This is a genomic window from Aquaticitalea lipolytica, from assembly GCF_014641635.1.
Classification (GTDB): domain Bacteria; phylum Bacteroidota; class Bacteroidia; order Flavobacteriales; family Flavobacteriaceae; genus Aquaticitalea; species Aquaticitalea lipolytica.
Genome location: NZ_BMIC01000001.1, coordinates 1 through 461373, shown reverse-complemented (window position 1 = coordinate 461373; position 461373 = coordinate 1). Strand labels below are relative to the sequence as shown.

Annotated in this window: 419 protein-coding genes, 3 tRNA genes, 1 other RNA gene, 1 pseudogene and 1 riboswitch (1 of these 425 only partly in view); of the genes and pseudogenes, 215 read left to right on the top strand and 209 right to left on the bottom strand. The window is 31.3% G+C overall.

Annotation, left to right across the window (positions count from 1 at the left end):
• Positions 1-464, bottom strand: partial view of a KpsF/GutQ family sugar-phosphate isomerase gene (locus tag IEW41_RS02115; RefSeq protein ID WP_188604688.1) — the start only. It extends 502 nt beyond the left edge of the window; only the first 464 of its 966 coding nucleotides appear in the window; its start codon is at positions 462-464; its stop codon lies off the left edge, out of view.
• A gap of 87 nt (positions 465-551) precedes the next feature.
• Here IEW41_RS02115 and recQ point away from each other — a divergent pair, with 87 nt between their 5' ends.
• Positions 552-2753 (top strand): DNA helicase RecQ, encoded by a 2202-nt coding sequence (gene recQ / locus IEW41_RS02110; protein WP_188604687.1) that lies wholly within the window; start codon positions 552-554, stop codon positions 2751-2753.
• Here the strand turns inward: recQ and IEW41_RS02105 are convergent.
• Complete coding sequence (locus tag IEW41_RS02105) at positions 2750-3208, bottom strand: hypothetical protein (protein WP_188604686.1); 459 nt, start codon at positions 3206-3208, stop codon at positions 2750-2752. The genes recQ and IEW41_RS02105 overlap by 4 nt on opposite strands.
• Before the next feature lie 102 nt (positions 3209-3310).
• On the opposite strand from IEW41_RS02105, the gene IEW41_RS02100 reads away from it, so the two are divergent.
• Positions 3311-4243 (top strand): peptidylprolyl isomerase, encoded by a 933-nt coding sequence (locus IEW41_RS02100; protein ID WP_188604685.1) that lies wholly within the window; start codon positions 3311-3313, stop codon positions 4241-4243.
• Positions 4244-4352: 109 nt separating this feature from the next.
• The gene (locus IEW41_RS02095) at positions 4353-5045 is read left to right on the top strand and encodes a tetratricopeptide repeat protein (RefSeq protein ID WP_188604684.1); all 693 of its coding nucleotides are present in this window, start codon (positions 4353-4355) and stop codon (positions 5043-5045) included.
• Here IEW41_RS02095 and IEW41_RS02090 read toward each other — a convergent pair.
• The 16 genes from IEW41_RS02090 to IEW41_RS02015 all read right to left on the bottom strand — a co-directional run bounded on the left by IEW41_RS02090 (position 5035) and on the right by IEW41_RS02015 (position 17483).
• Positions 5035-5481, bottom strand: coding sequence for an SRPBCC family protein (locus IEW41_RS02090; protein WP_188604683.1), 447 nt, complete (start codon positions 5479-5481; stop codon positions 5035-5037). The two genes, IEW41_RS02095 and IEW41_RS02090, sit on opposite strands and share 11 nt — an antisense overlap.
• 100 nt (positions 5482-5581) lie before the next feature.
• A complete protein-coding gene (locus IEW41_RS02085) occupies positions 5582-6037 on the bottom strand; it encodes a hypothetical protein (RefSeq protein ID WP_188604682.1) in 456 nt (151 codons plus the stop codon).
• 88 nt (positions 6038-6125) lie between these two features.
• Complete coding sequence (locus IEW41_RS02080; protein WP_188604681.1) at positions 6126-6515, bottom strand: hypothetical protein; 390 nt, start codon at positions 6513-6515, stop codon at positions 6126-6128.
• A gap of 217 nt (positions 6516-6732) precedes the next feature.
• On the bottom strand, positions 6733-7137 hold the full coding sequence (locus IEW41_RS02075) for an OsmC family protein (RefSeq protein WP_188604680.1): 405 nt from the start codon (positions 7135-7137) through the stop codon (positions 6733-6735).
• Positions 7138-7309: 172 nt separating this feature from the next.
• A complete protein-coding gene (locus IEW41_RS02070) occupies positions 7310-7885 on the bottom strand; it encodes an FEKKY domain-containing protein (RefSeq protein WP_188604679.1) in 576 nt (191 codons plus the stop codon).
• Between the two features lie 104 nt (positions 7886-7989).
• Complete coding sequence (locus tag IEW41_RS02065) at positions 7990-8592, bottom strand: hypothetical protein (protein ID WP_188604678.1); 603 nt, start codon at positions 8590-8592, stop codon at positions 7990-7992.
• A gap of 152 nt (positions 8593-8744) precedes the next feature.
• On the bottom strand, positions 8745-9257 hold the full coding sequence (locus IEW41_RS02060) for a hypothetical protein (RefSeq protein ID WP_188604677.1): 513 nt from the start codon (positions 9255-9257) through the stop codon (positions 8745-8747).
• 77 nt (positions 9258-9334) lie between these two features.
• Positions 9335-9697 carry a hypothetical protein gene (locus tag IEW41_RS02055; protein ID WP_188604676.1) on the bottom strand — a complete coding sequence of 121 codons (363 nt, stop codon included), beginning with the start codon at positions 9695-9697 and terminating at the stop codon, positions 9335-9337.
• 113 nt (positions 9698-9810) lie between these two features.
• On the bottom strand, positions 9811-10563 hold the full coding sequence (locus IEW41_RS02050) for a DUF4844 domain-containing protein (protein WP_229660142.1): 753 nt from the start codon (positions 10561-10563) through the stop codon (positions 9811-9813).
• Positions 10564-10764: 201 nt separating this feature from the next.
• Positions 10765-11316, bottom strand: a complete 552-nt coding sequence (locus tag IEW41_RS02045; protein WP_188604675.1) for a hypothetical protein — start codon at positions 11314-11316, stop codon at positions 10765-10767.
• A gap of 165 nt (positions 11317-11481) precedes the next feature.
• Positions 11482-12387 carry a hypothetical protein gene (locus IEW41_RS02040; RefSeq protein ID WP_188604674.1) on the bottom strand — a complete coding sequence of 302 codons (906 nt, stop codon included), beginning with the start codon at positions 12385-12387 and terminating at the stop codon, positions 11482-11484.
• Between the two features lie 252 nt (positions 12388-12639).
• Complete coding sequence (locus IEW41_RS02035) at positions 12640-13473, bottom strand: FRG domain-containing protein (RefSeq protein ID WP_188604673.1); 834 nt, start codon at positions 13471-13473, stop codon at positions 12640-12642.
• 155 nt (positions 13474-13628) lie between these two features.
• The gene (locus IEW41_RS02030; RefSeq protein ID WP_188604672.1) at positions 13629-15482 is read right to left on the bottom strand and encodes a M1 family metallopeptidase; all 1854 of its coding nucleotides are present in this window, start codon (positions 15480-15482) and stop codon (positions 13629-13631) included.
• 96 nt (positions 15483-15578) lie between these two features.
• Positions 15579-16241 carry a hypothetical protein gene (locus IEW41_RS02025; RefSeq protein ID WP_188604671.1) on the bottom strand — a complete coding sequence of 221 codons (663 nt, stop codon included), beginning with the start codon at positions 16239-16241 and terminating at the stop codon, positions 15579-15581.
• 11 nt (positions 16242-16252) lie between these two features.
• Positions 16253-17068: a sulfurtransferase gene (locus tag IEW41_RS02020; protein WP_188604670.1), complete on the bottom strand. Its 816-nt coding sequence runs from the start codon at positions 17066-17068 to the stop codon at positions 16253-16255.
• A 1-nt stretch (position 17069) separates the two neighbouring features.
• Positions 17070-17483 (bottom strand): DUF3592 domain-containing protein, encoded by a 414-nt coding sequence (locus IEW41_RS02015; protein ID WP_188604669.1) that lies wholly within the window; start codon positions 17481-17483, stop codon positions 17070-17072.
• 133 nt (positions 17484-17616) lie between these two features.
• Here IEW41_RS02015 and IEW41_RS02010 point away from each other — a divergent pair, with 133 nt between their 5' ends.
• From IEW41_RS02010 to IEW41_RS01990, 5 genes are read left to right on the top strand one after another with little or no spacing between them, the layout of a single operon-like run.
• Complete coding sequence (locus IEW41_RS02010; protein WP_188604668.1) at positions 17617-18042, top strand: DUF2141 domain-containing protein; 426 nt, start codon at positions 17617-17619, stop codon at positions 18040-18042.
• A gap of 5 nt (positions 18043-18047) precedes the next feature.
• Positions 18048-18671 (top strand): hypothetical protein, encoded by a 624-nt coding sequence (locus tag IEW41_RS02005; RefSeq protein WP_188604667.1) that lies wholly within the window; start codon positions 18048-18050, stop codon positions 18669-18671.
• 21 nt (positions 18672-18692) lie between these two features.
• Positions 18693-20030, top strand: a complete 1338-nt coding sequence (locus IEW41_RS02000; RefSeq protein ID WP_188604666.1) for a 2TM domain-containing protein — start codon at positions 18693-18695, stop codon at positions 20028-20030.
• Positions 20030-20344: a 2TM domain-containing protein gene (locus IEW41_RS01995; protein ID WP_188604665.1), complete on the top strand. Its 315-nt coding sequence runs from the start codon at positions 20030-20032 to the stop codon at positions 20342-20344. The genes IEW41_RS02000 and IEW41_RS01995 overlap by 1 nt, the downstream gene beginning before the upstream one ends.
• A gap of 37 nt (positions 20345-20381) precedes the next feature.
• Complete coding sequence (locus IEW41_RS01990) at positions 20382-21137, top strand: LytR/AlgR family response regulator transcription factor (RefSeq protein WP_188604664.1); 756 nt, start codon at positions 20382-20384, stop codon at positions 21135-21137.
• Here IEW41_RS01990 and IEW41_RS01985 read toward each other — a convergent pair whose 3' ends face one another.
• Positions 21138-22310: an LETM1-related biofilm-associated protein gene (locus IEW41_RS01985; RefSeq protein ID WP_188604663.1), complete on the bottom strand. Its 1173-nt coding sequence runs from the start codon at positions 22308-22310 to the stop codon at positions 21138-21140.
• 144 nt (positions 22311-22454) lie between these two features.
• Here IEW41_RS01985 and IEW41_RS14525 point away from each other — a divergent pair.
• The 3 genes and pseudogenes from IEW41_RS14525 (at position 22455) to IEW41_RS01965 (ending at position 25543) form a co-directional block, all read left to right on the top strand.
• Positions 22455-23681: pseudogene (locus tag IEW41_RS14525) on the top strand (DUF4331 family protein).
• Between the two features lie 78 nt (positions 23682-23759).
• Positions 23760-25052, top strand: coding sequence for a tetratricopeptide repeat protein (locus IEW41_RS01970; protein ID WP_188604660.1), 1293 nt, complete (start codon positions 23760-23762; stop codon positions 25050-25052).
• A gap of 11 nt (positions 25053-25063) precedes the next feature.
• On the top strand, positions 25064-25543 hold the full coding sequence (locus IEW41_RS01965) for a hypothetical protein (RefSeq protein ID WP_188604659.1): 480 nt from the start codon (positions 25064-25066) through the stop codon (positions 25541-25543).
• 238 nt (positions 25544-25781) lie between these two features.
• On the opposite strand, the gene IEW41_RS01960 is transcribed toward IEW41_RS01965, so the two are convergent.
• The 4 genes from IEW41_RS01960 to IEW41_RS01945 all read right to left on the bottom strand — a co-directional run bounded on the left by IEW41_RS01960 (position 25782) and on the right by IEW41_RS01945 (position 28990).
• Entirely contained in the window at positions 25782-26744 is a 963-nt protein-coding gene (locus tag IEW41_RS01960) for a zinc metalloprotease (RefSeq protein ID WP_188604658.1), read from the bottom strand.
• Between the two features lie 238 nt (positions 26745-26982).
• Positions 26983-27783 (bottom strand): anti-sigma factor, encoded by an 801-nt coding sequence (locus tag IEW41_RS01955; protein ID WP_188604657.1) that lies wholly within the window; start codon positions 27781-27783, stop codon positions 26983-26985.
• Entirely contained in the window at positions 27784-28314 is a 531-nt protein-coding gene (locus IEW41_RS01950) for an RNA polymerase sigma factor (protein WP_188604656.1), read from the bottom strand.
• An 88-nt stretch (positions 28315-28402) separates the two neighbouring features.
• A complete protein-coding gene (locus IEW41_RS01945; protein WP_188604655.1) occupies positions 28403-28990 on the bottom strand; it encodes a superoxide dismutase family protein in 588 nt (195 codons plus the stop codon).
• A 168-nt stretch (positions 28991-29158) separates the two neighbouring features.
• Here IEW41_RS01945 and hemN point away from each other — a divergent pair, with 168 nt between their 5' ends.
• The 14 genes from hemN to IEW41_RS14520 all read left to right on the top strand — a co-directional run bounded on the left by hemN (position 29159) and on the right by IEW41_RS14520 (position 42157).
• Entirely contained in the window at positions 29159-30523 is a 1365-nt protein-coding gene (hemN, locus tag IEW41_RS01940) for an oxygen-independent coproporphyrinogen III oxidase (RefSeq protein WP_188604654.1), read from the top strand.
• Positions 30524-30631: 108 nt separating this feature from the next.
• Positions 30632-31471: a universal stress protein gene (locus IEW41_RS01935; RefSeq protein WP_188604653.1), complete on the top strand. Its 840-nt coding sequence runs from the start codon at positions 30632-30634 to the stop codon at positions 31469-31471.
• A gap of 201 nt (positions 31472-31672) precedes the next feature.
• Positions 31673-32176 carry a c-type cytochrome gene (locus IEW41_RS01930; RefSeq protein ID WP_188604652.1) on the top strand — a complete coding sequence of 168 codons (504 nt, stop codon included), beginning with the start codon at positions 31673-31675 and terminating at the stop codon, positions 32174-32176.
• A gap of 31 nt (positions 32177-32207) precedes the next feature.
• Complete coding sequence (locus tag IEW41_RS01925) at positions 32208-32777, top strand: fasciclin domain-containing protein (RefSeq protein WP_188604651.1); 570 nt, start codon at positions 32208-32210, stop codon at positions 32775-32777.
• 26 nt (positions 32778-32803) lie between these two features.
• Positions 32804-34771 (top strand): Sec-dependent nitrous-oxide reductase, encoded by a 1968-nt coding sequence (gene nosZ / locus IEW41_RS01920; protein ID WP_188604650.1) that lies wholly within the window; start codon positions 32804-32806, stop codon positions 34769-34771.
• Between the two features lie 131 nt (positions 34772-34902).
• Positions 34903-35502, top strand: coding sequence for a hypothetical protein (locus IEW41_RS01915; protein ID WP_188604649.1), 600 nt, complete (start codon positions 34903-34905; stop codon positions 35500-35502).
• Between the two features lie 31 nt (positions 35503-35533).
• Entirely contained in the window at positions 35534-35971 is a 438-nt protein-coding gene (locus IEW41_RS01910; protein WP_188604648.1) for a nitrous oxide reductase accessory protein NosL, read from the top strand.
• A 4-nt stretch (positions 35972-35975) separates the two neighbouring features.
• On the top strand, positions 35976-37211 hold the full coding sequence (locus tag IEW41_RS01905; protein ID WP_188604647.1) for a nitrous oxide reductase family maturation protein NosD: 1236 nt from the start codon (positions 35976-35978) through the stop codon (positions 37209-37211).
• Positions 37205-37912: an ABC transporter ATP-binding protein gene (locus IEW41_RS01900; protein ID WP_188604646.1), complete on the top strand. Its 708-nt coding sequence runs from the start codon at positions 37205-37207 to the stop codon at positions 37910-37912. The genes IEW41_RS01905 and IEW41_RS01900 overlap by 7 nt, the downstream gene beginning before the upstream one ends.
• Positions 37905-38687: an ABC transporter permease gene (locus IEW41_RS01895; RefSeq protein ID WP_188604645.1), complete on the top strand. Its 783-nt coding sequence runs from the start codon at positions 37905-37907 to the stop codon at positions 38685-38687. Before IEW41_RS01900 ends, IEW41_RS01895 begins: the two co-directional genes overlap by 8 nt.
• A gap of 60 nt (positions 38688-38747) precedes the next feature.
• Positions 38748-39143: a hypothetical protein gene (locus IEW41_RS01890; RefSeq protein WP_188604644.1), complete on the top strand. Its 396-nt coding sequence runs from the start codon at positions 38748-38750 to the stop codon at positions 39141-39143.
• Positions 39144-39242: 99 nt separating this feature from the next.
• Complete coding sequence (locus IEW41_RS01885) at positions 39243-40088, top strand: hypothetical protein (RefSeq protein WP_188604643.1); 846 nt, start codon at positions 39243-39245, stop codon at positions 40086-40088.
• Between the two features lie 68 nt (positions 40089-40156).
• Entirely contained in the window at positions 40157-41470 is a 1314-nt protein-coding gene (locus tag IEW41_RS01880) for a TonB-dependent receptor plug domain-containing protein (RefSeq protein ID WP_229660141.1), read from the top strand.
• A 36-nt stretch (positions 41471-41506) separates the two neighbouring features.
• The gene (locus IEW41_RS14520; protein WP_229660140.1) at positions 41507-42157 is read left to right on the top strand and encodes a TonB-dependent receptor; all 651 of its coding nucleotides are present in this window, start codon (positions 41507-41509) and stop codon (positions 42155-42157) included.
• A gap of 91 nt (positions 42158-42248) precedes the next feature.
• Here IEW41_RS14520 and ric read toward each other — a convergent pair whose 3' ends face one another.
• The 15 genes from ric to IEW41_RS01805 all read right to left on the bottom strand — a co-directional run bounded on the left by ric (position 42249) and on the right by IEW41_RS01805 (position 59386).
• Positions 42249-42980 (bottom strand): iron-sulfur cluster repair di-iron protein, encoded by a 732-nt coding sequence (gene ric / locus IEW41_RS01875; protein WP_188604642.1) that lies wholly within the window; start codon positions 42978-42980, stop codon positions 42249-42251.
• Between the two features lie 47 nt (positions 42981-43027).
• On the bottom strand, positions 43028-43462 hold the full coding sequence (locus IEW41_RS01870; protein WP_188604641.1) for an RrF2 family transcriptional regulator: 435 nt from the start codon (positions 43460-43462) through the stop codon (positions 43028-43030).
• 55 nt (positions 43463-43517) lie between these two features.
• Positions 43518-44219 (bottom strand): sulfite exporter TauE/SafE family protein, encoded by a 702-nt coding sequence (locus tag IEW41_RS01865; protein WP_188604640.1) that lies wholly within the window; start codon positions 44217-44219, stop codon positions 43518-43520.
• Entirely contained in the window at positions 44220-44666 is a 447-nt protein-coding gene (locus IEW41_RS01860; protein ID WP_188604639.1) for a FixH family protein, read from the bottom strand.
• 12 nt (positions 44667-44678) lie between these two features.
• Positions 44679-46103 carry a cytochrome c oxidase accessory protein CcoG gene (gene ccoG / locus IEW41_RS01855; RefSeq protein WP_188604638.1) on the bottom strand — a complete coding sequence of 475 codons (1425 nt, stop codon included), beginning with the start codon at positions 46101-46103 and terminating at the stop codon, positions 44679-44681.
• Between the two features lie 41 nt (positions 46104-46144).
• Positions 46145-47044, bottom strand: coding sequence for a cbb3-type cytochrome c oxidase N-terminal domain-containing protein (locus tag IEW41_RS01850; protein WP_188604637.1), 900 nt, complete (start codon positions 47042-47044; stop codon positions 46145-46147).
• Positions 47041-47229 (bottom strand): CcoQ/FixQ family Cbb3-type cytochrome c oxidase assembly chaperone, encoded by a 189-nt coding sequence (locus IEW41_RS01845; protein ID WP_188604636.1) that lies wholly within the window; start codon positions 47227-47229, stop codon positions 47041-47043. The genes IEW41_RS01850 and IEW41_RS01845 overlap by 4 nt, the downstream gene beginning before the upstream one ends.
• Positions 47230-47235: 6 nt before the next feature.
• Positions 47236-49425 carry a cytochrome-c oxidase, cbb3-type subunit I gene (ccoN, locus tag IEW41_RS01840; protein ID WP_188604635.1) on the bottom strand — a complete coding sequence of 730 codons (2190 nt, stop codon included), beginning with the start codon at positions 49423-49425 and terminating at the stop codon, positions 47236-47238.
• A gap of 11 nt (positions 49426-49436) precedes the next feature.
• The gene (gene ccoS / locus IEW41_RS01835; RefSeq protein WP_188604634.1) at positions 49437-49619 is read right to left on the bottom strand and encodes a cbb3-type cytochrome oxidase assembly protein CcoS; all 183 of its coding nucleotides are present in this window, start codon (positions 49617-49619) and stop codon (positions 49437-49439) included.
• Between the two features lie 80 nt (positions 49620-49699).
• Entirely contained in the window at positions 49700-52069 is a 2370-nt protein-coding gene (locus IEW41_RS01830; protein WP_188604633.1) for a heavy metal translocating P-type ATPase, read from the bottom strand.
• Positions 52070-52205: 136 nt separating this feature from the next.
• Positions 52206-55436 carry a WD40/YVTN/BNR-like repeat-containing protein gene (locus IEW41_RS01825; protein ID WP_188604632.1) on the bottom strand — a complete coding sequence of 1077 codons (3231 nt, stop codon included), beginning with the start codon at positions 55434-55436 and terminating at the stop codon, positions 52206-52208.
• 78 nt (positions 55437-55514) lie between these two features.
• Positions 55515-56135: a DUF8453 domain-containing protein gene (locus tag IEW41_RS01820; protein ID WP_188604631.1), complete on the bottom strand. Its 621-nt coding sequence runs from the start codon at positions 56133-56135 to the stop codon at positions 55515-55517.
• Positions 56136-56158: 23 nt separating this feature from the next.
• Positions 56159-56734 carry a YdeI/OmpD-associated family protein gene (locus IEW41_RS01815; protein WP_188604630.1) on the bottom strand — a complete coding sequence of 192 codons (576 nt, stop codon included), beginning with the start codon at positions 56732-56734 and terminating at the stop codon, positions 56159-56161.
• Entirely contained in the window at positions 56735-58069 is a 1335-nt protein-coding gene (locus IEW41_RS01810; RefSeq protein ID WP_188604629.1) for a M28 family metallopeptidase, read from the bottom strand.
• A 3-nt stretch (positions 58070-58072) separates the two neighbouring features.
• Positions 58073-59386, bottom strand: coding sequence for a DUF6265 family protein (locus tag IEW41_RS01805; RefSeq protein ID WP_188604628.1), 1314 nt, complete (start codon positions 59384-59386; stop codon positions 58073-58075).
• Between the two features lie 237 nt (positions 59387-59623).
• On the opposite strand from IEW41_RS01805, the gene IEW41_RS01800 reads away from it, so the two are divergent.
• Positions 59624-62818 carry a RemA C-terminal-like gliding motility protein gene (locus IEW41_RS01800; protein WP_188604627.1) on the top strand — a complete coding sequence of 1065 codons (3195 nt, stop codon included), beginning with the start codon at positions 59624-59626 and terminating at the stop codon, positions 62816-62818.
• A gap of 97 nt (positions 62819-62915) precedes the next feature.
• Here the strand turns inward: IEW41_RS01800 and IEW41_RS01795 are convergent, their stop codons facing one another.
• From IEW41_RS01795 to IEW41_RS01735, 13 genes are all read right to left on the bottom strand, one after another.
• The gene (locus tag IEW41_RS01795; RefSeq protein ID WP_188604626.1) at positions 62916-64718 is read right to left on the bottom strand and encodes an acyl-CoA dehydrogenase FadE; all 1803 of its coding nucleotides are present in this window, start codon (positions 64716-64718) and stop codon (positions 62916-62918) included.
• A 27-nt stretch (positions 64719-64745) separates the two neighbouring features.
• Entirely contained in the window at positions 64746-65936 is a 1191-nt protein-coding gene (locus tag IEW41_RS01790) for an acetyl-CoA C-acyltransferase (RefSeq protein ID WP_188604625.1), read from the bottom strand.
• Between the two features lie 4 nt (positions 65937-65940).
• Complete coding sequence (locus IEW41_RS01785) at positions 65941-68349, bottom strand: 3-hydroxyacyl-CoA dehydrogenase/enoyl-CoA hydratase family protein (protein WP_188604624.1); 2409 nt, start codon at positions 68347-68349, stop codon at positions 65941-65943.
• 1 nt (position 68350) lies between these two features.
• The gene (locus tag IEW41_RS01780; RefSeq protein ID WP_188604623.1) at positions 68351-68806 is read right to left on the bottom strand and encodes a MarR family winged helix-turn-helix transcriptional regulator; all 456 of its coding nucleotides are present in this window, start codon (positions 68804-68806) and stop codon (positions 68351-68353) included.
• A gap of 119 nt (positions 68807-68925) precedes the next feature.
• Positions 68926-70698, bottom strand: a complete 1773-nt coding sequence (locus IEW41_RS01775) for an AMP-dependent synthetase/ligase (RefSeq protein ID WP_188604622.1) — start codon at positions 70696-70698, stop codon at positions 68926-68928.
• A gap of 268 nt (positions 70699-70966) precedes the next feature.
• Positions 70967-71770 (bottom strand): helix-turn-helix domain-containing protein, encoded by an 804-nt coding sequence (locus IEW41_RS01770; RefSeq protein WP_188604621.1) that lies wholly within the window; start codon positions 71768-71770, stop codon positions 70967-70969.
• A gap of 71 nt (positions 71771-71841) precedes the next feature.
• Positions 71842-72336: a hypothetical protein gene (locus IEW41_RS01765; protein WP_188604620.1), complete on the bottom strand. Its 495-nt coding sequence runs from the start codon at positions 72334-72336 to the stop codon at positions 71842-71844.
• 77 nt (positions 72337-72413) lie between these two features.
• Positions 72414-72692, bottom strand: coding sequence for a hypothetical protein (locus tag IEW41_RS01760; protein WP_188604619.1), 279 nt, complete (start codon positions 72690-72692; stop codon positions 72414-72416).
• A 130-nt stretch (positions 72693-72822) separates the two neighbouring features.
• Positions 72823-73362 (bottom strand): hypothetical protein, encoded by a 540-nt coding sequence (locus tag IEW41_RS01755; RefSeq protein ID WP_188604618.1) that lies wholly within the window; start codon positions 73360-73362, stop codon positions 72823-72825.
• Positions 73363-73477: 115 nt separating this feature from the next.
• The gene (locus IEW41_RS01750) at positions 73478-74239 is read right to left on the bottom strand and encodes a LuxR C-terminal-related transcriptional regulator (protein ID WP_188604617.1); all 762 of its coding nucleotides are present in this window, start codon (positions 74237-74239) and stop codon (positions 73478-73480) included.
• Positions 74240-74358: 119 nt separating this feature from the next.
• Positions 74359-78021: a phosphoribosylformylglycinamidine synthase gene (gene purL / locus IEW41_RS01745; RefSeq protein WP_188604616.1), complete on the bottom strand. Its 3663-nt coding sequence runs from the start codon at positions 78019-78021 to the stop codon at positions 74359-74361.
• Between the two features lie 141 nt (positions 78022-78162).
• Positions 78163-80073 carry an endonuclease gene (locus IEW41_RS01740; protein WP_188604615.1) on the bottom strand — a complete coding sequence of 637 codons (1911 nt, stop codon included), beginning with the start codon at positions 80071-80073 and terminating at the stop codon, positions 78163-78165.
• A 12-nt stretch (positions 80074-80085) separates the two neighbouring features.
• Positions 80086-81300: an RsmB/NOP family class I SAM-dependent RNA methyltransferase gene (locus IEW41_RS01735; RefSeq protein ID WP_188604614.1), complete on the bottom strand. Its 1215-nt coding sequence runs from the start codon at positions 81298-81300 to the stop codon at positions 80086-80088.
• Positions 81301-81429: 129 nt separating this feature from the next.
• Between IEW41_RS01735 and IEW41_RS01730 the strand changes: the two genes are divergently transcribed.
• The 9 genes from IEW41_RS01730 to IEW41_RS01690 all read left to right on the top strand — a co-directional run bounded on the left by IEW41_RS01730 (position 81430) and on the right by IEW41_RS01690 (position 87029).
• Entirely contained in the window at positions 81430-82008 is a 579-nt protein-coding gene (locus tag IEW41_RS01730; protein WP_188604613.1) for an RNA polymerase sigma factor, read from the top strand.
• A gap of 39 nt (positions 82009-82047) precedes the next feature.
• Positions 82048-82362 (top strand): hypothetical protein, encoded by a 315-nt coding sequence (locus IEW41_RS01725; RefSeq protein ID WP_188604612.1) that lies wholly within the window; start codon positions 82048-82050, stop codon positions 82360-82362.
• Between the two features lie 5 nt (positions 82363-82367).
• The gene (locus tag IEW41_RS01720) at positions 82368-82838 is read left to right on the top strand and encodes a hypothetical protein (RefSeq protein WP_188604611.1); all 471 of its coding nucleotides are present in this window, start codon (positions 82368-82370) and stop codon (positions 82836-82838) included.
• Positions 82839-82969: 131 nt separating this feature from the next.
• Positions 82970-83254, top strand: coding sequence for an EF-hand domain-containing protein (locus IEW41_RS01715; RefSeq protein ID WP_188604610.1), 285 nt, complete (start codon positions 82970-82972; stop codon positions 83252-83254).
• A 125-nt stretch (positions 83255-83379) separates the two neighbouring features.
• Positions 83380-83877 (top strand): EF-hand domain-containing protein, encoded by a 498-nt coding sequence (locus tag IEW41_RS01710; RefSeq protein ID WP_188604609.1) that lies wholly within the window; start codon positions 83380-83382, stop codon positions 83875-83877.
• Between the two features lie 66 nt (positions 83878-83943).
• Positions 83944-84687, top strand: coding sequence for a YHYH protein (locus IEW41_RS01705; protein WP_188604608.1), 744 nt, complete (start codon positions 83944-83946; stop codon positions 84685-84687).
• A complete protein-coding gene (locus IEW41_RS01700; RefSeq protein WP_188604607.1) occupies positions 84614-85258 on the top strand; it encodes a toxin-antitoxin system YwqK family antitoxin in 645 nt (214 codons plus the stop codon). The genes IEW41_RS01705 and IEW41_RS01700 overlap by 74 nt, the downstream gene beginning before the upstream one ends.
• Positions 85236-85904, top strand: coding sequence for an SCO family protein (locus IEW41_RS01695; RefSeq protein WP_188604606.1), 669 nt, complete (start codon positions 85236-85238; stop codon positions 85902-85904). Before IEW41_RS01700 ends, IEW41_RS01695 begins: the two co-directional genes overlap by 23 nt.
• A gap of 78 nt (positions 85905-85982) precedes the next feature.
• Positions 85983-87029, top strand: a complete 1047-nt coding sequence (locus IEW41_RS01690) for a WD40/YVTN/BNR-like repeat-containing protein (protein ID WP_188604605.1) — start codon at positions 85983-85985, stop codon at positions 87027-87029.
• A 13-nt stretch (positions 87030-87042) separates the two neighbouring features.
• Here IEW41_RS01690 and IEW41_RS01685 read toward each other — a convergent pair whose 3' ends face one another.
• From IEW41_RS01685 to IEW41_RS01655, 7 genes are all read right to left on the bottom strand, one after another.
• Positions 87043-87483 (bottom strand): hypothetical protein, encoded by a 441-nt coding sequence (locus IEW41_RS01685; protein WP_188604604.1) that lies wholly within the window; start codon positions 87481-87483, stop codon positions 87043-87045.
• A complete protein-coding gene (locus IEW41_RS01680) occupies positions 87483-87992 on the bottom strand; it encodes a hypothetical protein (RefSeq protein ID WP_188604603.1) in 510 nt (169 codons plus the stop codon). The genes IEW41_RS01685 and IEW41_RS01680 overlap by 1 nt, the downstream gene beginning before the upstream one ends.
• A 32-nt stretch (positions 87993-88024) precedes the next feature.
• On the bottom strand, positions 88025-88567 hold the full coding sequence (locus IEW41_RS01675; protein WP_188604602.1) for an RNA polymerase sigma factor: 543 nt from the start codon (positions 88565-88567) through the stop codon (positions 88025-88027).
• Positions 88568-88858: 291 nt separating this feature from the next.
• Complete coding sequence (locus tag IEW41_RS01670) at positions 88859-90685, bottom strand: ABC transporter ATP-binding protein (RefSeq protein ID WP_188604601.1); 1827 nt, start codon at positions 90683-90685, stop codon at positions 88859-88861.
• The gene (locus IEW41_RS01665; RefSeq protein WP_188604600.1) at positions 90685-92415 is read right to left on the bottom strand and encodes a phospho-sugar mutase; all 1731 of its coding nucleotides are present in this window, start codon (positions 92413-92415) and stop codon (positions 90685-90687) included. Before IEW41_RS01665 ends, IEW41_RS01670 begins: the two co-directional genes overlap by 1 nt.
• An 80-nt stretch (positions 92416-92495) precedes the next feature.
• Positions 92496-93443 carry a glycosyltransferase family 2 protein gene (locus IEW41_RS01660; protein ID WP_188604599.1) on the bottom strand — a complete coding sequence of 316 codons (948 nt, stop codon included), beginning with the start codon at positions 93441-93443 and terminating at the stop codon, positions 92496-92498.
• 44 nt (positions 93444-93487) lie between these two features.
• Positions 93488-94012: a DUF4199 domain-containing protein gene (locus IEW41_RS01655; RefSeq protein ID WP_188604598.1), complete on the bottom strand. Its 525-nt coding sequence runs from the start codon at positions 94010-94012 to the stop codon at positions 93488-93490.
• 283 nt (positions 94013-94295) lie between these two features.
• On the opposite strand from IEW41_RS01655, the gene IEW41_RS01650 reads away from it, so the two are divergent.
• From IEW41_RS01650 to IEW41_RS01635, 4 genes are all read left to right on the top strand, one after another.
• Complete coding sequence (locus IEW41_RS01650; protein WP_188604597.1) at positions 94296-94547, top strand: type B 50S ribosomal protein L31; 252 nt, start codon at positions 94296-94298, stop codon at positions 94545-94547.
• Positions 94548-94695: 148 nt separating this feature from the next.
• A complete protein-coding gene (locus tag IEW41_RS01645) occupies positions 94696-95871 on the top strand; it encodes a GlmU family protein (protein WP_188604596.1) in 1176 nt (391 codons plus the stop codon).
• 10 nt (positions 95872-95881) lie between these two features.
• Entirely contained in the window at positions 95882-96211 is a 330-nt protein-coding gene (locus IEW41_RS01640; protein ID WP_188604595.1) for a hypothetical protein, read from the top strand.
• 4 nt (positions 96212-96215) lie between these two features.
• Entirely contained in the window at positions 96216-97106 is an 891-nt protein-coding gene (locus tag IEW41_RS01635; RefSeq protein ID WP_188604594.1) for a TolB family protein, read from the top strand.
• Here IEW41_RS01635 and IEW41_RS01630 read toward each other — a convergent pair whose 3' ends face one another.
• From IEW41_RS01630 to IEW41_RS01620, 3 genes are read right to left on the bottom strand one after another with little or no spacing between them, the layout of a single operon-like run.
• Positions 97107-98729 (bottom strand): ABC transporter substrate-binding protein, encoded by a 1623-nt coding sequence (locus IEW41_RS01630; protein WP_188604593.1) that lies wholly within the window; start codon positions 98727-98729, stop codon positions 97107-97109.
• A complete protein-coding gene (locus tag IEW41_RS01625) occupies positions 98705-100471 on the bottom strand; it encodes a hypothetical protein (RefSeq protein ID WP_188604592.1) in 1767 nt (588 codons plus the stop codon). The genes IEW41_RS01630 and IEW41_RS01625 overlap by 25 nt, the downstream gene beginning before the upstream one ends.
• 13 nt (positions 100472-100484) lie before the next feature.
• The gene (locus IEW41_RS01620) at positions 100485-101636 is read right to left on the bottom strand and encodes an ATP-binding cassette domain-containing protein (protein WP_188604591.1); all 1152 of its coding nucleotides are present in this window, start codon (positions 101634-101636) and stop codon (positions 100485-100487) included.
• A 150-nt stretch (positions 101637-101786) separates the two neighbouring features.
• On the opposite strand from IEW41_RS01620, the gene mtaB reads away from it, so the two are divergent.
• The gene (mtaB, locus tag IEW41_RS01615; RefSeq protein ID WP_188604590.1) at positions 101787-103118 is read left to right on the top strand and encodes a tRNA (N(6)-L-threonylcarbamoyladenosine(37)-C(2))-methylthiotransferase MtaB; all 1332 of its coding nucleotides are present in this window, start codon (positions 101787-101789) and stop codon (positions 103116-103118) included.
• A 55-nt stretch (positions 103119-103173) separates the two neighbouring features.
• Here the strand turns inward: mtaB and IEW41_RS01610 are convergent, their stop codons facing one another.
• A complete protein-coding gene (locus tag IEW41_RS01610) occupies positions 103174-103470 on the bottom strand; it encodes an N-acetyltransferase (protein WP_188604589.1) in 297 nt (98 codons plus the stop codon).
• A 118-nt stretch (positions 103471-103588) separates the two neighbouring features.
• Here IEW41_RS01610 and IEW41_RS01605 point away from each other — a divergent pair, with 118 nt between their 5' ends.
• Both IEW41_RS01605 and IEW41_RS01600 read left to right on the top strand, forming a co-directional pair.
• Complete coding sequence (locus tag IEW41_RS01605) at positions 103589-104251, top strand: alpha/beta hydrolase (RefSeq protein ID WP_188604588.1); 663 nt, start codon at positions 103589-103591, stop codon at positions 104249-104251.
• Positions 104252-104299: 48 nt separating this feature from the next.
• Positions 104300-105226, top strand: a complete 927-nt coding sequence (locus tag IEW41_RS01600; protein WP_188604587.1) for a lytic transglycosylase domain-containing protein — start codon at positions 104300-104302, stop codon at positions 105224-105226.
• Positions 105227-105297: 71 nt separating this feature from the next.
• Here IEW41_RS01600 and IEW41_RS01595 read toward each other — a convergent pair whose 3' ends face one another.
• Together IEW41_RS01595 and IEW41_RS01590 are read right to left on the bottom strand one after the other, a co-directional pair.
• Positions 105298-105861: a DUF2892 domain-containing protein gene (locus IEW41_RS01595; RefSeq protein WP_188604586.1), complete on the bottom strand. Its 564-nt coding sequence runs from the start codon at positions 105859-105861 to the stop codon at positions 105298-105300.
• A gap of 2 nt (positions 105862-105863) precedes the next feature.
• The gene (locus tag IEW41_RS01590; RefSeq protein WP_188604585.1) at positions 105864-106739 is read right to left on the bottom strand and encodes a DUF6263 family protein; all 876 of its coding nucleotides are present in this window, start codon (positions 106737-106739) and stop codon (positions 105864-105866) included.
• 257 nt (positions 106740-106996) lie between these two features.
• On the opposite strand from IEW41_RS01590, the gene rpmH reads away from it, so the two are divergent.
• From rpmH to IEW41_RS01570, 4 genes are all read left to right on the top strand, one after another.
• Entirely contained in the window at positions 106997-107158 is a 162-nt protein-coding gene (gene rpmH / locus IEW41_RS01585) for a 50S ribosomal protein L34 (protein WP_188604584.1), read from the top strand.
• 97 nt (positions 107159-107255) lie between these two features.
• On the top strand, positions 107256-110108 hold the full coding sequence (gene carB / locus IEW41_RS01580) for a carbamoyl-phosphate synthase large subunit (protein ID WP_188604583.1): 2853 nt from the start codon (positions 107256-107258) through the stop codon (positions 110106-110108).
• 85 nt (positions 110109-110193) lie between these two features.
• The gene (locus IEW41_RS01575) at positions 110194-111063 is read left to right on the top strand and encodes a T9SS type A sorting domain-containing protein (protein ID WP_188604582.1); all 870 of its coding nucleotides are present in this window, start codon (positions 110194-110196) and stop codon (positions 111061-111063) included.
• Positions 111064-111203: 140 nt separating this feature from the next.
• On the top strand, positions 111204-111953 hold the full coding sequence (locus tag IEW41_RS01570; protein WP_188604581.1) for a T9SS type A sorting domain-containing protein: 750 nt from the start codon (positions 111204-111206) through the stop codon (positions 111951-111953).
• A gap of 48 nt (positions 111954-112001) precedes the next feature.
• Here the strand turns inward: IEW41_RS01570 and IEW41_RS01565 are convergent, their stop codons facing one another.
• The 7 genes from IEW41_RS01565 to IEW41_RS01535 form a co-directional block, all read right to left on the bottom strand.
• Positions 112002-112706, bottom strand: a complete 705-nt coding sequence (locus IEW41_RS01565; RefSeq protein WP_188604580.1) for a DUF3307 domain-containing protein — start codon at positions 112704-112706, stop codon at positions 112002-112004.
• Entirely contained in the window at positions 112703-113320 is a 618-nt protein-coding gene (locus IEW41_RS01560) for a transcriptional regulator (protein ID WP_188604579.1), read from the bottom strand. Before IEW41_RS01560 ends, IEW41_RS01565 begins: the two co-directional genes overlap by 4 nt.
• A 101-nt stretch (positions 113321-113421) precedes the next feature.
• The gene (locus tag IEW41_RS01555; protein ID WP_188604578.1) at positions 113422-114744 is read right to left on the bottom strand and encodes a DNA recombination protein RmuC; all 1323 of its coding nucleotides are present in this window, start codon (positions 114742-114744) and stop codon (positions 113422-113424) included.
• A gap of 29 nt (positions 114745-114773) precedes the next feature.
• A complete protein-coding gene (locus IEW41_RS01550) occupies positions 114774-115568 on the bottom strand; it encodes an ABC transporter ATP-binding protein (protein WP_188604577.1) in 795 nt (264 codons plus the stop codon).
• Entirely contained in the window at positions 115568-115963 is a 396-nt protein-coding gene (locus IEW41_RS01545; protein WP_188604576.1) for a VOC family protein, read from the bottom strand. The genes IEW41_RS01550 and IEW41_RS01545 overlap by 1 nt, the downstream gene beginning before the upstream one ends.
• Positions 115964-115965: 2 nt before the next feature.
• Positions 115966-116994, bottom strand: coding sequence for a FecCD family ABC transporter permease (locus IEW41_RS01540; RefSeq protein ID WP_188604575.1), 1029 nt, complete (start codon positions 116992-116994; stop codon positions 115966-115968).
• Positions 116995-118140: an ABC transporter substrate-binding protein gene (locus tag IEW41_RS01535; RefSeq protein ID WP_188604574.1), complete on the bottom strand. Its 1146-nt coding sequence runs from the start codon at positions 118138-118140 to the stop codon at positions 116995-116997.
• A gap of 68 nt (positions 118141-118208) precedes the next feature.
• Positions 118209-118410, top strand: a riboswitch (cobalamin riboswitch).
• Positions 118411-118478: 68 nt separating this feature from the next.
• Here IEW41_RS01535 and IEW41_RS01530 point away from each other — a divergent pair.
• Complete coding sequence (locus IEW41_RS01530; RefSeq protein ID WP_188604573.1) at positions 118479-120407, top strand: TonB-dependent receptor plug domain-containing protein; 1929 nt, start codon at positions 118479-118481, stop codon at positions 120405-120407.
• Between the two features lie 44 nt (positions 120408-120451).
• On the opposite strand, the gene IEW41_RS01525 is transcribed toward IEW41_RS01530, so the two are convergent.
• A complete protein-coding gene (locus tag IEW41_RS01525; RefSeq protein ID WP_188604572.1) occupies positions 120452-121960 on the bottom strand; it encodes a GFO_1087 family putative carboxy terminal peptidase in 1509 nt (502 codons plus the stop codon).
• A gap of 180 nt (positions 121961-122140) precedes the next feature.
• Between IEW41_RS01525 and IEW41_RS01520 the strand changes: the two genes are divergently transcribed.
• Genes IEW41_RS01520 through IEW41_RS01505 form a run of 4 tightly spaced genes read left to right on the top strand, consistent with a single transcriptional unit; the run spans position 122141 to position 124275 of the window.
• The gene (locus IEW41_RS01520; RefSeq protein ID WP_188604571.1) at positions 122141-122650 is read left to right on the top strand and encodes a GFO_1088 family ECF-type sigma factor; all 510 of its coding nucleotides are present in this window, start codon (positions 122141-122143) and stop codon (positions 122648-122650) included.
• On the top strand, positions 122637-123131 hold the full coding sequence (locus tag IEW41_RS01515) for a PG0215 family putative anti-sigma factor (protein ID WP_188604570.1): 495 nt from the start codon (positions 122637-122639) through the stop codon (positions 123129-123131). Before IEW41_RS01520 ends, IEW41_RS01515 begins: the two co-directional genes overlap by 14 nt.
• A 23-nt stretch (positions 123132-123154) precedes the next feature.
• Positions 123155-123730 carry a GFO_1090 family protein gene (locus IEW41_RS01510; protein WP_188604569.1) on the top strand — a complete coding sequence of 192 codons (576 nt, stop codon included), beginning with the start codon at positions 123155-123157 and terminating at the stop codon, positions 123728-123730.
• A gap of 2 nt (positions 123731-123732) precedes the next feature.
• On the top strand, positions 123733-124275 hold the full coding sequence (locus IEW41_RS01505; RefSeq protein ID WP_229660139.1) for a GFO_1091 family lipoprotein: 543 nt from the start codon (positions 123733-123735) through the stop codon (positions 124273-124275).
• Between the two features lie 232 nt (positions 124276-124507).
• Here the strand turns inward: IEW41_RS01505 and purB are convergent, their stop codons facing one another.
• Positions 124508-125851, bottom strand: coding sequence for an adenylosuccinate lyase (gene purB / locus IEW41_RS01500; protein ID WP_188604568.1), 1344 nt, complete (start codon positions 125849-125851; stop codon positions 124508-124510).
• Between the two features lie 96 nt (positions 125852-125947).
• On the opposite strand from purB, the gene IEW41_RS01495 reads away from it, so the two are divergent.
• The gene (locus IEW41_RS01495; protein WP_188604567.1) at positions 125948-126928 is read left to right on the top strand and encodes a DUF1028 domain-containing protein; all 981 of its coding nucleotides are present in this window, start codon (positions 125948-125950) and stop codon (positions 126926-126928) included.
• On the opposite strand, the gene IEW41_RS01490 is transcribed toward IEW41_RS01495, so the two are convergent.
• On the bottom strand, positions 126915-127481 hold the full coding sequence (locus tag IEW41_RS01490) for a HEAT-like fold family protein (protein WP_188604566.1): 567 nt from the start codon (positions 127479-127481) through the stop codon (positions 126915-126917). The genes IEW41_RS01495 and IEW41_RS01490 overlap by 14 nt on opposite strands.
• Positions 127482-127518: 37 nt before the next feature.
• Here IEW41_RS01490 and IEW41_RS01485 point away from each other — a divergent pair, with 37 nt between their 5' ends.
• From IEW41_RS01485 to IEW41_RS01475, 3 genes are read left to right on the top strand one after another with little or no spacing between them, the layout of a single operon-like run.
• The gene (locus IEW41_RS01485; protein WP_188604565.1) at positions 127519-127998 is read left to right on the top strand and encodes a heme-binding domain-containing protein; all 480 of its coding nucleotides are present in this window, start codon (positions 127519-127521) and stop codon (positions 127996-127998) included.
• A gap of 18 nt (positions 127999-128016) precedes the next feature.
• A complete protein-coding gene (locus tag IEW41_RS01480; protein WP_188604564.1) occupies positions 128017-129255 on the top strand; it encodes a glycosyltransferase in 1239 nt (412 codons plus the stop codon).
• 52 nt (positions 129256-129307) lie between these two features.
• Positions 129308-130816 (top strand): DUF4153 domain-containing protein, encoded by a 1509-nt coding sequence (locus tag IEW41_RS01475; protein WP_188604563.1) that lies wholly within the window; start codon positions 129308-129310, stop codon positions 130814-130816.
• Between the two features lie 55 nt (positions 130817-130871).
• On the opposite strand, the gene IEW41_RS01470 is transcribed toward IEW41_RS01475, so the two are convergent.
• Positions 130872-131318: a KTSC domain-containing protein gene (locus tag IEW41_RS01470; RefSeq protein ID WP_188604562.1), complete on the bottom strand. Its 447-nt coding sequence runs from the start codon at positions 131316-131318 to the stop codon at positions 130872-130874.
• Positions 131319-131444: 126 nt separating this feature from the next.
• Here IEW41_RS01470 and IEW41_RS01465 point away from each other — a divergent pair, with 126 nt between their 5' ends.
• From IEW41_RS01465 to IEW41_RS01440, 6 genes are all read left to right on the top strand, one after another.
• Positions 131445-133082, top strand: a complete 1638-nt coding sequence (locus IEW41_RS01465; RefSeq protein WP_188604561.1) for an ABC-F family ATP-binding cassette domain-containing protein — start codon at positions 131445-131447, stop codon at positions 133080-133082.
• Between the two features lie 80 nt (positions 133083-133162).
• Positions 133163-133927, top strand: coding sequence for a DUF6090 family protein (locus tag IEW41_RS01460; protein WP_188604560.1), 765 nt, complete (start codon positions 133163-133165; stop codon positions 133925-133927).
• A gap of 191 nt (positions 133928-134118) precedes the next feature.
• Positions 134119-134532 carry a YxiG-like protein gene (locus tag IEW41_RS01455; RefSeq protein ID WP_188604559.1) on the top strand — a complete coding sequence of 138 codons (414 nt, stop codon included), beginning with the start codon at positions 134119-134121 and terminating at the stop codon, positions 134530-134532.
• A gap of 168 nt (positions 134533-134700) precedes the next feature.
• Positions 134701-135369, top strand: a complete 669-nt coding sequence (locus IEW41_RS01450) for a hypothetical protein (RefSeq protein ID WP_188604558.1) — start codon at positions 134701-134703, stop codon at positions 135367-135369.
• A 257-nt stretch (positions 135370-135626) separates the two neighbouring features.
• On the top strand, positions 135627-136073 hold the full coding sequence (locus tag IEW41_RS01445; RefSeq protein ID WP_188604557.1) for a hypothetical protein: 447 nt from the start codon (positions 135627-135629) through the stop codon (positions 136071-136073).
• Positions 136073-136273, top strand: coding sequence for a helix-turn-helix transcriptional regulator (locus IEW41_RS01440; protein WP_283635616.1), 201 nt, complete (start codon positions 136073-136075; stop codon positions 136271-136273). The genes IEW41_RS01445 and IEW41_RS01440 overlap by 1 nt, the downstream gene beginning before the upstream one ends.
• On the opposite strand, the gene IEW41_RS01435 is transcribed toward IEW41_RS01440, so the two are convergent.
• The gene (locus tag IEW41_RS01435) at positions 136270-136944 is read right to left on the bottom strand and encodes an SIR2 family NAD-dependent protein deacylase (RefSeq protein WP_188604556.1); all 675 of its coding nucleotides are present in this window, start codon (positions 136942-136944) and stop codon (positions 136270-136272) included. The genes IEW41_RS01440 and IEW41_RS01435 overlap by 4 nt on opposite strands.
• A gap of 6 nt (positions 136945-136950) precedes the next feature.
• Positions 136951-138132 carry a tetratricopeptide repeat protein gene (locus tag IEW41_RS01430; RefSeq protein ID WP_188604555.1) on the bottom strand — a complete coding sequence of 394 codons (1182 nt, stop codon included), beginning with the start codon at positions 138130-138132 and terminating at the stop codon, positions 136951-136953.
• A 43-nt stretch (positions 138133-138175) separates the two neighbouring features.
• Here IEW41_RS01430 and IEW41_RS01425 point away from each other — a divergent pair, with 43 nt between their 5' ends.
• From IEW41_RS01425 to IEW41_RS01415, 3 genes are all read left to right on the top strand, one after another.
• The gene (locus IEW41_RS01425; protein WP_188604554.1) at positions 138176-138841 is read left to right on the top strand and encodes a TrmH family RNA methyltransferase; all 666 of its coding nucleotides are present in this window, start codon (positions 138176-138178) and stop codon (positions 138839-138841) included.
• A 30-nt stretch (positions 138842-138871) separates the two neighbouring features.
• Positions 138872-139399: an SRPBCC family protein gene (locus IEW41_RS01420; protein ID WP_188604553.1), complete on the top strand. Its 528-nt coding sequence runs from the start codon at positions 138872-138874 to the stop codon at positions 139397-139399.
• Positions 139400-139490: 91 nt separating this feature from the next.
• Positions 139491-139865: a VOC family protein gene (locus tag IEW41_RS01415; protein ID WP_188604552.1), complete on the top strand. Its 375-nt coding sequence runs from the start codon at positions 139491-139493 to the stop codon at positions 139863-139865.
• Here IEW41_RS01415 and IEW41_RS01410 read toward each other — a convergent pair.
• The 3 genes from IEW41_RS01410 to IEW41_RS01400 all read right to left on the bottom strand — a co-directional run bounded on the left by IEW41_RS01410 (position 139862) and on the right by IEW41_RS01400 (position 143421).
• Positions 139862-140632 (bottom strand): carboxypeptidase-like regulatory domain-containing protein, encoded by a 771-nt coding sequence (locus IEW41_RS01410; protein ID WP_188604551.1) that lies wholly within the window; start codon positions 140630-140632, stop codon positions 139862-139864. The genes IEW41_RS01415 and IEW41_RS01410 overlap by 4 nt on opposite strands.
• A gap of 155 nt (positions 140633-140787) precedes the next feature.
• The gene (locus tag IEW41_RS01405) at positions 140788-142674 is read right to left on the bottom strand and encodes a DEAD/DEAH box helicase (protein ID WP_188604550.1); all 1887 of its coding nucleotides are present in this window, start codon (positions 142672-142674) and stop codon (positions 140788-140790) included.
• 171 nt (positions 142675-142845) lie between these two features.
• Entirely contained in the window at positions 142846-143421 is a 576-nt protein-coding gene (locus tag IEW41_RS01400) for a non-canonical purine NTP diphosphatase (RefSeq protein ID WP_188604549.1), read from the bottom strand.
• 132 nt (positions 143422-143553) lie between these two features.
• On the opposite strand from IEW41_RS01400, the gene IEW41_RS01395 reads away from it, so the two are divergent.
• The 3 genes from IEW41_RS01395 (at position 143554) to hpf (ending at position 147665) form a co-directional block, all read left to right on the top strand.
• Positions 143554-145194: an AMP-binding protein gene (locus tag IEW41_RS01395; RefSeq protein WP_188604548.1), complete on the top strand. Its 1641-nt coding sequence runs from the start codon at positions 143554-143556 to the stop codon at positions 145192-145194.
• A gap of 29 nt (positions 145195-145223) precedes the next feature.
• Positions 145224-147290 carry a M3 family metallopeptidase gene (locus IEW41_RS01390; protein ID WP_188604547.1) on the top strand — a complete coding sequence of 689 codons (2067 nt, stop codon included), beginning with the start codon at positions 145224-145226 and terminating at the stop codon, positions 147288-147290.
• A gap of 75 nt (positions 147291-147365) precedes the next feature.
• On the top strand, positions 147366-147665 hold the full coding sequence (hpf, locus tag IEW41_RS01385; protein ID WP_188604546.1) for a ribosome hibernation-promoting factor, HPF/YfiA family: 300 nt from the start codon (positions 147366-147368) through the stop codon (positions 147663-147665).
• Between the two features lie 3 nt (positions 147666-147668).
• Here the strand turns inward: hpf and rlmH are convergent, their stop codons facing one another.
• Positions 147669-148142: a 23S rRNA (pseudouridine(1915)-N(3))-methyltransferase RlmH gene (gene rlmH, locus IEW41_RS01380; protein WP_188604545.1), complete on the bottom strand. Its 474-nt coding sequence runs from the start codon at positions 148140-148142 to the stop codon at positions 147669-147671.
• Positions 148143-148242: 100 nt separating this feature from the next.
• On the opposite strand from rlmH, the gene nadC reads away from it, so the two are divergent.
• Genes nadC through priA form a run of 3 tightly spaced genes read left to right on the top strand, consistent with a single transcriptional unit; the run spans position 148243 to position 152510 of the window.
• Entirely contained in the window at positions 148243-149100 is an 858-nt protein-coding gene (gene nadC, locus IEW41_RS01375) for a carboxylating nicotinate-nucleotide diphosphorylase (protein ID WP_188604544.1), read from the top strand.
• Between the two features lies 1 nt (position 149101).
• Entirely contained in the window at positions 149102-150052 is a 951-nt protein-coding gene (locus tag IEW41_RS01370) for a YihY/virulence factor BrkB family protein (RefSeq protein WP_188604543.1), read from the top strand.
• 4 nt (positions 150053-150056) lie between these two features.
• Positions 150057-152510 carry a replication restart helicase PriA gene (gene priA / locus IEW41_RS01365; RefSeq protein WP_188604542.1) on the top strand — a complete coding sequence of 818 codons (2454 nt, stop codon included), beginning with the start codon at positions 150057-150059 and terminating at the stop codon, positions 152508-152510.
• 1 nt (position 152511) lies between these two features.
• On the opposite strand, the gene IEW41_RS01360 is transcribed toward priA, so the two are convergent.
• A complete protein-coding gene (locus IEW41_RS01360; protein ID WP_188604541.1) occupies positions 152512-153207 on the bottom strand; it encodes a LytR/AlgR family response regulator transcription factor in 696 nt (231 codons plus the stop codon).
• Positions 153208-153404: 197 nt separating this feature from the next.
• Here IEW41_RS01360 and rpsF point away from each other — a divergent pair, with 197 nt between their 5' ends.
• The 5 genes from rpsF (at position 153405) to IEW41_RS01335 (ending at position 158256) form a co-directional block, all read left to right on the top strand.
• Positions 153405-153743: a 30S ribosomal protein S6 gene (rpsF, locus tag IEW41_RS01355; protein WP_188604540.1), complete on the top strand. Its 339-nt coding sequence runs from the start codon at positions 153405-153407 to the stop codon at positions 153741-153743.
• Entirely contained in the window at positions 153743-154042 is a 300-nt protein-coding gene (gene rpsR / locus IEW41_RS01350) for a 30S ribosomal protein S18 (RefSeq protein ID WP_188605568.1), read from the top strand. The genes rpsF and rpsR overlap by 1 nt, the downstream gene beginning before the upstream one ends.
• Positions 154043-154054: 12 nt before the next feature.
• Positions 154055-154504 carry a 50S ribosomal protein L9 gene (gene rplI / locus IEW41_RS01345; RefSeq protein WP_188604539.1) on the top strand — a complete coding sequence of 150 codons (450 nt, stop codon included), beginning with the start codon at positions 154055-154057 and terminating at the stop codon, positions 154502-154504.
• A gap of 96 nt (positions 154505-154600) precedes the next feature.
• Entirely contained in the window at positions 154601-157714 is a 3114-nt protein-coding gene (locus IEW41_RS01340; protein WP_188604538.1) for a TonB-dependent receptor, read from the top strand.
• Between the two features lie 68 nt (positions 157715-157782).
• Complete coding sequence (locus tag IEW41_RS01335) at positions 157783-158256, top strand: DUF6495 family protein (RefSeq protein WP_188604537.1); 474 nt, start codon at positions 157783-157785, stop codon at positions 158254-158256.
• A gap of 1 nt (position 158257) precedes the next feature.
• Here the strand turns inward: IEW41_RS01335 and IEW41_RS01330 are convergent, their stop codons facing one another.
• A complete protein-coding gene (locus IEW41_RS01330; RefSeq protein WP_188604536.1) occupies positions 158258-159499 on the bottom strand; it encodes an ABC transporter permease in 1242 nt (413 codons plus the stop codon).
• 208 nt (positions 159500-159707) lie between these two features.
• Between IEW41_RS01330 and hisS the strand changes: the two genes are divergently transcribed.
• The gene (gene hisS, locus IEW41_RS01325; protein WP_188604535.1) at positions 159708-161078 is read left to right on the top strand and encodes a histidine--tRNA ligase; all 1371 of its coding nucleotides are present in this window, start codon (positions 159708-159710) and stop codon (positions 161076-161078) included.
• A gap of 58 nt (positions 161079-161136) precedes the next feature.
• On the opposite strand, the gene IEW41_RS01320 is transcribed toward hisS, so the two are convergent.
• The 3 genes from IEW41_RS01320 to IEW41_RS01310 form a co-directional block, all read right to left on the bottom strand.
• A complete protein-coding gene (locus IEW41_RS01320; protein WP_188604534.1) occupies positions 161137-167451 on the bottom strand; it encodes a RemA C-terminal-like gliding motility protein in 6315 nt (2104 codons plus the stop codon).
• Positions 167452-167783: 332 nt separating this feature from the next.
• Complete coding sequence (locus IEW41_RS01315) at positions 167784-170483, bottom strand: M14 family zinc carboxypeptidase (RefSeq protein WP_188604533.1); 2700 nt, start codon at positions 170481-170483, stop codon at positions 167784-167786.
• Positions 170484-170672: 189 nt separating this feature from the next.
• A tRNA-Met gene (locus IEW41_RS01310) sits at positions 170673-170746 on the bottom strand.
• A gap of 131 nt (positions 170747-170877) precedes the next feature.
• On the opposite strand from IEW41_RS01310, the gene IEW41_RS01305 reads away from it, so the two are divergent.
• Both IEW41_RS01305 and IEW41_RS01300 read left to right on the top strand, forming a co-directional pair.
• Positions 170878-171270 (top strand): START-like domain-containing protein, encoded by a 393-nt coding sequence (locus IEW41_RS01305; RefSeq protein ID WP_188604532.1) that lies wholly within the window; start codon positions 170878-170880, stop codon positions 171268-171270.
• Between the two features lie 59 nt (positions 171271-171329).
• Positions 171330-172175, top strand: coding sequence for an aminotransferase class IV (locus IEW41_RS01300; RefSeq protein ID WP_188604531.1), 846 nt, complete (start codon positions 171330-171332; stop codon positions 172173-172175).
• Here IEW41_RS01300 and IEW41_RS01295 read toward each other — a convergent pair.
• The 5 genes from IEW41_RS01295 to IEW41_RS01275 all read right to left on the bottom strand — a co-directional run bounded on the left by IEW41_RS01295 (position 172172) and on the right by IEW41_RS01275 (position 176810).
• Positions 172172-172732 carry a YqgE/AlgH family protein gene (locus IEW41_RS01295; protein ID WP_188604530.1) on the bottom strand — a complete coding sequence of 187 codons (561 nt, stop codon included), beginning with the start codon at positions 172730-172732 and terminating at the stop codon, positions 172172-172174. The two genes, IEW41_RS01300 and IEW41_RS01295, sit on opposite strands and share 4 nt — an antisense overlap.
• 130 nt (positions 172733-172862) lie before the next feature.
• The gene (locus tag IEW41_RS01290; RefSeq protein WP_188604529.1) at positions 172863-173135 is read right to left on the bottom strand and encodes an HU family DNA-binding protein; all 273 of its coding nucleotides are present in this window, start codon (positions 173133-173135) and stop codon (positions 172863-172865) included.
• Between the two features lie 196 nt (positions 173136-173331).
• Complete coding sequence (gene fmt, locus IEW41_RS01285; RefSeq protein ID WP_188604528.1) at positions 173332-174279, bottom strand: methionyl-tRNA formyltransferase; 948 nt, start codon at positions 174277-174279, stop codon at positions 173332-173334.
• 84 nt (positions 174280-174363) lie between these two features.
• Positions 174364-176268, bottom strand: coding sequence for a RecQ family ATP-dependent DNA helicase (locus tag IEW41_RS01280; RefSeq protein WP_188604527.1), 1905 nt, complete (start codon positions 176266-176268; stop codon positions 174364-174366).
• Between the two features lie 2 nt (positions 176269-176270).
• Positions 176271-176810 carry an AAA family ATPase gene (locus tag IEW41_RS01275; protein WP_188604526.1) on the bottom strand — a complete coding sequence of 180 codons (540 nt, stop codon included), beginning with the start codon at positions 176808-176810 and terminating at the stop codon, positions 176271-176273.
• A 90-nt stretch (positions 176811-176900) separates the two neighbouring features.
• Between IEW41_RS01275 and IEW41_RS01270 the strand changes: the two genes are divergently transcribed.
• The 3 genes from IEW41_RS01270 to murA all read left to right on the top strand — a co-directional run bounded on the left by IEW41_RS01270 (position 176901) and on the right by murA (position 179251).
• The gene (locus IEW41_RS01270; RefSeq protein WP_188604525.1) at positions 176901-177194 is read left to right on the top strand and encodes a DUF493 family protein; all 294 of its coding nucleotides are present in this window, start codon (positions 176901-176903) and stop codon (positions 177192-177194) included.
• An 86-nt stretch (positions 177195-177280) separates the two neighbouring features.
• On the top strand, positions 177281-177934 hold the full coding sequence (locus IEW41_RS01265) for a DUF4290 domain-containing protein (protein WP_188604524.1): 654 nt from the start codon (positions 177281-177283) through the stop codon (positions 177932-177934).
• A gap of 6 nt (positions 177935-177940) precedes the next feature.
• Positions 177941-179251, top strand: a complete 1311-nt coding sequence (murA, locus tag IEW41_RS01260) for a UDP-N-acetylglucosamine 1-carboxyvinyltransferase (RefSeq protein WP_188604523.1) — start codon at positions 177941-177943, stop codon at positions 179249-179251.
• Between the two features lie 70 nt (positions 179252-179321).
• Here murA and IEW41_RS01255 read toward each other — a convergent pair whose 3' ends face one another.
• From IEW41_RS01255 to IEW41_RS01210, 10 genes are all read right to left on the bottom strand, one after another.
• A complete protein-coding gene (locus IEW41_RS01255; protein ID WP_188604522.1) occupies positions 179322-180062 on the bottom strand; it encodes a DUF6602 domain-containing protein in 741 nt (246 codons plus the stop codon).
• Positions 180063-180159: 97 nt separating this feature from the next.
• The gene (locus IEW41_RS01250) at positions 180160-180600 is read right to left on the bottom strand and encodes a M20/M25/M40 family metallo-hydrolase (protein ID WP_188604521.1); all 441 of its coding nucleotides are present in this window, start codon (positions 180598-180600) and stop codon (positions 180160-180162) included.
• Between the two features lie 21 nt (positions 180601-180621).
• The gene (locus tag IEW41_RS01245) at positions 180622-181035 is read right to left on the bottom strand and encodes a hypothetical protein (RefSeq protein ID WP_188604520.1); all 414 of its coding nucleotides are present in this window, start codon (positions 181033-181035) and stop codon (positions 180622-180624) included.
• Between the two features lie 248 nt (positions 181036-181283).
• Positions 181284-181709: a hypothetical protein gene (locus IEW41_RS01240; RefSeq protein ID WP_188604519.1), complete on the bottom strand. Its 426-nt coding sequence runs from the start codon at positions 181707-181709 to the stop codon at positions 181284-181286.
• 260 nt (positions 181710-181969) lie between these two features.
• Positions 181970-182728, bottom strand: a complete 759-nt coding sequence (locus tag IEW41_RS01235) for a hypothetical protein (RefSeq protein ID WP_188604518.1) — start codon at positions 182726-182728, stop codon at positions 181970-181972.
• A 177-nt stretch (positions 182729-182905) separates the two neighbouring features.
• Positions 182906-183469 carry a hypothetical protein gene (locus IEW41_RS01230; protein WP_188604517.1) on the bottom strand — a complete coding sequence of 188 codons (564 nt, stop codon included), beginning with the start codon at positions 183467-183469 and terminating at the stop codon, positions 182906-182908.
• A gap of 97 nt (positions 183470-183566) precedes the next feature.
• Positions 183567-184703 (bottom strand): amidohydrolase, encoded by a 1137-nt coding sequence (locus tag IEW41_RS01225; RefSeq protein WP_188604516.1) that lies wholly within the window; start codon positions 184701-184703, stop codon positions 183567-183569.
• A gap of 118 nt (positions 184704-184821) precedes the next feature.
• Positions 184822-187365 (bottom strand): TonB-dependent receptor, encoded by a 2544-nt coding sequence (locus IEW41_RS01220; protein WP_188604515.1) that lies wholly within the window; start codon positions 187363-187365, stop codon positions 184822-184824.
• Complete coding sequence (locus IEW41_RS01215) at positions 187352-188266, bottom strand: FecR family protein (protein ID WP_188604514.1); 915 nt, start codon at positions 188264-188266, stop codon at positions 187352-187354. The genes IEW41_RS01220 and IEW41_RS01215 overlap by 14 nt, the downstream gene beginning before the upstream one ends.
• Positions 188267-188317: 51 nt before the next feature.
• Positions 188318-188833, bottom strand: a complete 516-nt coding sequence (locus tag IEW41_RS01210; RefSeq protein ID WP_188604513.1) for an RNA polymerase sigma factor — start codon at positions 188831-188833, stop codon at positions 188318-188320.
• A 289-nt stretch (positions 188834-189122) separates the two neighbouring features.
• Here IEW41_RS01210 and IEW41_RS01205 point away from each other — a divergent pair, with 289 nt between their 5' ends.
• The 3 genes from IEW41_RS01205 to IEW41_RS01195 all read left to right on the top strand — a co-directional run bounded on the left by IEW41_RS01205 (position 189123) and on the right by IEW41_RS01195 (position 191671).
• Complete coding sequence (locus IEW41_RS01205; protein ID WP_188604512.1) at positions 189123-190172, top strand: hypothetical protein; 1050 nt, start codon at positions 189123-189125, stop codon at positions 190170-190172.
• A gap of 112 nt (positions 190173-190284) precedes the next feature.
• Positions 190285-191058, top strand: coding sequence for a membrane metalloprotease (locus tag IEW41_RS01200; protein ID WP_188604511.1), 774 nt, complete (start codon positions 190285-190287; stop codon positions 191056-191058).
• A 25-nt stretch (positions 191059-191083) separates the two neighbouring features.
• Positions 191084-191671, top strand: a complete 588-nt coding sequence (locus IEW41_RS01195) for a porin family protein (RefSeq protein WP_188604510.1) — start codon at positions 191084-191086, stop codon at positions 191669-191671.
• A 70-nt stretch (positions 191672-191741) separates the two neighbouring features.
• Here the strand turns inward: IEW41_RS01195 and IEW41_RS01190 are convergent, their stop codons facing one another.
• From IEW41_RS01190 to IEW41_RS01170, 5 genes are all read right to left on the bottom strand, one after another.
• Complete coding sequence (locus IEW41_RS01190) at positions 191742-193481, bottom strand: FG-GAP-like repeat-containing protein (RefSeq protein WP_188604509.1); 1740 nt, start codon at positions 193479-193481, stop codon at positions 191742-191744.
• A 93-nt stretch (positions 193482-193574) separates the two neighbouring features.
• A complete protein-coding gene (locus tag IEW41_RS01185; protein ID WP_188604508.1) occupies positions 193575-194882 on the bottom strand; it encodes a cryptochrome/photolyase family protein in 1308 nt (435 codons plus the stop codon).
• The gene (locus tag IEW41_RS01180) at positions 194883-195344 is read right to left on the bottom strand and encodes an SRPBCC family protein (RefSeq protein ID WP_188604507.1); all 462 of its coding nucleotides are present in this window, start codon (positions 195342-195344) and stop codon (positions 194883-194885) included.
• Between the two features lie 5 nt (positions 195345-195349).
• On the bottom strand, positions 195350-195811 hold the full coding sequence (locus tag IEW41_RS01175; RefSeq protein ID WP_188604506.1) for a TspO/MBR family protein: 462 nt from the start codon (positions 195809-195811) through the stop codon (positions 195350-195352).
• Positions 195812-195899: 88 nt separating this feature from the next.
• A complete protein-coding gene (locus IEW41_RS01170; RefSeq protein WP_188604505.1) occupies positions 195900-196556 on the bottom strand; it encodes an MIP/aquaporin family protein in 657 nt (218 codons plus the stop codon).
• Between the two features lie 117 nt (positions 196557-196673).
• On the opposite strand from IEW41_RS01170, the gene IEW41_RS01165 reads away from it, so the two are divergent.
• Positions 196674-197522, top strand: a complete 849-nt coding sequence (locus IEW41_RS01165; protein ID WP_188604504.1) for a DUF2911 domain-containing protein — start codon at positions 196674-196676, stop codon at positions 197520-197522.
• A gap of 49 nt (positions 197523-197571) precedes the next feature.
• On the opposite strand, the gene IEW41_RS01160 is transcribed toward IEW41_RS01165, so the two are convergent.
• From IEW41_RS01160 to IEW41_RS01130, 7 genes are all read right to left on the bottom strand, one after another.
• The gene (locus tag IEW41_RS01160) at positions 197572-199269 is read right to left on the bottom strand and encodes a sodium:solute symporter family protein (protein WP_188604503.1); all 1698 of its coding nucleotides are present in this window, start codon (positions 199267-199269) and stop codon (positions 197572-197574) included.
• A gap of 116 nt (positions 199270-199385) precedes the next feature.
• On the bottom strand, positions 199386-201908 hold the full coding sequence (locus tag IEW41_RS01155; RefSeq protein WP_188604502.1) for a PIG-L family deacetylase: 2523 nt from the start codon (positions 201906-201908) through the stop codon (positions 199386-199388).
• Between the two features lie 82 nt (positions 201909-201990).
• The gene (locus IEW41_RS01150; protein ID WP_188605567.1) at positions 201991-202533 is read right to left on the bottom strand and encodes a mechanosensitive ion channel domain-containing protein; all 543 of its coding nucleotides are present in this window, start codon (positions 202531-202533) and stop codon (positions 201991-201993) included.
• A 64-nt stretch (positions 202534-202597) separates the two neighbouring features.
• A complete protein-coding gene (locus IEW41_RS01145; RefSeq protein ID WP_188604501.1) occupies positions 202598-203185 on the bottom strand; it encodes a Maf-like protein in 588 nt (195 codons plus the stop codon).
• A 10-nt stretch (positions 203186-203195) separates the two neighbouring features.
• A complete protein-coding gene (locus IEW41_RS01140; RefSeq protein ID WP_188604500.1) occupies positions 203196-204110 on the bottom strand; it encodes a geranylgeranylglycerol-phosphate geranylgeranyltransferase in 915 nt (304 codons plus the stop codon).
• Positions 204111-204154: 44 nt separating this feature from the next.
• Positions 204155-204685, bottom strand: coding sequence for a KdsC family phosphatase (locus IEW41_RS01135; protein ID WP_188604499.1), 531 nt, complete (start codon positions 204683-204685; stop codon positions 204155-204157).
• Positions 204666-205433, bottom strand: a complete 768-nt coding sequence (locus IEW41_RS01130) for a Rossmann-like and DUF2520 domain-containing protein (RefSeq protein WP_188604498.1) — start codon at positions 205431-205433, stop codon at positions 204666-204668. Before IEW41_RS01130 ends, IEW41_RS01135 begins: the two co-directional genes overlap by 20 nt.
• Positions 205434-205493: 60 nt before the next feature.
• Here IEW41_RS01130 and IEW41_RS01125 point away from each other — a divergent pair, with 60 nt between their 5' ends.
• Positions 205494-205880 (top strand): group III truncated hemoglobin, encoded by a 387-nt coding sequence (locus tag IEW41_RS01125; RefSeq protein ID WP_188604497.1) that lies wholly within the window; start codon positions 205494-205496, stop codon positions 205878-205880.
• A gap of 108 nt (positions 205881-205988) precedes the next feature.
• Positions 205989-209183 carry a cytochrome c biogenesis protein CcsA gene (locus IEW41_RS01120; RefSeq protein ID WP_188604496.1) on the top strand — a complete coding sequence of 1065 codons (3195 nt, stop codon included), beginning with the start codon at positions 205989-205991 and terminating at the stop codon, positions 209181-209183.
• Positions 209184-209336: 153 nt separating this feature from the next.
• Here IEW41_RS01120 and IEW41_RS01115 read toward each other — a convergent pair whose 3' ends face one another.
• Positions 209337-210008: an HAD family hydrolase gene (locus IEW41_RS01115; protein WP_188604495.1), complete on the bottom strand. Its 672-nt coding sequence runs from the start codon at positions 210006-210008 to the stop codon at positions 209337-209339.
• 212 nt (positions 210009-210220) lie between these two features.
• Between IEW41_RS01115 and IEW41_RS01110 the strand changes: the two genes are divergently transcribed.
• The 5 genes from IEW41_RS01110 (at position 210221) to IEW41_RS01090 (ending at position 214298) form a co-directional block, all read left to right on the top strand.
• Complete coding sequence (locus IEW41_RS01110) at positions 210221-211627, top strand: MATE family efflux transporter (protein WP_188604494.1); 1407 nt, start codon at positions 210221-210223, stop codon at positions 211625-211627.
• Positions 211628-211669: 42 nt separating this feature from the next.
• Positions 211670-212842: a trans-sulfuration enzyme family protein gene (locus IEW41_RS01105; RefSeq protein ID WP_188604493.1), complete on the top strand. Its 1173-nt coding sequence runs from the start codon at positions 211670-211672 to the stop codon at positions 212840-212842.
• Positions 212843-213427 carry a TMEM175 family protein gene (locus IEW41_RS01100; protein WP_188604492.1) on the top strand — a complete coding sequence of 195 codons (585 nt, stop codon included), beginning with the start codon at positions 212843-212845 and terminating at the stop codon, positions 213425-213427.
• Positions 213424-214146 (top strand): bacillithiol biosynthesis deacetylase BshB1, encoded by a 723-nt coding sequence (gene bshB1, locus IEW41_RS01095; RefSeq protein ID WP_188604491.1) that lies wholly within the window; start codon positions 213424-213426, stop codon positions 214144-214146. Before IEW41_RS01100 ends, bshB1 begins: the two co-directional genes overlap by 4 nt.
• Before the next feature lie 76 nt (positions 214147-214222).
• Positions 214223-214298 (top strand) — tRNA-His (locus tag IEW41_RS01090).
• A 116-nt stretch (positions 214299-214414) separates the two neighbouring features.
• On the opposite strand, the gene IEW41_RS01085 is transcribed toward IEW41_RS01090, so the two are convergent.
• The 5 genes from IEW41_RS01085 to IEW41_RS01065 form a co-directional block, all read right to left on the bottom strand.
• Positions 214415-215992 carry a M28 family peptidase gene (locus tag IEW41_RS01085; protein ID WP_188604490.1) on the bottom strand — a complete coding sequence of 526 codons (1578 nt, stop codon included), beginning with the start codon at positions 215990-215992 and terminating at the stop codon, positions 214415-214417.
• Between the two features lie 99 nt (positions 215993-216091).
• Positions 216092-217126, bottom strand: coding sequence for a M28 family metallopeptidase (locus tag IEW41_RS01080; RefSeq protein WP_188604489.1), 1035 nt, complete (start codon positions 217124-217126; stop codon positions 216092-216094).
• Between the two features lie 87 nt (positions 217127-217213).
• Positions 217214-217600, bottom strand: coding sequence for an FUSC family protein (locus IEW41_RS01075; protein WP_188604488.1), 387 nt, complete (start codon positions 217598-217600; stop codon positions 217214-217216).
• A 3-nt stretch (positions 217601-217603) separates the two neighbouring features.
• Positions 217604-218380 (bottom strand): DUF3108 domain-containing protein, encoded by a 777-nt coding sequence (locus IEW41_RS01070; RefSeq protein ID WP_188604487.1) that lies wholly within the window; start codon positions 218378-218380, stop codon positions 217604-217606.
• A 112-nt stretch (positions 218381-218492) separates the two neighbouring features.
• A tRNA-Ser gene (locus IEW41_RS01065) sits at positions 218493-218577 on the bottom strand.
• 156 nt (positions 218578-218733) lie between these two features.
• On the opposite strand from IEW41_RS01065, the gene IEW41_RS01060 reads away from it, so the two are divergent.
• From IEW41_RS01060 to IEW41_RS01050, 3 genes are all read left to right on the top strand, one after another.
• Positions 218734-219363 carry an NAD(P)H-dependent oxidoreductase gene (locus tag IEW41_RS01060; RefSeq protein ID WP_188604486.1) on the top strand — a complete coding sequence of 210 codons (630 nt, stop codon included), beginning with the start codon at positions 218734-218736 and terminating at the stop codon, positions 219361-219363.
• Positions 219364-219435: 72 nt separating this feature from the next.
• Positions 219436-219879: a thioredoxin fold domain-containing protein gene (locus IEW41_RS01055; RefSeq protein ID WP_188604485.1), complete on the top strand. Its 444-nt coding sequence runs from the start codon at positions 219436-219438 to the stop codon at positions 219877-219879.
• Between the two features lie 3 nt (positions 219880-219882).
• Positions 219883-221076: a DegT/DnrJ/EryC1/StrS family aminotransferase gene (locus tag IEW41_RS01050; RefSeq protein ID WP_188604484.1), complete on the top strand. Its 1194-nt coding sequence runs from the start codon at positions 219883-219885 to the stop codon at positions 221074-221076.
• Positions 221077-221079: 3 nt separating this feature from the next.
• On the opposite strand, the gene ribB is transcribed toward IEW41_RS01050, so the two are convergent.
• From ribB to pheT, 7 genes are all read right to left on the bottom strand, one after another.
• The gene (ribB, locus tag IEW41_RS01045) at positions 221080-222225 is read right to left on the bottom strand and encodes a 3,4-dihydroxy-2-butanone-4-phosphate synthase (RefSeq protein ID WP_188604483.1); all 1146 of its coding nucleotides are present in this window, start codon (positions 222223-222225) and stop codon (positions 221080-221082) included.
• A 30-nt stretch (positions 222226-222255) separates the two neighbouring features.
• Positions 222256-224238 (bottom strand): LptF/LptG family permease, encoded by a 1983-nt coding sequence (locus IEW41_RS01040; protein ID WP_188604482.1) that lies wholly within the window; start codon positions 224236-224238, stop codon positions 222256-222258.
• A gap of 13 nt (positions 224239-224251) precedes the next feature.
• Positions 224252-224893 (bottom strand): outer membrane lipoprotein periplasmic chaperone LolA1, encoded by a 642-nt coding sequence (gene lolA1 / locus IEW41_RS01035; protein WP_188604481.1) that lies wholly within the window; start codon positions 224891-224893, stop codon positions 224252-224254.
• 25 nt (positions 224894-224918) lie between these two features.
• The gene (locus tag IEW41_RS01030) at positions 224919-227294 is read right to left on the bottom strand and encodes an FtsK/SpoIIIE family DNA translocase (RefSeq protein WP_188604480.1); all 2376 of its coding nucleotides are present in this window, start codon (positions 227292-227294) and stop codon (positions 224919-224921) included.
• Positions 227295-227357: 63 nt separating this feature from the next.
• Positions 227358-227729, bottom strand: a complete 372-nt coding sequence (locus IEW41_RS01025; RefSeq protein WP_188604479.1) for a diacylglycerol kinase — start codon at positions 227727-227729, stop codon at positions 227358-227360.
• A 9-nt stretch (positions 227730-227738) separates the two neighbouring features.
• Complete coding sequence (gene tpx, locus IEW41_RS01020; protein WP_188604478.1) at positions 227739-228239, bottom strand: thiol peroxidase; 501 nt, start codon at positions 228237-228239, stop codon at positions 227739-227741.
• Between the two features lie 128 nt (positions 228240-228367).
• The gene (gene pheT / locus IEW41_RS01015; protein ID WP_188604477.1) at positions 228368-230794 is read right to left on the bottom strand and encodes a phenylalanine--tRNA ligase subunit beta; all 2427 of its coding nucleotides are present in this window, start codon (positions 230792-230794) and stop codon (positions 228368-228370) included.
• Positions 230795-230917: 123 nt separating this feature from the next.
• On the opposite strand from pheT, the gene IEW41_RS01010 reads away from it, so the two are divergent.
• Positions 230918-232132, top strand: a complete 1215-nt coding sequence (locus IEW41_RS01010; RefSeq protein WP_188604476.1) for a peroxiredoxin family protein — start codon at positions 230918-230920, stop codon at positions 232130-232132.
• A 154-nt stretch (positions 232133-232286) separates the two neighbouring features.
• Here IEW41_RS01010 and IEW41_RS01005 read toward each other — a convergent pair whose 3' ends face one another.
• Positions 232287-232808 (bottom strand): hypothetical protein, encoded by a 522-nt coding sequence (locus IEW41_RS01005; RefSeq protein WP_229660138.1) that lies wholly within the window; start codon positions 232806-232808, stop codon positions 232287-232289.
• Positions 232809-233139: 331 nt separating this feature from the next.
• Positions 233140-235242, bottom strand: a complete 2103-nt coding sequence (gene recG, locus IEW41_RS01000; protein ID WP_188604475.1) for an ATP-dependent DNA helicase RecG — start codon at positions 235240-235242, stop codon at positions 233140-233142.
• A gap of 81 nt (positions 235243-235323) precedes the next feature.
• On the opposite strand from recG, the gene IEW41_RS00995 reads away from it, so the two are divergent.
• A complete protein-coding gene (locus IEW41_RS00995; RefSeq protein WP_188604474.1) occupies positions 235324-236235 on the top strand; it encodes a patatin-like phospholipase family protein in 912 nt (303 codons plus the stop codon).
• Here IEW41_RS00995 and IEW41_RS00990 read toward each other — a convergent pair whose 3' ends face one another.
• The gene (locus tag IEW41_RS00990) at positions 236236-236757 is read right to left on the bottom strand and encodes a DUF7935 family protein (RefSeq protein WP_188604473.1); all 522 of its coding nucleotides are present in this window, start codon (positions 236755-236757) and stop codon (positions 236236-236238) included.
• Between the two features lie 6 nt (positions 236758-236763).
• Entirely contained in the window at positions 236764-238326 is a 1563-nt protein-coding gene (locus IEW41_RS00985; RefSeq protein WP_188604472.1) for an FMN-binding glutamate synthase family protein, read from the bottom strand.
• A gap of 147 nt (positions 238327-238473) precedes the next feature.
• Between IEW41_RS00985 and IEW41_RS00980 the strand changes: the two genes are divergently transcribed.
• Positions 238474-240789: an ATP-dependent helicase gene (locus IEW41_RS00980; RefSeq protein ID WP_188604471.1), complete on the top strand. Its 2316-nt coding sequence runs from the start codon at positions 238474-238476 to the stop codon at positions 240787-240789.
• Here IEW41_RS00980 and IEW41_RS00975 read toward each other — a convergent pair.
• Positions 240786-241637, bottom strand: a complete 852-nt coding sequence (locus tag IEW41_RS00975; protein ID WP_188604470.1) for an alpha/beta hydrolase — start codon at positions 241635-241637, stop codon at positions 240786-240788. The two genes, IEW41_RS00980 and IEW41_RS00975, sit on opposite strands and share 4 nt — an antisense overlap.
• Before the next feature lie 46 nt (positions 241638-241683).
• On the opposite strand from IEW41_RS00975, the gene IEW41_RS00970 reads away from it, so the two are divergent.
• Positions 241684-242304, top strand: coding sequence for an L-threonylcarbamoyladenylate synthase (locus tag IEW41_RS00970; protein WP_188604469.1), 621 nt, complete (start codon positions 241684-241686; stop codon positions 242302-242304).
• Positions 242305-242506: 202 nt separating this feature from the next.
• On the opposite strand, the gene IEW41_RS00965 is transcribed toward IEW41_RS00970, so the two are convergent.
• From IEW41_RS00965 to IEW41_RS00955, 3 genes are all read right to left on the bottom strand, one after another.
• Complete coding sequence (locus IEW41_RS00965; protein WP_188604468.1) at positions 242507-243367, bottom strand: OmpA/MotB family protein; 861 nt, start codon at positions 243365-243367, stop codon at positions 242507-242509.
• A 94-nt stretch (positions 243368-243461) separates the two neighbouring features.
• Positions 243462-244448, bottom strand: a complete 987-nt coding sequence (locus tag IEW41_RS00960; protein ID WP_188604467.1) for a glycosyltransferase family 2 protein — start codon at positions 244446-244448, stop codon at positions 243462-243464.
• The gene (locus IEW41_RS00955; protein ID WP_188604466.1) at positions 244448-244891 is read right to left on the bottom strand and encodes a type I restriction enzyme HsdR N-terminal domain-containing protein; all 444 of its coding nucleotides are present in this window, start codon (positions 244889-244891) and stop codon (positions 244448-244450) included. The genes IEW41_RS00960 and IEW41_RS00955 overlap by 1 nt, the downstream gene beginning before the upstream one ends.
• 26 nt (positions 244892-244917) lie before the next feature.
• On the opposite strand from IEW41_RS00955, the gene holA reads away from it, so the two are divergent.
• Positions 244918-245922 carry a DNA polymerase III subunit delta gene (holA, locus tag IEW41_RS00950; protein WP_188604465.1) on the top strand — a complete coding sequence of 335 codons (1005 nt, stop codon included), beginning with the start codon at positions 244918-244920 and terminating at the stop codon, positions 245920-245922.
• Between the two features lie 3 nt (positions 245923-245925).
• Complete coding sequence (locus IEW41_RS00945) at positions 245926-246291, top strand: cupin domain-containing protein (RefSeq protein ID WP_188604464.1); 366 nt, start codon at positions 245926-245928, stop codon at positions 246289-246291.
• A 102-nt stretch (positions 246292-246393) separates the two neighbouring features.
• Here the strand turns inward: IEW41_RS00945 and IEW41_RS00940 are convergent, their stop codons facing one another.
• The 14 genes from IEW41_RS00940 to IEW41_RS00875 form a co-directional block, all read right to left on the bottom strand.
• Positions 246394-246855 carry a GNAT family N-acetyltransferase gene (locus IEW41_RS00940; RefSeq protein ID WP_188604463.1) on the bottom strand — a complete coding sequence of 154 codons (462 nt, stop codon included), beginning with the start codon at positions 246853-246855 and terminating at the stop codon, positions 246394-246396.
• A gap of 5 nt (positions 246856-246860) precedes the next feature.
• Positions 246861-247274, bottom strand: a complete 414-nt coding sequence (locus IEW41_RS00935) for a hypothetical protein (RefSeq protein ID WP_188604462.1) — start codon at positions 247272-247274, stop codon at positions 246861-246863.
• A gap of 40 nt (positions 247275-247314) precedes the next feature.
• A complete protein-coding gene (locus IEW41_RS00930; RefSeq protein ID WP_188604461.1) occupies positions 247315-248130 on the bottom strand; it encodes an alpha/beta hydrolase in 816 nt (271 codons plus the stop codon).
• A 65-nt stretch (positions 248131-248195) separates the two neighbouring features.
• Positions 248196-248753, bottom strand: a complete 558-nt coding sequence (locus IEW41_RS00925) for a hypothetical protein (RefSeq protein ID WP_188604460.1) — start codon at positions 248751-248753, stop codon at positions 248196-248198.
• Between the two features lie 77 nt (positions 248754-248830).
• Positions 248831-249304 carry a hypothetical protein gene (locus IEW41_RS00920; RefSeq protein WP_188604459.1) on the bottom strand — a complete coding sequence of 158 codons (474 nt, stop codon included), beginning with the start codon at positions 249302-249304 and terminating at the stop codon, positions 248831-248833.
• Positions 249305-249345: 41 nt separating this feature from the next.
• Positions 249346-249723, bottom strand: a complete 378-nt coding sequence (locus IEW41_RS00915) for a DoxX family protein (protein WP_188604458.1) — start codon at positions 249721-249723, stop codon at positions 249346-249348.
• A gap of 17 nt (positions 249724-249740) precedes the next feature.
• Positions 249741-251345: a class I SAM-dependent methyltransferase gene (locus tag IEW41_RS00910; protein ID WP_188604457.1), complete on the bottom strand. Its 1605-nt coding sequence runs from the start codon at positions 251343-251345 to the stop codon at positions 249741-249743.
• A 67-nt stretch (positions 251346-251412) separates the two neighbouring features.
• Positions 251413-254169 carry a T9SS type B sorting domain-containing protein gene (locus IEW41_RS00905; protein WP_188604456.1) on the bottom strand — a complete coding sequence of 919 codons (2757 nt, stop codon included), beginning with the start codon at positions 254167-254169 and terminating at the stop codon, positions 251413-251415.
• Between the two features lie 82 nt (positions 254170-254251).
• The gene (locus IEW41_RS00900; protein WP_188604455.1) at positions 254252-256663 is read right to left on the bottom strand and encodes an alpha-ketoacid dehydrogenase subunit alpha/beta; all 2412 of its coding nucleotides are present in this window, start codon (positions 256661-256663) and stop codon (positions 254252-254254) included.
• A 154-nt stretch (positions 256664-256817) separates the two neighbouring features.
• A complete protein-coding gene (locus tag IEW41_RS00895; RefSeq protein ID WP_229660137.1) occupies positions 256818-259562 on the bottom strand; it encodes a gluzincin family metallopeptidase in 2745 nt (914 codons plus the stop codon).
• 86 nt (positions 259563-259648) lie between these two features.
• Entirely contained in the window at positions 259649-260917 is a 1269-nt protein-coding gene (locus IEW41_RS00890) for an endonuclease/exonuclease/phosphatase family protein (protein WP_188604453.1), read from the bottom strand.
• 3 nt (positions 260918-260920) lie between these two features.
• Positions 260921-261610, bottom strand: coding sequence for an LOG family protein (locus tag IEW41_RS00885; protein ID WP_188604452.1), 690 nt, complete (start codon positions 261608-261610; stop codon positions 260921-260923).
• Between the two features lie 67 nt (positions 261611-261677).
• The gene (gene uvrA / locus IEW41_RS00880; protein ID WP_188604451.1) at positions 261678-264509 is read right to left on the bottom strand and encodes an excinuclease ABC subunit UvrA; all 2832 of its coding nucleotides are present in this window, start codon (positions 264507-264509) and stop codon (positions 261678-261680) included.
• Between the two features lie 87 nt (positions 264510-264596).
• Positions 264597-265064: a septal ring lytic transglycosylase RlpA family protein gene (locus IEW41_RS00875; protein WP_188604450.1), complete on the bottom strand. Its 468-nt coding sequence runs from the start codon at positions 265062-265064 to the stop codon at positions 264597-264599.
• 201 nt (positions 265065-265265) lie between these two features.
• Here IEW41_RS00875 and IEW41_RS00870 point away from each other — a divergent pair, with 201 nt between their 5' ends.
• Positions 265266-265790, top strand: coding sequence for a DUF8685 domain-containing protein (locus IEW41_RS00870; RefSeq protein ID WP_188604449.1), 525 nt, complete (start codon positions 265266-265268; stop codon positions 265788-265790).
• Here IEW41_RS00870 and IEW41_RS00865 read toward each other — a convergent pair.
• Genes IEW41_RS00865 through IEW41_RS00850 form a run of 4 tightly spaced genes read right to left on the bottom strand, consistent with a single transcriptional unit; the run spans position 265787 to position 269723 of the window.
• The gene (locus tag IEW41_RS00865) at positions 265787-266503 is read right to left on the bottom strand and encodes a hypothetical protein (protein ID WP_188604448.1); all 717 of its coding nucleotides are present in this window, start codon (positions 266501-266503) and stop codon (positions 265787-265789) included. The genes IEW41_RS00870 and IEW41_RS00865 overlap by 4 nt on opposite strands.
• Position 266504: 1 nt before the next feature.
• Positions 266505-267407 carry an ATP-grasp domain-containing protein gene (locus tag IEW41_RS00860; protein WP_188604447.1) on the bottom strand — a complete coding sequence of 301 codons (903 nt, stop codon included), beginning with the start codon at positions 267405-267407 and terminating at the stop codon, positions 266505-266507.
• A gap of 9 nt (positions 267408-267416) precedes the next feature.
• On the bottom strand, positions 267417-269120 hold the full coding sequence (ggt, locus tag IEW41_RS00855; protein WP_188604446.1) for a gamma-glutamyltransferase: 1704 nt from the start codon (positions 269118-269120) through the stop codon (positions 267417-267419).
• Between the two features lie 3 nt (positions 269121-269123).
• Complete coding sequence (locus IEW41_RS00850) at positions 269124-269723, bottom strand: acyl carrier protein phosphodiesterase (protein ID WP_188604445.1); 600 nt, start codon at positions 269721-269723, stop codon at positions 269124-269126.
• A 73-nt stretch (positions 269724-269796) separates the two neighbouring features.
• On the opposite strand from IEW41_RS00850, the gene glmM reads away from it, so the two are divergent.
• The gene (gene glmM, locus IEW41_RS00845) at positions 269797-271185 is read left to right on the top strand and encodes a phosphoglucosamine mutase (RefSeq protein WP_188604444.1); all 1389 of its coding nucleotides are present in this window, start codon (positions 269797-269799) and stop codon (positions 271183-271185) included.
• Positions 271186-271198: 13 nt separating this feature from the next.
• Positions 271199-272704: an aminotransferase class V-fold PLP-dependent enzyme gene (locus IEW41_RS00840; protein WP_188604443.1), complete on the top strand. Its 1506-nt coding sequence runs from the start codon at positions 271199-271201 to the stop codon at positions 272702-272704.
• On the opposite strand, the gene IEW41_RS00835 is transcribed toward IEW41_RS00840, so the two are convergent.
• Positions 272705-273595, bottom strand: a complete 891-nt coding sequence (locus IEW41_RS00835; protein ID WP_188604442.1) for a lysophospholipid acyltransferase family protein — start codon at positions 273593-273595, stop codon at positions 272705-272707.
• Positions 273596-273657: 62 nt separating this feature from the next.
• Between IEW41_RS00835 and IEW41_RS00830 the strand changes: the two genes are divergently transcribed.
• Positions 273658-274308, top strand: a complete 651-nt coding sequence (locus IEW41_RS00830) for a rhomboid family intramembrane serine protease (protein ID WP_188604441.1) — start codon at positions 273658-273660, stop codon at positions 274306-274308.
• 32 nt (positions 274309-274340) lie between these two features.
• On the opposite strand, the gene IEW41_RS00825 is transcribed toward IEW41_RS00830, so the two are convergent.
• Positions 274341-275483, bottom strand: coding sequence for a TlpA disulfide reductase family protein (locus IEW41_RS00825; RefSeq protein WP_188604440.1), 1143 nt, complete (start codon positions 275481-275483; stop codon positions 274341-274343).
• A 133-nt stretch (positions 275484-275616) separates the two neighbouring features.
• Between IEW41_RS00825 and mnmE the strand changes: the two genes are divergently transcribed.
• The 27 genes from mnmE to IEW41_RS00690 all read left to right on the top strand — a co-directional run bounded on the left by mnmE (position 275617) and on the right by IEW41_RS00690 (position 313123).
• The gene (gene mnmE / locus IEW41_RS00820; protein WP_188604439.1) at positions 275617-277005 is read left to right on the top strand and encodes a tRNA uridine-5-carboxymethylaminomethyl(34) synthesis GTPase MnmE; all 1389 of its coding nucleotides are present in this window, start codon (positions 275617-275619) and stop codon (positions 277003-277005) included.
• A gap of 217 nt (positions 277006-277222) precedes the next feature.
• Positions 277223-277588: a helix-turn-helix domain-containing protein gene (locus tag IEW41_RS00815; RefSeq protein WP_188604438.1), complete on the top strand. Its 366-nt coding sequence runs from the start codon at positions 277223-277225 to the stop codon at positions 277586-277588.
• Between the two features lie 6 nt (positions 277589-277594).
• Complete coding sequence (locus IEW41_RS00810) at positions 277595-278689, top strand: site-specific integrase (protein ID WP_188604437.1); 1095 nt, start codon at positions 277595-277597, stop codon at positions 278687-278689.
• A complete protein-coding gene (locus tag IEW41_RS00805) occupies positions 278689-279639 on the top strand; it encodes a DUF6617 family protein (RefSeq protein WP_188604436.1) in 951 nt (316 codons plus the stop codon). The genes IEW41_RS00810 and IEW41_RS00805 overlap by 1 nt, the downstream gene beginning before the upstream one ends.
• A 156-nt stretch (positions 279640-279795) precedes the next feature.
• Positions 279796-280098: a helix-turn-helix domain-containing protein gene (locus IEW41_RS00800; RefSeq protein ID WP_188604435.1), complete on the top strand. Its 303-nt coding sequence runs from the start codon at positions 279796-279798 to the stop codon at positions 280096-280098.
• Positions 280095-280391: a helix-turn-helix domain-containing protein gene (locus IEW41_RS00795; protein WP_188604434.1), complete on the top strand. Its 297-nt coding sequence runs from the start codon at positions 280095-280097 to the stop codon at positions 280389-280391. The genes IEW41_RS00800 and IEW41_RS00795 overlap by 4 nt, the downstream gene beginning before the upstream one ends.
• Positions 280378-281286 carry a BT4734/BF3469 family protein gene (locus IEW41_RS14515; RefSeq protein ID WP_229660136.1) on the top strand — a complete coding sequence of 303 codons (909 nt, stop codon included), beginning with the start codon at positions 280378-280380 and terminating at the stop codon, positions 281284-281286. Before IEW41_RS00795 ends, IEW41_RS14515 begins: the two co-directional genes overlap by 14 nt.
• Positions 281283-283022 carry a DUF3987 domain-containing protein gene (locus IEW41_RS00785; protein WP_188604433.1) on the top strand — a complete coding sequence of 580 codons (1740 nt, stop codon included), beginning with the start codon at positions 281283-281285 and terminating at the stop codon, positions 283020-283022. The genes IEW41_RS14515 and IEW41_RS00785 overlap by 4 nt, the downstream gene beginning before the upstream one ends.
• Before the next feature lie 154 nt (positions 283023-283176).
• Positions 283177-283476, top strand: a complete 300-nt coding sequence (locus IEW41_RS00780) for a helix-turn-helix domain-containing protein (RefSeq protein WP_188604432.1) — start codon at positions 283177-283179, stop codon at positions 283474-283476.
• 7 nt (positions 283477-283483) lie between these two features.
• The gene (locus IEW41_RS00775; protein WP_188604431.1) at positions 283484-286648 is read left to right on the top strand and encodes an Eco57I restriction-modification methylase domain-containing protein; all 3165 of its coding nucleotides are present in this window, start codon (positions 283484-283486) and stop codon (positions 286646-286648) included.
• A 1-nt stretch (position 286649) separates the two neighbouring features.
• Positions 286650-287357, top strand: coding sequence for a hypothetical protein (locus IEW41_RS00770; protein ID WP_188604430.1), 708 nt, complete (start codon positions 286650-286652; stop codon positions 287355-287357).
• Positions 287358-287428: 71 nt separating this feature from the next.
• A complete protein-coding gene (locus IEW41_RS00765) occupies positions 287429-289540 on the top strand; it encodes a Piwi domain-containing protein (protein WP_188604429.1) in 2112 nt (703 codons plus the stop codon).
• Positions 289541-289661: 121 nt separating this feature from the next.
• Positions 289662-290033, top strand: coding sequence for an ArsR/SmtB family transcription factor (locus IEW41_RS00760; protein WP_188604428.1), 372 nt, complete (start codon positions 289662-289664; stop codon positions 290031-290033).
• Positions 290034-290042: 9 nt separating this feature from the next.
• Positions 290043-290642 (top strand): mercuric transport protein MerTP, encoded by a 600-nt coding sequence (merTP, locus tag IEW41_RS00755; RefSeq protein WP_188604427.1) that lies wholly within the window; start codon positions 290043-290045, stop codon positions 290640-290642.
• A gap of 16 nt (positions 290643-290658) precedes the next feature.
• Positions 290659-290991 carry a heavy-metal-associated domain-containing protein gene (locus IEW41_RS00750; RefSeq protein ID WP_127137560.1) on the top strand — a complete coding sequence of 111 codons (333 nt, stop codon included), beginning with the start codon at positions 290659-290661 and terminating at the stop codon, positions 290989-290991.
• Positions 290992-291073: 82 nt separating this feature from the next.
• Positions 291074-291301: a hypothetical protein gene (locus IEW41_RS00745; protein WP_099543803.1), complete on the top strand. Its 228-nt coding sequence runs from the start codon at positions 291074-291076 to the stop codon at positions 291299-291301.
• A gap of 54 nt (positions 291302-291355) precedes the next feature.
• Positions 291356-291985 carry a DUF2652 domain-containing protein gene (locus tag IEW41_RS00740; protein WP_188604426.1) on the top strand — a complete coding sequence of 210 codons (630 nt, stop codon included), beginning with the start codon at positions 291356-291358 and terminating at the stop codon, positions 291983-291985.
• A gap of 60 nt (positions 291986-292045) precedes the next feature.
• Positions 292046-292654 (top strand): organomercurial lyase, encoded by a 609-nt coding sequence (gene merB, locus IEW41_RS00735; RefSeq protein ID WP_127137559.1) that lies wholly within the window; start codon positions 292046-292048, stop codon positions 292652-292654.
• A gap of 52 nt (positions 292655-292706) precedes the next feature.
• On the top strand, positions 292707-294440 hold the full coding sequence (gene merA / locus IEW41_RS00730) for a mercury(II) reductase (RefSeq protein ID WP_188604425.1): 1734 nt from the start codon (positions 292707-292709) through the stop codon (positions 294438-294440).
• A 1184-nt stretch (positions 294441-295624) separates the two neighbouring features.
• On the top strand, positions 295625-296353 hold the full coding sequence (locus IEW41_RS00725) for a hypothetical protein (protein WP_188604424.1): 729 nt from the start codon (positions 295625-295627) through the stop codon (positions 296351-296353).
• A gap of 360 nt (positions 296354-296713) precedes the next feature.
• Positions 296714-297355 carry a DUF6266 family protein gene (locus IEW41_RS00720; protein WP_188604423.1) on the top strand — a complete coding sequence of 214 codons (642 nt, stop codon included), beginning with the start codon at positions 296714-296716 and terminating at the stop codon, positions 297353-297355.
• A gap of 343 nt (positions 297356-297698) precedes the next feature.
• Positions 297699-298151 carry a hypothetical protein gene (locus IEW41_RS00715; RefSeq protein WP_188604422.1) on the top strand — a complete coding sequence of 151 codons (453 nt, stop codon included), beginning with the start codon at positions 297699-297701 and terminating at the stop codon, positions 298149-298151.
• Positions 298152-298433: 282 nt separating this feature from the next.
• Positions 298434-299747, top strand: coding sequence for a beta-helix domain-containing protein (locus tag IEW41_RS00710; RefSeq protein WP_188604421.1), 1314 nt, complete (start codon positions 298434-298436; stop codon positions 299745-299747).
• A 107-nt stretch (positions 299748-299854) separates the two neighbouring features.
• Positions 299855-301306: a T9SS type B sorting domain-containing protein gene (locus tag IEW41_RS00705; protein WP_188604420.1), complete on the top strand. Its 1452-nt coding sequence runs from the start codon at positions 299855-299857 to the stop codon at positions 301304-301306.
• A gap of 1 nt (position 301307) precedes the next feature.
• Positions 301308-303806 carry a PorP/SprF family type IX secretion system membrane protein gene (locus IEW41_RS00700; RefSeq protein ID WP_188604419.1) on the top strand — a complete coding sequence of 833 codons (2499 nt, stop codon included), beginning with the start codon at positions 301308-301310 and terminating at the stop codon, positions 303804-303806.
• Between the two features lie 69 nt (positions 303807-303875).
• On the top strand, positions 303876-312104 hold the full coding sequence (locus IEW41_RS00695; protein WP_188604418.1) for a T9SS type B sorting domain-containing protein: 8229 nt from the start codon (positions 303876-303878) through the stop codon (positions 312102-312104).
• 41 nt (positions 312105-312145) lie between these two features.
• The gene (locus IEW41_RS00690; protein WP_188604417.1) at positions 312146-313123 is read left to right on the top strand and encodes a PorP/SprF family type IX secretion system membrane protein; all 978 of its coding nucleotides are present in this window, start codon (positions 312146-312148) and stop codon (positions 313121-313123) included.
• A gap of 10 nt (positions 313124-313133) precedes the next feature.
• Here the strand turns inward: IEW41_RS00690 and IEW41_RS00685 are convergent, their stop codons facing one another.
• Complete coding sequence (locus IEW41_RS00685; RefSeq protein ID WP_188604416.1) at positions 313134-314042, bottom strand: alpha/beta hydrolase; 909 nt, start codon at positions 314040-314042, stop codon at positions 313134-313136.
• 150 nt (positions 314043-314192) lie between these two features.
• Between IEW41_RS00685 and IEW41_RS00680 the strand changes: the two genes are divergently transcribed.
• On the top strand, positions 314193-314825 hold the full coding sequence (locus tag IEW41_RS00680; protein WP_188604415.1) for a hypothetical protein: 633 nt from the start codon (positions 314193-314195) through the stop codon (positions 314823-314825).
• Positions 314826-314830: 5 nt separating this feature from the next.
• Positions 314831-315817: a 2-hydroxyacid dehydrogenase gene (locus IEW41_RS00675; RefSeq protein WP_188604414.1), complete on the top strand. Its 987-nt coding sequence runs from the start codon at positions 314831-314833 to the stop codon at positions 315815-315817.
• A 14-nt stretch (positions 315818-315831) separates the two neighbouring features.
• Here IEW41_RS00675 and IEW41_RS00670 read toward each other — a convergent pair whose 3' ends face one another.
• Genes IEW41_RS00670 through IEW41_RS00660 form a run of 3 tightly spaced genes read right to left on the bottom strand, consistent with a single transcriptional unit; the run spans position 315832 to position 317782 of the window.
• Positions 315832-316707 carry a L,D-transpeptidase gene (locus tag IEW41_RS00670; RefSeq protein WP_188604413.1) on the bottom strand — a complete coding sequence of 292 codons (876 nt, stop codon included), beginning with the start codon at positions 316705-316707 and terminating at the stop codon, positions 315832-315834.
• Between the two features lie 6 nt (positions 316708-316713).
• Complete coding sequence (locus IEW41_RS00665; RefSeq protein ID WP_188604412.1) at positions 316714-316983, bottom strand: heavy-metal-associated domain-containing protein; 270 nt, start codon at positions 316981-316983, stop codon at positions 316714-316716.
• Between the two features lie 7 nt (positions 316984-316990).
• Positions 316991-317782, bottom strand: coding sequence for a patatin-like phospholipase family protein (locus IEW41_RS00660; RefSeq protein ID WP_188604411.1), 792 nt, complete (start codon positions 317780-317782; stop codon positions 316991-316993).
• A 139-nt stretch (positions 317783-317921) separates the two neighbouring features.
• Between IEW41_RS00660 and IEW41_RS00655 the strand changes: the two genes are divergently transcribed.
• Genes IEW41_RS00655 through IEW41_RS00645 form a run of 3 tightly spaced genes read left to right on the top strand, consistent with a single transcriptional unit; the run spans position 317922 to position 320488 of the window.
• Entirely contained in the window at positions 317922-318692 is a 771-nt protein-coding gene (locus IEW41_RS00655) for an MlaE family ABC transporter permease (protein WP_188604410.1), read from the top strand.
• Positions 318693-318694: 2 nt separating this feature from the next.
• The gene (locus tag IEW41_RS00650) at positions 318695-319474 is read left to right on the top strand and encodes an ABC transporter ATP-binding protein (protein WP_188604409.1); all 780 of its coding nucleotides are present in this window, start codon (positions 318695-318697) and stop codon (positions 319472-319474) included.
• Between the two features lie 15 nt (positions 319475-319489).
• Complete coding sequence (locus tag IEW41_RS00645; protein WP_188604408.1) at positions 319490-320488, top strand: MlaD family protein; 999 nt, start codon at positions 319490-319492, stop codon at positions 320486-320488.
• Between the two features lie 327 nt (positions 320489-320815).
• On the opposite strand, the gene IEW41_RS00640 is transcribed toward IEW41_RS00645, so the two are convergent.
• Genes IEW41_RS00640 through IEW41_RS00630 form a run of 3 tightly spaced genes read right to left on the bottom strand, consistent with a single transcriptional unit; the run spans position 320816 to position 322828 of the window.
• Positions 320816-321922, bottom strand: coding sequence for a DUF6920 family protein (locus IEW41_RS00640; protein WP_188604407.1), 1107 nt, complete (start codon positions 321920-321922; stop codon positions 320816-320818).
• 34 nt (positions 321923-321956) lie between these two features.
• Positions 321957-322409, bottom strand: a complete 453-nt coding sequence (locus IEW41_RS00635; protein WP_188604406.1) for a pyridoxamine 5'-phosphate oxidase family protein — start codon at positions 322407-322409, stop codon at positions 321957-321959.
• An 11-nt stretch (positions 322410-322420) separates the two neighbouring features.
• Entirely contained in the window at positions 322421-322828 is a 408-nt protein-coding gene (locus IEW41_RS00630; RefSeq protein ID WP_188604405.1) for a hypothetical protein, read from the bottom strand.
• Between the two features lie 148 nt (positions 322829-322976).
• Here IEW41_RS00630 and IEW41_RS00625 point away from each other — a divergent pair, with 148 nt between their 5' ends.
• The 14 genes from IEW41_RS00625 to IEW41_RS00565 all read left to right on the top strand — a co-directional run bounded on the left by IEW41_RS00625 (position 322977) and on the right by IEW41_RS00565 (position 334552).
• Positions 322977-324479 (top strand): sensor histidine kinase, encoded by a 1503-nt coding sequence (locus tag IEW41_RS00625; protein WP_188604404.1) that lies wholly within the window; start codon positions 322977-322979, stop codon positions 324477-324479.
• On the top strand, positions 324479-325534 hold the full coding sequence (locus tag IEW41_RS00620; RefSeq protein WP_188604403.1) for a response regulator: 1056 nt from the start codon (positions 324479-324481) through the stop codon (positions 325532-325534). The genes IEW41_RS00625 and IEW41_RS00620 overlap by 1 nt, the downstream gene beginning before the upstream one ends.
• Before the next feature lie 88 nt (positions 325535-325622).
• The gene (locus tag IEW41_RS00615; RefSeq protein ID WP_188604402.1) at positions 325623-326465 is read left to right on the top strand and encodes a universal stress protein; all 843 of its coding nucleotides are present in this window, start codon (positions 325623-325625) and stop codon (positions 326463-326465) included.
• Between the two features lie 91 nt (positions 326466-326556).
• Positions 326557-327405, top strand: a complete 849-nt coding sequence (locus tag IEW41_RS00610) for a universal stress protein (RefSeq protein ID WP_188604401.1) — start codon at positions 326557-326559, stop codon at positions 327403-327405.
• A 16-nt stretch (positions 327406-327421) separates the two neighbouring features.
• A complete protein-coding gene (locus IEW41_RS14645) occupies positions 327422-327559 on the top strand; it encodes a universal stress protein (protein WP_373282945.1) in 138 nt (45 codons plus the stop codon).
• Entirely contained in the window at positions 327511-328275 is a 765-nt protein-coding gene (locus tag IEW41_RS00605; protein ID WP_308419827.1) for a universal stress protein, read from the top strand. The genes IEW41_RS14645 and IEW41_RS00605 overlap by 49 nt, the downstream gene beginning before the upstream one ends.
• A gap of 3 nt (positions 328276-328278) precedes the next feature.
• Positions 328279-329109, top strand: a complete 831-nt coding sequence (locus IEW41_RS00600; RefSeq protein WP_188604400.1) for a universal stress protein — start codon at positions 328279-328281, stop codon at positions 329107-329109.
• A 70-nt stretch (positions 329110-329179) separates the two neighbouring features.
• Entirely contained in the window at positions 329180-330034 is an 855-nt protein-coding gene (locus IEW41_RS00595; protein WP_188604399.1) for a universal stress protein, read from the top strand.
• A gap of 12 nt (positions 330035-330046) precedes the next feature.
• On the top strand, positions 330047-330445 hold the full coding sequence (locus tag IEW41_RS00590) for a hypothetical protein (protein WP_188604398.1): 399 nt from the start codon (positions 330047-330049) through the stop codon (positions 330443-330445).
• A gap of 33 nt (positions 330446-330478) precedes the next feature.
• Positions 330479-331318, top strand: coding sequence for an ATP cone domain-containing protein (locus IEW41_RS00585; protein WP_188604397.1), 840 nt, complete (start codon positions 330479-330481; stop codon positions 331316-331318).
• A gap of 10 nt (positions 331319-331328) precedes the next feature.
• Entirely contained in the window at positions 331329-332702 is a 1374-nt protein-coding gene (locus IEW41_RS00580; protein ID WP_188604396.1) for an MBL fold metallo-hydrolase RNA specificity domain-containing protein, read from the top strand.
• Between the two features lie 120 nt (positions 332703-332822).
• The gene (locus IEW41_RS00575) at positions 332823-333269 is read left to right on the top strand and encodes an Hsp20/alpha crystallin family protein (protein WP_188604395.1); all 447 of its coding nucleotides are present in this window, start codon (positions 332823-332825) and stop codon (positions 333267-333269) included.
• Positions 333270-333337: 68 nt separating this feature from the next.
• Positions 333338-333784: a hypothetical protein gene (locus IEW41_RS00570; protein WP_188604394.1), complete on the top strand. Its 447-nt coding sequence runs from the start codon at positions 333338-333340 to the stop codon at positions 333782-333784.
• Positions 333785-333820: 36 nt separating this feature from the next.
• A complete protein-coding gene (locus tag IEW41_RS00565; protein WP_188604393.1) occupies positions 333821-334552 on the top strand; it encodes a sulfite exporter TauE/SafE family protein in 732 nt (243 codons plus the stop codon).
• Here IEW41_RS00565 and IEW41_RS00560 read toward each other — a convergent pair.
• A complete protein-coding gene (locus tag IEW41_RS00560) occupies positions 334549-335388 on the bottom strand; it encodes a universal stress protein (protein WP_188604392.1) in 840 nt (279 codons plus the stop codon). The two genes, IEW41_RS00565 and IEW41_RS00560, sit on opposite strands and share 4 nt — an antisense overlap.
• 154 nt (positions 335389-335542) lie before the next feature.
• Between IEW41_RS00560 and IEW41_RS00555 the strand changes: the two genes are divergently transcribed.
• The 13 genes from IEW41_RS00555 to IEW41_RS00495 all read left to right on the top strand — a co-directional run bounded on the left by IEW41_RS00555 (position 335543) and on the right by IEW41_RS00495 (position 356755).
• Positions 335543-336433 carry an alpha/beta hydrolase gene (locus IEW41_RS00555; RefSeq protein WP_229660135.1) on the top strand — a complete coding sequence of 297 codons (891 nt, stop codon included), beginning with the start codon at positions 335543-335545 and terminating at the stop codon, positions 336431-336433.
• Between the two features lie 100 nt (positions 336434-336533).
• Positions 336534-338318 carry a PQQ-dependent sugar dehydrogenase gene (locus IEW41_RS00550; RefSeq protein ID WP_188604391.1) on the top strand — a complete coding sequence of 595 codons (1785 nt, stop codon included), beginning with the start codon at positions 336534-336536 and terminating at the stop codon, positions 338316-338318.
• 99 nt (positions 338319-338417) lie between these two features.
• Positions 338418-339794 (top strand): sugar porter family MFS transporter, encoded by a 1377-nt coding sequence (locus IEW41_RS00545; RefSeq protein WP_188604390.1) that lies wholly within the window; start codon positions 338418-338420, stop codon positions 339792-339794.
• A gap of 101 nt (positions 339795-339895) precedes the next feature.
• Positions 339896-342709 (top strand): helix-turn-helix and ligand-binding sensor domain-containing protein, encoded by a 2814-nt coding sequence (locus tag IEW41_RS00540; protein ID WP_188604389.1) that lies wholly within the window; start codon positions 339896-339898, stop codon positions 342707-342709.
• 241 nt (positions 342710-342950) lie between these two features.
• Positions 342951-345977 carry a SusC/RagA family TonB-linked outer membrane protein gene (locus IEW41_RS00535; protein ID WP_188604388.1) on the top strand — a complete coding sequence of 1009 codons (3027 nt, stop codon included), beginning with the start codon at positions 342951-342953 and terminating at the stop codon, positions 345975-345977.
• Between the two features lie 6 nt (positions 345978-345983).
• On the top strand, positions 345984-347447 hold the full coding sequence (locus IEW41_RS00530) for a RagB/SusD family nutrient uptake outer membrane protein (RefSeq protein ID WP_188604387.1): 1464 nt from the start codon (positions 345984-345986) through the stop codon (positions 347445-347447).
• Positions 347448-347458: 11 nt separating this feature from the next.
• The gene (locus IEW41_RS00525) at positions 347459-349513 is read left to right on the top strand and encodes a PKD domain-containing protein (protein WP_188604386.1); all 2055 of its coding nucleotides are present in this window, start codon (positions 347459-347461) and stop codon (positions 349511-349513) included.
• A 15-nt stretch (positions 349514-349528) separates the two neighbouring features.
• The gene (locus tag IEW41_RS00520) at positions 349529-351205 is read left to right on the top strand and encodes a family 16 glycosylhydrolase (protein ID WP_188604385.1); all 1677 of its coding nucleotides are present in this window, start codon (positions 349529-349531) and stop codon (positions 351203-351205) included.
• The gene (gene bglX, locus IEW41_RS00515) at positions 351205-353505 is read left to right on the top strand and encodes a beta-glucosidase BglX (protein ID WP_188604384.1); all 2301 of its coding nucleotides are present in this window, start codon (positions 351205-351207) and stop codon (positions 353503-353505) included. Before IEW41_RS00520 ends, bglX begins: the two co-directional genes overlap by 1 nt.
• Positions 353505-354266, top strand: a complete 762-nt coding sequence (locus tag IEW41_RS00510) for a glycoside hydrolase family 16 protein (RefSeq protein WP_188604383.1) — start codon at positions 353505-353507, stop codon at positions 354264-354266. Before bglX ends, IEW41_RS00510 begins: the two co-directional genes overlap by 1 nt.
• Positions 354267-354289: 23 nt before the next feature.
• Positions 354290-355249, top strand: coding sequence for a T9SS type A sorting domain-containing protein (locus tag IEW41_RS00505; RefSeq protein ID WP_188604382.1), 960 nt, complete (start codon positions 354290-354292; stop codon positions 355247-355249).
• A 74-nt stretch (positions 355250-355323) separates the two neighbouring features.
• Entirely contained in the window at positions 355324-356328 is a 1005-nt protein-coding gene (locus tag IEW41_RS00500; RefSeq protein ID WP_188604381.1) for a LacI family DNA-binding transcriptional regulator, read from the top strand.
• A gap of 88 nt (positions 356329-356416) precedes the next feature.
• A complete protein-coding gene (locus IEW41_RS00495; RefSeq protein ID WP_188604380.1) occupies positions 356417-356755 on the top strand; it encodes a DUF4870 domain-containing protein in 339 nt (112 codons plus the stop codon).
• Positions 356756-356834: 79 nt separating this feature from the next.
• On the opposite strand, the gene dnaN is transcribed toward IEW41_RS00495, so the two are convergent.
• The 6 genes from dnaN to IEW41_RS00465 form a co-directional block, all read right to left on the bottom strand.
• Positions 356835-357953 (bottom strand): DNA polymerase III subunit beta, encoded by a 1119-nt coding sequence (gene dnaN, locus IEW41_RS00490; protein WP_188604379.1) that lies wholly within the window; start codon positions 357951-357953, stop codon positions 356835-356837.
• A 91-nt stretch (positions 357954-358044) separates the two neighbouring features.
• Positions 358045-359715 (bottom strand): gliding motility-associated ABC transporter substrate-binding protein GldG, encoded by a 1671-nt coding sequence (gene gldG, locus IEW41_RS00485; protein ID WP_188604378.1) that lies wholly within the window; start codon positions 359713-359715, stop codon positions 358045-358047.
• A complete protein-coding gene (locus tag IEW41_RS00480; protein ID WP_188604377.1) occupies positions 359702-360196 on the bottom strand; it encodes a hypothetical protein in 495 nt (164 codons plus the stop codon). The genes gldG and IEW41_RS00480 overlap by 14 nt, the downstream gene beginning before the upstream one ends.
• On the bottom strand, positions 360193-360921 hold the full coding sequence (gldF, locus tag IEW41_RS00475; protein WP_188604376.1) for a gliding motility-associated ABC transporter permease subunit GldF: 729 nt from the start codon (positions 360919-360921) through the stop codon (positions 360193-360195). The genes IEW41_RS00480 and gldF overlap by 4 nt, the downstream gene beginning before the upstream one ends.
• A 35-nt stretch (positions 360922-360956) precedes the next feature.
• Positions 360957-361253 carry a putative quinol monooxygenase gene (locus tag IEW41_RS00470; protein WP_188604375.1) on the bottom strand — a complete coding sequence of 99 codons (297 nt, stop codon included), beginning with the start codon at positions 361251-361253 and terminating at the stop codon, positions 360957-360959.
• A 2-nt stretch (positions 361254-361255) separates the two neighbouring features.
• Positions 361256-362092 (bottom strand): SAM hydrolase/SAM-dependent halogenase family protein, encoded by an 837-nt coding sequence (locus IEW41_RS00465; RefSeq protein ID WP_188604374.1) that lies wholly within the window; start codon positions 362090-362092, stop codon positions 361256-361258.
• A gap of 211 nt (positions 362093-362303) precedes the next feature.
• Here IEW41_RS00465 and IEW41_RS00460 point away from each other — a divergent pair, with 211 nt between their 5' ends.
• Entirely contained in the window at positions 362304-363257 is a 954-nt protein-coding gene (locus IEW41_RS00460) for a PhoH family protein (RefSeq protein ID WP_188604373.1), read from the top strand.
• A gap of 88 nt (positions 363258-363345) precedes the next feature.
• Positions 363346-364305: a phosphoribosylaminoimidazolesuccinocarboxamide synthase gene (locus IEW41_RS00455; RefSeq protein WP_188604372.1), complete on the top strand. Its 960-nt coding sequence runs from the start codon at positions 363346-363348 to the stop codon at positions 364303-364305.
• Here the strand turns inward: IEW41_RS00455 and IEW41_RS00450 are convergent.
• A complete protein-coding gene (locus IEW41_RS00450; protein WP_229660134.1) occupies positions 364295-365476 on the bottom strand; it encodes a heparan-alpha-glucosaminide N-acetyltransferase domain-containing protein in 1182 nt (393 codons plus the stop codon). The two genes, IEW41_RS00455 and IEW41_RS00450, sit on opposite strands and share 11 nt — an antisense overlap.
• 136 nt (positions 365477-365612) lie before the next feature.
• Here IEW41_RS00450 and IEW41_RS00445 point away from each other — a divergent pair, with 136 nt between their 5' ends.
• The 14 genes from IEW41_RS00445 to IEW41_RS00380 all read left to right on the top strand — a co-directional run bounded on the left by IEW41_RS00445 (position 365613) and on the right by IEW41_RS00380 (position 388245).
• Positions 365613-366986, top strand: coding sequence for an alanine/glycine:cation symporter family protein (locus tag IEW41_RS00445; protein ID WP_188604371.1), 1374 nt, complete (start codon positions 365613-365615; stop codon positions 366984-366986).
• Positions 366987-367056: 70 nt separating this feature from the next.
• Positions 367057-369003: an acetate--CoA ligase gene (gene acs / locus IEW41_RS00440; RefSeq protein ID WP_188604370.1), complete on the top strand. Its 1947-nt coding sequence runs from the start codon at positions 367057-367059 to the stop codon at positions 369001-369003.
• Positions 369004-369867: 864 nt separating this feature from the next.
• Positions 369868-371634, top strand: a complete 1767-nt coding sequence (locus IEW41_RS00435) for a hypothetical protein (RefSeq protein WP_188604369.1) — start codon at positions 369868-369870, stop codon at positions 371632-371634.
• A 19-nt stretch (positions 371635-371653) separates the two neighbouring features.
• On the top strand, positions 371654-373483 hold the full coding sequence (locus tag IEW41_RS00430) for a hypothetical protein (RefSeq protein WP_188604368.1): 1830 nt from the start codon (positions 371654-371656) through the stop codon (positions 373481-373483).
• A 187-nt stretch (positions 373484-373670) separates the two neighbouring features.
• The gene (locus tag IEW41_RS00425) at positions 373671-373904 is read left to right on the top strand and encodes an HTH-like domain-containing protein (protein ID WP_188604367.1); all 234 of its coding nucleotides are present in this window, start codon (positions 373671-373673) and stop codon (positions 373902-373904) included.
• A 31-nt stretch (positions 373905-373935) separates the two neighbouring features.
• Positions 373936-377010 (top strand): type I restriction endonuclease subunit R, encoded by a 3075-nt coding sequence (locus IEW41_RS00420; protein WP_188604366.1) that lies wholly within the window; start codon positions 373936-373938, stop codon positions 377008-377010.
• 9 nt (positions 377011-377019) lie between these two features.
• Positions 377020-378636: an HsdM family class I SAM-dependent methyltransferase gene (locus IEW41_RS00415; RefSeq protein WP_188604365.1), complete on the top strand. Its 1617-nt coding sequence runs from the start codon at positions 377020-377022 to the stop codon at positions 378634-378636.
• Positions 378629-379873, top strand: a complete 1245-nt coding sequence (locus IEW41_RS00410; protein ID WP_188604364.1) for a restriction endonuclease subunit S — start codon at positions 378629-378631, stop codon at positions 379871-379873. Before IEW41_RS00415 ends, IEW41_RS00410 begins: the two co-directional genes overlap by 8 nt.
• A 9-nt stretch (positions 379874-379882) precedes the next feature.
• Positions 379883-381631: a hypothetical protein gene (locus IEW41_RS00405; protein WP_188604363.1), complete on the top strand. Its 1749-nt coding sequence runs from the start codon at positions 379883-379885 to the stop codon at positions 381629-381631.
• 1 nt (position 381632) lies between these two features.
• Positions 381633-383834: an AAA family ATPase gene (locus tag IEW41_RS00400; protein WP_188604362.1), complete on the top strand. Its 2202-nt coding sequence runs from the start codon at positions 381633-381635 to the stop codon at positions 383832-383834.
• The gene (locus IEW41_RS00395; RefSeq protein ID WP_188604361.1) at positions 383821-384837 is read left to right on the top strand and encodes an HNH endonuclease; all 1017 of its coding nucleotides are present in this window, start codon (positions 383821-383823) and stop codon (positions 384835-384837) included. Before IEW41_RS00400 ends, IEW41_RS00395 begins: the two co-directional genes overlap by 14 nt.
• The gene (locus IEW41_RS00390) at positions 384837-385676 is read left to right on the top strand and encodes a GIY-YIG nuclease family protein (protein ID WP_188604360.1); all 840 of its coding nucleotides are present in this window, start codon (positions 384837-384839) and stop codon (positions 385674-385676) included. The genes IEW41_RS00395 and IEW41_RS00390 overlap by 1 nt, the downstream gene beginning before the upstream one ends.
• A 460-nt stretch (positions 385677-386136) precedes the next feature.
• Positions 386137-387057, top strand: a complete 921-nt coding sequence (locus tag IEW41_RS00385) for a phospholipase D family protein (protein WP_188604359.1) — start codon at positions 386137-386139, stop codon at positions 387055-387057.
• 546 nt (positions 387058-387603) lie between these two features.
• A complete protein-coding gene (locus IEW41_RS00380; protein WP_188604358.1) occupies positions 387604-388245 on the top strand; it encodes a DUF6266 family protein in 642 nt (213 codons plus the stop codon).
• A gap of 120 nt (positions 388246-388365) precedes the next feature.
• On the opposite strand, the gene IEW41_RS00375 is transcribed toward IEW41_RS00380, so the two are convergent.
• On the bottom strand, positions 388366-388650 hold the full coding sequence (locus tag IEW41_RS00375) for a helix-turn-helix domain-containing protein (protein WP_188604357.1): 285 nt from the start codon (positions 388648-388650) through the stop codon (positions 388366-388368).
• A gap of 651 nt (positions 388651-389301) precedes the next feature.
• Here IEW41_RS00375 and IEW41_RS00370 point away from each other — a divergent pair.
• From IEW41_RS00370 to ahr, 4 genes are all read left to right on the top strand, one after another.
• Positions 389302-390141 carry a T9SS type A sorting domain-containing protein gene (locus tag IEW41_RS00370; protein ID WP_188604356.1) on the top strand — a complete coding sequence of 280 codons (840 nt, stop codon included), beginning with the start codon at positions 389302-389304 and terminating at the stop codon, positions 390139-390141.
• Positions 390142-390294: 153 nt separating this feature from the next.
• Positions 390295-391320 carry a fibrobacter succinogenes major paralogous domain-containing protein gene (locus tag IEW41_RS00365; RefSeq protein WP_188604355.1) on the top strand — a complete coding sequence of 342 codons (1026 nt, stop codon included), beginning with the start codon at positions 390295-390297 and terminating at the stop codon, positions 391318-391320.
• Positions 391321-391663: 343 nt separating this feature from the next.
• Complete coding sequence (locus IEW41_RS00360) at positions 391664-392425, top strand: NYN domain-containing protein (RefSeq protein ID WP_188604354.1); 762 nt, start codon at positions 391664-391666, stop codon at positions 392423-392425.
• 344 nt (positions 392426-392769) lie between these two features.
• Positions 392770-393777 (top strand): NADPH-dependent aldehyde reductase Ahr, encoded by a 1008-nt coding sequence (ahr, locus tag IEW41_RS00355; RefSeq protein ID WP_188604353.1) that lies wholly within the window; start codon positions 392770-392772, stop codon positions 393775-393777.
• A 49-nt stretch (positions 393778-393826) separates the two neighbouring features.
• Here the strand turns inward: ahr and IEW41_RS00350 are convergent, their stop codons facing one another.
• Positions 393827-395020, bottom strand: coding sequence for a multidrug effflux MFS transporter (locus tag IEW41_RS00350; protein WP_229660133.1), 1194 nt, complete (start codon positions 395018-395020; stop codon positions 393827-393829).
• Positions 395021-395074: 54 nt separating this feature from the next.
• On the opposite strand from IEW41_RS00350, the gene IEW41_RS00345 reads away from it, so the two are divergent.
• Both IEW41_RS00345 and IEW41_RS00340 read left to right on the top strand, forming a co-directional pair.
• Positions 395075-395521: a DinB family protein gene (locus tag IEW41_RS00345; RefSeq protein ID WP_188604352.1), complete on the top strand. Its 447-nt coding sequence runs from the start codon at positions 395075-395077 to the stop codon at positions 395519-395521.
• A 103-nt stretch (positions 395522-395624) separates the two neighbouring features.
• Entirely contained in the window at positions 395625-396251 is a 627-nt protein-coding gene (locus IEW41_RS00340; RefSeq protein WP_188604351.1) for a MarC family NAAT transporter, read from the top strand.
• A gap of 49 nt (positions 396252-396300) precedes the next feature.
• On the opposite strand, the gene IEW41_RS00335 is transcribed toward IEW41_RS00340, so the two are convergent.
• From IEW41_RS00335 to IEW41_RS00300, 8 genes are all read right to left on the bottom strand, one after another.
• Complete coding sequence (locus tag IEW41_RS00335; RefSeq protein WP_188604350.1) at positions 396301-396864, bottom strand: DUF1579 domain-containing protein; 564 nt, start codon at positions 396862-396864, stop codon at positions 396301-396303.
• 77 nt (positions 396865-396941) lie between these two features.
• Positions 396942-398483, bottom strand: a complete 1542-nt coding sequence (locus IEW41_RS00330; protein WP_188604349.1) for an acyl-CoA carboxylase subunit beta — start codon at positions 398481-398483, stop codon at positions 396942-396944.
• Between the two features lie 69 nt (positions 398484-398552).
• Positions 398553-399995, bottom strand: a complete 1443-nt coding sequence (gene accC, locus IEW41_RS00325; RefSeq protein ID WP_188604348.1) for an acetyl-CoA carboxylase biotin carboxylase subunit — start codon at positions 399993-399995, stop codon at positions 398553-398555.
• Position 399996: 1 nt separating this feature from the next.
• Positions 399997-400482 carry an acyl-CoA carboxylase biotin carboxyl carrier protein subunit gene (locus IEW41_RS00320; RefSeq protein WP_188604347.1) on the bottom strand — a complete coding sequence of 162 codons (486 nt, stop codon included), beginning with the start codon at positions 400480-400482 and terminating at the stop codon, positions 399997-399999.
• Between the two features lie 36 nt (positions 400483-400518).
• Positions 400519-401193, bottom strand: a complete 675-nt coding sequence (locus IEW41_RS00315; protein WP_188604346.1) for a PrsW family intramembrane metalloprotease — start codon at positions 401191-401193, stop codon at positions 400519-400521.
• 3 nt (positions 401194-401196) lie between these two features.
• The gene (locus IEW41_RS00310; RefSeq protein ID WP_188604345.1) at positions 401197-401745 is read right to left on the bottom strand and encodes an NUDIX hydrolase; all 549 of its coding nucleotides are present in this window, start codon (positions 401743-401745) and stop codon (positions 401197-401199) included.
• Position 401746: 1 nt separating this feature from the next.
• Entirely contained in the window at positions 401747-402913 is a 1167-nt protein-coding gene (locus IEW41_RS00305) for an aminotransferase class V-fold PLP-dependent enzyme (RefSeq protein ID WP_188604344.1), read from the bottom strand.
• A 63-nt stretch (positions 402914-402976) separates the two neighbouring features.
• Positions 402977-404065, bottom strand: coding sequence for a M42 family metallopeptidase (locus tag IEW41_RS00300; RefSeq protein WP_188604343.1), 1089 nt, complete (start codon positions 404063-404065; stop codon positions 402977-402979).
• A 113-nt stretch (positions 404066-404178) separates the two neighbouring features.
• Here IEW41_RS00300 and IEW41_RS00295 point away from each other — a divergent pair, with 113 nt between their 5' ends.
• Both IEW41_RS00295 and trhA read left to right on the top strand, forming a co-directional pair.
• Positions 404179-404859 carry a DUF4294 domain-containing protein gene (locus tag IEW41_RS00295; RefSeq protein ID WP_188604342.1) on the top strand — a complete coding sequence of 227 codons (681 nt, stop codon included), beginning with the start codon at positions 404179-404181 and terminating at the stop codon, positions 404857-404859.
• A 1-nt stretch (position 404860) separates the two neighbouring features.
• Entirely contained in the window at positions 404861-405487 is a 627-nt protein-coding gene (gene trhA, locus IEW41_RS00290) for a PAQR family membrane homeostasis protein TrhA (protein ID WP_188604341.1), read from the top strand.
• Here the strand turns inward: trhA and chrA are convergent, their stop codons facing one another.
• From chrA to IEW41_RS00265, 5 genes are all read right to left on the bottom strand, one after another.
• Complete coding sequence (gene chrA, locus IEW41_RS00285; RefSeq protein WP_188604340.1) at positions 405488-406609, bottom strand: chromate efflux transporter; 1122 nt, start codon at positions 406607-406609, stop codon at positions 405488-405490. It lies immediately after the preceding gene.
• A 15-nt stretch (positions 406610-406624) separates the two neighbouring features.
• Positions 406625-407440, bottom strand: coding sequence for an amidohydrolase family protein (locus tag IEW41_RS00280; RefSeq protein WP_188604339.1), 816 nt, complete (start codon positions 407438-407440; stop codon positions 406625-406627).
• A 71-nt stretch (positions 407441-407511) separates the two neighbouring features.
• The gene (locus tag IEW41_RS00275) at positions 407512-407940 is read right to left on the bottom strand and encodes a DUF4268 domain-containing protein (protein ID WP_188604338.1); all 429 of its coding nucleotides are present in this window, start codon (positions 407938-407940) and stop codon (positions 407512-407514) included.
• A gap of 3 nt (positions 407941-407943) precedes the next feature.
• Positions 407944-408618, bottom strand: coding sequence for a ZIP family metal transporter (locus IEW41_RS00270; RefSeq protein ID WP_188604337.1), 675 nt, complete (start codon positions 408616-408618; stop codon positions 407944-407946).
• A gap of 23 nt (positions 408619-408641) precedes the next feature.
• Positions 408642-409373, bottom strand: coding sequence for a class I SAM-dependent methyltransferase (locus IEW41_RS00265; protein WP_188604336.1), 732 nt, complete (start codon positions 409371-409373; stop codon positions 408642-408644).
• 58 nt (positions 409374-409431) lie between these two features.
• Between IEW41_RS00265 and IEW41_RS00260 the strand changes: the two genes are divergently transcribed.
• On the top strand, positions 409432-410589 hold the full coding sequence (locus IEW41_RS00260) for a THUMP domain-containing class I SAM-dependent RNA methyltransferase (RefSeq protein WP_188604335.1): 1158 nt from the start codon (positions 409432-409434) through the stop codon (positions 410587-410589).
• Between the two features lie 44 nt (positions 410590-410633).
• Here the strand turns inward: IEW41_RS00260 and IEW41_RS00255 are convergent, their stop codons facing one another.
• From IEW41_RS00255 to rlmD, 5 genes are all read right to left on the bottom strand, one after another.
• Positions 410634-411137, bottom strand: a complete 504-nt coding sequence (locus tag IEW41_RS00255; RefSeq protein ID WP_188604334.1) for a hypothetical protein — start codon at positions 411135-411137, stop codon at positions 410634-410636.
• A 4-nt stretch (positions 411138-411141) separates the two neighbouring features.
• Complete coding sequence (locus IEW41_RS00250; RefSeq protein ID WP_188604333.1) at positions 411142-411666, bottom strand: DinB family protein; 525 nt, start codon at positions 411664-411666, stop codon at positions 411142-411144.
• 70 nt (positions 411667-411736) lie between these two features.
• Positions 411737-412477, bottom strand: a complete 741-nt coding sequence (locus tag IEW41_RS00245; RefSeq protein ID WP_188604332.1) for a DUF6048 family protein — start codon at positions 412475-412477, stop codon at positions 411737-411739.
• A complete protein-coding gene (locus IEW41_RS00240) occupies positions 412443-412961 on the bottom strand; it encodes a DUF6452 family protein (protein ID WP_188604331.1) in 519 nt (172 codons plus the stop codon). The genes IEW41_RS00245 and IEW41_RS00240 overlap by 35 nt, the downstream gene beginning before the upstream one ends.
• Positions 412962-412979: 18 nt before the next feature.
• Positions 412980-414389: a 23S rRNA (uracil(1939)-C(5))-methyltransferase RlmD gene (rlmD, locus tag IEW41_RS00235; protein ID WP_188604330.1), complete on the bottom strand. Its 1410-nt coding sequence runs from the start codon at positions 414387-414389 to the stop codon at positions 412980-412982.
• A gap of 166 nt (positions 414390-414555) precedes the next feature.
• Here rlmD and rocD point away from each other — a divergent pair, with 166 nt between their 5' ends.
• Positions 414556-415800, top strand: a complete 1245-nt coding sequence (gene rocD / locus IEW41_RS00230; protein ID WP_188604329.1) for an ornithine--oxo-acid transaminase — start codon at positions 414556-414558, stop codon at positions 415798-415800.
• 3 nt (positions 415801-415803) lie between these two features.
• The gene (locus IEW41_RS00225; protein ID WP_188604328.1) at positions 415804-416247 is read left to right on the top strand and encodes a DUF5362 family protein; all 444 of its coding nucleotides are present in this window, start codon (positions 415804-415806) and stop codon (positions 416245-416247) included.
• Between the two features lie 72 nt (positions 416248-416319).
• On the opposite strand, the gene IEW41_RS00220 is transcribed toward IEW41_RS00225, so the two are convergent.
• Positions 416320-416643 carry a CCC motif membrane protein gene (locus IEW41_RS00220; RefSeq protein WP_188604327.1) on the bottom strand — a complete coding sequence of 108 codons (324 nt, stop codon included), beginning with the start codon at positions 416641-416643 and terminating at the stop codon, positions 416320-416322.
• A 12-nt stretch (positions 416644-416655) separates the two neighbouring features.
• Complete coding sequence (locus IEW41_RS00215; RefSeq protein ID WP_188604326.1) at positions 416656-416940, bottom strand: DUF2752 domain-containing protein; 285 nt, start codon at positions 416938-416940, stop codon at positions 416656-416658.
• Positions 416941-417076: 136 nt separating this feature from the next.
• Between IEW41_RS00215 and IEW41_RS00210 the strand changes: the two genes are divergently transcribed.
• Both IEW41_RS00210 and IEW41_RS00205 read left to right on the top strand, forming a co-directional pair.
• Positions 417077-417262 carry a hypothetical protein gene (locus IEW41_RS00210; protein ID WP_188604325.1) on the top strand — a complete coding sequence of 62 codons (186 nt, stop codon included), beginning with the start codon at positions 417077-417079 and terminating at the stop codon, positions 417260-417262.
• 3 nt (positions 417263-417265) lie between these two features.
• A complete protein-coding gene (locus tag IEW41_RS00205; protein ID WP_188604324.1) occupies positions 417266-417826 on the top strand; it encodes a DUF8465 domain-containing protein in 561 nt (186 codons plus the stop codon).
• Between the two features lies 1 nt (position 417827).
• Here the strand turns inward: IEW41_RS00205 and IEW41_RS00200 are convergent, their stop codons facing one another.
• Positions 417828-418760: a hypothetical protein gene (locus IEW41_RS00200; protein ID WP_188604323.1), complete on the bottom strand. Its 933-nt coding sequence runs from the start codon at positions 418758-418760 to the stop codon at positions 417828-417830.
• Positions 418761-418861: 101 nt separating this feature from the next.
• Here IEW41_RS00200 and IEW41_RS00195 point away from each other — a divergent pair, with 101 nt between their 5' ends.
• On the top strand, positions 418862-420010 hold the full coding sequence (locus IEW41_RS00195; RefSeq protein ID WP_188604322.1) for a cysteine desulfurase family protein: 1149 nt from the start codon (positions 418862-418864) through the stop codon (positions 420008-420010).
• On the opposite strand, the gene IEW41_RS00190 is transcribed toward IEW41_RS00195, so the two are convergent.
• Entirely contained in the window at positions 420007-421788 is a 1782-nt protein-coding gene (locus tag IEW41_RS00190; protein ID WP_188604321.1) for a DUF8693 domain-containing protein, read from the bottom strand. The genes IEW41_RS00195 and IEW41_RS00190 overlap by 4 nt on opposite strands.
• Before the next feature lie 149 nt (positions 421789-421937).
• Here IEW41_RS00190 and IEW41_RS00185 point away from each other — a divergent pair, with 149 nt between their 5' ends.
• On the top strand, positions 421938-423383 hold the full coding sequence (locus IEW41_RS00185; protein WP_188604320.1) for a phage tail-like protein: 1446 nt from the start codon (positions 421938-421940) through the stop codon (positions 423381-423383).
• Positions 423384-423388: 5 nt separating this feature from the next.
• Here the strand turns inward: IEW41_RS00185 and IEW41_RS00180 are convergent, their stop codons facing one another.
• Positions 423389-425851 carry a carboxypeptidase-like regulatory domain-containing protein gene (locus IEW41_RS00180; RefSeq protein ID WP_188604319.1) on the bottom strand — a complete coding sequence of 821 codons (2463 nt, stop codon included), beginning with the start codon at positions 425849-425851 and terminating at the stop codon, positions 423389-423391.
• Between the two features lie 12 nt (positions 425852-425863).
• Positions 425864-427549: a M23 family metallopeptidase gene (locus tag IEW41_RS00175; RefSeq protein ID WP_188604318.1), complete on the bottom strand. Its 1686-nt coding sequence runs from the start codon at positions 427547-427549 to the stop codon at positions 425864-425866.
• A gap of 308 nt (positions 427550-427857) precedes the next feature.
• Between IEW41_RS00175 and IEW41_RS00170 the strand changes: the two genes are divergently transcribed.
• The 4 genes from IEW41_RS00170 to rny all read left to right on the top strand — a co-directional run bounded on the left by IEW41_RS00170 (position 427858) and on the right by rny (position 430252).
• Positions 427858-428148 (top strand): coiled-coil domain-containing protein, encoded by a 291-nt coding sequence (locus IEW41_RS00170; RefSeq protein WP_188604317.1) that lies wholly within the window; start codon positions 427858-427860, stop codon positions 428146-428148.
• Positions 428149-428164: 16 nt separating this feature from the next.
• On the top strand, positions 428165-428458 hold the full coding sequence (locus tag IEW41_RS00165; RefSeq protein WP_188604316.1) for a cell division protein ZapA: 294 nt from the start codon (positions 428165-428167) through the stop codon (positions 428456-428458).
• Between the two features lie 54 nt (positions 428459-428512).
• Positions 428513-428620, top strand: a non-coding RNA gene (gene ssrS, locus IEW41_RS00160) — 6S RNA.
• Between the two features lie 54 nt (positions 428621-428674).
• Positions 428675-430252, top strand: a complete 1578-nt coding sequence (gene rny / locus IEW41_RS00155) for a ribonuclease Y (RefSeq protein WP_188604315.1) — start codon at positions 428675-428677, stop codon at positions 430250-430252.
• 20 nt (positions 430253-430272) lie between these two features.
• Here the strand turns inward: rny and IEW41_RS00150 are convergent, their stop codons facing one another.
• Entirely contained in the window at positions 430273-431424 is a 1152-nt protein-coding gene (locus IEW41_RS00150; RefSeq protein ID WP_188604314.1) for a PAS domain-containing sensor histidine kinase, read from the bottom strand.
• An 80-nt stretch (positions 431425-431504) separates the two neighbouring features.
• Positions 431505-432401, bottom strand: coding sequence for a site-specific tyrosine recombinase XerD (gene xerD / locus IEW41_RS00145; protein ID WP_188604313.1), 897 nt, complete (start codon positions 432399-432401; stop codon positions 431505-431507).
• A gap of 256 nt (positions 432402-432657) precedes the next feature.
• Between xerD and IEW41_RS00140 the strand changes: the two genes are divergently transcribed.
• The 3 genes from IEW41_RS00140 (at position 432658) to aroQ (ending at position 434390) form a co-directional block, all read left to right on the top strand.
• The gene (locus IEW41_RS00140) at positions 432658-433200 is read left to right on the top strand and encodes a porin family protein (RefSeq protein WP_188604312.1); all 543 of its coding nucleotides are present in this window, start codon (positions 432658-432660) and stop codon (positions 433198-433200) included.
• 180 nt (positions 433201-433380) lie between these two features.
• Positions 433381-433893 (top strand): outer membrane beta-barrel protein, encoded by a 513-nt coding sequence (locus IEW41_RS00135; protein WP_188604311.1) that lies wholly within the window; start codon positions 433381-433383, stop codon positions 433891-433893.
• Between the two features lie 80 nt (positions 433894-433973).
• Entirely contained in the window at positions 433974-434390 is a 417-nt protein-coding gene (gene aroQ / locus IEW41_RS00130; protein ID WP_188604310.1) for a type II 3-dehydroquinate dehydratase, read from the top strand.
• A gap of 90 nt (positions 434391-434480) precedes the next feature.
• Here the strand turns inward: aroQ and lpdA are convergent, their stop codons facing one another.
• From lpdA to msrB, 3 genes are all read right to left on the bottom strand, one after another.
• Positions 434481-435857 carry a dihydrolipoyl dehydrogenase gene (gene lpdA, locus IEW41_RS00125; protein WP_188604309.1) on the bottom strand — a complete coding sequence of 459 codons (1377 nt, stop codon included), beginning with the start codon at positions 435855-435857 and terminating at the stop codon, positions 434481-434483.
• Positions 435858-435951: 94 nt separating this feature from the next.
• Positions 435952-436506 carry a DUF1572 family protein gene (locus IEW41_RS00120; protein WP_188604308.1) on the bottom strand — a complete coding sequence of 185 codons (555 nt, stop codon included), beginning with the start codon at positions 436504-436506 and terminating at the stop codon, positions 435952-435954.
• Between the two features lie 110 nt (positions 436507-436616).
• Positions 436617-437105, bottom strand: a complete 489-nt coding sequence (gene msrB, locus IEW41_RS00115; RefSeq protein ID WP_188604307.1) for a peptide-methionine (R)-S-oxide reductase MsrB — start codon at positions 437103-437105, stop codon at positions 436617-436619.
• Positions 437106-437232: 127 nt separating this feature from the next.
• On the opposite strand from msrB, the gene IEW41_RS00110 reads away from it, so the two are divergent.
• The 3 genes from IEW41_RS00110 to IEW41_RS00100 all read left to right on the top strand — a co-directional run bounded on the left by IEW41_RS00110 (position 437233) and on the right by IEW41_RS00100 (position 440276).
• The gene (locus IEW41_RS00110; RefSeq protein ID WP_188604306.1) at positions 437233-438051 is read left to right on the top strand and encodes a M48 family metallopeptidase; all 819 of its coding nucleotides are present in this window, start codon (positions 437233-437235) and stop codon (positions 438049-438051) included.
• Positions 438052-438135: 84 nt separating this feature from the next.
• Entirely contained in the window at positions 438136-439440 is a 1305-nt protein-coding gene (locus IEW41_RS00105; protein WP_188604305.1) for an MFS transporter, read from the top strand.
• A 29-nt stretch (positions 439441-439469) separates the two neighbouring features.
• On the top strand, positions 439470-440276 hold the full coding sequence (locus IEW41_RS00100) for a hypothetical protein (RefSeq protein ID WP_188604304.1): 807 nt from the start codon (positions 439470-439472) through the stop codon (positions 440274-440276).
• Positions 440277-440339: 63 nt separating this feature from the next.
• Here the strand turns inward: IEW41_RS00100 and IEW41_RS00095 are convergent, their stop codons facing one another.
• Genes IEW41_RS00095 through IEW41_RS00080 form a run of 4 tightly spaced genes read right to left on the bottom strand, consistent with a single transcriptional unit; the run spans position 440340 to position 443313 of the window.
• Entirely contained in the window at positions 440340-441050 is a 711-nt protein-coding gene (locus IEW41_RS00095) for a head GIN domain-containing protein (protein ID WP_188604303.1), read from the bottom strand.
• 17 nt (positions 441051-441067) lie between these two features.
• A complete protein-coding gene (locus IEW41_RS00090) occupies positions 441068-442156 on the bottom strand; it encodes a DUF4097 family beta strand repeat-containing protein (RefSeq protein ID WP_188604302.1) in 1089 nt (362 codons plus the stop codon).
• 48 nt (positions 442157-442204) lie between these two features.
• The gene (locus IEW41_RS00085; protein ID WP_188604301.1) at positions 442205-442750 is read right to left on the bottom strand and encodes a hypothetical protein; all 546 of its coding nucleotides are present in this window, start codon (positions 442748-442750) and stop codon (positions 442205-442207) included.
• An 11-nt stretch (positions 442751-442761) separates the two neighbouring features.
• A complete protein-coding gene (locus IEW41_RS00080; protein ID WP_188604300.1) occupies positions 442762-443313 on the bottom strand; it encodes an RNA polymerase sigma factor in 552 nt (183 codons plus the stop codon).
• 230 nt (positions 443314-443543) lie between these two features.
• Between IEW41_RS00080 and lon the strand changes: the two genes are divergently transcribed.
• From lon to cmk, 3 genes are all read left to right on the top strand, one after another.
• Complete coding sequence (lon, locus tag IEW41_RS00075) at positions 443544-445994, top strand: endopeptidase La (RefSeq protein ID WP_188604299.1); 2451 nt, start codon at positions 443544-443546, stop codon at positions 445992-445994.
• 96 nt (positions 445995-446090) lie between these two features.
• On the top strand, positions 446091-447110 hold the full coding sequence (porQ, locus tag IEW41_RS00070; protein ID WP_188604298.1) for a type IX secretion system protein PorQ: 1020 nt from the start codon (positions 446091-446093) through the stop codon (positions 447108-447110).
• Positions 447110-447805: a (d)CMP kinase gene (gene cmk, locus IEW41_RS00065; protein ID WP_188604297.1), complete on the top strand. Its 696-nt coding sequence runs from the start codon at positions 447110-447112 to the stop codon at positions 447803-447805. The genes porQ and cmk overlap by 1 nt, the downstream gene beginning before the upstream one ends.
• A 48-nt stretch (positions 447806-447853) precedes the next feature.
• On the opposite strand, the gene IEW41_RS00060 is transcribed toward cmk, so the two are convergent.
• On the bottom strand, positions 447854-448231 hold the full coding sequence (locus IEW41_RS00060; RefSeq protein ID WP_188604296.1) for a LysM peptidoglycan-binding domain-containing protein: 378 nt from the start codon (positions 448229-448231) through the stop codon (positions 447854-447856).
• Between the two features lie 287 nt (positions 448232-448518).
• On the opposite strand from IEW41_RS00060, the gene rpsA reads away from it, so the two are divergent.
• The 5 genes from rpsA (at position 448519) to IEW41_RS00035 (ending at position 453247) form a co-directional block, all read left to right on the top strand.
• A complete protein-coding gene (gene rpsA / locus IEW41_RS00055; RefSeq protein ID WP_188604295.1) occupies positions 448519-450390 on the top strand; it encodes a 30S ribosomal protein S1 in 1872 nt (623 codons plus the stop codon).
• A gap of 133 nt (positions 450391-450523) precedes the next feature.
• Positions 450524-451063: a bifunctional pyr operon transcriptional regulator/uracil phosphoribosyltransferase PyrR gene (gene pyrR / locus IEW41_RS00050; protein ID WP_188604294.1), complete on the top strand. Its 540-nt coding sequence runs from the start codon at positions 450524-450526 to the stop codon at positions 451061-451063.
• A gap of 4 nt (positions 451064-451067) precedes the next feature.
• The gene (locus IEW41_RS00045) at positions 451068-451997 is read left to right on the top strand and encodes an aspartate carbamoyltransferase catalytic subunit (protein WP_188604293.1); all 930 of its coding nucleotides are present in this window, start codon (positions 451068-451070) and stop codon (positions 451995-451997) included.
• Positions 451998-452001: 4 nt separating this feature from the next.
• Positions 452002-452334, top strand: coding sequence for a ribonuclease Z (locus IEW41_RS00040; protein WP_188604292.1), 333 nt, complete (start codon positions 452002-452004; stop codon positions 452332-452334).
• A 4-nt stretch (positions 452335-452338) separates the two neighbouring features.
• Positions 452339-453247 (top strand): ribonuclease Z, encoded by a 909-nt coding sequence (locus IEW41_RS00035; RefSeq protein ID WP_188604291.1) that lies wholly within the window; start codon positions 452339-452341, stop codon positions 453245-453247.
• Here IEW41_RS00035 and IEW41_RS00030 read toward each other — a convergent pair.
• The gene (locus tag IEW41_RS00030) at positions 453234-453653 is read right to left on the bottom strand and encodes a hypothetical protein (protein WP_188604290.1); all 420 of its coding nucleotides are present in this window, start codon (positions 453651-453653) and stop codon (positions 453234-453236) included. The genes IEW41_RS00035 and IEW41_RS00030 overlap by 14 nt on opposite strands.
• Positions 453654-453737: 84 nt before the next feature.
• Here IEW41_RS00030 and pdxH point away from each other — a divergent pair, with 84 nt between their 5' ends.
• Both pdxH and IEW41_RS00020 read left to right on the top strand, forming a co-directional pair.
• A complete protein-coding gene (gene pdxH, locus IEW41_RS00025; RefSeq protein ID WP_188604289.1) occupies positions 453738-454385 on the top strand; it encodes a pyridoxamine 5'-phosphate oxidase in 648 nt (215 codons plus the stop codon).
• Between the two features lie 217 nt (positions 454386-454602).
• A complete protein-coding gene (locus IEW41_RS00020; protein ID WP_188604288.1) occupies positions 454603-455097 on the top strand; it encodes a CAP domain-containing protein in 495 nt (164 codons plus the stop codon).
• A gap of 313 nt (positions 455098-455410) precedes the next feature.
• Here the strand turns inward: IEW41_RS00020 and IEW41_RS00015 are convergent, their stop codons facing one another.
• The 3 genes from IEW41_RS00015 to IEW41_RS00005 all read right to left on the bottom strand — a co-directional run.
• Positions 455411-457324, bottom strand: coding sequence for an OmpA family protein (locus IEW41_RS00015; protein ID WP_188604287.1), 1914 nt, complete (start codon positions 457322-457324; stop codon positions 455411-455413).
• 11 nt (positions 457325-457335) lie between these two features.
• Positions 457336-458253: a PorP/SprF family type IX secretion system membrane protein gene (locus IEW41_RS00010; RefSeq protein WP_188604286.1), complete on the bottom strand. Its 918-nt coding sequence runs from the start codon at positions 458251-458253 to the stop codon at positions 457336-457338.
• A 10-nt stretch (positions 458254-458263) separates the two neighbouring features.
• On the bottom strand, positions 458264-461373 hold a 3110-nt coding region (locus tag IEW41_RS00005), incomplete at its 5' end, for a T9SS type B sorting domain-containing protein (RefSeq protein WP_188604285.1).

Sequence of the window (461373 nt, the reverse complement as noted above, 5' to 3'; positions counted from 1 at the left end):
GGAGCTAAATTATTTGGACAAGCTTCTTGTTCAACAAATGTATTGAGTACATAATCTGCTTGCTGACCTAAAAACGATTTTACGTTTCCAGTAATAGCAATCATTTTGTTATTTGCACTTTTTATTAAAGGAACAAGTACTTTAATTTCTGGAGTGTTTCCACTTTTAGAAATACAAATCACCACATCATCTTCTAAAATTAAACCTAAATCACCATGAATAGCGTCTGCAGCATGCATAAATACAGAAGGTGTTCCTGTTGAGTTTAGTGTAGCAACAATTTTACTAGCTATAATAGCACTTTTTCCTATTCCTGTAATAATGACTCTACCTTTCGAATTATATATAAGTTCAACACTTTCAGAAAAATCATTAGTAAGTAGAGTAGCTAAGTTAGCAATGGCATTACTTTCTAAATCAATGGTTTTCTTAGCGATATTGAGGATAGAATTTTTATTGTTCAAAATTTATTAATTTTTGGGTTTGTAGCATCTAAAGAAATTGTTATCTTTAAACTTATGCAAATGTATATAAAATACTAATAGGGATTAATGAGTATTAAAGAAATTGACTTACATTCAGCACTTAAAACTTACTTTGGTTTTTCAAAGTTTAAGGGTCTTCAAGAAGATGTTATTAAAAGTTTAGTTGCAGGTCATAACACCTTTGTGATTATGCCTACAGGTGGTGGTAAATCGTTATGTTATCAACTACCAGCCTTAATTAAAGATGGAACTGCAATTATTGTATCACCTTTAATAGCCTTAATGAAAAATCAGGTTGATGCTATTCGTGCAGTATCGCAAAACGATGGTGTTGCGCATGTGCTTAATTCGTCATTAAACAAAACAGAAGTAAAGCAAGTAAAAGATGATATCACAAATGGTATCACTAAATTATTATATGTAGCACCAGAATCGCTAACAAAAGAAGAATATGTTGATTTTTTAAGATCAGTAACAATTTCTTTTATGGCAGTTGATGAAGCTCACTGTATTAGTGAATGGGGACACGATTTTAGGCCTGAGTACAGAAATTTAAAACATATTATTAAGCGTATAGGAGATAATATTCCGATAATAGGCTTGACTGCTACTGCAACTCCTAAAGTACAGGAAGATATTTTAAAAAGTTTAGATATAACTGATGCTAATACTTTTAAAGCATCATTTAACAGACCAAATTTATACTACGAAGTACGACCAAAAACAAAAAGTGTTGATAGTGATATTATCCGTTTTGTAAAACAAAACCAAGGAAAATCAGGTATCGTATACTGTTTAAGTCGTAAGCGTGTTGAAGAATTAGCACAAGTATTACAAGTAAATGGTGTAAAAGCTGTGCCTTACCACGCAGGATTAGATGCTAAAACTAGAGTAAAACACCAAGACATGTTCCTAATGGAAGATGTTGATGTTGTAGTTGCAACTATTGCCTTTGGTATGGGAATAGACAAACCAGATGTTCGTTTTGTAATACATCATGATATTCCAAAAAGTATAGAAAGTTACTATCAAGAAACTGGTAGGGCAGGTAGAGATGGTGGCGAAGGTCACTGTATTGCCTATTATGCTTATAAAGATATAGAGAAGTTAGAAAAATTTATGTCTGGTAAGCCAGTTGCAGAACAAGAAATTGGTCATGCCTTATTACAAGAAGTTGTAGCTTTTGCTGAAAGTTCTGTGTCTAGACGTAAGTTTATATTGCATTATTTTGGTGAAGAGTTTGATAATGAAACTGGCGAAGGTGGTGATATGGATGATAATATTCGTCATCCAAAAAAACAGCATGAAGCTAAAGAAAATGCTTCTATTGTGTTAGAAACTGTCGATAAAACCAACGAAAAATATAAATCTAAAGACCTTGTACACGTTATTACAGGTAAGTCTAACGCATTAATTTCTTCACACAAAACTGATGCTCAAGAGTTTTTTGGTGTTGGCAATGCAAAAGATAAACGCTTTTGGATGGCATTAATACGTCAGTTATTAGTTGCTGGTTTATTAAAAAAAGATATAGAAACTTATGGTGTATTACGATTATCTGAAGAAGGACGCGAGTTTATAAAATCACCTAAGTCTTTTATGATGACAGAAGACCATGTGTTTGATGTAGATGATGACGATAGTATAATTACAGCATCAAAAGGTGATGGCGCAGTCGCTGATGAGCAACTTATGAGTATGCTTAAAGATTTACGTAAACGAAACGCTAAAAGGCTTGGTGTGCCTCCATTTGTTATTTTTCAAGATCCTTCATTAGAGGATATGGCATTAAAATACCCAATTACATTAGATGAGTTAAGCAATGTTCATGGTGTTGGAGATGGTAAAGCCAAAAAATATGGTAAAGATTTTATTGAGCTCATTGCACAATATGTTGAAGATAATGATATTGACAGACCAGACGATTTTGTTGTAAAAACTACAGGTTCAAACTCATCATTAAAGTTATATATAATTCAAAATATAGACAGAAAATTGCCTTTAGATGATATTGCTAAAGCTAAAGGAATGAAAATGAAAGAATTTATCAAAGAGTTAGAAGCTATAGTATATTCAGGAACGAAACTGAATATTAACTATTGGATTGATGATATTCTTGATGAAGACCAACAAGAAGAAATTCATGATTATTTTATGGAGTCGTCTTCTGATAAAATAGACGATGCTATTAAAGAATTTGATGGCGACTATGATGATGAAGAGCTTCGATTATATAGAATTAAGTTTATAAGCGAAGTAGCAAATTAATTTTCTTCAGTTTTAATTTCAACTATTGTAAAAATTGCTTTATTCTTTTTAGCAGTAAGCGTTAATGATTTAATTTTAGATTTCACAATTTTAGGAACATCTTCAGCTTCAATTTCAAAATCTATTTTGGTCATACTTCTGTTAGATACATTAGAAAAATCTGATTCTAGTTCAACCATATCAGATTTTAATTGAAGACTATAATCGTCACCTTCAATTTTTAACTGAGCTCCATTTATGGTTTTAATATTAAAAGAGCCAACAATTACTGTGTTTAAATAATGGTAACCTGCTAATTCGCTCAATCCAGCATACATCACATTAGTTTCAGATAAAGCAAAAGGCTCATTTTCAATATCATTAATAATATCTTCAGTATAAGTATCTACATGAAGTTTTTCCATGGCTCTAATATCACCAAAAGCAGCTCTTAGTTTTGTTAAAGAAAATTTCATCTTATAAATTTTTGTAAAACTAACTTTATAAAAGCAAACTACAAATTCATATTTCATAATTCATTCCTTATCTTTGCAGCTTCAAAATAAAAAACAAGAACAATGCAAGACGGATTATACGCCAAATTTAATACAAGCAAAGGCGAAATATTAGTTGCTTTAGAGTACAAAAAAACACCAGGAACTGTTGGTAATTTTGTAGCATTAGCTGAAGGAAATTTAGAAAACTCTGCTAAAGCTCAAGGAACACCATATTATGATGGTTTAAAATTTCATAGAGTAATACCAGATTTTATGATTCAAGGTGGTTGTCCACAAGGAACAGGAACAGGAAATCCAGGTTATAAGTTTGATGATGAGTTTCATCCAGATTTAAAACACGATGGTCCAGGAGTGTTATCTATGGCAAATGCAGGTCCAGGTACTAATGGAAGTCAGTTTTTCATTACACATATTGAAACACCTTGGTTAGATAACATGCACACAGTATTTGGAAAAGTACAACAAGGGCAAGATGTTGTTGATGCTATTGCACAAGGCGACGAGATTACAACCTTAGAAATAGTAAGAGTAGGAGCAGAAGCTGAAAAATTTAATGCTGTTGAGGCTTTTAGAACTTTTGAAGGAGCTCGCGAAAAACGTATTGCTGAAGAGCGTGCTGCTAAAGAAGGAGAGTTAGACAAACTTGCTGCTGGTTTTGAAAAAACAAAAAGCGGTTTACGTTACCAAATAATCCAAAAAGGAAATGGTAAAAAAGCCGAAAAAGGTAATATGGTTTCTGTACATTATAAAGGTCAATTGGCTGATGGTACAGTTTTCGATTCGTCATACAAACGTAATGAGCCTATAGCTTTTCAAGTAGGAGTAGGACAAGTAATTGCTGGTTGGGATGAAGGTATTTGTTTACTTAATGTTGGTGATAAAGCACGTTTGGTAATACCTAGCGATTTAGGTTACGGATCATCAGGAGCTGGTGGAGTAATTCCTCCTAACGCTACATTAGTGTTCGATGTAGAACTAGTAAACGTTAATTAATAACATATTTACTCCATAGAGAGTAACAAATAATTAGAAAAATCGTCTCATTTATAATGAGACTTTTTTTTTGCTTATATTATAACGTCAATCAATCAAACCAATTAAAATGAAGATTAAAGCAATATTACTTTTTGCCCTAATTATTTTTAGCTGTTCTAAAAATGTAAACTATACTCCAGAAATTATTAAAGAAACCTCAGGACGTTATGTTTATAGTCAAGAAGAAGTTATAGATGTATATTATGATAATAACAAGCTGTATTTAAAATGGAAAGGTGCAGATAAAATAGAAACTGTTGCTTTTGATGAACATACTTTTTTTGTTGCAGAAATGTATAAAAAGTTACGTTTTGTAAAACATCCACAAACTAAAGAAGCGTATTTAGGTATTGTATCTGAAAATGATGATAACAAGGTAGATTATGCTTACTTAAAAGTGGCAGATACATTTAAAACACCACGAATGTATTTAAAAGATAAAGAGTATGATAAAGCATTAGCAGGCTATTTGGCAATAAAACAACAAGACTCAACAAGTGTGTTTTTAGAAGAAGCAAGTTTTAACCGCTTAGGCTATAATTTGCTAAATGAAAAGGCTTTTAATGATGCCATTTCTGTATTTAAAATTAATGTAGTCTTGTATCCAAATAGCGATAATGTATATGATAGTTTGGCAGATGCTTATTTGCGAAAAGGCGATAGCACACAAGCCTATACAAATTATAAAAAGGCACTAGAACTTAATACAGGTAACAGACGTGCAAAACGATTTGTAGAGAGTTATAAAACTAAACTATAACTTTTAAAAGCTCTCTTTCTAATCTATCAAAGTTTTCTTCGTTTTTTGGAATTACAAAAGGCTTTAGTTTGTTACATTCTTCAGCTGACTCAAAAATCATTTTAAATGATATTTTAGTTTTTGTGTTTGAGAGTTTTTCAAATGCAACTTCCATATTAAATAATGGTTTTGAAACCCTTTCCCAAGTAATTAATTTTAGTGGCTCAATGGTTTTAAATACTGATGCGTTTTCATAATTACCTTTTTCAGGACCATGCATTGTAAGTATCCATTTCCCACCTGGTTGTAAATTAAATTCATGAAACGTATTTGTAAACCCTTCTGGTCCCCACCAATTGGCAAGATGTTTAGGGTTTTCAAATGCATGATATACAATGCTTAAAGGCGCATTAAGTGCTCTAGAGCTAGATATTATAATACTAGAGTTTGAAGCCATTTGTTAGCAGATTAATTTGTAATACTAAAGTAATTAATTTTAAGGTATTTTTTATATGTGTTTAATAAGCAATTAATTATATGTGTTGCTACCCAAAGTTTTACCAAGTATATTTTCCGTTTTTATGGGGAAAGGTTTGAATAAGGCCTTCATAAACTTCAAATTTCGATTTAATTCGGTATGATTTTTTATCAGTTGTCTGAATTATAAATTCAATTGTATTATTTTCCGAATCTGGAATTCCGTCACTTTTGAAATATTCTATATTATTGTATTTAATAGGTATGAAACCAATTTTTGATTCAATTATAATTCCCTCAGGAATAAAATTCAACTCGGCTTTTTCAAAAGTTCTGTAGTAGGAGAGAGAACCAGCAATTACAATTCCGATTAGTATTATTAAAAAAAATAAGAAGTTTTGTTCTTTATTCCATTGATCAAACCAAGCAGCGAAGAAATAGACAAAAACCAAAACTGCAATGATTCCAAAGAGTACATTTCCGATTTTATTCGATAAGAAGCGATTTTTGAATTGTATCTCAACTGTTTTTTTCAAATTAATGCCAACGTGTTTGTCTATGATATTTACATGTTTTAAGCACCTAATTTAGTAATTAATTATACACGTTGTTGGCAACTGGTTTTTATTCTTCCCATAATTCAGTCGATTTAATTTTCCATTTCGAGTCAATTCGTTCAAACATAAAGTTCGCAGTAATTCCTTCTATCTGATATTCCAATTGAAGTCTTAGTGTATTACCAACATAAGTCCAATCTCCAACGTTTAGATAATCAGTTATATTTTTTTGTTTAAGTTCTTCTTTTTTTAATATCAGAATTTCAGTTCCGAATTTTTCAACTCCGCTCAAATTAGTTGAGTTAATTTCCCCAAATTCTTTAAGTTTTAATGGTAACCTTTCTGGATTTGTGTCAATATGAAAATATTGTTGCAATTCAGGAAGATTTAAAGCTAATTCAATTATTTCACGCAATTCATTATTCGGCAGTTTTTGAGTTTCCTGTCCGAAAGTCAAATTCGAGATTCCGATTATTAAAATCAGAAGTGATATTTTAAATTTAGTTTTCATTTCGTTTGTTAATATCCTAATATTTGAATGTAAGTAAGGTTTTTATTGATTTGTATAACTTGTTGCCAACGTGTTTGTGTATGGTTAGTTGCGTGTTTGAGCACCTAATTTAGTAATTAATTATACACATTGTTAGCCACAGGCCATTATTCAGTTCAGAATTTTAGCTAGATATTATTTTAATTTCACCAATTATTGAGCAGGACAACTTGACTGTGTTAAAAATCGTTCCAAAATTCTCTATGTTTTTTTTGAGCAAATCAATATTCAAATTGTTGTCATTACTGTAAATTCTTAATTCATAATTTATTTCGTCCATTCTTGGAGGTTTTTCTAGACGAGTTGCGTTGACCACTATTTCAGCATTTGTGTATTTAAAATTCATTAAAATAGAAAACCGTTCAACATTTTTAAGAATACAAGATGAAAATGATCCTAAAAATAATTCGGCTGGATTTGGTAAACTGTCAGCAGATTCTGGGGTGATTCCAAAACTAATTTTAGATTCTTTAATTTTTATTGAAGCATTGTTTTTTGAAGATGAACTTGCTTGACTAAAATATTTCATAAATCATTTTTTTTTTTTTTTTTTTTTTGCTTGTGGCTAACGTGTTTGTATATGGCTAGTTACGTTGGCTGGCACTAAGTTATTAAATAGAAAACGAACCAGAGGGAAATCCGCAGGATTTTCCGAGTAGGCAACGACCAAAGCAATTAATTATACACGTTGTTGTACAGCGTTATTTTAATATAATGTCCGTTCTGGATTTTTTTCTCCACTTAACACCATATTTCTGGTCTAAATATTTGGCAACGATTTGGTTATATTCCATAATACATTCGTGAATAGATGGTTCACAGCCAAAGTCAAAGTATTTTATTCCGTACTTCTCCTCAAATTTATTGTCAGAGTCTGAATTTGCAACAGGGACAATACCTCCAATTAAGTAAAGTTTAGCGTTTCCAGCTTTTAAGTCCTCGATAGCTTTTTTTCCATTTATAGAACACTCGGCTTTTAAAACGAAAGTATTGTTTAATGGCTTGTCCCTTAAATCAATCTTAAAAACGGTTTTCAAATATCCTACGGCTGAAACCTCAAATAAGTGTACATCTCCTTTGTTCTCAGTGATTATTTTGAAATAGCCTAAACTGTCAGTTAAAACACCGTTATTTGTTCCATTTTCAAAAACATAAACCGCAACGTTTGGTTTTTGATAGTTTATTTCTGAAACGACCTGTCCGTTAATAACCGATTGAGATATCGCTGAATATCCGACCAAAAATAAAGTCCAAAAAATGATAATAAATCTTCTCATTCTCAACAATTTCTTAATGCTGTACAACGTGTTTGTGTTTGGTTAGTTGCGAGTTTGAGCACCTAATTTAGCAATTAATTATACACGTTGTTGTAAAACGTTTTTTAATCAGTAGGTATTTCAATAAATTCCGAAATCACTTTACCGTTTTTTGAGTTTATTTTAATCACTTTCGATTGGTTATTTTTCAGTTTACTTTTTAATGTCCAAATCAGTTTTCTTTTCTCATAATCAATGTTCCAAAAGTATATTTCATTCAGTCCATTTTCATTTCCGATTTCAAGTGCTTTTTTCAAGTCAATTTTAGTCTTATTATCTAAAACTTTTAAATAGGGTTCTAAAATTTCTTGAGTGTCTTTTTTACTCCAAGGTGTTGTACAATTTAAATTAAATGGAATTGATAATTCTGTCAACTCAAGATTTTGAGAAGTGATTTTATATTTCAGCCAAAATTGTATCGCTGGATATTCAGATTCTTTAAATTCCGCCAAACTTATTCGTTCGAGTCCTTTTTCGGGATTATGAATTTCAACTATAGTTTTGGATTCTTTAAATACAAAGTTTGTTTTGAGTATATCTTTATCAACTATAAATTTCAATTTTTCATTTGCATGATGTTCTGCACAAGAAATTATTTCATCAATGAAGTTTTGAGAGTTAGAAACTCCAAAATTCAATAGTAGTAAAATAGTTAGCAAGATTTTCATTCAAATGTTTTACAAAGTTGTTGTATATGGAAAGTTGCGTGTTTGTGTGCTAGGATTTTCCGAAGGAAAATCAGAAGCAAGCAAAGCAACTGACATTGGTTTAGTATAAAACTAGCAAATTTTTATACACGGTGTTGGCAACTAGCTTTTATTTATTCAGTCGGCATTTTTGTCGTCACGTAAATCAGTTCATCATATTTGTCAGATGTAAATTCCTTTATTACGCTTTGTTCCGTTATTGTTGCTGTTCCGATTATTTTACTTTGGTCGATTTTTTTGTATTCAGCTAAAGATATTATTTCTCCATCAAGAACATAAATAGTTTTCTTTTCCAATTTCGTATTTGCTCTTTGTCTTTCACTTAACATTGTTGTTAATAAAACAACACCATTAACATCTTTACTTCCATATATTTTAGTTTCACCTTTTTTAATATACTTGAGGCTGGAAATATCTTCTTCTTTTATTAGAAACCATCCGTCATTCATTGATTCATAATGAGCTGCAACTCCATCAATTACTAAAAGAGGATTTTCGGTTAGCGAATATTCCGTTTTCAATGAGTCAATATAGTTTGCTAAATACGTTTTTTTGGGTTTCTTTTTATCGCAAGAAATACTCACTAAAATCAGAAATAAAATTATGCTTTTTGTAATTCGGTTCATTTTTGACGTAATGTTTTTAGCTTGTTGCCACGTGTTTGTGTTTGGTTAGTTGCGTGTTTGAGTACCTAATTTAGTAATTAATTATACACGGTGTTGTGTATAGTTTTTTTACTTTTTATTAATTCAGTTAACTTTTCCGCTTTTCCAAAATCTGCATTTATCAGCCATAATTTCAAATTACGATTTTCCATTTCAATATTCAGGTTCGATTTGTCTTTAAATCTTGCACCATTTCCAATTCCTGTTATAAAGTCAGTTATAACACTTAAAATAGAAATTAACCAATTCGTCCGTTCCGCATTCAACTCCACGTTTTTCAGTTCTCCAAATGAGTAAATTCCATTGTTTTTCGGTTCAGAAGCATCAACGATTTCAAATTCGTCGTTATTCAGAATTATTCTCAGTTCAGGTTTATTCCTTAATACAACAATTTCTGTCATTTTTACGTTCTGATTTTAACTTGCATACGACGTGTATGAGTATGATTTAGTTGCGTGTTTCAGCACCTAATTTAGCAATTGATTATACACGTTGTAAGGCAAAGTTTTTATTCTTAATCTCCTTTTCCGACTGGAACTATAACAAAAGCAAAATCAATTTCATTAGGGGCTCCATAATCAGTTAGATATTTTCCTCCAAGCCCACTAACTTGAGATTTTTTGTCCTCAACTTCAAGTCCATATGTTTCTCCGAACATAAACTTAACTCCATTATCTAATTTAAGAGTATCAGTATCTGAAACGTTGAATACTTTAAATTCTCTTGGTTTTATAACTAAGTCTTTTATAATTCCAATATTTTCCGTGGTTTCGTTGTAAAGGAAAACCTTATATTTTTTTCCTGTTTTATTGTATTTCGCTGGAATTATTGAAACTTCAGTTCCTTTTTCGATAAATACGTTTCCGTGTTCATCTGTCCACTTTTTTTCTTTTGGCTTTTCCATTGGGTCAAAACCGTACATAAATTTATTGAGTTGACCATTAGAGCTTTCCAGTCCGACAATATCCATTAATTCCTCAAAATACATACATACTCTTTCTCTGTCTTCGGTATCTAATTCCAGATAAATATCCTCAAACCTTGAAAGCCCAATTCCGATTTTTTCTTGATATTTTTTGTCAGTCGGATTTTTAGATTCAGCAACAGCTTTAAAATCAATTGCAACTTTGTTTATTTTTTCCGTGAAAATTGGTCGCATTTTTTCGTCTGCAATACCTGGATAGTAATTCGGATATGGTTGTTCAACAAACTTTTTCTTTGAAATGAATTCTAAAAACTTTTCATTCGCATTTTCTGGTGTTTTCATTTCAGTTGCATTTTGTCCGCAAGCAGATAGTGTTAATAGGATTAATAAAATTTGAATGTATTTAGTCATTTCTAAAATTAATGCCAACTTGTTCGTGTATGATTTCGTTACGTGTTTAAGCAACTAATTTAGTAATTAATTACACACGTTGTTGTGTACCAGTTTGTTTTAAATAAGTGTTTTGGTTTTTATTCGCAGTATTTACTTTCTTAAGATTATTTCGGCCTTAATTATCTTAAATGAATCTTCAGTATCAACATTTAGTTTTGCTTTAAAAGTGTAAACACCATCTTCTTTAACAGTAAAAATTGGATTGTTTTTCCCTTTTACATTTTTCTTGATTCCATATTTTATAATATGCTTCTCTTTTTGATAATCTTCTCTTTCATCTTCATTTTTTTTCCATCCAAATATTGTAAATCGATTCTCATTATGTCTTATCCAATCTGGATTTCTCTTTTTTGAAATAATCCACATTGCAGTAGAAGATAAATATTTTGGATTTGTACTTAATGGGTTATAATTATATTGTGTGTAAAACTCACCATCTTTATAAATTTTCACGGAATACCCAATCTCTATAGCATTTTCGTATCTATATTTTATTTTTGTCCAAAATTTTATTTTATCACCTTTATAGAGTTTTAAAGTTTCAGTATGTTCCAATCTGTCCTCAACAGCAATATTACTTATGGCTTTGCCACAGGAATTTAATACTAATGCTAGTATTATAATTTTAATATAGTTTTTCATTAGAATGTTTCGAGTGTATAATCCAAAACTATACCATAATTTCAAAGATGAAATGTTAGTTGTAAAGTTTTTTAGTGCTAGTTAAAATTGTATAACAACGTTTACTTATAAGAATAGTTGTCGGTTTATGTGCGGAATTTTCGTAAGTCGGCAGTGACCAAGCAATTAATTATACACGTTGTTGTGCGTAGTTTTTTTGTTTTCCAGATAATAATATTTAGTCAGTCTTGTTGGTTTCTTTAAATTCAAATCTGTTGAATAATTTTCGATTGGTAAATTCAAAGAGTTGTATTTGAATTCAGTTAAAATATCTCTATTATCAGAACCATAACTTTCTTTTTTGATTAGCTTTTCCCCTTTATAGAAAGACTTAAAACCCCAAAAACTTACTGTTATGTCATTCTCTAAAGTTTCGCTACGATAATCAATTTGTTGACCTTTTTTATTGTATTCCTTTATAAGTTTAGAATCAAATTGGTCAGAAGAAACGACTGAAGAATATTCAGTTTCTTTAATTAAAGTTTCAGATTTATATTCCAACACTTTTTTTCGTTGAAGAATTGGCTTTTCGTATAAGAAATAGCCATAGTATTTTTCAGTTTTTATTAAGCGTTCCAAATTGTCATAATAGTAAAATGTTTTTGAGTTTACTTGTCCGTCACGATTGTAAACAATCCACTCGGTTATTTTTGATTTTGAATCATATATTTTTTTATAATTCAAATGAGTTTCGCCAGTTTCAATTCGAGTAGCATATCGCTCAAAATCTCTACCTAAACTATCGTATTTGATTTCGTAATTCGTATGGTCTTTAAATGTGGAAAAATAATTTAAATTTTGATGTTCGATTAAAGTACTGTCTTTAATATTTCCATTTTTCTTGAACTCATAGGAATAGATTTTGACAGATTTAATTTTGTTTGTGTCTATTTTAGTTTTTCCAATTAATTCGAGCATTTCGTTAAACGCTAAATTCCCTTCATCGATTTGCAAACAATTCCAAGCTCTATTTTTGCTTGCAGAACAACTACTTAAAATCAGAAATAGTAATATGTATTTTAAAATTTTCAATAGTTTAGTTTTTAGTTTCTCGAAAATAATTCTCTACTTTTGAAGAGAAAAGTCATAATGAGTGAACTATGGATTTGGTCGAGTAACGAGATTTCTCAAATTACGCACAACGGTCCAGCTATGCGTAGTGCGGGATTCAAAAGCCGAAACTTTGGCTCTCGCCCGAACCAAAGCGAGCGGAATAGCAAGACAATAATTTGAAACACAGACTAAACCCGCATTACGTATAGCTATTGTTGTGTGTAGGCTTTTTTATCCAAAGTGTTTTTTTAAATATTTAGCCTGATTTTCCAATTCAGGAAAGAGAGTTGATTCATTAATTCCAACTGCATTCAGTTCATCAATTATTTTATCTTTACTCTCGTTGTCAATTCTAAAATCAACTCCCTTCATGTCTAGGTTTAGTATCCATTCATTTGGGATTTTTGCTGGTTGGTTCTTTCTTCCGTTGATTCCGAAAATGAGAAATGCACCACTTTGCTTAATTATTCGATTGTTGCTTTGTTTCACTTTTACAGCAACAACTCGTTCAATGTCTTTTGGGTTAATAATAGATTGGAAATAAGATTTCTCTTCTTTGATTTCATGAAGTAAGTAAGCAATATCTCCTTGCTCATTAAAAGCAACAATTTCAAGATTTCTTAGTTTCTCAACACTGAAAGAGCTAGGTCTTTTCGCAATATTTGATAGAATACTTACTGTATCGCTGTCATAGTATTTAATGTCATCACTTGGGATTCTAAATACTACTACATTTCCGTCTCTCTTTCCTTTGCTACTACAAGCAAAATATAGAGCAACCAACGCATTTGTAGTCAAATCTAAGAGTCGAGTTGGAAGTCCATAGTGTTGCATTTTCACTAGCTTTTCTAGTGCACTTTTTTCATTTAAGAAGTCTGTTGGTGTTCGGAGAATAAATTCTTTGAACAGCTTACTTTCATTGGAAATCAGTCTTTTGTTTCTATAAATACTGGGTTCTAATTTGTATTCAAAGTCAGAATGCCCACGAAAGAACAATTCAGATTCTCTTAATCTTGGAATTTTCTGAAGTTCTCTTACAAAATCTGATATGCTGTTAATTGCCATATTGTCTTTTTTTGCTTACACACAACTGGTTATATGTGGACTAATGTTCCTATATTTATATTTTAATAAAGGGATAACAGGAATTATTAGCCTTATTATTAAACATAAAACTAAATTAAACTTTCTAGATTTCCAATACGTATAACTACGTAATTTTACTCTTTATAACCTAAAAGTTCGTCTATTGTATTTGCTGTTACAGAGTGATAGTTTGGTCTTGCTTTTTTGTAAATTTCTAATGCTTCTTCAACTCTATCACTTTTTTTATAGGCTTTAAAAATGGTAGTTACATACCAACGTCTGCCAACTGTGGTTAAAAACTCTGCAATTTTAGCATCAACCTCTTGCCCATGGTAATTATGGGTTACAGCTTGCTCATACCAAACCATTGTAATATATGAGTTGGTTGAGTTAGTAAAATTAAAAGTGTTGTCTAACGTTTCCATTTGCTCTACAGTAATAGTTTCTGGGAAATTACGAACAAAATGAACCCATTCATGTGGTGTCCAATCATTAGTGCTTTGTGCATCAATTGTATTGGTATTTATAAACGCCTTTAAGGTGTTTTCTACATTTTCAAAAGCATCAGATTGTATAATAGATTGGTTGGTTGGTATTCCTGGACTGTAAATCCACTCTTTGGTATTAAACGAAATGTTGTGCTTTTCTAATAGGTTTTTATTTAAATAGGCTACAAAATCTTCAGTATTTGTTGTTGAAAATGCATGCTCTTTAAAATACGCTTTTAAAAACACATCAAATCGTTTACGACCTACAGTTTCTTCAAGTGTTCTTAAAAACAAATAGCCTTTATCGTAAGCAATACTATTCATACCATCGTCAGGATTTCTGCCATCTAAATCGAGTTTTAGTTTGGTGTCGTTTGGCGAATCTTTAAGTGTTTTTAGTACATCATCTAAATCTTGTCTGCCAATAAGCGCTAACATATTAGCACGCTCTTTTCCGTATAAAGCTTCCATGATTCTAATTTCAAAATACACCGTAAAACCTTCGTTTAGCCAAAAGTCGTCCCAAGTTGCATTGGTTACCAAATTACCAGACCAAGAGTGTGCTAACTCGTGTGCAATAAGTGTTGTTAAACTTTTATCGCCAGCAATAATTGTAGGTGTCGCAAAGGTTAATCGAGGGTTTTCCATACCACCAAACGGAAAGCTAGGAGGTAATACAATAACATCAAACTGATCCCAATCGTAAGCGCCATAAAGGTTTTCGGCAGCTACAACCATTTTTTCCATATCAGAAAACTCGGTATGAGCTTTGTTTATCAACGATTTTTCTGCATAAACTCCTGTTCTGTCGCTTATGGCTTTATACTCAATATCTCCAACTGCTAATGCTATTAAATAAGCAGATATTGGTTGTTGCATTTTAAAATTATAAACGCCATCTGCTGTTTTAGCTTTTGGATTTTCGGCACTCATTACTGCCATTAAATCTTTAGGCACTTTAACGGTTGCATTATAAGTAACTCTAATTTGCGGACTATCTTGAATAGGAATCCATGTTCTGGTTAATATTGCTTGTCCTTGAGTGAATAAAAAAGGATGTGTTTTATCTGCTGTTTGCTGAGCGCTTAGCCATTGTAATGCTTCAGTTTTATCGGTTGTTTTATATAATACCGATATTTTTTGTGTGCCTTCGTTTATAGTGATGGTTAATGGTCTTCCTAATTGCTCGTCTATTTCGCCAAGTTTAAAAGGAGTGCCTTTGCCATCAGCTTGCACATTTATAATGTTTAAATGTTTGGTGTCTAATACAATTTCGGTAGCATTATTGTTTCGTATATCGTAAGTAGCTGTTCCTGAAATTATTTTTTTATCGAAATCGACATCGATATCTAAATTTAAGTGTGTAATTACAGCCTCATTAGGTTTTGCGTAAGAGTGAGGCTCATTTACATAGGTTTGCATTTTTTGTTCTTCTTTTTTTTCTGCACAATTTGATACTATAAAAAGTGTGCTTAATGCTATAATTAGTGTTTTTTTCATTTTATGTTTTTATGAATGGCTAAGGTAATTAAATCTTTAAAAGTGATTGGTGCTAAACACAAGGCTTAACAAAATTTTGACAAGGTTGTAGTTTACTTACTCGAAGAATAGCTTAAATTCTTCATAAATATTTTGTCCTTCAATATTTACGCTTACTAAATAATGGTCGTCTTTTATATCGAGAACAATGTAGTTAAACTTATCGCCTTCAAAACTAAAGTTTGAGCGCGTTTCATTATTGCTTTCAATAAAGGTGAGCTGAAACTCATCATCACTTAACCATTTGTAAGTAAGTTTTGAGTAGGTGTTATTTGTAAAAGTGTCTGTCCATTTGTTGTCTTTCATTTCTACATAAGTATCGCTGCCATCAAACTCCTTATATTTAAATTGTGTGCGTTTTTTAAATTCGGCTAATTGCTTTTTATTCAGTTTGGTAACTGGTTTTGTAGTAATTCTTACAATTTTTTCTTTAGGTGGTTCTAGTCTATCTAATAACTCACGAAACCCAACACAGTTTCTTTGTAATCTGTAATACACGCGTTGACCAGCAGCATCTATTTTAGACTCTTCAAAAGTGCCTAAATAAGGATATAGTTTGTCTTGATATAATGTTGTGATTTTTAAAGTGTCGTTTTTTATGTTGCTTAGCGTTTTTAAATAGTCGCATAGTTCCATTGATACAGAATCTATTTCTTTAGGAGTTTGCGAGAAAGTAAAGTTTGATATAAAAAGGAGTAATAAGAATGCAATTTTTTTCATTGAGTTTGTTTTTATTGAGGCTCTAAAGTAGCCCATTCTGTCCAAGAACCATCATAAACTGAGGTTTTATTGTTTAATATTTTTTCGCTAGCTAATAGTACAATACAGGCTGTAATTCCAGAGCCACAGCTAAAAACTAAAGGTCGATTTTCAGTTTTTAAAGATTTAAAAATTGAGTTTAATTCGTTTTTAGATTTTAATTTTCCGTTGTCTAATACATCTTCAAAAGGAATATTTATTGAGTTTGGTATATGTCCACTTTTAAGTTCTTTTCTTGGTTCTGGAGCTAATCCTTTAAATCTGCCTGATGAGCGAGCATCAATAAGCAAGCTGTTTTGAGTTATTGTATTATCTTTTATAAATTTAAAATCTTTAATCATTTCTGGGTTTAAAGTCGCTTTAAAGGCTCCAGTTTTATAGTCTTTTTTAGTAATTGTTTCGGTTTCAAAACCATTATTTGCCCAATCTGGAAGTCCACCATCTAATACTGCAATATGTTGGTGTCCCATGGTTTTAAACATCCACCAAACTCTTGGGCTTGTGTAAATTCCTAAATTATCATAAACTACGATTATACTTGAGTTGTTTATGCCTAATTTTTGGCATTCGGTTTCAAATTGCTGTATGCTTGGAAATGTATTTGGAAAACGACTATTGCTATTGCTAAACGCTTTTAAATTAATGGGTCTAGCATTTTTTATTTGAATTGAAGTCACATCTGAAACTAATCCTGCTTTATTGGAGTCTTGGCTAGCATCTAAAATAATTAAGTTTGGATTATTAAAATTATCCTTTAACCATTGTGATGTTACAATTGTGTTGTGCATTTTAAAAGTGAATATTTAAATTAAAATATTTACTCACACTAAACAATATTAATGTTAAACCAATTGCAATTGAAGCTAATGGAATTAACACAAGTGAAATTGAAGAATTTATATCAAACTCTCTTGGGTCTTCAGGCTTGTAAATAACCTCAATTTTATCGCCTTCATTTCTTAAACTCAATAAAGATGGATTAAGTTTTTCGGTAATCCATTCATCCTTTTTAGTTAAAAATCTAATAGTCTCAACAGTTTCATATTCACCACTCATATTAAGTTCTCGCTCTTTTTTAAAAACAACTCCTTTTGCTATAATGCCTTTACTTAATAGTGATTTGCCTTTAAAATATTTATTAACACCATAAAATGTTAGGGCAATTCCAATAAGAAATAAAATGACTTCAGTTTCTAATTCCATTATTTTTTTCAAAATAAAAAACTAAGATAGCAAATTAACAATTCATCCTAAATATTTTACAGTTCGGTAAGTTGGTTTTTATAAATCAAGTCTTTCAATAGATATTTGCTTCATCAATTAAAACATAATCATCATGAAAATAATCGCTAAATTAATTTTACTACTTCTTATGAGTATTACAAATGTTAATGCTCAAGAAACAACTGCTCAAGATGTTGTGGTAAAAGTCACAAATTTTGATACTAATAAAGGCAAAGTGTTTATTGCTCTTTATAATTCGGAGACTTCTTTTTTAGGAACAGGTTTTAAATCTATAATTACATCAATTGAAAATAATGCGTGTACAGTTACATTTAAAGATGTGCCTCAAGGTATTTATGCTATTTCGCTTTTTCATGATGAAAACGGAAATAACAAAATGGATAGTAATTTTTTAGGTATTCCAAAGGAAGATTATGCATGTTCTAATAATGCAAAAGGTTTTATGGGACCACCTAAATGGGAAGACGCAAAATTTGAAGTTAAAAACGAAACTATTAATCAAACTATTAAAATATAAAAACTATGAAACATTTAATCATCATTGCAGTACTATTGGTTTCAGCAATTACAAATGCACAAACCAATTTTGAAAAAGGAATGCAAAAAGCATTCGAACTTTGGGGACAAAATAATTGGACAGAAGCCGAACAACTATTTGAGCGTATAGCAGCTGCTGAACCAAATGAATGGTTGCCAAACTATTACATTGCACAAATGAATAGCTTAAAAACTTGGGAAGAAAAAGACCCTAAAATTGTAAAAGCTCAGTTAGATAAAGCACAAGAATACCTAAACTCTGCTATAGGATTAACAAAAGATAATGTAGATGTATTGGTTTTACAAGCTCAAATTTATACTAATTGGGTTGCTTTTGATGGTATGACTTATGGTATGAAATACTCAGCAAAAATTACGGATCTTTACAATACAGCTTACAGACTAGCTCCTGATAACCCAATGGTGTTATTGTCTAGAGCTGAATGGAATATGGGAAGTGCTCGTTATTTCGGACAGGATACAAAGCCATTTTGTAAAGACATAGAGAAAGCCATTGAACTTTTTCCTAACTTTAAACCTGAAAGCGCATTTCATCCAAATTGGGGAAAAGAGCGTGCAGAAGAGGTGCTAAAATCTTGCAATAACTAATACAATAGTAAAACAATAATTATGACAGATAATACTAAAAATATCATTATTACTTTTATAATAGGATGTGTTGTTTTTGTAATTGGAACCTTGCTTTCAGGTGGTTTTAATTTTAGCAGTAGTAATGAATTTTTGGAAGACTTTTTATTCTATCAGCTGTATGCATTTGTTTTAGGGTATTCTAACATGTTCTTTTTTGATTATATGGAAAAGAAAGATTGGAAAGCAAACGATACCATAAAACGTATAGTTTTAGGAATGATAGGTTCTGTTGTAATTACTTTAATAGGCTTATTTATTTTACGTGTAGTTACTTCTGTTTTTTATTATGGTGTAACATTTAAAGATTTTATTGCAAACGAAGGGATAAGAAATTATCAATTTGGCTTATGGGTAACCTTAACTATAGTTGTTATTTTTCATGTTGCCTATTTCTACAACAGATACCAGAAAAACAAGATAAAAGAACAAAAGGTTATTGCTGGTACTGCAAGTGCAAAGTTTGATGCTTTAAAAAATCAATTAGACCCACATTTTTTGTTCAATAGCTTAAATGTATTAACGAGTCTTATTGAAGAAAACCCAGATAGTGCTCAAAAATTTACAACATCACTATCTAAAGTGTATCGTTATGTTTTAGAACAAAAAAACAAAGACTTGGTAACTGTAGACGAGGAGTTAGATTTTGCCAGAACATATATGTCGCTTTTAAAAATGCGATTTGAAGACAGCATAGTTTTTGAAATTCCTGAGAAAGCAAACGATCCAGAAAGTAAAGTAGTGCCATTATCGTTACAATTATTGTTAGAAAATGCAGTAAAGCACAATATGGTAACAACAAGTAAACCGTTGCATATTAAAATATATGAACATAACGGAAATTTGGTTGTAGAAAACAACCTTCAAACAAAACAAATAGTAAAAAAGAGTAGTGGAGTAGGTTTAGAAAATATTAAACAACGCTATCAATTACTCACAACAAGAATAGTAAACATCAATCAACAAGCAGACAGTTTTGCAGTTGCAATACCAATGCTCACAAAACAAATCACAATTATGGAAACAAAGTATCAATTTAACGAACAAGACGCTTACTACAGAGCTAAAAAACATGTAGAAGAAATTAAAGGCTTTTATGGTAATTTAATATCATATTGTTTAGTCATTCCTTTTTTAATTTTTATTAATTACAAAACCTATTGGGATTTTCAGTGGTTTTGGTTTCCAATGTTAGGTTGGGGAATGGGAATAATTTTTCATGGCTTTAGTGTGTTTGGATATGGTAAAACATGGGAAGAACGAAAAATTAAAGAACTATTAGAAAAAGAACAACAACAAAATAATAATACCTGGAAATAATGGAAAATAATCAAATGGAACAAGAGCGTTATTTAAGAGCTCAGAAGAAGGTGAAATCTATTAAAGGTTTTTATACACATGCATTAATTTATGTGGTTATTAACTTGATGATTGTTGCTATTAATATTCAGAATCTAAATCCAGGTGAAAGCTATTTTCAGTGGCATAATTTTACAACTCTTGGTTTTTGGGGAATAGGTTTGTTAGCTCATGGTATGACTGTGTTTATGCCTGATTTTTTACTAGGAAAAAACTGGGAAGAACGAAAAATAAAAGAGTTTTTAGATAAAGAAAAAGGTAATCGTTGGGAATAGAAAAACCATAAGTTATAAATTAAAAAAATAACCAAACATGAATATCATTATTATTGAAGATGAAAAACCATCTGCAAGACGCTTGCAACGTATGTTAAGTGCTTTAAATATTGAGACTGATGTTATGCTGCATTCTGTTGAAGAGTCTATAGATTGGTTTAAAAATAATAAACATCCAGAACTTATTTTTTTAGATATACAATTAAGTGATGGCTTGTCGTTTGAGATTTTTGAAGCTATCGATATTAAATCTTCAGTGATATTCACAACAGCTTATGATGAGTATGCGTTACAAGCGTTTAAGCTTAATAGTATTGATTATTTATTAAAGCCTATTGACGAAGATGATCTTAAAAAAGCAGTTGAAAAGTTTAATGAACGAATGCCGAAGCAACAATCGGTTACTCTAGATTTTAATGATATAAAAAAGCTTTTAGTGAATCCAATTGAGCGCGAATATAAAAAGCGATTTTCTGTAAAAGTTGGTCAGCATTTAAAACTTATTAATAGTGATGATATTGAGTGTTTTTATAGCGAAAACAAAGGTACTTATGTGTTTACAAATGAAGGTAGAAACTACTTGTTAGACTCTACTTTAGAGCAAATAGAGGCTGAGCTAGAACCAAAAACTTTCTTTAGAGTTAGTCGTAAGTTTTTTGTAAATATTAATGCTATTAAAGATATGATTAGCTATACCAACTCTAGATTGCAAGTAAAGCTTAACACGTTTAACGAGCAAGACATTATAGTTGCAAGAGAGCGTGTAAAAGACTTTAAAGATTGGTTAGAATAATTACTCTTCAATTCTGTTTTCATCAAAAGCAGATGGCAATAGTTTTGGGATAAACTTCACAAATAGTGGCAACAAAATGCCACCACCAGGAAGCATAAATATTGCTAAACTAGGTATAGATTTAATAATATCCATTAGTTGTTCTTGCATTTTCTTTTGCTCCTCTTCGGTAAGTTCTCTAGATGTAGATTGAGATAGCAGTACCATAAGTTCCTTGCTTTCTCTCAGTTCTTTCATTAGTCGCTTGCTATTTCTACTAATAAGTTTACTAACCATTTTACTTGAGTTATCATAAAAACTTTTGGCCATATTTTTAGAACTCAACAACGGAATTTGGTCGCTGTTTAAAATGTAAAATGTATTTATATCTTTTATAGATTGTTCAACAACCTCTGGTTTTATGTGTAAATCTTTTGATAGCTGAACTAAAAATTTATGTTCGTCTATATCAATAATTTTATCACTCCATGATGCTATACATGCTATATCTATAATATATTGCTTTTCTAAGGGCTTTTTAAGATATTTTAAAACATCATTATAGTGGTATGAAACTGTGCTTTGATAACGTCTTGAAGCTTCAAACAGTTTAATAAGACTCTCGTCGTATTTTGTTTTTTTAACCTTCGAATCAAAAACATTTAGAGTTATTGTCTCAATAGCTATTTCTAATTGTTGAATATACTTTTCTGATATTGTGTTGGTAATTAAGAATTTTTGATATGCTAATACATCAATATATAAAAGAGCATTGGTAATAAAGTAACTAAAGTTTTTTGTTAAAATATTATCATCAATATGAATCCTTTTATTAATGATAACTTCAACTTGAGCATGCGATTTTTTTTCACCCAAAAGCCCATCAAAAAATGAAGATTTTGGTTGGTCAAAGTTTTTATAAAAATTAATGACACTGTCAGCAAAAGATTCTTTAGACGGTTTTGCATTATATATGTAATGAAGAGCCAGTAATAAATTTACTTTACATAACTCTTCATCAGTTAAGTCACCTTTGTCTACAACATTATTTACAACACTTAAATTACTTCCATAAATAAAGCCGCTAAGTTTTAATTCGTTATAGAAAGCCTTTTCCGAAAGTTTTAAATATGCATCATTAGTAGAAGCAATTTTAAGTAGTTTTTTTATCCAACCACTTGAAGATGGATTCATGATTATGGTATTTAACTGCAAAGATAATTTTTAATCTTAACAAGTGTAAATTATTTCGTTAACAAAACTTTAACAAAACCGTGTTTTACATTTTTTCGTAGGTAGTGCAGAGACAATTTAATAATTAACAAAAATCTCATTATTATGAAAAAATCAAAAATTTATTTAGGAATTGCAATTGTTGCAATTGCAGGATTCTTTACAATTGCAGCCGATCACATCGATGCTCCTGCAGTGCAAGGTGGTACAAATGATATCACAGACTTCTATGCTTTTCAAGGTCAAAACTCAAACAACTTAGTTTTTGTTGCCAACGTTCAGGGATTATTGAGCCCAACAGCAACAGCTGGAGCAGCATTTGATGAAAATACTATGATTGAGTTTAACATAGACACTACTGGTGACAATGTTGAAGACTTAGTTATTCAAGCAACTGCAAGAGATGGTAAAATGTATTTCTTCGGTCCTGCAGCTCCAAACCAAACAGGCTTGAATAGTACATTTTTAACTGGTGTTACACCAAATAGTGTAGATATTACAGCTTATGGTAGTAGTGCAGTTGTTGCAACAAATGCAGGTATGAGCTTTTTTGCTGGACCACGTGATGATCCTTTCTTCTTCGATTTTGCGCAATACAGTGCAATTATTGGAGGAACAGCTTCAGGGTTTAACAATCCAGGTTCTGACACCTTTGCAGGAAGCAATGTAATGTCAGTGGTAGTAGAAGTACCAAAATCTATGATAGGTGGTACTGGAACTATCAACACTTGGGTAGAATCAAAAAGAAAACAATAATCTTTAAAAACTTTAATTATGAAATTTAATAATATAAAATTAATAGCAATAGCAGTACTAATTTCTCTTACAGCTTATAACTGTAGTGATGATGATGCTCCAACAGGACCAACTGGTCCAAACTTTACAGGAACATATGTACAACAAGACCAAATGGGACGACCAGCAGTAAATACTGTTTTTGTGTCTTCAGGTAGTAAAGATATGTTTAATACTACAATTCCATCACAACAAAATGCAGCTTACCAAGCTATGTTTCAAACTAATTTAGAAGCTTTAAGTCCTGCGTATAATACACCAACAGATGCTAATGCATTAGGCTTAACTTCTGCTCAATTTTCAGGGTTTTTAGCTACAGATGTTTTAAATGTGTCTTTAGATGGAACCACTACTTTTTATGATGGTACTAATGTATTAACAGGTCGTACTCTTGCAGATGATGTAATCACTGTAGAATTACTTTTAATATTTGGAGGTGAAGATTTTTCTGAAAATCCAGCATTTAGTGATGATCATGTTGATGCAAATGATAAACCATTTTTAGCATCGTTTCCTTACTTGGCTTCGCCATGGTAAAATAAACTATACTCTGAAACAAGTGTATGCTTGTTTCAGAGTTATTTAAAACAAAAAAACTCATAAAAACACTACACAATGAACTCACAAAAATATATACTAATAGTTTGCATCACGCTTATATTAAGCAGTTGCAATACATCACCAGAAAAAATCACTAATACTAGTGATTATGATACCTACATTGAATTAGCCGAGAATAAGACGCTGCAAAATGCAATGATTGATAATGAATTTTGGAAACATAAACTTGAAAAAGCACCAAATCAATTTCCATACATAAGTAAAATTGCAGCGACTTACTCTCATTTATTTGCAGCAACAGGCAAAATAGAGTACTTAAAAAAGGCAGAGGAAGAACTCATTAAAGTAAATGAAATTACTGGTTATAATAACCCAAGTTTTTTAATGAGTTTATCTGTAAACTATATCTCCCAACATAAGTTTAAAGAGTCACTAGAATTACTTACAAAAGCAGAGCTTATAGGAGATCGTTTATCAGATGTTCAAAAAATGTTGTTCGATGTGCATTTAGAGCTAGGTAACAACGATTTAGCTAAACTGTATTTAGAGAAAATTAAAAACATGAACGATTTTGATTATCTCATTCGCCTTGCTAAATGGAGTGACCATCAAGGCGATTTAGATTCGGCTATAAAGTATTTAGAGAAAGCAAGAGTTATTGCTGAATCATCAAACCTTTCGAGTATTAAACAATGGACGTATACTAATCTAGCAGATTTTTATGGTCATTCAGGAGATATTAAAGCATCTTATAATCACTTTTTAAAAGCTCTAGAAATAGACCCAAATGATGCTTATGCAAAAAAAGGTATTGCTTGGATTATATATTCTTATGAAAAAAATCCTGATGAAGCATTACGAATTCTAAATTCAATAACAACAACCTTTTTTGCCCCAGACTATTACCTACTAAAAGCAGAAATATTTGAATACAAAGGAGATGTCGTTTCTAAAAACGAGCAACTTAAGCTATACGAAAAGGCAGTTGCAGATACGCTTTATGGAGATATGTACAACAAATACAATGTGTTCTTATATACAGACGAGAATAAAAAAATTGACGAAGCTATAGCTATTGCAAAAATTGAAGTTGAGCACAGGCCAACACCACAATCGTATGTGTTACTAGCATGGGCTTATTATAGTAATGGAAATATTGACGATGCATTAAATATTGTTAATCAACATATTGTTGGTCATACCTATGAGCCATCAGCATTGTATCATAGCGCAGAGATTTATAAAGCAGCAGGTGAAACAGAAAAAGCTAATGCGCTAAAAAAAGAGCTACTAGAAAGCGCTTATGAATTAGGTCCATTAGTTGCAGAAAAGGTTAATCAATTATAAAATTAGTAATAATGGCTAATGTTAAATTAAATATATTAATTGCTGTGATTACAGTCTTATTTGGTTTTAATTGTCAATCACAAGATTGGTTTTCAAAATCTAATTCTGGACTATTACCAATTATGTCTTTAGCTGAAGAAGATGAGAAAAGTAAAATATCACTAATTGATTTTTCTGAAGATGAATATACTATTGATGTATTCTCGCACGAATTGGATAAGTTGTCATTAAACTTCAATTTTAGATTAGATGATGGGTTGTCTTATATGATTGATTATAGCTCTATTAAAGAAATCACATTTTTTGATCTGTGTTTTGGGTATCAAATTGGTGCTATTGAAATGTCTTTTTCAATTTTGAATGTATTTAATTTTAACAACTCAGATTTTGCTATAGAGCCAGTTTTAGAAAGAAATAATGTAATTGATTCAGTTTATTTTTCGCACGAACCAAATTTTAGTATACAGACAGCGATAATTTATAGTTTTTAAAAAAGAGAGAAAACAGTTGATATTAATTTGAGGGAATTAGTAACGATAAGCTAATAAGAAACAAATAGAGTTTTATTAGTAAAGAAACCACGTGAGTTGTGGTAGTTTTTTAGAGTTTTTTGTTAGTGGAAAGTGCCTAATTACAGCAATGTGGTTAGGTGCTTTCTTTTTATTAAAAAAATGCAGCTGTAAAATTAATTTACAGCTGCACAGATTTAAGCTATTAATCTAGATTTTTTTATGGCTGAGCAAATGATACTCTTGGACCACCAGCAGAGAATATTGCTAACATTCTGCTTTTTTGCCCATTAGAGAACATATACATTCCTGCATCATCAGTATAATCCATATAATTCATTGTCATTTCAATTGGGTTGCCTGAGCAAGTTGAATAATGTGGATAAGAAGGAATACCATAGTTTGCAGTATTGTGAGTTGGTGTGTCGTTAACATAGTCGGTTCCGCAAGTAGTATCTCCCCAAATATGACGTAAATTCATCCAGTGACCAACTTCATGAGTTGCAGTTCTACCTTTGTTAAATGGAGCAGTAGCTGTACCTGTATCTCCTAAATAGCGAGAGTCAATCACAACGCCATCTGTTGCAGAAGAACCTCCAGGAAACTGAGCATAACCAAGAATTCCACCTCCAATTGTACATACCCATAGGTTAAGTTTTGTTGTAGGTGAAGTAGGATTTAGTCCTCCAGTAGATGTTTTTTTCATAGCATCATTTGTTCCCCAAGATTTTTTATTTGTAGATTTTCTGTAAACAGCATCTAAAACAAATGTAACTCCAACATTTGCTTTTACGCCAGAAAATGCTGATGGTACTTGATTAAAATCAGAGTTTTGTGCATTAAAGTCTTCATTTAAAATATCAATTTGAGATTGAATTTGTGCTAATGAAATGTTTTCTGCAGCAGTTTTATATAAAACGTTTACAACTACAGGAATTTGTATTTGCCCATTTACTAATCGTCCTTCAGAAATTGCTCTCTCTGTAAGAGTTTCAAACAACTCCATTTGTTTAACTAAATTTGGGTTTTCTTTAATTTGTCTTTCTAATACATCTTGAGAAGCACAATGACGACCTGTTAGTGATACAGATGTTCCTTGAGAATCATTAGTGTTAGACAATTCATCTTTGCTACAAGCAAAAATCATTAATAAAGCTGATGCTAGTAAAAATGTTTTTTTCATAATGGTTAAGGTTAAGTTAAAAGTTATATTTAAATAATTGGCAATTTTATTATAAAACTTTTAAATAATTTCATAAAAAAATAAAAATATGATAATGATATTTTAAAAAGATTTACGTATGTTTATTTTATTTTTTTGATGAATGATTTCTGTGCAAAAAATTATTTAAGTATGTCAAATAAAAAAGCATCAACTCAAGTTGATGCTTTTTATATTTATGTAAATAATGTTTCTTCTATTAAGGTGAGCTTGTTACAACTCCTAATGTATATAACTGTTCCATCGTTGGAGTTTCACTTCCTCCAGCTGGCTCTAATGTAATACCAAATGCCTGACTTTCGTTAGCATTAGTTATTTCAAATATCTTGTTGTCGTCTGTGTTAAAATTATCTATAGTACCTAAACTTGTAGGTGTTAATGGGTTTAATGTTAATGACCAAACTTGATATACTTTGCCTTCTGGTGCTTCAGGAAGTCCTTGAGCATCTAAATAAATACTATTAGTTTTTCTATCCCAATATACCTTTGCATAAGTATTAGCAAAATTACCTTGTCCTCCAAGAGGTATTGAGATGATATCTCTATCTCTTAATACATTTAATAACGCTTTTGAAGCTTCTAAATCTGATTTTGCATCAGCAATTTGAGTTTCTAAAAATAATTGTTCATTTTCTACAATTTGTATATCTGATTGTAATTGTCTGTTTTCATTTAAAGCCCAAAGTAATCCTAGACCTAAAACTAGTGTTGCAGCCCAACCAGAATATGTTAACCAATTATACTTACTAATAGAAACCACTTTAGGATTATTGTTATTATTAGCTATTTGATCTTTTACAGTTGTAAATGTATGCGTATTAGTATTTTTAGATGTGGCAGCTGTTAGTTTAATTATTGCTGATTCAATTTCTAATACTTCTTTAAGTATTTCAGGATGTTTAAGCATAAGGTCATACACTTCCTTACTTTCTTTTTCAGAAAGGGCTCCTGCTACGTATAGCTCTAAAACACCTGATTGTATGTAAGCGTTAATATCCATTTATTTTAATACTATGTCTCTTAATTCTTTAATGCAATTTCTATTATGCGTTTTTATAGTGCCTATAGGTATATTTAGTTCTTCAGAAGCTTCTTTTTGGGTGTATCCTTTAAAATAAAGCAACTCAATTACTTCAATACATTTTTTTGCAAGCTTACTTACAAATTTACCTATACCAATGGCATCAGTCTTATTATCTAGACTGTCACTGTTTTGCAATATATCTACGAAATATTCGGCATCAAGGTTTTTTTTGGAGTTCTTAAATGCTTTAGATCTAGTTTTATCTATGGCAGCATTTCTGGCAATGTTTAAAATCCAAGTAAAAAACCTTCCTTTTTCAGCAGAATAGCTACTTGCATTATTCCATGCTTTTATAAATACATCTTGCATTAATTCTTCAGCAATATCATTATCTCTTACAATATTAAAAATAACACCATGCATACTATCACTATACATATTGTAAAGTGCTTCAAAAGCCTTCTCGTCTTTTTGTTGAAATTTTAGTATTAGTGTTTCTAATTGCATTGATTAATTATATTAACTCCGAAAATAGTGAATAGCAAATAAAAAAGCTACAATACTGTAGCTTTTTTGCAATCATTTTTTATAATATTTATTGAATAATACCACCACAGCTAACACGTCCTCCAGCAGCTCCTGTTGGTTGTGTTTTAAAATCGTCAGAACCTTCATGTACTATAATAGCTTTACCTAGAATATCTTTAGTTTCGTCACCACAACCTATACACCATTCGTCAGTTATTATTTTTGCCATTCCATTACCTTTGGCATCTGCAGTAAAATTACCTATATCACCTTTGTGATATCCATTTTGGCTTCCCCATTCACCATGTGGTTGTTTTGTAGGATTCCAATGTCCTCCTGTTGATGTTCCGTCTTCAGAAGAACAATCAGCTTTTTCATGTAAATGTATTGCATGAGTACCTTCAGTTAATCCGTCAAGTACAGCAATCATAGTTACAATTCCATCATCTTGAGTAAAAATAGCAGTTCCTGATACATTACTTCCGCTTTTCGACTCTAGTCTTACCTGAAGTTTTTTTCTTTCTTTAGTAGTGGTTGTATTTGTAGCTTTAGTTTCTGTTTTAGTGTCTTCAGTTACTGTTTCTTTTTTATCTTTTTTACAAGAAGTGAAAAGAGTAAATGTCACGATTGTTATAAGAATGGTTAATTTTTTCATGGTTTTTCTGTTGATTAAAGAATTTAGCTGAAAGTTAAGTATTATTTAAAGAATTTCAAATTTTAGTCTGTGTAATTACATTTAAAATAGGCTATATTTTTTAAACATGATTAATGTCATATTTTAAAATTTGTAGTAGGATTAGTTTTGTGTTATATAACAATAGGTATGAGTGATTCTTTAATAAATAAATATAATGTAGCTGGCCCAAGGTATACTAGTTATCCAACAGTTCCGTATTGGGACAATAATACATTTTCATTAAAGGAATGGAAAGAAACATTAATTAAGTCTTTTAACGAAACTAACCATTTAGAAGGAATCAGCTTATACATTCATTTACCATTTTGTGAAAGTTTATGCACTTTTTGTGGATGTCACAAACGTATAACAAAGCGTCATGAGTTAGAAACACCTTATATAGATGCAGTTTTAAAGGAGTGGGAATTATATTGTAGCCTTTTTGAAGATAAACCTAAAATTAAAGAATTGCACCTTGGTGGTGGTACACCTACTTTTTTTTCTCCAAATAATCTAAAGTATTTAATTAATGGCATTACAAGTAAATCTACTCTAGCTGATGATTATGAGTTTAGTTTTGAAGGTCATCCAAATAATACGTCATATGAGCACCTTCAAACCTTATTCGATTTAGGATTTAGACGTGTAAGTTTTGGTGTGCAAGATTATAATGAAACGGTTCAAAAAGCAATACATAGAATACAACCTTTTGAAAATGTTAAACGAGTTACTGACCATGCAAGAGCAATAGGCTATACTTCAATAAGCCATGATATAATTTTTGGTTTGCCTTTTCAGACTGAAGTGCATGTGAGAGAAACAATAAATAAAACAAAATCTTTAATGCCAGACAGAATTGCGTTTTATAGCTATGCACATGTTCCATGGATTAAAGGAAATGGACAAAGAGGATTTAATGATAACGATTTGCCTTCTGGTGAATCAAAAAGAAATCAGTATGAGCTTGGTAAAAAGTTATTAGCAGAAGTTGGTTATCATGAAATTGGAATGGATCATTTTGCATTAAAAACAGATACATTATACAAATCGATAATAAATAAAACCATTCATAGAAATTTTATGGGTTACACTGCTTCAAAAACTAAAGCCATGATTGGACTTGGTGTTTCTGCCATAAGTGATAGCTGGTTTGGTTTTGCGCAAAATGTAAAAGGAATTGAGGAGTATTATCATTTACTAAAAGAAAATATTATACCAGTATATAGAGGTCATGTTTTAAACTCGGAAGATTTAGTTATAAGAACCCATATTCTTAATTTAATGTGTCAGTTTGAAACCTCTTGGAGTAATGATGATTTGTATTTTGAGTCATTACCAGATACATTAATAAAATTAACTGAAATGGAAGTAGATGGACTCATTGAAATTAAATCAAATCAAATAATTATTAAAGAAAAAGGCAAACCTTTTGTTAGAAATATATGTATGGCTTTCGATTTGTTATTGCAACGTAATCAACCAAAAACACAATTGTTTTCAATGACTATTTAATACTGTTAATTAAACATTAAAGCGCTAAAGTTAATTGTGTTTCTGCTTAAAAATCACTACCTTATATATAGAAATTAAAAAATAATCAAACACTAAAATTTTAAAAAAATGAAAAAAATAATTGTACCTGTAGATTTTTCAAAACATTCAGAATATGCAATGGAGGCAGCTTCCATTTTAGCAAAAAAACATGGTGCAGAAATTTTGGCTTTGCATATGTTAGAAATGTCTGATGCGCTTTTAACTAAAGCAGATAACGAACAAAATGCTAAAGCTATCTTTTTTTTAAAGCTGGCTGAGCAAAAATTTGAAGACTTTTTGGATAAAGATTACCTAAAAGGAGTAGATGTTATTCCAATTGTAAAACATTTCAAAGTATTTAGTGAGGTTAATGAAGTAGCAAAAGAGCATAGTGTAGATTTAATAGTTATGGGCTCTCATGGAGCAAGTGGATTAACTGAGATTTTTGTTGGCTCTAATACTGAAAGAGTAGTAAGACATTCTAGTATACCAGTCTTAGTAGTTAAAAACAAACCAACAAAAATGGACTTTAATACTGTAGTATTTGCTTGTGATTTTTCTAGCGAAGCAGTTACAGCATATATTAATGCTTCAAAGATGTTTAACTCTAACACTACTAATTTGTTATTGTTATATGTAAACTTACCAGGTGAGAGTTTTAAAAGTTCAACTGAAATGGAATCTACAGTTAAGGATTTTCTTTTTAGAGCAGATGGCAATTACGAAAAATTAAAAGATGTAAATTATGTAGCTGATGTTACTGTTGAAAAAGGAATTTTAAGCTTTGCTAAAAAAGTAAATGCAGATTTAGTTGCAATACCAACACATGGTAGAACAGGATTAGCACATTTTTTTGAAGGAAGTATTTCTGAAGATTTAGCAAACCATGCTAACTTACCAGTAATGACATTTAAAATAATGAAGTAAAAATTTATTTACAGAACAGCACTTTTTATTAAAATGTATTAGTTAGTATTTTATAAAGTGTATAAAAGCTGGACAAAGTCCAGCTTTTTCTGTTTTATATGTGCTGTTTTTAATTAGGACAAAAATATCCTAAATATGATATTTATCATGTTTTTTCATGAGCATAGGGTTTAATTTTGTGTTATTAAATCAATTTAAATTATGAAAAAAGCACTAAAAATTTTAGCTGTATTTATTCTTGCACTACTTATGAGTTGTGGTGGTAAAGAAGAAAAAAAGAGTGAAGGTTTCACTTACGAGAATAACACTTCAACTGAACAAAAAGTTGAAACAAAAGCAGTATCTAATACACCTGCTTCGCAAAAAGTAGACTTAACCAATAAAGGTGTAGGTCCAATTAAGTCGCTTGCTCTGTCTCCAGAATTAGACCAAACAATGGTAGCTCATGGAGCAGAAGTATTTAAAAAAATGTGTACAGCTTGTCACAAGGCAGACAAAAAATTTATTGGTCCATCACCAAAAGGAATTTTAGAGCGTAGAACTCCAGAATGGGTTATGAATATGATTTTAAACCCAAATGAAATGGTTGAAAAAGACCCTTTGGCTAAAGAATTACTTATTGAATTTAATGGCTCGCCAATGGCTAACCAAAATCTTACAGAAGAGGAAGCTAGAGCTGTTTTAGAATACTTCAGATCGTTATAATTTCTGATTAATAACTAAAACTATAAAACCAATGAAAACTAATCACAAATTTTTATTAATTGCTTCAACTTTAGCACTGTTTTTAAACTGTAAAAACAATTCTGAAGGACAAGAAGATACAACGAGCCCAACAGTTGAAACACAAACTGATAATAAACAAGGACAAGCTTTTATAACAGATGATGAGTCTACTCCTAATGTGTTACAAATAGCAATTGGGTCTAAAGACCATTCCACTTTAGTAGCTGCAGTACAAGCAGCACAATTAGAAAATGCATTAGTAAATGCTGGGCCTTTAATGGTTTTTGCTCCTACTAACGAAGCTTTTGCTGCTTTGCCAGAAGGTACAGTCGATAACCTCTTAAAACCAGAAAACAAAGATCAATTAGCACTTATTTTAAAGCATCATGTTACACCTGGGAATTATTCAAAAGACTTTTTAAAGAAATTTAAACAACTAGGTCAGGCAAGTAACCAAAATGTAAAAGTTGAGGTTAAAGGTGACGATGTTTATGTTGGTGGAGCAAGAATTGTTGCTAGTATATCTGCTGGTAATGGTATTGTTCATGTAGTAGATAAAGTCATATTACCAGAAAATTAATTTTTAAACACTTAAACATATATATAATGAAAAATCTTTTTAAAATTTCTATCGGATTTTTAGTCATTGCTATAGCCTTTACAAGTTGTAATGATGGAAAATCATCAAAGTCTAATGGAGCATTGAGCTCTAATGCAGCCGAAAAGGTGTATGTTGCTCCAGGTGAGCATGACGAATTTTATGCTTTCATTTCTGGAGGTTTCAGTGGGCAATTATCTGTTTACGGATTACCATCTGGACGTTTATTTAAAGTAATTCCTGTGTTTTCACAAGATGCAGAAAAAGCTTATGGATATAACGAAGAAACAAAACCAATGTTAAACACGTCTCATGGATTTGTGCCATGGGATGACGCTCACCATCCAGATATTTCTCAAACTAATGGTGAAATTGATGGTCGTTGGGTATTTATAAACGGTAATAATACACCTCGTATAGCAAAAATTGATTTATCAACTTTTGAAACTACCGAGATTATTGAAATACCTAATAGTGCTGGTAACCATAGTTCATCTTTCGTAACTGAAAATACTGAGTATGTAGTTGCTGGAACTCGTTTTTCTGTGCCAATTCCGCAAAGAGATATGCCTATAAAAGATTATAAAGGAAACTTTAAAGGGTCTTTATCTTTTATTTCTGTAGATCCAGATGATGGCCGAATGGATATTAAATTTCAATTAATAATGCCAGGATTCGATTACGATTTATCTCACCCAGGACGTGGAAAATCTCACGGATGGTTCTTCTTTACAACTTATAATACAGAAGAAGCTAGCACATTAATGGAAGTCAACTCATCTCAAAACGATAAAGATTTTATTGCTGCAGTAAACTGGAAAAAAATTGAAGAGTATGTAAATAATGGAGGAGGAGAAATGATGCCTGCAAACTATGCTCATAACGTTTATGATGAAGAGACTCATACAGCTACATCTACAATGAAAAAAGAAGTTAGAGTTGTTAATCCTTTAGATGTTCCTGGAGCAGTTTATTTCTTACCAACTCCAAAATCTCCACATGGTTGCGATGTCGATCCAACTGGTGAGTATATTGTAGGTAATGGTAAACTTTCAGCAAACTTAACTGTACACTCATTTACTAAAATGTTAAGTGCAATTGAAAACAAAAAATTTGCTGGTGAAGCTTACGGAATTCCAATCTTAAACTTTGAAGATGTTTTAGCAGGTTCAGTAGAGCAACCAGGATTAGGTCCTTTACATACAGAGTTTGATGGAAAAGGTAATGCATATACTACTTTCTTTATTTCATCTGAAGTTGTAAAATGGAAGCTTGGTACTTGGGAAGTGGTAGATAGACAACCTTGTTATTATTCTGTTGGACACTTAATGATTCCTGGAGGAAATTCACAAAAACCTTTCGGAAAATATGTAGTTGCAATGAATAAAATTACTAAAGATAGATATTTACCAACTGGGCCTGAAGTCACACAATCTGCTCAACTCTATGATATTTCTGGAGATAAAATGGAACTGTTACTCGATTTTCCAACAATTGGAGAGCCACACTATGCCGCTGGTTGTCCTGCAGATTTGATTAAACCTCGTTCTAAAAAAATATTCAATTTAGAAGACAACAAGCATCCTTATGCAGCTAAAAGTGAGGCTGATACAAAAGTTGTTAGAAGTGGAAACATAGTACACGTTTATATGACAACAATTAGAAGCCACTTTTCGCCTGATAATATTGAAGGTATAAGAGTAGGAGATAAAGTGTATTTCCATGTCACGAATTTAGAACAAGATTACGATGTACCTCATGGTATAAGTATGATTGGAGCAAACACATCAGAGCTACTTATAATGCCTGGTCAAACAGAAACCTTCTTATGGGAACCTAAACAAGTAGGTGTATGGCCTTTCTATTGTACAGATTTCTGTTCTGCTTTACACCAAGAAATGCAAGGTTATGTTCGTGTATCTGCAGCTAATGCAAATACACCATTAAAATGGTCATTAGGAGAAGATATAGAATAAAACAAGTTAGGAGAATTTTGTTTTAGTGTTTATTTTCCTATCAAAGGCGAGAGTAGTTTTTTTCGCTCTCGCCTTTCTTTTAAAAACACTGCACCCAAAAATTGAATTTAAATTACTAACAAAACAGAAGGATGAAAAAGTCAAATATCATTATGCTCCTTGCAGCGATTTTACCTTTGGGACTATTCTTATTTCCACTTTGGAAAATTACATTGGAAGCACCTCAATATCCAACTCCATTAGGAATGTATATTCACATTAATGATTTTTCTGATGCCAATCCGCATGACATCAAAAACATCAATCTTATGAATCACTATGTTGGAATGAAGTATATTCCTGATGCAATTCCAGAATTTAAAATATTCCCAGCAGGAATTATTATAACAACTATAATTGGAGTAATAATTGCCTTTTTCGGTAACTATAAATGGTTCTTGTATTGGTTTATACTAATGATATTATTAAGCAGTGCAGGTTTATACGACTTTTATTTATGGGAACATGATTATGGTCATAATTTAGACCCTAAAGCTATTATGAAGTTTACTAACCCTGACGGAACACAAATGGGTTTTCAACCACCATTATTTGGTAGTAAGGATATATTAAATTTTAAAGCACATTCATATCCTAGACTAGGCACTTTGTTTTTAGCTCTAGGTATAGCAACATCTTTTATTGCCTATTTAGTTGGGAAGAAAAAGCATAATAAAAAATTGACTATGTAGAGAGGATAAAAAACACTAAAACACTAAAATCATGCAAACACTAAAACACTATTTAATTATTGCATTATTGTTGATGCTAGTCAGCTGTAATGTATCACCACAAGCTATTGATTACGGAAGTGATGGCTGTCATTTTTGTAAAATGACCATTGTAGATAAAGTACATGCTGCAGAAATTGTAACCAAAAAAGGTAAAGTTTATAAATTTGATGCTACAGAATGTATGATCAATTTTATGAATGATTTTGATGCATCAGAAATTGAACTTTATTTATCTAATAACTACACAGAACCAGAGCAGCTTATTGATGCCAAGAGAGCTACTTTTTTAATTAGTAAAAATATTCCGAGCCCAATGGGAGCATATCTTTCAGCATTTAAAAATAAAGCTGATGCCGAAAAAATGCAATCTGAAAAAGGAGGCGATTTGTATTCTTGGGAAGAGTTATTAGTTCATTTTAATGACTAGCATCATGAAAAAGCAACTTGTTTTTTTAGTGGTCATTTTAATGGCATTTTCTAGCTATGCACAAAATATTGAAGTTTGTAATACTTGTGAAATTTCAACTTTAAAAAAAGCAATTACCATAGCTAAAGACTTTGATACTATCATTGTTAAAAAAGGAACTTATAAAGAGCATAATATTATTATCGATAAGCCTTTAACTATTATAGGAAAAAATTACCCTGTAATTGATGGCGAGTTAAAAGGAGAAATAATAACAATTGTTTCAGATAATGTTACTGTTGATGGGTTATTTATCATAAATGTAGGCACAAGTTATACTGAAGATTATGCTGCTATTCGAGTTAGAAGAAGCAAACATTTTGTAATTCAGAATTTGGTATTAGAAAAACTATTTTTTGGAATTTATCTTGAAAAATCTAGCTACGGAAAAGTATATCATAACAAAATAATTGGTGATGCTGTTGAAGAGTATAATTCAGGAAATGGTATCCAGCTTTGGTACAGTAACCATATAGAAATTGAACATAATTACGTTGAGCATGTTCGCGACGGAATTTATTTAGAATTCTCTGATGATTGCCTAATAAAAAACAATGTTAGCGCATTAAACCTTCGCTATGGTTTGCACTTTATGTTTTCTAATAATGATGAGTATTGCGACAATACCTTTGAAAATAATGGAGCAGGAGTGGCTGTGATGTTTTCAAAGAAAATAAAAATGACTAATAACACTTTTAAAGAAAATTGGGGAACTGCATCTTACGGAATGCTTTTAAAAGAGATTAATGATGCCGAAATTATTGGAAATACTTTTGAAGAAAATACTATTGGGATAAATATTGAAGGCTCTAACCGTATTACATATAAAAATAACAATTTCATTAATAACGGCTGGGCTATTAAAGTCCGTGGAGCTTGTTATACTAACAGTTTCATAGAAAATAATTTTTTGTATAACTCCTTTGATATTTCATATAATAGTAATGTAAATGATAATATTTTCGATAGAAACTATTGGAGCAATTATACTGGTTATGATCTCGATAAAGATGGTGTTGGTGATGTGCCTTACAGACCAGTTAAACTGTTTTCATATATAGTAAACCGAACTCCAGAAACTATAATTCTACTTCGCAGTTTGTTTATTGATATAATAGATTTCTCTGAAAAGGTTTCTCCTGTTTTTACGCCAGATAATTTGCTGGATAATAACCCTCTAATTAAAAAAATAACATGGTAAGTATTCAAAATTTACATAAAAAATTTGGCAAAAATGAGGTTTTAAGTGGTGTTGATTTAAATATCAATAAAGGCGGAATTTTTGCTGTTCTTGGGCCAAATGGCTCTGGTAAAACAACATTAATTAAGTGTGTTTTAGGAATGGTTATTCCAGATAAAGGTAATATAGACGTACTTGGAGAAAATATTAAAAAAGGATCTAATTACAGACATAAAATAGACTACTTACCTCAGATTGCAAACTTTCCAAGTAATTTAAGAGTTAAGGAGTTAATTAAGATGATTAAAGATTTAAGAGGTAATACAACAATTGATGAACAGTTAATAGACTTGTTTAAGTTAACACCTTTTTTAGATAAGAAACTAGGTAATCTATCAGGAGGAACAAAGCAAAAAGTGAATATAGTTTTAACTTTTATGTTTGATAGTCCTTTAGTTATTTTAGATGAGCCAACTTCTGGTTTAGATCCAATTTCATTAATCAGATTAAAAGATTTAATTCAAGCTGAAAAAGCCAAAGGAAAAACCATTTTAATAACATCACATATTATGAGTTTTGTTGAAGAAGTATCTGATGAGATTGTGTTCTTGTTAGAAGGTAAAATATACTTTAAAGGCTCTATTTCAGAATTAAAAACCAAGACCAAGCAGCCAGATTTTGAGCATGCAATAGCGTCTATATTAACTAATAATCATGCTTAAAATATTAAAATATAGTTTTTACGATCTTATGCGTAGTCGATGGAGTTACGTGTACTTTGCATTCTATTTATTACTTGGTATTGTATTATTGTTTTTAAATAATGATTTATCAAAAGCTGTTATCACTTTAATGAATGTAATAATAGTTCTCGTACCTTTAATAGGAACCATTTTTGGTGTAATGTATTACTATAACTCAAAAGAATTTACCGAACTTTTATTAGCACAACCTTTAAAGCGTTCTTCAATATTTTTAGGACAATATCTAGGTGTGGCATTATCACTCTCAATGAGTTTAATATTAGGATTAGGTATCCCATTTGTGTTTTATGGGTTGTTTAAAAGTAGTGCTATTTGGGACTTTTCATTACTATTAATTACAGGTGTTTTTCTAACCTTAATATTTACTGCTTTAGCCTTTAATATTGCTTTATCTAATGAAAATAAAATTAAAGGTTTTGGGTATGCTATTTTACTTTGGTTATTCCTAGCCATTATTTATGATGGTATATTTTTAATGACCTTAATTATGTTTGAAGATTATCCTTTAGACAAATTATCTCTTTTTGGGACAATGTTAAACCCAATTGATTTATCAAGAACACTTATATTATTAAAATTAGATATTTCTGCATTATTAGGTTATACAGGAGCTGTTTTTAAGCAGTTTTTTGGTACTAACTTTGGACTTGTAGTTTCGTTTGCAACACTTGTTTTATGGGTTGTATTGCCAATTTTAAGAATTGTATTCAAATCAAAGAAAAAAGATTTTTAAAGTAATTATATTCTGACAATTGTCATATAAAAAACAAGTTTTCAAACTTATATTTGCAATATGATTTCAGCCATCACTAATAAGATAACAGCATTTTTACTTGTATTTATATTATTTGCGCATAATATAAATACACTGGTTATTATTGGTGATTTTATGGTTAATCAAGCAATAATAGCAAAAAACTTATGTGTACAGAAAGATAACCAGCAAGGTTGTAATGGTAAGTGTCAATTAACAAAAGAACTCAAACAAAGTACACCAGAATCTAATTCCGATTTACCAGCTCAAGAAACTAGACGATTGTCTTTAGATGTCTTCTGCTGGTTTCAAATTAGAATAACCGAAACACAAGGGTTTTCATTATCTGAACATAAAAACACACCTAATTTTTATTTACAAAATACTATCGAAACCTATTTAGAAATCGATACACCTCCACCAAATTTTAGTTGATTTTTTAGATTTAAAATCTTTATGATTTTACATTTTCTTGCTTAATTAATTTAAGTGAGCAGGATATTATCAATCTTATTTTCAATTAAAATTATACACATGAAACTTAAATATATATTACCAGTTCTATTTCTTGTTTTTGCACTTTCATCTTGTTCAAATGATGATAATGATACACCAGAAGTAAATGAAATTGAAGGGCTTTTAAAAATAAAAGACTTGACAAACTCAAATCATACTATTGAATTATTTAGTTCAACAGGAGCTTTTAAAACAGGCTATAATGCAGTTAGTATAAGAGTTAAAGACATTGCTACAAACACTTATATTGAAAATGCTTCAATAACTTGGATGCCTATAATGCAGATGCCTACAATGCAGCATTCTTGCCCTTATTCTTCAGTGTCTAAAGCTTTAGGAAAAGATACTGTTTATGAAGGTTACATAGTTTATCAAATGACAAATTTAGATGGTTCAGGATGGTCATTAACTGTAAATTATAATATAAATGGTGTCGATTACACTGTTACAGATACAATTACTGTAATGCAAAATGAAAACCAAAATGTTACAAGTTTTATGGCTAGCGATGGATCACGTTATGTTATAGCTATGATAGAACCAAAAACGCCTAAAATTGCAATAAATAATTTAAAAGTAGGATTATACAAAATGCAGTCAATGATGTCTTTTCCAGAGGTTGCTGATTACACTATTACATTAGATCCTCGTATGCCAGGAATGGGCAACCACAGTTCGCCTAACAATACAGACTTGAGCTATAATATAGCAGATAAAATGTATCATGGTAATTTATCATTAACAATGACAGGTTATTGGGTATTAAATTTAAAGCTGCTAAATGCAATGGATGAGGTTTTAAAAGGCGAAGATGTTACAACAGAAAATGCGCAAAGCTCATTATATCTAGAACTAGAGTTTTAGATGATTTTGTAAATAAAGCAGACACAAAAATAATACGTTGTGTCTGCTTAACTAAACACTAAACGACAATGAAAAATATCATTATATGTGTTTTAAGTATGCTTTGTAGCGGATTTATTTTTGCACAAGAAGAAGAAAACACAACCAAAAAAGATACCACCAAATTAGATGAAATTATATTAGTTGGCAGACGTAAATTAAGTAATTATCGTCAAGAGAAAACCTTATCGAGTATTGACGATTATTTAGAGAAAGCGAATAAGGTAACAATGATAAAACGAGGCAATTATGCTTGGGAGCCCTCAGTTAATAACATGAATAGTGAACGTTTGAATGTCACTATTGATGGTATGCAAATATTTGGAGCTTGTACAGATAAAATGGATCCAATAACATCGTATGTTGATGTGTCTAATTTAGAAAAAGTTAGTGTAGGTTCTGGACAAGAAGGCACAGAAAACGGACATTGCTTAGGTGGTGGAATTGATTTGCAATTACCTAATTCTAAATTTTATGAATCAGGATTAAAAACAAGTTTCGATTTGGGTTATGAAACTAACGGAAACTATAAAACAGGTGGTTTAGAAATGGAATATTCTGGGAATAAATTCTACTTGAATGCAGATGGTATTTATCGTAAATCTGATAATTATTATGCTGGAAAAAACAAGGAGGTGCTATATTCTCAATTCGAAAAATTTAATATTTCATTGCAATCTGGCTATAAATTATCTGAAAATGAATCATTAGATGCAAATATTATCTATGATAAAGCTACAGATGTTGGTTACCCTGCTTTGCCAATGGATGTGTCTCTAGCTGAAGCATTAATTACGTCAGTAACGTATAATTACACAAATGATTCAACTTTTATTAAGTCTTTAGAAACTAAACTGTATTTTAATACAATTACCCATATTATGGACGACTCTAAACGTCCAGATGTGCCAATACGTATGGATATGCCTGGTTGGAGTGATACTTATGGTTTTTATAATAAAGCAACAATTGTTAAAAATAAACATAACTTCTTATTAAATCTCAATGGGTTTTATAATCGTTCATTAGCAGAAATGACAATGTATCCTAACGATCCTAATCAACCAGCAATGTTTATGTATACTTGGCCAGATGTGCGAACCTTATATACTGGTTTATATGCTAAAGACAATTTTACGTTAAACAAAAATGAAATACTATCAGGATCAATAAGAATTGGGCATCATAATAATAAAATAGCTAACGATGTAGGTTTAGAAAGTCTTCAGATATTTTATCCTAACATGGACGATTCTAAAGGAAGAATTTTAAGTAGTTTTTCGGCAGACTATAATTTTAAAAAGCAGCATTATGATTATGCTTTTGGTTTGGGTTATGGATAAAGAGCGCCATCAGTAAGTGAAGGTTATGGTTTTTTCTTGTTTAATAGTTTTGATAACTATGACTATATTGGAAACCCTACGCTTAAAAACGAAAAAGCTGTTGAAATTAATGCAAAAGCTAACTACCACAATAATAAGTTTCACTTAGGAATTGAATCGTCATATTTTTATATTATGGATTATATTATTGGAGAGCTTGATTCAAACTTGAGTGCTATGACTATTGGTGCCAATGGTGTTCGTGTTTATAACGCACTATCTCATGCTACCATTTTTGATGTGTATATTAATTCATCTTATAAATTTTCTAATACAATAGCTATAAATGGAACTGTTGGATATAATTATGGAAAAGGTAGTAATGATGAAAACTTGCCTTTAATTAAACCATTTTCATATATGGCAGAGTTAAATTATAGTACTAATAAATTTAACGTTGCTATGCAATTAGAAGGAAACGGAAATCAAAGTAGGTATAGTAGTTTCTATGGTGAGGATGAGACCGCTTCATATGCTATTTTAAATCTAAACTTTGGTAATGTATTTTATGTTAAAGAAGATAAATTTATTCTAAAATATGGTATTGAAAATATATTAGACTCTAATTACTCTACTTATGCCGATTGGAATAATATACCAAGAAGAGGACGTAATTTTTATATGAATTTGTCTTTTATTTTGATGTGATAGTATAAGCTAATCAAATAAAAAAATCCTGATATGTTTTTAAGCAAGTCAGGATTTTCTATTCAACCAAAGTTATGTTTAAGATTTGCTATTAATCAAATTGTAGCTCTAGTTTTATGGCTTCAGGGAATAAAATATTGTTTTCTAAATGTATGTGTAAGTGTAAATCTTTTTCAAACTCATCAAGCATAGCATAAGTAACTTTATAAGTATTGCATGCATCTGAAGGTGGAGTATAATTATCTGTTAGTTTTGCTATGTGTCTAAAACGCTCACCTTCATTATCGTGTTCGTGTTTCATCATAGCTATAGGGTTTTCTACAGTTCCAAATTGAGGAGATTGTATAGCACTATTTTGCAATTTGGCAGTTGTCATTTTTTTAATAAAAGGGAAGAGGATAAGTTCTTCTTTTTTCATGTGCGCAGATAATTCTCCAGCAGAAGCCGTAAATAGTTCGTTTATTTTATGCAATTCTGGATGGCGTTCACCGTGAACTTTACATAGCTTATTTAGAAATTGCAAGATCACAGGAATTTTTTCTTCAACATATCTATGATGTTTTTTTTCTATATAATCTATCAATAAATCTAATGGCCAAGATTTATAATCAATAGATTGATTAGTTGAAATCATTAACACTTCATATAGTTTTCCTAATAATTCGTCTGTTTCTATGTCATTTTTTTTGCAAACCTCTTCAATTGTTCTATCGCCTTTACAGCAAAAATCGATACCATATTTAGAGAATATTGCTGCAGTTCTAAAATCGTCTGCAACAAATTGCCCTATTTGTTTTTTTGAGTCTTTATGTAATGCTTCCATGTTTTATTTATTTCGGATAAAATTATCCTATTTATAATCAAATTTTTTTACATTTTTAAAAATGAAGCACCAGATTGTATATCTAAAGCAAGCTGTTCTAAATTAGTATTTTCAAGCATATTTTTAAGTTCTGATCTTACAATTTTAAATTTATCATGTACAGGACATGGATGTTCTTCATCACATGTATGCAAACCTAAACCACAACCATTATAAATTTTATCACCATCTATAGCGTTTACTATTTGAGATAGCTTAATGTTAGAGATATCTTTTTTGTCAATCTCAAAGCCACCATAAGCACCTTTAACAGAGTTAATAATGTTAGCTCTCACTAAATCTTGTAATATTTTTGCTGTAAAAGCTTGTGGAGAATCTATTTCTTTAGCTATCTCTTTAGGACTCACGCGTCTCCCATCACGCGAATTTATCGCAATGAAGATTGAAGCTTTAATTCCATATTCACAGGCTTTAGAAAACATAATTTATTTTATACAAAGATAGAATAAATTTTTAATTAGGACAAATATATCTTAATTAATGACATTCAATTTGTCCTGTAGCAATTTCGGTAATTGGAGCAGGTGAGAGGTAAGGAATATCTAAACCTAATCCACGAATTATAAATAATAACCCAATAATAATTACAAATACAGGAATTGCTTTTTGTATGCGTTGATTTGCTTTTATATTTAGAAATTTACCAATATATATTGCAGTTGTCATTAACGGAATAGTACCTAAGCCAAATAGTACCATATACAAACTACCTTGAGTAGTACTTTGCATTGCTAATGATGCAAAAACTGCCATATATACCAATCCGCAAGGTAAAAAACCATTTAAAAAACCAATAGTTAAAAAAGTGTCGGCAGTTTTTTTCTTTAAAGCTTTACCTAGTGATGACTTTACTTTTGAAATGATGTTGTAGACTGGTTTTGAAAAATTGTATTTGTTAAATGTTTGCACAGGAATTAAAACCACTATAATCATCAAAACACCAATAGCAATAGATAATTGTTGTTGAAAACCAAATACATATAAGCTTTTGCCAACCAATCCAAAAAATAAACCAATAATACTATATGCTAATAAACGACCAAAATGATACGTAAAAATTTGTGTGATTTTTCTAAAGGAATTTGTTCTATCAACTGGCAACATAAAAGCAATAGGCCCACACATACCAACACAGTGAAAACTACCTAATAAGCCCAATATGAATGCCGACCATAACATTTAGTAACTAATTTCTTTTTTATATAGATATTTATTTCCTTTATATTGCCAGTCAACTTTTATGTTCCAACGACCATCTAACAAACGTTTGTCAGGTATGAGCAAAGTGTGTTCAGACAATGAAATAGGTGTTTCAAAGTCTAATTGTTTATTAGATGGTCTATATAGGAACACTTTTCCTGTAATACTATTTATTTCAAGTTTTTCAGGAAATGCTATTAATATGCCTTCATCAGTTTTTGTCCAACTAAGGTTTTGTTCTAATGTTTTGGCATTATTTTGTTTGTCAATATCGTTTTGAAATTCTAACTCTAGTTTATAATAATCTTCAGCTACTAAATCATGATCATATTTTTTATTTACATTCATGTTTATAACAAAATACATTATAAAGCTTATAAAGCCTATAAATGCTAATACGATGCCTGTTCCCCAATTTATTTTCATAATCTTATTTTATTAGTTAAAACTTCTAGGGCCTAAAAAATTAACTGTTGTCGTTTCAATTAATTTGTCGTTACTATAAACCTCGATCATTAGTTTGTTTTTATCGCCTTTTAAGTCTTTTTTATCAATTTCTATAAATAGAGTGCCTTCAGCCATACCTTGTTGAGGTACTATAATATTTTCTTTGCTCGATACAAGTTTAATTTCTCCTTTATACTTGCGAAGCTTAAAGTTGATGTGCTCAATATTATTAGATGTTTTATTAATTAATTTATAAGTAAAAACATTACTGATAATATCACCTTGTTTGTGTTCGTATAATTGCCCAGGAAGTCTTAAAACTCGAGCTTCTACATCATTTCTTAAAAAGAGCATACCAGTTAAAATGCCAATTAGGATGAAAAGAACAGCAATATATCCTTTCATTCTGGCTGTGAGTTTGAACTTTTCTTTTTTTGCTATTTCATCTTCACTTGCATATCGAATGAGCCCTTTTGGCAAGTTGATGCTTTCCATAATATGGTCACATTCATCAATACAAGCTGTACAGTTAACACATTCTAGTTGTGTTCCGTTTCTAATGTCTATGCCTGTTGGACAAACATTTACACATTGAAAACAATCTATACAATCGCCATGGCCAAGGCTTTCTCTATCTTCATTTTTTCTAAATTTTTTTCGCCCATTTTCTGCTTCACCTCGTTTGTGGTCGTAAGCAACCACAATCGATTTGGTGTCTAATAACACACCTTGTAACCTTCCGTATGGACAAGCAATAATGCAAACTTGTTCTCTAAACCAAGCAAAAACGAAATAGAAAACAGCAGTAAATATTAATAATGAAATTAGTGTATTTATATGCTGAAAAGGGCCATCGGTTATATATTGAATTACCTTATCACTACCTATTAAATAAGCTAAAAAAACATTTGCTATCACGAATGAAATTATCAGAAAAATGAACCATTTTAGACTACGCTTTCTTATCTTTTCACTATTCCATGCTTGTTTATCTAATCGCATTTGTGCACCTCTGTCACCATCAATCCAGTACTCTATACGTCTAAAAACCATTTCCATAAAAATGGTTTGAGGACAAATCCATCCGCAAAAAATACGTCCAAAAGCTACTGTAAATAAGGTAATAGCTATAACACCAATAATCATTGATATAACAAACAAATGAAAATCTTGTGGCCAGAATGGAAAACCGAAAATGTTAAAACGTCTTTCTAATATATTAAACATTAGAAACTGATTGCCATTAATTTTTATAAAGGGTGAAGCAATAAAAAAAACTAATAGAAAATAGCTTACTACTTTACGATACTCATATAGTTTACCACTAGGTTTTTTTGGAAATACCCAGGCACGATTTCCTTCTTTGGTTACGGTACCAATAGAATCTCTGAATGTTTCGTTTTCTGGTGTTTCCATTTTATTATATTGAAACTAAAAAATCAATTTTTTAGTTTTATCTAATTATTATCAGATGTAACGTTTTCGTCAACCCAAACGTCTCCTTCGGCTTCTTTTGGTTCTGCTGGTGTTATATCTTGTAAGGTTAGTACATAACTTGCCACTTGAGCTATTTCTGAAGGTTTTAATCCGTTTTTAGACCAAGCTACCATTCCTTTTCCATCTCGGCCTCCATCGTTAATAGTTTTAAATACATTTTTTATGCCTCCACCAAGAATCCAATGGTTGTCAGTAAGGTTGGGTCCAATTCCTCCACCACCATCAGATTTGTGGCATGCAACACAGTTTTCTTCATATATAGTTTTTCCTTTGGCTAAATCTGCTGCATCAGATAAAAAAGTAACGGTGTTAAAATCGACTAAATCTTTAGCAGTTTTTTTGTACTCTTCAAGTTCAATTTTTGCTTGTGCATATTCGCTTTCTAATTCATCGTATTGAGTATCACCATCAAAAACATGATACTTAACTAAATAGATAGCTCCAAAAATAATTGATGCATAAAAACCATATAACCACCAAGGCGGAAGATCGTTATCTAATTCCTTGATACCATCATAATTATGATCTAATATCAATTCTTGTTCTTTTTCCATTGGTTTTGTACCTACTAATTTTTTATAGGCATTATTTAACCAAGTGAATTTTAAAGGTCTGTTTTTTGCAGCGATATAGCGTTCTTTTGCAGCTTCATCAAGGCTTTGATACATAACATTTTCTAATGCACTAACAATTGCTTCAATAGCAATAATGATTAAAAACACTAATGCTAAAAACAACATAATTATTGGATATTTTAAAAACGCAGGTTCATTACCTGAGTCAATAAAAAACTCTATAATTCCGAAAATTGTAAAAAATACTAACGGAACTCTTACGTATGATGGAAATAATTGTCTCATAATATAGTGTCGTTTTGTTGGTTATCTAAAGGGATGTTACTTACTTTATTGATATACTCTTTTTTGGCTGTGAAAACCCACCAAAATAGTACTACAAAAAAAGTAAAGAATATGAGTAGGGAGATTATTGGATATATTTCAATTCCAGTAATACTCTCCATATGGTTTTTTACGAATTTTAACATAATGGTTTAATTTTGAGTTGTTTGATCTTCTAAATCTTTAACTTTTATATCTGTTCCTAGACGTTGTAAATAAGCAATAAGTGCTACAATTTCTCTGTTTTTCATTTCTACAAAATCTTCACCTGAGTTCTTCTTATCGTTTTCATAAGCAGTAACAAAATCTGGATCACTATAAAGGTTTTGTTCTATTTTGGTACCTTGTTCTAGCATTTGCTTTTGAGCATTTGCAATATCTTCATCTGTATATGGTACACCTAATTTTACCATTACTTTCATTTTAGATTCAGTTTGTGATTTGTCTAACTCGCTTCTAATTAACCATTGATATGATGGCATTATAGAGCCTGAAGATGTACTTTGTGGGTCGTACATATGATTAAAGTGCCAGTTATCTGAATATTTACCACCAATTCTATGTAAGTCTGGTCCTGTACGTTTACTTCCCCATAAAAAAGGATGGTCATAAACATATTCACCAGCTTTTGAATATTCTCCATATCGAGCTACTTCACTACGAAATGGTCTTATCATTTGTGAATGACATCCAACGCAACCTTCACGAATATAAATATCTCTACCTTCTAACTCAAGTGGAGTATATGGTTGTACACTACTAATTGTTGGTATATTAGATTTTACCATTATAGTTGGTACAATTTGTATTATACCACCAATTAATATTGCTATAGTAGCTAAAATTGTAAGCTGGATTGGTTTACGCTCTAGCCAAGTGTGCCACCCTTCACCAGCAACACGTTTTTTAGAAACACGTTCTAATGCAGGAGCTTCTGCTAGTTCATCTTCAACTTTACTTGCATTTTTTACAGTTACAAATATGTTATAAACTAAAATTAGCATACCAATAATAAATAGTGTTCCTCCAATGGCACGCATCCAGTACATTGGCATAATTTCAGTTACAGTTTCTAAAAAGTTACCATAAACCAAATTGCCGTCAGGTCTAAATTGTTTCCACATACTTGCTTGTGTAAATCCAGCAACATACATTGGTAATGCATATAATATGATACCTAAAGTGCCTATCCAGAAATGTAAGTTGGCAAGTTTTACAGAGTGTAATTTAGTTTTGAACAATCTAGGCACTAACCAGTAAATCATACCAAAAGTTAAAAACCCGTTCCAAGCTAATGCTCCAACATGAACGTGAGCAATAATCCAATCGGTAAAGTGTGCAATAGCGTTTACGTTTTTAAGTGATAGCATTGGACCTTCAAAAGTTGCCATACCATAACCAGTAATTGCCACTACCATGAATTTGAGAACAGGATCAACACGTACTTTATCCCAAGCTCCACGTAGAGTTAAGAGTCCGTTAATCATTCCTCCCCAAGAAGGCATTAATAACATAACAGAAAAGGCAACTCCTAAATTTTGAGCCCATTCTGGTAAAGCAGTATACAACAAGTGATGTGGTCCTGCCCAGATGTAAATAAATATTAAAGACCAAAAGTGAACTATAGAAAGCCTGTATGAATAAACAGGTCTGTTTGCAGCTTTAGGAACAAAATAATACATAAGACCCAAAAATGGTGTAGTTAAGAAAAATGCAACAGCATTATGGCCATACCACCATTGTACCAAAGCATCTTGTACACCAGCATAAACAGAATAGCTTTTTAAACCACTTACAGGTAGCTCTAAACTATTAAAAATATGAAGTACAGCAACAGTTACAAACGTTGCGATATAAAACCATATAGCTACATACAAGTGACGTTGACGTCGTTTTAAGATAGTACCTATAAGATTCCAACCAAAAACAACCCAAATTAATGCAATAGCAATATCAAAAGGCCATTCTAATTCTGCATACTCTTTAGATGTTGTATAACCTAATGGTAATGTTATGGCAGCTCCAACAATAATAAGTTGCCATCCCCAAAAGTTAATTTTACTTAATAAATCGCTAAACATTCTGGCTTTTAGCAAACGCTGTGTAGAATAATAAACACCTGCAAAAATGGCATTTCCAACAAAGGCGAAAATTACAGCATTGGTATGTAATGGTCTTAAACGACCAAAACTAAGCCATGAAATGCCTTCCATGTAGTTTGGAAAAATAAAAAGAAAAGCTAGCATTAAGCCTACAGTCATGCCTATAATTCCCCAAAAGATAGTGGCATAAATAAAATTTTTAACGATTTTATTATCGTAATAAAACTGTTGTACTTCCATAATGATTCTGATTAGTCTTTAGATTGTATTGGTTTTTTTGTTTTCTCTTTTACGAGTTCATCTTCAAAAAGCATTCTAACCGAAGGTGTATAGCTGTCATCATATTGACCATTCTTTACAGCAAAAATGAATGCTACAAAGAACACGATGGCTACTATAATACTGATTGTTAATAAAATATATATAACACTCATACCTTATTGAAGTTATGGCTCAAAATTACATTTGAACACTTTGTTAAAACATGACATTTATCATGTTTGGTTATTTTTATTCATTTTAATCTTCTGCCTATAAAATTTGTTGCGAATGTGGTAAATACAACCACGCTAATAGAACTCAAAGGCATTAAAATAGCTGCAATTACAGGTGCTAATTGTCCAGTTACAGCAAAATAAAGCCCAATAACATTATATATAAATGACAAAGCAAAACTCCATTTAACAATATTTATAGCTGATTTAGAAGCATTTATAAAACTGCTAAGTTTGTTGAATTGACTTGCGTCTAAAATAGCGTCACAAGCAGGAGAGAATACATTAACATTTTCTGATATGGCTATACCAACATTGCTTTGTGCTAATGCTCCAGCATCATTCAATCCGTCACCTATCATTAAAACTTTAGCACCTTCACTTTGGTGGTATTTAATATATTCTAGCTTGTCTTCAGGCTTTTGGTTGAATAACATTTTTGTTTTTGAAGGCAGCATTTTTTTCAAATTTTCTAATTCACCTTCATTATCTCCTGAAAGAATAACCAAGTCGAATTGCCTTTTTAGCTTATTAAATAATTTTGATAAACCTTTACGATAGCTATTATAAAATGTAAATTTTCCCTTGTAAGTATTATTAGAGCTAATATGAACAGTAGTATTTAAAACAGAAGTGTCTGATGAACCTACAAAACCAGCTGAACCAATTTTAATCTTATTTTCTTTATGAGTAGCTTCAATCCCTTTGCCTAGATGTTCTTCAAACTGATCTAGTGTAATTATATCATGCTCTTTTAAAAGCTCATAAAGTGTTCTACTTAATGGATGATTTGAGCCACGTAATGTATTTTTTAACAGTAACTCTTCATCTTTTGAAAGTGTTATACCATCATAAGTTGCAGTGCTTTTTTTGTTAGATGTTATAGTACCTGTTTTATCAAAAATAATAGTATTGATAGCTGCTAATTGTTCTATTACAATGGCATTTTTGAGGTAGAATTTTTGTTTCCCAAAAATGCGTAGTAAATTTCCTAATGTAAAAGGAGCTGCTAAAGCTATAGCGCAAGGACAAGCAATAATTAACACCGAAGTGAATACATTCATTGCAACAGATGCATCTGTAAATAACCAATAAGTAGTAGAAATAAAAGCAATGCTTAATACAGCTATTGTAAAACGCTTACTAATGGTGTTGGTGAGCGTTGTAAAGCCATCTTCTTTTGCTTTTGTAAAGACATCATTGCTCCATAATTGTGTAAGATAGCTTTGCTCAACGGTTTTTATGGCTTCCATTTCAATAACTCCAGAAGTCTGCTTTCCACCAGAAAATAACTTGTCTCCAGATTTTTTTGAAATAGTTTTAGACTCACCTGTTACAAAACTGTAATCAATTTTTGCATTGCCACTAATTAGTATTCCATCAACAGGAATCAATTCTTCATTTCTGATAAGAATTCGGTCACCTTTTACAATTTCATATACTTGAATGGGTACTTCGCCCTCTGACGTTATTTTGGTTACAGCAATTGGGAAATAGGACTTATAGTCGCGTTCAAAAGATAAAAAAGAATAGGTTTTTTGCTGAAAAAACTTTCCTAGTAGCAAAAAGAAAACTAATCCTGTTAAACTATCAAAAAAACCAGAGCCCAAATCGAATGCAATGTCTATGGTACTTCTTATGAATAAAACAACTATTCCTAAGGCAATAGGTACATCAATATTTAATATTCTAGCACGTAGCCCTTTGTATGCTGAAATAAAATAATCTTGAGATGCATAAAATACTACAGGTAATGAAAATGCAAACATTAACCATCTAAAGAGCGGTTTGTATTGTTCTAACCAAAATTCACCAACCTCAAAATACTCTGGAAATGATAAAAACATCACATTTCCGAAAGCAAATCCAGCTATTCCTAGTTTATAAATTAAAGTTCTACTAACCTGCTTTTTTCCAGCTGAAAAATCATCAAGACTTATATATGGCTCATAACCAATTGAGCTTAATAATACTACAGCCTCTTTTAGTGAATAGGCTTTAGAGTTGTAATGAATACGAACCGATTTTTTACCAAAATCAACTTGTGATAAAGAAATGTTTTTATTGAGTTTATTTAAATTTTCAAGTATCCATATACATGAACTACAATGAATATGAGGAATAAAAAGATTGATAATTTGCATATTACCATCATCAAACTCTACAAGCTTATCTATTATGTTTTGTTGAGTTAGGAAGTCGTATTTTCCTTCAATGTCTTTTGGAATTGCTCCAGGTGATGATTGTAAGTCGTAATAGCATGTTAAATCATTTTCAGAGAAAATTTCATAAACAGTTTTACAGCCATTACAGCAGAATGTTTTTTCTTGAAAATTAATTACATTTTTATCGCAGTTATCACCACAATGGAAACAAGAGAGTTGCTCCATAATTATTTGCTCATTTATACCTAATGCAAAGGTTAAAAATGAAATGAGCTTAAAATATGATTTATATCATACTTAAAATAAAAACATGATGAGTAAGATAAAAGCCCTAGAATTCTAGGGCTTTTTAGTTTTTGAATTAATTTAATTTAAAGGTTTTTGTTTCTTTAAATGGTGAAGCTTTAAGGCTTTCCATAGTGCTTTGGTAGGTTTTCCAATCGTTATTAAAAAAAGTATTGGTTTTATCTAATGCGCTATTTAACTCGTCTTTAGCATGTTTTATTAAAGTGTTTTCTGTAGTTGTCAATCCATTTTTTCTTGATTGAACATAACCATTAGCATTACCTAATCTTTCCATTACAGTAATTTCTGGGTTACGAGTAATACCTTGTCGTTTGTCTTCTTTACCAAGATAAATATCAATAATATCATCTATCTTTTTAATAATATCTTTTGATGCTTTTATTTGCTCTTTATAAGTGTCTTTATCTAATTTTTTTAAATCACTTTGGTAAGCGTCGGCAATTTTTTTACTTTCTACTAATTGTTTTACTGCATCTGCAGCAGTTTGTTGCATGTTTTCCAATTCTTTTGATGCAGCGTAAACTTCATTAATATTAGCTGAAGAAACATCTAATCTTGGATCGGTTTTTACAGTTATCATTTCTTCAGATTTTAGATCTCCAAAAGTTAAAACAGCTTTGTATTTACCAGGCTTTACAGATGCTCCTCCTGGTTCGTTATTTCTCTTTCTTGTAGATTTTGATGGTCTTTCTACACCAGCTTCATCCATGTACCATGTCCATTTATGTACTCCGCTTTTTTCTGGTGCTTTTTGCTTTAACGTTCTAATTAGTCGCTCTCCATCATAAATTTGCAATGATAAAGAATCCCATTTAATCACTGCTTTGTCTTCAGCTGCTGAATCATCTTTTTCATTATCTGAAGCTTCATCTTTTTTCTTTTTATCCTTGTTGCCTTTTGCATCTTCCTTTTTTTCATCAACCTTTAAGTAATATGAGAAAATGGCACCAAAACCTTTATTTTCGCCATTATACATTGCATCACCACCAAAACGGCTACCTGTTGGTTGTTGGTATGCAGCTTGATAAGCAATAGGAGGTTCAAAAAGTTCTATTTTTTGATATATAAGCTGTTTATTTTTAGCCATCTCACGTAATGGTCTTATATCGTCTAACACCCAAGCAGATCTTCCAAATGTTCCTATTACTAAGTCGTGCTCACGTGGATGTATAACTAAATCTTTAACTGAAACTGTAGGGAAGCCTTCTGTCCATTTTGTCCATTTTTCTCCTGCGTTAACAGAAATATACAATCCGTCATCTGTACCTAAAAACATTAAATTTGGTTCTTCAATATCCTCAACAATAGATAATGTATAGCTTTTTACATCATTTTCATCAACAATACGAGTCCATGTTTTTCCATAATCTTTGGTTCTGTAAGCATAAGGAGTATAGTTAAATCGTCTATAATCGTTAGCTATTAATAATGCTTCACCTTTGTTTTTGTTTGATGCTTTAATTTGCGGAATCCAGCTACCAGTTGGTAACCCTTTAATGTTTTTGGTTACTTCTGTCCAAGTTGTACCTCCATTTTGAGTAATATGTACGCGACCATCATCTGTACCAATCCATAGCATATCTTTCTCAATTGGTGATGGCTCTATTACTAAAATGGTGCAATGGTTTTCAGCTCCAGTAGCATCCATTGTTAAACCACCACTTTCAGCCTGTTTAAGTTTTTCAGGATCGTTGGTTGTTAAATCAGGGGAAATTATTGTCCAGGTTTCACCTTTATCTGTTGACTTATGTACAAATTGACTTCCGAAGTAAATAGTGCTATTGCTAAAAGGATCAATATTTATGGCTGAATTCCAATTAAAACGTAACTCAACATTTGGTTCTGGATGTGTTGGTCTAACAATATAATTATTACCAGTCTGCCAATCATAACGTTGTACATAACCTTGTTGGCTCATTGTCCAACCATAACGTGAATCGTCTTTATCTGGTACAACATCAAATCCGTCACCAAAACTTATTTCTTGCCAGTAGCTATTACGAATTCCTTGTGCTCTCCAAACATAAGCAGGACCTCTCCAAGAACCATTATCTTGCATTCCTCCATATACATTATAAGGGAACTCATTATCTACATTAATATGATAAAATTGTGCAACAGGAAGATTGCCAATAAAGCGCCATGATTTACCACCATCTTTAGTTATATTCATCCCACCATCATTCCCATCAATCATAAAATTTCCGTTTTTTGGATGAATCCACCATGCATGATGGTCTGGGTGCACACCATTATCTACACCATATGCAGGCATTAGCATATCAAAACTTTTACCACCATCTTCACTTACATTTACGTAAGTATAAATTGAGTAAACTCTATTTTCATTTTGAGGATCTACATAAATTTCAGAATAGTAAAAGGGTCTATTTCCAATATCATCTTTATCGTTTATCATTTTCCAATTAAAACCTCCATCAACACTTTTATAAAGTGCATTTTTTTCAGCTTCTACTAGCGCGTAAACTATATTTGGTTTGTTTGGAGCTATTGCAACACCAATACGACCAAGATTTCCTTTAGGTAATCCATCTTCATCAGTTAGTTTTTTCCATGTTTTTCCACCATCGTGTGTCATATGTAATCCTGAACCTTCACCACCAGAATTAAAAAACCATGGGTCACGTTTATGTTCCCACATAGCTGCAATAAGTTTATTTGGATTTGTTGGATCCATTACTAAATCCGCAGCACCTGTTTTATTATTAGCGAATAAAATTCTATTCCAAGTTAGACCACCATCTGTAGTTTTATAAATACCGCGTTCTGGATGCTCTCCCCAAGGTGATCCAATTGCAGCAGCATATACTGTATTTGGATTTGTTGGATCGATAATAATTCGGTGTATATGTCTGGTTTTTTCTAAGCCCATTAGTGACCAGTTTTTCCCACCATCTAGCGAACGATAAATACCATAACCACCATTTAAACTATTACGCGGATTTCCTTCACCTGTTCCTACCCAAATGACACTCGGATTTGATTGTTGAATTGCTACTGCACCAATTGAAGCTGTTACTTCTTTATCAAAAATTGGTTCCCATTTAATACCTCCCGAAGAAGATTTCCATAAACCACCAGAGGCAGTTCCAACAAACATAATATCTGGGTTGCTATGCACTGCATCTATTGCAGTAACACGACCAGACATACCTCCAGGACCAATGTTTCGAGGTTTCATGTTTTTAACTAAGTCCATTGAGAAATCTTGTGCTGCAAGAAGCGTAACGCATAGAAGCATTACAGAGGTTAGGAAATTTTTCATAATATATTTATTGAGTTGGTTTTTTAAACTTTTAAAATTAATTAAAACTTAACTTAGATATCTTAAAACTTTGTTAAGCTATTTTGTTTTTGAAATCAATACAGGAATATTAGCGCTACTGTTTTCATCTTTTGAATTACTTAATAACCATTCAGTTCCATAAACATCAGCATAAGTTATTTTGAAAGAAATATTTCTTTTATTAAGCTCTTTTTGAAACTTTAAGATATTATCGGCATCTTTCAATTCTATTATTTTAATATCATCATTGGCTGGTAATACAAAACCACTAATTAATGTACTCGTGGTATGAGGTATAGTGTCAAGTCCTTCTGCTGTTTTAAAAATTTCATTAAATAAATCATCAGTATTACTGAAGGTTTTAGTAGAATCTAAAACAATTTCTACTTTATTTATAAATGCAGGACCTACACCTTTATTTCCAATAATAAGTTTAAACTCTCCATTATAATTGCTTTGCCATTGGTTGAGGTAAGGTAAAACACTAGCACTTTGTTGTTTTTGAATGAGTTTGTTTTCTTCTCTTGCAAGAAAAGATTGATATAATAAAGCTATTAATGAAATTACACTTATGAATAGTGCTGAAGTACTCATTATTTTATCAGTGGTCCAGTTAATTTTCCACGTCTTTAATTTTCTTTTTTTCTTTTTTTTAGGTTTTATTTTCTCTTCAGCCATTAGAATAAATTTAATTAATACACTTACCAATCACCTTTACTTTTTATGTTATTGGTACACAATTTAATGATTTCAGTTATACGTTTTTGTCTAGTTTCCTCTCGTTTAGCTTGGTTGAGCCAATACAAATAACTTTTTCTGTATGATGGCGCAAAATTTTGATAGTTATTGTATGCATCAAGGTTTTTATCAAATTGAATTTGCAAGTCTTCTGGGATTATACCATTCTCAACATCATCTAATGCTGTCCAACTTCCATTTTGTTTGGCAATTTCTATTTTAGCTAAACCACTTTGATGCATTAAATCTTCTTTAATTAATTGCTTAATGTATTTTTTGTTTAAAGCACTCCAAACACTTTTTTCATTTCTTGGTGTGAAATACTGTCTGCGTTTTCCATTGCCTAAACTTTTAACTGTTGAGTCTATCCAACCATAACATAAGGCTACTTTTACTGCTTCTTCCCATCGCATTGAGTCATTCTCATGTTCAACCTTATAAAAGATAAGATAAATACCTTTACATGATGAATGATTATTGTGTAACCATTCTCTCCACTCTTCATCGGTTTTAAAATAATGCTCTTGTAATTCTGACATTTAATTTCTAAGAATTTGATTTGGAAATACGATTACACTTTCATGACCATTTTTGCCAACTGAGGCAACTCCAAAATAAAAATTATCAATAACAATACCTTCTAAAACAAACTCAGTTATATCTCCAACATATCTACTATTATCCCAAGTGGGAGATGTAGTATCTCTCCAATAAATTTTATAACCAGTTGCTCCTTCAACTTTATCCCATTTTAGTTTTGCAGATGGTTCTACAATACCACCAATAGCAACTGTTTTTGGTGCAGGAGGAGCAGAAGCCAAACTTGCTAAATTTATGGCGTTAACAGCAGTTAATTTTTTTGCATAAGGAAAATTTACGTGTTCAAAAGTATCTCCATAATTGATGCCATTTTCAGTTCGAATATCTTGATGCTGCTGTGTATAATTTTCATGAGCCTCCATAATTCTGATACCTGCAAAACCTAAATCGTTAAACGGACGATGATGACCACCACGACCAAAACGATCTAAACGATATACCATCATTGGATTCATTTCTGGCATATATGTTTTTACTGTTTTATACACGTAACGTGCTAATTGTCGTGAAATACCATCGACTTCACCACCATAAAAGCGACGCGCATTACGTTCTCGTTCGGTTTCAGTTGGAGGTACAGGCTCAGAGAAAATGCGAAATGTTCGATTGTCAATAACACCATCTACTCCTACAATATTACCAATCATATCGTTGTTGAGAATCCCAATAATATCCCAACCTTTTTCTTTTGCATAAGCAGCTAATCCTGCGCCACCAAATAGTCCTTGTTCTTCACCAGAAAGGCCAACATAAATAATACTGTTTTCAAATTTATATTTTGACAAAACTCGTGCAGCTTCAATAGTTCCTGCCATACCTGATGCATTATCATTTGCTCCAGGAGCATCAGTTGTAAAATCCATAGTATAACTAGCACGAGAGTCGATATCTCCACTCATTATAATGTAGCGATTAGGATATTTTGTCCCTTTTTGAATGGCAATAACATTAACAATCCAAGCATCATGAGGTACTCGACTGTTTCCTTCTTTAGTTACAAAATCTTTTTGATAAAACACATTTAGGCAGTTAGCACAATCTTTAGAAATAGCTTCAAATTCATTTTTTATCCAACGTCTCGCTGCGCCAATACCACGAGTGTTAGAAACTGTATCGCTAAACGTGTTTCGTGTTCCGAATTCGGTTAAAATTTTAACGTCTTTTTTAATTCTATCTTCTGAAACCGAATTAATAATATCATATATCTTTTGATCTGTTTGCGCTGAAGAAAAAAAGTTAAATAGTAGGAGAGAGGTAATAAAAATAGACTTCATAAATTATTTTTTGTAGTTAAATTTTACAGTTTCAATTGAGCCGTCTTTTTGATGAATATCAACATAAACATTCATTTCGTTATCATTAATTTTTTCAAAAGTCATACCTTCAAAAACCACCTTGTTGGCTGTGATTTCTTTTAATGGAAAGTCTACAGTTTCATCTTTTGTTTCCCAGCCTTTTAAGTCATTGTCAAAGTGTTTTAATTGTAAAATAAGTGAGTTTTCAACTTCACGAATAATTTCAATTTCATAAAATGCAACTTTATTATTATCAATTAGTTTAAATGTTGCCATCATTGAGCCACCAGAAGGCTCGCTCCAGTTTTCTTCTGTTTGCCCTCCAAACGCTTCACCTTTCCAATTGCCTGCAATCCATTTAATATTTTCTAGCTTTGGCTCAAGTTTAATATTAACCATTTCACCAACAACAGATATTTTTTTTCCATCTGGACTAACTGTTAAACGTGAAATGTTGTTTATTCCAAAATTTTTAAACAGAGCAACTTCTCTCCAGGTTGGGTCTTTTTTTGTTTGGTATCTATATAATATTCCATCTTTTGCCATTAATATACTTCCATCAGATAGCCAACACATATCTTCTGTAAGAGGTAGTGTTTTTGTTATTAATTTTGTTTCGAAAGTAATTGGGTTTAAAGATTTTATTACCCAAGTACTATCAATTTTTTTAGAAATATAACTGACTAACTCTGTATTTGGGATTTTGTGGAGAGAACGACCAATGTATTCATCTATTTTTTGATTTTTATGTGTATTTAAATTGCTTACATAAAGTGATAAATAATCATCCTCTAAAACTGAAGACACTAATATGTTTTCATTAAACCAAGTATGGTAGCCAATAACAATATCATCAATTAATTTTTCAGATTCACCATTTTTTAAATCGTATGTTCTTAAAACTTGAGTTCCATCCTTATCTAATCTAATTGCAGTAACTGCATTTTTCTTTGGGATTTTTAAGGGAGAATATTCGCTTCCTTCACTAAAATTTAGCCATGATTTTAGATTATATTTTAAATCATATTTTAAAATATCTGTCTGACCATTTCTTGTAGAAGCAAATAAAATGGTGTTATTGTCTAAAAATGATGGCTGATTGTCGTAGCCTTCGTTTTCTGAGATGTTTTTAAAATTAGAAAGTATAAATACTCCATCTTCAGTACTCAAGTCAAAAAGAAAAACTTCTGTATTTGACTGTGCTTTTACTTGAAAATTGAACAAAATGAGGATAACAATAATTAAAAGTCGCATAGATTCATTATTAAGAGGCTCTAATTTACTAAAAAGAATCATTAAAAATTATTTCAATTTAGCTGCGTTCATGGTTTTTATATTCAAAAGGCCTTGAAATTGAATAAGATGCACTGTGTTTTTGTTAAATATTATATGTAGTTAATCGATAAAAGAATGCATCATTCTGCTATTTAACGAAAATTATAACCGCTTAAAGAGTTTTATTATCAATGAGTTATATGGAAGTTATGTTTGTTCTACCCTCAAACCTAAAATACAAATTTAAAATGCCTACTTATGAGAAATTCTCTACACCTATTAGTCAAAAACATACTATGTTTTTGTTTTATAATTACTTCTTATAGTATTTCTGCACAAAACTCAGGATTATGGGTTGCATCAGGAAGCGGAGCATCAACTAAATGGAATACTACAGCAGGAGGAATAAATATTGAAGCAACTGCTACTAATTACGGTTCAGGGACTTCTTATATTTTAAATGATTTTCAAACAAATGATACTATGGGTTGTAATAATTCAGCTTATAGTGATGCTTCTATTGTTGGTAATCCATCGTTAAGTATTAGACATACATTTCCAAATTCAGCACAAATAACTTTTAATTTTAGTACAGCAGTAGAGAACCCTGTATTACATTTTGATAGACTTGGCGGAGGAGAAGTTAGTAGTTTAACATCTTCATCTTTAGTTACAATTTTAACACCTGGAATAACATTTACAAGATTATCTGGAAATGATTCGCATTTTGTTGCAACTTCTACAACTGTTGGTAGAGAAGCAGGTAAAACTTATAATAGTTTACCGTCTGAATGTGGACCACCTTTAGATGGTACTGCATCTGGAAGTGTAAGATTAAATGGCGTTTTTAGTACTGTTACTTTTCTAATTTCCATGGATGCAGTAGGAAGCACATCTACTGTTAATGATAGATGGGAAATAGCATTTAGTGATGTAAGAAACTTAACTTTAGATTTTGATGGTGTTGACGATTACATTAATAGGTCTGCATTTTTAGGAAATAAGCCTGAAGTTACTATGATGTCTTGGATTAAACTTGATAATGGTTTTGATGGTGGAGAGATAATGGGACAGCGTAATTTTAGAATTTTTCTAGATTCTAACCGAAGATTAAAAACATTTGTAAAAACAAATGGCATAACACTTAACTCAATAACTACCCCTAATTTTAACTCACCAGTTTTAAGTACTGAAATGTGGTATCATGTTGCCGCAATTTATGATGGAAACAAAGGAACTATTCAACTGTATTTAAATGGAGATATGGTTTGGGAATATACGCTACTTCTTGGTAATGTATTAGATAATCAAGCGAGTTGGAATTCTAGCCACGATTTTGAAATTGGTAGAAATACTGAAAATGATAATAACTACTTTGAAGGATCTATTTATGAAACAAGGGTTTATAAAAAAGCACTTACAACAGACCAATTACATAGACAGATTAATCAAGAAATTGAAAATAATGCAGGAAATGTAAGAGGAAAAGTTATTCCTAAAAATATTGATGGGTTATTATGGAGCGATTTAGAATTGTATTATAGCATGGACGTACTTAATACAGGGCAAACTCTTGATAAATCAATAAATGCTAGTAATGGGTATCTTCATAACATGAGAACATATCAAGACAAAACAGCTCCTCTACCTTACGTTACTAAAGCTGGCGGAAATGGGAATTGGTCAGATCCAAACAATTGGTTGTATGGAAGTGTTTGGGATATTTCAGGAGCACACCCAAATTGTGCAATTGTAAAAATATCTGATAATTTAACAACAAATGTTAATCATAATACCATTGGGTTAATAATCGATTCAGGAAAGAAGCTTACTGTAAATAATGATTCAGGAATTTTTAATAGCTGGTATCTTAATTTAAATGGTAATATTGATTTAGAGGGAGAATCTCAATTAATACAAACTCAAAATAGCGAACTTGCCGTAACATCTTCTGGAAAAATAGAAAGAGACCAACAAGGTACAGCAGATAAATTTACATATAACTATTGGTCATCTCCTGTTGGAGTTAGTAATACAACATCTAATAACAATGGCTATAATGTTAAAAACGTAATGAGAGATGGGACACAAAATATTAATTTCTTAACCTCTGGTTATAATGGAACTAATACATCTCCAATAGGAATCGCAGATTACTGGATTTGGAAATTTGCTAATCAACTAGATAATGATTATTCAGCTTGGCAACATATAAGAAGTAATGGAATTATTTATGCTGGTGAAGGTTATACTATGAAAGGACCAGGATCTGGTTCTATTGCTGACCAACAAAACTATGTGTTTACTGGAAAACCTAATAATGGAGATATAAACTTAACTATTAATGCTGGTAATGACTATTTAGTAGGCAACCCTTATCCATCAGCAATAGATGCGCATCAGTTTATACTAGATAATGCACCTATTATTGAAGGTAGTGGTGCTACAACTGGAACATTATATTTTTGGGAACATTGGGGAGGAGGTTCTCATGTGCTTTCAGAATACCAAGGTGGATACGCAACATATAATTTATCAGGTGGATTACCATCTGCATCTAAAGGCACAAACGATCCTGATGTAGCTACTGGAGGTACTCCAACTAAAATACCTGGAAGATATATTCCAGTTTCACAAGGCTTTTTTGTTGTAGGTGAAGCAACAGGAACTATTAAATTCAGAAACAGCCAAAGAGTATTTCAAAAAGAAAATGCTAGCTCAGTTTTTATGCGTTCAAATGAAGCAACAGCTTCAAATGACACAAATGATGGTGATACTAGAATGAAGTTAAGAATTGGGTTTAATTCTGTTAATCAAATTCATAGACAATTATTAGTAACAGTTGATTCTAACGCTACACAAGCTATTGACTTTGGCTATGATGGACATTTATATGATTCATTAATAGACGATATGTATTGGGTAATTGAAAATGAAAAATTTGTAATTCAAGGGACAAATGAAATTAATTCTCAAACTATATTACCACTTGAAATACGTACAGATATTACAGGAATAAATACTATCTCAATAGATAGATTAGAAAACGTACCTGCAGATGTAAATATTTATTTACATGATAAAGTATTAAATATCTATCATGATTTAAGATTAAGTAACTACAGTGTTAATTTAAATGGTGGAATGCATGTTGATAGATTTGAAATAACATTTAGCAATCAAGACACTTTAGGAATTAATGAAAATGAACTAGCTGGTTTTGATGCAAATTTTACAAACTCTATAGAGAGCATTGTTGTTATTAATTCTAATCAGCAAGATATTGAAAGCATAGAATTATACAATTTACTAGGGCAACCTGTTTATATAACAAATAATATTAAGCAAGATAATGTATCTGAGTATAAGGTTTCTGGATTGAGTTCAGGTACTTATATAATTAAGGTAAAAACATCTGAAAGATTATTAACTAAAAAGGTTCTAGTTAATTAAAATTCCTCTAACTTTTTCATATTTAAAAAGCCAATTCAATTAAATGAATTGGCTTTTTGTTTGCTACTAATTAACTATTTAATAAATAAAGGGAACTTTAAAAGCAGTATTTATTTTCTGCTTTAACTTTTTCAGCAATTGCTTTACGTAAATCTACGATATCTGGATAGTTTGTGTATTTAACAAAACGTTTTAATCCCATTAACATCATACGTTGTTCATCGCCTTCAGCAAATGAAATAATACTTTCTTTACCGTTTTTCTCAACTATAGATACTGCATTATATAAATATAATTTAGCCATAGCTATTTGTATTTCTTGCTCTTTTTCACCAAAACGCTTAGCGTTTTTCTCGGTTCTTAATATTGTAGATTCTGCCATATAGATTTCAATTAATATATCAGAAGCAGCAATAAGTAATTGTTGATGACCATCTAGTTCAGGACCAAATTTTTGCACAGCAGCACCAGCAACCATTAAGAATACTTTCTTAAGTTTTGCAATCATTTCTTTTTCTTCAGCAAATAATTCAGAATAATCTGGTGTGTCAAAAGAAGGAATTCCCATTAGTTCATTTTGTACTGCAGTTGCAGGACCTAATAAATCTACATGGCCTTTCATTGCTTTTTTAACTAACATTCCAACAGAAAGCATACGATTAATCTCGTTTGTACCTTCGTAAATACGTGCAATACGAGCATCTCTCCAAGCAGCTTCCATTGGTGTTTCTTCAGAAAAGCCCATTCCACCAAAAATCTGGATACCTTCATCTGCACAGTTTTGTACATCTTCTGATACAGCAACTTTTAAAATAGAACATTCTATCGCATATTCTTCAACACCTTTAAGTTCTGCTTCTTGGTGACTGTTTCCAGCAGCTTCACGCATAGCAATTCTATCTTCAATATTTTTAGCTGCTCTATATGATGCTGATTCACCTGCATAAGCATTAGTTGCCATTTCTGCTAACTTATATTTAATAGCTCCAAAATCTGAAATTGGTGTATTAAACTGTTTGCGTTCGTTTGCATATTGAACAGCAGATGTTGTGATTCGTCTTTGAGAATCTAAACATGCAGCAGCTAATTTAATACGTCCAACATTAAGAGCGTTCATAGCAATTTTAAAACCATTACCTCTTTCTGATAGCATATTTTCAACAGGAACCACTGTATCGTTAAAGAATACTTGACGTGTTGAAGATGCACGAATACCTAATTTGTGTTCTTCTTCTCCTAAAGTAATTCCATTAGAAGGGTCATTTTCAACGATGAAGCCTGTAATGTTTTTATCATTTTCAATACGAGCAAATACTATGAATAACTTGCAGAAACCTGCATTTGAAATCCACATTTTTTGACCATTAATTTTATATGATTTACCATCAGCAGAAAGCTCAGCAGTTGTCTTACCAGAATTTGCATCACTACCAGCTTCTGGTTCAGTTAAACAATATGCTCCAAACCATTCTCCTGTTGCTAATTTTGGTACATATTTTAATTTTTGCTCTTCTGTACCATATAATGTAATTGGCATTGTACCAATACCTGTATGAGCACCAAAAGCAGTGCTAAAAGAACCTGTTCCACTAGATATGTATTCGCATACAATCATTGTAGAAACAAATCCCATTCCTAATCCACCATAAGCTTCAGGAACAGCAACACCTAAAAAGCCCATTTCTCCAGCTTTACGCATTACTTCTTCAGTTAAAGCATAATCTTTTGCTTCAAAGCGTGGTTTATGAGGGATAATTTCACGATCATTAAACTCAATTACAGAGTCACGCATCATTTTTTGCTCCTCATTAAAATCTTCAGGAGTAAAAACGTCTTCACATTTTGTTTCTTTTACCAAGAACTGACCTCCACGTAAGATGTCTTTTTCTGTTGCTTCCATTTTTTTATTGTTGTATTAAGTTTTGTATTAGTTTAAAAATTCAAATATTCCACAAGCACCTTGACCTGTACCTACGCACATAGTTACAGCACCATATTTACCTTTCATATTACGCTGACGCATTTCATCAAACAGTTGTACAGAAAGTTTTGATCCAGTACAACCAAGTGGATGACCTAATGCAATGGCTCCACCATTAACATTGATGATATCTGGATTTAAATTCAGTTCACGTATTACAGCTAATGATTGCGATGCGAAAGCTTCATTTAACTCAATCAATTCTAAATCGGATTGCTTTAAACCTGCTTGTTGTAAAGCTTTAGGAATTGCTTTAACTGGTCCAATTCCCATAATACGAGGTTCAACTCCTGCAGCAGCGTAGTTGACTAATCGAGCAATTGGCTCAAGATTTAACTCTTTAACCATTGCTTCACTCATAATCATTACAAAAGCTGCTCCATCACTCATTTGTGATGAGTTACCTGCTGTTACACTTCCGTTAGCAGCAAATACTGGACGTAGTTTTGCAAGTGCTTCAAGATTTGTTCCTGCACGAGGACCTTCATCTTTAGTTACTGTGTATTTTTTTGTTGCTTTTTTACCATTTTCATCAAGGTAAGTTTGCTCTACTTCAATAGGAACGATTTGATTTTTGAATCTATCTTCAGCTTGAGCTCTTAAAGCTTTCATATGAGAGTTATATGCAAATTCATCTTGGTCTTCGCGAGATACTTTAAATTGGTTTGCAACCGCTTCAGCAGTGTTACCCATTCCCCAATAATAATCTTCATGACCAGCTTTAACTGTGTCGTAATTTAACTCTGGTTTAAATCCTGTCATTGGCACAGAGCTCATGCTTTCTGCTCCACCAGCTATAATGCAATCTGCCATTCCAGCTTGAATTTTTGCTGTTGCTATACCAATTGTTTCAATACCAGAAGCACAAAAACGATTTACTGTAACACCAGGAACATCTACACTATTTAAACCAATTAGTGAAATAAATCGAGCCATATTCAATCCTTGTGAGCCTTCAGGCATAGCATTACCAACTATAACATCATCAATACGCTTCTTATCTAAATTAGGAAGCTCTTTCATCATATACTGGATGGTTTCAGCAGCTAGCTCGTCAGTTCTTTTAAAACGGAACACGCCTTTTGGTGCTTTGCCAACTGCGGTTCTGTATGCTTTTACTATATATGCTTGTTTCATTTTTTTAATTTCTTAACGGTTTTCCGGTTTTTAACATGTGTTGAATACGCTCTAAAGTCTTTCTTTCTGTACAAAGCGATAAGAAAGCTTCACGTTCTAAATCCAATAAATACTGTTCGTTAACAAGTGTCGGCTCTGATAAATCACCTCCAGCCATCACGTAAGCTAACTTATTCGCAATTTTCATATCATGTTCTGATATGTATTTACTGTCTTTCATTGAGTCAGTACCTACTAAAAACATTCCTAATGCTTGTTTACCAAGTACTTTTATATCATTTCGTTTAACAGGTTGCGTATAACCAGCATCTGCCATTAATTTTGCATGTGCTTTGGCTACTGCAATTTGTCTGTCTTTATTAACAACAACGACATCTTTTCCTTTTTGAAGAACACCTAAATCAAATGCTTCATAAGCAGAAGTTGATACTTTTGCCATACCTATAGTTAAGAAATACTCTTGAAGTGTATTTAACTCTACATCACCTTTTCTGAAAGTATCTTGAGCTCTTAAAGCCATTTCTTTAGAACCTCCACCACCTGGAATAACACCTACACCAAACTCTACAAGTCCCATATAAGTTTCTGCAGCTGCTACAACTTTATCAGCGTGTAATGATAACTCACAACCACCACCTAGAGCCATTCCGTGAGGAGCAGAAATTGTTGGGATTGATGAATAACGCATACGCATCATTGTATCTTGGAAATATTTGATTGCCATATTAAGCTCGTCATATTCTTGCTCTGCAGCCATCATAAAAATCATCCCAATATTAGCACCAACAGAAAAGTTTGCTGCTTGATTACCTACAACTAATCCCGCGAAATCTTTTTCGGCTAAATCAACGGCCTTATTTAATCCAGCTAAAACATCTCCTCCAATAGTATTCATTTTAGATTGGAATTCTACATTAAGAATACCATCACCTAAATCTTCAACTACTACACCAGAGTTTTTCCAAACTTCGTTTGATTTTCTAATATTATCTAGTATGATAAATGAATCTTGACCAGGAATTTTTTCTTGTGCCTTTTTAGGAATATCATAAAAGTAAGTTGCTCCATCTTTTATAGAATAGAAAGATTTGTTTCCTGATGCTAGCATATCGTTAACCCAAGCTGCTGGTTCTAAACCTTCAGCTTTCATTATTTCTATACCTTTTTCTACACCAATAGCATCCCAAATTTGAAAAGGACCATGCTCCCAACCAAATCCTGCTTTCATGGCATCATCTATTTTGTATAATTCATCAGTAATTTCTGGAATACGATTTGAAACATAAGCAAATAATGCTGCAAAACTCTTGCGGTAAAATTCACCAGCTTTATCCTTACCAGAAACCAATACTTTAAAACGATCTACTACTTTATCAATCGTTTTAGTTAGTTCTAAAGTTGCAAAGCTTGCTCTTTTATTAGCTCTGTATTCTAAAGTATTCAAGTCTAAAGATAAAATGTCTTTAGATCCATCTGCATTTCTAACTAATTTATAAAAACCTTGTCCTGTTTTGCTTCCTAACCATTTGTTTTCCATCATTTTATTAATAAAATCTGGTAAAACAAATAACTCTTTACGTTCGTCATTTGGACAGTTTTCTCTAATTCCGTTTGCTACATGAACTAAAGTGTCTAATCCAACAACATCAACAGTACGGAATGTTGCAGATTTTGGACGACCAATAACTGGTCCAGATAGTTTATCAACTTCTTCTATAGTTAAGTCTAAATCTTTAACTGCATGAAATAAACTTTGGATACTGAATATTCCAATACGATTACCTATAAATGCTGGTGTATCTTTAGCAACAACAGATGTTTTACCTAGAAATTGTTCGCCATAACCATTTAAAAACTCTAATACAGAAGCATCAGTTTTTGGTCCTGGTATGATTTCGAATAATTTTAAGTAACGTGCTGGGTTAAAAAAGTGTGTTCCACAAAAATGTTTTTGGAAATCTTCACTACGACCTTCGCTCATAAAATGAATAGGAATTCCAGATGTGTTAGATGTGATTAATGTACCTGGAGTTCTGTGTTTTTCAAGTTTTTCAAACACTTGTTGTTTAATGTCAAGTCGCTCAACAACAACTTCCATAATCCAATCGACATCTTTTACTTTTGCAATATCATCTTCAAGATTACCTGTAGTAATTCTACTTGCAAAAGATTGATGATAAATTGGTGAAGGTTTAGATTTTAATGAAGCAGTAAGTGAATCGTTCACAATACGATTTCTTACCGATTTATGTTCTAAAGTTAACCCTTTAGCTTTTTCAGCATCATTAAGGTCTCTAGGTACGATGTCTAGTAATAGCACGTCAACACCAATATTAGCGAAATGACATGCAATACCACTTCCCATAATTCCGGAACCAATAATTGCTATTTTTTTAATTCTGCGTGTGCTCATATTATTTTAAACTATGTTCTTTTTGAGTGTATATGTTTTTATTTGATATCATATTATTTATGACTTCAGCTACTTCATAAAAATTATCTAATTTCTCTTTTGAGATACTATTTTTAATAGTGTCATTGAATGTTAAAACTTTTTCTCTAGAGTAAGCTCTTTTTTCTTTACCAAAATCGGTAAGAAAAATTAATACTCCACGACCATCTTCAGGATTAGGTTTTCTAATAATTAATCCGCGTTCTTCCATCATTTTAAGCGTACGAGATAGGCTAGTAGCTTCCATTCCCATTTTTGGGCCAAGTGATGTTGATGGTGTTCCTTTTTCTGGGTCAATACTAAGCAAAGCAAAACCAGTTGCCATAGTACTTTCGAACTTTGCTGCTTCTTCGTTGTACATTTTTGTAACAGCTAACCATGTGGTTCTCAGTACGTAGTCGATGGTTTTGTCTTTCATTGTATATTTTTTGGAAAGTCAAATATACAAAAATTTATTATGCACGCATAATAAATTTTAAAAAATTAACTAAGATTTAAAGACAAAAAAACTCCTTAAAAGAATAAGGAGATAAGATATTATGAGCGATATATTTTTTCGATAAGATTATGATATTTCTCTTTTATGATTTTTCGTTTCATTTTCATAGTAGGAGTAAGATGACCATCATCTATTGACCAAATATCTGGTGTTAGCTCGAATTTTTTAACTTGCTCCCACTTTCCAAAATGAGTGTTAGCGTAGTCTATTTCTTTTTGAATACGATTCTTAACTTCTTCAGATGAAATAATTGAAGCATTGTCCGTTTTGATATTTTTGTTTTTTCGTTTAATCCAATCTTTTATAAATTCAAAATTTGGTTGAATTAGTGCAGCTGGCATTTTTTCGCCTTCACCAATAACCATTACTTGCTCAATAAATTGAGATTGTTTAAATTGATTTTCGATTAATGCAGGAGACACATATTTTCCGCCTGATGTTTTAAACATTTCTTTTTTGCGGTCAGTAATTTTTAAAAAGCCATCTGAACTTACTTCACCTATATCACCTGTATGGAAATAGTCACCTGTCATTACTTCTGCAGTTTTTTCAGGGTCTTTATAATAGCCTTGCATGATGTTAGGACCTTTCACTAATATTTCACCGTCTTCAGCAATTTTAACTTCTACATTATCTATAACACGACCAACAGTACCAATTCTAAAACCTCCATTGCGTTGATCGTTTACAGAAATTACTGGCGATGTTTCAGTAAGTCCATATCCTTCCATAATTGGCATTTGTGCCGCAGCAAAGGTTCTGGTTAAACGAGGTTGTAATGCTGCACTACCAGATACCATTAAATCTAAATTTCCGCCTAAACCAGCTTTCCATTTACTGAAAATTAATTTTCTTGCCAATTTAAGTTGTAGTTCGTACCACCATCCATTAGCTCCATAAGGCTCATATTTTAAACCTAAATTAACTGCCCAAAAGAAAAGTGTTTTTTTAATTCCTGTAAGGTCGCTTCCTTTTGCTATGATTTTATCATACACTTTTTCATATAAGCGAGGAACAGCTGTCATAACATTTGGTTTAATTTCAGCTAGATTTTCACTCATCTTTTCAATTGATTCTGCAAAATATATTTCTACACCACAAAATTGATATAAGTAAAGTATCATTCGTTCAAAAACATGACAAACTGGTAGAAAACTCAATGCTTTAGATTTACCATAATCAAACGGAACGCGTTTTTCACTATCTAAAACATTAGATACTAAATTGCTATGTGACAGCATAACACCTTTTGGTGTTCCTGTTGTTCCTGATGTATAAATTAAAGTGGCTAAATCACTTGGTTTTACTGCATTTTTTCTTGCTTCAACTTCGTCTTGATTGTTTTTGTCTTTTCCAAGTTCTAAAACCTCTTTCCAATTTTTTTCTCCAGAAATATCATCAAACGTATAAACTCCTTTTAATTTAGTATTACCTTTTATAGCATTAAGCTTTATTAATACTTCCATATCTGAAACAAAACAATAAACAGCTTCAGAGTGATTTAATATGTACTCGTAATCTTCTTCAGAAATGGTAGGATATATTGGAGCATTTTGAGCTCCAATTTGTAAAATACCAATATCTAAAATGTTCCATTCGGTTCTATTTGTGCTAGAAATGATTGCTATTTTATCATTAGGTTGTACTCCTAATCGCAGTAAACCTCTACTTATTGCGTTGGCTTGATTTACATATTCTTGTGATGAAATAGAATGCCATTTCCCATTATATTTAGTGGTAAACGCCTTTTTTAAATTGAATTTTTCTAGTTGATAATATGGAAAATCAAAGATTCTGGTAATGTCTGTCATTAGTTAGTAAGAGTTTTGAAGTGCTGCAAAATATGAAATTAAAGACGATTTTCAAACGAAAGAACAAAAAAGGAGCTGCAAATGTTTGCAGCTCCTTCGATTCGGGAATATTTGTTGAATAAATATAACCAAAACCCTATTAATAACTAACTAATAACTAATAAATAAAACTTTTATAACCCTTATAATTAAGTTTATTTAAGGTTTTTTTTATTCAGTTTAAAATTAAGTACAATAAAAAGGATAGTATTGTAAAAAATCGTAATTATTATTCTTTTAAATATTTTTTAATAAGTGGATACTCCTTTTTGAAATAAGCTTTTGGAGTTTCTTTCATAAATAAAGTGAAGTCTTTTGTGAAATGTGATTGGTCATAATAGTTATACATATAAATTAAATCTTTTAGATTTATTACTTGGCTTTGATACTTTTTCATCAATTTTAAAAAGCGATATTTACGTATATACTTACCAGGAGTTAAGCCAACTATTTTTTTGAATTGTGTTTCTAAAGTTTTTTGCGAAATTAATAACTCATCTACTATTTCGCCAACATTTAGTAACCCTTCTTTAGCTTTAATTTGCTTTATAGCATTATCAATATGCTCTGTATTTTTGTCGGTTTTTAAAGGATAAGTGCCAAAAAAAACGCTTAGCTTTTGTGAAATTTTTTTAGAAGAATTACTGGATTTTAAAACTGTGCTAATTGAATTATAAAAGTCTGTATTATAATCTTTTAATAGCACATGCTTGTTTTCGAATTTTGAAATGTCAGTTTGAAGTATCTTGTATAAAGCTGTAGGATGAAAACTTATACCAAATGATTTTGATTCACTATTTACAATAAATTGATAAGATCTGAAAAACTGACCAGATAGCATTAAATCTTCAAGTTGTGTTTCTTTTTTTCTAAAAACAGATTTTTGATCTCCTTTTATTATATGAGTTATGTTAGTAAACTCTAATGGTAAAATTAAAGACTGAAATGGAACTGACGAATCTGAAAAAGATAACTCAAAGTATTCTTCTACTATATGTGGTATTTTATTATTATCGAAATACGTAAGATTCATTATTGTCTTTTAGTAGAAAGAAAAATAATGTTTTTCTTTTAAAACACTTCACTTTTATTGAATAAATTAAGCTATTCGAAGCTATTATAATTAATAAATACTTTGCAGTTTGGAAGTGTTTCTTTAAGTTGAATAACTCTTTCAAAATTGAATTCGTCGCTTTCTTCTGAAGACAAATAAAGTTCTTCTAGGTTAGGTAAATCTTTTAGAATCGTAATGTCGTTCAGTGATATGTTGGTCTTCATTAAATTGAGTAGTTTTAATTCTCTTAAATTATTAATGTAAGTCAAACAGGTATTTGTAATTTGTTTAGAACCTTTAAGTTCTAATTTTTCGACATGTTTTACAGTACTAATAAGTTTTATGCCTTCATCAGTAACATCTGTATTCTCTAAATCGAAAGCTCTAATGATTGATACTCGTGAGGTTACATAAAGAAGATAATCGTCATCTAAATCTGAATCTATTGACACAATGCCTTTCATTTCTTGAGGAATATCTGCCAATTTCTCTATACGATAATGACGTTGCCAGAATTTTTTTTCTGTCTTGGTGAGTAATGCCATTTTGTTTTTTCTTATTGTAATGTTTTAAATGGTTTCAAATAAACGAAGGTATTTGATTCTACTGCATTTAATTTTATTTAATCTGTTTTTGCATAAATTAAGATAGCATTCAAAATAATGTCATATGTATTTTTTGGTTTTTTTATTTTATATTTTTCATATCGATATTCCATTCTTTTAGAATCATAATCATAAGTAACAGTATTACCATATCCTGCTTTGTTTTTAATATTTACATTCACAGCACCATTATTTAATTGAAGTGAACTAAAACTTTGCTTCGCTATTAAAACACCATCTTTTTCTATAGTGTAATTTCCTGTGTATTCATTATAGTTATAAGTTGTGCCAGCCATATTCGTCGTTCCTGTTTCTGACTTAATATTACTTATACTAATTATGAATCCATCAGAAGTGAGTGTTTGAGCCGATAATATACTAGTGATTAAACATAGGATTATGAGAAAAGCATTTTGTTTCATGATTTTATATTTTAGTTTTTGTGTAATAAAAAATAATCTTCAATTTTGTATCCTTTAAAACAAGTTCATTTGATGTTGTTTTTATGATTTTAAAAATATTATTATCAGCTGTTTCCCATTCCATGAGGAGCTTTTTTTTATCTAGCAAATATTCTCCAGAGAGTGATTTTTCAGAATCTATTGAGGTATTATAAAAAGCACTGTTAGGCTTAAATTCTAATGAAGTGAGATAATATTTGTCAAAAAGTAATTTAGCTTCAGAGTTTATTATTTCTAAATCTTCAAGTATTGATTGTTGCTCATCTGTAAGTTGTTCATATAAAGCTGCTTTAAAAATGTTTAACAGCTGCTCTTTGTTGTTTTCAGAATCATCAGTAACCATATTTTTAAAACTCACTTTTTGTAATTGCCAGTGTCCTACAAGTTGAATTTTATTTTGAGCTGTTGCTGATAAAATTGAGAAACAACCTATGAAAGCTATAATTATTAACTGACGAAAAAAAAAATGGTTAAATGATGAAGGATGATGTTGAAGTTTGTTCATCTGTAATTAACATTATCTTTATTAAAATTGTAATAGAAGTTTGATGCAAAACAAATAACAACAAAATTCTTACAGAAAACAATACCTATAAGTGCGTATATTTTGTAAAGGAAATTTATATAAGTCCCTGGAGAATACTCTTCTTTATTAATTCTACCGAGTTTTTACAGCCCGATTTTTTACCAATATTATTACGATGTTTTTTTACAGTTCCTTCACTAATATGTAGTTTTTCAGCAATTTTTTTGTTTGAATATCCTTCGGAAATACATTTAATAATTTCTATTTCACGTTTGGTATAAGTAATATAGTGACCAAAATTTGGAGCTATATCTATATTCATATAAGATGGAAAACCATTAAGTCCAATTAAAGAAATTTGGTTGGTGTTTATTTTAGTTAAATGATCTATACAAGTGTGGATGTTTAATGATTTACCAAAACGACCAGACTCATCAACAGTAAGAATTATAGCTTGATGATTTAGTAACTCAAAGTTGCCGTTTTTCATTCTACTACGAAAAGAGAAATTCGTTTTGTAATTTAAAATGTTTTCTTTTCCAATGTTTTTATATAAAAAGTCAATATTAGCAGCTTCTGCTTGAGATACAAACTCAATATCATCTGGATGAATACTTCTTAATATATCATCAAAAGTTACAGTATCAGGGTCAAAACCATGTATATCGTATATAGATGGGCTTACATTAGATAGTGACATGTCGAAAAAATCTATTATGTAATAGTAAAAAGGACCTACACTAATAATCGAGCTAATTAATTCTTCAAAGTCTAATTTTGGTAATGTTGTGTTTTGAATAGCAGTTTTCTTTCCTTCATCCCAAACATTCTTGAGTTTATTAATTTCATTACTCATATTATGAAATAGATAATTGTAATATCCTTAATGAAATTTAATACAAAACAAGATAACTCTTACAAAATGCAATGTGTTTTTATATAAAAAATGCATCCTTTTTTAAGATGCATTTTTACTTATTTGTTTTCCAGCCATTTACGAGCATTTACAAATGCTTCCAGCCAAGGCGAAACTTCGTCTTTTCTGCCTTTTGGATAGTTTGCCCAATTCCATTGAAAAGTAGAACGCTCAATATGAGGCATAGTTACTAAATGTCTTCCTGTTGTATCGCACATCATAGCAGTATTAAAGTCTGAGCCATTTGGATTATGAGGATATCCTTCATAGCCATATTTTGCTACTATATTATATTTATTTTCTTCTAGCGGAAGTTTAAACTTTCCTTCACCATGACTTATCCAAACACCTAAAGTAGTTCCTGCTAAAGTTGATAACATTACTGAATTATTCTCCTGAACTTTTACAGAAGTAAATGCACTTTCGTGTTTATTAGAATCGTTATACGTCATTTTTCCATGAACTTGGTGTTCTGGATTAATAACTTCTAATTCCATAAATAATTGGCAACCATTACAAATACCAACAGAAAGCGTGTCTTCTCTTTTAAAGAAATTCTTTAAAGCAGTATTTGCTTTTTCATTATATAAAAATGCTCCTGCCCAACCTTTTGCAGAACCCAAAACATCACTATTTGAAAATCCACCAACAGCACCAATAAACTGTATGTCTTCTAACGTTTCACGACCAGAAATTAAGTCTGTCATATGAACATCTTTAACATCAAAACCTGCTAAATACATGGCATTTGCCATTTCGCGTTCAGAATTAGAACCTTTTTCACGAATTATTGCAGCTTTGGGTTTTGGTTTGTTTGAATCAATTACTGGTAGTTTTCCTGTAAAATGATTTGGGAATGTATATTGTAAAGGTTGATTTTTATAATTATCAAAACGATCTTTTGCTAAACCATTAGCTGTTTGTTTTTGGTCGAGTAGGAAAGAGGTTTTAAACCACATATCTCTTAAACGAGATACTGTCATTGTAAAGACTTCATTGTGATTAATCACGCTTAACGTGTCACCTTCAACAACTTTACCTATGTTGAAAAATTCAACACTAGCTTTAGTTAATATATTTTCTACGGAATTATCTTTTGCCTGAAAAACGATTCCAGAGTTTTCAGCAAATAGAATTTTAAAGGAGTCTTTTTGATTTAATGCAGTAATATCTAATTCTGCTCCAAGATTTGTGTCAGCAAAGCACATTTCTAAAAGCGTAGTAATTAAACCTCCTGAAGCAACATCATGTCCTGCAACAATTTTATCATCTTTAATTAATTGCTGAATGACATTAAATGTAGATTTTACAAAGCTAGAATTAGTAATTGTAGGCGTATCGTTTCCAATTTTATTTATTATTTGAGCAAATGAACTTCCTCCTAATTTAAAATCATCTTGAGATAAATTTATGTAATAAATAGGTCCTGAATCCTTTTGAAAAACAGGCTCAACAACTTTAGTGATATCATTACAGTTTGCAGCAGCAGAAATAATTACTGTACCTGGAGAAATCACTTCTTCGTTAGGGTATTTCTGTTTCATAGATAAAGAGTCTTTACCTGTTGGGACATTGATTCCTAAATCTATTGCATATTCAGAGACTGCTTGTACTGCTTCATATAAACGCGCATCTTCACCTTCATTTTTACATGGCCACATCCAGTTTGCAGATAATGAAACCGATTGTAAACCTTCTTTTAAAGGTGCCCAGATAATATTTGTTAATGCTTCGGTAATTGCATTTCTACTTCCTGCAGTTGGATTGATTAATCCTGAAATAGGAGCGTGGCCAATTGACGTTGCAATACCTTCTTTACCTTTATAATCTAAAGCCATCACTCCAACATTATTTAATGGTAATTGCAATGGTCCAGCGCATTGTTGCTTAGCAACTTTACCACCAACACAACGATCAACTTTATTCGTTAACCAATCTTTACATGCAACAGCTTCTAATTGTAGTAATTGGTCTAGGTAATCATAAAACTTATTTGTATCGTAAGAAATTCCACCATAATTTCTGTCAACAGTTGTATCTGTCATGATGGTTTTTGGAGAGCTTCCAAACATATCTTCTAATGCTAAATCCATTGGTTTATCACCTTTAGTTTTAGATTCAAAAGTAAAACGTTGGTTACCTGTAACATCACCAACAGTATACATTGGAGAACGCTCACGCTCAGCAATACGATTTAAAGTATCTAAATGTTTTTCGGCAATAACTAATCCCATGCGCTCTTGAGATTCGTTACCAATAATTTCTTTAGCAGATAATGTTGGATCTCCAACAGGTAATTTATCTAAATTGATAAGTCCGCCAGTATCTTCAACTAATTCAGATAAGCAATTTAAATGTCCACCAGCGCCATGATCGTGAATAGACACAATAAAATTTTCATCGCTTTCAACCATTCCGCGTACTGCATTGGCAGCACGTTTTTGCATTTCTGGGTTTGAACGTTGTACAGCGTTAAGTTCTATTCCAGTTGAAAATTCTCCAGTATCTGCAGATGAAACCGCTGCGCCTCCCATTCCTATTCGGTAGTTTTCACCACCAAGAATAACGATTTTATCGCCAACTTTTGGTTTGTCTTTAAGTGCTTGGTCTGCTTTACCATAACCAATTCCACCAGCTTGCATTATCACTTTATCGAAACCGAGTTTACGAGCATCTTGTTCGTGCTCAAAAGTTAATACCGAACCGCAAATTAAGGGTTGTCCAAATTTGTTTCCAAAGTCTGACGCACCATTACTAGCTTTAATTAAGATATCCATTGGTGTTTGGTATAGCCAAGGTCGTGCTTCCATTTTTTGTTCCCAAGGGCGATTTTCTTCTAATCGAGAATAAGAGGTCATGTACACAGCAGTTCCTGCTAATGGTAATGAGCCTTTTCCTCCAGCAAGTCTATCTCTAATTTCTCCACCAGAACCTGTTGCTGCGCCATTGAAAGGCTCAACAGTAGTTGGGAAATTATGTGTTTCCGCTTTTAAAGAAATTACAGAATCGAAATTCTTAGTTTGATAAAAGTCAGGTTTATCAGCAGTTTTTGGAGCAAATTGTTCAACTCTTGGGCCTTTTATAAATGCTACGTTATCTTTATATGCTGAAACAATATCGTTAGGATGTTGTTTTGATGTTTCTTTAATCATTTTGAAAAGCGATGTTGGCTTTTCAGCTCCATCAATAACAAATGTTCCGTTAAAGATTTTATGACGACAGTGTTCACTATTTACTTGAGAAAATCCAAAAACTTCAGAATCGGTTAGTTTTCTCCCTATTTTTTTTGCTACATTTTCTAAATATTCAATTTCTTCATCACTCAGCGCTAAACCTTCTTTTAGGTTATAAGCTGAAATATCATCAATCTCTAAAATTTCTTCAGGTTGAATATTTATAGTAAATGATTCTTGATTTAACCCTTTGTATTTTTCTGAAATCATTGGGTCATAACCTTTAAAATCTTCAGCTACAGCCTTAAATTCTTCAATACGAATAATGCCTCCAATTCCCATGTTTTGAGTAATCTCAACAGCATTGGTACTCCAAGGTGTTATCATTGCTGCACGTGGACCAACAAAAAAAGCATCGAGAGATGCTTGTTCTATTTTTGGTTGGTTGCCAAATAACCATACTAATTTATTGATGGTTTCAGTTGATAATTCTTTTGTTGTTTGAACAGCAAATACCTTGCTGCTTGCGTTTCCAAAGAAATGAATCATTATGTACGAGTTTGTGTTGTTGAATTGAAAGTGCAAATTTACTTTTTTTCAACGTATTTTCATCTAAATATCTAAAGGAAAATTTAGAGTTATTCACTATGTTTTAAACATAAAAAAAGCGACTCGAAAGCCGCTTTAGTTTTAATTTTTAATTAGTTTTTTACTAATTGTTGTATTGTTTTGTGTGATTTTCATAATGTAAACACCACTACTTAGTTGTTCTGTATTTATTTCAGATGAATCATTTATAACTTTAACAAGTACTTTTTTTCCTAGGATGTTATAAATTTCTATAGAGGTTACATTAGGCGTTTTTAAATTGATATATAATGAACTTTTTACAGGATTTGGATATATTTTAAAATTATCAGAATTAAAATTATCTATACTTAATGTCTGATTATGAGAACCTAAATCTGAACAAGTGTCCTGTGCAAAAGAATTCCACTCATTAGCATTGTAAGTGATTACAGGAGTTGTGATTTCTGGTTTTCTAACTAAAGTAACATTTTGAGCAAAGTTACTACTGCTACCCAATACACCAATCATGTCTATTAAAACATCATTTTTAAATAAACCAATAGCATCATTTCCGTTAAATGTTAGGACACTGTTACTTGTTGAATTATCAACAACACCTGTACATACAGCTAAAGATGAATTAGCTACAACATAAACATCAGAACTTGAAATTGATGCACCTCCAGGGAAACTATAAGGACTTCCCCAAGTGCCAGAGCCATTAAAACTTGCTTTAATTGTATAAATGGATAAGTTTACTGAAGCACCAGTAAAATTAGCAATTTCCAAAGCTTTATTATTACTTCCGCCTTCCATATATTCTGAAAAGAAAAGTTCAGTAGAGTTGCCAGCAGAACCATTGTTAGTTGTTGTTTCACAAGCTTGATTACTAAACCCAGATTCATTTCCAGCAGCATCTTTAGCTTTAACATCAAAGCAATATAATGTATCTGGTAACAATCCTGTAACAGTAAATGAATTTGTGGCTGAATTTGCTAAATATGTAGCATCCATATAAACATCATATGATGTTACACCAATGTTATCTGTAGAAGCTGTCCAATTAAGATTAATTGTAGTATCTGTAGGGTTTGATGCAACTAAATTAGTCGGGTTTGATGGAGGTGTTGTATCTGGAGTTATGTTCCAAATCATTGCAACATATTCAGGATGATCAACAAAAGGATTTCTATTTCTTTGATCTAGATTATAATAAATGTTATTATTTCTGTCAATCTCTTTTTGTGAAACAGGATCATTTTGATGCCAAGTTAATAAAATGCTTAAAAAAGTATTATCAAAAACTTTATCACTGCTACCATCAAACATTGCATAGGCAGACCATGCACTTATTTGATTTTCATAACGAGTAGCAAAATAAAAATAAATACGTGCAACATCACCTTTAAACTCATCAATAGGTTCGAAAACAATACCTGTATAACCAGCAGAATAACCACTGTCGAGGTTATTTCCAAGTTTAGAACCATTTAAAGTTGGGTTTGTAATTCCATTTTGCGACACTAATTGGGCATCATTTACTTTACCAAAAGGGTAATTGCTTCTAAAACCGTTTACACGACCATCTGTAGGTAATAAATGATGTGCATCGCTGTACATTGGTGTTTGAGATCCAAATACAGATTGAGGAATTATGTGTTCTTTATTATAACAATCACCTTCACCAGAATAATTACCACATTCATTAGTAATAGGAGTAAACGTATAAGGATCTGGCCCTGTTGGGTTTTCAGAATAAATATCTAAAATTTTATTACTTTGTCCAGCATCATAATAAAAATCTCTTTCGTAAGTTGCATTAAAGCCATCTAAGGCATTATAACCACGATCTATATGTAGTTGTTCGATTGTATTACTAATCTCAGGATCATCAACATTGTTTATAATTTTATTAAGTTGTGTTTTAAGTGCATAGCCTGTACCTGTTGCATAATCATAATAATTAGCAGGAATTTGAGCAGTCGCATTAATTGAGAATAGTAGAATGAATAAAATGTAAATGTTTTTCATAATAGACTTGGTTTATTTTTTCTTTTCTAACATTGCCATATAAAATCCGTCATAGCCAGATTCGTGTGACAATACTTTTTTGTCTTTTACAAAGGTAAACTCTTTTCCTAATTCTGATGTTAAAAATTGTTCTACTTGTTTCTGATTTTCAGAAGGTAAGATAGAACATGTAGCATAAACAAGTTGTCCACCTGGTTTAACAATTCTTGAATATTGTTGAAGAATATCTTGTTGTGTTTTTTTAATGTCTTCAATAAATTCTGGTTGTAATTTCCATTTCGCATCAGGATTGCGTCTTAAAACTCCAAGACCAGAACAAGGAGCATCGATAAGTACTCTATCAGCTTTATCGTATAATTTTTTAATAACCTTAGTCGATTCTATGGTTCTAGTTTCAATATTAAAAGCACCATTACGTTTTGCTCTGCGTTTTAATTCGTGTAGTTTGTTAGCATAAATATCTAAAGCAATAATTTGCCCTTTATTTTCCATTAAAGATGCAATATGTAGTGTTTTTCCACCTGCACCTGCACAAGTGTCTACAACTCGCATTCCAGGTTCAACATTCATAAACTCTGCAACTAATTGTGATGAAGCGTCTTGTACTTCAAAAGCTCCATTTTTAAAAGCCTCTGTTTGAAATACATTAGCTCTTTCTTTCAGTTTTAATGCATTAGGGTAATCAGGTAAGACATCAGTTTCTATGTCTAAATCAAATAATTCTGCTTGTAATTTTTCTTTAGTAGTTTGAAGTGTATTTACTCTTAAAATCACATCAGCTTGCTGATTTAAAGCAGCCATTTCTTTTGTCCAAACAGCATCACCAAGTTCTTTTTTGCCAAGTTCGTCCATCCAATCTGGAATTGATTCTCTAAATCTTCTTGTTTTAGAAAGCTCATCAAAACGACCTTTAATTTTACGTGTTGGTGTACCTTCAAAATAAGTCCAATCAGGTAATTTAATTCCTCTTAAGGTTGCCCAAACCGCAAATAATCTCCAAATATTGTCTCTATCAAAAGGTTCTTTAACTTCAGCAATTTCGGCATATAATCGTTTCCATCTTACAATATCGTAAGTAGTTTCAGCAACAAAAGCTCTATCACGACTTCCCCAACGTTTATCACGTTTTAATAGTTGTTGTATCACTTTGTCTGCGTATTGACCTTCATTAAAAATCAACATCAATCCATCAATAACTGAAAAACAGAGGTTTCTATGTAATCTCATTGTAAAAATTTAGGATGCAAAGGTACATTAATTACCGTAATTGTTTTTATTTTAAATTATCATAAAATTCTGCACAAGTTTTTTTTAGAAATGGCATCTAAAAATAATTAAGTTTGTAATAAACAACTTTTGACTGAACACGAATTTATTTATGCATTAAAGTCTCATAGCCAAAGTGCTTATGGGATATTAATTGATGAATATGAGCAAAAAGTTTTCGCTACTTGTATTTCTTTTGTACCTAATAAAGAAGATGCTGAAGATATAGCTCAAGAAGTTTTTTTAGAAGTTTTTAATTCTATCCATACATTTAAAGGAAACTCTAAACTTTCAACATGGATTTACAGGATTGCAACCAATAAATGTTTAGAGTTTATTAGAAAACATAATACCAAAAAACGATTTGCTTTTTTGCAAAATATTTCAGGGAATGAATTGCCTTTAGATAGGACCAATTATTTTACTGAAATAAACCATCCAGGAATTCAATTAGAGAACAAGCAAACAAGTGAAATGTTATTTAAAGCTATTAATCAATTACCAGAAGCACAACGTATTGTATTTACGCTTCACAAAGTTGACGATAAGAGCCATGATGAGATTAGTGAGATATTAAATAAAAGTGTGTCTTCAATTGAATCGTTAATGTTTAGAGCAAAAAGGAATTTACAAGTTATTTTAGAAGATTTTTATAAAAATGAAATTTAAACGCAAGTTTTTTGAGAAAATTGCATCAAAATAAATTAGATGGAAACACAAAAAGACATACAAGAAAAGGTTCAAAAGGCTTTTAGTAGTCTTGAAAGCATTGAAGAGACAAAGATTTCTCCTTTTTTTAAGGATAAAACTATGAATCGATTGTTTGCAGAGAAGAAAGTGTCGCAACCAAAGTTTTGGTTTTGGTTAACACCACAAGTACAGTTAGTTATGTTAATCACTTTCATTGTACTTAATGCATTTGCTTTTATGAATGTAAAATCTACCACATATGATGAAAATGTCAATCAGTTTGCAGAGTCTTATGGGTTGTCAATAGAATCTGATTTCTCAACATTAAACTAAAGGTAATGAAAAAAAACACAATTCTATACATCTTACTTGCATTCTTAATTATCGCTAATGGATTTTTCTTGGTAAATTATTTAGGAAGGCCTGGAAAGCCTGATGGTCAAAAAGGGCCAGGAGATTTTATTGTTAAAGAGTTAAATTTTGATGTTTCACAAATGGAACGATTTCATTTACTCAATGAAGATCATCGCTTAAAAATGAAAGCTGTTTTTGAGAATGAAAGACATTTAAAGGATGAATTGTTCAATAAAATATCTGAAAAGTCTATGGATGAAACCATAGATTCCATTACCACTCTAATAGGAAATAATGCAAAGTTGAAAGATGTAACTACTTTTTATTTTTTTAAGAATATTGAAAAAATTTGTAATGATCAACAAAAAAAACAATTAGATAAGTTGATTAACGGAGCATTACGCAGAGAAGGGAGACCAAGTGGCAATCCACCACCACCTCGAAAACAGCACTAAATATTTGGTTATAATAACTGAAAGACGCTTAAAATTAAAGCGTCTTTTTTTTGTGATTTAATTAACAAAACCTACCACAAGAAATTATGAATAATGGCATCTAATATTATATAACAAAAATTTTTACAGATATGAAAAGTAGTACAATTAAAATAGCAATTCTAACATTTGGAATAGTGATGCTAACAACAGTAAACTCTTTTGCACAAGGTAAAGACAGACAAGAGAAAAAGCCACCAACTTTTAGTGAATTATTAAAAGAGATGGATAAAAATGAAGATGGGAAATTATCAAAAGATGAAGTAAAAGGTCCTTTAAAAGATGAATTCGCTAAAATCGATACCGATGAAGATGGCTTTATCTCCAAAAAGGAATTTGAAAAGGCACCAAGGCCAAAAAGAAAAGAAAGAAAATAGTTTGTTTGGTTGATTAGTAGTTAAAAGCTTCATGAAGTAAAAGTAATGGAGCTTTTTTCAAAGTAACATCATACAAGTTTTTATTTTCAGAATTATAATTAAATAACAAACACAAAAATTAAACAATGAAACAAAACGCAATTTGCATTGCAGCAATCTATTTTGGATTGATATTCAGTGTTGTAGCCTGTGCACAATCTTCAGATAAAATGAAAGAATCTCAAGGGCTTCCAAAAGTAGAAGAAGTATTCAAATCCAGGGACAAAAATGAAGATGGAAAATTGGCAAAAAACGAATTGATTGGCTTTGTGTCCAATGATTTTGAAAAATTGGATATTGACAAAGATGGTTTTCTCTCTATTGAAGAATTGGCAAAGTCCTCAAAATTTCAAAGAAGAATGCCACCAAATGATAGAAGAGGAGAACGTCCAACTGTTGACGAGCTCATTGCCAGAATGGATAAGAATAAAGATGGAAAATTATCAAAAGGTGAAGTAGATGGTCCATTATTGGATGATTTTTTCAAAATTGACAACAATAAAGATGGTTTCTTGACCAAAGAAGAATTGGAAAAAGCACCAAAACCTGAGAGAGAACAACAACAAGGTTCACCAAGAAATTAATTTTTAATTGAACGCAAGTTTATTTTAAAATTCGCATTTAAAATATTTATAACTAATATATATAAAATGAAAAAGACACTAAAAATCACTTTAGGAATTACGTTGTTAATTGTTGCATTTATAGCGTGTTCCAGCGACGACTCTACAACTGAAGAAGAAACAACAGGAACACTTCATGCAGCATTTGCAGAGTTTGATGCCGATGAAACCAATATTTACTTGAGTGGAAGTAATGTGGTAATCGAAACTACAGGTAATCCAAACCATACAACAGTATATTGGGGACAAGGGCATCCACTTTATATAGAGGAGCCAACTGTAGCCTTAACACCGAGCATCATTCCAAATTTTGATGGTTCAGCCACTTTAACTGTATCACAAAATCCGCAATTAGCAAGTTCATCAACTCCTACTCAACTTGGTGCAATAGGTATAGCTGTAAGTGGTGCTGCAATTTATAATGACCAAGAAGGAAATGGGCCTTTAAATCAAGCTGCTTCAAGCTTAGATTATACAGGTGCTCATATTGGACCTAGTGTATATCATTATCATTTAGAACCAAAAGCATGGACTAACAATGATGAAAAATTGGTCGGAATTCTTGCAGACGGCTTTTTTATTTACGGAAGAAAATGTAATTCTACAGGTACTTATCCAACCAATTTAGATGCCTCTGGAGGGCATACAAGTACTACACAACATACAACTGAAGCAGAATACCATTATCATATAGAAAATGAATTATACCTTAATCAATATTATATCATATTTCCAGGAAACTATAAAGGTACACCAAGTTCGATTAATTAATATCGTTTTAGTTAGCTTACTCATAGGTTTTGCTGCTTGTAATGAGAAGGTTACAGGTTATGTAATTATCAATGACTTTCAAATTAATAAAGCAGAAACTATTTTGCATCCAAATGAAGGGAAATGGTATTTTCAAAATACACCACTTAATGGCTATGCTGTGGAGTTTTATGAAAATGGTCAGATAAAAGAACGAATTGGTTATTACGATGGAAAAAAACAAGGCATTGCAAAGTTTTGGTATGAAGATGGTAGCCTTGCAAAAGAATCCTACTATGAAAAAAATCAGTTAAATGGAACAATAAAAAGCTGGTGGCCAGATGGAACTTTAAGTACTGTGTCAAATTATCAAAAAGGTAAACGTCATGGCGAACAAAAAGTTTGGTATGCGAATGGTCAACTTTCTAGAAAGACTATGATTAAAGAAGGTATAGAAGATGGTTTGCAACAAGCTTGGTTGGAAAACGGTAAAATTTATGTGAATTATGAAGCTAAAAATGGTCGCATTTTTGGTTTGAAAAGAGCAAACATGTGTTATAAGTTAAAAAATGAAGTTGTTGAAACTAAATAGGTATAATCTTTTAATATTCTTAGCTTTTACAATAATTGGTTGTAAAGAATCAGAAAAAGAAGTGGAGAGCAGAGTTGAGACACTGCCTTATTATAATGAAGCATCGTTTACGCCAAAATGGTTAAATAATGTTGAAGACTTGGAAACATTTCATAAAGTACCATCTTTTAATCTCATTGACCAAAATGGTGAAAGTGTTACAGAACAAACGTTTAAGGAAAAAATTTATGTTACAGATTTTTTCTTTACAACCTGTCCAGGAATTTGTCCAAAAATGACAGAGAATATGGCTTTGGTACAAGAAGCATTTAAAGATGATCCAGAGGTGTTACTCTTATCACATTCCGTTACACCAGAAACTGATTCAGTTCAGGTGCTAAAAACTTATGCCGAAAATAAAGGCGCTATTTCCAATAAGTGGTATTTAGTAACAGGAGACCGAAAACAAATTTATGATTTAGGTCGAAAAACCTATTTTGTTGAACAAGATTTAGGGCAAGAAAAAGATGAAGATGAGTTTCTTCATTCTGAAAATTTTGTTCTCATTGATAAGAACAAACATATAAGAGGTATTTATAATGGTCTTAACGCTACTGCTGTACAACAACTAATTGCTGATATTAAAACATTGGAAAAAGAGAATTGAATAGTTGGTTTGTTTTTAATTTGAAAAGCTTCATGATTATATCGTGAAGCTTTTCTATTTTTATAGAAATATTTAAAAATGAAGTACGTATTTATTATTATTTGTATCGGAATTTTAAGTTCATGTAAAAATGAGAGTAAAATTCAACCAAAATCTTTCAGTTCTGTTGTTGTAAAAGATATTCTAATAGACTCGACGCTAAGTATAAGAGCTATAGATTTACTTGCAGATAAAAGCCTAGCTTTTGCAGCTAATAATAATTCATTTGGATTATATAATCCTAAAAATGAAAGTTGGATGATATCTAAACAACTATATGACTCATTAAGTATTCAATTTAGAGCTGTAGCCCATACAACGACAGATTTTTTTATGTTGAGTGTTGAAAATCCAGCGTTGCTATTTAAAACAGGTGATAATGGAGCAATGGAATTGGTTTATAAAGAAGAACACGAAAAGGTGTTTTACGATGCTATACGTTTTTGGAATAATAACGAAGGTATTGCTATTGGTGATCCAACAGATGGCTGTATTAGTATTATTATTACTCGTGATGGAGGACAAACATGGAATAAAGTTTTATGCGATAAGTTGCCAAAAGCTATTGATGGAGAAGCTGCCTTTGCTGCTAGTAATACTAATATTGCAATAATAGGAGACAAGGTTTGGGTTGCTACAGGAGGAATTTCTAGTAGAATTTTACATTCGCCAGACAAAGGTAAAACGTGGCAAGTTTTTAATACACCTATTATGCAAGGAGAATCTACAACAGGGACTTATTCTATAGATTTTTATGATGAAAATAACGGATTTGCAATTGGAGGCGATTTTACTAAACCAGAACTAAACAAAGCCAATAAAATGAGAACAAGCGATGGCGGAAAAACATGGACATTGGTATCTGAAAACAAGTCTCCAGGGTACAGAAGTTGTGTTCAATATGTTCCTACAAGTAATGCTAAATCGTTAATTACTGTTGGATTTAATGGAATAGATTTTTCAAGTGATGAAGGAAATACTTGGAAACATTTAAGTAACGAAGCGTTTTATACAATCCGATTTTTAAATGATAGTGTTGCTTATGCAGCTGGTAAAGGAAGAATTTCTAAATTGCTTTTTAAATAGTTAAACCTAAATATTAGTTTTTCTTAAATTCTTCTCTACGCTTTTTCATTTCTTGAAGCATACGTTTATTAAATTCGTCTTCAGTAATTTTTAAAAGTATAATTTTCTTTGCAGGCATGACTTTTAGTAAGTCTGCTACAAATTTTTCACGTAATTTGCTTTTTTGATTTTCAACAGATACCATATCATTGAGCATAACTTTTGCCTCTTGTTCACTTAAATTATCTATATCAGTTTTGCGACGATTTTCATAATTTTCTCTTCTCAACTTGTTGGTGTTATCTTCAAACGTATTATAAATTGGCCAAAACTGTTGCGCTTCAGTAGAAGTAAGTTCAAGACGCTCAGTAATAAAAGCAACTTTTAGAGCTTTAATACGCTCTCTGTTTTTAAAATCTTGTGCAGTTGCATTAAAAGTGCCAATAAGCAAAAGCAATAAAATAATCTTTTTCATTAGTCTATAATTAGGTCTTCTATAGTTGAATTTTGTAATAAATAGTCTTCAAGTGATTCTTCTGATAGTTTATTATCAATAAATACATCTTTTGATAAATCGTCATCATTTAAATAGGAAGCAATATCATAAGACGATAAATCTTCGTCATTTAAATAACTTTCAATTGATGCTGTTTCTAAAGCTTCAAAATCTATTTTTTCTGGATTATTATAAAATATATTGAAAGCTAATAAAATACTAGCTGCAATACCAGATATATAAGCAACTTTCTTCCAATTTAATAACGATACAACTTTAGTGTCTTTTTTAGGTTTTAATTGTTCTAAAACCTTTTCATTAAAAGTTTCAAAATAATCACTAGGCACAGAATAGCCAGTCGATTTTATGTCGCTTAATGAATTACTATTATTTAATTTTGATGCAATTTTTTCATCAAAAGTTTTAAAGTAATTATCAGGTGTTTTAAATCCTGTTGAAGTAATGTTATGTAAATTCTTGTTTTTCATTTTGTTATTTGACTAAAATTAAATCAAATGGTTTAATCTTTAGTTAAGTATTCTTCTATTTTTTTTACTGCTATATGATATGATGCTTTTAAAGCGCCTTCGCTGGTGTCTAAAATATTAGACATTTCGCTATATTTTATATCCTCAAAATACTTCATATTAAAAACTAATTGCTGTTTTTGAGGTAATGTAGCTATTGCCTGTTGCAGTTTTAACTGAATGTCATCACCTTCAAAATACACATCAGATTTTAAATTGTTAACTGCTTTTTGTTGCAGTTCTTCACTCGAGATACTGTAGCGTTTTGAGTTTTGATTTAAATGCGTAATAGCTTCATTAGTAGCAATTCGATACATCCATGAAAATAATTTACTATCACCTTTAAAGGCATGTATATTTTTGTACACTTTTATGAATGTGTTTTGTAAAACATCGTCTGTATCGTCATGAGATTTTACAATATGTCTTATATGCCAATACAAACGCTCTTTATAAAGATTTAATAATTCTTTAAAAGCTTGTTCTTTTGTTTGTTCAGCATTTAAGCGGTTTAATAACTCAAGTTCGTTAATCACAAAATGTTTTTTATTAAGACTACTGAAGTTATAAAAAGTTTAATTAAAATATTAAAATAATTTAAAAATATATAAACAGCTGAAAATCAAATAGGTAAAATATATTACATCGATAAAGTGTAAAAAAATTACGATGAAATGCATTTTTTTCTTGTTTAGTATTTAAAAATGTTATATGTTTACATCACCTAACCTACTAAATATTACCAGTGTCCCCAAATCTGGTAATAAAAACGAAAAGGATGCGACTTGTGTTGCATCCTTTTCTGGTTATATCAAATAGGGTTTATATTACTCAAAACTTTGCATGTCTACAAGTTTTTTGTATGTCCCATTTTTTTCTAAAAGTTCGTTGTGTTTACCTTGTTCTACAATTTCTCCTCTTTGCATAACTATAATTTCGTCGGCATTTTGAATAGTTGACAATCTATGAGCTATAACAATTGATGTTCTGTTTTTCATCATGTTTTCTAAAGCAACTTGTACTAAGCGTTCACTTTCTGTATCTAAAGCTGAGGTTGCTTCATCTAGAATCATGATAGGTGGATTTTTAAGTACAGCTCTGGCAATGCTTAAGCGTTGTTTTTGTCCTCCTGATAATTTGTTACCTGAATCACCAATGTTAGTTTCAATTCCGTTAGGCAAATTCTTTACAAACTCCCAAGCATTTGCAATTTTAAGTGCTTCGATTATTTCTTCATCTGTTGCAGATTGCTTTCCAATTTTTATATTATTTCGAATAGTATCGTTAAATAAAATGGAATCTTGTGTTACCAGACCCATTAAATCACGTAATGAATGTTTGGTTAAATTCCTTATATCTTCATTGTCTATAGTAATACTGCCTTCATTTACATCATAAAAGCGAGTGACAAGATTAGCAATAGTAGATTTACCACTACCAGATTGTCCAACAAGTGCAATACTTTTTCCTTTAGGAACTTTAATTGAAAAGTTTTTAAGTACTAAATCATCTTCATATTTAAATGAGACATTATTTAACGATATATCTGAAGTGAAGTCTGTTTTTACAATGGCGTTTGGCTTATCTTCTAATACAGATTTAGTATCTAAAATTTCTAAAATCCTATCGGCTGCTGCATTTCCTGCTTTTACTTTATAACTAGCTTTACTTATATCTTTTGCTGGTGTTAAAATTTGGTATGCTAAAGCCATATAACCAATAAATGCACCTCCAGATAATGTTTGATCAACTAAAACCATATTACCTCCAAACCATAATAAAGCAGCAATAGTAACAATACCTAAAAACTCACTTGTTGGAGACGCTAAATTTTGGCGATTTAGCAATACATTTGAGTAATGATAAAATCGTGATGTCGACTCGTTAAATGTATCGTTGAATTTTTTCTCAGCGTTGAATCCTTTTATAACTTTTAATCCAGATAAAGTTTCTTCTAATGTTGAAATAAATACACCTTGTTCTTCTTGTACTTTATTAGATTGTTTTTTTAAACTCTTACCTATTCGTGATATTATTAAACCAGCAACTGGAATGAAAATAAAAACAAAAATGGTTAGTTTAACCGAAATTGTAAACATTGCTATAATAGCAAATAAAATAGTTAAAGGCTCTTTAACTATAAGCTCTAAAATGGCTAATAACGAATTTTTAACTTCATTAACATCGCCAGAAATTCTTGCAATTGTATCACCTTTACGTTTCTCAGAATAATAAGAAATAGGTAAAGTAATTACTTTGTTATAGATAGCATTTCTTAAGTCTTTTAAAACACCATTTCTTAAAAACGTGATAAAATATAAAGCTAAATAGTTAAATAAATTTTTTAAAAGGAATAAACTAATAATTAAGATAATCATATACAACAATGCGCGTTGCGAGCCATGATTTTCTGTTGTTGAGGTTATAATATAGTTTATGGAGTTTTCAACATAATCTTTTAAGTCTGTTATGCCATTATAAACAGGTTTACTTGTTACTTTTTTGCCTTCACCAAAAAGTACATTAATCATTGGCATTAACGATACCATAGCTAATGTTCCAAAGAGAGCATAAAAAACATTACAAATAATGTTTAATATGGCATATCGCTTGTATGGAGCAATAAATGGCGAAAGTTTTTTAATATAATCCATTAAGTCAGTTTCATATCTTTTATTATGGCATCTATTTTAGATTCCAATTTCTGTTCCGTTGTTTCAAACGCTGACACATTGTCTATTTCTGAATTTACACTTATATAAAACTTAATCTTAGGCTCAGTTCCACTTGGTCTTAAAGCAATTTTACTACCATCTTCTGTGTAATAAATAAGTACATTAGATTTTGGAATATTAATAGCTTCTTCTGTATTGTTTATAAAGTTTTTTGCTATAGATAGTTGGTAATCTTCAATTCTAGTCACTTTAGAATTATTTATTACTGAAAGAGGATTTTTTCGAGCATCAATCATCATTTGCTTTATCTCTTGTGCACCTTCAATTCCTTTTTTTGTTAGCGAGATAAGACGCTCTTTATAAAAGCCATTATCAATATACAGTTGAATTAATTCTTTGTAAAATGAACTTCCTTTTGCTTTAGCTTGAGCAGCAATTTCGCAAGCTAAAAGGGTAGAAGTAACAGCATCTTTATCACGTACGAACTCGCCAACCATAAACCCGAAACTTTCTTCTCCACCACCAATAAAATCTAATTCAGGAAAGTCTTTAATCATTTTAGCAATCCATTTAAAGCCAGTTAAACCAACTTTACATTCCAGATTATAATTTGCGGCTAAACGTAGCATCATTGGTGTAGATACTATTGTTGAACCTATAAATTCTTTTCCTTTAAGTTTATTGTTGTTTTTCCAGTCTTTTAGTAAAAAATCAGTCATCATTACCATGGTTTGATTGCCATTAAGTAATACCAATTCATCATCTAAATTACGTACAGCAATACCTAGTCTGTCGCAATCTGGATCGGTTCCAATAACGATATCTGCATTAACTTTATTTGCTAATTCTATTGCCATTTTTAAAGCTTCTGGTTCTTCAGGATTTGGCGACTTTACTGTTGGAAAGTTTCCATTAGGTGCTTCTTGCTCTTTTACTATATTTACATTAGTATATCCAGCTCTTTTTAATGTTTCTGGCACAGTTGTAATAGATGTACCATGAAGAGAAGTAAATACAATGTTTAAGCTTTCTTTAGCTTCTTTTGAAGTGTTAAAACTTCCGTTTTTTACAGATGCATTTATAAATACGTCATCAACTTCTTTACCTATATACTCAATTAAGTTCTCGTTTGCCTTAAACTTAATTTCCGAATAGTCTAAACTATTTATTTCGGTAATAATTTCGGCATCTTGAGGCGGAACTAATTGACCTCCATCTTGCCAATACACTTTGTATCCATTATATTCTGGTGGATTGTGCGATGCAGTAAGTACAATTCCGCAGTGGCAATCTAAATGTTTTACTGCAAAAGATAATTCTGGAGTTGGACGTAAATCTTCAAAAAGAAAAACTTTAATTCCGTTAGCAGAAAAAACATCTGCTACAACTTTTGCCAATTCTTTACTATTGTGTCTGCAGTCGTATGCAATTGCAACTTTTAATGGTTGATTTGCGAATACTTTATGCATATAATTGCTTAAGCCTTGTGTATTTTTACCTAAAGTATATTTGTTAATTCGGTTAGTGCCAACTCCCATAACACCTCGCATTCCTCCAGTTCCAAACTCTAAGTCTTTATAAAAACTTTCTTGAATTTCTTCAGGATTGTGTGCGATACTGTTTTTTATAAACTCTTGTGTTTCTGTATCGAAAGTTGGTGTTAACCAGGTATTTATTCGGTCTAAAATTTTAGGATCTATATAAATCATGTGCAATAAAAATATGCTGCAAAAATAAGCAATATGTTAAAAGGTGATTGTTTTAAACGCGTTAATTTGATGACTGGATATTATAAATTCAATTCATCTTTTATTAAATAACGTTTTTTGTCTTGTTTAGTTTGTAAAATTATTTCGCCTAGAAAGCCTGCAATAAAAAATTGAGTTCCGATAATCATGGTAGATAAAGCGATATAAAATTGAGGACGTTCTGTTATTAATCTTCCTGTAGTGTTAAAAAAAAGTTTGTCTATACCAAGGTATAACGTAAAGCCAAATCCAATAATAAACATAATTACACCTAAAGCACCAAATAAGTGCATAGGTCGTTTACCAAAACGTGAAATAAACCAAATGGTTAGTAAATCTAGAAAACCATGTATAAATCTATCCATTCCAAATTTGGTGGTGCCATATTTACGAGCTTGATGGAGTACTACTTTTTCAGTTATTTTAGTGAAGCCTGCATTTTTAGCTAAAACAGGTATGTATCTGTGCATTTCACCATTAACATCTATGTTTTTAACTACATCTTTTTTGTAGGCTTTAAGTCCGCAATTAAAATCATGAAGCTTAACACCAGAAGTTCTTCTAGCAGCCCAATTAAATAGTTTAGAAGGTAAATTTTTTGAAATAACAGAATCGTAACGTTTCTTTTTCCATCCAGAAACTAAATCGAATTTGTCATTTACAATCATATTATAAAGCTCTGGAATTTCTTCAGGATTATCTTGAAGGTCAGCATCCATTGTAATAATAACATCGCCTTGTGCTTTTTCAAAGCCAGCATGTAACGCTTGAGATTTTCCAAAGTTTTTTAAAAAGCGTATACCTTTTACATTGGCATCTTTGTTAGAAAGTTGCTCAATTATTGTCCAGGAATCATCAGTACTACCATCATCAATAAAAATGATTTCATAAGAAAAATGATTGGATTGCATAACTTTTGCAATCCAATCATATAATTCTGTAAGCGATTCTTGTTCGTTAAGTAGTGGTATGACTACTGATATATTCATGTAAATAGTTTCAAATTTTTAGTATTCAAAAATACTGAAATTATTTAAGCATGTGTATTTTCTTTTTTCATTACTAAACCAGCAATTAAAGACCATAGTAATCCAAAAAACATACTAGCTGCAATCCAAAAAGCAGATCCTAGTACTGGACTCATAAACTTTTCAACCCAAACCATTTGTTGATCAACTAATTCTGGAGTCATATTAGGGTTTTCTAACATTTTGTCTCTAACAACTTCTTTCATTTGATTCATAAAATCTGGATCAATAATATAGTTAAAAATAAACCCATAAATAATATATACAATGGCACTAATTGCAGCTATAATAACTCCAATTTTAATTGCTTCGCCTAAACTTAAAAGACCTGCATTTCTTGACTTGAATTGGCTTATTGCATAAAAAATAACTACAGGAAAAATTATATAGTATATATATTGAGGCCATTGTGTACCTTCTAGAGCCATTCCCGTTACATATGTAATAACAGAAATTAAAATCATTACTACTCCTAGAATGATTCCATAGTTCATAGCAAATTTGCCAGTAGTTGGTTTTTGTGTTTCCATAATAATTGGTTTAATTAGTTTATATGATAGTTAGTAAACAAATATACTAAAACGTTACAATTTAATTCCAGGAAAGTGCAAATCATGTAATTTTGTTTGTGGTTAATTAACAGATTTAATAGGCAATTTTCAGGTTTATTTACACCATAATCTAATCTTTAAAAATGCTAAACAGAAATATAAAATCATAAATATCAAAAAATAAGAATAAAAACATTGCAGATTTGTAAAAATTACCTAAATTTGCACTTCCAAAAAACGAAATGATTTAAAGCTTTTAGTGATGAAAAAAGGTATACATCCAGAAAATTATAGACTTGTAGCATTTAAAGATATGTCTAACGACGACGTGTTTTTAACAAAATCTACAGCAGACACAAACGAAACTATTGAGGTTGATGGTGTTGAATATCCAGTAGTAAAAATGGAGATTTCTAGAACATCTCATCCATATTATACAGGTAAATCTAAATTAGTAGATACAGCTGGACGTATTGATAAGTTTAAAAACAAATACGCTAAATTTAAAAAATAAGTTTAGTTACAATATATTTTAAAGCCTTCAGATTTATTTTGAAGGCTTTTTTGTTTTCTACAATTACGTTACTTTTGATAATCTAATAATAATCACAATAGTTATAGCATAAGCTTTTAACTTTCAACCTTTAACTTATAACTTTAAAATGAACTATATTCTTTTTGATGGTCCTTCTCGCAATAACTTATTGCCATTTACTTTTACCAGACCAGTTGCAGATATTAGAGTTGGTATTTTAACCATTAGAGAAAAATGGGAAACCTTTTTAGGTTATACAACCACAACAGTTACTGAAGAATATTTATCAGATAAATATCCGATGGTTGAGATGGATGAAAACGTGATGATTAACGCATCATATTTGCCAAATAACGAACTGGTTGAGATGATTAAGAACCTAACCGAAAACCAAGCCATTTTTAAAGGTGAAGATGTTATTGCATTTTTTACAAAAGACGCACAAGAAGATATTGATTTTGCAGCGTTTGAAGCTATTGAGTTTAATGAAGATGTTATTAAAATTGAGCATACTTGGGATATATTTTCTAAAAACGGAATGGCTTTAGAAGAAGATTACGAGCTGCTAACAAGAGGAAGAGTTTCACAACCAATACCATCGAGTAATAATGTTATAGCAGCTCAAAACATATTTTTAGAAGAAGGTTCAAAGCTAGAGTTTACAACGCTTAATGCTAGCTCAGGACCAATTTATATTGGTAAAGATGCCGAAATAATGGAAGGTAGTATTATTCGTGGCCCTTTTGCCTTATGTGAGCATGCGACAGTGAAACTTGGAGCTAAAATTTATGGGCCAACAACAGTTGGACCTCATAGTAAAGTAGGAGGAGAGGTAAATAACTCTGTGCTTTTTGGGTATTCTAACAAAGGGCATGATGGTTTTCTTGGTAATTCTGTGCTTGGCGAATGGTGTAATCTTGGTGCAGATACTAATAATTCTAACTTAAAAAATAATTATGCTGAAGTAAGACTTTGGGATTATAATACCGAAAGCTTTGCCAGAACAGGTTTGCAATTTTGTGGATTAATGATGGGAGATCATAGTAAATGCGGAATTAACACCATGTTTAACACTGGAACAGTTGTTGGTGTAAGTGCTAATATATTTGGTAGTGGTTTTCCTAGAAATTTTGTGCCAAGTTTTAGTTGGGGCGGAAATGGAGGATTTACAACATACCTAACCAAAAAAGCATTTGAAGTTGCTGAAGTTGTGATGTCACGCAGACAAATTGAATTAACAGATGTTGATAAAGCTATTTTAGAACACGTTTTTGAAGAAACTAAAAAATATAGAAGAGATTAAAAACTAAAAGATGTTAGGATTATTATTACTCTATTTTATTGGTAAACGATTTTATGATTTATCAGTAGATTATAAACAAAACAAATGGTTGTATGCTATATTAAGTATAGTAGTTTATTATGCAGGAGGTTTGTTTTTTGTTTTGTTAATAGCATTTTTAGATGCTTATATTTTTGAATGGGGATTTGATTGGGAAAGTAGTTATGGAATGAATCTTTTAGTTATTCCTTTTGGATTAATAGTGGTTTGGGTATTTTATATGTTACTTGAAAATAGATGGAAAAAAAATATAGTAGTTATTAAAGACGAAATTCAAGATATAGGAAAACCATTAGAATAATAAAATGAAGATACTTACATCTATAGCGCTATTATTAAGTATAAGTTTTGGCTTTGCTCAAAACTACACTATAAAAAATCTAGATATGAATGATGATAAAAGCCAATATGGTGTTGTTTATTATCAAGGTGATCAGGTTTATTTTACATCTTATATGTTAGATGAAAGAAATAGAGTGCGAAGAGATAAAGACAAACGTTTGATATTTACTTTATTTGAAGGACAAAAAACTGCTAGTGGCGAAATTATTAATGTGAAGCAGTTTAACAAATCTCATAAGTTTATATTTAATAGTTCAAGTGCTGCTTTTAGCCCTGATGGTAAGTATATGTATATTACCACAAACTTTGTAAGAAGAGGTAAAACCTATAAACAAGATTACAAATCGGTAAACTTACATATAGAAAGAGGCGAATATATAGAGGGCAAAGGTTGGACAAATTTCGAGCCGCTTTCGTTTTGCGATCCTGATTATAATTATGGTCATCCAGCAATAAGCCCAGATGGTTCTACAATGTATTTTGTGTCTAATATACCAAGCGCAAAAGGACCAACAGATATTTTTAAAATAGCTATGCTTGGTGATGATGAATATGGTGAGATAATTAATTTAGGAGAAAAAGTAAACTCTTCACGCAAAGAAATGTTTCCTTTTGTGAGTGACGATAATGTGCTATATTTTGCTTCAGATAGAGTTGGAGGAGTTGGTGGATTAGATATTTATAAGTATGATTTAAACGGAACTTCTGAAGCTCAAATTCTACCCGAACCAATTAATAGTCGATCAGACGATTTTAGTTATATAATTTCTAAAGATGGAAAAACAGGTTATTTTGCTTCTAGAAGACCACGAGGTAAAGGTGAAGATGATATTTACTATTTTGTAATCGAATAGTTAGTTTTTCTTTACTCTTTTTAAATCTAATAAGTTAATAGGATTAATACCCAAACCGCTCACGTTTTTTCTAGTAAAGCGCAATACTTCGTCGTAAAACATTACAATTACAGGTGTTTTTTGCATCACTAAACTATCCATTTTAGAATATAACTGTTCACGTTTTTCTGTGTTTGTAATTGTATAAGCTTCTTCATACCATAAGTCGAATTGCTCATCTTTAAAATGTGTATAATTTGGTCCATTTGGTGCAAAATTCTTACTGTAGTATAACGACAAATAATTTTCAGCATCAGGATAATCTGCTACCCAACTTGCTCTAAACATATCTAGTTTACCATTGGCTTTGGCATCTTTTAATGTAGCAGCAGGTATAACATCTACTTTTACATTAAGTCCAGTTTTTTGAATTTCACGTTGTATATATTCGCAAAAGCTTAAATAATTACTTGTTGTAGTAATGGTAATCTCTGGATTTGCTATTCCTGTTTCTTTTTTAAATTGGGCCACTAAATCTTTTGCTTTTTCTGGTTGATAATCAAAACCAATTGTTTCATTATAACCAGGTAATCCTTTTGGGATAAAACCACCATTTGCAGGAATACCAACTCCATTGCGCAAATACACCATCATTTTATGTCTGTCAAAACCATAGTTTACAGCTTTTCTAATAAGTTCTGATTGTATTTCGGAAACTTTTGAATCCATATAAAACGCTAAATACTCGGTATTTAAATATGGGCCACGAATCATATTTACATCATTTGTATATAACTGACGAAGCTGTCCATCTGCAGTTAAAATTTCGTCTTTATATGATGCATCTAAACCAGAAACAAAATCGATGTTTCCTTGTGCAAATTGTAAAAATTCACTTTGCTTATCTGGTAAAAAAGTTATTGAAACTGCTTCGAGGTATGGTAATGTTTGTCCTTGATTGTCAACTTCAAAATAGCTTGAATTTTTCCTAAAAACCAATTTTAAATTTTCTTCCCAACGTTTAAACAGAAAAGGTCCTGTTCCAATTGGGTTTGAACGAAAATCACTTCCGTAGTGCTCAACAATTTCTTTCGGAACAACCGAACAATACTTCATGGTTAATAATCCTAAAAAGGCAGGAAAGGGTTGATTTAATTTTATCTCGAATATTGAATCATTTATGGCTTTAAAATCATCAACTTTTTGTAACACCCAACTTCCTGGTGATGCTAATTGAGTGTCGCGTAAACGGTTTAAACTATACTCAAAATCATATGCTGTTACAGTTCTGGTTGAATCTTTTCCGAAGAGTTGATGTTTATGAAAGTTTACATCTTTTCGAAGCGAAAAGGTGTAAACTAGTGCATCATCAGAAATTGTCCAACTATTAGCAATACATGGTAATACCTTCATTTGGTCATCCATTTGCACCAAACCATTAAATAACTGATTTGTTGCCCAAATATCTGCGATGTCTTTTGAAAACGCAGGATCTAACGAGCCGATATTTTTGTGCTCATTATATCTAAAAACTAAATGATCGTTATTTGTTTTTGATGAGTTTCCACAGGAAAAACAAACTAATAGTATGCAAACTACTAAACTATGTATTGATATATTTATCCTTCTGCTAATGCTTTCCATTTTTTAATAATTCCTGTGTAAAAATACATAAATAGTAACCCTATTGCTAAAAGAACATAGCTTAAATAAAAGCCAATACTAGACATTAAAATGAAACAATAGTTATAACGATAATCATAACCAAAATGATCTCTACAATAGTTTTCTTGATGTAAAGAAATAATTCCTATAATTAAAAAGATGTATAACACAAATCCAGAAAGCGATATATTAAGGCAAATAGATACAATCTGCTTTTTTAAATTGGAAGCAAAAAACAATGGGATTGCTAAAATTATGGTGCCTAAAATTAAAGTAAAATACATAATAAAAAATCCAACAGAGTCACCACTTGATGGTTTAGAGGCAAATGCAAATAGCGTTGTTAGTAGCGAAACAAATATGGTAAGCACTCCTACAGTTATAATTGTAAATAATAATGATTTTAAACCAGTAACTCTAAACATAAAAATAGTTATAGCTAGAAAAAAAGATAACCATATAAAAACGTGAATAGACTCGCCAAATATATCAGCATCTTTTATGTCTTCAATATTTTCAAATGCATGATGGAGTTTATCTGTTTCGATATAAAAATTTGAAGTATGCTCATTTACAAATTTTTCTAATTCGGTTTCTTCTTTTATAGCTAACCTATAATCTTCTCTAGGCTCATCATTAATTAAATGTTTTATTTCAAAATCTTGTGGATGATAAACTAAATTAAACCATTGCTCGCTTGACATATTATATTTAACCTCATAAATGTCTGCTATTTTTAAAAAGTCAGTTAAAATTTGCTTTATCTCTTTTGGATTATTTCTATTTAAAATCTCGTGTACATTTTTGTTACTTAACTTTGATTTATCAATGTTATCTGTATCATAGTAAAAATCGTAATTATAATCATAATTTAAATCTGATTCGTAGTTATAATCAACAGAATCGTACCCAGAAATTTCATCATTTTCTAACGAATAAAATGTACTTGAATAATTATAATAACTTGGAATAGCTGTTTTTACATATTGCGAAACATCTACAACAGTATCTCTGTAATAAAAAGTTTCAATAGAGTCTGTTCGTCTTTTATAAACATATCCATTATAAAAGTTTTCATTATAAGTTTCTGATATTTTTCTCTCTTTTGTGTATAGTGAATAGTATTGATATTTTAAATCAAGAAACTCAAAATATGGTTTTTCTGTTTTTGTAAAACCATCTCTTGTTTCACAATAAAGTTCACTTAAAATGAAAGGGTATTTTCTTTTGCTTAAAGTGTATTTTTCAATATTGTGTGAAAAAAATATAGCAGCATTATTTGAAGCTTTTATCTCATTATAAACTGTAGCATCTTCATAGGTATTAGATATATAAACTTTTAACCCTAGGTTGTATGAATAATAAAAGGTAGTCGCAAAAAAAATGATTATGAAATAAAACACAAATTGAATAAAGAGCTTTAGTCTAGATACTGGATAAAAGTTTTTAAAAGCATTGTTTTTAAACATATTAATTAACCAAATAACTATTAATAATATGGATAGCATAACACTAAAAAAGACTGTTCCGTTATCAAAAAAGATATGCATCGCACCTCTTTCGTGAAGCAATTCTGGATCTGTTAAGGCAATTAACCCAAAAACAAAAAACAGTAAATGTATAGCGGCACTAATACCAAGCATCCAAACAATTTTTGTGTTCCAAACCGTTGGATGATGTTCAAGTAAATATTGATTAATTTTATGAATATATGTTTTCATTATAGTTTAGCTTTTAGGACACGAAAAAACGTCTTGTTGATTTTGAAATGTTTCTGGTATATATAACATCAATGTTATGTTTACCAAGAGTTTCTAATACGGAAGAAAAATTTGTATTGTTAGAAAAATAAGCAACATACATACCACCATTAAAAATTAGTTTTTCTAATGATAGATGATTAAAAATTTCAATTAATTTTTCTCTTTTACATTTGCAATCAATCTCAACAATTAATTGATTTTCATCTTGTTCAATTAAATCGTCTTTTTCTTTATATTTTCCTTCCTTAAGATAAATTACTTTATCAGATATTTTTTCAACTTCATATAGCTGCTGTGAGCTTAAAATTAATGCTATTGGGTTGTTTAAAGAGTTGCAAATAGCCTTTAAATCTTCCAAAATTACTTGTTGAGCTAATACGTCTAAATTTGCTAAAGGTTCATCTAAAAGTAATAATTCGGGTTGTCTTAAAAGTGTTCGGGCTAACTCAAAACGCATTTTGTAACCTGAAGATAATTCGCTCCATTTTAAATGTTTATAATTCCATAAACCAAAACGAGCTATCATCATTAATACTCTTGTTTCGTTTTCTTCTGGTGAAACACCATAATTAGATAAAACAAATTTGAGGTTATCCTTTAAACTGCCATACCATTTTTGGGTACGTTGTGGTATATAAACTAGTTTAGATCGTAAATCGAAACTATTACTATGTTGTTTATCAAAATTAAAATTTAATTGCCCTTCGTTATGGCTTAATTCTTTAGCTAATATTCTGAGCAGAGTAGTTTTTCCATTACCATTTTCGCCAACCAAACCATAAACTTGTCGTTTTTTAATATCTAATGAAATTGGTCCTAAAGTAAATCGATTTTGACCATAACTTTTCACAATATTTGTCGCAGTAACTATTGGAGTCTGAACATTGTATTCTTCAATGGCTTTTTTTGAAATTTTGTTTAAAATGGTTGTGGCTTTTTCAATAAGTTCATTTTCCTTATCAGGAAATTGTTCTTTCCAATCTGTTAGCTCAATTACCTCTTTGTAAATAGTAAGATCTTGAGTATCAATAGCACAATCCATGAACTTTCTGTAGCCTAAAACGGTGTCTTTGTTTTTAAAAAAAGCAAGGACTTCTTTTATTCTTTCTTCAGATTTTGACATATATGTTTTTAGTTTTTACCAATTAAACCAGTAATTGTCTTATTAGATATCGTTTATACTTTCAAACAATTACGTAACTTTGCAGCTCCTTTTTTATTAGTGAAGTAAATATACTCATTCTTATTAAGGAACAAATTTTAATTTTTTTAAGTGGAAAATAGAAAGAAAGTAGCATTTTACACTTTAGGTTGTAAACTGAATTTTTCAGAAACATCTACCATTGCCCGAAACTTTACTGATGAAGGGTTTGATCGTGTGGAGTTTAATGAAGTGGCAGATATTTATGTGATAAATACATGCTCTGTAACCGAAAATGCTGATAAACGTTTTAAATCTATTGTAAAACAAGCACAGAAATCTAATCCAGATGCTTTTGTGGCTGCTGTTGGTTGCTATGCACAACTTAAGCCTCAAGAATTAGCAGATGTTGATGGTGTTGATTTAGTACTTGGTGCAACCGAAAAATTTAAGATTACAGATTACCTAAACGATTTGTCAAAAAACGATTTTGGTGAAGTACACTCTTGTGAAATTGAAGATGCCGATTTTTATGTAGGAAGTTATTCAATTGGCGACAGAACTCGTGCCTTTTTAAAAGTGCAAGACGGTTGCGACTATAAGTGCACTTATTGTACCATTCCGTTAGCTCGTGGTATTTCTAGAAGTGATACTATGGAAGGTGTTTTAAAAAATGCCAAAGAAATTTCTGAACAGAATATTAAAGAAATTGTGCTTACAGGAGTTAATATTGGTGACTATGGTAAAGGAGAATTTGGTAATAAACGTCATGAGCATACTTTTTTAGATTTAGTTACCGAATTAGATAAAGTTGAAGGTATAGAAAGACTTCGCATCTCATCAATAGAGCCTAATTTGCTTAAGAATGAAACTATTGATTTAGTATCTAAATCTAGAGCATTTGTGCCACATTTTCATATTCCGTTACAAAGTGGAAGTAATGATATTTTAAGGAAAATGAAACGTCGATATATGAAAGAACTTTATGTTGACAGAGTAAATAAAATTAAAGAGATAATGCCTCATGCCTGTATTGGTGTTGATGTTATTGTTGGTTTTCCTGGAGAAACTGACGAGCATTTTTTAGAGACATATAACTTTTTAACTTCATTAGATATTTCATATCTGCACGTCTTTACATATTCAGAAAGAGATAATACAGAAGCAGCAACAATGGATGGCGTTGTGCCTAAAAATGTGAGAGCAAAACGTAGTAAAATGTTACGTGGTTTATCGGCTAAATTAAGAAGAAAATTTTATGAAAGCCAGCTAAAAACTACAAGAACTGTATTGTTTGAAAGCGAAAATAAAGAAGGATATATTCATGGGTTTACTGAAAACTATGTAAAAGTAAAAGCGCCTTGGAATCCAGAATTGGTTAATACACTTCACAAAGTGGAACTTACTCAAATTGACGATGATGGTCTTGTAAGATTTGATTTTGTAGAAGAATTTGCAGTATAAAAACAAAAAAACCGAAGTTATTAACTTCGGTTTTTTAAATATGTTTTTTTATTAATTATATTCTAATACCTACAGGAAGCATTTTCTTATACTTTCTATTTTTTCTTATAAATTTCGCAATTTCAGGACTCGTTGGTACAACACTAATATTACGTTCAGAAATGTTTTCAAAAACAAGTGTTAAAAAATCTGTTTCAAAGCCTTCAGTATTAATGCTTTCTGGGATAATTAACTTTGTTAAAAATATTTTTCGATCCTGCAAAGAATATTCAATAGTAGCAAGTTCATCTTCAATTTTAAGCTCAAACTGACGTAAAAAGTCATTGTCTGTTAATTCGGCAGCATCAATCATAATAATATTGTATTTAATTCAATGGTTGGTAGGGTAGAAACTATTAATTTGTATAGTTTTGTATTGCAAATTTACGAAAAAATATTACACATTTGAACTTGTTGTGTGTTAAATGCTTATGAACCAAGAAATAATACATGTTTATATGATGCCAGGAATGGCAGCAAACCCAACAATTTTTGAAAACATTAAGCTTCCTGAAGATCAATTTAAGATTCATTGGCTAGAATGGATTATTCCTAATAAAAATGAAACATTAGAGAGTTATGCTAAGCGAATGATAGAAAAAATAGAACACAATAATGTTGTGCTTCTTGGTGTTTCTTTTGGTGGTATTTTAGTGCAGGAGATGAGTAAATTTATGACCTTAAAAAAGTTAATTGTAGTGTCTAGTGTTAAATCTAAACATGAGTTACCAAGACGAATGAAAATTGCTAAATACACTAAGGCATACAAGTTGTTACCTACAAAGTTATTGGGTAATATAGATTTGCTTGCTAAATATGCGTTTGGAGAAACTGTTACTAAACGAGTAGAGCTTTACAAAAGGTATCTTTCGGTTAGTGATAAACGTTATTTAGATTGGGCAATTGAACAGGTTGTTTGTTGGGAGCAAGAAAAACCAAATCCTGATGCTATTTATATACATGGTGATAAAGATGCTATTTTTACACACTCTTGTAACGATAATTGCGTTGTAATAAAAGGAGGAACACATATAATGATAATAAATAAGTATAAATGGTTTAATGAAAATTTACCAAAACTTATACTTAACTAATTTTGAAAGAGTTACATTAATTAATTACCTTTATAAAAAAATAAGATTATGAGCTATATAAAGAATATTTTAGCAGCAATAGGATTGATAAGTCTGTCAGGACTATTCATATTTGCAGTTCAAAAAGCACCATCGGATGATGCAGTTGTTAAGGAAAAGAAACTGATAAACGATTATAATGTTTATGCACTTTCTGTGCCAGATGAGTTAGATTTTGCAGGCGAAAAAATGCCGCTTAACGATCCAGATGTTTATGAACGAATGGATAAAGAGCTATTAGTGAATACATATTGGCAATCAAATGGGCTTTTGATGTTTAAACGTGCCAGAAAGTATTTTCCTGTTATAGAACCAATTCTTAAAAAACATGGAATACCAGACGATTTTAAATACTTGTCAGTAATAGAAAGTGGTCTTACTAATGCAGTTTCTCCAGCAGGAGCTAAAGGGTTTTGGCAAATTATGCCAGCAACAGCTAGAGAAAACGGACTAGAAGTCAATGATAATGTTGATGAGCGTTATCACTTAGAAAAAGCAACAGAAGTTGCTTGTAAATACCTATTAAAATCTAAAGAAAATTTAGGATCATGGACACTTGCAGCCGCAGCCTATAATGCAGGTAATGCAGGTATTGGTAACCGATTAAAAGACCAAGATGTGAAAAGCTATTATGATTTACTTTTAGGAGAAGAAACTGGGAGATATATGTTTAGAATAGTTGCCCTTAAAGAAATTTTAAACAATCCTAAAAAGTACGGTTTCAATTTTAACGAGAGTGACTTATATACAGAAATACCAACAGAGGAAGTGATTGTTGATGTTCCAGTTAAAGATTTTACAGCTTTTGCAAAAGAGTATGGTATAAACTATAAAATTCTGAAAATTCATAATCCTTGGTTACGTGAAGCTCATTTAAATAATAGTTCTAGAAAAAAATATAGCATTAGTATTCCAAAAAAAGGATATTACAAATAAAGATTAACTGAAAAATAAAAGAAAAAGCACTAATTAATTAGTGCTTTTTTATTTTATCTATTTCGAAGAGATTAACGTCTACGTCCTTGTCTTGCTCCACCATAATGCTGATTAGGTATTTGGGCTTTTTTCATGCTATCTTTCATCATTTTTATTTGATCAGTTAGCATGCCTCTTTTATCTAATTTTTGAGCTTCGTTCATTAATATTTTGGCTTCTTGTGGACGACGCTTACTAAAAGCAATTCCAGCTAAATTCAATTTTGCCATTGCCATATCGTGGTCCATAGTTAAACCTAAACTCACAGCATTTTTAAAATATTTCTCAGCTTCATTCATATTAGTTTGTGATACCATTATGCCATGTAAGAAATTATAGTAACCTTCTTGCTTTTTTACTAAAGCACTTGATGGATTTTTAATTTTATTAAGCCACTTTGTAGCACCTTCAAAATCTTGTTTACGAAGTTTTAAAAAGGCAAGTAGAATAAATTCATTCTTAAAATATAGAAAAACGAATATTAATGATAATAAAATAAGCATTATGCCATTTCCAATAAACCCTTCAGTAAATTGATAAACTGCATAAGCGATGATTAAAAACGCAATAAATAATTTTATGTTTTTGTTATACATAACTATTGAATAATTTTATAAGTAATTGTTGATTTTATTGTTGTTGGTATTGTAATTTCTTGAGTAGTATAAACTGTATTACCAGTATTTTCGCCTGTTACTATTAGCTCTGTAAACAAACCAGTTTTAGAGTTTCCTGTTACAGTAGTTGATTGTGATCCATTTAATGTCATAGATATAGTTTCATCTATACTATTCATAGTAGTAGCTGCAACTCCAGAAAGTTTAAAATTATTTTTGTTTATTTCTGATAATGTCCAAGTAGTTTCAGCACTCATATCACCTTGGTAACTGTTTTTCCATTTGCTGTTCACCTTTACCTTATCTGTTGAAAACAAATAAGTCATTTGCTCAAAGCTGTTAGAAAGCGCCTCGCTACCAAATTGCTTTTCTAACTGCGATTTTGAAGCTTCTATTATTTCTGGTTCAGTAATATCGACAGCTTTAAACATAGACTCAATTAATAAATCTCCTCCAGTTACAGATTTAATTTTGCCATCTCTTCCCATAACAATTGTAATAGGAACGTTTAATATGCCTTTAAACATCATCGAGGTAATATCAGAATCGTCATCTGATGCCGAGTCTACATTAGATAACTCTCCTAAAGTAGGCGAGCTCATTAACATTTTCAGACTTTTAAATTCCATTATCAAAGTAAAAGTCTCTTTGTCTGCCTTTACAACTTCAAAACTCATTGTTCCAGATAAATCATTATTAATTTCTTGAATCATGCCACTAATGTCCTGTGTAATATGCTGAGTAGCTTGTTGATTAATGGTAAACTTATCACCAACTGAAAAGTTATACTGTAATAAAGTTTGTCCTGTTAATTGAGCAACAAATAATATCGCAAATACTAGTGTGAATTTCTTCATTTTACTTAGTTGTTTATCTAACCACAAAGAAACTAATTTTTTTTTACGTTTAGCTTATAAATTTTATATTTCAGAAGCTAGGAATATTCAAAAATTGAGTTTTTTAAAGACGTTTTTTTTTGAAATGAAAATTTCATATAAATATTTTTAAAATTAGGTTTGTGTAAGTAAAAAGTCTTTGTATATTTGCACGCAGTTTTGAAAATGGTCAAAACTATAGTTTAGATTATAAAGAAGATTTTTAAAGATACAAGACAATGAGCAAAAGAACGTTTCAACCATCAAAGAGAAAGAGAAGAAACAAACACGGTTTTAGAGAAAGAATGGCTACTGTTAATGGTAGAAAAGTCCTTGCACGTAGAAGAGCTAAAGGAAGAAAGAAACTGTCTGTATCTTCAGAATCAAGACATAAAAAATAATGATTAACAATTGTTAATATTTAAAGGTGTTACTTAGGTGTAGCACCTTTTTTTGTACCTATTTCATAACTATTTTTGCAGATATAAATACAACACAATGCCAAAAAACAAAACTATTAATTCCGTACTTATTATTGGATCAGGTCCTATCATTATTGGTCAAGCTTGTGAGTTTGATTATTCTGGAACTCAAGCTTTACGTTCTTTACGAGAAGACGGAATTGAAACCATCTTAATCAATTCTAATCCTGCAACAATCATGACAGACCCAACAATGGCTGATCACGTTTATTTGTTGCCACTAACTACAAAATCTATTGTTCAAGTTCTTAAGGAGCATCCACAAATAGATGCAGTTTTACCAACAATGGGAGGGCAAACTGCACTTAATTTATGTATACAGGCTGATGAAAAAGGAATTTGGAAAGACTTCGGTATAAAGCTTATTGGTGTTGATATTGATGCAATTAATATTACTGAAGATAGAGAGAAATTTAGAGAATTAATGCTTAAAATAGGTGTTGGTATGGCGCCTCAAGCAACTGCTAATTCATATCTTAAAGGAAAAGAAATTGCACAAGAGTTTGGTTTCCCTTTAGTAATTAGAGCCTCATACACATTAGGAGGAGAAGGAGCATCTTTTGTGCATACTGAAGACCAGTTTGATGAGTTACTAACTCGTGGATTAGAAGTGTCTCCAATTCATGAGGTAATGATAGATAAAGCATTAATTGGATGGAAAGAATATGAGTTAGAGTTACTTAGAGATAAAAATGATAATGTTGTAATCATTTGTACTATTGAAAATATGGATCCAATGGGAATCCATACAGGAGATTCTATTACAGTGGCTCCAGCAATGACCTTGTCTGACACAACATACCAACGTATGCGAGATATGGCAATACACATGATGCGTAGTATTGGTGATTTTGCAGGAGGTTGTAATGTGCAATTTGCAGTAAGTCCTGATGAAAATGAAGAGATTATTGCTATCGAGATTAATCCTCGTGTTTCACGTTCTTCTGCCTTAGCAAGTAAAGCAACAGGTTATCCAATTGCTAAAATTGCTGCAAAGCTTGCAATTGGTTATAATTTAGATGAGTTGAGCAATCAAATTACAAAATCTACATCAGCATTATTTGAACCAACTTTAGACTATGTTGTTGTAAAAATACCACGTTGGAATTTTGATAAATTCGAAGGATCAGACAGAACGTTAGGGCTACAAATGAAAGCTGTTGGTGAAGTTATGGCTATTGGTCGTTCGTTCCAAGAAGCACTACATAAAGCAACTCAATCATTAGAAATAAAACGTAATGGATTAGGTGCAGATGGTAAAGGTTATAAAAACTATGACCAGATTATTGAAAAGCTAACATTCGCAAGTTGGGATAGAGTATTCGTTATTTATGATGCTATTCAAATGGGAATTCCGTTGAGTCGTATTCATGAAATAACAAAAATAGATATGTGGTTCTTAAAACAATATGAAGAACTATATCACTTAGAAAAAGAAATATCAAAGTTTACTATTGATACTATAGAACGCGATTTAATGCTTGAAGCAAAACAAAAAGGCTATGGTGACAGACAAATTGCACACATGCTTAAATGTCTTGAAAGTCAAGTGTATAAAAAACGTGATGAGCTAAAAATCAAGCGTGTGTATAAATTAGTTGACACTTGTGCTGCCGAGTTTAAGGCACAAACACCATATTATTATTCAACATTCGAAAATGAAGTTGAAACTCCAGATGGTAAGCTTGAGTCAATTAATGAAAGTGTTGTTACAGATAAAAAGAAAGTTATTGTTTTAGGTTCTGGACCTAATAGAATAGGGCAAGGAATTGAGTTTGATTATTGCTGTGTTCATGGTGTGTTAGCTGCTTCTGAATGTGGTTATGAAACCATCATGATTAACTGTAACCCTGAAACGGTTTCAACCGATTTTGATATTGCTGATAAGTTATATTTCGAACCAGTATTCTGGGAACATATTTATGATATTATTCGTCATGAAAAACCTGAAGGAGTCATAGTACAACTAGGTGGACAAACAGCATTAAAGCTTGCTGAAAAACTTGACAGATACGGAATTAAAATTATTGGAACAACATACAAATCTCTAGATTTAGCTGAAGATAGAGGTAGTTTTTCAAAGCTACTACAAGAAAATAACATTCCATATCCAGAGTTTGATGTTGCAACAACAGCAGACGAAGCCTTAGCTATTGCTGATGTGTTAAATTTTCCAATTTTAGTCCGTCCATCTTACGTTCTTGGTGGTCAAGGAATGAAAATTGTTATCAATAAAAAAGAACTAGAAGAGCACGTAGTAGACTTACTTCGTACAATGCCAGATAATAAATTATTGTTAGACCATTATTTAGATGGTGCAATTGAAGCTGAAGCAGATGCTATTTGCGATGGGGAGAATGTATACATTATTGGTATTATGGAGCATATTGAGCCTTGTGGAATTCATTCAGGAGATAGTAATGCAACATTACCTCCTTTTAACTTAGGTGAATTTGTAATGCAACAGATTAAAGATCACACCAAAAAGATTGCTTTAGCATTAAATACAGTTGGATTAATTAACATTCAGTTTGCAATAAAAGATGATATGGTTTACATTATTGAGGCTAACCCAAGAGCTTCACGTACTGTACCATTTATAGCAAAAGCCTATAAAGAACCTTATGTGAACTATGCAACTAAAGTAATGTTAGGGGAGAAAAAAGTAACTGACTTTAATTTTAACCCACAATTAGAAGGTTATGCAATTAAGCAACCAGTGTTTTCGTTCAATAAATTCCCTAATGTAAACAAAAAGCTTGGTCCAGAAATGAAGAGTACTGGCGAAAGCATTTTATTTATAGATAGTTTAAAAGATGATGAATTTTACAACTTATATTCTAGACGTAAAATGTATTTAAGTAAATAAATGTTTTTTGTTGGATAGATTATTATAATTGGTTTATAATTAATATTTTAGCTTTAAATTTAATAGTCCCCAAAAAAAATATTATATGAAAATAAAATTACTATTATTCACTTTTTTGTTTACATCTTATTATAGTGTAGGTCAGGTAGTAGCTGGTCACTTAGATAATTTTGAAGATGGAACAGTGCAAGGGTGGAATATTGATTTATTTGGAGCTGGAGCACCTAATCCACCAATCAATATAAATACTGCTGGACCTGCTGGTGTTGATGATAATTTTTTGCAATACACTACTACTGGTAGCCCTGGTGGACCTGGAAGCAAGATGATTGTTTTTCAATTTGATTCTAATTGGATGGGAAATTATACGTCTCAAAGCATAGTAGCTATTAAATTAGATGTAAAAGCAGAAGCTTCAAATATTAACCTTCGTGTAGCTTTTAATGGTGATGGAGGTGAAATGTGTACCACAAATGCTGTAGTTATACCAGCTGGATCTGGTTGGAATTCAGTTACAATACCAATTTCATCTTCTGATTTTACTTTGGTTGATGGAGGATCTAATGTATCTGCTACGTTAGCTAATGTCACAGAAATGAGAATTTTAAGTAGCCCAACACCAGCTTGGAGAGGTCAAGCTTTTCCTGGTGTACCAACTACTATGGGATTAGATAACATTACTGCATCAACAACTTTAGGAGTAAATGAAGTAACACAATTAAAGGATTTTAAAATATCTCCTAACCCTTCAAAGAGTAAACTTAATTTAATCTTTCCAGCTTCTGATAATGCTTTTAAACTTGATGTTTTTGATGTGTTAGGAAAAAAAATATTATCTAAAGAGGTAAGTAAACTGTCTTCTTCAATAGATGTATCAAAATGGAATAATGGCGTTTATTTGGTTAGAATAACTTCCGAAAATGGAACACAAACTAAACGTTTTGTGAAACAATAAATTCTTATAAATTTTACAAAAAGGCATCTAATTTTAAATTGGATGCCTTTTTTATTTGCAATTTATGACAAGTTTTTACTAAAAAATGCGTAAATTTATTTAGTAATTTGATTATAAATCAATTATTTAACCTACACATTATGAAAAAAAACTACAATCTTTTATTCTCATTATCTCTATTTTTTGTGATGTTTTTGCAAATGCAAACTACAGCACAAGTAAGAATAGTAGAAGTCGATCCTGCTACCGAAAGAGTTAAGCTTCATAACTATGGTGGCTCTACAGTTGATATTTCTTCATACTGGTTTTGTACATTATTTGCATATGGTCAATTAAACAGTATGACTGTTTTAAGTGGCTCATTAAATTTAGCTGCTGGTTCTGATGTTGAAGTCACTAGTAGTGTTGCTTTGAATAATTCTGCTGCAGATTTAGGACTTTATAGTACACCAAGTTTTGCTTCTTCTACCGCTATGCTAGATTTTACCCAATGGGGAAGTGGTGGAAACGGAAGAGAAAATGTTGCTGTTAATAAAGGAATTTGGACAGCAGGAACTTTCATAAATTTGCCAGCACCTTATGAATACACTGGTGATGGAGCTCAAAACGGAGTAAGTTTTTGGGATACGCTATTAGGTATTGATGATTTTTCTGTTAATCAGTTTAGAATTTTACAAAACCCATCTAGTTCAAAACTTATGCTAAGTTTACCTAGAATATCTGGTAGTATAACATTAGATGTTTTTGATGTGTTAGGAAAGAAAATATTAACTAAAGAAGTGAGTAGTATTTCTTCAACCATAGATGTTACTAAATGGAATAATGGTGTTTATTTAGTGCGTTTAACAGCAGATAATGCTACCCAAACTAAACGTTTTGTGAAACAATAATTAATACAATTTTAGATATATAAAAAACCATCATTTTTGATGGTTTTTTTATTTTAAGTAAGCATAAAGTATTCCTACAAAAATTGCTATCCCAAAGCTTATTAATGTGCCAATAAGTATATACTCTGTTAATTTTCTGTGCTTAGATTCTTTTAAGTCGCCAAATCTAAAAACAGACTTTGCAGTAATTAAAAAACCAACAGCTTCCCAATGATTTAAGATTACAAAAACGAATACTAAAATGCGCTCAAGTATGCCTATATACATTCCAGCATCTTTAAGAGATTCGTTGCCTTGAGTTAATTTGGCAATATTCCATTTACTGAAAATAGTTTTCATTATAATGGAAACAGGTTGAGTTAAAAAAAGTATACAAAGAAACAGTAATAATGTTTGTTTTGTTATTATTGTTTCAACGTTAAAGTTATTTTCTATAAGTAGAGTATAGGCTATAAAAATTGATACAACATGTAATACTTGATCTATAAAAAACCATAATCGTTTGGTTTTTTTGTTTTGAAAAAAGAGTTTAGTAACATCAATTATGAAATGAGAAACACTAATTGTAATAATTAATGGCCACAATGTAACATCCCAAGTTAAAATAAATAACAAAGCAATGTGTATTGCTATATGAATATATAATTTTAGAGATTTTAATTTTTTAGATTCTTTTTCTTTTACCCATTTTTTTGGTTGCAGAAAGAAATCTCCTATTATGTGTGCTAAAAAGAGCTTTAGTAGTATTATCATGGTAATAAAGTTTCAATTTTTTGCTTGTACATTTCGTTTAACTCCAAAATCTCATCTAAACTAGCACGTTTAATGCGTTTACTTATAGCGTCTTGATTTGTTCCTATAAGTTTAGCTAAATCTTTTTGAAACTTGTTTGGGTGTTCAAGTGATAGTTTTACAATCTCTGCTGAATTTGTGGTCCAATTGTCAATGCTTAACAGAGCAAGCTTAAAGTACAAGTTAAGCTCGTTATTAATAGTTTCATTTTTAGTTTTAATTTTTAGATTTAGTTTTTCTTTTTTTAACGACTCTATAGTTTCGCCAGAAAAACGAAATGCTTCACCATTAGATTCGGTTACTTTTTTACCTTTAAACGATTTATCTCCAATGCCAATAGCCATTCTTACATCTAACCCTTTAATCATTTTTATATTGGCTTTAATGTAAAGAGCTGCTTCAAAACTTTTATAGATATCTTTTATCTCTACTTGAAAACTATCTCCTCTATAAATTTCCCAATACGAATCATCTGTACTTAAGGTTTTTAAAGCATCTTTTAAGCAGCTAATCCATTCTGAATTTTCAGCATCTCTCGATTTTATTATATCTCCTGTTATTACACTTGTTTTCATAATACACGTATTCCATATTTAAGGAATAATCAAATATATGCCTTTTTTAAGGAATAAACAAAAATATTCCGTTATTAAGGAATTAAATGAAAGAATATAAGTTAATCTTCATCAATCTTAGCTCTCTTTACAATGGCTTCTGGAAGCGATTTTTTAGCTTTTGCGCCTAATTTTTTTAGCTTTTGCACACTTGTAATAAGGTTTCCTTTACCTTCAACTAGCTTATTCATAGCAGAAGAATAATCTTTTTTAGCATCATCAATCTTTTTGCCAACGCCAGTTAAATCACTCACTAAACCTTCAAACTTATCATAAAGAGCACCTGCTTGTCTAGCAATTTCAATAGCATTTTGTTGTTGTTTTTCGTTGTTCCACATCGTGTCAATAGTACGAAGTGTAGCAAGTAGAGTAGAAGGTGTAACGATAACAATGTTTTTCTCGAAAGCTTTATTATATAATGAATTATCGTCGTTTATAGCAATAGCAAAAGCTGGTTCTATTGGAATAAACATCAAAACAAAATCTGGAGATTGAATATCATACAAATCCTCATATTTTTTTTCAGAAAGTTGATCAACGTGTTTTCTTATGGAATTCACATGCGCTTTTAAAAATTGAGGTCTGTCATCATCGTCTGCATTAACATAGCGTTCATAATCGGTAAGCGACACTTTACTGTCTATAACCATTCGTTTGTTATCAGGAAGATGCAATACAACATCAGGTAGCACACGTGAGCCTTCAGCAGTAGTGAAACTTTGCTGAACAAAATACTCTCTATCTTTTTCCAATCCAGATTTTTCAAGAACACGTTCTAAAACCAATTCGCCCCAATTACCTTGCATTTTACTGTCGCCTTTTAAAGCTCTGGTTAGGTTTGTAGCTTCTTTTGTCATTTGTTGGTTCAAGTCTTTTAAGCCTAAAAGTTGTTCTTTTAAAGCACTATGCATTGAGATGCTTTCCTTTTGAGTGTCTTCAACTTTTTTCTCAAAAACTTGTATTTTTTCTTGAAGAGGATTTAGTATGCTTTTAATATTTTCTTTATTCTGAAGTGTAAATTTTTCAGATTTTTCATCTAAAATTTTACTTGCCATTAACTCAAAATCCTTACGAAGTTGTTCTTGCTGTTTTGCAAGTTCTTCGTCACGCTTTAAATTATGAATTTGTAGGTTTTCGTATTCTGTATTTTTTCTGGTTAATTCAGAATTTAAAAATTCTTTTTCACGACGAATCTCTTCACGCTCACTTTCAATTTTGCTTAAATTTTGTTTAAGTTCTTCTATAGTTAAACCTAATTGGTTTTGACGCTCTTGTAAAGTGCTTTGTTCACTTTTGCTTTTCAACTTAGTGATTGTGGTGCCAATATAAGCACCAATTCCACCAGAGATAAGAATTGCTATAATGAGAATTATGTTGTCGTTCATGAAATGAAATTGAATTTCACCAAAGATAATTATTTTTTAACTCTAAAGCTTCCAGTGTTTTCATCAAAAGCAATTAAATCTTTTGGAAATAAAGTATTGAAAGTTCCTTTGCTAATCAAATTGCAAGGCGTATCTGAAACAACATTATTAGCAGTCATTACAATCATTTTATCACATAATTGTATGGCTAAATCTATCTCATGAGAAGAAAACAAAATAGTTTTGTTGGTCTCTTTTGCTAGTTTTTGAAGCAGTTTTAAAATGTAGGCTTTATGATACATGTCTAGATGTGTTGTTGGCTCATCAAGTATAATCAAGTCTGTATCCTGTGCTAAAGCACGAGCAATCATCACTTTTTGTAATTGACCATCACTAAGTTCAAAGCATCTTTTATGTTTTAAAGCTTCAATATTAGTTTGTTGGAGTGATCGATTTATGATAGTAATATCATTTTCACTTAAATTGCCAATCCAATTGGTGTATGGTTGTCTTCCTAAAGCAACTAATTCAAAAACTGATAAATTTTTTGATGCAATTTGCTCAGTTAACACCAGACTCATAGCTTTAGCTAAATCTTCTGGCTGGAATTCTGAAAGCAATTTATTATTGATATAAATACTTCCACTTAAAGAATTTTGAACATTGGTAAGCGTTCTTAATAAAGTAGATTTTCCAATGCCATTTGCTCCAACTAATCCTATAAATTCACCTTTATGTAACTCGATATTGATGTTGTCGGCAATAACAGTTTCAGCCTTCTTGGTTTTGTAACCAATGGAAAGGTCTTTGGTTTTTAAAACGATATGTTTATTGGTGTTTGACACTAACTTTTTTTTGGTTCAATTAGATCCCATAAATTACCATATAAATCTGCAAAAACGAGCACTTTTCCATAAGCCTCAATTGAAGGTGTTCGGATTATATTAATATCTTGATTGATTAAGTTTTTATAATCCCTCTCAAAATTATCAGTATGTAAAAACAAAAAAACACGTCCGCCAGATTGATTTCCTATATTACTTTTTTGTTCTTCATTTGCAGCTTTTGCAAGTAATAGAGAACAGCCATGAGTACCTTTAGGCTTTACAATAACCCAACGTTTTGTCTCACTTAGTTTTGTGTCTTCAACGAGTTCAAACTTTAGCTTTTGAGTATAAAACGAAATGGCTTCATCGTAATCATTAACTAATAGCGAAATATGTGCAAGTTGTTGTTCCATAATTAAAACATCATTTTACGTTTTCTTACTAATAACCAAATTACTACTGGAGCTCCAATTAATGACGTTATTGCATTTATTGGTAATGTATAATCGCTTGTTGGTAGTTGTGCTATGCTATCACAAATAAGCATTACTATGGCTCCAAACAAAAACACAGCTGGTAGCAATATTTTATGGTTTGAGGTACTAAAAATTTGCCTTGTCATATGCGGAATTGCTAACCCAATAAAGGCAATTGGTCCAGCAAATGCAGTAATAGTTCCTGCTAACAGGCTAGTTGCAATAATAATTATGAGTCTACTTTGCTTAATGTTTAATCCTAAGCTTTTGGCGTAGTTTTCACCAAGAAGTAATGTGTTTAAACCTTTAATTGATACAACACTTAGAATAATTCCGATACAATAAATTAAGAAGAAGATAAACAGCTCATACCATGATAAATTACCCAAACTTCCAAAGCCCCAAAATATGTATTGTTGTAATTGTTCAGCAGAACTAAAATAAGAAAGAACACTCACTATTGCAGCAGTTATGCTTCCAAACATTAAACCTATAATAAGTATTGCCATGGTGTCTCTTACTTTTGCCGAAACTATTAAAACGGTAAGCAACACCAAGAAACTGCCTAAGCTTGCAGCAATTACAATGCTCCATTTTGAGATTAGTATTGTGGCAAAAAATCCACCAAAAATTGATGCTCCCATAATTATTAAAGCGACACCTAAACTAGCTCCAGAGGTGATACCAAGAACAAATGGACCTGCTAACGGATTTCTAAAAAGTGTTTGCATTAGTAATCCTGAAATTCCTAAACCAGAACCAACTAAAATGGCTGTAAAAGCTTTTGGTAGTCTGTAATTTTGAATGATATATTGCCAAGATTCATTGTCTGCAGTACCAAATAAACTATTAAAAATAGATTTTAATGGAATAGAAACTGAACCCAAACTAATATTGATTATAAAGCAAATTATTAGGATTAAAGCTAATACTAAAAAAGGGATTTTATATGTTTTACTAGTTTGCAATTATTCTAAAGGTTTAAAAAAGTATGGCTTGTAATCTTTAAGTAATTCTGGATGGCAAATTTTAATTAGATCTTTTAATACTAAGTCTGGTCGTGTTGTTCCTAATTCGTAATATAAAACACCTCCAGTTGCTCCAGTTGTATTTACAAACGTATAAATACTTTTGTTTTTAAAAGCATCAAATTTTGTGTAATGCTGATTTGCCTTTTCAAGTGCTTCAAACGAGCTATAATATGATGGACTTAACCATAAATCGGCAGCTTTTGCTTTTTCAAAAACAGACTCAAAACTTAAAGCTAAACTTCCACTTCCAGTAGTTTCACTATAAAGATAATTAACATTAGCATCTTTTAATAATTGTGCTTCAGGGCTTGTTCCGTTTGGTAAATACCAAACATCTTTGTGCATTGCACCACTTAAAACTGAGGGTTTTGTTGTTACTTTTGATGCTAACGCTTTTGCATCTAAATAATCTTTTTCTATTTGATTAAAAATAGAATCTGCTTCGGCTACTTTATTAAAAAGCACACCAAAAAATTTTATCCATTCAGCTTTTGCTAAAGGTGAGTCTTCAACCCAATCTCCATTATAAATTACAGGAATACCTGATTTTTTAATGGTTTCAAATGTTTTGTTGTTACCATCAATACCAAAACCAACAACTAAATCAGGATTTAATTCTAGTAAAACCTCAGTGTTTATGCCTTCATTTTCACCAAGTTCTCTTATTTTTTTAGTGTCTATTAAACCTCTTACTTTTTCTGAAGACACATAATCAGTTCCTGGAAAACCTACTAAGGTCTGCTCTACACCTAAAAGTTCTAAAGCAGGAATATGTGTGGTTGATGTAACTACTATTTTTTCAATAGGAATTGTAATAATAGCATCATAGTCATCTTTATTAAAAGTGCTGACCATTGCTTGCTCTTTGGTAAGCAATAAATACGTGTATGTTTTTTCGGATTTTGGCCATGGGCTATTGATTTTTAGTATTTTATATTGACCATAATCTACCACCGAAAACCCTTTTGCATACTTAAGAATTAACTCAGAACGGTCAAGAGATGGTAATGTTCTATTTATTTTTTTATCGTTTTTACAACCAACGAATCCAATAATTAAAACAAGTAAAAACAGTTTTTTCAAAATGAAATTATTTTTTTTCAAAAGTAAGATTATTTAAAGTTTTTAATGAACCCTTAAACAAAATGTTTACTTTCGCAGCGAATTTTGGTTCTATTCAGTTTTTCTGAATGGATTAAAAGGGAATCTGGTGCGATTTTTATCAAGTCCAGAACTGTTCCCGCAACTGTAAGCTACAAAGCTTCATGTTATACTTCTAGTCACTGGAAAAATTTCTGGGAAGACCAACATGAAGACGCAAGTCAGGAGACCTGCCATTTTCAAAACAAATAAGTCAAACTTTCGGGATAAAAGTTTACGTATGATATATCCATACGATTCTCGAGTAATTAAATTTTAAAATGAACAAAAACACTTTTGTTTTAGGTATGCTTTGTAGTATATCAATGCTAAGTTTTGCGCAACAGCAAGCAGATTCTACCAAAGTAGAACAATTAGATGAAGTAGTTATTACAGATTCTAAATTTAATTTAAAACGTGAAAATTCAGGTAAGGTTATTACCAAAATCACTCAAAAAGAACTTCAACATTTACAAGGAAAAACAGTAGCTGAAATTATTAATGCAACTGCTGGAATTGAAATTAATGGGACAAAAAGTAATGCAGGACAAAACCTTAGTTACTTTATTCGAGGAGGACGAAACAGACAAGTTTTAGTATTAATTGATGGAATTGCTGTTACTGACGCTTCACAAATAGCTAATGATTACGATTTGCGTTTGCTTAATGCAGATCAGATTGAAAGTATTGAAATTTTAAAAGGCGCATCGAGTACTCTTTATGGCTCTGGAGCAGCTACTGCTGTAATTAACATTAAGTTGAAAGAAGCCTCTAAAAATAAGGTGTCTGCTAATTTTAAAAGTGTTTTAGGAACTAATCAATCTGTTAATGATGATAACTATGCTATTGAAGATTTTAAAAATAGTGTTTCAGTAAACGGAACCTTAAATAATTTTAATTATCTAGTAAGTTTTGGTAATCAATATACTAATGGTTTATCTGCAATTTCTAACGGAACTGAATCTGATGCATTTAATGCTATTAATGGAAACTTAAAATTAGGTTATCAATTTTCAAATGCATTTAAACTTACTATTTATGGAAGTTTTGATAAATACAAAGCCGAATTTGATGATGCTTTTTCTGGGATTGATACAGATGATTTATCAACTTCAAAACAATACAGAGTTGGTGTTTCACCAGAATACACATACAAAAATGGAAGCATTACTTTAAATGCTGCTTACAATACCATTAAGCGTGATATAAACTCTAGTTATCCAACACAATTTAATGCAGATAGTTATGTGGCAGATGTATTTAACCGTTATAATTTTAACGATAAATTTTATACAGTTATTGGTGTAAATGCTCAAGAAAACAAAATGGAAAGTTTCTCAATTCCTTTTGGTAGTACAGATTTTGAACAGAGTATAAATCCTGAAACTGCTCAATTTACAATTATAGATCCTTACGCTAATGCGGTTTATGTTTCAGATTTTGGTCTAAATGTTAATGTTGGAGCACGTTTAAATAATCATAGTGAATATGGTTCGCATGTTGTTTATAGTGTAAATCCTTCGTTTAAAAAAGAAACAAATTTTGGTTACTTAAAAGGATTAGCTAGCTATAGTACAGCTTACATCACACCTTCATTGTATCAATTATTTGAGCCAACTTATGGTAATGCAGATTTAAAACCTGAAGAAAATTCAACTATTGAAGTAGGAGCAGAGTTAAATATTAAGGATAAAGCAACAGTAAGTGTTGTTTATTTTACTAGAGATGAGAAAAACTTTATCGATTTTGTTGATTTAGGAGGTTTTGTATTTCAATATAATAATGTAGATGAGTCGTTTACTGCTAGTGGAATTGAATTTACAGCAAACTATAAATTTACTAAAAGCTTAGTGCTAAATGCTAATGCTACATATACTAAAGTTGAAGATGATTTAAGTTTACGTATTCCAGAACTTAAAGCCAATGCAAGATTAGATTATCAATTGTGTGATAAAACGTTTATGAGTGTGTCGTATCAATTTAATGACGACAGAACAGATGCTGTTTATAATAGTACAACTTTTATGAATGATGAAATAACCATGAGAAGCTATAGCCTTTTAGACTTTTATGTAAGTCATAAAATTGCAAAAAATAAAGTCACACTTTTTGCAAATGTGACTAATCTATTAAACGAAGAGTATGTTGAGCTTTTTGGGTATTCTACCAAAGGCAGAAATATAAATGTAGGATTTAATCTAAGTTTATAAAACAAAAAAGCCACTCAATTGAGTGGCTTTTTTTATTGGTTTTTTTAATTCTTCTTAATAAAAGGCAAAGGTTTGTCACTATACATTTCTTTAGCAAAAGGAATAAAGTCGTTACTGTCTTTAACTTCTTCTAATCCATCACTAGTATAATTTAAACGACCTGTACCTTCAATATGTCCTATAGCAGCAGCTAATAATGGCTCACTTGGATTACCAAGCACACCTAAGTTTCCATAATTTTCAGCTATTTCTATATCTGGAGACAAACCATTAAAATAATCAGTCACATCATTTGCATTTAAAGATTTGAAAACTAAAGGCTGAATAGCATAAGTATGATTTGGGTTTGCATTTTGTCTGCCAAAGTTTGGCGAGTCATATAAAGTTACAGAAGCTTGATATTTTCCTGTTGTAGTTTTTCCAACTTGTATAACATTAATATATGGATCTAGCCCATTAATAATAAGTTCACTAGCTGAAGCAGAAGCTTTTGTAGTTAATACATAAACTCTACTTAAATTTACATGATTTATATTTTGCTGAAACGTTACTGCACCACTACTATTTGTTTTAATCATCTGGTTTACAAAAGGATTTAATAATAAATTTGGGTCGTCAGCAATAATTTGAGCTTGTATTTCACTATTCCATTGTTCTTTTACAAATGTACTTCCAGTAAACTGTCCAGTAATCATAGATGCTAGCCAAGTTGCAGTTCTAACAGATCCTCCAGGATTATAACGTAAGTCTAATATTAAATCGGTAATTCCTGCAGCTTGAAATTCGCCAAAAACAGAATTTAAAGCAGAATCAAAAGTATTTGTTCCTGTAAACCCATTATACATTAAATAGCCAACGTTATTGCCTTCAACTTGTAAAATAGAATGTGTTAATATTGGGTTTTCAGTATAATCAGCTTTAGTTAATGAAATACTTCCGCTTCCTGGTGTAACACTATCATCAGATGTTTCTGGAGTTCCATTATTATTATAAGTTGCTAGGTTTATAGTGTAATTATTAGCATTTAAAAGTCCAAGATTATTATCTGTAGGTGAGTTATAGTATAATGATTCGCCATTTACAGCATAAAAAATATCACCTCTTTGCACACCTTGCGACTGTGCACTTGTATTAGGTAATACATAACGAACATAACCAAAAATCGCATTATTTCCGTTTGGAACATAAACTAAGCCATATTCCATGCCATTGCTTTTGGTAACTCCGCTAAACAATTGCTCTAATGCAATATAATCATCTGTAATCCAGCTAAACCTATCTATAGTTGAACGCTGATATACCACACTTTCAAATAACTCCTCAGGACTAGAGAAGCTATTTAAATAGTCGCCATATTCGTCATTAGTAGCAAAACGGTCGTTAGCTAAATCTGGTATTTCTTCTTTATAAAGATAAGCAGCATTCATGCCTTTCCATACAAAATCACTTATTTCACTGGCAAGAATAAGATTATCGTCGTTATCTTTAAAGCAACTTGTAGCCAAGCCTAAAACAACAACAGCTAAAAGGGAAATTTTTACAATTCTTTTCATTTTCAAAGCATTTATTTTTTGAGTTAAATTAAACAATGTAAAAGAGATTACAATAGTTTAATAAACTTTAAATTTACTTACATTATTGTAAATTTAAAACTATTTGTAACAAAAATAGAAGTGTATCGTCGTAATCATATAAGCAGGAATAACTAAACTGTTTTATAAAACTAACCACTAATGACACAGGCAGATTTTGTAAATATAGTAATGCCTTTTAAAGATAAGGTGTTCCGATTGGCAAAAAGACTATTGGTTTCTAAAGAAGAAGCTGAAGATGCTACGCAAGAGATACTGTTGAAATTGTGGAACAACCAAGACAAAATTGAAGACTATAATAATGTAGAAGCGTTTTCAATGACAATGACGAAGAATTTTTGCTTGGATAGATTAAAATCAAAACAGGCACAAAATTTAAAAATAGTACACAGTAATTATCAAGATAATAATGTGTCGTTACAAAAGCAGGTTGAGTTAAATGATAGTGTAGATTGGGTTTCTAAAATTATTGAAGCTTTACCTGAACAACAAAAAATAATATTGCAATTAAGAGATATAGAGCAATACGAATTTGAAGAAATAGCAGAGATGCTAGATATGAACCAAACAGCAATTCGTGTAGCCTTATCAAGAGCAAGAAAAACAATAAGAGAACAACTAACAAATACACATCGTTATGGTATTAAATAATATAGAAAAGCTTTTAGAAAAGTATGATAACGGAGAAACTACTCTAAAAGAAGAACAACAACTCAGAGCTTATTTTGCTCAGAACGATGTTGAGCCTCATTTAGAATCGTACAAAGTAATGTTTCAATACTATTCTAAAACTAAACAAGAGAAGTTTACTAAAGACGTTCCATTAAAACCTAAGAAAAACAATTTGTATAAATGGATTTCTGTCGCAGCAGTAGCAGTCTTAATGTTTGGAGCCTATACTCAATTCGATTTTAACAAAAAACGAACAATAGACGATTTGAGTCATGAAGAGTTGTTAGCATACAATCAAACCAAAGAAGCATTTAATCTACTAGCTTCTAAGTTTAGTGAAGGAACTACTAATGTAAAAGTTCTAGGGATTGTTGGCACGCAATTTGAAAAAGCTTCTGAAAAAGTAGATTATATTAATGAATTTTCGAATACAACAAATAAATTTTTTAAAAACAAGTAATAACAGATTAATAATTAGAAATCATGAAAAAAATAATTATAGTATTAGCAATCATCATAACACCAATATTTTCTTTTGGACAGAGTGTTTTTGATAAGTTTGAAGACGACGCATCTGTGTCATCTTTTATAATGAACCAGAAGATGTTTAATATGATAGCCACTATAGATGTCAATATGGATGACCCAGAAGATCAAGCATTTGTTGATATGGCTAAAAAAATAACAGGATTGAAAGTTTTTACAACTGGAAATGAAAAAACTGCTTCTGAAATGAATGCTACTGTTGAGAAGTACTTAAAAAGTTCAAGTCTTGAAGAGTTAATGCGTATGAAAGATGGTAATCAAACGATTAAATTTTATGTAAAACAAGGAAAAGATGAAAACCATGTAAAAGAATTACTTATGATAATTAATGGTCTAAAAGAACTTACTAAAGATTCTGATATGACTATTAATGGTAAAAAACGTGATTTTGAGACTGTTTTATTATCTCTTACAGGAGATATCGATTTGAGACAGATATCTAAAATGACTCAAAAAATGAATGTTCCAGGTGGTCAGCAATTAGAAAAAGCTGGAAAAGCTAAAAAACAATAATAATGGTATCATTAATCAAAAATATAATCACTTTGGTGGCTTTGGTTGTAACTCTTTACAGTTGCAACCAAAGTACATCATTACAAAAGTATTTTGTAGATAATCAGGAAAAGGCTAATTTCTTGGCTGTAGATTTACCTGCAAATATTTTAAGTTTAGATGAGTCTAAACTAACCGAAGAGCAAAAAGAAGCTTATAAGTCTGTTAAAAAATTAAACATGTTGGCTTACCGATTAGATAGTACTAATGTGGCTAGTTACGAAACCGAATTAGCTAAAGTAAAAGCTATTTTAAAAGACCCAAAGTATAATGAATTAATGCGTGGTAATACTGAAGAAGGGAAGTTTACTTTTAATTATATAGGTGACGAAGGTAATATTGACGAATTAGTACTTTTTGGAAATGCCAATGATAAAGGATTTGCAATTATTAGAATACTTGGTGACGATATGAATCCTAGTAAAATAATGCAGTTATCATCAGCCTTTAATACATCAAAAATGGATACTTCGCAAATTGGCCAATTTGCAGAGTTTTTTAAATAAAGATTAAATTTATTTAAATGTTAATAGAAAATCACTTGGAAGTTATTTCAAGTGATTTTTGTTTTCATTCTTATTTACAATCATAAAAAGGATTATAAACAAAACAACAACAGCAACAAATAAAAGTGCTTTAACTATAAAATAATCCAATACATCAAGAACTCCAGCTGTAAAAAAGCCAAAGGTAATAATGCAAGTATATATTAAAGCTAAAGTGTTTTTGCTCATAAAATTAAATGCCTGTGTAATTACTAGGTGTAATACGTTTAAGCTCTTCCTTTATTGTGTTTGAGACATCTAAAGTATCAATAAAATCTGAAATCGATTTCTGATTTATTTTTTCATTAGTTCTAGTTAATCCTTTTAATGCTTCATAAGGATTTGGATATGCCTCACGACGTAAAATGGTTTGAATAGCTTCTGCTACTACAGCCCAATTGTTTTCTAAATCTTCAGCAAATTTTGCTTCATTCAATAATAATTTGTTTAATCCTTTTAAAGTCGATTTAAAACCTATTAAAGTATGACCAAAAGGTACACCAACATTGCGCAATACAGTACTGTCGGTTAAATCTCTTTGCAGTCTAGATATTGGTAATTTTGCCGAAAGGTGCTCAAAAATAGCATTGGCAATACCTAAATTTCCTTCAGAGTTTTCAAAATCTATAGGATTTACTTTATGAGGCATTGCACTACTTCCAACTTCACCTGCTTTAATTTTTTGTTTAAAATAGTCCATAGATACATAAGTCCAAATATCTCTGTCTAAATCAATAATTATGGTATTGATACGCTTTAAAGTATCAAACAAAGCAGCCATATGGTCGTAATGTTCTATTTGTGTTGTTGGAAACGAATGTTGTAACCCTAATTTTTCTTGAACAAAAGCGCTTCCAAAAGCTTTCCAATCTACATTTGGATATGCAACTTTATGTGCATTAAAATTACCTGTTGCTCCACCAAATTTAGCTGCACTTGGTATATCGTTTAATAAATTAAATTGTTCTTCTAAACGTACTGCAAAAACCTCTATTTCTTTACCTAAACGTGTAGGAGATGCAGGCTGACCATGTGTACGAGCTAGCATTGGTACATTTGCCCAATCTTTTGATAGTTCTTTTAAACGATTAAGTATTATAGAATATTCAGGAACGTAAACGTCGTTCATTGCTTCTTTAATACTTAATGGTATAGCAGTATTGTTAATGTCTTGTGAGGTTAATCCAAAGTGGATAAACTCTTTATATTTTTGAAGTTGTAAAGCATCAAATTTTTCTTTTATGAAATATTCAACAGCTTTAACATCATGATTAGTTACTTTTTCAATCTCTTTAATAGCTAAAGCATCTTCAGAAGTGAAATTTTTATAAATAGCTCTTAAATTTTCAAAAAGCGAGGTGTTAAAATCGGCAAGTTGAGGTAATGGCAATTCACATAAAGCAATAAAGTATTCTATTTCTACAAGAACTCTATATTTAATAAGTGCTTCCTCAGAAAAATATGGAGCTAATTCTTTTACTTTACTTCTATACCTACCATCTATAGGAGAAATGGCGTTTAATGATGAAATTGACATGTGTTGTGTTGTTTTTTTGAAGATGCAAAGATAGTCATTTCAAGTTTTAAAATTGAAACATAAATTAGTTATCTTAGTCCATAAATCGTTATAAAAATGAATAAGCTATACTTCGTAATTATTTTAATGTTCTCTCAAACTATGTTTTCTCAAGTCTATAAAAAATCAGAACCCTTTACACATACCTATTCAATTGTAGCTCGAGATTCTGTTACAGGAGACATTGGTGTTGCTGTACAAAGTCATTGGTTTAGTGTTGGTAGTGTTGTTACTTATGGTAAAGCTGGAGTAGGTGTTGTTGCTACACAATCGTTAGTAAACCCAAGTTATGGACCAAAAGGGTTGGTTTTAATGGAGCAAGGTTTGTCTCCACAACAAGCATTAGATGCTTTATTAGCAAACGATAGTGGTGAAATGTATAGGCAAGTTGCTTTTTTAAACACAAAAGGAGAAGTAGCAACTCATACGGGAAGTTCTTGTATTGCAGAAGCTGGTCACAAACAAGGTAAAAATTTTTCTGTACAAGCAAACATGATGCTAAATAATACAGTTTGGCAGGCAATGGCAAATGCTTTTGAAATCACTAAAGGAACACTCAGCGAGCGTATGTTAGCTGCTTTAAAAGCTGCTGAAGGCGAAAAAGGTGATATTAGAGGAAAACAATCTGCTGCTATTTTAATTGTAAAGGGAGAAGCTACAGGAAACTCTTGGGAAGACGTAATTATGGATTTAAGAGTTGAAGATAATGATAACCCAGTAAACGAATTAGAGCGATTAATGAAAATTCATAAAGCTTACGATTTTATGAATAAAGGTGATTTAGCAATGGAGGAAGGTGACTCTAAAAAAGCTGAAGCATTATATTTAGAAGCTCAAAAGTTGTTTCCTGAGAATTTAGAAATGCAATATTGGTATGCTATTAATTTGTTGAATAATAAACAATTTGAAAAAGCACATCCAATTTTAAAATCAATTTTTAAACAAGATAATAACTGGAAAACTCTAACAGCACGATTAGTAACTAGTAAATTATTAGTAATTTCTGATGCTGAATTAGAAAAAGTTATGAAGCTTTAATCTTCTTTAAAATATGTCTAGCTCTAGCTTTAAAGCCTGAACTTTGCATTTGAAAATCGCGTTCTAAAATTGTTACTAATTCTGGGTGAATCCAATCAATATCTTTTCCTAATAAAAAAAGCGAATTCATGGCATAAGCTTTTGGCGCAATTTTTTCGTCGTTAATCATCCAATCAAAACAAGACTCAACAATTCGCTCTTTGTGTTTTAAAGACAGCGAGGTTTTAATTTTGTTATCAGTTTTAGAGTATAGCGCAGTTACTAAATATTCACAAACTTTAGCTACAGGTCGCACAGCAGAATCTTGATGTACTTTGTGTATGTTTTCTGTAAACTTATCTAAATATGGTATTGCAGTTTCTAAATTTTCGCCACACATAAATTCAAAAACCCAAGCAGCTCTGCACGATATTTTATCATCTACCATAAATAAAATATCTAATAGCTTAGAGATTAGTTCAGGATTATCAATAACTAAATTGGCATACTTCAATCTGTTTTCTCTCGAATGATTTACATAATTTAATTCTTGATATAGTTGGTCTGTAGTCAAAGGATTTTCTTATTTTTAAAATCTAAAACTAACAAAAATGAAGATTATAAAAAAGATACTATTGTTTTTACTTGTTGTGTTTGTAATAGCACAATTTTTTGGACCAGAAAAAAACGAAGGAGATTTAACTTCTATCGATAGCTTTTATACAGAAACAAATACACCTGAAAACGTTAAACTTATACTTAAAGAGAGTTGTAACGATTGCCATAGTGATGTAACACGATATCCTTGGTACAATAATATTACTCCTGTTAATTATTGGATGGCTGAGCATGTTGATAATGGAAAAAAGCATTTTAATATCTCTAAATGGGATGATTACTCTACTAAGAAGAAAGATCATAAACTAGAAGAACTAGCTGAAATGGTAGAGAAAAAAGAAATGCCTTTACCATCATACACTTGGACACATACTGAAGCTAAACTAACAGATGACCAAATTATGGTTTTATTACATTGGGTAAATAAAGAACGTTTTAGATACAGTTTAGAGCTTGAAGCAGGAGCAGAATAATTTCAATATAAAAACATAATGCCCAAGCATCTTTTAATTATTGGTTTTGTCTGGCCAGAACCCAAAAGTTCTGCAGCAGGAAGCCGAATGATGCAACTTATTGCAGCTTTTCAGCAGCAAAACTATCAAATAACATTCGTGAGTCCTTGCGCTAAAAGTGATAATGCTTTTAATTTAACAACTATTGGTATTAGTCAAGTTGCAATAGAACTCAATCATGAGAGTTTTGATACGTTTGTAAAACAACTAAATCCTGATATTATTCTATTCGATCGTTTTATGATGGAAGAACAGTTTGGTTGGCGAGTTGCAGAGCAATGTCCTGATGCTTTGAGAATTCTAGATACTGAAGATTTACATTGCTTGCGTAAAGGGCGACAATTAGCGTTTAAGGATAACAAGCCATTTGATGAAAGCTATTTGTTTAATGATATAGCAAAACGCGAAATAGCAAGCATTTACAGGTGTGATTTTAGTTTGATGATTTCTGAAGTTGAGATTGAAATCTTAAAAACGCAATTTAAAGTTCCAGACAATTTATTGTTGTATTTACCATTTCTACTTGAAGAAATTTCAGAAAGTAGTACAAATAATCTTCCAGTTTTTGATGAACGTGAGCATTTTATTACCATTGGAAACTTTTTGCATGAGCCTAATTATAACTCTATTTTATATCTAAAAGAATCTATTTGGCCATTAATTAAAAAGCAATTACCAAAAGCAGAACTTCATATTTATGGTGCTTATGCGTCTCAAAAAGTAAATCAGTTACAGAATAACAAAGATGGATTCTTGATAAAAGGTTTTGCTAACGATGTTAACGAGGTGATGCAAAATGCAAAAATTTGTTTGGCACCTTTGCGTTTTGGAGCTGGTTTAAAAGGCAAGCTAATTGATGCAATGCAAAACGGAACACCTTGTGTTATGACTACTATTGCTGCAGAAGGCATGTTTGGTAACTCACAACCTAACGGATTTATTACAGATTCTCCTAAAGATTTTGCTAATAAGGCTGTAAAATTATATGAAAGTGAATTTGATTGGAAAACGTATCAAAATAATGGCTTTGCAATCATAAATAAGCGTTTTCAAAAGGCAGAGTTTTTAGAACATTTATATTCAAAAATCGATACTATTTCACAAAATCTTAGTAGACATAGACGTAATAATTTTACAGGACAGTTGTTACAACATCATACCTTGCAAAGTACTAAGTTTATGAGCAAATGGATTGAGGCTAAAAACCAAAAAGAATAACTATACTATTTTTATAGATTGTCCGTTTTTTATATAACTAACCAAACAACTTATGAGTAAAAAAAGAGACATTCTTATTGTCATTTTTAGCACAATTATATTCACATTTTTATTTCACAGAGAAGATTTAGGATTAAATCTATTTATTTTTGAAACCATTTTTTTTGCTTGGTTATTGTATTCAAAACGTCTTCAATTCAAAACCAGAAACCAAATAACAGTTGCATTAGCTTTTATAACAACATCAATAGCAACAGTAGTTACACATTCTGTATTCTCATATTTTATAAATTATTTGATGTTGGTTGTTTTTGTAGGATTGCTTATTTATCCTCAAGTTAAATCGTTATTAAATGCATTTAGAATCTCTATAATTTCTTTTTTTAAGTCTCAAATATTTTTCCTCGAATCGCTTTTAAGTACTAAAGTAAAAGGCAAAAATTTCGGAAGCTACATCTGGAAATTCAGGATGTTTTTTATTCCGTTAATAATCATAATCATATTTATAGCAATTTACAGTGGTTCTAATCCTGTTTTTAATGATTTGGTTTCTAGTTTTTTGTCTTTTATTAGTGAGAGTTTGCTTGCTATTTTTAAAAATTTCGACTTCTTAGTGGTGTTTACCTTAATTGTAGGGTTGGTAATTAGCAATTTTATGTACATTATAATTTCTAATAATTATATAGAAAATGAAGACTTAAAAGCTACAGATTCGTTAGTGAGAGTGAAAAAATCTATTAAACGAATCTTTAGTATTACTGCTTTAAAAAACGAGTATAAAGCTGGAGTTTTTTTGCTAATTGTTCTTAATGTTTTATTGCTAATTGTTAACTGTATCGATTTAAATATTGTTTGGTTTAATTTTCAATGGGATGGTTATTTTTTAAAACAATTTGTTCATGAAGGCACATATTTGCTAATTCTATCAATTCTTATATCAATAGCGTTAGTTTTATATTTTTTCAGAGGTAATTTAAACTTTTACCAAAATAATAAGCTTTTAAGAGTGTTAAGTTATGTTTGGATTATTCAAAATGCAATTTTAACGCTATCCGTTTTTGTAAGAAACTATAGGTATATCGATTATTTTGCTTTAGCATATAAACGTATAGGTGTTATTCTCTTTTTATTACTCGTTTTATACGGATTATATACAGTTTTTGTGAAAGTAAAAGATAAAAAATCGGCTTTCTATTTATTTAGGGTCAACGCATATGCGCTTTTTATAGTATTGGTTTTTAGCTCATTTATAAATTGGGATGGATTAATTGCAAAGTATAATTTCAATAATGCCAATAAATCGTTTTTACATTTAAACTATATGGCAACACTTTCTGATAAAGCATTACCTCATTTAGATAAACCTATAGAAGAGCTAGATGAGATCTACAAAATTCAGCAAGAAAAATTCCCTTTCGAAGAAGAGTTCATGAGACCTTTTGAGTATCGCCAAATTATTAACAACCGTAAAAAAGAGTTTAAAACCGAATGGGAGTCAAAGTCTTTTTTAGAGTGGAATTATGCCGAATATGTTGCTTATAAAGCATTATTTGGTTACTAATTTAATCGAGGATAAATCAAAAAAGAGATTCTTGAGTTTTTATAATAAATATATACTAAGCTTCAACCTGTTGCTTTTTAATTTTTCGGTACGTAAAAGAATTAAAAATGTTACGTTTTGCAAAACGTGTAAGCTTATCAGATTGTGAAAATTTAATAAATAAAGATTTATCTACTCCAAAAAACTCATAAGTATTACCATCTAAAAAAGTTATTTCTAAAACCAAACCTTTGTGTTGCCAATCTATAATTGGAGTAGTAGCAGTTTCATTAAATTCTTCCAAATTTGCTGCTTTTGTTTCAGGAGCAATACTTACCAAAAAATGGTAACCATCAATAATCTGTCTACTTTTTAATTCAGCTTCTATAGCTTTTTCATCACCAGCTTGAAATTTATCAGGATGCCATTCTTTCACTAAATTTCTGTAAGTAGATTTTAGTTCTTTAAGATCGATATTGTTTTCGACATTAAATAATTTTTTGTATTCGTTGATACGTTTCATAGTGATGCTTTTTTAGAAGGTGCAAAAGTAGTCTTTTTAATGTATTGAAATTGAATTGTTTTTTATAAATAAATATGCCTTGCACTATCCTGCTTTTTATTAGTTTTGCAGCTTTAAAATTCAAGTATGATTTCAGTTGATAATTTAGCAGTAGAGTTTGGTGGTAGTGCCTTATTTAGTGATGTGTCGTTTACCATTAATGCAACCGATAAAATTGCCCTAATGGGTAAAAATGGAGCAGGTAAATCGACCATGATGAAGATTATTGCTGGCGAACAAAAAGCAACAAGAGGTAATGTTCGTTTTCCAAAAGATGCTATTATAGCCTATTTACCACAGCATTTATTAACTGAAGATAAGTGTACAGTTTTTGAAGAAGCCTCTAAAGCTTTTGCTCATATTTTTGCCATGCGTGACGAAATGGAAGCCTTAAATAAAGCTTTAGAAACCAGAACCGATTACGAATCTGATGAGTATATGAATATCATTACCAAAGTATCAGATTTAGGCGAAAAATACTATGCATTAGAAGATATTAATTATGATGCTGAGGTTGAAAAAGCTTTAGGTGGATTAGGTTTTAAACGTGAAGATTTTACTAGACAAACCAGCGAGTTTAGTGGTGGCTACCGAATGAGAATTGAGTTAGCAAAAATATTACTTCAAAAACCAGATTTGATATTACTCGATGAGCCAACCAACCATATCGATATCGAATCGGTAATTTGGTTAGAAGATTTTCTTTTAAATAAAGCCAATGCAGTAATGGTAATTTCGCATGATAAGGCATTTATTGATAATATTACCAACCGAACTATTGAAGTTACAATGGGTCGTATTTATGATTATAAAGCAAACTACTCACATTACTTACAATTGCGTGAAGACAGACGTGCACATCAAATAAAAGCCTATAACGAGCAGCAAAAGTTTATTGCAGATAATATGGCTTTTATCGAGCGTTTTAAAGGTACATACTCAAAAACCAATCAAGTGAACTCTCGTGAGCGTATGCTAGAAAAATTAGAGCCTATTGAAATTGATGAGATAGATACTTCGGCTTTAAAACTACGTTTTCCGCCAGCACAACGTTCGGGTGATTATCCAGTAACTGTTAAAGATTTATCAAAATCGTATGATGATCATGTGGTGTTTAAAAACGCAAACATGTCTATTTCGCGAGGAGAAAAAGTATCGTTTGTTGGACGAAATGGTGAAGGTAAATCAACAATGATTAAAGCCATTATGAACGAAATTGAAGTAGATGGTCATTGTGCTTTAGGACACAACGTAAAGGTTGGTTATTTTGCTCAAAACCAAGCTTCATTGTTAGATGAAGGTTTAACTATTTTTCAAACCGTTGATGAAGTTGCACAAGGCGATATTAGAACACAGATAAAAAACATACTTGGTCGTTTTATGTTTAAAGGCGACGATATCGATAAAAAGGTAAGTGTGCTTTCTGGAGGAGAAAAAACACGACTAGCAATGGTTAAATTACTTTTAGAGCCTGTTAACTTGCTTATTCTCGATGAGCCAACTAACCACTTAGATTTAAAATCGAAAGATGTACTTAAAGAAGCCCTTTTAGATTTTGATGGTACACTTATTTTAGTGTCTCACGATAGAGATTTTTTACAAGGCTTATCTCAAAAAGTATTTGAATTTAAAGACCAACGCGTTATTGAGCATTTCGAAACTATTGATGATTTCTTGGTAAGAAACAGAATTGAAAACTTAAAGCAGATAGATTTGAAGAAGTAATTTATTGCTGCTTGACTTTCTCAAAAAAATAGCCGAACTTCGTTTAACTATCGATATAGATAATTGAAATTATCCATCCTATGAGGTTATTTAGGAAAATAAGACATAAGCAGATTTTGGACAATAAAAAAGCTCAGTACCTAAAGTATGCTTTAGGAGAAATTATATTAGTTGTAATTGGTATTTTGATTGCATTACAAATTAATAATTGGAATCAGTCAATAAAAGATAAAAATTCCTTAAACGAATACTTAATAAAAATTAAATCGCATACATCGCAGGATCAAGAGCAATTAGAAGAATTGGTAAAAGGAAGAAAACAAATTGCTGACCTATGTAAAAAAGCACGTAATAGTATCTTAGATAAGACCGAAAATGATAATCTTTTCTTGTTTATGATGAGTGGTACTGCTTTTGCCGATTTCTATTTTAAACCAAATTCAGGAGGTTACGAATCATTGAAAAGATCAGAATATTATGGAAAATTAAACAATACTAAAATTGATTCTCTTTTGGCTAGATATCACGGTTTGGTGGATGTTATTTCAGAAAATGAGAAGAGTTATAACCAATATACGGTTCACCAAGAGAATTACCTCGATACTCAATTCGATAGATCACTTATTTTAGCTTCTGCATTCATGTCAAGAGATTCTTTAGCCATAAAAGCTACACCGCAGTCAGATTATGACCAAGCATTTATAGAATACACAGCCAAACCAGCTTATAGAAATGTTATTAGCTTAGCAGCGTGGCAATTCGACACGATGATTAGCCAATACAATCAATTAATAGAGCTTGGTCATCAAATTATCAAAGAAATAGATATAATAACCGAAGACTAAAAGAGAAAACGGTTAAAAATAAAACTAGTCACAACTTCGTGTATAGGCTATTGCTTGCTCAATGCCAACTTACTAACATATAACGTTATAATTTTTCGCTTGATTTTTTCATTAAAAAAAGCGTATTTCGTTTAACAATCGATATAGATAATTGAAATTATTCTTATCGTCGCATTGTGAACAAGTTAAAAATGAACGTAAACGAAATTAAAATAGAAGAAATTTATGATGTTCTGATTCACAGACACTTTTATGATAAGCATAACCGAGATTACCTTTTTGTAATTGAAACAAATTGGATTGACGATAATCACGGGAATTACATTTTACGATTTAAAAACTGTTTCGATTTACGATTTCAACTGAATTCAACGGATTTTGAAAATCTTGATTGGAACGGAACCGCTGTAATGGCTTACCCGGGATTCGCAGAGCTGAAAAATTCTAAAAAAGCAATGGAATTGAGTAAAAAGGTTGGAATGGAATTACGTGAAATAACCTTGGATACCACTCTGTATAAATTGAATTTAATAGCGTCGGAATTTGATTTAAAAAAATTGAATAGAAATACTGAGTCAATAGATCAAGTTAGTTTTAAAATTTGATAAAAGTCAGTATTCTATAACGTGTATAAGCCATTACTTGTTCACTGCCAACTTACTAACATATAACGTTTTAATTTTTCACTTGATTTTCTCATTAAAAAAAGCGTACTTCGTTTAACTATCGATATAGATAATTGAAACAATCCATATCGTCGCATTGTACGCAATATGAAAAAACTCATCCTAATATCATTTGTGGTTTTCTCATTTGGATTTTCCAAAGTAGAGAGTTTGTTTACTGCTCAATATCCTGACTTAATAAAATTTAAAGGAACAGAATATTCACTCAATACCAATCCGTTAGAACCATATTTTGAGAAAAATCCTGATAAAAGACCTCAATGGCCTTCAACAGCTTTATATCGTGGTTATATCGGACATTTTGAAATAATTGATAGCACACTACTTTTGACTGACATATCTCAACCAAGACGCGTAAAAGATAAAGATGGAAAAACAAGTTTTAAAAATATATCTATCAAAAAACGCATATTTCCAGAAATAGACACTATGAAAATCGACTGGTATTCTGGAATTTTAATTTTACCTTATGGAGAAAGAGTTAAATACGTTCACTCTGGATACGCATCTGAATATAGCAATTACATATTATTGGAAATAAAAAAAGGGAAATTCAATAGTGATAAAAACTACACGCGCAAAGAATTTTTGAGATTTAAGGAAAGACAGTTTAACGAATTCAAAAAAACTGAAAATTATAAAAGTCAGTTTGAGGATATTAAAAAGAACTTTCCCGAAAGTAACAAAAAGTTTATTGAAGAATTTTTGAAAGACCACATAATAAATTATACATCCGAATTTTTAACCGAACAATAAATACTGCGTACAACACCGTGTATAATTCATTGTTCGGTTCGTGTGTACTCGTAAAATTCCTGCGGAATTTTCCTCTGGTCAGTTTTCTTTTATTAATTTAGACCTAGACAACACAACGAAATCATACACAACACGTTAAACGAACTTCCAAAATCATTTTATAAAAAAATTAAACATTACATTTTTTTTATTCAATAATGTAAAGTATATTTGTCATATAGTAAAAATAATTTGTCTTAATAATACATATATTTGTCATGAATACAAAAAATATAGAACATTGCGAGCGTAACAAATTAGAACGATTTTTAAACAAAATACAACTGCCAAACAGTTTTAAAGCCATAGGTGTTGGTTTAGTTGCGCTTAGCTTTATAGCCTTAACTGTTATTAAATTTATAGACGATGAAGCACTTTGGGTACGACCATTTTTAAAACACGCAATGCTTATTGGTTTATTGGTTATATCGTTATCTAAAGAAAAAATAGAAGATGAACTTATTGAGGTATTGCGCTCTAAGTCCTACGCATTAGCATTTATAATTGGTGTGCTTTACACTTTGTTTCAGCCTTTGGCTAACTATATTGTCGATTTTATTTTAGGTAAGCAAGATACTCCAACCGAAATAGGTTATGTGCAAGTATTGCTATTTATGTTACTAATTCAAGTTGGTTTTTTCGAACTACTAAAACGTAACAGATAATGGAAAACACGATAAAAGTAGAACGTGCTATTTTAAACTTAACACAAGACGAATTGGCTCAAAAAATTGGTGTGTCACGACAAACCATAAACTCTATTGAAGCAAACAGATATGTACCATCAACAGTTTTAGCCTTAAAATTATCAGAGTTGTTTGGGAAACCTGTAAACGATTTTTTTAAGTTAAGCGATAATGATTAATCTAAACTTTCAATAAACCTTTTCATACCAACAGTTGCAGTTTCGGCAATAACAGTTAAGTTATGTTTACTTTCAATAGCTGGTTTTGGGTCGATAAAAAATGTTGGTGTGTGTTCTGGTACATAATGCATTAAACTTGCAGCAGGATACACTTGCATTGATGTGCCTATTATAAGTAAAATATCTGCAGTCATACAAACATCTACAGCAGTATCTATCATAGGTACTGCTTCACCAAACCAAACAATATGTGGTCGTAATTGGTGACCTTTTGAGCAAGTATCACCTAGCTTTATATCTGTTTTGCAATCTATAACACTAAACTCGTCAACAATATTTCTGGCTTTAAGTAATTCGCCATGTAAATGAATAACATTTTTGCTACCAGCACGTTCGTGCAAGTCATCAACATTTTGGGTTACAATAGTTACTTTGTAGTTTTTTTCTAATTCCGCTAAACCAAAATGAGCTGAGTTTGGAGTGACTTCAAATAATTGTCTGCGTCGTTGGTTGTAAAATTCTAAAACAAGTTCTGGATTTGCAGCAAAACCTTCTGGTGTGGCAACTTCCATAACATTATGGCCTTCCCATAAACCATCAGCATCTCTAAAGGTTTTGAGTCCACTTTCAGCACTCATTCCAGCTCCAGTAAGTACAACAATATGTTTCATTAGGTATTAGCCTTTCCAGGTTTTATAAGCATCAGATTTTACTAAATCTTCTAAAACATTAATCCCTGTTTCATCATCTTCTTCAAGGTATTCAATAATGGCATCTTTATCGTATTCTAATTCAACCAGTTTGTTTAAAACTGTTATAGCATCATCATATTTTTGTTGTTTGGTAGTAGCTATTAAATAGCCAGCATACCCTTGAAAAAAGTCAGGATAGTTTTCAATTATATATGCGTAGTAGTTGCTAGCACTTTCATAATCATCACTTAAAAATTCTACATTACCTTTCATGTAGTATAGAAAATCGTCATTAGTTTCTATTTGTAAATTATCAATTAAATCGAAAGCTCTATCGTATTCTTCTTTTAAAATATAATAATCTACCAGAGTTAAATACATTGTTGGGTCGTTATTATGCTTTTCTTTAAGTTCTTCAATAGCTGCAATATAACTCTCATCATCTAATTGGTAACTAATTTGAATTTTGATAAGCAGCAAAAATTTCTCATTCGCCAATTCGCCTTTAATGCTATTTAAAACTTTATAGGCTTTAGCAGGTTTACCACTTCGGTTTAAATTAACTGCTTCAGTAAATTTTTCGTAATCACCAAAATAGTCACCTTTTAAAAACTTAGCTAATTTGTTTTTAGGCAAAGCCGTCATGTACATTCTCGAAAACGTATCTGACAGATGTTCACCACTTAAGTAAATATATAAGTCGCTAAATTTAAACTCTCCATTGTTATCAACAACTCTGTAGTCATGGTAATTAACACCACTTTCTTCAGAGAAAAATCTAAATAGCATGTAATATGTTTTAGCTTCACTTTCGTATCTGTAGCTTATAAAATCGTAATAACCACCATTTTCTACATGAGCAGATAATTTTTTAGGATATTCATCAATACCTTCTAGTAAGCCTTTTAAAAACCCTTGACTGAAAAAATATTGCTCTTTATCATCATTAGTCATTTTGGTTATCTTTTTCCCAAAATCATCTAAATCGAATTTAGAAATATAACCTTCGTTATTACTTTCGTGTATAGAGGTTTCAATAAAGTATCCAAGTTCTTCAACTTTTTTATCGTTGTCTTCAGTTTCTTCAATGGGATTAACCTGAGAGAATAAGGCTGTTGTAATTAAAAGAATAAAAGGTAAAATGAAGCGTGATTTTTGTGCAGGCATTGTAGTAGTTTTAATTATATTGGCTAAATATAAACTTTTTTGAATGATTGATATTGAACTTTTACAACATTTAGAAACTTATCTAACAGAACATAGAAGGCTTCGTTTTGATAATGTGTTACAACAACGTACCAAACATTTTACTGTGGCTACTGAAGATGTTTACCAATTGCATAATACAAGTGCTGTAATACGTAGTTGTGATGTATTTGGCATACAAGAGGTTAATATTATTGAAGAGCGCAACTCTAAACGTATAGACAGAGAGATTGCGATGGGAGCCCAAAAATGGGTAGATTTAAATAGATTTCATTCTGTAAAAGAATGTATAAAAGACTTAAAACAAAAAGGATATCAAATTGTAGCAACAACACCTCATGAAAACGATTGCTTGTTACATGAGTTTGATGTATCTAAAAAAGCTTGTTTTTTCTTCGGTAGAGAAACAGAAGGCTTATCTCAAGAAGTATTAGATGAAGCCGATTGTTATTTAAAAATACCAATGTCTGGTTTTACCGAAAGTTTAAATATTTCTGTATCTGCGGCTATTATTTTACAACACGTAACTACAAAACTAAAGCAAACAGATATTAAGTGGCAATTATCTAAAGAAGAGCAATTAGATTTGCGTTTACAATGGATAAAAAAAACGCTTAAAAGTAGTGATGATATTGTTAAACGGTTTTATGAAGATAAAAATAATCACTAAATTAGTTTAACTAATATAAAACTCAACAACATGATATTCCTTTACATTATTGGAGTAATAACAGCAGTTATTATTCTACTAGCTCTAATAGCACCTAAAACATATCACGTAAAACGTAGTATTGTTGTAAACAAGCCCTTACCTGAAGTTTTTGAATACTTAAAACACATTAAAAATCAAGATTATTGGTCGCCTTGGAAAAAAAGAGATCCTAATATGGAGCAAGAAGCTTTTGGTATAGATGGTACTGTAGGATTTGTAAATAAATGGAGTGGAAATAAAGATGTTGGAGTAGGTGAGCAAGAAATAAAAAGGATAGTTGAAAACGATGTTGTTGAAAGCCAATTGCGTTTTTATAAACCTTGGAAATCGCAATCAGACGCTTATATTAAAGTTAATAAAGTTGATGCTAATAAAACAGAAGTAGTTTGGGGATTTTCTGGTGAAAATAAATTTCCTTCTAGCATTTTTATGATGCTTTATAATATAGATAAGCACGTAGGTAAAGATTTTGAAGAAGGATTAAACAGTTTAAAAGAAATATTAAACAAAAAATAATATGAAACATCCATGACTAAAATTTATACTCACATAGATATAACAATATAGATGTTCCATATGACTATTGAAAAGCAATAAATATTTATATATGAAACATAATATGATAGGTTGGTTTGAAATTCCTGTTAATGACATGAATAGAGCCAAAACGTTTTACGAAGCTGTTTTTAAAGTTGAAATTTCTATTCACGATTTTGGTGGTATGCAAATGGGTTGGTTTCCAGATAGAGGAAATGTTGTAGGTGCTCAAGGCACATTAATAAAGCAAAATACTTATGTACCAAGTAAAGAGGGAACTTTAGTGTACTTTATATGTGATGATTTGCAAAATGAACTAGATAGAGTAGAAGCATCAGGAGGAAAAATATACCAGAAAAAAACGCAAATATCACCAGAACATGGTTATATGGGAGTTTTTATTGATAGCGAAGGAAATAGAGTTGCTTTACACTCTAATAACTAATTAGAGCGACTTTTGCTTAGTACCTTATACTCTTCATAGCATTCGTTAATGGCATCAAGTATTTGAAGGTCGTTAGCTGTTTGAATAAAGTCTTTTGAGTAGTTGCATTGGCTTACAATTTCGTCTAAGTCTAAACGATCGACTTGTAATAATACCATAAGCATTTCTCTATCAAAACGAGAAGCGAGTAAATTTCTAATTTCGTCGTCTTGTTTCATTTGACGAAGCTTACGCAACTCTTTAGGTTTTTTGCCAAATATATTATGTAAAAAATCTGCTGGATTAAAAATAGCGCCTAGCACTTTACTAACACCTGAACCATTATTACCAGCTTCGTAACCTGTTGCTGATAAACCAGAAATACTATATCTGTAATTTGTTTTTATAGGTACTTGTCTAACATCTACAATTAAATATCCAGTAAGTTTTAACTGATTTACAACAACTTCTTCTAATGCTAGTGCTAACTCAGTCATTTCAATATTTGTAGCACCAAACTTAAGCCAGTCGTTAGTAACTCTGACCTTTATAGATTTATAACCTAAATATGAGAAGTGTAAAGTATCATTTGCTTTTGCTCTTATTTCGAAAGCACCTTTATCGTCTGTAGAAGTACCTTTAACCTGATTTAGGTTTACAATATTAACACTCTCTAATGGCTGACTAGTAGTTGTACTTATCACAATTCCTTTTATTGTAGTTTCTTCTTGCGCGTAGCTAAAAGAGATTACAAATACAATTGATAAAAGTAAAAAGAGTTGCTTCATGTGTTAAAAATATGGTATAAAAGTACTAAACAAAACGTAAATACGATATAAACCTTATAAATTTGACTAAATATTAACAAGATGGTTTAAAAAAAAGATTCCTTAAGAACTAATCTCAAGGAATCTTTTAAGTTATAACTAATCTATCCTAGTGTTTAATCTCTTCTTCTAGAACGTCTTGGTCTAGAAAAACTAGATTCAGTTGGTTTAGAATCTGAATTAGCACGTCTGTCTCTTCTGTTTGGTCCAGAAGCGTTTGAATCTGATGAACGTCTAGAACGAGACTCTCCTGAGCTTCTTCTGTCACTTCCACCAGTACGTCTTTCACCTCTTGGTTTAAAGTCTCCACCAGAGCGTCTTTCACCTCTTGATCTATCACCACCACCAGAACGTCTTTTATTTCTGCTTGTTCCGCGACCTTTATCTTCACTAATTTCAACATTTACAAAACGTCCTTCGTGTTTGAAGTCTGTAAAGAATGCTAATATTTTTTCTTGTAATTCTTTTTCAGCATTAAAGAATGAAAAACTTTCTTTTACATCAACTTTAAAGACATCATCTCTACCTAATTCTAAAATTTCTTTTAAGAAATCTTTCAGTTTCATCCAATCGAAACCATCTTTTTTACCAACATTTATAAAGTAACGAGTTGAGTTATCATTACTACCATAATCGCGTCCAGAATCTCTATCAGAATCTCTATCGCTACTACGCGAATCTGTAACATTTAAATTTTTAGATCTTTGGTAGTAGTTATAAAAACGTGTAAACTCTACAGAGAAGAATTTTTTAATCAATTCATCTTTAGAAGTATCTTCAAACAGTTCGTTAATACTGGTTAAATATTTATCAATTTCGTGATTAACTTCAGTATTATGAATTTTATTTGCTAACGACATTAATTGTGTTTCACAAATAGCCATTCCATCAGGAATTTGCTTCAATTCAAATTTCTGGTTAATAATACGTTCAATACTTTTTATTTTACGCACTTCGCTTTTAGAAACAATAACCATTGAGATTCCTGTTTTACCAGCACGTCCAGTTCTACCAGATCTATGTGTGTATGTTTCAGGTTCATCAGGTAATTGGTAATTAATAACGTGAGTAATATCATCAACATCAATTCCACGAGCAGCAACATCTGTAGCTACTAGCATTTGTATTTGGTTTTTTCTGAATGAATTCATTACCAAATCACGTTGATTTTGACTTAAATCACCATGTAATGCTCCAGCGCTGTAACCATCTTCAATTAATTGCTCTGCTACTTTTTGAGTATCACGTTTTGTACGACAAAAAATCACAGAAAAAATATCTGGATTTGCATCTGCTAAACGTTTTAAAGCATCATAACGATCACGAGAATTTACTAAATAGTACTCGTGTGATACTTGGTTTGTACTTTCGTTTTTGTTTCCTACAGTAATTTCCATAGGGCTTTTCATGAATCTTTTTGCAATATTAGATACCTCTTTTGGCATTGTTGCAGAAAATAACCATGTGTTTTTGTCTTCAGGGGTATGAGATAAGATATCTGTAATATCTTCTTTAAAACCCATATTTAACATTTCGTCAGCTTCATCTAAAACTGAATATTCAATTTTTGAAATGTCAACCATATTACGGCTAATCATATCTTTCATACGACCAGGAGTAGCAACGATAATTTGTGCTCCTCTTTTTACTTCTCTAGCTTGATCGCTAATGCTTGAGCCACCATAAATAGCAACTACATTAAGTCCTTTACAGTACTTACCGTAAAGTTTCATCTCGTTTGTAATTTGTAAACAAAGTTCACGAGTAGGAGATAAAATTAAACCTTGAGTGGTTCTGCTATCAATATTAATTTTTTGAAGCATAGGAAAACCAAAGGCAGCAGTTTTACCTGTTCCTGTTTGTGCTAAAGCCACTAAATCTGTGTCTTTTTCTAATAAAATTGGGATTGCTTTTGCTTGGACGTCACTTGGCGTTTCAAAGCCTAAATCTGTAATAGCATGTAAAAGGTCTTCATTAAGACCTAAATCTTTGAATGTGTTCATTCGATTGTAATAAGTATTCGATTATGTTCTTTGGTGTTACAAGAGAAGCGAATCGACATACTTAAACCTAAACTTCTAGTAACACATCCTCACTCTGAGGAATTTCAAGGTGCAAAGATACGCTTTTATATATGATAAATCCTAATTGATAATTATTTGATTTACAATATGTTAAATAGAGTTTAAAAAATCAATCAATAGTTTTACAGCTTTTCCTCTATGACCAATAGTATTTTTTTCTTCTAATGACATTTCAGCAAAAGTTTTAGTATAACCTTTAGCTTTAAAAATGGGATCATAACCAAAACCTTTGTCTCCTTGTTTAGTTTGTGTAATATCTCCTTCACAAATACCTGTAAAGGTTTTTAGTTTGCCGTTGAGATGTAAAGCTATCACTGTTTTAAATTGTGCTTGTCTATTTGTATGTGGTTTTAGCTCGTTTAAGAGTTTATTCATATTATCATCAGCATTTCGTTGTTCTCCAGCATAACGTGCTGAATATACACCTGGTACTCCATTAAGAACTTGTACTTCTAAACCTGTATCGTCGGCAAAACAATCGTAACCATAATTGGTTTTAATATATTCTGCTTTTTGTTTTGCATTGCCTACAATTGTAGTTTGAGTTTCTGGAACATCTTCTAAACAACCAATATCTTCAAGACTTAATAACTTTATGTGCTGTGGAATTAAACACTGTACTTCTTTTATCTTATTATGGTTATTGGTAGCGAAAACGAGTTGCATGTGATTTGTTAATTTGAAAAATCAAAAGTACAATTATAAAGATTTAAACAAAATAATATCCTAACTTCGTTAATTGCTCAACGTCTATCTTCTTAAAAACTTTCCTATCTTTAAAAGCATCAATTAAAACGTATGCATACATTTAATTCACCTTTGGAGGCTTTTTTACACTGGGAAAAAAATACGCCAAACCATGTTTTTTTAAAGCAACCAATTAATGGTAAATTTATTAATTACACTTTTAAAGAAGCAGGAGATGAAGCACGTAGAATAGCTTCACATTTTAAAACACTTAATCTTAAAGAAGGTTCTCATATAGCACTATTATCAAAAAATTGCGCACATTGGGTAATTTCTGATTTAGCGATTATGATGGCAGGATGTGTTTCTATACCTATATATCCTACGCTTAATGCCGATTCTATTAATCAAATACTAATACATAGTGAGTCTAAGGCAATAATTATTGGTAAACTAGACGATTTTGAATCTCAAAAATCAGGTATTCCAAATATTCCTATAATTAGTATTGGAATTTATGGAGAACAAGTTGGTGAGCTATGGGAAGATTTAATTGAAAAACGCAAACCTTTAGACTCTGTTTCTCTACCTGACACTAATAGTTTGCATACTATTATTTATACATCTGGTACTACAGGAACGCCAAAAGGTGTGATGCACACAGCAAGTAATTTTATGGAAAGCTCATCAACGCTAATTACCTTGTTTTCGTTGCCAAATAATTTAAGATTGTTTTCCTATTTGCCATTAGCGCATGTAGCAGAGCGTTTATTAATAAATGCAGGAGTTGTTTTGGGAGCAGCCATTTCTTTTGCTGAATCTTTAGAGACTTTTGCTAAAGAACTAGAAGCAAATCAACCACATTTGTTTTTTGCTGTACCAAGAATTTGGACCAAGTTTAGAGAAAAAATACTTGAGTCTGTATCACAAAAGAAACTTAATATGCTTTTGAAAATCCCACTTTTAAACACGCTTATTAAGAATAAGCTAAAGAAGAAGTTAGGATTAAAAGAAGCTGTATTCATTGCTTCTGCAGCAGCACCTATTGCAGCTGATATGGTTATATGGTATAAAAAACTTGGTATTACTATTCAGCAAGGATATGGCATGACAGAAGATTGCTGTGTGTCTCATTTTAATACACCAAAAGCTAGTAAAGTAGGTACTGTTGGTAAAACACTTTACAATGTAAAAGCAAAACTATCTGCCGAAGGAGAAATTTGTATTAAAAATGACTGTTTAATGAAAGGGTATTACAAAGCACCAGATTTAACTGCTGAAGTATTTGATGATGAAGGCTATTTAAAAACAGGAGATATTGGTGAGTTTGATCATGATGGATTTTTAACCATAACAGGACGAGTTAAAGATCAATTTAAAACCGATAAGGGAAAGTATATTTCGCCTTCACATATTGAGTTATTACTATCTAATAATACAGATGTTGAGCAGATTTGTATTGTTGGAACAGGAATTCCGCAACCTATAGCATTGATTACGCTTTCAGAATTAGGAAAAGCAAAACCTAAAAAAGAGTTTATTACTAGTATAATGAAATCTGTAGAGCAAATAAATCCAACACTAGAAAAACACGAACGATTAGAAAAAGTTGTGGTAATGAAAGAAGATTGGACTGTCGCTAATGGATTGGCAACACCAAGCTTAAAAGTAAAACGTAGTGCCATAGAGAAAATTCATCAAGACTTTTATAAAAGTTGGTTCGATATGGATGAAAAGGTAATCTTTGAGTAGTATATTTGTGAACACTAAAATTATTAATTATGAAAACTGTATTGTATTCTCTATCCCTAATATTGCTTATGAATTGTTCCGAAAAAAAAGAAGTTAAGCTTATAGAACTTTCAGCAGATAACTCATTTAATGTTGCTTTAAATGTCCCTGTAGATTATGCTAAAGTTTCAGGAAAATCAATAGAAGAATATGTTGATGTTACACTTAAAAATGCAGAACAAGCAGTTGAAGCCATTAAACAAATAAAAACACCAACATTTGAAAATACTGTTGTAGAAGGAGATAGAATTACTAGCGAGTTAAGTAAAGCAAGTAACAATGCATTTATGTTGTATTGGGTTTCACCAGATTCGTTAGTTAGAGCTAAAGGGTTGGAAGGGTACCAAAAGCTTAGCTCTTATTTTACAAGCATGGGTTCTGATAATAAATTGTTTAAGCAATACTTAATATTTTCAGAATCGGAAGAATATAAGCAGCTAAAAGCTCACAGAAAACGTCTTGTTGATGATGTTATTGAAAATTTCAAGCAATCTGGTGTTAATTTAAATGCTGAAGATTTAGAAAAATACAAGAAGTTAATAGATGAAATTAATAACTTAACCACACAGTACTCTACAAATATGAATACTGCAAATGAAGTATTGGTATTAGATGAAAATGGAGCTAAAGGGCTACCTGAAGCTTTTAAAGAGAAATACAAAAAAGATAAAGGTTATGAAATTCCTGTGCAAAACTCAACTAGTGCACCTGTTATGAGTAATGCAACATCTTCTGATGTTAGAAAAGCATTTACAACCAAATATTCAAATAGAGGAGCCGACAAAAATTTAGTTATACTAGACTCTTTAGTTAGTAAGCGTTATCAATTAGCAAAATTAATGGGTTATAGCTCTTTCGCTGAATATAATTTAAAACCTAAAATGGCTAAAACCCCTGAAACTGTTTGGAAGTTTATTGATGGTTTGGTTGCAGAGTCTAAAGAAAAGGCAATCAATGATTTAGAAGTATTAAAACAAATTAGGAATAAAGAATTAAAAACACCAAACGACACTAGTGAAGTTAACCCATGGGATTTAGGGTACTATAAAAATCAAATATTAAAAACGCAATATAAAGTCGACAATGAAAGAATGCGCGAATATTTGCCTATGAATGAATGTTTGGCAGGTATGTTTGAGCTTTACCAAGAATTACTAGGATTAGAGTTTAGAAAAATGGAAAATGCTTCAGTTTGGCATGAAGAAGTTGAAGCATACGAAGTTTTTGAAAATGGAAAATTAAAAGGACGTTTTTACCTCGATTTATTCCCTAGACCAAACAAAGAATCATGGTTTTATGGAGTGCCTTTAACAAATGGCAGAATGACTAATGAAGGCTATGAAGTACCAGTATCAATGTTATTAGGAAACTTTACAAGACCAACAGATAAATTACCATCGTTGTTAAGTCATAACGAGTTAAGTACACTTTTTCACGAGTTTGGGCATATTGTAGAAGGCATGTCGTACAATGGAGAGTTTAGTACTCAAGGTAATTCTAAAGCAGATTTTGCAGAAGCAATGTCACAAATTTTTGAAAATTGGATTTTCGATTATGATATTTTAAGCTCATTTGCTAAACATTACGAAACAGGAGAGGTATTTCCTAAAGATATGTTTGATAGTATGATAAGTGCTAAAAATGTATCTTCAGGTTTAGGAGCTCAAGGCTCTTTAAGACGTTGTATTTATGATATGAATTTATACGACAAGTATAATCCAGAAACACCTTTTGATACAGATCAATTATGGCGAGATATTGATAAGCAAATGGGAGTGATGAATAGTTATATTGAAGGGACTCATACTCAAGCAAGTTGGATACATATTAATACACATCCAGTATATATGTATGGTTATTTGTGGTCTGAAGTATTTGCTCAAGATATGTTTACAGTTTTTGAAAAAAATGGACTAAAAGATAAAGCCACTGGGTTACGTTATAGAAATTTAATACTATCTAATGGAAATCAAAGAGATATTCTTGAGGCTGTTGAAGAGTTTTTAGGACGACCTTCAAACAACGAAGCTTATATTAAAAGTTTAGGATTAGAATAATTTTATTTATGATATTCATCATATTCTGTTTAATGCATCATTATTATTTTTGAATTAACAATTAAAACCAAAGCGATGACAATAAATATTCAATATGTAAATATGGCAGCTAGTGAGGCAATGAATGAATATGTCTCTGAAAGATTAAAAAAACTAGGAAAAAAATACGAATGGATAATTAGTGCTCAGGTTCATTTTGAAGTACAACCAGATCCAAAAGGTAAAGGTAAAATATGTAAAATAGAATTAAGCTTACCAGGGCCTCGAATATTTGCTTCTTCTGATGAGAAAAATTACGAATTATCAGTTAAGAACACTATTAGTGATTTAGAAAAACAGCTTAAAAAACGTAAAGAAATTTATAAAACCCACTAAAATTTATCTGTGATGATAAGGTTCATTCTTTAAAATTGTGAATCCTCTGTAAAGTTGCTCTACAATAAACAATCGTATCATTTGATGAGAAAATGTCATTTTAGATAATGATATTTTACCTTGTGATTTGTTATATACTTCTTGTGAAAATCCGTAAGGACCTCCAATAACAAAAACAAGTTGCTTAATACCAGAATTCATGTGTTTTTGTAAGTAACCTGAAAAGCCAACAGAATCCATTTGTTTACCATTTTCGTCTAATAGAATTAAAACATCTGTAGAGCTTATTTTACCTAAAATAAGATCGCCTTCTTTTTGTTTTTGTTGGTCTTCACTTAAGTGTTTTACTTTTTTTAAATCAGGAATAATATCAAATTCAAACTTAATATAAAATCCAAGACGCTTTTGGTAATCGTCAATTAAAGACTGAAGCTCTTTATTATCAGTTTTGCCTATGGCAAGGAGTTTTATTGTCATATGCAAATTTACATTTTTATTAGAATTTGCCTCGAAGTTTTGCTGCAGTAATTTCAATAATTTGTATTTCAATTAGTATTTTAGCAATAAATTACAAACAATGATTTCACAAGAACAATTCAATAAAGAAATAGAACTCATAATTGCTAATGCCATTAGAGAAGATGTAGGCGATGGTGATCATAGCTCGTTAGCTTGTATACCAGCATCTACACAAGGAAAAGCAAAGCTTTTGGTAAAAGATGAAGGCATTATTGCAGGTGTTGAATTTGCTAAAAAAGTGTTTCAATATGTTGATAAAAACATGACAGTAGAAACATTAATTGAAGATGGTAGTAAAGTGAAATATGGAGATATTGTTTTTTATGTTGAAGGTGCCTCACAATCTATTTTAAAAGCTGAGCGTTTAGTATTAAACGCTATGCAACGTATGAGTGCGATTGCTACAAAAACAAGAGTTTTTGTCGATTTGTTAGAAGGTACAGGGACTCAAATTCTCGATACACGTAAAACAACACCAGGAATTAGAGCTTTAGAAAAATGGGCTGTTAAAATTGGTGGTGGCGAAAATCACAGATTTGCATTATATGATATGATTATGCTAAAAGATAATCATATCGATTTTGCAGGAGGAATCACTAAAGCAATAAACAAAACAAAGCAGTATTTGAAAGACACAAATAAGGATTTAAAGATTATTGTTGAGGCCAGAAACCTTAAAGAAATTGAAGAAATTTTAGAGAGTGATGGTGTGTACAGAATTTTGATAGATAACTTTAACTATAACGATACTAAAACAGCAGTAAAACTAATAGGCAAAAAGTGTTTAACAGAATCGTCTGGAGGAATTAACGAAAAAACTGCCAGACATTATGCTGAATGTGGTGTAAATTACATTTCATCAGGTGCATTAACACATTCTGTATATAATATGGATTTAAGTTTAAAAGCGGTTTAAAATGACTAAACCTATTGAAGATAAACTTGATAAAATTCCGATACTAAATGTATTGGTTAGATTTCTTAAAAAAATAAAACCTCCAAGACTAGAAGGTTTATCTCTTTACGATTTATTAGAGTTATACACTATTGGTATTGCAAAAGGAGCTTTAGCTACTCGTGCAAGTGCAATTGCATTTAGTTTTTTTACAGCAATTTTTCCATTCTTGTTATTTATTTTAATAGTAATTCCATACATACCTATTGATGACTTTAAAATAGAATTTTTATCATTTTTAGAATCGTTTTTGCCGCCACAAACATCAGATTTTTTCTTTTCTAATATCTTTGAGAATATTGAAAATAATGAGAGTACAGCAAGAGGAGGATTATTGTCATCAGTATTTATATTGTCAATATTACTTATGGCTAACGGAGTAAATGCCGTGTTTTCAGGCTTTGAAAGTTCTTATCATGAACAATTATCAAGAAATGTATTTAAGCAATATGTATACGCTCTAGGAGTTGCAATAATTTTAGCAATACTTTTAATAGTTACAGTAGCAGTTTTTGGATATTTTGAGATTTATATTATCCAACCATTTTTTGATAGTTTAAATAATAAAGGATTTACCAAAAGCGGAACAGGAGTGTTCTGGGTAGTTTTAGCCAAGTATTTGTTTTTTGTACTCATGGTTTATATTGCAACTGCAATATTGTATTATTTTGGTACTAAAGAAGGAAAAGCATCTAGTTTCTTTTCTTTAGGAGCATTATTTACCACGCTTCTAATTATTTTAACGTCTTATTTATTCGGAATATATATTGATAACTTCTCTAAATACAATGAACTTTATGGTTCTATTGGAGCGTTATTAATACTTCTGTTTTACCTATGGTTAAACTCAAATATTCTGTTGTTGGGTTACGAGTTAAATGCTTCTTTACATCGATTAAAGAAAAACTTTTAGCATTATGGCAAACTTTATAGATGTCATATTGCCAATTCCTTTAGAGAAATCGTTTACTTATAGCATAACTTCGGCTGAAGCAGATTTTTTAAAAGTAGGAATGCGAGTTGCTGTGCCTTTCGGAAAATCTAAAATTTATACTGCTTTAGTATATAAAATTCATAATCAGGAACCTTTAATTTATGAAGCAAAAGAGATTCATCAAATTTTAGATGATAGTCCTGTTGTAACTAAAATTCAGCTTGTACATTGGGAGTGGATAGCTAATTATTATATGTGTACGTTAGGCGAAGTAATGCGAGGAGCATTACCAAGTGCTTTTGTGTTAGAAAGTGAAACTGTTATTAGGAAAAATAATGATGTTGTTATTAATGATGAAGATTTAAAAGATGATGAGTTTTTGGTTTATGAAGCTTTGCATCATCAATCGTCATTGAAGATTCAGGACATTTCTAATATTCTTGATAAAAAGAATGTGCTTCCAGTTATAAAGCGACTTTTAGATAAGAATGCTATTGAAGTAGAAGAAGAGGTTTATGAAAAGTACAAACCAAAATTAGTACGATATGTAAAATTACATACATCATATACATCACAAGAAAAACTTCAGCATCTGCTTGAAGATTTAAGCAGAGCGCCAAAACAACGCGATGTTGTAATGACATTGTTTTCAGTTTCAGCAAAAACAAAGAAACCAGTAAAAGTAACAGACTTATCTGAAGAGAGTGATGCATCTACTGCAATTATAAAGACATTAATAGATAAAGGTATTTTAGAAGAGTACCATATTCAAACAGATAGGGTTTCATATTCTGGTGATGATAATGAAGATAGTAAAGACTTAAACGAACATCAAGAAAAGGCTTTAAAAGAGATATTAGAATCTTATAAAACTCAAAATGTCACATTGCTTCATGGCGTAACATCTTCAGGAAAAACTGAAATTTATGTTAAGCTTATTGAAGATGCAATTGCCAAAGGAAGACAAGCTTTGTATTTGCTTCCTGAAATTGCATTAACAACACAATTGGTTACGCGACTTCAAAATTATTTCGGAGAGAAAGTTGCTGTATTTCATTCAAAATATTCATCTCATGAGCGTGTTGAGGTTTGGTATAATGTACTAAATAATGAAGCAAAAGCTCAAATTGTGTTAGGAGCACGTTCATCTATATTTTTACCATTTAGTAATTTAGGATTAGTAATTGTTGATGAAGAGCATGAATCTTCATATAAGCAATTCGATCCAGCTCCTCGTTATCATGCACGCGATGCAGCTATTGTGTTAGCAGGACTGTTTAAGTCAAAAACCTTGTTAGGCTCTGCTACGCCAAGTCTTGAAAGCTATTTTAATGCACAGCAAAACAAATATGGATTAGTTGAAATAACAAAGCGTTATAACAATGTGTTGATGCCAGAAATTGAGTTGGTTGATATTAAAGATAAACACAAGCGCAAGCGCATGAAAGGTCATTTTAGCGATAGGCTAATTGAAGAAATGACTGAAGCATTGCAAGATGGTCATCAAATTATATTATTCCAGAATAGAAGAGGGTTTTCTCCAATTGTAGAGTGTAACACGTGTGGTCATTCGCCACAATGCTCTAATTGTGATGTAAGTTTAACCTATCATCAATATAAAAATGAATTGCGTTGTCATTATTGTGGATATCATACAGCAATGCTTCAAAATTGCCAAGCTTGTGGTAGCGTAGAGCTCGATTCTAAAGGTTTTGGTACAGAGCAAGTAGAAGAAGAAGCAAAAACCCTATTTCCAGAACATAAAGTTGCTCGTATGGATTTAGATACTACCAGAGGTAAATATGGTTACGATAAGATTATTAATGCCTTTGAGCAACACGAAGTTGATATTTTGGTTGGCACACAAATGCTAACCAAAGGATTAGATTTTAGGAATGTAAAACTTGTAGGTATAATGAATGCTGATAACATGCTCAATTTTCCGGATTTTAGAGCTCACGAGCGTAGTTTTCAATTAATGTTACAAGTATCTGGCAGAGCTGGTAGAACAGATAAGCGAGGTAAAGTGTTAATACAGACTTATAATCCGTATCATCGAATTCTTCAGCAAGTGTCTACCAATAGTTATTTTGAGATGTTTGAAGAACAAATGAATGATAGGCATATTTATAAGTATCCACCAATTTACAGGCTCATTAAAATAACTTTTAAACATAAAGATTATAATAAGGTGAACTTGGCTGCCGAGTGGTATGCAACGTCTTTAAGGCAAGTGTTTAAAACTAATGTATTAGGTCCTGAGTTTCCACCTATTTCAAGAATAAGAAATTTATATCACAAAAATATTTTGGTAAAAATTCCGCAACAACAATCATTAGTAAAAACTAAAGAAGCTATCATTAAAATAAATAATAGCTTCTTTAGTGTGAAAGATTTTAGGGCAATTAGAGTAATCTTAAATGTCGATAATTACTAAATTAAATGTTATTTAAAGCCTCTACTAAATCTGATTTTTTATTTCTACTTAAAGGAATTTCATAAGCACCAACTTCAACATTTTTACTGTTAAAACGGTCTACTTTATCTAGATTTACGATATACGATTTATGTATTCTTAAAAATTTGCCTTCAGGTAATTCTTGTTCAAAAGCTTTCATAGTAGATAATACTACTAAGCTGTTCTCTTCAGTAACTAATTTCACATAATCACCAAGAGCTTCAATCCATTTTATATCTTTGATGTAAACTTTACGCTTTTTTAGATTACTTTTAACAAAAATATGCTCACCATCAGTTTCATTAAAGTCTAACTTTAATTTATGTTGTTCTAGAGCTTTTTCAACAGCAGTGTTAAAACGTTCTCTTGTGATTGGTTTTTGTAAATAGTCAGTAGCATCGTAATTAAAAGCTTTAAAAGCGTATTCGGTTTTACCAGTAACAAAAATAATTTGGGGTTTATTGTTGAGTACATCTAGTAGTTCGAAACCGTTAAGTACAGGCATTTCTATATCTAAGAAGATAAGATCTACTTTATGAGTATTTAGGCCGTTCTTGGTCTCTAGAGCACTACTGTATTCTGCAATAAGGTTAAGAGAGGAATGATTCTCTATTAACTTTACTATCGACAATCGTTGTATTGCAGAATCATCAACTACTACACAGTTTAAAGTCATAACATTTCAATATTTTAGGTTAAGATATCGACAATAGTACAAAAAATTCGGATAAAAACCAAAAAACATCGGTAAAGTGTTTCATTTAACAAAATTTTAACATTTCAAAATAACTAAAAAAATACGTGAAATTATGTTGCCAGAATTAGAAATTATGTCTATTTTTGCAGCCATTTTTAATTATAAACACAATTTTTATGAATCATTATGAAACTGTTTTCATCTTAAATCCCGTTTTATCTGAAACACAGATAAAGGAAACAGTAGAGAAATACGAAGATTTTCTTGTTTCTAGAGGAGCGAAGATGATAGCCAAAGAAGATTGGGGACTAAAAAAATTAGCTTACCCAATTCAACACAAAAAAAGTGGTTTCTATCACTTATTTGAATACACTGTAGATGGTGAAGTTATTTCTCCATTAGAATTAGAGTTTAGACGTGATGAGCGTTTTATGCGTTACTTAACAGTGAAATTAGATAAGCATGCAATTGCTTGGGCTGAAAAAAGAAGAACTAGAAACAAACAAAAAGCGTAATTATGTCATCAATAGAACAACAAGCTAAAGGAAAAAAAGATGGAGAGATTAGATATCTTACGCCATTAAATATAGACACTAGCAAAACGAAAAAATATTGTCGTTTCAAAAAGTCTGGCATCAAGTATATTGATTACAAAGACGCAGACTTTTTATTAAGCTTTGTTAACGAGCAAGGTAAATTGTTACCAAGACGTTTAACAGGAACTTCATTAAAATATCAAAGAAAAGTATCTACTGCAGTAAAAAGAGCTCGTCACCTTGCGTTGATGCCTTATGTAGCAGATTTATTAAAATAATAAAACATAACTATGGAACTTATATTAAAACAAGACGTTGAAAATTTAGGATTTAAAGACGATATTGTAACAGTAAAGAACGGTTATGGTAGAAATTTTTTAATTCCTCAAGGACAAGCTATAATGGCTACAGCTTCAGCTAAAAAAGTATTAGCTGAAACATTAAAGCAAAGAGCTTTTAAAGAGAAGAAAATTGTTGAAGAGGCTACTAAAATTGCTGATGCATTAAAAGCATTAGAAATTAAAATTGCTTCTAAAGTAGGATCAGGTGATAAATTATTTGGTTCTGTAAACAATATGGATTTAGCTGATGCTTTACAAAAAGAAGGTCATACTATCGAAAGAAAGTACATCAATGTAATTGGTGGAACTGTAAAACGTACAGGAAAATACGATGCTGTAATTAGATTACACAGAGATGTAACTGTAGATTTACCTTTCGAAGTTATTGCTGAAGCATAATTAACATTAATGCGTTAATAAATTATTAAGGCTACTCATTTGAGTAGCCTTTTTTATTTTACTTTTACGTAAAATTAACTAAACCTTATAAAACTAATGAAAAAACTATTATTGACTTTTGTTTTAATGTTTTGTTCAGTTATTGCAATTGCACAAGTTACAACATCAAGCATTAAAGGATTAATTCTTGATGAAACAGACCAACCATTGCCAGGAGCTAACATTGTTGTTGTTCATACACCAACTGGTACTACTTATGGTGTAGCTACAAATTTTGATGGTAGATACAACTTAATTAACCTTAGAGTTGGCGGACCATATACAGTAACTATAAGTTATGTAGGTTATAAAGAACAAGTTCTTGATAACATATATTTAACTTTAGGAAAAACAGAAAATATTGACTCTAAAATGGTTCCAGATAGCGAGCAGTTAGATACAGTAGTTATTACTGGTTCAACAGGCACAGGAACATTTGGAAGTGATAGAACAGGAGCAGAAACCAATGTTGGACGTAGAGAACTTACTAGGCTTCCTACAATTTCAAGATCGGCATCAGATTTTACGCGTTTAGAGCCTACTGCAAGTAATGGTTCTTTTGGAGGTAGAAACGACCAGTTTAATAACTTCTCTTTAGATGGAGCAATTTTTACAAATCCATTTGGTTTAGATGCAGCAACTCCAGGAGGACAAACAGATTCTCAACCAATATCATTAGACGCGATTGACCAAATTACAGTTTCTACAGCACCTTACGATGTTACTCAATCAGGTTTTACAGGAGCAGCTGTTAACGCGGTTACAAAAAGTGGAACAAATGAATTTGAAGGAACTGTTTATGGTTTTTTTAGAAATGAAGATTTTACTGGAGGAAAAGTAAGAGGTGAAGATGTTATTAAACCAAAATTAGAACAAAACCAATATGGATTTAGTTTAGGAGGACCAATAGTAAAGAATAAATTATTCTTCTTTATGAACTTCGAAAAAGATGAGCGTACAGACCTTGGTAGCAATGGTTGGATCCCAAATACAGGAAGTGGAGCAGTAAATGAATCTAGAGTTTTAGAAGCAGATTTAATAACTGTTCAAAATGCCTTATTAGATATAGGTTATAATCCTGGTGCTTATCAAGGATTTACTTATGCTTCTGAATCTAATAAAGGAATATTTAAGTTAGATTGGAATATTAACGAAAAGAATAGACTTGCTGTAATTTATAATTTCTTAAATGCAGGAAAAGAAAAACCAGCGCATCCAACAGCATTAGGTTTTAGAGGTCCAAACGCTAATACATTACAGTTTGAAAATTCAGGTTACCAAATAAACAACAATATTAGATCGGTTCAGTTAGAATTAACTTCTACTTTATCTGAAGAGACAAGTAATAAATTGCAAGTTGGTTATACACATTTTGATGATTTTAGAAACCCGTTATCAACTCCAGCTCCAACTTTTACAATAACTAAAGATGGATCAAATTATATTATTGCTGGGCATGAGCCATTTTCAATTCATAATAAATTAGACCAAAAAGTATTTCAGTTTTCAAATAACTTAAACTACTTTAAAGGAGACCATACTTATACTATTGGTTTTTCATTTGAAAAATTCCAGTTTGATAATTCATTCAATTTAGGTGTTTATGGTGCTCAAGGAGTTTTCTTTCCTACAACCACTATGGCAGATTTTCCAAACTTTGTAAGTTCAGGACAATTACAAAACTTATATGACCAAGCATTAGCAGCACATAGTTCTTTATCTGCAAATGGAGATGGAGTAGCAGGTGGTTGGGCTTTAGCAGAGACTAATGTAGGCCAAATGTCATTTTATTTACAAGATGAATGGAATGTGTCAGATAAATTTAAATTAACTTATGGTGTGCGTTTTGATAAGCCACTATTTTTTGACTCAGCTGAAAAAGCTCAAGAAGTAATTGATAGAGCTTGTTGTTATGTACCAAGTATTCCTTATGTTAATCCAAATACTGGAGAAACAGTATTTTTAGATAATACAAAAATGCCAAATAACGATTGGTTGATTTCTCCAAGAGTAGGATTTAATTATGATGTAAATGGTGACAAAACATTTCAGTTTAGAGGAGGTTCAGGATTGTTTACAGGCCGTTTTCCTTTTGTATGGTTAGGAAATCAAATTGCTAATCCAGAAGTATTCTTTTATCAAGCAGTTGACCCTGATTACAAATTCCCACAAGTTTGGAGAACAAATATAGGTACAGATTATAGATTTGAAAATGGACTTACATTAACAGGAGATGTATCTTACACTAAAGATATTAATGGAGCGCACGTTCAGAATTGGGGATTAACAACTCCTAGTGGAACATTATCAGGAGTTGATAACAGACCAATTTATACATCTTCTGATGTAATAAACAATGCTTACGTTTTTACAAATTCTGATAAAGGTAGAATCTGGAATGTTGCTTTAAAAGCACAAAAAACATTTGATAAAGGTTTATACGCAATGTTAGGATATAGCTACTTAAATTCAAAAGATGTTAATTCTATTGAGGCTGAGATAACTGGGGATGCTTTTGCATTTAATCCAGCCTTAGGAAATGTAAATGATGATGTATTAGCTTATTCAAAATATGGAGATAACCATAGATTTATTGGTGTAGCTAGTAAAAAGTGGACTTATGGAAGTTGGGGAACAACAATCTCAACATTCTTTGAATATGCACAAGGAGGACGTTTTAACTATACTTATGGTGGTGATATTAATGGTGATGGTTCTAACTTAAACGACTTAATATATATACCAACTGAAGCTGAAGTTAATCAAATGAATTTTTCTGGAGCTGGCCAAGCTGCTGCTTTTGAAGCTTACATACAACAAGACGATTACTTAAGTGGTAGAAGAGGTCAATATGCTGAGCGTTATGGAGCAATTGCACCTTGGAGAAGCCGTTGGGATTTAAAATTATTACAAGATTTTAATTTTAAAGTTTCAGAAAATAAAACTAATACCATCCAATTAAGTATCGATGTATTAAATGTTGGTAATTTATTAAATTCAGATTGGGGATTAACACAACAACCAAATAGCGTTCAGCCACTTGGAGTTAGTGTAGACTCTAGCAGTGTGCCAACATATACATTTAACCCAGATTTGCAAAGTACATTTAATTATGACTCTAGTTTAGCGTCTAGATGGCAAGCACAATTTGGTTTACGCTATATATTCTAATAATAAATATTAAATTAATAAATTTGCGCTCCTTTTTTAAGGAGCGCATTTTTTATTTATAATATATTATGAAGTATACAAGACTTACTAAAGAACAATTTGAAGAACTACATAAAGAATTTATTAATTTTTTAGCAACACAGTCTATTACAGCTAAAGAATGGGATGAAATTAAAGCTAATAAACCAGAAGTTGCTGAACAGGAATTAGATGTGTTTAGTGATTTGGTTTGGGAAGGTGTATTAGGGCAAGTTACTTATTTAGAGCATATATCATCACAGCAAATGCATTTGTTTCATCTTAAGGAAGACATCATGACCTTGATTGCCATAAAACTAAAGAATGAAGAAATTGACTTAACAACAAGCGAAGGATTTGATTGGTTTAGAAACAACTTATTATCTGACGATGTAGAGTTTTTAACCGCAAATAAATCATACTCAGAAGATAAGTCATTAGATAAGTTTAAACTTATTCAGCAAGGAGCAGTCATTACAAAAGGGGATTTGTTTAAGTATTTTGAAAAATTAGTAATTAAATAAATTACTCATATCTCAACGACTCAACAGGATCAAGTTTTGCTGCTTTAACAGCTGGTAGTAACCCAGCAATAACAGCAACAATAAATGCAATCGTAAATGCGCTAAACATAGCTAGCCAAGGAATTACGAACTTAAAACCTGCTAATGAAGAAAATCCGTAACCAATTAGTATCCCAAGAATAATTCCAACAATTCCTCCTAATTGACCAATAATAATTGCTTCCATAAAGAATTGTGAAGCTATAGTTTTTCGTTTAGCACCAAGCGCTTTACGTACACCAATTTCTCTAGTACGTTCAGTTACTGATACAAAAAGTATATTCATTAATGCGATAGAAGAACCTGTAATAGTTATGATGCTAATAATCCAAGCAGCAATATATAAGTATTGAGTTATTGAGCCAATACGATTTATTAGGTCATCACTACGCTCTAACCCAAAGTTATTTTCTTCAACAGGGTTTAAACCTCTAATATTCCTAAATGTTAAAATGGCTTCATCTTGCGCACCTTCTAACATGTCTTTTTTATCAGTTTTTATACTTAAACTATAGTTTATGTCTGGATTTGTAAAAATTGTTCGAGCCTTTTGTAATGGTAACAATACACGTAAATCCTGATTGTTTCCAAACGTTGCTCCTTTAGACTTCAATACACCAATAACCTTAAATTTAGCACCTCTAACACTAATGGTTTGTCCAATTGGATTTACATCAGATAAAATAGATTTTGCTAAATCACTACCAATAACACAAACAGTATTACTATTAAGAACATCAAAATAGTTGAGTTCACGTCCATCATTCACTTCTAAGCCAGAATTTTGAATAAAATTTTCGTTAACACCTAAAATGGTTACTTCTGGATCAGTTTTTTTGTTTTCATATTTCACCTCAGCATTACGAGTACCAACAAATGAAATTGAAGTTTTTGTATAAGGAAAGTTATAATTCTCTTCAAAATCTTTTACATTTCTATAGCTAATAACAGGGTTAATTTTTCTTGCTTCACTTCCGCTTTGTCGTTGTGCGTTAAACTCATAACGTTGAATATTAAAGGTATTTGCTCCCATTGATGAGAAATCACTCGAAATAGTGTTTTCTAAATTTGATACAGCACTTAAAATACCAACTAAGGCAGTTATTCCTATAGCAATAATTAAAACTGTTAAAATGGTTCGCAACAGTTGAGTTTTTATTGAATTAACTGCAATTTTAAAATTTTCTCTAAATAATGAAAACATAAATTTATGGAGTTCTTGTTAAGATTGATTTTCTATAAGACTACTAAATGCCAATAAAGTTACTATAAATTTGAAATATCTTATGATTGCCTATAAAAATTATGATATTTTTGCTGTAAGTAAGATTAATTTTAATCAGTTTTTATTTCGGAAGAAGTTTAAATTGATAGACTAAAAAAGAGATTCCTGTTTTTTGCAGGAAGTTATTATGGCACAAAAACCAAGCATTCCAAAAGGTACTAGAGATTTTAATCCAGAAGAAGTTGCAAAGCGCAATTACATTTTTAATGTAATAAAGCAGCAATTTGAAGTTTTTGGGTTTCAACCTATTGAAACACCAAGTTTTGAAAATTCTGATACTTTAATGGGAAAATATGGTGAAGAAGGAGATAGGCTCATTTTTAAGATTTTAAATAGTGGTGATTATTTAAGTAAAGTAGATGAAAATCTTTATAATCAAAAAGATTCAAATAAAATCACTTCTTCAATCTCAGAAAAAGCACTTCGTTATGATCTTACTGTTCCTTTTGCACGATATGTAGTACAACACCAAAATGAAATAGAATTCCCTTTTAAACGCTACCAAATACAACCAGTTTGGAGAGCAGATAGACCTCAAAAAGGACGTTTTAGAGAGTTTTATCAGTGTGATGCAGATGTTGTAGGTTCAACATCGTTATGGCAAGAGGTGGAGTTTGTGCAGTTATATGATGCAGTATTTACAGCCTTAAAACTAGAAGGTGTTACTATAAAAATTAATAATCGTAAAATTTTATCTGGTATTGCTGAAGTTATTGGTGCACAAGATAAATTAATCGATTTTACAGTGGCTTTAGATAAGCTAGATAAAATAGGCGAGGAGAAGGTAAAAGAAGAGATGTTAGGTAAAGGTATTCCACAATCTGGTATTGACAAATTACAGCCATTATTTAGTTTGTCTGGTACTTTTGAATCTCAAGTTTCACAGCTTAAATCTATTTTAAGCACTTCTGAAGAAGGAAAAAAAGGAATTGAAGAATTAGAATTTATTGATAAAGCTATTACAGAGTTAGGTTTAAAAACAGCAACGTTACAGCTAGATGTCACTTTAGCAAGAGGTCTTAACTATTACACAGGAGCTATTTATGAGGTGTCTGCGCCAAAAGGAGTAGATATGGGTTCTATTGGAGGAGGAGGACGATATGACGACCTTACAGGAATTTTTGGCTTAAAAGATGTTAGTGGAGTAGGTATTAGCTTTGGATTAGATAGAATTTATTTAGTAATAGAATCGCTTAATTTGTTCCCTGAAACAATTACCAATACAGTAAAAGCTTTATTTATCAATTTTGGTGAGGCAGAAGCTATGGCTAGCATGAAAGCTGTAAAAGCATTAAGAGAGAATGGAGTAAGTGCTGAATTGTTTCCAGATAATAAGAAAACAATAAAGCAGTTTAATTATGCTAATAAGCGTAACATTCCTAATGTAGTTTTGGTTGGAGAATCTGAGTTAGCATCAAATACTTTTACTCTAAAAAACATGAGTTCTGGAGATCAACAACAACTTACACTAGAACAGCTTATAAAAGCATTACAATAAAAAAGTCCCGAAGTTATTCGGGACTTAATTAGGTTAAGATTTAACAATTTGGGATTATTTACTTAACTAAAACTTGTTTAGAAACTGAACCGCTTTCAGTATATAGTTTTATAATATAACTTCCTGTACTTAAGTTTTCAATTTTGTATTCAGAATATTCTTCTTGAGAAACGTTGTCTATTGTGTGAATAGATTGTCCTAACAAATTAAATAATTCAATACTCTTTATCTCATGCAGTTTAGGATTTACTAATACTATACTTTTTGTATTGTTAGCGTAGTAAACTTCAAAAGCATTTAAATCATTTTCCTCTATTCCTAAAGCTTCAGCGTTTGCGAAAGTAATTTCATATCTATCTAAATATTGACCAGCTGGTACTGAGAAAGTATAATCACTATCTCTTAGATTATGATATGTATTTAGAACTTTATCATGAACAAAGATGTTTATGTTATCAGGAACGTTTTCTAAATGATCTATCATAATTTTATTTTGCCCTGCATTATCAACATGAATACCTAATGGAACTACACTATTAATGTCTATTGGGTTTCTTGCTTGGATATTATATTTTTCTCCATCTATCATCCAATACATGTCATCAATTTGGTCTTCATTTAATTTACCATCATAAGCCCAATCATATCCAGTTGTAGTATCATCATCTATTGTAAGTAATAGTTGTCTGTGAATAGTGTTTACCGAATTGAAACCAAATCTAAATTTCATTCTCGTATCACTATTTTCTGGATCAGAGTTATAATCGGTTGTTTGACTAGATCTCACAAAAACTGATGTACCTGTAGTTTCTTTTCTGTAAAAACGTTGGCTGTTATTAAAGTTAATTACTCCTGTGTTTTCAGCAACTACAAAAAAACCTTGACTTACTGGTATATATCTATATGGGATTTTTGTTGGTGTACCTCCAGTTCCTACATCTGGATCATTTGTTCCGAATGAAGCTGAAGGAACTCCTCCAGATAGGTTATATGTAGCATAACCACCTTGATAATCGCCTAGATTATGTGAGGCTCCTCCCCAATGCTCCCAGAAATATAAAGTTCCGGTTGTTGATCCTGCACCAGCAATTGTTGGTCCATTATCTAATATAAATTTATTAGCATCTATAGCCGAAGGGTAAGGGTTACCAACTAAATAATCATTACCTGCAGTTATATTAAGGTTTATGTTACCGTTATTAGGTTTACCAATAAAGGTATAGTTTTGCCTGTCAACGATTGTTCCTGAACCAGGTCCTTTCATGGTAAATCCTTCACCAGCCAATAGAGTTCCAGTACTTCTTACATGCTGCCATGAAGAATAGCTTCCGTTTGGTTGATTAGCAAATTTCCATATCCAGTAATCTGCTATTCTCTTAGGTGTTCCTGTTGATCCATTATAGCCAGATGTTAAGAATATTAATGCTATTGGTGTTGCAGGATTTGAACCATCACGCATAACATTAGGTAAAGTATAACTATTATTATTTGTAGTAATATTACTTACTCCAACAGGAGATGACCAATAATTGTAGGTGTATCTATCAGCAGTACCTTGTTGATCTTTTTCAAGAAGACCAGATGAAGTAACATCTAAATCACTACCAGTTGTTTGTACTAATTGAGATTCTCCATTTAAGTCAATTTTACCATTTAATCTTAAATAATGTGTAACGGTAAGACCATTACCTGTATCTCCGTCAAATTGGCTACCATCAATTGTTAGTGTGTTAGAGTTAATCATTAACCCTAAAACAGCTCTGTCGCGTCCTAAAACATTGTCTTTATTAATTAAAATATTGTGACTAGTTTCTACAATATTCCAATTAATAGGTGTTACTCCATCAACAATAGATAATGCGTTAGGTAATGTTTGTACTGTATTATTTAACCAAGTTGCACTAGTTGTCCAATCTCCATTTGCATTAGATCTATATGGTAAAGGAGCTGTTTGTCTATCTACAGTATCAAGATTTCTTAAAGCACCTTGATTACCATTTCCTGAAGCGTCTTCTACGTTTGTATACGTATAAACAGACATTGGGTAATAACCAGCTAAATCTGTCCAAGGAATTGTGCCAACATCATTTTTAGTAATTGTTGAAGGTAGTATTCTACCGCTAACAAAACCAGCGTTAGTTTGTATTTCTTGGTTCATTATAAATTTTAACTGAGCAAGGTTTAAAGCTCTGTTCCAAACTCTTACTTCGTCTATGTTTCCTTTAAAGAATGATGTTGTTCCAATTTTACCAGCTGCAGCTATATTAAATGATTGAGTAGTACTTACTGGAGCTAATCTTACTCCAGATGTATCAGCAACACCGTCTATATACAGTGTAGCAATACCAGAGTCGAAAATAACTGCTAAATGATGCCATTCATTTTCTGGAATTACTACAGAAGATGTTAGTGTTTGAGGTACTACATTAATCCAAGTAGCTTCAAATCGTCCAGCACTATTAATTTTTAAATCATAACCTTCAGTAAATGCAGCATTTCTTTTAGATAAAATAGTAGCATTAGTTGTTCCTGTATCTCTTTTTACCCACGCAGAAATTGTAAAACTAGAAGTGTTTAAGTTTAATTTATTTCCAACTTCTACATAATCTGATACTCCGTCAAAATTAATTGAACGTTCAACTACAACTTGAGGCGCATAACCAAAAGTAACATATTTAGTTCCGTCAAAATCATACTCTGTTGTTAAGTTACCAAATCCATCAGGAGTCATTACTCTATAATCAGCTGTTGGATCAAAAATACCTGTATTAGATATAAACATGTAATAACTACCAGGAGGACTAATATTTCTTATTGCGTTTTGTGGTATAGAAATTTTCACTGAAGGAATATCTCCACCATTTTCAACAAACTTCCAAATACGTTGCATCCCTGTAAACGTAACATTTGTTGTTAAGGCTGGAGCAATACCAGCACTCATATTTACACTAATAGTGGAAGCAGCTAAATTTAAATCAGCACCATTATTTCCCCAAACTAAATATTGTTTGTTGGCTAATGTAGTTGGGTTAGAGCTTATATTTTGATTATTTGTTGCATAAAGATCTGTTAAACCAACAGAAAGTAAGCCTTGGGTTCTACCTGTTCCATCTGTAGCATTATTAACACTTCTAGATTGTTTTTGGTTTAATTGTGAAGCATCATCTCGACCAATACCAGCAATGTCATAATTATAACCTGAATTGGCTACTTGATTCCATATTGTGGTTCCATCACTATTTACATAGTTCTGTGATGTTCCATTTACACCAAGTGTTATACCATATTTTATAGCTAAATAAGATTGAATTCTATTGCGTTCTTGTGATAATGTTACATCAGTTTTTCTTACTTTATAAGAAATAACTTCTGCAACTCTTGCATTTAAAGAAGCTCTCCAACCTTCACTACGTCCAATCCAAAAACGTGAATCATTTGCATTCATGTATTCAGCAATATCATTTTGAACATTACCTATATTACGAGCATTATAAAATAGCTCTTGTTGTGTATTTGCACTATTATTTCTAGCGTTTATAATACCAACATTAGTATAGCTAGAACCTGTACCAATTTCTGCTACTGCATATCCATCACCTGCTTCACCAGTTGTATAAGAGTCATGAGCATAACAAATAATTTCGTTAGTAACACGACCAGTATAATCTCCAAAACCAATACCTGTTGCGTCAGCAGCATTAGTTTCTAAGTGAGCATCTCCACAAAATACATCCATAAAACCAAAACTACTATTTATAGGAGTGTCGTCTGGGATTAATACAATGAACATTTCTTGAGTATACAACCCGTAATCTCCTTCTAAGAAATCTCTAGTTGTATCATTGTATAAATAATTACTGTCAACTGTATAAGTTGCAAAAGGGTTGTCGAATTCTACAACAGGGTTAAAGTTTACATTTTTTGTAGCATTATCTCTAAAAGTTGGTTCTTGTCCTGGAAGATGAGCTCTTGCATCACTAGCAAGACCTCTATCTTGCCATACTGGTACACTTTGTCCATCTGTATAGCTTCCATCATTTCCTTTTAACCATATTGATAAATCTGCAGTTACTCCTCCAGGTGCATAAATTGGGTTAGCTTTAGTTGTTAACCTAACATTGTCAATTGAAATGTCACTATTATTACCAGCACCTGTCACACCTTGAATTCTTAATCTAATAGTCTGCCCAATATAAGTACTTAAGTCTATGCTAACAGGTATCCATGCTGAGTTTGTGTTTTTTTGAACATCTCCAGTTCTTGTCCATAATGTAGTTGGGAATGATAAACCATTATCTGTACTAACTTGCACTCTAAGTGTTCCTATATTAGAACCATATAAGTGGTGGACAAATGTAAATCTAGGATTTGTTGTTCCAGTTAAATTAAAACAAGGGCTTATAAAGTTAGCTGTTCTGCTATTATTGCCATCAGCTTCGGTATACATGTAAAACGAGCCTGATGCAGCACCAAAAGGACCAGTTGCTCCTGTAGGTGTTGTTCCTGTACGTCTTGTCCAATCAAAATTATCACCAGTATCTTGTGTCCATACACCTATACCAGTTTCAAAATCCTCAGTATAAGGGAATGATGATATTGTTGTTAAGCAGGTTCCGCCTATTATTCCATTACCCGTAATGTCAAAATTATATGGGTTTTCATCAGCATCATTATTGGCAATTGTTAATGTAGCATTTCTTGCTCCAATTAAACTTGGATTGAATCTAATACTAAATGTTGTGCTACCAGCAGCAGCAATAGGCGTTGTAGGGATTAATGTAACAGAAAAATCTGCAGCATGTAAACCAGAAATAGTTATACGTGGCGAAGCTGCTGTTAAATTTAAGTTTGCAGTTCCTAAATTTTGAATTGTAAATGTTTTTGTGATTGGTGTACCAATTGGGCTAGAACCAAAATCAGTATCATCTGCAGTTGTTGGTGTTGTGTCATTGTCAGCTATTGATACTCCATTACCTAGAATATTCATTTCGGGAGCAGGTGCTAATCCAGTTCCTCGTATTGCAAAGTCATAAGGATTTTCATCACTATCATTGTTTGCAATAGTTAATGTAGCATTTTTTACTCCTGCAGTTGCAGGATTAAATCGAATTGTAAACGTTGTACTATTTGAAGCTGTAATTGGTGTTGCAGGAATTACAGTAACAGAAAAATCTGCAGCATTAGCACCAGAAATAACTATTCTTGGCGAAGCAGCAGTTAAGTTTAAATTTGCTGTACCAGTATTTTGTATAGTAAACGATCTCGTTATTGGTGTTGCTATTGCAGTAGAACCAAAATCTGTAAAATCGGCTGTTGTTGGAGTTGTATCACCATCAACAATTGTAGTAGCGTTACCTAAAATGTTAATTTCTGGAGCAGGTACAAAACCTGTACCTTGTATTGCAAAATCATAAGGATTTTCATCAGTATCATTATTTGCAATAGTTAATGTAGCATTACGTACTCCAGCTGCACTAGGTGTAAAACGGATATTAAAAGTTGTACTACTAGATGCTCCTATAGGAGTTGTTGGTATTGCTGTAACAGTAAAGTCTGCTGCATTAGCACCTGATATAACAATATAAGGTGATGCACCAGTTAGATTTAAGTTAGAAGTACCTATGTTTTGTATTGTGAATGTTCTTGTAAAAGATGATGCTACAGCTACAGTTCCAAAATCTGTAAAATCTGCTGTTGTTGGCGTTGTGTCACCATCAGCAATTGTTGTAGAATTACCTTGTATATTAATTTCTGGACCAACTGCCAGAGTTGCAGTCATTGAGACTAAATCTACAGCTATATCACTTCTAAAATTTGAACCAGTGACACCTCTAAATCTAATTTTAACTGTATTTCCAATATATGAGACTAGATTCAAATTTGATTGTAACCAAGCACTAGTGTCTGATCCTTGTTGCTGACCAGAAATGGTTTGCAAAAGGTATGGGTAAGTTGTACCATTATCAGTACTTAGCTCTATATATAAATCTCCCATTGATGATCCATACATGTGGTACCAAAACGAGAATTGTGCAGCTATTGCTGTTGTAAGATTAAAACATGGGCTTTCCAATATAGCAGTTCTACTAGGATAATTTGGACTAGAAGATTCTGTATAAACAAACCAAGAGCCATCATGTGCAGCATTTGGACCAGTACCACTTGAAGGAGGCGCTGAGTTTAAATTTGTCCAATCAAAATCATCTGCAGAAGATTGTGTCCATCCACCAAAAGTGTTTTCGAAACTTTGAGTATAAGGGTATGAAGAAATTGTTGAACCACAAGTTTGTGAAAATAATGCTGTGTTATTAATTAAAACTGCAAATAGTAGTATTACTAGATACTTACTACTTAAAAAAGTATAATTTTTCATAAGCGGTTAAATTTTAGTTTTGGGACTAATTAATTATTTGGGTCAAATATATAATAACATTCCATGAAATGCAAATAAAATCGATGAAATGCATTTTGTAATTTTAAAATGTTGATTATTAAATAGTTATAAAAATGATTTTTTGATTAAAATTATAGATAGTGTAGATTTTATTTTTACTGATAATCAACTTGTTAATGTTTTCTTTGTAATCCCAAACATATACGATAAAATGATTTATTTGGTTTTATTATCAAGGCAATGATTAATAATATTGAATAAAAAAAGGCTGAAATTATTTTCAGCCTTTTATAAATTAATATGAATTAAATTTATTGTTTAACAAGTTGTTTAACAATAGAATTAGAATTTAGGTTGTCTATAATCTTAATGAAATAGGTTCCATTAGATAAACCATTCATATTGCTTAATATTAAAGTTCCATTTACTGGACTTTGCTCGTCAAATTTAGCAATTGTTCTTCCGCTAATATCATATAATTGTAATCCAAAAGAGTTACTATTAAATTGAGTTGGAAGTTTAATGGTTATCTCATTATTAAATGGGTTAGGATAGATGCTCAATCCTTCAAAAACATTTTCATTTTCACCTAATGTATCTACTGTAACAGTAACAGGTTTAACAATAACATTATTACCACAGTTAACATTTGTTGACGTTAGCTCGACATTATAAGTACCAGAAGATGCAAAAGTATATACTGGATTTGTAGCGTTAGATGATCCTATTACGTCTCCAAAATTCCATGAGTATGTTGTTGCGTCAGTTGATGTGTTAGTAAAAGTTACTTCACCATTATTTGAAGGGTTAACAACAAATGTAAAATTGGCAACGGCTTTAGGATTAACAGTAACAACAACTTCTCGTCTTGCACTTTTAAGAGATGCAATTTTCCAATTATAGAAGTAGTAATAAAATGTCGTTCCTGCACTACTATCTGTTATAGAAATTCCGCCACTAGTATAAGGAAAACTCACTCCAGTATTGTTTCTCCATAAATTTAAACCACTTGATAGTCGTTTTGCAACTAATCTTAAGTTATTTGCTACAGGAATAATAAAGTTTAAATCTATTGTTTGTACTCCTGTTGAAGTAATTCTTATAATTCTTGAATCTAAAACGTTTCCAGAAGCATCTTGCAATTCAACATCCATTTCTCCAATTTGAGCTGGATTTATGGTAACCTGATTAAGTCTTACTGATTCTGTACAGTTAAATATTAAATATCTACCATCTCCACCTAATGCACTACCATTAGTGTTTGATTGTGTATGACCTGCATCAGGTTTTGAAATAACACGTTCTACAAAATATGAGCGAGTACTTGTTAATGCTGGAGTAACAAACGGGCTTCCTGTTGCTAATGGAGTACTGCTTGTTGCTGTATCATACCAATTTAAAGTTCCTGTTCCTGTTGCTGTTAAAGTTGCAGTTTCATTAGTACATGTTGAAACGTTATTAGCTGTAGGTCTTGCATTTAAAGCAACTAGTGTTACATTTTGAATAGTTTTTACTTTGTCAACAACAGTTACTGATATTGTTTGGGAAGCATAACCAGGTGCTGAATAAGTTACATTGTATGTCCCAGCTTTAACCAGTTTTTGATATTCACCTAAACCAGCTTCAGACATTCTGAATGTATTTAACTTATCGTGTCCAACAATTTCTATTCTTGCTACTATAGGATTGCCAGATTCATCTTTTACCGTTCCTTGTATACCATAATTTGCTTGCTTCATATAGTCTAGGAATGCTTGTCTGTTATAATTCCAATGAGCAGGTAAATTAGGTCCACTTACCCATTTTACGTCAGATAATTCTAATGTTACTTCTTTTACACCTAGGTAATAATTCATGTAATCTTGTCTTCCACCATATACTCTATACCATTCTGCACCATGAGTAACACCTGGACTTGGATAAATGTTTGAATCATCATCATCTACCATATAACCTGCTGGACTATTGTTTTGTGCATTGGTTGCATATTCAACTCCTATATATTCAAAATAGTTACCATCTGAATGCGTATACTGACTTACATAAGCATTATCATAAGGATAGTTTACCAGTTCAGTTCCTCCATGTAAATTTGCTGACAGAACAAAGTTTTTTGATTTAGCAAAGTTTATAAATGCTAATGTTTCAGGTTGGTAAGCAAAACCATCTGTATGTAATCCACCACCAGTTATTGCATTGTCAGGGTAGTTTCTGTTTAAATCGACATTATTATCGTTGGCTCTTCTTGGACTTGAGATTACATTAGTATCACCAAGTCTATAAGATCCATCTGGATTAGCACTAGGGTTTATATAAATTTCAGTAGAATTAACAAGGTTAGTTACTTCTGAATTTGTTCCATAATTTGTAAGTAAATAGTCTATTAATCTCATCATTAAAGGAAAACCTACCAATTCGTCACCATGCATTGATGAAGTATAGAAAAATTCTGGCTCACCTTCATTTACTGACACATTATCAGTAATTTTTAAAACTAATAATTGTCTACCACTAACAGTTGTTCCAATATTTTGTAAAGAACACAAGTTAGGATATGTTGTTGCATAGTAATTCATTTTTGCAACATATTCTGTATATGTTGGATAAGCATCCCAAGTTGTATCCCAAGCAGCAGGAGCAGCAGGAGTATCTTGATTAGAAGATCTAGCCATTATTGCTTCAGGCGACATACCAGCTTGATGAGGATCAAAAGGTAATTCGTTATCATCTTTATTTATAGTATATGGTAAACCATATTCTAAAAATTGTGCAAATGTATTTTCATTAGCGAAAGCTTCGGCAATTAATTCATTTTTATCTACATGCTTATGGCCAATAGTAAGAAATTCAGAGATTTCTTTAAATTGATCAATACTGTTTGCTTTAAATGTGAAACAAACTTCGCCATTAGTAGCAAGATAATTTTCGGCTTTTTGCTTTTCAGTAATTTGTGCAATACTACTAGATATAGTAAGCAAAAATATTACAAATAGAAGGGTAATTTTTTTCATTAGGTTAAGATTTTATACGATTTGGCAATTATATTTTTGGCTAATATATAATTATTTTTTTAAAATCATCCATAAAACGCAAAAAAATCCGATTAAGTGTAAAAAAATATAATTTTACTGTAAGATGATTACTTCATTGTAGCATAAAACAAAAAAAGGACTAATAAAAAATTAGTCCTTTTTTTCTTGTAGCGAGAACGAGATTTGAACTCGTGACCTCCGGGTTATGAATCCGACGCTCTAACCAACTGAGCTACCTCGCCTTTTTTAAGGCTGCAAATATAAAAACAAAATTATTGTCTGCAAACAATAACTTGCTTAAATTATTTTTTATAAAATTAGTTTTTAAACTCAACAATTAATGTATATATTGGCATTGTAACAAAATACACTTATGGAAGAAAAAATTAAGTTCGAAATGGAGTTTCCAATACATGCTTCACCACAGCTTTTATTTCAATATATATCAACACCTTCAGGTTTATCTGAATGGTTTGCAGATAATGTAAACTCAAGAGGTGAAGTTTTTACATTTATTTGGAATGATAGTGAAGAAAAGGCCAAACTTTTAAGTAAAAAAAGTGGTGAGCGTATTAAATTTAGATGGATGAGTGATGAAGAAGAAGGAGAGTCTTATTATTTTGAGATTAGAATTCAGGTAGATGAAATAACAAAAGACGTATCTATTATTGTAACTGATTATATTGATGAAGATGAAGTAGACGAAGCAAAAATGCTTTGGGAAAACCAAATTTCAGATTTAAAGCAGGTTTTAGGTTCAGCATAAGCTAACACTAATTTTAAGTTATATCTTTGTCTCGATTTTAAAACATCGAGACTTTTTTTATGATAAATTTTAACGGAACCCTTCAAGATAATTCTTCAAATTTACTTTCTATAGATAATCGTGGTTATGCTTATGGTGATGCACTTTTTGAAACCATAAAAGTACTTAATGGTAAAATTCTATTTTGGGAAGATCATTATTTCAGATTAATGGCATCTATGCGAATTTTGCGTATGGAAATTCCAATGAATTTTACAATGGAGTTTTTACAAGATGAGATTATTAAAATTTTAGAAGCTAATAATGAGACTGGTAACTCTGTTAGGGTTAAGTTGTTGGTAAATAGAGTGGTAGGAGGTAAGTATTTGCCAGTTTCTAATAATATCGATTATGTTATTACTACCGAAGTATTGCCAACAGACTTATACCAAATCACTGATTCTTCTTATATAATAGATCTGTATAAAGATTTTTTTATTGCTCCAGGGTTACTATCTACATTAAAAACAAATAATAAAATCACTAATGTTTTAGGTAGTATTTATGCTAAAGAGAATGGATTTGATAATTGTTTACTGCTTAATACTAACAAGAACATTATTGAAGCTTTAAATGGAAATATTTTTGTAGTAAAAGATAATGTTATTAAGACACCTCCTTTAGAAGATGGTTGTTTGAAAGGAATTATGAGAAAACAAGTAATAGAGCTATTAAAAGCAAACGATGAGTTTGAATTTGTTGAAGATTCAGTGTCTCCTTTTGAACTTCAAAAAGCAGATGAGCTATTTATTACAAATGTTATTGTTGGAATTCTACCAATTACTAATTATAGGAAGAAAGAATTTTCGAGTGAGGTTTCTAAATCACTTCTACAAAAGTTAAATATAAAGATAAGACTAACTTAATTATAGCTAGGGTTTTCTGGAGCGTTAGACCATATTGAATAATCTCCTCCAAACTCTAACATTTTTTCTTTCCAGAAAGAGTCGTAGCTTTTTTCAATAATAGCTTTTTTATAAATGTTTTGAGTTACTACCCAAGCATTAGATTGTAATTCGTTTTCTAATTGTGAAGATTCCCAACCAGAGTATCCTAAAAAGAAGCGAATATCTGTATCTACAATTTTGCCTTCATTAATTAATTGAAGCGCAACATCAAAATCGCCTCCCCAATAAATACCTAAAGAAATTTCAATACTTTCAGGAATTAAGTGAGGTACTTTATGTATAAAGTATAGGTTGTCTTGCTCTACTGGTCCACCATTATAAACCTTAAAAGTTGCTTCTGTGTTTGGAACTAAATCAGTAAGTGTATATTCTAGAGGTTTATTAAGTATAAAGCCTATTGAACCCTCAGTAGTATAGTCTGCCAACAATATAACAGACCTGTTAAATGAGTTGTCACCTAAAATTGATGGTTCTGCAATGAGTAAATATCCTTTTTTGGGCTTGATAGTAATCATAGCGATGATTATTTGATATTAAAACTAAAAAATATTTTAATAAAAACCTAACTATTTTAAGTTTAAGGTCTTTTAAAATAAAAAGCCTGCTTTATTTAAGCAGGCTTTTAAATTCTATTGTTATACTGTATTAGTTTACAGCTTTACCTAAATCAGAACCAGCTTTAAACTTTACTACGTTTTTAGCTTTGATTTTTATAGTTTTTCCAGTTTGTGGGTTTCTTCCTTCTCTTGCAGCTCTTTTAGATACTGACCAAGAACCAAATCCTACTAAAGAAACTCTGTTTCCTTTTTGTAAAGATCCTTCGATATCAATTAATAATGAATCTAATGCTTTTTTAGCAGCTGCTTTAGTAATTCCAGCGTTTTCTGCCATTCCATTGATTAAATCTGTTTTGTTCATAAAATTAAATTTTAAATTATTATTAAATAGTTGGGTTAAACAATAAATGCTTAATTCCTCTACAAATTTATACGGATAATCCATTCACGCAAGTAATAGCAAGGGAAATACGAGTTTTTGTTGATAACTTTGAACATTTGTTAATAAAGACTATGCATTTTATCGGATATTTTGAAATATCAATGAGAATAAGGGTTTAGAGCATTTTTGAGTCTTCAGAAAAATGATATCCATTTAAAAGCGACTTTATATCCATTTTTCGTTTGCCTGGAAGTTGTATTTCTTTAATAAAAATGTAACCTCCTTTAACTGCGATCTTTAGGTCGTCTTTTGAGCTAATTATTGTTCCGAAGGGTTTTGAATGTGTTGCAGGGTCTTTTTCAACTTTAAAAAGTTTTACAGCTAGTGTATCTTCACCATTTTCTAAATAACACCAAGCAGAAGGAAAAGGATTCAATCCTCTTATCTTATTATAAATATTATCTAAACTTTCATTCCAATCAATTTTACAATTGTCTTTATTTAGTTTATATGCAGTTTTTATTTCGGTTTGAGGCTGAATGGTTGTTGATACTTCACCTGTTTCAATAAGTTTAACAGTGTCAATTACAAGCTCACTACCAATATTCATTAGTTTATCATGCAAGCTTCCTACAGTTTCATCATTTTTAATATCAGCTTCTTTTTGAAGTATAATTGCACCTGTATCAATTTTTTCGTCAATAAAAAAAGTGGTGACTCCAGTTTTTGTTTCTCCATTAATAATTGCCCAATGTATTGGTGCAGCACCTCTGTAATTTGGCAATAAAGAGGCATGTAAGTTAAAAGTTCCATATTCTGGCATTTGCCAAACCACTTCTGGTAACATTCTAAAAGCAACGACAATTTGTAAATTGGCTTTTAAAGCTTTAAGATCATTAATAAAACTTTCATCTTTTAAGTTTGTTGGTTGTAAAACGTTTAAGTTTTGAGCCACTGCATACTTTTTCACATCAGACTCATGTAATTTTTGTCCACGACCAGCAGGTTTGTCTGGTGCAGTAATAACGCCAACAACATTATAGTTATGTTCAACCAGAGTTTTTAAAGTTGTTACTGCAAACTCTGGAGTTCCCATAAATACAATTCTCATATTCTTTTTCATGTTTTTTAATTTTTTTTCGGCCTACTTAATAATCAGTTTTATGTTGCCAATTGGTATTTGTTTACTAAGTGCTCATTATAGGTTTTATGTATGCTTTATTTTGTAAGTGTTTGTCGCTGTTATTATTAATATATTGTTTTCTACCATGAGCTTTAAAACGTCTAAAACATGTTGTTCTGTAAATGGCAAAGTTTCAACAATTTTTCTAGAATTAAGTGGTTCCTCTTCTAATAGTAATATAATGTTATGTGTAATAGCCTTTACATCTATAGCGTTTGAGCTTTTTTTATTTGAAATGCAATAGGAGCACATACCACAGTTTTTCGTGGTTTTCTCACCAAAATAATTTAAAAGTATTTTGTTTTTACATTCACGGTCATTATTAACATAATCAATTACAGCTTTAATTTGTAATTCTTTTAAGTCATTTTGCTGCTGGACAATTCTAGAGATTCTATTAATGGTTTTATCATCTTCTCTTGGTTGTAGAAAAATTATTTCAGAATCGGTATTAGAAAACTGAAAATTTACAATCTCATCTTTATTTAACTGCTGCAATACTTTTATAACGTTTTCTTCTGTTGTACTTGCTTTTTCGGCAATAAGCGTTGTGTTTATTTTTAAAAGATGTTCTAGTATTCCTCCATAAGTTCGTAGTATGGATTTTATAATTACATCGATATGTTTTCGTGTTTCTAAATAATTAAATAACGCCTGATTGGTAACAATAAACTGTAATTTGGTTTGGTAACGAAACTGTTGCGATAATGATATAATACTATTTCTATCTAAAACTTGTAAAGCATTAAAAGTTATAACCGAATTAAAATCGTAAGCCTTGCAAAAGCTATTAAAGTTAAATTGATGAGTGGATAACTCGCCTTCTCCATAAGACACTTGAAAGTAGTTACACAGCTTTCTGTAAACTGTTTTTAGAAAATCTATAGTAGGTAAAGCGTTTAAAAACTGATGTTTTAACTTTTGCTCATCGGTTTTGTTTTTTAATACAACAGCAAACGCTTTTTCTCCGTTTCTGCCAGCACGACCTGCTTCTTGGTAATAGCTTTCTAAACTTTCGGGTAAATTTATATGAATAATTGTTTTTACATCTGGTTTATCAATACCCATTCCAAAAGCGGTTGTAGCAACCATTATCTCCTTTTGGTTGTTAGTCCATTGGTGTAATCGCTCTTCTTTTTCTTTAGAATTGATTCCACCATGATAAAACGTACTAGAAAACCCTTTATTCTCAAGAAACGAATGTGTTTCTATTGTAGCTTTCCTGTTTCTAACATATATAATAGACGAGCCTTTATGCTTTTTTAAAATCTGCTCAATTTTATAAAGTTTATCATCAGTTTCTAAAACCATATAAGCAATATTTGGTCTAGCAAACGAGGCTTTAAAAATTTTTGGAGCTATAAAATCTAATTCACTTGAAACATCTTCAACTACTTTAGGTTTTGCAGTTGCTGTAAGTGCAATAATATTTACTGTAGGATGTAATTGCCTTAATACTGTAATATTTTTATAAGCAGGTCTAAAATCGTTTCCCCATTGCGATATACAGTGAGCTTCATCAACAGCAATTAAATTAACATTCATTTGCTGAATTCTATCTCTAACTAAGTCTTGTTGTAAACGTTCAGGAGATACGTATAAAAACTTATAGTTTCCATAAATGCAATTATCTAGCATTGTGTCTAGATCTGAATACGAAATTCCGCTAGTAATTGCCATAGCTTTAATACCTTTTTGATTAAGCGTATTTACTTGATCTTTCATTAAAGCGATTAAAGGCGATACAACTATACAAATGCCATCTTTTATAAGCGCAGGAATTTGAAAACAAACCGATTTTCCTCCTCCAGTTGGTAACAAAGCAAAAACATCTTCATTATTTAAAACAGCATTGATGATGTCTTCTTGCAATGGGCGAAAAGACGTATGATTCCAATAGCGTTCTAAAATTTGAATAGGATGTTGCATCGCTATAAATTTAAAACATCTAAAATAAAATCTGTGCGTTTTTCAATAGATTCAAAAGGAACGTCTAATAAAGTATAGTTGAATTTTTTATAGGTATTTAATAAGTGCTGATGAATAAGTTCGGCTTGTTCAAAACTTTCATATCTCTCACTATCACTCTGAAAAATATCCTGCCAAGGTGCTAAAATAAACACAATGTCGTAAGTATTATTAGTGCAAGAGTCAATAAAATGCTGAGGGTAATCACTGCCAAAATAATCCATGTATGCCAAAACGTCTGGAATTCCTCGATCTAAAAAAACAGTAGTGTTTTTATGGTTATTAGCTTCGGCAAACTGTTTTGCTCTACCTTCTAACAGCATTTGGCTAAACAATAAAGGTTCAGTTAAAAACAACTGCTCAATACCTTTCTTTCTAGCTTCTAAAGTCACTTGACGAGAAATTTCATCAAAACAAATGTGTCCTCTTTTCTTTAATTCGTTAATAATTGATGACTTTCCAGTTCCTGGTCCACCAGTAATGACAATTTTTCTAGTATTCAATTTGGCAAGGTTTTGGAAGCAAAAATCGTAATTTTAAAAGGAATTAAAAAATGTAAAGTAAAATGTATCTTTGCATGAGAAAGAATTAATATGAATAACGAGAAAAAAACAGAAGAGTTTTATAATAAATTAAGAAGTCAGTTGTACGATACAGCCTTATGGCCATCAGAATATCTTTATAAATTTATTGTAGTTACTGACGATGCTAAAATAGCAAAAGTAGAAGCCTTATTTGATAATCTAGGCGCTGTAATTAATACCATAGAATCTAAAAATGGTAAATACACGAGTGTATCTATAAATGTTAGAATGGATTCGCCAGAAACTGTTATTGAAAAATATAAAGAAGTTGCAGAAAAAATAGAAGGCGTAATTTCGTTATAAAACAAATACGTTTTATAATTTTTTTTGTATTTTGCACTCGTACATAAACACTACGTGTACATAAATTAAACACTACACATTATATTTTGACAATAGACGATTTAGAGTACAATACAGAACGTGAGCATCTCATTATTCCAGAGTATGGAAGACATATGCAGAAAATGATACAATATGCAAAAGAGCGTCCTACAAAAGAAGAGCGTGATAAAGTTGCAAAAGCTATTATTTCAGTAATGGGAAACATGCAACCTCATTTGCGTGATGTTCCAGATTTTCAGCATAAACTTTGGGATCAGTTATTTATTATGGCTGATTTTGATTTAGATGTTGACTCACCTTATCCAATTCCTTCAAGAGAAGAACTTTATGCTAGACCAGAACGGTTAAAATACCCTCAAAATCATCCTAAATATCGTTTTTATGGTAATAACATAAAAACAATGATAGATGTAGCAAATACTTGGGAAGAAGGAGAACTTAAAGAGGCTTTAATTTTTACCATTGCAAACCATATGAAAAAGTGTTTCTTAAACTGGAATAAAGACACAGTTGAAGATGATGTTATTTTTAAGCACTTATACGAGTTATCTGGTGGTAAAATAAACTTAAAAGGAGCTGATGAAGATTTATCAGATGCTACAAGCTTAATGCGTACTAAGAAAAAGTACTCTTCAAACAAAAAATCACATCATAAAAAAAGCAATTCAAACAATAATCGTCAACGCAAACGCTACTAATATTTCATGGGTACATTTATAATTGAAGGAGGTCACCAACTAAAAGGAAGCATACAACCTCAAGGAGCAAAAAACGAAGCATTACAAATACTTTGTGCTGTTTTGCTTACACCAGAACTTGTAACAATTCATAACATTCCAGACATTGTAGATGTCAATAAACTTATTGAGTTGCTTAAAAAATTAGGCGTTAAAATCAATAAAATTGGTTCTGGTTCATATACGTTTCAGGCTGATGATGTTAATATGAAATATCTTGAATCTGCCGAATTTAAAGAAGATGGTAGAGGTTTAAGAGGTTCAATTATGATTGTAGGACCACTTTTAGGACGTTTTGGTAAAGGTTATATACCTAAGCCAGGAGGTGATAAAATAGGTCGTCGTAGATTAGATACGCATTTTGAAGGTTTTATTAATCTTGGAGCAAAATTTAGATACAATCGTGAAGAGTATTTTTATGGAGTAGAAGCCGACAGATTAAAAGGTGCTTATATGTTGCTTGATGAAGCTTCAGTTACAGGAACTGCAAATATTGTAATGGCTGCAGTATTAGCTGAAGGTACTACAACAATTTATAATGCTGCTTGCGAGCCTTACTTACAACAATTATGTAAGATGCTTAACCGAATGGGAGCAAAGATAAGTGGAGTAGGTTCTAATATGTTAATTATAGAAGGTGTTGATGCATTAGGTGGAACAGACCACAGAATGCTACCAGATATGATTGAAATTGGTAGCTGGATTGGTCTTGCTGCTATGACAAAAAGCGAATTGACTATTAAAAATGTGAGTTGGGATGATTTAGGTCAGATACCAAATGTGTTTAGAAAACTTGGTATTACAGTTGAAAAACAAGGTGATGATATTCATATTCCAGCACATACTGATGGTTACGAAATACAAAGTTATATTGATGGTTCTATCCTTACAGTTGCAGATGCACCTTGGCCAGGATTTACGCCAGATTTATTAAGTATTGTTTTGGTTGTGGCTACACAAGCAAGAGGAAGTGCTTTAATACACCAAAAAATGTTTGAAAGCCGTTTGTTCTTTGTTGATAAGTTAATTGATATGGGAGCAAAAATTATACTTTGCGATCCGCATAGAGCAACTGTTATTGGTCACGATTTTAAATCGTCGTTAAAAGCAACAACTATGACTTCGCCAGATATTAGAGCAGGAGTATCTTTACTTATAGCTGCATTATCTGCAAAAGGGACATCTACTATACATAATATAGAGCAGATTGATAGAGGTTACGAAAACATTGATACGCGATTACGTGCTATTGGAGCTAAGATTACGAGAGTGAGTTAGAGGTTTTTGGCAGAAGGCTTTGTAGTTAGGTTTTTTACTAAAGCCAATAATATAAATTGTTTTGGAAAGTTTATAGCCAATTTTCAAATGAATCTTTTCCTCTAGAGTCAGAAATTTTATTTAGACTAATGAGTAACTCCTTCAAGAAATCTATAACCAAATCATTTTTAGACGTATAGTCCTGTAGGCTTTTGAATTCAAAACTATATTCATTGACCGGATGAAGTTTGTTTTTTAATATTTCTTTATCCATTACAGCTAATAGTTGAATACGTGCAATTAATTCACTTTTTGCTATCTGTTCAAACATTCGTGTATGTTCAAATTTATCAGCAGCATCTGTCTCGTATGCAAAAATGGCATAGAATGGATAATATGTAATTCCATTTTCCAGATTACCAGAGGTAGATATTGTCAGAGAATCAGACCTGTTATTTTTTTCTGATGGAGGAATTAACTTAGTCAGACAAGGTATTAACTTTTTATATTCTGTTGATGTGATTTTTGACTTAATTTCTAGAATTGCTAGAACACTATCTATAGGAAAAACACCAGATGATCCAGAAGATAATATTGGTCTCATAATTCTTTTATCAAAAATAATAATATCCAATTGAGTACTTTGATTACCTTTATTATCTACTATTATTCCAGAACCAATACCATAGGAATTTGGTAATAATGGTTCAATTAGTTCAGAAATAAAAAACTCTCTAAAACTACCTTTTTCATTGGTGTGATTAATTTCCGAAGTAGCAGAATAAAGATTTCTCATTAAATCAATTCGAGCACTTAATATTTTCTTAATCATAAATAGGATAAGCTATAACAACATAATATAGAGTCATTATTATAATCTATATCTAATGATAAGTTAAGTTAATTTTTTTAATTTTAAAATAAAAGATTTATTCTCCTAAAACAGACGTAATAATACTGGTAAACATTTTTATTCCTGTTTCAATTAGTTCTTCAGGAAAATCATAATTATTGTGGTGTAAAGCAGGCGTGTTAATGCCAGCTCCTAATCCGAACATTGCTGTTTTGTAGGATTTAGAAAACCAACCAAAATCTTCTCCAAACTTAAAAGGGAAAGGTCTTTCTATTACTGTTAACTTATTTGTAATAGCTGCATTGTTTACTAATGTGTTACAATCTGTAGTATTCTTGCTAGACGGAAAATATTCAAACCAATCTATTGTGTAGTTAAGATTATGAGTTTTACATATTTTATTTGTACCATCTTCAATATTACGTTTTACAGTATTCATTATGGTTTCGTTCCAAGTTCTTAAAGTATAATGTAGTTCGCCATGACTAGGCGATATACCATACGACTTTTCTCCCATATTAATATGTATTGGTGGTCGTTATTCTATTTTTGTCAGAAACCTATAATAAACAATTTCTCCACTACCATTATCCAAGGTCATTACTAAATTTCCTTTTTTTATAAATTCATTTAAGTCAGTTGCAAATAGATTTACTCCCCATAATTCTTGATAATCTTTAATTTGGTCATTAGTTATAGTCAATATCTGACCTTGCAATTTATAGTCGGGTATTTGGTTATTAGAAAATACTTTGAAAATTGTTGCTAATTCTTCGGAGTTATAATCATAGTCCTCATCTGTCATCATTGATTGTACTTTTCCGTTTTCATAAAAAGCGAACCATTGATATTTTTGAGGCCAAGGATTAATCTTGTTTAATTGGTCGTCATTTGGGAAATTGATTTTTTTCCAATATCCTATTAACTCCGAATGTGTTGGTGGTCCGCCCATATTCGTATTATTTTGTCCAAACAAGGAAAATGGACTAGAGATAATTATCAATAAAATTAAATTAACGATTCTCATATTTAGATTTATTTGAGTAAGTTTTAATTACCGCAAAGGTTTATGTATATTGAAAGTTGCGTGTTTGTATGCGAGGGTTTTCCGAAGGAAAAATCAGATGTAACAAAATTGCAACGACTTTTGGTTAAGCCTAAAAATAGCAATTATTTTTATACGGTGTTGGCAACTGGCTTTTATTCGGTTAAACTTATTCCGTAATTTTTGTCAGACAGATAAAAATAATTTCCGTCTTCGTGTTCAAATCCGAATATTTCTAAATCCGTTTTTTTCATAAAATTCGATAGATTTTGATTCAAACATTTAATATTCTTTTTCGTTTGAATTTTTAGAGGGAAGTTTTCAGAATTTGGATTTTTTGTATGTATATAAATTCCATCTTCTCCGCTGTTATTTTCGTCAATCATAATCCACGTTTGATATTCATTCGGATATTTCTTGAGTTCAGATTTAATATTTTCAAATTCATTCAGTAGTTTGTCAAGAAACTCTTTCCTTTTATTCCAATTTTTGTTTCCTTCACCATTCCAGTCGATATGTGTATGCCAAAAGTCAAACCAACTATTTTTTCCTCCGCTGAAATCAAGTTTTTTTGTTATCATATTCATTTTTAGCGTTCTGTTTTGCGCTTGTTGCCAACGATATGATATGGAATCGTTTAAATGATCTATATCAGACGATAAGCGAAGTTAATTTTTTAATTTGAATATTTCAATAGGTTAATCAACCTTTTTATAATGAAAGCATTAACATAAAACACACTAAAACTTCACTCATAAACTGGTATTTTCTGTTTGCTATTCTTCTAAAACAGACGTAATAATACTAGTAAACATTTTTATTCCTGTTTCAATTAGTTTTTTCATTCATAGTCAACCATTTTTATTTCTTCACAACTTATGTGTGTCGAAACGGTTTTTGATTCCACTTGATTAAATTCCATTAGCTTTTTCCAAATTCCATTGTCATTTCTGTAAAGTCCTGTAAATCCATTTCCGTTACAACGTCTTTTTTTAAATACAGAAAGTATAGCATACTTTTTATTTTCTGAAAATATTGGTTTAGAAAAATGATAATAGACTGTCTCTTCTGGATTGTTTTTATCATCTATTTTCCAATTTTCAACAAAGTCCGCATATAGTTTTTTATTGTTCCATATTCTGTTTTTATTCCACAACCATTTCTTTTTTATGATTAATGTATATGGTTCTTTATTTTCAATTAGGCTGTCATATGTTTTTAGGTCAATGTTGTATTTGACAAATTTAATTTTTTTGGTTTGTGGAGGTGAAAAAGTGTGATTGTAATTGTATTCGCCCGAAACTAATTTTGATTCATTCAGATTATAATTTTTCCAATTAATAGTCTCTTTTTTTGGTTGTACATTAATGAAATATTCGGGAAAGTCCTCGTCAACCATTTTTAATTCTCGTATTTGGTAATTTTTCAGTGAATCATTAATTATTTCTTGTTCAAGACTTTTAGAAACTAAATAATAGTACTCAAAATTTTCAGGGATTTCAAATTTAGCAACTTGATTAATCAAATGCTCAATATCTGATTTTTGTCCGAATAAATTCAGAGTCAAAAAGATTGATAATATGAATAGAGTTTTTTTCATTGAAATTACTGGCAACGTGTTTGAATATGTTTGTTAGGTGTTTTAAGTACCTAATTTAGCAAATAAATCACAGATAGAAAATCCGCGAGACACAAGCAAAGCGAACTGGCACAAGCAATTTTCGTAAGTAGGCTAGAACTAGCAATAAATTATATATGGTGTTGGCAAAAGTAATTTTTAACAGTCATTGACATCATATAAAGTTAGAAACCACTCGTTGTCTTTTTTCTCAAATCCTAGTATTCTATAAGTTCCGACCTCTTTTAAAATATATTGGCAGAAAAAAACAGAATCGGAAAAATAAAAGGTATTTTCCACTTCTTCATCAATTCCAAGATATGTAACAAATTCCCAATTATCAAACACCCAATTTTCATCATTTAGCACAAATGTTTCATCGCAAGAACCAATTACAGCAATTAGATTGTTAAAATCGATATGTTGTTTTTGAAATAAACTATCAGATATAAATTTTTTTGAGAAATCTAAAAAATCATTTGGTATTTTATCATGTTCTGAATGTTTTGTAGAAACAGTTCTATATTTTTCAGCTTTATTGAAAACTAAATTCCAATCGAATGACTCCACCTTTCCACTCATATATTTTTCATAGGCAGATTCTGTTTGTATTTCAATCGATTGTTTTACTGATTTTTCAGTTTTCTTTTCAACTGTAGAATTCTTTTGATTATTACAGGATGATAAGATTAATAGCAAAAAAAATATTCTAATTATTTTCATTTGTCTTATTGTTGTCAACTATTTGATATGTAATTGTTTAAATGATCTATATCAGACAATAAACGAAGTTAATTTTTTTAATTTTAAAATAAAAGATTTATTCTTCTAAAACAGACGTAATAATACTGGTAAACATTTTTATTCCTGTTTCAATTAGTTCTTCAGGAAAATCATAATTATTGTGGTGTAAAGCAGGAGTGTTAATGCCTGCTCCTAATCCGAACATTGCTGTTTTGTAGGATTTAGAAAACCAACCAAAATCTTCTCCAAACTTAAAAGGGAAAGGTCTTTCTATTACTGTTAACTTATTTGTAATAGCTGCATTATTTACTAATGTGTTACAATCTGTAGTATTCTTGCTAGACGGAAAATATTCAAACCAATCTATAGTGTAGTTTAGATTATGAGTTTTACATATTTTATTTGTAACGTCTTCAATATTACGTTTTACAGTATTCATTATGGTTTCGTTCCAAGTTCGTAAAGTATAATGTAGTTCGCCATGACTAGGCGATATACCATACGACTTTTCTCCCATATTAATATGTATTGGTGTTAAAATAGAAAAGTTGTCCTTGTGTGGCTCTAAAACATTAAGTTTTGACAGTTCAGTAACTATAGTTGAAATTCCTAAAGCAGGATTAATAGCATTTTCAGGTTCAGATGCATGAGCTTCTTTACCTGTTAGATAAATTGCAAGACTTTGTACTTCGGCAGAAAACTCCTTTTTCATTGCAATTACACTATGTAAAGGCTCTCCAGGAATATTGTGTAATGCAAAAATATAATCAGACTTTAGGTTTTTAAATCTTTCATCATTCAATACATTAAATGCTCCTTTTCCTGTTTCTTCAGCTGGTTGAAATAGAAAAACAATTTTTCCTGTTTTAAATTTTTGATTTTTTATCCATAACGCAAGTCCTGCTACAATTGCCATATGACCATCGTGTCCGCACTTATGAGAGACACCTTCAATAAGCGATTTATGACTAAATGTATTGCTCTCAACAATAGGTAATGCATCTAATTCGCATCGTATTGTTATAGTTGGTCCGTTTTTAGAGAACTCAAATATTGCTAAAAGTCCATTGCCACCAACATTTTCAATTATTTTGGTTGGATTATGAGTTAATATAAACTCTTTTATTCTTTTAGCTGTATTGATTTCGTTACCAGACAACTCAGGATTCTGATGAAGTTCTTTTCTTAATTTTAGAATTTCTTTACTAATCAATGTTGTAGTTGTTACTTTAGATGGCTCTAAATTAGACTGAATGTATGTAATGCTAAAGTAAATTTAGTTTTTATCTTCTAAACCAAGAATAAATTTAAAAAAGAAAAAATAAAGGTGACTAGAACTTAATTCTCAAACTAGCATTTGGTGTAAAGCCAAGAGATACATTGTCTATTTGTATGGCTTTAGAGTTGTCGTTAGGATCTACTTTATAATATCTGTTTATAATATTAGCTTCGTTGGTAACGTTTCTAACACCTAAGTTTAAAGTGATTTTGGTTTTATCTGTTAGGCTTAAATTATAGTTTAACGAAATGTCTAAACGCTTAAACTCATCTAAATTTTCACTATTTGGTGTATCGTAATTTACAAATGTTAGGTTTCCATTTTGTACTGTTTCATTGCCTTCAACAGGTTTTGTGTATGGAATTCCAGAATGCCAAATACCTCCAACAGATATTTCTAAATTGTCTAAAATATTATAGTTAAAAGCAAGTGATACAGAATGACGTATATCTGCATTATTAGGAAACTCTGATGGTGTAAACGTTTCAAACTTGTAATCGTTTTTGCTAAATGTATAACTAACCCAAGTACTGTATTTGTTATGGGTTTTGTTAGCTAAAAACTCAACCCCTTTAGCTGTATAATTTCCTGTTGCATTTAGGTATTGAAAATTGTTATAAAACCCTTGGTTAGAAGCTGTAATACCTTCAACAAGTTTATAAAAACCTGTAACATCTACAATAAAATTGTTTTGATTATACTCAATGCCAAAAGACCCTTGTTTACTTGTTGAAATAGGAATATTGCTATTGTTGGCTAAAATCCAACGTCTGTTTTCAACTCCTAAAAAGTCATCTTGAAAATCGACAATTTGAGTTGCAGATTGGTTTTTAAACTCTCCTTCTAATTTTAAAGCAAATTGTTGATTTAGTTTTTGTCTTACATTTAATCTAGGCTCAATTAAAAGTTTTTCAAACTTCTGAAAGTAATTAACTCTAACACCAGCTCTTAAATAGGTGCCATTTTTTTTGAATTCAGCCTCAGTAAACACAGCATGATTTAAAAGCACATCTTTTTTTGTGCGCTCATAAGATGGTGCACTAACAGTAGTCTCGTTTAAAATACCTGTTTCATTTACTTGGTAACCTAACAATAAATTTAAATTACTACTAGCTTTAAAATGAGTGTTTAGTTTGGCTCCAGTTTCTAAAACTTCGTTTGCTTGTGTTAGTAACTGATTGGTTTCTACTCGCAAATCGTTAGCATCAACATTATATTTTGAATAATAAGCTATAAGTTTTGTACTAAACTTATCAGACCATTGTGCTTGCCAATGACCTCCAAAACCTAAGTTTTCTTGTGATAAGTTACTCGATTTAGAATTGGTTTGATTAGAGCTGTTTGTAACACTTTCGGCATAATCTAGATTATTGCTAATACCAATAACATTGGCTCTAAGCTTGTGATTTCCATTCAAATCGAAGAGTAATTTTGCAGTGTAATCATAAAAAACAAAATCTGATGACGATGTGCTATTTTCTATATCTTCATTGGTGTTTATTTCACTATCCTGAAAACTACGATCAAAATAATTATCATAAGTTGGTGTGCTTAAAACATCTGTAAAAGAACGTCTTCCTGAAACGTGAAGTTCTAATGTTTTTGTAATTGGAATTTCTAAAAAAGCATCTCCACTTATTAAATTTAAACCTGCTCCACCAGAAAATTTTGAACTTAACTCATCTTTGGTAAACATATTTATGGTACTAGAAACACCATCGCTATACTCACTGCTAGTTCCATTTTTGCTGACAATTACTTTGTTAGTAAGGTTTGGATTATATGCAGATATGAGTCCGAAAAAATGTCCAGAATGATACATTTTAATATCATCCCAAAGCATTAAATTCTGGTCATTTGTACCACCTCTAACATTAATGTTTGCAATACTCTCGTAAGTGCTTTCAACACCTGGTAATGCTTGAATAGACTGCAAAATGTCTGGTTCAATAAGTCCTGGTAAAATGCCAAATTTTTCAGTGTTTAGCACAACACTTCCATCTAATCTTTTTTGTAAGCCTACCGTTAAGAATTTTGTAATTAGTATTTGATTGAGTTCTTCATTGTTTTCCGATAGGATAATATCAGAACAACTATTTGCTTCATTAAACAGTAATGAAGCCTTTATTTGCTTGCTTTTATAGCCTAAATACGAAATAGTAATTGTGGCATTTAAAGGTATTTCTTTAAAGCTAAAAACACCTTCAGTATTACTAAAAGTGCCATTATTTGTATTGTTTACTACAATAGAGGCTCCAAAAAGTAGCGACTTATTATTTTCTGTTATAATCCTTCCACAAATTGAAATCATTTTATTTATGACCGAAACGGTTATATAGCGATCATCAAGTACCTTAAAATTTAAAAGTGTTTTAGAGTTGAGATACTCAATAGTTTCAGAAAGATTCAAGTTAGGATTTGGTGCTTCTATAAAAATAGTGTTTACATCATCAAAAGCATAAGAAAACTTAACATTAAATTGTTTTTCTATACTTGTAAGCACTTCAATTAATGGTAGCTTAGATGAGTTATCTTGACCATAACCAAAACCACTAATAAATAACAAAATGTAAATTATAGATTTATTGACCTTCATAGTTGTAAAATACGACTTTTTTGCCATCTATCTTATAACTTAATTTTAATGGAATTGTTACCGATTGCAATGCAATATTTTTATCACTATGCGTAAATGTACCTGTGAATAATTGAGTTGTATCAACATTTTCTGTAGAAATTTTTATGTCATATTGACGTTGTAACTCATCAATAACTTGAACTAACGGAACTTTAGCAAAGCTAGACTCTTTTTGCATCCAAGATGGACTGTTAGCGCTGAAATCGTCATTAATTTCAACAGAATTATTTATAACTCTAAAAGTTTTTCCAGGAGGTAATTTTATAGTTTCATTATTAAATGTTACACTAACCAAACCTTCATAGCAATGCACTTCAAAATAGTTGTCACGTTCTTTTACATTAAACTGTGTTCCTAAAACGTGTACAACTCCTGCATCTGTAATAACACTAAATTTTTGACCTTTACTTACTTTAAAGAAAGCCTCACCATCAAGGTTTAAATCGCGTTTATTTTTCCAGTTTTTCTTATTGTAAGTAAGTTTAGATTGCGCATTTAAAATTACTTCAGAATTGTCTGGAAGTAATAATGTTTCGGTTTGTGCAATTTCAGTTTCAAAAGATTTTACAGTATTAAAAAATAAAAAATATGAAGAGGTTAACATAACAACCAATACAGCTGCAACTTTATAAAAAGTACTAAGGTTAAGTGATTTAACTTTAGTTTCCTTTTTATTAAGTTTTCTGGTTTTAAATTCTTCAAGTGCTTTTTGCACATCAACTTGTGGTGCTTGCATTTGTGATGCATAATGAGCTATTTTGTCTAAAGTTTCAAGATTTTCAGTTTGTTTTAAATCTTCAATTTCTTTAGGCGAAAGTTCATTATTAAACCATTTTAATATGTCTTTTTCGTTTTTCATTTTTTATCACTCTATAGATAAGACACCTATAATATATTTTACCCTACTTAATTATATATTTTCTATTTGTTCTCTTAATATTTTTAAAGCACCAGACATTCTTTTTTCAACAGCTTTTTGCGAAATATCTAAAATCTCAGCAATCTCTCTGTACTTTTTTCCATCAATTCTATTCATTAAAAACACCTCACGTTGTATATCACTTAAAGATGCAATGGCATTTTGCAATTTTTTTTTGAACTCTTCTTCTTCTAAAATATATTCAGGACTCTCATTATTTGTATCAATATATGGAGCCGCTTTAGCATAGTTCATTACAACTTTTTGATGCTTTACTGTATTTAAAAATAAGTTATTTACAGTTGTAAAGAGGTATGTTTTTGCTTTAGTAAAGTCTATTGAAGAACAATTTTCCCAAATTTTTGAAAAAGCATCTTGTACCAAATCTAAAGCACTAGTCTGATCACCACACTTATAATAAGCGAAATTATTAGCTGACTGAAAATGGTCTTTATAAAAGGTATTAAAATAGGCTTCTTCGCAGAGGCTTTCTTTATTGCTATCCATTAATTTTATGCTTTATTTAAAAACAAAAGTAGGGTAAATTAAAATGTGTTTGTCTTATTTCTACATTAATCCCAAAATTACAAAAATATGGACTCAGACAAAATTTTTGAAGCTGTACAAATTGCATTGATGATTGCAGTTGTAATACTTTTAATAGCATCAATTAATATAATTAATGATTTAAAATAAAAAAAAAGTAGGGTAAATTTGAAACAAATTGTCTTACTAGTATAAAGGCGAAAAAATCGCTATGAAAAAGTTAAAACCCAAATTACAAAAATTAAGAATTATGAAAAAGTTTAAATTTATTTCCGCAGTTGTTTTAATGTCATTTCTAAGTTTCTCTTGTCAAGACGAAATTAATAATGAAAATGGACAGAACCCAAACACTAACTCAGCAAATTCACAAACCGCTAGTAATTTAGAACGTACATCTATGTATGATGGTTCTTTTGATGACTTTTTAGATGGTATGTCGTGTTCTTCAATTTTACTGCCAGTCACAGCAACAGTAAATGGAACGCAAGTAACAGTTGTTAGTCAGTCAGATTACCAACAAGTTATCAATATTTTAGCTCAATATACAAATGATGCAGATACTGTTGTATTACAATTTCCATTAACAGTAAGATTAAGTAATTATACAGAAGTAGTTGTAACCAATCAGGCTCAATACAATGCTCTTATAGACGCATGTGAGGAAGCAGAAGCAACAGCTCAAGACGCAATTTCGTGCATTGATATAGATTTTCCTATAACTATTCTTACTTATAGCTTAAATTTTGATCAAACAGGAAGTGTTGTTATTGAATCTGAGCAACAATTATATAACTACATGAATAACTTTGGAAGTGACGAGTTGTTTGCTATAAACTATCCAATTGGTATTACATTTAGTAACGGTACATCTGCAACAGTTAATAGTGATGTAGTATTACAGTCTAGTATTAATGAGTGTATTTCTGAAGAAGATGCTATGGATGATGCTGAAGAAAGTGCTGATTTACTAGAAGATATTCTTGTTGATGGATTATTTAGAGTTAACTCTTTCGTTAATTCTGGTGTAGATACAGCTAATAATTATGCTGAGTTTACTATTAATTTTGCAAATGATTTAACTGTAGTTGCAGATAATACAGTAAATGCAACAGTACAAGATGTACAAGGAACATACGCTGTAGCATCACAATTAGAGGTGTATTTAAGTTTAAACTTTACAGGTAGTGCAACGTTTAGTTTATTAAACCACACATGGGAAGTTACAAGTTTTAATAGCACATCTATTTCATTACAAAGCACTACCAATGCTGCAATTACATTAGTTTTGACCCAAATCTAGTATAAATTCTTTGTCCCAAAACTATCATGATTTTGAGGGTTAGTTTATTTAGTTGTTATGGTGAAACAGCTGTTAGGAAACTAACAGCTGTTTACTTAATTTAAAAGAAGACATGAAAAAAATAGCTTTAGTAATTTTGATATTAACTTTTGTAGCTTGCACAAAAGATAATGATGTAGATAATGCAAATAATAATTCAGGTTCTGCTTCTACGGCAAATCAACAACCAGTTGGTACTTCGGCTAACGATTTATTAGCTGATGATACTTTTACGAGCATGGTAATAGAGGTTGCCTATATAGATGGATACGAACCTTCTCAAACTTCTATAAATAACCTTATTGCCTTTTTAGAAGCAAGAACATACAAACCAAATGGAATTACTGTAGAGATTAGGCCTATAATTTCAACGCAAGATTCACCTTATACAAATCAAGATATTGTTGCAATTGAAGATGCTAACAGAACAAAATTTAATACAGCAAACCGAATTGCAGTTTGGGCATTTTTTGCTGATGGCGAATCTGCAAGTAATTCAAATTCGGGAGTAGTATTAGGAACCGCATACAGAAATACTTCATTTGTAATTTATGAAGAAACTATTCACGGATTAAGTGATAGCCCATTAGAGCCAAGTAGAAGTCTTCTAGAGACAACAGTAATAATGCATGAATTTGGTCACATACTCGGACTTACAAATTTAGGATCAGATTTACAAAGTAACCATGAAGATGCATCGCATCCAAAACACTGTAATGTTGAGAGTTGTTTAATGTTTTGGGCAGCTGAAACAGGAAACGGAATTGGAAATATGATTTCTAATGGTTCTGCTCCTCAACTGGACGCTCAATGCATAGCAGACTTACAAGCAAACGGAGGAAAATAATTAATAACAAATAAAAACAACAACTATGAAAACAAAATTTTTATCAGTATTAATGCTATTATTAGCAATTAATATGCAGTCACAAGATGACAATAAGAAAGAATCTAATACAGGACTTAAAGGAGGATATAACCTTGCAGCTGTGTCTTTTGATGGCGATGGAGAAACAGGACAGCGACATAGCTTTCATATTGGGTTTTATTCTGAGTCATTTTTAAATGATAATGTTTCTTTACAAATTGAATTGCTTTATTCGCAACAAGGATATGAACTTAGTGATGAAGGAGGAACATATACTCAAAAACTAAACTATATTAATTTGCCTTTAATGTTAAAGGCTTATCCAAGTGATAATTTCTTTTTAGAAGCAGGACCTCAAGTTGGCTATGCAATAACACATAAAGAAGAGTTTGATAGTAGTTTTAGTTTGTTTGATACTTCACAAGAGTTTAATCCAAATAGTTTTGATTGGGGAGTTAATTTTGGAGGAGGATTTAAAACAGATACAGGAGTAAGTTTTGGAGTACGTTATCATTTAGGTTTAGGAGATATTTACGATGAAGGAAAGCCTAAAAACAGGGTTTGGCAATTCTCTATAGGATTTGATTTTTAATTATTATTATCTTAACAAAAAAAGGCTTCAATATAATTTGAAGCCTTTTTTATTTTTTTAAATGTATAATTTAGTCTTTCACCACTTTATGAACATAACGTTTGTTATTTTCATATAGGTTTAAGAAGTAAATTCCGCTTTGTAAATGACTAATATTTACATTCATATTTGTTGAAGATAATAATGTTTTTGTTTGTACAATTTTACCAGTAATATCATATAATTCATAATTTACATTAGCTGATGATTGTAACCCTTCAATAGTAATATTTCCTCTTGTTGGATTAGGATATACCTTAAACTTAGATTCTGAAGTTTCATTTGTGCTTAAGGTAATACCTTCAACAATAGTAATAGATTCATTAATATTTGGATTGAATAATTCATCAACAGTACCAGAAGGCCATTTTACTACGATTTTTGTGATACTTGAATTAGTTCCTAGCCCAAAATGTGTCATCATAGAATTCATAATTCCGTAGCTTTCACCAGAACGCACTTCTCTAATTTGTTTTCCCCAAGCACCATAAATTTCTATACGAGCACCTATTCCATTTATATTACTTGGTGATCCTTGTAATGTAATTTCGCTCCAATTATTAGCGTTTCCTGAATTAATAAAAAGTTTATCAGAAATTGAAGATGATGGTCCATTATAACCATTACCAAATGCAGCAATAACATCGAGAAATCCATCATTATCTAAATCTCCAACAGCTGCTGTTTGAATTCTTGTACTAGTTGGAAATGGATTTGTAACAGGTGAAAATGTATTACTACCTGTGTTTTTAAAAAGATAGTGATTACCACCTCTTACAGTAATAAATATATCTACTAAAGTGTCATTGTCAAAATCTTCCATAATTACCTGAATACCATTCCCTCCAATACTAGCCAATTCTGTTGCTATACCAGTTGAAGCTGTAATATCAGTGAAAGTTCCATTTCCGTTATTAACATAAATCATATTTGTAACGTCATGATTTATAAGTACGCAGTCTAAATCACCATCATTATCAATATCCTCAAAGTTCGCAGACCAAGATTGAGCATAAGGGACTAAGCCTGCAGCTACACCAACTTCAGTATAATTATTATTACCATCATTTTGGTATAAAATATTTACACGTCTTCCGTCTAATGGATTGTTTACACCTAATCTGCATTTAGAAATATATAAGTCTAAGTCACCATCATTATCATAATCTGTCCAAATGCTACCATAATTTCCAGAGTCATCATCATTTGGGTCTGGAGAAATAGCGTTAATTAATCCTGCATTATTGATTGTGAATGTTCCTGTTCCATTATTGGAATAAGCAGAAGAAACACCTTCATCATGACAAGCAAAAATATCAATGGTTCCATTATTATCTATATCTGCAAAATTTATATTCTGTAGAAATATATTTGGACCTCCAAGAGTTGTAGTAGTATAGTTGGTCCCTGTACTATTTGCGGTTAATAGTTTTAATCCGTTATATGCTCCACCAACAATTATGTCATTAAAACCATTTTTATCAACATCAGCAATTGCCATTCCCCATTCTGAACCATTTCCTGGTAAGTTGCCATAGTTTAATCGCGTAAAAACTCCTGTAGGAGATTGGTATTCAATTTGTAGACTTGTAGCACTGGATAATCGTATAATATCATCTAGTTTGTCACCATTCATATCACAAACACCTATTGCAACTCCACTTTTTAATGTTGAGTTAACTAATGAAGAGCTTTCATCTGTAAAAGTAATTTGTGAAAATGAAAAAAATGGTAATATAAATAAAACTGTAGCGAGTAGATTTTTAATCATATTTGGTAGGTTTTTAAGTTTAGAATTTCAAATATAATCTAAAAAATAAAAATAGCCACTTAATTATAAGTGATTTGTTGACAGATTGTTGCGTTAATTGTTTAGAGCTGATTTATAAGTTTCTAGACAACGTTCTCTAGCTTCTTTATGATTTACTATCTTATTAGGGTAAGTAAGCTCATTTAAATTTTTCACCCATATGTTGATATATTTTAATTCTTTATCAAATTTTTCAATTTGTGTAGTTGGATTAAATATTCTGAAATAAGGAGCAGCATCTACACCACAACCTGCAACCCATTGCCAATTACCAATATTACTTGCCATTTCATAATCATGAAGCTTTTCTGCAAAATAAGCTTCTCCCCAACGCCAATCTATCAATAAATGTTTGCATAGAAAACTACCAACTAACATTCGCACTCTATTGTGCATAAAACCTGTTTGGTTTAATTGTCGCATTCCAGCATCAACCAAAGGATAGCCTGTTTTGCCTTCACACCAAAGTTTAAATTCTTCTTCATTATTACGCCACACTATTCGATCATACTTCGGTTTAAAACTTTTAGTTACTGTATGAGGGAAGTGCCACAATATTTGCATAAAAAACTCTCTCCAAATTAACTCTTGCCAGAAAATTTCATTTTTCTCTGCAATAGCTTTTTTTACCACTTTACGAATACTTACTGTTCCAAAACGAAGATGTGGTCCAAGCCTTGAAGTTGTATCTTTAGCTGGAAAATTTCTTGTCTTTTCATAATCTTGAATAAGCGTAGTAGTGAGGTTATAATTTGCTATTTGTTGTGACGATTTTTTAAAACTAATATCAGATAAACTTAAATTAGGTAAGTGTTTGTTTTTAATAAAATTATCAAAATAGTTATCAGTATTTATAATTTCTAATTCAATACTTTTAAATTTCTCCTTCCATGTTTTCATGTATGGTGTATAAACCAAATATGGTTTACCATCACTTTTTATAACTTCATCCTTTTCAAAAATGACTTGGTCTTTAAAGGTTTTAAATGATATATCGTTTTCAGAAAGTAGATTTTTTATTTCTGCATCACGCTCTGTTGCATAAGGCTCATAATCGTGATTGGTAAAAACGATATCTATATTATAATCTTCAATAAGTTGATCGTAAATATCCATTGGTTTTCCATGATAGATTGCTAGACTACTATCATGTTCTTCTTGGAGTGTTTTTCTTAATTTCTGAAGTGTTTCAAATATAAAAGTGACACGAGCATCGTCTTCTTGAAGATTATCAAGAATTTCTGTGTCAAAAATAAAAATAGGCAGTACAGGATGTTTTTCACTTAAAGCTTGATATAATCCAATATTATCATCTAGTCTTAAATCGCGTCTAAACCAAAAAATATTTGTAGTCTGTTTCATTTAATATGAGCCAAATAATTCTTCTAACTTTTTTGTTCTGTGATTAAATATTTCTTCCAATTTTGGTTTCACTAGAATAGGATGAACAAGCTGACCGAACCATCCAAAAGGAACTTTATAATCTATAATATCTTCCATTTCAACTCCACCATCTATTTCTTTAATAAAATGCTTGTGATGCCATAATGCATAAGGTCCAAAACGTTGTTCATCAACAAAATAGTGTTTATCAATACAATGTGTAATTTCAGTTACCCATTTAGTTTTAATACCTAAAACTGGTGTTACTATATATTGTATTATTTGTCCAGCATACATTGGCCTATCTGCACCAGATAGGATATTAAATCCCATATAATCTGGAGTTATTGTTTTAAGATTTTTTGGATTAGATAAAAACTCCCAAGCTTCTTCCAAAGTTATTGGTAAATTTTGCTTTTTATGAAGCGTATATATTTTCATTGAAATTAATTATATAGATAAATGTATGAGTTAAGTGAAGTTGCAATACAAAGCCAAACAAAATATGGTAAAATAAAGAGTGTTTTTGCTTTAAGCTTAGTTTTAAATTTAAATAAAAATGTCGCTACAACTATAGTTAATGCAACAATAGTTATAAGACCAAAAGCAATTAAATGTTGATTAAAAAACAAATAATTCCAAATAACATTTAGTATAAAATGAACACTAAATAAAGCAGCAAATTTTGAGATTGGCAGTTTTAAATAAAGATAAGACATATAGATGGAAAAACATAGCATAATGGTTGTCCAAGCTACACCAAAAACCCAGCCATCAGGTGTCCAAGGTGCTTGATTTAATGATGTATACCATTCTGTTTGTGGGCCATTATTCATCAACCAACTTCCTATGGCAAGTGCGCCAAAATTGATGATTAAAAAGGTAATAAAAGGCTTTATAAATTTCATAGAAATATAATAATTCTATAAAATTACAAAATGTTTAATATTTTTTGAAATATATTAAACAAAATTTAACAAAGAATAAACACTTCGTTTAGCAACATTGCTCATCTTTAACCAGTTTGCAACTAAAAACGGCTAAAAAAGAACCGATGAAAGGAGCTGTAAGATATAACCATAAATGTTGAAGATTACCTGAAACCAAAGCAGGAGCAAGTGAACGAATAGGGTTCATAGAAGCTTTTGTCATTGGGCCAGCAAACATAGCTTCTAATAAAATAACTCCACCAACAGCAATTGCTGCCATAGTGCCTATTTCTTTACTACCTGTTGATACATTTATAATAACGACCATTAAAAAGAAGGTGAGCATTAACTCTAGAACAAAAGCTTTATAAGGTTCAAAACCATCTGCAGGTAATGAGCTGCCTAGTGTTGTGCTTTCAGGAAACAAAAAGAATAATAACAAACAAGCTAAAAATGCACCTATACTTTGTGCTATTATATATTTAGGGACTTCTTTCCAATCAAATTTCTTTGCAATTGCAAATCCAAATGTTACTGCAGGATTAAAATGTGCTCCAGAAATTTCCCCAAAGGCATAAATCATTGCCATTACAATTAATCCCCAAGTTGCTGCTACACCAACATGACCAATACTTCCGTTGGTTATTTCGTTAATCGCTATTGCTCCACAACCACAAAAAATCATGGCGAATGTTCCTATTATTTCAGCGTAATATTTTTTCATTGATGAAATTTTTACAAATATACAACGTCTTAATTTAAGGTTTTGTTAACAAACTATGGATTTTGTAATTCGTAATTTTATAAAATTATAAACTAATCATTAAAACTATATTATAACATGAAAAAATTACTCTTAATTCTTTTTGTATTTGCAGTCTCAATGAATGTAAATGCACAAATTGAAACACCAGCACCAAGTCCGTTTGCTAAAATGGAGCAAAAAGTTGGTCTTACTGATGTTACTTTAGAATATTCTCGCCCAAATATGAGAGGCAGAACTATTTTTGGTGATTTAGTACCTTATGATAAAGTGTGGAGAACTGGAGCAAATGCTAGAACTAAAATAACATTTAGTGATGATGTTGCTGTAAACGGTCAAACATTAAAAGCTGGTACTTATGCAATTTTCACAAAACCAGGTAAGCAATCTTGGGAAGTTTATTTCTATACTGATTATAATGGTGGAGGAACGCCTCAAGAATGGGATGATAGTAAAGTGGCTGCAAAAGTAACAGCTGAAGTTTACCCAATGCCAATGCAAATAGAAACGTTTACTATGACTTTTGATGACTTAACAAGTAGTTCTGCTACAATTGGAATACTTTGGTCTGATGTTTATGTAGGTGTAAAGTTTGATGTGCCTACTGATAAAGCAGTATCTGCATCTATAGATAAAGTAATGAAAGGTCCAAGTGCTGGAGACTATTATGCAGCTGCAGTATATTATTTACAAGAAGGTAAAGATATTAATCAAGCTAAAACTTGGATTGATAAAGCTATTGCCATGGCTGGAGATAAAGCTCCTTTTTGGCAGTTAAGACAACAATCATTGATTTATGCAAAAGCAGGAGATAAAAAAGGTGCTATTGCTGCTGCAAAGAAATCATTAGCTGCTGCAGAAGCGGCTGGAAATGATGATTATGTAAAAATGAATAAGGACTCTCTTAAAGAATGGGGAGGAATGTAATCTCAATAACTTATTAAAAAAAGCGCAACTAGATTTAGTTGCGCTTTTTTTATTTTATTTTTTCAGGTGAATTATTATTAAGACTAATTACTTGAATAAAATAGGCGATTAACACAACTAAAGCGCATCCAAATAAATTGAGCCATAAATAAGGCATCCAATCATACCACCAACCAATAATAACAATTGCTTGAGTAATAAGTGCTGCTATAAAAACGGCATTAGCTTTCACATATTTAAAGAAGAAGGCTAGCAAGAAAATCCCTAACACATTCCCGTAAAAAATGGAGCCAATGATGTTAACTAGTTGAATTAAGTTATCTGCTAAATAAGCAATACAGGCTATAAGGATTGCTAAAACTCCCCATCCGAACGTAAACCATTTTGATGCTTTAAGGTAATGTGTGTCATCTTTATCTTTTACAATAGATCGCTTGTATAAATCCATTGTTGTGGTTGATGATAGTGCATTTAATTCGCTTGCAGTACTAGACATTGCAGCACTCAAAATTACAGCTAGCAGTAGCCCAATTAAACCACGAGGTAAATTATTAAGTATAAAGTGAATAAAAACGTAATCTTTGTCATTAGTTTCTACAGATAATTTTTTCTCATCTGAAGCTTTTTTTATAATCACTTTAGCGGCTTCTCTATTTTCTCTATCTTTTTTATTTGCAGCATTAATCAGTTCAGAATATTTTTCGTCTTGAGTTTCTGTATATAGTTTAATGAGTTCTTGTTTGTCATTAAATATAACAGCCTGTTCAGCCTCAATAGTTTGGTACTCTTGCGCATATGAAGAACTTAATACCGTTTTTGAAGCATCAGGATTAAAACTTACAGGTGAGGCATTAAACTGATAAAACACAAATACCATAACACCAACTAATAGAATAAAAAATTGCATTGGAACTTTTAATAGACCATTAAAAATTAAACCCATTTGCATTTCTTTAATTGATTTTCCTGATAAATAACGCTGTACTTGGCTTTGATCTGTTCCGAAATAGGAGAGGGCTAAAAATGTTCCTCCAATAATACCACTCCAAAATGTATAGCGATTATTAAAATCGAATGAGAAATCTAAAATATCCATTTTCCCACTTGCTCCAGCAATATCTAAAGCTTTAGTGAATGTAATATCAGCTGGTAACTTGCTAACTATGATGAAAAAAGCAACAAACATTCCAGTAAAAATTACTACCATTTGATGCTTTTGTGTAATACTAACAGCTTTGGTGCCACCAGAAACAGTATATATAATAACCAAAATACCAATAATAACAATTAGCAAGTTTAAGTTCCAGCCCAATACAGCAGATAGAATAATTGCAGGTGCATAAATAGTAATTCCTGCTGCTAAACCACGTTGTATTAAAAATAGCATAGCAGTTAAGCTTCTAGTTTTTAGGTCGAATCGGTTTTCTAAAAACTCATAAGCTGTATAAACTTTTAGTCGATGGTAAAGAGGTATAAAAACCAAGCAAATAACTACCATAGCAATTGGTACTCCGAAGTAGAATTGAACAAATCCCATTCCGTCATGAAATGCCTGTCCTGGAGTTGATAAAAATGTTATTGCGCTAGCTTGAGTAGCCATTACAGACAAACCAATTGTCCACCATTTGGCTTCGTTGCCACCTTTTATGTAGTCATCTACATTTTTGCTTCCTCTTGTTTTCCATGTGCCATAAGCTACAATGGTTAAAAGTGTTCCTAATAATACAATCCAGTCTAATATTTCCATAACTTAAAAGGATTGCATTATGAAGTAAAACAATATAATATATATGGCATTAACTATCAATACTAAAGAATAAAGTTTTAACCATGGTTGTTTTTGTGATGTGTTTTCGTTCATGGTTAATCGTTTAATTTTTTATCTGTATTAATATTGTCTTTACCAATTGATAGCATGTTTGCAAAAAGGCGGTAAGCACCAGAAACACCTTCAGGGAATTCTCTAAAGAAGCTTAACCCTGTGTAGATATAATATCCTTTACCATGTTTGGCAACCAATAAGCTACCATCTTTTGGAGTTTCACCTTTATCATTCATCGATAGAAGTGGAGTAAACTCTGACGACCATTGGTCTGGAAAATATAAACCACGTTCTTGTGTCCAACCCTCAAAATCTTTTTCTGTAATTTTATTCGGATAATTTAACAAAGGATGATTAGGATTTAAAAATCGAACTTCTGCATTTTCATCTGTAACTCTGTCGCGTGATAATTCTAACTTGTAAGGCGCAAGTTCATCAACAATAGTTTCTCTACTTGTATTATATTGTACTATTAAGTTTCCGCCTTGCTCAACAAAATTGAAAAGTAACTGCTGTTTATATTTTAACGCTTCAACCACATTATAAGCTCTGATACCAACTACAATAGCATCAAAACGATTAAGAGTTTCTGCATTAATTTCTTCAGGTTTAATAACAACAACATTATAGCCAATTTGCTTTAGGCTTTCAGGAACTACATCACCAGCACCTTCAATATAACCTATATTTTCACCTCTCTTTTTTATGTCTAATCGAACTACTTTGCTTTCGCTTGGTAATAAAACAGTTTGAAAAGGAATATGGTCGTAATTGATTTCAACTAACTTTTTGGTATAAACTTCGTTGCCAACTGTTACCATTGGTGTAATTAATCCTTCGCTTTGGTTTTTTGGAGGAATAACAGTAAAAATTAGTGTTTGGTCTTCGCCTTTATGCGTAATTGATACTTTTTGCTTTTCTGGGTAAATATTCCAATCTTTCGGATGTGCTATTTGCACAAATCCTTCAAGATTATCTCTTCCAGCTTTTACAATTACTACTATATCTTTTTGCTTGTCGTTTTCGAATATGATAACATCTTCGGCTACTTTTGCAGAGGCTTCTGGAATAATCTCGAACGGTTTATAAACCTCTCCTTTTACATCATCATTAGTTTTGTAGACTATTGGTTTGGAGTAAGAAATTGATGTTTTGCCAAATGTTAAATTGAAAGTTACTAGTTGATTTCTTGGCGTTTCAGGTTGTCCAATTAAATTTTTATCATCTACTGTATACATTCCTAAACTCCCTTTTTTTGTTAACCAATAAGGTGTTGTAGGTTGTTGTTTTGAATCTATTTTTAAAACGTCTTTAAAGTCGTAACTAATATTATTTTTAAGCTCAATATTTTTAACAACATCTAAAGTGTTAATTGCATACGAGTTAAGTGTTATTTGGTAATCACTTCTATTTATTGACTCAATTTTTAAATTAATTGATGAATTAGCAGTTGCCTGATTTGTTTCTGCGACGGCTTCTAAATATAAACCAGCACAAGCAGCAATTACATTTTTAATATCTTCTAATTTGATTGCTTTCCAATGTTGGTCTTCTAAATTTTGAATCAATTTATAGGCTTCTAACAATTGCGGAATAGAAGCAGAAGGGTTCTTAAAATCGTAATTAGTTTCAACCTCTTTTAAAATATTTCCAATCTCTTTTCCTCCTTTTACACGATTCCAAGAGGTGTCAATTCCATCAAAAATATTAGATTTATCAGCAGGTAAATCACCTTTAATCAGTTCAATATATTCAATTTGTTCGCCTCTGCTTCCAGTACTTCCAAAACCTTGCGATTTATGTGAACTTCTACTTAATGCAGCTATTTCAGGATTACTTAATCCGTTTGATGGGAAGAAAACTCCTGTATCAACACTTAATAAGTTTGTTTTATCAGCTTTATCAAAATTTTCTTGGCTTCCATAAAACCACCACGATGTATTAAAAAACTCACGCTTTGGTTGCCATATTCCGTATTGCTTAACTTGTTCTGGAAAGGCATTTTTATCGTTAGCTAAATCAAAAGCTTCATAACTTAACATAGCAGAACTTGTATGATGTCCATGTGTACTTCCTGGACTTCTATGGTCAAAACGATTAATAATGACGTCTGGCTTAAATTGTCTGATAGCTAATACCACATCACTTAATACTTCTTTTTTATTCCAAATGGCTAAGGTTTCATCAGGATGCTTAGAGTAGCCAAAATCGTTTGCTCTTGTAAAGCGTTGCTCACCACCATCAATTCGTCTTGCAGCTAGTAATTCTTGCGTGCGGATAACACCAAGAAGTTCTCTAAGCTCTGGACCAATTAAATTTTGACCTCCATCACCTCGAGTTAATGACAAATATGCTGTTCTTGCTTTTACGTTATTTGACATGTATGAGATAAGTCTTGTATTCTCATCATCAGGATGTGCTGCAATATATAATACTGAACCTAAGAAATTTAATTTCTTAATGGATTCGAAAATGTCAGAACTATTAGGTTTTTTAGGTTGTTGTGCCTGTGTTGATAAGCAAAAAAATGAGAAAAACAGAAGTAGTAAATAGCGTTTTAGCATAATAATTTTTGTTGGCTTTAGTTTCAAATATAAAAAAGAAACCAGCCTCAAGGACTGGTTTTAATGTTTATTTAACGTAAAATTATATTAAATCTGTGCCATCATCAAACTCGTCTTCTATAGCATCTTTTTCAATTAAGGTTACAGCTTTTTGTAGCATTAAATTATTGGGATAGGTTACCAAGTCGCCATCATCTAATCTTAAATGTAATTGAAAAGCTCTAATATCTTCAATAATACCTTCAATAGGGAAGTCTTTATCATGAATTTGAATTTTGTCTCCTACTTTGTATGGAAACGAAAAAAACATAATAATTCCAGAAGTTATATTACTTAAGATTGACCAAATAGCAAATAAACCTATACCTATTACAGCGAAAATGGAAGAGAAAACTACTGCTAAATCTTTAAACTGGCTCCCAAAAATAAAAGGAATGATTAGCATTGCTAGTAAAAATAAAGCCACAGATATATAGCGATTCATTAAATGAATACGAGCTAGGTTAATTCCGTTTTTACGTGAAATTTTGGTAACAAGTGTTATTAGTATAAACCTAACAACTAATAGGAAGAGTAATAAAAATCCTGTTGTTATAAGTTCTAATTGATATTTTTCAAAAAACATAAGCTGTATTAATATGTTTAACAAAGATAAACTTACGATTTAACAACAAACCCACTTTTTAGAATTACTTAACAAAATCTAATAATGTTTTGTAAACAAGATGTGTTGGTAAACCCATAACATTAAAGTATGAACCTTCTATTTTGGTAACTCCAATTTGTCCTATCCACTCTTGTATTCCATAAGCACCTGCTTTGTCAAATGGTTTACAAGTATTAATGTAATAGTTAATTTCATCATCAGTAAACGCCTTAAATGTTACTTTGGTAGTACTGTTAACTGTTTTTTGAAATGTTTTTGATGTAAAACAAACAGAAGTAATAACCTCATGTGTTGTATTACTTAAAGATTTAATCATTTGAAATGCTTCTGCTGAATCTTTCGGTTTACCTAATGCTTTATTATTATGCCACACAATTGTGTCGCTTGTTATTAAAATATCATTGTCTTTAAGTTCATTTTGAAAAGGAAGCGCTTTTAATTGGGCAAGATAGTCGCTAATTTCAAAATGAGACAATCGTTGAGGATATTCTTCTTTTATTGGTTTTAATCTAATGTCAACATATATATCTAATTCTTTAAAAAACTGTTGTCGTCTTGGTGAGCCAGACGCTAAAATAATGGTGTAGTTTTTTAGTTTTTCGTTAAGCATTTTTGACAGTTTATTTTTTTAAAATAAAAACGTATAACAATAAAGATAACATACCTAAAAACATAACAATTTTAAGGGTAGTACTAATATGACGAACATCTTTTTTTGTTTTAGCACTAAACGATTTTATTGTAATATATAGCAAAGGCGCAACTAAAAAGAGTAGAAAATAACCAACTGCAATTTGCTGTTTGTATAAATAGGTTAGCATGTAATATACTACACCAAAAAGAGGTAAAAGAGTTAGTGCAAATAGAACTTTTGTTGCACGTTCACGACCAATAGCAATTGGTAATGTATTCATTCCTGCTTTATAATCTCCATCTATATCTTCAATATCTTTAGCAACTTCTCTTACTAGGTTTATAATAAAGGCAAACAAGGCATAATCAAGTAATATTTTAAAAAATGTTAATTGAGTTGCTTGATTTTGTGCGGTAACCACAGGAAGTAGCTCGAATAGGCCAACAATTAAAATACTCATAGCGACTAAAACAGAAATTACAATATTACCAACAAGAAGTGTTTGCTTTAAATAGGTTGCGTATATATATAATAAAGCTGAAATAATCACAAAAATGGCAAAAAAGCCGCTTCTGCCTACTAGATTTGATAAATAAAAGCCCAATCCAACTCCAATGACGTTTAAGATAATAAATAAATTATATGCTGTTTTTTCAGTGACTTTCTTACCAATTATTACCTTTTCAGGTCTGTTTACAATATCAGTGTCAATATCTTGAATGTCATTAATTATATTTCCAGCTGCTGCAATACAAAGTGTAGACAAGATTAGTAGCAAAAAGCCAAACCAATTGAGTGTTATATCAACATTAAAAGGTTTAAATAATGCATATTTAATGAGTAATTGCACAAAAGCAATCATTAATAAGTTTTTCCAGCGAATGAGGTTAAGAATATTCAATGTATTTGTTGTTTATTTTTTTTACTAATATTATTAATTAATGTCTAATCAAAACTCGCATCAAAATTACCATTCCATTTGCTCTGTACTTTCATTACTTGTTCAATAACATCTCTAACAGCACCTTTCCCTCCGTTTTTATGTGAAACATATTTTGATATAGCTTTTATTTCTGGAACAGCATCTTGAGGGCATGTAGGTAATCCAACTAGTCTCATTACAGGATGATCAGGTATATCATCTCCCATATACAAAACATTTTCAGCTTTAATATTGTGTTTTGTTAAATACTCATTAAGCTGAACAATCTTATCATGAGCACCAAGATATATGTCTTTTACGCCAAGACCTTTTAATCTTGCTCTTACACCTTCGTTTGTGCCTCCAGAAATTATACAAACATTATAATTAGCTTCTAAAGCACATTTAAGTGCATAGCCATCTTTAATGTTCATTGTTCGTAAGAGTTCGCCAGTAGTTGTAATAGTAACTGTACCATCAGTAAGTACACCATCTACGTCAAAAATAAAAGTTGTAATATGATTTAAATATTCTTTATAGCTTTTTTCTTCCATGAGTTTTTTGAATAGATGTTGTTAAAAGTTCATAAATGTCTTTATGATGTTGGTTTTCTAATAATTTTAAATGCTTTCTTATCGTTTTTTTATCATTACGTTTTGCAGGACCAGTTTGAGCCATGTAAGGCGATAAATCTTGTACTTTTTTTGCAGTCTCTAAAATTAAAGGTTTAAGAATATTAAACTCAACGCCTTTAGATTCTGTAATTTCGTGAGCAATTCTATAAAGTTGATTAGTAAAGTTATTTACAAACACAGCTGCCAAATGTAATGCTTTACGTTGTTCAGTATTTACTTTATGACTTTCACTTCCTAAAGCTTCAGATAAAGATTTTAGTGTTTTAAGATTAGTTTTTTTAATAACCTCAATACAAATAGGAACTTGTTTAAAATCTACTTCAGCATCTTTGCTAAATGTTTGAAGCGGATAAAAAACACCTCTCTCATTTTTTTTGTCTAATTCGTAAATACCTACACTACCTGATGTATGAACAACTAATCTGTTTTCAAACGGTAATTGAGAAGAAAGGTTGCTAATAGCATCATCACTTACAGCAATTATATATACATCGGCTTTTTTAAGTTTGTTGATATCATCAACAACTTCAACCTCATTTTTATAAGTTTGAATAGGTTCTAAATTTCTGTTATACCATTGGCTAACAGATACATCTTTAGATTTAATAAAAGCTTTATATAAGTGTGTGGCAACATTACCAGCACCAAGTAATACTACTGAAATCATAATGCTAAAATAAGTAAGTTAACTATGAAATAAAAGCCTTAAGGTTTATCTTTGTAAACAATGGAAAAAAAAGATATTCAAAATAGAGAAGACGTTTTTTTATTAGTCTCAGAATTCTATAAAAAAGTTAGAACAGATAGTGTTTTAGGCCCTTTTTTTAATACTGTAATTTCTGATTGGGATGAGCACATACAGCGACTAACTACATTTTGGGAATCGAGCTTGTTTTTAAAAACACGATATACTGGTAACCCTTTACAAGCACATATAAAGGTTGATAAAGACAACAATAATTCAATAACAGAATTGCACTTTGGACATTGGTTAAATTTGTGGTATCAAACTATAGATGAGCTTTTTGTAGGTGATTATGCAGAAAACGCAAAGCGTCGAGCACGTAAAATGGGAACCTTTTTGTATTTGAATATTTTTCAATCAAGAAACTAAAATTAATTTATATCTCAAGGAGTTTAGATAAATTTTAACAGCTTTTAATCCAACTCAAACCAACAAAAAACATTAAATTTGCCAAGTCCAAAAATCAGGCACTTTATCATGCAAAATAAACTCGCTAAAATTCTCTTTTCTACACGACTTACTGCTATTTTATTTATTGTTTTTGCTGTTGCAATGGCTACAGGAACAATACTAGACAGAAACATGGATACTTCTCCAACACCATATACACGAACATTAATTTACAATGCGTGGTGGTTTGAAGCAATAATGGTTGTTTTTGTCATCAATTTTGTTGGTAATATTTTTAGGTATCGTTTGTTAAGAAAAGAAAAGTGGGCAACATTACTTATTCACCTATCCTTCATTTTTATAATTGTAGGTGCAGCCATTACAAGATATATTGGGTTTGAAGGTATGATGGCTATTCGTGAAGGAGCTACCGAAACACAATTTTTATCTCAAAAAACATATCTCACAGCGTACATAGATGGTGATTATGTTGTTAATGGAGTTGCACAACGAAAAGTTGTTGAAAAAGAAGTAGACTTTTCACCTCGATTAGATAACGATTTTAAGGTAAATACAGAATATAACAATCAGCCAGTTATAATAGAATTAGAAAAATTTATTGCTGGAGCCGAAAAAGACATTGTTCCAAATGATAATGGTGAAGAGTATCTTAAAATTGTTGAAGCAGGAGAAGGACAGTCGCACAATCACTTTTTAAAAGCAGGACAAGTACAAAGTATTCATAATGTTTTAATTTCATTAGATAATAAAGTTGATGGCGCTATAAATATTACCAATTCACCTGAAGGTTTAACCATACAGTCACCATACGAAGGCGAATACATGACAATGGCTACAGGAGCAACAGGATTGCTTGTTAAAGATAGTATTCAGCCACTTATTTTGCGTTCACGTTACTTAATTGGTAATATGGCAATGGTTTTTCCTAAACCTGTTGTTAAAGGTAATTTTGATATTGTAAAAAAACCACAAATCCTTAAAGGAGATGAAGATGGTGTTGTAATGAAAGTTACAGTAAATGGAGTTACAGAACGAGTGAAATTACTTGGAGGGAAAGGTATGAATAATGCTTTTGAACAAGTTAAAGTTGGTAATTTAGATATTGCAATGCGATATGGCTCTAAAGTTTTAGAGTTACCATTTGGAGTTAAATTAAACGATTTTATTGCTAAACGTTATCCTGGTACTGAAAACAGCTATTCATCTTACGAAAGTAAAGTTACTGTTGTAGATAAAGAAAAAGGCGATTTTGACTACCATATTTATATGAATCATATTTTAGATCATAGAGGTTATCGTTTTTTTCAGGCTAGTTTCGATCCAGATGAAAAAGGAACCATTCTTTCTGTTAACCATGATTTCTGGGGAACTTGGGTAACTTATATTGGATATTTCTTACTATATATTTCATTGTTAGCTATTCTTTTTGATAAAAATACTCGCTTTGCAGACCTTAAACGAATGCTAGAAAAGGTGAAAAAGCAAAAGCAAAAAGCAGCAACTATACTATTATTATTTATATCTACTGTAGGTTTTTCACAAACACATTCTGCAAATGATGGAAATGCTCATAGTAGACCAACTAAGGCTCAAATTGATTCTGTTTTAAAAGCAAATATTACACCAAAGGAGCATGCTGATAAGTTTGGTCACATGGTTGTACAAGACTATAGCGGAAGAATGATGCCAATGAATACTTATGCCTCAGAGATGTTGCGTAAGCTTAGTAAAAGTGATGTTTATGAAGATTTTGATGCTAATCAAGTGTTTTTATCTATTCATGAAAGCCCATTGCTTTGGTACAATGTGCCAATTATCTATTTAAAACCTCAGAAGGCTGATACGATTAGAAGTATTATTGGTGTGCCTACAAGTCAAAAATATGTTGCTCTAATCGACTTTTTTACTGAAGATGGACGATATAAATTAGCACCTTACATTCAAGAAGCATCTGGTGTACAAGTTTTAAATGGTACACAGAAAGAAATAAAAGAAGCTGAAAATAGAGTTAACTTATTATACAATGTAATTGAAGGTAGAGCTCTTAAAATTTTCCCTGTTCCGAATGATGATAATAACAAATGGATTTCTGGGTTAGAGTTTAGAGAAGATGGATATAGAGAAAAGATAGAAGATTCACTTTATGGAAATTTTATAAATAACGGATTTAGTGCGTATTTATTAATGCTAAATAATGCTAAAAAATCTGGTGATTATTCAAAAGCCGAAGAAATGCTTGCAGGTATTAAAAAAACGCAAGTAAAATATGGTAGTGAAGTAATGTTGTCTGATAATAAGATTGATGCAGAAATAAAATATAACAAATACGACATTTTCAAAAGGCTATTTAGCTGGTATATGTATGCAGGAACGTTAATGTTTATTGTATTAATTATGCAGATTTTTAATGATAAAAACAAGGTAATTAATGTTGCTGTAAAAGTATTTGGTTTTATCATTTTAGGCTTGTTTATACTTCACACATTAGGTTTAATTGCACGTTGGTATATTTCTGGTCATGCACCTTGGAGTGATGCTTATGAGTCGATGATTTACGTAGCTTGGGCTACAATGTTCTTTGGTTTAGCTTTTGGACGAAAAAGCCAATTAACTATTGCTTCAGTTGCTTTTGTAACCTCAATAATATTAATGGTTGCACATTGGAATTGGATGGATCCTGCTATTGCTAATTTACAACCTGTATTAGATAGTTATTGGTTAATGATACACGTTGCGGTTATTGTAATGAGTTATGGTCCATTTACTATAGGTATGATATTAGGAGTTGTGTCTCTATTATTAATGATTTTTACCAATGAAAAGAATAAAGACAAAATGCTACTTAACATAAAAGAGTTGACCATTATTAATGAAATGGCGTTAACTACTGGGTTAATTTTGTTGACTATTGGTAACTTCCTTGGAGGTATGTGGGCAAATGAAAGTTGGGGAAGATATTGGGGATGGGATCCAAAAGAAACTTGGGCTTTAATTAGTATTATGGTGTATGCCTTTGTAATACACATGAGGTTGGTTCCTGGGCTTCGTGGTCGTTTTGGTTTTAATCTTTTGTCAATAATTGCTTTTGCTAGCATTATGATGACTTACTTTGGTGTTAACTTCTATCTTTCAGGGTTACATGCTTATGCAAGTGGAGATCAAATAGTGAGTTTTCAATTTATTGCCATAGCTATACTAATTGTTGCAATTTTAGGATTTTTGGCTTACAGAAAGTATAAAGTTCACTACAAAAAGAAATAAACTGTGCCAAAAAAGGGTAGTGCAAAGAATACTAAAAATAAAGCGAAGCACAGTAAGTTAATGTCTCAAAAAAAGAAAAAGAAAACTACTGAAACTTTATTAAGAAAAGAACGATTAAAAGAAATTGTTGCTAAAGCAAATAATCAAAAATGATTATTTAGCTATTTCTAAAAACCGACTTGCAACGTTTTCAAAATAAATATCTTTAAAATCGCTAACAACAATATCGGCAAGAGAATAGTCTTGGTTTTTAGAGTTTAAACTATCATATCCAATACAAAATATTCCAGCATCTTTTGCTGCTTTAATCCCATTTGTTGAATCTTCAATAACAACACATTCTTGAGGTTTAAAACCTGAAGCAATAGCAGCTTTTTCAAAAATTTCTGGATGAGGTTTAGATGCTTTTAAGTCAGCTCCACTAAGTTTAGCTATAAAATATTGGTCTAAATCAAAGCGCTTAAAAATATTATTAATGTTTGGCATAGATGCAGATGAAGCTAAAACCAACGTTAATCCATTAGAGTGATAATCTTTTATTAAGTCCAATACACCATCTATAAGAGCTAATTCGGTGTCGTTTTCAAATAAATATTTAAAGTGGTCACGTTTAATTTCTACTAATGTTTCAGGTGCAAGAGGTAAATTAAATTGCTTGCATAGCTCTTTACAAATTGCCATTGTTGACTGTCCAGTAAACGATGCATATAAGTTATCAGAAACTTCAATATTTACATCAGAAAACATGTGGTAATAGGCTTTGTGGTGAAGTGGTTCAGTGTTTACGATAACACCATCCATGTCAAAAAGAATAGCTTTAAGCATTTATAAATAATTAATTAATAGCAGCTACGAATATAAAGGAATTGAAGCTAACTGCCTAAAAATGATTTTGAAGTTTTAGTTATTTTTATAATATTTGCTTCATTATGATTGTATAGATAGTATTATCAGAATCGTCGATTTATGTTGTCGACATTTTTTTAAGTTGAACGTCTTAAAGTATTCAACCATGTTTTATTTTAAAAATTATTATCATGCAATCCAATAAAATTTCCTTAAAACAATACTTTCAATATTTTATTATTGCTGTAAAAGGCAAAGAGCAAGACTTAACAACTATTAGTATTCGCCGAGCAATTTTTATGTTATCTATTCCAATGATTTTGGAAATGCTAATGGAATCTATTTTTGCATTAGTCGATATATTATATGTTTCGCAAGTTAGCGTTAATGCAGTTGCAACAATAGGCTTAACAGAGTCAGTAATTACTCTAGTGTATGCAGTTGCTATAGGTCTAAGTATGGCAGCTACAGCAATTGTTGCGCGTAGAGTAGGTGAAAAAGATCTAATAGGTGCTTCTCAAGCCGCAGTTCAGGTTATCTTTCTTGGAGTTCTAGTTTCAGTTATAGTAAGTGTTGTAGGTATTTTTTATGCCAAAGAAATATTAGCATTAATGGGAGCAGAACCAGACCTTATTGCTGAAGGACATGGTTATACACAAGTATTATTAGGAGGAAATGTAACAATTATGCTACTTTTTCTTATTAATGCAATATTTAGAGGCGCAGGTAATGCATCTGTTGCTATGTGGACATTAATATTATCTAATGGATTAAATATTATTCTAGACCCTATGTTTATTTTTGGGTTTGGACCAATACCAGCTTATGGAGTTGAAGGAGCTGCTATTGCTACTACAATTGGACGTGGTACAGCTGTAGTGTTTCAATTGGTTATTTTATTTTATGGTTATAGTAAAATAAAAGTACGAGTAAAAGATTTGGTTGTACGTACTACTGTAATGTTAAACTTAATTAAGGTGTCGCTTGGAGGAATTGGGCAATTTTTAATTGGTACATCTAGTTGGGTGTTTTTAATGCGTATTATGAGTGAATTTGGAAGTGAAGTTTTAGCTGGTTATACTATTGCAATTAGGGTTATGATGTTTACTTTAATGCCTGCTTGGGGAATGAGTAATGCAGCTGCTACATTAGTAGGTCAAAACCTTGGTGCAAAACAACCCGATAGAGCTGAAAAATCAGTTTGGAAAACAGGAAAATACAATGCTATTTTTATGGGATTAGTGTCGTTGGTTTACTTGATTTTTGCTCCTCAAATTATTAGTATGTTTAATACAACTCCAGATGTTGTTAAATATGGTAGTTTGTGTTTGAGAATTATTGCAGCAGGTTACATCTTTTTTGGCTACGGAATGGTTGTAATACAATCCTTTAATGGAGCAGGAGACACAAAAACTCCTACATATATAAATTTTGTTTGCTTTTGGTTATTCCAACTTCCGTTTGCATATTTAGTTGCAGTAACTTTAGATTTCGGGCCTGAAGGTGTATTTTGGGCAATTACTTTTGCAGAAATATTAATTGCTATAATTGGCATTATTTGGTTTAAAAAAGGAAAGTGGAAAGCAGTACAAGTATAGTAGATTATTTGTAATTTTAAACTTTACTAAATTATATACCTCATGTCAAAGCAAAAATTAGGATTAAACACTATTTGTACTCATGTTGGCGAAATTATTGACGAACAGTTTAAAGGTTCAGTATCGCCAATTTATATGTCTACATCTTATCAATTTGATGATGTAGATGTTAAGAGATATCCTCGCTATTTTAATACTCCAAATCAAGAGTACTTATCAAAGAAAATTGCAGCTTTAGAGCATACAGAGGCAGGAATGATTTTTGGCAGTGGAATGGCTGCTGTAAGTACTGTGTTTTTAGCTTTTTTAAAAACTGGCGACCATATTGTGGTTCAAAATACACTGTATGGAGGAACAAGTAATTTTATAAGAGAAGAGTTTCCTAAATATGGTATTGAATTTACGTTTACTGATGGTTATGAAGTTTCAGATTTTGAATCAGCAATACAACCAAACACAAAGCTAATTCATATTGAAACACCATCAAATCCTTTACTGACTATTACTGATATAAAAGGTGTGGCAGACTTAGCAAAATCTAAAGGCATATTAACAACTATAGATAATACATTTGCTAGTCCTATTAATCAAAACCCTATAGATTTTGGTATAGATATAGTTATTCATTCTGCCACAAAATACCTTGGAGGTCATTCAGATATTTTAGCTGGAGCAGTAGCTTGTAGCAATGCACATATGGAAGTAATATGGAATGTTGCTAAAAATTTGGGAGGTAGTTTGAGTGATTTTACTGTTTGGATGCTTGAGCGAAGTATGAAAACTTTAGCTCTACGTGTAAAAGCACAGAATAGAAATGCGAAAAAAATGGCAAAATTTCTGTCACAACATAAAGATGTAAAAAAAGTATTTTATCCAGGATTAAAAACCCATCCTCAGTACGAGTTGGCTAAATCGCAAATGAAAGGTTTTGGTGGTATGCTATCTTTTGAATTGGTAGAGGGATTAGACGCTATGCAATTTCAAAAGGAGTTAAAACTTATAAAATCATCAATGAGTTTAGCTGGTGTTGAGAGTACTGTACTATCACCACATAAAACATCACATTCTTTATTAACACAAAAAGAGCGTGATAGCATTGGAGTTACTGATAATTTAATTCGCTTTTCAGTAGGAATAGAATCTAAACAAGATTTAATTAATGATATTGAACAGGCTATTGCTAAAATTAAAGAGAAGCAACTAATATCAAAATAAATGACAAAAGGTAGACTAGAAGCATTTACAGATGGAGTTCTAGCCATTATTATAACTATAATGGTATTGGAGCTTAAAGTGCCACATGGAGGCGAGTTTGAAGACCTAAAAGTGTTATTGCCAATTTTTGGGAGCTATATATTAAGTTTTATATATCTAGCAATTTATTGGAATAATCATCATCATATGATGCAAACAGTTAAACATGTTACTGGGAGTATTTTGTGGGCAAATATGCATTTGTTATTTTGGTTATCTTTAATCCCTTTTGTGTCTGGCTGGATGGGAGAAAATCATTTTACTAAAGCTTCAGTATTTTTATACGGATTGGTTTTATTATGTTCTGCTATTGCATATTTTATCTTACAGAGCTTAATTATTAAAAGTCATGGTAAAGAATCTATTCTCTCTAAAGCATTAGGCAATGATTTTAAAGGTAAAATATCACCTGTATTATATGTAATAGGAATTATAGGATCCTTTATTAATGTTTGGATTAGTGGGTTTATTTTTATTTTAGTAGCTATAATTTGGTTAATTCCAGACAGAAGAATAGAAAGGAAGTTAAAAGAGAATAATATATGAAACTAGATATATTGGCAATAGGAGCACATCCAGATGATGTTGAATTAGGCTGTGGAGCTACTCTAGCTAAAGAAATTTCAAAAGGGAAGAAAGTAGGGATTATCGATTTAACACGAGGAGAACTAGGAACGCGTGGTACAGCAGAAACTAGAGATGAAGAATCGGAAAATGCGGCCAAAATTCTTGGAGTTGCTTTAAGAACTAATATGGAATTTGCTGATGGATTTTTTGTAAATGATAAGGCTCATCAATTAGAGTTAATTAAAATGATTCGAAAATATAAGCCAGAAGTTGTTTTTTGCAATGCAATTGAAGATAGACATATAGATCACTCTAAAGGGAGTAAACTAGTTAGTGATGCTTGCTTTTTAAGCGGATTACTTAAAATAGATACAAAACATGAAGATGACGAAAGCTGGCAAGAACCTTGGAGACCAAAACAAGTATATCACTATATACAATGGAAAAATATTGAACCAGATGTTGTTGTTGATGTTACTGGTTTTATGGATACAAAAATGAAAGCTGTTTTAGCTTATAAAACACAGTTTTATGATCCTAAAAGTAGTTTGCCAGAAACACCAATATCTAGCAAAAATTTTACAGATAGTGTTGATTATAGAGCTAGAGATTTAGGTAGAATAATAGGAGTAGAGCATGCTGAAGGATTTACTGTTGAGAGATATTTAGCAGTTGATAGTATCTTTAATTTAATTTAATTTTTTTCAAAAAAAATCTTTGTAGAAACTACTAAATAAATTACATTTGCACACGCATTTAAAAATGCAGCTACATGGTGGTTGTAGCTCAGTTGGTTAGAGCATCGGTTTGTGGTACCGAGGGTCGCCGGTTCGAGCCCGGTCTTCCACCCAAAAGGCAAAAGCTTCTCAGAAATGAGAAGCTTTTTTTGTTTATTCACTTTAGTATATATAAAAAAAGAGCTTTACATAATTTTATAAAGCTCTTTTTAAATATTATTTAAAGTTATTATTCTGAAGGAATAATCTCTTTATCTACTTTAATTCTTTGATCACGATTTGCAATTTCCCAAGCTGTATAGAATACTAAACGCGTTCTAGTCTCTAATAAATCGTATTGAATTTTATCAGGTGTATCAGAAGGTTTATGATAATCTGCATGAGTACCATTAAAATAAAATATTACAGGAACATTGTTCTTTGCAAAATTATAATGATCAGATCTATAGTAATAACGATTTGGATCATTTTCATCATTATAAGTATAGTCTAAATTTATCTTTGTGTATTTAGCATTAATTTCTTCAGAAAGATTATGTAACTCTTTACTTAATTTATCAGAACCAATTAAGTAAACAAAATTTCTGTTGTCTTTATGAGCATCATCAACTCTACCAATCATATCTATATTTAAGTCTACAACTGTATTTGCTAATGGGAAAATAGGATCATTATCTGTATAATGTCTAGAACCTAATAAACCTTTTTCTTCTCCAGTAACATGTAAAAATAAAATAGAACGTTTAGGGGTGTGTCCAGCATTAACAGCATTTTGAAACGCTTGTGCTATTTCTAAAATAGCAACAGTACCAGAACCATCGTCATCTGCACCATTGTACACTTCACCATCTTTTATTCCTTCATGATCTAGGTGAGCTGAAATAACAATTATTTCATCTGGTTTTTCAGAGCCTTTAATAAACGCAACTACATTTTCAGAGTCTAATTGTTCAGATTTACTTTTCACATCAACTGATAAGTTTACAGAAACAGTTTGTGGTTTGTCGTCTTCATAAATGTTTGGGTATAATGCTTTTGCTAAGTCCTTACTAATTAAAAACTGTAGCATTTCTGGAGTATTGCTTTTTAATGAAATTCTTCCGCTTCTTCCAGATTCATCTTGAGATTTAAAATATTGAGAATATCTATTAAACATCTCATCATCTAATAAAAACATTGCTTTTGCTCCTTTCTCTTCAGCTAAATTTCTTTTAGATGAAAGAGCCTGACGACCATTAACCCATTTTGTTGGCTCAGTAGAATTTGAAGTCACATAAGTGCCATCTTCATTTTTTGGCTCACCTGCTTTTATAAGTACAACTTTACCTTTAACGTCTACATTTTTATAATCTGAATAATTTTTATCTTCAATACCATATCCAACATACACAATATCGTTTATTGATAAGGTTTGAGTGTTTGACGATCCATAAGAAACGTAGTCATTATATACCTTGAAGCTATTACCATTTACAGAAATAGATACATCTGGAGATTTTTGCTTTTCTAATGGAACTTTTTGAAAATAATTACCTCCAGAAAGAGGAGAAGCAATTCCCATAGAGATATACTTTTGTTTCAAGTATTCTACAGCCATTTTTTGACCTGGCTCACCAGTTTCTCTACCTTCAAACTCATCAGAAGCATAAGTATAAAGCATCTCTTTTAGTTCGGAAGATGTAATTGAAGAGCCAAAAACTGTTGGGTCTACAGTTTCCGAAGTTTCTTTTTGAGATATGTTTTTTTGTGAAGAACCACAACTCAATACAAAAAGAGCTAAAACGGAAATAACAAGTGCATTTTTCATTAAATATCGTATTAATTAGTAAGTTTTGCGATATTACGAAAAACAAATAGATAGTTGTTTTTTTAAGATGTTCTTTTAACAAATTTTAACACCAAAAAGTTATCTCTTATCTGCAATAATTCTTTTAGGTGAATTAACCAGGTACCAAGCAGTTGTAAATATAAGTTTGGTGCGTTTTTCTAAAAGAGGATAGTTAATTTTATCTGCAGTATCTGTTGGTTGATGATAATCTGCATGCTCACCATTAAAGTAAAAAATAACAGGAACTCCTTTTAGAGCAAAATTATAATGATCAGACCTGAAGTAATAACGGTTTGGGTCACTTTCGGAATTGAGCTTATAATCTAACACTAAATTTGTGAATTGTTTATTTGCCGCTTCAGAAATATAATGTAACTCGGTACTCAATCGGTCAGCTCCAATTATATATATATAGTTTGGATTATTCTCATGCAATTTATCTACTCTACCAATCATATCAATGTTTAAGTTGGCAATTGTATTTTCGATAGAAAAAATTGGGTGTTCTGTATAATAACGAGAGCCATATAAACCTTCTTCTTCGCCAGTTAAGTGTAAAAATAGTATACTTCTTTTTGGACCAAAACCTTTTTGCTCAGCTATTTTAAAGGCTTGTGCCATTTCCATAACAGCTGCAGTTCCAGAGCCATTATCGTCAGCGCCATTATAAATGATATTATCTATTGTACCAAGATGGTCAGAGTGAGCCGAAATTATTAAAATCTCATTTGGAAATTCAGACCCTTTAATAAATGCAACTACATTTTGCGAATTTTTAATTTCGTTTGTAAAAAATGATTCTGGAATATTTTGATAGTAGTTATCAGTGCCTAATGGGCTTGAAATACCTTCTTTTATGTAATATTTTTTTAGAAAACTTGATGCATTATGATGTCCTAAAGTACCTGTTTTACGACCTTGATTTTCATCTGAAGAAAAAGCATAAACATTCTTGCTTAATTCGTCTGCAGTAATTGTATTTGCAAAGTTGTTAATTTGATTTACATCTTCAAACTTAATATTGTCTTTGATATCTTGAATTTTTTCAGTGTATCTTTTTGTTGCACATGAGCCAACTAAAGATAACGCCGAAACAAAAATGAGAACTTTCATAAAGATAGGATACTATTTATGAGCCAAATAAAACAAAAAAAAAGGTAATACCGAAGCATTACCTGTAATTTATATATAGTAAGTTTATTAATTTTGAGTCTCTAACTCTTTTTGAGTCTGATCATCAAATTGTATGTCTTCTACGCCTTCAAATTCATCAAGATCAAGTCCTTCTAATTCTTCAATAGCTTTTTCTTCCGATTCTTTTTCTTTTAATTCTAAAGTTTGTGTGTTGCCTAGTTCAGCCTTATTAAAAATTGCTTTATAAGTAGTAAGTGATAAAGAAATAATAGTTAATAAAAATATAAGCTGAATAGGTTTTTTTGAACTCTGTTTAGCTAAATAAAAAGCTATTAATCCAAAAACAAACGCTGCTATACCAGGAATGTAGGCTATTTTTGAAAAAGGTGTAACAGAAAGTATTACCGCTAAAACAGCTGAAATAAATCCTAGAATTATAAAAAGTCTTTTCATATTTTAATTTTTTAAACCAGTTGCTGATTTAATTTTTAACTCTCCTGTACCTACAGCAATTTTAAATTTTGCGTAAACAGGAATTTTATTCGCGTCAGCTGTAAGCCAAAGGATATTATCATTATTTCCTTTTAAAGAATTATCATTTTTTAAACTTATGGCTAATTTATAGCATTCCTTTTTGCCAATATTTGTACTAATTGTTTCTTTACTTATATATTTTACATTTAGTATTAGTTCTTCATTATCGAACAAAAAAGTAAAATTTTGAGAATCGCCAGGTTTTGCTTTATGAATATCTAAATTTCGTATATGATAGATGGTTGATACTAAATCTCGAGTATTATATCCTATTTTTACATTATTTTTATATTCTAAATCTCCAGATTTTTTCTTTTTTCGCATTATGCTTTCTACGTTTCTGGATTTATGATTGAACTTATATTGTTCGAATTTGTTATATGTACCTTCATTAATATCACGTTTATATAAAAACGGAGTTAATGATGTTGGGCTAACATAACTTTCATATAAATCACGAATTTTAAAATAACTATCAAAACTGCTATATGTAGCGGCAGAGCATTTTAATCTTAATAATGTAGAGCTAGACGTTTTTACCTCGCTAGTTTCCATAGTTACTTGCGCAATTTCAGTAAGCAAACCAGACATATTATAGGATGCTGAAAAAGTTAATTTCTCATTTGTACCTATAGATGTGTTTTGACCTACAATGAATGAGGAAACAAAAAGAGTTAAAGCTAAAAAGGTGCGTTTCATAAAGTTTAGTTTGTTTTAATAACGTTAATATTAGCATTTATTATGCCAAATTAAGTATTACCTGTAAAGATAAAAAAAAACGCTTCACCTAAATTGATGAAGCGTTATAAAGCGGAGAAAGAGGGATTCGAACCCCCGGAGGTGTGACCCTCAACAGTTTTCAAGACTGCCGCATTCGACCACTCTGCCATTTCTCCTTTAGCGAGTGCAAATATAGAACCCTTTTTTATTTCTTTCAAATAAAAATTAAAATTTTTAAAAACTATTTTAATCTAGGTATTGAATTAATTTATAGCGTTTTTTATAGATAAAACTTCTCTTATGTTATTTTTGCACAATACAGATATTATAAAATGAACATAATTAAGAGTTTACAATGGCGTTACGCCACTAAAAAATTTGACGATTCTAAAACTTTAACTGAAGAAAAGTTGAATATACTAAAGCAAGCATTTAATTTAACAGCTACTTCTTTTGGATTGCAAACCATAACTATGGTAATAGTTACAGATAAAACAATTAGAAAAAAGCTGGTTGAACACTCATACAATCAAAAACAAGTGCTTGATGCATCACATTTATTAGTTATTTGTATAAATGAAGATATTAAAGATGATGATGTAGATATGCTTTTCGATTCAATTCATTCTATTAGAAACACTCCAGAGACCATTTTGTCGCCTTATAGAAGTGATTTAAAAATAACAATGCAGCAAATGTCTAAAGACGAACGACAAGAATGGTCGAATAGGCAAGCCTATATTGCTTTAGGCAATTTAATGACGGTTTGTGCTGTAGAAAATATAGACTCTTGCCCAATGGAAGGGTTTTCTTCTGAAATGTTTGATGAAATTTTGAAGCTAAACAAAAAAAAGCTTAAATCGGTTTTATTACTTCCAGTAGGATATAGAGCTGAAGATGATATGTTTGCATCTTTTAAAAAGGTTAGAAAAGAGGTAGACAAAAGTGTCATTGAGTTATAGTTAAAATAGAATAAAAAATTTGACTAACTTGTGTAATGCCTTATATTTGTTATTCACATAAAGCCCTTAATTATGAAAAGATGTATCCTGTTTTTTGCTTTTATTTTTAGTATTAATTCATACTCACAAGATATTCAACTAAGATGGAATAAAGATTTAGGGACAGCTAAAGAATTATCAAAAGCTGGGAATAAGATAATTTTAGCATATTTCACTAAAGATGATTGTAAATTATGCCAACAGTTTTATGCCGATGTTTTTAAATCTGAAAGATTTAAAACTATTTCAGATAATTTTATTTTTCTTATGATAGATGGCTCTAATCAAGACATTAAAAGTACAGACATGAATGTTATTAAACAGAGACGTTTAATTATTCATTATAATAAAACTGCATCATTTCCTGCGTTAGTTGCATTAGATAAAGATGGTGAAGTTATTGGAGAGCTGATAACTAGTGCTAATAAAGAAGATATAGATTCTTACATCGATTTTTTAAATTCCCTAATACAATAATACATGCCTGGATTTGAGCTTTTTGGAGAAGCAGAGCGTAATGAAGTAAACGATGTACTGCAAAGTGGTGTTTTAATGCGTTATGGTTTTGATGGTATGCGTAATGGACATTGGAAAGCTAAAGATTTAGAGCGGGAACTTCAAAAACAACTTAAGGTTAAGCATGCTCAATTAGTTTCTAGTGGCACTGCAGCTGTATCTGTTGCTTTAGCAACTGCTGGAATAGGAGCAGGAGATGAGGTCATTATGCCAACCTTCACATTTGTTGCTAGTTTTGAAGCTATTATGATGTTAGGTGCAATCCCTGTTTTAGTTGATATAGATGATACTCTTACTCTAGATATTGATGCTGTAAAAAGCGCAATTACTCCAAAAACAAAGGCTGTTATGGTTGTACATATGTGTGGTAGTATGGCCAATATGGATGCTTTAAATAACCTATGCAAGGCAAAAAACCTTATATTAATTGAAGACTCATCACAGGCAACAGGAGCTACTTATAAAGGAAAACCACTAGGTAGTATAGGAGATTTAGGTTGTTTATCATTAGATTTTGTAAAAATAGTCACTGCTGGTGAAGGAGGAGCTGTAATTACAAATAACGAGCAGTATTATAAACATTCTGACCATTTTTCTGATCATGGCCATGATCATATTGGTAACGACAGAGGAGCTGAAACACATCCTTTTTTAGGATATAATTTTAGAATTTCTGAGCTTCATGCTGCTGTTGGTTTAGCTCAATTAAGGCGTTTAGATGAATTTGTAGCAATTCAAAAGGCAAACTATACAATACTCAGAGATGCCTTATCAGTGATTCCAGAGGTTACATTTAGGGCTGTTCCAGATGGAGGTGAAGAAAGCTATTCGTTTTTAAGCTTTTTCTTACCAGACTTAGATTCAACTAGAAGAGCATCTTCAGCATTAAAGCAGAATGGTGTAGATGCATGTTTTCATTATTATGATAACAGTTGGCATTACATTCGTAAGTGGGAACATCTTAAGGAGCTAAAAACATTGTATCCTTTACCAAAGGAGGTAAAAGAAGGTTTAGGTTATCTTAAAGACAAAAAATTCCCAAAATCAGATCATTATATTGGAAGAAATGTTTCTTGTTTAATAAAACTATCTTGGACTGAAGAAGAGGTCAGACAAAGAGCTGCTAAAATGTTAGATACAATAACTAAAGCTTTGTAAAACTTAGTAGTTTACATATTCCATAATCTCTAAACCATAGCCAATCATACCAACGCGTTTTGTTTGAATACTATTAGACATTAAGCGAAGTTTATGAATGTTTAAGTCATGTAAAATTTGAGCACCAATACCAAAGTCTTTAGAGTCCATTTGAATGCTTGGAGCTTTAATAATGTCTTTATTATTTTGTTGCTCTTTTAAAGTAGACAATCTATTTAGTAAGTCTGTAGATTGATTTTGCTGATTAATAAAAATAATAGCGCCTTTACCATCATCATTTATTAATTTAAACATATCGTCTAACTTTTTGTCTGCATTGTTGGTTAATGTGCCAAGAATATCATTATTCACCAATGTTGAGTTTACTCTTGTAAGCACATGCTCATTTGTATTCCAAGAACCTTTAGTTAAAGCAATATGTATCTGTTTATTTGTGGTTTGTTGATAAGCTCTTAATCTATATTTACCAAAACGAGTAACAATATCAAAATCTACTTTCTTTTCAATTAATGAGTCGTGTTGCATTCTGTATGCAACCAAATCTTCAATAGAAACAATTTTTAAATTGAACTTTTTTGCCACTTCTAAAAGTTGTGGTAAGCGAGCCATTGTTCCATCTTCATTCATAATCTCAACAATAACACCAGCTGGCTTTAATCCTGCTAAGCGCGCAAAATCAATTGCAGCTTCAGTATGACCTGTTCTACGTAAAACACCACCTTGTTTTGCTACCAATGGGAAAATATGCCCAGGACGTCCTAATTCAAATGGTTTTGTATCAGGATTTACTAATGCTTTTATAGTTTTTGCTCTATCACTAGCAGAAATACCTGTAGTTACGCCATTACCTCTTAAATCTACAGAAACAGTAAAAGCAGTTTCCATTGGGTCAGTATTATTATTTACCATCATATTAAGCTCTAAAGCTTTGCAACGGCTTTCAGTAAGTGGTGTGCAAATTAATCCACGACCATGAGTAGCCATGAAATTAACCATTTGAGGAGTAACTTTTTCAGCTGCAGCAACAAAATCACCTTCATTCTCTCTATCTGCATCATCAACTACAATAATAACCTTACCAAGTCTTATGTCTTCAATGGCTTCCTCAATTGTATTTAGTTGTATTGCTGGTTGTATGGTTGTTGTCATCTTTAAAAAAATTATTTACAAAGATATGGCTTATTTTACATTTTCTATAATACTAGAGTCTAAGTCTTCTTTTAGCTTATTTTTTAAGAAGAAATGAGTTATAGCATAAAACGGAAACCCTAATATCATTAAAAAAATGCTTACCTGTTTTACCTTAATACTAAGTGTGTTGTAGAATTGTTTAATTTTTAAATTAGTTACTATAAAATATAATAGATAAATGCCTAATGAGATAATACTTAAATCTCTTGAAGCTATTGCTAATTCTGGTAATTTGTTGTTTCTAAACACTAAAAACAGGACTAATAAGATTACTCCAATACAATAAAAAATCATGGTATATTTTGAATAATCTATGCTATCTTTAGCAATCTTATCAGATTGATTATGTTCTGCTTTAATTACGATACCTTGGGTTTGAATCTCATCAATAGTTACACCTCTTTGTACTAATAAATTAAATGCTACTGACTTGCTTCTTACATCATAATTATATTGTTTGTAATTTTTAATGATATCAATTAACTTATCGTCTTTAAAATTTTCAAATACATTAAAATTTAAAACATTGCCTTGAGCATCTAAAAGTGTTTTCGGTTTTAATTTTAAGAATTTTTTTATAGGTTCAAAATAGCTGTCAAACTCTAATAAGCCTCTATCTTTAGTTGCTCTACTTGTTAAATATATACTTAATGGCAACATAATTAAGGTAGATAGCCATGTTGCAAAAATTGGATTTACTGAACCATCTTGCGAACTGTTTTTTACAAAAATGCCAATGAAATGATAGGTTAAAAATAAGAGGATAGCAATAACTAAAGGTAAGCCAATACCTCCTTTTCTTATTAAGGCACCTAGAGGCGCACCAACAAAAAATAAAATAATACATGCAAAGCCTAAAGCATATTTTTCATGAAGCGATATAATATGTTTATTCAACCATTTTGTATTTACTGCTAAAGATTGTTTTTTAGTTTCAATTATTTGACTAGTACTTGTAGTTGTATTTAGAGCTAAATTAAGTAACTGTATTTTTGTTTTTGTTTCAAAAAGGTCAATAATATTTCCATTATAAATTGTATCCTTTTTCGGTTCAAGGTAATTGTTTAATGTTGAAATAGATGTTCTTGTGTATAGTGTTTCAGAAAACCCTTTTAAATCTAGTGTCCTGTCTTCATTAAGGCCATTAATAGTCTTTATTAAATCACTTGTGTTAAGCATGTTAAATCTATCTGTAGAACTTTTGTCTTCTAAGTCTACATTGTCTAAAGCCTCTAAATCTATATTAAGTGTGTATTTTTCAAAAGAGCTTTTAGCATGTGGTTTTTTCTGAAAATCTCTTGGGTTTTTGGTAAATATCTCTTCATAATAATTACCATTATAAAGTATAAGTTGAAGAATATTAGAGTTTTCATTTCCAATTAACTCACCAGACTCAGCAACGATAACTGTATTATTGCCAGGACGATTTCCTTTTCTTTGATGCATGACAACATTTTTTAAATATTGTCCTTTGTCACCACTTTTTTCTTCAACTTTAATATTAATATTTCCAATTTCATTAAACTGGCCTTCTGCAATAGCCATAGCAGGCTTTACTTGTGCAATATTTTTTCTTAGATTATAAAAATTATAGTTTGCCCACGGAATAGCATTATTGGCAAAAAAGAAGGTAACAACAGAAAGACCTATAATAAAAACACTCAAACTTCTCATGGCTCTCTGCAGTGAAATACCTGTAGATTTCATGGCCGCGAACTCATAGTTCTCGGCAAAATTACCAAACACCATAATAGATGTTAATAAAATTGTTAGAGGTAAAATTAAAGGAATTAGAGTAGGTGTCACATAAAGTAAAAATTTAAATACTACATCAATATCTAAATCTTTACCAGCTAGCTCACTAATGTAGAGCCAAATTGCCTGTAAAACAAAAATGAGCATGAGTATTATAAACACGCTCAAAAATGTTTTTAAGTAGGTCGTTAATATGTACCTATCTAATATTTTCATGAATGGTAAAAACCTAATCTAAATTGTTGATGTAATAGCCTTTGTATTTATTCTTGTCAAAGGTAAATAAGGTTTTTGATATTGGCTCGTTAGTTTTAAAAGAATTAACAGTTAACGTTGTTTGTGTACCATTCTTACCTGTTTCTATTAAATTATATATATGTTTTGTTTGCGCATCGATACCTAATAACACATGTTTAATTTCAGAATTTGTATCGATAGGATTTAATTTTACATATTGAATTTTTCTTCCTTTTACATTTTGAACAATATCCATAGCATAAGTATATCCTTCTTTATAAAAAGACAACATTTTATTTGGTGTTATTGTATTCTCATCATCTGAATTATTTTTAGAGATAGTTACTTCTTCATCTTCAGGATTAATAGTATATAAAGTTTTACCATCATATATACGAGTTACACCAAGTATATTTAAAACATACTTATTGCCTTCAATAACGACATCACCACGTGTTTCCTGATTTATATTCTCACTAATATTTTTCAACACATATTTAAAATCTATTGAAATATTACTGTAACCTTTTACTTTGGCGTTAACCTCATTAAGTAAAGCTTTAGCTTTTGCAGCATCTTGCGAATGCCCAGAAAAACTAATTAGAAGAATAAGTGCAATGATTATTTTTTTCATTTTTTTTTAATTTTAAAACCTTTTTTTATTGACCTTCATTAGCTAAAAGTTGGTCTAATGCAACCAAATCTGATACTAATACTTGTCGTGCCTTGCTACCTTCAAATGGACCAACAATACCTGCAGCCTCAAGTTGATCAATTAAACGACCAGCTCTGTTGTAGCCTAATTTTAATTTTCGTTGTAATAAAGAGGCAGATCCTTGTTGTGCTGTAACAATAACTTCGGCTGCTTCTCTAAAGAGTTTATCTCTGTCTGCTATATCTATATCAAGACTTGTGCCATTCTCTTCACCTACATATTCAGGTAATAAGTAAGCATCTGGATAAGCTTTTTGGCTTCCAATAAATTCGGTAACTTTTTCTACTTCTGGAGTATCAACAAAAGCACATTGTATACGCGTAAGTTCATTTCCTTGTGTAAAAAGCATATCTCCACGACCAATTAATTGGTCTGCTCCAGAGTTATCTAAAATTGTACGTGAATCTATTTTAGAAGTTACTCTAAAAGCAATACGTGCTGGGAAATTGGCCTTAATAATACCTGTAATAACATTTACAGATGGTCGTTGTGTAGCAATTATTAAATGAATACCAATGGCACGAGCTAATTGTGCTAAACGAGCAATTGGAGTTTCAACTTCTTTTCCTGCTGTCATAATTAAATCGGCAAACTCATCAACTACCAATACAATGTATGGTAAAAACTGATGACCTTCATTCGGATTTAATTTTCGTGCTTTAAATTTTTCGTTATATTCTTTAATGTTACGACACATTGCATTTTTTAGCATTTCGTAACGATTATCCATTTCAATACACAACGAGTTTAAGGTGTTAATTACCTTTGTGTTATCTGTAATAATAGCCTCTTCGCTATCTGGAAGTTTAGCTAAATAGTGTCGTTCTATTTTATTGAAAAGCGTTAGCTCTACTTTTTTAGGATCTACTAACACAAATTTTACTTCTGCAGGATGTTTTTTGTAAAGCAATGATGTTAGTACAGCATTTAATCCAACCGATTTACCTTGACCTGTTGCTCCAGCCATTAATAAGTGAGGCATTTTAGCTAAATCAACAACCATAGTTTCATTGCTAATAGTTTTACCAAATGCAATTGGTAATTCCATATCAGATTTCTGAAACTTTTGAGATGCTATTACAGAACGCATTGATACTATTGTAGCATTTTTGTTTGGTACCTCAATACCAATTGTTCCTTTTCCAGGAATTGGTGCAATAATACGTATACCAAGTGCTGCTAACGACAATGCAATATCGTCTTCTAAGTTTTTAATTTTAGAGATACGTACTCCTGCGTTAGGAACTATTTCATAAAGTGTTACTGTTGGACCAATTGTAGCTTTAATATTTGAAATACCAATACTATAATTACTTAAGGTTTCAACAATTTTATTTTTATTTTCTTCTAATTCTTCTTGGTTGATAGTAATACCTTCAGAATCATATTTTTTTAATAAATCTAAAGGTGGAAATTGATATTTGCTTAATTCTAAAGTAGGATCAAACTGTCCAAAGTCTTCAACAAGTTTGTTTGAAAGATTATCGGTTTCTGATTCTTCTTCAGCAATTTGCTCAACTTCAATAGCCACATCACTTTCGGGAGTTTCAATTTTTACTTCATTTGAAGCAACTTTAGGTGTTGAGTAGTTTTTAATTGTTGGTTCAACAACTTCAGTTGCAGATAAATCAAAAGCAGATTTTATATCTTCAGCTTCAGCAGTTAAATCATTATCTAAAGGCGCATAACCAGAATCACTATCAGAAGCAAAATCGTCTTTAATATCTTTTTTAGCTTTAGAAAACAGATTTACAAAAGTATGTCCTGTTACACCAAACCTAATAGCCATGTAAGTGATTAATCCGAAGAGTAGGAGTAGTGAGGTGCCAATTATACCAATGTAATCTTGAAAAAAGGTATTCATTTCAAATCCTATGGTTCCACCTAGTGCATCATATTTGTGTGCAAAAAAACCAAAGAAAATAGAAAGCCAGATAACGATTAAGGTTCCCCAAATCCAGTGTTTTCTTAGTCTAGCTTTATTAATATCTAAAGTGATATAAATACCAGAAATGAATAGTAATCCTGAAAAAATAAATGAAGCTATACCAAATCCGCGAGTAATAAATAAATCACTAACCCAAGCACCAAGTTTGTTAAGCCAGTTTTCTGCTTTTACAGTTCTTGTTGTTAATTCGGTAAGTGTACTTTGGTCGGCTTTACCTGTGAAAAAGAATGATAAAAAAGAAATACATAATAAAATACCAAGAATGATTAACAAGCTACCAAAAATAAATTTTTGCTGACTCGATAATTTTAAATTTGGTTTTTTAAGTTTAGGTGTTGTACTGCTTTTAGTCTTAGTTTTCTTTTTCGACATTAACGCGTTGTTATATTAAAACAAAAATACAAATTACTAACGTTTATCCTAACGGAATTAGTATTAAAAAATCTTTGGATAATAAATGATTATAGCAACGACTACTGCTGAAATTGAAGCAATAAAAACAGCTCCTGCTGCAACGTCTTTTATACGACCTATACCATTGTGACGTTCTGGGTGAATAAAATCTGCAATGTACTCTATTGCTGTGTTAACTCCTTCTATACTCATTACAAGACCAATCATAGCTACTTGTATAAGCCACTCAGTACTTGAAATATTAAAATAAAAACCAGCAATAGTTACTAATATTGCTATTACAGCTTGAACTTTTATACTAGCCTCAGACTTAAATAAGATAATTGCGCCTTTAACTGCCCAACCAACACTTTTAATTCTATTAACTAAAAAAGAGTCTTTAGATTCTGTCATAAACTAAAACTAAGACAGCGCTTCAAGAGCAGATTTATAATTAGGCTCATCTACAATTTCTGATACTTGTTCAGTATGTGTAACAACTCCGTTAGCATCAATTACAACAATACAACGAGAGTGTAATGCTTCAAGAGGACCATCAACAAAGTTTAAACCATAAGTTTTACCAAAACTACCATCTTTAAAATCAGAAAGGCTTACTACATTTTCTAAACCTTCTGCTCCACAAAAACGAGCATGAGCAAATGGTAAATCGTGAGAAATACAAAGCACTTTAGTGTTTTTTAAACTACTTACTTCTTTATTAAACTGTCTTACAGATTGAGCGCAAGTTCCAGTATCAACACTTGGAAATATATTTAAAACTAAATTTTGACCTTTAAAATCGGCTAATGTTTTAGTTGATAAATCGGTTGCAGTAAGTTTAAAATCTGGTGCTTTTGTGCCTACTTTAGGTAAGCTTCCAGAGGTGTGTATCGAATTTCCTTTTAAGGTAACTGTTGCCATAATATTATATCTATTTTGAAATGTTAAAATTACTAATTATTTAAAGTCTATTTGTTAAAATTTGACTAATATTTTTTTGAGATTTAATACTAAACAAAAAGCCTTTTCAATTACGAAAAGGCTTTCTTTTATCTTAACTCAGCACCAAGCTCTTTTTCAAAATTAGCTTGCAGCTTGTTCATTATTTTATCAATTTGCTTATCGGTAAGTGTGTTGTGTTCGTCTTGCAAAATAAAACTTACAGCATAACTTTTTTTACCTTTTGGTAAATTTTTACCTTGATAAACATCAAACAAATCAACATCTTTTAGCAATTGTTTTTCTGTTTGTTTTGCAATAGTATCAATAGCTTCAAACGTAACATTGTCATCTAGTAACAAAGCAAAATCACGACGAACTTCAGGATATTTTGGAATATCTTTAAACTTAATACTATTGTGTTTTGCCATATTAATAACATTATCCCAATTAAAATCAGCATAAATTACTTCTTGTGTAATGCCAAAATGTTTCAATATTTTCTTGTTAACGATACCAAATTCTACAAGTGTTATTTTGCCTAATGATAAACAAACACCTTCGCTAAATACATCGTTTTTAATTGGCGATGCTTTAAAACGAGATAGACCTAAACGCTCTAAAATAGCTGTAATAGTACCTTTTAAATAAAAGAAATCACTAGGTTTTGTAGTTGCATTCCAACGTTCTGCAGACTTGTTTCCTGTTACAAATACAGATAAGTGTTTATGCTCTTCACGATTCTCGTTATAATGATGGTATGTTTTTCCGAATTCAAATAATTTTAAATCGTAACGTCTTCTATTTATATTATGACTTACAGCCTCTAAACCAGAGAACAACAAACTCTGACGCATAACACTTAAATCGTTACTTAACGGATTAAGCATAGCAACATTATGTTCGTCTTTTAACTGCTCACTTAATTTAGCATAATTAGGAGTTGTTAATGAGTTTGATAATATTTCGTAAAAGCCTTGAGCAGCTAATTGTGTGCCTACAATATTTTGAAGTTTGTAATCTTCAAATCGTGAAGTGTTTGATATAGATGCGTTTAACTTTTCTGTGGTTTTAATATTATTATAACCATAAACACGCAAAATTTCTTCAATTATATCAGCTTCTCTAATAACATCATTTCTATATGCAGGAACAGTTAAGCCTAAACCTGTTTCAGTAACATTATTTATTTTAATATCTAACGACATTAAAATGCGTTTAATAATTTCTCTTGGTATTTCTTCACCAATAAGTTTACGAGCATTATCAAAACTTAATCTTACTTGGAAATCTTCAATCTTTTTTGGGTATATATCTACAATATCACTTGTTATTTCTCCACCAGCTAGTTCTTGTATTAATATAGCTGCGCATTTAAGTGCATATTCAGTAATATTTGGGTCGATACCTCTTTCAAATCTAAAAGATGCATCTGTATTAAGTGCATGGCGTTTAGCAGATTTCCTGATACTTACTGGGTTAAAATATGCACTTTCTAAAAAGATACTTGTTGTGTTTTCTGTAACACCAGAATCTGCACCTCCAAAAACTCCAGCGATACACATTGGTTTTTCGGCATTGCAAATCATTAAGTCTTCTTCATGTAATTCGCGCTCAATACCATCTAAGGTTGTAAATTTTGTGCCTTTCTCTAAGGTTTTTACAATAATTTTATTGCCAACAACTTTTGAAGCATCAAAGGCATGTAATGGCTGACCTAAATCATGTAAGATGTAATTAGTAACATCAACAATATTATTTTTTGGAGTTAATCCAATAGCTTTTAATCGGTTTTGAAGCCATTTAGGAGATTCACCAACTTTAAGATTAGAAAGTGTTAAACCACAATAACGTGGTGCTAATTCTTTATCAATAACATCTACATCAATCTTTAAAGTTCTACTATCTACATGAAAAGAACTTGCCGAAGGCGTAATGAGTTCAACATTCATGTTTTGTTGTATTAAACCAGCTTTAAGATCGCGAGCAGTTCCAAAATGACTCATGGCATCAGCTCTGTTTGGTGTTAACCCTATTTCAAAAACATGGTCGTTTTCTACTTCAAAAATATCTGCTACTAAAGTGCCAACTTTTAAATCGGCATCTAAAACTAAAATTCCATCATGCGATTTACCAAGACCAAGTTCGTCTTCAGCGCAAATCATACCATGACTTTCTTCGCCTCTAATTTTACCTTTTTTAATTGTCCAAGCTTCACCTTCTTCGGTATATAATGTTGTTCCAATGGTTGCAACTGGTACTTTTTGTCCTGCTGCTACATTTGGTGCTCCACAAACTATTTGTAAAGGTTCTCCAGAGCCAATATTTACTGTTGTTACTTTTAATCTATCAGCGTTAGGATGTTGAATACAAGTTAATACTTCGCCTACAACTACGCCTTCTAAACCACCTTTAACCGATTGGTAGGCTTCAATGCCTTCAACTTCTAATCCTAAATCTGTAAGAAGCTCGCCAGTTTTTTCTGGAGCCCAGTCAATGTTTACAAATTGCTTTAACCAATTATATGAAATCTTCATTTTTGAATTTTAATAAGGCAACAAAGATAATAATACTAATTTCTAATAGAAATGCTAAATAATTTTTATTTGTAAGTATTTTGCCTTTATTTCGAATATTAATCTATAAAAACCGATTGAATCATGCAGAAAGCCCTCATTTTAGTATTTGTTTCCTTACTTTTTTCTTGTAATAAAGAAAAATCAACTTCAATTAAAAGTGGTGTTTGGCGTGCTCAAATGCAAATTACAGACACAGAAGTACTTCCTTTTAATTTTGAAGTAACATCGCCAAAATCGTTAAAGATTTTTAATGCAGAAGAAGTTATTTTGGTTAACGATATAACGTATAGTAATGATTCAATTATAATTAAGATGCCTGTTTTTGAAGGTTATATAGCTGCAAAACTGAGCGATTCTGTTATTGAAGGCGCATTTATTAAAGATGCATTAGACAGAACTCTACCTTTTAAAGCTGTTTTTGGAAAGACGCATCGTTTTGAAGCACCTAAAGATGAGCCAAAAAGTAATATTTCAGGTAACTGGGAAACTGTTTTTAGTAAAGCTGTTGAAGGTGATGAATATATTGCAAAAGGCATTTTTAAACAAGATGGTAGTAAAGTTACAGGAACTTTCAGAACCACAACAGGCGACTATCGTTATTTGGAAGGTGTATTAAATGGTAACCAGTTAAAACTATCAACGTTTGATGGCTCACATGCATTTTTATTTACTGCAACAGTTACAGATAGCACAATTAATGGTGTGTTTTATTCTGGTAATCATTGGAAAGAGCCTTTTGAGGCTAAACGTAATGAAAGCTTTGAGTTGCCTAATGAAAACGAGCTAACATACTTAAATGAAGGTTATGACAAAGTAGAATTCACTTTCCCAAATACAGATGGCAAACTAATTTCGTTATCTGATGCGCAATACAAAGATAAAGTTGTGATTGTGCAGCTTATGGGAACATGGTGTCCTAATTGTTTAGATGAAAGTAGATACTATTCAGAGTTTTATAAAAACAACAAGAATAAAGGTGTAGAGTTTATTGCTTTGGCTTTTGAATATGCTAAAACAGAAGCCTCTGCATTTAAAAGCATTAATCGTTTAATAGATAATGCAGGTATTGAATACCCAATTTTATTAGCACAATTTGGGAGTTCTGATAAAGCTGCAGCTCAAGAAAAACTACCAATGCTAAACCATGTGTTGTCATACCCAACAACCATTTTTATTGATAAAACAGTTAAGGTTCGTAAAATTCACACAGGTTTTAATGGTCCTGCTACAGGAATGAAATATGTGGAGTTTAAAAACGAATTTGAAAGTTTTGTAAGCGAGTTGGTAAAGGAGTAAGGTTTGAGTGGCGCTTATCGGTCTCGTATAACCGTCAGTTACGGATTAATATGTGTTAATTTTCGGTTAAGCACTGACGCTAGCAATTCCGAGTGGATTCGGACGCAGTCGAATCCGCCGTAATTGCGGTTATACATTGTTGTGCAACGTATTTTTATATTTTCTTTATTATCCAATTCGATATTTTTTCAATTCGGAATATTATTATTAGTGTCAAAACTGCTTTTAGAATATAGTTAGCTAAAGCAAAATCAGGCAATTCAATTTCTTCGTTACCATTTAGTCTTGAAATTAGTTTTGTGCAATATTCAATCAAGTCAGGTAGTAGGTAAATCATTTTCGCTAACCAAACAACTCCGACTGTCAATAAAATCACTTTTGTAAGTGATTTTGGATTCAGTTCGGTTTTGATTTCACTTTCCGTTTTTACAAGTTTTTTAGAAATCCAGTCCGCTTTTATGAAAAGGAATAATGAAACAACAATATTGGCAATTGTCAAAAATGTTCCTGTGAAATAGAATTTGTCAATTGGTTCACTTAATAATTCATCAAATCGAGCCATTGTCGCAGTTCCGTATACCGAAAAGAAATAAGTTCCAAAATGGTCAAAAATTTTAGTGAATAAATAAATTCCAGCTATTCTTAAAATCAGCGTAGTTAATGTTCGGTTTGTCATTAATTTTCAGGTCGGTTTATATGTTGCACAACGATATGATATGGAATCGTTTAAATGTTCTATATCAGACGATAAGCGAAGTTAGTATTTTTTCTTTTTAAAATCAATGGCAATAATTATATCTTATATTTTTTTGTAAACATTTGTGCGTGAATGTTCTTCTTAAAAAATCGTTAATTAACATTTGCTGTCTTTACTTTAACGTAACGCTAACATCTGCGATTGCAATTTGTATCTACCTTGTTGTAGGTAAATTATTTAATCAATTAAATCGCGTACAGTTTTAATAAAAGCCTAATAGCAACATTAGGCTTTTATTTTGCAATTTAGTTTAGCTAATATAATTCCAGATATTTTTATACTTAGTAAGTTGACTGTAAGTATATCGTAATACTTTATGTTCAGGTAACGAGAGTGAAGGGTCGCTTTTAAGTATGGATTTAGCGTAATGCCTTGCGTGTTGTAAAATGTCTTTATCTTTTATAACGTCGGCAATTTTTAGGTTTAAAACACCGCTTTGTTGTGTTCCCATAAGATCTCCTGGACCACGTAAGCGCAAATCGACTTCAGCAATTTCAAAACCATCGTTAGTACTTACCATGGTTTGTAATCTTGTTTTACTGTCTTCACTCAATTTATGACCAGTCATTAAAATACAATAGCTTTGTTCGGCACCACGACCAACACGACCTCGTAGCTGATGTAGTTGTGATAAGCCAAAACGCTCAGCACTTTCAATAATCATCACAGATGCATTTGGTACATTTACGCCAACTTCAATAACAGTTGTAGCAACCATTATTTGAGTTTCGCCTTTTACAAAACGTTGCATTTCATAATCTTTGTCAGCAGCTTTCATTTTGCCATGAACAATTGATATTTGATATTGTGGCATTGGAAAGTCTCTAACAATACTTTCGTAGCCATCCATTAAATCTTTATAATCCATTTTTTCGCTTTCCTGAATTAATGGATATACAACATAAACTTGTCTTCCTTTTGTGATTTCGTCTTTTATAAATCGGAAAACTTTTAGTCGATTTTTATCATAGCGATGAACCGTTTTTATATGCTTTCTTCCTGGTGGTAATTCGTCAATAATTGAGATGTCTAAATCGCCATAAACAGACATTGCTAAGGTTCTCGGAATTGGTGTTGCAGTCATAATTAAAATGTGTGGAGGCGTATCATTTTTGTGCCACAATTTACTGCGTTGAGCAACTCCAAATCGATGTTGTTCGTCGATAATTGCAAGGCCTAAATTTTTAAATTTCACCTTATCTTCCAATAGAGCATGAGTGCCAATTAGTATTTGTAACTCGCCATTTTCGAGCATTTTATGAATTTCTTTTCTTTCTGAAGTATTACTTGAACCAGTTAGTAGTTTAATACTGATATTCAATTTATTACATAGTTCAAATAAACTATTATAGTGCTGGACTGACAAAATTTCAGTCGGAGCCATTAAGCAGGCTTGAAAACCGTTGTCAAGTGCGATTAACATTGACATTAGCGCAACTATGGTCTTTCCAGAACCAACGTCACCTTGCAATAAACGATTCATTTGCGCATTGCTACCTAAATCTGCTCTAATTTCTTTTAAAACTCGCTTTTGTGCATTTGTTAATTCAAAGGGTAAATGCTCTTTAAAAAAAGTATTGAAGTTGTTGCCAACATGTTCAAAATTGAAGCCTTTAATTTTTGATTTATGAATTAAATTTTTAATAATTAATTGCAATTGTATGAAGAAAAATTCTTCAAATTTTAACCTGAATTGTGCACGTGAAAGTAGCTCTTGATTTTTAGGAAAATGGATGTTAAAAAGTGCTTCACTTTTAGAGATTAATTTGAGTTCGGAAATTTCATTTTCAGATAGTGATTCAGAAAAATTTCCTTTAGTTTCTAAAAATAATTCCTGCATTATTTTACTTATCACTCTATTGGTAATTCCCTTATTGGATAGTTTTTCAGTTGAAGGATAAACGGGTTGCATCGCTGAACGCAAATTCTTTTCATGCTCTTCAAGAAATTCCATTTCTGGATGTGGCATATTAAAAACACCATTAAACCAATTTATTTTTCCAAAAATCACATAAGGTTTGCCAAGTTTTATACTTTCTCTAATCCATTTCTGACCTCTAAACCAAACCAGTTCCATAACTCCAGTATCATCTTTAAAAGTTGCTACGAGTCGTTTTGCTCTTCCTTCGCCAACATCTTTAAGGTTTGTAATTTCACCAATAACTTGTACATCTGCATTATTACGTTGCAGTTGGTTAATTTTGTAATATTGAGTTCTATCAATATATCGATTAGGAAAGAGGTTAATTAAATCTTGATAAGTGTGAATACCGAGCTCTTTTCGGAGCAAATCTGCACGATTTGGGCCAACACCTTTAAGATAGTCTATAGGAGTTTGAAGATTGGTATTCATAAAAACGAAAATAAGTTTTATACTTGAAACAAAAAAGCATTAACTTTTCGGTGTTTGTTTTATATAATTAAATAGTAATAAATGAGAGCATTAGTTATATCTGGAGGAGGAAGTAAAGGAGCATTTGCTGGAGGTGTGGCACAGTACTTAATGGAAGGTTTAGGTAAAGACTACGATATGTTTGTGGGCACATCTACTGGTAGCTTGCTTGTGTCGCATTTAGCGTTAAATGATATAGGTAAATTGTATGATATATTTACAAACGTTCAGCAGCATGATATATTTAGTGTAAGTCCTTTTGTGCAGCGAAAAAAAGGAGATAGAGAATATGTTTCTATTGATTTTATTAACTCTTTATGGCAATTTATTAAACGAAAAAGAACCTTTGGTGAGAGTAAAGCGCTTAAACGAAATATAAAACGAAACCTTACTTTGGAAGAGTTTGAAAAAATTAGAGCCACAAAACACGATGTAGTTGTTACTGTGTCAAATCTTTCTAAAAATAAAGTAGAGTATAAGTCGATAAATGATTTTTCTTATGAAGAGTTTTGTAATTGGATATGGATTTCTTGTAACTACATTCCATTTATGTCTTTAGCAAAAGTTGATGGTTATGAGTATGCTGATGGAGGCTTGGGTTGTGTTGTGCCAATTAGAGAAGCAATTCAGCGTGGCGCAACCGAAATTGATGCTATTGTACTTGAGGCTGAACAAATGGATAGAGCTAAAGTGTTAGGTAAAAATCCATTTTCACTTATGATAAGTTTGTTTAGTCATTTGCTAGAACAGGTTGAAAAACATGATATATTAATAGGGAAGTTAGCGGCTAAAAACAAAAACATTAAACTCAATTTATATTATACACCAACGAGCTTAACAGAAAATTCTTTAATTTTTAGTAAGCGACTCATGGTAAAATGGTGGGAACAGGGCTATAACTATGCTAAGCTTAAGCATGAATCTGAAGACGAAAATAGCGAAGGCAATGACTAATTACCACATGTCGCCAACCTCTTGTTTTATGTAAGATAATGCAGCATCACTCGGAGCTCTTTTTTCTAACATTTCGGTTAAAACCACTTCTCTTAACTTGTTAGCTGTTTCAGTTTTTTCTAATAAACTTGCTTTTCTAATTAACTGAATTGTAGCATTTTTTGCAGCTGTAATAATGTTCCAGCATTCATCAGTAACATAGATTTGTTGAGAAAGATTATGTTCAAATTCTTGTTCAATACTTGCTATAAGTAAAGATTCGTAATCTTCTTTATTTGAAGACGTTGGAGACACTCTTATTAGTAATTTTGAAGGAGTTATGCGTTCTAAAAAAATAGCCATTCTTTCATAAGCCTGTAAGCGTAAAGGCATAGTATTTACTTGCATATCTTTTTGCAATAAAAAGCGTCTGCGACCATCTTCATTTTTTGTGTGTTCTTTAAAAAAGTAATAAGCAATCATCCCAGTTATTAATGCAGGAACAGCATATAGTAGTACTTCAAATATTTTTTCTACTTCCATAAAATTTTAGTTAAGTTTTTTATTGTAGTCTCCGCCCAAATATAAACAATCTTTTAAATCTTGCATGCCTTTAAATGGGATTGGTGTTTTTTCGTATTTATATGTTTTATCTAATTCGCTAGAAAGATTATGGTCGTCTACATTAACATCAATATCAGCCATTCTAAATTGGCAAGGATGTTCGTAACCAGCAGCATGTGTAATCTCTACGAGTTCTTTTCTAAAGGTTTTAAAATATTGTGCTAACCTTGCCGATTTTAATGTTGGGTCTATTCCGCTTTGTAGCCATTTGCTTTGTGTGGCAACACCACTAGGACATTTGTTTGTATGGCAAATTTGAGCTTGTATACAACCAATACTCATCATTGCTTCACGAGCAACATTTATACAATCTGCTCCCATAGCAAATGCCATAGCTGCTTTTGCAGGAAAGCCTAATTTTCCGCTACCTATAAATACAATACGTTCTGTAAGTTCTCTTTTCTGAAATACTTTGTATAAATCGCTAAAGCCATAAACCCAAGGCAATGATACGTGGTCAGCAAAACTAGGAGGAGCAGCTCCTGTTCCGCCTTCACCACCATCTACAGTAATAAAATCTGGGCCTTTTCCTGTTTTAACCATAATGTCTGCTAGTTCTTCCCATTGCTCTAATTTTCCCACTGCAGCTTTTATACCAACAGGTAAGCCAGTGGCTTCAGCAATCTCCTCGATAAAAGTCATAAGTTCAGGTACATTATTAAACGCTTTGTGGTTTGGTGGAGACAATACATCTTTACCAATTTCTACACCTCTAATAGTGGCAATTTCTTTTGTTATTTTTGCTCCTGGTAAAACGCCTCCTTTTCCTGGTTTTGCACCTTGTGAGAGTTTAATTTCTATTGCTTTAACAAAAGGATTATCTTCAACTAGTTTAACCATTTTTTCCATTGAAAAACCTCCATCAGCAGCTCTTACACCAAAATATCCTGTTCCAAAGTGAAAAACAACATCACCACCATTTGAGTGATATGGAGATAAACCACCTTCACCAGTATTATGATAAGCTCCAGCCATTTTAACACCTTTGTTTAATGACTCTACAGCTTTAGCAGAAAGCGATCCAAAACTCATTGCAGATACGTTAATAATTGAAGCTGGTCTATATGGTTTTTTTCTTTTATTATATTGCCCCATTACTTTAGCACAAGGTAAAAAGGTTTTATCTATAACATTAGGATGATTATCGTCAATTTTATAAGGCATCATTGCATTATTAATAAAAATATGCTGATGTTCATAAATATCTCTATCTGTACCAAAACCTTCGTAATTGTTTTCTTTTTTTGCCGATGCATAAATCCAACTACGCTCAATTCTGTTAAAAGGAAGTTCTTCTCTATTGTTAGCAATTAGATACTGTCTTAATTCTGGACCAATTTTTTCTAATATATATCGTAAGTGGCCAATTATTGGGAAGTTGTGGCTTATTGTATGTGATTTTTGAATGAAAATATCTCTAATAGCTACGATAGCTAAAAGAATTAATATCCACATCCACCAAGTAATTTGTCCTAAAAATGCTAACATTTAGATTAAAATTTTAGTTAAGAGTCGTAAAGATATTTAAAAATGTTTGATTATATAAATTGAGTGAATTGTTTATAATTATTGATAAAAAACACTCGTAAAAACAGGAGCTTTAGTTAAATTCACACCTTTAAATTTACTATTGTTTTGGAGAAGTATTTAAGTCAGTTGAATGATGCGCAATTAGCGCCAACTTTACAAAAAGATGGTCCTATGATTGTGATTGCAGGAGCAGGTTCTGGTAAAACTCGTGTGTTAACGTATCGTATTGCCTATTTAATGAGTCAAGGTGTTGATCCATTTAATATTTTATCATTAACCTTTACTAATAAGGCTGCAAAAGAAATGAAAGGCAGAATTGCCAAAATAGTTGGTGATGGTGAAGCAAAAAATCTTTGGATGGGAACTTTTCACTCTGTGTTTGCTAAAATATTACGTTTTGAAGGACATCATCTAGGCTTTCCAAGTAATTTTACTATTTATGACACACAAGATTCTCAAAAACTTTTAGGATCTATTATAAAAGAAATGGGTTTAGATAAAGAGATATATAAAACCAAACAAATTTATAGTAGAATATCATCGTACAAGAACAGTTTAATTACAGTAAAAGCATATTTCAGAAATCCAGAATTAATGGAAGCCGATGCTATGGCAAGGCGTCCAAAAACTGGTGAAATTTATCAAGAATATGTGGATAGATGTTTTAAAGCTGGCGCAATGGATTTTGATGATTTATTGTTAAGAACCAACGAGTTATTAACCCGTTTCCCTAATGTTTTAGCACAATACCAAGATAAGTTTCGTTATATATTAGTAGATGAGTATCAAGATACTAACCATTCGCAATACTTAATTGTTAGAGCTTTGGCAGATCGTTTTCAAAATATTTGTGTAGTTGGTGATGATGCACAAAGTATTTATGCCTTTCGAGGTGCAAATATTAATAACATTTTAAACTTTCAGAAGGATTATGATGATGTCAAGTTATTTCGTTTAGAGCAAAACTATCGTTCAACAAAAAACATAGTAGGTGCTGCTAATTCGGTAATTGAACATAATAAAACAAAGCTTGATAAAATTGTTTGGACAGCAAATGATATTGGTGAAAAAGTAAAAGTTCATCGCTCATTAACTGATGGCGATGAAGGACGTTATGTTGCAAGTACCATTTGGGACAACAAAATGAATAATCAATTGATTAATAGTGATTTTGCGGTTTTGTATCGTACAAATGCACAATCTAGGGCAATTGAAGATGCGTTGCGAAAACGCGATATTCCGTATAGAGTTTATGGAGGATTATCTTTCTACCAACGTAAAGAAATTAAAGATGTTACGGCTTACTTACGCTTAGTATTAAATCCTGCAGATGAAGAAGCACTAAAACGCGTAATAAATTATCCTGGTCGTGGAATTGGGCAAACAACAATTGATAGGTTAGTGGTTGCTGCTAATGGTTACGGTAAAACCATTTTTGAAGTACTTAAAAATATCGACAACCTTGAAATAAACATTAATAGTGGAACAAAAAATAAACTAAAAGATTTTGTTGTGCTTATTGAAAGTTATCAGATAATGAATCAAACTGCAAATGCATTTGAATTGGCTGAACATGTTGTTAAAAGTAGTGGTTTAATTAATGAGTTTAATAAAGATGGAACACCAGAAGGAGTTGCACGATTAGAAAATGTTCAAGAACTTTTAAATGGTATTAAAGATTTTGTTGAAGGTCAAATTGAATTAGCAGATGCTGGAGATTCTCTTGCCGAATTTTTAGAAGACGTTGCGCTAGCTACAGATTTAGATGGCGATAAAGGCGACCCAAATCATGTCGCTTTAATGACAATACATCTTGCAAAAGGGCTAGAGTTTAACCATGTATTTATTGTTGGTTTAGAAGAAGATTTGTTCCCAAGTGCTATGAGTATGAATACGCGAAGTGAGCTAGAAGAAGAACGACGTTTGTTTTACGTAGCATTAACAAGAGCAGAGAAACAAGCGTATTTAACGTATGCATTATCTCGTTATCGTTGGGGAAAATTAATAGATGCAGAACCAAGCAGATTTATTGAAGAAATAGATGATGAATACCTAGACATATTAACTCCAGTTAATGACAGACGACAAAATCCAATGTTAAGCGCAGATATTTTTGGAGATATTGAACCAAGTCAGATTCGATTTAAAAAACCAATAAAAAGAAAATCTGAAGTAAAACCACCCAAATTTATTCCGCCAGCAAAACTTAAACCAATTGGTAAGTCTATAGGTAATCCTGACGTAAATTTATTTGATGGTAAATTAACAGTTGGAAACATTGTAGAGCACTCACGTTTTGGAAAAGGCGAAGTATTAAAAATTGAAGGAGTTGGTACAGACACAAAAGCCGAAATAAATTTTGAACATGGAGGCGTTAAAAAGCTATTACTACGTTTTGCTAAATTGGATGTTTTAGGTTAATTAAGATGTGCTTGAGTAAATAATTTCAACTTATTCCAAGTGTCAATTAACTCTAAACCAATCCAACCATGTCCTGCATCTGGATATAACGTAAATTGATGTGTTACACCAAGACTTTGAAGTTTATCTCTCATATCAGTGCCTTGAGTAGTTGGTATTAATGGGTCTTGACCACCATAAAACAAAATTGTTGGTGGAGATGAAGTTGTAGCTCTATGATAAGGGCTCACTTCTTCTAAAAAAGTTGTAGTCGGATTTACACCATATAAATCTAAAATATCTTGTAATTCTGGATTTGTATTATTTAAATATGCAGGATCGGTAAAATTAGTTGGACCAACAATACTACAAACCATTTTTATATTATTAGTAGTGTCAAATCCATAACTCCAAAGTAAAGATAAATGTGCACCTGCACTAACACCAATAAACCCAAAATCATCCGAAATAACGTACTCATCTTGATTGCTTTTTAAGTGATTTATTACAGTAGTTATGTCATTAATTTGCATAGGATACGGATTGTTATTAGCGTCTGCTAATCTATAATTCATATTTACTATTGCAACATTAGCTAAATCTTGACGGATAATATCTCTAAAACCATTCATATCACTTTTATCTCCTGAAGACCATCCACCACCATGAATTAAGATTAAAACTTTTGTTTCAATTGTTCTATTTGCAGGAAGGTAAATGTCAAATTTTTGATCAGAATCATTCCCATATGACACATTAATATGTTGCGTATAAGCTAATGAACCTGTATTATTAGAACTATCTGTACTACATGATATAACTCCAATTGCAATACAACATAAAACGAAAGCTAATTTTATAGGTCTCATAATAAAATTATTAATTACTTTGTAAACGTATTACAAGATACTAATTATGGCAGAATTCATAAGAATATACGAAGAAAACCCTAATCCTAAAGAGATTAAAAAGGTTGTTGATGTATTAAAAAGAGGAGGCTTAATTATCTATCCAACCGATACTGTTTATGGTTTAGGCTGCGATATTACCAATATAAGAGCTTTAGAACGTATTGCTCAAATAAAAGGTGTAAAGCTAGAAAAGTCTAACTTTTCTTTTGTTTGTCATGACTTAAGTAACCTAAGTGACTATGTAAAACAAATAGATACATCAACTTTCAAAATTTTAAAGCGAGCACTTCCTGGACCTTATACTTTTATTTTACCAGGAGCAAAAACATTACCACATCCATTTAAGAAGAAAAAAACAGTTGGTATACGTGTGCCTAATAATAATATCGCTTTAGAGATTGTAAGACAATTGGGTAATCCGATTATTTCCACGTCTATTCATGATGAGGACGAAGTTATTGAGTACACTACTGACCCAGAGTTAATTTTAGAAAAATGGGATAATCTAGTCGACTTAGTTATTGATGGTGGATATGGTGATAATTTGGCATCTACAATTATTGATTTATCTGAAGATGAGCCTCTTATAATTAGAGAAGGCAAGGGAAGTTTAGAGATTTTTTAGTTTAGCCATTAGCCATTAGCCATTAGCCATTAGCCATTAGCTATTAGTTATATTATATTGCGTTAAGGATTGAGCATTTGTTTGAGCTCCTCTTTTGAGAGCGAGTAGCGAAAGCCTGACTTTGAGTTTTTCGAAAAGTAACGCCATAAAAAAAAAGCCCAACCTTTCGATTGAGCTTTCTATACTTATTATCTACTAAAAATTAGTTTCCTTTTGCAGATAAGTTTTTCATTTCTTTTTCAACCATTTCATAGAACTGGTCAATTTTAGGTAAAACTACAATACGAGTACGTCTGTTTGTTGCTCTGTTTTCGGCAGTATCATTAGATACTAAAGGCACATAATCAGCACGTCCTGCAGCAATTAATTGCTTTGGATTAACACCTAAATCTTCTAATACCCTTACGATAGATGTTGAACGTTTAACACTTAAATCCCAGTTGTCTAACAACACACCACTTTTGTAAGGTACGCTATCAGTATGTCCTTCTACCATACACTCAAAGTCAGGTTTACTATTTACAACTTTAGCAACTTTTGCTAAAACTTCTCTAGCTCTTGCAGTTACATTATAACTACCACTTTGGAATAATAACTTGTCAGCAATAGAAATAAACACAACTCCTTTTTCAACATTAATTTGAATGTCTGGGTCGTTAATACCTACTTCACGCTTTAAGCTAGTAACAATAGCTAAAGTAACGCTGTCTTTTTTAGTTAATGCATCTTGTAAGCGTGTAATTTTAAGGTCTTTCTCTTTTAAACTCTCAAGAGATTTTTCTAGGTTTTCTGCGCCTTTTTGAGTTAGCGTAGTTAAATTGCCTTTAGTGTCAATTAAATCCTGGTTAGTTTTACGCATATCAGCCAATTGCTCCTGTAATCCAGTAACTCTAGCGTCAGCCGCAGCTTTGTCTGATAAACAACTGTTAAGTTTAACTGTTGCAGTATTTAATAAATCTTGTGTTTCTTTTTGCTTAGCTTCTAATTCTGCATATTGTTTTTTTGATACGCATGAACTTAAAATAAACAGCGAAAACACGCTTAATAACATTAGTTTTTTCATATAGTTTATGATTAAATAGTTTTAAAATTTAACAGTTCAAAATTATACAAAAAACTATCGTTTGTTTATGTATTAACAAAAATTTTAACACTTTTTATAAACAATCGAAATATTTTCTTTTCTGTATAAAATATAACCATACAATTGATGGTTTTTGATAGTAGTTTTTACTCTGCGAAAGTAATTTTCTTTGCCTTAATAATGTGGAAAGATGTCTGTAAAAACTGAAGTGAGCCTTTAGTATAGCCAGAATATGTGAGAACTTTAGTTCAAATAGAAATTTAATTGCAGCCAAGCCATCTAATATTAATCGCGTAAATACTATAAAAAACAAGTTGCCTCCAGCATTTTTTGTTAGTGTAAATAGGCTGTTTCTAAAATTTAGATATGTTTTTTTAGGGTTTATAGCATTTAAAGTAGCTCCTCCAACATGAAAAACTGTTGATGCTTCAACATATTTTATATTAAATCCTAAATTATGAGCTCTCCAACATAAATCGATTTCTTCCATATGAGCAAAAAACGATTCATCAAATCCATTTAAGGTTTCAAAAACTGATTTTCTAATAAAAAAGCAAGCTCCAGAAGCCCAAAAAATATCTGAATCTTTATACTGGTTATTATCTTTTTCAATAGTATCAAAAATTCGACCTCTACAATAAGGATAGCCATATTTATCTATAAATCCACCTGCAGCTCCAGCATATTCAAAATAATCTTTACGCTTATAATCTAATAATTTAGGTTGAATAATAGCTGTGCTTTTATTTTCTTCAAAAGTTTTAATAATAGGAGTCAACCAGTTTGGCGTTACTTCAACATCACTATTTAATAGACAAAAAGCATCAGCATCTACATGTTTTAAAGCATCATTATATCCTTTTGCATATCCACCATTTTCTATGTTTTGGATAATTTTTACAGAAGGAAATGCTTGTTTAACAAAATCAATCGAATTGTCTGTTGATGCATTGTCAGCCACATAAACTGTTGCGTTTTGACAATTAGCAATAACTGATGGTAAAAACTGTTCTAATAAGTTTTTTCCGTTCCAGTTAAGAATGACTATTGCTATTTTCATTAATTATAGTTTGGGATATCTTTTAAAAATGAATAGGCTTCGTTTTCAAAATCCATCTGGCAATAATAATGATTAATTCCGTTGGTAACCATTAAAAATGTTGCATTTACAGATAGATTGTATCTCGCAATTTGGTCAAAAGTATCTTGGTTAATATTAATTTTTGCCGATTTACATTCAACAATAAGATGAATGCTACCATCAGGATTAAACACAACAATATCATATCGTTTTTTTAAATCGTTTATAATTAATTCCTTTTCAACATTAATTAACGATTTTGGATACTTCTTTTCAGTCATTAAATAGTGTACACAATGCTGACGAACCCATTCTTCGGGTTGCAGAATCACAAATTTTTTACGAATCTCATCGAAAATAGAAATTTTATTTTCGCTATTTTTGAATCGAAACGAATATGTAGGGAAATTTAACTTTTGCACTACACAAATTTGGTGATTTTTTTTCAATGGACGAAGTCAAACAATTAGTAACTGACATAAAAAACAAGAATTTAAAACCTATTTATTTTTTAATGGGTGAAGAAGCCTATTATATTGATAAAATTTCAGATTTTATTGAAGATAATGTTCTTACTGAAGATGAACGTGGTTTTAATCAAATGGTACTTTATGGACGTGATGTAAGTGTTGATGATATTGTTAGCAATGCCAAACGCTATCCTATGATGGCAGAATACCAAGTGGTTATAGTAAAAGAAGCTCAAGATTTATCACGCAGCATTGAAAAGCTGGTTGATTATGCAAAACAACCACAGCCTTCTACAATTTTGGTGATGAATTACAAATACAAAACCATTGATAAGCGAAAATCATTATATAAAGAACTAAAAAAAACTGGAGTAGTTTACGAAAGCAAAAAGCTTTATGAAAACCAAGTTGCCGATTGGATACGTAGAGTGTTAAGTGGGCAAGAATACACTATTGCGCCAAAAGCTGCGCAAATGTTGGTTGAGTTTTTAGGAACCGATTTGAGTAAGATAAATAATGAGTTAGAAAAGCTTCAAATTATTTTACCAAAAGGCACACAAATTAGTCCAGAACATATTGAGGAGAATATTGGTATTAGTAAAGATTATAACAATTTTGAGTTGCGCAAAGCTATTGGTGAACGTAACGTGTTGAAAGCACATCAAATTGTAAACTATTTTGCCGAAAACCCAAAAGATAATCCAATGGTTGTAACGGTTTCGTTGCTATTTAATTTCTTTTCGCAATTACTTCATTTTCATGGATTAAATGATAAATCACCACGAAGTGTAGCTTCGGCTTTAAAAATCAATCCTTATTTTGTTAATGAGTATATTGAAGCTGCACGTAATTTTCCGATGAAAAAGGTGAGTAGTGTGGTTGCTACACTTAGAGATTTTGATGTAAAAAGTAAAGGTGTAGGTGCTAATGCAGTACCTCAAGGTGATTTATTGAAAGAACTGATAGTTAAAATAATGAACTAATAAATGAGAGTTTTTCAAATTTTAATAGTATTTGTATTGGTGTTTTCTTGTAAGCAAGCACAAACACTTCCAGATCCATTACAAGCAGGCTGGAAAGGCGAATCGGTTTGTGAGGTTTTATTTGAAGATGAAGATATGCGTGTGCTTAAATGTACATTTCCTCCAGGTGTTGGTCATGAAAAGCATTATCATAATCCACATTTTGGTTATACATTAGCTGGAAGTAAATTTGAAATCACTGATAATACAGGTACTCGAACAGTAGATGTTAAAACAAACTCTAGCTTTAACAAAGCAGAAATTAGTGAACACGAAGTTTTAAATGTTGGCGACAGTACAGGTGTTTTTTTAATTGTAGAGAAAAAATAAATTTTCTATTGTAATTTAAGTTGTTATCAAGTTCTCGATAATATTTTCTGACGAAAATTACTCGAACTGATGTTTATAATACAACAAAAATCAAATTCATAACTAATTAGCAGACTTTAATAGTTTTTCGAAGCAAACACTGTTTTCAATACCAATATACTGTCCGTAATTTTCAATAATTTGATATCCATTTTTAGTATAAAGTGCAATAGCTTCAGGTTGTTTTTTACCTGTTTCTAACACACATCTTTTATAACCGAGTTCTTTTGCCCAAATTTCAAGCTCATTTAAAATTTTTGAAGCCAATCCTTTTCCTCTATGCTCTGGAAAAGTATACATACGTTTTACTTCCATAGCATCAGTTTCAAACTCTTTTATGGCTCCACATGATATAGCAACACCATTATTATAAGCAACAACCACATGTTTAATGTGTGTTATTTTGTTGAACTGATCATAAAAAGCATGTTCTTCACCATCTCTTATAGCTAAATCTTTATCGAGGTGTTTTACAAGAGCAACAAAATCTTGATGTTGAGAATTGGTTCTTAAAAGCGATATCATTCAGTTTACTTTTTTCTTATAGCCAACTTTCCTCCAATCATAGCCATAGGAATGTAAGCACCAACAATATCGAGTATTGCAAACCATGTTGGAGAAGGAAGCATTACTACATTTATAATACCACCAATTAGAAAGAAGCAACCAATTGCAATGGCAAATTTCATTTTGTTATTTGCAGCAATAGTTGCAGCTACAAAAGCACCAACAAGAGTTCCTAAAGCATGAGCTAAAAACGGAAAAATAAAATGCTTTGGTTCAAACAAGTGCATGGTTTCTTTTAGGCCTTCCATTGTGGTAACATCGCCACCTTCAGGAGGAGGAATAACCGAACCACTTATCATGATTAATCCCATGTTTACTACACTACCAATTATTAAACCAGCAATTACTGCTAAAATATTTTTTACTATTGGATTCATTAGTTTGTGTTTTTAGTTAGACTTAAAATTAGTTATTATTTTATTTATTTAATGTCCAAATCAGTGCTTTTTCTTTAGTAGCTCTAAAAATTGTGTTGTGTTTTTCATTAGGTTCGTCAGAGTATTTCCAAATTAATCCTTTAGGTGTGCTATTTTGAAAAGTTTTTTCAATGCTTCTGGTAAATCGATAAATATCTTCAGCATCTGAACCTGCAAACCAAAGTTTTATATCTTTTTCAGGGAATTTGGCTAGTAATAACTCTGCATTTTTAGCTAAATAATTATTATTCCACCAAAGCGAAGGATCTATAGCTATATAAAAATCGAATGTTTCTGGTTTGATAAAAAACGTTTCCATTACAAAGAGTCCTGCTAGAGATTCTCCAATAATTCCTTTTTTGCTATTGGTTCTGTATTTTTTATTTATTTCAGGAATTAACTCATCAGTAATAAAAGCTCTAAAATCTTTAGCACCATCAGTTATAGGACAATATTTTTTATCATCTTCAGACTCAGAAGCGCCAGTTAAATCTCTTCTTCTATCTGTATTTTCTATTCCAACTAATATAAAAGGTGGTATTTTTTTCTCTTCAATAAGTTTAGCTAGTGTATTAGCTATGTGTGGAAAGTCTTCTTTAATTCCGCCATCTGGCATATATAATACAGGAAAACTATCAGTTGCTTGTTTATTATAATTTGGAGGTGTCCAAATATTGATTATTCGGTTTTCATTTACAAATTTCGAAGCAATTGTTAAGCTGTCGTGTTTTGGAATTGGGTCGTTATATGCTACAGCATTGTTTTTGCAGCTAATGGTAAATGCTACAATACATAGATAGAAGATTATTTTTTTCATTTAAGTATTATTTATGTAAGAAACTAAGTTAACTATAAACTATAAGCATTGTTGGCAACTTGATTTTATTCTTTTAGTTCATTTTTAAACAATTCCCCTAATTTTTTTCTGTCGGTTTCGTTTTTCAATATATTCTGTAACCATATTTGCGGTTGTTCAGTTGCGCTTTTATATTCCTTGTCTTTATATTCTTTAAATTCCGAAAAGTCAAACCAATTCTTTTTGTGAATGTGCTGAAGTGAATAAACTGCCATTTCTCCATTTGTTGCTCCAAAAAATGGGCAAGTATGGATTTTCGTTTCCGTTGTGTCAGAAAGTTTGGTAATTAGAAATTCAGTCAGTTTTCCTTTGTCGTACTCCGAAATTTTTTTCCATTCCATTTCGCTGAAAACGAGTGGTTTTTCTTCTCTTTTAAATTTCGTTTCATTTATGTACTGCTCTCCACCTAAACAACCACCTTTCTCAAAAACTAAAACATTCCACAATTCAGATATAGAGTCAGTTTTCGTTATTGCAATCAGTTCGATTCTCTCAATTTGAGCAATTTCCGTTTTTAATTCCGATAGATTTTTACACGAAATCAAAGTTAAAATTAGAAGTAATATGTTCGATGGGTGTTTCATTTTTTAGCTTGTTGCCAACTATTTATATGTTATATAAACATAAATATAATAATCTAAAACAGAAGTATAAGGATGGTTTATTGCAATTCTTCTAATACCAAGTTATAATCGTATTGCAAATCGTCATGTAATGTGTTTACAATTTTTTTTACGACTACTATTTGTCGTTCGTAAATATTGGTTAGAGTTACATTATGTTTTATGCTTGGAGAAAAGTCTTTAAGCTTTTGGCAAAAATAGAGTAGGAGTTCTACTTCGGTTTCCTTTTTTAAAGAGTAGCGTGCGTACTTTTTAATAAGTCTTAAAATTTTACGCACGCTTTTTTTTATATAAAAATAACTGTTTGTATTAATGGTTTCAAATTGAGAGTCAATCTCACGTTTTACAGTTTCTATATAACCACTTTCATCATGTGCTTCAAAAAGCAAATAGGTGAGTAGCTCTTTGTTTTCTTTTTTAAATTTAGATAAACGTAAGCACAACTCTATAAGCTCTTCTTGCGTATGATGCTGTAATTCTTTTTTTATGTTTACTACCGAAACTGCTTTCATAATTTTTTCCGTGAAAACGGAAACCTTTTTAATTGATTACACTACTTCTTCATACCATCAACAGAAAACTTTCCAGCTCCTGCTAAACCTATTACAACAAAAGCACATAGATACATAAGTGCTTTTTCTTTGGTTCCTATTGGGTCATTAATATGCACAACAAATGCGGCAACAAACATAGTTATTGCTGCTGGAATAGCTGCTAATTTGGTTTTAAAACCTATAATAATTAGTGCTGGAGCAACAACTTCGCCTATAAGGGCTAATATTAATGAAATGGTTGGGCCAACTCCAATTGGGTCACCAAATTCTGATGGATTTGAAAGCATACTTAATTTTGGTATGCCATGTGTAAGCATTAGACCTCCAAAACCTACTCTGAGTAGTAATAAAGCTAAATCATTAAAATTTTTGTTCATAGTATTTGTGTTTATAGTTAATCTCCTTTTAATAAATTAATACTAACAGTTGCTAATTCATCATTAGGAAAAGTAGTAAAATAGTTTGGGTCTGGATGCAATCCTGCTCTTTTTGCTACGGTATTAAATACATCGACTTCTAAAATATATTGGTCTGAAAATCCATGTGTAGCATCGTAAGCTGTTGCTGCAGTTTTGCCTAAATTTTGCGCTGTTAACCTTGGGTTTATAGTGTGTAGTTCTATAATTAGTAATCCAAAACGCTCTACATAAGGTTTCCATTTTTGTAAATGCTCTAAAAGGGAATCTTCAACCAAATTATTACTTATGCGTCTACCTTGATAGGCGTAAGCTCCTGTTGAGTTGCTTATATTATTGGAATTGTGCTTTGGTGCTTCCCAAATACGATTATGATCTAAAAACGTACGTACATTAAGTAAATCTTTAAGGTCTATATTATAATCGTCTTTTAAATCTTGAGCCAGTAAATCTGGTCTTCCAATATCGCCCCAAATTACTTTTGCCCAAATATCGGCTTTAATTAAATTGGCTCGAGTTACTTTTAATGCAGCCTGATTAAAATCTGCTCCTACTAGAAGTAGAGGATATTCGTCAAGCATTTTACCACGAAGGGTTTGGTATTCTATAACATCAAAAATATGTTGTATAAATGCACCATTACCACAACCCATATCTAATATGCCTTTTGGTTGCTCGTCTATTGGTTTGTTAAAGAGTTTTATAATTATGTTGTCAATAACTTTAAAATAGGTTGAGTGTGCTCCACCACTTCCCCAAACATTCATTTCTCTATCTACATGCTTTTCGGTGTCTTCTGGAGAATCTGATTTTAGTACTAATGGGTTACCAAAAATGAGCTCATCTAGCTTTACAAATGTTGGTAAATAAGACACAGTTACACCATAAGCACTTGCTCGCTTTGCGAAGAATAAACCTTCTTCAGTAAACTGATAAGTGTCTTTCTTTTTTGTAAACCATCCTAAATAAGAAAGGAAATCCAATATTTTTTTAAAGCTTTCAGGATCTTTATGATATTCATGCGCTCTAAAAGATGCTTCCATAAAGTATTTATGAAAGAAGCCATTTACACCTAATAAAACTATAATAGGAGCAATAATAGCACCTTCGATATGTTTTAGTATTTGGTATTCAATTGAATCTTTTTTTACTTCAGAAAGTCCAAAATTAGCTTCAAATTTTTTGAATATTTTTTCTAAAGCACTAAAGGCATCTGGGCCAATTCGTTCCTCTGGAAATTTTACAGAATAGTTTAATAGCTTTACTACATCTTCATATAAATGCACAAACTCAAATGCTGTTTTGCTATTTTCGTTAGTCTCATATGCAATTACATCATTTTTATTATCAATATGCTGAGTTAACCATCCTTGAGCGCAAAGCACACGTAATGCAATGTTTAAATAGCCTTCGTTTGCTTTAAAATATGATGTAAGTTCTTGTAAATTAACTTTTTGATGGTCTAAAAGATATTGCAGTACACCTTTATTATGTAACCCAAATGCTGTTGTTGAAGTTGCTACACCATCAAGGTGTCTAAAAATTGTGCCTCTAAGGTTTTCTTTATCTTGTTTTGTTAGCATTGATTGATTTTGTTATAAATATAGCGAAAATCAAATATGTTGAGCATGCTACAGTAATGAAGATGAATTAAATTTTTAATGAAAAATGACCTCTGTATTCTTTTCCGTCAGGAAGTTTTAAATAAAACCAATAGTCGTCAGGAGTTAATAACTCACCATTAAATTTACCATTCCAACCTGAAGATTGATTTGGATTAAATACTTTTAAAAGTTTACCATAGCGATTATAAACATGTATCACTACGTTTTGAAATTGGGTTGGGTCTAGCCCTTTAATATTCCAAACATCATTATTGCCGTCGTCATTAGGAGTAAAATATTTTGGAAAACCTATTACATAAAACTGTTGTGAAATAGTGTTGCAATTATAAATATCTCTAACAAATACAGTATGAAGTCCAGGTGTTAATCCGTAAAATATATTGCTTGGCTGATAAACACCATTAATGTCGTCTAGTGCAAATACAAAATCTGCAACCAAGTTATTTATATGAATTGTAGCATCATAATCATTAACTTCAATGGATGCAATTTCGGCAATTTCATTTTGTATAACAGTAATGGTAATCGAATCTTCACAATTTAATATTGGGTCTGATATTGTTACGTTGTAAACTCCTGGTTGAGTAACATATATTTCGTTCGATGTTTGGTTTGTACTCCAAAGGTAATTGTAGTTGTTTACATCAGCATTACTAAGTCCTGTATTAATATACACAGGAAAATCTGCCTGACACACTATAACCGTTTGATCTTGAAGAGAAGGAAAAGGTTTTACTATTAAATTTAAAAGCCCATTGCCATAGCAAACATTATTGCTTTCTGCTCTTACATAAAGTGTTCTAGATGTAGAGGTATATAAATCTTGAAGTGGATTAGTACCTATAGCTGCATTATTTGGTGATGTATAAAACGTAATTGACACATTTGCTGGCAAATTTAATGCGTTAATAATTTCACTTCTTTTATTATCTAAATTAAATGTAGCAATACCATTATTTTGAGAGTCGCAGGCTTCAAATTCAAAAACATCTAAATCAACAGATTGTGAGGTTTTAAGTCTTATAGATGCCATACTATAACAATCGGTATTTGCTGTAAAAACTTTTGCGTAAAGTAACTCGTCTTGATATTGACTAGTATATATTGTATTAAGAGCGTTTGCATTTGTAGTATCGCTATTTGCATTAGCAATACTATGATAGTAAAACACTTGTATTGGATTAGTAGTATTATAGGTTAATGGTCCATTAGCTAAAGCTAAATTATAAGTGGTAATACCATCGTTAGGATTGCTATCAAAAGAATCGCACTGAATTAAATCATATGTATTTGGTAATACAGCTGGAGGTTCAGATATTTTAATTTGTTTAATTAAAGGATCTTGAGTAATACCATTAATAGTAAACCATAATTTTACAGTGAAAGTACCAGATTGTGTGTATGTATGATAAGGTTCTTCTAGTGTTGATGTTTGTGCATCGCCAAAATCCCATAACACAGTATCGTAAGGGTCTTCAGATGTTATATAAAAATGAGTAGCATCACCTAAGCATGTATTTTCATAATCAAAAGTAAATTTGAATATAGATTGTACAAAAGGAGGTAATCCTAATTGTGCGTAGCCATCTCCTAACGGAACAGAATTATGAGAATAGTTTGAAGAATTACCAAGATTATTGGGGTTACTAATTACCGAAAGATTAAATCCTGTGCTAAAAACCTTATAGCCAGCTCTGTATATTTTACCATCTATAGCTAATTGAAGCGCACCAGCAACATTATCGGAATTGCTTATTGATTGTCGTGATCCAACAATATCTGAGCTTTCTAAATTGTATTGAAACAAATTACTATTTATAAAGACATCACTAGTATCAAAAGTACTAGCAGTTAAATACAATACTTTAGAGTTTGTCGAAAACTCAACACCATAAGGGTAGGTGTCATTTATAATTGTTCTTTCATTAGATACAATTCCAGTCGAATTATTAAAATCGTAAAGCAATACTTTTCCAGATTTTTTTGTTCCACTTGCTGGACTTCCCAATGAAATAGAGCTATGCGCTATAGCAATTTTTTTACCATCTGGTGAAACTTTTAAATAGCCAATGGCTGTAATGTTAGAGCCTTCTTCATCAAATCTAGGTAATACAGTTTGTTGTACAGTTGATATAATAGGAGTTTCATTAACACCATCAAAATCAACTCTAAAAGCATAAAATTTATTAATAAACTGAGTAATTACCCATATAGTACTACCATCGCTATGTGTAACTGCCGTTATTTTTTCTGAAGATTTATACTCGTTTTGTACGGGATCACTAGCATCATAAGTTATTAGATGCTTGTTTTTATTAGTAACAACTACATCACCAAACCCGTTGTTTAAAGACATATTAACTTCGGAATAATTAACTCCATCTATTGGTTGATCTTCAGTTAAAAAATAACTAGGCTTATCAATTGTAAAAATAAAGTATGACTGTGAGTTACCAGGCTTTGGTATTATTAAGGCAGACATTGTGCTTGAACTGTGTCCTAATAAGTTTATTCCATTTGGCATTATGTTATGCTGTCTGTCCCAAACCGTTGTTCCATCAGTATAAAACAAAAGATTTCCATTAGTATCTGATATTGTAGCGCAGCCTTCTTTTGTGACTAATTGACCATCATTTAATGGAACTGGATTACCAGAGTTAAAAGTAACTCCTGCAAGATTACCAAAGTACCAATTGGCAGATTCTCTTTGAGAAAATGCTTTAGTTGACACTAAAAGTGACAAAACAAATAATACTAATATGTTGAATAAGTTATGTTTCAAAAAACGCATTATGTTATCACAAAAAGATAAAAAAGTAAATATAAACTATTAGTTTAAAAGCAATTAAGCTAAAACGATAAAATTATCTTAACTTCGGATAATCTTCAGGATTAACTTCGTGCATTACATTATAAACGGCTTCAAAAACATCTTCAGTTGAAGGTTTTGAGAAATAATCACCATCTGTTCCGTAAGATGGTCTATGTTCTTTAGCTGCTAATGTTTGTGGCTGGCTATCTAGATGCACAAAAGCATTTTGAGTATTTAAAATTTCGTTTAAAATAAAAGCCGATGCGCCTCCAGGAACATCTTCATCTATAACCATTAAACGATTTGTTTTAGCAACACTCTTAACAATATCATGATTAAGATCGAATGGTAATAAAGATTGTACATCAATAATTTCAGCATCTATACCTACCTCCTGTAATTCTTTGGCTGCTTGTTCTACTATTCTCAATGTAGAGCCATAAGATACTAAGGTAATATCACTACCTTCTTTTATTGTTTCTACAACGCCAAGAGGAGTTTTTAATTCACCTAAATTATTAGGCATTTTTTCTTTTAGTCTGTACCCATTTAGGCACTCAACAATTACTGCTGGTTCGTCACTTTCTAAAAGTGTATTATAAAAACCTGCTGCTTTAGTCATATTTCTAGGCACCAAAACATGTATTCCACGAACTAAATTAATAATTCCACCCATTTGAGAACCAGAATGCCAAATACCTTCTAATCTATGTCCACGAGTACGAATTATTAATGGCGCTTTTTGCTTTCCATTTGTTCTGTAATGTAATGATGCTAAATCATCACTCATTATTTGTAGCGCATAAAGAATATAATCTAAGTACTGAATTTCGGCAATAGGACGTAAACCACGCATTGCCATACCAATTCCTTGACCTAAAATAGTAGCCTCTCTAATACCAACATCTGCAACTCGAAGCTCGCCATATTTTTCTTGCATGCCTTCTAAGCCTTGGTTTACATCTCCAATAGTTCCTGCATCTTCTCCAAAAACTAAGGTTTCAGGATATTTACTAAAAATAGCATCAAAATTATCTCTTAAAATTAATCTTCCATCAGCATCCTCGGCATTTACATCGTAAGTTGCTTTTACTTCTTTTACATTTAACGCTGAATACTTTGAAGCGCTATAAAGGTGAGAACTATACTTAGGTTGATTAGTTTCTATATTAGCATTTAACCAATTTATAAGGGCATCTTTTTCAGAAGAATTTTCGGAAATAACATATCGTAATGCTTTTCTGGTAGTTGAAATAATATCTTTTCGGATAGGTTCTCCAATTGAAGATAAATCATTAACCAGCTTGTTTATAAAAACTTTATTAGAACTACTATTTGCTAAATTTGTAAGTAAAGTAATAGCTTTTTGTTGCTCGTCTTTAATTGGTTTTAAATACGCTTCCCAAGCTGCTTTTTTTCCTTCTCTAACTTCTTTTTTAGCGGTTTTGCTTATAGCATCCAGCTCGTCTTGTGTTGCAATATTATTTGCTAACATCCATTCTTGCATTTTAGCAATACAATCAAACTCAGTTTCCCAAGCTAAACGTTCTTGATTTTTATATCGTTCATGAGAACCTGATGTAGAATGACCTTGAGGTTGGGTTAATTCTACAACATGAATCATAACAGGAACATGCTCTTCTCTGGCAATTTTTGAGGCTTTTTGGTAAGTTTCAACCAATGCAGGATAATCCCAACCGTTTACCTTAAAAATTTCATAGCCATTGTTTTTTTTATCTCTTTGAAATCCTTTTAAAATTTCAGAAATACTTTCTTTAGTTGTTTGGTGTCTTGCATGTACCGAAATACCATATTCGTCATCCCAAATATTAATTACCATTGGTACTTGTAAAACTCCTGCTGCATTAATGGTTTCAAAAAACAGGCCTTCACTTGTACTTGCATTTCCAATTGTTCCCCAAGCGACTTCGTTGCCTTTATCAGAAAAATTAGTAGTATCAATTCCTTTTACATTTCTGTAAATTTTTGATGCTTGAGCTAAACCTAATAATCGAGGCATTTGTCCAGCAGTAGGAGAGATATCAGCACTTGAATTTTTTTGTTTTGTTAGATTTTTCCAATCTCCATTTTCGTCTAAACTATGTGTGCCGAAATGACCACCCATTTGACGACCACCTGACATTGGATCTGCTTCAATATCAGCATGACCATATAAGCCAGCGAAAAACTGTTGAATGTTTAGTGCTCCAATAGCCATCATAAAAGTTTGGTCTCTGTAATACCCAGAACGAAAATCACCATTCTTAAATACTTTAGCCCAAGCTAGTTGAGGGACTTCTTTACCATCACCAAAGATTCCAAATTTTGCTTTACCAGTTAATACTTCTCTACGACCTAACAAACTACATTCTCTGCTTGTTACTGCAATTTTGTAGTCATTGATAACTTCCGATTTAAAGTCTTCAAAAGTGATATCTTTTTTTGTGTTAGGTTTATTTTGCATAATAATTGTTTTGGAAAGCTACAAAGTTAGCTAAACTTTATATGTTTTACAACGTCTTAAAATGTTATAAAAATGATAATTTGTAAGTGAAAAGTAGGTTTTACTAACGAAAAAGCAATAAAAGAGTGATATTAAAAAAACTGTTGAAATATATTTAATACCATTTTCTTCTGAATAACCCAAAAAGAGCTTGTGGGTCTACTGTAAACTTAATACGTATTTTTTGATCGTATCTAGGTTGCCCAATTTCCCAACCTAAATTAGAATATATAGGAAAATAAAGCTCAAAATAGTCGGTTACTAAATCTAATTTAATGCCAGAATCATAAACAAGTTCTGGTGATTGATATTTGTTTTTAACTAATCCTAAATCTCCATATACTTCAATATACTTCCAAAGCGTTGTACTAGAGTTTATCGTAGCCATCCATTGATTTGCAAAAGCTGGATTTAGTTTTGACTTAAATCCTCCATCGGCAATAATAATCTGTTGACTAAAAATACCAGATGCCTCAGAACGCCCTAAGTAATTATAATCGAACAAATAGTCTGTAGGTCTATCTAATGCAAAACTAAAGTAGTTGGAGTTGATGTCTGTTTTATTAAACAAAAAAGAACCAAAAAATGCTCTAAAATTGAATTGTCTATTATTTTGTGATAGTTTTCTGTATTCGTAAGTCAATGAGATTTTACCAAATTGTTTTGCCAATTGTAAATCGTAGTTCCATTTCTGAAAATGTATAAGGCCAGGATTAGAACTAATATATCTAATATTAAAAACGCTATAATCAGGATCTTCAATTATTATATTTGGATTTTTATCTGTATTTCTATTAATATCTAAATACCTAATATTTATAAAATCTGTTTTATTTGATCTAAAATTTTTATCATCTCTAAAACTAAATGATATACTAGGAGTAATGCTAGTAACAAAAGCATTTTCAGCAAATGAGGAATATCCAGCAAAAAGACTATAGTTAATGTTGAAAAGATTTTGATTTTCAAAATCTTGAGTATAAGCTATAGTAGTCGAACCTGTTAGTGTTTTAGATTTAGTAGCATATACTGGAGCTATTTTATAATAAAATGGCTTACGTAGCATAGACTTATTATAAAGCTTTGCACCAAGTGTTAATCCGTCATATATATTGTTAAACTGAACTAACGGCATTATAAAAACCTGATTATAGTTTGGGTCTTCAAAATCTTTAATTAATCTAAATTGCAAAGGTTTATTGTTAAAAAAGAATCCTTTTAACGATTTCCAATTGTCTCTTAAATTATACTCTGGAATTGTATTGTCGTAGTTTAGCACAAGTCTATTTATACTATCTCTTGGTATTGTAATTGTTTTATCGCCTTTAATATTTTCTATCCAAGTCTTTGAAACAATCGAATCATTATTAAAAGAAAATAAAGACACAGGCATATTATTATCTCTTTTGTTTCGAATAGTAAACGTAATCGAATCTTCAGTTTTTGAAACGTCTTTTATTCTGAAATCAATTTTCTTTCTGGTATTTAAGTAATCGCTAAAAAACCAATCTACATTTTTTTTTGTGTTTTGTTTTAATAAAACTTCAAAGTCTGAAGGTGATGTAGATTCAAGTTTGTTTAATTTTAAATATTCTTTGATGGTTTCTTCTAAAACACCAGAATTCACAAAGTCATCTAAGTATTTTAAACCAATTCCAGCTTTATATTTGTTAGCTATATTCGCATTAAATTTTAATAAAGAATCTTTTGGCATTGTTAATGGCTGATCTCTATTTGTTCGAGCCATTTGCATATATAATAAATTATATTGCTCATTAAAGAATAAATCTGCAGCATGAAAAGATTTTATTCCCCATACTTTTGAAAGTGTACCTAAAAGTTTTGTGTCTGGATAATTTTCTTCAACATACTTCATTAAAAAATAGATTTGTAATCCATCTTTTAACCAATAATCTTCTCTTGGATTTATAAGTAAAGTATTCTCTAAATAATTATTTAAAGCTGTTTTTAGGACTTTAATTTCATATTGAAAATTATTAGGAAAAGGTCTTATAAAATCTGGTAACTGATTTAAGCCATAAAGAGGGTCTTTGTTATACTCAATTTCAGTTAGAAGTAATTTTTTGTGAGGATATTCACCTAAGTTTTTAGATATGAAAGAAACTATTTTGTCTGTTATAATAGCTTTTTCTTCAGGTTTTAAGCCTTCATCCTCAATGTTGTTTACAACAGTAAAAAAATCGGTTTGTACAGATTTGTAATTAGAAAACTTATTTAAAATTAGTTTGCTATCAACCCTGTCTTTACCTAATAAAGTAAAAGTTTGTGAAGATTGAGTTTGTTTAATATTTATAATATCTAATTCAGAAATTAGAGCATAATTTAATGGAAACTCAACATTTAAAACAATATCTGATTTAGGTACATAAATGTCATCTAAGTTTTTATTACTATAAAAGTGCCATTTCCCATCAAAGACAGATGGAGTTATATACCAATATTTTAAGTTATAATCTCCATAATCTGTAACACCATAATCTGTAAAGGTATCATCTGGAACTCTAGAATTGTAGGTAAGATTTAATTTGTAAGATTCTTGAGGAAGTAATGGTTGTGCTAACTCAACCTTTATAACATCAGGATAGTTTTCTAACCTAGAGTATTCTAACTCTTGCTGTAAGTTTTCGTCTTTTATATAAATTATATTTGTAAAACCACGTTCTTCGCTTTTTGCAAAATGAAATTTAGCACTAAATTCTTCAGTAAATCGTTCTGCTAATGGTGTTTTTTTTGTTGAATAGCTATTATTCCAATCTGTAAGATATATTACGTTTAAGGTGTCTGAAGATGTGTTTTTATAGCTTATGCTTTGAGTGATTTTTATAAGTTTGTTGGGCATGTCAAACTTTGCGTTGATGTCTATAGTATTTTGACTATTAACCCAAGCATTACAAAACAAAAGTATAACTATAAGTAAACGTAATTTCAATGTGATATCACAAACTTTAAAGGTTTAACATTAAGTTGAGGTAAAACTATGTAATATAAACCATTTGCCAACATGGATAAATCCTCATTAATATATATCGAATTTTTTGTGTTTATGGTTTTAATTAGCTTGCCAATGCTGTCATAAACGTATAAAGTTTGATTAGATATAAACTCTGGTTGAATTTTTAATGATAATATTGAATTTATCATATTGCCATTAATAAATTCTATAGGTTGTTGAAACGCATAATCATTAATTCCTAATGTTTGATTTGTTTGCAACTCTATTGTAACGGGAAGATGATCACTAAAATTGTATAAAGCATTTCTTATTGAAAAAGAAAAATCTGAACCATCACAGTTAGTTGAATTAATTTCTTGGTTAAAACACGATGGGTTATTATTGTTTCCAAACACTTTATAGGAATTGTTTACATAATACAAATCTGTATTTGAAATCATGTTTTCTGACGTTAATATGAAATCAAACCGATCATCAAAACCTCCTGTTGCTCCTCCTAAGCCAGTTGCTGTACGTGTAGATTGTGTAAATACATCTATAAATGTAGCATTTGTATGCCAACTACCAAGCCTGTTAGCTGGGTCAGTAAATGTAATATTGTTTGAAGGGTTTGCTAACTCTACAAATCCAGTTTCTGAGCTTGTATACATATTAAAATCACCAGCTAAAATTACATTACTATTTGCTGGCAAAGTATCTAAATAATTTTCTAAATCATTTATCATTTGAAGACGCAAAACTTCATTTTCACTTCCGCTAGATGCTTTTAAGTGACATACAATTGCATCTATATATATAGGATTTGTGCCTTGTTGCGTGGTGTTTAGTTTAAGTCTATAATGGTTAAAATCTCTATAAATTGTAGTAATTACAGTTTGGCTTTCTAAAATAAATTTTGAACTATCATAGTACAGCATATTTTGCAAATCATTTTGATTGCCAAAATTATCATCAGAAGTATTTAAAACAAAATTTGCACCAGCATAGTTAGTGTTAATACTTTGTTGCATCATATTTAAAATACCATTACTAGCACTTTCATTGTTTAATTCGCAAACCATAAAAATATCTGGCTGATAATTACTTAAAATAGTTTCTAAATATTGAATTCTGTTAGGAGGAATGCTTTGTAATGGAAAATTTAGAAGATTATAAAACATCATCTTAAAAGTTTCTTGTGCAAACAATCCATTAAGACTAAATGCACATAAAAAAAATGTAATGATGATATTTTTCTTCATACTTTAAAAGTTTGGACTCAATTCAAATTCTTTGTAGAAACTATCTAATATAGTAATCACTTCTTCAGGAGTATCTACTAAATGAATTAAATCTAAATCTTTTGCACTTATATTATTAAACTTATCTAGAAGTGTAGATTTTACCCAATCCATTAAACCAGACCAGAAATCGGTTCCAACAAGTATAATAGGGAATTGTTCAATTTTATTAGTTTGTATTAAGGTAATAGCTTCAAACAATTCGTCTAAGGTTCCAAATCCTCCAGGCATAACTACAAATCCTTGTGAGTATTTTACAAACATTACTTTTCTAACAAAAAAATAGTCAAAATCTAAGCTTTTATCTGAGTCAATATATGGGTTGTCATGCTGTTCAAAAGGGAGTTCAATATTTAAACCTACAGATGTTCCTCCAGCAATATGCGCTCCTTTATTACCAGCTTCCATAATACCTGGCCCACCACCAGTAATAACACCATAACCATGCTCAACAATTTTTTGAGCTACATCTTCTGCTAATTTGTAATATTTATGATCTGGTTTAGTACGTGCAGAACCAAATATAGAAACGCAAGGACCAATTTTACTTAGTTTTTCGTAGCCATTGACAAATTCGCCCATGATTTTAAAAATTGCCCAAGAATCGTTTGTTTTTATTTCATTCCAAGCTTTGCTATGTTTCTCTAATCTCATTATATATTTAATTTTTTAGTATTTATTTTGTTAAGCTTTTAATCGCTTTTTACGATTTTCAAACTTGCTAATTTAATTCTTTTTTAAGGAATTTAGCTGTGTAACTCTTTTTATGTTTGGCAACTTCTTCTGGAATTCCTTCAACAATAATTTGTCCACCACCTTTTCCGCCTTCATAACCAATATCAATAATATGGTCTACAGTTTTAATAACATCCATATTGTGTTCAATAATAAGTATTGTATTGCCTTTGTTTACCAATTTGTTAAGCACAATCATTAACACTCTAATGTCTTCAAAATGTAATCCTGTTGTAGGTTCATCAAGAATATAAAATGTGTTTCCTGTATCTCGCTTGCTTAGCTCTGTTGCTAATTTAATACGCTGTGCTTCACCACCAGAAAGTGTTGTGCTTTGCTGACCAAGTGTAATATAGCCTAAACCAACGTCTTTTATGGTTTTTAGCTTATTGTTAATTTTTGGAATATGTTCAAAAAAATCGACCGCTTCATTAATGGTCATATTCAACACATCGCTAATGTTTTTTCCTTTATAACGAATTTCTAAAGTCTCACGATTAAATCGTTTTCCTTGGCAAGTTTCACATTCTACATAAACATCAGGAAGGAAGTTCATTTCAATAACTCGTAATCCACCACCTTGACAGGTTTCACAGCGACCACCCTTTACATTAAAACTAAAACGTCCTGCTTTATAGCCACGTATCATAGCTTCTGGAATTTTAGCAAATAAACTTCTTATTTCATCAAAAGTTTTGGTATAAGTTGCTGGATTGCTACGAGGTGTACGACCAATAGGCGATTGGTTAATATCTATAACTTTATCGATATGTTCTAAACCTTTAATGCTTTTGTAAGGCATTGGTTTTTTAACGCCATTAAAGTAATACGCATTCATAATAGGGTAGAGTGTTTCATTAATTAAAGTAGATTTACCACTTCCTGAAACTCCTGTAACTCCAATCATTTTCCCTAAAGGTAATTTGATGGATACGTTTTTAAGGTTATTGCCAGTACAACCTTTTAATTCTAAATATTTTCCGTTGCCTTCACGACGTTTTTTCGGGACTTCAATTTGCTTTGTTCCGTTGAGGTAGTCAGCAGTAAGCGTATGATGTGTTAGTAATTCTTTTGGAGTGCAAATGCTAATAATCTCACCACCATATTTTCCTGCTTTTGGTCCAATATCTATAACATAATCGGCAGCTTCAATCATGTCTTTATCATGTTCAACTACAATAACTGAATTACCAATATCACGAAGAGATACTAATGATTTTATTAGTTTTTCATTATCTCGTTGATGTAATCCAATACTTGGTTCATCAAGTATATATAACACACCAACTAGTTGAGAACCAATTTGGGTTGCTAATCTAATTCGTTGTGCTTCTCCACCAGATAATGATTTAGAACTTCTGTTTAGTGATAAATATTCTAAGCCTACATCGAGTAAAAACTGGATACGTGTTTTTATCTCTTTTATGATTTCTTCAGAAATGAGTATTTGTTTTTCTGACAGATGATTATGTAAATCGTTAAACCAATTAGCTAAATCTATAATGTCTTTATTAGCAAGCTCTGCAATGTTAGCGTTGTTTATTTTAAAATAAAGTGATTCTTGTCTTAAACGTGAGCCTTGACATTCGTCACATTCAACCTTATCCATGTACTCTTTTGCCCAACGTTTTAATGATGTAGAGTCAGCATTGTTATACTGACTTTCAATAAAATTGGCAACGCCTTCAAATTCTATTTTATAATCTCGTGTAACTCCTAGTGTTTTGCTTTCAACAGAAAATTTTTCGTTTCCTCCATACATTATCATTTGCTTTGCCTCATCAGGAATGCTTTTGTAAGCATCTGTCAATTCAAAATTATAGCGTTGTGCTATAGTTTCAAACTGCTTAAAAATCCAACTATTTTTTTGTGGACCATGAGGAGCCAAAGCTCCAGTTTTAATAGATAAACTATCATCAGGAACAATTTTATTTTCATTTACCTGATACAAACGGCCTATACCATTACATTTTGGACAAGCACCTTTTGGTGAGTTAAAAGAAAAGTTATTAGGTTCTGGATTTGGATATGAAACTCCAGAGGATGGACACATTAAATTTCGACTAAAATAGCGCGCTTCATTAGTGTCTTGATCTAAAACCATTAAAACATCTTCACCATGATACATTGCTGTATTTATACTCTCTGTTAATCGTTTATCGTTATCTACAGAATCATCAATTTTAAGTCTATCGATAACAATCTCTATGTCGTGAGTTTTGTAACGATCTAGTTTCATGCCCTTAACTAAATCCTTTACTTCGCCATCAGTTCGTACTTTAACAAAGCCTTGTTTAGCAATTTGATCAAACAATTCGCGATAATGCCCTTTTCGTGAACGAATTACAGGAGCTAGAATATTTATGCGTTTGCCAAGAAAACTTTCTTTTATAAGTAGTTTAATCTGCTCATCATTATAGCTCACCATTTTTTCACCAGTATTATAGCTGTACGCATCGCTAGCTCGTGCAAAAAGAAGCCTAAGGAAATCGTAAATCTCGGTAATAGTACCTACAGTAGAGCGAGGTGACTTGCTGGTAGTTTTTTGTTCTATTGCAATAACAGGAGAAAGCCCATCAATTTTATCGACATCTGGTCGCTCTAAACCACCTAAAAACTGACGTGCATAAGCAGAAAACGTTTCGATGTATCGACGTTGTCCTTCTGCATAAATGGTATCGAAAGCTAATGATGATTTACCACTTCCTGATAAACCAGTAATAACAACCAGTTTTTCACGAGGAATTGTAACATCTATATTTTTTAGGTTATGTACTCTAGCGCCTTTAACCTCAATATGTTCTTCGAATTTACTCATAGAATTGCAAAGTTGCAAAGGTACTGTTTCTGCAATGAAAAAAGAAGTGAAGTATACCTAGAGTTATGTTAAATATGAAGATTATAACTAATCTTCAATAATTTCAATATTTACAATTAAATGTCCTCTTTGTTTAAATTTAGCAATCTCCATAAAAGCTTTTTTAGACAAATCTAGTTCTCTGCCTTTAACAAAAGGACCTCTGTCATTCACAGTAACAATCACTGACGAATCATTAACTGTATTTGTAACTCTTATTTTTGTTCCAAATTTTAATGTTTTATGAGCTGCTGTATATAAATTATTGTCAAATTTTTCGCCACTAGCAGTTTTTCGGCCATTAAACTTGTCATGGTAATATGAAGCATGTGCATTTTCTTTGTAAAGTTTACAGACAACTAATGAAGAATCATTATCTGTAGTGTCAGCATATGTAGTATCTATTTTAACTAAAGAAATATCTCTTGTATATTTAGTATAAGTTTTGGTTGATTTAAAACTACTTAAAGAAACTACAAGCAATAAAAGTGTTATGGTTTTTATGGGTAAATTCATATGTTTTTCTATAGATTTTAAATAACAAATTTTCACATTAGTAATTATACGTTTTATTATTTGATTTAGATTTTTGCATTAGATTAAGTTTAACATTTTTTAGTTTTTTATTTGAAAGGTTAAAGCAGTATTTGTTATTATTGTGTTAGAATTAATTAAAATCGCATTCTCGTTTTTATGAGAATATAAAACATATTTTAAATGAAATTATTAGGAATAGGATCACGTATTAACCATAATGAATTTGGTAAAGGTGTAGTAACAAATGTGACTTCAAAACACTATTGGGTTACGTTTATAGATAACGGCTTAGAGACCATTGACTTAAATAGTGAGTTTGAAGTAATTGAAGCTGCTGAAGATGATGTTGATACTATTAGTTTTTATGAAGTTGAACAAACCTTAAAATCAATTTTAAAGAAATGGAGTGATGTTAGTGAAGTTGTGACTATAGCAGATAAATGGAAAGGTGGAAAACTTATTTTAGAACCTGGAGATACTAACCTAAAATCTAACGAAGTACCAATTGATACTTTTTTTCATAAAATAACAATGGTTCGTGACAGATTGCGTGTTATGGAACAGAAAATAAATAGCAGTAATCTTGATGAACAAGAAAAGATAGATTTGCAACAATATATTACAAGAAGCTATGGTAGTTTAACAACGTTTAATGTGTTGTTTAAGCATAAAGACCATAATTTTGTAGGGCAGAAGGGAAGTTAGTTTTTTCCTTTAATATCTGTTATTTGCAAGCCTAAAATCATTAATTTATGAAACGTTGGTAATTGAGCTCCACTTTCTGTGGTTGTCCAATCTTTCCAAGTTGCTTCAAGCCCTTTAATAGGTAATATAGAAACCCACATTTTAAAACTTGTAGGTTTTCCTTTATCATCTAAAATCCATAAATAAGAGTCACCAGGAGTTGTGCCACCAGATGTATAAGTTACTAGAAGCCCAAGTTTACCGTTTTCTAAAGTAACAACACTTCGCTCTGTGCCAGAATCGAATACTTTGTATGGTGCTACTAACCAAAAGGAGTCGTTATTAAAATAATCTGTTGCCTTAGTAATTAGCTCTGCAGCTTGTTCACCCTGTACTTCAAAATTATGTATATATGTTTTGCTTTTTGAAGCGTCTTTTAAATTTAAATCTACTTTATAATCTTCCCAGTGTACTGTACACGTTTCTTCATTTTTTTTCCACTGGTAGTGATGTCTGTTTTTAAAGGTCCACTCAATATAGTTTGTGTTTTTATAAGCTTCATAGTCTAATGCACTAAGCATTTTTGTTGCCATTTGTTCAGCTTGCTCACCTTTAGTGCCTATTGGTAAATCTTCATCATACTTTAAATAAACATAGCCAAAAAACAATAGGCTAGGCAAAGTGAAAAACACTATAACACCTATAATTATTTTAGCTATTTTTTTTGGTTTCATTTTAAGTTAATTTTAGTTTAATGGCTTCAGCTAAAACTGTAGCAGCTTCTGGATGATGTCTAAACCATAATTCAGGTTCAATAAGTTCTAACTCAGAAAGAGCTATTTTAGTATTGTTATCAGTAAATATATCAACTCTAGCGTAAATTGGCAATTCTGGACAAGCTTTTACTGTGTTTTCTGCAAAAGTAATTTCTTCATTTGTAGGACTATAATCTGAAACACTTCCTCCAAAATCATCTTGAACTCTAAAATCACCAGCTTTAGCTTTCTTTAAAATGGCATGTGTAAATTTACCATTAAAGACCATCATAGAAATTTCACCTTTGGTTACTATATTATGCTGAAATGGTTGTAACATCATTGCTTCATTTGCAATAAGTTCTTTAAAAATAACTTCATGAGTATTTACTGTTTCTAAATTTAACTTGTATGTATGTCTGGCAGCACCAGAAACACAAGGCTTTAAAACAGTTTCGCTCCATCCTAATTGTGTATGAAGTTCTTTTAAGGTTTTATTGTTTCCTTTTTCTATAAAATATGTTTCAGCAATATTTACATGCTTTAATTTTAAATCATTTAGATAGTGTTTATCTATATTCCATCTAATTAGCTTTTCAGAATTGAATAATCTAGTTTTTTTGGTAACGTTTGATAGCCATTTTGAAAACTCATCAAATCTATCAAAGTAATCCCAAGTTGTTCTAAAAAGAATTGATTTTGTTGAAGACCAATCAAAATTTTTATCATCCCAAGCTAGGCGTTGTGTATTTAGTCCTTTATTTTTTAAGGCTTCAACTACTAGGTAATCTTCAAAAAACACATTATGCTTATACGTGTTGGTTTTAGAATCTTCGAGATAGCGTTTGTCTGTAAGTACAATTACATCAAAAAGTTTGTGCATAATTTTATTTTAAAAACCAACAGCAGTATCATCACCTCTATGGTCAGCACCACCTTCTAGTTTTCCGTTTGGTAAAACTAATATGGCGTCTACTTTTGCTGTTATAGGAGTGGCATTTTCATTTATAAAATAGCCTTTAGTAGCTAATTGTTTTTTTAGTTTTTCACTAAAGGTAGTTGCTTCAACTCTTATCTCATCTGGTAACCATTGATGGTGAAAGCGAGGTGCATCGACAGCTTCTTGCATTGTCATTCCAAATTCTTCAACATTTAAAATAGTTTGTAAAACAGAAGTTATAATTGTTGAGCCTCCAGGAGTACCAACAACCATGTATAGTTCACCATCTTTTTCAATTATTGTTGGAGTCATTGAGCTTAACATACGTTTTTGTGGCGCTATACTATTGGCTTCAGTGCCAACTAAACCATATACATTTGGAACACCAGGTTTGCTACTAAAATCATCCATTTCGTTATTAAGAAAAAAACCTAGTTCATCAACAAAAAGCTTAGAGCCATATGCACCATTAAGTGTTGTTGTTACAGAAATAGCATTTCCAAATTGATCAACAATAGAGTAGTGCGTTGTTTCGCTACTTTCGTAACCAGAAATATTTCCATGTGATATAGAGTCTGAAGGCGTTGCTTTTTCAAACGAAAAACTGTTCATTCTCTCATGTAAATACACATCACTAAGCAAAGTTTTTAATGGCATCTCCACAAAATCTGGATCGCCTAAAAAGTGACTTCTATCAGCATAAGCTCGTCGTTCTGCTTCAACAATCACTTGTGTTGTTTTTAAGGAATTATGTCCATAAGATTTTAAATCAAAATGCTCAATCATCTTCATTATTTGTGCTAAACAAATTCCTCCACTTGAAGGAGGAGCCATTGATATAACTCTTAAATCCTTATAGTTAAATGTTACTGGATCTCGCCATTTTGCTTCATATAAAGCCAAATCTTCCATTGTAATAATACCACCTTTATCTTGAATAAAGTTGACTAATTTTTGTGCAGTTTCGCCTTTATAAAATTCGTCTTTACCATTATTCATTATTCGTTCTAAAGTTTCAGCTAAGGCTATATTTTTTAAAGTTTCTCCAGCTTTAGTTTTATTAGAAAACAAAATTTCTTTTCCGTTTACTGCTTTAAAAATGCTGTCTTTATCATTAATACGCGCTTGCTGTTTTTCGGTTATTACAAACCCATTATTTGCTAAATCAATAACAGGTTGCAGTATGTCTTTAACAGGAAGTTTTCCAAATTTTTTATGAGCTGCAAAAACACCAGCAATAGTACCAGGCACTCCAACGGCATATGCACCTATTGTACTTTTGTTTTCTATAACATTACCATCTGCATCTAAATACATGTTTTTTGTAGCTGCAAGAGGTGCTTTTTCTCTATAATCTAATGAGCCAATTTCTCCGTTTGCTAAGCGATATACCATAAATCCGCCACCTCCTAAATTTCCTGCATAAGGATATGTAACTGCTAAAGCTAATTCGGTTCCCATCATTGCATCAAAAGCATTGCCTCCTTTTTTTAGAATATCACTTCCAATTTTTGAAGCTTCAGCTCTAGCAGAAACAACCATAGCTTTTTGAGTTATTAAGCCATTTCTTTTAACTGTCTTTTTAATGTTGGAGTTAGAATCTTTACAAGATGTAAAGGCAAAAATGAATGCTATTAATAAAAGAGATTTTTTCATTTGTTATGGGTTTGTACTTTCAATTTCAATTAATTTAAGCTTTGAAAATGCTCTTAACTCTTCAAAAAACTGAGTAAACTCACTTTCAAATTCGTTATAATATTCAACTAATTCTTTTGTGGCTTCATTCATTCCAGAAACATTTTTTGTTCTTCTGTTCATCCCGTTTAATACTCTTTGAATCCCATCAATACTTGCATAATTTAGAAGCCAATTATCAGCAATCATATATGGCATAAGTTTTTGTGTACGAGCAGGAAGTAATTCGAAATTGGTTTCTAAACTATCATAAAATTTATTTACATATATATCTAAAGGAATGTCAGAGTACGATTTCCAGTTTTTAGCTAAAAAGTGATCATATAAAATATCTACTATAACACCACTATAATGGCTGTAATTTTTATGCAAACGCTTAGTACTTTGCCTTACAATTGCATGAGCATCAGTAAAAGTATCAATTTGTCTGTGAAGCAAAATACCTGTTTTAATATCTTTTTGAAATTTCTTGTATTGCTTGCCACGAATACCATCAGCAATAAAATTACCAATAGCAATCATTTCATTATCACCAGACAGATAAATATGTGCTAAAAAATTCATTGGACTAATTTACGAATTACGAGTCACGAATTACGATTTTGAAATATTATATTTGTCAAAATAAAATTAAAGAATGACACTTATAAAATCAATTTCAGGAATAAGAGGTACTATTGGAGGTCAAGTTGGAGAAAATTTAACTCCGATTGATGCTGTTAAATTTGCATCAGCTTACGGAATATGGTTAAAGCAACAACGCAATAAAGAAAATTTTAGGGTTGTTGTTGGAAGAGATGCTAGAATTTCTGGTGAAATGATTCAGAATTTAGTCATGAATACACTAGTAGGATTAGGAATACATGTTATAGACTTAGGGTTGTCAACAACACCAACAGTCGAAGTTGCTGTGCCAATGGAGCATGCAGATGGTGGTATTATACTTACTGCAAGTCACAATCCTAAGCAGTGGAATGCGTTAAAGCTGTTAAATGCAAAAGGAGAATTTTTAAATGGAGAAGAAGGTGCTAAAATTTTAGCTATTGCTGAAACAGATACGATGCAGTTTGCAGATGTAGATAATCTTGGAAAAATAACCAAAAATCAAGCTTATATAGATTTACATATTGATGAAGTTTTAAAAATGCCTCTGGTAAATAAGAAAGCTATTGAAGATGCTAATTTTAAAGTTGTTGTTGATGGTGTAAATTCAACAGGCGGAATAGCAATTCCGTTATTATTAGAAAGGTTAGGAGTACAAACAGTAAAACTGTATTGTGAGCCAAATGGAGAGTTTCCTCATAATCCTGAGCCTTTAAAAGAACATTTAGGCGACTTATCAAAAGCAGTTACAAAAGCACATGCCGATTTAGGAATTGTAGTAGATCCAGATGTTGATCGTTTAGCGTTCATGGATGAAAAGGGAGATATGTTTGGTGAAGAGTACACATTAGTTGCTTGCGCAGATTATGTATTAAGCAAAACACCAGGTAATACTGTTAGTAATATGAGCTCAACAAGAGCGTTAAGAGATATTACATTAAAGCATGGAGGTAATTATGAAGCTAGTGCTGTAGGTGAAGTTAATGTTGTAGAATTAATGAAAAAGAATAAAGCCATAATTGGAGGAGAAGGAAATGGAGGCATAATATACCCAGAATTACATTATGGTCGTGATGCTTTAGTTGGCGTGGCTCTATTTTTAAGCTTACTTGCTGAAAAGCAAATGAAAACAAGTGAGTTAAGAGCAACTTACCCTAATTATTTTATGAGTAAAAAGAAAATTGAATTAACACCAACTTTAGATGTTGATGCAATTTTGAAAGCTATGGAAGAACGTTATCAAAATGAGAAATTAACTACCATTGATGGCGTAAAAATAGATTTTAGTAATAGTTGGGTGCATTTGCGTAAAAGTAATACAGAGCCAATTATTAGAATTTATACCGAAGCGCCATCACAAAATGAAGCAGATAAGCTTGCAGATAAAGTAATTTCTGAAATTAAGGCTATTGCAAATATTTAGTACCTTTGATTTAATGATTTCTACAGATACACAAAAAGTCAGTACAACTGAATTAGAGCGCTATTTTAATCAATTTCGCCAACATATTATTGGTATTGATCAAAAGTTCGAATCACCTTTTGGTACTCAAAAAATCATATATACCGATTGGACAGCTTCAGGTCGTTTATACAGACCAATAGAGGAAAAGCTATGCAACGAATTTGGGCCTTATGTAGCAAATACACATACAGAAACTACAGTTTCAGGTACAGCAATGACAAAAGCGTATCATAAGGCAAAACATATTATTAAAGATCATGTAAATTGTAATGAAGATGATGTGCTAATTATGTCTGGAAATGGAATGACAGGTGTAATTAATAAGTTTCAAAGAATTTTAGGGCTGAAAGTGCCAGAAAATCTTCAAAACTATACTAATGTACCAGATGAAATTCGTCCTGTAGTTTTTATTTCTCATATGGAACATCATTCTAATCAGACTTCTTGGTTAGAAACCATTGCAAAAGTAGAAGTTATTCCTCCTTCAGAAGATGGTTTATTTAGTATAAATAATTTAAAAGTTCTATTAGAAACATATAAAGATAGGCCCTTAAAAATTGCTTCAGTTGTAGGAGGCTCTAATGTTACAGGCATACAAACGCCATATCACGATATTGCTAAACTAATGCATCAAAATGGAGGTGTTTGTTTTGTTGATTTTGCATGCTCAGCACCTTATGTAGATATAGATATGCATCCTGAAGATGATGAGCAGGCATTAGATGCTATTTTCTTTTCACCTCATAAATTTTTAGGAGGACCAGGAACTTCTGGAGTATTAATTTTTAATAAAAAACTATATAAGAATATGATTCCTGATTGTCCAGGAGGAGGAACTGTGAGCTGGACAAATCCTTGGGGAGAACATAAATATATAGATAATATTGAAGATAGAGAAGATGGAGGAACACCAGGCTTTTTACAAACAATTAAAACAGCTCTTTGTATTAAATTAAAGGAGCAAATGGGAGTTTCTAATATTCTAAAGCGAGAGCATGAAATAGTTGATTATATTTTTGAAGATTTAAAATCTGTTAATAATCTTAATATACTTGCAGGACAGCATAAAGAAAGATTAGGTGTAATTTCTTTCTATATAGATGATTTACATTATAATTTAGGCGTAAAACTACTTAATGATAGATTCGGGATTCAAACTCGTGGTGGCTGTAGTTGTGCAGGTACTTACGGACATTTTTTATTGCATGTTGATGTTGAAACTTCGCATGAACTGACAAATGAAATTTCATTAGGTGAACTTACACGTAAACCAGGTTGGATTCGTATGTCTATTCATCCAACAACAACTAATGAGGAAATTAAGTTTGTTTGTGACAGCTTAAAGGATTTAGCAAAACATTATAAAGATTGGGCAAAAGATTATAACTATATTAAATCTTCAAATGAGTTTGTACATAAAACGAGTTCTGAAAACCCTTCAAATGAAACTCCTATAAACTCTTGGTTTGAACTTTAGTTATTGAAACTCAGCAGGAACACTATTTCTGTGCTTCCATCGTTTGTGAGTCCATAAATAGTATTCTGGAGCTTCTTCAATTTGTTTCTCTACAAATTTGAAAAATATATCTGTAATCTCGTAGTTTTTATATTCTTTTGGGCTTGTAGTTATGGTTTCAAAGGTGGTTTCGTAAAAACCTCTTTTCAATCGTTTTACTTTAAAAAACACTATAGCCATATCTAAGCGTTTAGCTAGCATTTCTGCACCAGTGTGCATCGGAACTTTAATACCCATAAACTCATTCCAATGATAAGCTTTGCCAGCTTTAGGCGATTGGTCAGAAACGAATCCGTTTATAGTTAATTCACCTCTTTTTTGTGCTTCTATAAGAACAGGGATTGTCTCTTTTGTTGTTATTAAATGGCTATTGTATTTAGCTCTTATTTTTTTAATTAATCTATCAAAGTAAGGATTTGCTAACCGTTTATAAACAGCATAGCCCTTATGGTTAATATGTTTTTGAAGGATAAATATCCATTCCCAGCTTCCATAATGAGCGCACATTAAAACAATACTTTTGTTTTGTTGTTCTAACTTATGAATTTCTTCAATATTGGTAAATTTATAACGTGATTTCATCTCTTCTTCAGAAATGCTCAACGATTTTATAGCTTCAACCATCATATCACACAAATGGTGATAAAACTTCTTTGTGATAAGGTTAATTTCTTCTTTAGACTTATTAGGAAACACAAGCCTTAAATTTTCTTTTACAACCTTTTTTCTATATCCAAATACTCTAAAAATTAATATATAAAGCAGGTCAGAAATTGCATAAAGTAATCTAAAAGGGAGTATAGAGACTATCCATAAAAATGGATAAACAAGAATGTAAATTAGAAATTGCATTTTTTAATATTAGATTTGCAGCTGTAAATATAGAGTATATTATAATTAATCGTTTATAGTTTATGGGTAATTTAAGTCTTATTACTATTGTTATTATTGCAGCAAATGCTATTATTTCTTTAAAAGGATTTGATGATTATGGCTTTTTTGAACGATACAAGTTTAATGTCGGAAGCATAAGAAGAGGAGAGCAAATACGTATGTTTAGTTCTGGTTTTTTGCATGTTGATATGATGCACCTGTTCTTTAATATGTTTACTCTGTATTTTTTTGCAGATGTAGTTATTGATGAGTTGGGTACTTTAAACTTTATTGTCATTTATATTGCAAGTTTACTGTTAGGTAGTTTACTGTCGTTATATTTTCATAAGGAAGAATACCATTATAGTGCTGTTGGAGCAAGTGGTGCAGTTACTGGAGTTTTGTATTCAGCTATATTATTAGATCCAACCATGCAGTTGGGGATTATGTTTATTCCATTACCATTTCCTGCTTATGTGTTTGGTATTTTATATTTGTTATATTCTATTTATGGAATGAAAAATAGAATTGGAAATATTGGGCATGATGCACATTTTGGAGGTGCAATTGGAGGTTATGTAGTCACATTAATGCTTGCGCCAGGTTTGTTTAAAACCGATTTAAAAATGATTGCTTTGTTAGCAATACCAATTATTATATTATTTGTAATGCACAAAATGGGAAAACTATAAAAAAAAGCCTTCAAATATTGAAGGCTTTTTTATTAATTTAAAAGTTCAGCTACTTTATCTTCGAGAGCTTTGCCTCTTAAATTTTTAGCAGCAATTTTACCTTCAGAATCAAGAATATAAGTAGAAGGAATTGATTGTATATTATACTGTTTAGCTACAGGGTCGTTAAAATAGTTTAGATTAGATACATGATGCCAAGTTAATTTATCATCCTCAATAGCTTTAAGCCATTTATCTTTTTGGCCTGCTCTATCTAACGATACACTTATAATTTCTAAACCTTTATTATGATATTTATTATATGTTTTCACAACATTAGGATTTTCTCTTCTACAAGGTCCACACCAAGAAGCCCAAAAATCAATAATAGTTACTTTGCCTTTAATTTCATTTAAAGAAATCATCTTTCCGTTTGGATCTGGAGCAGTGAAATTTGGGGCAACTTTACCTAAGTTTAAACTACCTAAACGCTCATTTTCTAGCTTTTGTACAGATATTTTACTGAATACCACTCTTCCATATCCAGAAGATTTGACAGATTCATCTAAGTTATTAAAACTATCTTCAATTTTACTTAAGTCAATTGAGCTACTCGTCATTAATGATTCAATAAGTTTTAATGAAAAGTAATTGTCCTTATGATTAGCTAAAAAGTCAAAAGGATAACTGTTCATTTCTTTTTCCATTTCAGCCATTGTTGCAGAAAAATTTGCTTTTTCAATTGAATCTGTAGAACGCAAAACACCCATATTTTCTCTACCTATTTTACTTCGTTTTTCCAGTAGGATATTAAAACCCTCATTATATTCTGTTAAAGCATCGTTTGCTTTTGTTCCATGAATTGTAGAGGTATTAATATTGTCTTTATTAACGGTAACAGTAATATTTTCATTTTCAACCATTATAGGAATATAACCATCAATACTATTAACTGATAAAAACCACATTTCTGGAATATCAATTTTTCCTTCAAACTTAAATTTTCCGTCTACAACAACGGCAGTGTCTTGGTAAAAATCTCTACCACGTTCATCAATAGTTTTTAAATAAACTCTAATTCCATTATAAACACCATCTGCAGTACCACTAATAACATAACCATCATTTTTTTTCGTTGTCTCATTACAAGAGATAAACAAAGAAACTATTAATATTAGGCTAAATAATTTTTTCATTTTCATTTAATTTTAAGTTGTACAAATATAATAAGTTCTTATTAATGATAAGTTATAATATAATCTTAAAAGAACTGAATCATTATTAAGCCAAATTACATTTTTACTATATTTTTGTTTAAAATTTATTACCATGCTACATAACGACACTATAATTGCTTTGGCAACTCCTTCAGGAAGTGGGGCAATTGCTGTTATACGTTTATCTGGAAAGGAAGCTATTTCAATTGCTTCTTCAAAATTCAAATCTATTTCTGGAAAGAGTTTAGCAAAACAAAAAACTCATACAGTGCATTTAGGCCATATTATAGATGATCCTAGAGTGATTGATGAAGTTTTGGTTACAGTTTTTAAAAATCCAAATTCATATACTGGTGAAGATGTGATAGAGATTTCGTGCCATGGAAGTTTGTACATTCAACAAGAAATCATTCAATTATTTTTGCGAAATGGATGCAGAATGGCTAATGCTGGGGAGTTTACATTACGAGCTTTTTTAAACGGAAAATTAGATTTAAGTCAAGCTGAAGCTGTGGCAGATTTAATTGCAAGTGATAGTGAAGCATCACATCAAATAGCAATTCAACAAATGCGTGGCGGATTTAGTAATGAAATAAAACACTTACGAGACGAGCTTCTTAATTTTGCTAGCTTAATAGAGCTGGAGCTCGATTTTGCCGAAGAAGATGTTGAGTTTGCTAACAGAGATGAATTTTATAAGCTTATTACAAGAATAATAAATGTTTTAAAACGCTTAATCGATTCTTTTGCAGTAGGGAATGTTATAAAAAATGGAATTCCTGTAGCTATTGTTGGTGAACCTAATGTTGGAAAATCTACATTGCTAAATGCTTTATTGAATGAAGAGCGTGCAATTGTTAGCGAAATAGCAGGTACCACAAGAGATACTATTGAAGATGAAATTTCAATTGGCGGAATTGGTTTTAGGTTTATTGATACCGCCGGAATTCGTGAAACTGAAGATATAGTTGAGAATATAGGAATTAAAAAAACTTTTGAAAAGATTGAGCAAGCTCAAGTGGTTATATACTTGTTTGATAGTACAAAGTTTAAATCTCTAAGTAAAAAATTCAAGGTTGAATTAGAAAAAATTAAAAACAAATATCCTCAAAAACCACTTATAGTTCTAGCCAATAAAATTGATAAGATTGACGACAGTCAGCTTGCAAAAATGCAAGAAGAAATCCCAGAAATAAAATTACTTTCAGCAAAATCTGGGTTTGGCGTAGAACAACTAACAAGCACTCTTTTAAACTTAATTAATACAGGTGCATTACGTAATAATGAAACTATTGTAACTAATACTCGTCATTATGACGCTTTATTAAAAGCCTTTGAAGAAGTTCAAAAAGTAAAATATGGTCTAGACTCTGGTTTATCTGGTGATTTACTAGCTATAGACATTAGACAAGCTTTATACCATTTTGGAGAGATTACAGGTGAAATTACAAATGATGATTTATTAGGTAATATTTTTGCTAACTTCTGTATCGGGAAGTAACTATCTTTCTTTTTATTGTTAACTACCTGTTTTTCTTTACTTTATATGTTTTTATCTTCTTTTATTTGTTGCTTATTTGCTCTTTTTTCATTAAATTTGTTGTATATCTGTTGCCCTAAATATGGATTTGTTGCCCAAATCTGTTGGCAGTAGGTTTGGCGAAATGATGCACCATATTGCCCCACGTTGCACCATTACGCTACATAAAGCACCATTTATGAGCAGTAATTTATACATCCCAAAAACTTGTAAGCATTGTGGTAATGCCTTTACAGCACGTACAACAGTTACTAAATACTGTAGTGATATTTGTGCTAAAAGAGCATATAAGGTACGTAAACGTAATGAGAAAGTACAAGCCACACTTGAAGAAACTATTCAACAGCAAAAAGAAATAGTTAATCACTACAACCCAAATGCAGTAAACAACAAAGATTTTTTAAGCGTTACAGAGGCTTCTCAACTCATCGGTGTAAGTAGATGGACCATCCAAAGAATGATACAACAAGGACGTTTAAAAGCAGTTCCTTTTGGTAGAAAACATATAGTAGCTCGTTGGCAAATTGAAAACCTCTTTAATTGATTTATTATGAAAGTAACATTAAGACAGCGCAAAAAAAATGATAATATTAGTTTGTATTTAGACTACTATCATAAGGGAAAAAGGAAAACAGAATATTTGAGGTTATACCTTACTGCTAATCCTAAAACTAAAACGGAAAGAGAAGTAAATAAGAAAACCAAGCAACTTGCTGAAACTATTTGTGCTCAACGACAAATAGAAATTCAAAATGGTATTTACGGATTTAAAGACATAGAGAAACTAAAGGGTAGTTTTATTACTTACATAACAACGTTAGCAGAAAAGAAAAACACAAGTGCAGGTAATTATGGGAATTGGAATAGTATGCTAAAGCATTTAAAAATCTTTTGCCCTACGGATGTTAGTTTCCAAGATATAGATAAATCATTTGTAGAGCGGTTTAAAGAGTATTTAGATAAGGATGCTATTGGAAGAGCTGGAAAAAAATTATCTCAAAACTCTAAATATTCATACTATGGTAAGTTTTCAGCAGCACTAAAACAAGCTGTTAAAGATGGTATTCTAAAAGTAAATCCTGCCAACGGTGTTGAGTATTTCAAACAAGGGGAACCTCAACGAGAATTTTTAACACTTGATGAATTACAAAGAGCAGCAAATACAGAATGTGAACTTCCTTTATTAAAAAAAGCTTTTATATTTTCAGCAATTACCGGATTAAGATGGTCAGACATTGAAAAGTTAGTCTGGTCAGAAATACAGCATTCAAAAGAAATGGGATATTACATCCGCTTTAGACAAAAGAAAACCAAAGGAGCTGAAACTTTACCCATTTCTGAACAAGCAAGAGAACTATTAGGTGAAGAAGGAAAGCCGACAGATAAAATTTTCAAAGATTTGCATTATAGTGCCTGGTCTAATTTAAAATTGCAACAATGGATAATGAAAGCGGGTATTACAAAAAATATTACTTTTCACTGCGCACGTCATACGTATGCAACTTTACAATTAACTTTAGGCACAGATATTTATACAGTATCAAAATTATTAGGTCATAAAGAATTGAGAACAACGCAGATTTATGCCAAAGTAATCGACGATAAAAAGAAAGATGCTGCTAACCGTATTCAATTGGATTTATAATGAAAAATAACATATTTTCAAGTTTAGTTTCTATAACTAAAGGCTTACATCGCGACAATAGATCAGAAAGAGAATTTCAATTATTGTTATCTGAAATAAAATTATATCCATTAGCAACTAATGCGGTTTTTAAAATACATTTTAAAAGACCTTTAAATAGCAAAAAAGAGTATTACCAAAAAAGTATTTTTAATGAAACTGAAAAGACTATTGTTTCATTTATTGCAGACTTTCCAGAGAATGCCACAACATCAGAAAATAATTACAGCTATACGATTCTGCATAATAAATTTGATAAGTATTTAAATGACATAGCCAGTTACATTACTAAAAGGGATATAACGGAAGATTTAAGCGAAGATGTTGACTATATAATTAATTATCTAAAAGTATCAGTGATACGACTATATGCTGAATTACAAGAGCAATACGGCCAATTTTCAGAAACACCATTATTTACAATTCCCGAAATAGCTGAAAAATATTTCAATGACACTAAATTCAATGCAGACTTAATAAAGAAGATTGAGACCTCTAAAAAAGTAGTCATTAAAAAAACATCAAAGCCTAAAAGCAAACCAAAAACTTCATTTGGTTTTAAAAGTAGAGATACCGCAAAACTATTAGCAGTATTAAAAGACCTACATTTTAAAATTGATTTACTACAAAATGGTATTTCCGTTGAGGAATTACATAAACTTTTAATTGCAAAAGATTTTACACAAATAGATTCCCAAATTTATTTGGAATGCGAAACCACCCAATTTAGTTATGTAGTTTCAAAACTCAAACCTTTCTTTAATAGTTTCAATCCTACCGCAATTGAACGCTCTGGAAAATTCATTACCAAAACAGGAGCAGATTTAAAAGCTAATAATCTTCACAAAAACAAAGTCCACAATCCAAAAGAAAAAGAAGAAATAGACAAAATCATCCAACAACTGCAATAAAAAACAGTAAGAACAGTAAGAAATCTTACTGTTATCTTACCCTTGTTTTACACTCTTACTAAAATCAACTTCCCATTTTTCAACCTTTGTCCTGTTCTTGAAAACCAAGAATGACATTTGGCCAGATGTCCTCATTTATTTAAAACAAAATAAACGATGGACACAAATATCATCGAAAAATTAGACCGTATCGAAAAACTCTTAATAGAGCAACAAACGATGCAAAAGCAAGTATTGAATTTCAATGAAACTTGCAAGTATTTAGAACTTTCCCAATCACACTTGTACAAATTGACAAGTACGGGAGCCATTCCACACTATAAACCGAATGGCAAAAAGATTTATTTCCAACGTGAAGAGTTAGATCATTGGTTACTGCGTAACCGTATGGACTCACAAGACGAAATCGAGCAGCAAGCTGCCGACTTCTTAATTAAGAAAGGAGCGGTAAAGTTATGACTGAAATAATTGATTTACTCTTGACGCTCTCACAAGAAATAAAGGACATAAAAGCACGTATCGAATTGCTACAACTATCAAGAGCCGAAGTATTAAAAGATACGTGGATAGACAATCAAGATGTCTTACAGACCTTACATATTAGTAAGCGAACCCTGCAAACATTTAGAACAAACGGTACACTGCCATATAGTAAAGTTCAAGGCAAGTTTTATTATAAAGTTTCTGATGTTGAGCAATTGCTTCAAGACAACTACTACAACCATAATTTCAAGTGTAATGGAAATAAGTAGAGAAGCAATATTAGACAAAACACATTATGGTTTAAAGATTTACGCCTATGTGTTGAGACAGTATTATCCTGAAACAACAGTCCTTTCTTTAAAAGGAAGGGACTGCGGGATAACCCGAAACCCTTTTAATGGTGGCAAAAAAACATTACGTATTCATATCGATGGTGCTATTGCAACGCATAAAGACACAGAATTAGAAACCTTTATAGGCGATGTATTCGATTTTGCACAATATCATTTTAAAATGGCTGATGAAGCGGATGTATTACAGAAGATAAACCAAGAACTGCATCTAAATTTAGAAGTTAAAGTAAAAGATGAATTGGAATGGTTGAATGAACCAGACGATACCTGGTATGCCAACTGTAGCTTTTTCAAAGCACCTGTTCGCAATGTGTTTCCTGCGGAAACCTTGCGATTACATCAAGTATTTGAATTAATCACAAGTGATAAATACAAAAAGATTACAGAAGATTTAAGAGCAATAACAGATGTAAAAGAAGCTCGTAAATTCAAAGCGAATCGCTTTGATTACGTCACCTTTTCAGGAGTATTTGAAAAACGTAACGATAGTAATTTGTTACATCATTCTAATCTATTAACTATTGATTTTGACCATTTAGATAATCTGCAAGAGTTAAAAACACAATTGTTGAACGATGAGTACTTTGAAACCGAAATGCTATTCACGTCACCATCTGGAGATGGTCTTAAATGGATAATCAGAATTGACATTTTAGAAGTATCTCATAGTGAGTATTTTATTGCGGTAGCCAATTACATTAAGCAAACCTATAATATAGAAGTTGACCAGTCAGGTAAAGACGTTTCCAGAGCGTGTTTCCTACCATACGACCCGACAGCTTTTTTACATAAAAGACATCAAAAATTATGACAAAATCATTTAACCCAAAAGATTGGTTAGACGTTCCAAAAGAGCAACCAAAACCAACAGTCAGCAACAAAGCAACAACTAACGTTGTTGCTGTTGCTAATAACGACATAGAATCCTATATCTCGGCAATTGAGCAGTCTGGTACAGATATAACAGGCAATTACGCTACTTGGCGAGATTTAGGCTTTGCTTTAGCTGAAGAATATGGAGAATCAGGTAGAGATTATTTCCACCGAATAAGTAAAAATTATGCAGGATATGATTCTAAAGAATGTGACGAACAATTCAATAAATGTCTTAACGCTAAAGGGCACGGAATAAGTATTGCAACCTTTTATCATCACGCACATCAGGTAGGAATTAAGCTATCAAAACCCAAAATGAAGCTACCTCAACAAAAAGAGGAAAAGGAACAGCAAACAATGCCTACTATTCCTGAAAAGGTATATGACAGTCTTCCACAGTTTTTACAACAAGTTGTAAATCCTGCGAGTAGTCAAGAAGAAAAAGATATTCTATTGTTAGGTGCTTTAACAGCTTTTAGTGCTTGCTTTCCTAAACTATTTGGCGTTTACGACCAACGAAAAGTATATAGCAATTTATATCTTTTTGTAACTGCACCTGCATCTGCAGGTAAAGGCAGACTCAACCAAATTAAAAATTTGGTAGATCCTGTACATAAACTAAAAAGGGAACAAGCTAAAGTATTAAAGCAACAATTTAATACAGAAACAGCGACTTACAATATGAATAAAGGCAAAGATGAAAACTTGGAAAAACCGAGTAAACCACCAGAACGAATGTTGTTCATTCCTGCCAATAATAGTGTAACCGGTGTATATCAATTAATATCAGATAATGAAGGCAAAGGGTTGATTTTTGAAACTGAAGGAGACACCTTGGCGCAAGCATTTAAAAGCGATTATGGTAATTATAGTGATGGATTTCGTAAAGCATTTCATCACGAAACCATCAGTTATTATCGTAGAACAGATAGAGAATATGTAGATATTGAAAAACCCTGTTTATCAACCGTATTATCTGGTACACCAAAACAAGTAGCAACCTTAATACCTAATGCAGAAAATGGGTTGTTTAGTCGCTTTATGTTCTATTATATGAATATCAAGCCGACTTGGAAAAATGTATTCCAAAACAATAATAGTTTAGGACTTGATGATTATTACAACCAATTAGGTAGTGAGTTTTTAGGACTGTATAAAACGCTTAAAAACAATCCAGAAATAGAAATACGATTAACTGTATCGCAACAAAAACAGTTCCATACGTTCTTTGAATCCTTACAAACCAAATACATCAATCTGCAACCCGAAGAATATATTGCTACTATTAGGAGGTTAGGCTTAATTGCATTTAGGATAATGATGCTATTCACAGCATTCCGAATTATGGAAGATGGAGATGTCAATGCAATTAAACAATGTGAAGATGTAGACTTTGATAATGCACTAATCATAATTTCAATTTTGGTGAAACACAGTAGTAAGGTGTTTAATGATTTACCTATGGAGCAAAAAACAGTAAAACGGTTAAATAGAAAAGAACGCTTTTTAGAGAGTTTGCCAAAAGAATTTGACAGACAACACTATTTAGATTTAGCCATTAAACATAACATTCCAAATAAAACAGCAGAAGGTTATATTACCAAATTTGTTGAAGCAGGTTTAATCCATAGAGAAGCCCATAATGCCTATTCAAATCCTGCAAAATTATAATTGGGGAAGTTGAGGATTTAGAGGATATTAAATATAATGTCCTCAAATCCTTAATATCCTCATTCCCTGTTAATAACTGTTTATATCTTTTTACTTTCCTTTAGTTTCCTTTTCTTAAATTAGACAAATATTGACAAGTCAAAATCTCTCTAAAATGACATTTGGTGAACATATAAGGAAATTACGAGAACAGAAGCAATTATTATTAAGGGAAGTCGCTTCACAAATGCATATCGATACGGCCTTATTAAGTAAAATTGAACGTGGTACACGCATAGCTCGAAAAGAGCAAGTAGAAGCACTGGCAATCGCTTTAAATGAAAACAAAAACGATTTACTAAATGTCTGGATGGCCGATAAGATTGTCGATATGATAAAAGATGAAAACAGCATTACGGAAATCCTCAATTTAGTTAAAGAAAATATTAAGAAATTAACCAATCAAAACGAGTAGTTTATAAATGGCATTATTCCAAACATCAGTATTAAAAACATACCTCACACAGCAAGACAGTAATGTAGTAGAGCGTGCCTATAAAAAATACACCAAGTATTTTCATAACCTTACCATTCAAGAAAATATTAAAAACTCTAAAGAAGAGCAATACCAGGCAAAGTTTCTGGATGAGCTGTTTGTAAATATCTTGGATTATACGCTTAATCCAAAGCCTGATTTCAATATCACTACAGAGTTTAAAAATCAAAAAGGAGCAGGTAAGGCAGATGGCGCTATTTTAAGCAAAGGAAACGCTATTGGAGTGATAGAATTAAAAGGCACTAACACCAAAGATTTAGAAAGCATCCGCAAACAGGCGTTCGATTATAAAGCCAATCAAAAAGGCTGTGTGTATGTCATAACATCCAACTTCGAGAAGTTGAGGTTTTATATTAACGACGCCACCGAGTTTTTAGAGTTCAATTTGTTTCAATTAGCACCAGAAGAATTTGCCTTATTACATCTGTGCTTACACAAAGACAATATTCTAAACAATCTTCCTTTAACCATTAAAGAAGCCTCTTTAGTAGAAGAAGACAAAATTACCAAACAGTTTTACAACGATTACTCGGTATTTAAAAGAGAACTCTTTAGAGACTTGGTAAAACGCAACGCCAAACGCATTAAAATGGATGCTGTCATTGCGAGCGAAGCGCGGCAATCTAATAATGAAGGCGATAGTAACGACCAAAAAGCCCTCGAAAAAAACGTCAAACTATCCCTATTCAAAAAATCTCAAAAGTTAATAGACCGTTTTCTGTTCATTTTCTTTGCTGAAGATAGAGATCTATTACCACCAAACTCAACCATACAGATTTTAGACAAGTGGAAAGCCGACATCGATTTTGGTGACGAACGTCCATTGTATAACCTCTTTAAACAATACTTTCATTTTTTAGACGAAGGCAGAAAAGGCACAACATCAAGAGCTGAAATTTATGCCTATAATGGAGGTCTCTTTAAACCGGACGCTATTATAGATAGTTTGGAGATTGACGATGCATTACTCTACAAACACGCCTACAAACTCGCTAAATACGATTTTAGCAGTCAAGTAGATGTCAACATTTTAGGACATATTTTTGAAAATTCACTCAACGAAATAGAAAGCGTAAATGCCGAAATTGAAGGTGGCGAGTTCGATAAGCAAAAAAGCAAGCGTAAAAAAGATGGCGTGTTCTACACACCAAAATACATTACCAAATACATTGTAGAAAATACCGTTGGTAAACTTTGTCAAGAGAAAAAAGACCAATTAGGTTTTAAGGAAGAAGCCTATTTCGAGATAAAAAAGGGAACACACCAAAACACCAAAAAGCAACTATTAGAGGTTTTAGAGAATTACAGAGATTGGCTACTGCAAATAACCATTTGCGACCCAGCTTGTGGCTCTGGAGCATTTTTAAACCAAGCGTTAGACTTTTTAATAAAAGAACACCGCTACATTGATGAATTAAAAGCTAAAGTTTTGGGTGGTGGCTTTATTTTAAGCGACATAGAAACTACAATTTTAGAAAACAATATTTATGGAGTGGACCTCAACGAAGAATCTGTAGAAATTGCCAAATTATCCCTATGGCTGCGTACAGCACAACCACGACGTAAACTCAACGATTTAAGCAACAATATAAAATGTGGTAATTCATTAATTGATAGTAAAACCGTAGCAGGAGATAAAGCCTTTAATTGGCAAGAGCAATTTCCTCAAATATTTGGAACGTCATTGCGAGGAACGAAGCAATCTGCCGAATCAAAACAAGGCTTTGATGTAGTGATTGGAAATCCGCCTTGGGGTGCAAAAGTGCCTAAACCTCAAAGAGATTATATTTTGTCAAATTATGTTTGTAATAAAGGTGAAATAGAAACCTATGTTCATTTTACAGATTTAGCTTTAAATAAGCTAATAAAGAATGATGGTTTTCTTGGTTTTATTACACCAAACACTTGGTATTATTTAGATAAATACCTTTTAATTAGAAAGGATATTCTTAAAAAGCAGATAGTATCATTAATTGAATTGGAAAAGAGAATATTTGTTGATGCACCTGATATTGTTCCCGCAATATTTGTAATTAGAAACACTTTTATAAAAGAGAATAAAGCTATTACAACATATAAACTAAAAACAAATTTTATTCCAAATTACTTGATTGAAAGTGATAAGTTCAGAGAAAATATAATTATCCCAAAAGATTGGGCAAAGTTTCAAAGCCTATCCTTTAACTTACAGTTAACCCCTGCATTAACCTCTTTATTATTAAAAATGCAAAATGGTAGTGTTAGTTTGAAGAATTTATATAATGTTAGATATGGTATTAAAACAGGTAATAATAATAAATATGTAAAGAAAGAAAATGAAATAAATTCAGTTGGTCAAGATTGGAAATATTGTATCCCATCTGCAAGCTGTGTAAAAAAATATTCAATTATTTGGGAAGGCGATAAGTTGAATTTTGGGGAGCATCTTGCAGGTTATTCAAAAAATAGTTTTGAAAGAAAAAAGATACTGATACAATATATCAGAAAATTAAGTATGGACACAAGATTGGTTTGTGCTTTAGATGAAGTTGGAAAATATTATCCTCTAAATAATTTTTCTTTTGTTGAATCTACTAATAATGAGTTTGTTTTGGAGTATTTATTAGCTCTTCTAAATTCGAAACTTATGAATGTGTACTTTAAAAATGTGCACATCGATTATAATATTAAACCAAAATATATTGAAAGATTACCAATTAAGAAAGTTAGTATTGAAATACAGGAATTATATAGTGATAAGGTTTCATTTATAATTCTTCATACCAAAGATTTTTCTTTACAATTAAGAAGGTTTCAAGATTACATATCATCACAATTTAATTTAGAAAAACTGACCCGAAAACTACAAAACTGGCACGAGCTGGACTTTGCAGACTTTATTAAAGAACTCAACAAAGCCATAAAAAATGCAAGTGGCACACCGCTTACCAAAAAAGACGAGTTTGAGTGGTTAGAGCTATTTGAAGACAACAAGAAAAAAGCCCAAGACCTACAAACCCAAATAACCCAAACAGAAAAAACAATTGATACTATGGTGTACGACCTCTATGGCCTTACCCAAGAAGAACGAGAAATAGTAGAGAATAGTTAATATGTCAAGATTAAACGACCATACAGATTTTATAAAGGATAACAACATATTCTTTCTGGATTTAGAATTACAAACCTTTCGTAATTATGCAAAGTTTGTTGAAGACCATTTTGATAATTCTTTATCTAACCACGAAAAAGAGTATAAAGAAATAATGGCAAAAATTGAGCAGGAACCTAAAAAGTATGCTGATGATTATTTAAACCATTTACAGGATTCCTTGGTGGATAAAGTAATTGAAATTGATAGAGATTTTGTACAAAGTTTTAGAGCTTCAATGATTACACAGTTATTTTCTTTTGTTGAACGAACTATACAGGATGCTTGTAATTCCTATTGTCTAAATCATAACAAAGAATTTGGTTTGGAAGATTTAAGAGGAAATAGTGAGTTTGAAAAAGCAAAGTTATTTCTAACACGTTCAGCTGGAGTTAATATGAAAGAGTTAGAACCTCATTGGTCGTACATTAACAATTTACGTCGAGTACGCAATTGTATAGTACATAATAACAGTACTATACTGTTTGGTGAAGATAAAAAATTGGAAATCTTAAAAGCCTTTTCTAAAGGTAGATATACTTTTTATGTTAGAGGGAAAGATTTTGAATCACACAATTTACTATTCGATAATAAAAATTTCATTGATGAAATAATAGATAACATAATTGGTCTTTTTGAAAGGTTAGAAAAATTTGAAGTATATATATAATCAACTTAAATCAATCTCATAAATTAAAACCAAAAGCAAAAATATGTAAAACCCAAAACACCTCATTACCTATGCAAGAACACTTAAAAACCAACATACTAAACTTTAAATGGCCTAATAGTGCACCAACCTTTTATTTTTCATTAGAAGATATGGAAGGTAGTCACCCCATTCACAAATCAAAGTTTTCAAAGCAGATTAAAGAGGTGTTTCCAGATGCAGACCTATCAAACAAAGACAAAATATTTACCACCTTTACACAACAAATACCTGATGCACCAAGTATAAAAATTAAGTTAGTAGATGGTAGAGAATTGAGAATTTACAAGCAATTCCTTAAACTTCAATTAAAAAACTACTTTTTAGAAAAAGGTTATATCGTAGTAAAAAACTTTGTGAGGGATGTACAAGTATGGATGCCTTCAAAAAAAGGGAATACAGCAGACTATAACCTCTACTATAAGTTTTCATTTAAAATACAATTCGCAAAACTCACCGATTTACCAGAACTCATAGTATCGTATGATGGTACATCAAAAGTCCTTACAAAGTCTGTTAAAGATATTGAGGAAACAGAGTATATAAAACGTTGCGTATATGGCCAAAAAACGGTCAATCATCAAATGAAACGCGATACAGAAGATAAAGAAGAGTTTTATAATAGTATTGTGTTTGATAAAGCCTTCCCTATATTCAATTTACAACTCGCAAGAGCATTAAACATTCCAATTGAAGAACCTACAAGACCTACCAATAAATATCAAAAGTATGTAGCACTCATCAATAAATTTGCAACCTCTTATCTATTTACAGAAGAATTTAAAGCCATATTTCCTTTTAAAATAGACGAATTTATAGATGTACCAGGTAATCGCATCAACCACATCAATCCAGAAGTAGGTTTATTGGAGTTTGGTAAAGATCAATATGGGAATAAGAAAACGCATTTAGTGCCTAAAAAGGCTATGAATATGTTTACACCTTACAGACGTCCTAAAGGTCCAAATATTAAATTCTTTTTTATATACCACACCTCACATAAAGAAGCCATAAAAAGTTTTTATAACAATTTAAAATTTGGTGTCACAGCACAAAAGAAATATTTTAAAGGGATAGAAGATTATGTAAACATAAAAGCATCAACATCCAAAGAACATTTTATTGAATTTACAAACGAAAATGACCCTTTACCAGACATCATCCAAAAGCTGGAAAACCTAAAATTTGACCACGACAATGTAAAGTATGCGGCTTTTTATTTAAGCCCTTTCGATAAGTTTACACCAGATCCCGAAGACCGAGAAATTTATATTCAAATAAAGGAATTGTTTTTAAATGAAGGCATTGTTACACAGGTTGTAGATTATGAAAAAATGGTAGTCAATATCGAAAATCAATACAACTTCCAGTTTTCCTTACAAAATATGGCATTGGCAATACACGCTAAATTAGGTGGTGCACCTTGGAAGTTAGCAGTAACCGATAAAAAAGAATTAGTAATTGGCGTAGGAGCCTTTACCAATCAAGGCGAAAACAGACGTTACATAGCAAGTGCTTTTAGTTTTCAAAATAACGGTCTATTCAGAAACTTTGAATATTTCAATCAAAACCAAACCAAGTTATTAGCAGGAAGCATTTTAAAAGCTATTAGAGATTTTACTTCAGTAGCTCAAGCAGATAAAGTAGTCATTCATTTTTACAAAGAAATGAAATATGAAGAATTACAGCCTATTGTTGAAGGAATGCATCAATTAGAATTAGGAGTGCCACTATATATTCTTAACATCAACAAAACAGAATCCGAAGATATCATTGCTTACGACTTAAATTGGAACAAAAAACTAATGCCGGTAAGTGGTACATACATTCGTATAGACAGCAACCAATTTTTGTTATTTAATAATGCACGTTATCCAAATTCACAATACTATACAGATACAGACGGTTATCCATTTCCAATAAAAATTAAAATGAGTAGTCCAGACGACGATGCTTTTGAAGATGCTAATGTAGCATTAGAATTGTTAACCCAAGTATATCAATTCAGTAGATTGTATTGGAAATCCTTACGACAGCAAAATGTACCAATTACAATCAAATATCCCGAAATGGTAGCACAAATAGCACCACGATTCAATAATGGTGTTCCAGAGGATGCAAAAAACAAATTGTGGTTTTTGTAGTTTAGAAGTACACTTTTCGAGCCATCATCTTTCTATTTATTAGTTAATTATTAGTTAATGTATTTAAGTATTTGCTTAAATACATAATTAATTATATATTTGCACCTATAAAACATAACTTATGAAATTAGAAATAACCTGTACAAGAGCAGAAGCCAACCATAAACAGTTATTAAACTGTATGGAAAAATTACATAAAATGGAAGGAAGTTTTCAGAAATTGACAAAATTATTATCCATTGCCGGGAACGATGTACGTTTAAAAATACTCTACCTTTTAGAAGAAGAAGGCGAATTATGTCCTTGTGATTTGGCAGACATTTTAAAAATGAGCGTCCCTGCTGTATCTCAACACATTCGTAAAATTAAAGATGCAGGAATTATTACATCACGACGTGACGGTCAAACGCTTTACTATTCATTAAATAGTGATGAAACAGAGATTTTTAATAGCATTTTTAAATCCATAGAATTAATTAGAAAAACCGCATAATTTTTAAAAATGAAAACAGAAAACACATCAAAAAATGCAGCTTACACAGGTTTGTTTGCTGCCATAGCAGCATCGTCTTGTTGTATACCACCAGTAATTGCATTAATAGCTGGTGTTGGAGGAAGTGCATCTGCACTATCTTGGATGGAACCTTTTCGACCCTATTTAATAGGTTTAGCTGCAATAGCTATTGGCTATGCTTGGTATGCTTACTTAAAACCCAAAAAAGCCGATGACTGTTGCGAAGTTGATGCAAAACCAAAATGGTATCAAACCAAAGGCTTTTTAATAGGCATTACATTGTTTGCAGCTATTTCAATTAGCTTTCCTTATTGTTCTCATATATTTTATCCAGATAACAAAAAAGAGGTTATTGTCGTAAATCAATCAGACATTCAAACTGTAAATTTTGATGTAAAAGGTATGACTTGCGCTTCTTGTGAAGAACACGTTAAGCACGCTGTTAACGAATTAGAAGGTATTGTTAATGTAGCTGCTTCTTATGAGAAAGCTAATGCCGAAGTGGAGTTTGACAATACAAAAACATCTAAAGAAGATATAGAAAAAGCTATAAATTCTACTGGCTATAAAGTTGTAAAACAGAAATAATTATAAAATAAAAATCATGAAAAAACTATTAGTAGTACCAATTCTAGCGTTGTTTTTAATTTCCTTTCAGGCAAACGCACAAAGTAGCAAAACAGAAGTTTTAAATGAAGTAGCAAGCAAAAATGTTAAAACAGTGACCTTAAAGCTTACTGGTATCACCTGTGCAGGTTGTTCCAATGCTATTTACAATGCATTAAAAGAAGTAGATGGTGTTTTAGAACATTCGGTTGAGTACCCTGGAGATATTGCTGTTATTGAGTTTGACGATTCAAAAACAAGTATCAAAGCCTTAAAGCTTATCATAGAAGAGAAAGGGTTTAAGGCAGAAGTTGTCAAAAATAAAGTTTGACCTAAAGAAAATTCCCCGAAGAGACTTCCTCGGGGCAATTTTATTTTTTTGTATTTAAGCATTTAATTAAATACTTTATAATATGAAAAACACAAATAAAGAATTGTTCAATCCGGACCACTTGGATTGTTGCATAGAAATTGGAGATTGTGAATTGCAAAATCCACCAAAAGAATTAATTGATAAACTTATTGGACAGCCCATCAGTGACTGTAAAAAAATTATTGAAGAGTTTCTTAAACCTCAAGAAAAATTAGTTATAAAATTTAAAAAGAAAATAGGGTTTAAAACTCAAAATGATAATCGCTAGTTAGCTTTTAAATGGACTGAAAATACAGTACTTAATTTAAAAAAAGATATCAAAATGGAAGTTTGTCACACCAGTAACCCAGCACTTATTCTTATACCAGATATTAGTGGGTTTACCAAATACATTGCCACTTCTGAAATTAGGCATAGTCAGGAAAAAATTGCACTATTGCTCGAATCAATTTTAGAAAATAATATACTAAATTTTAAAGTGTCTGAAATCGAAGGCGATGCTATTTTATTTTACAGTTATGAATTTCCATATTCAGCAACGGAAATCATTAGTCAATGTCAATTGATGTTCGACAAATTTCATCAAAGAATAGATGAATTTAAACGATCGAAATGTATGTGTGAGTCTTGCCAAAATCTATATAACCTTTCACTAAAATTTGTGCTTCATTTTGGACAACTTGGCTCTGTAATGGTAAAAGACTATTGTAAACTCTTTGGTAAAGATTTAATAATAGCACATCGGCTTCTTAAAAACAAAATTAGCTCAAATGAGTACATACTTTTCACGGAAAATTTTAGCAATCAATTTCCACTTATAGGCACTCATCTTGATAACCATACGGAATTGGTCAACGACATTTTCAATTTAGAAGACATCGGTGATATTGGTATTACTTATTTCGATTTGAAGGCATTAAGTTTAAAGAACAGACAAGGTACGACTTGTTAAAATGATCAGCATTTTCTTCGTGCGGAAAATGAAATAAACATAATCTAAATTATATACAAAATGAAAACAGCAAAGCAATATTTGGACAAACAATTAAACACCATGTTATCTGAAATTCAACTTGATGATAATAATTTTATCGTGAATGTCCAAAGGGAATTACTTAAAGGCAATCCACTGCCAAAAACAACATTTTATGCACTTATCGATGCAACTAAAGAGAAAGCTGATTCACTGTTGGAATTATTAGGAGAGCTAAATGAAAATAACCAAATTACAGCCTTTTCTGGTTTGTCGATCACACCTACTAACCACAAGTTTATAGTGCAAGGCAAAACACTTTATACTTGGTGTGCATTAGACGCTATATTGTTTACCGAATGGCTGGATGTTTCGTCCCAAATTATATCTCAAGACCCAATTGACAATTCTTTAATTGAGTTGAATATTGACTGTGATCATTTGGTATCATCTAATCCGTATCCAATATTTCTCTCTTTGGTTGAAAAAATGGACTCTTGCAATATCAGAGGCTCCTTCTGTAATCACGTTTCTTTTTTTGCAAGCGAACAAACCGCAAAACAATGGCTTGACAGCAATGCAAATGGCAAGATATTAACCTTGGAAGATTTATTTGAATCGAATAAAATTGGCTTAAAATGTTGTTAAAAATAATCACCTATATTTATTAAGCACCACATAAAAACAAATCATTTTTAATATGAAGAATTTATTTAAAAAGAAAAACGAGTTATCTCAAAAAACAGAAACTGTTTCATTACAGATAGAAGGAATGACCTGTAGTGGCTGTTCATTACATATCGAAAAGGATATCAATAAAAAAGATGGTATTCTAATCAGTTCTGTGAACCACGAAACTGGTAAAGGAGAATTTACTTTTGATACTGCCAAGTTGAATAAAGAGGAATTGATTAACGCTGTAAATAGCATTGGTAAGTATACGGTTGTTAAAGGCAATGAAAAAGAGGATTGTTGTGATTCAATTTCGGATAGCACGACAGATAAAGCGTCCAACAAAGGAAAAAATCAATTCGATTTAATCGTAATTGGAGGTGGTTCTGCTGCATTTTCAGCAGCCATAAAAGCTGAAAGTTTAGGACTCACAACACTAATGGTTAATGGTGGATTAGATTTTGGTGGCACTTGTGTTAATGTTGGCTGTGTACCTTCCAAAAATTTAATCCGTGCGGCTGAAACGGCTTACCATACAACACATTCTAATTTTGCAGGAATAAAACCAAAAGGTGCTGACATTGATTTTGCTCAAATAATAAAAGACAAAAAAGCATTGGTTGCAGCCCTGCAACAGCAAAAGTATATGGATGTTGTGAGTGATTTTGAAAACTTAACGATGCTAAAAGGATGGGCAGAATTTGTAAATAACAACACCATTATTGTTGATGGTAAAGACACATACACTGCAACAAACGTTGTTATAGCAACAGGTGCAACCACGAATATTCCAAATATTGAAGGATTAAATGAAGTTGGGTATTTAACTAATGTGTCCTTATTCGATTTGGAAGAAAAACCCAAAAGCTTGACCATAATGGGCGCAGGTTATATCGGATTGGAAATGGCAATGGCATATAATCGTTTAGGAGTAAAAGTACGTATCATAGAATTTACCGATAGGCCTTTACGAAGTCAAACCGAAGACATTACTGATGTTTTAGTTGAACAAATGAAAAGTGAAGGGATTGAAATTCTTCCAAATTTTAGAGCTTTTAAATTTGAAAAAGAGGGCAACGATACTATTATTCATTGTAACTGTCCTGATGGTTCTACAACACAAATTGTTGAAAAAGGACATATTGTTGTTGCTACAGGAACCACGCCAAACACGTCTAAATTAGGTCTAAAAAAAATAGACCTAAAATTATCAGAAAGAGGGCATATTGTGGTTAATGAAAAAATGGAAACTAATATTTCCAATATTTATGCAGCTGGTGATGTCACTAATACACCGCCATTTGTGTATACAGCAGCAACCGAAGGCAGTACAGCCGTTAATAATGCATTTTCATTATCAAAACAAAGTGTAGATTATGCATCATTACCTTGGGTAGTATTTACAGACCCTCAAATTGCGGGAGCAGGTATGGATGAAATTGAAGCTGAATCAAGAGGCATTCCTTTTGAAGTATCAAAATTAGATCTAACACATGTACCAAGAGCTTTAGCTGCACAAGATACCAGAGGATTTATAAAGTTGATTCGTAATACGGAAACGGATAAATTAATTGGAGCAAGAGTAATAGCACCAGAAGGTGGTGAACTCATCCAACAATTAAGTATGGCTATTAAATTTGGAATTACAGTAAAAGATTTGGCTGAAAGTTTTTATCCATACTTGACTTTGGGAGAAGCTGTTAAACTGGCAGCCATTACTTTTGGTAAGGATGTTTCTAAATTGAGTTGTTGTGCAAGTTAATTTGATATAAATAAGTTGAACAGCGTGTTTCCAAATTATGATTTATAACTTACGTACTCTATAAATTGCCTAATATTATTTATAGCTTTTACAATTATTTGTTAGTAATTGGAAAAAAGATAGATTAACGAAATAAATACATATTCTGTTTTTAATTTATATTCAGTAAAGTCATCATAATCCGTGAGCAGGTAATAAGGTGTTCGTCAGTTGTTCCATTTAGTTCCATAAAACATATCTGCAAGCCAGTTTGTTTATATATCGTCATTACGTAGTAATCGACAATCTCACAATCAAAATGCTCACAAGTTAAAAGGGCTTGCATATACCATAAATAGTGCAACTGCGGCGACACGTCCTCGTTGGTACTATTTATTTGTTTTATTTCACACATTACTCGCCTTCCTCACCCGTAGCTACTTTTGCCCCTTAAAATCCCAATAAGGTCAGCACGTTGTGCTGTTAGAAATTATTAAGGGGCAACCGCTACTTAATGTTATGCGAGCCTGCGGGTCGCTTCGGGCAAAACCCACATATAATTTCGCTTCAATAGATTGTTTAGTGTATTAATTGAAATTACACAATTCCATAACATTTGCTTTAATAAAGTATGTGGGTCTACGGGTGTCACATTTTTTGAACGTCCCAAGTTTGCAAATAAGATAACCGCAGTGCTATTAAGAATATGAGATTATTGAATTTTACTTCTTGATTTTTTAGAAAACTTGAACTTCAATGAATACTGCGGATTATCCTATTTCGCAAGCAGTACACAAGAGCAACTCATTCAGTCAGCAATTACATCCACCACACATAGTTTCTACATTACGGTTTGCCTTCAACTAAATTCAAATCATATTTTCCTTCAAATATGGCATTTCCTCAACTTCATTACTTCGTTTCAAATACGGCAAACCTTAAATGAAAACTATTCCAAAACCTTCCATTGCTTCCTTCAATCCTTGCACTTGCCTAAACATTACTATTTTGAACTACCAATAAAAATCCTTCTGATTTAATAATAAGAATCAAAAAATCCGCCACCCTTGCGGCAAACCGTTGCTGTGGTACGCACTTATGCAAAAAAAATGCAACGTGCTATTACCACAACACCCTTGCTCATCTCGCAGCCGGCTCGCGCCTTTTAGATTACCTGCTCGAAAGAATAATAGTAACTTTGTAGAATGATTGAAGATTTAAAAAAACTTTTTTTACGTTTTAATTATTCTGATGAAAATGGTTTTATCCTGAATGCACCTACTTTGAATAAAGGAGAACACCTATCAATTGGTTTTGATAATAAAAGAAAAGAGTTCAATATTCATCTCACGGACGATAATATTAATGTACCTGGTGCAAAAAGAAGAAACTTTATTTTTACAATGTCGGCCTTTCGGTTTTTTCTTTTCTTAAATCGTTTTGATACATTTTATAAGCACAGTATTGTTGATTTAATTCTATCCTCAAAAACCAATCTTGGTAAATTAAAAAAGAATAAGTTTATAGTTAATACGTTTGTCACATCTGATGAAGCAGAAGATAAATTGATTCATAAGAGAAAAAACGGTAGGCATTGGAAATTCAGGGAAAATTTTGATTTAGATTTAATAGTTGATAATTTCAAACATATTGATGAGGTAGATTTATCAAATAATAGTTTCTATTTGGCTTATAAATTGAAGAACAATAATTTAGCCTTACAAGGCATCCTCTATAAGTTTGAAAATTTGAATGGCCTTTATTTCATTCCAATTAAAAAATATAATCGTTTTACAAAGCATATGGCAATTGCAATGTATAATTACTTTAATGCCTATCCAACCGAAGAAACTTTACCATTAAGACAATTAATGTACGAACGCCTTAAACATCCATATTTAGATAAGGAAGAAGCAAAAAGGTTGCAAAGTTAGATGCCTTCCTACATCCACCGCTATCATACTATAAAGTTCAAGCCCTACGGGTTTTGAAAAAAATTTTGCAGCCAACTTTAGGCATATCCTGCTGTAGTCATTTTGTGTAGCAATATTTTTTCCAAAAAACTTGACAGTATGTCCACGTCATCAATTGAACTGCTTTCTTTTTTCTCTTTTTCTTTGTAAAAAAAATATTGTTTTTTTATTTCTGATGCAAAAAGAAGCAATCTAAAGCAACAAAACCCATATTGAAAGAATAGCATAAAACTTGCCATATATTTCAGCGGAAGGTACAGCTTCGTGTTAAGTCCGTACCAAGTCCGAAGAAAAGTAAGTTTCATTTAAATCATTTATGTTATGGGTAAAATTGCTCAAGGTATTTTAGGAGGGCTTTCAGGTAAGGTTGGAAACATTATCGGTGGAAGCTGGAAAGGAATTGACTACATTAGAATTAAACCTTCAAGTGTAGCGAATCCAAGAACTGTAGGTCAGGTAAACCAAAGAAATAAGTTTACAGTGACTTTAGAATTTATTCAAGCTGTTAAACCTTTTATCCAGAAAGGATATAAGTTTTTAGCAGTTAAAAAGACGGCATTTAATGCTGCAATGTCTTATGTGTTAAATAATGCTATTGGTGGAGTTGAGCCAAACTTCAATGTAGATTATGCTAACGCTTTAGTAAGTAGAGGAGGTTTATCGACTGCTTTAAACCCTACTACTGATCTTACAACTGCGGGAGAAGTAACTTTTAACTGGGATGATAACTCTGCTGAAGGTAATGCAAACGCTACCGATAAAGCAATGTTATTGGTTTACAATCCATTAAAGAAAGAATCTATTTCTTTGACTGATGGAGCAGACAGAACAGTAGGAAGTCAAATTGTTGCTATCCCAACAACCTACGCAGGAGATACAGTGGAGCTATTTATGGCATTTATCACTGCCGATGGTAGTCAAGTATCAAACAGTACTTATTTAGGCTCTGGAACAGCTAATTAATGCTTGGTGTTTTATGTATGAAAACCACTCTTTATGAGTGGTTTTTTTTATGCTATATTTGTAATTAACATTATTAATGTTTGTTGCTAATCTTCTCTTATTTTGTGTTTTTTGTTTCCCATTTGTTGCCCAAATGCTACAACACCAATGAATATAGGGTTAGTTAAATATTGTATTGGAAAGTAATTTTCAATTTTATAACACAATGATTTTTAATTAATAACAAAAATATTTTTTATTAATCGATAAAAAATATTCTCTATTTTATAAAAAAATCGACAAAACGCTTGTTTTTTTCGTTTAATTACATAAATTTGCGTTTATGACCCCTTAAATCATAAATATGAAAGTTAAATTTATATTATTCAGTTTTAGTTTTCTCCTACTTACAGGCATTGGATTTGCTCAAAATAAGAATGAAGCTCAAAGCATCATTACTGGTAAAGTATCTATTGCTAAATATCACGATCGTGATGAATTAGAAAAAATGCCAAAAGGAGAATTACTTGTATTGTATAATGAGAGAATTGAAGTTATAGTTAAAATATTACCTAATATAGCTTTTGCTACAAAACCAGGTGTATCTATGACTACTTTAGGAATCCCTGACTCAAAAGAAAATAGAAAAGCATTAGAAGATAATATACAAGCTACAACTGTTTATTTTGAAAGTACAATTGAGTTTCAGAAAAAAATATTACCATACTCTGATAAATCTAATCTGATTGCTGCGATTTTATTTTATGAAGAAACTCTTAAATCACTTCATACTTATAACGAGTTTAATAAATACTAAATCTATTAAGTTTTTAGAACTAAAATTCTACACTTTATAAAATAAAATCTGATGTTTTCATCAGATTTTTTTTGTTCAATAACCCTTTCATTTAGCCATTTTCCTACTAATTCTGTTAATATTTCTATCAACTTTTTTATTTTTTATATATAATTGTAAGAAATATAATACAAAGATATATAAAACATTGTATTTCAACGATATTATTTGTATTTCGTAGGATTTATGTTTATGTTTGACTCTAATATAATGAACCCCAAAATCTAATATTAAAAACCTACTATGAAAAATTATACTCAGATTATTATATGTTTAATGCTCTTAATGGTTGGCAATGTATTTGCACAACAAGAAAAAGGCATAGTTGGATCTAATAATTGGCTAAATTCATGGACTGAGTTTAAGCCAAGTTCAGTTGATTATCGCGAACCTACTCAAATATTAAGCGGTAACATATCTAAAGACACAAAATTATATAAAAAGGATACCTACTTATTGTTGGGTAATGTTTTTGTTACAGATAGTACTACACTTACTATAGAGCCTGGTACAGTTATTTTGGGTGACTTTAAAACAAATGGAACTTTAACAGTAAGTAAAGGCGCTACAATTATTGCAGATGGTTTAGAAACAGACCCAATTATTTTTACGTCTAACAGAAGTGTAAAGAAGCCAGGTGATTGGGGAGGAATTTTTATTCTTGGTGATGCACCAATAAACAAATTTGGAAATGAAGCTGCAGTAAACTTTGGCTTAAACCCTTCTTCATATAAAAATATAAGTTACGGTGGAGAAAATCCAAAAAGTAATTCAGGAATTTTAAAATATGTTAGAATTGAGTTTGCTGGAAAAAGAACTAAAAGTTACGGCTACTTTAATGCACTAACACTTGCAGGTGTAGGAAACAAAACTATTATAGAAAATGTAATGGTTAGCTATTGTGAAGGAAACGCATTTAATGTATTGGGTGGAGTAGTTAACTTAACAAAAATGATTTCATTTAGGTCAAATAGAAACGATTATGTTTTTAATGAAGGAACTCAAAGTAATATTTTTAATTCATTAGCTATTAGATCTCCATATGTGTCAAGTTCAGATGGTTCTAAATGTATGCATATTGCTTCTTATGATAAAAAAGAAGAAGCCGATTTAACTAAGAAAGGAACTTTCGTCAAAGCAGAAAACTTAACGTTAGTTAATGTTAGTGACGATTTAGCATCAGACATAAAAGTTGGCTTGGTAAAAGAAGCTTTGTATATAGCTAAAGATGCTTCTTTAGTTATGAATAAAAGTGTAATATCTGGTTTTAATCCTGCCGTTATTCTTGACAATAATATTACAGTTAACAGTCAAAATTTAGAAAAGATAAAATTTACTGAAATGTACTTCAACAATTGTAATGGTAATATTTTTGTTAAAGACAATGCCAATAATGAAGACTTAGAAAACTGGTATGGTAATAGAGCATTTTTTAATGTGTATTCTAAAGCAGACGATTCTGAAACTTTTATTGATTTAAAAAACTCAAAGCGCCCAGATTTTAGATTGCGAATTAATAAAATTATTGCTTCAAATGACTTCGATCCTGAAGACTAATTAATACGCAAAGTCTCATTAAGGAATTACCTTAAAGTTTATCATTTTGTATTAAAAGTATATATCTGAATTTTTAAAATGATTCAGAATTGACAATAAAAAAATGTATGGAGAAAAATTACTTATCTAATAAAATTTTAATAATATTTAGTTTTTTTGTACTTCTTTTTTCAGAACACACAAATGCTCAAATAGTTATTGGTTCGCCTAGCTTAGGCTTTAGCCAGGCTTGCGCAAATGCTTCTTTTAATACATATAATGTAACATTTGTATTCTCTCCAGAATCAGCATTAAATGCTTCAAATCAGTTTATAATTGAAATGTCAGATTCTGCTGGAAGTTTTTCAAATACAACAGTAGTTTTTACATCAAATCCGGGAGCAGTTACTACTTCTCCAGCTACATTAAGTTTTGCTTTACCAACTACAACTGCTGGTGAAGGATATAGATTAAGAATAAAAAGTACAGCACCAGTTGCTACTAGTTCTGGGTCTGCTGTTTTTGCTGCATATTATAAAATTCAAGATAGCCCATTCTCAATTAATAATTTAGTGTCTACAGGCGCTTATTGTACAGGAGGAAGCTATTTATTAACTATAGATAACCCTGGAAATGGCTCAAACGATTCTCCATTAAACTATCCATCGCTTACATTTAATTGGTATAGAGAAACTGGACCAACAACATCTGTATTTGTAGCTTCTGGTAATACATTATCTGTAAGTCAAGAAGGAACATACTTTGTTAGAACTAATTATGGAACATGTACTTCAAACTCATTTTCTAATCGAGTTACAATAAGCGAGGCTACTTCTGGACAAGCAGATGTCACCATAGCCTCAAGCCTTGGTAATCCATTTTGCTCTAGCGAAGGGTTAACAACTTTAAGCACTATAGGAGGAAACAGTTACCAATGGTACAAAAATGGAGTTATTATACAAAATGCTACCAGCCAAATGTACCAAACAGATGAATCTGGTACATATTCAGTACAGATAGATTTAGGAAGCTGTCAAGCTTCTGGCACTATTGATTTAGTGAGTGAAGGTTTTACAAGTTCAATAAATGTTCAAGAAACAAATACTATGTTACAAGGAGAATCACTAACTGTTATAGTTACACATGATGCAACAAATCCAGAATTCCAATGGTATTACAATGGTAGTTTATTAGTAAATGAAACTAGTAACACTTTTGAAGCAACAGAGTTTGGTAATTATGAAGTAATTATAAGCCAAACTACAGGATGTATTGTTTCAACAGAGTATACTTTTTCTATTAGTGAGCCAATTAATGTTACTAATATACATAATCTAATTAGCCCAAATGGAGATGGAACTAATGATACTTGGGTTATTCCTTTAGAGTATTCAGCAGGAACAAATACAGAAGTAACAATTTACTCTAGTCAAGGAAAAATTGTTTTTCAAACAAATGATTATCAAAATAACTGGCCAGAAAGTCAAATAAATTTAAGTAGTGTGAATTTAGTTTACTACTATATTATTACTAAACAAGGTCAAAAACCAAAAAAGGGTTCAATAACTCTAGTAAAGTGACATGAAAAAACATCTTTTGTCTATAGTGTTTTTTGTCTGTTTTACACAGATGTTCTATTCTCAAGAAGATGATGGAGTGGTTTCACTTGCCCTACCAATAAGAAATTCATTAAAGTTTAATCAGTACACAATTAATCCTACATTTAGTTTTGTTAGACAACAAAATAAATATTTAAGTTTTACAAATAAAAGAGAGTGGGTGCAATTTGAAGATGCTCCACAAACTTACCTAGCAAGTTATTCTGGCAGATTTAATGAAAACATGGGTGTTGGAGTAGGATTATTTCAACAAAACTATGGTGTATTAACAACATTTGGTGGTGTTTTAAACTTTGCTTACAATGCAAGATTAGATAATGATAATAATCTAACCTTCGGAATAAATTTAGGTGCTTATAAAAGCGGAATTGATAAAGGAAGAGTAATTACCAATTCTCCAGATCCATCCTTAGATAATGTTCCTTCAAACTTTTTATTAACCGCTAATCCAGGAATTAATTTTGGAACTGCATTTTTAGATTTTGGTGTTTCTGTAAATAATTTTTTTCTATATAATCTTAACACATCAGAAATGGTAAAAGATAACCCAGATCAAGGCATTCAAGCTCATATGATGTATACAGGTTATTTTGATAGCTATGGTTTTTTTAGTGACACCAAGTTTTCTGGATTAATAAAATCTGAGTTTAAAAAAGATAACACAATTGTTTCGGCAATAGCAATGGTTACAGTTCCTAAAGGAATTTGGGCACAAGTTGGTTATAGTAATTTATATGGAGTATCTGGTGGTGTAGGACTTAATATAACCAATCAAATTTTGATTGAATACAATTTTGAAAAGGCTATTGGAGATATATCAGGTTTTGGACCTTCTCATGAAATTTCGTTGGCCTATAAATTCAAGAATAGAGACAACTATTATTATAGTGCAGAAGATGATATAAGCGCACTTATTTCAACTGATAAAAAGCGCGTAAAGCCTTCAAATATAGATAAAGATAAAGCAGAAGCGAATAGAAAATTATCTAATGAAGCTAAAGCAGAAGCTGCAGCACTTAAATTGGCTGAGGCAAAAGCTAAAGAAGCAGCAGCAGCCCAAGCAAAAATTGATGCCGACAATAAGGCTAAGGCAGATGCAGAAAAAGCAGCTGCAAAATTAGCCGAAGATAAAGCAAAAGCTGAAGCAGATAGGTTAGCAGCAGAAGCGTTAGCAAAAGAAGTTGCCGAGGCAAAAGCAAAAATAGCAGCTGAAAATAGAGCTAAGGCAGAAGCAAAAGCGAAAGCTGAACAAGAAGCAGCCAAACTAGCTGAGGCTAAAGCAAAAGAAGCTACAGAAGCACAAGCTAAGTTAGATGCTGAAAATAAAGCGAAGGCTGAAGCTAAAGCAAGAGCAGAGCAAGAAGCAGCTAAACTAGCTGAGGCAAAAGCTAAAGCAGAAGCAGATGCTCAAGCAAAAATAGATGCAGAAAATAAAGCAAATGCTGAAGCAGAGGCAAAAGCAGCACAAGAAGCAGCAAAACTAGCAGAAGCTAAAGCAATAGAAGATGCTATAGCTCAAGCAAAATTAGATGCTGAGAATAAAGCAAAAGCAGAAGCAAAGGCTAAAGAAGAGTTGGTTTCAAATCCTAAAGATGAAATTGGAAAATCGATGAGCGCATTAGCTAAGCTAACAGAAGAAGCTAATGTAACTCAAAGTGCATTATTGAAAAAATTTAATGATGCTGTTGCAAGTAAGGATAAAGATCTTAAAGATTTAAAAGAAGAAAACGATTTAAGTGAAAAAGGAATCTATTTAGAGCCTAAACCATTTAAGAGTTTAACGGCTGAAAATAATGCTATTGAAACTTTAAAATTAGAGTTAGATAATATTATAAAAACTCGAGATGAAAATATTAAAGAATTAGAAGACTTATACGAGCAACGTTTAAGAATTGCTACTCTTGAGAATGATGAAGTAAGCTTATACTATAAAAACACTATTAAAAGATTAAAGGCTGAACAGTTAAATGCTATTCAAACAAAAACAAATTTAACAACCAGTCTAGAAAAAATTAAAGTCGATACTGAGTTTGAGAGAAAACGAAGAATTAAACGTGCTGCTTTTGATAATGAAGAAGAAAGATATTTACAAGATAAAGCTGCATTAAATATTATAAAGCAAAATACTACAGTAAGTTCAACGCCACCAAAAGCTGAAGATTTTGATTTTGGTGAAGAACAAAGCGGTAATATTCAAATCCTTAAAAATGTTAAAAATGTAGAAAACGGATACTATATAATTATTGCAGTACATAATGACAAAGATAAAAGAGATGATTTTTTAACAAAAGCAGTGGCATCAGGACGTAATGATATAAACTTTTTCTATGATGTAAATACAAGTAAATATTACATCTATTATCAAAAATTTGATAGTATAGAAGCAGCAAGCGAAGTATTAAAAACAAAAGGTAGTAAACCTTATAATAGTAAAATGTCAATAGTTAAAATTGAAAATTAAATAAATGGTTAGTGTAAAGTTTTATTTCTAAACGCCTCATTTAGAAATAAAGTAAAAAAAAATAATATCATGAAAAAACCTACTTTTTTTACGATAAGCCTAGTAGTAATGCTACTGGTAATGAGTTTTGAGTCAGTGGCTCAAAATCTTGTGCCATTTACACCTAGGTATGATCAGGCAATTAAAGGTGATATGCTTTTAATTGGAAACAGTAATTTGGGAATACATGTTTCAAATCCTTACAATGGTTCAGCTACAAATGATAACCTTAATGCGGCAGTTCATGTAGATATTGATGGAGATCCAACAACTTTTAACTCTAGTAGTGCAGATTTAGAAGTGCCAAGTGCTGATAGTTGTTATCAAATTGTCTATGCTGGTTTATATTGGAGTGCTGTTGTTAATGGGGCAGATCCGATTTCAAATGTTAAATTTAAAGTTCCTGGTGGTACATATACTGATATTACAGGAACCCAAATTTATTTTCAAAATGCCGCAAATAATAATAATTCAAATACTTACGCTTACTACCATGATGTAACAAGTATTCTTGCTTCATTACCAAATCCTGAAGGAACATATACTGTTGCAAATATTTCATCAATGGTTGGTCCTAGACCTAATGCTGAAGGACTTTCAGCTGGTTGGTCGCTTTTTGTTATATATGAAGATCCTGTTTTACCAGCTAAATACATTACATCTTTTGATGGTTTTACTAAAATCACAAGTACAATAAATGAAACAATACCAATTTCAGGGTTTAATACAATTCCTGTTGGACCAGTTAGAGCAAAATTTGCTTTTAGTACAATAGAAGGAGATAGACAGTATACAGGAGATTATTTAAGAATTAACGGAACTACAATTAGTGCGACAAACAATGCAGGTACGGTAATTCGACCAGGCAATAATTTCTTTAATAGTACTGTTTCAATTATCGATCCAGTTACAAATACACCAGAGCTTTTTAACTTAAGAAACCCTAATAGTTCTAACACCTTAGGGTTCGATTCTGGTATTTTAAATTTGCCAAATCCTGGAAACTCATTAATAGCTAACAATGCTACATCAGCAACTATTAGACTAGGAAGTAATTTAGATATCTATTACTTTTATTTTAGTGCTTTTGCTATTGAAATTATTGCGCCTAATATTGTTTTAACAAAAATAGTTGAAGATGATGCTGGTAATAATATTGGTGGCCAAACAGTTGGACTTGACCAACCATTAAATTATATAATTGGCTTTCAGAATACAGGTAACGATGATACTACTAATTTTCAGATTAGAGATATTTTACCTATAAACATTGTATTTAATTACCCAACAGATTTAGTTTTACCAGCAGGTGTTACAGTAGCTAGTTACAATCCTGGGACAAGAGAAATTATTTTTGATATTGCAGATTATTTAGTTGAAGAAAATGATCCAGTTTATGAAATTATAATAAGAGTAAGAACAGTAGAAACCTGTAACCAGTTAGCTGATGCATGTTCTAATATTATAAATAATCAAGCTTATGCCACTTATGAAGGTGTTACAAATCCAAACTTTGTTATAACAGACGACCCAAGTGTAAGTAGTAATACAGGTTGTTTATTAACGCCACAAGCAACAAACTTTTTGGCAGATTTAGATGACTGTACATTTGAAGAGAATGTTGTTCTTTGTGGTTCTAGTATACAATTAACTGCAGGAAATGGTTATGATTCTTATTCGTGGTCAACGAGTCCAACAGGAACTCCAGTTATAGGAACAACTCAAACAATTACAGTATCTGCAGCTGGAACTTATTATGTTCATAATACTGCTACAGCTCCTTGTCAGTCAACAGATCAAGTTTTTAATGTCACTTTGTTTGGTGCTAATATTACAAACCCAGTAATTCCTTATGCTGATGAAGTAGTTACCTGTCCTAATGACGGAAAATTATTGCCTAATATATTTTTATGTGGAGCAAATGATTCAAGAAATATTCAAACCAATATTTCTGGAGCAACATCTATAATATGGGAACAACTTAATGAAGGTAGTTGTGCACCAGTAGCAAACTCCGATTGTGCCAATGAAAATAGTGCTTGTACCTGGAATCAAGTTGGAACAGGACCAAATTTTAATGCTAATACTTCAGGGCAATTTAGATTAACAATTAACTATTCTGGAGGATGTTTTGTTCAGTTCTATTTTAATGTATATCAAAATATATTAAATCCAACTGTTACAACTTCAGATATCATTTGTACAACTCCTGGAAGTATAACAGTTAATAATGTGCCAAATGGTTATGAATATAGTTTAGATGGGACAACTTACCAAGCTAGTAATGTGTTTTCAATTTCAACTCCTGGTATTTATACAGTTTATATTAGACAAATAGGTATTCCTACTAATCCATGTGTGTTTACTGTGCCTGATGTGCAAATAAGAGAGAGAAATTTTACTGCTTCATCAATAGTAACACAACCATTATGTCATGATGATAAAGGAAGTATACATTTAGCTGCTAATGATGCTGATCCTCAGTATACATTTTCATTATATAGTGGTGCAACATTAGTAAATAGTGTAGGACCAATAGTGGCTAATAATCATACGTTTGCTAACTTAAATCCTGGCACTTATACTGCAATAGTAGAAACAGAAGATGGTTGTACATATTCAGAAGATATTACAATTGTGGAGCCACCATTATTAACAGTAACTGCAGCACTTACAACTCCTTTATCGTGTACTGATGGTGTCATTACAATTTATCCAGTTGGAGGAACAGCACCATATTATTATTTTATAAATAGTACAACTGTTTTTCAAACCAATCCTGAGTACATAGTAACAGCTCCTGGTGTATATGATATTACAGTAGTAGATTCTAACAATTGTAGTGCAAGCACATCAATAACAGTTGATGTTTCACCTGCGCCAGACTTTAATATTACATCTACAAATATATTATGTGCTGATGCAAGTAATTCTGGCTCAATTACTATTAATGTTACATCTGCGAATGGTAATAGTTTACTTTATAGTATTGATGGAGGCGTAACCTTCTTTAGTTCGCCAGTATTTACTGGTCTTGCTGAAGGTAATTATGATGTTGTAGTTCAGTATACAACAGGTTCTTCTGTTTGTGTAACCGATCCTCAAACAATAACAATTACTGCAAGTCCAGCAATAACTGGGACTGCAACATTAACAACACCTTATACATGTACTACTAATGGAGTAATTACTGTTTCTGGAGTATCAGGAGGTAATCCTCCATATACTTATAGTATTGATGGAGTAAATTTTCAAGCTGGAAACACATTTACAAATTTAACCAGTGGCACATACACTATTACAATTAGAGATAATAGTGGTTGTACATTTATTGCAAATACAATAACTATTGATCCATTAAATCCACCAACAGATTTAATGTTCAGCAATACACCATTATCTTGTCCATCAAACACTACAACAATAACAATCACAGGAACAACAGGTGGTATTGGAGTGTTAGAATATCAAATTACTGCTCCTGCCTCAGAAGCGACACCATATCAAACTTCTAATGTTTTTGCTGGATTAGGACCAAATACGTATACATTTCAAGTAAGAGATGAAAACGATTGTGTTTATAGCGAAACTTATTCAATTGCACCATTGCCTGCAATTACGGCTAGTGCAGTAATTACAAAAGATTTAGATTGTACAGCATCTCCAGACGCTATAATTACTGGAACAATTTCCGGAGGTGTAGCACCATTTACTTATGCTGTTTCTATTAATGGAGGAGGATATACTTCGTTAGGGGCAACTGGAACAACATTTACGTATTCAACTGCTACATCTGGAACATTTCAATTTCAAATAACTGATGCTAATGGTTGTACCGCTTTAACAGGAGTGCAAACAATTAGCGCTATTTCTTTACCTGAAATAATATCTGTAATACAAACACAACCAATTTTATGTAATGGCGACTCAAATGCAGCGATTCAAATTACAATTAATAATACAGTAGGAACACCTCCTTTTGTAATAAATGTGTTTAATAATACAACAGGAACAGATTATGGCACTCAAACATCTGGTTTAACGGCTGGAGACTATACCATTACATTAACAGATTCAAAATCGTGTACAGATGTTGAAACCATAATAATTACAGAACCAAATGCTATTGCATTCAACTTAACAAAAGTTGATATTACGTGTAGTAATCCTGGAGGAACTAGTTTAGGGTCAATAACAGTAGAAAATGTTACTGGAGGAACAACTCCCTTTAGATATTTTATTTCTAATAATTTTGGAGATGTAATTCCTGGAAATCCATATAATGCGGTTTCAAATGAAGATCACACATTTACAATAATAAATTTTGGTACTTATACAGTAAATGTTATTGATGCTAATGGTTGTAGCTTGTCTCAACAAATAGTAATTGCTTCACCACCTTCAGATTTATTAATTGATGTAAATACTACAGCGCCAGATTGTACTTCTGGTGGAGTAGCTGAGGTTACTGCAATTTCTGTAGTAGGAAGCGGAAGTTACGAGTTTGGTATTTTAGAGTTTAATACAGTGCCTTATACTTCAACGTATTATCCGCCAGACATACCTGGAGGAGATACTAGAACATTTACAAATTTAACACCTGGAGTTATTTACACTTTTGTTGTTCATGACTTAGTAACCGATTGTTATTTTGTAAAGTCTGCAGATACTCCTATAGCTCAAGCATCTACATTAACATCTGCAGTACAGCCAAATAATGTAATGTGTATTGGAGAAAATAATGGTAGTGTAACGTTTACAATTGATAACTTTGATAGTACAACAACTTCTGTTGATTATGCAATATATACTGCATTTACTAACGTATTAATTGATGGTCCAACAAATTTACCTGTGACTTTTGGAGTTCCAGAAACTGTAACAACACCAATACCTGGAACATTAGCTCCTGGTCAATACTATATTGTTTTCACAGAAAATGGAACTGGAGCATTTAATGGATGTATGTCGGCTTCTGCAATTTTTGAAATTACTGAGTCTGCAGTCGATTTAAGTATTAGTGCAACTATTGATGCAAATGCAAATTGTAATCCAAATTCTGGAGTTATAAGTGCAATAGCTTCAAATGGTACTGCGCCTTATTTATATCAATTAACAACATCTGCAACACCACCTTTAACTACAGACCCATTATGGTCTAGTGCAAGTACATTTAATGTTAATGCTGGTAGTTATTATGTGCATGTAATGGATGCAAATGGTTGTATTAGAACTACACCAGTTTTAAATGTTATCCAAGATGCAGAACCAGTAATTAATGCAGTTGTAAATAATCAATGTACAGCAACTGAAGGTAATTTTGTTATTGATGTAACTTTAACTACACCTGGAATAGCTCCTTATACTTTTAGTATTAATGGAGGTGCGTTTCAAACACAAACTTTACCATTTAGTATATCTAATTTATCATCTGGAACACATACAGTAGAAGTAAGAGATTTAAATGGTTGTGGTAACCTTGTTTCTGTAACTATAGCTCCTCCTTTAGGATTGACGCCTTCAGTAACAGCGTTACCAACGTGTAATAATGATGATGGTGAAATAACAATTACAGGTTTTGGAGGCTCAGGTTCTTATGCTTATACAATTAGCCCAAATCCTGCATCAATAAGTTTATCAGGAAACGTGTTTTCTGGTGTGCCTTCAGGAACATATACAGTTACTATTACAGATACAGTAACTTTATGTATTGAAGATGTAACAGTAACATTACCTACAGCAATAGCACCTTCATTTACTACATTACCAAGTAGTGTTACTTGTTTTGGTGATAATTCTGGCTCATTTGAAATAAATGTTAGTGGTTATTCTGGACCATATAGTTATGAGGTGTTTGATAGTTTTGGTACTTCTGTAACTGGTGTTGTAGCTGCTAACACCTCTACAAACCCAGAAACAGTTAACGGAATGACATCTGGTACTTTTACAGTTGTAATTACTGAAACTGCGACTCCGTTTTGTAGTGCTACATCAAGTGTTATTATTTCATCACCAGCACAACCTTTATCAGTTGTAGCTACAGAAACATCAAATGTAACTTGTGATGACAATTTAGGAACAATAACTGCTATTGCTAGTGGAGGTTGGGGAACTTATGAATATGAATTAACAGGAGCTGCAACAGTTGGATATTCGCCAAATGGAACATTTACAAACTTATCAGCTGGTACATATACAGTAAATGCAAGAGATGCACAAGGATGTGAAGTTTCAACAAATGTGACTCTTAATATTCCTAACCCAATAACTGCAACATTTACTCCTAGCACAACTTTATTATCTTGTTTTTCAGACCAAAACGCTACAATAACTATTACTAACGTTACAGGAGGTCAGGGAAGTAATTATACTTATACACTTAATACAATTTCACCTACTGTAAGTTCATCAGGTCCACAAAATTCTAATGTATTTAGTGGTTTAGGAGCTGGTACATATAATGTTACTATAACTGATGGCTACAACTGTAGTATGACTTCGTTAGATATTGTTATAAATCAACCGAGTCCAATTCAAGCAACTTTGGTAGCAGCATCAACACAAACTTGTTTAGTTGACGCAACATTAACATTAAGTGCGTCGGGAGGTACAGGAATATATACTTATAGCAACACAAGTAATTTTGCTACTATTTTAGGAACGTTTACAACTTCTACTACATTCTCTGTTCCAGTAGGAACTTATAATTATTATGTTAGAGATGCAAATGGATGTATTTCAAATGTTTCTAATGAGATTACAATTGATGCTCTTCCTCCTTTAGTAATTAATTTAGAATCTACAAATCCGACAATTAATTGTACTGGAGATAACACAGGAGTTATTAATGCAACTGCTCAAGGTGGATTAGGAAACTATGTGTATACATTACAAGACACTTTAGGCAATACAATTCCTGCAACTCAAAATAGTCCAGGTGTTTTCACAGGTCTTGTTGCTGGTACATACGTAGTAAGAGTAGATAGTGGAGATTGTAACACTGCAACCTCGCCAATTACTATTACTGAGCCTACAAATGCATTAAATGTAAATCACATAGTTAGTAATGTTTCATGTAGTGGTACTAATGATGGATCTGTAGAGATTATTGCTACAGGTGGAACAGGCATTATTAAATATGCAATATCACCTCAATTAAATCAATTTTTTGAAACTAATATTTTTGAAAACTTAGCTCCAGGAAATTATGATGCTATTGTACAAGATGAATTAGGTTGTTATGTAACTTTTAGTTTTACAATAACAGAACCTATTCCTGTTATGATTACAATAGTGCCTAACTCTATATACGCTGAGGTTTGTGAAGGTGATAATAATGCAGAGTTTAGTATTGATATTTCTGGAGGAACTTCTCCATATAGCGTGAGTATAGATGACTATAATGGACCTTATACTACAGGAGCAGTAGGTCAAACACAATTCGATTTTACTGATTTAACAGGTGGAGATCATAGTGTATTTGTACGTGATAGTCAAGGGTGTGAATCAGAATGGAATATAACTTTACCAGATCCTGTTAGAATAAACCCGATAGCTAATGTTGAATATGTTTGTGATAATAACCTTACTAGTAATATTGTAACAGTTACAGTTGATGATAGTATAACAGATCCATCAGATTTAGATTATTCATTAAATGGTGGTCCTTATCAAACAAGTAACATATTTACAAACGTAGTTGCTGGTATAGGTCATTATATAGATGTAAGACATACTAATGGTTGTATTCAAAGAACAAATAGTTTCGACATATTACAGTTTCAACCATTATCACTTGTATTAAATGATGGAGGTTTAAATGAGATAATAGCAATTGCTACAGGTGGTACAGGTGGTTATCAATACACATTAAATGGTGAGGATTATGGTGATGTTAACACGTTTATTATTACGCATTCTGGAGACTATACAGTTACAGTTACTGATAGTAGTGGTTGTGTTGCAGTAGCTACTAGATACTTTGAGTTTATTGATATCTGTCTTCCAGATTACTTTACACCAAATGGTGACGGAATTAGTGATGGATGGGGACCTGGATGTGCTGAAAATCATCCAAACCTTGAGTTCGATATTTTTGATAGATATGGACGTAAAGTAGGTACTTATAGACTAGGTCAGTATTGGGATGGTAAATACAATAATGCTGAACTACCTACAGGTGATTACTGGTATGTGGTTAGACTTAATAATCCAAACGATAATAGAGATTTTGTAGGGCATTTTACCCTTTATAGATAACGATGAATTGTAGTGAGATTATCTAATAAAATAACATTGATATGAAAAACATAATAAAATATATCCTTTTTGTAGTAATTACACAAAGCTATGGACAAGAGCTAAACTTACCTGTATGGACTCAATATCTGGCAGATAACGATTTCGTAATTTCTCCAACTTATGCTGGAATTGGTGATAATTTAAGAATTAGAGCCAATGGGTTAACGCAATGGGTTGGTATAAAAGATGCGCCAGACAATCAAGCATTATATGCCGATTTTAGAATTGCTGACCGTTCAGGTATTGGAGTGTCTTTTTATAATGATAAAAATGGATATACGCGTCAAACAGGAGCTAAATTCTCTTTTGCTCATCATCTTGTTTTAGATTATTATTCTAAACAATATTTGTCTTTTGGTATTTCATATAACATCAATAATTTTAGAATTGATATCAATGAATTTCAGCCAACTTACGATAATCCAGTAATAGACCCAAGTATTACAGATAACAGAGCAATTTCTAACAATAACTTTGATGTAGGTGTTTTATATAGAAATCATGGGTTTTATTTAAGTCTTAATGCTAATAATATTTTGGAGAAAGATATTGATAAGTTTGAAGGAGTAGAGCCAAGTTTACTGTTAAACTATCAGCTATATTCAGGATATGTTATTCAAAGTGTTAGAAATAAAAGGGTAGAATATGAGCCTTCTGTTTACTTTCAGCTATTTGGAAGCGACAAACGATCATCAACAGATTTAAATTTTAAATTCAGAAAGTATAATAGAGATGATGATTATTATTGGGTTGGTGCTTCTTATCGTTTTTTAAATGATCAGTTCTTAAAACCTTTAAATGTTGGTCCAATGGTTGGTGTTATGAAATCTAAATTTTATTTTGCTTACTCATATCAATTTACAATCAACCAACTATCGCCTTATAATTCTGGAACCCATAGTATAACAGTAGGAGTAGACTTTTTACAGGGAATCAGCAATTGTCCGTGTACAAAAAGTAGAATTAAATTTAAATAAAGAAAAGAATTTATTGGGTTATTTGAGCTTGATAAAATTCATTATCAATAACCACTTTTTTTATAAACTTAAAGGTGATATCAAAAAAATCAGCACTAGGTATTTTAGATAAATCGTGACCTTTATCTTTATAACTAATTAATATATTACTTGTATTAAAGCTAGAAATTGATTCTGTTATTTTTTTAGAACCATAAAGGGGTAAATACCCTTTATCTGTTGCTTTGCATGATCTATGAGATGCTTCATTATAAGGAACAACTTTATCAATTACGCCATGAAAAAACACACCAGGAACACTATTGCTAGTTGTAATTAGACTTGGGTTTAAAACAGCTCCTGAAATAGAAACTACTGCACTTATTTTTATGTGTTTATATTTTTCATAATTGGGTAATACTAACTCGTCTTTATTATATACTAAATTTAAAATGCTTTCAGCACCAGCGCTAGTGCCAGATAGTATAATTTTAGTTTGGTCTATGTAAAAATCATCTTTATAATTCACCAAAAAAGTTAATGCATCAATAACATCTTCAGCGGCTTTTGAAAATGTTTTAATTTTTTCAGCACCTTTATAATCACATCCAAATATTACATCTTTAGGAAGTAGCCTATAATCTATAGATGCAACAGCATACCCTTTTTTCGCTATACTTTCTAGCATTTTTACAGTCCCTAAATCATTTCTGGAACCAGAAGAAAATCCTCCTCCATGAACATATAAAAACAATGGTTTTGCTATAAGACTATCTTCAATTGGCTCATAGAAATCTAGTTTTAAAGTGTCTAAATTTTTAATTGAGTAATTATAAGTGTTTTTACTAATTTTTTTAAAAACACTATCTACATATCTTGTTTGAGACACCATCAAAACAGGAAACACTAAAAATAAGAGCGCAAAAAAGTTGAGTTTCATAGTTTAAGCAATAGTAAAGTTTAATTTTTTGCAAAAGTAGTTTATTAATATTTGATTCATCTTTTTTGTTTCAAATAAAGTATAGCTGATAAATATCATAGGATATTTTACAGTGCTTAAATAGTTTTATATGACAAAAGTAAATATGTTATGAAAATTATTTTATCTGTTTTAACTGTTCTTTTTTTGGTTAGTTGCTCATCAACAAGAATAGTAGATACTTGGACCAATCAAGAGCATTTAAATTATAAGCCTAAAAAAGTATTAATTGTTGGTGTAACTGAAAATTTAACTGCTAGAAGACTATTTGAAAGTAAATTAAAAGATGAATTTACTGCTAGAGGGATTAATGCGGTTGAGAGTTATAATGTTTTTAAACCGACATTTACTAATGCAAAGCAAACTGAAGAAGAAATTGATGAAGAGGTAAAGAGAGTTTCTAATAATGGATTTGACTCTGTTTTGATATCTGCTGTTAAAGGAGTTGATGAAAAAGTGACTTACTCAGGAGATGCGTATAGAACTAATTATTATTGGAGACGTTTTGGGCGCTATTATTATTTATACCAAGACGTTTATTTTGATAGAGGTTATTATGAAAAATATAATGTTTATCACATTGAAGCTTCTCTATACAATCTAAAAGAAAATAATGATAAATCTTTAGTTTGGGTTGCTTCATATGATATTGTTGACCCAAATACGATAAATACTACCATAAACGATTATGTTAATGCAATTATCAAATCGCTTGAAAAAGAAAATATAATTTCTAATAAATAATAACAGTGAAAGTATTAGTTTATAGTGCCAAAGAATTTGAAATTCCATTTCTAGAAAAAGAAAATAAAGGCAAATTTAAAATAACCTTTATTGAAGATGCTCTTACATCTGAAACAGCTATGAAGGCAGTAGGTTTTGACGCAATATGTATTTTTTCTGGAGATACCGCATCTAATATTGTTTTAGAAAAATTAAAAGATTTTGGAGTAAAATATATTGCTTTAAGATCTGCTGGTTATGATAATGTAAATTTGTTGACCGCAAAAAAACTCAACATAAAGGTAGCTAATGTTCCAGCCTATTCTCCTTATGCCATTGCAGAACATGCGGCAAGTTTATTGTTAGCACTTAATAGAAAGCTAATAGAATCTAACAGGCGAGTTAAACGTTACAATTTTAATTTAAATAACCTTATAGGTTTTGATTTAAATAACAAAACCGTAGGAATTGTAGGAACTGGTAAAATAGGTGCTATAATGGCTAAAATAATGAACGGATTTGGATGTAATCTTATTGGTTATGATATTGAAGAAAATAAAGAGTTAATAAGAAACTATAAACTAAAATATGTTTCATTACAAAACCTGTGTGAGCAAGCTGATATTATTACTTTGCATTTGCCTCTAAATAAAGATACGTTTCATTTAATTGATGAAGAAAAAATAGAAGCAATGAAACCAGGTGTTATTATTATTAACACAGCTAGAGGAGCTGTATTAAATACAGAACATATTTTAGATGCACTTGAAAATAAAAAGATTGGCGCTTTAGGAATTGATGTTTATGAAAACGAAAAAGGAATATTTTTTAAAGACCTTTCTAACAATATTCCTAATGATAATCTTCTACTTAAATTAAATGCTATGCCTAATGTTTTAATTACTGGGCATCACGCTTATTTAACAGCTGAAGCCCTTTCTAATATTGCCGAAACAACAATAAATAATTTGGAGAGTTGGAGTAGTGGTAAAGTAAATATTAATGAGTTATAACTATAGTATTTAAGTTAGTTGTAAATATCTTTTAAGGTTTGTTTATTTCCATTCTTATCTAAAATATTTAAGTCATATCTTATTTTAATTTTAGTACCAATTGGTGCATAATAATATATTATCCATGCATCTGCTTCTTTAGTTCCAATACAGCCATTGGAGTATGCTTTTCCTAATGTTTCTTGATTTGTGGTTGGATGTATTAATTGACCGTCTCTAATACCATTAATTTCAGTTTCTATAAAAGGGATTTGGGGTAGTTTTGTTACTTTGCCATCATCTCTATTAGTTACAAAATATTGATTGCCATTAACAGGATTATAATAATCTGGATTTTTAACATGTTTTACTATAGTTCCACTTCCTGTTTTAGTTTTTAAATCAAGAACTCTTCCAGCCATTTTTAAATATTTTTTTTCGTTTCTGCCCACTCTCACTAAAAACTCGTGTAATAAAACAGAATCTCTATAAATACGAAGTTTATATTCTGGAATATTTAAATCAATCCAAGTGCTTTTAAACTCTTTTTCAATGTTTGAGCTTTCTAACGAATCTGGAATTTTTATAGAACATCCTTTTCTTAAAACAATTAAGTCTTTTTGATTATATACAAACGAATCTTTTGCAATCATTCTATAATAATCTGTATTTGCCAAGGAGTCAATAATCCAAGGATTATGGCGAACTAAAATATGTTCAGATAGTTTGTAATTATTTATTGAGTTGTAATGCTTTACAATCGAGTCGATATATTGAAAATAACTTTTTACTTGTATATTTTTATTTACTATTATTAGCTTATCTGTACTTTTACTATTATCGTTAGTACTGCTAAATATTACAAAAAGTATTAAAAGTGTGTGGTACGAGAATGTTTTTAGAATTTGCACTTTATATTATTTTTTTATTTTACCAACAGCGCAACTTATATAAGATTTAGCTTTAGTCATTAATTTGTTTTCTTCACCAAGAATAGGATATCCTAACGTTGACAGTATGTGTTTAGCTCTTTCAAAATCATGGTTTGTATGAAAGTTGAATGAAACAGATTCGTCGTTTATATTAACTTCAACTTCACTTATGTTTTTCTGTTGATTAAGTTCATTAGCTATGGTGCGTTCGCATCCTCCACATTTTAAATTCTGTATATGTACTGTTGTTCTCATTTTTATATTAAAAGCTTATAAAATTATTAGTAGTTTCATCTTTTTTTAAACTAAAGTTAGATAGAGCTTTAACAGCTGTATTGTAGCCAATATCAAATATTTGATTAATATATTTTTTATCAAAAGTCCCATATTTGTTGAGCTCTTTTGGGTAAATAATTATATCGCAATCATCAAATTTTTTAATGTCTTCTTTTGCAGACTTTAATTTAAAAGCTCTCTCTATCACATTGTAAGAATGTTTTAGATCATTTAGTGTTATAATATCAAAACCATTAACATAAACACCAATTATATTGTCACATTGCTGTTTTAAAGTTTCAATAGGAAAATTATTAAGTGCTCCACCATCAATATAATATGAGTCATTAATTTTTACAGGTGCAAACAATCCAGGAAAGGCAGCAGAGGCTAATACAGGTTTAATTAATTCTCCTTTGCTAAATACTTCTAGATTGCCATTAAGTAAATCGGTTGCAGTAATAAAAAGCTGCTTTTTTAAAACTGAGAAATTGTCTTCTTTAATATATTCATTAAGATTAGGATAAAACTTTTCAGCATCTATAAAGCCTGGCTTATTAATAGCATATTTTTTAAAATCTAATATCTGTGTGTTTTTAAAAAAATTCAAAATATCTTCCCAAGAATATCCATAAGCATATAATGAGCCCACAATTGCACCTACACTAGAACCTGCAATATGTGTAGGTGTAATGTTATGCTCTTCTAGCGCTTTTATAACACCAATATGAGCAACACCTCTCATTCCTCCTCCAGATAGAACTAAACCTATATTCATGTTAAGAAATATATTTTAAGAACAGTAAAATTAGTACCAATAAATCATCTTTAAAATGATATTTATCAGTCAAGTAGCATGATTTATATCATATTAAAAAATAAATAGCAACTCTATATTTGAGATATAAACACTAATAATGAGTAGTTCAGAAAAAATAAAAAACTTTTTTACTGAAATTGGCGAGCTCACATACTTTACTCGACGTTTTTTTAAAGAAGTTATTACTAGACCATTTGAGATTAAAGAACTCTTAAGACAATGCTATAACATTGGTAACAAATCATTATTGCTCGTAAGTGTTACAGGATTTATTATTGGTTTAGTAATCACCTTACAAACAAGACCAACATTAGAAGAGTTTGGAGCTGAATCTTGGATGCCTTCTATGGTAAGCATTTCAATTATTAGAGAAATTGGACCAGTAATTATAGCTTTAACATTTGCAGGACGAATAGCATCAGGAATAGGTGCAGAGCTGGGTTCTATGAAAGTTACAGAACAAATTGATGCTATGGAAGTTTCAGGAACAAATCCATTTAAATATTTAGTAGTAACAAGAGTTCTTGCAACTACACTAATGCTTCCTTTGTTAGTAATAATAGGCGATGCCATTGCGCTTTATGGCTCTTTTATAATTGAGTACTCAAAAGGTGAAGTGTCATTTGTGCTTTACTTTAATAAAGTATTTAACTCATTAGAATTTGGAGATCTAATTCCAGCAACGATAAAAACTTTTTTCTTTGGATTTGCTATTGGTATTGTTGGATGTTTTAAAGGTTATAATTGTAAAAAGGGAACTGTAGGAGTAGGTTTAGCTGCAAATTCGGCAGTTGTTTTTTCTTCAATGTTACTTTTTATAATCGATTTCATAGCAGTTTTTATAACAGATATATTTTTTGAAATTTAAAGATGAATCAATCACAACACATAGAAAAACAGAGTGTCAAGCAAACTTCTAGAAAGCTAATGTTAGATATTAAAGACTTAAGAAAAAGTTTTGGAGACACTCATGTTTTAAATGGCTTTAATTTAGAACTCTATGAAGGCGAAAATCTTGTTATCATGGGGAAGTCTGGTTCAGGAAAATCGGTTATGATTAAATGTTTAGTTGGTTTAATGCAACCAGATTCTGGTAACATTAAAGTTATGGGAAAAGATATTGCAACATTAAACCAAATAGAGTTAGACGAGTTGCGAACAGAAATTGGTTTTTTATTTCAAGGCAGTGCATTATACGATTCAATGACAGTAAGAGAAAATTTAGAATTTCCTTTACGAAGACACAAGCACAAATTTGGAACAAATATCGATACATCAGAATTAGTAGCTGAAGCACTAGAGAATGTTGGATTAGCTCATACAATCGATTTAATGCCTGAAGAACTTTCGGGTGGAATGAAACGCCGTGTAGCACTAGCTCGTACACTTATATTAAGACCTAAAATTATTTTGTATGACGAACCAACAAGTGGTTTAGATCCAATTACATCTAAAGAAATCATTGAGCTGATGCGACGTATACAAAAGCAGTATAAAACCTCGTCTTTAATAATAACTCACGATGTAGATTGTGCTAGAGTAGTTTCTGAGCGAATGGTTTTGTTGGTTGATGGGATTGATTATGCTAAAGGCACTTTTGCTGAGCTTGCTGCTTCTTCAGATAAAAAAGTAAAAGCATTTTTTAAATAATTAAAATTTAGAGTTATGAAAAAATCAGGTAATGAAAAATTTAAATTAGGTGTTTTAGTCATCATAGGCTTAATCATTTTTGTTGTAGCTATTTTTTTAATTGGTAATCGTCAAAACATGTTTGCTAAAACATTTACTATAAGTGCAAACTTTAATAATGTTAACGGTTTACTTAAAGGTAACAATGTTCGTTTTTCAGGTATTAACGTTGGTACAGTTAGAGATATAACAATGATTAACGATTCAACAATAAATGTTGTTATGGTTATTGATGAAAAAATGGTACTGCATATAAAAAAAGATGCTATAGCTACTATTGGTACTGATGGCCTTGTTGGCAACATGATTGTAAATATAATTCCTGGGAATGGTATTTCTGGCCCAATTCAACCAAACGATGTTATTAAGTCTTATACAAAAATAGGTACTAGCGAAATGCTAAATACTTTAAATGTTACCAATGAAAATGCTGCTTTGTTAACAGCAGAACTTTTAAACATTGTCAATTCTATAAATAAAGGAGAAGGAACTTTGGGATTGCTAATTAGCGATAGTATAACTTCAAATAACCTTAAACAGACAATTAATAATCTTAAGTTAACTAGTATTGAGGCTAACAAAACAATGAGAGAAGTTAATACTATTGTAGGTGCTATAAATTTTAATGAAAGTGTTGCAGGTGTTCTGCTAAGTGATACTATTGAAGCTAATAAAGTAAAACATATTATTACAAACCTAGACGACTCTAGTGAGGATATTAAAACAGTTATAGGAAATTTAAATGAAACATTATTAAACTTAAAAGAAGGAGAAGGAGCAATTAATTATTTATCAAATAATGATGAGCTAGTTAAAAACCTTGATGAGGTTATAAAAAACATTAATGAAGGCACTAAAAAGTTTAATGAAAATATGGAAGCACTTAAGCATAATTTTTTAACAAGAGGCTACTTTAAAAAATTAGAAAGAGAAGAAAGAAAAGCTAAAGAAGAATCAGATAAAAACGAGAACTAAGAAGACAATATTTTTTGAATTAAAAGTATTATAAGTGCTATTACAAAAATGCTGGTATAGATTAATTTATTGTATTTGGCCAGCCAGTTTGGTAAAAAAATATCAAAATTTTCTTTTGTTGAATCTGAATATTTCCTTGCAATTATTGTTAAAGGACAAAACATTTTAAATATTAATAATACAATACCTTCTAGTACTATTAATCCAATGCTAATCCAAATCAACTTGTCAATTTTATAAGTGATAGCAGCAAATAATAAGTAGAAAATAACTACATTAAAAAACAACCATACTAATGTATGTACACTTTTTATTAATATTAATTTATTACTTTTTTTCAAAATCTTTTAGATTATAATCAATATTTATTATTTCTATATTTAACCAATTAAAATCACCTTCTTTTAATTTCCATGTCACTTCACTTTTATTAGGGATTCTGTAACCATTAAAGGTTTTAAATTCTACATTTTTTATTTCCCATTTTTCTAATTTTGAATTTACATCACCACCAAAATATCTATTAGTTTCAAACAAGATTAAATCTCCTTCATGATTAAATTTAAATATACCAGATACGCTTATGTTGTTAAGTGTTAGAGTAGCTTCAGCTGAGTTATGATCTATGGTCCTCCAAGTAATATATTTATTTAATGCAGCAGATGGAAACCAGCAAATTTCGCTTAAAAACCTTGTCATTGTTGCAGAGTTAACCTTAGGGTTATTTTTTTCGTTGACAATTGGAAACAATGACATTATTTTAATTAACATTTCACCATTTTCATTGTTCATTTTATCACGACCTACTATACTTATGTTAGGGAAAGCTTCAACATTAACGCTCCAAACAAAGGAAGGCTTAGTAACATTAAAGTATTGTTCCGCAGTAAAGGGCATCCATTTACTGTTAGCTTTAATACGCATAACACCTTTTTGTTTTAAATGAACATTAGTAATATTAATTTGATTAGTAGCACCAGATTTTTTAATCCATTTTTCAACAATCTCAGGGATCTGATTGGTGTTTGAATCTTTAATGATTATACTTTTTTCTATTCCCTTTTTTTTAATAACCTCTTTAAATTCTTTTTCTACCATTGTATTAAACCTATAATTGCCATAGGCTTGTACACATACTAAAAGGGTTATTAAATTTATTACTGTTCCATACTTAGCATCTTTCCAATAGATTATAATTAAGATTTGAGAAATAATTATTCCTATTGTGCATATATAAAACCAAAGAGGAGACTTGTAGATGTATAATATTATTGAGGCTAAAAACAGTATGGCAACAAATAGCCAAAATAGACCTATTGGCTTTGAAATATTTTGTGTTAGCTGCTCTATCTTATAGTATTGAAATGCTTTAAGAAAGCCCATTAAATGAATAAGAGCATGAATAAAAAGTAAGACTATAAAAATTATTTTCATAATAATAGTTTTTACTCTAGAAGTTACATTTGCTTTACAATCGTTTTTTACTAGTTATATTTTCAATTTTTATTAAAAATACTATTGGTATTTCTTCCTTATATAGTTTGCTGGAAAAATCACTAATAAAGTCGGGTTTCCATTGTTCCTTTTCAGTTATAATATCTTTAACACCTAGAGAAAATAAATGTAAATATGATTTAGCATCACTACCAAAATGTTGCTCAAATTTTCCGTGTACTAAGATAGATTTCCAATTGTTTATTGAGTTAATTTCTGCAATTTGAAGAGAAACATCATTGTTTTTTCGCATAGCTGCAATTTTATGTCCTTCACCAGAATAACAAATTATAGCATTATTAGTTTCATCAAAAAAATAAGTTATCTGAACAATAAAAGGTTTGCCTTGATGTATGTACGCTAAGTGACCTATGTAATTGTTTTTAAGTATATAGTCAATTTCGTCTTTTTCTAAGTTTTTAATCATAGCTATGTGGTTTATTTTTTTAATTCCATATCGAGTTTTGCCAGCATAAGCAATTCTGATTTGTTAACTCCAGCAAAACTTGATGCAATTTGCCCAGCTGTTTTCATTATTAATCCTTTAACCTTGTCTGTGAATAATGCATTATGCTTTTTCTTATAAAACACAAAATCATTATAGCAATCAGTTGCATTATATTCAGAATCAGTATTAAGCCAATCAAAGACTATTTCAATCTGAAACGCTGCATCAGAGTTGTAATCATCAACAATGTCATCAATATCTAGCCAATGTGTTTTTACAATTTCTTTAAGCTTATTAAATTCGGTAAACTTTACACTACCATCAGATGCTGCTATTGCATAAAACAGTTTGCCAAGATTTTGATAAAATGTAATTTTTGAATGTTTATTAAACGTCATAAGTAACTAATTTATACTCAAAGCTATAATGTTTAAATATATTTATCTATGATATTAATCAGTTATTGAAGGATAAATTAAACTTTGAAAGGAATTTTTGTTCTTTAAGTTTTTGTATTTTTATAGCTAATAAAGACACTACTATTTTATGTTCAAAAAAGATCAAGAAATTTTTAATATTCTTTTAGGCGCAGTTTCTGAAGGCGTAATTATAGTAAATGAACATCAAAAAATTGTTGAAATTAATCAGTCTGCCGAAAATACTTTTGGTTATACTAGAGAAGAGCTTATTGATGCCGATTTGAATATATTAATTCCGCATAATTATCATGCTAATCATGGAGCACATTTTAAAGGTTTTATAAATAAGCATGAGAGCAGACAAATGGGTAGAGGAAGAGATATTTATGGACTTAAAAAAGATGGAACTGTTTTTCCCTTAGAAGCAGGTTTAAATCCTCTTAAAATTTACGGTAAAACTTATGTCATGGCCTTAATAACTGATATAACCGAACGTAAAATTGTAGAACAAGAAAAAACGCATCTGGCAACAATTTTTGATGAGTCGTTAAATGAAATATATGTTTTTGATGCTAAGACACTTAAGTTTATAAATGTAAACTATGGAGCTCAAAAAAATATAGGCTATACATTAGAGGAGTTAAAACAAATGACACCTGTTGATATTAAGCCAAATTATAACACTACAGACTTTAAAGAAAAGCTGGATGTGTTACTAACAAAAGAAGTTGAAAAGCTAGAGTTTGAAACCTTACACCAACGTAAAGATAACTCTACTTACCCTGTAGATGTGCATTTACAGTTATCTCGATTAGGTGATAAAGAGGTTTTTGTTGCTATTATAGTTGATATAACTGAGCAAAAAAATTATATGGATAAGCTAGAAAGAACAGTTGAAAAAAGAACTGAAGAATTAAAACTAGCTTTATCTACAGAGAAAGAATTAAATGAATTGAAGACTAAATTCTTGTCACTAGTTTCACATGAGTTTAAAACGCCATTGAGTGGAATATTAACATCAGCTATGCTTTTAGGTAAGTATAAATTAGAGGATGAGCAAGAAAAAAGAGAGAAACACCTAAAAACTATTACCAATAAAGTACATTATCTTAATAATATTTTAAATGATTTTCTTTCTGTAGAAAAACTTGAAACAGGAAAAGTAAACTACAATTTTAAAGAGTTTAAGCTAAGTAAAATAATGAATGAGGTTGTTTACAATTCTAATATGTTATTAAAAGATGGCCAAAAAATAAATTATCCTAAAAATATTGATGAAATATCTTTGGTTCAAGATGAGAAAATTTTAGAATTAGCACTAAGTAACATTGTACATAATGCTATAAAATATGCATTAGAAAATTCAATTATAGATATTAGTATTACACAATTTGAAAATAATATAGAATTTAAAGTAAAAGATAATGGAATTGGGATACCAATAGTAGATCAGAAAAATATTTTTAATCGTTATTTTAGAGCTGAAAACGCTATAAATATTCAAGGCACAGGTATTGGACTAAATATTGTTAAAAGCCATATAGAAAATTTAGGAGGTTCAATACAATTTACAAGTGAAGAAAATATTGGAAGCACATTTATAATAACTATACCAAATAACCCTCTATAATGAAAAACGTATTATTAATTGAAGACGATTCAGTACTCAGAGAAAACACAGCAGAATTATTAGAACTCTCTGGTTATAATGTTATTACTTCATCTAATGGTAAATTAGGAATTACTTCTGCAAAAGAAAACCTTCCAGACATTATTGTATGTGATATAATGATGCCAGAAGTAGATGGTTATGGAGTATTAGAAGCGTTATCTGAAAATGAGAAAACTAAACATATACCCTTTATTTATTTATCTGCAAAAACCGAACGACATGATGTAAGAAAGGGTATGGATTTAGGTGCTGATGATTACATTACTAAACCTTTTAGTGAAGATGAGTTAATTAGCGCTATTGAAAGCAGAATGGCAAAAGCTGCTATTTTAAAGGAAGTTAGAGAAAATAAAAAAAGCAAACTTATTGAAACAGATAATAATGATATTCGTTCGCTTAACGATTTAAAAAACTTTTTTGATGATAATGGTAAAGAGTTAACATATTCTAACGGGGAAATTATTTATAAAGAAGGAGACAATTCTAACAATATATTTTTAATAAACAAAGGTGTAGTAAAGTGCCATAAACTAGATGAACAAGGAAAAGAACTCATTACTGCACTTTATAAAGAAGACGACCTGTTTGGCTATACATCTTTCACCGAAAACTTCCCATATAAAGATACAGCAACTGCAATGAAAAACACTGTGCTAATGGCTGTAGCAAAGAGTGATTTAAAAGATATTTTAAATAAAAATCATCAAGTTACTTTAGAGTTAATTCAACTTTTAACTGAAGACCTGACAGGTGTTAAAGAGCAATTGTTACAAATGGCCTATAGCTCGGTAAATAAAAAAACAGCTACAACAATATTAAAGTTTGCCGAAAAGTTAAATAGTAAACCTAGTGATGCAATAAAAATATCTAGGAGTGATTTAGCAAGTGTGGCAGGTATTGCTACAGAAACTTTAATTAGAACAATGTCTGTATTTAAAAAACAAGGTCTAATCGAAATTGATGGTAGAAATATTAAAATTATTAACCTTCAAGGTCTTAAAGATATTGTGTAGTTTTTTGAGGTAAAATTAAAATATGACTAATATCATTTTTTAAAAAAGTGTACAAAAGTACTTTTGAAACTATAAAGTATTTTTTACAATGAAGAATGTATTATTACCGACAGATTTTTCCGAAAATTCATGGAACGCTATATTATATGCACTTAATTTTTTTAAAAATGAAAAGTGTAACCTTTATTTATTGCACGTTAATAAAATTAGCAATTTAACTATTAACGATTCTCCTTACATTCTTACACAAGAAGTAATAGAAGAGGTTTATAATAAACCATCTAAAGCACAATTAAAAAAGCTTCTACGAAAAATATCAGAACAAGTACCAAATAATAAAAAGCATAATTTTTATACAATTACCGATTATAATTTCTTTATAGAGTCTATAAGAAATCATGTTTCAGAAAAAAAGATTGACCTAATAGTAATGGGTACAAAAGGAGCAACAGGTTTAAAAAAACTTATTGTAGGAAGTAATACTGCAGATATTATTACTAAAGTAAAATGTGCAACTTTAGTTGTCCCAGAAAACGCAAAGTATGTTGATATAAAAGAAGTGGCTTATCCAACTGACTTTTCTTTACTATATGGTATAGAAACTTTGCAGCCTATTGCTGACATTTTGGATACATACAACTCATCTATTAGAATTCTTCATATTTGTAAAAAAGGAGAGGAGTTAAATACAAGTCAGAAAAAAAGTAAAGAGTTGTTAGAAGATTTTTTTACTCACCATAAGTATAGTTTTCACTTTCTAACCAATAAAAGAGTTGAAGATGCTGTACAGTGTTTTGTTGAAAGTATGGGAGTAAACATGATTGTTATGGTGGCTAAAAATCTTAATTACTTTCAGCAAATTCTGTTTCATGATAAAATTGAAGAGATAAGTTATCATACAGATGTACCTTTTTTGGTTTTGCATGAATAGATAGCTTTTCAATAACATTTATCTTCAATTGATAATTATCATAGTTTTTTTTTTGCTGACTATTTAAATTTAGATAATAAATAGTTTAGACATGTTTAAAGTTTTAATTCCTACCGATTTTTCTGAAAATTCTATGAATGCAATTAACTATGCGTTAGAATTTTTTAAATACGAAAAGAGTGAATTCTATTTCATGCATGCGTATCAGCATGATGTTTACAATCATAAAGAATTACTTACCAGAATAGTTTATGATGATATCGTTGCACGAGTAAAAAAGGAATCTGAAGATAATTTAAACAACCTTCTTAAGGTGATAAAAAAGTCTAACCCAAATCCAAGATTTACATATTACGCTATATCATCATTTAACTCATTAGTTGACGAAGCAGATTTAATAGTAGATAGCAAGAATATTGATGTTATTGTTATGGGTACAAAAGGCGCATCTAACAATAGTAAGCTTACATTTGGTAGCAACACATTACAAGTTTTAAAATATGTGCAATGTCCAGTTTTGGCAATTCCAGAAAACTATAAATACTCACCACCTAAACATGTTCTTTTTCCAACAAACTATCTTATTCCTTATAAACGAAGAGAGCTTAAACTTCTATGCCAATTACTCGCACCTTATCGCAGTAAAATAGACATGCTTTATGTGTCTAAAAGCGAAAAATTATCATTTAGACAAGAGGACAACAAATTGTTTATAGAAGAATCACTTTGCAAAAATGAAACTAATTTTTATACATCAAAAAGCAAAAAAGTTGATCAAGCCATAAATGACTACATCACTAAAAATGGTATTGATTTTCTGGTAATGGTTAATACTCGACATTCATATTTAGAAAACATATTATTTCAATCTACAATAGATAAAATAAGTATTAAAATGCCAGTTCCATTATTAGCAATGCAAAATATTAAAAGAGTATAATTTTAAAAAACTTAAAATGATGAAAAACATATTACTTCCTACCGATTTCTCAGATAACTCATGGAATGCCATTAAATATGCTTTACAGTTATTTAAAGACGAAAAATGCACTTTTCATTTATTAACACATTTACTCCTGTTATTTATAATGTAGAGTATTTGCAAGTAAGTAGTGCTCAGTTTGGGCTTGTAGATGCCATGAAAGAAGTATCTACAAAAGGATTGAAAACTATGAGTGATAGAATAAACAAAGAGTTTAAAAACCCTAATCATAAAATATCAGAAATATCGTCATTTAATCTTCTAATAGAAGAAATTAGAGAGCTAGATAGAGCACATTTAATAGATTTTATTGTTATGGGAACCAAAGGCGCTACAGGAGCAAAGGAAATATTATTTGGCTCTAATACCATACATGTACTAAAAAGTGTAAAATGTCCAGTACTAGCAATTCCTTCAGATTTTGAATACGAAACACCTTTAGAAGTTTTATTTCCAACAGATTTTAATATAAACTACAGTAAATCGCATATAAACCCTATTACAGCAATCGCAAAACAATACAATTCTAGAGTTAATGTATTACACGTTTCAACTGGTTATGATTTAACTGAAATGCAATATAAAAATATGAAAACACTAGAAGCATCTTTAAAAGATATAGCAAATATTTTTCATGAAGTTAGAAACCAAAATATTGATGATGCTATAAACGAATTTCAAATTAAAGCTAAAATTAATTTGCTGATTATGATTAATAATAAGCACTCGTTTTTCGAAAATTTATTCTTTAAATCTACCATCAATAAAATAGGACTTCATCTTAATATTCCTTTTTTAGTTATTCCATCAATAATTGATAAAAAATAGATTATGAAACTAAAAGTACTACTTCCTACAGATTTTTCAGATAATTCTTGGAGTGCAATTGTTTATGCTTTAAAGCTATATAAAAATATACCATGTACTTTTTATCTACTACATTCTTACGAGTTAAAAATTGCTCCTATGTCTAGCCTGTCTAACACACTTTTAGAGCATATAAAAGAAGGAGCTGTAAAAGAAATAAATGAGTTTCGCAAACAAATGGTCGATGCTAATATTAATCCAGACTTTGATTTTCAAACCATTATTTCTTCTAAAAATTTGAATCATGCTATTGAAACTACCGTAAGTGATTATTTAATCGATATAGTTGTTATGGGAACCAAAGGAGCAACAGGAGCAAAAAAAGTATTATTTGGTAGTAATACAGTAAATGTTATTCAGCACATGAGGTTTTGTCCAGTTTTGGTAGTACCTGAAGAATATGATTTTATAGAGCCTGAACAAATTGCATTTCCTACCGATTACAATCGGTTTTATGATAATAAAGAGATAAAACCATTAAGAGATTTAACGGTTTTATATAATTCAATAATTAGAATACTCCATATAAACCAAAAGGAAAAACTAAATGAAATTCAGGAGTATAATATGACAATGCTTAATGTGTTTTTAAAACAATATAATCACAGTTTTCATTGGATGCCGAAATACACTAAAAAATCTGAAACTATTAATGATTTTATTGATGAGCTAGATATAAATATACTGGTTATGGTAAATTATAAACACAGCATTATTTATAATTTAATACATGAGCCAGTTATTAAAAACATTAGTTTTCATCCTATAATCCCATTTTTAGTTATTCCTGTTTAGACTGATATATATCATTGAAAATTAGTTATGTATAAATTAATTTTATAAGGCATAATTAATATTATATATCATGAAACATAAAGTGTTATTGCCAACAGATTTTTCTGCTAATGCTTGGAATGCTATAAAATATGCATTAGAGCTATATAAAAATAAAGCTTGTGATTTTTATATACTAAACGCTTTCTCAGTACCAACATATTTATTTGATAATCTGTTAGTGCCAGAACCAGGTGAAGAGAAATATGAAACAGCTAAGCAAGAGTCTGAAGGCCAAATAGCAAAGCTGTTAGATAAAATTACATTGCAAGGTTTAAAAAAGCCTAAGCATAATTTTTTTGCTATATCTGTATATAATAGTCCGCTAGAAGCCATAAAAAACACAATAGAAGAAAAGGATATAGAAATTGTAATAATGGGAACTAAAGGTCAAACTAATTCAAGAAGTATTTTTTATGGTAGTAATGCAATATATGTTATGGAAAAATCGCGTAATTGTCCAGTTATAGTTGTTCCGCCAGGCGTACTTAATATAGCGCCAAAAGAAATAGTTTTTACAACAAGTTATAAAACACATTTTAAAAGACGCGAGTTAAACTGCCTTATAGAATTAGCAAAAGATAATAAAGCATCAGTTAGGTTTTTACATGTTGCAATTGAAGAAAAATTAAGTCAAAAGCAAATAGATAATAAGAAACTTTTAGAAGAATATTTTGAAGGTATCGACTTTTCATTCCACTCATTGAGTAATACAGACTTAAGTATGGCAATTAACTGTTTTGTAGAGAGTAGAGGTAGCGATATGGTAGCATTTATAAATAAAAAACATGCATTTTTTGGAAGTGTTTTAACTCAGCCATTAGTCAAAGAAATAACGTTCTTTTCTAAAAAACCAATATTAGTAATGCATGATTTAAGAAATTAAAAATAAAGAATTATGAAAAATACAGGAGTTTGGTTAGATAGAGATAAAGCAATTGTGGTAACCTTAAATAATGGAAAAGAAGTTTTAGAAATAATTAACTCTGAAATTGAAGATTTTAAGGCAACATCAAGCAGATTACTTGGTGGTCATCAGGAAATTGCTAAAGACAGAAAATTTTTAGAACGCGAAAAGCATCAATTTAAAAACTACTTTAAAAACATTGTTTTAAAGATTAAAGATGCTGATGCAATTGCACTATTTGGGCCAGCACAAACAAATGAAAAGTTTAATAAAGTTCTTCATGAACTATATCCTGATGTAGCTAAAAAAATTAAAGGTGTAGAAAAAGCTGATAGCATGACAGACAACCAAGTTATAGCTTTGGTAAAAGAATTTTTCAATTCTAAATAAACAACACTCAAATAAAATACTTGAATTATAATTATGAAATTTAAAGAAATAGATGTCACAAAATCTTCTGGTGAAAAAGTTAGGTTTTCTTTAGACAAACTTCGTAATTCTTTAAGTAAATCTGGAGCAAGTAAAACTGTAATAGATCAGATTTTAAATTCTGTAAGAGATGAGTTATATCAAGGTATATCAACCAAAGAGATTTACAACAGAGCATTTGCATTACTCAAAAAGCAAAATAGCCATTATGCTTCTAGGTATAAATTAAAAAAAGCCATTTATGAGTTTGGTCCAACAGGATATCCTTTTGAGAATTTTGTTAGTGCTGTTTTAAAATATTCTGGATTTAATACTAAAGTAGGTCAGATTTTACAAGGAAAATGTGTTACCCATGAAATAGATGTTGTGGCAAGTAAAAATGGGAATACTATAATAATTGAATGTAAATTTCATAGTGAAGAAGGAAGAAACTGTAATGTTAAAGTGCCTTTATATATCGCATCACGATTTAAAGATGTAAAAACCCATTGGGATTTAAAACCACAAGAAACAGATTTAAATGAATGTTGGGTTGTAACAAATACAAGATTTACAGAAGATGCTTTAAAGTATGGTAAATGTGTTGGGCTGCATTTGTTAAGTTGGGACTATCCTAAAGGAGACGCATTAAAAGATAGAATAGACAGATTAGGCTTATATCCTATAACAGTTTCTACATTGCTTACTAATAGAGAAAAACAATTTTTGTTAAGTAGAGATGTTGTTTTATGTAGAGATTTAATAGGAGATTCATTTTATTTAGATCACTTAGGAGTTTCAGAAACCAGAAAACAAAACATATTAAAAGAAGTTAAAACCCTTTGTAATTCATAATCTTGAAAACATGGAAAAATATGCCAAAATTAATTTTTTAGGAGCATCAGGTACAGTTACAGGTTCAAAGTTTTTAATAGAAACTTCTGAAAAAAACATACTAATAGATTGCGGAATGTTTCAAGGGCTTAAAGAGTTAAGAGAACTTAACTGGGTTGACCTTCCAATAGATGTGGCAAATATAGATGCTGTTCTGCTTACTCATGGGCATTTAGATCATGTTGGGTATTTACCAAGACTAATTAAACAGGGTTTTAAAGGACAAATTATTGGAACAGCACCAACATTGGCCATTGCAGAAATTATACTTAAAGACAGTGCTAAAATACATGAAGAAGAAGCTGAAAAAGCTAATAAAGAAAATTATAGCAAACATAATCCAGCATTACCTTTTTACACTGTAAAAGATGCAGAAAAAGCAATAAAATTGTTTCAGGTAGAAATGGAAGATAAATGGATTACAATATCAAATAACATATCATACCGATTTCAATTCAATGGACATATAATTGGAGCAACATTTATAGAATTAGATATTAATGGAAAACGATTTGTTTTTTCTGGAGATATTGGTCGTAGTAATGACTATTTATTAGATGATCCTAAAACTCCAGAATGGGCAGATTTTCTATTTATTGAAAGCACTTATGGAAATAAACTACACCCAGAAGAAGATGTAGAAACAATAATCGCTAACATCGTAAAAGATACCATTAATAAAAAAGGAAATTTAATAATACCAAGCTTCGCTGTTGAGCGTTTGCAAACGCTTATGTATATTTTATGGAAATTATATAAGAAAAATAAAATACCCAATATTCCTATTTTTATAGATAGTCCAATGGGCAACAATGTTTTAGATGTATTTAGTAGATTTCCAAAATGGCATAAATTATCGGTTAATGAATATAATGAAATGTGTAATCATGTAAATATTATTCAATCGTATAAAGAAACTTGGGAAACTATTGATGATAAACGTTCTAAAATAGTAATTGCAGGAAGCGGAATGGTAACAGGAGGAAGGGTTTTAACATATTTACAGCAATTAATTGATAATCCACTAACAACAGTATTACTAGTCGGTTATCAAGCAGAAGGCACTCGAGGTAGATTGTTGCAAGAAGGAGCTCATGAAATTCGCTTTTTCGGAAAATATTATCCTGTAAAAGCCACTATTAAAAATATTGAAAGCTTATCTGCACATGCTGATCAAAATGACTTAATTAATTGGATGGGTACTATTAAAAATATTCCAGAGAAAGTATATTTAATTCATGGAGAGCCAACAGCACTCGATGCATTTAGAGTAAAAATTAAAGCGACTTACAACTGGAATGTTCATATTCCTAAACTTACAGATGTAGAAAAAATTATTCTGTAATAAAGCGCTTGTAATTTATAGTTAATTATTTTAACTAACTGATAATTATCATTTTAAATTATAATTTTCATCAATAAATTAGTGTTGTAATATAAGTTTAACTTTTAAAGTAAAATTATTATGACACTCGTAAAATTTAACAACAGAAACAGATTATTCCCTTGGAATAATAGCTTAAAAAACTTTTTAAGCGATGAAGTGTTTTTTGATGATGACTTTTTTGTAAACGATAGCATTACACCAGCAATGAATATTAAAGAAAATGATGCAGATTATGAAATTGAATTTGCAGCACCTGGATTTAATAAAAAGGACTTTGATGTTTCAATTAATGGTAATATGCTTAATGTTTGCGGAGAAAAAAGTACAGAAAAAGAAAACAAAGAAGATAATTACACTCGAAAGGAGTTTAGCTACAATTCTTTTAAAAGATCTTTAAAATTACCTACTAATGTTAATACAGACAAAAAAGTGCAAGCAACATACAATGATGGTATTTTAAAGTTAAATCTTTTAAAAAAGGAAGAAACTAAAGCAAATCCAAAAAAGAAAATTGAAATAATGTAATTATCAAATAATGCAGAAAGAGTTTATTATAAAAACAACTTTCTGCATTATTTTAAACACCTATTATCATGATTACTACAAAAACACAGGTAAAATATTTAGAATGGCTAAGTGCTGATGAAATGTATGAGGAGTCAAAAAAATGGCTTTCAGAGTTAAGTTTCATTAAAGACGAGCATTTATTTTTTGAAGATATTATTAAAACTTACACGCTTCAATTAATTAACGATAAAGAGTTTTCAGAAACTAAAGAAATGGTGGATGTATTAAATAAATCTCAAAAGCGTAATAACTTACTTATTGAATCTGTTAAAACTCACAAAAATGATATAAAAATTTTATTAGATGGAATAGATCAGCCAAAAGAAGAAGAAAATTTCAAAAAAGAACATAAAGATCTTATCATTCTAGTTAGTGATTTTTTTAAAGATTATAAAGCCATAAAAACTCATCTATTCAGAATGATTAAAAAAATAATGAAATCAGAAAAATTAAGATTAATTGACAGACACTAACCTTAAGTTAAGATATCTAGTAATAATATTTAAAGCATGATAACAAGATATCTTCCTATATTTATTATACTTTCAATATTGGCAGAAATTTTGGGAACAATTGGTGGTTTTGGCTCATCAGTATTTTTTGTTCCCATTGCTAATATGTTTTTTGATTTTCAATCTGTATTAGGCATAACAGCACTTTACCATTTATCTAGTAATGTTACTAAAATTGCATTTTTTAAAAAAGGGTTAGATAAAAGAATAGTTCTGTATTTAGGTGTTCCAGCAATAATTTTTGTGTCTATTGGCGCGTATTTTAGTAAGTATTTAGACCCTAAAATATTAACGTATATTCTGGGAGTATTCTTAATTATATTAAGCTTACTTTTTTTAATTTTTAAACAATTAAAAATACTTCCAAAGACAAGAAATGCAATAATAGGAGGCTCGTTATCAGGATTAAGTGCAGGATTATTAGGCACTGGAGGAGCAATTAGAGGTATAACTTTAGCTGCTTTTAAAATGGATAAAAATAAATTTATTGCCACCTCTGCAGTTATAGATTTAGGTATAGACTTTAGCAGATCTATAGTATATTATTTTAATGGGTATATGCGTAAAGAGCACTTATATTTAGTGCCAATATTATTAGTGGTTAGCGTTGTTGGAACTTGGATTGGTAAACTAATACTTAATAAAATGTCTCAAGAGCAATTTAGAAACCTTGTTTTAATACTTATTTTATTAATTGGTATTATTAGTGTTATGAATATTAAAATTTAGTTACTGTGAAGTATTAATAAAGGCACTCTTAATTTATTGCTAATCTGAGTTGTTGGTGATCCTATAAAAAATCTTTCAAACAAAGACTCTTTTTGTACAATTAACGACATGAAATCTATTGTGTTAGTTTGTAAATAGCAGTCAACAACATAATGCATAGGTATATTATTTACTATATGATGCTTAAAGCGCTTGCCTTTTAAAATATCACTAATAGTTTTAGTATCAGCATTTTCTATGATAGACGGTTTTCCAATTGGATTAATTCTTAAAGCATGAAATAATAATTTATACTTTTTTATAAGTTTAGCAACCTCATTAAATTTAGCTCCCTGTAAAGAATCATTCTCATCTAAAGGCAATAGTATGTCTTTTGGTTTTTTAGCATAATTAAAACCTTCTGGTATAACTAAAGTATTGCAGTTTATATGTCTTATAACATTTATTGTATTACTACCAAAAACTACTTCTTTAGCACCAGTAACACCATTTGTACCCATAACAATAAGATCAATTTTTTTAGACTTAATAATTTGCTTTATAGAATCGGTAAGTGAATCATAATCAACAATAGCTTGAAAACTATGGTTTTTATTAGTAAACTCTGATGTAAGGCTAACAATAAGTTTCTCTAATTTATGTTTTGACTTTTTTATTATTGAATCGTAAACCGTTGTATTGCCATTTGTCATTAAATCGTCAGTAGTATAAGACTTAGAGCTTTGAACATATAATAAATAAAATGTGCATAATTCATCATTAAAAAAGTTCAGAGCATATTTAATAGCATTTTTTGAGTTATCTGAAAAATCTGTAAGAAGTAATATATGTTTCATTTTAATAATTTTAGTTTAGTAAAACTACAAGAGATTCTGTCAAAATAACATGATATTAGTCATTATAAAATTTTAGTTAATTAATTGCTAATAAGATTGTTTGTAATGTTAAAATAGAACTACATTCGTCAATTATTAAACCTGATAAAGTAAAGTGAAGAAAAGCTTCTTATTTATTATTTTTTTATTCTTGTTTTTTACTGGTTTTTCACAAACTAAAAAAACCTATGTATATTCTATTATAGGTAAAGATACCTTAAAACTAGATGTTTATACGCCAGATAATTTAACAGCTTCAGACTCACTTCCAGTATTAATTTGGATGCATGGAGGGAGTTTTATGAGTGGCAATAGAGATAATTCTAGCGAAAAAAAACTAGCTGAAATAGTAACTCAAAAGGGGTTCATTGGTGTTTCAATTTCTTATCGTTTAACGCGTAAAGGAGAAAGTACAGGTTTTGGTTGCGAGTGTACTAAAGAAGAGAAAATTTCAACATTTAAAAATGCAATTATAGATTATTTAGATGCTTCGTTATACATATATAAAAACAGTAAGGCTTTTAATGTAGATAGAACAAAAATGATTGCAGGTGGGAGTAGTGCAGGAGCAGAAGTGGTTTTAAACGCTGTATATTTAAAAGATTACTTTTTAAAAGACTCACCTAAGTATAATGAGTTGAAATTTGCAGGTATTCTATCATTATCTGGTGCTGTTTTAACTGCAGATTATATTAATAAAAACAATGCTATTCCTACCATGCTATTTCATGGCACTAGTGATAGGTTAGTTCCATATTATAGCGCTTCACATCACAAATGCGATTTTAGTAAGCCTGGCTATTTAAAGTTAGATGGGTCTTACGTTATTGCAAAAAAACTTAAGGAGCTAGATTCTTCTTATTATTTATACGCAGTAAAAGGAGGTAAACACGAAATATCCTCAATTCCTTTCGAAAAGATTAATGTTATTTTAGACTTTTTTAATCAAGCAAGTTTTAACAAAAAGAAAGTTCAAACTAAAAAAGTAGTAAAAAAGCAAGCGTAATTTTTTCAAGTGAATATTAATACTTCAAAATAAGTACTATATTTGAATTGTAATTGATTAATAGCCAATAATTTATTATTAATTCAAATTAATTTTGATTATGAATAGGCTATATATATCCTTTTTCTTCGGACTATTTTTTTGCTTAACTTTTGCTCAATTACCTGAAGATTATTCTTCAACTACGCTTCCTGAAACATTTGCATCACCTATGGGTACTATTTTTAGTTCAGATGGTAGTAAAATGTTTGTTTGGACTAATGCTGGGCAAATTTTTCTTTTTAATTGGAATGGAACTCAATATGTTATGCAAGCCAATGCAGTTTTAGATATTTCTGACGAGGTTTCAAGCTACAGAGATTTTGGTTTGTTAAGTATTTGTTTAGATCCAAATTTTAATACTAACGGATTAATTTATTTGTTTTATACTGTAGATAGGCATCATCTTCTTTATTACGGTACTGCTAATTATAATCCTAATACAAATGATTATTATAAAGCTTCAATAAGCAGATTAACACGATATAAATTAAACCATCTTCAGTCACCAATGACTACAGATTATTCTACCAGAACTATTCTTTTAGGAGAAAGTATTACAACAGGTATTCCCATCACTCACGAGTCGCATGCTGGAGGTACAATAATGTTTGGTAGTGATGGTACTTTATTATTAACAACTGGTGATAATGCAAGTTATAGTACTACAGATACAGGGAGTATAAGTCATACCTATTACCAGCAAGCTATTAATGATGGAATGATGCGACCTGAAGAAAATGTTGGCGCATTTAGAAGTCAGATGATAAACTCATTTTGTGGTAAATTGCTGCGATTAGATCCAAATACAGGAGATGGAATTCCGTCAAATCCATTTTACGACTCTAACAGTCCGCGTTCTCCTAAATCTAGAATGTATGCTATGGGATTTAGAAACCCATTTAGAGCAGCAATTAAGCCTAATAGTGGAAGTACTAATCCTGCAGATGCAAACCCAGGAATTATTTTTGTTGTTGATGTAGGTTGGCAAACGTGGGAAGATTTACATATTATAGATAAACCTGGATTAAATGCTGGATGGCCACTTTATGAAGGGCAAACAACATTAAATAGCTATTACAATAGTGGTATTACTAATCCAGACGAAGGAAATCAGCTATTTAAAAATTTATGTAATCAACCAACAAGTTTTAATGACGATACAAATCCGGCTAATAGAAGATTCACACATAGCAGACCATCAATAACATGGAAACATGGAGGTAGTGTTGAAACTCGTGTGCCTTGGTTTAGTGGTACAACTCCTACCAATCCTCGAATTGGTGCAAACGGTTCTCCTACAACAGGAAGTGAGTTTAGAGGTAATGCAGGAATAGCAGGAACATATATTACAGGAACTGGATTTGGTGCCGCAATGGAACACAAATTTATGTTTACCGATTATGCAAGAAATTGGGTTGGAGTTGCAACATTAAACACATCTAATACTCCATGGATTAGCCATACTTCTACTTTTGCACCTATTAACTATGGGACAGGGATTGTTCATATGGCACAGAACCCTATAGATGGTTCAATATATTACACTAATATTTTTGATGGAACAATTAAATATTTTAGTTTCTATGATGATACTTTAGGTATAAATGAGTCTAATTTAAGTTCAATTAATTTCTACCCTAATCCAATAGAAAATCAATTAAATATTTCTGGAATTCATGAAGAATTTAAGCTAGATATTTATAATATTTCAGGGCAGTTGCTCTTTTCAAATGAATATGATAATAGGAAGTCTATTCCAATAAAATTAAATTCTGGATTATACATAGCCAAGCTTAGTTTTTCATCAGGAAAAGCAGTAACAAGAAAGATAGTTGTGAAATAGACCAGGCATTACCTATACAAAAACTATACAAGCATGTATCTTGTTCAAATAATAGTTCTTTTAGCTTTATATTAGAAAAATAACGCTAATTCGACAATTATGAACAAGAAAACTTTTCTATTATTAATTACGGCAGTTTCTGCACTTGGAGGCCTTTTATTTGGGTATGATACTGGAGTTATTAATGGAGCTCAATTTTACTTAAGTAAGTATTTTGAATTAAATGATGCTTTAAAAGGTTGGGTAGTTGGTAGTGCACTATTAGGATGTTTTATAGGTGCAATTATAGCAGGACCATTAAGTATTAAAATTGGTAGAAAGTACTCTTTAATTATTTCTGCAGTTTTATTTACATTATCAGCTTGGGGATCTGGGTTACCTTCAATATTTCCAGAAACAGTATCTGTATTAGTATTTTTTAGAATTATTGGAGGATTAGGAATCGGAATGGCATCAATGAATGCTCCTATGTACATAGCAGAAATTGCTCCTAGTGCAATTAGAGGTAAAATGGTTACATATTACCAACTGGCAATAGTAATTGGGTTTTTCGTTGTGTTTTTAGCAACTTATTTTATTGGTAATAATTTATCTGAAGCAGAAAACATTCAATTTGGTTGGAGACGTATGTTTTGGTCAGAATTAATACCAAGTTGCTTATTTCTTTTGTTATTATTTTTTGTTCCTAAAAGCCCAAGATGGTTAGCTCTAAAAGGTAATAATGAAGAGGCTTTAATTGTATTAACTAAAATTCATGGTCAAGAACAGGCTAGTAAAGAAATATTGGAGATACAAGATTCATTCAAGACCAGTAATGATGGTTTAAAGGTTAATTATTTTTCGAAAATTATTTTGGGAATAATTCTTATTGGAACTACTTTATCAATATTACAACAGTTTACAGGTATTAATGCAGTATTGTATTATGGAGCAGATATTTTTGAAAAAGCATTAGGTTTTGGTAAAGAAGATATATTATTACAGCAAATATTACTTGCTTTTGTAAATTTAGTTTTCACATTTGTGGCTATGTTTACAGTAGATAAATTTGGTAGAAAACCATTAATTTATATAGGTTCCTTGGGCATGATAGTTGGTTTTTTGTTGTTAGGTATTTCATTACAACAACAATCTGTTGGTTTTATATCCTTATTAGGAGTATTAATTTTTATTGGTTCATTTGCCCTCTCAATGGGTCCAGTTGTTTGGGTGTTACTTTCAGAAATGTTTCCAAATAAAATAAGAAGTGTAGCTATGTCAATAGCAGTAGCTGCGCAATGGGCAGCAAATTATGTGGTGTCACAATCGTTTCCAATTGTTATGGGTAGTGATGTAAATAATGGCACAACTTGGAATGGCTCTTTGCCTTATTTTATTTTTATTGTATTTATAAGTTTAATAGTAGGTGTTACATATAAATATGTTCCAGAAACTAAAGGTAAATCTCTCGAAGAGCTAGAGAATATCTGGAAATAGTTAAACATAATTGTATGGTTAATAGTATTGCTTTGTATAGTTGTTATACTGTATTATAATAAACTATACAAAGTTTGTATATTGCAGTATAAAACACTGTAATGCATAAGTTTTTACTAAAAAATGGCCTTGTATTTTTTATTGGCTTAACATTCTTGCAAAATTTTGCACAAGAACTACCTCCAGTTGAAATTTACTTACCTAAACAATATGGAGCCGAAAATCAGAATTGGTCAATTTCTCAATCAAAAGAAAAATATATTTATATAGCTAATAATAAAGGGTTATTAGAATTTAATGGCGCAAAATGGCAGCTTTATCCATCTCCAAATCAAACCATAATGCGATCTGTTAATGTTGTTAATAACAGAATTTACACTGGGTGTTATATGGAGTTTGGTTACTGGCAACGTAATGATATTGGAATATTAGATTATAAATCATTATCACAAAGCCTTAATATACCATTAATTGAAGACGAGCAATTTTGGAGCATTATAGATATTGATGATTGGGTTTTATTTCATTCTTTAAATAGAATTTACATATATAACACTAAAACCAATGATTATAAAATTATTGATTCTGAAACAACAATTACTAAAATATATAAAGTTGATGAGAGTATATATTTTCAAAAAATTAATGATGGTATTTATAAAATCCAAAACGGAAAAGAATTACTCATAACAGATAATGTCATAGTTAGAAACAATGAAGTCGTTAATATTTTTAATCATAATAACAAGCTTCTTATTGAAACAAGACAAGATGGCTTTTATATTTTTGAGAAAAATAATTTGATAAAGTGGGATATTCCAGCAAACAGTTTACTATCTAATATAAGTGTATACAATAGTATTAAATTAAAAGATAATAGTTTTACATTAGGAACAATTTCTAACGGAATAATTCACTTAACACCTCAAGGTGAGATTAATTACAAAATAAATAGCACCTCTGGTTTAAATAATAATACAGTTTTATCACTTTTTGAAGATGTAGACCAAAATATTTGGCTAGGTTTAGATAATGGAATTAATTGTATAAATATTACATCTCCATTTAGCATTTATAATGATGATAAAGGAGAAATTGGAACCGTTTATGCATCTGCAGTATTTAATAACAATCTCTATTTAGGTACAAATCAAGGGTTGTTTTATAAAAAAATAGATTCAGACAATAGCTTTAAATTTATTAAAGGCACTAACGGACAGGTTTGGTGTTTAGTAAGTATTAATAACACATTATTTTGCGGACATAATAATGGTACATTTATAGTTAATGATGATACTGTAAATAAGATAAGTAATGTCCAAGGTACTTGGAATATAAAACCAATTGAAGAGAATCCAAACTTATTACTTCAGGGCAATTATAACGGTCTTAATATTCTACAGAAAGTTGGTGAAAATTGGCAATTTAAAAACAAGATTGAAGGTTTTGATAATTCATCAAAATATTTCGAGCGCTTTAATAATGATGAAATTTTTGTGAGCCATGAATACAAAGGAGTTTTTAAATTAAAAGTCAATAAAGAGTTTACAAAAGTCTTAACTATTGTAAAAGAATCCTCAGCAGAAAAAGGACTTCATTCTAGTTTGTTGAAATATAATGATGATATATTATATACCTATAAAGATGGAATATATAAGTTTAATAGCAAAAAAAATAGTTTTCAGAAAGATTCAATTTATAGTAAGGTATTTAAAGATCAAGGTTATACATCAGGAAAACTTATTATAGATAACTATACAAATACTTTATGGAGTTTTTCTGATAAAGGAATAAACTATATCTCGCAAGGAAAACTAAGTTCAACACCAAAAATTAATAGAATATCATTACCTAGTTCATTACGTAAGGGAATGACAGGTTATGAAAGCGTTTCACACATTGAGGCACAGAAGTACTTATTTGGTACTTCAGAAGGATTTATTATCATCGATTTAGATAAGCTTAATGATAAAAAATATGAAATAAAAATTAATACAATTGCTAAAAGCACTTTAAATCAGTCAAGTATATTAATAAGTGAAAGTAAATTAGGAGATTTTAAAAACAATGAGAACAATATAGAATTTACATATAGTGTTGCAGAGTTTGATAAATATTTAGAAGTCGAATACCAATATAAGCTAGATGGTATCTATAATAATTGGAGTGAATGGTCAACTGCTTCTAGTGAGTTGTTTAAAAACCTGCCATTTGGTAATTATACATTTAATGTAAGAGCTAGAGTAGGTAATACATTAACTGCCAACACAGCTAGTTATAAATTTTCAATCGAAAAGCCTTGGTATTTAACTAGTGTGATGATAGTTGTTTATATTCTATCAGTATTGTTATTTTCTTTGTTAATGCATAACATATATAAACGTTATTATAAGAAACAAAGAGAAAAGTTATTAGAAAAAACACAAAAAGAATTAGAGCTCAAAAAATTAGAAAACGAACAGCAATTAATGAGTTTTAAAAACGAAAAACTACAACAAGATATTGAAAGTAAAAATAGAGAGTTAGCAATATCTACAATGAGTTTAATTAAAAAGAACGAGTTTTTAAACAATGTAAAAAAAGAGCTTAAAGGTACAGATGGTAGTAAAAATTTAAAGCCTGTCATAAAAATTATTGATAAAAATCTAAACAATACAGATGACTGGAAGTTTTTCCAAGAAGCATTTAATAATGCAGATAAGGATTTCCTAAAAAAAGTAAAAGCATTACATCCTACGTTAACACCTAACGACTTAAGACTATGTGCTTATCTTAGGCTAAACCTCTCATCAAAAGAAATAGCTCCATTGTTAAACATTTCAACAAGAAGTGTAGAGGTAAAACGATATCGTTTGCGTAAAAAAATGAATTTGCCACACGAGTCGAGCTTAACAAATTATATACTAGAAATATAAGCGCCTCAACAATTGTTAATTTAAACTATACATTACCACAACATTTTATTTTAAAGATAGGTTTAAACTTATCGTATTTGCAACTATTTTAAATAGTAAAATCTAGATTTAATCGATGCTTTAATGAGTTTTTCATAAAAAAAACCGCATTTTTTTATTATGTATATTTTTTGTTGAGGTCAAATTTATCGATTTCACAATTCATATAAGTAATTTTATGAAAAAGTAAAATGCAATTTTTATGAGACTAACGCTTTGCACATTTTTAGCAATACTATTTTGTTCAACCATTCAAGCTCAAAATTTTGAAATTTCTGGTAATGTTCAAGATAAAGATAGTGGATTTCCAATCCCAGGAGTAAACATATTCATCAAAAATTCAAGTCAAGGTGTAGTTTCAGACTTCGATGGAAATTTTAAAATAAATAATGTTCCTAATGGATCAACATTAGTTTTTAGTTATGTTGGTTATTTAACTTTTGAAGTTGTAATTGGTAACAACAATGTTTTAAACATTAAGTTAGAACAAGATATAGCTAAACTTGATGAGATTGTAGTTATTGGTTATGGAACTCAAAAGAAAAAAGAAATAACAGGATCAGTAGCTGTAGTTTCCAGTGAAACAATTGAAGCCTTAAAACCATCTCGTATCGAGCAAGCTCTTCAAGGGCAAATGGCAGGTGTTAATATTACATCACAATCAGGTTCACCTGGTAGTGCTTCTACAATAAGTATTAGAGGAGTATCAACTAATGGAGATAGCAGACCTTTAATATTAGTAGATGGGAATGTTGTAGAAGATTTAAGTGTTATTAATCCTAACGATATAGAAACTATTAATGTTCTTAAAGATGCTACTGCAGGTATTTATGGTGTTAGAGCAGCAAATGGTGTTATTTTAATTACAACAAAGTCTGGTAGAAAAAATATGCCTCTAACGGTTGAGTATGATGCTTTTGCAGGATTTCAACAAACAACTAGAAAAATACCTTCGTTAAACGCAACCGAATATGCTCTTTTAGTTAATGAAGCTTTCGCAGCCAATGGTCAAGCATTAGTATTTACCAATGTTTTAGACTTGGGTCAAGGTACAGATTGGCAAGATAAAGTTTTTGAAGATGCACCAATTTTTAATAATGCCATAACTATTAAAGGAGGAAGTGAAAACTCTACTTATGCCTATGGTTCTTCGTTTTTAACTCAAGATGGAATTGTGGGTGGTAAAAAAGCCAATTTTACTAGATTTACTAATAGAGGTAATTACAGTTTAAACTTTTTAGAAAACTTTAAGTTAGATGCAGGACTAACCTTTATGCATACAAACAGAAAAACGTTGTCAGAAACTGGTTTAGGTTCTGTTTTATTTAATGCACTAAATATGGCTCCAACATTTCAGGTAAGAGATAATAATGGAGATTATACAATTGCTGAAGGTCTAGGTAATGAGGTTATTAACCCACTTGCGCAAATAGAAAATACATATAATAGAGGACAAGTTGATAAAATAAGTGGAAATGCAAGTCTATCATATAATTTTTTCAGCCACTTTACTGCACAAGCAAATTATCAATTTAATTATGCAAAAGTAAATAGCCATGTGTTTAGTCCAGTTGCTTTTTACGGAAGTGGAAAAGTATTTAATAAAGACAGAAGTGAAGTTGTAGAAACTAAAAGTTTTTTTAGAGATTATACATTTGATGCATTTATAAAATATGAAAACAAAATAAATGACATTCATAATGTAAACATACTTTTAGGAACGTCAGTTTTTAAAACAACAGGAGAGTTTAGCGGTTTTGTTGGTTTCGACGTTCCCGATAACAATATAGCTAATGCAACTATTGAGCAGGCATCAGGTGTGCAAAACATTTATCCAAACGGAAATGCAACATTCGATTCAAGATTATTGTCATACTTCGCAAGAATGCAATACGACTATAAAGGAAAATATTTAGTTTCAGGTGTTGTTAGACGTGATGGTTCTACCAAGTTTGGTCCAAATAATAAATTTGGTTACTTCCCTTCAGGGTCAATTGGTTGGGTCGCTTCTGAAGAAGATTTCCTAAAAGATAATAATGTATTAAACTTCTTAAAATTTAGAGCATCTTATGGAATATTAGGAAATGACAGAATTCCAGACTTTAGATTTGTTTCTTTATTAAATGGAGAAGGTACTTATGTAATTGATGATCAATTAGTTTTTGGTACTGCCATTGGAGCAGTTTCTAACCCAGAAATACGATGGGAAAAGCAAAAAACATTTGATGTTGGTTTAGATGCAAATTTCTTTAAAAATCAGATTGATATAACCTTTGATTACTACAAAAAAAGAACTGAAGATTTGCTAGTTGTTCCTCAAGTTTCAGGATTATTAGGAACAACAGCTCCAGGCTCTGGAGCACCAGTAGTAAATGCTGGAATAGTTGAAAATCAAGGATTCGAATTTTCAATTGGGTATACTAAAGTAGTTAATGATGATTTAAAGTTTAATTTACGTTATAATGTATCAACTTTAGATAACAATGTTGTGTCTGTAAGTGCAGATGGAGATTTTCTATCTGGTGGTTCGTTTGGTGTAGGTCAAGATCCTCCTTCTCGAATGGAAGAAGGCTTTCCTATAGGTTATTTTAGAGGTTTTGTAACTAATGGAATTTTCCAAAATCAAGATGAAATTGATGATTATCCAACAATTAATAATAATGTACAACCTGGTGATTTACGATTTGTAGATATAAATGAAGATGGTGTTATAGATGATGACGATAAAACTAACATAGGTAATCCGTTGCCTGATGCTACAATGGGAATAAATCTGTCAATAGATTACAAAAACTTCGATTTTGCTGCTTATGCATTCGCTTCAATAGGAAATGAAATTGTTAGAAATTATGAAAGAAACCAAGCCTTAACAAATAGAAGTGTTTATTATTTAGATCGTTGGACTGGTGAAGGAACAAGTAATTCATTTCCAAGAGTTACTTCAGGCGCAAACTCTAATAGTTTATTTTCAGACTTTTTTGTTGAAGATGGAAGCTTTATAAGGCTTCAAAATGTACAATTAGGCTATTCGTTTTCAGATAAAGTACTAGAAAACTCTAAAATAAGTAAACTACGATTTTATATCTCTGCAAGTAACCTAGTTACTCTAACCAAATACAGAGGATACGACCCAACAGCTTCAACAGGCGAGCCAATTGGAGGCGGAATAGATTATGGGTTTTACCCAAATCCAAAAACATTTTTGCTAGGAATGAATTTAAAATTTTAATTAGCTATGAAAAGAATACAATTTAAATACGCAATTATCGCATTACTCATCATCTTTTCATGTAGTGATGATTTTGTAAATGTCGATTCTCAAGATCAAAATTCTGAAGATTTCTTCAACACTGAAGAAGATTATCAAAGTGCACTTATTGCTGCTTACGATATGTTACAATCTACATATTTAAATGTAATGCTTGGAGAAATTGCATCAGATAATACATTGGCTGGTGGCGAAAGTGCTATCGATGTGCCAGGTATACAAGAAATTGATGATATGGTTCATACACCAATTAATCAACAACTACGTGATATTTGGGGTTGGATGTATAGTGGTGTTAATCGTACTAACTACATCATGGAGTTTAAAGATAAAACTGATTTCCCTGGAAAAGAAGGTGTTATTGCACAAACACGTTTTTTAAGAGCATACTATTATTTCGAATTAGTTAAATGGTTTGGAGATGTGCCTTTTGTAGTTGATAGACGAATATTATTTGGAGATCAATACACGTTGCCAAGAACATCAAAAGCAACAATTTATGCTCAAATGGAAGACGATTTAATTTATGCTGCTTCTAACTTACCTTATATTCAAGCTGAAAAAGGGAGAGTTACTAAAGGAGCTGCTCAAGCTTTATTAGGTAAGGTTTATTTATATCAGAATAAATTTCCAGAGGCCGCAAATGTATTGGAAGATTTAATAAATAATGGTCCGCATGATTTATTAACAGATTACAGTACAATGTTTGAAAACGATAACGAAAATAATATAGAGTCTGTATTTGAAGTACAATATACCGATATTGAAGGTGCAGGTTTTGGTTGTTTACAATGTAGTGAAGGTAATGTAGCAGTAGGATTTAATGGAATAAGAAATTATGCAGGACCTGTTTTTGAGTCTGGATTTAGTTTTAATGTGCCAACACAAGAAGTTGTTGATGAATTTGAAGATGGTGATAATAGATTACAAACAGCAATATTAGATATTAATACTTGGGCAACTAATACTGGAGCTACTTTTAGTACAGGCTATGAACACACAGGTTATTTCAATAGAAAGTATATTGCTCGTCAAGGAGATTTAAATACAGGTGATGCTAATCTTACTAATCCAAATAATTATAGATCTATTCGCTTTGCTGATGTATTGCTTATGGCTGCCGAAGCTCTTAATAGAGGAAATATAGATGATGCGCGCGCAAGATTTTATTTAAATAGAGTAAGAGAACGTGCTTTTGGAAACACTACTAATAATGTAACATCGTCTGGCGCTACATTAACAACAGCAATTTATCATGAAAGAAGAGTTGAGTTAGTTGGAGAAGGGCATCATTTTTTCGATTTAGTAAGAACAGGTAGAGCAGCTAATGAAATTGATGGCTTTCAAGCTGGTAAAAATGAAGTATTTCCTATACCATCTATAGAAATTCAATTAGCAGGAAATCAATGGGAACAAAATCCAGGATATTAAAAAACATAACTATGAAAAGTTTTAAAAGTTTATTTGTTTTCTTAATTGTGTTATCTTATTTAGGTTGTACAACCGAAGATAGAGACACAAATTTTGTAGATCAAATTTTAGCACCTGCAAACGTCAGTGCAGTATTTAGTATAACTCAAGATAATACAGGTTTAGTAACCATAGCTCCTAATGGAGAAGGAGCAGTATCATTTGAAGTATACTATGGAGATGAACCAAATCATTTTGATGTGGTTTCAGTTGGGCAAACACTTTCTAATATTTATCCAGAAGGAGTTTATACGGTTACAATTGTAGCTATTGGTATTAATGGACTTAAAACCACAGTTACTAGAGAGCTTACAGTATCATTTTTAGCTCCAGAAAACCTGGTGGTCACTATAGAACCTGTTCAAGGTGATGTGTTTTCAATTAATGTATCTGCAACAGCAGATTTAGAAGCTTATTTTGAAGTTTATTTTGGTGATGTTATTGATGAAACTCCAGTAATGTTTATGGAGGGAGAAACCATAACTCATACATATTCAGATGTAGGTGATTATGTTGTAAGAGTAATTGCTTACAGTGGTGGTTCAGAAACTACAGAATATACCGAAACAATAACAATTGTTAATCCAATAGTATTGCCAATTAGTTTTGAAGATGCAACAGTTAATTATGCTTTTACTGATTTTGGCAATGTAGCATCTTCTGTTGTTACAAATCCTGATATGTCTGGAGGTAATACAAGCGCTATGGTAGGTAGGTCAAATAAACCAGTAGGAGCAGAAGTTTGGGGTGGAACTTTTTTACAATTAGACGACCCAATAGACTTTTCAACTCTAAACAATTTAAAAGTAAATGTTTGGTCTCCAGTAAGTGGTATTACAGTTAAGCTTAAATTAGAAAACGCTACAAATGGCTCAATATCTGCTGAGGTTGATGTTACAAATACAGTAGCAAACGCTTGGGAAACATTAACATTTGATTTTAGTTCTTCAGACCTTTCTCAAGAGTATCATAAAATTGTTTTGTTTTTCGATTTTGGAAACCCTGGAAATGGTAATATGTATTATTTTGATGATATTAATTTATCTACTCCAGTTGCTTCAACCTCTAATATAGTTGGTACATGGAAAATGGCTTCAGAGCCAGGATCTTTAAAAGTTGGTCCAAGTCCTGGAAGTGGTGAATGGTGGTCAATTGATGCTGCAGGAGTAACTGCTAGAGCCTGTTATTTTAATGACACATTTATATTTACTGCAGATGGTGCTTTTAATAATAATTTAGGTGCACAAACTTGGATTGAAGGCTGGCAAGGTGGTGGCGATAATTGTGGCACTCCAGTTGGACCATATAATGGATCAATTCCTGCTACATATACATATAACACATCTACTAATTCAGTAACAGTTAATGGAACAGGTGCTTATATAGGAATACCAAAAGCTAATAATGCTGGTGAACTTCCTAATGTTGCTGTACCAAACTCAATTACTTATGATGTAACATTTTTAGATGTTAATACTATGGTTGTCGGTATTGAAGCGGGTTCTGGAGTTTTTTGGACTTATAAACTTGTTAGAGATACAACACCAACAACTCCTATTCATGGAATTTGGAAAATGGCATCAGAGCCAGGTTCATTAAAAGTTGGCCCAAGTCCTGGAAGCGGTGATTGGTGGTCAATTGATGCAGCTGGAGTTACAGCTAGAGCATGTTATTTTAATGATACTTATATTTTTGGAACAGATGGCTCATTTAAAAACGTATTAGGAACACAATCATGGATTGAAGGCTGGCAAGGCGGAGGTGATGCTTGCGGTACTCCAGTTGCACCTCATAATGGTTTATCAGCTTATACATTTAACAATAACCAAGCCGCTGGTACAATAACTGTTAATGGAACAGGAAGTTATATAGGTCTGCCTAAAGCTAATAATGCAGGTGAACTACCTAATGTAGCAGTGCCAAGTTCAATAACATATAATGTTACTTTTATAGATAGTAACACAATTAGTGTAGGAATAGAATCTGGTTCTGGAGTGTTTTGGACTTACAAACTTATAAGAATATAAATGGCTATGATAATTATGAAAAAAATACTTAAAATTAGTTTTTCCGTTTTGATGATGATGTTGCTATATACTTGTCAAGATGAAGATCAAGAATTTGGAGATGTTGTTGCGCCAACAAATTTAGAGCTTACTTTTGAAATTGTAGGACAGGACGCAGCTAATCCATATGGTGACGGTTCTGGATTTGTAAATTTTACAGCTAGCGCAAGCAAAGCAATAACTTACAGATATGATTTTGGAGATGGTACAGGTAATATTTTAGCACCTTCAGGTGAAAAAATGCACAGATTTACTCAAAATGGTTTAAATAATTATGTGGTAACTGTAATTGCATCTGGTACAGGAGGCTTAACAACCTCAAAGTCTATAACATTAGATGTGTTTAGTGCATTTAATCCAATAGAAATAAAAAATAAGCTAACAGGAGGAGCATCTTCTAATAAAACTTGGTATTGGGATGCTTCAGTTACGGCACATTTAGGTGTTGGACCTTTAGATGATGTTGCACCAATTTGGTATGCAGCATCACCTTTTGAAAAAGAGAGTGTTGGTTGTTTATATGAAGATAGATTGGTTTTTGCTCAAGATGCATCAGAGAATGTTACTTTAGAGCTAAACAATAACGGAAATACCTACTTTCACAGATTTGAAGTGCTAGATGCCATAGGACAACCTAATCCTAATGAAGATACTTGTTACCCTTATGACGCTTCAGGTGTGAAGCCAGTATCATTTTTGCCTTCAAGTTCAGGAATTGATGAAACTATATCTACGCAAGCTTCATTTTCGGTTACAAATAATGGCTTTATGAGTTATTATTTAGGAAATAATGAATTTGAAATTTTATCTATTACAGAAACAAATTTACATGTAAGAGTTGTTCAAACAGAGCCAAGCGGATTTCAATTAGCTTGGTACTTAAAGTTTACAACTAATGACCCTTACAGTAATTCTGCTGATTGTTCTGGCGATTCAGGAAACACAGGTACAGGTGATAATTCAACATTAATTTGGTCAGATGAGTTTGATGTTGATGGAGCTCCTTGTGCTGGAAATTGGTCTTACGATTTAGGAACAGGTGATGGCGGATGGGGAAACAATGAAGCACAATACTATACAGATAACTCTGATAATATCATTGTAGAGAATGGATTGCTTAAAATTACTGCCAAAGCTGAATCATTTATGGGAAGCAATTATACATCGGCAAGAATAAAAACTCAAAATCTATTCGATTTTCAATATGGAAAGGTACAAGTAAGAGCAAAACTACCAACAGGAGGAGGCACTTGGCCTGCTATTTGGATGCTAGGTTCAAATTTTGATACTGTAGGGTGGCCAGCTTGTGGAGAAATTGATATCATGGAACATGTTGGAAATGATCAAAATAGAATCCATTCTACTTTACATTATCCAGGAAATTCTGGTGGTAATGGTAATGGAAATAGTATAGTTGTACCAAATGTCTCAACTGAATTTAAAATTTACGAAGTCACATGGTCAGCTTCAACCATCGAATTTAAAGTAGATGGAACTACTATTCACACTTTTACTAACAATACTAATGTGCCTTTTAATCACAACTTTTTCTTAATACTAAACGTAGCAATGGGTGGAAATTTTGGTGGAGCAATAGATAGTGGGTTTACCCAATCTACTATGGAAATAGATTATGTAAGAGTTTATCAATAATGAAATTATACCAACTAAAATATTATTTATTACTGTGCTTATTGGTAAGTGTTTCTTGTAAAAAAGGTACATCTTCAGATTTATTAACAGATGATACTAAATCTTATCTTAAGTATTCTAATATCGAAGATAAAGTTACTGCACTTTTAAATGAAATGACTTTAGAAGAAAAAATTGGCCAGATGAATCAGTACAATGGCTTCTGGGATTTTACAGGTCCTTCTCCTGCAGATGGTGAATCTAAAAAATATGACCACTTACGTAAAGGTTATGTTGGTTCAATGTTAAATGTTAGAGGAGTTAAAGATGTTAGAGCTGTCCAAAAAATTGCAGTAGAAGAATCTCGTTTAGGAATTCCGCTAATTATTGGTTTCGACGTTATTCATGGTTATAAAACAATAAGTCCAATACCATTAGCAGAGTCAGCTAGTTGGGATTTAGAGGCTATAAAAAAATCAGCTCAAGTTGCTGCTGAAGAAGCTTCGGCTGCAGGTATAAATTGGACGTTTGCACCAATGGTAGATATTTCAAGAGATGCTCGCTGGGGAAGAGTCATGGAAGGTGCTGGTGAAGATACCTATTTAGGAAGCAAAATTGCTGTTGCAAGAGTCCAAGGATTTCAAGGAGATGATTTATCTAAACATTATACAATTGCAGCTTGCGCTAAACATTTTGCTGGTTACGGATTTGCAGAGTCAGGACGAGATTATAATACAGTCGATGTTGGAACATCAACATTAAACAATATAATTTTTCCACCTTTTAAAGCTGCTACAGAAGCTGGTGTAAGAACTTTTATGAACTCCTTTAACGAACTAAATGGAGTTCCTGCAACTGGTAATATTTATTTACAAAGAGATGTTTTAAAAGATAAATGGAAATTTGACGGATTTGTGGTTTCAGATTGGGGATCTATAACCGAAATGATTGCTCATGGACATGCAAAAGATGGTAAACATGCGGCAGAAATAGCAGTTAATGCAGGTTCAGATATGGATATGGAATCATATCTCTATGTTGAAGAGTTAGCAAAATTAGTTAAAGAAGGAAAAGTTAAAGAGTCAGTAATTGATGATGCTGTTAGAAGAATTTTAAGAGTGAAATTTGAACTTGGTTTGTTTGATGATCCATATAAGTATTGTGATGAGGATAGAGAAAAAGAAACTATAGGAAAGCAAGCTATTCAAGATGCAGTGCTAGATATGGCAAAAAAATCTATCGTTTTACTTAAAAATGATAACAGTTTATTACCGCTTAAAAAAGAAGGTCAAAAAATTGCCATCATAGGTGCTTTAGCCAATGATAAGACTAGCCCATTAGGAAGTTGGAGAATTGCTGCAGACGATAGTACTGCGGTGTCAGTTTTAGAGGGCATGCAAAAGTATAGTGGTAATAAAATCACTTATGCTAAAGGTGCAGATGTAACAATTGGTAAAACAGAATTTGTTTCAGAACTTAAAATAAATACAACAGACAAAAGCGGATTTAGTGAAGCAATTACTGTTGCAAAAAATGCTGATATTGTAATTATGGTTTTAGGAGAACACGGTCTACAAAGTGGTGAAGGTCGTAGTAGAACAGAATTGGGGCTGCCTGGAGTTCAGCAAGAGCTGTTAGAAGCAGTTTATAATGTAAATAAAAATATAGTTTTAGTCCTTAATAATGGACGACCATTAACTATTAATTGGGCTGATAAAAATATTCCTGCAATAGTAGAAGCTTGGCATTTAGGTACTCAAAGTGGTAATGCAATTACTCAAATTCTGTATGGTGACTATAACCCAAGTGGTAAATTACCAATGACGTTTCCAAGAAGTGTTGGTCAAGTGCCAATATATTATAATTACAAAAATACTGGAAGGCCAGTTATGCCTGCTCCAGATATTGTGTTTTGGTCTCATTATTCAGACGAAGATAATAGCCCATTATATCCTTTTGGGCATGGATTGAGTTATACAACTTTCGAATATAAAAATTTATCAGTAACCAATGTATCAAAAAACAAGGTTAAAATATCGGTTTCAGTAACTAATACTGGTAAGTTAAAAGGTAAAGAAGTTATTCAATTGTATTTACAAGATATGTATGCAAGCGTAACACGTCCTGTAAAAGAACTTAAAGGATTTGAGCTAGCCGAATTTAATCCTAACGAAACTAAAGTTTTTGATTTTATATTAACTGAAAAGGAGTTAGGATTTTATTCAAATGAAGGAGAATTTATAGTTGAGCCTGGTGAATTTAAAGTTTTTGTTGGCGGAAGCTCTAAAACTGTTTTAGAAAAAGAATTTGAGTTGAAATAATGAAAAAACTGTGTTACATAGTATTTAGCATTTCAATTCTTGCATCAGGTCAAGAAACTAATCCCGTTATTTTTGAAGAGCATTTTAATGGCACTCAATTAAATGAAAGCTATTGGAATTATGAGTTAGGTGATGGTTGTCCAAAACTCTGTGGTTGGGGAAATAATGAACGACAGTTATATACTAAAGAAAATGTAACAGTAAACAATGGTTTTTTAACTATTACAGCAACAAAAAATGATGCAAAATATCAATCAGGACGTATCACAACAAAACGAAAAGTAGAATTTCAATATGGTACAATAGAAGTAAGAGCAAAGTTACCTATCGGAAAAGGGCTTTGGCCAGCAATTTGGATGTTAGGAAACGATATTGACACTAATACTTGGCCAGCTTGCGGCGAAATTGATATAATGGAGTATGTTGGTAAAAAACCACATGAAATACATACAACTTTGCACACACCTGACAGTTTTGGTAATTCAAAGAATACTAAAATAACAACTAATAAAGATATAGAACAAGGCTTTCATAATTATAAAACTAGCTGGTCTAAAGATTCAATTTCTTTTTATATAGACGATCAATTAGTTTACACGTTTTCTCCCGAAATTAAAAATGAGAGAACATGGCCTTTTAATAAGCCTTTTTATATCATATTAAATATGGCAATAGGTGGGAACTTTGGAGGCCCAGAAGTAGATGATTCAATTTTTCCAAAAGAGTTTATCATTGATTATGTAAAAGTATACAAAGAATAATATTAACTAATAAATAAACAATTATGAAGAAAATTTACATTTTAATTTTCATGTTATCAACTTTTTTGATGACATCGCAAAGCAACATTACGTTTAGTGTTGATATGTCTGGACAAACCTTTACTCAAGCCTATATAAGTGGCAGCTTTAATAGTTGGAGTGGAGATTCAAACCCTTTAACAGATATGGGAGGCGGCATATGGGAAGTAACATTACCAATTGCTGATGGTGAACATGAATATAAATTTACATATGATAATTGGACTGGTCAAGATACATTTACTCAAGGTGATGTTTGTACTATTACAAATTACGGTAATACAAATAGACGCTTAGTAGTTTCTGGAGCAGATCAAGTATTAGCTACTGCGCCATTTAATGGTTGTGCAGAGGCTACAGATGGTATAGATCCAAACCATAACGTTACATTTAGTGTTGATATGAACGGTTATGGAGGAACATTAGGTACAGTATATATAAATGGAGAATGGAATGGTTGGTGTGGTGCTTGTAATGCTCTAACGGATTTAGGTGGTGGCATTTGGGGAGTTACTTTGCCTCTTGATGAAAAAGCATTTCAGTTTAAATTTACAGTTGATGGATGGAATGATCAAGAAACATTTAATCCTGGAGATTTGCAAACTTCAACAGACGGTACTTTTACTAATAGGTACATTAAAGTAGATGGAGATAAAAATGTTAGCTATGTTTGGAATCAGCCACAAGTTTTAGGCATAAATGAATTTTCAACGGTTAACTATAAAGTGTTTCCAAACCCAACTCAAAATGTATGGACATTGCAAACTAATAATCAAAACATAATCAAAATTGATTTATATGATATGTTAGGTAAGCTTGTATTAACAATTTCACCAAATACTAACGAAGTTAATATTGATGCTTCTAGTTTAGTTAAGGGATTATATTTTGCTAGAATTTCTAATAATAATGGTGTAAACACAGTTAAACTAATTAAAAACTAAATAACTTTTAATTTAATATATAAGAGTGTATCTTTATTAAAGGATGCACTCTTTTTAATTTAATATAATAATATATGGTAACCTTAAAGCATTTAGCAGAACAATTAAATGTCTCTGTATCTACTGTTTCAAAAGCGCTACATGATAGCCAAGAAATTAGTGCAGATACTATAAAAAGAACGAAAGAGTTAGCTAAAATATTAAATTACCAGCCCAATAAAGTAGCATTAAGTTTAAAGAACAATAAAACAAAAACACTAGGTGTTATTGTACCAAATATTCTAAATCATTTTTTTGCTAAAGTACTGTTAGGTATCGAAAAAGAGGCTACAAAAAAGGGATATGATATTATTATCTGTAATAGCAATGAGTCTTTTGATAAAGAATTACAAAGTATAGACGTATTAGGCAATGGAAGTGTTGATGGGTTTATAATGTCTATTGCTGAAGAAACACAAATTAGAGACGAAAATAATCACATAAATAAAATTTTAAAGCAAAATTTGCCTGTTGTACTTTTTGATAGGGTGTCAGATAAAATACAATGTGATAAGGTTATTATTGACGACTTTGAAGCATCATATAAAGCCACACAACATTTATTGAGTGAAGGGAGAAAGCACATTGTATTGTTAAGTAATATAGAAGAATTGAGTGTTGGAAAATTAAGAGTAAATGGTTATTTAAAGGCTATTTCTGAAGCTAAATCATACACAAATAAGCCTCAAGTTATTTATATAAATAATAATGAAATTGAGACTCAAGTAAACCAACTTTTTCAACAATATAATGATATAGATGGAGTTCTATCTATTGATAATACATCTGGAGTAGTTGCTTTACATAAAGCATTAAAAAATGGATATAAAATTCCTGAAGATTTATCTATAATAGGGTTTTCAGATGAGAATATACTTCCTTTTACAGACCCAAAATTATCTACTGTTTCACAACACGCTTTAGATATTGGATCAACATCTGTAACAATGTTGATTAATAGAATAGAAAATGGAAATCAAAATCAGCATTTAACTAAACATATTAATACAACTTTAGAATTGAGAGGAACAACAAAATAAATTCTGATTATTCATTTTTGCTACATATTGTAACATTTTTGTCTTTTTCGCGTCATATAAGTACATCAATCATCAAAATATAATCATCATGAGAGAAGACAGACAATTAATCGTTATTACACACCTAAGTCAATTAGTTACATTGCTTACTGGTTTTGGGAGCTTAATTTTACCACTTATTCTTTGGGTTACCCAAAAGGAAAAAGTATATCAAATGGATGCACACGGTAAAAACATCATTAATTTTCAATTAAGTTTAATAGTATATGCTATTATTTGTGTGCCTTTAATTTTATTATTCGGACTAGGGCTTTTAGGATTTATAGCTTTAGGAATCATAGCAATAATTTTCCCAATACTTAATGCTATTAAGGCAAGTAATGGAGAAACACCAAAATACCCTTTATCTTTTAGTTTTATTAGTTAGTTATATAGTTATTTTGAGATAAAGCAAAAACGCTCACTGAAAAGTGAGCGTTTTTAATTATATATTAAAGAGTAATCTTTTAATTGTTAAGCATTACAGGCATAACAAGCATAGTAACTTGCTCACCTTCATCTAAACCATCTATCGGAGTTAAAATTCCTGCTCTGTTTGGTAAACTCATTTCTAATTGTACTTCGTCAGCACTTAGGTTATTTAACATTTCTGTTAAAAAACGAGAGTTAAAACCAATTTGCATATCGTCGCCTTGATAATCACAAGTTAAACGCTCTTCAGCTTTATTTGAGTAATCTATATCTTCAGCTGAAATATTAAGTTCTGCTCCTGCAATTTTTAATCTAATTTGATGTGTAGTCTTATTAGAGAAAATACTAACACGACGTACAGAGTTTAAAAACTGTGTTCTGTCTATTGTTAATTTATTTGGGTTCTCTTTAGGAATAACAGCTTCGTAGTTTGGATACTTCCCATCAATTAAACGACATACCAGTTCAGAGTTTTCAAACGTGAATTTTGCATTACTATCATTATACTCAATAGTTACATTATCATCACTTCCAGCTAAAATACCTTTTAAAAGATTTAAAGGTTTTTTTGGCATAATAAATTCTGCTACCTGACTTGCCTTTACATCTTCACGAGTGTATTTTACTAACTTGTGAGCATCAGTAGCAACAAATGTCAATCCTTCTGTTGAAAACTGAAAAAACACACCACTCATTACAGGTCGTAAATCGTCGTTTCCTGCTGCAAAAATAGTTTTGCTAATTGCTGTAGCTAAAATATCTCCAGTAATAGTTGTAGTACTTGGATCTTCTAAAGCAACAGCCTTAGGAAACTCATTGCCATCGGCATAAGCCAAAGCATATTTACCATGATTAGAACTTATTTCTACAGTGTTATTGTCTTCAACAACAAAAGTTAAAGGCTGCTCTGGAAATGTTTTAAGTGTATCTAATAATAGCCTTGCAGGTAATGCAATGCTTCCTTTACTAGTACTTTCTACATCTATAGTTGATGACATTGTAGTTTCTAAATCACTAGCAGAAACTGTAAGTTTTGAATCATTTAGTTCAAACAAAAAATTATCTAAAATAGGTAAGGTGTTAGAGTTATTAATAACACCACCTAAAACTTGTAGTTGCTTAAGTAAATATGTACTCGATACGATAAATTTCATTTATATTTTTTTATAATCTTACTATGATAATATTAGTCTTACAAATATATCTCAAACGTCTTGTTTTATAAAACAAACTTATTAACAACGTCTAGGTATATTTCTTCTTTCTAAAATAATTAAAAGCAAATCCGAAAACCCCTAGTAATAGCAGTGGTAACGCGATATTTATAAACTGCCACTTGCTTTTTTCATCTTCAACTTTTTGGGTGTCTAAAAAAGCAATTTGTATTTCTTTGCTTCTAATGTTTATAAGTCCATCGTCATTTAGGAGATAATTTACTGCATTTAGCAAAAATTCTTTGTTACCAAAACTACGACCTGTCCAACGGTCAAAACCTAGTTCTTGTGGTTTACTTTTTACTACATCATTTTTTATAACATCACCATCAGCAATAATAATCATTTTTGTAGGTGTGCTTTTATCTTTTATATCCGATTGATTAAAGGGCTTAATTCGGTTGTTATAAACCGAAGTAAATTCACCTTCTAACAATAGTGCTAAATTTTGTGGTCCTTTAGTAAATGTTGAAGGATCTGGCTCTTGCGTTACAATATCTAGGCTTATTTCTTTTGGTACACCATCTAGTTTTGTAAGGCTTGATGTTTGTAATAGAATAGTTTTCTTAACCGAATTTTTCAAGGTATCTATCTGACTTGCAAAATCAAACTTAACTAAGTTAAGGTTACTGGTAATTGAATGGTCTGGATTGCCTGCTGCTAATGGCGAATAAGGCCATTGTAGAGGTTGAAATTGAGCATCGCTACCTTCACCAATAGCTAGTGTTATTGGAGCAGAGTAGAGGTCGTTTACTATAACAGGATTTACTCGAACGCCATACTTAAAGAAAAAGTCATTCATATTTAAATCACGCATAATAGCTACCGCTTTGCCTGAATCGTTATACAAACTGTCTTTATCCATCACAATAGATTCTGTAAGCCATAAACTCTTTCCTCCATTCATGGTATATTGATCTAATACTTGTTTTTCTTCTTCGCTAAAAGCAAGTGTTGGTTTTGCAACAATAATTAAATCGTACTCTTTTATGTTTTTTAAGGTTCCTAGCGGATTACTAGCAACACTATCTAAAGTAAAAGGCGCTAAAAAGTAATGTTCTTTTATAGTCTTTAAAAAGTCTGCTATATAAATATCACTTAATTCGCCATTACCTTTTAAAATGGCAATTTTTTTCTCTTTTTGTGATACTAATTTTTTAAATCCATCGGCAAAAGCATACTCTAAATTTTGAATAGAATTAGTTACTAATTCTTGCTGATTAGAGCCTATTTTATTTTTAATAAGAGGAATTAGTACTGTTTGGTCATTATAACTTGCTAAAGCCCAAGGAAAAATTAGCTCTTGCGACGATTTTCCACTTTCATTAACACTTAATTGCAATGGTTGCATGCCTCGCTGCACTAACTGCTGAATGTTACTATCGCGAGTAGCCTCATCTTCTAAAGGGTTTATAAAATTGAAGGTTATATTGCTATTATAAAGCGCAAACTCTTCTAATAACTGCTGTGTTTCGTTTCGTAATCGTCTAAACTCTGAAGGGAATTCTCCTTCTAAAAACACATCAACAATAACAGGCGAATCTACGCCATTAACAGTATTTAAAGCCGATTGCGATAGTGTATAACGTTTGTCTTTAGTTAAGTCGAAACGCTTATACAGCTTACCGCTTACCACATTAACTACAATAATGACAAGCAGTACAATAGCAATTTTTACAATATTTGATTTATTTTTTCTCATCAAATACAATAAGTTCATCAAAATAAAGAATATCTACTACATGGTTGTCTTTAAATATAAAAGTCATATTAACTTTTTTGTCATTAAAAGCTCCAGGTAAAATACCTACACCATAATTCCATTTGTCTTCATCATAAGTATTTTGCTTATAATCCCAACCTAACCATTCATATTTTCCTAAAAGGTTGGTAACCTCTTCTTTAGATTTACCAGTAAACTCTTTAGAATCAATCATGTTATTCATCATCTCATAACGAAGCCCTGGTTTTTCTGCCCAAGCTACTTTATCAAAATATTTTTCATGATGATAATTGCTTATTATATTAAGCATAGGATAAAATAAATAGAAATATACTACAGGAGTTAATACTATACTTACAAGCAACGTAAGCCATTTGCGTTTATCTATAGTGCTAACAAAAAGATAGACGAGTATAAAAACTATAATTACAAATAATACTAATAAAGGCGTGATTATCATTGTTTTGAATTTTGAATGTTAAGTTTTGTGAGTATAATAAAAAGGATAGTAATACTAATAAAGTAAATAATGTCTCTGGTATCTAAAACTCCGCGACTCATACTTTTAAAATGTGATTCCATGCCTAGTTTTTCAATATAAAAAGTGTCACCAAAAAGATTGTAGTTAGATAAGCCTTCAAATCCAAAATAGAAGAAAAAGCAAATAAAAACTGCAATTATAAAGGCTACAATTTGATTGTCTGATAATGTTGAAGAAAATATACCAATTGCTGTATATGCAGCAACAAGAAACAGCAATCCAAAATACGAACCTAAAGTACTTCCTATATCAAGGTTGCCTTCTGGGTTACCAAGTTTATTAACAGTAAACACGTATAATAAAGTTGGAATTAGAGCAATAATAATAAGTATAAAAGCGCCAAAATATTTACCAAGTACAATCTGTAAATTTGAAATAGGCTTTGTGAGTAATAACTCTAATGTGCCTTGTTTTTTTTCATCAGAAAAGCTACGCATAGTAACTGCTGGAATTAAAAAAATGAGTATCCAAGGTGCTAATAAAAAGAAAGCTGATAAATCGGCAAATCCATTATCTAAAATATTAAATTCACCTTTAAATAACCATAAAAACAGTCCATTGAGTAGCAAAAACACAGCAATGACCAAATAGCCAATTGGCGACGCAAAAAAACTATTAATCTCTTTTTTTAGTATGGCTAACATGTGCTTTTATTAAAAGTTATAAGGTTTATTATTAATTATTCCAGCGAAACTAATTTATCAACACTCCAAGCTTCAGGTTTGTCATTAAAAAGGGGTTTGGTTTTTGCCCAAACGCTTTTAAACAAATCAGATTGTCTGTAGTTTTCTAAATATTCTTCAGAATCCCAGTAGCTATAAGTAAAAAATACGTTGGTGTGGTGTTTATCTCTATATAACTCTAAAAACTCACAACCTTCAAATTCTCTAATCAATCGCTTTTTGGCTTCAAAATTAGCTAGAAATTCGTCTACTTTCAACGGATTAAAACTCATTTTTACAATTCTTACAAACATACTTAATCTTTTATGAAGTTTACGGTTACAGTATCACGCATTTGCAAGCCCATTAAAGTCGATGCACTACCAACAGTGGCATTATCACTTTTATAAATCGCAATTTCCAGATAGTCAGATGAGTTAAACAGTACAAGACCTTTTCCTTCATCATGGCGTTTGTCTTCTGGCATGTCAAAATTAACAATCTCACTGTATTTATTATATATCTCTTTAAATTTATAGCTTCTTGCCGAAATCTCATAAGGACGCCCTTTTTGTATGGTTTCAAAAAACTTTCGTTTAATGTTGGTAACCACATTTCCGTAGTTGTCAATATAAATAACACTTCCAATAATTTGTGTTTGCTCGTCATTAACAAACGGACTCATATTTTTTATAGGCTTAATGGTATCAATTTTTTTACCAACCACCTCTAAAGTTCCGCCACGTGCTATATGGCAAGCCACTTTTACAAACACATCTAAAACAGGAAAATTAGTTTCTATTTTGTCATGTATATTTATTTCAACAATCTTTTCAGCAGCAATCTCAGCACAAATCATGCTCATAATACCATTATTTGCACATATAAAATAATGATCGTCTAACTTTACAGCAATGTGCTTGTTTTCTTGATTAAGCTCAGAGTCTATACCAATTAAATGAATACTCCCTTTAGGGAAACTGTTATAAACATTCTGAATAATATAAGCAGCCTCAGGCACATTAAAAGGAGAAATAGAATGAGAGATATCAACAATTTTAACATTTTCCAGCTCGCTATATATAGCGCCTTTAACAGCGCCTACAAAGTGATCTTTTTCGCCAAAATCAGTCGTTAATGTGATAATTGCCATGTATAAATTGTTTCTGTTTTTTAACGCTACTTTGTTATAAAATAGTGTGTAATTGTAATGTTGAAAACTAATTGATTTTTAAATGACAGAGGCAATCTCTTTATAAATATTTTCAATTATTTTTGTTACTATAGGTTGAAAAATCTATGTCATTTTGTTACAACACAAAACTAATAAAACAAAACAGATAAATTATTAAATCCCATAGCTTTTGAATGAACTTATAATCGAATTAGAAGAAATTGCTCCTAAGGATTTTTTTGGAGCTCAAAATGCAAACATCGAACTCCTTAAAAAATACTTTCCTAAATTAAAAATAGTTGCCAGAGGGAATAAAATAAAAGTCTATGGTGATGAAGATTTACTAGAAGAATTTGATCGTCGTATGACTATGCTTATGACACATTTTACGAAGTATAATAAAATCGACGAAAATGTTATTGAGCGCGTATTAACAAGTCAGAGTAGCGACGATTTCACAACGTCTGATAAAAGTGGAGAAGTCATTGTACATGGTGTAGGCGGCAAGTTAATAAAAGCGCAAACAGTAAACCAACGTCGTTTGGTTGAGAGTATGCGCCAAAACGATATGGTATTTGCCATAGGTCCAGCAGGTACAGGAAAAACCTATACAGGTGTTGCCTTAGCAGTACAAGCCCTTAAAAATAAAGAGGTAAAACGTATTATATTAACGCGTCCAGCGGTTGAGGCAGGAGAGAATTTAGGATTCCTTCCAGGCGATTTAAAAGAAAAACTAGACCCTTACATGCAGCCGTTATACGATGCGTTACGCGATATGATTCCTGCAGAAAAGCTGGCAATGTTTATCGAAAACGGAACCATTCAAATAGCGCCTTTGGCATTTATGCGTGGTCGTACGCTAGACAATGCTTTTGTGATTTTAGACGAAGGTCAAAACACAACGCACAACCAAATGAAAATGTTTTTAACGCGTATGGGTAAAAACGCCAAGTTCTTACTTACAGGCGATCCAGGTCAAATCGATTTACCGCGTCGCACCATTTCAGGACTTAAAGAAGCGCTTCTTATTCTTAAAAATGTAGAAGGCGTAGGCATGATTTTCCTAGACGATAAAGACGTTATTCGTCATAAACTAGTTAAAAAAGTCATCGAAGCTTACAGAAGTATCGAAAACAGAGAATAATAATATGTAGGAGCTGAAACCTACTTTCGGCAGTCGCTCTCTTTGAGGAGCTCCAACAAAGCCTCAATTAGGGCTAAAAAAATAAGTAATGAGTAAAACAATAATAGATACCAATTTCAATTTTCCAAACCAAAAAAGTGTTTATAAAGGGAAAGTAAGAGAAGTATATAATATAGATAATAACCTTTTGGTAATGATTGCTACAGATAGGCTTTCGGCTTTCGATGTTGTAATGCCAAAAGGAATTCCATACAAAGGGCAAATATTAAACCAAATAGCTACCAAATTCATGTCTCAAACTGAAGATTTGGTACCTAATTGGCTTATAGCAACACCAGACCCAAATGTGGCTGTTGGTCATTTATGCAAACCTTTTAAAGTAGAAATGGTAATACGTGGTTACATGTCTGGTCATGCAGCACGTGAGTATAAAACTGGTAAACGTTTGCTTTGTGGTGTGCCACTACCAGAAGGCATGAAAGAAAACGATAAATTCCCAGAGCCTATTATTACACCAGCAACTAAAGCCGAAATGGGAGACCATGACGAAGATATTTCTCGCAAAGATATTCTTAAGCGTGGCATTGTTAGCGAAGCCGATTATTTGGTTTTAGAAGATTACACACGCAAACTGTTTCAACGCGGAACAGAAATAGCAGCCTCTCGTGGTTTAATTTTAGTCGATACCAAATACGAATTCGGTAAAACTAAAGATGGTAAAATTGTCCTTATCGATGAGATTCACACACCAGACTCTTCACGATACTTTTATGCTGACGGTTATCAAGAACGTCAAGATAAAAACGAACCGCAAAAACAACTATCAAAAGAGTTTGTACGTCAGTGGCTAATTGCAAATAACTTTCAAGGTTTGCAAGGGCAAACTGTTCCTGTAATGTCTGATGAATATATCGATACAGTAAGCGAACGTTATATAGAGTTGTATGAAAATATAATGGGAGAACAATTTGTAAAAGCCGATGTTACTAATATTCAGGAACGCATAAAAACGAATGTAGAAACTTATCTAGCTAAAGCTAATTTTTAACGTCTTCTACCTCATTTTCTTCATCGTCATCTTCACCTTCACCAGAAACATCATCGTATTCTGTACTGTGTTTATTGGGCTTTATAACTAGGTGTAATAATCTACGAAGGTTGTTATATATAAAGGCATTGGTTTTACCTATATGGAATACAATTAGGCAAACTACAATCATAAATGCTATAGCTCCAAAAACAGCTTCCCAAGGCTCGAGTGATTTGTACCAAAAATGTTTTAGTCCTATTCCTGTAAAACTTCCGTAAATAATTATAAAATGAACCACATATATGTTTAAGGTCTTTTCACCAATTTTTGTGACTATCGACTGTTTCATATAGCGTTCAAGTAAATAGAAAACACCAAAATATAAAAACACATTCCCTAAGCGCAAAAACAAATAGTTATAATTTGCTGCATCTTCAAATAGCTGAATATTAGTTAAATAATACAGTAGATGTAAAATATCGGTTGAAAAGAATAACAAGACTAAACCTACTCCAAAAAATATAGAAACGGTTCGTACTTTAAAATATTCATTTTGCGATTTTCTAAAAAATATAGTGGCTAAATAACCACCAAAGGCAACATAACCAAACCAAGGTATAATATTAAAAATAGAACCATTGGCTTTCGATATATAGTTAGAAAAAAACAACGGAATACTATCTACTCTTAAGGTTCGGTATAAAGGCTCGGTTAAAAAGATAACGCAACCAATAGTCAACAATACCACAGATAGTATTTTACTGTTTCTCCTACATAGCAAATACAGTCCTATTAATATCAATAATGACAGTCCGATACACTGCAGTACATCAATAACCAAAAAGTAAGTGTCAAACTTTCCTTGTAACCATGATAAAAACGGAATCCTCAAAGCATAACCAATGACTAACAGCATCAGTCCACGCGAAACGCCCTTTTTTATACGAACGCTATCATCGCCTTTCTCATTGGCTTTTAGCATCAAATACAATACAACTAATCCAGAAATAGTAAAAAATGTAGGCGCAGTAATACCTCTAAAATACGACCATATAGTGTATGCAATATAGGAGTCATCACGATACAATGGATTTAATAAAGTATCGACAAAATGCCCTTGTAGCATCATCAAAATAGCAAATGCCCTAACAGCATCTAAAAAATATAATCTTGTAGACTTAGATTTCAATTGTAGTCGTTGTAAATGTAAATATAATGTTAAATATTAAAATTAATAACTTTTATAATCAATAGTTATTTCGTAATACAACACGTTTTTTTATATCTAAAAACAATATCTTTAGTTGCTATTATTAAATTAGTTTATGGAAACATTAGAACTTATCGCTCAAAAATATTCTGACTATGCTTGGGGATTACCATTATTAATTTTACTTATTGGAGGCGGAATATATCTACTTATTTTATCAAGATTCCTTCCGTTCCGATTTATTGGTCATGCTGTTAATGTATTGCGTGGTAAGTATGATAATCCAGACGATCCTGGTGAGATTTCCCACTTTCAAGCCTTATCAACGGCATTAGCTTCTACTATTGGTATGGGAAACATTGCTGGCGTTGCTGTGGCTATAAATATTGGAGGTCCTGGTGCCATGTTTTGGATGTGGATAAGCGCTATTATTGGTATGTCAACAAAATTCTTCACCTGCACACTTGCTGTGATGTATAGAGGTAAAGATAGTGTTGGTAATATACAAGGCGGACCAATGTATTTTATAATGGAAGGTTTAGGCAAATCATGGAAACCACTCGCTGTGTTTTTTAGCGTCTGTGCATTAATTGGTGCATTACCTGTGTTTAATGTCAACCAGTTAAAACAAGCTATTAACGATATTTTACTGGTACCAAATGGAATCGAAGTGAGCTTTATGTCTAACCTTTGCATTGGCTTGGTTTTGGTGGCAATAACAGCTGTAGTCATATTAGGAGGCTTAAACCGAATTAGTAAAACAGCAGAAAAACTGGTGCCAAGTATGGTTATCATCTATTTTGTTGCAGTGGTTTTTATTTTGTTTGCCTATCGTAGTGAAGTCCCAAAATATCTAATGCTTATGATTACTGATGCCTTTGATGCTAACTACTTTAAAAAAGAGGAGTTTTTAGGTGGTGTTTTAGGCGGATTAATATTATTGGGTATTCGTCGTGGTGCTTTTTCTAACGAAGCTGGTATTGGTACTGCACCAATGGCTCATGGTGCATCTAAAACCTCTGAGCCTGTTCGCGAAGGCTTGGTGGCTATGCTTGGCCCAGCAATCGATACCTTGTTTGTATGTACACTAACGGCGTTAGCTATTTTAGTGACTGGCGTTTGGCAAAGTAGCGATGCTAATGGTGTGAGTTTAACAGCCATGGCGTTTAACGATGCTATTCCTGGTATTGGTAAATATGTGTTACTGCTCTGTATTGCTACCTTTAGTATTTCGTCATTATTCACCTATTCGTATTATGGTACTAAGTGTATGTCTTTCTTATTCGGCGACCATAACAAACATTATTACAATTATTTTTATATCGCTAGCATACTCTTAGGAGCAACAACTTCATTAAGTTTAATGCTTAATCTTATTGATGGTACCTTTGCACTTATGGCAATTCCAACCATGACAGCCACCTTAATCTTAGCACCAAAAGTAGTTAAAGAGGCTAAAGCCTATTTTATAAGAATGAAGAATCACTAGTTGAATCATATTAGTTATAGTACTAATAATTTTAGTACTTTAGAGTAGTCAAAATTTTCAAAAAAACAGCATGCAAAGATTTCAAATAAACTCATACCACGAATATGAAAAAGCCTATAAAGACAGCGTAGAAAATCCTGAAGCTTTTTGGGATGAAATCGCATCATCATTTCTTTGGAAAAAAAAATGGACTAAAACGCTGGAATGGGATTTCACCAAACCTGAAGTTAAATGGTTTGTAAACGGAAAACTCAATATTACAGAAAACTGTTTAGACAGGCATTTAGAAGAACGTGCCAATCAAACAGCACTCATTTTCGAGCCTAATAGTCCTAATGAAGCAGCACAGTATTTTACCTATAAAGCACTACATAGCAAAGTATGTCAGTTTGCCAATGTGTTAAAAGCCAATGGCATTAAAAAAGGCGATCGTGTGTGTATTTATATGCCTATGGTTCCAGAGTTAACCATTGCAGTGTTAGCGTGTGCGAGAATAGGAGCAGTGCATTCAGTGGTATTTGGTGGCTTTTCTTCATCAGCATTAGCTGCACGAATCAATGATGCGCAATGTAAAATGTTACTTACTGCTGATGGCGGATTTAGAGGCGATAAAATTACCCCTTTAAAAGCTATTGCAGACGAGGCTTTACAATCTTGCCCTTCTATTGAGAAAACTATTGTTTTAAAACGTGTACTATCTGATGTGGCTTTAAAAACAAATCAGGTATGGTGGCATGACGAAATCAAAAAAGTAGATGATAACTGTCCTGCTGTTGAGATAGATGCTGAAGATATGCTCTTCATTTTATATACCTCTGGCTCAACAGGAAAACCTAAAGGAATGGTACATACTTGCGGTGGTTATATGGTATATACAGCCTATACCTTCAGAAATGTGTTTCAATACCGATGCGATAGAACACAACGTTATGGACGTGAAGATACTAGAGCGAGTATGCCAGATGTGTATTGGTGCACTGCAGATATTGGTTGGATTACTGGCCATAGCTATATAGTGTACGGACCATTAGCTAATGGCGCTACAACGGTTATGTTCGAAGGTATTCCTAGTTATCCAGATTACGGACGCTTTTGGGAAATTTGTGAAAAGCACAGAGTCAACCAATTTTATACAGCACCAACTGCTATTAGAGCCTTGGCAAAAAACACAGTCAATCTGGCTGATAATTACAATTTAAAACATATAAAAACCTTAGGAACCGTAGGTGAGCCCATCAACCTCGAAGCGTGGAACTGGTATAACGATTATGTTGGTAAAGGCAAATGCCCAATTGTCGATACCTGGTGGCAAACCGAAACAGGAGGCATCATGATTTCCTCATTAGCAGGTGTAACTAATGATAAACCTACCTATGCTACCTTACCATTACCAGGAGTACAACCTGTGTTGTTAGATGAAAAAGGTAACGAAATTCAAGGCAATCCTGCTGAGGGTATTTTAGCCATTAAATTCCCATGGCCTGGATTGGCACGTACTATTTATGGTGACCACCAGCGTTATAAAAATGTGTATTTCTCAGCTTATAAAGGCAAGTATTTTCCAGGTGATGGTGCTTTGCGCGACAAATCTGGTAACTACCGTATTACAGGTCGTGTTGACGATGTTATTATTGTATCTGGTCATAATTTGGGTACCGCACCAATTGAAGATATTATAGACGAGCATCCACTAGTGGCAGAAAGTGCTATTGTAGGCTTTCCTCACGATATAAAAGGCAATGCCTTGTATGGTTATGTCACCTTAAAAGATTCTGATAACAGCTATAATCACGATGCTTTACGTAAAGAAATCAACCAGCTTATTTCCGATAGTATCGGACCTATTGCCAAGCTCGAAAAAATACAGTTTACCGACGGACTCCCAAAAACGCGCTCTGGTAAAATTATGCGTCGCATACTCCGTAAAATAGCCGAAAAAGACACCAGTAACCTTGGCGATACTAGCACACTCCTAAACCCAGAATGTGTGCAAGATATTATGGATAATGCCTTGTAATGTCACTCCGAGGCACCATACTATAGTCACTTCGAGTGATGCTGAAGAATGAAGCATTGTATCGAGAAGTATAACACATTGCTCATCTATCGTCATTTCGAGTGATTTGCGAATAATGAGCAAATAGTATCGAGAAGCTTTATCTCTTTAACCTGTTCTCGATACACTTCGCCTAAAGTCGAAGCACTCGAACTGACGTCAATGTTTTATTTCTCACAATGAGGTAACAACTCCACAATCTACTTGACATTCCGACCACGTCGGAAAAGAATGACGATTTGCAGACGTAACGAGCGGTAAAGTAAACTTAGCAATCAAAATCAAGGATTGGAGCATAGTTATAAAAGAGAGTAGAAGTATTAAACAACTAACGCGAGAGGTACGCAGTAACGTCCTCAAATCGAAGATTCAGCGTAGCTAAATCGTATTGATGTTTTGGTTCATTTTGCATCAAGGTAAAATGAACAGTAAAAAAATCCATTTGACAATCCCATAACGCCTAAACTTTTTTTGCCTTGGTTTATCCTAAGCACGTCGAAGGGTTTTGCATCAAGGTAAAATGAACAGTAAGAATCATCACAAAAAATTAACTTCAACCCACAACACATACAAAACACCACAGATAAAACCTTGTAAATGTTTAACTTATAAAGAACACCTGTTAACAAGTCCTTCACCTTATCGATAAACGGATAGTTATTTTTATTACTTTTAATCCATACAAAGACTAACAATTCTCATTAGTAAGGATTCGTATAACTGTTGTTGACACCAACTATTTGCATACCATCAAGCTGCTATTTATAGTGGTTATTAAGGTATGTTGTAGTGGTATTTGATTTCTGTAACCAAAACAACAACATAATGAAAATTCTACTTACTTTTATTTTTACCGCTTTAATATCAGTTTCTATTTTCGCTCAAGAAGAGACTAAAGCAGATTATAAGCTTTTAGACAATATTGCTGTCAGCCAATCTATTTACAGTGTATATGCAAAGTCTGAAGACCAAAAATTCACACTTAAACTCTGTAAAAAAGACACTTGTACAGTTACTCAAGAATATACAAAAGCCATTACGTCAGAGTTACTAACGAGTGATGTTTTAACAAACATTAAAACGTATTTAGACGATACCTTAGATATGGCCACAATTACCGACGACCAAAGAACGGCTATTGGTAAACTTATAGAAAAACTTAAGGCTAGCGATTTATCAGCTCTAAAAGCAAGTAAAACAGAGCTCGAAAATATCCTTTATACTGTTGATAATGAAAAAGACCAGTATTCGGCAAAAGTGATACTCAATAAGCACATTCCGTATTATATTAAATACAAAGATACTCCACCTAGCAAAGCAGAATCTGTTTTAATGACACTAAATAATACTTCTAACGATAGTATTTTGGCCAATGTTTCTAAAGATTCTTTAGTGAATATATTAAAACAAGTAGGTATTAAAAATAATACCTCAGATCCAACCAAGAAAGAAGTAAAAGGTACTGGGACCTTAGAAATTTTAGATGCTAAAATCCAGTTCTTTAATAACAAAGCCTCATCAATTTATATCAAAGCTATACTTACAGTTAATGGTGTTTCTGAAAAACTCATCTTCGAAAACAACAGTTTTAGTGTTGCATTACGCTATTTTAATAAATATGGTAGTACAGTGTCTGTTCAAAACAAAAACAGAGATGATATTATCATCGATTACAACGATGTGTTTGATTATGAGTCCGACCAGTTTTTTAATTATTCTATAGCCAATAGTCAGGTGTCACTATCATCAAAAACACCTGAAGAGCAATCGGTACAAGTAATACAACGCCGCTTTTTCGATTTTTTCACAGGCATTGTCTATACAGATGTTATGGGTTTTAATACAGAGAATAGTAATTCCATATTAAATACTCAGGCAAAATTATTGTTACCACTTAACTTACGCAACTGGAAAAAGCTAACCCTAACACGTCAATTTGTAACCACAGCAAACATTGCACTAAACAATAGCTTTGAAGACGAATCGCGTTTTATAGCCATTTCAGATGACGAAACTTTTAGTAATTTCGATTTACTTCGTAAAAATAACCTCTACGGAAAAATACAATTAGATGTCTTAACCTACGAGTCTAAAGGCTGGTTTCTAAACACCTCTTTAGGCTATAGCGCAGGGTTTTATCGTACAGGATTCCGTTATACACAAACCCTAGATACCGAAACAGATATTGTAACAAGCCGACAATTATTATCTGTTGGTCACGGACCATATTTAAATTTCGAGATACGACCACAAACCAATTTCGGAGCCGATATTTTTATCAGTCTTGAAGACTTAAACTATAACGATACCAAATCTATAAACAACCGAAGCTTTAAAAACGATATTATTGTCGATGGTGGTAAAAACAACTTTGGCGTAAAATACAATCTGGTAAATGTTGAGGCTAACTTTTACTGGCTTACAAGCCCAGAAAAGTCTAAAGGTGGTATATACGCAAAAATAGGAAGCTATTACCATACCGAAAACCATAGCATATACCCACAAATTATGGTAGGTTATGCAACCAACTTAACCTCCTTTGTTAATCGGTTTAAGCCTAAAGCAGCAGATAATGTAACAAAGCCTGAATAAGCATTAATACAACCACACCATGCCACAAGCTAACAAACCACCAATAATCAATTGCCATGTGCATACGTTTACAGGAGATTACGTACCACCATTTCTTGCTAAAACCTATTTGCCAGAACCCATACATCGTATATTTTCAATGCGCTTTATTATTATGTGCATACGTTGGTATTATGATGTAGTAAAACCACTATTCTTTAAAAACCGCTATAAATGGTTAAAACGTAAAACATACGAGTTTCAAATTTTTATAAAACGCCATTATATTCTAGGCATAATAAAGCTTATTGTAGAAACCTATTTAATAGTAGCCATTTTCTATTATTTAGGCACTTGGTTTTTAGATATTGACTATCAATATAAAAACATCATTCAGCAATGGTTGGTTAAAGCATTAGTATTTTTAAAAGAAAGCGGATTAATAATAGTGGTACCTAGTCTGTTTTTCAAAATAGTATTCTTTATCATTATACTTATCGTTTTTAAATCTATCCGCAACCTGGTTTTTGCACTCTTAAGACAATTCAAAATCCTGCCAGGAAAACACTTTACCGATTTATTTTTTCGCTATGTACAAATAGGCTTGTTTTCTAAATACAAAACCCAAAAAGGCATTTACGATAAGCTCAAAAAGCAATACCCTGTCAATACCCATTTTGTAGGCTTACCTATGGATATGCAGTTTATGGATGCTGGTAACTTAAAAAAAGGCTTCACTATACAAACGCAAATGCAAGGCATATTAGATATAAAAAAGCGCCCTCAAGATAGAGATACCTTTCACCCCTTTGTGTTTGCCGACCCTCGTCGTATGGCAGACAAAACCTATTTTAATTATACTATTGAACCCAAAACAGGCAATGTATTGCTAACCAAAGGCTGTTTAATGCAGCAGTATTTAGAAGACCATAACTTTGCAGGCATAAAAATATATCCAGCCTTAGGCTATTATCCTTTTGATGAAGCCTTACTGCCACTTTGGAAATACTGCGTACAAAACAATCTGCCAGTAATGTCGCATTGCATAAAAGGCACCATCTTTTATCGTGGTAAAAAGAAACCTATTTGGGATAACCACCAGATATTTACAGAAGGGAAGATAGACAGTACAAAATTTAAGGCTACCACCAATCAAGATGATGATGAGCATAATGTAGATTTCGATTTTAATGCCGATTATATCACTCAAGACGATAAGGCATTACACCTTAACGAAGTTAAAAACATCGACTTTGCCAATAACTTTACCAATCCGCTTAACTACCTGTGTTTGTTAGACGAGAAGTTACTCTATAAAGTGATAAAGCAATCAACAAACGCAAGCCAGTTACAACAACTATTTCCTTGCGATGAGGCAAATACAACAGTACAAAAAGGCAAAGGCCTAAGTAGCTTAAAGCTCTGTTTTGCACACTTTGGTGGCGATGACCAATGGAAACGCTTTTTAGAGAGCGATCGCGATAACTATACCTCGCAACTCATTTTACAACCACAAAAGGGTATCGATTTTTTTAAAAATGCCAATGGTGAAGACAGCCCAGGCAAACTAGCCTATATCTGGAAGTATGTCGATTGGTATACTATTATTTGCAGCATCATGCTACAGTACAAAAACGTGTATGCCGATATAAGCTATATACTGCATGATGAAGTTATTTTACCACTATTAAAACAAACCCTTAGTAACGATGGTTTAAAACCCAAAGTGTTGTATGGTAGCGATTTTTATGTGGTACGTAACCATAAAAGCGATAAAGCTATTTTGGCCGATATGAGAGCAGGCTTAACCGAGAACGAGTTCGACCAAATAGCACGTTATAACCCTAAAACATATTTAAATTTACCATGATAATTTTATAACAACCATTTCAAAAAAATACTATATTTAAACTCTCCCTTACAACGGATTAATTTGTTGACACAATTAACCAAAACTTTAGTTAATAACTAAAGGGTTTTTATTACGATTTTTTATAAAGAACTCTTGTAAGAATTTCTATTTTTACAACTAATAGATTATTTTTTAAATATAAAATATGACAATAAACGAATTAGGTGCAGTTTTAGGAAAGTTATATCATAATGCACCAAAAGGAGAAGCAGTTGCTATGATTCATGTATTTGGTATAAAGTATGCAACTCAAATTAAACTGAGTAAATTCAACAAAAAAGAGATTGCAAAAGCCGCAAAAATCCCAGAATCTTTTGGTACAGAAATAAGTAAAGGAGTCAAACTTTCACAATATGTATCTGTAAAAGAAAACTTATAATTTATAGATAAGAAAACAATCTAATTAAAGTATGGCATTCAACGAAGACTCAAGAGTAAAACTACCTGCAATACTACACCTAACTCAGTTAGGGTATACGTATCTGTCTTTAAAAGAAGCTGAGTGGGATTTAGAAACCAATATTTTTAAGGATATATTTAAAAAATCCTTAGCAAGAATTAATAAAGGTATTTCCGAAGCCGATATTAACAGACTCTATCAAGAAATTGATTTAGCTCTTGAAAATGAAGATTTAGGTAAAGCCTTTTTTGAAATGCTCACCAACCGTTCGGGTGTTAAACTCATTGATTTTGAAAATTTTGATAATAACGACTTCCATGTAGTAACTGAATTACCATATCAGAATGGAGAAGATAATTTCAGACCAGATGTTATTTGTTTAATTAATGGCATGCCATTGGTATTTATTGAAGTTAAAAAACCAAACAATCGTGATGGTGTAATTGCCGAGCGTGACCGCATAGAATCTCGTTTTCAGAATAAAAAATTTAGAAAGTTTGTAAACATGACTCAATTCATGTTATTTTCTAATAACATGGAGTACGATGATAATGAGATTGAACCTTGGCAAGGTGCCTTTTATGCATCACCATCATATCACAAACCTATATTCAATTATTTTAGAGAAGAAATTGGCTTTAATCTATCTAAGGAACTGAGACCTTTAGATACACAAGTGGAGAACTTTTTGCTTAAGGACACTAATTATCATTCTATAAAAAATAGTGCTGAATACACTACAAACAAAAACCCTAATTCGGCTACCAATCGTGTGTTAACATCTTTATTGAGCAAAGAGCGCTTAAAGTTTATGTTGCAATATGCTTTGGTTTATGTTAAAGAAACATCAGGTTTACAAAAACATATTATGCGCTATCCGCAATTGTTTGCTACAAAAGCCATAGAGCAAAAACTGGATGAAGGCATTCGTAAAGGAATTATTTGGCACACACAAGGAAGTGGTAAAACAGCTTTAGCATATTATAACACTCATTTTCTAACGGATTATTTCCAGAAACAACACATCATCCCGAAGTTTTACTTTATTGTAGACCGTTTAGATTTGTTAACCCAAGCACGTGATGAGTTTACGGCTCGCGGACTTAAAGTGCATACCGTAAATTCGAGAGAAGAATTTGTAACTGACTTAAAGAAAACCACAGCAGTTAATAATGACAAAGGTCAACGTGAAATTACGGTAGTGAACATCCAAAAGTTTGAAAACGACCCTGATGTTAGTACCACAACGGATTACAATATTAATATACAGCGCGTTTATTTTTTAGATGAAGTACACCGCAGTTATAATCCAGAAGGTAGTTTTTTAGCTAATCTGCAACAATCTGATCGTAATGCAATTAAAATTGGATTAACAGGAACACCGCTAATAGGTGATAGCTTAAAGTCTAAAGACCTTTTTGGTAATTATATTCATAAGTATTACTATAACAAATCGATAGCCGATGGTTATACATTAAAGCTCATTCGTGAGGAAATTGAAACTGAATATAAAATATTGCTTAAAAAAGCATTAGATAGTATTGATTTTATAAAAGGGGATGCTAATAAAAAACTAGTGTATTCACATCCTTCCTTTGTGGCTCCTATGCTAGAGTATATTGTTAACGATTTCCAGCAGTTTAGACAACGAAATAACGACGCAAGTGTTGGTGGCATGGTAATTTGCGATAGCAGCGAACAGGCCGAAGAAATGTACGCTATTTTTAACCGTGTATATGCTAATCCAGAAGTTGATGATGTTTCAATGCCAATGGCAGCAGAACCCAATCAAAAATATAATGTATTGCGCAAAGAAGACTATCGCGTTAAAAAAGCAGCACTTATTTTACACGATTCTGGTAGTAAAGACGATCTAACACAATGGCGTGATGATTTCAAAGCAGGAAAGATTGACTTTTTGTTTGTTTACAATATGCTACTTACTGGTTTTGATGCAAAACGTTTAAAGAAAATCTATCTAGGGCGAGTTATTAAAGCGCATAATTTACTGCAAGCCTTAACACGTGTTAATCGTAAATATAAGGGTTATAAATACGGGTACGTTGTTGATTTTGCAGACATCTCTAAAGAGTTCGATAAAACCAATAAAGCCTATTTTGACGAGTTGCAAGAGCTTTTAGGAGACGAAATGGAAAGCTATTCTAATTTGTTTATGACACGTGAAGAAATGGAAGCTTCCATTCGTGAAATTAAGGAAACCCTTGCCGATTTCGATTTAAAAAATGCTGAAAACTTCTCGTCTCAAATCTCACAAATTAGTGATCATGGCGAGATGCTTAAAATTAAAAAAGCATTAGAAGATGCTCGCGCTTTATATAATATTATTCGTTTGGTTGGTGAGTATGAGCTTTTAGAGAAAATGGATTTCAGAAAACTAGGAGACTTACGTATTGAAGCTGTAAATCATTTAGCATTAATTAATGCTAAAGAGGCCTTACAACAAAACGAAGATGTTGGTAATCTGCTCAACATGGCATTAGAAGATATAGTATTCGGATTCCGAAAAATTGGAGAGAATGAATTAGTGCTTGCTGGCGAACTTAAAGACATCCTTAAAAAAACCAGAGAAGCGTTGGGTAATAATTTTGATACCAAAGACCCTGAGTGGATAAGTTTATATGAAGAATTACGTCGTTTGTTTGATGACAAAAATTTAAACGAAGTAACACAGGAAGAGATGCAGACAAACATTACCTCCTTAAAAAACATCCATGAAAAAATAAAGGAATTGAACAGACGTAATGCCCTGTTGAAAGATAAATATGATGGCGATGCCAAATACGCACGTGTACAAAAACGTTTGATAGAAGCTGGCAAGCCATCAAAACTAAAAACAGCTATTATAGAGGCCTTACAAAACATAAAATCACAAACCGATATTGCTGTACTCGATAGGAACGACAGCTTAAATAACGAAAGCTATTTTGCGCGTATTGTTGCTAAACTAGTGTTTACCGAGTTTAATAAAACGCTAGAAACGCCAATGGATGTAGATACCATAGAGTTTATACGCAACTTAATTGTAGAAGAATACCTTAATGAATACCACGGAAAAACCGCATAATAAAAAACTATGAATGACACTTTTGTAACACAAACCAAAACCTTAATAGACGAGCTTAAAGCCGTTTGTGCCAGTTATGGTTTAGGGAATGATGGCAACGAATTTAAAATTATAAGCCAAGTATTTTTATATAAGTTTTTGAACGATAAGTTTGCTTACGAAGTTAAAAAACTAAAACCAGAATTAGCAACAAGCGACAATTGGGAAGCTGACATCGCCAAAATGAAAGATGCAGACTACCAACTTTTGCAATTTCAATTGGGTGAGTCTACAGCCTTTTTAAAACCACATCAATTAATTGGGTATTTATTTAACAGACAGGAAGAACCAGATTTTGCAAAACGTGTTGATGATACGCTTATTGATATTGCGGTAAGCAATAACGACTTATTTGCTGTAAAGACCGAAGATGGCCAAAAAATACAACTCTTTGAACGTCTAACCGAATATGTAAGTAGTAAACGTGATGCCTTTGCCAAAGCCCTGTTTAACAAACTTACGCTCTTTAATTTTGAAAATATTATGGGAGAAGGCTTTGACTTTTTCTCAACTATTTTTGAATACTTAATTAAAGATTACAACAGTGATGCTGGTGGTAAATATGCCGAATATTACACACCTCATGCGGTATCAAAAATTATTGCTAATATTTTAGTGCCAGAACCTACTAGTAATGTAACTATTTACGACCCAAGTGCAGGCTCAGGGACGTTGTTAATGAACTTAGCACATGCTATTGGGCCAGATAAGTGTACGGTGTATTCACAAGACATTTCTCAAAAGTCGTCAAACCTGTTACGATTAAACCTAGTGCTAAATAATTTGGTACACAGTATTGAGAATGTCATACAAGGCAATACCATGACAGATCCTTACCACAAACAAAATAGCAAACTGCGACAGTTTGATTATATAGTGAGTAATCCTCCCTTTAAATTAGACTTTAGTGATGATGTAGATACGCTTAATAAAAAAGAAAACAAGGCTCGTTTTTTTGCAGGCATCCCTAATGTGCCTAAAAAGAAAAAGGAAAGCATGGCAATTTACACCTTGTTTTTACAACATATTATTTATTCCTTAAAAGAAGGCTCAGGTAAAGCTGCTATTGTCGTGCCAACTGGTTTTATTACTGCACAGTCTGGCATTGAAAAGAAAATACGTGAAAAAATAGTAGATAGTAAAATGTTAGCTGGTGTGGTAAGTATGCCAAGTAATATTTTTGCGACTACTGGTACCAATGTATCAATAGTGTTTTTAGATGCCGCAAATAAAGGTGATGTTGTTTTAATGGATGCTTCCAATTTAGGAACAACAAATAAAGAAGGTAAAAATCAAAAAACACTATTATCTCCAAAAGAGGAGGATACTATAATTTCAACGTTTACAAATAAGGAAGCCATTGAAGATTTCTCGGTTGTAGTTAATTATGAATCTATCAAAACCAAAAATTATAGTTTAAGCGCAGGTCAATATTTTGAAGTGAAGATTGAATATATTGATATTACAGCAAAAGAGTTTGAGTCTAAAATGCATGATTTTGAAAATAATTTAGAAACCCTCTTTGATAAAAGTAAACTATTAGAAAAAGAGATTGTATCTAATCTAAAGACTTTGAGGTATGATTAATTGGAAGAAAATAGCAATAGGTAAAGCTATTAGATTTAATCCCCCTGAAAGTATAACTAAGGGAAGTTTGGTAAAGAAAATTCCAATGGGATATTTAACTGAATTTCAAAGAAAAATAAATGGATTTGAATTATCGGAATATAATAGTGGACCAAAATTTAGAAATAAAGACACATTAGTTGCCAAAATCACACCTTGTTTAGAGAATGGAAAAACTGCATATGTTGATGTTTTAAAAGATAACGAAGTTGCTTTTGGATCTTCTGAATTTATAGTATTACGGAAAACAGATTTAACGGATAGTAAGTTTATTTACTATTTGGCCATTAGCCCAACTTTTAGAAATCGCGCCATAAGTTGTATGGAGGGAACATCAGGTAGAAAAAGGGTTAATGATAAGACATTAAAAAACTTTGAATTACCTATTCCTTCAATTGAGTATCAAAAAAAAATAGCCAAAGTCCTTTCCGATTTAGATGCCAAAATAGAAGTCAATAATAAAATAAACCAAGAGTTAGAAGCAATGGCAAAAACACTTTACGATTATTGGTTTGTACAGTTTGATTTTCCAGATGCCAATGGTAAGCCTTATAAATCGTCTGGCGGTAGAATGGTTTATAATAAGGAATTGAACCGTGAAATTCCAGAGGGATGGGAATTTGACATTGTAGAAAACCTTTTAGCAAAAGATAATAAAACAAAGAAAATTCCATCCAGTGAATATTTAGATAAAGGGAAAATACCAATAATTGATCAGAGTATGAAGTTTATTTGCGGTTATACAAATGTAGAAGAATCTATAATCGATACTATTGAGCCAAGAATTATTTTTGGTGATCACACTAGAATAGTGAAATTAATCAATTTTGATTTTGCGAGAGGTGCAGATGGAACACAAGTTTTATTAAGCAATAATCCAAGAATGCCACAACACCTATTTTATCATGCACTATTAAAAATTGACTTATCCAATTATGGTTATGCACGTCATTTTAAGTTTTTAAAAGACACAAAAATAGTTATACCACATCTTGAAGTGGCGAATAAATTTGAGAAATTTATTGAAGGATTTTTTAAAAAAATAAGACATAATATATTTGAAAATCATGAACTCACCGAATTGCGCGATTGGTTGTTGCCGATGTTGATGAATGGGCAGGTTACTGTTGGTGAAGCAGAAAAAGAGTTGGGTATGGTTGCGGAGAATGGAGAGGCTTATAATATTAGTCATAAATAAAATTATTTCATGTTTGGCAGTCCAATTAAATATTCAGATTTTTTTAATGCTTCGGTTCCTGCTAATCCTATTAATCTTATTAAATCTATTCCTAAAGGTGAATTAATTGCTTCAATTGCTGCAGTTAATACTAGATTGAAGCCAATTTTCAATACAAGCTTTGATAACTCAAAAGAAAACCAAATAGACGCACTACGTGCAATTCTTTTGGATTTAGAAAATCCTATTAAAAGTGGCATAGCAGCACCATACATTGGCCAATATTCGGAAATGCCAGAAAACGAAGTCCTATTTACAAGGGTTACATGTTTGTATGCTTATCAAGAAATATTGGCTACTAGTGGGTTCGTGGCAACAAGACCACCACAATATACACCTAAACAGCGTGTTGATTTATTTAAATATTTACTAATATGTAATGAAAGAATTCTATTTTTTGATAGATCCTACTCTGGAAATGCTCATAAAATTTTAGGTAAACGTTTCTTTGAGTATTTTATGTTCAAAGAATTACCTCACAACCAATATTACTTTATTCCTCATCCTTTAAATCGCTTTTATATTGGCTGGTATTTAATGGATAAATTGATAACAGATAGTTTCTTTTCTAACCATTTTAAAGATTATTTAAGTATCACTTTTGGTTTAGATGATATTACGGAGTTTTTCAAATATATTATTGGTCAATTCTTTGGCAGTAACGATGACAAATTAAAGGTAACGTATCTAAAGATAAAAGTTAAGAATACACAGGCTATTCAGGTATTAACTGAGTTATCAAAAAGGTATGGTATACCATTACCTGCTCATACAGATTTAAATGTTTTAGATTTTCTAGAGTTAAAGAAAAGTCCCGTTTATGACGGTGGTGTCAAAAATGGGATTCATACTTTTATCATAATGGATTCGATACTTTTTTTAGAGAAAATATATTCATTATTTATTAATGATTTTTGGTTTGATTATTTAAAACCACAGGTAATTTGCAATAGAAAAGACTGGGGTAATTTTATTGGAGACAAATTCTTTGAACCTTTCATAAACGAAATTTTTAAAAACATCTCTACAAGTAATAAAAGAGTAAATTATTTAAATCAGGACTACCTGACCTTTGATATTAATGGAAAGGGTCATGTTGAATATGCAGACTTTTATTATAGGTATAAAAATAAGGTTTTACTTATTGAAGCAAAAAGCAACTATCTTCCATTAATTAATGGTTTTAAAACAGTAAATACAATTGCCGATTTTAATAAAATAAATGTAAATCAATTTTATAAAGATTTTGGTCTTTTGCAATTAGTTGAAAAGACCCTGTTTAAATTTAATGAGTATAAAACCTTCATCAAGGATCCTGAATTTAGGAAAAAAGGGAAATTAAAGATTTACCCATTACTTCTTTTAAATGAGCCTATTATCAGTCTTGGTCCTTCAAATCTAGCATTTAGGAAAAAATTTGATGAAATGTTATCGGCAAAGGGTATTGATAAAGAGTTTAAATCTATTAGAATTATGCCGCTTTCAATATTAAATATCTCTGAATTTCAGGATATTGAACAATCAATTATTGATAGAGATCAATGTCTGTTTAACTTATTTCAAATGCATTTTTCTGCTACTGATTTTACAAAAATTAAAACAACACATGAAGCAGCAACACCATTAAGTATTATTATTAACAAACATATACCTCATCATAAAAAAATTTCTAAAGATGTTAGAAAGTTTAAGTGGTTAGGGTTTAATAAAAATAAATAGTATGGCTGGGTTCAAATTATTAGCAGTAAGACCTTTTTTGAATTGTAACGATCGTTTCTGTAAGAATCTGCAGAAAGGTGTAATCTATAAATTTTATCAGAACTATGAGTTTTTAGATAAAGATGGTAAAGCCCTAAATAAAGAAAACCTAACAATTATAAACTTAGATGGTAAGCTAATTGATAATGATGTTTATTCTATACTTAAAGTAAAAGAGACTGTAGATGATATATATGGAGTTACTTTATCTAATGGACATAAAATCGATATTCAAGTATCTGCATTAGTTGGTAAAAACGGATCGGGTAAAAGTACTTTATTAGAATTGCTTTATGGTGTTTGCTACATTATCGCATTAAAAAAAGGAATAATAACTGATCATACTAAATGGATAAAACTCATTAACAATAGTAAGATAGATCATAACAAATTATTTGGAAAAATTAACGATATACAAGATGTATATTCAGATTTAATGGTCGAGATCTATTACGAAATTGACGGGAAATATTTTTCAATATGGCATAATAGTCAGCAAGAAATATATCATAGATCGTTGAGTAAAGATTTTGAAGATGATAATTTCAATGAATATGGTTCATTTAAATATGATGAATCAAAAGATGATAGATTTAATTATGTTTTTGATGAATTCTTCTTCTATACTATTTCGATTAATTATTCCTTATATGGATTAAATGCGAGATATAATAATTCTTGGTTAAATGATCTATTTCATAAAAATGATGGTTATCAGACACCATTGGTTATAAATCCATTTAGACAGGATGGAAATATTGATGTTAATTCAGAACTTCATTTAGCACAGTCTAGATTATTATCAAATCTTGTAGATGATACATTTAGTATAAAACAAGTTGTAAATGGTAAAACAGTTGATTCGTTATTATTTACCCTTGATTATTCAATGTTCAATACTTACGGAGTTTTGGGTCTTGAGAGCGTGATTACAAACATTAAGAAAAAATTTGATTTAGAAGATTCTGAGTTTATCACAAAAGTATATGACGCGATTTATACAACAAGTAAAACTCGGATTGAAAGAATAGATTTAAAAAGTGTCAAACATTCAGATTTGTTGGTAAAATATGTCTATCGTAAAATATTGAAAATATATTCTAATTACGATGAGTATAAGGCTGAAACTATAAAGGTTGAAGGTGAATGGGTTCCTGACTTTAGGCAAATATTTAGGCGTTTAGTAGATTTAAAGAATGATAGAAGTCACATAACACTTAAATTAAGGCAAGTATTAAACACTATTAGATTCAATACACTTGGAGAGGTTAATGACAATTTATGGAAAGAAGAGGCTGATGATTATCAAAAGATACCTAATAAGATTAAAAAACACTTTTTCAGTTTAGATATAAGCAGCTTTATTAATAGAATAAAACAAATTAAAAATGAAAATTCAAGATTTGATATAATAGAGCTAATACCAGCGGCTTGTTTTAGGCCCAACTTATATATAAGAAATGATAACTGCGCAAACTCAATTTCAAGCTTTAATGACCTAAGTTCAGGCGAGCAACATTTTATACATTCACTACAGTCTATATTTTATCATATAATTAATTTAAATTCAGTTTTTTATTCTGGAAATGAGAAGATCAAATACAACTTTGTCAATTTAGTATTTGATGAAATAGAATTGTATTATCATCCTGAATTTCAAAGGAGATTTTTATTCGAGATTTTGACTGGAATTAGTAATCTCAATATAAAAAATATTAAAGGTATTAATATTTTATTTTCTACACATTCACCATTTATTCTTTCTGACATTACTCATAATAATATACTTCGTTTAACAACAGGTTTAGCTAATGAAAGTACACAAGAAAAAACTTTTGGTGCTAATATTCACGAATTACTTGGTTCAAGTTTTTTTCTTGAAAACGGCTTTGTTGGTGAATTTGTTAAGAGAAAAATAGAAATGTTAATTGGAAAATATAATGGTAATCAAGATTTAAAATTAACAGTTAGAAATGACGAAAACACTGAGGAGTTAGATTTTATTAATCTATTAGATGACAAACTTATTAGAGATAGATTATTAGATATGTATAATGATTATTATGAAGTTGATGTGAATACCATATATGATATGGATGAATATGAAAATTGGCTAAAGTCTGAATTAGAAAGAATAAAAAAAGGTACTAATGATAAAAGTTAATAGGATTTATCCAATTGATTCTAAATCCACTTATAAAAAAATTTCTGATTTAGAGGATGATTTTTTAAGTAAGTTTAGAAAAAACAAAAGACCAGAAAATTTACTTTCTAATTTTATTACTACTGGTAATTCCAGAGGGTTTATTCATGCTAATGCTATTCAAATAGAGATATTGAATTATTTACACAATAATTTCTCCAAAATTATAAAAGGCAAACCAAAAAAACTTAAAAGTTTTATCGATCATTTTGCTACAAATAATTGGGGTGAAGAGATATTTCATAATGATGTGACGACAGCCTTTGGAAATGAATTAATGTATATTTTCGGCTATACAGAACGCTTTAGATCGAATGTTGATAGAGGAATATGGTTAGCTAACCAATTAAATATTAAAACATGTCCTTATTGTAATGCTCAAAATACAATTTTAACTAATAAGCAATTTGGTAAACAGATTGCTAAATTTCAGTTTGATCATTTTTTTCCTAAAAGTGAATATCCTTACTTATCACTTTCACTTTATAATTTAATTCCATCATGTGCAAATTGTAATAGTACTAAAAGTTCTAAACATCTTAATTTAGATAAACATTATCATCCTTATGTTATGAATTTGGCTGATCTAGCAAAATTTAAATTAAAATATATACCTGATCCTTCAATTCTGACATTAAATAATCTGTATAAGCAGAACCTTGAAATCGAATTCACAAATATACATAAAGACCCTTTAGGTTTAGTTAACACTCATAACGAACTGTACCATATAAATGGTGTTTATAACAGACATAATGATGTAGCTGAAGATCTTTTAAAGTTTGCAATAGTTTATACTAAAGAATTGTCTAAAAGTCATTTAAAAATAAAAGGGTTATTTAAAAGTAAACAAGAATATTATCATTTTTTATTGAGAAATTATCCCAATCAAAAAGATTCTTTAAAACGACCATTAGCAAAAATGACTCAAGATGTTGCTAAGCAGTTAAAACTAATTAAATAATGAGTAGACCACAAACCATTCAAATATTCCTTCCCGACGGTTCACCAACCAGTATTCGTGAAGCAGAAATCACAAATAGATTAGTCAAGGCTATTTTGTTCCCAAGAAATAAAATGCAAGAAGTCGCAAAAAGAGAATTAGTACATTTTACTGGTGTCTATTTTTTGTTTGGTTTAAAGGAAAATGAAGCTCCATTAGTTTATATAGGAGAAGGAGAAGAGTGCTTTGATAGAATAAAGGAACACCATAGATTAAAAGATTTTTGGACACACTGTGTAGTAGTTATAACAAAAACAAACGAATACACAAAAACGGAAGGTAAGTTTTTAGAGCATTATTGCTTAAAAAAGGCTGCAGAAATTGGCCGCTATCTTATAGAAAATAGTAATAGTTCAAAAGAACCCTCAATACCTGAAAGTAGAAAATATGATTTGTTGGATAATTTTGAAACTATTAAAATTTTATTGGCAACTTTAGGCTTTCCAATATTTGAAGAGGGCATAAAATCAACTAAGCTTAATATTGATGAGTTTTATATTAAATTTAAAGGCTTAGTTGCAAAAGGCATATATAATGACGAAGGCTTTGTTATTTTAAAGGGTTCTGAAGCAAGAAAAGAGACAGCAGGTTCTTTTAGAGCTACTCAAAAAGCTTTTAGGCAAAAACTAATAGAGTTTAATATTATAGCCAGTAAATCTGATAGGCTTGTTTTTTTGCATGATTATATTTTTCCAACTCCAAGTGCAGCAAGTGACATAATTAAAGGGAATAGTTCAAATGGCTGGGTTGAATGGAAAGATAAAGATGGTAAAACTCTAGATGAGATAAAACGAAAATAACAACCCACTTGCCATTCCGACAAAGTCGGAAAAACCGACGATTTGTAGACGTAACGAGCGGTAGAGTAGACTTAGCAATCAAAATCAAGGATTGGAGTATAATTATTAAAAAGAGAGGAGTAGTATTAAACAACTAATGCGAGAGGTACGCAGTAACGTCATCAAATCGACTTGACTTTTTTGGCTTGGTTTACCTTTAGAGCCGCTGAAAGGTCTTTAAAAACTAGAATTTCAATTGGGTTTAGATTGCGTTCAACCTGAAATAACTCATAATTAATTGATTGTTAATAAATTAAAAAAATAGTTATACCTAACTCACGTCTTTTAATTAAAGAAAGTGAACTAAATTAAGATTGTTAAGTTCCATTTATTACACAAATATTTCTTAAAAAACTAATACATTTTTTTAATTTGTTTTAAATGAAAACTTTAAAATTGTAAAACTTTAAACCCATACTTAATGGCATTGTTTTTAAATACTGAAGGTTTCAATTATTGGATACCAAAATTAATTAAAGAAGCTGAAAAAGAACTTATAATTATTGTTCCTTATATACAAACTTCTAAAAATGTTTTAAACGCGTTATGGAAGGCAAACAAAAGAGGTGTTCAAATAGTTTTAGTTTACAGAGAAGATAAGTTATCAAATGACGAAAAGTCTAAGCTATTAGCTTTAGATAATATTAATTTGCTTCATCATCCTAATATACATTGCAAATCTTATTACAATGGTAATTTACTTATTATTGGTTCAATGAACTTGTATGAGTACTCTCAAAAAAACAATAGAGAAATGGGAATATTATTAAATAAATATGAGCATGAAGAAATTGAGTTTGATGGTTTCGGATTATCTAATGATGATGAAAGTGTTTTTACTGATGCTATAAATGAGATAAGAGAGATAATTAATGGGGCTCATTTAGAAAAAGTTAGTGAAACAAGTAAAGCAAATAATTTCAATATTGACGTAATAAAATCTAACGAAGAATTAGAGATTGATTTTTGTAACGAAGTAAACACGTATTATTTAAATAAAAAGTTTAAGCCAATAGAAATTAAAGAAAACTTATGGTATTCTATATGCGAAAATTTTTATGATAAAGTTGATGTTGTTTTTGAGGATAATCGTGTTTCTATTAGATTTAATATGAATCAAAGTGAACTCAAAAATGTTTATGATAAGTGGATGGATACTTATAATGAATTTGAGTTTGATTGGTTTAAATATTATTGGAATTATTATAAACAAGATTTATTGATTTATAGAAATGGAAAATTTGATTGGGATAATATAAATTCTGACGAAATGATACATAATAATTATAAAGAGATGTTAGAGGCTGTTATAAAAAAATACAGAAAACTAAGTGGTAAATAAATTCACAAATAGTTTAGGCTATAAGCACCAAAGTGTAATTCCTGTTGGACTGTATCCTTCAAGGCAATGGCTTTGGTGTATTTTATTATAAACCGTCACTTCGAGTGATTTGCGAATAATGAGCAAATTGTATCGAGAAGCTTTTATCTTTTTTACTTGTTCTCGATACACTTCGCCTAAAGTCGAAGCACTCGAACTGACGTAAAAATCAGTATGTATTATTACTTCACTTAAAGTAGAAGCACTCGAACTGACGACCAATTACTATCCTTCGAGAATTCTCCCAAAAAGCCCTGTTTTTTAAGCCTAATGTCGAAGCATCCTCGAACATTACCCATATAAAACCCCTAAAACACTGCCAAAACAGGTCATAAACGGTCATAACCAGTCATTAAAGGTCAATATAGGTCATTAGGTGTCATAACGTGTCATAATAAGTCATAAACGGTCACAAACAATCATAACAGGTCATGACGTGTCAAGTGTTTGTATATTAAACACATAGCGTTTACATTGGCAGCATATTAACCCCAAAAACCATATATTATGGCTACTTTTGAAAAAGGCATTTTAGGCGGTTTCTCTGGTAAAGTCGGCAATGTTGTTGGCGCTAGATGGAGAGGCAAAAATGTCATGCGTAGTTTACCACAGCGTGGTAGCTATGTACCAACCGAAAACCAACTTCTACAACGTGAGCGTTTTAAAGAAGTGGTTACTTTTTTAAGTCCTATAAAGGACATACTAAACCGATTTTTTGGTAAGCAACAAGGCGATAAGTCGGCTTACAATTTAGCAACATCTTATCATCTTAAGGAAGCGCTTATTGAAGTTGTTGATGGCTTTGAAATGGATTACCCAAAGGTGCTTATTAGTCGAGGCGATTTAAGAGGTTTAGAAAACCCTGCAGTGACTACTGCTGCCAATCAGGTTGTAAATTTTACTTGGGCAGATAACAGTGGGCAAGGTAATGCTAACCCATTAGATCAGTTTGTGGTGGTGTTTTATGCACCAGACCTTAACGTGTTTCAGGCTTATGAGTATATTTCGGCTCGTGAGGATGTAAGTGCACAAGTAACATTGCCTGCTTTTTTAGCTGGTTTAGACGTGCAAGTATGGGCTACGTTTGTTACTCAAACGGGCAATACTGCCGCTATTAGCAACTACCTTGGTGTGCTAACGGTTACTTAATATTTACATCACTAAGTAACTTTATAAATTGCTGGTTATATCACGTTCGGTCTGGAGGGTGTGTAACTGGCAATTTTGCTTTTTTAAAGTTTAAAGGGAGAATTATATGGTGTGTAAACACTATTTGGTAGTAGAAGAACCATTAAGATTGTTTACAGCATTTGACAACAAAAAGGTATTAATAAAACTTTTAGGATACATAATGGTGCGTCCTAATCGGTAAGCAGGTAACTTATTACTAACGCGTAATCGGTAAACACTGCTTCTGCTCATGTTTAGATGCTTCATCACATCTTCAGTAGTTAGCCAAACTTCATCTTTTGCCATTGCAGCATCAATGCGTAAAGTATTGGATTCATTAATAGGTGTAAGCGTGTTGGGGACTTTTACTTTAGAGGGTTTCATATATAAAGTATTTCAGTTAATAGTTCAAAAATAAAAGTTTAGCTTTTTTAATTGCAAAGTGTTTTTAAAAATTACAAACATGTATTGTTAATAACTTATTGATTATAAGCATTTAAGGTAGTCTTACTGCTATATTAACCTTAACTTTTATGGTTTCAAAAATGGTATAATTAGCAATACAACCATTATGATATTATAATACATCTTCATCATAAAAAATATTATATACTAACAATACTTTCACTATATTTAAATATTGGTAATTACAGCTTTAAAAAGCCGAGTAACAACACAAAAAACGTATAACTTAAAACATAAAAATCATGGCAAAATCGCAAGATGCTAAAAAAAATGTAAAAAAAGAGCCAGCAAAAACGGCTAAAGAAAAGAAAGCAGATAAAATAGCTAAAAAGGCAGCACGTAAATAATAGCAAGTAAATTTTATCATTTTGTCTAAAGGCTACAACCAATGTTGTGGCCTTTTTTTGTAGGTAACATAGCGCAGATTAGTACTAAAGATAAAAATCTTACAAACGTTCGTCGAAAACATTAAAATAAACGTTGTAATACAAAATATTTATATTTTATTTGATTAACTATTGCTGTAAAAGGCAATGTCCCCCTAACAACAAACTTTAAAAACACCTACTTATGAAACAAAAGTACACGATTAAGACCATTTTTGTAATGGCATGCATGGCTACAGCCATAAACACACAAGCACAGGGCACCGAAGTGTTTGAAACCGAAGCTACAGGAACCTCTACCTTTTCTGAAGGTGGTAAAACCTTCACAGTGACTAATGGTCCTGGAGAAACCTACGATATTTACGATCTTGCAGGTGCAGGTTGGAATGGTACAGCACCAGATAACAAGTTTTTAGACAATAGTTCTGGTATTGGCGCTAATAATGATGGTTCGTCTTTTACTATTAACTCATCAGATGCCTCTACCTTTGCAGTAAGACAACTTTATCTGTTTTGCTCTACAACTGCTTTAGCAAACCATTCGGGCACGCTAACAATTGAAGGTAAGGTAGGACCAGCAACGGTATTTACCATTACCAAAAGCGCAGGATTCTCTAATGTAGCTACGTTATCACCTAACAATGGCTTTACACTAATTGACTTTGCAACAGAAGGCGCAGCCAATTATTCAGATACAGCAATTAACCAATTGGTTATATCTAGTACTGGCAATTTAGATTATATGGCATTAGATGCTTTTCAATGGGCAGCACCAACCTTATCAGTAGGTACAGTTAATGCAAACAATGGTCCAGTAAAATTGTATCCAAACCCTGCTACTACTTATGTTAAAATTAAAAACTTAAGAGGAACTACCAGCTATACCATATTTGATGTATTAGGAAAAGTGGTTCAAAAAGGAACACTACAACAAGATGAAGCCATATCTATAAATAAACTTAACGTTGGTTTGTATATGGTAAAGTTAGACAGTGGTCAAAGCTTTAAATTGATAAAAAATTAAGCGCTACAAATAAAATGTGCTAGGAAAGTCGTTGCTCTATTGGAGTGACGGTTTTTTTGTACACAAAATATACGCACAAGTAGGTATTTTTAAACAACTCATTTATATATACATTTATTCGGTAACAAAAAACAAATTAAAACCCCTATAGCTATGTTTAAAAAAACGACCAAACAATGGGTGCTTATCCTGCTTACAGTTTGCCTTGGTAGCTTCACCGACATTATGGCACAAAGCTTGAGCTTTGCCGAAACCAAACAAATGCTTACCGACTATAGATGGTCGTTAAGACGATTAGAACAAGACGGACAGATGTATAACGTACCTGAAGATATGCGAGGACTAGTACGTGTTTTTTTAACCAATGGTATGACCTATAGCTTTGTGCCTTCCGATAACGAAACTGAAGCCGAGCAGCACAAGTATAGCATTACTAAAACACACATGACCTTTTACATTTACGATGATCAAATGACCTTTGCCTACCGTATAGAAGATTTTATTGGCTATAAGTTATATATGGATGTCGATAATAATGGCGATATAGTCACTTTTGTATTTGATAGAGCAGCAAAAAATGTGGTGAAACCAGTGTCACAGACCGTGACTATTGGGTCGCAGGTATGGAGTGCTAAAAACTTAAGTACGACTACTTTTAGAAATGGTGACCCCATAACGCAGGCTACAACTTTATATGAATGGAGAGCGTTAGACGAGCAAGGCATCCCAGCCTACTGCGATATTAATTTTGATGCCAGCAATCGAGCTACTTTTGATGTGCTCTATAATTACTATGCCGTCATCGACCCAAGAGGGTTGGCACCTGTAGGCTGGCACATACCTTCGGTGAAAGAAGCACAAACCCTTATAGATGCTGTAGGTGGCCAGTATTATGCCGCAGGTCATTTGAAAGCAAAAGACAATTGGTCAGACAACTCAATGACCAATAACAGCACAGGCTTTAGTGCTGTAGGGTCGGGTCGTATTACAAATATGGGGTATTTTGGAAACTTTAAAACCGCCTGTCAGATATGGATTAAAGAGCCAAATGCCAATTATAAAGATAAATATGCACCAACCATTTTTATAGATATACAGAGAAACAATAACAAGGTAGAAATTATATACACACCAGAGTATTATGGTTCTGGCAAATCAGTACGATTGGTTAAAGATTAAGCATCACACGATTACTGTTTATAAAACCAGTATGCATTTAGAAAAGGAAAAATACATTTTAGAGTCGTAACAAATACATAATTTAGTATGTTAGTATCGATTAATGAACCACAGATAATAACCTATAAACAGTAAACAAGATGGCTAAATCGCAAGACGCTAAGAAAAATGTAAAAAAAGAGCCAGCAAAAACGGCTAAAGAAAAGAAAGCAGATAAAATAGCAAAAAAGGCAGCACGCAAATAGCTAATAAAGCACAAAGTAATAAAACCACTCCATTTAGAGTGGTTTTTTGCTTTAAAGCTATTACCTTTAGAACAATAACAAAAAATGATGACAATTAAATGGATATAAAATTAGCAGTACTTATTGATGGCGACAACATACCTTCTGCCTATGTAAAAGAAATGATGGAGGAAATTGCTAAATATGGCAATCCAACTATAAAACGTATTTATGGCGATTGGACCAAGCCTCATCTGTCTAAATGGAAAAACATGTTGCTAGAAAATGCCATTACACCCATACAACAATATGGCTATACAACAGGTAAAAACGCCACCGATTCAGCCATGATTATCGATGCAATGGATATCTTATATTCTGAAAAAGTAGATGGCTTTTGTTTAGTGTCTAGTGATAGCGACTTTACACGTTTGGCAACACGACTGCGTGAAGCTGGTATGAAAGTGTATGGTATTGGCGAAAAGAAAACACCAAGTCCGTTTATTGTGGCTTGCGATAAGTTTATTTATATAGAGATTCTTAAAAACTTAGTCGAAGAAAGTACTTCAGAATCTACAGATAAAAAGGCGTCTTCTAAAAACAACTACGATAAAATAACTGAAAAAGACATTAAATTGATTGCCACTACCATTGATGATGTTGCCGATGATGATGGTTGGGCCTTTTTGGGTGATGTTGGTAGTTTATTACAAAAGAAACAACCCAATTTCGATTCCAGAAACTATGGCTTTCAAAAGCTAACGCCTTTAATAAACTCTATACCAGACTTTGAAATAGAACGACGAGAGGACACTAAAGGACGTATGAAGTTGATCTATGTAAAAACGAAAGAGAAAAAATCAAAAGGCAGAAAACGATAATAACACGTCAGTTCGAGTGCTTCGTCATTAAGCGAAGTGAGTTTGAATAATAATATTTACGTCAGTTCGAGTGCTTCGACATTAGGAGAAGTGTATCGAGAACAAGTTAAAGAGAAAATAGCTTCTCGATACAATGCTTCATTCTTCAGCATCACTCGAAGTGACGAGGAGTTGAGTTTTTACTTCTCGAAAGAGTGGTTTGTTCCTCGCTTTACTCGAAGTGACAAAAGATGAGTAACAAGAATAGTAATAATACGTCAGTTCGAGTGCTTCGACTTTAGGAGAAGTGTATCGAGAATAGGTTGAAAAGAAAAAACACATCAAAACAATTAAAAATAAAGTATATGAAAACAGTTAACGCTTACGCTGCACCTAGTGCAGGAGCAGAATTAGAAAAATTTCAATACGAATTACCAGAATTAAAAAATGATCAGGTAGATATAAAAGTACACTATTGCGGTCTTTGCCATTCAGATATGAGTATGATAAATAACGATTGGGGGCAAAGCAGTTATCCACTAGTACCAGGACACGAAATAGTAGGTGAAGTGATAGCTTTAGGAAGCGAAGTAAAAGGGCTTAAAAAAGGCGATAAAGTAGGTATGGGATGGTTTTCTGGTTCCTGTATGCATTGCAACCAATGTATGGACGGTAAACAACATTTGTGTGGCAGTTCAGAAAGCACTATTATAGGTCGTCATGGTGGTTTTGCCGATACAGTAAGAGGGCATTGGTCTTGGGTAACACTATTACCAAAAGGAATTGATATGGCTAAAGCTGGGCCTTTATTTTGTGGTGGTATCACAGTTTTTAATCCAATAGTACTGTCTGGAGTTCAGCCAACAGATAAAGTGGGTGTTATTGGTTTAGGCGGATTAGGACATATGGCTTTAAAGTTTTTAAAAGCTTGGGGTTGTGAGGTTACAGCATTTACATCGAGCCCAAATAAAAAGGAAGCTTTATTAAAAATGGGAGCTCATCATGTAGTCGATTCTACAAACCCTAAAGATTTAGAAAGCATCGCAGGAAGCTTAAATTTTATATTGAATACTACAAATGTTAAGTTAGACTGGGATTCTTATTTAAGTACATTAGCACCTCAAGGAAAGCTACATACAGTAGGCGCAGTGTTGCAACCAATGGAAATTCCTGCGTTTAGTTTAATAGGAGGAGAGAAAAGTGTTGGAGGAAGCCCATTAGGAAGTGTGGCCTTAACACGTAAAATGTTAGAGTTTTGTGTGCGACATAATATATACCCAACTGTTGAAGAATTTAAAATGGAAGATGTTAATAAAGCCATTCAGCATTTAGAGGAAGGAAAAGCACGTTTTAGAGTAGTGCTAAAAGCTTAAATTATACTAATGATAATTAAAAGCCACTTAAAAGAGTGGCTTTTTTTGTTTATGTTCTAGATACTTTTAATCGTAAAAAGATAAGTAACGAGATAAAACCAAATATTGAAAAACCTATAAATAAAGGTAACACAGATGTTTTTACAAAACTTCCAATATAATTAGCAATAGGCACAGCCATTACTGTAGATACAAACCCATTAATTGCTGCCCCAATACCTGCAATATGACCAAGAGGTTGCATAGCTAACGATCTTAAATTACCAAATAAAAAGCCTATTGAAAAAAACTGAACAGCAAAAAAGGCTATTAATATTTCAATACTTGGATTTTTTCCTGACCAATACAAAGCCACATATAAAAGCGATACTACAACGTATGCAATAGTAGAAATGAACGCTATTCGCCACATACCAAAACGGACTACAAATCGGCTATTTAAAAACGTTGCCAATCCTACAGCTATGGCTAAACTCGCAAATATATAAGGGAACTTATCTCCTAGATTATATTGTTGTTCAAATATTTGTTGCGATGTACTTAAATACACCATAAACGAACCTGTAATAAAACCAGAAACTAGAGTATAGGCAACAGCATCTTTATACTTTAAAAACTCTTTAGTTCCTGTTATAAAAATACGAGGCGTAAATTGTATGCGTTTTTCAGTATCTAATGTTTCTGGTTGTCGCAACCAAAACCAAATCATCACACCAACACCAAAAATAAGGTTGACATAGAAAATAGATTTCCAATCGTAAAAATTGAGTAAAAACTGACCTAATGTTGGTGCAATTACTGGAACTAAAATAAATACCATAACAACAATAGATAATATTTTAGCCATATAATCACCACTAAAAGAATCTCTTACCATAGCAATACTAATGGTTCTTGGAGCAGATAATCCTATACCTTGAAGTATGCGTCCAAATATCATAAGTTCAAAGTTTTTGGTACTCACACAGATAATACTGGCTATTATAAACAATCCAAATCCAAAATAGACCATAGGCTTACGTCCAAAGCTATCTGATAAAGGTCCGAAAAGGAGCTGTCCGAAACCTAAGCCCAAAAAAATCATAGTAATTAATAACTGATTTTTATTGGTGTCAATCACACCCAACGAGTCGCCAATTTGTGGTAATGCTGGTAATAATGCATCTATAGATAAAGCAACTATAGACATTAACGCAGCCATTAGAGCAACGAATTCGAGTTTATACGACTGAGGATTTTTCATGCGGCAAAAGTAAGCTAATTATTTTCTATTTTTATAGTATTAAAATATTGAATTATGCTTACGCAAACGTTAAATAAATTGTTTAAAAGAGATTTAAACAAACTCAAAGAAGAGATAAAATTATATTCAAACGAAAGTAATTTGTGGATTGTAGATAAAGATGTTTTAAACTCTGGTGGAAACTTATGTTTGCATTTAGTTGGAAACCTAAATCACTTTATTGGAGCTGAAATTGGAAAAACAAACTATATAAGACAAAGAGATTTAGAATTCTCTTTAAAAAATGTACCTAGAACAGAATTAATTCAACAAATTGACGATGTTATCTTAGTTATTGATCAGGTATTACATACTCTTACAGAAGAGGATTTGCAAAAGGAATATTCTCGTCGTGTGTTTGAAGACACCATGACTGTCGAATACTTTTTGGTGCATTTATCTATGCATTTAGGGTACCACTTAGGACAAATTAACTATCATAGACGTTTATTAGATAGCTAAAAAGCTTTTAGTTCACATTGTAATTTTACAGCTTAGTAACATTAGTTTAAGTATTTGGTAACTAAAAAATCAAATAAAAGCAGTGAATTTGCAAAAAAAAACTATGGAACTATTTTTAATCAGTTTTGGAGCATTATTCTCAATTATGAATCCGCTAGGAACTGTGCCTGTTTTTGTTGGATTAACACAAGAGCATACTAAAAAAGAACGCGCTATAACTGCCTTTTGGACAGCAATAGATGTATTGGCAATTTTGTTATTATCTTTTTTTGTTGGTAAGTATATACTATCCTTTTTTGGGATTAGTCTCAATGCGCTTAAAATTGCTGGAGGACTTATTATAGCATCTTCAGGATTTGCTTTACTAACAGGTAAATTTGGAGAGCATAAAGGCATGAAACGAAAAGGTGTACAAGATGATATTCACTCACGTGATGCCATATCATTAACACCATTAGCAATTCCTATGCTTGCAGGTCCAGGAACAATATCTTTACTTATTGCCTATAATCAAGAGTATCAACAATCTACTCAAATAATAACTATTGTAAGTGCTATGATTATAGTAACTTTTACTATTTACATCATTTTAAAAAGTTCTCATTTAATAGTTAAATCGTTAGGTGCATCTGGGATAAACGCATTATCGAGAATTATAGGTTTTGTAGTAATAGCTATAGGAGTGGAATATATTATAAGCTCTGTTGTTAACATATTGTCTCAGATATAATTACAAACAAAGCGTTATAATTTATTTTATACTATTTATTTTATACTATTTATTTTTTTCTATTATAAATAATTTCCATCGATTTCATTTCTGTATCTCCCATAACAATAAACATTTCAAATTTATGAGAATCTTCAGAGGTGTAAGTAACGACCTCTTTAACATTTAAATCTGCTCCAGAAATTGGATCTACCATAGTGCCACTTAAATTCATGGTTTTTGTTTTACTGTCAAAGGTGCCTTCTAAAATCATAACACCTGTTCCCATAGTGTCTATCCAAGTTGAAATAAATTTTTTCTTAGCATTATCGAAAGCAACAAGACTTTGGCCATAAAAAGGCATTCCAGCAAATTCACCTGTATGATCAGAATGTTGATAACGACCATCCATAATCATTTTCATTGTCGTAGTTCCTTTCGATTTAATTGGTGGTTGACTAGGATCCATCCACATGGTAATATCGGCATCCCATTCACCATCTAAAGTTGCTAGCCATTTGTGCATTTCAGTAGGTGTCATATAAGCTTCCCAAGCTTTCATTTCTTCCTCAGTTTGTGAATAAGATGTGTGGCATATCACTAAACAAAATGCTAATAAGAATAGTTTTTTCATGATTGTTTAAATTATTAGTTAGTACTATAAAGATACAAATAATAAGAATTAAACTATTTTACATTATCTAAATCTATTTACAAAGGAATATTGCCATGTTTACGTTTAGGTTTTGTAACCTCTTTGTGTTCTAGCATTGAGAAAGCTTTAATAAGTTTTCGTCTGGTGTCTTTTGGTAGAATCACTTCATCAATAAAACCACGCTCTGCTGCACTATATGGATTTGCAAATAATTCGGCATATTCTGCTTCTTTTTCTTTCCATTTAGCGTCTTGGTCTTTGGCGGATTTAATTTCATTTTTGAATATAATTTCGGCAGCGCCTTTTGCTCCCATAACTGCGATTTCGGCACTTGGCCAAGCAAAATTCATATCAGCACCAATGTGTTTAGAGTTCATAACATCATAAGCGCCACCATAAGCCTTGCGTGTAATTACAGTCACTCTAGGTACTGTTGCCTCACTAAAAGCATATAATAATTTTGCACCATGAACAATTATACCATTCCATTCTTGGTCTGTTCCTGGTAAAAAGCCTGGTACATCTTCCAATACCAATAAAGGAATATTAAAAGCATCGCAAAAACGCACAAAACGAGCTGCTTTTTTAGAGCTGTTAACATCTAGTACACCAGCTAAAAACATTGGTTGGTTGGCAACGATACCAATACTTCGTCCACCAAGTCGAGCGAAGCCAACGAGAATGTTTTCTGCATAATCTTTATGTATTTCATAAAAAGAATCCTCATCTATAATACCACCAATAACATCATGCATATCATAAGGCTTATTGGCATTGTCTGGAATAATATCTGATAAGCTATCTCTTACTTCATCTTGTAAATCAAATGGTAGTAGAGCAGGAGTCTCAGTATTATTTTGAGGCAGATAACTTAGTAGTTTTTTAATATCCTCAAGACATTCCACATCATTAGAAGATGTTTTATGTGCTACTCCAGACTTTGTTGAATGTGTACTTGCTCCACCTAATTCTTCAGATGTTACTTCTTCATTGGTGACTGTTTTTACAACGTTAGGTCCAGTTACAAACATATAGCTAGTATCTTCAACCATAATTGTAAAATCGGTCATTGCAGGCGAATATACTGCACCTCCAGCACATGGTCCCATTATTGCAGATATTTGAGGAATAACTCCAGATGCTTGCACATTGCGATAAAAAATATCGGCATAACCACCAAGCGAGCGTACACCTTCTTGTATTCTTGCACCTCCTGAATCGTTTAAACCAATAACTGGAGCTCCAACTTTTACAGCCAAGTCCATAATTTTACAAATTTTCTCTGCATGTGTTTCAGATAAAGAACCTCCAAATACTGTAAAATCTTGCGCGAAGACATAAATTAATCGTCCGTTAACGGTTCCATAACCAGTTACAACACCATCACCATAAAACTGCTGGTCTGCCATACCGAAATCTTTAGTACGATGTGTTACTAAAGCGCCAATTTCTTCAAAAGAACCTTCGTCTAATAAATACATAACGCGTTCTCTGGCAGTAAGTTTTTTGTTTTTATGTTGTTTATCAATTCTAGCTTGTCCACCACCAAGATAGGCTTGGGCTAGTTTTTCGTTAAGATTTTTTATTTTGGATTCCATTTTACTGTACTTCTTTTATTCGTTTTTTGTTGATTTGTTTGATATAAAACAGATTACTTTTATTGCATACTATTTTAGAGGTAAACGTAAAAGTTTTTGGTCTTCAATATATTGTTTTACAGCAATTAATGCTGCTATTTTAGCTTCTTCTTCCTGCTTACTTTTTAAGGCTTCTGGTGAGTAATATGTTTTTACAAAATGCGTATCAAAATGTCCTGATTGAAACGCATCGTGCTCACAAACAAAAGTACCAAATGGTAATGTGGTTTGAATACCTTCAACTTGATAGTCTTGTATGGCTTTTAACATTAATTGTATAGCTTCATCACGAGTTTTTCCATAGGTAATCAATTTTGAAAGCATTGGATCATAATAAATTGGTACATCCATTCCTTGTTCAAAACCATTATCAACTCTAATATTTTCACCTACAGGTAATTTGTAAACCTCAAGATTTCCAACACTTGGTAAGAAATCATTTAAAGGGTCTTCGGCATATACACGAAGTTCTAAAGCGTGTCCATTTATTTTTAAGTCGTCTTGCTGTATTGGTAACACTTCACCTCGAGCCACACGAATTTGTAATTCTACTAAATCGGTTCCTGTAATCAATTCGGTTACAGGATGCTCAACTTGTAAGCGAGTATTCATTTCTAGAAAATAGAAATTATGAGCATCATCTAATAAAAACTCAACCGTTCCAGCACCTAAATAATCACAAGATTTGGCAACTTTAATAGCAGCTTCACCCATTTTTGAACGAAGTTCTGGAGTTAATACACTTGAAGGAGCTTCTTCAACCACTTTTTGATGACGACGTTGAATACTACATTCGCGTTCAAAAAGATGAACAACATTACCATGTGAGTCTGCCATTACCTGTATTTCAATATGCCTTGGTGAGGTTACATATTTCTCGATAAATACAGAGCCATCTCCAAAAGCATTAACGGCTTCACTAATTGCTCTGTCCATTTGCGATTCGAAATCGGCTTCTTTTTCAACAATACGCATACCCTTTCCACCACCACCTGCTGATGCTTTTATTAATATAGGGAACCCAATCTCTTTGGCTATTTTTTTAGCGTCACTTATATCTGTAATAGCATCTTCAGTACCAGGAACCATAGGGATATTATAAGCTTTTACAGCGTCTTTTGCTGCCAGCTTAGATCCCATAATTTTTATAGCTTTAGACTTTGGTCCTATAAACGTGATATTATTTTTTTCGCAAGCCTCTGCAAAATCTGCATTTTCAGATAAAAACCCATATCCAGGATGTATAGCATCTACATTTAAGCTTTTTGCAACATCTATAATTTTGTTACCTAATAAGTATGATTTATTAGAAGGCGCTTCACCAATTAAAACAGCTTCATCAGCATATTTAACGTGTGGTGCATTTCGGTCGGCAGTTGAATATACAGCAACCGTTTTTATACCCATTTTTTTAGCAGTTCGCATCACGCGAATAGCGATCTCTCCTCTGTTTGCTACTAGTAATTTCTTCATTTTATTCAAATACTATTAATAGTTGATTTTTCTCAACTGCATTACCCTTATTTACTGAAATAGATTTAATTATACCATCTCTAGGTGAGGTTAATACGTTTTCCATTTTCATAGCCTCTAAAATTAAAAGAGCATCGTTCTCTTTAACTTCTTGACCAACTTTTACGTTTATATCTAAAATTAAGCCTGGCATTGGAGCTTTAATGTCGTTCACCTTTTTTGTGGCTCCAACTTCAAATCCCATTGCCTTAATTAATTCGTCTAAAGCATCATGTATAGCTACAGTATAGCTATTGTTATTCACTTTAACAGTATAGTTTTTATGGTTGAAATCACTATTAATAATTTCAGTATGAAAGGTTTTGTTTTGTTGTAAAACATGTGATTTTGATTTAGATACTTTTACAGTATCTAAGTTTGAAGCCTGATGGGAATCAATATCAAATTCGAATGTGTTATTGACTTTAACTTTGAATGTTTTTGACATAATTTGTTATTAAGTTGCAAAGATAATTATTTGAAATTAAGCTTTGAAAATAGAATTGTTTTGATGTTTTTTAATTGCTTTTCTTGACAAAATAATTCCGATAAGTAATGATACAAATGCACCAACCCAAATACCTGGAATAAAATCAATGAATAAAAAGAAATCGTATGCGCCATGAAATAAAGCAGCAAGAAAAAGACCAGTTAAATTTAGGATTATTCTATTATTTGAAAATTTGGCTTTTCCCATATAGTAACCCATAAGTATAGCAAAAGTTGCATGTGCTGGTACTGCTGTAAATGCTCGCATAATTGCAGTTTCAACACCACCTTCTAATACATAAAATATATTTTCTGTAGCCGCAAAACCCATCGATACCATTACAGAATACACAATGCCATCAAATGGTTCATTAAATTCTTCATTTGGCTGAGCATAATATCTTACAATAATATATTTGCTGAACTCTTCTGTTAAACCAACTACAAAAAAGGCTTTGATAAATTGCTCAAAAATACTTGTATGATTATTTAAAGGTAGTGGTATATTTATAATTACATAAAGTATAGTTGTGATTATAATACTGACAATGGCACCAAGTAAAAAGTTTGATATTAATAATCTAGTTGGCTCTTTCTCGTATTTATCTTTTATAAAAATGTAAAAGATAATTGTTAATACTGGAGCTATGGCATAAAGAATTAAATCCATTGATTATAATTGTTTTTTAATAGATTGTATTACAATCTCATAATACGATTTATTACTCGATACAAAATGGTTGTTGGTGTCACTATTTTCTAATAGAAGATTAAAATCTTCAATACTTACTAGCTTTAAATCGTCAACTTCACCTATTTGCGGAGTTAGTGAATTTAAGTCTACACTTAATTTTGCAATAAACGTATGATGAAATTCATTATCAATAATACCATTAGGATATTTTTGAAAACATTGAAAAACGCCAATTTTTTGTAAATCGGTTGCAGTAATATCCAATCCTATTTCTTCTTTAACCTCTCTTATTGATGCTTGTTCTGTGGTTTCACCTGAATCTATATGACCAGCAACAGACACATCCCAAAGCAAAGGGCAAATAGATTTTGATGCTGCACGTTGCGCTAATAAAATTTCACCTTTTGAAGTATAAAACCATATATGAGCAGTATTATGGTAGTGACCTTTAGTATGTATTTCTGATTTTAAAGCAGATTTGCCAGTTGGTACGCCTTCTTTGGTAACAATATCAATGTACTCTTCCATATTAGGTTTTTTGTAGAATCGAAGACATACAAGCAACTAATTTTTTGAAATCTTCTGAGGTATTAAATAAATGACAAGAAATTCGGATGTAATTACCTCTAAATGACACAAAAATATGTTGTTCGGCTAATGCAGATTTTAAAATATTTACATCTAAATCGTCTGGTAGTTTAATTCCGAAAAGATGATGACTTCTATAATTATCATCTTCAATAATGCAACCCAAAGCTCTTAAGTCTTTTACAGCATCAGCAGAAATACTTTTGCAATACTCTTGTATTTTTTTTGGTGACCATTCAATAACCTGTTTTAAGGCAGCAATTTGCATTCGTACATAAATAAAATTACCACTCTCACCAACCGAATATCGATTTGCTAAAGGTTTGTATTGAGACTCATAATTTGTTAGTCCTGAAAAGTTTTCGCTATTTAAACGGTTAGACCAGTTTTCTTCAATTGGCACTCCATTGTCGAAATAAGCTCCGTAATAAGCATAAGCACAACCATAAGGTCCAAAAAGCCATTTATATCCTGCACAAATAAGTGCATCTGGTTGTATTTCTTTTACTGAAAATGGCAATACACCTACAGACTGACTTCCGTCTATAATTAGTAACGCATTATGAGTTTTTGTTTTTTGTCTAATGGTTTTTAAATCGAATAAACTACCATTAGACCAATGAATATTACCCATTGCAACTACAGCAGTTTTGTCTGAAATAGCATCAATAATTGACTCATTCCATTGTTTTACGCGATTAACATCTGTATTTGGTGCTTTAATGGTTTTTATGACAGCATTATACTTGTCAGCTAACTTTTGCCAAGCATAGATATTACTTGGAAATTGCTCGTGAATTACTATAATCTCATCACCAGCATTTAACTTTATATTGTTTGCAACTGTAGCTATACCATAAGATACGGCAGGAATTGTAGCTATTCTGTTATAGTCATCAACATCTACAAGTTCAGCAAATAGTTTTTTTAGTTCTGTAACAGGTTCAAAATAATCAGATATAGTGATAGAGTATGGTCTGTTTTTTTGTTTTAACCCTTCTAGTCCAGCTTCATAGATTGCTTTAAATGAAGGCGATTGCGCAGCGATGTTTAAATACGTAATCTCTTCTGGAATATCAAACAAATGCTTTTGATGTTGTAAACTCATATTTTTTGCTATTAAGAAGGTTTAATAAATGAGATTCCTGCAAAAGCAGGAATCTTATGAATACTATTTAAAGTAACTAAATGTTTCGCCATCTTTAATATTTAATAGCGATTCATAAATTAGTTTTATTACATTTTCAACATCATCACGATGTACCATTTCTACTGTAGTATGCATATAACGTAAAGGTAACGATATTAATGCACTAGCAACACCACCATTACTATATGCAAAGGCATCAGTATCTGTTCCAGTTGCTCTTGATAAGGCAGAGCGCTGAAAAGGAATTTTGTTTTTTTCTGCAGTATCAGTAATTAAATCGCGTAATTTTTGTTGCACAGCAGGAGCATAGGCAACAACTGGACCTAAACCAAGCTCTAAATGACCTTCTTTTTTGCGGTCTATCATTGGTGTTGTTGTATCGTGAGTAACATCTGTTACTATAGCAACATTCGGTTTAATGGTTTGAGTAATCATTTCTGCACCACGTAAACCAATTTCTTCTTGTACTGAATTTGTAATATAGAGTCCGAAAGGTAGTTTTTTCTTGTTTTCATGGAGTAGTCGTGCTACTTCAGCAATCATAAATCCTCCCATTCTGTTATCTAAAGCGCGACATACAAATTTGTCTTTATTAAGTATATGAAACTCGTCAGGGTAGGTGATAACGCATCCTACATGAACTCCCATTTTTTCAACTTCAGCTTTATCTTTAGCACCAACATCTATAGTAATATTCTCTATTTTTGGTGTTTCTTCTTTTGCTTTATCTCTTGTATGAATTGCTGGCCATCCAAATACACCTTTTACAATACCTTTTTTGGTGTGAATATTTACAATTTTACTTGGAGCTATCATGTGGTCACTTCCTCCATTTCTAATTACATAAATCAACCCATTGTCTGAAATATAATTTACATACCATGAGATTTCGTCAGCATGACCTTCAATAACGACTTTATATTTTGCTTTTGGATTAATAACACCAACTGCTGTTCCGTAGGTGTCTGTTATAAACTCATCAACATATGGTTTTAAATAGTCCATCCATATTTTTTGGCCATCCCATTCATAACCTGTTGGTGATGCATTGTTTAAATATTTTTTTAAAAAGTCTAATGATTTTTTGTTTAAAATGCTTGTCTTTGCCATGTATAAAAATTTTGCACTAAAATAACAATATTAATACTATTTTAAGGTTAATGAATGTGTAAATTCTTAATTTTACACTAGATTTTGGAACGATTTTAGAGTCACATTACTGTATGAAGTTTATAACTTACATTTTTTTATTTTTTCCTTTTCTGATCATTGGTCAAATTGAGCCAATTATCCAGGACTCTACTGCTGTAGAATATCATGTGATAGATGGTGACACTATTGCAGTTCCTGTAATTCAGTTAAGAGAAATTGTGCTAAATGGAAAAGGTAAACCTTATGATAAAGATGCTAGAATTCGTTACTTAATTTTAAAGCGTAAAACACATAAAGTATATCCTTATGCTAAACTTGCTGCTGAACGTTTAGTCGCTTTAAACGAACGTTTAGCAACATTAGAAAAGAAGAGTGATAAAAAGGCGTATGCTAAAATTATTCAGCGATATATTGAAGATGAATTTTCCGCTGAACTCAAAAAGCTGACTAGAACAGAAGGTCAGATTTTAGTAAAATTAATACACAGACAGACAGGTAAAACAACTTTTGAACTAATTAAAGAGTTACGAAGCGGTTGGCGAGCCTTTTGGTTTAATAATACAGCTCGACTTTTTGATATCTCTCTAAAAAAGGAGTTTGACCCTGAAACAGTGAGTGAAGATTTTTATATTGAAGATATCTTACAAAAGGCTTTTAGATCAGGACAACTTGTGCCTCAAGAACCTGCATTTCCTATTGATTTTCTTAAGATAAAAGAAAAATGGGCTGATTTATATTATAGCAAAAATTAATATGAGAATACAAAGTCATTTTGAAGAACAACTAAACGCTTGGAGTCATGGTATTGGTGCTTTATTAGGTATTGCTGGATTAGTGTTATTAGTTGTATTTACTCAAAATACAATTGAGTGGAGTTTGTTTAGCGTTATTGTTTATGGTATTTCAATAATTGTGCTTTTTGCTGCATCAACGTTTTATCATGCAGTAAAAGGTGAAAAGCGAAAGCATTATTTTAGAATTGTAGACCATATTAGTATTTATCTACTTATAGCAGGTACTTACACACCAGTATTACTTATAACATTACCAGATAGTTTAGGATGGTTATTGTTTTGGACCGTTTGGGGAATTGCTGCTTTTGGCGTGATTTTAAAACTGTTTTTTACAGGTCGTTTTGAAGTGTTTTCAACACTTTTGTATTTAGTAATGGGTTGGCTTATTGTGTTTGATTTTTCTACTCTTGCTGACCGAATGGATACAAACGGACTATTGCTGCTTTTTTCTGGTGGCTTATTTTATACTGTAGGTATTGTATTTTATGCTATTCATAAAATTCCTTATAACCATGTAATTTGGCATCTATTTGTACTTGGAGGCGCTATTTGCCACTTCTTTATGATTTTTGGGTATGTGATTTAATTACACCAAACTCAAAGCATAACCTAACAATGCACCACCAATTACAATAAAAGCACTATTTAGCTTTTTATATACAAATACTACAATTAAGCTTACAATGGCTATGACTATGGTTCGCCAATCGGTAAGTGTGCTTTTACTCATTTCTATACAAACCACAATTATTAATGCAATAGCAGCAACATTAACTGCATCTAAAAAAGCACCTATAGGTTTTGATTTCCTCATTTTTGGAATCAAAGGGTTTAATAGTAATACGAAAAGGAACGATGGAAGAAAAATTCCAATTGTTGCTATTAGCGCTCCAGAAAAGCCATTTATTTGCCAACCAATAAAGGTTGCTGTACTCAATACTGGTCCTGGTGTCATTTGCCCAATTGCAACAGCATCTATTAATGATTGTCTTGATAACCAGCCATTTGCTACAAGTTCAGCATCTAAAAAAGCAAATAGTACATAACCACTACCATATAAAATAGCTCCAACTTTTAAAAAGGTTAAAAATATTTTTAAGTTACTAATTGTAAAATGCTCAGAAGTTTGATAAACAAATAAAGGAATAATACTATATAAATTTGAAGTTCTTTTTTTGAAAAAGAATAGAGCTAAACCTAACAATCCACAACCAAAAAGTGCAAGTATTTCATTCAGTCCAAATAAGCAAGCCACAACAGTTATAATACCTAAAATGGCAAGCTCAGTAGTTTTTATGGCTTTTTGTCCAAGTCTATAAACTGCCATAATAATGATAGCAATTACAGCAGGCTTTATTCCATAAATAAAAGGTTCAACGCTTGGTAATTGTCCATATTGCTGGTAAAGCCAAGCTAAAAAAGATGTTATCACTACTGCTGGAAAAATAAAACAAATACCAGCAATAAACAGACCTTTCCATCCAGCACGTTCGTGACCACAATGCATGGTCATTTCTGTAGAGTTTGGCCCAGGAATTAAATTGGTTGCGCCAACGAGATCTAGAAAATGTTCTTTGGTCATCCATTTTCGTTTAGTAACCACTTCATCTTCCATCATTGCAATATGGGCAGCAGGACCACCAAATGCTATACTTCCTAGTTTTAAAAACAATAATGCAATTTCTTTTAGATCTTTATTTTGGGACATTTTAAAATACTTGAATTACTTTTTGAACTTACTCACATCAATTTTAAATAACTCTGCGGCATTTTTCCAAAGTATTAACTCTTTCTTTTCGTCTGGCAGTTCTAACTGATCCATAAATTTTAAGTACGATTTCATATTAGAAATAGGCCAATCTGTTCCGTAAAGTAAGTATTTTGGGTCTCCAGCGTAGGTAATCATTTCTTCGATTTCTGTTTTCATGTAACGTTCAAACTTATCTGAAAAATCGCCTAATACCAATCCAGAAATATCTGCATGTACATTCTTGTTTTTGTAAACCACTTCCATACAATCTTTTATCCATGGATTACCAACATGGCAAATCACAATTTTTAAATCTGGATAATCAACAGCTAAATCATCAATATGTAAAGGGTGAGAAAATTTCACTTTACCAGTAGGAGCGTAGGTGTCACCAGAATGAAACATCACAGGCACATCATACTCAACAGCCATATCATACACAACTTTTAGCCGAATATCATTTGGGTAAAAAGGCTCGTAACCAGGATAAAATTTGAGTCCTTTAATAAGACCACTTTCAAGGTATTCACTAATTTCTTTTAAATCTCTATGATTGTAGTTTAAGTAGCTTATACCAGCAACCACGCCTAAATTATCACGTCCGCTAATAGCTTCAACTACCTGCTTAGTACTTGGTCGATGCTCATTTACCTTATATGAAGATAGCACTAAAGAATAATCAACCTTATTTTCCACCATAGTGTCAGTAAGTTTATTTAAGCATTCTTCTAATGAAACAACTCTGTCTTCATGGTAGTTATTTATGTGTGTGTGAACGTCAATAATCATAGTAATAGTTTAATTTATTTTTAGGTTTATAAAGCTAATGAATTCTTGGTGTAGTAGAAAGAGTGAAAGAATTAAACTTCTAAAAAGTCTTTATATTCTTCAAAAAAGGCTTCAAAAAGATTCATTTTTTCATTAAAAAACTCCATTACATCTCTCCATGTGTTTTTATTGTGAATAGATACTTTTTGGTCTAAAGTGACATAAATTCTGGAAATTTCCTTGCCATTGTCTAGTATATATTCTTCTTCAAAAATTGCGTCTGGAAGAAACTCGTCTTTTAAAATAGATTTTAGTGATTGTAGTTTTTCCCAATAGTTAATTCGATTTTCTAAATCGTCTTCTAAATCGAGAGATACTAAAGCTGTCTTTGTATCGAAATGAAATTTAAATGAAAAACCCTTAATTTTTGTGTCGTATAAAATCCATTTTCTGGGAAATGATTTTCCATAACTTATCCAAAAGTCTTCACGTAATTTTCTGCTTTCTTCTTTTGAGAACATGAATTATATTAAATATGCAATACCAACACCTAACAAAATCGACACTAATTTTGATAAATTAAACTTATGGCCTTCACTACTTTCAAATAAAATAATTGTAGAAATATGGAAGAAAATACCAATAACAATGGCATTGATATAATATACGTAACCAGAAACTAATTCCACATTATTTGAAATTACTGTGCCTAGAGGTGTCATTGAAGCAAAAACAACTAAAAAGCCTATAATTTGAGTTTTGGTAAAATGGGATTGCAGTAAATACATTGTTAATAACGCTGCAATAGGAATTTTATGAATCAGCACACCATATACCATATCGTTATGCTGATGAATAGGGAATCCTTCTAAAAAACTATGAATACATAGACTTATAAAAAGTAACCAAGGAAAGGCTGTTTCGTGTTTATGAATATGTACATGACCATGTTCAGCTCCTTTAGAAAAAAACTCCAAAATAATCTGAATTAATATACCACTCATTATAAATAAGCCTGTTTGCTTACCTTCAAGATGTTCATAAACTTCTGGAAGCAAATCAAAAAGCGTTAATGCCAATAAAAAAGCACCACTGAAGGATAATAATATTTTTGTGTAACTCGATTTTTTTTGCTTAAAAATTACCACAAGCATTACACCGATTGCTACAGCATATATAGGAAATAAGTATTTGTTCATACTGCTAAAATACCAAATATTGGTTATTTAAAAATCATTACTAAACGTTCTGAAGTTGTTTTATAATATTTTCTCAATTTGTAATCACCAAAAACATCTAATAAAAACACACCAGCTTTTTCAAAAAGTGCTTCAAAGTCTTTCAATGTTAAAGCTTTAACACGTTCTTGAAAGTTATAATCTTCGCCATCAGCAGTAAAAGAAATATCTTTAATTATATAACCATCTTTTACATAACGTTTTTGATGAAAATCAATTCCTTCAACAGTTTTTACATCTTCAGCAACTAAATTTTCAATAATAAAATCGGTATTCATAAAGTCAATAACACCAAAACCAAACTCGTTTAAATCTTCTTTTATAGCTTTAATAGTATTTAAATTATCTTCATCTTTATCAAAATATCCAAAACTGGTAAATAAATTAAAAACAGCATCAAACTTTTCATTATAAGGTTTGCACATATCATGAACCTCAAAACAAAGTGTGTCGTTTTCAAATTGTTTAGCATATTCTATACTATTTTCTGATAAGTCTACTCCAGTTACATTATAACCTAATGAGTTGAGATACACCGAATGACGACCTTTACCACAAGCTAAATCTAAAACTTTGCCATCTTCAGGAAGATTAAGATAATTGGTTAAATTATCCATAAATTGGTGTGCCTCTTCGTGATCTCTGTCTTTATATAAAATATGGTAGTAAGGTGTATCAAACCATGAAGCGTACCATTGTGTTTTTTCTTTTGTCATCGATTAATTCGTCTGACTGCAAAAATACTTTATTTTTGTAATCTATATTAGATGAATAATGGATAATAATTTTAGTATGGTTGCCAAAACCTTATTTGGCTTTGAAGAACTATTAGCAAAAGAATTAACTCAACTTGGTGCACGAGATGTTAAAGTAGGAGTGCGTAATGTTAGTTTTGTTGGTGATAAAGGCTTTATGTATAAGTGTAATTTAGCTTTACGTACTGCTATTAAAATTCTAAAACCTATTCATTCATTTAAAGTAAAAAACGAGCAAGATTTATACGATAACTTGTATAACATGTCTTGGGAGCAATACCTTAAGCCTACAGGGACATTGGCTGTTGATGCTACTGTGCATTCACATTTATTTACACACTCTCTATATATAGCTCAGAAAACAAAAGATGCTATTGTAGATAAGTTTAGAGATACAACAGGTGAGCGACCGAACGTAGATTTAAAATTTCCAGATATAAAAGTTAATGTACATATTGATAGAAATATGTGTAATATCTCGTTAGATACATCTGGAGATTCGTTACATAAACGTGGTTATAAAACAGCTACTAATATTGCACCAATAAACGAGGTCTTAGCAGCAGGACTAGTAATGCTTTCTGGTTGGGATGGACAAACCGATTTTATGGATCCAATGTGTGGTAGTGGAACTATTTTGGCAGAAGCAGCAATGATAGCTTGTAATATTCCGCCAAACTTAATGCGTAAAGAATTTGCTTTTGAGCGTTGGCAAGATTGGGATGTTGATTTGTTTGAAAAGATTGAAGAATCGCTATTAACAAAAACCAGAGATTTTCATCATAAAATAATTGGTTATGATAAATCGCCAAGTGCTGTTGCAAAAGCTAAAGAGAATATTAAAAATGCTCAATTAGAAGATTTTATTGAAGTGCGACATGAAGATTTCTTTAAAACTCAAAAAGCAGGTGACGAGAAATTGCATATGGTATTTAATCCGCCTTATGGAGAGCGATTAGATATAGAAATGGAAAGTTTTTACAAAAATATTGGAGATACTTTAAAGCAGAATTATCCAGGTACAGATGCTTGGTTTATTACCTCTAACCTTGATGCATTAAAGCATGTTGGTTTACGACCTTCTCGTAAAATACATTTGGTAAATGCGAAATTAGAAGCACGTTTAGTTAAATACGTTATGTACGAAGGAAGCAAAAAAGGGAAATATATGAACTAAAGGCAAAAAGATTTCTTCAATTTACTTACGTTACTAATAATCTACTATTGAAATACTTCACGTGATAATTTTTTATTTAAATTGATGGTTAAAGACACTCTATGATGACTTAATTTATAAATATCACTTTTATTAATTGGAATACCATAACCATAAGTAAGATTTGCAAAACCTAATACACTAATACCTAACTCAGGAATAATTCTAAATTCAGATTTGCTATTATTAAAGTAATTTGCGGCAGATAACCTTATAGTAAAAATTGTTGCTGAAATTTCATATCCGATTTTTGGAGCAATAATAAAACCTTTTCCGTCTCTAAAGTTAGACTCAAAACCCAATCTAACTCCTGAGATACCAACAATTGGAATTTTACCATTATCAACTGTAACTTTACCAACAATAACATTTACATCACTAAAAAATTGATGTTGCAAGATAATACCTGGTGAAAACGCAAAATCAAGTTTAGTATTTTTTTCTTCAATATCTTGAGAAAACAGATAAGAATGTATAAATAAAGATAAAATTACAAGACAATATTTCATCAAATTAATATTTCTCTTGTAGTGTTTTTGTATGATGTTCTATGTGATATGCAGTCCACATAATAATTTCTCTAACAGGCATTTTACCCATTAATGGATGTGGCAAAATAAGCGTATCTAAATTTTTATCAGACATCTTTTTTGTTTTGTACTGTAACTTTTTGTTTTCAACTTGAAGCCTTGTTAAAATATATTCTTTTTCTTTTAAGTTTGGCACTTTCATGTTCTGAGATCCTCTAAAAGTGCGTCCTTGAGCTTCTTTTAATCTATCTTGGTATCGCTGTACAACCGTTTCATAATCACGAACCTCACGATTGGCTTTGCCAAATTTATAACGAAGCAAAAATTTTGGCATACTCAAGGCGTCATTTAATGGTTTTATACTTTGCAATAAATGCAGTGCTTGCTGACCAGTTGTCCATTTGCCTTCTGGGCCTTTTTGCCATTTTTCTGGATCTTGTTTCTCTAACCAAGTAAGAAGATTTTGATTTTTTTCTTCTAAAATATCTGCAATAGATTGTTTGTCCATAGTACTGTTTAATTACTATGCAAAAGATATGAATATTTTAGCGATTTAGCTAATAAGAAAAATGAAGTGTTTACTCTTTAACAGTCGTTTTTTTATCTTTCTTATAAATAGGAATTAAATACGAGATATTGTACCCAAAGCCAACACCAAAACGACCACTATCATAAGTTCTGTTAAATCCTGGAACATATAAATTTTCGAAGTTTGTAGGTTGATCTTGAGTAATCATTCCTTTAAGTTGTGCATTAACACCAACATATAAATTGTTTAGGACTTCTGCCTTAATACCCACAATTAATTCAGCCCAAATTGCTGATAAACCTTTGTATTCTTGTGAGATGTCTGATGAAAATTGTTCTTGCCAATATTGGTCAGAATTATAAACAGTATAATTGTTTAAGGTTTGACTAAACGAGCTTACACCAACTCTAAAACCACTATAAATCATGTTTTCCATGTCTAGCCAGTTTTTGTATAGATTAATATCTACACCAGCTTTAAAATAGCTTCCTGTTGTTGTAGTGTTTAAATAATCATTTTTAAGATTTCGCTCTTCTGTACCTAACTCTCCAGCTAAGTATACTTTTTTTGTTAACCTATAATCAGCATTAACTTCAAAGCCTTTGTAGTCTTTATCAGCAAAAGAACGAACTAATTTACTAACATCTCCACCCAATCGTAAACCATACTTTTCTTTTGAAATAATAGTATCTGTTTTGGTAGTTGTGTCTTGTTGTGATAATAATGTTTGCGGCAACATTATTATCATTAAAAGGTTAATGATATAAAATAATGTGTGCTGCGTTTTCATTGTCTATTCTAGTATTTAAAATATCTCTGTTAATTATCCAATTGTTTGTATCAGATTCTATATCTAAAGAAGCGTCGTTAAAAATGCTTTTATAGCCACAAGCTCTTGATACATATATAAATTGTGGTGTATAAACTACTTCTATAATATCAGTATTTGAATTCGTGTTTACATCTGTATCTGTATCATAATCTGTATCTTTTTTTAATTCAAAACGAGTTGTAGTAATTTCACCTTCATTTTGAAATCGTAGAGGAAGAACAATTGAATCTGTAACTGTGTTAAAAACTATATTAGTAGAATTTCCTTCACCAATTACTGATAAACTACGTACAGTTTTTGTAGCAGTAATATTGCTGGCATCATGAAAACGAATAATTAAATGCGGAGTTGTTGCTGTAGCTTCAGCACAAATATCATCACGCTCACAGCTTAGTGTTATTGTAATGAGTACTATTAAAAGTAAGCTTATTTTTTTTATCATTTGTAAACGTATATCTATTTATCGTTTCTCCAAAAGTACAACATTTTCAACATGATGTGTTTGTGGAAACATATCTACTGGCTGAACTTTTGTTACTTTATACATGGCATCCATTAGCTCTAAATCTCTAGCTTGTGTTGCACTATTACAACTTACATAAACCACTTTATTTGGAGCAATATTTAATATTTGTTGCACAACATCTTTATGCATACCATCACGAGGTGGATCGGTTATAATAACGTCTGGATGACCATGTTGTTTTATAAATTCGTCATTAAAAACGTTTTTCATATCACCAACATAAAACTCAACGTTTGTAATACCATTTAATTGTGCATTTTCTTTTGCAGCTATAATAGCATCTGGTACAGCTTCTACGCCAATAACACGTTTTGCTTGCTTGGCTACAAACTGTGCAATGGTTCCTGTTCCTGTATATAAATCGTAAACTAGCTCATCGCCTTTTAAATCTGCAAAATCACGAGTTACTTTGTAAAGTTCGTAAGCTTGTTGAGAATTGGTTTGATAAAAAGATTTGGCATTAATTTTAAATTTCAAACCTTCCATATCTTCAAAAATATGATCTTGGCCTTTGTAGCAAATAACGTCTTGATCGTAAATAGTATCGTTCGCTTTTCCATTAATAACATATTGTAAAGAGGTTATTTGCGGAAAACTTTCAGCAAGAAAATCTAATAATAATTCACGATTAGCTTTATCTTCTTTAAAAAACTGAATCATTATCATGATATCTCCAGTTGAAGAGGTACGAACCATCATTGTTCTTAAAAAACCTGTTTGATTACGTGTATTAAAAAATTCAAGATTATTATCGATAGCGAATTTTTTAACTGCATTTCTTATATCATTTGATGGATCTTCTTGAAGCCAACATTTTTTTACATCCAAAATTTTGTCCCACATTCCTGGAATATGAAAACCTAAAGCATTTTTATCTCCTAAATCTCTATCAGATTGAATTTCTTCTAACGTTAACCACCTACTATCACTAAATGAGAACTCCATTTTGTTTCTGTAAAAATACTGTTCGGCAGAACCCATAATAGGTGTAACTTCTGGTAATTGTAAATGTCCAATACGTTTTAAGTTGTTTACAACTTCATTTTGCTTGTATTCTAATTGGTATTTGTAGTCCATGTCTTGCCATTTGCAACCACCACAAGTACCAAAATGTTGGCATTTAGGCTCAGTACGTTTTTCAGAATATTTATGAAACGCAATGGCTTTACCTTCAAAATAGGCTTTTCGTTTTTTTAGAGTTTGCACGTCTACAATGTCTCCAGGAACAGCGTTAGATAAAAAAATCACTCTACCATCAGGTGCTTTAGCAATAGTTTTACCTTTTGCTCCTGCATCAATCACTTCAATTTTCTCAAAGACTTGCTTAATAGTTTTTCTTCCCATGGCGCAAAAATAGAATAATTGGCAGTAAAAAGTCTAAAAAATAAATTAAGATTTACTAATTTGCAGCCTTTAGGGATGATTTCTTTCCCACGCTGCTTTTTCGGACTCTTCGAAAGAATAAAGGTAGATAAGGAATGGTTATTTTATTAATTTAAACAAGATTAAAATGGCTGTTTTAGACCAATTAACATCGCAACAAGCGATAGATTTAGAAAACAAGTATGGTGCACATAATTACCATCCATTACCAGTAGTACTAAGTAGAGGAGAAGGTGTGTATGTTTGGGATGTAGAGGGTAAAAAATATTATGATTTTTTATCAGCTTACTCAGCAGTAAATCAAGGACATTGTCATCCAAAAATTGTAAATGCCTTGATAGAACAATCAAAAACCTTAGCATTAACATCTAGGGCTTTTCATAACGATATGCTTGGCAAATATGAGAAATTTGCTTGTGAGTATTTTGGATTTGATAAGTTGTTACCAATGAATACAGGTGCAGAAGCAGTTGAAACTGCTTTGAAAATTTGTAGAAAATGGGCTTACGAAGTAAAAGGAATAGAAAATAAAGAAGCCGAAATTATAGTTTGCAAAAACAACTTTCATGGACGTACAACAACTATTATTTCTTTTTCAAATGATCCTGTAGCTCGTAAACATTTTGGCCCATTTACAGATGGATTTATTAAGATAGACTACGACAATTTAGATGAATTAGAAACGGCTTTAAAAAACAACCCTAACGTTGCAGGATTTTTAGTAGAACCTATTCAAGGAGAAGCTGGAGTTTATGTGCCTAGTGAAGGGTATTTGTCAAAAGCAAAAGCATTATGTGAAAAGTATAATGTGTTGTTTATTGCAGATGAAGTGCAAACTGGTATTGCCAGAACAGGGAAACTATTAGCTGTTGATCACGAAAACGTTAAACCAGATATTTTAATTCTTGGAAAAGCATTAAGTGGTGGAGCTTATCCTGTAAGCGCTGTATTAGCAAATGACAATATTATGAAAGTAATTCAGCCTGGAAATCATGGTAGTACTTTTGGAGGTAATCCAGTAGCTGCTGCAGTTGCTATGGCCGCTTTAGAAGTTGTTAGTGATGAAAGGCTTGCTGAAAATGCCGAAACTTTAGGGCAATTGTTTAGAGGCGAATTACAGAAGTACATAAATACTAGTTCAATAGCTAGTTTGGTAAGAGGTAAAGGTTTACTTAATGCTATAGTTATAAATGATACTGAAGATAGCGATACTGCATGGAACATTTGTTTGGCGTTAAGAGATAATGGTTTATTAGCAAAGCCAACACATGGTAATATTATTCGTTTTGCACCACCTTTAGTAATGACAAAAGATGAGTTGCTAGATTGTATTAGTATTATAATAAAAACCTTAAAGCAATTTGAGAAATAGTTTATGGAAGAAAAATCAGTTTTTGAGACTTTTGAATTAAATTTTTCCAATAAAATTGTAGATAGTCTAAAAGAAATATCAACTTGGAGTTATTTTCTTTCTATTATAGGCTTTATAGGTATTGGGTTTATGGTGATTTTCGGAGCATTGTTTGGAACTATTTTGGGTAGTATGCCTAATAATCCTTATGAAGAAATGGGAATTAGTATGGGTTATTTTGGACTTATATATGTCTTTATTGGATTAATTTACTTTTTTCCAGTATTATACCTATTTAATTTTTCAAGAAAAATGAAAAGAGCTTTAAGTTTAAAAAATAATGACGATTTATCTTCTGCATTCGATAACTTAAAATATCACTATAAATTTATTGGTATTTTTACAATTGTAATTATAAGTTTATATGCGCTTATGTTTATAATAGCTTTATTTTCAGCTGCGTTATAAATTTATATCAAAACATAAAACTAAAAAGGCTGACAGTTACGTCAGCCTTTTTTAATATACTTTAATTAAGGGTTATTGTCCCATATTACGCATCATTTCTTGTTGCATTTCTTGAATACCTTCATACCCAATAGTTGAGAATATCCAAACGATGTATAATAAATATATAGCGTTTAATACTAATCCAATAATGGCTAGAATTTTACCGATTTTTACATTATTGTAATCTGAATACAAATCTGGATTTGCTGCATATAATTTTGTTGCTTTACTAGCTAAAACTAAGGCGATAATACCAAAGATTAGTCCTATTATACCATAACAACAGCAGGTCACTATTGATATAATTCCGAAAACTAAAATTAAGGTTGAATTTGGTAATTGTTGTTTTTCCATCTGGTTGATTTTTTAATTGGTTATTTTATATAAGTAACTAGCAACAATGATTACAGCATTTAAAATGAGTAAGAATATTTTAATTTTTGAATCATGTTTAAATTTATAGAATAGATTAAAGATAATAAAAAAAGCTAATAATAAAATTGTGAATACAGCAGGATACATTTTAAAAGCTGCACTAAATTCACCTTGAAAGACCAACACTATTGCTCTTTGTAAACCACAGCCTAAACAATCTATACCAAATAGTTTTTTATTTAAACAAGGTAACATGTAATCTTCTAGTGAAGACATAAATAATAGAGTTAGGTTTTACAAATGTATAAAACTAGAGTTTTAAATTTAGCTCGTTAATAAAATATTACTTTAAATCATAAAAAATATAATTTTAAACTTTAATTTCGAACACAGATTTTTAAGCAAGTAAAACATGAATTTTTCAAGAATACTTAATTTTATTTTAATTGTAATTGGTGGAATTGTAGCTATTTATGCGCAAGCTAGAGCAGATCAAAACCAATATATACTTATTGGAGGTATTTGTATTTTAATGATTGGTGTGTATCGTATTTCTCGAAACATTCCTAGTAAAGATGATTCTGAAAATCAAGAATAATATATGGATTTTAAAGTTGGAGATACTGTTTTGGTTATAGATGAAGCTTTTTCTGGTGTTATTAAAAGCATCAGCCAAAGTATAATTTCTATTGAAACTGAAGATGGATTTGAACTTGACTTTAATCCTAAAGAATTACTAAAAATAAACCCTAAAGCATCATTAAAATCTGAATTATTTGCAGAGCATTCTATTGATTCGGTTATATCTGAAAAAGAGCAACCAAAAAGGAGACAAGTACCAAAAGTAAAGCCTAAAGAAAGAAACTTACCTGCAATGGAAGTTGATTTGCATATTCATCAATTAACAAATTCAACAAAGCAGATGTCTAATCACGATATGCTAACATTACAGTTAGATACAGCAAAGCGTCAGTTAGATTTTGCGATACGAAAACGCATTCAAAAAGTTGTATTTATTCATGGTGTTGGTGAAGGAGTTCTTAAATTAGAATTAGAGTACCTCTTTTCACGATATGATAATGTAAAGTTCTATGATGCCGATTACCAAAAATATGGTTTAGGAGCTACCGAAGTTTATATTTATCAAAATGTAGCGTCTTAATTTAAAACGTTGGAGTTACAGATCTAGTCCTAGTTTCTGTTAAAGTTCCAAAATCTAGTATTTGTTGAGTAATGTTTGGAAATTGTACATTTTGAAACTCAATTTCAATTACAAAAACTTGATTAATTGTATTTACTCTATAGGCTGTTGCAGGAACAGTAGTACTAACTAATGGGTTTAAAAAATCTGGACCAGCTCCAACTGTTGTAACATCATTTGTAGGGTTTTGATCTACAGAAATATTTTCTTCATCACGTGTTAAAACACCATCACCATCATCATCAGCATCTAAATAATCTGGAAGGCTGTCACCATCAGTATTTCTTGGGTTTGTAAATGGATTGTTATCTCCATCAGTATTACTATCTTCATTTTTGGTTAAAACATTGTCTCCATCGTCATCTGCATCTAAATAGTTAGGTAAACCATCTCCATCAGTATCTGTTGGGTTTGTTGCAGGATTATTATCTCCATCTAAGTTTTCATCTTCATCAGCCGCAGGTATTCCATCATTATCATCTTCAGTAAGTGTTGTTGTAATAAATGCACTACCAGATGTTGCTGCAGAATCTCTAGTAATGTTTAAATCTGCTGGTGGTATATCGTTACAAAAAGGTGATGAAGGCAAACTACTATAAGTTCTGTAATTAAACGTATTTGTTGAGTTAATTGTTATTACAGGAATTGTAGGATTAACTAAAGTTACTAAAAGTGGGTTGGTAGTATTAATACTTGTTTGTATAATTTCATCAAAAGTATATCCATTCACTTTTAATGATAAAGACTCTGCTGGATCATTTTTTGTTTTATAAAAGACAAGCTCGCCACAATGAGTAAAAGTGTCATCAAAATCAAAATTAACTGTAATAATGTCTCCATCATTACATGATGTAAATAGTAGACTTAAACAAAAAATAAATAGCAATTTTCTCATTTCAATAGATTTGGTAACAAAAATAAACGATTTGTCAATTTATAACGTTGCAAGTTGAAAATAATTTTAATTGACTTATTTTTGCGCTTTAATATTTAAAGATGAGCAGGCAGATTTATTTTGATAATGCAGCAACAACTCCAATGCGTAATGAAGTTGTAGATAGAATGACTGAAGTAATGAAATTAAACTTCGGCAATGCTTCATCTACGCATAGTTTTGGTCGTTCATCTAAAGCATTAATTGAGCAATCAAGAAAAGTAATAGCTTCATTTTTAAATGTTTCGGCTTCGGAAATTGTGTTTACTTCTGGTGGCACTGAGGCTGATAATTTAGTGTTACGAAGTGCTGTTAGAGATTTAAAAGTTGAAGAAATTATTACTTCTAAAATTGAACATCATGCTATTTTACATACAGTTGAAGAATTATCAAAAGAGTTTAAAATAGATGTAAAGTATGTCAATTTAGATTCAAAAGGAAACATAAACTATCAGCATTTAGAGCAATTATTGCAATCAGCTAAAAAGCAATTAGTATCATTAATGCATATAAATAACGAAATTGGTAATGCGTTAGATATAAAGCGTGTTGCTGATTTATGTAAACTAAACAATGCATTATTCCATAGTGATACTGTACAGTCTGTAGGTCATTATAAACTAGATTTACAAGATATATCAATCGATTTTTTAGCAGCAAGTGCACATAAATTTCATGGACCTAAAGGTATTGGGTTTGCATTTATTAGAAAAAACTCTGGGCTAAAAGCTTCAATTTTTGGAGGAGAGCAGGAGCGAGGTTATAGAGCAGGAACTGAGTCTATACACAACATTGTTGGTATGGAAGAGGCTTTAAAAATATCTTATTCTAATTTAGAGGTTGAGCGCGAGTATGTGTTAGATTTAAAAAAGCATTTTATAAGCTCACTTAAAAAGTCGTTTTCTGAAGTATCATTTAACGGAAATTGTGAAGATATAGAAGATAGCACTTACACGTTACTTAATGTGTGTTTGCCAATAGCACCTGAAAAAGCAGCTATGCTTCAATTTCAATTAGATTTAAAAGGGATTGCTTGTTCTAAAGGAAGTGCTTGCCAAAGTGGAAGCAGCCAGAACTCACACGTACTTACTGAAATTTTAGATGAAGTACATTTAAAACGCCCTTCTGTTCGTTTTTCGTTTAGTAAATTTAATACTAAAGACGAAGTTGATTATGTAATTGAAGTTTTAAATTCTTTTGTAAACAATTAATTTTTCACAATCACCTTTTTAGTTATCACTTTAGCATTTCCTAAGTCAAGAGATGCAACATAAACACCATCACTTAAAGATTTAGTTGAAAAACGATATTTATTTTGAAGCTCTAAGTTTGAATAATTAAATACTTGTTTACCGTTAATATCATACAAACTAATACCTTTTACATCTAAAAGAGTTGGATTAAGTACTGTTAACTCAAACTCATTATTATTCTGAAAAATATTAAGATTATTAATTTCGACTTCAGTAATGTTTAGTGTTTCTGCTTCAAATGTAACTTCAAAGCGATTACTATAATTTCCTTGAGGTAAGTTAATTTCAAAATCTTGAGTTCTTAAATCTAAATAAATACCATTCTCAATATCATGAATATATATTGGCTGCGTTACATCAAAATTTTGAATATCACTAATTCTTATTCTTATAGATTTTGCTTCGTTTAAGTTAATTACTAAAGGAATTTTTAAGCTGCTTTCAAAATTAAATGCTTGAATTGTGTATGGAATATTTTCACCTATCCAATATGCATCAGATGCTACGCCTTCAGGGCTTACAGCTTCAAGTCCATAATCAAAACCAGACGTTGCAGTTGCATGAAAGTTCATTAGCAACTCTCTTGTATAAATGTCATTAAAATCTACATAAACTCTAAATCGTTTATAGTCTTCTGGTACATAAAACGAAGCTTCAGCATCGTATGTGTCAGCCGAGTTATTTGAATTTATATTTGAAGATCTGAAAAACTCACTATCTGCACTAGATTCCTTATAGTAAACTCTATGATTATTAGATAATAATAAATTGCTATTTGCGACACCTCTTACCATAAAGCCTTGACCAATTGGAATATATCTTCTTGCTCTTTTTGTTGTAGGACTAATTGTTCCAGGTAAAGCTGACGGTAAACCATTTTCTAAATAAGTGATAAAAGTAGCTTTAGTAAACGATTCTACTCCACCTGCAGATATAGTATAACTTGCATAGCCACCAACATAATCTGCAATATAATGTGATCCAGTTGAACCATTACCAGGTTGTTGTTCCCAATAGTATAATACACCATTTATTGAAGAAGTATTTTGTGGATCATGTATAAGATCTAAAGCATCAATAGCAGAAGGATAAGGATTTCCTACTAAAGTCCATTTTGCTGGAGCTACTGTATTTAAAATATCTCCATTATTTGGTTTTCCTCTAAACTCATATAATTGGTTACCAAAAACTCCAGTTCCCATTCCTTTCATTGTAAAACCTAATCCTGTTTTTACATTTCCTGTAGGACCAACATATTCCCAATCACTATAGTTAGATGACGTTACATATGTCCAAAGCCAAGAATCTGATATTGTTAATGGACTTGAAATTCCATTATAAGAGGTTGTAAAAACAGCATCTTGACTATCAATTAAACTAGGAGTGATTATTAATGGATCGTCAATTAAGTTTACTCTAAAATCTCTATTTAAAGTAGAGTTTAAATCAACATTACCAACTGGAGAACACCAATAATTATATGACCACTGGTTTACGGTTCCATCTTGCTGCACACTTAGTTCGCCAATACCTGAGTTTCCAGTACTACCAGAACCTTGAACTAATTGTCCTTCATTTCTTAAATATAGCTTAGTAGTACTTTCTTCAAGGTTTATATAGTCTTCAACAAAAACTATTTCATCATTAACAAAAATATAACTGTCATTTCTAACCGAAAGTTGTGCAACCAAATTGATGCTGAATGATAAGCAGATAATAGTGACTAGGTTTCTCATCTAGATAGATTTAGGAATTGTAAATGTAAATTAAAAATTGATAAAAAAAAATAAATTAAGTATTTTATCGAATATATTTGCATTATAGCGGTTTTTTTACATATATTGAAAACCAGAATTGCTATAGATATAAGAATCCCTAAACTATTATGAATTTAAGATTTACCTACTTAACCGCTTTATTATTTACTTTTTTTATTACTTCATCTTACTCCCAAGTTGGGATTGGTACTACAACTCCAGATGCGTCATCAATTTTAGATATGAGTTCAACAACTCAAGGTGTTTTAACGCCTAGAATGACTACTGCAGAACGAGTTGCAATTGCTAGTCCAGCTAAAGGCCTCTTGGTTTTTGATGCTGATTTAGATGTGTTTTATTATTTTGATGGAACAACTTGGCAGCCTATTGGAGGAGGAGATAAAAGAAACAATTATAAACTAGTAAAAAGTGTAGCAGATTTATCTGATGAGCTAACTGCTGGTGGTGGCTCTACTTATCTGCTCGATACAAATACATTATATGAAATTAATGGAACAATTGTTTTAAATTATTCAATAGACTTAAATAATGCATATCTAATAGGATTAGATACAAATGAAGATATTTTGGTTTTCCCAGGCGGAACACTTTTCTCAGGAAGCAATGGAGGTAGTATAAGAAACCTAACTCTGTCTGCACCTGGAGGTACTGTTTTTAACATTGATGATGTATCTGGAAGTCAAAATTTTGTTCTTCAATCTTCAGTTGTTGCAAATTCAAACTCAGTAGGAACATTAAAAGGTTTTTATTTAGCATTTTTAAATATTGTTCAATATGCTGGTAATACTGATGGAATTGCTTATGAAAGCATAAATGATTTGCTCTTAAATAATCAAGGTTGGTTAGATACTAACTCAGGTACATATGAGACTTTTGCTGGAACTTTTAGTTTAATTGAAAAGGTGAGTGGTTTTAGTCAAGTTTCTGCTGGTAATATTGGTGTTGATTTAAGTTCTAATCCAACAGTAGGCGAAGGTGTTTTATTGAGTACTGCGTTTTCTGGTGTTGGTAACTATGTTAATGGCTATACAGTTGGATCTTACACAAATTATTATTTTACAAAAGAATGGTTTGTAAATTCACCAGGGCTTGAATTAGAAACAGATTTTGTTGCTTCAGGAAATTTCTACAATACAAATTCACTTACAACTGGCTTTACACAAACTATCTCAGATGGAACAGCAGTTGAAATAGAAGGCACAGGTACTTTTACTACAGATGGTTTATTTCGTTTTGCATCTTCTGGTGGAGGAAATAGATTAACTTATGATGGATTGGCTACTCGTAATTTTAAAGTAACTGGCTCATTGTCTATTCGCGTTTTGAATGCAGCTGGAGATTTTTATGCAATAATGTTAGCTAAAAACGGTGTAGTAATAACACAATCAAACGCTGTTGCTTATATTGATAGTAATACTCAAATTCAAAATATTGCCTTAAACTGTAACGTAAAACTGGCTCAAGGTGACTATGTTGAAGTTTTTGTACAAAGGTTAACAGGTAGTGGTACAGATACTTTAGCCGTGTTTTCTGAAAATTTAAGTATAAATTAAATAGCCTAAAATTTCATAGTTAATCTAACATTAAATACACGTGGTGTTAAGTAGTTTGGAATTGCATATTGACGCTTGCTGTAAACATCTCTAACCCACGTATTTGTAATTGAGTTTTGAACATCAAACATGTTAAATATTTCTACTCCTAGAGTTAGTTCCTTAAAGTTGTTTTTCCAATTAGATTTATATTGTTTTTCACTATCAACAATTACATAAGAGAATCCAACATCTGCGCGTTTGTAATCTCTTAATCTGTTTTGATAGTCATAAGGGTCTGTGTAACTTGGAGAGCCACCAGGAACACCTGTGTTATAGACTAAGTTTAAGTACATTTTAAGTTCAGGAATATTTGGTACGTAGTCTTGAAACAAAACTCCAAATTTTAAACGCTGATCTGTTGGACGTGCAATATAGCCTCTATCATCAATGTTTTCTTCAGTTTTTAAATACCCAAAGCTAAACCAAGATTCTGTTCCTGGAACAAATTCACCATTTAACCTAAGGTCTAAACCATAAGCGTAAGCTTCTGCATTATTTTTTGCTCTATAACGAATACGAACGTTTTCAATAGTGTATGGATTTACATCTGTCATTTTTTTGTAGTAGGCTTCAGAAACTAGTTTAAAAGGTCTGTCCCACATATTAAAACTATACTCATTACCTAATACAAAATGAATTGATTTTTGCGCTTTTACATTTGGTCTTACCACACCTGAAGAGTCTCTTAATTCTCTATAAAATGGTGGTTGGTAATATAATCCTCCAGCAACTCTAAAAAGCATGTCCTTATTCCAGTTTGGTTTTATAGCAAATTGTGCTCTTGGACTAAATACTATCTGATTTTCTCCACTAATACCATCACCATTAACCACCCAATTATGTGCTCTAACACCAGCATTATAGAACACTTCATTATCTCCCAATATTGTGCGTTTACTCCACTGCAAATAAGCTTGTAATCTGTCTATTTGAACGCTATTTGTAGCTCTAACATTCTGAAAAGCTACAAGTGGACCTTGATAAGGTTCGTAAGGCTGTTCGTTAAAGAAATCTAAGTGTGGTGGATTAATTGAAAATCCTGCAGAATCTATAACTTCCCATTCAACTAAACGGTCTCTTATATCTTCATGAGTATACTTAATTGACCACTCAAAAGTGTTTTCACCTTTAGTATAATCTCCTTTGTGTTCAATATTTGTTATTAGTGCATCTAAATCGTTTCGAGCGTGCGTTAACTGTGAGCCAATACCTTCACTAAATTCTACTTCTCCCAGATTCTCGTCTCCAATATTACTGTTTACTTCACCAAGTCTGTATTGAGCCAATATATCAAAGTACTCTTCTTCTAATGTATGGTAAGTAGATGCAATTAACTTTAAAGTAACATTATCGTTTAAAAAATAGTTTGCTTTTATAGCGCCAAAATAAGTTTGGTATTTATCTTTTTCTTGACCATCGTAAAACACAATTAAAGCCAGTGGATTATCAATAGTACCAAAATTTGTTTGTCTATTTTGTGGTTGAAAATTGTACTTGTTTATAGATATATTACCTAAAAAATTAACATGAAATTTATCTGTAAACTTATATGTTAAATAGGTTTGTGCGTCTGCAAATACAGGCTTAACTATACCTTCAGTTTCTAGTGAGTTTAGTAATAAGCTATTGTCTCTATAACGTAAACCAATAATACCAGATAATTTTGAGTCTTTAGAAATTGCTTCAGCAGAAAGACTTCCTCCTGTTAAGCTTAAATCGGCATTCATTGCAAAGCGAATAGGTTCTTTATAAGTTATATCTAATACTGATGACAACTTATCTCCATATTTGGCTTGAAATCCTCCAGCAGAAAAATCAACATTTTGAACTAAATCGGTATTAACAAAACTTAAACCTTCTTGTTGGCCTGAACGTACTAAAAATGGACGATATACTTCAATTTCGTTTACATAAACAAGGTTTTCATCAAAATTCCCTCCTCTAACAGAGTATTGTGTACTTAATTCATTAGAAATGTTAATTCCTGGTAATGTTTTTAAAATATTCTCAACACCTGGTTGCGCACCTTTTATTGTTCTTAGTAACTGTGGAGAAATAGTAGTTACACCATCAACTTTTTGTCTTGTATTAGTATTAATAACTACTGTAGGAATCTGCTCAATATTTAATAGCATTACAGGGTTAAACTCTAGTTCTTGACCATTTTTTAATTTAAAAGTTACCACAACACGCTTAAATGTAATATGTGTAAACTCAATAGTTACGTCTGTATTTGCAGGAATTTTTAGTTCATAAAAACCATTTTCATTAGTAGTTGTGCCTTTGTCTAGAGCTTTTATACTTACGTTTGGAACAGGTGAATTTGTTTCGTCTAGTATAACTCCCTTAATAGTTCCTGATTGTGAAAACCCCAAAAGAGGAAGACATAAAAAGAAGAATAATTGTAGATAAAATGATGCTTTCAATAGAGATTGGTTTTATTTTCTGAAAAATGTTGCTTCAAATGTAGAACTATTTCCAACATTATCTGTAACAACTAGCTTCAATTCGTTTTTAGTATCAGTAATTACATTATCATTAAAATCAAAAGTAAGACTTCCGTTTTTATATTCATACTCCATAAGTATCCATTTTCCATTTACAGTAGCTCTATAATTACTAATTCCTGATAAATCGTCGCTAATTTTTAAAGTTAAATATCTGTAATTACTTATCCATTTGCCATCTTTAAAATTTGTAGGTGTAATGGTTGGGTTTGTAGTATCTAAAACCAAAGCATAGGTTCCTAAAGCGTTAGAATATGCAGAAAGTGTATTATCTTTCCTTTTTGTAGATAAATAACTTGGGTATTTTTTATAACCCAATAATTCGGCAATAAATAGCCTGTCTTTATCAGATTCTTTATAGTTACTTATATCGTATTGTAATGATACATTTTTTTGAAGCGGAATTTTGTCTTCATCAAGATATATAGTATCATTACTGACTTTAAAATCTATAAAAGTATCATCATAAAAGCTGTTTGGCGCAAAATAGACAGATACATTTTTGTCTTTTAGGTTTGTTGCTTGATTTGCAAAAACATAATAGTTTTTTTTGTTTTCAGGCTTTTTTAGGATTGCTTTAGGCTGGTTTCCATCAATATGTATATTTATCCAACTTTCATTGCCTTTAAAATCAGAGATTTTTACTTTATAAACTGATGATGTTCCATTTTCAATAGTTATATATCCATTCTCATCTAAATTTTTATACATACTTAATGGATTGTCTTTTTCAACAAACAACTTTTGTATTCTAGACCTTTTTGCTTTGTAGTACTCATAATCAAGAAAACGATTAATATGTCTGCTTTCATCAAAAGAAAAGCGGAAAAAATCCATTTCAAATTTTCTATTGCCATTAAAGAACGTTTGAATATTGTATACGCCATTATAATTATTGGCTAGGTCTTGCTGATCGTAAGCCACAACACCAAAACCAATTTTTCCTATAGCTTCAATATTCTCTACAGTATATTCATTTCCTTTAGAAGGAATTAATCTTAATTCAGTTCTATTATTTTTACCATTAATAAAAGAGTTTTCATCTTTAGGGTATGCAAAAACAGCACTAATTAATGGCGATTTAGAATCTTTTACATTAATGCCAAATAACAAAGGATTAATTGGTCGTTCTTCATTATCTCTAATTTCAAAATGTAAATGTGGTCCACCAGAACCACCTGTGTTGCCTGAATAGGCAATAATTTCGTCTTTACTAACAGCTAAATCTGAAGCAGAAGGAAATACCTCAATTTCATAACTTTCTTTTTCATACTGTTTAGCTTTTATATAAGCTTCAATTTTTGGAGAAAAACTTTGTAAATGACCATAAACAGTAGTGTAGCCATTAGGATGAGTTACATATAAAGCCTTGCCATAACCATAATGCTGAATTTTAATTCTACTTACATAACCTTCAGCAGCAGTGTACACATTTTTACCAACTTTTTGTTGTGTTTTTATATCTAAACCAGAATGAAAATGATTAGTTCGTAACTCGGCAAAAGTTCCAGAAAGCACTAGAGTAATATCTAATGGGCTTCTAAAATAATTTTGAGGATATTCAACTTGAGAAAAACTTAATTGGGTTATTAAGAGGGAAACTAAAATGTATTTCATCTGTAATATTAGTTGTTTTTAAAGGTCAGATGTTATGTCTAAAGAATGTTTAAAATTAATATTATAAATATTGTTTTAAACATTTCATGTATATAACGTTAGAAAGTCTAAAAATATTAAAAAAAGTTAATAAAGCTTAAAAATTGCAAAGAGTAAAAATTAAAAATAAATCATATAACTTCAATATTTACAGTTGTATTAACGGAGTTTATTCATCTAATAATTAAATATTTTAAAATTTATTGTAAAAGAATTGTAATTTTTGATTTGGTATGTTAACTTTGTTACATCAGTATTGAAAATTGTAAATGAGTAAAATTGAAGATATTGTTGATTCTTTAGAGAATAAAATCAGCAAAGTTTTGCATAAATATGAGGTTTTGAAACAAACCAATGCGAAGCTTTCGGATGAATTAGCTAACCATCAGCAAAAAATTATTCAACAACAAGAAGAAATAAGTACTTGGGTTGATAAATTTGAATCACTCAAAATTGCAAATTCAATGTTGGGCAGTGATGAAAATAAACGAGAAACAAAGCTCAAAATAAATACATTAATTAAAGATATTGATCATTGTATTGCTCAATTATCAGAATAATGTAAAGCTATCATAAATGTCAGAACAGCTAAAAATTAAGCTATCTATAGCTAACAGAGTATACCCTTTAACCATATCACCAGATCAGGAAGAAGGATTACGTAAAGCAGCTAAGAAAATTGAAACAATGATTAGCCAATTTGAGCAGAATTATTCTGTGAGAGATAAACAAGATGTATTAGCAATGTGTGCATTACAATTTGCATCTCAAGTAGAACAAAAATCGATAGATAAAGAGTATGTTAATGAAGATGTCAAAAACAGGTTATCTGCTTTAGACGATTTACTTCATTCGCATTTAATCTCTTAACGTTCTTTAAAATAAACATAGGTTACTGCCTACATTAGTTATTTTTTTTGATAAACTCAACGTTAATTCTTTAAAAAGGGTGAGTTTAAGTTGTAAAATCGAGCTGTCTTTGAACAGATTTTTGATCAGCTTGTTAGCCCTAAACTTGTTTTTAAGGAGTTTATACAAAATTCGAAACTGATGTAGGCTTTTTTTATACATTAAACTAAACTAAACATGGATACGAATACAATTTTATTAATTGTTGGAGGAGTAATATTAGGCGTAATATTAGGATATATTGTAGCTAAGGCATTAGAAAAAAGTAATGCTTCAAAACTTATAAAAGATGCACAATCTGAAGCTGCATCAATTTTAAAACAGGCAAATACAGAAGGAGAGTCAATTAAAAAAGACAAGCTGCTTCAAGCCAAAGAAAAATTTATTGAATTAAAAGCTGAGCACGAAACAGTTATTTTATCTAGAGATAAAAAAATGGCTGAAGCTGAAAAACGTACTCGCGATAAAGAATCTCAAATATCTAGCGAACTAGGTAAAAACAAAAAGCTTTCTCAAGATTTAGAAGACAAAATTAAAGATTACGATTTTAGACTTGAATTTTTAGAAAAGAAAAAAGAAGAAGTAGAAAAAGCTCACAAAAGCCAAATTAAGCAGTTAGAGGTTATATCTGGACTTTCGGCAGAAGAAGCTAAATCACAATTGGTCGAGTCGCTTAAAAATGAAGCTAAAGCAGATGCAATGGCATTTGTTCAAGGTTCAATTGAAGAAGCTAAATTAACAGCTCAGCAAGAAGCTAAAAAGATTATCATAAATACAATTCAACGTATTGGTACAGAAGAAGCAATAGATAATTGTGTGTCTGTATTTAATATTGAATCTGATGATGTTAAAGGACGAATTATTGGTCGTGAAGGTCGAAACATTAGAGCGATAGAAGCAGCAACAGGAGTAGAGATTATTGTTGATGATACACCTGAAGCTATTATTTTATCTTGTTTTGACTCTGTAAGAAGAGAGGTAGCGCGTTTGTCGTTACACAAACTTGTAACTGATGGTAGAATACATCCTGCAAAAATTGAAGAAGTTGTTCAGAAAACACAAAAGCAAATTGAACAAGAAATTATAGAAGTTGGTAAGCGAACTGTTATCGACTTAGGAATTCATGGTTTACATCCAGAGTTAATTAAATTGGTAGGACGTATGAAATACCGTTCGTCTTACGGACAAAACTTATTACAACACTCGCGTGAAGTTGCTAAGCTTTGTGGTGTAATGGCAGCTGAGTTAGGTTTAAACCCTAAACTAGCCAAAAGAGCAGGATTGTTACATGATATAGGTAAAGTTCCAGATTCTGAAGCAGACATGGAAACACCACATGCTATTTTAGGTATGCAATGGGCTGAAAAGTATGGTGAAAAGCCAGAAATTTGTAATGCTATTGGTGCTCACCATGACGAGATTGAAATGACTACGTTACTATCGCCTATTATTCAGGTTTGTGATGCTATTTCTGGAGCAAGACCAGGAGCAAGACGTCAAGTACTAGATTCGTACATTCAAAGATTGAAAGATTTAGAAGATGTAGCCTTCGGATTCAATGGTGTAAATAAAGCTTATGCTATACAAGCAGGTCGTGAGTTGCGAGTTATGGTTGAAAGTGAAAAAGTAACCGATGAACAAGCTGCAAATTTATCGTTTGAGATTTCACAAAAAATACAAACAGATATGACTTATCCTGGTCAAGTTAAAGTAACTGTGATTAGGGAAACTAGAGCAGTAAATATTGCTAAGTAAATAAGTAAGCCAGTTAATCGTTAACTGGCTTTTTCTTTTGCAAAAAATAAAGAAAACTTAGTTCCTTCACCTACTTTGCTTTTTATAGTTACGTAACCGTTAAGAGATTCTATTTGCGATTTTACTAGATATAATCCAACACCTTCAGAATCTATATTGTTATGAAAAGTTTTATATAGTGAAAAAACATCTTTACCAAATTTTTCTAAATCAATACCTAAACCATTATCACTGATAATAATTTCAACATAATCTTTGTGATTAGCACTATGAATATTAATTATAGGTAATTTGTTAGGTTGTTTGTATTTTAATGAGTTGGTTAGTAAATTGAGCATAATACTCTCAAAATAAGCGCTATTAAATTGAATAGATATATTATGTTCAATTGTATTAATTATTTGGGCAGAATTCAATTTGATATCAAAACTTAGTAATCTAATTATCTCATTAGTGTTTTTGTGCAAATCGACCCAATTTGTGCTTATTTCTTTTTTGTTTTTTATTGAAACTAGTTCGTTTAAATTAGAAATTGTCTCATTCAGAGATTTAGAAATTTCATGAATATAATTTATCATTTCAATTTTTTCATCTTCTTTGCTAGCTTCATCATAGAAACTTAAAATGCTTTCTAAGTTTGCTGCATGAGATTTTAAATTATGACTAACCATGTGGCTGAAACTATGAAGTTTTTCATTTTGAAGCTTTGTTTCAGTTATATGAATATTTAATTGAGATTCAGTTAATTTTAAGTTAGTTATGTCAGTGTGGGTTCCAATTATACGTTTAGGAGTTCCATTTGGGTTAAACTCTATAATTTTACCTTTGTCTAGTATCCATTTGTATGTTCCATCTTTACATAATATTCTATGCTCATTAACATAAATTTCATTTATTCCATTTAAATGATCTTTAAAATCTTGGAAATATTTTTTTTTGTCATCAGGATGAACTCTATTATTCCAATCATTTGGGTCAGAGCCAAAATCTTCATTGTTAAAGCCAATTATATTTTTTGATTCTTGTGAATAGTAAACTTTATTAGTAGTAGCGTTAAAATCCCAAATCCCTATTTTAGAGTTTTCAAGAGCAAACTTCCATTTTAACTCATCGAAATAATTTGACTCACTTTTAAAAGGAAGTTTAACTTTAGGTAGAATATAGTTAGGCATTATAATAGCTTTGGGAACAATTATTTTCTACAAACTTAAATAAAAAAACGATAAAAAACACAAAACCTCGATAAAATGCACTATTTTCTTGGATGATATTTAGTTAATACTTCTTTTAAATGAGATCTATCTACATGCATATAGATTTCGGTAGTTGTTATACTTTCATGACCTAACATTAATTGTATGGCACGTAAATCGGCTCCATTCTCTAAAAGGTGAGTTGCAAACGAATGTCTAAAAGTATGTGGAGATATGTTTTTATTTAGCCCTATTTTTTCTGCTAGTTGTTTTATTATTGTAAAAATCATAGCTCGTGTTAACTGTTTTCCGCGTCTATTTAAAAATAAGGTGTCCTTATATAATGGAGAAATAGTTATATGTGAGCGTATCTCTTTTATATAAATAGTTATATACTTTTGAGTAGAAGGTCCAATTGGTACAAAACGCTGTTTATCGCCTTTACCAGTTACTTTTATGAAGCCTTCTTCAAAGAATAAGTCTGATATTTTTAGATTAGTTAATTCACTTACACGTAAACCACAACTATATAATGTTTCTAATATAGCTTTGTTGCGTTGTCCTTCAGGCTTACTTAAATCTATAGCATTAATTAATGAGTCAATTTCTTCAATGCTTAGTGTATCGGGAAGTTTTCTACCAATTTTAGGAGACTCAATTAAATCTAAAGGATTTGTAGTTCTGTAATCTTCAAAAACCAAATAGCTAAAAAAGCTACGCAAACCTGAAATTAGTCTCGATTGTGATCTAGGATTAACGTTTTTGGATACATCATAAATAAATGGCTGAATAACTTCGTTGCTAATATTAATAGGTGAGACAGTAATATTATTTGTTTCTAGATAATCTATAAGTTTGTTTATATCATACTCATAGTTAGTTATCGAATTTTTTGATAAGCCACGCTCTATTTTTAAATAATGTTTGTAATCTTTAAGAGCGTTTTGCCATTTCATGAGTTATATGTGTTTAAAAATGTATGTGAAATTAGAGTAAAAATAAGATTATTCATCAACTATACATAATATAAACCATACGATAAATGTCGTATTTCAGCCTATTTTTGTTAATAACTAAAAATCTCAAGTACTTCAAAATCAATATTATAAATTCAAATTGTTAATTAAATTGTTAATAAGTAGTTAATAAAATTAGTACATTTAGAAAAAATGTGTTTAATTTGACTTAATCAATTTTAAAAACTTAAAAAAAATGAAAAAATTAATTTTATGTGCTGCAATCGCAGCTTTTGGATTAAGTAATGTTAATGCTCAAGAAGTAAAGTTCGGAGCAAAAGCAGGTGTTAACTTTGCTAGTTTAGGTGGAGATGACTCTGATGGTCTAGATGGTTTAACTTCATTTCATGTTGGAGGTGTTGTAAACATTGGTGTTTCAGATAAATTTTCTGTACAACCTGAGTTAATGTATTCTTCTCAAGGAGCTTCTTATGATGGAGGTGATTTAAAACTAGATTATCTTAGTGTTCCTGTTTTAGCTAAATTTATGGTAGCTGATGGTTTTAGTATTGAAGCTGGACCACAAATAGGTTTCTTAATGTCAGCTAAAGACGACGGAGAAGACGTTAAAGATTTTTTAAAGAGTACTGATTTCAGTGGTGCAGTAGGTTTAGCTTACCAAATGGAAACAGGACTAAACTTTGCAGCTCGTTACAATTTAGGATTTGGTAATATCCTTGATGGTGATGGTGATCTTAAAAATAATGTAATTCAAATTTCAGTTGGATATATGTTCTAACTAAGTTAAAATGTAAATATTATAAAAGAGGAGGCTATTTAGCTTCCTCTTTTTGTATGCTTTAAAGTCATAAACTTGTTGTAAGTTTATTCATATAGAATTGCGATTATTTACTTGCTCAATCTAAAACTATAAAATATATTTGTAGCACAAATTTTAATAATTAAACTCAAATTTATTATGAAAAAAATATTATTACTTACTGCAATTGTAGCGTTTGGATTATCAAACGTTAATGCACAAGATTCAAAATTTGGTGTTACTGCAGGTTACACTAACATTACTGAAAAAGCATCTTTTGAAGGAGATTCATTTTCATCAAGTGAATCAGGATTCTATATTGGAGTATTAGGAGATTTCACTATTTCAGAGAAGTTTCATATACAACCAGAAGTTCTTTATGCTAATGCTAGCGAGACTAATTTCTTGTATATTCCTGTATTAGCAAAATTTATGGTATCTGAGCAATTTGGAATATTAGCTGGGCCTCAAGCTAATTTAATTTTAGAAGATGTTGTAGAAGGTTTTAACACATTAGGAATTGACCTTACTTTTGGTGCAAATTACGATATCAACGAAAATTTCTTTATTGAAGCTAGATATGGTTTTGAGGTAACAAACCGAATTAAAGATGGTGGAGATCTTAAGGATAGAATTAATACTTTAAATGTAGGTATTGGTTATAAATTCTAAATTTAAAACAATCATATTTTAAAAAACCGAAGCTAATTACTTCGGTTTTTTTGTGCTTAATTTTTTGATATATTTACATTATGAAGAAACTAATGATTATTAATGGTCCTAATTTAAATTTATTAGGTACACGAGAGCCTGAAATTTATGGTAATTTGTCGTTTACAGAATTTTTAGATGAGTTAAAAGCGAAGTATACTAATATTCATTTTGATTATTTTCAATCTAACATCGAAGGAGAGCTTATAGATAAACTACAAGAGGTTGGCTTTAGTTATGATGGTATTGTTTTAAATGCAGCTGCATATACACATACATCTGTAGGAATTGGAGATGCAGTAAAAGCTATTAAAACTCCTGTAATTGAGGTTCATATTTCTAACACATTTGATAGAGAAAAATTTAGGCATAAGTCTTATGTGTCGCCTAATGCAAGAGGTATAATTATTGGTTTCGGATTACAGAGCTATGAATTAGCAGTACAGAGTTTTATTTAGAAAATAGATAAATTTTTAGACATAAAAAAAGTTCCAGAAATTTCTGGAACTTTTTTGTTTTATCTTTTAGATTTAAGAGTATTTACAAGATTACAAGTGAATCACTTCTCCATAGGCATCAGCAACAGCTTCCATAACAGCTTCACTCATTGTTGGATGTGGATGTACAGCTTTTAATACTTCGTGTCCAGTAGTTTCAAGTTTACGTCCTAAAACTGCTTCAGCAATCATATCGGTTACTCCAGCACCAATCATATGGCAACCTAACCATTCGCCATATTTGGCGTCAAAAATTACTTTTACAAATCCGTCTTTTGCTCCAGAAGCACTTGCTTTTCCTGATGCAGAGAAAGGGAATTTTCCAACTTTTATATCGTATCCTTTTTCTTTAGCTTGTTTTTCAGTTAAACCTACACTAGCAATTTCAGGATAGCAGTATGTACAACCAGGTATATTACCATAATCTAATGCTTCAACATGTTGACCTGCAATTTTTTCTACACAAAGTATACCTTCAGCAGATGCTACGTGAGCTAAAGCTTGTCCTGGAGTTACATCTCCAATAGCATAATAACCAGGAATATTAGTTTGATAATAATCATTCACTAAAATTTTATCTCTATCTACAGCAATTCCTACATCTTCTAATCCGATATTTTCAATATTAGATTTAATTCCAACTGCAGAAAGAATAATATCTGCTTCAAGCGTTTCTTCACCTTTAGCAGTTTTTACTGTAGCTTTTACACCTTTTCCAGATGTATCTACTTTAGTCACTTCAGAAGATGTCATAATATTAATTCCGCTTTTCTTGAACGATTTTTCTAATTGTTTAGAAACATCTTCATCTTCCACAGGAACAACATTTGGTAAATATTCAACAATAGTTACTTCTGTTCCCATTGAGTTATAGAAATATGCAAACTCAACACCAATTGCGCCAGAACCAACAACAATCATTTTTTTAGGTTGTTCTTTCAAACTCATTGCTTCTCTATAACCAATAACTTTTTTACCATCTTGTGGTAAACTTGGCAATTCGCGAGAGCGAGCTCCAGTTGCAATTATAATATGATTTGCACTGTATTCTTTTCCATTAACATCTACTTTTTTTCCAGCTTTAAGCTTTCCAAAACCTTCAATAACGTCAATTTTATTCTTTTTCATTAAGAATTGAACCCCTTTACTCATGCCATCTGCAACACCACGACTACGTTTAACAACAGCATCAAAATCTTTATCAAACCCTTTAACTGATAAACCATAATCTTCTGCATGTTTTAAATAATCAAAAACTTGAGCAGATTTTAATAAGGCCTTTGTTGGTATACAACCCCAATTTAGGCAAACTCCACCAAGGTTTTCTTTTTCGATCACAGCAGTTTTAAAACCTAATTGCGATGCTCTAATAGCAGTTACGTAGCCACCAGGACCACTTCCGAGAACAATAATATCGTATTTACTCATGAGATTTTTTTAGTCTTTATTAGAAGCTACGAATTTACAAAACCTATTTTGAAAAATAAATGTATGATAGATTTTATTTAGGATAAATTATATATTATAAGTCGTCTATAAAATGTCTGCGACCTTTATCTTTTGAAAATTTATCTGTATTGTATTTAATTGAATCGCCTTTTGGAATTGATAATGATTGCCAGTTTTCTTTTTTAATTATAGTACCTATTAAAACAATTTGCCCAACATGATAGGAGTAATGAGCAAGTTGTCTGTTTATAGCTTCTGTAACTGTATGGCCTTGGTTTCTAATATATATAATACGTTCTAAATCTTCATTTTTTAATGGTTTTAAGGCATCAAACAAACAACACCATCCTTTATTCCAGCTTTCAATTAAATCCGATTTAGTTTTAAATGTATCCATAAATTCTGAATCACGATGTCTCCATTCTTTCTCGCCATCTTCGGTTAAAAAGTTTGTCCAACGTGATAGCATATTTCCAACTATGTGTTTTACAATAATTGATATGCTATTATGATGCTCATGTAGTTGCCAATGTAAGTCTTCGTTTGTTAGTTGGTTAAAAGTTTTATCACCTAAGCTTTTATAGTATTCAAATTGCTTAATGCTACTAGTTAAAAATGTATTTTCCATTTAAATAACCTTATAAATTATAAATAAAAATAGTGATACAAAATCATTAAAACTAGGTTTTATTATAGTTAGATTTTATATCACTATTCAAAAAGGTTAAAGTGAAATCTTTATTCAGATTTTGGAATAAACTTTAATGCAACTCCATTAATACAATGGCGTTTACTTGTAGTATTTCTTGGGCCATCATCAAAAACATGACCTAAATGTCCACCACAAACTGCACAATGCTCTTCGGTTCGTACATAGCCCAAATCTCTATCTGTTGAAAAAGCAACATTTCCTTTAATTTCTCTATCAAAACTTGGCCAACCTGTTCCTGAATCAAATTTATGTTCACTTTTAAATAATGGTGTATCACATGCTGCACAAACATAAACACCAGCTTTATAATTTTTGTTTAATGGACTAGAAAAAGGTCTTTCAGTCCCAGCTTTTCTTAATACATAATATTCATCTGAAGATAATTGAGATTTCCATTCAGCATCAGTTTTTGTGACTTTAAATTTATCTTGTGTTTTCTTTTGTTCTTTTTTTTGAGCAATTCCATTACAACTATATAAGGCTATAACTAAGGTTAATAAGAAGAATTTTTTCATAATAACAATTTTTGTTTTTGTTTAAGTCGAATTAAGTATAAATAAATAACATTGTTGAGAAAAACTTTTTTACAAGTATGGAACAGTTTTTGTATTTTTATAGAAGTTAATTTAAAACCCATCAACAATGAAATTTAAAAATAAAATTGTAGCATTTGGTGCAGTATTATTGTTTTTGTCTTGCGCAACAAATCCTTTTACAGGAAAGAAAACAATGGCATTAGTCCCAAACTCTCAATTATTTCCAACTGCCTTCCAGCAATATAATCAGTTTTTAACTGAAAATAAAGTAATAAAAGGCACTGCCGATGCACAAATGGTTACAAAAGTGGGTCAGAAAATTGCGGTTGCTGCTGAGCGTTGGTTAAATGCTAATGGATATCAAGGCTATTTAAACGATTACAAATGGGAGTATAATTTAGTAGATGATAAAACAGTAAATGCTTGGTGCATGCCTGGAGGAAAAATTGTATTCTACACAGGAATACTTCCAATAGCTAATGGTGAAGCTGGAATTGCAGCTATTATGGGACATGAAGTTTCTCATGCTCTTGCAAATCATGGACAGCAACGTATGAGTGCAGCTTATGTGCAACAAGGTTTAGCGATAGCAGGTAATGTTGCTATAAAAAACGATCAAGACAGAAATGCATTTAACCAATATTATGGTGTAGGTTCTAATGTATTAGGTATGCTACCTTTTAGCAGAAGTCATGAGTCTGAGGCTGACGAAATTGGACTTTATTTAATGGCTATTGCAGGTTATAATCCAATGGAAGCTGCTGAATTATGGAAACGAATGAGTGCACAAAGTGGAGGACAAGCACCACCTGAGTTTTTAAGTACACACCCATCAAATGAAAGTAGAATTAAAAACATTACTGAGTTAGCTCCTAAGGCAATTGCTGAAGCTAAAAAATTTGGTGTAACTACATTTAAAGATTAAAAAACGTATAGTTTAAAATATTTATCTATTTTAGAAGCTGTTCTTCCTAAGCAAGGAATTGAACAGCTTTTTTAATTTTAAACTATGGCAGAACTTCAAAAAGGAAGCAAGAAATTGCTTAACGCTTGGGCATTTTACGATTGGGCTAATTCAGTGTATACCTTAACTATTGCATCTTCAATATTTCCAATATTTTATTCAGCATTATTTCTTTCAGAAATCAAAAAAGTACATGCTTTTGGGTTTGAATTTAAAAGTACAGCACTTATAACTTTTGTAACAGCTTTCACTTTTTTAGTTGTAACATTTACTTCTCCATTATTGTCTGGAGTAGCTGATTATGTTGGTAATAAAAAGGCATTTATGAAGTTTTTTTGTTACACTGGCGGAATAGGGTGCATTGGTTTGTATTGGTTTAGTCTTGACCATATTCATTTAAGCTTGTTATTTTATTTTATGGGTTTAATAGGTTATTGGGGAAGTTTGGTGTTTTATAACTCTTATTTGCCAGATATAGCGTTTCCTGAACAGCAAGATAGTATTAGTGCAAAGGGATTTTCAATGGGTTATATAGGTAGTGTTTTATTATTAGTCATAAATCTTATTATGGTTATGAGTCAAGAAAATGGGGAAGATAAAATGCAAATGATGCGTTACTCATTTATTACTGTTGGTTTATGGTGGATACTTTTTAGTCAGTATACATTTTATATTTTGCCAAAAGGAGTATCAACAGGACATAAAGTCACAAGAGCAGTTCTTTTTAATGGTTTTAAAGAATTAAAACAGGTATGGAATCAATTGACACAAAACTTAAGGCTTAAACGTTATTTAACTGCTTTTTTTGTGTTTAGTATGGCTGTGCAAACAATAATGCTTGTTGCAGTTTATTTTGGTGAAGAAGAAATAGCATGGGGAACTGATGGAGAAAAAACTACAGGACTTATTACAAGTATTTTAGTTATACAACTTGTCGCCATTCTTGGGGCAATATTAACATCTAAAGCGTCATCAAAATTTGGGAATATAAAAACTTTGATTTTTGTAAACTTTGTATGGATGGCATTATGTTTTTATGCCTATTTTATGGAAACACCTATTCAGTTTTATATTGCTGCTGCATGTGTTGGTTTAGTTATGGGAGGAATTCAAGCATTAGCAAGATCAACTTATTCTAAATTTTTACCAGAAACTGAAGATACAACCTCATTTTTTAGTTTTTATGATGTAGCAGAAAAAATTGGAATTGTTATAGGAATGGTAATTTTTGCTCTTATAGATCAGTTTACAGGTAGTATGCGAAATGCTATTCTTTTCTTATTTATATTCTTTTTAGTTGGTATTGTTTTGCTATTTAGGGTTCCAAAGGAAAATACTGTAATAGAATAATTTTATTATGTTTGTAAAAAAACAACTACATGAAAATCGCAAAAATCACATTTAAATTCTTATTAACAACATTACTTATTTCATTTTACGCTTGTGATAATGAAGCATTAGATAATGGACTTAGTCAAGGTAATGGAGATGGTGAAGCAGGAGGAGAGTCAACTGGAGATTATTGGCCAATGGCTGTTAACAATAATTGGATATATGATTATTCGTTAGATGGTGTTCAGCAAGAAGATTATAATATGACAATTGATGCATTAAGCACTTTTGAAGGTAACCAAGCATATTTATATTCTCAGTTTATGCCAACTGTTTCAGGTACAGACGGAACAGAGCTAGAAAGTTTTGATATAGATTTCTATACAAGAAAAAATGGAGGCGACTATATTGTTGGAGTAGGTGATTTAACAGCCGATTTTTTAGGCTTATTTCAACTTAGTCAAACAGGGTATAGTTTTATTATTTTAAAAGATTATTTGAACGTAGGAGAAACATGGACAAAAAATGTGCAAACGACAACTACATTTACATCCAGTGACCCTAACTTTCCAGATTTACCTAGCGTTACAACTGACTTAGTTTTAAACTTTGAAATTGTTGCAAAAGATTTAACTGTAGATGTAAATGGTACAAGTTATAGTCCTGTAATTAAAGTTAAATACGCTTTAGATTCTTCATCAGCAGATGCACCAGACCAAACTATTCAAGCTGATACATTCTATTATTTTGCTAAAGATGTAGGTATTATTAAAATTGAAGGTACTCAATACGATTCTGGAGATAATATAACATCCAATTCGTTGCAAGAGTTAAGTTCTTATACATTAAATTAGAATATATATAAACAAAAAAGCCACTCAATATCTGAGTGGCTTTTTTGTTTTAAAGCAGATTCATTAATTACTTATACTTCCAGATCCAGCTACTTTTGTGTCTTCAGTTTTCGGATTGCCTGTATATTTTATATCTCCAGAGCCAGCAACTCTAGCTTTTAGGCTTCCATTACAAACAACTTGTGCATCACCAGAACCTGCTACAGATACATCAGTGTTGTTAGATTGCAAATCAAACCCATGAAAATCACCAGAGCCAGCTACTCTAGCTTCTAATGAATTTGTTTTTCCTTTAAGCGTTAAATCTCCAGATCCAGCTAAACTACTTTCAACGGTAGATGCTTCGATATTTAACACCACATCTCCAGAACCAGCTAATGCAACTTTTAAATTGTTTGAAGTGATTTTGTCTTCATTCCATAAATCGCCAGAACCAGCAAGTGACACCTGGTTTATATCTTTAAACGGAATAGTTATTTTTACAGTCTTATTCCAGCTTGGACTTAAATTAATATGATTTTCTGTTTTTACAATAAGGCTACCATCTTTTACTTCGGTTATAATGTAATCTAGTAAGTTAGATTCACCTTCCAGAGTTATTTTTCCTTCTTCACCAGCTACAAGTACATAATCAAATGATCCTGCGCATTTAATACCTTCATAATCGGAAGTGGTTCTTGTTGCTGTAGTAATATTTCCATTACCTTTTATCTTTTTTTGTGCTTGTATTGTACTAATAGTTAGTATTGCAATTAATAAGATTAATTTTTTCATGATTTTTAGTTTTTTGATTAATTTCTTTTGAATGATACACTACCATAGTTAGATTTTATTCTAATTAGGTTTGATGTGCTTGAATTGCCATAATAACCTTGGTAATATTTATCTGTTGATTCTATTCTTTTTTTAGTAAACTGAAACCCTTCTGAGTCTCTTAATGAAGCATATTCTAAATCTAGATCAAATTTAAAATTGTAAGAAGCATCAAATCCTATAGTAATACCAACATAATCTGATTCTATGTTTACATTACCAGCATTAGAATTCATTCTTTCAATTTTAATTGAACCATAATCTGCTTTTATATCAATATTTTTATAAACGTCTCCTATTAGAGTAGTAAGGTAATCACCATTTCCAGTTACATTATTTACATTTTCAACTGTTATTGAGCCATAATCGCAATTGTAACTTACATTCTCAGCAATTTTAACTACCGACTTTGTGTAATCAGCAGATATTTCTAAATTCTTAGCTTTTGATACTATAAATCCACTATAATCAGCATTTATTTTTCCACTTTTTATGTATTCAAAATAACTGTTTTGTGTATAGTCAAATGATAGATAATTATTGTCTGCCATTAGCTCCTTAGTTGTTATTTTTCCATAGTCACAATTTATATTAGCACGACCTTCTAACTTATCTAAATTAATACTACCATAATCATTACTTAGGTCTACACTGTTGGTTATTGGTAACTTAATAACATAATTAATTTCCATATTTACATTATTGTTTTTTCCCCAACTCCACCAAGAATCAGATTTATTTTTATCAAATATTGTTTTTGCAGACACATATTCTGAACTAGAATTAAACTCTACTGTAATTTCGTCTAATTTTTTTTGAGCTTTGTCTTCATCATTACTATTAGTTTTAACAGTAACTTCAATGTAAGTTTTGTTTCCAGAATAAGTAACTATGTTAATGTTACCATAGCTGTTATTTACTTTTAAATTAGCATTGCTATTTACGGTAAATTCTTTTTTTATTGTTTTTTCTTTTGTGTGTTTGCCATTAAGACCATTGCTTCCTAAAACCATTGTAGGAATCAATAACAGCATAAATACTGCTTTATATAGTAATTGTGTTTTCATAATTATTAGGTTTACTATTTTCTCTTAAGAAGAAAATATGTTGTTTAGTTATATTGTTTCTTGATTGTACTGTTTTACTTCTTCAATATTTTGCATTACGTTTTGTAATATTTCAATTCTGTTTTGAAAATTTGAGATCATAGCATAGATAACGCGTTTATCATTGCCACTTTCGGAAAGGTCTATTTTTAGTTTGTTGTAATCTTTTTCAAGGATATCGAGTTGTTTTAAAGCATCATTAATTAAAGCTTCAGTTTCTGGTGAACGTTCATTATTTAGTTTTGTTAATTCTAAAGCTATTGTAGATGTAAAAAAATCTTGAGTTTTTGATAACTCTGGCGATACACTTGCTAAATCTTTAACTTCAGGCTCTTGTTGAAACACTGTTATTAAGCTAAAACATAGCACTATTGTTGCAGCAACAGCTATTAAAGGTTTCCATAACTTAAAGCCTTTAGCTTTTGCCAAAGTTTTATTAGAACCGTTTGAATTAAGCTTAGATATAAAACGTTCTTGATGACCTAAATTAGGTGATTCAACATCAAACTCATTTTTTAAGCTTTCAAATAGTGTCTCTAAATTTTCTTTTTCCATGGTCTCTTTATTTAAGCTATTGTTAATAATTTCTGTCTTAAACTCTCTTTTGCTCTCGATATGAGGGTTCTACAATTTGCGTGAGTTATATTCATAATTTCACAAATTTCCTCATAATCGTAACCTTCAATTAAATGCAGTGTCAAACCTAATTGATAACTGTCTTTTAAAGATTTCATAGTATTGATAATTTGAGAGGCTTTTATTGTAGCTAATTCATTATCTTCAATACCTTGATCATCTTCAACTTTGTATATCACATCATCTAAAGGCACATCTTTATGCTTATTGTTTTTATTATAATAGTAAATGCTATTATTAATTACAATTCGTTTTAACCATGAACCAAATGTTGAGCTATCATTAAGACCGTCTAATTTTGTAAATGCTGCTAAAAACGATTCTTGCATAATGTCTTCTGCCTTAAAACTGTCTTTAACAATTCTAAAGGATGTGTTATACATTGCTTTGTAATATCTATTATAAACCTCAAGTTGCGCACGCTGGTTATTAGATTTGCAAAGCTGTAAGAGCTCTTCTATATTTTGATTGGTTAGTGTCAAAAAAACATTTGCTTTAGTATAGAGATGAAGTTAAACATTGTTTGTTACACTTTTTATAAAAAAGTTTTTTTGTAGAATGTAGACTAATGGCATAACTATTGAAATTATAGAGATAGAATTTACTCGATTTAAAGTGTAAACACTTGTTAATCAAAGGTAAATTAAATATTGTTAAATTAATTTATAAATTCGTTTTGTTATTTTAATGACAGAATGACCTAAATATATATATGGCTAAATCTAAATTTTTAAGTCTTGACAGTTTGTCATTTCAGGATTTTGATGAAAATTCAGAATTAATTCCTTTAATGACTCCAGAAGACGAAGCTGAGATAAATAATGAATTACTCCCAAATACACTACCAATTTTGCCTTTGCGTAATACGGTTTTGTTTCCAGGGGTTGTTATTCCTATTACTGCAGGTAGAGATAAATCAATAAAATTGATAAATGATGCTAATAAAGGAAGCAAAGTTATTGGTGTTGTGTCTCAAAAAGATGAAACAGTAGAAGATCCTATTGGAAAAGATATTTATAAAATAGGAACTGTAGCAAGAATTTTACGTGTGTTAAAAATGCCTGATGGTAACACGACTATAATTATACAAGGTAAAAAGCGTTTTGAGATTGATGAAATAATGTCTGAGGAACCTTATATTACTGCAACAGTTAAAGATGTAAAAGAAGCAAAACCTGCTGTAGATAATGAAGAGTTTTCTGCAATTATAGACTCTATTAAAGAGTTAGCGCTTCAAATTATAAAAGACAGTCCAAACATTCCTACAGAAGCAACGTTTGCTATTAAAAACATTGAAAGCAGCTCATTTTTAATAAATTTTGTGTCTTCAAACATGAATCTTTCTGTTGAAGATAAGCAAAAGCTATTAGAGATTAATGATTTAAAAGAGAGAGCTTTAGCGACCTTAAAGTTCATGAATGTTGAGTTTCAAAAATTGGAACTTAAAAATGATATTCAATCTAAGGTTCAAAGCGATATGAACCAACAGCAAAGAGAGTACTTTTTGCATCAGCAAATGAAAACCATTCAAGAAGAACTTGGTGGTGTGTCATATGACGAAGAGATTGATGAAATGAGACTGCGTGCTAAAGACAAACTTTGGGATGATAAAGTAGATGAGCATTTCCATAAGGAACTGGCAAAACTACAGCGAATGAATCCTCAAGTTGCAGAGTATTCAATTCAGCGCAATTATTTAGACTTGTTTTTAGACTTACCTTGGAGTGAGTTTAGTAAAGATAAATTCGATCTTAAGCGTGCTAAGCGCATTTTAGATAGAGACCATTATGGGTTAGATGATGTTAAAAGACGAATAATTGAATATTTAGCTGTTTTGAAACTGCGTAACGATATGAAGTCTCCAATACTATGTTTATATGGACCTCCAGGAGTTGGTAAAACATCACTAGGTAAATCTATAGCAGAAGCATTAGGTAGAGAATATGTGCGTATGTCGCTTGGTGGTCTAAGAGATGAAGCGGAAATTAGAGGACATCGTAAAACATATATAGGAGCAATGCCTGGACGTATTCTTCAAAGTTTGAAAAAGGCTGGTACTGCAAACCCAGTATTTGTTTTAGATGAAATTGATAAACTTTCTAATAGTAATCAAGGTGATCCTTCTTCTGCAATGCTAGAAGTTTTAGACCCAGAACAGAATGGAGAGTTTTATGATAACTTTTTAGAAATGGGATTTGATCTATCTAAAGTTATGTTTATTGCTACTGCTAACAGTTTAAGTAGCATTCAGCCAGCTTTATTAGATAGAATGGAAATTATCGATGTTACTGGTTATACTATTGAAGAGAAAGTTGAAATTGGTAAAAGACATTTATTACCAAAGCAATTAAAAGAGCATGGACTAGAAGATAAACACTTAAAAATTGCTAAACCACAGCTTGAAAAAATAGTTGAAGGTTATACTAGAGAGTCTGGAGTAAGAAGTCTTGAGAAACAATTAGCAAAAATGGTGCGTTATGCTGCAAAAAACATTGCAATGGAAGAGCCTTATAACATTAAAGTTACAAATGAAGATGTTGTTGAAGTTTTAGGTATACCTAAACTTGAGCGTGATAAATATGAAAATAACAATGTAGCTGGTGTAGTTACGGGTTTAGCTTGGACTAGAGTAGGTGGAGATATTTTATTTATTGAATCAATTTTATCAAAAGGAAAAGGAACTTTAACAATCACTGGTAATTTAGGAACTGTAATGAAAGAATCTGCAACAATTGCTATGGAGTATATCAAAGCTAATGCAGATGAATTTGGAATTGACCCTGAAATATTTGAAAAATACAATGTTCATATACACGTACCTGAAGGAGCAACACCAAAAGATGGTCCTAGTGCAGGTGTAACTATGTTAACATCGTTAGTGTCTTTATTTACGCAGCGTAAAGTAAAAAATAGTTTAGCAATGACAGGCGAAATTACTTTAAGAGGTAAAGTATTACCTGTTGGAGGTATTAAAGAAAAAATATTGGCAGCTAAACGTGCTCGCATTAAAGAAATATTGCTTTGTGAAGACAATAGATCTGACATTGAAGAAATTAAACCAGATTATTTAAAAGGGTTAAAATTTCATTATGTTACAGATATGAGTGATGTTCTTAAATATGCACTTACTGATCAAAAAGTCAAAAACGCTAAAACGTTATAATAGAAAACCTCAACATTTTGTTGAGGTTTTTTTTTCATTCAAAAATAAAACAAACTTACATTCGTTTTAAGATAGATATATTACTTTTGCAAGCCTATGCTTAAGAGGATTACCACTTTATTAATTATAATTTTTGCCTTACCAATGTACGCTCAACTTGGTGGTGAATCTACATATCAATTTCTTAATTTAGTATCATCACCACGTCAAGCTGCATTAGGAGGTAAAGTAATTACTAATTTTGATTATGATGTTGTTGGTGGCTTGTACAATCCTGCTGCGATTAATGTTGAAATGGATAATCAATTAGCACTAAACTATTCTAGTTATTTAGGAGGAATTAGTTATGGTACAGCTGCTTATGCCTATACATGGGACAGACATGTTCAAACCCTCCATATAGGTATGACTTATATTAATTATGGAACCTTTGATGGCTATGACCAAAGTGGAAATTCTACAGGAACTTTTACAGGTAATGAAGCCGCATTATCTTTTGGTTATGCATACCAAGTACCATTTACAGATTTTTACTTAGGTGCTAATGGTAAAATTATCACTTCAAGTTTAGAACAGTATAGCTCAATTGGTGGAGCTGTTGATATTGCTGCCATGTATATTAATGAGCGATTAGATTTTCATGCTGCACTAGTAGTAAGAAATCTAGGAACGCAATTTACCACATATGCAGGTATGCAGGAAAAATTACCTTTAGAGATTAATTTTGGAATGTCTCAAACATTAGAAAATGTCCCTATTCGTTGGCATTTAACTTTTGAAAATTTACAACAGTGGCCAATAGGAGAGTCTAATCCTGCAAGAGCAACAACAGACTTAGATGGTAACCAAACACAAGAAAAAGTAGGCTTTCTTAATGAAACACTTCGACATACAATAATAGGAGCAGAGTTATTTCCAGATAGAGGTTTTAGTATAAGAGCAGGTTATAATTTTAGAAGAGCTGAGGAGTTGCGTATTGTGGATCAACGTAATTTTTCAGGTTTGTCTTTTGGTATAGGTATAAAGCTTAATAAAATGAGATTTAGCTATAGTCATGCTCGTTATTCAGGAGCATCTAACACAAGCTTCTTTGGGTTACAAATAGATTTAAGATAATGCAAAAAATTACAATAGCTATAGACGGTTTTTCATCAACAGGTAAAAGTACAGTTGCCAAACAACTAGCTAAAGCATTAGGATATGTTTATGTTGATTCTGGAGCTATGTATAGAGCTGTGACTTTATTCGCAATGCAAAATGGTTTTATTAATGAAACACATTTTGATAGTGATAAATTGATAGCTAATTTAAATACTGTTGAGATTTCTTTCAAGTTTAATAATAAGCTTGGTTTTGCTGAAGTATTTTTAAATGATAAGAATGTTGAAAATGAAATTAGAACATTAGAAGTTTCACAATTCGTAAGTCAAGTATCCGAAATTTCTGAAGTTAGACGCATGCTAGTTAAACAACAGCAGCAAATGGGCAAAAATAAAGGTGTTGTTATGGATGGAAGAGATATTGGGACAGTTGTTTTTCCTGAGGCTGAATTAAAAATATTTATGACAGCTTCTGCTGAAACAAGAGCAAAACGTCGTTTTCAAGAATTGCTTGAAAAAGGCGCTAATGTTGGTTATGATGAAGTTTTAGAAAATGTTACTTCGAGAGATAAAATAGATACAACACGAGAAGATTCTCCACTTACAAAAGCAAATGACGCCATTGAGATTGATAATTCGTATTTGTCAATTGAAGAACAATATAAAATGTTACTGGAACTAGCCGAAGAAAAAATTAGCAATAAAGCATAAAAAAAGCGACTTATTTTAAGTCGCTTTTTGTTTTTAATTATAAGAAGATTATAAATTAGGAATAATCAATTCTTGATTTGGATGAATTAAATCAGGATTCTTTAAAATATCTGTATTTGCAGCAAATATCTTTTGGTATTTAGATGCATCATCATAATATTGCTTAGCAATTTTCCCAAGAGTTTCACCACTTTTAACAGTGTGTCTATGATATACAGATGTATCTGCTACTTTTATGTCAGCAACAATATCAGTAGGATTTGCTCCACCTACTTCTTTTATTTTATCCCAAAGTAAGTTTTTTTCGTATTGAGTATTTGCAGTCCCTTTAATTTTTAAGACACCATTTTCTTCATTTACATCTCCGTTTTGAATGTTTAATTTTTGACCTAAGTCTAATACACTTTGGTATTTTGATTTAACCATGATAATTTTTTTAAAGTTTTAATTAATACTGTTATAAAGATAACAATTATAATGCCGAAATCTTAACGTTCTGTAATTCAGTTTTTAACAAAATTATTTTTTTAAACGCAACCTTTAAATATTGAGGTGTATTTTTTGGTATTAAAAGTTAAATATTGTATTTTTGCGCTCCTTTTAGCGACGCCTTAGAAAGATAAGAGGAACAAAACAAAATAATTATAACACTTCTGTGTGTTAGTCGCAAAAATCTTTCTATAGCATACAGAATACAAATTAGTATTCAGCAAATGTCTGAAAAAGAAACAAAACAAGCAGAAGTAGTAGCTACTGAAGCACAAGAAACAGTAGTTGAAACTGCAACTGCAGAAGCTCCGAAAAAACAAGTATCGGAAGCTCAAGCAAACCCAGAAAAATTCTTAGCGGACTTTAACTGGCACAATTACGAAGAAGGAATTGAGCAAGTTGATGACAAAAAACTTCAAGAATTTGAAAAATTAGTATCAGAAAATTTCGTTGATACATTAGATGACGAAGTTGTAGAAGGAGAAGTTATTTTTATCTCTGATCGTGATGCTATTATTGATATCAATGCTAAATCTGAAGGTGTAATTTCTCTAAATGAGTTCCGTTACAACCCAAATTTAAAAGTTGGTGATAAAGTAGAAGTATTAATCGATGTTCGTGAAGATGCAACTGGTCAATTAGTATTATCTCACAGAAAAGCTAGAGTAATTAAAGCTTGGGATCGTGTTAACAATGCACACGAAACAGGTGAAATCGTTAATGGTTTTGTTAAGTGCAGAACTAAAGGTGGTATGATTGTAGATGTTTTTGGAATTGAAGCATTCTTGCCAGGTTCTCAAATTGATGTTAAACCAATTAGAGATTACGATCAATACGTTAATAAAACTATGGAGTTTAAAGTTGTGAAAATCAACCACGAATTCAAAAACATAGTTGTGTCTCATAAAGCTCTTATTGAAGCTGATATTGAAGAACAGAAAAAAGAAATTATTGGTCAATTAGAAAAAGGTCAAGTACTAGAAGGTATTGTTAAAAACATTACTTCTTATGGTGTATTTATTGATCTTGGTGGAGTTGATGGATTGGTGCATATTACTGACCTTTCTTGGTCACGTATTAACCATCCAAACGAAATTGTAGAATTAGACCAAAAACTTAATGTAGTTATCCTTGATTTTGATGAAGATAAATCAAGAATCCAATTAGGTCTTAAACAATTAAGCAAACACCCTTGGGAAGCTTTAGCAGACGATGTAAAAATCGGAGATAAAGTAAAAGGAAAAGTGGTTGTAATTGCTGATTATGGTGCATTCATTGAAGTAGCTGATGGTGTTGAAGGATTAGTTCACGTAAGTGAAATGTCTTGGTCAACGCATTTACGTTCTGCTCAAGATTTCGTGTCTGTAGGAGACGAAATAGAAGCAGTTATCTTAACTTTAGATAGAGAAGATCGTAAAATGTCATTAGGTATTAAGCAATTAACTCCAGATCCATGGACTGATATTACTACTAAATACCCAGTTGGTTCTAACCATACAGGTATTGTACGTAACTTCACAAACTTTGGTGTTTTTGTTGAATTAGAAGAAGGTATTGACGGATTAATTTATATCTCTGATTTATCTTGGACTAAAAAGATTAAACATCCAAGTGAGTTCTGTAATGTAGGAGACAAATTAGAAGTAGTTGTTTTAGAATTAGATGTAGAAGGACGTAAATTAAGTTTAGGTCACAAACAAACTACAGATAACCCTTGGGACAAATACGAAACTGAATTTGCTTTAGGTACAGTTCATACAGCTGAAATTTCTGAAATGGTAGATAAAGGTGCTACAGTAGAGTTTAACGAAGATATCGTTGCTTTTGTACCTGCACGTCATTTAGAAAAAGAAGATGGTAAAAAATTGAAAAAAGGAGACTCTGCTGAATTCAAAATTATTGAGTTCAATAAAGAATTTAAGCGTGTAGTTGCCTCTCATACTGCTATCTTTAAAGAAGAAGAGATGGAAAATGTAAAAGCTGCTGTTGCTAAAGCAGAAGCTACTGCATCAGAAGCTAAGCCAACTTTAGGTGATGCTAACGATCAGTTACAAGCTCTTAAAGATAAAATGGACGGAAAGAAAGCAAAAAAATAATCTTTCTCGATATTTAATATATAAAAAGCCTTCAAATATTTGAAGGCTTTTTTATTTCTAACAAATTATTAACCTCGTTGTACACTATATTTTTTTACCTTAACTTTGTCAACCAAATACGTTTGGAAAAAATATGAGCCAAAAAGTTTTACTTAACGCAAAAGAGGTAAACATCATTCTTCACCGATTGGCTTGCCAACTTATTGAAAAACATAACGATTTTACAAACACAGTTTTAATAGGTATTCAGCCAAGAGGTAAGTATCTGGCAAATCGTTTAGCTAAAATGCTAAAAGAAGAATATAAAATTAAAAATATTCAATTAGGCTTTCTTGATATTACCTTTTTTAGAGACGATTTTCGTAGAGGAGAAAAACCATTAGAAGCAAATACAACAGAAATTAACTTTCTTGTTGAAGATAAAAATATTGTATTTATTGACGATGTATTATATACAGGACGAAGTATTCGTGCTGCACTAACAGCAATACAGTCTTTTGGAAGACCAAATGAAATTGAGCTTTTAACTCTAATTGATAGAAGATTTAGTAGACATTTACCAATTCAACCAGATTATAGAGGAAGACAAGTAGATGCAATTAATAAAGAAAAAGTAAAAGTAAACTGGAAAGAAAACACAGGTGAAGATTCAGTTTATCTAATAAATAATTAAACTCATGAGCGAATTAAGTGTCAACCACTTATTAGGAATTAAATATCTTAACTCACAAGATATACAGCTTATTTTTGAAACTGCTGATCATTTTAAGGAAGTCATTAACAGACCAATTAAAAAAGTGCCTTCGCTAAGAGATATAACCATTGCCAATCTATTTTTTGAAAACTCTACACGCACAAAACTTTCGTTTGAGTTAGCTGAAAAGCGTTTGTCTGCAGATGTTATTAATTTTTCAGCTTCACAATCGTCAGTCAAAAAAGGAGAAACCTTAATTGATACTGTGAACAATATACTATCAATGAAAGTTGATATGGTTGTAATGCGACATCCAAATCCTGGTGCAAGCGTGTTTTTGTCACAACATGTAAACGCAAGTATTATTAATGCAGGAGATGGTGCGCACGAGCATCCAACACAAGCCTTGCTAGACAGTTATTCTATAAGAGAGCGACTTGGTAGCGTAAAAGGAAAAAATGTAGTTATAGTTGGTGATATTTTACATAGTAGAGTAGCACTTTCTAATATTTTTGCACTTCAGTTGCAAGGAGCAAATGTGATGGTTTGCGGACCAAAAACTTTATTGCCAAAATATATTGATAAACTTGGTGTAAAAGTTGAAACAGATTTACGTAAAGCGCTTAACTGGTGTGACGTAGCAAATATGCTACGAGTGCAAAATGAACGAATGGATATTAGCTACTTTCCTTCAACTAGAGAATACACTCAACAATACGGAGTTAATAAAGCGTTATTAGATTCTTTAAATAAAGAAATCACAATAATGCATCCTGGACCTATAAATCGTGGTGTAGAAATCACGAGTGACGTTGCAGATTCTAAGCAAGCCATTATTTTGGATCAGGTTCAAAATGGTGTTGCTGTTAGAATGGCTGTAATTTATTTATTAGCATCTAAAATAAAACACTAAAATTATGATTTTCGATAAAGACGATAATATTACTATTATCATACAAGAAAAAAGTACTATAGTAGAATTAGTAAAGAAACTATATGCTACATATCCGAAGTTTAAAAACGATAATGTAATTGTTAATCTTTCAGTTATGAATAAGGTTACATTGCAAGATATTGTTGAATTTTTAGAGATATCTAATCAGCATCGTCATGCTAAACATTCATTTGTTATAGTTACAGATAAAGCAAACCTTAATGAAATGCCAGATGAAATTGTGGTTGTTCCAACTTTAAAAGAAGCTTATGACATTATCGAAATGGAAGAAATGGAGCGCGACTTAGGATTTTAATATAATGAAGTTAACCATTCTTGGCTGTTATAGCGCAACTCCACGTACAGATACAAATCCAACATCACAAGTTCTAGAAATTAATAATCATATGTTTCTTATCGATTGTGGTGAAGGTACACAGGTAGAGTTACGTCGTAATAAAATCAAGTTTGCACGTATTAAACATATCTTTATTTCACATTTACATGGTGACCATTTTTTTGGTTTAGTAGGATTAATTTCAACGTTTAGACTATTAACCAGAGAAACAGAGTTACATATTTATTGTCCAAAAGGATTAAAAGAAGTAATAACATTGCAAATGAAACTTGCCGATTCATGGACTAATTACCAGCTTATTTTTCATGAGTTAACCTCTACTGAATCTGAATTAATTTTTGAAGACGATAAAGTACAAGTATTTACTATTCCATTAGATCATCGTGTATACACTAATGGGTTTCTGTTTAAAGAAAAAGCTGGAGATAGACATTTAGATATGGATGCTGTATTAAACGCAAATATTAATGTGGCCTATTACAGAAAATTAAAGCAAGGCTATGATGTTGTTAATGAAGATGGTGTTTTGATAGATAATAATAAAGTAACAACAGATCCAAATCCACCAAAAAGTTACGCCTTTTGTAGCGATACAGCTTATAATGAAGCCATAATTCCAATAATAAAAGGTGTTGATGTGCTTTATCACGAATCTACATTTTTAGACCAACACGCAAGCTTAGCTCCAAAAACAAAACACTCTACAGCAAAAGAAGCTGCGACAATTGCAAAAAAGGCGAAAGTAAAAACATTAGTATTAGGTCATTTTTCAACACGATATGATAATTTAAATGACTTTAAGAGTGAGGCTCAAACAGTATTTGAATCTGTTGAGCTTGCTGATGATGGTAAGACATTTAATTTTGACTAAACTCTTTCAGATTTTGCACCCAATGGATTGCTTCATCTAAAGTAGTACATCGTTTTAAACTATTTTTAGTAAAGTGTTTTTCTATAGTTGCATTCATATAGTTAAAATCTGTGTAAGATATTACAGCACTTGCAACTATAAAATCATAGTCTTCATGGAAATTCATCCATAACTGTGGTTCTATTGAGTAAGATTCTACTCTATTAGATATGTATCCAATTTTAAAGCCCGATTCATAATAATCTAAAAGAACTCCAATAACTTCTTGAATTTTATCCCAATCAAAATGAATACCTTCATGTAATTCAGAAATAATAAAATTATCTAATAAATAGAAATCACCAAATGAAAATTCTACTTTTGAATGGGTAAGTAGATTAAAGTATTTACTTTGTTCAAATCGCATTTTAGGGGAATTTTTTTCATAAATTTATATGAATTTGACGATAAGAAAAAAGAAAAAACAGTATTAATAATTGAATAATTTGTAATGAAAACAGACTTAAGCAATTACAGAAAATCTTATGAGAAGCAAGAACTTTTAGAATCTAATATAAGTGATAATCCATTAGAATTGTTTCAAAAATGGTTTCATGAAGTAGATGCTAACTTTAATGAAGGTGAGACTAATGCAATGACAATTTCTACAATTGGTTTGGATGGTTTTCCTAAGAGTAGAGTAGTACTGCTTAAGCAATTCACATATGAAGGTTTTATTTTCTACACTAATTATGACAGTGAAAAAGGAAAAGCTATAGCTGCTAATCCAAGTGTGTGTTTATCTTTTTTTTGGCATGGTGCAGAACGTCAAGTTATTATTAAAGGAACTGCAGAAAAGATTTCTGAAAATTTAAGCGATGGTTATTTTGAATCGCGTCCTAGAGGTAGCCAATTAGGTGCTTTAGTATCTCATCAAAGTAAAATTGTTAAAAATAGAGAAGAGCTGGAAGCCGAATTAAAAAGATTAGAAGTAGAATATGAAGGAAAAGAAATACCTAGACCTAAATATTGGGGAGGATTTATTGTAAAGCCAATTGAAATAGAGTTTTGGCAAGGTAGACCAAACAGACTCCATGATAGAATACGTTATACTTTAGATAAAGAGTATAATTGGATTATAAACAGATTATCACCATAAACACTTGCTTAGTTGAATAGAGCACGAGTTTTTATCGATTAAATGCAATTTTTTATCGTTATAAAGTAATATTATTATCTTAAAAAGTGCATTTCATCGATTATTTGCATAAAAATTCGACGAAATACATGTTTTTTATCGAATTTAACATTTTATTAACAGTATTTAACTTTCTATGAGGCTATTTTAGACATACCAAATCTTAAATAACCCTCTTATGAAACCTACTAAATTCTTGCCAATGATGGCATTAATGGCTTTGTTATCGTTTTCTTGTTCTACAGAAAACTTTCCAGATGAGACAATAGATGCTGTAACTTTAGCTAATGCACCAGCTGCAAAAGCTATTGAAATTGAAATTTTAGAGCTTATAAACAATCACAGAATTACTTTAGGTTTAAACCCTTTAAACAATTTAAACGTAATTAAGTCTGTTGCTTACACTCATACAGATTATATGGTTACTATTAACCAAGTAAATCACGATAATTTTTATCAACGTAAAAACAGTTTAATGCAAAACGCTGCTGCAACAAAAGTATCAGAGAATGTGGCTTACGCTTTTAGTTCTGCCGAATCTGTTGTAAATGCCTGGATTAATAGTGATGGACATAGAGCTACTATTGAAGGAGATTATACAGACTTTGATATTTCAGCAGAGAAGAATGACGAGGGCAAATGGTTTTTTACAAATATTTTTATTAAAAGATAGTTCAAGAATAGTTATATAAAGTTAGTCATTAAGGCCACAACAATTGTTGTGGCTTTTTTATTTGCCTATATGAAGATTCTATAAATAGATGATTCTCATAATTTTAAGCATCCACTTTCAATTTTATTTTAGAGTGTTTTGAGTTGTTTATTCTATGTATCTTTAATTAATATATCTATGCTACTTTTAAATTTTATCTTAAGAGTGTTTACCATAGGTTTTGCTTTCGTATATAAAAAAGGTAAATCCAATCTATAAAAATTAAAAAAGCAGGCTAAATAGCCTGCTTTTTTAATTATAATGAATATGTATACTAGTCTTTTAAAATATAGAAATATGAACGTCTATTTAATTGATGTTCTTCTTCAGTACATTTTACTTTATTAGCACATTTGTTTAACAACTGTGTTTCTCCATAACCAATAGCACTTTCTATTCTATTAGCATCTATTCCTCTTGAAATGATATAATCTCTTGTAGATTTAGCTCTTCTGTCTGATAGTTTCATATTATATGAATCGCTACCACGACTATCAGTATGAGATTCTATTTTTATAACCATTGTAGGATGTTCTCTCATAACATCTACAATGTTTTCTAATTCGTATTCAGCATCAGTTCTAATATTCCATTTATCAAAATCAAAGAAAATTGGATTAATTACAATTTGATTGTGATCAATTAATGGTTTTAAGTATAAATCAGAATTAGTTACTTTATTATTAGTTGTATCTGTTGTAATTTCTTTAAAATCGTCTTTAAAGTCAGGTTTATTTGCTAAAACAGTATATTTTTTATCACAGTCTACAATAAATTCGTAACTAGCATCAGCAGTAGTTGTATATGTTTCTACAATTTTACCATTTTCATTTATAAGTTTAACTGTTACATTGGCAAGTAACTCATTAGTTTTCATGTTTCTTACTAAGCCATTAATTTTTTGCTTGCATTGTTCAGCATTAAAACTATAAACATCATCATTACCTTGACCATCTGGTCTATTAGATGAAAAGTATCCTGTTTTACCATCATCATCCATAAAGAAAGCAAAATCATCATAGCCACTATTATATGGAGCGCCTATGTTTACTGGTTCTGCAGTTTCATCTTTAAGAATGTCAGAACTGTAAATATCTAAAAGACCAAGATTTAAATATCCATCTGAAGAAAAGTAAAATGTACTGTCTTTTGCGATAAAAGGAAACATTTCTCTACCTTCTGTGTTTATTTTCGAACCTAAATTTACTGGATCACTGTAAGTGTTATTCCCTAAAATATCTACTACATAAATATCTGTCTGTCCGAAACCGCCTTCTCTATCTGAAACAAAATACAATTTCTTATTATCTACACTTAATGTAGGATGTCCAGTTGAGTAGTGATCATTGTTAAATGGAAGCTCAATAATATTATCCCAATTGTCTCCAACTAGTGTTGCTTTATATATTTTTAAGTTGGTTGTTCCTTTGTTATCGTAATTAAGCTTATTTTTCTTATTTACATTATCTCTTGTAAAATACATTGTTTTACCATCATTAGTGATAGCAACTGTAGCTTCGTGAAAGTCTGTATTAACTTTAGTTGCTTTTATTAAAGCAGCTTGACCATATTCTTTTCTACCATCTTTTTCGTTTACAGATACTTCATATAAATCTAGAAAAGGTTCATCATTCCAGCCATAAACTTTTTTATTATCAGATTTTTTTGCTGAAGCAAAAACAAGCTTATTATTATAAACAAAAGAACCAAAATCTGAATTTTCAGAATTGAAAGGCATATTTATAATTTCTACAACTACATCATTATTTTTAGTAGAAGCCAAATCTTCATACATTTTTATACTATTTGGATCGTATCCTTTAATTCTGCTATCACCATTTTGTATAGCTTTAAATTTTACTAACCATTTATTAGCTTCTTCATAATTACCTAAACTACGTTGTGTTTGTATGTATTTAAAAATGTATTCAGGATTAATTTTGTCGTATTTTTTTATGGCTTTTCCATACCAAATAGCAGCTTCTTTAGTATTTGAATTGTTATAATAACAATCTCCTATACGTGTTAATACATGCTCACTACTATCTCCTTTTTTAACCACTTCTTTATAAAGTTCAGTAGCTTTTATATATGAATAGTTTTCAAAAAACTTATCGGCAAGTTTTTCTTGAGCAACCATAAAAGTACTACTCAAAGCACATACGAATATTAATAATTTTGCTTTCATAATAGTATTTTTTAGAAGTATCTTGGGGATTTTACACGTTTACTTTTAAACACCTCAAACATAATTAGTACTTCATGAGTTCCACTAGTATAAGGTCTTAGATCTGATAATGGATATTCATAAGCATAACCAATTCGGAATTGTTTAGATATTTGAAAATCTGCAATTCCTCCAATTGCTGAAGCTCTTTCATTAATTCTATATGAACCACCAATCCAAAACACTTCATTGAATAGAAAGTTTGCAGTTACATCAAACGATAATGGTGCTCCATTTGTAGCTTTCAATAACATTGCTGGCTTAAATTTTGTTGATTCTCCTAAATCAAAAACATATCCACCAGTAAAATAGTAACTAATTCTCTCTAATGCTTGATAGCCTTCTTCACGATTGTTATTTGTAGTTAGGATTCTAGGTGCAGAAAGCCCTAAATACCATCTATTAGTATTCCAGTATACACCAGCTCCAATATTTGGACTCCAACGGTCTTCTATTCCTCTAATTGTAGGATCATCTATTTGACTTTGTCTATATTCTGGATCTAAGCTATAACTTGTAAAACCTGCTTTTAATCCAAAAGCCAATTTAGCTTTTTCACTAGTTTGAATAGTATAAGAAAAGTCTCCATAAATATAAGATAGGTTTTCGTAACCTAATTCATCATTAATTATAGATAGACCTAGACCAATTTTTTCGTTTCTAAGAGGCGTGTGTATAGAAAGTGTTTGAGTAGTTGGTCCTCCTTCAAGACCAACCCATTGGCTTCTATGTAAACCAACTACACTTAATGTCTCTCTACTTCCTGCATAAGCAGGATTTATTGAGATTGTATTATACATATATTGCGTAAACTGTGGTAGTTGTTGGGCAACTCCAATCCAGCAATTGAAAAGTATAAATGCGATTATATTAAATTTTACAAACTTCATAGGTTAAAATTTATTTGGTTGCAACGTAGATTGGTCCTGTAAATGGTCTTAATCCACTATTTCTTAAATTAATAATGTAATAGTATGTTCCTGTTGGGACTTTATCAGAACTTCCTATTGAAGCTTTTGAAGCAAATCCGTTCCAATCATTTTGATAATTAAAATTCTCATAAATTTTTGCTCCCCAACGATTAAATATTTGTAGTTCGATTACAAACCCACAATCTTCTACACCTGTTAGTGTAAAGTACTCATTCCATTGATCACCATTAGGTGTTACAGTTGTAGATATAACCACATCTTCTTCACCACAAGGTAATACCACACAGTCGTCATGAACATTTATAGTTACCTGAGTTTCACTAGGACACTGACCATCACTAATTGTGTATTGGAAAATGTAATCACCTAATTCAACAGTAGAAGGGTCAAATATGCTGCCATTTAAAGTAGCTGTTCCAGATATAACTTCCCAAGTTCCGTTAGTGTCGAAATCTCCGCTCAATAAATCAAATAGATCAATTGGTAAATCCTCAATACATAAAGCAGTATCTGTAGATTCAATTCCGTTTTCTAAATTAACATTTATAGTTTGAGTATATATAGCCTGATTACCACATTCATCTGTTACAGTCCATTCTCTAACTATAACATAATTACTTACATCACCAGTATTAGTTGATGTTTCATTAAACACAACAGTCATATTAGTTGAACATGCATCTTCAAATACAAGTTCTGGCCTTTCAGGTATCTCACTACAATTTACAGTAATTTCAGTTTGTAAATCTGTAATTAAATCTGGCGCAGTAGTATCAATTACAGTAATAGTTTGCACTAAAGTTGTTGTATTATCACAAGCATCAGTAAGTGACCAAGTACGCGTAATGATAGACTCATTAGGGCAGTTACCAGCAGCAGCAGCAGTATCAGTATACGTAGCTTCTAATCCCGTAGTACAGTTATCGGCTTCATCAGAGACATCACCAGTAAGTGTTAAGTCATTGGCATCCTGATCACATTCGATAGTAATATCATCAGGCACACTAAATGTAGGCGCAGTAGTATCAACTACAGTAATAGTTTGCACTAAAGTTGTTGTATTATCACAAGCATCAGTAAGTGACCAAGTACGCGTAATGATAGACTCATTAGGACAGTTACCAGCAGCAGCAGTATCAGTATACGTAGCTTCTAATCCCGTAGCACAGTTATCGGCTTCATCAGAGACATCACCAGTAAGTGTTAAGTCATTGGCATCCTGATCACATTCGATTGTAATATCATTAGGCACACTAAATGTAGGCGCAGTAGTATCTACTACAGAAATAGTTTGAGTATCAGAAGTAGTATTACCACACTCATCAGTAGCAGTCCACGTTCTGGTAATTGTTTGAGTATTACCACAAGCATCAACAGATGAATCCGCAAAGGTAATAGTGACATCACCACAAGTATCATTTCCAGTAGCCATACCAGTAGCAGAAGGGTCAGTACTTTGAGTACATTCCACAGTCGCATCAGCAGGAACAGTAAGTGTAGGTGCAGTAGTATCTACTACAGAAATAGTTTGAGTATCAGAAGTAGTATTACCACACTCATCAGTAGCAGTCCATGTTCTGGTAATTGTTTGAGTATTACCACAAGCATCAACAGATGAATCCGCAAAAGTAATAGTGACATCACCACAAGTATCACTTCCAGTCGCAGTACCAGTTGCAGAAGGGTCAGTACTTTGAGTACATTCCACAGTAGCATCAGCAGGAACAGTAAGTGTAGGCGCAGTAGTATCTACTACAGAAATAGTTTGAGTATCAGAAGTAGTATTACCACACTCATCAGTAGCAGTCCACGTTCTAGTAATTGTTTGAGTATTACCACAAGCATCAACAGATGAATCCGCAAAAGTAATAGTGACATCACCACAAGTATCATTTCCAGTAGCCATACCAGTAGCAGAAGGGTCAGTATTTTGAGTACATTCCACAGTAGCATCAGCAGGAACAGTAAGTGTAGGCGCAGTAGTATCTACTACAGAAATAGTTTGAGTATCAGAAGTAGTATTACCACACTCATCAGTAGCAGTCCATGTTCTGGTAATTGTTTGAGTATTACCACAAGCATCAACAGATGAATCCGAAAAAGTAATAGTGACATCACCACAAGTATCACTTCCAGTAGCCATACCAGTAGCAGAAGGGTCAGTACTTTGTGTACATTCCACAGTCGCATCAGCAGGAACAGTAAGTGTAGGCGCAGTAGCATCTACTACAGAAATAGTTTGAGTATCAGAAGTAGTATTACCACACTCATCAGTAGCAGTCCATGTTCTGGTAATTGTTTGAGTATTACCACAAGCATCAACAGATGAATCCGCAAAGGTAATAGTGACATCACCACAAGTATCACTTCCAGTAGCCGTACCAGTAGCAGAAGGGTCAGTACTTTGTGTACATTCCACAGTAGCATCAGCAGGAACAGTTAATGTAGGTGCAGAGTTATCTTCAATAGTAAACGTAGCAGAGGTAGAAGTAGCATTACCACATCCATCAGTAGCGGTGAAGATTACAGTAGCTGTACCAGTAGCTCCACACAGATCAGAAAGGGCAGTAAAGTCGTTAGACCAAGTTACCGTAGAACAATCATCATTAGCAGTAGCACCACCATTAGTATTTAACCAGTTTTGTAAATCTGTTGTATTATCAGCTCCATCACATTGTACTGTAAAATCAGCCGCATCAGTTATAACAGGCGCAGTTGTATCTTGAATCGCATATGTTGCAGTAGTAGTTGCAGTATTTCCGCAAGCATCAGTAGCAGTAAAGGTAACTTGAATAGGAGCAGAACAATCAGAGTTAGCACCAGAATAGTCATTAGACCAAGTAACATCACCACAGTTGTCTGTAGCAGAAGCACCACCATTGGTATCTAACCAGTTTTGAATAGCTCCATTATTACCAGAGCCATCACACTCCACTACAATATCAGTAGCCTGAATATCAATTACAGGAGCAGTTGTGTCAACTACAGAAATAGTTTGAGTATCAGAAGTAGTATTACCACACTCATCAGTAGCAGTCCATGTTCTGGTAATTGTTTGAGTATTACCACAAGCATCAA

Bases quoted from the DNA above. Each gene is read 5' to 3' on its own strand.
- IEW41_RS02005 (WP_188604667.1), top strand. From the start codon at position 18,048: ATGAAACATTTAATCATCATTGCAGTACTATTGGTTTCAGCAATTACA.
- rlmD (WP_188604330.1), bottom strand. From the start codon at position 414,389: ATGGGAAGAAAAACTATTAAGCAAGTCTTTGAGAAAATTGAAGTGATT.
- IEW41_RS01880 (WP_229660141.1), top strand. From the start codon at position 40,157: ATGAAAAATATCATTATATGTGTTTTAAGTATGCTTTGTAGCGGATTT.
- IEW41_RS00960 (WP_188604467.1), bottom strand. From the start codon at position 244,448: ATGAAAATAGCAATAGTCATTCTTAACTGGAACGGAAAAAACTTATTA.
- IEW41_RS02000 (WP_188604666.1), top strand. From the start codon at position 18,693: ATGACAGATAATACTAAAAATATCATTATTACTTTTATAATAGGATGT.
- recQ (WP_188604687.1), top strand. From the start codon at position 552: ATGAGTATTAAAGAAATTGACTTACATTCAGCACTTAAAACTTACTTT.
- rlmH (WP_188604545.1), bottom strand. From the start codon at position 148,142: ATGACAATAAAACTCCTTGCCATAGGCAAAACTGATAATAAAGAGCTT.
- IEW41_RS01485 (WP_188604565.1), top strand. From the start codon at position 127,519: ATGAAGATTATAAAAAAGATACTATTGTTTTTACTTGTTGTGTTTGTA.
- IEW41_RS01420 (WP_188604553.1), top strand. From the start codon at position 138,872: ATGATATTCCTTTACATTATTGGAGTAATAACAGCAGTTATTATTCTA.
- purB (WP_188604568.1), bottom strand. From the start codon at position 125,851: ATGTCAATTTCATCATTAAACGCCATTTCTCCTATAGATGGTAGGTAT.
- IEW41_RS01695 (WP_188604606.1), top strand. From the start codon at position 85,236: ATGAAGTTGTTGAAACTAAATAGGTATAATCTTTTAATATTCTTAGCT.
- IEW41_RS01410 (WP_188604551.1), bottom strand. From the start codon at position 140,632: ATGAAGCAACTCTTTTTACTTTTATCAATTGTATTTGTAATCTCTTTT.
- IEW41_RS00310 (WP_188604345.1), bottom strand. From the start codon at position 401,745: ATGGAAGAGTACATTGATATTGTTACCAAAGAAGGCGTACCAACTGGC.
- IEW41_RS01205 (WP_188604512.1), top strand. From the start codon at position 189,123: ATGAAAAAGTTTAAATTTATTTCCGCAGTTGTTTTAATGTCATTTCTA.
- IEW41_RS01810 (WP_188604629.1), bottom strand. From the start codon at position 58,069: ATGAAGTCTATTTTTATTACCTCTCTCCTACTATTTAACTTTTTTTCT.
- rpsA (WP_188604295.1), top strand. From the start codon at position 448,519: ATGTCTGAAAAAGAAACAAAACAAGCAGAAGTAGTAGCTACTGAAGCA.
- gldF (WP_188604376.1), bottom strand. From the start codon at position 360,921: ATGTTAGCCATACTAAAAAAAGAGATTAATAGTTTTTTTGCGTCGCCA.
- IEW41_RS01115 (WP_188604495.1), bottom strand. From the start codon at position 210,008: ATGCTTAAAGCTATTCTTTTTGACATGGATGGTGTTATCGTAAACACT.
- mnmE (WP_188604439.1), top strand. From the start codon at position 275,617: ATGCTACATAACGACACTATAATTGCTTTGGCAACTCCTTCAGGAAGT.
- IEW41_RS00360 (WP_188604354.1), top strand. From the start codon at position 391,664: ATGGATATAAAATTAGCAGTACTTATTGATGGCGACAACATACCTTCT.
- IEW41_RS00760 (WP_188604428.1), top strand. From the start codon at position 289,662: ATGAAATTAGAAATAACCTGTACAAGAGCAGAAGCCAACCATAAACAG.
- IEW41_RS00395 (WP_188604361.1), top strand. From the start codon at position 383,821: ATGATAAAAGTTAATAGGATTTATCCAATTGATTCTAAATCCACTTAT.
- IEW41_RS01415 (WP_188604552.1), top strand. From the start codon at position 139,491: ATGAAACATAATATGATAGGTTGGTTTGAAATTCCTGTTAATGACATG.
- IEW41_RS01360 (WP_188604541.1), bottom strand. From the start codon at position 153,207: ATGACTTTAAACTGTGTAGTAGTTGATGATTCTGCAATACAACGATTG.
- IEW41_RS00560 (WP_188604392.1), bottom strand. From the start codon at position 335,388: ATGAAACATATATTACTTCTTACAGATTTTTCAGATAACTCAAAAAAT.
- bglX (WP_188604384.1), top strand. From the start codon at position 351,205: ATGAAATTATACCAACTAAAATATTATTTATTACTGTGCTTATTGGTA.
- IEW41_RS01625 (WP_188604592.1), bottom strand. From the start codon at position 100,471: ATGAAAACATATATTCATAAAATTAATCAATATTTACTTGAACATCAT.
- IEW41_RS00795 (WP_188604434.1), top strand. From the start codon at position 280,095: ATGACTGAAATAATTGATTTACTCTTGACGCTCTCACAAGAAATAAAG.
- IEW41_RS01760 (WP_188604619.1), bottom strand. From the start codon at position 72,692: ATGGCTGGCACAACTTATAACTATAATGAATACACAGGAAATTACACT.
- IEW41_RS00990 (WP_188604473.1), bottom strand. From the start codon at position 236,757: ATGGAAGTAGAAAAAATATTTGAAGTACTACTATATGCTGTTCCTGCA.
- IEW41_RS01885 (WP_188604643.1), top strand. From the start codon at position 39,243: ATGAAACTTAAATATATATTACCAGTTCTATTTCTTGTTTTTGCACTT.
- IEW41_RS01125 (WP_188604497.1), top strand. From the start codon at position 205,494: ATGGAAAAAAAAGATATTCAAAATAGAGAAGACGTTTTTTTATTAGTC.
- pdxH (WP_188604289.1), top strand. From the start codon at position 453,738: ATGAAAACAGACTTAAGCAATTACAGAAAATCTTATGAGAAGCAAGAA.
- holA (WP_188604465.1), top strand. From the start codon at position 244,918: ATGGACGAAGTCAAACAATTAGTAACTGACATAAAAAACAAGAATTTA.
- IEW41_RS01705 (WP_188604608.1), top strand. From the start codon at position 83,944: ATGAAAAAGACACTAAAAATCACTTTAGGAATTACGTTGTTAATTGTT.
- IEW41_RS01270 (WP_188604525.1), top strand. From the start codon at position 176,901: ATGAATAACGAGAAAAAAACAGAAGAGTTTTATAATAAATTAAGAAGT.
- IEW41_RS01780 (WP_188604623.1), bottom strand. From the start codon at position 68,806: ATGAAAGACAAAACCATCGACTACGTACTGAGAACCACATGGTTAGCT.
- tpx (WP_188604478.1), bottom strand. From the start codon at position 228,239: ATGGCAACAGTTACCTTAAAAGGAAATTCGATACACACCTCTGGAAGC.
- IEW41_RS01995 (WP_188604665.1), top strand. From the start codon at position 20,030: ATGGAAAATAATCAAATGGAACAAGAGCGTTATTTAAGAGCTCAGAAG.
- IEW41_RS00525 (WP_188604386.1), top strand. From the start codon at position 347,459: ATGAAAAGTTTTAAAAGTTTATTTGTTTTCTTAATTGTGTTATCTTAT.
- IEW41_RS00465 (WP_188604374.1), bottom strand. From the start codon at position 362,092: ATGGCAATTATCACATTAACGACTGATTTTGGCGAAAAAGATCACTTT.
- IEW41_RS01700 (WP_188604607.1), top strand. From the start codon at position 84,614: ATGAATTATACCTTAATCAATATTATATCATATTTCCAGGAAACTATA.
- IEW41_RS01430 (WP_188604555.1), bottom strand. From the start codon at position 138,132: ATGCCTGCACAAAAATCACGCTTCATTTTACCTTTTATTCTTTTAATT.
- IEW41_RS01720 (WP_188604611.1), top strand. From the start codon at position 82,368: ATGAAAAAAAACACAATTCTATACATCTTACTTGCATTCTTAATTATC.
- IEW41_RS02100 (WP_188604685.1), top strand. From the start codon at position 3,311: ATGCAAGACGGATTATACGCCAAATTTAATACAAGCAAAGGCGAAATA.
- IEW41_RS02030 (WP_188604672.1), bottom strand. From the start codon at position 15,482: ATGAAAAAAACACTAATTATAGCATTAAGCACACTTTTTATAGTATCA.
- IEW41_RS01295 (WP_188604530.1), bottom strand. From the start codon at position 172,732: ATGATTACTATCAAGCCCAAAAAAGGATATTTACTCATTGCAGAACCA.
- IEW41_RS00705 (WP_188604420.1), top strand. From the start codon at position 299,855: ATGGAGAAAAATTACTTATCTAATAAAATTTTAATAATATTTAGTTTT.
- IEW41_RS01820 (WP_188604631.1), bottom strand. From the start codon at position 56,135: ATGGCTGAAGAGAAAATAAAACCTAAAAAAAAGAAAAAAAGAAAATTA.
- IEW41_RS00595 (WP_188604399.1), top strand. From the start codon at position 329,180: ATGAAACATAAAGTGTTATTGCCAACAGATTTTTCTGCTAATGCTTGG.
- IEW41_RS01010 (WP_188604476.1), top strand. From the start codon at position 230,918: ATGCAGAAAGCCCTCATTTTAGTATTTGTTTCCTTACTTTTTTCTTGT.
- IEW41_RS00945 (WP_188604464.1), top strand. From the start codon at position 245,926: ATGAGAGTTTTTCAAATTTTAATAGTATTTGTATTGGTGTTTTCTTGT.
- IEW41_RS01220 (WP_188604515.1), bottom strand. From the start codon at position 187,365: ATGAAGGTCAATAAATCTATAATTTACATTTTGTTATTTATTAGTGGT.
- IEW41_RS01145 (WP_188604501.1), bottom strand. From the start codon at position 203,185: ATGCTTAACGAAAAACTAAAAAACTACACCATTATTTTAGCGTCTGGC.
- hpf (WP_188604546.1), top strand. From the start codon at position 147,366: ATGACAATAAATATTCAATATGTAAATATGGCAGCTAGTGAGGCAATG.
- IEW41_RS01640 (WP_188604595.1), top strand. From the start codon at position 95,882: ATGTTAGGATTATTATTACTCTATTTTATTGGTAAACGATTTTATGAT.
- IEW41_RS00545 (WP_188604390.1), top strand. From the start codon at position 338,418: ATGAACAAGAAAACTTTTCTATTATTAATTACGGCAGTTTCTGCACTT.
- IEW41_RS01075 (WP_188604488.1), bottom strand. From the start codon at position 217,600: ATGAAAAGACTTTTTATAATTCTAGGATTTATTTCAGCTGTTTTAGCG.
- lpdA (WP_188604309.1), bottom strand. From the start codon at position 435,857: ATGAGTAAATACGATATTATTGTTCTCGGAAGTGGTCCTGGTGGCTAC.
- IEW41_RS00995 (WP_188604474.1), top strand. From the start codon at position 235,324: ATGAGAGCATTAGTTATATCTGGAGGAGGAAGTAAAGGAGCATTTGCT.
- IEW41_RS01575 (WP_188604582.1), top strand. From the start codon at position 110,194: ATGAAAATAAAATTACTATTATTCACTTTTTTGTTTACATCTTATTAT.
- IEW41_RS00300 (WP_188604343.1), bottom strand. From the start codon at position 404,065: ATGGCAAAGACAAGCATTTTAAACAAAAAATCATTAGACTTTTTAAAA.
- IEW41_RS00060 (WP_188604296.1), bottom strand. From the start codon at position 448,231: ATGGTTAAATCAAAATACCAAAGTGTATTAGACTTAGGTCAAAAATTA.
- IEW41_RS00575 (WP_188604395.1), top strand. From the start codon at position 332,823: ATGACACTCGTAAAATTTAACAACAGAAACAGATTATTCCCTTGGAAT.
- IEW41_RS00825 (WP_188604440.1), bottom strand. From the start codon at position 275,483: ATGAAAAAATTATTTAGCCTAATATTAATAGTTTCTTTGTTTATCTCT.
- IEW41_RS01105 (WP_188604493.1), top strand. From the start codon at position 211,670: ATGTCAAAGCAAAAATTAGGATTAAACACTATTTGTACTCATGTTGGC.
- IEW41_RS01155 (WP_188604502.1), bottom strand. From the start codon at position 201,908: ATGCTAAAACGCTATTTACTACTTCTGTTTTTCTCATTTTTTTGCTTA.
- IEW41_RS14515 (WP_229660136.1), top strand. From the start codon at position 280,378: ATGGAAATAAGTAGAGAAGCAATATTAGACAAAACACATTATGGTTTA.
- IEW41_RS00985 (WP_188604472.1), bottom strand. From the start codon at position 238,326: ATGTTAGCATTTTTAGGACAAATTACTTGGTGGATGTGGATATTAATT.
- IEW41_RS01950 (WP_188604656.1), bottom strand. From the start codon at position 28,314: ATGCAATTAGAAACACTAATACTAAAATTTCAACAAAAAGACGAGAAG.
- IEW41_RS01870 (WP_188604641.1), bottom strand. From the start codon at position 43,462: ATGTTTTCTAAAGCCTGTGAATATGGAATTAAAGCTTCAATCTTCATT.
- rpsF (WP_188604540.1), top strand. From the start codon at position 153,405: ATGAATCATTATGAAACTGTTTTCATCTTAAATCCCGTTTTATCTGAA.
- IEW41_RS01280 (WP_188604527.1), bottom strand. From the start codon at position 176,268: ATGCAACATCCTATTCAAATTTTAGAACGCTATTGGAATCATACGTCT.
- IEW41_RS00265 (WP_188604336.1), bottom strand. From the start codon at position 409,373: ATGACAAAAGAAAAAACACAATGGTACGCTTCATGGTTTGATACACCT.
- IEW41_RS00695 (WP_188604418.1), top strand. From the start codon at position 303,876: ATGAAAAAACCTACTTTTTTTACGATAAGCCTAGTAGTAATGCTACTG.
- IEW41_RS00850 (WP_188604445.1), bottom strand. From the start codon at position 269,723: ATGAATTTTTTAGCACATATTTATCTGTCTGGTGATAATGAAATGATT.
- IEW41_RS01130 (WP_188604498.1), bottom strand. From the start codon at position 205,433: ATGATTTCAGTAGTATTACTTGGTGCTGGTAATGTTGCCACACACTTA.
- IEW41_RS01005 (WP_229660138.1), bottom strand. From the start codon at position 232,808: ATGACAAACCGAACATTAACTACGCTGATTTTAAGAATAGCTGGAATT.
- carB (WP_188604583.1), top strand. From the start codon at position 107,256: ATGCCAAAAAACAAAACTATTAATTCCGTACTTATTATTGGATCAGGT.
- IEW41_RS01740 (WP_188604615.1), bottom strand. From the start codon at position 80,073: ATGAAAAACATTTACATTTTATTCATTCTACTATTCTCAATTAATGCG.
- IEW41_RS00250 (WP_188604333.1), bottom strand. From the start codon at position 411,666: ATGGACAAACAATCTATTGCAGATATTTTAGAAGAAAAAAATCAAAAT.
- lon (WP_188604299.1), top strand. From the start codon at position 443,544: ATGGCTAAATCTAAATTTTTAAGTCTTGACAGTTTGTCATTTCAGGAT.
- IEW41_RS00915 (WP_188604458.1), bottom strand. From the start codon at position 249,723: ATGAACAAAAATTTTAATGATTTAGCTTTATTACTACTCAGAGTAGGT.
- IEW41_RS00245 (WP_188604332.1), bottom strand. From the start codon at position 412,477: ATGAAAACGCAGCACACATTATTTTATATCATTAACCTTTTAATGATA.
- nosZ (WP_188604650.1), top strand. From the start codon at position 32,804: ATGAAAAATCTTTTTAAAATTTCTATCGGATTTTTAGTCATTGCTATA.
- IEW41_RS01650 (WP_188604597.1), top strand. From the start codon at position 94,296: ATGAAAAAAGGTATACATCCAGAAAATTATAGACTTGTAGCATTTAAA.
- IEW41_RS01525 (WP_188604572.1), bottom strand. From the start codon at position 121,960: ATGAAAAGAATTGTAAAAATTTCCCTTTTAGCTGTTGTTGTTTTAGGC.
- IEW41_RS01560 (WP_188604579.1), bottom strand. From the start codon at position 113,320: ATGAAAACAAGTGTAATAACAGGAGATATAATAAAATCGAGAGATGCT.
- IEW41_RS00365 (WP_188604355.1), top strand. From the start codon at position 390,295: ATGTTTAAAAAAACGACCAAACAATGGGTGCTTATCCTGCTTACAGTT.
- IEW41_RS00295 (WP_188604342.1), top strand. From the start codon at position 404,179: ATGAAGTTTATAACTTACATTTTTTTATTTTTTCCTTTTCTGATCATT.
- IEW41_RS00840 (WP_188604443.1), top strand. From the start codon at position 271,199: ATGATTTCTACAGATACACAAAAAGTCAGTACAACTGAATTAGAGCGC.
- IEW41_RS00110 (WP_188604306.1), top strand. From the start codon at position 437,233: ATGAAATTTAAAAATAAAATTGTAGCATTTGGTGCAGTATTATTGTTT.
- IEW41_RS01520 (WP_188604571.1), top strand. From the start codon at position 122,141: ATGACACAGGCAGATTTTGTAAATATAGTAATGCCTTTTAAAGATAAG.
- cmk (WP_188604297.1), top strand. From the start codon at position 447,110: ATGCAAAAAATTACAATAGCTATAGACGGTTTTTCATCAACAGGTAAA.
- IEW41_RS01305 (WP_188604532.1), top strand. From the start codon at position 170,878: ATGGAAGAAAAAATTAAGTTCGAAATGGAGTTTCCAATACATGCTTCA.
- IEW41_RS00165 (WP_188604316.1), top strand. From the start codon at position 428,165: ATGTCAGAACAGCTAAAAATTAAGCTATCTATAGCTAACAGAGTATAC.
- IEW41_RS00320 (WP_188604347.1), bottom strand. From the start codon at position 400,482: ATGTCAAAAACATTCAAAGTTAAAGTCAATAACACATTCGAATTTGAT.
- trhA (WP_188604341.1), top strand. From the start codon at position 404,861: ATGAGAATACAAAGTCATTTTGAAGAACAACTAAACGCTTGGAGTCAT.
- IEW41_RS02075 (WP_188604680.1), bottom strand. From the start codon at position 7,137: ATGAAATATTTTAGTCAAGCAAGTTCATCTTCAAAAAACAATGCTTCA.
- IEW41_RS00680 (WP_188604415.1), top strand. From the start codon at position 314,193: ATGAAAATTATTTTATCTGTTTTAACTGTTCTTTTTTTGGTTAGTTGC.
- IEW41_RS01510 (WP_188604569.1), top strand. From the start codon at position 123,155: ATGAAAAAAATAATTATAGTATTAGCAATCATCATAACACCAATATTT.
- IEW41_RS01200 (WP_188604511.1), top strand. From the start codon at position 190,285: ATGAAAAAAATAGCTTTAGTAATTTTGATATTAACTTTTGTAGCTTGC.
- IEW41_RS01320 (WP_188604534.1), bottom strand. From the start codon at position 167,451: ATGAAAAATTATACTTTTTTAAGTAGTAAGTATCTAGTAATACTACTA.
- hisS (WP_188604535.1), top strand. From the start codon at position 159,708: ATGGCACAAAAACCAAGCATTCCAAAAGGTACTAGAGATTTTAATCCA.
- ric (WP_188604642.1), bottom strand. From the start codon at position 42,980: ATGGAAGCATTACATAAAGACTCAAAAAAACAAATAGGGCAATTTGTT.
- IEW41_RS01315 (WP_188604533.1), bottom strand. From the start codon at position 170,483: ATGAAAAAAATTACCCTTCTATTTGTAATATTTTTGCTTACTATATCT.
- IEW41_RS01790 (WP_188604625.1), bottom strand. From the start codon at position 65,936: ATGAAACAAGCATATATAGTAAAAGCATACAGAACCGCAGTTGGCAAA.
- IEW41_RS01900 (WP_188604646.1), top strand. From the start codon at position 37,205: ATGGTAAGTATTCAAAATTTACATAAAAAATTTGGCAAAAATGAGGTT.
- IEW41_RS01050 (WP_188604484.1), top strand. From the start codon at position 219,883: ATGCCTGGATTTGAGCTTTTTGGAGAAGCAGAGCGTAATGAAGTAAAC.
- IEW41_RS00425 (WP_188604367.1), top strand. From the start codon at position 373,671: ATGACAATAAACGAATTAGGTGCAGTTTTAGGAAAGTTATATCATAAT.
- IEW41_RS01970 (WP_188604660.1), top strand. From the start codon at position 23,760: ATGAACTCACAAAAATATATACTAATAGTTTGCATCACGCTTATATTA.
- ggt (WP_188604446.1), bottom strand. From the start codon at position 269,120: ATGAAAAAATCTCTTTTATTAATAGCATTCATTTTTGCCTTTACATCT.
- IEW41_RS00030 (WP_188604290.1), bottom strand. From the start codon at position 453,653: ATGCGATTTGAACAAAGTAAATACTTTAATCTACTTACCCATTCAAAA.
- porQ (WP_188604298.1), top strand. From the start codon at position 446,091: ATGCTTAAGAGGATTACCACTTTATTAATTATAATTTTTGCCTTACCA.
- IEW41_RS00270 (WP_188604337.1), bottom strand. From the start codon at position 408,618: ATGAACAAATACTTATTTCCTATATATGCTGTAGCAATCGGTGTAATG.
- IEW41_RS00930 (WP_188604461.1), bottom strand. From the start codon at position 248,130: ATGAAAAAAATAATCTTCTATCTATGTATTGTAGCATTTACCATTAGC.
- IEW41_RS00665 (WP_188604412.1), bottom strand. From the start codon at position 316,983: ATGAGAACAACAGTACATATACAGAATTTAAAATGTGGAGGATGCGAA.
- IEW41_RS01120 (WP_188604496.1), top strand. From the start codon at position 205,989: ATGCAAAATAAACTCGCTAAAATTCTCTTTTCTACACGACTTACTGCT.
- dnaN (WP_188604379.1), bottom strand. From the start codon at position 357,953: ATGAAATTTATCGTATCGAGTACATATTTACTTAAGCAACTACAAGTT.
- IEW41_RS00785 (WP_188604433.1), top strand. From the start codon at position 281,283: ATGACAAAATCATTTAACCCAAAAGATTGGTTAGACGTTCCAAAAGAG.
- IEW41_RS00510 (WP_188604383.1), top strand. From the start codon at position 353,505: ATGAAAAAACTGTGTTACATAGTATTTAGCATTTCAATTCTTGCATCA.
- IEW41_RS02060 (WP_188604677.1), bottom strand. From the start codon at position 9,257: ATGAACCGAATTACAAAAAGCATAATTTTATTTCTGATTTTAGTGAGT.
- IEW41_RS01765 (WP_188604620.1), bottom strand. From the start codon at position 72,336: ATGGCATTACTCACCAAGACAGAAAAAAAATTCTGGCAACGTCATTAT.
- IEW41_RS01725 (WP_188604612.1), top strand. From the start codon at position 82,048: ATGGAAACACAAAAAGACATACAAGAAAAGGTTCAAAAGGCTTTTAGT.
- uvrA (WP_188604451.1), bottom strand. From the start codon at position 264,509: ATGAGTAAATTCGAAGAACATATTGAGGTTAAAGGCGCTAGAGTACAT.
- IEW41_RS01905 (WP_188604647.1), top strand. From the start codon at position 35,976: ATGAAAAAGCAACTTGTTTTTTTAGTGGTCATTTTAATGGCATTTTCT.
- IEW41_RS01340 (WP_188604538.1), top strand. From the start codon at position 154,601: ATGAAAAAACTATTATTGACTTTTGTTTTAATGTTTTGTTCAGTTATT.
- IEW41_RS01470 (WP_188604562.1), bottom strand. From the start codon at position 131,318: ATGAAACGTATCAACGAATACAAAAAATTATTTAATGTCGAAAACAAT.
- IEW41_RS00700 (WP_188604419.1), top strand. From the start codon at position 301,308: ATGAAAAAACATCTTTTGTCTATAGTGTTTTTTGTCTGTTTTACACAG.
- IEW41_RS01960 (WP_188604658.1), bottom strand. From the start codon at position 26,744: ATGAAAAAAACATTTTTACTAGCATCAGCTTTATTAATGATTTTTGCT.
- IEW41_RS00455 (WP_188604372.1), top strand. From the start codon at position 363,346: ATGAGTAAAACAATAATAGATACCAATTTCAATTTTCCAAACCAAAAA.
- IEW41_RS01300 (WP_188604531.1), top strand. From the start codon at position 171,330: ATGATAAATTTTAACGGAACCCTTCAAGATAATTCTTCAAATTTACTT.
- IEW41_RS00470 (WP_188604375.1), bottom strand. From the start codon at position 361,253: ATGTTTGTAAGAATTGTAAAAATGAGTTTTAATCCGTTGAAAGTAGAC.
- IEW41_RS01100 (WP_188604492.1), top strand. From the start codon at position 212,843: ATGACAAAAGGTAGACTAGAAGCATTTACAGATGGAGTTCTAGCCATT.
- IEW41_RS01665 (WP_188604600.1), bottom strand. From the start codon at position 92,415: ATGATTTATATAGATCCTAAAATTTTAGACCGAATAAATACCTGGTTA.
- IEW41_RS01440 (WP_283635616.1), top strand. From the start codon at position 136,073: ATGGAAAACACGATAAAAGTAGAACGTGCTATTTTAAACTTAACACAA.
- IEW41_RS00690 (WP_188604417.1), top strand. From the start codon at position 312,146: ATGAAAAACATAATAAAATATATCCTTTTTGTAGTAATTACACAAAGC.
- IEW41_RS01595 (WP_188604586.1), bottom strand. From the start codon at position 105,861: ATGTATAACAAAAACATAAAATTATTTATTGCGTTTTTAATCATCGCT.
- IEW41_RS00205 (WP_188604324.1), top strand. From the start codon at position 417,266: ATGGATTTTAAAGTTGGAGATACTGTTTTGGTTATAGATGAAGCTTTT.
- IEW41_RS00970 (WP_188604469.1), top strand. From the start codon at position 241,684: ATGGCAGAATTCATAAGAATATACGAAGAAAACCCTAATCCTAAAGAG.
- IEW41_RS00830 (WP_188604441.1), top strand. From the start codon at position 273,658: ATGGGTAATTTAAGTCTTATTACTATTGTTATTATTGCAGCAAATGCT.
- bshB1 (WP_188604491.1), top strand. From the start codon at position 213,424: ATGAAACTAGATATATTGGCAATAGGAGCACATCCAGATGATGTTGAA.
- aroQ (WP_188604310.1), top strand. From the start codon at position 433,974: ATGAAGAAACTAATGATTATTAATGGTCCTAATTTAAATTTATTAGGT.
- IEW41_RS00085 (WP_188604301.1), bottom strand. From the start codon at position 442,750: ATGGAAAAAGAAAATTTAGAGACACTATTTGAAAGCTTAAAAAATGAG.
- IEW41_RS01460 (WP_188604560.1), top strand. From the start codon at position 133,163: ATGAGGTTATTTAGGAAAATAAGACATAAGCAGATTTTGGACAATAAA.
- IEW41_RS01180 (WP_188604507.1), bottom strand. From the start codon at position 195,344: ATGAAAATATATACGCTTCATAAAAAGCAAAATTTACCAATAACTTTG.
- IEW41_RS02025 (WP_188604671.1), bottom strand. From the start codon at position 16,241: ATGAAAAAAATTGCATTCTTATTACTCCTTTTTATATCAAACTTTACT.
- IEW41_RS01570 (WP_188604581.1), top strand. From the start codon at position 111,204: ATGAAAAAAAACTACAATCTTTTATTCTCATTATCTCTATTTTTTGTG.
- IEW41_RS01685 (WP_188604604.1), bottom strand. From the start codon at position 87,483: ATGAAAAAGATTATTTTATTGCTTTTGCTTATTGGCACTTTTAATGCA.
- IEW41_RS01165 (WP_188604504.1), top strand. From the start codon at position 196,674: ATGAAAAAATTACTCTTAATTCTTTTTGTATTTGCAGTCTCAATGAAT.
- IEW41_RS02035 (WP_188604673.1), bottom strand. From the start codon at position 13,473: ATGGCAATTAACAGCATATCAGATTTTGTAAGAGAACTTCAGAAAATT.
- IEW41_RS01515 (WP_188604570.1), top strand. From the start codon at position 122,637: ATGGTATTAAATAATATAGAAAAGCTTTTAGAAAAGTATGATAACGGA.
- IEW41_RS00350 (WP_229660133.1), bottom strand. From the start codon at position 395,020: ATGAAAAATCCTCAGTCGTATAAACTCGAATTCGTTGCTCTAATGGCT.
- IEW41_RS00480 (WP_188604377.1), bottom strand. From the start codon at position 360,196: ATGATAATCACGCCTTTATTAGTATTATTTGTAATTATAGTTTTTATA.
- IEW41_RS00535 (WP_188604388.1), top strand. From the start codon at position 342,951: ATGAGACTAACGCTTTGCACATTTTTAGCAATACTATTTTGTTCAACC.
- IEW41_RS02045 (WP_188604675.1), bottom strand. From the start codon at position 11,316: ATGAAAAACTATATTAAAATTATAATACTAGCATTAGTATTAAATTCC.
- ccoN (WP_188604635.1), bottom strand. From the start codon at position 49,425: ATGGAAGTACAACAGTTTTATTACGATAATAAAATCGTTAAAAATTTT.
- IEW41_RS00745 (WP_099543803.1), top strand. From the start codon at position 291,074: ATGAAAAACACAAATAAAGAATTGTTCAATCCGGACCACTTGGATTGT.
- IEW41_RS00600 (WP_188604400.1), top strand. From the start codon at position 328,279: ATGAAACTAAAAGTACTACTTCCTACAGATTTTTCAGATAATTCTTGG.
- IEW41_RS01935 (WP_188604653.1), top strand. From the start codon at position 30,632: ATGAAAAAAATAATTGTACCTGTAGATTTTTCAAAACATTCAGAATAT.
- IEW41_RS01030 (WP_188604480.1), bottom strand. From the start codon at position 227,294: ATGTCGAAAAAGAAAACTAAGACTAAAAGCAGTACAACACCTAAACTT.
- IEW41_RS00375 (WP_188604357.1), bottom strand. From the start codon at position 388,650: ATGAAACCCTCTAAAGTAAAAGTCCCCAACACGCTTACACCTATTAAT.
- IEW41_RS00305 (WP_188604344.1), bottom strand. From the start codon at position 402,913: ATGAGTTTACAACATCAAAAGCATTTGTTTGATATTCCAGAAGAGATT.
- IEW41_RS01860 (WP_188604639.1), bottom strand. From the start codon at position 44,666: ATGAAAATAAATTGGGGAACAGGCATCGTATTAGCATTTATAGGCTTT.
- IEW41_RS01070 (WP_188604487.1), bottom strand. From the start codon at position 218,380: ATGAAACGCACCTTTTTAGCTTTAACTCTTTTTGTTTCCTCATTCATT.
- IEW41_RS01690 (WP_188604605.1), top strand. From the start codon at position 85,983: ATGAAGTACGTATTTATTATTATTTGTATCGGAATTTTAAGTTCATGT.
- IEW41_RS00400 (WP_188604362.1), top strand. From the start codon at position 381,633: ATGGCTGGGTTCAAATTATTAGCAGTAAGACCTTTTTTGAATTGTAAC.
- IEW41_RS01600 (WP_188604587.1), top strand. From the start codon at position 104,300: ATGAGCTATATAAAGAATATTTTAGCAGCAATAGGATTGATAAGTCTG.
- IEW41_RS00620 (WP_188604403.1), top strand. From the start codon at position 324,479: ATGAAAAACGTATTATTAATTGAAGACGATTCAGTACTCAGAGAAAAC.
- IEW41_RS01710 (WP_188604609.1), top strand. From the start codon at position 83,380: ATGAAACAAAACGCAATTTGCATTGCAGCAATCTATTTTGGATTGATA.
- IEW41_RS01775 (WP_188604622.1), bottom strand. From the start codon at position 70,698: ATGACAGACATTACCAGAATCTTTGATTTTCCATATTATCAACTAGAA.
- IEW41_RS01605 (WP_188604588.1), top strand. From the start codon at position 103,589: ATGAACCAAGAAATAATACATGTTTATATGATGCCAGGAATGGCAGCA.
- rplI (WP_188604539.1), top strand. From the start codon at position 154,055: ATGGAACTTATATTAAAACAAGACGTTGAAAATTTAGGATTTAAAGAC.
- IEW41_RS00315 (WP_188604346.1), bottom strand. From the start codon at position 401,193: ATGGATTTAATTCTTTATGCCATAGCTCCAGTATTAACAATTATCTTT.
- IEW41_RS00610 (WP_188604401.1), top strand. From the start codon at position 326,557: ATGTTTAAAGTTTTAATTCCTACCGATTTTTCTGAAAATTCTATGAAT.
- IEW41_RS01795 (WP_188604626.1), bottom strand. From the start codon at position 64,718: ATGGAAGCAACAGAAAAAGACATCTTACGTGGAGGTCAGTTCTTGGTA.
- IEW41_RS01150 (WP_188605567.1), bottom strand. From the start codon at position 202,533: ATGTTTTTTGAAAAATATCAATTAGAACTTATAACAACAGGATTTTTA.
- IEW41_RS00580 (WP_188604396.1), top strand. From the start codon at position 331,329: ATGGAAAAATATGCCAAAATTAATTTTTTAGGAGCATCAGGTACAGTT.
- IEW41_RS00100 (WP_188604304.1), top strand. From the start codon at position 439,470: ATGAAAATCGCAAAAATCACATTTAAATTCTTATTAACAACATTACTT.
- acs (WP_188604370.1), top strand. From the start codon at position 367,057: ATGCAAAGATTTCAAATAAACTCATACCACGAATATGAAAAAGCCTAT.
- IEW41_RS00435 (WP_188604369.1), top strand. From the start codon at position 369,868: ATGAAAATTCTACTTACTTTTATTTTTACCGCTTTAATATCAGTTTCT.
- IEW41_RS01645 (WP_188604596.1), top strand. From the start codon at position 94,696: ATGAACTATATTCTTTTTGATGGTCCTTCTCGCAATAACTTATTGCCA.
- IEW41_RS00530 (WP_188604387.1), top strand. From the start codon at position 345,984: ATGAAAAGAATACAATTTAAATACGCAATTATCGCATTACTCATCATC.
- pyrR (WP_188604294.1), top strand. From the start codon at position 450,524: ATGAGCCAAAAAGTTTTACTTAACGCAAAAGAGGTAAACATCATTCTT.
- IEW41_RS00585 (WP_188604397.1), top strand. From the start codon at position 330,479: ATGAAATTTAAAGAAATAGATGTCACAAAATCTTCTGGTGAAAAAGTT.
- IEW41_RS01890 (WP_188604644.1), top strand. From the start codon at position 38,748: ATGATTTCAGCCATCACTAATAAGATAACAGCATTTTTACTTGTATTT.
- IEW41_RS01185 (WP_188604508.1), bottom strand. From the start codon at position 194,882: ATGAAACAGACTACAAATATTTTTTGGTTTAGACGCGATTTAAGACTA.
- IEW41_RS01955 (WP_188604657.1), bottom strand. From the start codon at position 27,783: ATGGATATTAACGCTTACATACAATCAGGTGTTTTAGAGCTATACGTA.
- IEW41_RS00260 (WP_188604335.1), top strand. From the start codon at position 409,432: ATGGATAATAATTTTAGTATGGTTGCCAAAACCTTATTTGGCTTTGAA.
- IEW41_RS01610 (WP_188604589.1), bottom strand. From the start codon at position 103,470: ATGATTGATGCTGCCGAATTAACAGACAATGACTTTTTACGTCAGTTT.
- IEW41_RS00215 (WP_188604326.1), bottom strand. From the start codon at position 416,940: ATGTCTTCACTAGAAGATTACATGTTACCTTGTTTAAATAAAAAACTA.
- pheT (WP_188604477.1), bottom strand. From the start codon at position 230,794: ATGAAGATTTCATATAATTGGTTAAAGCAATTTGTAAACATTGACTGG.
- IEW41_RS00090 (WP_188604302.1), bottom strand. From the start codon at position 442,156: ATGAAAACACAATTACTATATAAAGCAGTATTTATGCTGTTATTGATT.
- IEW41_RS01815 (WP_188604630.1), bottom strand. From the start codon at position 56,734: ATGTCAGAATTACAAGAGCATTATTTTAAAACCGATGAAGAGTGGAGA.
- IEW41_RS00780 (WP_188604432.1), top strand. From the start codon at position 283,177: ATGACATTTGGTGAACATATAAGGAAATTACGAGAACAGAAGCAATTA.
- IEW41_RS02070 (WP_188604679.1), bottom strand. From the start codon at position 7,885: ATGAGAAGATTTATTATCATTTTTTGGACTTTATTTTTGGTCGGATAT.
- murA (WP_188604523.1), top strand. From the start codon at position 177,941: ATGGGTACATTTATAATTGAAGGAGGTCACCAACTAAAAGGAAGCATA.
- IEW41_RS00335 (WP_188604350.1), bottom strand. From the start codon at position 396,864: ATGAAAAAACTATTCTTATTAGCATTTTGTTTAGTGATATGCCACACA.
- IEW41_RS00390 (WP_188604360.1), top strand. From the start codon at position 384,837: ATGAGTAGACCACAAACCATTCAAATATTCCTTCCCGACGGTTCACCA.
- IEW41_RS00645 (WP_188604408.1), top strand. From the start codon at position 319,490: ATGAAAAAATCAGGTAATGAAAAATTTAAATTAGGTGTTTTAGTCATC.
- IEW41_RS00540 (WP_188604389.1), top strand. From the start codon at position 339,896: ATGCATAAGTTTTTACTAAAAAATGGCCTTGTATTTTTTATTGGCTTA.
- IEW41_RS01825 (WP_188604632.1), bottom strand. From the start codon at position 55,436: ATGAAAAATTTCCTAACCTCTGTAATGCTTCTATGCGTTACGCTTCTT.
- IEW41_RS00935 (WP_188604462.1), bottom strand. From the start codon at position 247,274: ATGAATCCAATAGTAAAAAATATTTTAGCAGTAATTGCTGGTTTAATA.
- IEW41_RS00045 (WP_188604293.1), top strand. From the start codon at position 451,068: ATGAGCGAATTAAGTGTCAACCACTTATTAGGAATTAAATATCTTAAC.
- IEW41_RS01680 (WP_188604603.1), bottom strand. From the start codon at position 87,992: ATGAAAAACAAGAATTTACATAACATTACTTCAACAGGATTTAAAACA.
- IEW41_RS01290 (WP_188604529.1), bottom strand. From the start codon at position 173,135: ATGAACAAAACAGATTTAATCAATGGAATGGCAGAAAACGCTGGAATT.
- IEW41_RS00895 (WP_229660137.1), bottom strand. From the start codon at position 259,562: ATGCCCAACAAACTTATAAAAATCACTCAAAGCATAAGCTATAAAAAC.
- IEW41_RS01930 (WP_188604652.1), top strand. From the start codon at position 31,673: ATGAAAAAAGCACTAAAAATTTTAGCTGTATTTATTCTTGCACTACTT.
- IEW41_RS00095 (WP_188604303.1), bottom strand. From the start codon at position 441,050: ATGAAAAAATTAATCTTATTAATTGCAATACTAACTATTAGTACAATA.
- ccoG (WP_188604638.1), bottom strand. From the start codon at position 46,103: ATGGAAACACCAGAAAACGAAACATTCAGAGATTCTATTGGTACCGTA.
- IEW41_RS01160 (WP_188604503.1), bottom strand. From the start codon at position 199,269: ATGGAAATATTAGACTGGATTGTATTATTAGGAACACTTTTAACCATT.
- IEW41_RS01080 (WP_188604489.1), bottom strand. From the start codon at position 217,126: ATGAAAGTTCTCATTTTTGTTTCGGCGTTATCTTTAGTTGGCTCATGT.
- IEW41_RS00770 (WP_188604430.1), top strand. From the start codon at position 286,650: ATGTCAAGATTAAACGACCATACAGATTTTATAAAGGATAACAACATA.
- IEW41_RS01670 (WP_188604601.1), bottom strand. From the start codon at position 90,685: ATGGATTATATTAAAAAACTTTCGCCATTTATTGCTCCATACAAGCGA.
- IEW41_RS00010 (WP_188604286.1), bottom strand. From the start codon at position 458,253: ATGAAGTTTGTAAAATTTAATATAATCGCATTTATACTTTTCAATTGC.
- IEW41_RS01435 (WP_188604556.1), bottom strand. From the start codon at position 136,944: ATGAAACATATTGTTGTACTTACTGGAGCTGGAATGAGTGCTGAAAGT.
- IEW41_RS00150 (WP_188604314.1), bottom strand. From the start codon at position 431,424: ATGCCTAACTATATTCTACCTAAAGTTAAACTTCCTTTTAAAAGTGAG.
- IEW41_RS00640 (WP_188604407.1), bottom strand. From the start codon at position 321,922: ATGAAAATAATTTTTATAGTCTTACTTTTTATTCATGCTCTTATTCAT.
- IEW41_RS00940 (WP_188604463.1), bottom strand. From the start codon at position 246,855: ATGATATCGCTTTTAAGAACCAATTCTCAACATCAAGATTTTGTTGCT.
- IEW41_RS01945 (WP_188604655.1), bottom strand. From the start codon at position 28,990: ATGAAAAAATTAACCATTCTTATAACAATCGTGACATTTACTCTTTTC.
- fmt (WP_188604528.1), bottom strand. From the start codon at position 174,279: ATGAAAAAGAATATGAGAATTGTATTTATGGGAACTCCAGAGTTTGCA.
- IEW41_RS01245 (WP_188604520.1), bottom strand. From the start codon at position 181,035: ATGGGCGGACCACCAACACATTCGGAGTTAATAGGATATTGGAAAAAA.
- IEW41_RS01195 (WP_188604510.1), top strand. From the start codon at position 191,084: ATGAAAACAAAATTTTTATCAGTATTAATGCTATTATTAGCAATTAAT.
- IEW41_RS01785 (WP_188604624.1), bottom strand. From the start codon at position 68,349: ATGAGCACACGCAGAATTAAAAAAATAGCAATTATTGGTTCCGGAATT.
- IEW41_RS02055 (WP_188604676.1), bottom strand. From the start codon at position 9,697: ATGACAGAAATTGTTGTATTAAGGAATAAACCTGAACTGAGAATAATT.
- IEW41_RS01235 (WP_188604518.1), bottom strand. From the start codon at position 182,728: ATGAAAAAAACTCTATTCATATTATCAATCTTTTTGACTCTGAATTTA.
- IEW41_RS01025 (WP_188604479.1), bottom strand. From the start codon at position 227,729: ATGACAGAATCTAAAGACTCTTTTTTAGTTAATAGAATTAAAAGTGTT.
- IEW41_RS00685 (WP_188604416.1), bottom strand. From the start codon at position 314,042: ATGAAACTCAACTTTTTTGCGCTCTTATTTTTAGTGTTTCCTGTTTTG.
- IEW41_RS00725 (WP_188604424.1), top strand. From the start codon at position 295,625: ATGATTGAAGATTTAAAAAAACTTTTTTTACGTTTTAATTATTCTGAT.
- IEW41_RS00920 (WP_188604459.1), bottom strand. From the start codon at position 249,304: ATGAAAGCAGTTTCGGTAGTAAACATAAAAAAAGAATTACAGCATCAT.
- IEW41_RS00805 (WP_188604436.1), top strand. From the start codon at position 278,689: ATGAAAAATAACATATTTTCAAGTTTAGTTTCTATAACTAAAGGCTTA.
- IEW41_RS00605 (WP_308419827.1), top strand. From the start codon at position 327,511: ATGCACTTTTCATTTATTAACACATTTACTCCTGTTATTTATAATGTA.
- IEW41_RS01055 (WP_188604485.1), top strand. From the start codon at position 219,436: ATGAAAAGATGTATCCTGTTTTTTGCTTTTATTTTTAGTATTAATTCA.
- IEW41_RS00420 (WP_188604366.1), top strand. From the start codon at position 373,936: ATGGCATTCAACGAAGACTCAAGAGTAAAACTACCTGCAATACTACAC.
- IEW41_RS00280 (WP_188604339.1), bottom strand. From the start codon at position 407,440: ATGATTATTGACGTTCACACACACATAAATAACTACCATGAAGACAGA.
- IEW41_RS01170 (WP_188604505.1), bottom strand. From the start codon at position 196,556: ATGAAAAAATATTACGCTGAAATAATAGGAACATTCGCCATGATTTTT.
- IEW41_RS00925 (WP_188604460.1), bottom strand. From the start codon at position 248,753: ATGAAACACCCATCGAACATATTACTTCTAATTTTAACTTTGATTTCG.
- IEW41_RS00500 (WP_188604381.1), top strand. From the start codon at position 355,324: ATGGTAACCTTAAAGCATTTAGCAGAACAATTAAATGTCTCTGTATCT.
- IEW41_RS01655 (WP_188604598.1), bottom strand. From the start codon at position 94,012: ATGGAAACACAAAAACCAACTACTGGCAAATTTGCTATGAACTATGGA.
- IEW41_RS01590 (WP_188604585.1), bottom strand. From the start codon at position 106,739: ATGAAGAAATTCACACTAGTATTTGCGATATTATTTGTTGCTCAATTA.
- IEW41_RS00255 (WP_188604334.1), bottom strand. From the start codon at position 411,137: ATGAAATATTGTCTTGTAATTTTATCTTTATTTATACATTCTTATCTG.
- IEW41_RS00800 (WP_188604435.1), top strand. From the start codon at position 279,796: ATGGACACAAATATCATCGAAAAATTAGACCGTATCGAAAAACTCTTA.
- IEW41_RS01390 (WP_188604547.1), top strand. From the start codon at position 145,224: ATGAAAACTGTATTGTATTCTCTATCCCTAATATTGCTTATGAATTGT.
- IEW41_RS01240 (WP_188604519.1), bottom strand. From the start codon at position 181,709: ATGATAACAAAAAAACTTGATTTCAGCGGAGGAAAAAATAGTTGGTTT.
- ahr (WP_188604353.1), top strand. From the start codon at position 392,770: ATGAAAACAGTTAACGCTTACGCTGCACCTAGTGCAGGAGCAGAATTA.
- IEW41_RS00870 (WP_188604449.1), top strand. From the start codon at position 265,266: ATGAAATTATTAGGAATAGGATCACGTATTAACCATAATGAATTTGGT.
- IEW41_RS00900 (WP_188604455.1), bottom strand. From the start codon at position 256,663: ATGCAAAATAAACCTAACACAAAAAAAGATATCACTTTTGAAGACTTT.
- IEW41_RS00385 (WP_188604359.1), top strand. From the start codon at position 386,137: ATGGCATTGTTTTTAAATACTGAAGGTTTCAATTATTGGATACCAAAA.
- recG (WP_188604475.1), bottom strand. From the start codon at position 235,242: ATGAATACCAATCTTCAAACTCCTATAGACTATCTTAAAGGTGTTGGC.
- IEW41_RS01545 (WP_188604576.1), bottom strand. From the start codon at position 115,963: ATGGAACAACAACTTGCACATATTTCGCTATTAGTTAATGATTACGAT.
- IEW41_RS02090 (WP_188604683.1), bottom strand. From the start codon at position 5,481: ATGGCTTCAAACTCTAGTATTATAATATCTAGCTCTAGAGCACTTAAT.
- IEW41_RS01210 (WP_188604513.1), bottom strand. From the start codon at position 188,833: ATGGATAGCAATAAAGAAAGCCTCTGCGAAGAAGCCTATTTTAATACC.
- IEW41_RS00210 (WP_188604325.1), top strand. From the start codon at position 417,077: ATGAATTTTTCAAGAATACTTAATTTTATTTTAATTGTAATTGGTGGA.
- IEW41_RS01850 (WP_188604637.1), bottom strand. From the start codon at position 47,044: ATGAGACAATTATTTCCATCATACGTAAGAGTTCCGTTAGTATTTTTT.
- IEW41_RS00520 (WP_188604385.1), top strand. From the start codon at position 349,529: ATGAAAAAAATACTTAAAATTAGTTTTTCCGTTTTGATGATGATGTTG.
- IEW41_RS01660 (WP_188604599.1), bottom strand. From the start codon at position 93,443: ATGAATATATCAGTAGTCATACCACTACTTAACGAACAAGAATCGCTT.
- IEW41_RS00965 (WP_188604468.1), bottom strand. From the start codon at position 243,367: ATGAAAAAACTAATGTTATTAAGCGTGTTTTCGCTGTTTATTTTAAGT.
- rocD (WP_188604329.1), top strand. From the start codon at position 414,556: ATGGCTGTTTTAGACCAATTAACATCGCAACAAGCGATAGATTTAGAA.
- IEW41_RS00430 (WP_188604368.1), top strand. From the start codon at position 371,654: ATGCCACAAGCTAACAAACCACCAATAATCAATTGCCATGTGCATACG.
- IEW41_RS01040 (WP_188604482.1), bottom strand. From the start codon at position 224,238: ATGAAAATATTAGATAGGTACATATTAACGACCTACTTAAAAACATTT.
- IEW41_RS00775 (WP_188604431.1), top strand. From the start codon at position 283,484: ATGGCATTATTCCAAACATCAGTATTAAAAACATACCTCACACAGCAA.
- IEW41_RS14645 (WP_373282945.1), top strand. From the start codon at position 327,422: ATGATGAAAAACATATTACTTCCTACCGATTTCTCAGATAACTCATGG.
- IEW41_RS00810 (WP_188604437.1), top strand. From the start codon at position 277,595: ATGAAAGTAACATTAAGACAGCGCAAAAAAAATGATAATATTAGTTTG.
- IEW41_RS01495 (WP_188604567.1), top strand. From the start codon at position 125,948: ATGAATAAGCTATACTTCGTAATTATTTTAATGTTCTCTCAAACTATG.
- IEW41_RS01215 (WP_188604514.1), bottom strand. From the start codon at position 188,266: ATGAAAAACGAAAAAGACATATTAAAATGGTTTAATAATGAACTTTCG.
- IEW41_RS00275 (WP_188604338.1), bottom strand. From the start codon at position 407,940: ATGTTCTCAAAAGAAGAAAGCAGAAAATTACGTGAAGACTTTTGGATA.
- IEW41_RS00655 (WP_188604410.1), top strand. From the start codon at position 317,922: ATGAGTAGTTCAGAAAAAATAAAAAACTTTTTTACTGAAATTGGCGAG.
- IEW41_RS00740 (WP_188604426.1), top strand. From the start codon at position 291,356: ATGGAAGTTTGTCACACCAGTAACCCAGCACTTATTCTTATACCAGAT.
- IEW41_RS01085 (WP_188604490.1), bottom strand. From the start codon at position 215,992: ATGAAAAATGCACTTGTTATTTCCGTTTTAGCTCTTTTTGTATTGAGT.
- IEW41_RS02050 (WP_229660142.1), bottom strand. From the start codon at position 10,563: ATGAAAACACCAGAAAATGCGAATGAAAAGTTTTTAGAATTCATTTCA.
- xerD (WP_188604313.1), bottom strand. From the start codon at position 432,401: ATGAAATGGCAAAACGCTCTTAAAGATTACAAACATTATTTAAAAATA.
- msrB (WP_188604307.1), bottom strand. From the start codon at position 437,105: ATGAAAAAATTCTTCTTATTAACCTTAGTTATAGCCTTATATAGTTGT.
- merTP (WP_188604427.1), top strand. From the start codon at position 290,043: ATGAAAACAGAAAACACATCAAAAAATGCAGCTTACACAGGTTTGTTT.
- IEW41_RS01230 (WP_188604517.1), bottom strand. From the start codon at position 183,469: ATGAAAATAATTAGAATATTTTTTTTGCTATTAATCTTATCATCCTGT.
- IEW41_RS00625 (WP_188604404.1), top strand. From the start codon at position 322,977: ATGTTCAAAAAAGATCAAGAAATTTTTAATATTCTTTTAGGCGCAGTT.
- IEW41_RS01630 (WP_188604593.1), bottom strand. From the start codon at position 98,729: ATGGAAAGCATTAGCAGAAGGATAAATATATCAATACATAGTTTAGTA.
- IEW41_RS00120 (WP_188604308.1), bottom strand. From the start codon at position 436,506: ATGGAAAATACATTTTTAACTAGTAGCATTAAGCAATTTGAATACTAT.
- IEW41_RS00330 (WP_188604349.1), bottom strand. From the start codon at position 398,483: ATGGAATCCAAAATAAAAAATCTTAACGAAAAACTAGCCCAAGCCTAT.
- IEW41_RS01715 (WP_188604610.1), top strand. From the start codon at position 82,970: ATGAAAAGTAGTACAATTAAAATAGCAATTCTAACATTTGGAATAGTG.
- IEW41_RS00200 (WP_188604323.1), bottom strand. From the start codon at position 418,760: ATGAGAAAATTGCTATTTATTTTTTGTTTAAGTCTACTATTTACATCA.
- IEW41_RS01530 (WP_188604573.1), top strand. From the start codon at position 118,479: ATGAACAAAAACACTTTTGTTTTAGGTATGCTTTGTAGTATATCAATG.
- IEW41_RS01735 (WP_188604614.1), bottom strand. From the start codon at position 81,300: ATGAGATTACATAGAAACCTCTGTTTTTCAGTTATTGATGGATTGATG.
- IEW41_RS00135 (WP_188604311.1), top strand. From the start codon at position 433,381: ATGAAAAAAATATTATTACTTACTGCAATTGTAGCGTTTGGATTATCA.
- IEW41_RS00410 (WP_188604364.1), top strand. From the start codon at position 378,629: ATGATTAATTGGAAGAAAATAGCAATAGGTAAAGCTATTAGATTTAAT.
- IEW41_RS00660 (WP_188604411.1), bottom strand. From the start codon at position 317,782: ATGAATATAGGTTTAGTTCTATCTGGAGGAGGAATGAGAGGTGTTGCT.
- ccoS (WP_188604634.1), bottom strand. From the start codon at position 49,619: ATGAGTGTTATATATATTTTATTAACAATCAGTATTATAGTAGCCATC.
- IEW41_RS00220 (WP_188604327.1), bottom strand. From the start codon at position 416,643: ATGGAAAAACAACAATTACCAAATTCAACCTTAATTTTAGTTTTCGGA.
- ribB (WP_188604483.1), bottom strand. From the start codon at position 222,225: ATGACAACAACCATACAACCAGCAATACAACTAAATACAATTGAGGAA.
- IEW41_RS01475 (WP_188604563.1), top strand. From the start codon at position 129,308: ATGAGTAAAAAAAGAGACATTCTTATTGTCATTTTTAGCACAATTATA.
- IEW41_RS01250 (WP_188604521.1), bottom strand. From the start codon at position 180,600: ATGGGAGAAAAGTCGTATGGTATATCGCCTAGTCATGGCGAACTACAT.
- IEW41_RS02010 (WP_188604668.1), top strand. From the start codon at position 17,617: ATGAAAATAATCGCTAAATTAATTTTACTACTTCTTATGAGTATTACA.
- IEW41_RS00380 (WP_188604358.1), top strand. From the start codon at position 387,604: ATGGCTACTTTTGAAAAAGGCATTTTAGGCGGTTTCTCTGGTAAAGTC.
- IEW41_RS00185 (WP_188604320.1), top strand. From the start codon at position 421,938: ATGAATTTAAGATTTACCTACTTAACCGCTTTATTATTTACTTTTTTT.
- IEW41_RS00890 (WP_188604453.1), bottom strand. From the start codon at position 260,917: ATGAAGAAAAATATCATCATTACATTTTTTTTATGTGCATTTAGTCTT.
- IEW41_RS01425 (WP_188604554.1), top strand. From the start codon at position 138,176: ATGATTGATATTGAACTTTTACAACATTTAGAAACTTATCTAACAGAA.
- IEW41_RS01330 (WP_188604536.1), bottom strand. From the start codon at position 159,499: ATGTTTTCATTATTTAGAGAAAATTTTAAAATTGCAGTTAATTCAATA.
- IEW41_RS00565 (WP_188604393.1), top strand. From the start codon at position 333,821: ATGATAACAAGATATCTTCCTATATTTATTATACTTTCAATATTGGCA.
- IEW41_RS00975 (WP_188604470.1), bottom strand. From the start codon at position 241,637: ATGAGACCTATAAAATTAGCTTTCGTTTTATGTTGTATTGCAATTGGA.
- IEW41_RS01445 (WP_188604557.1), top strand. From the start codon at position 135,627: ATGAATACAAAAAATATAGAACATTGCGAGCGTAACAAATTAGAACGA.
- IEW41_RS00105 (WP_188604305.1), top strand. From the start codon at position 438,136: ATGGCAGAACTTCAAAAAGGAAGCAAGAAATTGCTTAACGCTTGGGCA.
- IEW41_RS01750 (WP_188604617.1), bottom strand. From the start codon at position 74,239: ATGAGTAATGAAATTAATAAACTCAAGAATGTTTGGGATGAAGGAAAG.
- accC (WP_188604348.1), bottom strand. From the start codon at position 399,995: ATGAAGAAATTACTAGTAGCAAACAGAGGAGAGATCGCTATTCGCGTG.
- IEW41_RS01895 (WP_188604645.1), top strand. From the start codon at position 37,905: ATGCTTAAAATATTAAAATATAGTTTTTACGATCTTATGCGTAGTCGA.
- IEW41_RS00860 (WP_188604447.1), bottom strand. From the start codon at position 267,407: ATGCACAAACTTTTTGATGTAATTGTACTTACAGACAAACGCTATCTC.
- IEW41_RS01175 (WP_188604506.1), bottom strand. From the start codon at position 195,811: ATGAAATTTATAAAGCCTTTTATTACCTTTTTAATCATCAATTTTGGC.
- IEW41_RS00615 (WP_188604402.1), top strand. From the start codon at position 325,623: ATGAAGAATGTATTATTACCGACAGATTTTTCCGAAAATTCATGGAAC.
- IEW41_RS00020 (WP_188604288.1), top strand. From the start codon at position 454,603: ATGAAACCTACTAAATTCTTGCCAATGATGGCATTAATGGCTTTGTTA.
- IEW41_RS01505 (WP_229660139.1), top strand. From the start codon at position 123,733: ATGGTATCATTAATCAAAAATATAATCACTTTGGTGGCTTTGGTTGTA.
- IEW41_RS01965 (WP_188604659.1), top strand. From the start codon at position 25,064: ATGGCTAATGTTAAATTAAATATATTAATTGCTGTGATTACAGTCTTA.
- IEW41_RS01565 (WP_188604580.1), bottom strand. From the start codon at position 112,706: ATGATAATACTACTAAAGCTCTTTTTAGCACACATAATAGGAGATTTC.
- IEW41_RS01910 (WP_188604648.1), top strand. From the start codon at position 35,534: ATGCAAACACTAAAACACTATTTAATTATTGCATTATTGTTGATGCTA.
- IEW41_RS01620 (WP_188604591.1), bottom strand. From the start codon at position 101,636: ATGTCAAAATCTGAAGAAAGAATAAAAGAAGTCCTTGCTTTTTTTAAA.
- IEW41_RS00720 (WP_188604423.1), top strand. From the start codon at position 296,714: ATGGGTAAAATTGCTCAAGGTATTTTAGGAGGGCTTTCAGGTAAGGTT.
- rpmH (WP_188604584.1), top strand. From the start codon at position 106,997: ATGAGCAAAAGAACGTTTCAACCATCAAAGAGAAAGAGAAGAAACAAA.
- IEW41_RS00345 (WP_188604352.1), top strand. From the start codon at position 395,075: ATGCTTACGCAAACGTTAAATAAATTGTTTAAAAGAGATTTAAACAAA.
- IEW41_RS01555 (WP_188604578.1), bottom strand. From the start codon at position 114,744: ATGAACGACAACATAATTCTCATTATAGCAATTCTTATCTCTGGTGGA.
- merB (WP_127137559.1), top strand. From the start codon at position 292,046: ATGAAAACAGCAAAGCAATATTTGGACAAACAATTAAACACCATGTTA.
- IEW41_RS00405 (WP_188604363.1), top strand. From the start codon at position 379,883: ATGTTTGGCAGTCCAATTAAATATTCAGATTTTTTTAATGCTTCGGTT.
- IEW41_RS00445 (WP_188604371.1), top strand. From the start codon at position 365,613: ATGGAAACATTAGAACTTATCGCTCAAAAATATTCTGACTATGCTTGG.
- glmM (WP_188604444.1), top strand. From the start codon at position 269,797: ATGACACTTATAAAATCAATTTCAGGAATAAGAGGTACTATTGGAGGT.
- IEW41_RS01915 (WP_188604649.1), top strand. From the start codon at position 34,903: ATGAAAAAGTCAAATATCATTATGCTCCTTGCAGCGATTTTACCTTTG.
- IEW41_RS00035 (WP_188604291.1), top strand. From the start codon at position 452,339: ATGAAGTTAACCATTCTTGGCTGTTATAGCGCAACTCCACGTACAGAT.
- IEW41_RS00495 (WP_188604380.1), top strand. From the start codon at position 356,417: ATGAGAGAAGACAGACAATTAATCGTTATTACACACCTAAGTCAATTA.
- IEW41_RS00195 (WP_188604322.1), top strand. From the start codon at position 418,862: ATGAGCAGGCAGATTTATTTTGATAATGCAGCAACAACTCCAATGCGT.
- IEW41_RS01255 (WP_188604522.1), bottom strand. From the start codon at position 180,062: ATGATTAAGAAAATATTAAGTGCTCGAATTGATTTAATGAGAAATCTT.
- IEW41_RS00910 (WP_188604457.1), bottom strand. From the start codon at position 251,345: ATGCTAACAAAACAAGATAAAGAAAACCTTAGAGGCACAATTTTTAGA.
- IEW41_RS00875 (WP_188604450.1), bottom strand. From the start codon at position 265,064: ATGAATTTACCCATAAAAACCATAACACTTTTATTGCTTGTAGTTTCT.
- IEW41_RS00650 (WP_188604409.1), top strand. From the start codon at position 318,695: ATGAATCAATCACAACACATAGAAAAACAGAGTGTCAAGCAAACTTCT.
- IEW41_RS01400 (WP_188604549.1), bottom strand. From the start codon at position 143,421: ATGCAACTCGTTTTCGCTACCAATAACCATAATAAGATAAAAGAAGTA.
- IEW41_RS01985 (WP_188604663.1), bottom strand. From the start codon at position 22,310: ATGAATCCATCTTCAAGTGGTTGGATAAAAAAACTACTTAAAATTGCT.
- IEW41_RS00590 (WP_188604398.1), top strand. From the start codon at position 330,047: ATGAAAAATACAGGAGTTTGGTTAGATAGAGATAAAGCAATTGTGGTA.
- IEW41_RS01455 (WP_188604559.1), top strand. From the start codon at position 134,119: ATGAACGTAAACGAAATTAAAATAGAAGAAATTTATGATGTTCTGATT.
- IEW41_RS01830 (WP_188604633.1), bottom strand. From the start codon at position 52,069: ATGGAGCAACTCTCTTGTTTCCATTGTGGTGATAACTGCGATAAAAAT.
- IEW41_RS01635 (WP_188604594.1), top strand. From the start codon at position 96,216: ATGAAGATACTTACATCTATAGCGCTATTATTAAGTATAAGTTTTGGC.
- IEW41_RS01405 (WP_188604550.1), bottom strand. From the start codon at position 142,674: ATGAACACATTCAAAGATTTAGGTCTTAATGAAGACCTTTTACATGCT.
- IEW41_RS00750 (WP_127137560.1), top strand. From the start codon at position 290,659: ATGAAAAAACTATTAGTAGTACCAATTCTAGCGTTGTTTTTAATTTCC.
- IEW41_RS00710 (WP_188604421.1), top strand. From the start codon at position 298,434: ATGAAAAATTATACTCAGATTATTATATGTTTAATGCTCTTAATGGTT.
- priA (WP_188604542.1), top strand. From the start codon at position 150,057: ATGGCAAACTTTATAGATGTCATATTGCCAATTCCTTTAGAGAAATCG.
- IEW41_RS00550 (WP_188604391.1), top strand. From the start codon at position 336,534: ATGAATAGGCTATATATATCCTTTTTCTTCGGACTATTTTTTTGCTTA.
- IEW41_RS00715 (WP_188604422.1), top strand. From the start codon at position 297,699: ATGAAAGTTAAATTTATATTATTCAGTTTTAGTTTTCTCCTACTTACA.
- IEW41_RS00190 (WP_188604321.1), bottom strand. From the start codon at position 421,788: ATGAGAAACCTAGTCACTATTATCTGCTTATCATTCAGCATCAATTTG.
- IEW41_RS01450 (WP_188604558.1), top strand. From the start codon at position 134,701: ATGAAAAAACTCATCCTAATATCATTTGTGGTTTTCTCATTTGGATTT.
- IEW41_RS01135 (WP_188604499.1), bottom strand. From the start codon at position 204,685: ATGGAAGAAAAAAGCTATAAAGAATATTTAAATCATATTACAACTTTT.
- IEW41_RS01990 (WP_188604664.1), top strand. From the start codon at position 20,382: ATGAATATCATTATTATTGAAGATGAAAAACCATCTGCAAGACGCTTG.
- IEW41_RS00175 (WP_188604318.1), bottom strand. From the start codon at position 427,549: ATGAAATACATTTTAGTTTCCCTCTTAATAACCCAATTAAGTTTTTCT.
- IEW41_RS00240 (WP_188604331.1), bottom strand. From the start codon at position 412,961: ATGATAAAAAAAATAAGCTTACTTTTAATAGTACTCATTACAATAACA.
- IEW41_RS00140 (WP_188604312.1), top strand. From the start codon at position 432,658: ATGAAAAAATTAATTTTATGTGCTGCAATCGCAGCTTTTGGATTAAGT.
- rny (WP_188604315.1), top strand. From the start codon at position 428,675: ATGGATACGAATACAATTTTATTAATTGTTGGAGGAGTAATATTAGGC.
- IEW41_RS01335 (WP_188604537.1), top strand. From the start codon at position 157,783: ATGAAGTATACAAGACTTACTAAAGAACAATTTGAAGAACTACATAAA.
- IEW41_RS02020 (WP_188604670.1), bottom strand. From the start codon at position 17,068: ATGCACAACACAATTGTAACATCACAATGGTTAAAGGATAATTTTAAT.
- IEW41_RS01465 (WP_188604561.1), top strand. From the start codon at position 131,445: ATGATTTCAGTTGATAATTTAGCAGTAGAGTTTGGTGGTAGTGCCTTA.
- gldG (WP_188604378.1), bottom strand. From the start codon at position 359,715: ATGAGAAAAAATAAATCAAATATTGTAAAAATTGCTATTGTACTGCTT.
- IEW41_RS00170 (WP_188604317.1), top strand. From the start codon at position 427,858: ATGAGTAAAATTGAAGATATTGTTGATTCTTTAGAGAATAAAATCAGC.
- IEW41_RS02065 (WP_188604678.1), bottom strand. From the start codon at position 8,592: ATGAAAATCTTGCTAACTATTTTACTACTATTGAATTTTGGAGTTTCT.
- IEW41_RS02095 (WP_188604684.1), top strand. From the start codon at position 4,353: ATGAAGATTAAAGCAATATTACTTTTTGCCCTAATTATTTTTAGCTGT.
- IEW41_RS01845 (WP_188604636.1), bottom strand. From the start codon at position 47,229: ATGTTAAAATTCGTAAAAAACCATATGGAGAGTATTACTGGAATTGAA.
- IEW41_RS01800 (WP_188604627.1), top strand. From the start codon at position 59,624: ATGAGAAATTCTCTACACCTATTAGTCAAAAACATACTATGTTTTTGT.
- IEW41_RS00835 (WP_188604442.1), bottom strand. From the start codon at position 273,595: ATGCAATTTCTAATTTACATTCTTGTTTATCCATTTTTATGGATAGTC.
- IEW41_RS01060 (WP_188604486.1), top strand. From the start codon at position 218,734: ATGAACATAATTAAGAGTTTACAATGGCGTTACGCCACTAAAAAATTT.
- purL (WP_188604616.1), bottom strand. From the start codon at position 78,021: ATGATTCATTTCTTTGGAAACGCAAGCAGCAAGGTATTTGCTGTTCAA.
- IEW41_RS01865 (WP_188604640.1), bottom strand. From the start codon at position 44,219: ATGTTATGGTCGGCATTCATATTGGGCTTATTAGGTAGTTTTCACTGT.
- IEW41_RS00505 (WP_188604382.1), top strand. From the start codon at position 354,290: ATGAAGAAAATTTACATTTTAATTTTCATGTTATCAACTTTTTTGATG.
- nadC (WP_188604544.1), top strand. From the start codon at position 148,243: ATGATTTCACAAGAACAATTCAATAAAGAAATAGAACTCATAATTGCT.
- IEW41_RS00015 (WP_188604287.1), bottom strand. From the start codon at position 457,324: ATGAAAGCAAAATTATTAATATTCGTATGTGCTTTGAGTAGTACTTTT.
- chrA (WP_188604340.1), bottom strand. From the start codon at position 406,609: ATGTCCCAAAATAAAGATCTAAAAGAAATTGCATTATTGTTTTTAAAA.
- IEW41_RS00765 (WP_188604429.1), top strand. From the start codon at position 287,429: ATGCAAGAACACTTAAAAACCAACATACTAAACTTTAAATGGCCTAAT.
- hemN (WP_188604654.1), top strand. From the start codon at position 29,159: ATGAGTGATTCTTTAATAAATAAATATAATGTAGCTGGCCCAAGGTAT.
- IEW41_RS00635 (WP_188604406.1), bottom strand. From the start codon at position 322,409: ATGATTAAAAACTTAGAAAAAGACGAAATTGACTATATACTTAAAAAC.
- IEW41_RS01370 (WP_188604543.1), top strand. From the start codon at position 149,102: ATGACTAAACCTATTGAAGATAAACTTGATAAAATTCCGATACTAAAT.
- IEW41_RS00415 (WP_188604365.1), top strand. From the start codon at position 377,020: ATGAATGACACTTTTGTAACACAAACCAAAACCTTAATAGACGAGCTT.
- IEW41_RS02015 (WP_188604669.1), bottom strand. From the start codon at position 17,483: ATGGAATTAGAAACTGAAGTCATTTTATTTCTTATTGGAATTGCCCTA.
- IEW41_RS01395 (WP_188604548.1), top strand. From the start codon at position 143,554: ATGCATACATTTAATTCACCTTTGGAGGCTTTTTTACACTGGGAAAAA.
- IEW41_RS01805 (WP_188604628.1), bottom strand. From the start codon at position 59,386: ATGATTCTTTTTAGTAAATTAGAGCCTCTTAATAATGAATCTATGCGA.
- IEW41_RS00340 (WP_188604351.1), top strand. From the start codon at position 395,625: ATGGAACTATTTTTAATCAGTTTTGGAGCATTATTCTCAATTATGAAT.
- IEW41_RS00225 (WP_188604328.1), top strand. From the start codon at position 415,804: ATGGAAGAAAAATCAGTTTTTGAGACTTTTGAATTAAATTTTTCCAAT.
- IEW41_RS00885 (WP_188604452.1), bottom strand. From the start codon at position 261,610: ATGAGATTAGAGAAACATAGCAAAGCTTGGAATGAAATAAAAACAAAC.
- IEW41_RS02105 (WP_188604686.1), bottom strand. From the start codon at position 3,208: ATGAAATTTTCTTTAACAAAACTAAGAGCTGCTTTTGGTGATATTAGA.
- merA (WP_188604425.1), top strand. From the start codon at position 292,707: ATGAAGAATTTATTTAAAAAGAAAAACGAGTTATCTCAAAAAACAGAA.
- lolA1 (WP_188604481.1), bottom strand. From the start codon at position 224,893: ATGAAAAAAATAATCATTGCACTTATTCTTCTAATTAGTTTTTCTGGG.
- IEW41_RS01755 (WP_188604618.1), bottom strand. From the start codon at position 73,362: ATGAACAAACTTCAACATCATCCTTCATCATTTAACCATTTTTTTTTT.
- IEW41_RS00570 (WP_188604394.1), top strand. From the start codon at position 333,338: ATGATTACTACAAAAACACAGGTAAAATATTTAGAATGGCTAAGTGCT.
- IEW41_RS01190 (WP_188604509.1), bottom strand. From the start codon at position 193,481: ATGATTAAAAATCTACTCGCTACAGTTTTATTTATATTACCATTTTTT.
- IEW41_RS00370 (WP_188604356.1), top strand. From the start codon at position 389,302: ATGAAACAAAAGTACACGATTAAGACCATTTTTGTAATGGCATGCATG.
- IEW41_RS01770 (WP_188604621.1), bottom strand. From the start codon at position 71,770: ATGAATCTTACGTATTTCGATAATAATAAAATACCACATATAGTAGAA.
- IEW41_RS00040 (WP_188604292.1), top strand. From the start codon at position 452,002: ATGATTTTCGATAAAGACGATAATATTACTATTATCATACAAGAAAAA.
- IEW41_RS01110 (WP_188604494.1), top strand. From the start codon at position 210,221: ATGCAATCCAATAAAATTTCCTTAAAACAATACTTTCAATATTTTATT.
- IEW41_RS00815 (WP_188604438.1), top strand. From the start codon at position 277,223: ATGAGCAGTAATTTATACATCCCAAAAACTTGTAAGCATTGTGGTAAT.
- IEW41_RS01480 (WP_188604564.1), top strand. From the start codon at position 128,017: ATGCCCAAGCATCTTTTAATTATTGGTTTTGTCTGGCCAGAACCCAAA.
- IEW41_RS01925 (WP_188604651.1), top strand. From the start codon at position 32,208: ATGAAAACTAATCACAAATTTTTATTAATTGCTTCAACTTTAGCACTG.
- IEW41_RS00630 (WP_188604405.1), bottom strand. From the start codon at position 322,828: ATGACGTTTAATAAACATTCAAAAATTACATTTTATCAAAATCTTGGC.
- IEW41_RS00865 (WP_188604448.1), bottom strand. From the start codon at position 266,503: ATGAAACCAAAAAAAATAGCTAAAATAATTATAGGTGTTATAGTGTTT.